The sequence below is a fragment of the Shewanella sp. 1311 genome, from assembly GCF_059338235.1.
This window is the reverse complement of the sequence record NZ_CM181686.1, coordinates 3,745,054-4,206,426: the sequence shown is the minus strand read 5'-3', so window position 1 is coordinate 4,206,426 and position 461,373 is coordinate 3,745,054. Positions and strand designations below refer to the sequence as shown.

Sequence of the window (461,373 nt, the reverse complement as noted above, 5' to 3'; positions counted from 1 at the left end):
CGTTGGTTGGATGGTGTTGAAGCCGTGCCCGATAAAGCCGCGTTACAGCTCGATATTTTAAGCCGCAGTAGCCGCGCAGTTAAGGCCGGCGGCATCCTCGTTTACGCCACTTGCTCCTTGTCGCCCATCGAGAACCAAGACGTAGTGACGACGTTTTTACAGCAACATCCAGAGTTCACGCTCACGCCGATACGCCATCCTTTTAGCGGTGAACAAACAGAAATGTTGACCGTGTGGCCCTTTGAGGCCAACAGTGATGGCATGTTCGTCGCACGTATGCTACGCAGCAAGTAACACTAACTCATTATTTTGTATCAAAACTTGGCGCCCTCCTTTCTAGGCGCCAAGTGCAATCGCATAATCTGATTAATGATTAAAATCAGATTTACTCTTTTATTATCATAAAGATAAACCACATCCTTCCAGTTAAAATCTCAGATACGTCCATTTCAGTGGCAAGATATGGCTCTTGGGCAAAACTTTTCACCATCAATGATGAAATATTTCGCTTTAGCTTCATCTCACCTTTGGGTAAAAAGATCGGGTGCTGCGAATGGCACAGGTATTTTTGGAATTTTGACCATGTCACACTCCTATGAATTTGACGACGATGATGCGCCATGGGGCGATAACGTCAAAGGTAAGCAAAAGAATAAACGCGTGAAACAGCGCCGCAGGGATACTAAGCGACGTTACTCGGACGATAATACAGAGGTGGATTTCTACCAAAATAAATCGAAGTAACTGAATCTAAGTACCCTAGCCCACGGGTTTGTTTAACGAATTCGTTCTGCGCTAAGCCTGCCAAATCTGAGCAAGTTGGATAATATCCAACTTGCTACTCAATCCTGTTACCCCCTCTCAAATTCTTAATAAATCTATTGTAAAATCAATGGGCTTAATAGCTTATTTGGCCTATGCTTTTTGGGTTATAGCTTTCAAATCATTGGACTTACACTGAAATTTAAGGATGAACGCCATGGAAAAACAGCGCCCCGACTTTATTTATCCCCAAGGCAGTATGTTGATGCACTCCCCCTTAGTGTTAAATAAAGCCGATATGTACGGTTTTTTTCTGAAGGGGAAACAGGCAAATCTCCAACGCTCTATCGATAAGACCTTGAATCAAGTTGCCGGTAGTGCCATGTATTTTAAAGTGTTATCGCCCTACGTACTGACAACCTTCACTCAAATTGAAAAAGCCTACTCCGCGTATCCAGAAGACAGAGCCAAAGGTTGGATCCAAGAAACGGACATCATCACTTGGGTCATGGTCGGGCGCCAAGATAGCAGCAACAGCTCACAAATCAGCCAAGTCTATTTTCAGCCACTCCACATTTGGGTGAACGATGCCATGGCCTTAATTAATGGCCGTGAACTCTTTGGTTATCCTAAGTATTTATGTGAATACACTATGCCAGCTGTGGGTGAGCCTCTGACGCGATTATCGCTTGCTGCCAAAAGTTTTTTACATTTTTCGCCAGAAACTGAACTTGCCCTGCATCCATTGATTGAAGTGAATTGCGATGCCAAACCCGAGGCGCAGCTTTCAACCCTTGAAGCGATAACCCAAACCTGGCAACTCTTTAAAGAACAAACCGATTTCATCCCAGAGCTCGACCAGCTCGGCGAAGAACAGCTGTTTCATCTGCTATTTAAACCCGCCATCGATCAAGTATTTCTAAAGCAGTTCCCTGACTCATCAGGGCAAAAAGCCGTTTATCAAGCCATCGTCGCCGCACCTGCCCAAGTGAATAAAGTGCACAGTGTTGCCCTGCTCAAAAATGATTTTGTCGCGACCATTTTTGATAATGCCAGCTTCCCGTTACAGGACACGCTCGGGGTCGAGATTGGTGAGCAGCATGTCTTACTGCCTTACCATGTGAACTTTGATTTTGAAGTGCCACCCGGTGAAGTTTTAGTCGATAACTCCGAAATCAAAAAACAGAAAATCGCCATTCTCGGTGGCGGTGTCGCGGCCATGACCGCAGCCTGTTATCTGACCGACAAACCCGGCTGGCAGAATCAATATGAGATTGATGTCTATCAACTCGGCTGGCGTATCGGCGGCAAAGGGGCAAGTGGCCGCAATGCTGCAATGGGACAACGTATTGAAGAACATGGATTACATATTTGGTTTGGTTTCTATCAAAACGCGTTTGCCTTAATGCGTAAAGCTTATGAAGAATTAGATAGACCGGCAGACGCGCCGCTCGCAACCTTTTTTGATGCCTTTAAACCCCATAACTTCATCGTATTACAGGAAGAGGTCGATGGCCGCTCGGTAAGCTGGCCGATCACTTTTCCGACGCTACCCGGCATCCCTGGTGATGGCACCGAAACCCTCACCTTTTGGAAAGTCGTTAAAGTCGCCTTTGCGTGGATAAAGGAATGGCTCAAGGACATGGATGACTTGCTTGATGCCGATGAAAAAGCCATGGGAACACCTAAAAACTGGCTCGATAGCAGCTGGTTTGAACGCTTAAAAGATAAGTTAGAGGATTCAGTCGAAGATGCCAAAGAATCACTCGACGCGCTCGGCGATAAGCTCGAATGCCATTTCAATCAAATGATTGGCCGTGAGTGCGATGAGCATGTCCACAGTGAAAGTGACGATGGCTTTGTCGAATCGGCCGTCGATGCCCTGCATAAACGACTCGTCAAACGCTTTAGCGGCCATTTAGATGACAATGACGAACTGCGCCACTTGTATATTGCCGCCGATCTGGGGCTTACGATACTCAAGGGCATGTTTGCCGATGATGTGTTTGAAAAAGGTTTCGATGCCATCAATGGTTATGATTACCGCGAATGGTTAACCAAACACGGCGCCAGCCTTAAGTACACAGTCGACAGCGCCCCCGTGCGTGGTTTTTACGACTTAGTCTTCGCCTATGAAAAAGGCAACTTCGACAAACCCAATGTCGAAGCGGGCACAATTATCCGCTCTATGCTGCGTATCGCCCTGTGCTATCAAGGTGGCGTAATGTGGAAAATGCAGGCCGGCATGGGCGATGTGGTCTTTACGCCTTTCTACGAAGTGCTCAAACGCCGAGGTGTCAACTTCCACTACTTCAATCGCGTCGATAATCTCGAATGCCGCAATCAAAGTATTCAAGCAATTGAAATCACTGAGCAAGTTGCCTTGGCACCGACAGTCACAAACTACGATCCCTTGGTCGATGTTAAAGGTCTCGCCTGCTGGCCGAGCACGCCCAATTATGAGCAACTTGAGCCTGAACAAGCAGCGCTGCTCAAAGCCCATAATATCAATCTGGAACACTTCTGGAGCGATTGGGACAGCGTATATGAAACGCACTTTGGCAAAGCCCTACCGAAAAAGCGCTTAGTCAAAGGTGTGGATTTCGACAAAGTCATCTTCGGTCTTTCCATCGGTTCAGTGCCCCATGTGGCGAGTGAAGTGATGGCACAAAGCCCAGCCCTCACACTTTGCGTTGATAAGGTGCAAACCGTTGCCACTCAAGCCTATCAACTGTGGATGAACCAAGATCTTAATGGAATAGGCTGGCCAAATTATTCTGAAGATGGCGAGGAGCCAGTATTATCGGGCTTCACTGAACCCTACGATACTTGGGCATCGATGAACCAACTGCTAGACAAAGAAGATTGGCGCGGTTTAGAACCTAAAAACGCCAGCTACTTTTGCTCGGCATTACCTGTCGAAGCCTATCCGCCAAGCTCGGATGTGGATTTCCAACAACGGAAAACCTTAGAAGCTAAAGCCGGTGCTATCCACCAGCTCAATACCGAAATCCATAAACTTTGGCAAAATGTCCGTGATAGCTTCCCTTGGGAATGGCTACACGATGAACAAGACCGCCAAGGCGTTGCCCGCTTCGATAGCCAATATTGGCGCGCAAATGTGGACCCATCCGAACGTTATGTGTTGTCAGTTAAGGACAGCTCACAGTATCGCATCACAACAGATGGCACAGGGATAGATAACTTGTATATGACGGGCGATTGGATAAAGACAGGCCTTAATGTGGGCTGCGTCGAAGCCGCGACGATGGCGGGTATGCACACCTCAAAAGCAATATCGGGTCATCCCGTCTTGATAAAGGGCGAGAAGGACTTCTAAACTCGTACTTATAGACCGAGGACAACACTCAGCTTAAGGTAAAAAAACGGCGCAGAATTTATCTGCGCCGTTTTGTTTTAGCTAACTTTTATCTAGCATCCATTGCAAACCATTTGATTGAATGCAGCGGTTAGCTTAAATGCAGTCTCACATCGACCCCGCGCGTATCGGCATACTCTTGGCGGCGCTTATCCATTCGCGATTGGTACAAGTTAGTGTCTGCCGAACGCAGCCACTCGTGGGGATCGGCCACCTCAGAGTTTAACGAGATCCCAAAACTACACTGACAATCCTTAAAGCCTTGGCTGGCTAATTGTTCGGCTAACCCATTTAACGAACTCAGCAATAGCGGGATCCCCACCGAAGGCGTCACAACCACAAACTCATCACCACTAATACGATAAAGCTTTAAATGCGCTAAGTCCGTTGCTTGCAATAACTGCACTACCACTTGCAGTAATCTATCGCCCTCTTGATGGCCGAGCGTTTCATTAACACTTTTCAGGCTATCGATATTCAATAGCGCTAAAGCCATAGGCTGCACCACTTTATCGGCGAAGCCTAATTGCGAATTCATATATTCATCAAAAGCATAACGATTACCGACTCGGGTCAACCCATCTAAGCGGGCCTTTTCCCACGCAATCGCAAGCTCTTCAATATGCGCCTTACGTTCCTCTGCGAGTAACTTAAGCTTATTCGCTAACGCTAAGGACAATAGCAGCGCATCAGCCGTGCCGCCCATCAGCGTCGCCAGCTCCGCATGTTCGATAAAATCTGGTGTTAGCCCCATATTCCCGGGCAAAATAATCACCGCAGGCAAGAGTAAACAAGTAAAGGCGAGAATAAAATAACGCGCTGGGGCAAAGCCTTTCATCAAGCACACATTACCGCAGGTAATCGCTAAGGCAATCCACAGCATGATCAGCACTGAGGCAATAATCGCCGTATAGGGCAACAACCAAATACTGGTCGGCAAAGCAACAATACAAGCAAACATCAAATACTGACTAAGGCGCCACAATCGTGGTGAGTAGCTAGGCAGCTGCAAGAAGTGCTTGTAAAACATGATATTAAAAATCGGCAAACTGATAAAAAACAGATGGTGCAACTCAAGGTAATGGAAATTAAACAAGTGCGCCGGCAAATGGAAGGTCAGTGCCCAGCCAGCAAAATACGCGAAGACATAAAGGCCATAATAAAGAAAAGCTTTATCGAGAATAGAGATATAAATCAGAAGATTATATAAGGCGATAAACAATAAGCCGCCTAAGCACAGCAGCACTGCCATGGCGAGGCGATCAGACATCAACTGATGATCCGTCACGCTTTGCAGGGCAATCTCGGGAGGAGATGAGTAATAACGGCTACTAAGCTTAACCAATAGCCAATAATCCGTGCCCATATTCAAGGTGACCTTACGGCCATAATCGAATAAAAATTCGTAGGGGGCACTGTAGCCGCTGTGGGCATGCTGTGAACTGCCATCACTACCGAGTATCCAATAATCTACAGATTCGATAATCGAATTACTCGCATCCACTACCCAATTCGACTGACGTTGATTGACCATCACAGGCGTGATCATCCAATAGTCACCGCCGGTTAAACTCACAGAGTTAGCTTCGTCGAGTTGGCCCATCCAATGGGGCACGGCATCAAACTGTTTTGGGGGCTGTTGATCCGCTTGAGCATGGAACAAATACGGCGAGTCCAACGCAATTTCAGCGCTTAATACAGAGGGACTTAATGTCCATATAAAAAGTAAAAAACACCAAAATAGGGTTTGTTTAAGTTTGTTCATCGGCTTATTAAGTTAAAGGGCCATAGATCATTTATACAGCTATGAAGTAAATGCTAATGCTGTCAATCTTAGTCGATAGTTGGAATTGTAGGTTAACTTTATGGCCACATTTAGTTTTTTACAATCAGTTAGGCTAAATTAGTCGAATATCCCATGCCGTATGGAGCTATTTTAGTCTCAAAGTCCAAACCGTGGCCTGAAATCCAAAATACAACTTAATACTGACTTATTTTTTGCTGGGATCCTATGCAGCCTCTATTGATGATTTTAGCCGCACAACTCCTAATTGCCAGTGGCAACCTCTTGGTCAAGTTGCTTGAAAATGATGCACCCGTGTTCCAACTGGTGCTCTACAGACAACTCTTTGCCACCTTGCTAGTGCTGCCTTTTGTGTGGCGCTTGCAGGGTAATCTCAAACTGAGCCCTTATTACAAAGTGCATCTTGCTCGCGCCCTATTGATTGGGCTCGGCAACGCCATTTTTATGCTCGCCATTTTGCATCTTCCCCTCGCAACGGTAACCGCCGTGATTTATACCTCACCTTTGTTACTCCTCGTGCTTTCTGCGTTATTTTTACATGAACGCATCGGCTATCGACGCTCAGTTGCGGGGATCATTGGCTTTACTGGCATTCTACTTATCAGCCAACCAACCGAATTTAACCTGTATATTGGTTTAGCCTTTTTCGGTGCGATGACGTCCGCATTGAATAGTTTGATTTTAAAGGCCTATTCGACCCATGAACATCCTTTCTCTATGCTCTTTTGGTCTAATGCCTTTGCGATGATATTTCTGATACCGGCGACCTTATACGAAGGCGCGGATTTTAGTCTGCCAGTGGCGCAGGTGGGATTAACGTTGGGACTATTTTATATTGGCATGACCTATCTCATCATTCACGCCTATCGACGTGCCGATGCGAGCCAAATGGCGCCTGTAGAATATACCGGATTGATTTTTGCGGCCTTGTTCGGCTGGTGGATACTGGATGAAGAACTTAGCCTAGTGATGTTAATCGGTATCGGATTAGTCATTTTCTCATCCATATTGCCCAGCTACAGCGAGCTAAAAGCAAAATGGAAAAGCCGGCGAAGTTGACCTCGGCCGGCTCTTTACATCGACTGCTAAGTTAACGCAGCGAGATCAAAACGATTTGTTTTAGAAGCGGAATTTGCCGCCAATATACACGCCATCTTCGAAGGTGAAATCGCGGGCGTTATCGTACTCATAGGCAATCTTGCGGTAACCAACATAAAACGCCATGTTTGGCGTTACGCGGTATTGCACTTTTGAATCGAGCTCATATTGACCATCAACATTACCAAACGATAAGACTGACGGTGCGTAGTAAGCGGCGGCGTGTAATGAAATATTAGGTCCCATAGATAGCGCATAACGGCCACCAACAGAAATGGCGCTGCCATTTGGAGAATAGTCAGACCAAAGCTGACTTAACTTAGCGCCAACTTCAAAGTGATGCACACCCACATCATGGGTCATGTGCATTGCACCTTGGGCAATATGGCCACCCTCGTCGGCATAGATATAACCTAACACTGCGTTAGTATCTTTGTTCAATTGCAGCTCTAACTCAGTAGAAACCACATCGTTGTTCAACCCAAGATTAAATTCTGACGCATTCACTTGCAGCGCTGCTGCACTCAATAATAAAACACTTGCTACTCTGAACTTAGCCATAAAAACACCTCAATAAATGACTGTGGGTAATAGCCGCGGATCATACCGAATAAATAAAGAAAATCAGCCTATTTGCGTATAAATGGGGATTTTTTGCGATGGATATACAAATGTAAAACAAACTCGAAACAGCTGAAGATCTAAGCCTTTTCACTTACAGCACAATTATACCGCTTGAATGCGATCACCCACTAAAGACAGCATTATCGCTTCAGCGTCGACATTGGCACTTAAGGCTAAGTAATACCAACCCACAGTGTTGCCCGTGCCGCGGATACTCAAGTAATCACGCCAAAACTGAAAACCAGCCTTCAACAAATTGGCTTGGCTCGAGGTGTTCTCGGCGCGAATAGTGGCGTATAAAATCATGATCCCTAATGCCTTAGCCACTTCGATACGTTTTTGCGTTAAACCTTGGGCAATACCTTGACGCCGATAATGGGGCGACACCACCAAATAACCTAGCTCACCCACTGTACCTTTGCCGGCTTTTATCGCAGCGCAACCGACTATCTCACCCTCAAGGGTTTTCGCTAAGATCACCGCACGAGAATCGAAAAATACCTGATGATCCAGCGGATGGGCGTTATCATCACGCCCATCAATCAATTGTGCCGCCAGCGCTAATTCCTCTAGTTGTTCACTTATTACAAACTGAATGTCACTCATATCCAGATTAAACCGTTAATGTTGCCAACATACGGGAAATGCACACCACTTAGCTGTGCACTCATATCCCACTTCGCTTTCACTCTCATACTACAAATCTAACAGAGCACTGCTGATATAACTGTTTATATACCAATGCACTACAGATACAAGAGGGTCGCCATGCCTAAGAAAGTAAAGAAGCCCACCACATCTGTTACTGTGGTTAAGATCACTGAACCCGACAGCGCCGCATCTTGATTAAACTTCTGCAGCACCATAGGCACGACCACGCCAGCAATTGCCGCCACGGCCATGTTGATCAAAATTGCACAGCCAATCACTATGCCTATGGTCGCTTCACCGAACCACCAGCCAGCGACTAAACCTATGACTATCGCCCACAAAAAACCGTTAACTATGCCAATGCCGAGTTCGTTCTTCATTAACGAAAACAAGTTACCCGCTGAAATCTGTCCCATGGCCATACCGCGGATCATCAGCGTCAACGACTGACTACCCGCAATGCCGCCCATAGAAGCCACAATCGGCATTAACACTGCTAACGCGACCACTTGGGATAACACATTTTCAAATAAGCCAATCGTCGCCGAAGCGAGGAAAGCCGTCAGCAAATTAATCCCGAGCCACACAGCACGGCGCTGGGCGCCCTTCATAATAGGCGCGAACAAGTCGTCGGACTCATCCATACCCGCAGTTGCCATCAACTGCGCTTCATAATGTTCACGCACTAAAGCGGTCGCAGTTCGCAGCGTCACGCGACCAATTAACTCGCCAGACTCATCGATCACAGGCAATTCGATTTCGCGGCTGTGCTCTATCGCTTCGGCCGCTTCCAATAAACTCGTGTCAGCGGATAACGCACGGCTATCCTCGGACAAGAGTGAAATCAATAATTCATCGGGATTATGTTTAAAAATGTCATACCGACGCACCGTGCCTTGATACTTATCCTGATCATCAACGATAAACAAATTGTCGTTACAATCGAGTTCAATACGGCGGAAAAAGCGCTGTGCCTGAGCAACGCTCGCCTTATCACTGAGCACCAACATTTGATGATCGGTATAGCGCCCGATTTCATTCTCAGAGTACTGATCGTAGAGTTCGAATCGTTGTCGCTGACGCTCGCCCATCTGGGCCAAGGCGCGATCGGTAAAACTTTCAGGGAGATAATCACTCCACTCAATTAAATCTTCTGGGCTTAACTGGGCAAATAGCAAGTCCACTTCATTGTCGGGCATCCGTTTAAGGATCCCCATGCGCGGATCGGCACGCATTAAGCTCAACACTGTCACTCGGTCAGCAAATTCAACTTGCTGCCAACGCTCGTAACGCTCATCCAAGGGCAAGGATTCAAGCGCTAAGGCTATGGTTCCAGGTTCTGAGTCATTCAAAATTTCGCTAAACACTTCAGCTTGTTCTTCGCCTTCAACTTCAGTGAGTTGTTGAACAACCTGCCCCACGTCCGCTTGCATGTTTGTTTCGTATTCTGCGTCATTTTCTGTCACACAGATGCCCTTTTCTTTAGCTACAAAATTGCTGTAACTATATTGATAATTAAGTAAATTAGCAAACCCACAAAATAAATTGCGCACAACTAGATTGCTGGAAATCATTTTTAAGTTTATGCTGTTGACTAAGATCCTATGGAGGTGAACATGACTACGAATATATACAGCCAATCAGCGACAGACATTCAAGGCAACGCGGTAAGTTTAGAGCAGTATCGAGGCAAAGTACTCTTGATCGTTAACACCGCCAGTGAATGTGGATTTACACCGCAATACAAGGGATTAGAAGCGTTATATCAAGAATATAAAGGTCAAGGATTAGTGATTTTGGGCTTTCCTTGCAATCAATTTGGCGCCCAAGAAAAAGCCGATGAACAAGGTATTCAAGCCTTTTGTGAATTGAATTTTGGCGTGACATTTCCACTATTTTCTAAAATAGAAGTGAATGGCGAACACACCCATCCACTTTATCAATACCTTAAGAAAGCCGCTCCCGGTGTATTAGGCACTCAAGGTATCAAATGGAATTTCACCAAATTTTTAGTTAATCGCCAAGGCGAAGCGATTGAACGATTTGCATCGACCACGAAACTCGAAGCGTTAGAAAGTAAAATTGCCGCTTTGCTAAAATAATTTACTCGCTATCTATTTGAAATTTTGAGTTTTATAAAAATTTAGATTTATTTTAACTTTTTTATGGAACTTTAACCGTACAAGCCCCCTCAAATGTATTGAACAGTGAATGTCTTTTTCATGTTCATCATCTCCCTGGGGCTTCTAGCGCGGCCCCCTTGACCTAGGAATAGGTCACTAGGCAACCATTGGGTTGCCTTTTTTTATCCCAATGATTTATATGTAAAATAAATGTAATGTCTCATTTCAACTGCTTTTTATCTCTCAGAAATTCTTTTTTAAACTTTTTGGTGTTTTTTTGCGATATCGATGAACTTAATTAAAAATGGCGACTCTGAGTATAGGTAAGGATTAACGGATAAGATTAAATGCACCTTGAGAATGAAATATGTGAAGTCGCAGTTTCATCTACTCAAATGACACAGTTTCTGTTTTATCGCATTGAGTCGAATTAGTTGGTCGTTCATCATCATCTCCCTTTTGGGACACAATAGAAAACACGCTAGCGCACTGAATTCTACTTGTATCCCGCACTGATTTCCTTGTGGCAACCTTAGGTTGCCATTTTTTTTGCTCAAATTTCAACAAGCACTAATGCTAGCTCATAGATTAATAAGCTGACACGCGTTTAATTTTTATCGCTATGATTTTAATGTAAAACAAATGTAACACTTAAGTATGAGCACTCAATATTTCCCAGAAAAATACCCCAGAAAATCTTTTTAAACTTTTTGAGATTTTTTTCTAATATCGGTGAACTTAATTAAAAATGGCGACTCTGAGTATAAGTAAGGATTAACGGATAAGATTAAATGCACCTTGAGAATGAAATATGTGAAGTCGCAGTTTCATTCACTCAAATGACACAGTTTCTGTTTTATCGCATTGAGTCTAATTAGTTGGTCGTTCATCATCATCTCCCTTTTGGGACACAATAGAAAACACGCTAGCGCACTGAATTCTATTTGTATCCCGCACTGATTTCCTTGTGGCAACCTTAGGTTGCCATTTTTTTGCCTAAATTTCTATACGCACCTAAATCTCTATAATCGCCTAAATATCTATAATATTAGCGACTTGTCTAATTGAACTTGAATCGAAGGGTGATAACCTGCGCGAGCCTTTGTATAGATATCTTTTAATTCAGTGTGATACCCCGCGATTTGCAGCTCAGCATAAAGTGGCCGCACAAATTTACCGCGGCCAATACGCACTAAATAAGCACTTAAAGCCGGCAACACAGGGTCGTAATGATTGCGAATCGCCACTCTAAACCAATCACAGGCAATTTCCGCATTAGTCGATTGAGTGAATCGGAACGTTTCATCCAGATCCATCAGTTGCACTTGGCTGACGACTTCCGGTAATTGGGTCAGAAAATACTGCCAATGATGTACTCGCCAATCTTTCACGCTTAATTGGCTCGCGGCCGTTCCCTGTAAAAAACTCGCCAGCGCATCATCAACTTTATCTAAACTCATGGATGTTGGTCCGCAATATCCCTCGGGCAAACCTTTGCCATAAATCCACGTTAACAGCTCGGCTTCAGTGATCTTATCTGAGTGTAATGGCAGTAAGGTTTGCTGCGCGTATTCAACAAACACTTCGGTGGTAATCGCCTTAAAGGCAAAATGATCCACATAGTTGCGCAAAAATTTATCTAACGCCACTCGTCCTAGCCTGCGCTCGAGATCATGGACAAACATCGAGGCTTTATCATAGGTAAAACGATTAAAAGCAAGGTTGGGATCGCACTGCTGCACATTGGCGGGCAAGGTTTGTTTATCCTTAGGCAAAGACGCTATTTCTTCTGTTAAGCGACCAAACTCTATCACCCACTCCAATTCTGCCTGTTCTTTGCCGTAAACCGCTTCCACGATACGGTTAGTAAAGTAAGTCGTAAAACCTTCGTTTAACCAGAGGTCTCGCCAGGTTGCATTACTGACTAAATTGCCCGTCCACGAATGCGCTAACTCATGGGCAACAGTGGAAACCAAGCTTTTATCGCCGGCGATGAGTGTGGGCGTTAAAAAGGCTAAACGTGGATTTTCCATCCCGCCAAAAGGAAAACTCGGCGGCAGGATAATCATGTCATAACGGCCCCACACATAAGGACCTAACAATGACTCGGCAACCTCGAGCATATGTTCGGTATCTTCAAACTCTTTTGCGGCGGCGACCAACATACTTGGCTCAGTATAAACCCCGCATCTTGGGCCTATCGCTTGAAAGGCAATATCACCGACTGCCAGCGCCATCAAATGGGTCGGGATAGGTCGTTCCATCTCGAAGTGAAACACACCATTAAGCGGTGTGTCGGGATGATTCATCGCACTCATCACTGCGCGCATACCTTTTGGCACTTGCACCTTAGCATCAAAAGTGACCCGCGCCTTAGGCGTGTCCTGTAGTGGGATCCAGCTGCGGGCATTGATCGGTTGCGATTGGCTAAAGAGATAAGGTAACTGTTTACCCGCAGTTTGCTCAGGTGCTAGCCACTGTAATCCTTGGGCGGCGGGAGAGGTCTGATAGTGAATGCAAACCTGTTTGCAAGGTGACGTTGGTAAACTGATGCATAGTTTTTGCCCGAGAATGGAATTGGCTTCACTCAGCACAAAATCGAGCGGCTCCTCATTTTCTGTTGTTAAAACACTCACTGTATCAGTGGCATTGACGCTATCTGCAGCATTCACAGCAGTAACCGCGAGTATGGTTAGATCACGGCTATCGAGCCAAAGCTCTGTTACATCCGGCTCAAGGTAATCCAAGGACAACGTCGCTTTACCGAAAAGACGCTGCGCGTCAAAATCCACCACTAAATCCAAAGAGACATGTCTCACTTGCACTTGTTCGGTATTAGCAAAAGAATGGTAATCTTGGGTTAAATCCCAAGTCGTTGCATCCGCTAGCGTACTCTTAGTTGTTTGTAACACTGTCGCCTCGATATTCAAGTTCTGGGCTCTGGGTTCAGGGCTTTGGGCGCTAGCCCTCTAAGCTCTGGCTCTTAATGTATAGGGTAAGTTTGAATACTTAATCGTGAGTTGTATGCCGTGTGGCGCACTGCTGTGGTGCAGCGCTTCATGACTTGTCACTGTTATAACTACACAGTCATAACTAGCCACTGTCATAACTCATCACGGATTGTTAGGCGTTATTATCGACTGCACATTTGCTCAGAGGCAAATCGTAACTGAGCTTTAAGTCAGCTTATCGGCACGTTATAGGCAAGTTTTTTGTAACAGTTCATCTTTGGCGGCGATCACAGAACTGCAATCTGTTTTCTTTCGTCATACAAGATTTGCCCGTTGCGACGAGCAAACGGAGCAAACGGAGCAAACGGAGCAAACGGAGCAAACGGAGCAAAAATCGAGGCTCGCGCTTCTTAATAAAAACAAAATGCAAAATTATTTAAAATATTTCGCACTTTGCCTGAACTAATTTAAGGATGCTGAGTCAGATATTATGAACCGAATCTTTGTATTGAGTTTCTTCGTTCATCATCATTCTCCTTTAGATGGTTTCTAGCGCGACCGTCCCAAGATTCCGAATTGGAATTTACAGCAACCTATTTAGGTTGCTTTTTTTATGCCTTTTATTTGGCATCTACCAGACAGAATGACCAAACATCATCGCCCAGATAAAACCCCAGAAACAAAAAAGGACCTCCGAGGAGGTCCTTGATTAACAAGCCGTTTGGCTTACAAGCGGATACCCACTTGTTCTAAATCTTTAGCAACTACGCTCTTAGGCAGAGTCACATAGCCATCTTTCTCAACTACTTGCTGACCTTGCTTAGACAGCACATAACGTAGGAATTCTTTTTCCATTGGTGCTAAGTCTTTGTTTGGTTGCTTGTTCACGTAAACATATAGGTAACGTGATAGTGGGTAAGTACCGTTAGCTGCGTTTTCTGCAGTTGCTTCGATAAACTCTTCGCCTTTCTTAGCAATCGCAACTGCTTTAACACCAGCGGTTTTGTAACCGATACCTGAGTAACCAATCGCGTTTAGAGATTGAGAAACAGATTGCACTACAGATGCAGAACCTGGTTGCTCGTTCACGTTCGCTTTGAAGTCGCCTTTACACAGTGCGTGCTCTTTAAAGTAACCGTAAGTACCAGATACAGAGTTACGACCGTAAAGTTGAACGTCTTTAGCAGACCAGTTACCGTCTAAGCCCAGCTCGCCCCAACGTTGGATGTCGCTGCTACCACATTTGTGAGTAGAAGAGAAAATACCATCAACTTGTTCAACGCTTAAACCTTTGATTGGGTTATCTTTGTGTACGAAGACTGCTAAAGCATCGATAGCTACGCGAACCGCAGTTGGCTTATAACCATAATGTTTTTCGAATGCTTCAATTTCGTTAGGCTTCATCTTGCGGCTCATAGGGCCGAACTGTGAAGTGCCTTCAGTCAACGCTGGTGGCGCAGTAGAAGAACCCGCCGCTTGGATCTGGATGTTGACGTTAGGGTACATTTGTTTAAATTCTTCGGCCCAAAGTGTCATCATGTTGGCTAACGTATCTGAACCTACAGATGATAAGTTGCCTGACACGCCACTTGCTTTTTCATAAGTTGGCAGAGATTGATCAATCGATGCCATCGCAGTTGCAGAGAATACACCAGCGGCTGTTAGGGTAATCGCGCCGACAAGCTTTTTCAGTTTCATTATGTGCTCCAGTAGTAAGCTAACTAATTTGTAACTTAAGTTTCTTCAGACGCAGCCAGTATCAATCGCTACAATGACAATTCTATGTCTGTGATGTGACACTTAGATGACAATGCGTTATTTATCGCTTTTTTCTGTCACTAATAAACAACTCTCTGAACCTAGAAACAAAAACAGGCCATAATGGCCTGTTTTTATTATTAATTGCGAATATTTCACTTAAGCAATTTACTTCTTACGCTCGATAAGATGTAAAGGAATAACAAAGCTAAACGTACTGCCTTTACCCACTTCACTGCTGATTTTAAGCTCACTGTGATGATGGTTAAGCGCATGCTTTACTATCGCAAGACCTAGACCACTGCCACCGGTTTGCCTTGAGCGCGCACTGTCTACCCGATAGAAACGTTCAGTTAATCGACCTATGTGCTGAGGTGCAATGCCTTCGCCCGTATCCGTTACGCTAAAAATGGCTCCCGTTGCCATACTGCGCCACTGCACTGTGATTTTACCGCCGGGTTCAGTGTAACGAATCGCGTTAGAAATCAAGTTTGAACAAGCACTTCTTAGCTGTAATTCATTACCGTGGGAATCAAGCCCAGGTTCGCAATAGAAGCTCAGCTCGTATCTATCTTGTGCCAGCGCTTTAGCTTCCTCCTTGAGCACTTCCATCAACTGCGTCATGTTCACTGTATGTTCGAGGTTGATATCGGCCGCATCTTCAATCCGCGATAACATCAATAGCTGTTCGACCATAGATTGCATTCGCCGCGTCTGCTGCTGCATTAAGGCCAGCGGTTTGACGTTCATCGAATCGGGCTCGGCCATGCTTTGCATCATTTCGAGATAACCCTGCAACACAGTGAGCGGCGTTTTCAGCTCATGTGACACATTCGCGACAAACTCTTTACGCATGCCCTCGAGCTGACGTATACGGGTGATATCCCGCGCAATTAACAGTAGCTGCCTGTCACCGTAGGCCATGATACGGATCTCAAGCAAACGCCTATCCGATACTGGCGATGGTAACTCCAGCGGCTCTTTGTATTGTGCGGATTTAATATAAGCGGAAAAATCAGGATGGCGGATCAAGTTATCAATACGCTGGCCATTATCCTGCGGCCAAACAAAGCCGAGAATAAGCTGCGCTAACTTGTTGCACCATAAAATATTATGCTCTGAATCGAGCACCACAGCGGCATCGGGTAACGCTTCTGCACCTTGGCGGAATCGCGCCAGCAATGCGGCCAATTGACCGACACGTCGACGATTCTTACCTTGGAGGCGATAAATGCCGTTAAACACCCCTTCCCAACTCCCACTGCCCTGCGGCGGCGTGAGTTTTCTATCGCGCCATAACCAAAAGTTAAGCCGTGATAATTGTCGGTAATGCCAGCAAACCAGCCCTAGCATGCCGAAAAAGAGTATCCAGAGAAGTTTCCCTACCAATAAACCTATTAGCGCGCAAAGCAGTAGATATAAGGCTAAGCGCGTAAACAACCGGTACCCTGAATAAGAGTCAGACATAGATAAACCCAAACATCAGGCTAAATAAGAGGAGCACAAGATAGCCTAAAAGCTAACTTGTGCCTAACACTTATTCGGCACTAAATGCGTGTAGAGAAACGATAACCTGCGCCACGAACCGTTTGGATCAAGCGGTCGTGACCAGACTCTTCAACGGCTTTACGAAGGCGTCTGATATGCACGTCAACGGTTCTGTCTTCAACATACACATTGGTTCCCCACACATTGTCGAGCAGCTGTTCGCGGCTGTAGACACGTTCTGGGTGGGTCATGAAAAAGTGTAATAAACGAAATTCGGTTGGTCCCATATCTAATACAGTATCGCCTACGCTCACCCTGTGGCTCACAGGATCGAGCATTAAGCCCTGCACATCAATGGTTTCTTCTAAACGAGTTGGTGCACTGCGACGCAATACGGCCTTAATACGTGCGACAAGTTCTTTTGGGGAGAAAGGTTTAGTGATGTAATCATCGGCGCCAACTTCGAGACCTTTGACTTTATCTTCCTCTTCACCGCGGGCAGTTAACATGATGATCGGAATTTGACGCGTGAACTCATCTTGCTTCAAGCGTTTCGCCAATTGAATACCACTTCCGCCAGGAAACATCCAATCCAATAAAATCAGATCGGGGTAAGGCTCCTTTAGCAGCGCAATGGCCGAATCAAAATCTTCCGCCGCAGAGGTCGTAAACCCATGCTGTTCCATTACAAAAGTCAGCATCTCGCGGATGGCTAACTCGTCTTCTACTATCAATATCCTTGCAGTCATAAGTGATTTTCTGTCAGTGAATGTCAACACGGCTATTATTAGTCATTTTTATTACAGATTTATGAATTAGCACGCCGTTTGAGCCATATAGTAGTAATATTTGTCATAATAAGTTTATATAACTGTTTGTTTATAGCAATAAAAAAGGAGGCAATATGCCTCCTTAATTGAATCTTAATACTGGATTTAGAATTTGTGTTCTAAGCCAACACCGATATATTTGTCATCATCAGTAGACGCTTCTAACGAACGATTGGTGTAGAAAGCGAAGACTTTAGTGGGTTTAGCCAGTGCATAATCAGCACCTACTGACCATGAATCACCTTTGTCTTCCATGTCTTGATATTGTGCTTTTAAAGTAACAGCATCGATATCATAGGCAGCGCTGAACAGGTAACCGTTAACACTATCAGTCGTTACAGGTAGAGCATTTTTATAAGTCTCTTCCTGTTGTTGGTACATACCACCTAAGGTTAAATCAGCGATTTTACCTTGAACCGATGCACGTAGGATTTCATAACCTTTCACATCTGAGTCATAAGCAATAGCAGCATAGATAGGTGATTTTTTCAGTTTAGCGTCACCGTACATAGCGGCTAAGCTGAAACCGTCTTGACCTTGTTGGTCAGCATCACCTTCAGCAGCATAAGTCGCACCGAATACGAAACCGCTGATTGATGGAGATAAGTAAGTCGCAGTTTGACCTAAACGGTTGTCGCCTTTGAACAGGCTTTTTAAGTCGCCAGATAAATCGTTAAATTGATCAACGTTACCTTGAGAGATTTTTAACAGCGTGTCGTTACGACCAACTGAGAACGAACCGAATGCGCCTTTTAGGCCAACAAATTGGTTACGTGCTTTAAAGTTGTCGCTAGTCGCAGCACCTGTATCAACTTCGTATTCAACTGTGTAGAACGCTTCCAGCGAGCTAGACAGTTCGAAATTACCCTTCACACCAAAACGAGAAGCATTACTTTGAATAGTTGTTGTAGCATCACCTTTCTCATCATTTGATTGAGCAGTGACATTCAACTTACCATAAACAGTCAGTGGCTCAGCGGCATAAGCTGAAGCCAGAGTTGCAGAAGCTAGCGCAGAAGCAAGTAGAGTTTTACAAAAAACGTTCATCATTTAATCCTTTCGACGTTATGTTCGTCTTGGTTATTGGTTTGGAACGACCGAAAGTGTGCAATGAATGTGTTTCAGTTTTATTTCAATTGTGACTGTTTAGTGCGCGAGGTAAAAAAACTGACGCTAAGCTTGGCAATAAACCCAGTAAAAATACGGCCTGCAGCTGAGCCAATTCTTATGTTACAGTTTAATGAATTCTGATCCGCCGCTAGAAATTAGCTATCGAACACAGGTTTACCCCGCCCAAACTATGCCGTAAACTGCCACTTTAATTTTCAATGAGCGCCTCTTATGTGGTTTAAAAATCTTACTCTTTATCGTTTCAATAAACCTTTTGCCGTCGAAACCGAAGCGCTAGAAACTGCGTTGGCCGATTTCACTTTCTCTCCGTGCTCAAGCCAAGATGTCAGTAAATTTGGTTTCTCTAATGCTTTAGGCAAGAAAGGCTGCTCCTTGGTACACAGTGCCGACAATCGCCATCTGATCTGTGTAACTAAAGAAGAGAAAATTCTCCCAGGTCAAGTCATCAAAGAAGCCTTAGAAGAAAAAGTCGCCCTCATTGAAGATGAAGAAAATCGTAAGATGGCGAAAAAAGAAAAAGATGCGCTAAAAGATGAAATCATTACTAGCCTACTGCCACGCGCTTTTTCACGCCGCAGCCAAACCCATGCTTTGATTTTGCCAGAGCTGGAAATGATCCTTGTCGACAGTTCAAGTGCCACTAAAGCCGAAGAGCTGTTAGCTTTATTACGTAAAGCGCTCGGTAGTTTGCCGGTGATCCCATTGAGCTTTAAAGCGCCAGTCGAATCCAATTTAACCGAATGGTTAAAACTTGGCAGTGCGCCATTACCTTTTGAAATGCAAGATGAAGCTGAACTTAAATCCGAAGCAGATGAAGGCGGCATTGTACGTTTCAAGCAACAGGATTTAAAAGAAGACGAAGTCTTAGCTCACCTCGCAACAGGCAAGCAAGTCCACAAGTTAGCACTGCATTTCGGCCAATCGATTGCACTATTATTGCAATCGGATGCCAGCGTAAAACGTCTTAAATTCTCTGAAGAATTTAGAGCGGGTAACGATGAAGTCGGCACTGATGACCCTATGGCACGTTTAGATGCAGACTTCGCCTTAATGGGCAGCGAGTTAGTCGCCTTGATGCATGCACTCGTGGCAGCACTAGGTGGACTCGAAGAAGCACAAGTTTAAGCCTAAGCAAGTTAGGTAAACTAAATCTGCGACTCACTCGCATTCTTCTTGTATGAATGAGTTAAAATACAGAATAACAAAAGGCGCACCTTCTAAATGAGAGTGCGCCTTTTTTGTATCAATCAAACGCCTAAATTTAAGGCATTCGGCCTAATCGCAAGCTGAATGCCATTTGATTTAGTCATTAGCATTAGTCACTAATTTTGGGCACTAGCTTTAGGACTAACATTAGACACTACCTTTAGTCACTCACTTTAATCACTAGATTTAGTCATTGGCTTTAGACACTAGCTCGCCTTTATTATCGAACGGCCAATCAATGCCTAACCAAGCCTTGAAGAAGGCTTTTTGCTGTTTAGTCGCTTTCGCATCGCCCTTAAGCACTAACTTACCGCTTTGCTGTTCACCAAGGGTGAGCTTAACTTGCTTGATTTTATCATTGCTGAATAGTGTCACTTCAATGCTATCGCCAGTCTTAAAGTCATTAATGCGCTTATCAAAACCCGCTGCCGTCACCTTAAGACCATTAATCGCTAATACTTCATCCCCCGCGACGATACCCGCTTGCCACGCAGGGCCATTACGCAGCACTTGGTCTAACACTAAAGAGCCATGGGCGCTGCTTAACGTCATGCCGGCAAATGCCTCGACTTTTGAATCTTTGCCATAGGACATTGCTAACCCAGCCTGCGATAACAACTCAGGGAAATCTAAGCTCATCGGGTTATTCACGTTTGCCTGCCACCAAGGCGCATAATCTTTGCCGGATAAATCCTTAAGGATATGCTGCACATCACTAACCCCATAGCCCTTTGGCACACGGTGATCTTGATATAAACGGCGATGCACATCGCGGTATGAATGCTTTAGCTTAGTATCTTGGAGCAGCGAGAAATCTAGCGCTAAGGAGGTTAAGTAACCCTCAGAGTAGATATTCACACTGTGATTAATCGCATAATCACCGCCCGTGCTGCTCCACTCTCCTGCACTCGCCTCGGCAACAGATTGAGTTTCACGCCCAGGGTTGAGTTGGTTTTTCTCAACGCGTTTAGCTAAGTCTTCGAGGAACTCTTTAGGCGTCATCACCCCAGCACGCAGCAGTAACTGACCTTGGAAATAACTGGTAGAGCCTTCGGCCATCCACAGTAATTCCGTCATGTTTTCATGCTGATAATCATAGGGCACAAGTCCCGCAGGACGATAGGCCTTTACGTTCCAGGTATGGATAAACTCATGGGATGCTGTGCTAATAAAGCGTAGGTAATCCTTGCGCTCACGGAAACTAAAACGCGGCAGTTGGATAACCGTAGAATTTAAATGTTCTGTCGCGCCACTGGCGCCGCTGGTGGCATGCACCATATACACATAACGATCAAAAGGATAATCATCCCAAATCGCCTTTGCTTGACCACTTAATGCCGTTAAATCCTTAACGACTTTATCGGCGTCATAGTTACCTTCACCCCAAAATACTAACTCATAGTTTTTGCCATTAGCACTAAATTGCTTATGAGTACTCACACCGGTTTCGATAGGGGAATCAATTAACACATCGTAATTTTGTGCGATAAAAGAATGCGCTGGCGTGCCAGAAGCCATACCGGAGTAACTTTGCCACGTTTCAGGAACGTTCAATTGAACCGATACAGGCTCAGAGCGAAATTGCGGGCTATACATAAACACGCCGCTGGCATCTAAATACGCGTGGCTCGCATCAATATGGCGAACCCTTTGGCCTAATTCATTAGCATACAACTGATAACTAACCGTCACGCTGGTTGGCTGCGTGAGCGCGACTTGCCATTCACCGCTCGCCGTACGTTTCCATGGGAGTTCATGACCTTGATTGTCTTTAGCGCTAAATAAACGCACACCGTCAGCCAAAGGCAATACTTGATATTTACCCGTACGCCACACTGGCAGATTGACCGTAAAATCGCTGGTCTTCACTTCAGGAAAAGTCACATTCACTTGAGCGATATGATGCTCGGGTTTAACGAGGTCGATTTGATATTTCACCTCGGCCAATACTTGGCCAGAAAATAATGCACTTAATATCAAGATTGATAATCTGTTGGGTTTCACTCTTGCTTCCTTCTGTTATTATGCTTCTTATGATTTTTCCAAGTATAACAAGTCGATGTAGCATCCTCATTAGGCGCTAACAAAAGCTAACAAAATAAGTTCCTTGACTTAAGGAATGAGGAATCACAGTTCAAATGCAAAAACTCACGGTTATTTTATTTACTTTGTTGCTGTCACTACCTTTTAGCGTTCAAAGCCGAGATCTCGAAGCTGATGAGGTGGAGTTAAGAGAATCGCCACAGCAAATGTATGATGTGCTCAACAAATCCATTTCCTTCCCCCTTGCGTTCCAAAACCGTGACCAATTTGAGCGTGCAGCCCAAGAACAAGGCTACAGCCCAATCGAATTTGAACAGATTTTGTATCTGCTGACTCGGCTGAATATGGAGCCGAACGTGAAAACTAAGGTCGGTTTTCAAGACGCAAAAAGCTTGATTGAACTCTTATCTACTGCGGCGCAATCGCCCTACGAACTTGCTATGGTCGCCATGTTGAATGGTCGTTACCTTGGCCGTACCGAACAGAAATATCAAGAAGCGATTGGCCTATATAATGAAGCGCTCACCCGCATTAACGACAGTTATGACATCGAAGCATTGATTCTTAAGCACAATATTCATGAGCACTTAGGCGGCTTACATTTATTGATCCGCCAAGAAGTACCGGCGTTGATGCACTTCCATACATACCGCGACATTGCTTATAAGCTCAGAAACGATTACTTAATCGCGGCGGCTGAAGCAAGACTGGGGTTCTATTACAATTTTAATCAGCAGCTCACCAAATCATTGCAGCATTACAGTGAAGCGATTCGGATCTCCAATCGTTCTAATTACCCGGCGATGAAAACCAATCTGCAATTACAACTTTCTAAGGTATATCGCGATTTAAAGCAGTGGGATGAAGCCCTTAAAAATGCCCACGAAGCCGCTGCCGGTTTTAAAAAAATGGGCAATGACACCTATCTTTCAAGCTGTATGACAGTAATCGCTATGGTGTATGGCGAACAAGGGGATTGGAATAAAGCGATTGATTACTACCTTAATGCCCAGCAATTAGATGCCAAACGCGGTAACTATATTGCCCAAGGCCTTAATTTCCACAATCTTGGGCAAGCCTACTCAAATATTAATGACAATGTTAACGCCCTAAAATATTTACTGATGGCCAATCAAATATTCAAAGAAAAACAAAGCCATCACTATCAGGTTTATAACGAACTCTTAATTGGCGAAATCGCACAAACCAACCAAGATTGGCCGCTAATGATGACCCATGCCGACATCGCATTGGCATTGGCTATCGACTTAAAACTCGTCAATGAACAAAAAGCTGCCCTCACACTGATTGCCTCGGCGTCGCAAAAATTAGGGGAATTAACCAAAACCATCGATGCCCAAACCCGTATCATAGAGCTAGGTAACACCCTTGCAGAGAAAGAGAAAGACTCACCAGTGTCGACCTCAGCCCTTGCGGAGCAACAGCTCAAACTTGAGCTCAACATGGTTCAGGGAAAACTTGCCGAGACAGTGAAGGAAAGCAACAGCACCCACACGCTACTGCTCATCTGCTGCCTGATTGCCGGACTCTTACTTCTGGTGATTGCGTATATGTTGCATCATCGCCGCAAAATCTCGGCAATAAACGCCGCATTAACCCAACTGAGCCTACAGGAGCCCTTCACCCATAACTTAGGCTATGCGGCGCTATTAGCGCACTTAAGCTATAATCAAACTCAAGCGGCGACGACTGCCCTAGGGATTATCGCCTTCCCCGCCCAGCTCACGACCGATCTCGACTATGGCCAATATTTTAGTGATGCAGTAACGGCGCAACTGGCCACTCATCTAACCGATGCGCTCGCAGCACCTGTGTATGTGATACGCCAAGGGGTATTTGCAGTGCGTTTCACCCAGGCCGTTGAGCCAACGCACGTGCTCAGTCAGATACGCCAAAAACTCGACCAACAGCACATCGTCCATTATTTCCGTCTTGGTTTTGCCAACTTGCCACTGTTAGCGAAATCAGAAATCAAAATGGCCGCGAAATTAAAGTTCGAAACCGTGCAGATGGCGCTCGCCTGTGCCCGCAGTTTAGAGGGCAATAACGATTATTTTGTCGCCCTCAGAGCACTCGATTTTGTCCCTCTAAGCTTATTTGCCAATCCGTTATTTTTACACCTTGAAAAAGGCATTGAGCGCGGGTTAATCAGATTAGATACCAATGGAAATAAAGAGGATGTTCGCTGGCCTTGCTGGGAAAATAACCAAGATAGGCAATTACTGGAAAATATTTGATCAATATCAGCAATTAATCACAGAGTCATAGGTAAATCGCATTTGCACTCTACGCCCAGTGTTATAACATTAGTATCATATGAGTTAACAGCTAATCTGGACATTGGATCGTCATGTTTTTTAGCCTTGCAGAGTTAGGACAACACTCAGAATGAAGGATTCGAGCGCTACCGTTTCACAACTTGCCTTGCTGCAACAGAAACTTCATTCGGCCAAACTAGCCCTCGATGAAGTCAATGAAGACAGAAACGCAAAGTTACAGACATTACTGCAATTTATTGGTCACTTAAGCCTCGCCTGTAAAGGGCAAAATCTTGAGCTAGATAATAAACTCGCCAAACTTCGCCATAACTTAAATACGTTTGAGCGAGTCGATGAGGCGTTGCCAGAATTAGTCGATGTCGAGCGCCTGTTAAAAGGCCAATATCACCATGTGATGGTACAACTCGAAGAGAGTCGTGCGGGTTTGTCACAGGTGATCCGTCAGATCCAACGCGTTAACTCTGCACCTGAAAAACTCAAAAAAGAAGTCAATTACTTCAAACAAGATCTGGCTAAACCTTTCCACACAGTTTGGGAATATATTCCTAAAGTTAAGCAAATCATCGGCTTCTACGAAACCATATTACAGCTACAATTTAACGAATCTGAAAAACTCGATGTCTTGCCAAAACACAGGCAGCTAGCCCATGAGCTGGCGCAGATGATTTCGGAAATCGAGTTTCGTAAAGATCAGCGTGACCAAGTCTTAGTGATCAAAGAAGTGCTCTCTTCTGAGATTGAAGTAGACAGCTTGCTCGAAGCCTACCAAACCATTTTAGCGTTATTGCTTGATAACATCGCCCGCGAGAAATCGGCATCGCAAGAGTTTTTGTTTGCTCTAAACGATGCCTTAGCCGCAGTGCGTGAAGTGGTCAGTGAATCTTACAACCACAATCAACGCAGCTTCCAACTCAAGACCCAGTTGAATCGTGAGATCAACACCCGCGTCGATAACGCCGGTGAAATCATTATCGATGTGGAAGATGTCGTCGATCTTAAAGCCCAATTGACTGAGCAACTTAACTCCATTCGTTCGGCATTGGCCCGTAAAGAAGCCTTAGAGCAAAGAGAACAAGCCTTGCTGCGTAAGTCGATGGAGACGATGCGCAAAGAGCTTAATGAATTAAGTAACGAGGCGAACACCTACAAAGAGCGTTTGTTCGAACAGCAAAAACTTAACTTGCTCGACAGCTTAACTCAGTTACCTAACCGTGCCGCATTAGAAGAGCGCATGGATCTTGAATACCGTAACTATCAACGGCATAAATCTCCCCTGTGGGTGGCGGTTGCCGATATCGACCACTTCAAAACTATCAACGACAGCTTTGGTCACAGCACGGGCGACAAAACCCTGCAGGTGATTGCGATGGCCTTGAAAAACTCGCTACGCGATACCGAATTTGTTGCCCGTTATGGTGGCGAAGAATTTGTCCTGCTATTACCCGATGTAGCACCTGCCGATATCGCTCAACTTTTAAACAGAGTGCGCGAGAAAGTAAAAAATATTCCATTTAAATTTAAAAATCAGAGAATTACAGTTACAGTATCTATAGGGGCTGCGCAAGTTATGGGAAGTGAGCTCATACATGAGACCTTCGAACGCGCCGATGCAGCACTCTACAAAGCGAAACACGAAAGCAGAGACAGGGTTGTGATTGACGTATAATTGAGCCCCACTATACGCCTCCTCTAATCACTCCTGTCATGACGAAGGAGTGATAAATGATAGTAAAAGTCAGCCCTAAAGGCAGCATGGATCAGCTTTCGCAACTTGAAGTTGATCGTCTCAAAAAAAGTGCCAAAAGCACGCTATATCAACTGTACCGCAACTGCTCCTTAGCAGTACTTGCCGCGGGTTTAAAAACCGACAACTCTAAAGCCCTATTCGAGCAATACCATGATTTCGACATCCACGTCCTACAACGGGAACGCGGTGTTAAATTAGAACTGGTCAATCCCCCTGAACAAGCCTTTGTCGATGGCCAAATAATCACCGGCATTCAAGAACATTTGTTCTCAGTCTTACGCGACATCCTTTACATCAGCGACAGATACGACTCGCTCAAACACATTAATCTGACCAACGCCCACCATATCACCAATGTGGTGTTTGATATTTTGCGTAACGCGCGGGCGATTGCCCCCATGAAAGACCCGAACGTCGTGGTCTGTTGGGGCGGGCACAGTATTAATGCTATCGAATACCAGTATACCCGCGAGGTAGGCTATCAACTTGGCCTGAGGGAATTGGACATTTGTACTGGCTGTGGTCCTGGCGCGATGGAAGGCCCGATGAAAGGTGCGGCCATAGGTCATGCCAAACAAAGGATTAAAAATGCCCGTTATATTGGTTTGACTGAGCCGAGTATTATTGCCGCCGAGCCACCGAATCAAATCGTCAATGAACTGGTGATCTTACCCGATATTGAAAAACGCCTCGAAGCCTTCGTGCGTTTAGGTCACGGCATTATTATCTTCCCTGGTGGTGCTGGCACGGCGGAAGAGTTGCTCTATATCTTGGGTATCTTACTCAACGAAGAAAACCAAGAAACACCTTTCCCGCTGATCCTCACAGGCCCCACGGAAAGCGCCGATTACTTCATTAAGATTGATGAGTTTATTGCCTCAACCTTGGGCCCAGAAGCTCAGAAGAAGTATCAAATCATCATAGATAATCCCACTGAAGTGGCGCGTATCATGAAGAAAAGCATGGAGCAAGTGAAAGCCTATCGCCGCTCAACGGGTGATGCTTACCAATATCAGTGGGCACTGAAGATTGAATCTGAATTCCAGTTACCTTTTGTCCCGAGCCACGAGGTGATGGCAAACTTGGATTTGCACTTCCAAACCAATAAAGCCGAGCTTGCCGCCAACCTGCGCAAAGCGTTTTCGGGTATAGTGGCGGGTAACGTCAAGTCGGAAACAATCAAGCACATAGAGCGCGATGGTCCCTTCCAATTGAAAGGCGATCCTAAACTCATGGACATGATGGATAAGCTCTTGAGTGCATTTGTGCAACAACAGAGAATGAAGCTTCCCGGAAGCGCTTATATTCCTTGCTACCAAATAGTGAAATAGAGAGCGAAACAACGACACCCCATGAACAAGTTTTTAATCATCGATGGTCTCAACTTGGTTCGCCGCATCTACGCGGCGATCCCCGATGAAACAGATATGCAAAGCCTCACAGAGCGCGTCAGTTCGGCGTGCACTAAACTGCTGCGGGTGCATCGCCCTACCCATGTGGCTATCGTGTGGGACGGTGATGAGATCTCATGGCGTAAACAGCTTTATCCCGATTACAAAAAAGGTCGTAAACCTATGCCAGAACCACTGGCGCAGGGTTTAGTTGCGCTGCAAGACCATTTAACCGCAATGCACATTGGCTCTATTTATGCCGCCGCGGAGGCCGATGATGTGATTGCGACACTGGCGATAAAAACCGCCAAAGCGCAAGGTGAAGCCATAATTGTGTCCACCGACAAAGGTTTTAGTCAGCTTAATCATCGCCAAATCAGTCAATGGGATCACTTTAATCAGCAGTACCTCGATATTGCGGCGTTGGAACAAAAACTTGGTGTTGAGCGCAGCCAATTTCTCGACCTGATGGCATTAGCGGGCGACAGCGGTAATAAAATTCCTGGTATTGCGGGCATAGGCCCTAAGTCGGCCGCCGAGTTATTGAAAACCTTTAGAAGCTTACCGACCTTGTTCTCCTCCTTATCTAACCTAGGCGCTAAGCAAGCGAAGAAGCTCGCCGAAGGCAAAGAGATGGCAAGGCTGAGCTATAAGCTGGCGCAGTTACAAACGGACCTGCCACTCAATATCAACTTGAAAGACTTTCGCGTGATTGACTCCCCACCTGAAAAAACCATCAATCAAGACTAAACTTCTGTTAATAAAAAGTTGCAATTAACGCATTTACCTTAGCGCAACAAAAGCGTATTTTATGGACGTGCTTAAGTGACTCATTTAATGAGGTAAAGGAATAACTATAAATGAAATCAAAAGTTTCAGTAATTATTGGTAGTATTTTTGCCGCCTACGTCGCCTTTGTCGCTGTGGTTGTACTGGTTTATGAACCAACGCCAGAAGACATGAATTGGGAGGACCGACAGGCCTATAACAGCCAGAAGATGAACGATTTAACCTTAGGGCAAAATATCGGTTCAGTAAAAGAATTGCTCGGTAAGGCCGACTTTTCAGAGGCAAAAGCCGTCAAGGAAGCCAAGTTACAGGTGCTCTTTTATCGCACTCACCATGAGAAATCAGACGGTGTGACGACCAAAGAAGAATGTACCCCGCTTATTTTTGAAAATGATAAGTTGATTGCTTGGGGCCAAGATACCTATAAGCAATACCTCGATGCGGGCACAGACACTGTGCTCACTTCCGCCCACGAGACATTGAGCAGTAAATAAATACGACTGACATCTAAATAAAAACGCCACCTAATCGGTGGCGTTTTTGTTTTCATAATTAACCAACTAAACGTCTTAGTGACAGAATACCTAGGTCACTCAGTGCGATAGCAATAAGCTAAACCAGTCACTTATTCATCATCAGCCTTGTACTCGACATAGGCTTCGCCTTTGCTGAGCCATTCTGGCGCGGGTTTACCCTTCAGATAATGATCGAAATACTGCATCATGCGAATGCTGTAATCGAGCTTATTCGGGTACTTTTTCAAGTGATGCGGCTCATCCTCATATTGTAAGAACACCACATCTTTACCAGCACGGCGCATGGCCAAGTACATTTCAACACCTTGTTCCCAAGGCACCGCATCGTCCTTATCACCAAACATGATCATCAAAGGCGTTTGAATACGGTCAGCGTAAAATACTGGTGAGTTTTCAATGTATTTTTGTGGCGCGGCAAACAAACTCGCGCCAATACGGCTCTGTCCAGTTTCATACTGGAACTGACGCGCAATACCCGTACCATGGCGAATGCCACTGTAGGCGCTGGTCATGTTCGATACCGGCGCACCCGCTACCGCTGCCTTAAACATCTTAGTTTGAGTGATGGCAAACGCCGTTTGATAACCACTCCAAGAATGACCTTGCAGACCAATAGCATCGGGATCGGCAATGCCCATCTCAATCAGCTTTTGCACGCCTGAGGTGAGCGCTTGCACCGAACTCGCGCCGGGGTAACCAATTTCAAAACGAATATCCGGTAGGAATACCGCATAGCCATTATTGATATACCAAGCAAAATTAGGCCTGTGGTTAATGTTCATCTGCGGGAAGGCGTGCAGTCTATCCGTCATAAAGCGATAGTAGTAAACCAACACAGGAACACGCTGACCCGCTTGATAATTGGTCGGCTTGATCAGCACGCCATCTAACGGCTTACCATCGCCATTCGTCCAGTGAACTAACTCGGCTTTGCTCCAGTTAAACGCTTGGCGTTGCTTATCTAAATCCGTTTGCTTAAGCGCATTTTGCGGGGCGCTATAGTTAGCGGTATACAAGTCGGGGAATAAGTCGAAACGCTCCTTAGAAAACACGATAGTGTCTGCGTCTTTACTGCGTCCTAACACAGTCAACTTATACTCGCCTTGCATCAGCGTTTTCACGCCCGCTGCGCCGAGTGTCGCTTGGTAGAAGCCATCGGCCTTAGTTTTATCGCTATAACCGTGGAGTAACACAGTAGCGTTATAGGCAAGCTCAGTCGGCTCATCGGGATTATCGACTAAGCCCTCAAGACGATATTGAATTTTCTGGGTGCGCCCTTTACCTGCGGTTAAAGCAAAACCTGCCTTAGATTCAGTATTAAACTGCCAGACATCGTATTTATCGTAAACCAAGAACCCAGCGTCATCTTTCAGCCAAGGGCCAAAACCGTATCCCGGCGCGCTCGATGGATAGTCATGGTCTTCATCGGCAAAGCTGACCTTTAATGATCTTGTTAGGTTAGTGCGATGGGCCTCAGCAATATCATAAAGATACACATTACCTTGCTGATAATAAGCCACATACTTGCCGTTACCCGACAAACTTGGCTCGGCATCGCTCGGCTGCTGAGTCAAAAAAGGCACCTTACTGCCAGTGTTAATGTCGACCAGATAATAGTCTTGATAGAAGCCAGCCCACGTCGCCATCTTGCGATAGGGCAAATCTGAACTCGCCAACATAAAGCGCTTATGTTGTGAAATGGTCACATCTGGCACGGTTTTATCGCCAAGCTGCACCACGTTATTCGATCCTAAATGCAATACCGCAAGGTAAGTGCGTTTTTGCTCATCCTCATATTGCTTGATTTCGTGGGGTTTAATCCGTGGGTCGTCACCATGCCACACCTTAAGACCGCGCTGTCCGGTAACAATATCGGCATCGAACAGGTCTTTTTCTTCGGTGATTTTCTGCAAACTAAGCTGCTGGCTCACCTCTGGCACGCGGCCGAAGAACAGCCGTTCGCTATCCAATGAGAAGCTTAAACTTGTGTAGCGATTAAGTTTCCACTCAGGTGACTCAGGAGTTTTGCTGATTTTACCCGATTGCAAATCGACCAACGATAACTGATAGCTGCGACCATAGGGCAACTCGCTATCTTTGCCCTGCGTAAACGCCAGCCAACGACCATTTTTAGCCAGCGCTAACGCACCAACCTGTTGGCTAGGCGAATCAAAAACGACGGTTTTTTGGTGGGTATGTAAATCCACTAATTGCAATTGATGCTGTTTATTGGCGATATCATTCACCGCTAACGCAAGTCGGCGGCTCGCCTTATCAAACACATAACCTGTCACTTGCTCAACATCGATGCGCTTAGTTTGATCGTCTAAACTGATCAAACTAAAACGGCGGCCTTGGTCAAACTTATCAACCTTTGGCTTATCGGCTTTAGCATGAGTTTGTGTGCCTGCTTCAGCGAGTTTTTCGCTGGCTTTAGGCTCAGCATCTTTTTTAGACTCTTCATCGGCCTCAAACCACATTGCCAAATGCTTACCGTCATCACTGAACACGAATTCCTTCACGCGTTCAAAGCGGGTTTGCGTGCCCATTTGGGTATCGAGTAATACCATGTCAGATTTGAGTTTTTTCTTCGCCTTGGCATCACTCGTTTCACGCGTGAGCAAACTCGGTTTGACCACCACAGCCACAAAGCGGCCATCGTGACTCACTAAAGGATCTGACCCACCCGCGATTTGATAACTTTGCTGCGACAGCACATTTTTCACAATGACGTGACTATCCCCGCGATCGGGCGCAGACTCGACCGCGATGACTTGGCCCTTATCTGCGATAACCGGCTTTTCAAGGGATTCAAAGTGCATGATGTCTGTGAGGGTGAGCGGTTTAGTGCTGGTATCAGCCTGCACTGCTGGCAATATTCCAAGGGATAACAGCACCAGAGATGTGATAGGGATTAACTTCAATGTCTTCCTCTTTTATATATTTGTTAGACTAAAGTAGACTTTTTTAACCATTGGCTCTCCATCATGGTGAGAACCCAGTATTTTTACAAGTTATACCACATAAAAAATCGTGATATTGCTCACTATTTCCTGTGAAGTTTGACCAAAGATGGTTAAAATAATAGGCAGAAAAAATACCAAATTCATAGTCCTGCTATCCAGTTAACGCTGGGGCAGACAATTGCAGTAACGACGAACCGTGGAAGGACTTCTCCATGTCAAAAAGAACGATAACCGTAATTCCAGGTGATGGAATTGGCCCAAGTATTATTGATTCAGCCTTAAAAATTCTCGATAAAGCGGGCTGTGATTTTGAATATGAATTTGCCGATGCCGGCCTGACTGCACTCGAAAAGCAAGGCGAGTTACTGCCACCGCGCACCTTAGAATTAATCGAAAAAAACCGTATCACACTGAAAGGCCCACTGACGACGCCAGTAGGTGAAGGCTTTACCTCTATCAACGTGACCTTACGTAAAAAATTCGGCCTGTACGCTAACGTACGCCCAGTGATTTCGTTCAAAGGCACTCAAGCTCGTTACGAAAATATCGATATCATCACAGTACGTGAAAACACTGAAGGCATGTATTCTGGCTATGGCCAAAAAGTGTCTGAAGATGGTTTGACGGCAGAAGCGACCAGTATCGTGACTCGCCAAGGTGCCGAGCAAATCGCCACTTTCGCCTACGAACTGGCTCGCAAAGAAAACCGTAAAAAAGTCACTATCGTGCACAAAGCCAACATCATGAAGTCAACGTCAGGCCTGTTCCTGAAAGTGGCCCGTGAAGTGAGCCTACGTTACCCAGACATCAAGACAGAAGAAATGATCGTCGATGCAACGTGCATGAAGTTAGTGATGAACCCAGAAAACTTCGATGTGATCGTAACCACCAACCTGTTCGGTGACATTTTATCGGATCTATGTGCCGGTTTAGTCGGTGGTTTAGGTATGGCACCAGGCGCAAACATTGGCCGTGATGCTGCGATTTTCGAAGCCGTTCACGGTAGTGCACCTGATATTGCGGGTAAAAACCTTGCAAACCCAACCTCAGTGATTTTAGCGTCTATTCAGATGCTGGAATATTTAGGCATGGCTGACAAAGCTGAGCAAATCCGTAAAGCGGTATCTGCAGTGATCGAAGAAGGCGACCGTACCACTCGCGATTTAGGCGGCACTCACGGCACGACTGACTTCACTCAAGCGGTTCTTGAGCGTCTGTGATCGCAATGCTGAGCGCGTTTAAGACGAGTCTATAACGCGCTTGTTCAAGCATAAGCTTCATTAGAAGTAAGCGCTTGAAACTCAAATGAGTAAACACGAAAAAGCCCCGAAGTTTCCTTTGGGGCTTTTTATTATCTGGCTTTTAAACCTGCATGGCTTTAAAACTGCGTATCTTTTACATCTGTGTGACGATTACCGTATTAGCGTACCTAAGTAACGTACGCGAGTAACGACGGCAATATCACTGCAGAGTTATCGCAGGAATTAATTCCACGCGGTATTAGGACGCAGCCATAAATGCACAGTCACTTCATCACGATCGTGATAAAGATGCTTACACTGCACTTTAAAATCGCTCACGCCATTCTCTTTAAGAATGGTCTGCATGGTCTCAAGAATGGCAGTGACTTCTTTATAGCGGCTCTTCATCGGTAATTTAAGGTTGAAAATCGCTTCCTTAAACCAACCGTTAATCGCCCAAGCTTCAATCAGTTCAGCTACGCGCGCTGGTTTTTCAACCATGTCGCACACTAGCCAATAGATATTTTTGCGCTGTGGTTCGAAACGGAAACCGTCTTCACGGTAATGTTTCACTTGGCCCGTTTCCATGAGTTTCTCATCCATGGGACCATTATCGACAGCCGACACAAACATGCCGCGACGCACCAGTTGATAAGTCCAGCCACCTGGGCAAGCGCCCAAATCCACTGAGTTCATACCACTGCGAATACGCTCTTCTTGCTCTTCTTTTGGCACGAATTGACCAAAGGCTTCATCGAGTTTCAGGCTAGAACGACTCGGAGCATCCGCCGCCATTTTCAGACGTGGAATACCCATAAAATGTGGCGAGCTGTTATTGCTGTAGGAATAACCCACATAGGCACGGCCGGGTCCGATAAAACACACGTGGATAATCGGACGTTTTGGATTTTCCTGCGCGAGTAAACTGCCGGATTTTTTCAAATGCTGGCGTAAAGGCACAGTGAACTTACGGCAAAAAGCCGATAGCTCTTTCGCTTCGTTAGTATCTGGCGTTTCAACCCGCACTTCACCCGCTTTGCTGACGTCACTGAGTGCCGCCACGATTGGGCTAATTCTGTCGTTTTCAGGCAAGTCGACTAATAAGTCGCTGGCAGCAAACATCTGGCGAGCGAAAATGAGCGAATCTAAAGGCAGTTGTTTTACTAACGTATCTGCGGCGTCATCTTCAAAACATTGGTACACGACATAGGCGTCGTTATTGTTGGCCTTAACAAAGCCACCCACATTGAGCTCACCGGCTCGCTGTTGGATTTCTGCAGCGCATTCTTTTTCAAAGCCTGCGCGGCAAAATAAAAATAGGTTTTTCATGGGGATCCCTGAGAAATCCAAGCCAAAGCATTGGCTGACTATCGATTTGGGCGTCAGTATACCAATTTCAATCCACAAATGCCCTATTTGCCTACTTGCGGAACTTTGAATTGCGATTGGAGAAATAAAAAAGGCTTAGGTGCGCCCTAAGCCTGTTAACTCACATTGACGTTCGAGATTAAGACTCGTGACCGTCAATCACTTTATGGCGCCATACCGCAGCGGCAAATAATAACCAGCCAAGTAAGAAACACCCACCGCCCATCGGCGTAACAGGGCCAAGCCACTTAGTGCCGAACAATGCCAGCCCGTATAACGAGCCAGAAAACAACACTATGCCTGCAATAAACAAATAGGCCGACCAGTCCAATAAACGTGAGGTTAACCATTGGCCCGAAAAGGCAACCATGATTAAGGCGAAGGTATGGTAGAAATGGTATTGCACCCCAAGATTAAACACGTCAATCAAATCCGGTGGTGCGACTGCTTTTAAACCATGGGCACCAAAAGCCCCTAAGGCGACGGCTAAAAATCCGCTCACGGCGGCGAGTAACAATAGACCTTTACGCATTTAACTCTCCTGCTGGAATGGGCTTAACTCATTCAACATTCATTCGCTCAACATTAAGCTAACCAATAAAATCGCTAGATAAATCAATGGCACGTGCAAGGTTAGCCGCTTCAGTGGTGCCTGACGACTTTCTTGGGACAAAACTATGATCACCGTCGGTTATCCAAGCCAATCCTATCTCAGCTTTCAAAGGCCAACTTGGGATCTGCTCTTTGCCACCAAACTTATCCCGCTCGCCCTGTACGACTAATACTGGGACTTGGCATTCATTCAAAGGTTCCAATCTAGGCTCACCGCCTTTAAGTGGCACAAAGGGGTAACCTAAACAAATCACTCTATCGATGCGCGCCGCTAACGCAGGATCGCAAGCTAATAGCGCTGCCATACGTCCGCCCATGGATTTGCCCATCAGTACGACACGCTCGACCTTAGGTTGTGAATAGGCGGTATCGAGCATCTGTGTAAAACACGCGAGCAATTTAGGCGTGCGGTCCGGTGGACGCCGTTTGCCATCGACGGCATTGGCCTGCATATAGGGAAAATTAAAGCGCATCACTTGGTAGCCCTTAGCCACAAGCCCCGCCGACATGGCCTGCATAAACTCAGAGTCCATGTTAGCGCCCGCGCCGTGGGCCAATAAAACCACAGTGCTCGCAGGCTCACCCTCTAATACAAAACTGGGCTTATCCGGGCAACAACTCACTGCGCGACTCCTCAGCAAACATGTCTAACATCCATTCGCGAAACGCGACGACCTTACCCAGTTCTGCGTGATTCTGCTGGCAAACCAAGTAGTAAGCATCTTTACTGACCAAGACTTCTTGAAATGGGCACACAAGACGCCCCGCTTTTATATCGGGACGCGCCAGTACGCTGTAACCTAAAGCCACGCCTTGACCGTGGGCCGCCGCCTGCAATACCAAGGACGAATGACTGAAGATGGGGCCTTGGTTCACATTAATATCGTTAATCCCACATTGTCTAAACCACGCCTGCCAATCGTGACGATTCATATCATGTAATAGCGTGTGATATTTTAAATCGCTCGGTTTTGACAACGGCTTAGGACCGTTGAGCAACATGGGCGAACACACAGGAATGAGCACTTCGTTTCTGAGCTTATCGGCGCGCAGACCAGGCCAATTGCCTAGACCATAATAAATGGCGACATCCACATCATCGGTTAATGAGCTCGCTTCGGTATCGACGGCTTTAATACGCACGTCGATATCGGGATTTTTCTCACTGAACTTTGCCAAACGCGGCACTAACCATTGAATTGCAAAACTGGGCGACATACTGACCGTCAGAGAACCAATCGCACTGCGGGCGAGTAATCGGTCGGTAGCATCGGCGAGTTGAATAAAGATGTCTTTGATGTCGAGGAAGTAGCTCTGCCCTTCTTCAGTTAAAAGCAAAGAACGGTTCTTTCGGCGAAATAATTTTAATCCGAGGAAATCTTCTAATGCCTTTATTTGATGGCTCACCGCAGCTTGCGTAACAAACAATTCTTCTGCTGCGCGCGTAAAGCTCAAATGCCGCGCAGCTGCCTCAAATGCTTTAACCGCATTAAGCGGTGGTAATCGTCTGGACATAGTGATCTCAGTCTCGTTTTTTAATTAGTTTTTCTAATCCGTATTGTTACATTTAATCGTTTGTAAAGGCCAGTGATTTTGGTTAAATTTTGCGCCATTGAAACAGCGGTATCCACGAAACACTTATATCTATGAAACACCCTAGTTGGACAATCTCAAAGTTGGTGATGGGAATGTCTGACAGCGTTAATTTGTCAGCCCGGAGGCGACTATGTTTAATTTAAAATCAGCGTTTGCGTTAGCGATAATTTCAGCACTCAGCTTAAATGCCAGTGCTAATGTACTCGTTGACGAAATCGTCATCGATACTAGCGACTTACAAGCCAGTATCACTGCAGACTTAACTGCTGCAATGAATAAAATGCACCAAGAAGTGCTGCAAGAAGCCACACTGTTGATTGCCGCAGATGATGTCGCATCAAATCAGCAAATCGTTAAGCCTAACAGCTTATAAGACAACACCAATTTAGGTTTTCACCACGAAGACCAAAAGAAAAAGCCGCATTCATATGCGGCTTTTTTGTATTCAATCTCTATGGGCACTTCCCACTGACAAGACATGTCAGTGGGCAAGTTTGCATTGATTTATGGGCGATACACTTTGACGTTAGTGTAGCCTTGCTCGATTAAATACAATGCCTGCAATTTACTCATCACCCCACGCTCACAATACAGCAAATAGGTTTTTTGCTTATCGAGATCGGCAAATTGAGTCGCTAACTTGAAGAATGGGATACGTTTAATCTCAATACCTTCAATTTGCAACGGCTTGCTTTCCTCTTCTTCAGGGGCGCGAATATCAATGACCACTTGGTTGGTATCAATACTGGCGACCGTTTCAGTCTCAGTAATCCGAGTATCCATTTGTTCTGCGATCTCCCTGATATCAATAGTGACAGACTGGGCGATGATTTGATCGATCAAATCTTCAGAGAACTTCTTCTCTTCCGCTTCTACTTTAGCTAATACCGCTTTAACCGTTGGCTTTTGCGAAATCACGCCGCAATATTCAGGCATAGATTTGGCAAAATCTTCGGTGCCGATTTTACGGCTCTCGTTGATAATGTCTTGTTTATCCATGGCAATCAGCGGACGTAAAATCAGCAGCTCAGTACAGCGGTCAATCACGTTTAAGTTGGTTAGCGTTTGGCTAGAGACTTGGCCTAAACTTTCACCGGTCACCAAGGCTTGAATGCCCATACGGTCGGCAATACGCGCCGCAGTGCGCATCATCATACGCTTGAGCACAACGCCCATTTGGCCATTATCGATACGCTCTAAAATCTCAGCGACCACAGGCTCAAAAGGTACAGAGATAAACTTCACCTTGTGGGATTCGCCGTAGGTTTTCCACAAATGGTAAGCCACTTGCTTCACGCCAATTTCATGCTGCGCGCCGCCCAGATTAAAGAAGCAATAATGGGTACGCGCCCCTTTTTTGATAAATTGATAGCTAGACACACCAGAGTCAAAACCACCAGAAATCAAGGACAACACATCTTCCTGTGTCGCCATAGGGAAACCGCCTAAGCCTTCAATGCGCTTAGTGACCATGTAAAGATTATCGCGTTCAATTTCAAGGTTAACGGTAATATCGGGATTCTTTAAACGCACACCTAAAGCATCGGTAAACTGATTTAAACCGCCGCCGACGTAACGCTCCACTTCGATAGAATTAAAATCGTGATCGCCAGTGCGCTTCACTCGCACGCAGAAGGTTTTACCCGCGAGTTGGTCACGATAAACAGGCAAGACTTGCTGATAAATATCGTCCACAGATTCAAAGCTGTACTCATCCACTTGCACTACGTGTGCAATGCCAGGAATACACGCCAGACGCTCACCGAAGGCTTGTGCCAATTCAGGCTTATCCTTTGGCACCATTACCATAATGCGGTCCCATTGACGTTGAACTTTAGCGTCTTCGTCGACTTTTTTGAGCACATTACGTATGTTGGTTTCGAGCATTTTGGTGAAGCGCATCCTTACGGGTTTGCTCTTCATCATGATTTCTGGGTACAGCTTTACAATAAACTTCATGGGATTTCCGCGGGCAATTTTAAAACAGCAAAATTGGTTAAAAGAATAATCGGGGGATTATATACCCAAGCGACCTAAAAATGCGAGTTTCAGCGCGCATCGCAAACAGCCACACAAGCCACATTCATGGCGGATTAATGCCGTATTAATGGCGTATTAATGGCGTATTAGTGATTAAATCACGGCGGGATTTTTAAGCAAATTCGGTCGGGATAATGTCATTGAAGCCTATTCACTTAGTTAAAATTGCTCTGTTTGAAATGAGTTATTTGAGATGAATTATTTGAGATAAGTCGTGGAGGTAAGGTTGACGGAAGCTTAGGGATTACACACTCTCTGCGATTGGCGTAAAGCCCAAATGGATTTAAACCAACCACAGCGCTTTGATGCACAAAGCGTTAGCAAAAAATGAAAAGTCCACCTTAGCCCAATAAAAAAGCCGCAACAGGATTGCGGCTTTAGATTCAGTGAGTACCAAACTACCTAAGGCGAATTACCAACCTGAATTTCATCAGATTCCTTCGCTTTACCTTGCTCAATGGCAATTTCCACCCTGCGGTTACGGGCACGATTCTCTGGTGAGTCGTTAGGCACTATCGGGTTGTTAGACGCCATGCCAACCACTTTCATCCGTTTAGAATCAAAGCCTTTAACCTGCACTAACTCGTGGGCCACAGCCACAGCGCGTTTACTGGATAAATCCCAGTTAGAGCTATAAAGCTCATCGCTGATTTGCATATCATCCGTGTAACCCGATACCGTAATAATCCCCGGCACATCTTTTAGCAGTTCGCCAACAGAGCGCACCACAGGTTTGAATCGTGGTTGAAGGAAGCCTGAACCAGAGGCAAATGCCCCCTTCTCACGGATACGGATAATAATTTGTTGACCTAAGGACTCAATTTCAATCGCACCATCGGTGATCTCTTTATTGAGCTCCTGTGCCATCTTCTTCACTTCTTGATTGATCTTATCCTGTGCAGCCGCCGCTTCGGCTTTAACCGCATCCGCCACTTCCTGCGCCGTTGCAGTGGCTTCACCACCACGCTGAGAACCACTTTGCTGCTGAACGCCACCAGCACTGTCGTCTTCACCCGCTTGGTAATCCAATACAGGTTCCGTCATTTCATTGGTTTGCTGGTTGATAATTTCAATCGGCGTGGGATCGGGACGTCCTGGTCTAAATTCTAAGGCAATAACAGACGTCCCTTTCGGGATATCTTTAACTTCCACCTTATTTTGCACACCAAAGGCATACTTCATTGAGCCCGCGATCTGCTTAAACTTCATTACGTCCATTTCGGAAAATGATAATAACAACACGAAGAAACACATCAACAGCGACATCAAGTCAGCAAAGGTCGCCAACCACATCGGTGCTCCGGCCGGTGGACAGTTGCACTTAGCCTTAGCCATGGGCTACTCTCCGTCCGTTGTATCTATTTTGCGATTTTTCTCAGCCAGATAATTTTTCAAGAAGCCTTCAATCACCCGTGGGTTTTGTCCGTCTTGAATCGCCAATACCGCATCCATAATCAAGTTACGGTTCAGCATTTCTTCGCCCATCCTAAGCGTTAACTTATCCGCGATAGGAAGACAAACCATGTTAGCAACCATAGCGCCGTATAAGGTGGTTAACAAGGCCACCGCCATCGAGGGGCCGATGGATTTAGGATCTGACATGTTTGACAGCATGGCCACAAGACCCACCAGCGTACCTATCATGCCCATTGCCGGACCGACGTCACCAAACGCTCTAAAAATACCGATCCCAGTACGATGGCGCTCTTCGGTCAGCGCAATATCCTTCTCTAAGGCAGCGCGAACCACTTCACCATCGTGACCATCCACAAGCATGTCGACGGCTTTTTGCATAAAGCTGTTAGTAATCTGCGCTTCTTCTAAGGCTAAAAAACCGCCTTTACGGGCGGCATCAGCCATAGTCACGGACTGTTCAATCAAATCTTCTGGCTTATCAATCTTAAAAATAAACGCTTTGGCGGCGATTTTTACCGCGCTAAAAAACTGTTTAAGATTGAACTTCATCATCACCACGAAGAAGGACCCACCGAAAACAATAAGAATCGAGGGTACATCAACGAAAATCATTAAACCGCCGCTGGTGGCCATTGCCCCGAGGATAAAACCAAAGGCACCCACAATTCCAATTACTGTTGCTAAATCCACAACGGCTCCTCAATTTTCGTAATAAACGACATAATACTTACCCTAGGTAAGCAATAACACTCAGTTGTTCCACTGAGTAAGATAATCCCACCGACACACATGCGAGCCTTGTCTATCCAGTTAAAAATTACCATACAAATGATGATACTATTGTCAGTTATCGGACACACACTAAGCAAGTTTAGCGACAATTTATATTTTCTGAAAAAATTTCAGTAACAAAGCGTGCTATTGAGCAAATATCTTTAGTCTGAATTTGACCCTAAAGCCGCCCTGATATACCTTGTGTCCGCTAAATCAAAGGAAGCATAAACGTGGCGAAGAAACCCGAAAATCTCAGTTTTGAAGAATCCCTTGGCGAACTCGAGCGCATTGTTGCCGATCTAGAACAAGGCGATATCTCCCTCGATGACGCGTTAAAACAATTTGAACGTGGCATCAATCTGGTTCGAAATAGCCAAGCAAAACTCGAACAAGCCCAACAAAAAGTGGCCATTTTACTGAAACAAGATGAAAATGCGCCCCTATCCCCCTATGCCGTTGAGGGCGAATAAGCGTGTTAGTCAGTGCCATTCAAGAATTTCAACAACGGGTTGATAATCAATTAAAACAGCGTTTTAGTACGCTTGAAGATACCGCTCCCCAATTAAAAGCTGCCATGACTTACGGCACCTTATTGGGTGGCAAACGCATTCGACCTTTCCTTGTATACAGTGTCGGACGCATGTTTGGGGTCGAGCTCGAAAAATTAGATGCTTGCGCCGCAGCCATTGAATGTATCCATGCTTATTCATTGATCCACGACGATTTACCCGCCATGGATGATGATGAGCTGCGCCGTGGTCAGCCCACAGTGCATATCGCGTTTGATGAAGCGACCGCCATTTTAGCTGGGGATGCACTGCAGACCTTAGCCTTTGAAATTGTCACCGAAGCGGTACCAGGGATCAGCAGCGAGCAACATATCGCTATGGTCAGAGTATTAGCAAAAGCCTCAGGTTATCGTGGCATGTGTGGCGGCCAAGCGATAGACTTAGCCTCAACAGATAAACATATTGATCTTAAAGCATTAACTCAGTTACATAATATGAAAACGGGCGCCCTTATCAGCTGCGCCGTTGAGTTAGCGTTAATCGCCGCGAACGCGCCAAAAGATCAGTATGCTGCTATGATGGATTTTGCCCATGCGGTCGGACTCGCCTTTCAAGTACAAGACGATATCCTCGACATCGTAGCCACCACCGAAGAACTCGGTAAGCCGCAAGGCTCTGATACTGAATCGAATAAGAGTACGTTTCCACAACTACTTGGACTACAAGGTGCACAAGACACCGCCAAACAACTGATCCAAGAGGCACTATCAGCGCTGGCTAAATTGCCATACAATAGCCAGTTAATTGCAGACTTCGCCCGCTATATCATTGAGCGAAGAATATAATAAGAGTCGAAGTATCTCGCTATGAGTTTGGACATTTCTCAGTTTCCCGTGTTGGCGCAGGCCAACACCCCCAATGAACTCCGCCAGCTTCCTCAGGCACTTTTACCACAAGTAGCCGACGAACTGCGCGAGTTCCTTCTTAAGTCTGTTGGCATGTCCAGCGGACATTTTGCCTCTGGGCTCGGCACAGTGGAACTCACTGTTGCGTTGCACTATGTCTACAACACCCCTTTTGATCGGCTGATTTGGGATGTGGGCCATCAGGCTTATCCCCACAAAATTCTCACGGGTCGTCGTGACAAGATGCACACCATTCGCCAAAAAGATGGCTTGCATCCTTTCCCATGGCGTGAAGAAAGTGAATACGACACTTTCAGCGTTGGGCATTCAGGCACGTCTATCAGCGCCGCACTGGCGATGGCGATTGCCGCAGAAAAAGAACAAGCGGGTCGTAAAGTCGTTGCCGTGATCGGTGATGGCGCCATGACTGGTGGTATGGTGTTTGAAGCAATGAACCACGCAGGCGACTTACACAATGACATGCTCGTGGTACTGAACGACAACGAAATGTCGATCTCTGAAAATGTCGGCGCCCTCAATAACCATTTAGCCCAACTGATGTCAGGCCGTTTCTACACTACGCTGCGCGAAGGCGGCAAGAAAGTATTGAAAGGCATGCCCGTCATCAAAGAAATGGCCAAACGCACTGAGGAACACCTCAAGGGCATGGTCGTTCCTGGCACGCTATTTGAGGAGTTAGGTTTCAACTATATCGGTCCTATCGATGGCCACGATGTTGATGCTCTGGTCGAGACTATGCGTAATATGCGCAATCTGAAAGGTCCACAGGTGCTGCACATCATGACCAAAAAAGGTCGTGGTTATGAACCTGCTGAAAAAGATCCTATCGGTTGGCATGCCGTACCTAAGTTTGACCCGTCGCTGTTTAAAAAGCCGGCCACCAAACCCGGTTTACCGACCTTTTCCCAAGTCTTCGGTAAATGGTTGTGCGACATCGCTGAGCAAGATGAGAAAGTATTAGCCATAACTCCTGCGATGCGCGAAGGCTCGGGCATGGTGGAGTTCTCCCAGCGTTTCCCGAAACAATATTTCGATGCGGCGATTGCCGAGCAGCATGCAGTGACTTTAGCCGCTGGTTTTGCCTGTGAAGGCTTTAAGCCTGTGGTGGCGATTTACTCGACCTTCCTGCAACGCGCCTACGATCAACTTATTCATGATGTGGCACTACAGCAATTACCGGTATTGTTCGCTATCGATCGCGGCGGTATTGTCGGTGCCGATGGTCCAACTCACCAAGGTGCATTCGATTTAAGCTTTATGCGTTGCATCCCCAACATGGTGATCATGGCGCCGTCGGACGAAAATGAATGTCGTCAAATGCTCTACACTGGCTATTGCTATGATGCAGGCCCAAGTGCAGTGCGTTATCCAAGGGGCTGTGCCACGGGAGCGACGCAAGTCGAAGCGATGACGGCATTGCCGATTGGTAAAGGCGTGATCAAACGTGTGGGTAAGCGCATTGCCATACTCAACTTTGGCACCTTGTTAGCGTCGGCGTTAACCGCTGCCGAAAGCTTAGATGCAACGGTTGTCGATATGCGCTTTGTGAAACCACTTGATGTTGATTTGGTCAAAGAGATGGCGCAAACCCACGAAGTGCTCGTCACAGTGGAAGAAAACGCCATTATGGGCGGCGCTGGTGCTGGCGTGCTTGAACAGCTTCAAAAGCTGCGAATGCCTAAAGCCGTGCTTCAAATTGGTTTGCCAGATGAATTCATCAAACATGGCTCGCCAGAGGAAGTCACCCATGATTTGCAACTGGATGCCGAAGGTATACTGGCGCAAATCAATGCTTATCTAGCACAATAAATGGCTCAATAGTTGGCGGAATAGGTAGAACTAGCTTATCTCGGTAAGGTGCTCAGTCTTACCAATATAGATTCCGCCAATATTTTGCACATATTCCGCCCATAAAAAAAGGACTGCAATTGCAGTCCTTTTTTGTTGCTGTCTGTTATAACAGCGGCTGATCCAATAAAGCTTAAGCTTCGATATCTATCGTTGCGCTTTCTTGGTTAGGGCCACCCTGTGACACCATTACCATAGCAGGGCGCAGCAAGCGACTGTTCAGCTCATAACCCTTTTGCATCACCAACATCACAGTGTTCGCAGGGAACTCAGCGCTTGGCTGCATGCCAATCGCTTGATGTTGATCTGGGTTAAATGACTGACCTTGTGGATCAATTTGCTTAACCCCAAATTTAGCCACCGCAGTGAGTAAGCTTTTTTGAGTTAACTCAACACCTTGATAAATCGATTTAGTCGCTTCATCTTCTGGGTTAGTCCCCATCAATGCGCGCTCCATGTTATCAAGTACTGGCAACAGTTCATTGGCGAACTTTTCCAAGGCAAACTTGTTCGCCTTTTCCACATCCATTGCGGCACGACGACGAATATTATCGACTTCGGCTGCGGCGCGGATGACTGAATCCTTCTGCTCTTCAACTTTCGCCAAAGCTTCAGCGAGTAACTGTTCCAGCTCTTCAATACGGAAATTGGCCTGGGTAAGCTCATCGATCAGACTTGCTTCTGCGGTAGATACTTCAGACTCTACACCCTCTTGGATCAGATCCTGTTCTGCTTTAATCGATTCGTTGCTCATTTTCACTCCAGCTAAAAATGCTTTGTTTCTGAAATACTCTGGGCATATTATGGGGATCAATTTTGACGTTTCAAGGCCTAAGGCCAGATCTAGCATAAATATGACCACAAAGTTTCATACTATCGGCCTTATCGGCAAACCTCATCACCAAGGGACCAACCAAACCTTAAAACGTCTGCATCATTGGCTGACAATGCAAGGCTTTGAAGTCTTAGTGGAAGAGCGTGTTGCTGCCGAACTAGGGCCCAATATCGAGGCGGTCGATTTACTAGAAATTGGCGCGCGCTGCGACTTAGCCATAGTCGTCGGTGGTGACGGTAACATGCTTGGTGCTGCTAGGGTATTAGCCCGCTTCGATTTAGGCGTGATTGGCGTTAACCGCGGTAATTTGGGCTTCTTAACCGACCTGCCGCCCGATGCCTTTGAAGAAGCGCTCGCCAAAGTCCTCGACGGTGAGTTTGATACCGAGCACAGATTCTTACTTGAAGCCGAAGTCTATCGCCACGGTATGCTCAAGGCGAGCAATACCGCCGTCAACGAAGCCGTACTCCATCCGGGTAAAATTGCCCACATGATTGAGTTTGAGGTCTATATTGACGATCAGTTCATGTACAGCCAGCGTGCCGACGGCATGATAGTGTCAACGCCAACGGGTTCAACGGCTTATGCCCTCTCCGCTGGCGGCGCTATCCTGACGCCTAATTTGCAGGCCCTGATCTTAGTGCCTATGTTTCCGCACACTTTGTCGTGCCGCCCGATTGTCGTCGATGCCTGCAGCACCATTAAAATGGTGGTGTCACCGGACAATGGCGAGAACCTCGAAGTCAGCTGTGATGGCCACGTGCATCTAGCCGTGTTACCGGGCGATGAAATCATAGTGCGCCGCAGCTCAGAACGATTACGCTTAATTCATCCTAAAGGGCACAATTATTTCCACGTGCTACGGACCAAATTAGGCTGGGGCAGCAAGTTGTTTTAAGCCAGCGCATATTTGTCCTATTCCCATTAATTATCGTTCCCCATAAAAGAGACGTCTCCCGTCTCTTTTTTATGCCTTTAATATCCCCATAAAACACGGCGGCTAAATACGAGAAGATCTCATTGAGATAATAGTGAGTGAACTACCCATTAGATTAAATAAACGAGCTGACATTCTCATCCATCGCATTTGCGAATTAATATCACTAACCAGTCTGATAAAAGTTCGCACAGCATTCTTTCGCTTTATTACGTAAACTTTTCGCCTCAATTTAGCCCTGTACTCTCAATAATTCAGCTTAAGCTATTAGAAGCGGTGACTTTTAATTTCAATATTTGCGTTAGCCGCTCAATATCATCGACATTTAAGGCGCGCTGTTCGCTCAAATAAACTGAAAGTAACTTAAATAACGGTTATTTAATTTCATATTAAAGTAAAATTAATTAAGTGACATGCATCACAAGAAAATTCCACCATTTAAAACAGTGATCTAGGTCACTATAAAAAACAGCCTTCCAACTGCAACATTAGCCAACTATAACAATAGCTTGAAATATGCCAGCGTAACTTCGCTAATTCAGCGGCATCACCCTATGCGACCTTAATCACACCTTAAAAATGTCTGAAAAAACCAATAACAGCCTATTAATGAAATAAATGGATCAGTTAATTGCAATAATGACCATCAACTTGAGTGATAACTCTAGTTTTAATAACTAAAATACCGATAACTTAAATTTAATATAATCGAAATAGATATACGCCTAGCCGTCTAAGTGATCACTGTCACAGATAGATAAATCCCCTGAGAGAAGTGTCCCGCAGCACTGTAAATTAGCATTTCATATAGCAGCCAAGATGATCTAGATCATATTAGTCAAGCCCACAATAGCGTCTAGTACACAACACAGAATGTCGAGACCATAACTCGTTGCAGTATTAACTGCTGATTTATCGGTCTGGGAAGTCGACATGAAGGCAGATGAAAAATTCTAATATCAATAATAAGACAGACCACTTTATGAAGAGGCAAGCATGACAATACTTCAACTCCTCGCCAGCTTGACGCCTGTGCTCAGTGTAATGCTATTCCTAGTATTACTCAGAATGCCCGCATCAAAGGCTATGCCCATTTCCATGCTAGTCACTGCGCTAGCCGCTGTGTTTATTTGGCAAATGGATACCACATTACTGGCGGCATCGGTCCTCGAAGGACTGCTTTCAGCCATCACACCTTTAACCATCATTTTTGGTGCAGTGTTCCTACTGAATACCCTGAAATATTCAGGTGCGATGGACACTATCCGCGCAGGTTTCACTAACATCAGCGCCGATGCCCGTGTGCAAGTGATCATCATCTGTTGGTTATTTGGTGCCTTTATCGAAGGCAGTGCAGGCTTTGGTACACCCGCCGCGATTGGCGCACCACTGCTCGTACTGCTTGGCGTGCCACCGGTTGCCGCAGCAGTTGTTGCTTTGATTGCCGACTCTGCCTGTGTGTCCTTCGGCGCGATTGGTCTACCTGTACTCTTTGGTATGGAGCAAGGCTTGACCCAAGGCGGCGTAAGCATGGCTGCGGCGCAAATTGCTGAACATGGCGGCACCTATGCTGACTTTGCGCAGTTTATTGCAATGCACATGATCACTATCGATTTAATCACAGGTTCGTTAATTCCATTAGTGATGGTATCGATTCTGACAGGCTTCTTTGGTCGCAATAAATCCTTCAAAGAAGGCTTAGCGATTTGGAAATTTGCGATTTTTGCAGGTCTTTCGTTTACCGTTCCAGCGTGGATCATCAACTATGTTGCTGGCCCAGAATTCCCATCGGTTATCGGTTCTTTAATCGGTATGGCAATGGTGATCCCAGTCGCTCGCAAAGGCTACTTACTGCCTAAAGCCGCTTGGAATGATTTTGCCGAAAATGACAACCAAGAAACCGCCAAAGTGGAAACCACGGCTAAATTTTCCCAAATTGCCGCTTGGACACCTTACATCATCATGGCTGCGCTGTTAGTGCTGTCACGTACCGTTGCACCGTTAAAAGCCTGGTTATCTGGCTTTAACATCAGCTGGACGGGCTTGATGGGCACTGAACTTAAGGCGAGCTTCGCGACCTTATATGCGCCCGGCGCCTTCTTCGTTGCCGTGTGTATCTTAGGTTTCTTCCTATTCAAAATGAAAAGCCCTGCGATTAAGCAAACGGTCGGTGTGTCATGTAAATCCATGTTACCTACCATTATTTCATTAGGTGCTTCCGTGCCTATGGTGAAAATCTTCTTAAACTCAGGTGTGAATGGTGCGGGCCTAGCCTCTATGCCTGTCGCTTTAGCAGATATGTTGGCAGGTTCCATGGGCGCAGTGTGGGCTTGGATGGCGCCTATCGTCGGTATATTTGGTGCCTTCCTATCGGGTTCTGCAACCTTCTCCAACATGATGTTCTCAGGCCTACAGTACAGTGTGGCTGATAATATCGGCATGAACCACGCTCTCGTCCTTGCCCTACAAGGCATAGGTGCGAACGCCGGTAACATGATGTGTGTGATGAACGTGGTTGCGGCTGCAACGGTAGTCGGTATGGCCGGTAGAGAGTCTGAAATCATCCGTAAAACCATGCCAGTCGCCATTGGTTATGCATTACTTGCGGGCACTATTGCTACCCTTTGGGGTGGTTTCTAAGCCCATTGAAAACTAAGGTCGCTGCGGCGGCCTTGGTCATTTTTAGCGTTAAGAGAGTAGCCTTATGTCAATTAATTATGACGTTGTATATAAAGACTTAATTAAACTGCTCGGCGAGTCCGCAGTATCCAATGATCCTGTTCGCCGCTTCGCTTGGTCTACCGACGCGAGTTATTTCCGCATAGTGCCAGAAATTGTTGTTCATGCTGATAATCTCGAGCAGGCAAAACACACCCTGGCCATTGCTCGCGCTCACAAGGTCCCAGTAACCTTTCGCGCCGCAGGCACCAGTTTATCGGGCCAAGCCATTGGCGATGGTATATTGCTGATCTTAGGCCACGATGGTTTTAGAACCATAGAAGTCAGCCCAGACAGCAACAAGATCACCCTTGGCGCGGCCGTGATTGGCTCCGATGCCAACGCTGCACTTAAGCCATTGAATAAAAAGATAGGCCCAGATCCAGCCACATTAACCTCGGCTATGGTCGGCGGGATTGTGTCCAACAACGCTTCAGGCATGTGCTGCGGCACGGCTCAAAACAGCTATCAAACCATAGCATCAGTCAAACTCTTGTTTGCCGATGGCACTGAATTAGACACAGGCTGCGACAAATCCAAAGCGGCCTTTACCCAATCCCATGGCGAATTATTAGACTCGTTGACTGCGTTAGCAAAACTGACCCGCAGCAATGAAGTCCTCGCCCAGCGCATTCGTAAAAAATATTCCATCAAGAACACCACAGGTTACAGCATCAACTCACTGGTAGATTTCGAAGATCCCTTCGAGCTGATTAACCACTTGATTGTCGGCGCAGAAGGCACTTTAGCCTTTGTGGAAGAAGTCACTTACCACACAGTTGATGAAGCTAAATTTAAAGCCTCCGCTATGGCAGTATTCTTTAACATGGTGGATGCCGCGAGCGCGATTCCGCCGATTATTGGTGACAGTGTTGCCGCCGCCGAATTACTCGACTGGGCATCCATCAAAGCCGTAACAGGCAAAAAAGGCATGCCAGATTGGTTGAGCACATTGCCTGAAGGCGCTGCAATTCTACTGATTGAATCCCGCGCTAACGATGCGCAAACCTTAGAAACCTACACCCAAGATATAATTGCCAAACTGTCACACCTTAAAACTGAACGCCCCATTACCTTCAGTAGCGATGCCAGTGTTTACAGCAAATACTGGGCAATGCGCTCAGGTTTGTTCCCAATTATTGGCGGCGAACGTCCAAAGGGCAGCTCAGTTATTATCGAAGACGTGGCCTTTAACGTTGAACATTTAGCCGAAGCGGCAGCGGATTTAACCGCATTGTTTAACAAACATGGTTACCCAGAAGGGGTGATTTACGGCCATGCATTAGCGGGTAACTTTCACTTTATCATCACGCCGACTTTTGCATCGCAAGCCGATATCGAACGTTTCCAAGGCTTTATGCAAGATGTCGCCGAAATGGTGATCCACAAGTACGACGGTTCAATGAAAGCCGAGCACGGCACGGGCCGCGCGGTAGCGCCCTTTGTTGAAATGGAATGGGGCGCCGATGCCTACACCTTGATGAAACGCATCAAGCATATTTTCGATCCCGAAGGCATGCTCAACCCCGGCGTTATCTTGAACGATGACAGCACAGTGCATGTGAAAAATATTAAGCCCTGCCCTGTGGTCGATGATTTTGTCGATAAGTGTATCGAATGTGGATTCTGCGAAAAAACCTGTCCAACATCGGCACTTAACTTCTCGCCGCGTCAACGTATTGCCACTTTGCGTGAAATCGAGCGCTTAGAGCAGTCTGGTGATAAAGCCGCTGCAGCCGAAATGCGCGCCGCCGCTAAATACGATGTGGTTGATACCTGCGCCGCATGTCAGCTTTGTACCATTGCGTGTCCTGTGGATAACAGCATGGGCCAATTGGTACGTAAGCTGCGCACGCCGTACATCAGTACCACTGAACAGAAAGTATTAGATTTCCAAGCCAAACATTTTGGTGCGGTTAACCAAGTGATCAGCTCAGGTTTTGACATGCTCGGCGTGATCCACAAGATCACCGGCGATGGCATCACCAGTGCGCTGATGAAAACTGGCCGCCTGATTTCGAAAGAAGTGCCGTATTGGAATCCTGATTTCCCGAAAGGCGGCAAGCTGCCAAAACCATCACCTGCAAAAGTAGGCCAAGAAACTGTGGTCTATTTCCCTGCCTGTGGCGGCAGAACCTTTGGCCCAACACCTAAAGATCCCGATAACCGCACTTTGCCAGAAGTAGTCGTCACGCTACTGGAACGCGCGGGTTATAACGTGATTACACCTGAGAAAACCCGCGATTTATGCTGCGGCCAGATGTGGGAATCTAAGGGAGACTTTAAAAACGCCGATGCCAAACGCCAAGAGCTTATCGATGCGGTGAGCAAAATGACCAATGGCGGCAAGCTGCCTGTGGTCGTCGATGCGCTGTCTTGTACTTACCGGACTTTGTCGGGTAATCCAAAAGTGCAGATTATCGACTTAGTTGAGTTTATGCACGACAACCTGCTGACTAAGCTCAACATCAGCAAAAAAGTCAATGTAGCACTGCACTTAGGTTGTAGCGCCCGCAAGATGAAACTTGAGCCTAAGATGCAGGCTATTGCCGATGCGTGCTCAGCCCAAGTGCTTAAACCTGCGGGAATTGACTGCTGCGGTTACGCGGGTGAAAAAGGCTTGTATAAACCAGAAATCAACGCCAGCGCACTGCGTAATATCAAAAAGCTCATTCCTGTCGAGATCAAGGAAGGCTATTACGCCAACCGTATGTGTGAGGTCGGTTTGACTCAACACAGTGGCATTTCCTATCGCCATTTGGCTTATCTACTCGAAGAGTGCAGCCGCTAATCTGGTATGACAATAGTAAACAACGGGGCGATATTTAGCCCCGTTTGTTTATATAAGCGAACTATTCTCATTTATTCATTTTTTAATATTATTGATAAATCTAAAGTGGAAGATATACATTTTTAAACCAACATAATCAGCAAGTTAAAATATTCTCATTTTTGCAAAAATCTACAAGTTCATTTACTAAATTAGGGCTACTTATTCCGCAGAGATAGGCCTATATTTGATCAACTACCTTAGCATTTGTGTGGACTTTAGGGTCGCACAGCAAGGCAATGTCGTTCACTAACAAGAAAGAGAAAACACAATGAAAATCGCCCTTTTCATCCCGTGTCTAGTTAATCAAATGATGCCAGAGGTTGCCATTGCCACCTTGGAATTATTAGAGAAACTCGGGCACCAAGTGATTCTACCCGCGGGTCAAACATGCTGTGGCCAGCCGATGACAAACTCAGGTTGCTTCGATGCAGCGCGCAGCACCACCCTTAAATTGCTCAACGCCTTTAAGGGAGTGGAATGCGACGCTATTGTTTGCCCTGCCGCCTCTTGCTTAGTGGCCGCCAAAGAAAACTTCCACGAGTTTGATAGCAGCCCAGAAGCACAAGCTGTGATCAACAAACTCTATGAACTGACTGAGTTTTTACACGATATCGCGCCGATCCCCGCCTTTACCAAGCCCTTCGCGCACAAAATCAGCCTGCAACTGAGTTGCCATGGTATCCGCATGTTGAACCTCGCCACTCCGAGTGAGCAAATGGGGCCAAGATTCAACAAAGTCGAAGCCGTGCTCGCCAATATTGCTGGCATAGACATAGTGTATCCCGACCGCCGTGACGAATGCTGTGGCTTTGGTGGCACCTTCGCCGTCGATGAAGGCGCAGTGTCGGCCAAAATGGGCAAAGACAAGGCCCAAGCCCATGCTGCAACGGGTGCTGAATATGTGGTGGGTTTTGATCCCTCATGCCTATTGCACCTCGATGGCATGATCCGCAGACAGCAATTGCCGATTGAAATTCGCCACATAGCGCAAGTGCTGAACGCCGCGCTCTAGGAGACTCACCATGGCTTACAATCATAATCACGGGGCTCAAGGCTCACAGGTCCATGCCCATAAAGCCGATATTTTTTGCCGCGACGAAACCCGTGTCGACTGGCATTCAAAAGCCCTGTGGATGCTCAGAGAAAAACGCGACCGCGCCGCGGGTAGCATCCCAGAATGGGAACAACTGCGTCAGTTAGGCTCAGAAATAAAGCTGCACACGCTAACCCATCTTGCTCAATATCTTGAAACCTTTGAACAAAACTGTATCGCCAACGGCATACAAGTCCATTGGGCCAAAGATGGCGCCGAGCACAATCGCATCGTGCATGACATTTTATCCCGCCATAAAGTCAAAAAATTGGTGAAGTCTAAGTCTATGCTGACCGAGGAATGCCACCTCAATCCGTACTTAGAACAGCGCGGCATTGAAGTCATAGATACCGACTTAGGTGAGCGGATTATTCAACTCGCTAAAATGCCGCCATCACACATAGTCGTGCCCGCGATCCATATGAAGAAAGAAGAAGTCGGCGAACTCTTCCATGAGAAAATCGGCACTAAAGCGGGGGGATCCGATCCCTTGTATTTAACCCGCGCCGCCCGTGCCCACCTGCGTGAACAGTTCCTTAGCGCCGATGCCGCGATGACAGGCGTAAACATGGCGATTGCCGATAAAGGCGCCGTGGTGGTTTGCACCAACGAAGGCAACGCCGACATGGGCGCTAACCTGCCTAAGTTGCAGTTGCATTCAATGGGGATCGACAAAGTGGTGCCCGATATCGATAGCGCAGCCGTCTTGCTACGCACACTGGCGCGCAACGCCACAGGCCAACCTGTTACGACTTACAGCGCCTTTTACCGTGGCCCACAGCCCGAAGGTGAGATGCATATTATTATCGTCGACAACGGCCGCACTGAGATGCTCAAGGATAAAATCCTTGCAGAATCATTGAAGTGTATCCGTTGTGGTGGTTGCCTCAATACCTGCCCTGTGTATCGTCGCTCTGGCGGTTACAGCTACAACTACACCATTCCGGGCCCAATTGGCATCGCAGTGGGCGCTAAGATTGATGACACTAACTCGATTGCTTGGGCCTGTACCTTGTGCGGCAGCTGTACCTATATCTGCCCGACTAAGGTGCCGCTCGATAAGATTATTTTCCACCACAGACGCCTTAAGGCTGAAGCTGGAAAACTCCCCTATGGCAAAAACAGTTACATGCCATTAGTGGGTAAATTTATGGCAAGCGAAACCATGCTGAACTGCTCTATGAGTGTGGCGAGAACCGCGCTGCGCATTCTACCGGGTAGTCTGTTAAAACCCTTTAGCGGTGCATGGGGTAAATACCGTGAACTGCCCGTCGCCCCGAACTCCAGCTTCGAAGCTTGGTTTAAGAAACACAGGAGCCTATAAGATGTCTAGTAAACTTGAAATTCTCAATGCGCTCAAACTGTCGGCCTTAACAAATCATCCTATGCCAAGCATAGATGTGACGCCAAGGGTCGAAAATCTCGTCGGCCAGTTCGAGACCAACCTCAATACGGTCGCGGGTACGCTGCATAAAGAAGGTGGCTTAGTCGCCCTGCAAGCCAAAGTCGATGAACATATCGCCCAAGGGTTACAGGTCATCTCCCTTGTAGAGGGTGTCACGGCAAACCGTGAAATGCCACCCACTGCCCACGAGCTCAAAAACATAGATTATGCAGTGATCCCAGGTGACATTGGCGTTGCCGAAAACGGTGCCATTTGGGTGAACAATAAAAATTTAGGCCACAGAGTCACGCCTTTTATCTGTGAAAACCTGATCTTAGCCCTGCCAGCGAATAAGATTGTGCCGACCCTACATCAGGCAGCTAAAGAAATCACGCTAGCCTCAGGTGAGTTCGGGGTGTTTATCGCGGGTCCATCAAAAACCGCCGATATCGAACAAGCCCTCGTCGTCGGCGCCCACGGCGCCTGCAGCTTGAACGTGTATTTGCTTTAATGCCTCGAGATTTAATGTAACCAAGAAAACGCAAAGGTTACGGGACAATCGAATACGAAAGCCGCCTTCATTAGCGGCTTTCTTATTGAGACTTCACTGAATGATATTTGAGTTGTAGGCTGATAAACCACTAACACAGCTTACCAATTAACGTTTATTGACTAACAGTTTAAAGGCTTGCCATGGCATTCACTCGCCGACTCGGTGAATAGAAACCTAGGGCCTCTAAGCTTATGAACGAGAGCCATGGTCGTTCTCATGCATCCCTGCATTGCACGACATTCAGGCGTCCTGCCTATCAGATAGCGAACTGGTAGTTAAACACGGATGTTGTTCAAGTCAATCCGTGGATGCAAAGCCGCGCCATCCTGCTCTTTGATGAACGGCGCTATCTCTGACATTTATCTGCGTACGTTAGTGAACGCTTAAATATAAATTTAATATTAAGATGTTGATTTAAAGTGTGATATTGCTACGACCTAAGGCAATCGTTAGTGATAAGAAGGGGAGCTTTATCAAGTCGCTTTAACCTCGTGCGATAGCGCACATACTGAGGATACCTTGGTCGTATCCTCGACTCGGTTGGCTGTATTCTCGACTATGTCTATTAGGCATTTATAGTAAAGGTGAGTAAATGAACGAGGTATTACTACAAATCAAGGCGCTCACCAATGGTGATCCTTTGTTGACGGCTGTCATTGTTGGAGTATTAACATTAACGTTAATTGGACTCGTAGGCTACATCCTAAAAGATGTCCCCGCGAAGCTGTTAAGTTGGCTCAGTTGCCTGCTGTTTGTGCGGCTCACTATCGACGATAGCCATCAGGCGCGCACAGAGGTATTCAATAAACTGTCCTTTTTGATCAGTAATACTACCATTCCGTTTTTTTCTCGCTCTATCTCTGAGGCTGTGTACTTTGACTATAGTATGAGTTACGACGGGCGTGTCAGTGTTAAGTCTATCGGCTACGGTATGCACCTGTTTAAATACCATGGTTGTATCATGTTGGCGACCCGTACTAAGGTCGATAGTACGATGGCATACGATACTATTACTGTAAGTGCACCATGGTGGGCAAAAGATAAACTACATAGTTTTTTAGAAGATACTCGTGGAGACATCTCTACTGAGCCGAAAGTTAATATTTTCGAAGAAACCGAATGGTGTCGCTATGGCATATTGAAATCATCGGGTTTTAGTGAATTAGTGCTTGATGAAGGGTTTAAGCAGGAGTTGATGGGGGAAGTTGATAACTTCGCAAGTAGGGGAGAATCGGTTGTAAGTAAGCTAACCATACTGTTACATGGAAAAACGGGTACAGGTAAGACGGGTATAGCGAGAGCCTTAGCTGTTGAGTATCATCGCGATCTATACATATTGAATCTATCGACTGTAAATGATGCCACTATTCATAAGGCTATTAGAAAGGTACCGCCCGGAGCTATGTTGTTAATAGAGGACTGTGACTGTGTAAAGGCTACGGTATCACGAACTGCTGAAAGCAATGCAGATAACCCACCACTCACTTTAGGTGGCGTTCTAAACGCGTTAGACGGAATCATTCCTCTTGATGACTGCCTTGTAATAATGACCACAAATCATCCTGATAATCTTGACCCAGCGTTGATACGTAAAGGTCGTGTAGATGTCAGTATTGAAGTACCACTTATTAGTGCAAAACAGGTTAATGAAGACTACTTTGAGCGTTTTGGCGCAGTTCTTAATAGAACTGAGCCATTGTTAGGTTGTGAAGTCTATGAACTCCATCGCAGAGCGAACTTAAGATATGGTGTGTGTTGTAAGCCAGTGTAAACCTCTTCCTCTGTAATAGACGGGAGTGTCTTCAACACTTATCTGAGTTCTGCGAGGGTGCGGCATACAAACCTCCTTGTTTAATGCTTAACCCAAGCATAGTCAGAGATTAACAACTGCACTATAAAGCGCTGGGTGTCTTTGTATTCATCAGAGCTTAAAGCCACTCATGCTTGAAACCTTTTCTTGTCATTAAAGCGTGAGAAAAAACGAAACCCAAAACTGGTGTAAAAAGTAAAGTAAATAAAACCCATATGGCAGGGCTACTTTTATTTTTGGATGCTAATACACCTAAAGGAATACAATACACAAACAGTAAGGCTCCTATGTAAATCCCAAGTTCCAACTCTTTATTGATAATAGCGAAGGCAACCATGATAAAAATGGAAACTAGAGCCATGCACAAGATTGCGTACCATTTTCTATTTTCACGTTTATATTTGATAAACGCTTCTTCACCAAGTAATACTTTTTGGCTTATTTCTAAACCACGAACAGTTTGCATAATTTGACCTTAAGTTCTAATGATTAGCGAAACGTAGTGAGCGATTCGAGCTACTTGGATAACGCAAAAATCTGGCCATCCATTTTAGATCAACAACATAATGCACTTTTGGTTTGTCTACAACTTGTACGAGCAAAAATTGCTTAAATTAGAGTCATTAAAAGTTGAAGGGCTAAAGCTGATGCATAAAAATGAGCTAACTCATTAAAAAACTGGTGTATTTTAGACATGCTAACCCACCCAATAAAACAAATGGGCAGTGATTGATTTGGATAAGCAAGGTTACAGTGAGTTGCAGGACATGACATCCCATTTTTAAGCTAGGCCAGTCAATAATTGATTTTTTATTTTTTATAAGGGAACGACCAAGTGTTCTTGGGCGTTTTTATATTTGGATTAACCAATCGCAATGCATCGTATAGTTCGCTTCGCTTATATGGATAGTTGGGACTCAATAAAACTGATGAACCATTATTCATTTTCACTGAAATGAGGCTAGCGTTTGCGCCTATATCTGTACTGTGTTCAATTTCAATAATGTCTTGCGGATTGACGCTGAACGTCCATTCTTTAAAAGTAGGATGAAATGAGCTCAACTCAGAATTTGTAAGCTTGATATAAAATTTTGCCGGATGAGTAAGTAACCATGCTGCTAGCAACAATAGTACAAGCTCTGACCCAACAACAATATATTTTATATAAAACAAGAATTCGTCATAAAAAGGCTCATTTTTTGAAATCAACATCCAAATAAGCCAAAGGATAAGCGGCAAAAATAGCATATTGAAAACGAGCACTTTGGCTTGTTGTTTTCGGCTTCTTTCGTAATAGAAAAATGTGCGTTCGATATGCATACATTTAACGCCCAGATTTAGCACGAAAAGCTGCGCGGCGGGTTGACGTTGCAGCCGGCACTTTTTGCTGGCGATAACATTTGTTTGTTATGTATCCGATGATTCATTAAACAATAACTTATTTGAAAATGGATCTGTCACAGTGAAACACCTCGCCCCCCCAAGTTGCCTCTTCAATGCTTGGCTTATTATATTTGTATGGCATTGCAGTAATTTGTGTAAAAAGTTTATCTAGGTTGCTGACATTCACGAAAACCTTACTGCCAGGCGTGCAGTCACCGGAATGTTCACTTAGGTGTAAAACAAAATTGCCAAGCGACACTTGCATATAAATAGGGTAACCCTCTTCAAAACGATGTTCCCAATCTAACTCCATGCCAAGAAAACCAAGATAAAACTCTTTGGCTTTATCTTCATCAAAAATCCGCATAATTGGGATAGCCTGAAACTCCATGTCAACAACTCCATCACTGATAAAACCAAACAACTGACTATTCTAAATCGACAACATAATGCACTTTAGGGTTACCTACAACACGCTCAGATTAAAATGGCTTATTAAACGAGCGCTTTGACAAATTGAGGATATAAAAAATGGCAGCGAAAAAGACTTGCGCTGCCATTTCGATGAAAAAGGCTCAGTCGATGTTTTCACAACAATCCGTTACATAAAGGCTTTAGTGAACGCTTCCTTCGACTGGCGAATGTAGTTACGAGCGCTTTGGGCGTGTTGCTCCCATACAGCGCGATCGCTTGGGTCGGTGAAGGGGTTTTGTTCAGTGGCAATCGAACGTTCAAATTTGTCGTAGAAGGTTAGCATGGCCGAAGTGATCTGGTTAAAACGCTCCTTGAATTCTTGAAATTCATCAATCTTCTCAGTGGTTTTAATCATGTATTGCACCAGTTCCGCATTGCTATTAGAAGCGAGTAAGGCTTCTGCTTTAGCGCTGATATTGGCGCTGGCCTCAGTAATCACAAGTGCTCGGGTCTGCTCGTCTTTACTCATCACTCGGCTGTAGTTTTCAGGCGTGCGGGCAATGCCGGCATGCTGTAAATAGCCGCGTAGATGCTTATCGAGATCCTTACGGAACGTATCTAAGTTCTTCTGCATGCTGACTAAATCATTATCTAGTGCCGTGACTTGTTGCAGCTCTTTTTCGATTTCAGACATAAAGCGTTCGGCCTGCTGATAAATTTTCAGACCATTTTCTTCGGCAAACTTTTTATCGCTACGGCTCAAGTCGCTGTTGTCATAGTTGGAGCGATCGAAGGTCGCGGCCAAGAATGATTTAAAGGGTTCGGCAAAGGCGGAATAAGCACCGGCACTGACCACATTTAAGGTCGCGGTGGCTAAGTCGCCAAAGGGTTTCACCATAGAACCCAAGCGTGCCTGCTGGATAGGTGATGCCACACGTTTAGTGTCGGATAGCACCGACCTAAAGGTGTTATATCCCATAGGGTTAGACATCTTGTTGCGCTCAGATGTCGCCAACACAAAGGTGATACTGGAATAGATGGCATTCGAGTATTCAAGGTATTGTCTTTGGCTCTCAAGCTGGGCGGCGTAGTTTTTACCTAAGGTGCGGAACGACTCAGACTGCACTTCGTAGTTCTTGTCAGCTTTAAGCTTATCTAAGATGCCACCGATAATTTTCTGCTCATTTTTTTGCAGGGCCATATCGAGGCGAATTTTATCTAAGCTCAAATCATCCAGACTGATGGGGCCATTAATGGACTCAATGTCGAGGCGAATATACTGGCGGCTCGGATCGTCGATAGAGACTCTGTGTGCTAAATACTCGTTCGCACCCGGAGTGATATCGATTAAGGCAACATGCTGCCACTGGGCATCGAGCTTTAATACTGGTGAGGTTAATACATTGATTCGATACTGGGTTTGAGTATTTTGGGTTTTAACCCAAAACTCCAATAGACCCGCTTCAGAAATGGGGTACTTGCTGACTATGCTGCTATTACCTTCGGCACATAACAGCGCACTTTCACCACTGTGGGGTTCTGCGCCTTCAAATTGACAACCCATGATCCACGACCAAGGTTGAGATAAACGATTGCCTTCAAAGTCGCTGGCAAACACTAACTCATTCTCTTTGGCACTGGCATTAACAGTGGTTAACACGCCAAGCAACAGCATAGAAATGACTGCAGTGGTGCGCATAAGGGCCTCATAAAACATAAATTACTAAAATCAACGAGCGAGTCATTCGGCTCAATACCCAGTTATATCAACGATCAACTGACCCGAGTTTCATAGCGAATCTAGCTGGTTTTCTGAGGGTTATGACCTCGAAAAAACCGCCCGCTTGAAGGCGTCATTTTTGATAGCAGATTAAACCAGCGAAATGTATCAGAGGCCATCATCCCACGCTAGCCCTAAGTCATGTTTGGCGCAGAAAGATAGTCGTTGAATGGCAATCGGGGCCATGAATCGCCCCGATACTGAAAACAATCGTGAAATTAATGGTGAAATCAATTATAAAATCGATTATGAAACTCAGGGAAAACTAACTACTTATGTCCGCTATTCTGGTTCTGTTCTTCCCGCTTGTCTGGCCGCTTATTTTGCCTTCTTTTGCCCTCTTCCCTCATCATCAGCGCACGCAAAAAAGCAGGCACAGACAAGACTTGAACAAAACAGAGTTATTGCAGCCGCGCCTCGACTCGCTTCATGGCGTAGAACATCCATATCGTCAGAATAGTGCTACAGGTTGCGAGCGATACCCACACACCAATCACGCCAAACATCCAAGCGAAGCAGTAGATAATCGCAGCGATTAGGATAAGTTTCGCGCCGGTCAGCATAGAGGCTTGTTTCGAGCAATTAATCGCTTGGAAGAAACTCGCGCCGACTAAGATTAAGCCTTCCATTGGTAAGCCCCAGAAATACCAGCGCATACCTTCAATCGCCACAGGCGTTAGGTTCTGATTATCGCCGGCAAACAAATACACTAGCCATTCAGGGCGAGAATAAATCAGCGCTAAGCCCAAGGCTGCGGTGAGCAGCGTCATGCCAAAGGCAATATTACGTGCTTGCTTAACCCTATCGAAACGCCCAGCGCCCGCATTAAAGCTATAAATTGGCTGCGTGCCGAGGGCAATACCTTCAAAAATCAGATAGAAGAATGCTTCTGTGTAACTCACCACACCATAGGCTGCCACGTGTAAGGGGCCGCCCACCCACAAAAAAGCTGTGTTGTGCAGGGTTAACACTATCGACAAATAAAGGTTCATCAAAAAGCTGGGTAAACCCACGCGGGCTATGTTCAAGCAATTGTCGAGCTTAAGCTTCATCTGCTCAAGGTCGATCCTCAACTGAGTCCGAGGACTGAAAAAGTGCTGCAAACACAAAAGCCCAGTCACCGCCTGCGACATCATGGTCGCAATCGCAGCGCCCGCTAAACCAAAGGGGAAGACCACAATAAACAGCCAATCTAAGAAAGTGTTTAATACACCGCCCAAGATCAACACCCAAGTTACCATGGATGGCCGACCATCATTACGTAGCAGTGTGGTGAAGGTCATTGAAATAATAGGGAAATGACACAGAGCGAAATACCAGAACAAGTATTCGTTGGCGTTTTCGAGAATATCCCCCTGCGCCCCGAGGGCGATCAAAATATCCCGCGAGAATATCCCACCCATGAGGGCAAAAATGGCCCCCGCCAATAAACACAAACTAAAAGCATTACCGAGCAATTTACGGGCCTTAGCCACATTACCTTGACCAAGATTGATCGACACTAATGCCGCGCTGCCCATGCCGATCATGGCGCCAATCGCATACAAAATAGCGCCGACTGGATAGGCTAACATCATCCCCGCCAGCCCAGTTTCACCCAAATAGTGGCCAACGAAGATGCCATCAATCGTCACATAGACGCCCGTCACCAACATAGAGGCAATGGTGGGTATGGTATAGCGCCAAAAAAGCTTCGCAATCGGCTCCTCGAGCAGGCTCATATCCGCAGGAGCATGATTAGATGTTATTGCTGTCATTAGCGTTTCTCACAAAAAAGGGGGCAAGAGTCGTATCTATTTAGAAAAATGATCGGGTGAACAAAAATGCGACAATGGATTGTACCTAAAATCAGCCGTAACTCAAAGCAAGTTAAGTATGAAGATGTAACCACAAAGATTAATCATCACAATGACTTAAGTCTACACAGTCCAATTTCAGTCAAATGACAAACCGAGCACAGTCCAATAACAGATGTAGGCTAACTCATCATTTTTTGCTACTTTTTTGGTCTTTAAGGCCGAATTAGGTAAAGTATCAGCTCAAGCAAGCCTATTCGCGTATTTTAGCAAGATAAAATGATTAACTATAAAAACTTAAAATGTTGATAATTAATGGTTTAATTAATAATAAATTCAATAAAAACAATAAGGGAAGGACATGAGTCAGAATAGTCCAAATGCAGGTAACGACCTGCGGGAAGTCAAACAGCTCGGTATGTGGGCTTCCATTACTAGCTTAGGTTATGTGTTTTGGCTGGTCGGCGGGATGGAGTTAGTCGAGCGTATCGCTTACTACGGCGTAAAAGCCAGTGCTGGACTGTACGCTAAAGCGCCTGAGTCTGCTGGCGGCCTAGGGATCAGCCTAAGCGACTACGGCATTATTATTTCCCTGTGGGCGATCATGCAAACTTTTGTGCCTGTATTCACCGGTGGCATCTCTGACCGCGTCGGCTACAAAGAAACCATCTTTGGCTCCACCATCATTAAAATCTTTGGCTATCTGGTGATGGCATTCTTCCCCAGTTTTTGGGGCTTTCTTGCTGGCGCATTACTCCTCGCCATCGGTACTGGGATATTTAAACCGGGCATTCAAGGCACCTTAGTGCTGTCCACCAATCGCAATAATACCTCTATGGCTTGGGGCATTTTTTACCAAGTCGTCAACATTGGCGGTTTCCTCGGGCCGTTAGTGGCCGTACATATGCGCCAATTGTCGTGGGACAATGTGTTTTTCGCCTGCGCCGCGATTATCTCACTCAACTTCTTATTTTTACTGACTTATACAGAGCCAGGTAAAGCCGAGCGACTCGCGCGTAACAAACAAATCAAGTCAGGTGAAGTCAAACAAGAAGCCCTGTGGCGTGATGCTTGGCGTGAGCTGAAAAAGCCGATTGTGATTTACTACATGTTGGTATTTTCAGGCTTTTGGTTCCTGTTCAATGCCCTATTCGATGTGTTGCCTATCCATATTTCCGAATGGGTCGATACCAGCGTAATAGTCACATCCCTTTTTGGCAGCGAAGGCACCAGTAACGGCATTCTGCAATTTTGGCTTGGCCTCAATAACGAAGGCACTAAGGTGATGCCCGAAGGCATGCTCAACCTTAATGCGGGCCTGATCATGACCTGCTGCTTTATCGTCGCCGCGCTGACGGCTAAATACCGTATCACTACTGCTATGTTTGTTGGTTGTTTGCTGAGTATTTTGGCCTTTGTATTTATCGGCGCCTTCCATGCGGCTTGGTTTATCGTGCTCGCAATTGCGATGTTCTCCATTGGCGAAATGATGATTAGCCCGAAGAAAAATGAGTTTATGGGCAACATAGCGCCCGAAGGTAAAAAAGCCATGTACTTGGGCTTTGTGATGTTACCCCAAGGGATCGGCTGGGGATTAGAAGGCTACTTTGGCCCTAAACTCTATGAAATTTATGCATCGAAAGAATTATTTTCGCGGGATTTATTGCTAGATCGCGGCATGAACAGCACTGAGGTTAGCGCCATTCCCCAAGGTGAAGCCTTTACTACCTTGGTGAGCTACACAGGTGAAAGCGCCCAGGATCTTACCCAACTGCTGTACCACAGCCATAACATTGGCATGGCGTGGTACATCATCGCCGCCATAGGGACTATCTCAGCAGTGGGGATTTTTATCTATGGTAAGTGGTTACTCACACTGCAAAGAGCCCAGCAAGCCGCCTAAGCGGGACTCGCTGACCTCATTCGGGGTAAGGGCGATAAAGACAAGATAAGGGCTAGATAATGGCAAGGTGAGGAGCGATCTTCATCTTGCCTTGTCAGTATCAAAAAGGACGCGTCAGCAGATCAGGCGTAAATTGTTCAGGCGACAGCAATAAACCTAAGCTCTCGATTTGTGCATTCAAACGATTGAGATCTTGAGTCAGCGCCGGCAAGGTCAGCGTATTGTCATCGAGTTCATACACTTGCCTTAAACTGATGTAATAAAACAGCAGTATAATCAAAGCATTCACATCATTTTGTGCTGCAGCGGCTTTAATCTTAATCAACTTGCGATAGATACGATTATGGAGCTGCTTTAATTGCCACACATAATAAATTTCGCTGAAGAAAGGTTTGTCCTTCAAGTTGTAAATCACTGCGCTACACAGACCTAGACTGAAAATCACCCCTAAGAGATTCAAATGGAAATTACCTGTTGGCTCACCCGGCACAGGCGTCGCACCAAACAGCGCAATCAACCCAGCTCCAAAAATCAGTGACAGCACGACTAAGCTAACAACTAAAATTACGATGAATAAATTCATGTTTTTACGGTACAAGGTTTTATCTATTTCCTGCAGCTTCATAACATCCCGCTCAAATAGGCCGCCTAGCGTTGGCGTATCAATCAATTAGTGGCAGAGCATACCGCAATCCCCTTTATTCGGCCTTAACTGATTTAAACGCATAGCTAAAATACATTTCTCATCCTCACCCGCGAGCGATACAAATTGACACATTTAGGCGAAATACCAATCACATTAAATATCTAATCAGTTCAGAGCCTCACAAGCATTTCAATCCAAGGCGCATTGGCGCAGAAATGGTCATTCCCTTTTAAGCCAATGCAACACGGGAGTGGGATGCCTGTGTGGCTCCCGAAGGGCGGGGTTCAACGCGCTTTATACTGCGTTTAAGGCTTTCGACAGAGCACCACCATGCCTTCAAGCCTTCGCCTTGTCTAAAGCGCGTTGAACTCCCGCTGAATGAACAGATATTTAATACGACTGGTATCATTAAACAGTCTGAAGGATAGGATGATGTATCAATTGAAGAACAACGGCTTAATGCCCTTGCGATTCAGCGTATGAAAAATAATCTTGCGTTTATCTCAAAACATTAAAATGTTAACGTGCGCCCCAATCAGGGTAAAATTTGCTAACCTTAATTTCAGTGAATGTCCTAACGATATCGCCGCTTTTACAAGATACCGTGCCTTAAGTTCCCGCATTCAAACCACACAAGGAATGCCATGATACTCAGCAAAGCCTTTGCACAAGTCGTCCTTTTGGCGCTCAGCAGCCTTTGCTTGACTGCGCAGGCCAAAGACCTGCTCGCGGTGGGTGCGAGTTTCAACCAAATTTTCGAACTACAGCCCAATGGCGAATATACCGGCTTAGGTGTCGATATTTTAAATCGCTTCGCCCAGCAGCAAAGTGTGAACATTCACTATCAAATTACCCCTTGGCGCCGCGCCATTTCTATGGTCGAACGTGGCCAAGCTGATATTCTTATTGGTCCCTACGATACCCCAGAGCGTGAAGCGAACTTGGCTTTTGCGACGAAAGCGTTTTACCGCGATAACATGGTGTTCTATGCCCGTGTAGGCCATGAAATAATCTGGAATGGCGACTATGCCAGCATTAAAGGTCAACGGATTGGTAAGATGCAGGGTTGGAGTTATGGCCCGACGTTTAATGAACAAACTAAATCATTGAACATCAATGAATTTGTCGATATTAAAAGCGGGATAGAACGCCTCTCTCGGGGGGATTTAGATTTACTCGCCACAAACAGCCGTAATACCGATGCCGTGCTCGCCCAAATCAAAATCCCTAAGGCAATTACCCCAATCATGCCGATAATCGATGTCCAAGACGGTTTTATGGCATTTCCGAAACAGGCGAAATTTGATCCCTTAAGACATAGGTTTGACAGCTTTTTCGATGAGATGATCCAAAATGGCACCTTTACGACACTCGGCCAAAAATATCGCGTAACCTTGCCTTACTGAGCCTGCGCGACTGCTACTGCGCATATAATTCTGCACGACTGCTCCTGCGCTACTGATCCATGCGTATTCGCCCCCGCCTGACCTATGATCACATGTGTAATAAAGGGCGATGGGAAAGCCAGTGAGCAGTTAACCATTAGAAGCTAGAAGTTAGCAAAGACAGGCGAGCAACTGCTGCTCAATCTCGTCCCAATTGACTTCGTCCACGGTAATCATTTCTAGTCTGGAATCTAAGCTGTCATCGAGTTCAACCACAGTAAACTCATGATCAATCCAGTTAAATCCAGCTATCCCTTCAGAAGTGATCATCACGGCCTTTAATCTCAGCAACACTTGCCCGACGTCTGATGACTGAGTGTGGCGCTGAATAAACGCCATTAACTTATCGAAATCAAACTCTTGCCTTGGATCAAACACCCAGCCACAGCTAAAACAGCCTTCGCCTTGATTCTGCTTGCGCACTATGCCGCGTGCATCAAATTCGAGTGCGACTTCGATTGCACCTTCGGCAAAAAGGCTTAGCTCACTCAAACGCGAACCACCCGTGCGGAACAAGCTAGGAGCAGTCGTTGTAAGATTACCTAGCTTAGGGACTATGCCACCATTACTGCTAATGTTGAGTGAAACGCGCCTTGGTTGGTTTAAATAATCCAGCAGCGCGCTAGGTAAAGGTTGCTGGTTTGTGTGGCTCACTACAGGAATATCAGTGCGTTCGATATGGCTTAAATAGGTCTGTAACTCATAGAGTAACTTGGTATTTTCGGCATCATATAAATCTGACTTAGTCGCGATAATCACATCGGCCACTTGCAGCTGTTGGATGAAATTTGCATGTTCGCGATAGCGGGGATCGTGGATTTTACGCGCGTCCACCAAACATAAAGTACTGCGCAGTGAAATCACATTCTGATAATGGGGCGCACTCAATACTTTAATGATTTCATTAGGATGGCCAAGCCCAGTCGGTTCTATCAATAAGCGGTCAGGTTTCGCTTTCGCAATCAACTGATTGATCGCCACTTGAGTCGGCACGCCTGCGGCGCAGCACATACAGCCACCCGCTACCTCACGAATTTGTATGCCGTTATCGGAAGAATTCAGTAACCCCGCATCAATGCCGACCTCACCAAACTCATTGACCAGCACAGCCCAAATTTCATCCGCGGGTTTAATCGCCAGCAATTGTTTAATCAAAGAGGTTTTTCCTACGCCTAAAAAACCTGTGATGATATTGGTGGGAATCGCTTTGATAATCATAAGGAAACTCGCTCGAATAGAAAGCTTGGCGCTCGAGTGTAGAAGTATTGGCTTTGAAGCTCAACAAAAAGCGCATCGGTGAGGATGCGCTTTTAGAATGGCGGGGCTATTTAACTAACTAGGCAACCGTCAAACAGCGAGGCTAACAGGCGCTAGGCGCTTATTAGCCTTGATTGTTGGGCTTAGCTTATTTTGGCTTCACTTATTTTGACTTAACTTATTTTGACTTATTTGCGCGAGAACCAAAACCTGACTTATTGCTCACCAAATTCGACTTAGGTTTAGTCGCGTTAAACGGCTTACCTGAGCCTGAAGCTGGCTTAGCACGGCTAGAAGACTTCTCGCCACCTGCTTTGCTGTCCTGCGCTTTACCTTTAGCGTACTTGCCCTGACGAGACTGACCAATAGTGCGATCCTGCGGCGCCTTATGGCTCCACTTTCCAATCGGCTTAATTGGTGCGGCTGGCGCATCACGGTAGCGGGCAGGTAAAGGCGTGCCTTCTTCATAACCCGGTTGTACCGACACGGGCAGTTTCTGCTCAATCAAGGCTTCAATTTCAGCGAGCATTTCATCGTCAGAAGGTGACACGAACGAAATCGCGCGACCGGTTAATCCAGCACGGCCTGTACGGCCAATGCGATGGATATAATCTTCGGCAAGGAAAGGCAATTCAAGGTTGATCACCATAGGCAAGGCTTGAATGTCTAACCCACGTGCAGCCACATCGGTTGCCACCAGCACCCGTAATTTACTGGCTTTAAACTCTTCTAACACCCGATTACGGGCGCCTTGAGTTTTATCGCCATGGAACACGCCTGCGGCTATGCCATCAAGCTTTAATTCTTGCAATAAATGCTCGGCGCTTTCTTTTGTGCTAGCAAAAACCAGTACTTGGCGCCAATTGTTGCGGCCAACGAGTTCTGACAACAGCTCGGCTTTGCGACGTTTATCAACGCGATACACTTCCTGCACTACTGTGGATGCGGTAGTCGTGTCAGCAACATTCACCCACTGAGGTTCATTCAGCATCTTCTCGGCAAGTTGTTTAACCGCATCGCTATAGGTCGCTGAGAACAACATGGTTTGATGCTGCGGCGCAATTAAGCGTTTCACTTTTTCAATGTCGCGCACAAAGCCCATGTCTAGCATGCGGTCGGCTTCGTCGATCACTAAGGTCGTGACGCTCGATAAATCTAACTGGAATTGGCCGATAATATCGAATAAGCGACCAGGAGTTGCCACCAAAATATCAACGCCCTGCTCTACCCCTTTACGCTGGGGATTCATGTTGGCGCCGCCGTAAACCGCTAAGGTTTTCAGTGGCAGGAACTGGCTGTATTTCTGGATATTTTCGCAGACTTGGATCGCGAGTTCACGGGTTGGAGTCATCACCAACGCACGTAAAATCGGTTTATCATTGCTGTCATTTGTTAAAGACTCAGCCGCCAGCTTTTCAAGTACAGGCAGAGCAAAGGAAGCCGTCTTACCTGTACCCGTTTGGGCGCAGGCCATAATGTCTTTGCCTTCAAAGGCAAGCGGGATCACTTTCTCTTGCACTTGAGTGAGTTGCTGATAGCCACACTCAGTTATCGCATTCAAAATAGGAGAAGATAAACCGAGTGTTTCAAATTTCATAGGGACTCTTTAGCTAAGTAGTAAAACTTTGATGCGAGGTGATACTCAATGCCCCAACGCGGGGCCGCGGAGTCTAGCAAAATCCGCGGCGTTTTTATAGGCAATTATCATCCCGTAGTGAATATCCTCTTAGACACGGGAAACTAACGGCGGATCCTGCAGGTATTTTTGGGTAAATTCAGCGGCAGGCACAGGTCTTGAGAACAAGTAACCTTGGCCGTAGTCACAACCTGCTGCCAACAACACTTGGCGCTGCGCCTCGGTTTCGACACCTTCGGCAATCACTTTCATCCCCAACTTGTGGGCCATCACGATTATCGCCTCACAGAGAATTTGATCGTTTGAATCGGTATCAATATGACGGGTAAAAGATTGATCAATTTTAAGATAATCGATATCAAACTTTTTCAGATAGGCGAGTGACGAGTAACCAGTACCAAAATCGTCCAACGACACTTGCACGCCCGCATCACGGTAGGCCAGTAGTTTTTCGGTCACGCCCATACTGGCGTCCAATAACAAGCCTTCGGTAATTTCAACGCACACGCCCGCGCCCGTGATATTGAGATCTTGCAACAACTTCAACCAATCATTGAGCAGTGTGCCTTCATCGCGAAATTGGATTGGGGATTTGTTAACGCTGATTTGGATTTCAACCCCTAACTCATGGCGCCATGCCGCACTTTGACGCGCGGCTTGCTCAAACACCCAATTACCAATTTCAACAATCAGCCCAGTGTCTTCCGCCACCGGAATAAACTCGGCGGGTGACACAGCGCCACGCTCAGCATGGTGCCAGCGGATCAAGGCCTCGGCCTTAGTCACTTCCCCCGTCGCTAAGGCAACAATTGGTTGATAATGCAGTTCAAATTCTTTATAGGCGACCGCTTGACGCAAATCTTGGATCAAGCGCATGCGGTATTTAGCGTATTCCTGCATCGACGGGGTGAAATAGTTGAAACGATTGCGCCCTTGATCTTTCGCCGCATACATCGCCTGATCCGCATGCTTAAGCAGTCCTTCAATACTGGTCGAATCATCGGGATACAAAGTGATCCCAATACTGGCGCTGATGTAAGCCGTTTCTTCACCCAGCACATAGGGCTCGGCAATTCGCCGCAGAATATTCTCGGCGACGCGCTCAATGCCCTTATGGTCTTCCATCGAACTTAACACCACAGTAAATTCATCGCCGCCAAGACGCGCCACCACATCAGCATCACGCACGCAGGATTTTAAGCGGCTCGCGGTTTCTATCAGCAGTAAATCGCCCATGGCATGGCCTAAGGTGTCATTCACTTCTTTAAAGAAATCTAAGTCCAAGAACAATAAGGCAAAGTGGTTGCGATTGCGGTCAGCGTTTTTCACTTCGCTGCTTAAATACTCCAATAACATGCGCCGATTGGGCAAGCCCGTCAGCGTATCGTAGTTGGCTTGCTTCCAGATAAGATGCTCATTTTGCTTCTTGTCGGTAATGTCAGAAAACAGCGCCACCCGCCGATAGGGATGGCCTTCTTTGTCATTGATGGTATTGATGGTTAACCAGATGACATATTCCTCGCCGTTCTTGCGCCGCTGCCACATTTCCCCTTGCCATTGGCCCTTTTCACGGATCTCATTGTTCATTTGAGTGTAAAAATCGCGACCATTGAGGTCACAATAGAGCAACCGAATATGTTGATCCCGCACTTCAAATTCACGATAGCCGGTCATCACGCTAAAGGCGGCGTTGACGGTAATGATCACGCCCTTTTCATCGAGTACACTCATAGCTTCTGAGCTGTTGTCGTATACCAGCGCCGACAATTTCAATGATTCTTCGATTAGTTTTGCGTCGGTAATATCGGTATAGGTTCCGCACATCCGCAGAGCATTATCATTGGCGTCACGGCTCACCACTTTGCCCGTGTCTAAAATCCAGCGTACTTTGCGATTGAGTGTATTTAGACGATATTCCATCTTATGCTGCGCCGTTTCGCCGCGAATATGGGCCTCAATCGAATGCAGCACTTTAGGCCTATCTTCGGCGACGATTGCGTCCATCCATTGGCGACTGTTAGCGTTGAGCATATCCACATCGCAGCCGAGAATATCGGCGCTGCGGGCATTACGTTCGATACGATCATTACGAATATCCCAATCCCATACCCCAAGATCGCTACTGCTCAGCACCAGTTCGAGTTGCTCACGACTAGCAAGTACCTCTTGGTCGGCAAAGGCTTGGGCAGTAATATCTAAATATCCAGCAATAACAAGCAACACGGCGTTATTGCCCCCCCGTTTGCAGGCGACTGTCATATGGGTGTAAACCACGCTGCCGTCTTTAACGATAAAACGCTTATCCATCTCGTAATTATCGATATCGCCTTGTAACATAAGCTCAAATTTCAGCGCATCGGTTTCTAAATCATCGGGATGGGTGATTTGCGCCCACGTCATCCGCAGCAATTCAGCCTCTGAATATTTGAGCATTTGGCATAAACGTGGATTCACCTTTATCCACTTTTGGTCAATCCCCGTTATCGCAATACCAATGTTGCCCGCGTTGAATTGACTGCGAAATAGGAAATCATCCTGCAGACGAATTTGTTCATCACGCTCTAATTCAAAACGTCGCGATAACAAGCGGCTTAATAGCCAAGTCGCAATGGGGAAAATGGTGAGCACAGGTAGGGTGACTTGTTCAAGCAAGGGCATTCCTATGCCATTGGGTAAAAATACAAACCACAGCAGCATTATGATATGCACTGCATAGGCGAAGAGAAAGATTTCTCTACCTGAAATGTTCGCTAAATAGGATTTACGATATTGACGCCAGATCACCCCAATTAACCCGGATGACACTATCACGCCGACGCCAATCCACATCCCAGCGCCACCAATACTGATACGATATAGCGCCGTCATCACCACAGCAATAAAGGTCGGTAAACCACCAAAAAAGAGGCCTGAAATACAGAGGATAACCGAGCGAGTATCGAAAAAAACGCCCGGTTGATATATCCAAGGCGTGCTCATGATGGTGATGCCAATACCACCGATGAGCATCCCAATAATGATACGCCACAGCAAGAAATACTGCCGCTGATGCTTTTTAGGGATCACGTCGTACAAAAATACCAACGCCAGCAGCAAAGCCGCATTTTGCACTAACGGAAAGAGAATACCTTTATCCATGACTCAGAGAGCGACTCCAATAAATGAGGGGGCTTGATACAATTTTAACATTCCCCTCACTAGTGTAGCAGAATCACTTAGAAATCATGCGCTAATTCCTTTTACCACATCACACTTTGTATATGCTGCATCACACTTTGCAATAGAGTTGTTGACGATATTGTTCAGCAATGGAATGCCAGTCAAAACGCTGTGCCATGGCCGCCGCACGCACCTTTGGCCATGTTTTCCCCTCGAAACAAGTAATGGCTTGCATCAACCTTTGCAAAAAAGCTTCGGCTTGCTCGTCTAAGCTATTGCCGTTAAAAGCAAAGCCAGTCACGCCATCCTCAACGGTATCCTTCAATCCGCCCACACCATGCACTAAGCAAGGCTGTCCGGCGCGCATCGCGAGCATTTGACTAATGCCACAGGGCTCAAAGGAGCTTGGCATCAAAAATAGATCGCCATGCTGATACAACGCCTCGGATAACGCCTCGTTATATCCCTGCAAAAATAATAGGTTATCGTATTTAGCCCCTAACGCTTGGAAGGACTTAGCAATGGAAGCATCGCCGCTGCCGAGTAAAATAAGTAGCGCCGTAGGTTTTGTTAGCTTCAACGCGTTAAGTAAGGTCTCAAGCACAGATGAGCCCGAGGGCAATTGATGGCGCAGCAGTAAGACTTTTTGATCGGTCAAACGGCCTACCGAAGTGAGTAACAGACTCGGTACTTGCTCCGCTATTGCTTGGCGCCAATGGGCTTGTGTGCGCGCAAAGGCAATCATATCTACGCCGCTCACTTGGGTTTGACGTCCCTGCCATTGCACTAACGCAGTCTCAATCGCACTGAGCAGTTGCTTGAACTGTGCCCCTTGAATGCGCGCCTTTGGCTTAGGGTTTACATCGGCTGCTGCTGAATATACACAGCCATTTAAAATCCCCACCACTTTGCCGTCATTCGCCTTGACCTGTAAGTCATGCTCTAACCCTTCGCCCCCAAAGAATCCCGCCTCTGGTTTGGAGGGCTGTAACACTTCTTTGGCGTAACTGGGTGAGACTAAATGCACTTTATCGCTCAGCACTATCCCCATGCGCATTGGGTTAACGCAGTGGGGATAACGGGGATCTGTGATCAGCTGTTTTTGCCCCTGCGTTAAAGACGCAAATAGCTCGGGAAACCATGCCGCAAACGATGACGAGTCCTGGCTTAAGGGGCGTATCCCCTGCAGCGCCAAATTGTGGATGGAGAACACACACTCAATTTCTTTGAGAGCGCTGAACTCAGGCACAAACGCCCTAAGCATGGCTAAGCAGCCCGCATGCCAATCATGTAAATGCAGCACAGCTGGCATTGGCACTCGGCCCGTAGCTAATGCCGTGGCGACACTCGCACAAAGGAAAGCAAACTTAGTTGCATCGTCGGCAAAAGGACGCTCGACGCTGCCTTGGCTATAAATTTGCCCAGGTACGGATTGCCATAATGCATGTTCGAGCAGATAAATCATCGCCTCTGGCACTTGAGGATGGGGCATGGCAAACACGTACACCCGCTCCAATCGGCCGCCAAAGGCCACGGTTAACTCACCCAAATCTTGGGGTTGATTCGCGACCGCAGTCAAAAAGCCATAGCTTGGCATAATCACATCGGCGCACAAATCCACACCCGCCAAAGCGTCGGGTAAATCACGGATCACATCCGCCATACCGCCAACCTTGGCGCCCGCAAGGGCACCGTTTTCAGCCGCGACCATTAAAATGCGTTGTTTCAATTAATTGGATACTCCCGCTACTTCATTTCAGCGGCTTATTAATAAGCTGACTGTACCTAAGCGCTAAATCTAAGGGCTTAATCTAAACACTAAACTTAAGCCCGTACTTAAAGCTCAAACTTAAGCCCGTTTCTATGCCGTTTGTGCTCGTTATGCTTGGCGACTCAAAAGATGAATTGCAACCGCTATTCATAACCCACTGGTAAACCTAGCATGTCACGGGTCACTAAAGTGACGCCTTTTTCCGACACCCTAAAACCTTTGGCTCGGTCGTGATCATGGTTATAACCTATCACCATGCCTTCGGGAATAATGCAGCCACGGTCGAGTATGGCATTCTTGATTTTGCAATGGCGCAGCACGACCACATCGGGTAGCACCACAGAATCTTCAACCAACGAATAAGAACAGACACGTACTTCGTTAAACAATACGCTACGGCGCACGGTCGCACCCGAAATAATACAACCGCCCGAGACAATCGAGTCCAACGCCATACCGCGTCTGTCATCGTCATCAAACACAAATTTAGCCGGCGGCAATTGTTCTTGGAAAGTCCAAATTGGCCATTTCGCATCGTACAAATTCAGTGCTGGCGTGGGCGATAACAGCTCCATATTCGCTTGCCAGAAAGAGTCTAGCGTCCCCACATCGCGCCAATAGGCTTGCTCGTTCGGGAAAGCGCTCTTAAAGGGATAGGCGAACACATTATGTTTTTCGATGATCGCAGGAATAATATCCTTACCAAAATCACGATCTGAGCTTTCGTTTAGGGCATCTTTCTTGAGTTGGTCAAACAAAAACTCTGTGTTAAACACATAGTTGCCCATAGATGCTAAACACATTTCAGGATTACCCGGAGAATGCTTAGGCTGCAGCGGCTTTTCTTCAAAGCCTAAAATGCGCATCTCTTCGTCGACTTCCATCACCCCAAACGAACCCGCCGCTTCGGCGATAGGCACCTCAAGGCATGAGACTGTCATGTCTGCACCCGACTCGGCATGGGCGGCTAATAACCCCGCATAATCCATGCGATACACGTGATCGCCCGACAGCACCATCACATACTTAGGTAACTCGTGGCGAATGATGTCGATGTTTTGGAATACGGCATCGGCGGTGCCTTGATACCAGTTTTCCGAATAGCGTTGTGAGGCGGGTAAAATCTCCACCGACTCGCCTAACTCTTTCTTAAAATGGCCCCAACCGCGCATCACATGGCGGATCAAGGAATGCGACTTGTACTGAGTGACCACACCTACGCGGCGAATACCCGAGTTGATGCAATTAGACAACGGAAAATCGATAATACGAAACTTACCACCGAAATACAGCGCCGGTTTAGCACGCCAATCCGTGAGTTCATGCAAGCGAGACCCGCGCCCACCAGCTAAAATCAACGCATAGGTTTCACGAGTTAAATTACTGATATAACGAACATTAGACATAGGCTCTTACTCCGAAATCGGCAAACTGATTGCCCATAAATGGCTTCTCGATACGGCAGAAACTGCCGTATTCCCCTGAGTATTTCTCACTTGCATTCCCCATTCCTTCCATTGATTGCTGCATTCCTTTCAAACACTTAACGCTTATACTCAACCGCTATAACAAGACTTATAACCCAAAGCCCAGCCCTTACAGTTTCCAAATTTCATCGCGATAACCCGCGATCGTCACATCACTCGAAAAACGCCCGCTAGCGGCGGTATTGCGAATACTCATCTGCGTCCAAACCTGCGGATCTTTATAGGCCCGCGCCACGGCTTCTTGCACGACTCGATAACTGTCAAAGTCGGCGGCCGTCATCCATTGATCGTCGCTGCTTTCGATGGCGGCAATAATCGGATCGAAAATCCCCGGCTCCAGCAGATTGAAATGACCACTTTTGAGTAACTTCATCACCTCAGATAACGCCGGTGAATCGTCAATAATGCTGCGTGGATGATAGTGGTTACGTACCTCTGAGACCTGCTCCGCATTGAGTCCAAACAGGAAGAAGTTCTCTGAGCCTACTTCCTCTAACATCTCGATATTGGCGCCATCCATAGTGCCAATCGTCAGTGCGCCGTTCATCATGAACTTCATATTGCCCGTGCCCGATGCTTCTTTACCCGCGGTCGAAATTTGCTCGGATAAGTCAGTCCCCGGACAGATTTTTTCCATGGCGCTGACGTTGTAATTGGGTAAGAAAGCAAAACGTAGGTAAGGCGTGACTAAAGGATCGGAATTGACCATATGGGCGACATTGCTGGCGAGCTTGATGATCAACTTAGCCATAAAGTAACCGGGCGCCGCTTTACCGCCGATCAACACGCAACGTGGCACCATGTTTTCGGTGTGGCCTTGTTGGATCTGATGATAGAGATGAACCACATGTAAGATATTGAGCAGCTGACGTTTATATTCGTGAATACGCTTCACTTGCACATCAAACAACATAGATGGATCGAACTCGACGCCACATTCTTTAGCAATCATCTTCGCCAGCAAAGCCTTGTTGGCTTGCTTCACATCACGCCATTTTTGGATAAATGCCGTGTCCTGCGTGAGGGCATTGAGCGCCGTTAACTGGCTTAAATCTGTCACCCATTCTTTACCTAAATGAGCCGTCAATAACTTAGCTAAAGCTGGGTTACAATGGGCAAGCCAACGCCTTGGCGTCACGCCATTGGTGCGATTATTAAACTTGTACGGCCACAACTCATAGAAATCCTTAAACAACCCAGATTTAAGCAGTTGCGTGTGTAAACCCGCGACGCCGTTGACCGAAAAACTCGCCACAATCGCCAGATACGCCATGCGCACATGGGGATGGGGGCCATCTTGAATAATCGACATACTCGCCAGTTTGCTAGCGTCCCCCGGCCAGTGGTGGGCGACTAAATCTAAGTAGCGGGCATTGATTTCATAAATGATTTCTAAAATGCGTGGCAGCATCTGCGCCATCATGCGCACGGGCCAACGCTCTAGTGCTTCTGGCAATAGGGTATGGTTAGTGTACGCCATGGTCTGGCTGGTAATCGCCCACGCACTGTCCCATTCCAAACCGTATTCGTCGATCAATAACCGCATCAACTCAGGTACGGCAATGCTGGGGTGAGTGTCGTTCAGCTGCATCACATTTTTAGCGGCAAACTGGGTGAAATCATGACCATGACGACTCACCCAACGTTTGAGCAAATCTTGCAAACTGGCGGAGGATAAAAAGTATTGCTGACGTAATCGCAGCTCTTTGCCGTTCTCGCTCGCATCATTGGGATAGAGCACCATAGTGATCTGCTCGGCCAAGTTTTTACGGGCCACGGCTTCTGTGTAGTCGCCTTGATTAAACTCAGCTAAATCAAAGTCATTGGTCGCTTCGGCCTTCCACAATCTCAGGGTATTCACCCGTCCATTGCGATAACCGGGAACTGGCATGTCATAGGCGACGGCGAGCACATCTTGGGTTTCAACCCAAATAATGTGCCTGCGACCCTGTTTATCGACATAGGATTCAGTGTGACCAAAAAATGGCACTGTCACGTTGTGGGTCGGCACGCGCACTTCCCACGGATTACCTTCGCGCAGCCAACGGTCGGGACGCTCAACCTGATAACCGTCAACTATCTTCTGGGCGAACATGCCATATTCGTAACGTATGCCATAACCCGTCACGGATAAGTCCATACTGGCGCAGCTATCGAGGAAGCACGCTGCCAATCGACCTAAGCCGCCGTTACCTAAACCGGCATCATGTTCGGCTTCTTCTAACTCTTCCAGTGATACCGCATAGTTGCTCAAGGCATCACGGCTATCTTGCTGTAGATCTAAACTCAGCAGTGCATTACCTAGCGCCCGGCCCATCAAAAACTCAAGGGATAAATACGCCACTTGCTTGCGCTGAAAATGGCTGTCATCCACACGGGTCTGACGCCAATTGTCTAGCATCTGTTCTTTGACGCTATAGGCCAACGCTTGAAATAATTCGCAGCTCACACCTTCGCCACGGCTGAGTCCATAACGTAAATGGCGCTCAAAAGAAGCGGGCAAAGCATCGCAGGGCTCACAGGGTTCAACGGCTTTAGGTTTGGCCTGACGCTTAGTTGGCGCCTTCTTACTCGCCGTTTTTGGCGCGGATGATACGGTTTTTTCGCTGGTATTTGGGCTCAGTTCGCTTTCGTCAGTCATAGTTAATTCCTTCATTTCTTGAAAATCAAATCAGCATGAAAAAGCATGAGACTGCGATCTTGCAGCAAGTATCGCGTCGTAGAGATCTGAGCATCCAGCGGCTCAGTTTGGGTATGGATCAGGCATTGCCACGGACTCAAGTGTTCAAAGGTCGGCGGCGTAAATGCCAAAGGGTTGTCGTCGGCATTGACCATCAACAGCAGAGCTTGCTGCTTACCTTGGCCTTCTAAGTCACCAGAAAGCACCACAGATAAACTGCGGCACATAGATTCAGTCCACAGGCTCTTGGTCATTTGCTCACCTTGACGACTAAACCAATCTAAGCGAGCACCGGTATCGGCTAAAGATTCGGCCAATAACTGTTCATGAATGAAGCGTTTAGCGCATAACAACGGGAAACGTTTGCGCAGGGCGATAAGCTGCTGAGTAAAGGCTAACAGCTCAGTGTCCATGCCCTTTGCCGACCAATCGAACCAGTTCAGTTCATTGTCTTGGCAATAGGCATTATTGTTGCCTTGCTGGGTGCGGCCCGTTTCATCGCCACTCAACAACATAGGCACACCTTGGGATAAAAATAGTGTCGTCAATAAGTTACGCTGTTGACGGCTGCGAAGTGCCAGAATTGCGCTATCTTCGGTTTCCCCTTCAATCCCATAATGATGACTGAAGTTTTCTTGGTGACCGTCGCGATTATCTTCCCCATTCGCCAAATTGTGGCGCTGGGTATAACTCACTAAATCTTTGAGGGTAAAACCGTCGTGACTGGTTAAAAAATTAAGACTGGTCGCAGGCGGACGACCGCCATGCTCGAAGAAATCCCCCGAGCCGTGAAACCGCCGAGCAAATTCGGGCAACATGCTGTGATCGCCGCGCCAGAAACGGCGCATAGTGTCTCTGTATCTGTCATTCCACTCGCTAAAAGCCACGGGGAAATTACCTAATTGATAACCGCCAGGGCCAATATCCCAAGGCTCAGCAATCAATTTTACTCGGCACAACACAGGGTCTTGCAACAGCGCATCGAAGAAACCTGAGCCGGGATCAAAACCATAGGCCTCGCGACCTAGGCAGGCCGCTAAGTCGAATCGAAATCCATCGACGCCCATGATTTCTACCCAGTAACGCAGCGAATCAAGCACGAGCTGCAACATGCGTGGATGGTTGATATTTAAGGTGTTTCCGCATCCCGTATCGTTAATGTAAAAACGCTTATCGTTCGGATGCAGGCGGTAATAACTGAGATTATCTATGCCACGAAAACTAAAGGTTGGCCCAAGTCGACTGCCCTCGGCGCTGTGGTTATAGACCACATCGAGGATCACTTCGATACCCGCACCGTGGAGTGCATCCACCATAGCGCGAAACTCACCAATATCGTCGGATGACAGATAACTCGGCTCGGGGGCAAAAAAGCCAATACTGTTGTAACCCCAATAATTAGTAAGCTTTTTCTCGAGCAAAAATGGTTCAGTAAAAAAGGCCTGTACTGGAAGTAACTCGACGCACGTCACCCCAAGTTCGGCCAAATAATCGATAGCAGGCTGAGTCGCTAAACCCGCAAAGGTGGCGCGTTTATTAGGTTCAATCTCAGGATGCGCCGCCGTAAAGCCTTTAACGTGCATCTCATAAATGATGCTGCGCTCTAGGGGTTTGGGCTGAAACCTCGTCGCTACGGGCTGAATCGACTGCTTAGCAGCGATGTCGATTAATGGACGAATGTCTACGACCTTACATTTTGGCACATGGGCAGCGTTATCTAACTTACTGAAAGATAAGTCTTCATCCTTGTGATTCAGCTCGTAACCATAGTTAGACTCATGGTCGCTATATTCACCGACCAGCTGGAGGGCATAGGGGTCGAGCAATAGCTTATTGGGGTTAAATCTGTGGCCAAGCTGAGGCTCATAGGAGCCATAAACGCGATAGCCGTAGAGTTGCCCCGCCTTGAGCCCATGCACAAACACATGCCAGATTTGCTGGGTTTGCTCAGTTAACGCAATCCGCGCGATTTCTTGCTCGCCATTGTCGTCAAATAGGCATAACTCGACCGCTGTCGCGTTAGCTGAAAATAACGCAAAGTTGACGCCATCACCCTCGACACTCGCACCGAGCGGAAAAGGCTCACCTGCCCCCAAGGCCCATTTCTCACTTTGAGAAGGGTTGTTTTTAGCGTCAGGGTTGAGCTTGATATCATCAGCTGTGGGCTTTTGCATGCTAGTTAGCCTCAGCCAATCCAGTTGCAGGCCCTATCACTAGGCAACCCAAGGGCGGCACTGTGATCAGCGCGCTCTGCGCCATACCCTGCCACGGCAGCGACTCAGCAACGACAGTGCCCGCATTACCTTGGTTACTGCCACCATAAATCTGGCTATCGCTATTCAGGTATTCGCGGTAATCCCCCGCCAAGGGCAAACCAATACGGAACCCAGTGTGCAATTGGGGCGTCATATTGATGACAAACACTAACGGCGCATCACCCGCTAACCCGTAACGCACAAAGGTAAAGATGCTATCGCGGCTATTTTCACAATCTAGCCAACTGAATCCTGCCCCCTCGTAATCCTGAACCGATAAGGCTGGCATGGCTTGATATAAGTGATTGAGATCTTTAAGCCAACGTTGCACACCTTGATGCGGTTCATAAGCCAATAAGTGCCAATCTAAACTCTGGTTATGGTTCCACTCATTTCGCTGACCAAACTCGCAGCCCATAAAGAGTAATTTCTTACCTGGATGCCCCCACATAAAACCGTAATAGGCACGCAGAGTTGCAAATTTCTGCCAATCATCTCCGGGAATTTTATGCAGCAACGAGCCCTTGCCGTGGACCACTTCATCGTGACTCACGGACAACATAAATTGCTCGGTATAGGCGTACATCAAACTGAAGGTCAATTGATGATGGTGGAATTGGCGGTAAAGCGGGTCACGGCCTAAGTAGCTTAAGCTGTCATTCATCCAGCCCATGTTCCATTTAAAGCCAAAGCCGAGACCTTGCTGATCCGTCGGTTTAGTCACCCCCGCAAAGGCGGTGGACTCTTCGGCGATCATGCAAATGCCGGGGAACGCTTGGTACAGGCGTTGATTCAAAATTTGTAAGAAACTAATGGCTTCGAGATTCTCCCGTCCACCATAGGCATTGGGCAGCCATTGGCCCGGCTCGCGGCTGTAATCGAGGTACAACATGGAAGACACGGCATCGAGACGCAGGCCATCAAAATGAAACTCCCGCAGCCAGTAACAGGCATTACTCAACAAGAAACTGCGCACTTCACCGCGATCATAGTTATAAATCAGGGTATCCCAATCGGGATGTGTGCCCTTGCGAGGATCTTCGTGCTCATACAAACAAGTGCCATCGAAACGCACTAAGCCGTGGGGATCCTTAGGAAAATGCGCCGACACCCAATCGAGGATGATTCCAATTCCCGCCTGATGGCAGGCATCCACAAAGGCTTTTAACCCATTGGCATCGCCAAATCTGTGGGTCGGTGCATAGAGACCCACAGGCTGATATCCCCACGAACCATCGAAGGGAAACTCGCTGATCGGCATCAGTTCAATGTGGGTAAAACCTTGCTCCTTCACATAGGGAATAAGCTGTTCAATCAAGTCTTGATAATCAAGATATTGCTCGCCTTGCTCTCCCTTACGACGCCACGAACCTAAGTGCACTTCGTAGGCCGACATGGGCGCTTTATGCCAAGCTGTCGCCGCTCGCTTACTCATCCAAGCGGTATCATTCCAACTGTGATGGGCTTTTGGGGGCACGATAGAAGCGTTATGGGGTGCGCATTCCATTTGAGTCGCCATGGGGTCGGACTTGGTATGACGCTCACCATTTTGGTAAACCAAATCAAACTTATAGTGGGCGCCTTCAACCACATTGGGTAGAAATAGCTCCCACAAACCATTGGCAAGATGTTGGCGCATTACATGGCGAGTATCGTCCCAATGATTGAAATCCCCCACCACAGAAACCCGTTTGGCATTGGGTGCCCACACACAAAAATGCACACCTTCAACGCCTTGGGTCTGACGCCAGTTGGCGCCTAAAAACTCATAGGCGCGCTCGGCGCTGCCTTCACCAAACAGGTAAATATCGTCACTATTGAGCAGTGAATCAAACTGATAAGGGTCGACTATATCTAGCTGACACAGGGGGTATTCTACCCGCAGCAAATAGAGAAACGGTTTGACGCGTCGCCCCAGCGTACCGGCGAACAATCCCTGCTCGTTAACTTTGTCCAGACTCGCTACTTTGCGGCCATCTTTAATGCTGATCACATCCACACTGAGGGCATTGCGTAAAAAACAACGAACAATTAATGACTTACCCTCGTTGGCACTGTGCATACCCAAAAGCGAAAAAACATCAGTGTATTGACCATTAAGTAGGGCCACGTCGGCGCCATCGTAGAAATAGGCATTGGCTTGAGTCATCATTTTTCTTCCGTTTATCAGTCAATTAAACTTGCAAATTGGCACTATTTATCCGCATAACACCCCCTAATTATCGAACCTTTAGGGATGGCATAATGTGGCACTGGATCAGCAGCATTAACTCGGTAGCTGTCTCGCCGCAGCGATATTTTGTAATCGCTGCAATATCTCTGGCGAAGCCGACACTTGCGTTAAACTCAAAGGTAAGCGGCGCTGCCAGTTAGGATATTCGAGCCAAGTGCCGGGAATGTTCACCGCATGGCGATCGGCTAATAAATCACACAGTTGCACGCTGTACAGCGCACTATTTCCGCGAGCCCCTAGGGTCATCCAAGCCGTGAGCAAGGTTTGAATATCGAGTTCGGCTATCGTCACCTCGGCTAACAGACCTTGAGCGACTAACAGTGAAATCAGTTGCTGCTTTTCATGCTCCCGCCCTGCGAGCGCATCGCCCAATTGTTCGTCAGTTTCAAACAGGGATAGCTGTCGACGCAGGTGTAAATCGCTGCCACACCACCAAGCGACTAAAGTCGGCACATCGTGGTTCGCCAGCATCATCAGGCTCTGGGACTTATATTGATCCGGTGATTTAAAGCCTTGATGGTCTTTGCAGAAATAGAACAACTCATTGGAATAAATGCCAGAAGTGTAGAGACGATGAATAATGTCAGGTGGCACCAGTCCTAAATCTTCGCCAATCACCACACAGCGGGCACGTTGACTCTCAAGGCAAACGATGGCGAGCAAGGTTTCGACGGGATAATACACATAGGCACCCTGGCCGAGTTGTTTATCCAGTGGCCACCACCAGAGGCGCAGCAAGCCCATCACGTGATCGATACGCAAGGCGCCACAGCTTTCCATATTGGCGCGGATCAAGGAGATAAAATGACTGAAATTATGTTGTTTTAACTTCACCGGATCGAGGGGCGTTAAGCCCCAATTTTGCCCTTGGGGCGCAAAGGGATCGGGCGGTGCGCCGATACTGGCATGCAAACAAAACTGCTCGGCATTGGCCTGTACTTCACTGCCCTGCAGCGCTGCGCCAACGGCCAAATCACGGATTAATCCCAACCCCATGCCCACTTCTTTCGCTTTTAGCTGGCAAAGGTGTAACTGGTTTTCGGCCACAAATTGCAGGTAAAGATAGAAACCTTCCTCTTGTACAAACGCTTTTGGGCTACGTAAGTATTCCGCTTGAGCAAACTCTTGCAGCGCAGTGCCCTGCTCACGCACAAACTCATGGAATCTTTGCGCTCTGGGCGTGTCGTTCGCCAGATGCGTATCACAAAAAACGCGATATAACTGCTCAAAGGCACGGTATTTGAGCTCACTCACCTTAGGATAATCGAGCCAATTGTCACGATTCAGTAAGGCGATGGCCTCTAGCCAAGTAGCGCTTGAAAATTCAGTGGCAAGTGTTTGGTATTCAGGAACACTTTGTAATTGAATATAAAGAGGATTGAGTCTGCGGCGATCGCACGGACTATAGGGACTCGGATGCTCTGGCGCCGCAATGTCGAGGGCATGCAAGGGATTGAGTTGAATGAAATCCGCGCCCTGCGCCGCCACCAGCGCGATCAGTTGTTCTAAATCGCCAAAGTCACCTATGCCCCACTGGCTCTCGCTGCGTAAACTGTAGAGTTGAACGCTGATCCCCCAAGGTTTATGGCGCTTACCTTGGGCAACAGCCGTGAGTACGCCTTGATAAGCGGCCCGCGGTGCCACTATTAAGGTGCCAGAAAACAAGGTGCTGGTATCAGCCTCAGCCGTCACACTGCTCTGTAGCGCTGAGCTTGGCGCTTGTGCACTTGTCTCTAGGGCATGTTTTAAGCTTAAAGCTATGCGATGAAAGCCCAAACCTAACACAGAGAAATCACTCGCATTTTTGTCAGCTGCATGCGCAAATGAGTCTTGGTTTTTGATTAAGGCAGGCTTGTTAGTGAACTCTTGGCTGCTCAAGAAATAAGACGCTAAATTCACCGCCTCAGTCTCGGCGGTCATTGAGTGTTCAAGGGAAGCTTGGGTCTTGGCCTCAGCTAAATCGAGGCGTGCTAATCCCAGTTGCGTAAGATCAAGGCGATAGTGGAGATAAAGCGTTTGTTCAATGCGGTAATCGCCAATCGACTTAAGCGCCGAGAACGGCACATCAAATACGATAGACTCACCCTGTTCGCATTCAATCGCCACACTCAGATCTGAGGTATAGGTTTCAGGTAAACAAAGGCTTATCCAAGGTTCATCCACGAAACACCAATGAAATTCGGGTAACACCTGAGTCCAAGGACGGGCATCCAGCAAGTCAATTTGTGAGGCGATCAGCGCTTCAGTCAATACCGCATCGACATTAGTCAGCCCAGCATCACTCGATAACGCCTCTGTAGCAGAAGCATCAATGGCAGTCCCTGCCACAGTGTTTTTTTCCTGTAACATACAGGTCAAGATACCTTGCCTGTCTACCTCGGAAATATGGATCTCTTGGCCAAAACAATCAGTAAATTCTGCTCCAACCCCCCGCAAATACAGCAACTTTTCCAGCCCCATATTTTGTCGCCCCCGCGACCGCTCATCCATGGCTTTAGATATACAGTAACCATGCCAACCAAAAGTAACAAGAAGATGACATAAATATTTCAGGGAAATAACAAAAAACTTTTTCAAAAAATCAGTAACTTACTAGAAGCACTCAGTTAAGTTCGCGCGCAGTGACAATCGAAATAATAAACATGGAACGCACCAACTTGGGGCATGCGTTCAGCAAGAGGGCAAGCATGCTTCTCAAGGCCTTAACGAAAAGCAGTCGCGAGAGGCAGTTACAAAAGACAAGCACTAGGCAGGGAACTAAGGCATAGAAATAACATGACAGGCGTAAGACATTTATATGTCATAGCATTCGAACTAAAACCCAATGAATAAGACCCAAAACATATCGACTAGTGAGTTCGGTGCAACACTTTGTATCAATTGCACTTTATAACTTGAACAGCCTATCTCTCCTCTGTCAACATCTCATCTCGCTACAGCGTAGAAACATAATAACAACATTACATTCATGGAGCCTGATATGCCCTCGCTTATCCGCCAGAGGCTCGCTCGATGGAACGCTAAAGCAGAAACTCCCCAATGATGATTGAGAATAAGGATATGAAATGAAGAAGTTATCAGGATTACTGTTTGTCGGCTGCATAGCCTTAACCGGTTGTGAAGGAAGTACAGATGGTGATCTAACGCCGACGCCACCGACGCCCGATCCCACTCCGCCAGCCTTAGCTGCGGATGTATGTTATTTAATGAAAACCACAAAAGGCGATATCACACTCGCCATTGACTTAACGAACATGCCTATCACAGGTAAAAACTTTAAGCAGTATGTTGATAAGTCTTTCTATAACGGCACCTTATTCCATAGAACCGTTAATAACTTTATGATCCAAGGCGGCGGTTTTACCACAGGGCTCAAAAGCAAACCAGGCGATGCCCCCATCAAAAATGAAGCCGCAGTCGGTATTAGCAACAAACGTGGCACTATCTCTATGGCTCGCACGGATGATCCAAATTCTGCAACATCACAGTTCTTTATCAATGTGTTAGATAATCCACATTTGGATGCGTCTGCAAGTAGTTATGGATATGCCGTGTTTGGCAAAGTGGTTGACGGTATGGATGTGGCGGATCAAATCAGCATAGTACCAACAAAAAGTAGCGGTGGTTTCTCCAACACGCCAGTACAAGAAATTCTGATTAACTCTGTGGCTAAAACAAGCTGCCCTGCTGCTTAAGTATGTAAAAGATGCACAGCTAAACGCAAAAAAGCACTGAATCTTCAGTGCTTTTTCATTTTAAAAACGAATCGATTTTAGCGTCTAATTCATTTAAACCATGATCTAAACGATTACTCGTCGCCTTGGATCTTCCCAACCAAGAGCATAGGCGCCGCATCAATTTTATCGGCGTCCATCATAGTCGCGATACGCTCAACGGCTGAGAGCAATTGACTCTGTTCCCATTCTTCAAGATTCTGATAACGCTTAATAAAATGATCCTGTAACGGTTTAGGTGAGTCCTGTAACAGCGCTCGGCCCGCATCGCTAAGGTATAAATGCACCTTACGTTTATCAGTCTCACTGCGCAGACGGATCACTAAACCACGGCCCTCGAGACGATCGATAATGGTCGTCACTGTTGCAGGGCTCAGCGTAATTTCTTCCGCCACAGTTTTCGCCAATGGCGCATCCAATTGGGCGATTTTTTGCATCACCATCAATTGCGGCCCAGTTAAACCTGAGTGTTTGTTCAGCTGGCGAGAATGAATGTCGATAGCGCGTATCACTCGACGCAGCGAAATGAGCAGTTGTTCGTACTTTTCCATAATGTCCCGTCCCAGTTGTCCAGTGCACCTTACCAGAAAGCGCGACTGAACTCACCAAGAGGAGGCACTTTTATGGTAAAAGTCCCTTAGATTACAACATGAATTGACGCGATACCGACAACACTAGGCGCTCGTCACTGGTATCTAAGTTCATGCTGGTATCTTCAGCAGCAAGGCTGAAATCAAAGCCGCTCCAGCTGGTCATATAGGCAACGCGGAAGTGATTAAAGGATTTACCGCCATCCCATGGCCATTTGTCTTCATCGAGTGACGTCGAGCGGTCAACACTGAAGCGGATATCATGGCCTTCGGCAACGCTAATCGTATGGCCAAGCAACATAGTGTAATGTCCGCCGCCAAAACCAAAGTAGTCCCATGTGTAGGTTAACTTAGCTTCAGAGTGGCCAAGGGAAGTGTCGTAACCTAGCTTGCTATACAGCTCAGGATAGTTGTACTCATCAGAGAAGGAATCGCCGTGGTAGGTGTAATAGGCCAGCCCGACATCGAGACTCAATTGTTTATTCAACTGATAGTATTTACCCGCATAGGCATCAAGCTCCAACCAAGTGTCATCGCTGCCACCAAAGTCGACGTTCGAGGTAAAGCCGCCCACGTACCATCCCGAATCAAAACCGTAATCCAGACTGCCTTGCAGTGCTGGGCCGTTGTCCGTTTGGCTAACACCGTTAAAAGTGTAATCCGACGTCGCCGTCACAGTGGCCGATAATCCGGCATTCGCCGCAGTCGACATCAATAACAATCCGCCGGCGACAAGATAAAAACATTTTGATTTCATTATTAATTTTTCCATTAGTTAGCTAGCTCAATTTTAGTAAAGTCGATTTTGTTCTCTTTTGGCGAGCGCTCAATGGCACGAACTGTTTGCAATTGCGTCATCATGATGTAACCAAAACAACTAAAGATCAGGCCCAGTGCGATTGCACCAACCCATTGAATTTGAAGAAAGTCTAATTGAAAGAGTAATGTCAGACTGCAGAGCAACACTAAGTTAAAGCTGACATATTTAAGCTTGCCTAAACGCTCAATCGTCAGATTAAGATTGTCGGTATACAGGCGTACCAGTGAGTCGAGTGAGTTAATCACAAAGGTCACCCCTACAATCACCATCGCCAGATTATAGAAGCCCGAGGTATCTAACCCATTGGCGCTGTAGTAATAAAGCACAGTGAACCAGATGGCGATGGGAATAGACGGAAACACCATCATGGCCAGCAGCACTTGGTAGGTTTTCATCCCGCCGACAAAGCGCGAGGTAAATTGACCAATCATAATGCTCCACGCAAACCACCAGAACAGATAAAACTCATGGTAGTCGTTGATGGGTAACACAAAATGTTGAATATTGCCGAAGTAGTCGCCCAGCATGGCAAAGGTCGTAAAGAACTCGCCCACACTCGAGTCAGCCGATAAAAATGCACTGGCCCACATCATGGCAATCAAGCCTAAAAATAACCAAGTGCTGGCTAAGCTCAAAATACGCACATAACGTATGCTAGTGCTGGAATACACCGCCGCGGCGATCACCATAAATACGATTAAATAAAAGCTACCGACTATGGTTTCGCCATCACCTAATTCGGGTAAGTACCAGGGCAAATTGCTTAATAACAAATAGGCGGTAAAGGCACAGGTACCAATAATCACGATATTATTGATGAACTTGACCAAAGGAATGTCGAAGAACTTCACCCTAGGTTCAATCACACAAAAATAGAAGCAGGTTAAAAAGTAGAAACCCCAAATCAAGAAGGCCCAAAAGCCAAACTCAATCGCCAGCGGATTGGTAAAGCCGTATTCAGGACTCGCCGCCACATTGGCATAACCCGCAAACTCGGTCAGCGGAAACATGATCAAGCCGACATCAAGGCCAGAGGTGAACAGAATCGCGATAAAGGTAAACGTACGCACAGGCGTCACACCGATACAGCGAATGTTACCCCAGCGATAAATCACAAACGCAATCGCGGCAAAAGTAAACAGTATCCCTGCGGATAATAACCAGGTCATAGGATGCACTCCGTCCCAGTCGATACTGGATATAAGTAGGCATGAGGATATGAATCCATAAAATGTAACTCCATGTTTTTATTTAATAATAAAAAACTGAATCATTTTTAAAGGCAGCGCTCTGCCCTCAAGCCTTAAATATCGCTACTTAAAAAGCGCTCTGCGATAGTTAAACCCTGATAGATGTTCAGTCGTGAAAGTGATCATTTGCACACTCACTGCGGGCTGACCGACCCTTTAGATAAAATGAATCATGACCCTTATTTTGAGTAATCAATTAATGAGTTTTGAGTCATCAATTAATGAGTCACTTAAAATTGAAGCCGCCAGTCCATCGATAAGACGGACCGAGCAGGCATGTTGTGCACTTATGGCGTTAACTTACGCCGCTAACTTGTAGCTGTACTTCTTTGTGTGGTTTGCCAAGCGTCGGCAACCACAACGGCGGAATCTGCTGGCGCTAACATCTCAGCCTCTAAAATCATATCCGCAGCGCGCTCAGCCAACATGATGGTCGGCGCATTCAAATTGCCGTTCGGGATAGTCGGGAAAATAGAAGAATCCACTACCCGTAAATTCTGCAATCCGTGCACGCGGGTTTCGGGATCCACTACGGCCATCGCATCTGTGCCCATCTTGCATGAACAAGAAGGATGATAAGCACTCTCAACCGATTGACGCACAAAGGCATCGATTTGCGCATCGGTTTGCACTTGTGTGCCGGGTTGAATTTCCTCACCGCGATACTCATCGAATGGCGCTTGATTGATGATCTCACGGGTTAAACGCACGCAGGCTCTAAAGCCTTCAATATCATCAGGATGCTGTAAATAATTGAACTGGATCTTAGGTGGCGCTTTAGGATCTGCCGATACTAAGGTCACGGCACCACGGCTTTTAGGCTTGTTATGGCCTACATGCACCTGAAAACCATGCCCCGCAAAGGCTTCTTTACCATCGTAGCGCATAGCCGCAGGTAAAAAGTGGTACTGCAAATCTGGCCACTCGAGCCCCGCTTTTGAGCGAATAAAACCACAGGATTCAAAGTGATTCGTGGCCCCTAGGCCAGACTTATCTAAAATCCAACGAGCACCGATTAAGAACTTGCTGAAAGGATCTAGCTTGCCATTGAGTGAAATCGGTTTAAGGCATTTGAATTGGAAATAAAACTCTAAATGATCCTGTAAATTCTGACCAACACCGGGCAACTCATGTTGTAACTCGACCCCAGCATCGGCCAATACTTGGGGATCGCCAATGCCTGATAATTGCAGCAAATGCGGCGAACCTATTGAGCCAGCAGCTAAAATCACTTCTTTATTACAACGAATATCTTCAACTTTGCCTTTGTGCTCAATGCGAACGCCAACGGCCGCTTGCCCTTCCAATAACACTTTATGCACTAAAGTGTGGGTCAACACAGTGAGGTTACGTCTGGCCATCGCCGGGCGTAAATAGGCATTAGCGGTAGACCAACGCACGCCTTTTTTGACCGTCATGTGCATAGGGCCAAAACCTTCTTGCTGCGCTGCATTATAATCGGCGGTCGATAAATACCCCGCCGCGATGCCCGCATCCACAAAGGCTTGGTATAAGGGATTTTGCATCTGGTTGCCGTTATTCACGCCTAACGGCCCAGACTCGCCGCGATACTCATCGCCACCAAAGGCCCAGGTTTCTGCCTTTTTAAAATACGGCAAGCAATGGCTATAATCCCAGTTGGTCGCCCCTTGCGCCTGCCACTCATCAAAGTCCCTGGCATGACCACGGACATACACCATGCCGTTGATCGAAGATGAACCGCCAAGCACTTTGCCCCGAGGGCAATGCATCTTGCGATTATCTAAATGCGGCTCAGGCTGCGTCTCAAACTGCCAAGCATATTTAGGGCTGTTCATCGGAATCGATAACGCCGTCGGCATCTGAATAAAGATGCTCTTATCGCTGCCACCGGTTTCTAATAACAGTACTTCGTTTTTAGGATCCTTAGACAGACGATTAGCGAGCACACACCCTGCAGAACCGGCGCCGACTATGATGTAGTTATAATATTTTTGCTGGAGTGAATGGGCCAAAATGCCTCCTTAAAATGGGCTTTCTAAGGGCTGTAGACCCACGTAAACGGCTTTAACTTGGGTGTAATGCTTGAGTGTCTCGCTACCGTTTTCACGGCCAATACCCGACAACTTATACCCACCTACCGGCATTTCGGCTGGCGATGCACCATAGGCATTGATCCAACAAATACCCGCTTGTAACTGATGAATAACCCGATGTGCGCGGCTGATATCTTGGGTGAACACCCCAGCAGCTAAGCCCATGGCGGTATTGTTTGCCCGAGCAATCACTTCGGCTTCATCTTTAAAGGTGAGTACCGACATCACAGGGCCAAAGATTTCCTCTTGGCAGATGCGCATCTCGTCGGTGCAATCGGTGAAAATGGTTGGGGCGACAAAGTAACCATTGGGAGCATTTTCAGGCGTTAACGCTGTGCCACCAGTTAGCAGAGTTGCGCCGTCATCGATACCTTGCTGAATATAATCGAGCACTTTTTGCTGATGATCTTTGGAGATCAACGCGCCAAAGTTAGTCTCTGGCGCCATAGGATCGCCCACCACAATATTGGCTTGGGTACGGGCGAGCAGCTTCTCAATAAAGTCTTGATAAACTGACTCATGGACAAACACTCGCGTCCCATTGGTGCAGACTTCACCTTGGGTGTAGAAGTTACCGAGCATGGCACCTGAAACGGCATTGTCGATATCGGCATCGTCAAATACGATAAGCGGTGATTTACCGCCGAGTTCCATAGTGACGTCTTTTAATGAACTTGCCGCCGCGGCCATGACTTTCTTACCGGTACCGACTTCACCAGTGAAAGACACTTTGGCAATATCCGGGTGTCCCGTTAACCAAGCGCCAACCTTGCCATCGCCCATCACGACGTTAAATACGCCATCGGGCAAACCCGCTTCACTTAAGAGTTGCGCTAATTTCAGTGCGCCAAGCGGCGTTTCTTCCGAAGGTTTAAAAATCATCACATTGCCGCTGGCTAAGGCAGGAGCGGCCTTCCAACAGGCGATTTGTAATGGGTAATTCCAGGCGCCAATGCCAGCACAAATGCCTAAGGGCTCGCGGCGAGTGTAATAAAAATCTCCACCGACTTGCTGCTGTGCGCCTTCAAGCCCTGGGGCAATATGGGCGAAAAACTCAATGGCATCAGCGCCTGTGACCACATCAACCACTGAGGCTTCTTGCCAAGGTTTACCTGTGTCGCGCACTTCGATTGCCGCGAGTTCATCATTACGATCGCGCAATAATGCGACCGCGTTTAATAGAATACGACTGCGTTCGGTGGCACTCATGGCAGACCAAATCACAAAGCCTTTTTTGGCGCTCTCGATGGCCGCTTGCTGAATTTTTTCATCGGCCACTTGCACTCGGTACGCCAATTGCCCTGTGGCAGGATTGACGACGTCGAAGGTTTCGCCGCTATCGTTTGCGAGCAACTGACCCGCAATAAAGTTGTACTGTACTTCTACTGACATGTTTTGACTCCATGCTGCTTTATCACATTGTGGATAAAGGTTTTGCATAATTTTTCGGCCTGAACAAAATCCTGCTCAGGGGTTTCACTTAAGGCGCTGCGTAACCAAAATCCATCGATCATCGCCGCCGTTTGCTCAGCAGCCATCAGGGCAAACTCTTTGGGCAACACGTGCCGAAAGGAAAAATGTAAGTTGCTGTATAAGCGGCGACTATTGATATTCTGCAAACGGGCTAACTGGGGATCGTGGACGGCCTGTGCCCAAAAACTCAGCCAAGTGTGAGTGACATTTCGTGAGCGCTGTAACTCGGTAAAATTCGCTTCAACTATCATCATTAAGCGCTCTGTTGGCGCCAACACTTGTCCTTGGATTCGATTGAGCAACGCCTGCTTTAACTGCTCGAGCAAGTGACGCAGCGTCGCTTGGATCAAGCCCTGCTTACCACTGAAATAATGACTGATGATCCCCGACGACATCCCCGCCAACTGACTAATGCTGTTGATGGTCGTGTGCTGCAATCCATGCAAGGCAACCGATGCTAATGTCGCATCGATAAGCTGCTGTCTGCGTATCAATTTCATTGCGGCTTTAGGCATAAATACTCAAGGAATAACCACTCTCTCAATACTCTGAACGACGTTAATTGAACGTTCAATTAACAATCATGATAATGATTAGTGATGTAACTATCAACCTAAAATAGCACAGTGACAAAGCTCACAAGTTAGTTATGTAAAAAAGAATTAATGTGTAAAAACAAGATAAATGTATAGATTTCTTTGACTTGCGGCCCTACCACAACCACAGCAGCACGCATAAATTAATGTTAGATATCAAACTAATTAACTGGAGTTAATGCTACGAATGAGAGTCTTAATGAGGTTTAACCTCTGTTAGATTTAACAATTGAGCCGTCAAATGTTAGCTAAAAAGTGGGATGAAAAGTGAGATAACAAGACCAGTAAAAAACACACAGAAATGATGCGTCATCACGGCGCTACCCCCCAGAAAAACCATATCGTACGCCAACACTAATACCCGTCATAAAAGTCCGAAGTTTAGTTACCGAGTTCCAACTTTAGTGGGAAATTGCCTCCAGATAAGCGCCGAACTCGATCGAGCTCACACTTTCACTACCTCCAAATTGGTAGCTTGATCACCAGAAAAGAACACAACTTAATCTTTACAAGCAAATAGGTGGATTTTATGGCTGCTAAATTTTTTATTCCTTCTGTCAACGTATTAGGCCAAGGCGCAGTGGATGACGCTATCGGTGACATCAAAACCTTAGGCTTTAAACACGCACTCATAGTGACAGACAAACCCTTAGTCAAAATTGGCTTAGTCGGTGAAGTGGCCGAAAAACTCGGTCAAAATGGCATTACCTCCACCATCTATGATGGCGTACAACCTAACCCAACCGTGACGAACGTCGAAGCCGGTTTAGCCCTGTTAAAAGCTAACAAGTGTGACTTTGTGATTTCACTCGGTGGCGGCTCACCCCATGATTGCGCCAAAGGTATCGCCCTTGTTGCCACCAATGGCGGCAGCATTAAGGATTACGAAGGGTTAGATCAATCCGCAAAACCACAGTTGCCATTAGTGGCTATTAATACGACGGCAGGTACTGCCAGTGAAATGACGCGCTTTTGTATCATTACCGACGAAGCCCGCCACATTAAAATGGCGATTGTCGATAAGCACACTACGCCTTTGCTGTCGGTCAATGACCCTGAGCTCATGCTGAAAAAGCCTGCGAGCCTCACGGCCGCAACCGGTATGGATGCACTGACTCACGCGGTTGAAGCCTATGTGTCTATTGCTGCCAACCCGATCACCGACGCCTGCGCGATCAAGGCCATGGAATTGATTCAGGCTAACTTAGTCAACGCGGTTGAAAACGGTCAAGACATCAACGCCCGTGAACAAATGGCCTACGCACAGTTCTTAGCGGGTATGGCCTTTAACAATGCCAGCTTAGGTTATGTGCATGCGATGGCGCACCAGTTAGGCGGTTTCTACGATCTGCCCCACGGTGTGTGTAACGCCCTGCTGCTGCCCCATGTACAGGAATATAACGCCCAGGTCGTCCCTGCTCGCTTAAAAGACATTGCCAAGGCTATGGGTGTGGATGTGTCCAGCATGACCGATGAGCAAGGTGCCAGTGCGGCGATAGCGGCAATCAAAAAGCTGTCTGTTGCGGTTAAGATCCCAGAAAATCTGACCTTGTTAGGCGTGAAAGCGGAAGATATTCCAACACTTGCGGATAACGCGTTAAAAGATGCCTGTGGATTCACCAATCCAAAACAAGCGACCCATGCGGAGATCTGTCAGATCTTCACTAATGCGCTGTAATTGTGCGCTGTAATCGCCATACTTTATCAATCGCAAGTTATCGCACAGCAATCGTGCGCTAACTTGCTGGATAACGACTGATTGTCCTGCTAGTGCGTAAACACGACTTCATCCTCCAATGAATGCGTTTTGGGCTCCAATAGTGCACAAAATATCGCTGCACTATTGAGGCCTTTTTTATACCGGTATCGACAAGGTTACTATCTTAAAAATTGAGCAACAAAAACCAACATAAAACTCAGTGTCTATGCACCTTTGCACTGACAAAACACTCACAAATCCACATATTCAAGAAGAAAGGATCTGAACCTCAAATATTCATAGCAAAATGATATAAAAAACGTGATCTCTGTGGGTTACAGACTGTTACAGATCCGATAAGATGGCCCCAGTTCGCTTTTTCCCTGCAAAAGATGAAGCCAGCTGAGAGGCCCGTTCTAACGAATGGGCCTCTGTCCATTCTGCCTTCTGCGTTTCCTCTGCGACAACTTATACTGCCACTTAATCGTATTACGCCCACCAAAGCCTAATTAACCTATTTACTCCGCTGTTCACTCTTTTTATCACTTACACTCAATAAGACTTACTGACGACCAAGTTGTTGCTTTATTAATCAGTAATTCAGCAAAAGCGAAACTTCACCCAAAACTGAGATCTAGCACAAAGTTATTGGCATAAAACTCATGCTAAATAGAGACATGACAGATTAAGTAAATGGTTAATTTTCATGCAGTAACTATCCTTCTCCGTCAAAAAACATCAAGGCTAAATAGACTTAATTAATGATTGACCGAATTCAAAAACGATGCCTATGATGGCAACAATATCCTCGAACAGGTAGGTACGCTATGACTGCAATCACCCATGTATATAACTACACAGTTAGATGTCCACATTACAAAGATCCTGAACATCCCGTTACTTGGTTAAATCATATTGAAATGAACCAGTCCTGTGAAATCGCGTTAAATCGCATCACTAAGTGGCACGAGCTTTCTGGGGATAAGTCCTTCGAAACAAATAAGTTTGTGGTTCGTAAAGCCGAAAATGAAGATGCTTACTTCTCAATGCAGAGTGACAGACTCAAAAATGACGGCCATGCCTTAGTCACCTTTAAAATCTTTTTAGATGATTGCTGTGACGATGCTGCACCGGAAGAAATCATGCAGCACCTGATTGAAGACTATCAACAACGCTTAGCCAAACTCGAATAATCTTTGCAGTATTATTTAGCGACCTTAGACGCCAGTGCGCAAAACGCCACTGGCGTTTTTATTTGCTGAATTCATAAAACTTAAACTCCGACGTCATTTCGCCCCATCTGCTCCACACCTCTTGCTCAAACTTGCCTAAAGACATTACGACAGCGATTCGGCAAATAATGGTGCCATAGCGTGATTAAGCTCAAGATCTGTTATATTGTCCCGAATGTTATTTGGCACTGTAAAAATGGCAGGGCTCAGTAAATTGAGTTACGAACTTAAATTGAGGATTAGCATCACAATGAATAAAGCGACGCTCATTATTATTCCTTTATTGCTCGCTACATCCGCCTGTGCGGATTTAAAGGACGCAGGCCGTGCCATCGGCACAACCACTAAAGATGTCACCACTGAGATAGGTCACGCGACCCGAGACACCACCAAAGCCATAGGACATGCCTCGCGGGATGCCGTCAAATCGGTAAAAGAAGATTTAACCAAAGACTAATCACAGTGACGCCTAGGCGTCACTGTCTGTTTTAAGTATCTTATCTATTCAAACGTCACGCATTTCAAGCGCCACACCCGCTAAGCCGCATTCGCCCGAATACCGTGGGGCACAGGCAATCCTTGGGCATTCACATGCACAAACACCATCTTATCTATGCTCACCACTGGCGCCTGCGTCATCTTATTGCGCACTTGGCAGCTTACGGTAATCGAACTGTGGCCGAGGCTCACCAGCTCCAGACCAAACTCGATCACATCTCCTTGATGCGCTGGCGTCATAAAGTTGATTTCTGAAATCAGCTTAGTCACATGGCTGGTGCTCTTCATCTGGCAGGCAGCAAAAATAGCGGCCTCCTCGTCTATCCAGCTGAGCAACTGACCGCCAAACAATGTATTTGCTGGATTTAAATGTTCAGGCTTAACTAAACGGCGACTGTAATATTTCATGGCGGTGACCTCAATGTGAATGCCAACAATCAGCTTTAATGCGCTATAACTTCCCACTGTATTCAGAGCATTTTTCAGGCCACAATTGATAGCCATTACATAACAATGAGATAGCAATAAGCTGCTGTAAAATAATCCGATTACTGCACCAAGTCGTATCAGAGTTGCACCATATGATACCAATCAGCAAAAAAATAGCGACTCATAGAGTCGCCAAGCTAAGGCAAGCAAAAACTTACTGGGTAGGAAGTTAAGTCACAAAATTTGACTTAAAAACCCGCACAGCACATGTAGGCGAACTGCACGGGGGACAATAGCTGCAGAGCAGCTAAACACAGGCTTACGGGTAACACTCTTTCATACTCGACTCGATATTTAAGCTGCAAGCTCGGTAACTCATCACAGTCCGCCCTTGCCCTCTATTTCGAGTTTTTAACCACGCCTCACCACATACATCAACGTAAGGCGTGCTGAGGAGTGATCCACAATCACAATGGATCATCCTAAGCGCTGCTTACTGCTTAAAACTGTTCTTCTTCGGTAGAACCTGTCAGTGCGGTCACTGATGAATGACCACCTTGAATAACCGTAGTCACTTGGTCGAAATAACCTGTGCCCACTTCCTGTTGATGCGCGACGAAGGTGTAACCTTTCTTCGCTGCAGCAAACTCAACTTCTTGAACTTTTTCAACATAATGCTTCATGCCTTCGCCACGAGCATAGTCGTAAGCGAGGTCGAACATGTTGTACCACATGTTGTGGATGCCGGCTAAAGTGATGAACTGGTACTTGTAGCCCATGTCTGACAATGCTTGTTGGAAGCGCGCGATAGTGGCGTCGTCCAGATTTTTCTTCCAGTTGAACGAAGGCGAACAGTTATACGCTAACAGTTGATCTGGGTACTGAGCATGAATCGCTTCAGCAAAAACACGCGCTTCTTCAAGATCCGGTTTAGCGGTTTCACACCAAATCAAATCCGCATACGGGGCATAGGCAAGACCGCGAGAAATCGCTTGGTCAAGACCCGCTTTAACACGGTAGAAACCTTCATTCGTACGCTCGCCAGTCACGAAATCACGGTCGTATGGGTCGCAATCTGAAGTTAACAAATCGGCCGCGTTAGCATCGGTACGGGCAATAACCAGTGTATCCACACCGCTCACATCCGCCGCTAAACGTGCAGCAACCAGCTTTTGTACCGCTTCTTGGGTTGGCACTAATACTTTGCCGCCCATGTGACCACATTTCTTCACTGAAGCTAACTGATCTTCAAAGTGAACGCCAGCAGCGCCCGCGTCGATCATCGACTTCATCAGTTCGAAGGCATTTAATACGCCGCCAAAACCCGCTTCTGCGTCAGCAATGATTGGCAGGAAGTAATCAACAAATTTTTCATCTTCAGGATTAACGCCATTGCCCCATTGAATTTGGTCAGCACGACGGAAAGAGTTATTGATACGGGATACCACAGCTGGCACTGAGTTCGCTGGGTATAAAGATTGATCTGGGTACATAGTGCCGGCTAAGTTAGCATCGGCAGCCACTTGCCAACCAGAAAGGTAAATCGCTTCGATACCCGCTTTCGCCTGTTGTACCGCTTGACCGCCCGTTAACGCACCGAGCGAATTCACGTAGCCTTTTTTAGCGCCGCCGTTAACCAGTTCCCATAACTTAGCCGCACCACGCTTAGCGATAGTATTCTCAGGCACGATTGAACCGCGAAGTGCAACCACTTCTTCCGCGGTGTAAGGACGACGCACGTTTTTCCAACGTGGGTTTTCTGCCCAATCTCTCTTGATTGCATCAATCTGCTCTTGACGTGAATTCTGAGTCGTTGCCTTAGTCATAGTGTCGCTCCTTTCTCTTTGATGTTGTAGCTATCATGAAACTGCCCCCCAGTTTCACTCTGCTAAATTGTTTGGTTGGCGGTAGCCCCGCCACAGCTAAATCTGATTGATATAAAACGGTTCAAGCAAATGGGTTCATCCTAGGCTGTCAGCATTTCGTAACCGGGTAAGGTTAAGAAATCGACCAGCTCGTCGGAGGTGGTAATATCTTCGAGCAATACCGCCGCTTGGGTGAATTTGCCATGGGTGAATCTGTCGCTACCCACTTCTTTTTTCACGTTTGACAGCTCTTCAACCAACATGTCTTTAAAGAGTTGCTTGGTCACGAGTTTGCCGTTTGATAGCGACTTACCGTGTTGGATCCATTGCCAAATTGAAGCTCTAGAAATCTCAGCCGTAGCTGCATCTTCCATTAAGCCGTAAATGGGTACGCAACCGTTGCCGCTGATCCACGCCTCTAAATACTGCAGTGCGATACGAATGTTCAGACGCATCCCCTGTTCGGTGCGCTCACCGTCGCAGGTTTTAAGCAGTTCGCTAGCCAGGATTGGCGCGTCGACATCACGGGTAATATGCAATTGATTACAGTGATCTTGGCCTATGTATTCGTTGAAAATACCCATAGCGGTATCGGCAAGACCAGGGTGTGCCACCCAAGTGCCATCGTGGCCGTTACGCGCCTCGAGCTCTTTATCTCGACGGACTCGTTGCAATACCGCTTCGTTCTGAACCGGATCTTTGGCTGGAATAAAGGCCGCCATACCGCCCATCGCTAACGCACCGCGTTTGTGGCAGGTCTTAATCAAGAGTCTTGAATAAGCGCTTAAGAAAGGCGTATCCATAGTGACGGCTTGGCGATCCGGTAAGACTCGGTCGCTATGACGCTTTAATGTTTTGATATAGCTGAAGATGTAATCCCAGCGACCACAGTTCAGTGCGACGATATTGGAACGCAGCTCGTAGAGGATTTCGTCCATTTCGAACACGGCCGGCAACGTCTCGATCAGGCAAGTACATTTAATCGTGCCCGCTTGCAGACAAAATCTTTCCTCAACAAAAGCAAACACTTTTGCCCACCAGCGCGCTTCAACATGACTTTCTAACTTAGGAATATAAAAGTATGGACCACTGCCCTTGGCCAAAAGTTGGCGATAGTTGTGGTAGAAATACAGTGCGAAATCAAACAGTGAGCCTGGAATCGCTTTGCCGTTAAACTGCACGTGTTTTTCTTTAAGATGCAGACCACGAACGCGGCAAATAAGCACTGCCGGATTTGGTCCTAATTTGTAGTGCTTACCTGTGTCCGGTGCTGTGTACTCAATATCACCACGCACGGCATCACGTAGATTGATTTGACCTTCGACGACTTTTTCCCAGCTTGGTGCTAAAGAATCTTCGAAATCGGCCATAAACACTTTGGCATTGGCGTTGAGTGCGTTAATCACCATCTTACGTTCAACGGGACCTGTGATTTCTACGCGGCGGTCAAGCAAGTCATCGGGAATACCGCGAATTTGCCATGCACCATCACGAATAGCGCGGGTTTCAGGCAGAAAGTCGGGTAATGATCCTTTATCGATACGCGCTTGCTTATCTTTACGTTTAGCGAGTAAGGCAGGTACTTCGTCGGCAAATTCACGACAAAGGGATTCGAGTAAGGCGACAGCCCCTTCGGTAAAGATGACTTCTTGGCCTGGAATGTCACGACCCACAATATTAAGCGTGGCGTTTGCTGTAGCTTTACCCAGTGTCGAATTCAATTGCTGTTCACTCAAAGTGTGTTCCGTCATCTTGATGCCCTCCCAAGAGGCTCCACTATCACAGGCTTAACGCTGACATATAAAGCAGTAGCATCCCCAATCACCGCTGCTTATAAACTCACCAAAAAACCATCAAATGTTTGTTTAGAACTAAAACTTACCGACAAACGTTTGTATTTGCAACAGTCCAAGATTGACAAAAACGGGCATTAACCTAAGTAAAAACCATGCTAAAATTGGTCTGACCAAGTAATAAAAAACAATTTAAGATAATGATATAAATCACATTAAACATTTTAATTACATTTGAAAATTTGAATTAAATGAAACTTGTCAGACAACTTTACCAACCTCTATGCAAAGTAATTATTTACGTAATTAAATTACTTATAGTAAATATATAAATACATCATTTGCACCCTATTAGACCTAAGTAGAAAATACCCAATGTTTTGAACTAACCTAGAGGGAAGCAAGCTAAATCTATATAAATCATAATGATAATGACTGCCACCATCACCACAAATTAAAACGACCGTTTTATTTTGACGTTTACGTAAACGAAATTACGGCCGAGTGTAATACCAGCTAAGCACTAGGTTGCGTTTCCCGATCAACAAGGTGGGATGTGATGGTTAACTCAAAAAATAAATCACTTTTTTATAAAAAAAATGAAACAAATTTGAAATTACAACGGGATGGAGCGTAAAACCGCCCTTTTATGACGCTTCTCTCTTGCTAGAACCCATTACTGGTTTGCTCGCAAAGATGCTTTTTGCAGCATTCATTGGCAGCACTGCACATTTTGACAATAAGAACTGAAACATTTGTTGCCAACTTAAATGCAAATCATTACTATTCGCGACCTATTTATTTGGGGGAACCATTAATGAAACCATTTCGTTTGTCGCTAACTGCACTCGCCTGCCTTTCTGTTTTATCACAAACCGCACACGCCGAAGCCAACTCGACATCAGCAAATGCTGAAGCCAACGTTGAGCGCATCACGGTTTATGGCAGACAGAACTCAGTAGTGAAGAATTCAGGGCTGGCGACTAAATCCGACATGTCTCTTATGGAAACCCCAGCAGCTGTAGTGATTGTTGACCAAGAGCTGATCGAAACCCAAGGTACAGATAATCTGCAGGACTTGATCCGTAACATCAGTGGCGTGACTCAAGCGGGAAATAACTATGGCATTGGTGACAACATAGTCATCCGTGGTTTAGGCGCAAATTACACCTATGACGGTATGTATGGCGGTGCAGGCCTAGGAAATACCTTCAACCCTACGCGCTCTTTAACCAACGTTGAATCCGTCGAAGTATTAAAAGGCCCAGCGACTGGACTCTATGGCATGGGAAGTGCTGGCGGCGTGATCAATCTGATTGAAAAGAAACCGCAGTTTGAGTCAAAGCATAAGTTCAGCGCCGAAATGGGCCAATGGGACACCTACTCCCTTGCTCTAGATAGCACGGGCGGCCTGAGTGATGATGTCGCCTACCGTTTAGTGGCTAAATCTGGCCGCAGTGATGGGTATCGCGATATAGGTACAGACAGAGACGAAATCTATGGCGCCTTAAAATGGGTATTAAGTGATAGCCAAGATTTAATGCTTTCAGGTGCTTACATCAAAGATGCTATTGCCGTTGATTCAATTGGTCACCCGATTCGGATTTACAATGCAGAATCTGTCGGCGGCAAGGGCGCTGGCGAGGTTACGTGGCAAGATCTGGTCAATGATCCCAATGGTAATGGTCTACAACTCACCGATGCACAGCGTCAGCAGTTAGCGGCCTCGTTGTCGGACGCTGACGGCTTAACACCCTATTCGTTTGGTGATGCAGGGCTGATTTCGCCGATGGCGAAGGACAATGAGGGTGAAGAGTTAAGATTTAAACTGACACATAATATCTATTTCACTGACAATTTGTTCCTCAATCAACAATTGCAGTATCGCGACTACACGTCAGGTTTCGCCCGCCAAACAGGTGCCTATAACTACGTCTATTGGAAGCGTAACATCAAGATTAAAAACGTTCTTACCGACGTGATTAACGAAGAGCCTAGATCGCCATTAGTTGAAAATGGCGTACTTTATCCTTTTGCCGCAAGACGTCAGGAATACCGTAAAGTCGATGCCGACGAGACGTCGTGGCAGTACTTTGCCGATCTACGTTATGACTTCCAAATTGGCAATATAGACAATGAATTATTGGTCAATGCCAACTATGAAGACCGTAATATTCGTTTCCAGCAATATTCTATCTTCGATGCCGATCAAATCTATAAAAATAAGGATGGAGACATCACTTATCAAGGTTCCCTGCCTTATATTTACGACATCCGTAATCCTAATTGGGGCACAGGTAAGTTTGAAGACTATGACCCACTCAAGACCGCGAACTATGACAAAAAGGTCAGCGCTTGGGGTTTAGGCGTACAACACGTGGGATATTTAGGACATGGCTTCACCACGCGTGTAGGCGTTGCCTTTAACGAGATAAAACAAAGTTATGAACACTTAGGCCTTGATCCTCGCTACAGCATTAGCCAATCCCAAGCGACTCCAGAGGCCGATACCACAGATAACGGCATCACCTATAACTTAGGCTTGACCTACATGCCGATAGAGGATTTATCATTCTTTATCAATCACTCAAAGGGACGCACCGCCTACAGTGTGCTCGATGCAGTAAAAGATAATGCTACCAACCGAGATGATTCAGAATCGATTAGTAATGATTTAGGTATGCGCTTTAAGGCATTTGAGGATCAATTACTGGGCTCACTGGTATTGTTTAAAAGCTCGCGCACTAATGTCGCCTATAACAATCCTGATTATACCAATGGCATATTAACACCTAACATCCCAGTGTATTTGTACAATGGCAGCGAAGACACTCAAGGTATTGAACTCGATCTTAATGCCCACTTAAACGACAGCTGGCGTATCAACCTTAACGGCATGTACCAAGATGCAAGGGATAAACAAAATCCAAGTAGTTTAACCTACAATAGCCGTCAAAAAGGCGTGCCTTATGTCACTGCCAGCGCTTGGGTGACCTATGGCGCCGATTGGTTTAGCTTATCAAGCCCAATCGAATTAAGCCTTGGTGCTAAATTTGTAGATGATCGCAGCACGCACTCTAGCTCATTTGGTATTCCAGACGGTTACGTGCCTAGCTATACTGTCGTCGACTCGGCGGTGAGTTACAGCACTGATTCTTGGAAAATCCAGCTTAATATCAATAATCTATTCAATAAAGACTATTACAGTAAAGCGATGTTCTTAGGCGGTATGCCGGGTGAAGAACGCAACGTCAAACTGCAATATAGCTATAGTTTTTGAACGCTAAATAGTTTTTAAGCGCTAAACAGCAGCGCGAAAGTGGATATGTTTCCAACAGAAAAAGAGAGCATTTATGCTCTCTTTTGACATCTAAATCCTCAACCGATAATGGCAAATGATACCCAGCGTATTAACTGACATTCTCCCTATCGCCGCGCATAAGGGATTCCAACTCTGCCTTACCCTTATTCGATAGATTGATTAACGTCGCTAAATCATTTTGATGAGCCGCACTCGCAATCACCAGTTTCTTATCATGCTCAGCAAAGATTTTTACCCGCTCGTTGGCTTGTACCTGAGATAGACCTAAACCTTGGAGGATCTTCTCACTGGCCGAGAGCGCCGAGCCAAAGGTCTCACGAAAGACATCTGTCACCCCAAGGCTCATCAAACGATAAGCATGGTTACGATCCCTTGCCCGCGCGACTATGTGGATATGGGGAAAATGGGTTTTCACTTGCTGGGCGATTTCGATGGAATCCTCAACACTGTCAACAGCCAGCAATAACAAACGCGAGCGCGCGATCCCCGCCGACATCAACATGTCTAAGCGTCTGGCATCACCAAAATAGACCTCACCGCCATATTTGCGAATCACATCCACATGGCTCGCATCCTTATCCAATGCGACAAAAGGGATCCCAGAGGAGGCCAAAATACGCCCGGTTATCTGGCCTACTCGGCCAAAACCGGCAATCACCACTTCAGATTCGGTGACATTAATCGTATCTGGCAGGCGAGTGTCCACCACCTTTGCCTTAGTTGCGCGAAACAGGGTAAACAATATCGGCGTTACCGCCATAGACAAACCAATCGCCAGCACTAGCACTTGCGCAATTTTATCGCCGACAATGCCAGATAACTGCGCCTGGGATAACAGCACAAAGGCAAATTCACCGCCTTCGGCAAGGATCAACCCCAACGCAATACTCGGTCGCCATTTGTGGTGCCGAATGCGGCCCAGCACCATCAGCACAAACGTTTTAATCAGCAGCATCGCCATCAAAATACCTAAGATAAGTAGCGGATCTGATATCAATAATTTCAAATCCATACTCATACCGACCGCCATGAAAAACAGCCCGAGCAATAAGCCTTTAAAGGGTTCGATGTCGGTTTCGAGTTGATGTCGATAACTTGAGTTTGCGAGCATAATACCCGCCAAAAATGCCCCCATACCCGCAGAGAGTCCAAGCCACTCCATTAACTCAGCGCTGCCCATCACGAGCAGTAACGCAAAAGCGGTGAGCACTTCACGCACCCCGCTGCTTGCTACTAATTTTAGGAGTTTTGGCAGTAAGTATTTGCCCACTAACACAAACCCTACTAGGGCTAGACAGGTCCAATACCAAGGCACGGCATGATGTTCAATCTGCGCCGAATTGGGCGCCAAATATGCCGTCAGCAGCAACATGGGGATAACGGCAAGATCTTGCATCAACAAGACACCAAAGGCATCACGCCCGAGTGGGGTTGTGAGCAACCTATGCTCACTCATTAACTGCACGGCAAAGGCTGTCGATGATAAAGATAGCGCGGCGCCAACCACTAAAGCTGCGTCAACAGACAAGCCAAAGCCCCAAGCCAAACCACCAATCGCAGCCCATGACAACAACAATTGACCACTGCCTAAACCAAAGATAGCACTGCGAAGTTCCCATAATTTACTTGGATTCAATTCGAGTCCAAGTACAAACAACATCAGCACTACACCTAACTCGGCAAAATGTAATACAGCAGCAGGATCAGAAACTAAGGCCATGCCGCCTGGGCCTAAAATGATGCCAGCACCTAGGTAGGAAAGAATCGGGCCGGCGCCAAAACGTTTACCCAAAGGAACAAAAATAACCGCCGCCAATAAAAATAGCAGCACCGACGTGAGTAAACTCGACTGTTCCATGAAGGCTCCAACGGAAAAAGGAATGCGCAGTGTTCCATATAATAGCCCAGCCGCAGCTAGGCGAATTAGCAACTATGATATCCCATTTATTTATTAACAAGGTCAAGGCAATTCATTAAAAATGAGAAAATTTTGGTACGAAAACACTTAAGCGTGGGGGGAAATCAACTGGAGCAACAAAGCTGGGTAAAAGAGCGTTCAGAGACGCCTTAGACTGTTATCGCATTTTTGTTAGTGGCGGCAAAACCCAAAACGAGACATAAATGAAGGAAGGATAAAAACCAGTAAGGACTTTTGCCAACTCAGGATGAGACTAAATGCTCACTCGGCTTACATTACACCGAGGGTGATGCGATATGACGCCGTAAATCAGTTGCCTGCTTGTCACATTTTAAGATGTCAGAATAGCGTACTACGGCATTGCGGCCATTGGCCTTAGCGGCATAAAGCGCCATGTCGGCTCGGTGAAATAATGGATCTAAACTCAGATCATCAGCCATTAAACCGCTCACGCCAAAACTCGCCGTAATGACGAACTTATGTCCTGAATGTTGGGTATCAATGGCCTCGATACGGGCTCGGCACTGCTCAGCCACTTCCATGCCTTTCTCTTCATCGGCATAGGGTAATAAAATCGCAAACTCCTCGCCGCCGATACGAGCAAAAACATCACCATTTCGGATATGGGATTTAAGGGAATCAACCACCTTTTTAAGCGCCCAATCGCCGGAACCATGCCCAAAAGAATCGTTGATCCGTTTGAAGAAATCCAAATCAAATAAAATGACACAGAAATCCCCACCGCGGGCCGTGGCTTGCACAAAAAGGTTTTCCCCTAACTCTTGCCCTGCACCGCGATTCAAGATGCCTGTTAATGCATCCATTCTCGCCATACGCATAAACTTGCGTTTCTGCATCTGGCCTACAGCTAATAAAATCCCGAGGAAGAACAGTCCGCCTACTAGAATAGTGACAAACATCAGCATATTGGTGTATTCGCGCTCTTTTACCGTTTGCTGAGCGACATACAGTTCACGTTCCTTATTCAATAAATTAATTTCACGTGACTGTTCATCAGCATTAAACTTTGCCGCCTGATACGCTAACGTTTTCATTTTCGCTTCATCAAACATCAGCTGATTGTAATACTGCTCTTTTTTCGAATATTCATAGGCTTGTTCAAACTGTTTATTCTCAGCATTTAAGCCCGCTAACACTTTAAAGACAGTATGTTTTAACTCGGTATAACTAGGATCATTAGGTAATGACGTAACGAACTTGGCATGCTCGACCACCTCAGCAGATTGCTTTAGTGCAAAATACGCTTCGGTTAACAAAGAATGGACACTATTAATTTCTAGTTGAAAATTAAAAGACTCATATCCCTTTAATGCTTTCAAAAGTAAAGCAACTGCAGCAGAGTATTCTTGCAACCTTAACTTAGACTCACCCATCCCTTTCAATGCAATAAACGAAATCAATGGGAAGCCATTAGACTCACAAAAATCGTGTGTGTACTGGAATTCATCAAACGCCTTAGTAAAGGCCTCTAGCTCTAATTGATAAACTGATAAATACAACTTTGCAGTACAGATATCTTTTACATTATCTGCTGAAGCAAGCGATTCTGCCTTAGCCGCGTAGGTTCCCACCTCTTCTTTTATGCCCATTGCAGAGTACAAACTGGCTAAACGTAGATATGCAGCACGTTTGATATCTATATTATCTATTCGATCTATTAGCCCTAGGCTTTTGCTCATTACAACAAAAGCGTCTTTAAAGTTCCGTAGGGCGATGTACGCAGTTGCCTCATAGCTATAGGCAGAAAATAAATAATCGCTATTTTGAACTAAATTTTCAGATTGAATTAAATTATCTAGGGCTTCTTGATATTGACCTGAATAAATAAATGAAGTCCCTTTAAATACCAATAAACGACCTTGCTGAAAACGCGTCATATGCTCGAAATCAGCTTCAAGTTCATGGAGCTTAGTGATTGCACTTTGCATATCGGTATGTTGTAGCTGCTCCAGATCAGCTAATACCTCATCAAAATTGATAGTTGCAGCCATTAAGGGCATACAAAATATGCCCGAACATAACCACAAAAAAGCGCGCAGGAGTTTCAATTACTCACCATTACCATGGGAAATAACTAAGTAGGCTTTACAATCATCATCCCCACTCAAGCTTTTCAGTTTTTCCATGTCTCCCGACATGACGGCTGCAATTTCTTCATCAGTTAACCCATGGGCACGCATTACGGCCTCAGGGTCCTGTTGATACGATTGCATCAACTGTGCATTTTGGCCTAACTGAGTAAAAAAATCGGATAATGCAGGCATACTTTTTCCTTATTTTAATGATGACTTCCGAATTCAACTCAGAAGTACGACTCTCGCAATTAGCCTAAATCTTCAGGCCTAATACCTAATTTGGTTAAAATAGCATAGTTGTATTCGAGTTTTTTTGCTTGCGGGATCAGTAACGTACTGATGGGAGACAAGTTTGCCTCGGGCAGCTTACTCAACGGCAAATACTCAATTCTAGGAGCTTGAATCGGTAAATTAGCAGCCTCGTAGATCACCACTTGATGATCCAGTGGATACCATTGATGCAGTTGTTCAACCAAAATCTGCAGCCTATCACTCGTAGTATTGAACTGAGTTAAGGTATGTTCGCCAGCAATAGCAATTTGCCATAACAACAAATGAGTTGTCGGATCGGGCACATGATTAAAGAACATAAACTGGCTGGCTTCAAAACTTTGGTGTCCTGAATTACCTGGGTCTATACCTAAATCTGCCCATAAACACGCCTCGGCCGATATCCCAGGCTCCATCTTTGCAGCAAATCCTTCAGCCCTCGCCTGCTTAATCGCTAAGTGGGACACGCAAGCAAACACACCGGGGTGACCATAAAGCGCACAAACTGTTTTTTTTCCGGCTCTCACGGCGTCCAAAATCGCACTCACCATCTGCTCATAGGTCTCACGGCGATTTTTCACTTCGCCATCTTGAGCATAAAACGGCTGTAAATTAATGACATTAGAATTAATTGTCTGGATCCAACGCTGCGAAAAACCATCTGGCAGGAGTGAAAACACAACATCGGCGTGCTCAATATAACTGCGACTCATCACACTGATTTGTCCGGCCAGCTGTAAACCCGTGCCTACGCAAACTAAAGAACCCAAAGCATCTATCCCAATATTTTATTTCAAACACTGCAAACCCATAACTAAAGCTACAGCGCAAGAACACAATAAAAACATATCGGTAACTTTAATCTGATTTAAGCAAGATTACTATGGTTATCGCCACATAAACTGTTTATCGACTTACTGACTAATTGCTTGGCTTTAAAGAAGAAATCGAACTCCCATTTCCATTTTTTCAATCCTGTAAGCAGTAAACCAGTACGGTTCAGAGGCTGAAAAATCACACCCACAGCAGCCACGAGACTTACAGTAATAAATATCCTTACAGATTGAGAACTAAAGCCAACATCGCGGGTCGAAAAGTCACACAATTCGATCTATGACGGCAGCAAAGCCCGATTGCCCTTGTCATGAGGGGGAATGCTTGGGTATTATGGCCGCCAGATTTTCAGAAGTAGCGCATACAATGATCAATAAAAAGCAAAGTCTTACCCTGCTGAGCGCTGTGGCGCTCTCTGTTTCGCTCAGTGCTTGTAGTGTGTTCGATTGGTTGATTTATAAGCCCGACATCCCACAGGGTAACTACATGGAACCGCAACAAGTTGAAAAGTTGCGCATTGACATGACCAAAGAACAAGCCGAATACATTCTCGGCCGTCCGGTATTACGTGATAGTTTCGCCGACGATACTTGGTACTACGTCTATCACTACAAGAATGGACGCGATGCCAGCATTACGCATAAAGAACTCATTTTGCACTTTACGGGTGATAAACTCACCGCAGTGAATGGCGATTATGAGCTAAGCAAAGAATTTGATACGCCGCTCGAGCAGAGCAGTTTACCTACGGGTAATAAAACTGAGCTAGTGCCACAAATTCCTGCACAGCGTCCAGATGCCAAACCTTTAGTAAAAGAAAACCAAACAGAAGCGCAAGTTCAAAAACCAATTAAGTAATATCCTAAACTTTGCTTATGCTCTTCTCAGTCGATGAAATACAAAAAAGCGCCCAAGGGCGCTTTTTCATTGAGTAATGATGTCAAACTGACGTCAAGTAGTTATACCAACCGTATTAAGCCCGTCCGCCAGTGACTTTATTCGCGCGGCCTTCATCTTTGGCTTTATCTGCGCGGCGGCGGCGAACATCCTTAGGATCGGCAATCAAAGGACGGTAAATCTCGACCCTTTGGCCCGGTAAAATCACTTGGTCATGTTTAACCACATTACTAAACACACCGAGCTTGACCGTGTCTAAATCGATCTCAGGGAAAAAGCTCACTATGTTACTTAAACGCACTACCTCAATCGCCGACGTGCCGGGATTCACATTCACCGAAATTACTTTTTGCTGAGTAGGCAAGGCGTAAACCACATCAACTACAAACTTATCTGTCTCATTTGTCACTGTAAATCACCTTAGCGCGACTCGTAAACGCCGTCACCATTGATACCATAAGATCATTAAACACTTTACCAAAGGCCATATCGGCTAACGAGTTTGAAAACTCAAAACTCAGTTCGAATTCTACCTTGCAAGCTTCTTCAGTCAGCTCAGTAAAACGCCACTGCCCCAATAAATGCTTAAAGGGCCCATTTTCCAATGTTAAATCAATACTCTTCCCGGGAACCACTTGGTTGCGAGTCGTAAATGTCTTACGGATCCCCGCTTTACTCACATCCACAGATGCCAGCATAGTCTTACCATCAAATTCTAAGACTTTGCCACCCACACAACCGGGTAAAAATTCCTTATACGACTCGACATCATTTACTAAGTCATACATTTGCATCGCACTAAAACGGACTAACACACTTCGAGAAATTTGCGGCATAGGACTTAGCACTCTTAACTAACGACTTCACAGCGACCTTAGCAAACTCAAACGCACGAAAAGAACGCACATGCGATGAACAACTTAGGCAAGCAATCAAAATTTGCACGGATTTTATCACGATACGTAAAAAACGCACCCCTTGTGCACTTAAGCTGATACTCAACCCCTTAATGGCGTTCAAAAAACAAGCAACAACACGATAGAGGCTTGAAATTAACTAAATAAAGCCTTATATCAATACCAAATTGAATCACCGTGCGTATAATGGCGCCACTATGGTAAAGAAAAATTCAAGCAAAGCCGCGCCTGCGACTATCGCACGTAATAAGCGCGCAACCTTCGAATACCGTTTCGAAGAGAAAATGGAAGCCGGCCTATCCCTAATGGGATGGGAAGTTAAATCTATCCGTATGGGTAAGGTCAACTTGTCCGACTGTTACGTATTCCTGAAAAATGGCGAAGCCTTTATGCATGGCTGCACCATTATTCCCTTGAATACGGCATCGACACACGTTGTCTGCGATCCCCTGCGCTTGAAAAAGCTGCTACTCAGCCGTAAAGAGCTCGATAAACTGGCTGGCTTAGTCGAGCGCCAAGGCTACTCCATCATTCCTATTTCTATGTACTGGCGTAAAGGTGCATGGGTGAAAGTGGAGATTGGCTTAGGTAAAGGCAAGAAAGATCACGATAAGCGCGAAGATACTAAAGCGCGTGAATGGGAAGTTGAAAAAGCCCGCGTGATGAAAAAAGAAAAAACGCACGGATAATGAACAAACGATTGAACTTGAAGCAAATGATGCTAGGTGATCATTGTGCTACGGGTTACAATCAAATTCTTGGGGGCGATTCTGGATTCGACAGGATTCACGAAACCCTGGGAGCATGCCGAGGGGCGGTTGGCCTCGTAAAAAGCCGCACCGTTATAGTTGCAAACGACTCTAACTACTCTCTAGCAGCTTAGGCTAGCTAGCCATCTGACACAGGTCTCTCAAATGGGCAGTGTATACAGATGGTCATCCTACATTTGATAGCGAGGGAACTCCGTCCGGGGGTGAACCGCGAAATAGTACCGGACTCGCCCGATGAAATCCTGTCTTTCGGAGTTTATTCGGGTTAATTAAAAGAGAGACTAAGCATGTAGCGCCTTGGATGTAGGTGTTCTGGACGCGGGTTCAAGTCCCGCCGCCTCCACCAATTTTACCAGAAGGGCTTAACCGCAAGGTTAAGCCCTTTTTGTTTGCTCTGCTCATGGAACGCGGTTTGAGATTTTATTTTCACAATTAAGCTTTGCTAGCTCGGATGGTTTGAGATTTTCTAGCTTGGGTAGTTTGAGAATGAGATATATAACTCAGATCACCAGCTTGGACTTGACCACCTAAGACATACGCATTGCTGCTAACGATTGGCTCCGCCTATACAAGATAACAACTAAACCCTATAAAAAACGGCAAAAATCAGTACGAGAATAGTAATACAGCAAGTGCGATTGAAATCGAAATAGAAATTAAACCAATGATTAAATGTATATATCTAGATAGGAATTTGTTTTCAATGGCTTCTTCAGGGCAATTGATTGGAACACATAAACTGATCTTGTCACCGATTTGAGGTCCAAACCGAGTGTAAGCTTGTTCGTCATAATTAATCAGAGTTCCTCTTGTATAACGCTTTCCTTGCCAAAAATACTCTACAACCGGATTAATGAAAACTTGTTGGTACTTGAAGTACTCATGATCTGGGCTGTATCTGGTATTTTCATCCAGTGAAATAATAGTCCCTTCAACGATATCGTATGTTAAAAATTGATCTTCTCTAAATCTCAATATTCCACCAATCCCGATGAGACCAAGGATGAATGAGAACCAAGAGAATAAAATATGTCCTCCTATATCCTCAAAGACAAATGCAGCGATGATCACGGAAGGAATAGACAAGATAAAAACAAAAAACAACATCAATCTCTTCATATAACACCCAAAAAACAATTAAAAAAGGTCAAACCATACTAAAAGGTCAAACCATACTAAAAATAGAAAGAGCAGATCATATTAAGTGCCTTTAAAATAAAGACTTAATATAAATATAAAAGATTTATTTCTACATGCTAAAACGCTACCTGACGGTGAAACGATAAACATGATTAACTTTACACCGCTACACAAACTCCTATAAAAAATTAACGCTTCTTACCGCCCAAAGCGCGCTTTTTGGCACGTTGTTTTTGGGCCGCTTTGCCGTTACGCCTTGGTTCGGTGTCCATTTTATTAAAGTCGGGTTCAAAGCCGGGTAACCATTGTTGTGGTAAACGCTTGTCCAATACGACTTCGACTTCTTCCAGTAATAGAGCATCCTCTTGGCTAAAAAGGGTGATGGCAAGCCCTGCACTGCCCGCTCGACCTGTGCGGCCAATACGATGAATATAATCTTCGGCGATAAAAGGCAGCTCAAAATTAATCACGTACTTGAGCTCGACGATATCTAGGCCTCGGGCAGCGACATCCGTGGCTACCAGCACTTGAATTTTGCCTTGTTTAAATTCCTGCAAGACTTTCTCGCGCGCACCTTGGGACAAGTCACCGTGAAACGCCTGAGTAATAATATCGGCTTTATTGAGTTGCTGAACCAGTTTGTCGACGCCTTGCTTAGTGCGGCTAAAAATCAGCACTTGATGCCAGTTTTTACTGCGTACCAGATAGCTGACGAGTTCGGTTTTACGGTCGGCATCGACGGCATAAACCACTTGCTCAATTTCGGCAGCGGTCGTGTTGCGCTTGGCTACTTCAATCAACTTGGGATCGCGCAGTAAGGTTTTACTTAAGCTAAAGATGGCGGCATCTAAGGTGGCAGAAAATAACAGCGTTTGTCTGTCACTCGGCACTTGCTTGAGCACGGCTTGAATTTCATCCATAAAGCCCATGTCGAGCATACGATCGGCTTCATCAAACACAAGCACGCTCAATTGTTTAAGACTCAATGCGCCTTGTCTGAGGTGGTCGAGTAAACGGCCCGGCGTAGCAATTAACACATCTATCCCTGCATTAAACACGGCAACCTGCGCATCGATACTCACGCCGCCGTAGGCGATACCGACACGGATATCTGTCCCTTTAGCGTACTTAACAAAACTCTGTTGTACCTGCACTGCCAGCTCACGTGTCGGCACTAAGACTAATGCACGTACAGGTCTCACCGCCGTTAACTCTTGCAAAGGGCTGAGTGCCAACAAATGATGCAAGATTGGCAAGGCGAACGCCGCGGTTTTGCCTGTACCCGTTTGGGCGCCAGCCATCACATCCCGTTTAGCCAAGATGGCAGGGATCGCTTCTAGCTGGATGGGCGTTGGCGACTCATAGCCAAGACTCGCTAAGGTATTCACTAATGTGGAGTTTAAGGATAAGACACTAAAAGACATTGCGGTTAACCACTGAAAATAATGGCCAGAATTTTAGCAGACACAACCCCAAGCGACTAGCGCCATAGCGCTAGCCCTGTGGTTCTATCGGGTGAAACTAAATCAATTTCAGGATAGTTAGCCTTACCATAAGTCAGTCTCGCAATACGCCAGCATCACGATAGAAATGCGTCGAGATCTTCTGGTAGTTGCGGACGACTAAAGAGATAACCTTGGGCTTGATCGCACTGATTTTGTTGCAGAAAATCGGCTTGTTCTTTGGTTTCCACTCCTTCGGCGATAATGTCGAGCTTCAACGCATGTCCAAGCGCAATCACAGCTTTAGCAATCGCGGTATTGTTAGTGTCGAAGGGAATATCCCGCACGAAGGATTGATCAATCTTCAGCTTATGGATGGGTAGTTTTTTCAAATAATTCAGCGATGAATAACCGGTGCCAAAGTCATCGACCGATAATTCTATGCCCAGATCGCCAAGTAACTTTAAGTCACGGATAGCAAGATCGGGATTTTGCATCATCACACTTTCGGTCACTTCAAGCTCTAAGTGTTTGGCGGGCAAGCCCGTTTCAGCTAAGACACGTTTTACATCATCCACAAAGGAGCTACGCTGTAACTGCTGTCCGGCCACGTTCACCGCAATGCGGCCAAAGTGTTTGCCTTCACTAAGCCAACGCATGCCCTGACGACAGGCGGTTTCTAACACCCATAAACCAATCTCATGGATAAGACCAATTTTTTCCGCCACAGGTATAAATACCGCGGGCGAAATTAAACCCAGTTGAGGATCGTGCCAACGCAACAGCGCTTCAAATCCCACGGTTTTTCGAGTCACTAAGTCGAGTTTTGGCTGATACATCAAGTACAAAGCATTTTGCTCAATCGCGCCATAGAGGGCACTTTGCAGCTTAAGATGTTCAAAAGATTGCTGCGTTAAGGACTCAGTATAAAAAGCGTAATTATTGCGGCCATCATTTTTAGCGCGATACATGGCCGCATCGGCGTTACGCAGTAAAGTGTCAGCATCGGTTCCATCACTTGGATACAAAGACACGCCCATGCTCGCGGTCAAACGCAAGTGGTCGCCTGTGCTCACAATAAACGGTTGTTCAAACACTTGCCGCAATTGATGAATGGCAACCGTGGCATCTTCGCTATTATCAATCCCCGAAATTAACGCCACAAACTCATCGCCACCAATACGTGATAACACATCTTGATCGCCTACTTGGCTACGTAAACGCTTGGCAAGCTCGACCAGCATTTCATCACCTATGCTATGGCCAAAACTGTCATTGATATGCTTAAACAAATCGACATCTATCATCACAGTCGCTAACTGCAAATTCAGCCGCTTAGCTTGCCGAACTTCTTGTTTGAGCTGCATCATAAACTTCATGCGATTAGGCAAATGCGTTAGCGGGTCGAAATACGCTAAGTGCGTAAGCTGCGCTTCATTCTCTTTTTGGGCAGAAATATCGGCAAACACAGCGACAAAATAACGCACATCACCGACTTCGTCATAAATCGTACTTATGGTGATATTTTGCGGGAAAATAGTGCCATTTTTACGCCGATTCCAGATTTCACCATTCCACTTACCGTTTGCCAACAAGGCATTCCACAGTTTGTCGAAGAATGCTTTATCATGGCGACCCGAGCTAAAAATCCGTGGATTCTGACCGATCAGCTCATCCCTTACATAACCTGTGATCTCAAAAAAGGCGCCGTTAACGTCGGTAATATTGCCGTGCCTGTCGGTCACAACCACACCTTCGACCGAGTTTTTAAACACATTGGTCGCCAATGTTAGCTGCTCTTCAACCGCTTTATGCTTGGAAATATTGCGAGTCATACCGATAACGCCCACAAACTCACCTTGGGGATTTAAGGTTGGGAGTTTGAGCGTTTCTAACCAAAGATGATTTTTAGCTTCATTGCCGTCTAAACACTCAGCGACAATAATAGGCATGCCAGACTCGATAGCGAGCCTATCCCCCTCTAGAAAAATATTCGCAATTTCCGCACCAAAGAGTTCGACATCGGATTTACCGACAATCTCACTGCGGGGCATTTCCCATGCTTTCTCGACGCTGCGATTACAGAGTGTGTAAATGCCAGCGGCATTTTTCATCCAAATATGTTCTTCAAAACTATCGATAAAGGTTTGTAAATCGACCGTATCGACACACGTAGGCGCACCTCGGCTTAATGTTTGAGCCGCACTGTGTTGGCTCAATATCTCGCCTAACTGGCGTTGAATGCTATAGCTGATAAGCTTTGCAAGCTGCAGCGTTTTCGAATCTACGCCGAGCGCCTCGTTGTGATAAAAACATAAAAAGCCAAAATTTGCCCCTGATGGCCAAGCGAGGGATAAACAAATCACGCTGCCGATTGCGCTACAAGTGCGCCAATCTGAGTGCTGCCGAGTATCTATGATCAATTGGGACTGACTGACCAGCTCAGTTAACTCTGACACAGATAATAACGAGATGATTTGATGGTGGCCTAATCGCGGCAATACCGAAATCGGCTCGGTTGGGCTGACCAACTGTTCTTGGGCTAATTGGGCATCAACGGATGTTTCAAACGTATCGGACGGATTGGAAGTGAGTTCTGATGTCGTCGTTTTTGATAGCGTGGCTGTTGAAGGAACAGCTTTTGACTGTGTAGCTATTGATGATGTCGCCGCTGATAATGTTGAATTAGGCAGGGTTTTCGCCGAATGATTACCGCTTAATTGACAGAGTATTGCCTGTATTTCGCTTTCAGCCGCAGAATCTGAACTTAACATGCTGCTAAGTTCACCCGCAGCATTCCATGCTATTAATATTGCTTTACTGTTTGATATCTCGGCGACTAAGTTTACGTCCCTCAACCAGTTATCCAGCTCTTGCTGCGAAATAGGTACATCTATCATCATCTTGCCAACTAATACTTAGTTACTACTCAATCGACCCACGGCGAGAATACCGTAAGACCCCAAACGCATGCTCACATTAGCCCCAGAGGGAAAGCGTTAACCAAGGGGTAAAACTTCATAAAATTTTACGTTTAACATCAATCCACTACATATCCGTTGGCGCTAGTCTTAAATCTCAAACCGTCCTCATCATAGCCACCTTTTAAGGCTGGAGAGGTCAAACCATCAAGGTTAGAGGGATGTTTCTAGCCGACTCTTTCTAGCCGACTCAACGTGTCCTTACACAGTTAAGCACTGCTGACATAGCCTTTGCTACTTTAGCACAAAATTTTCGAGTCAGTATTGGGATAAGTTTATTGCGTAACAATTAGTTAGACTTAACCGATTAAGCCTTACCGCAGTGCTAAAGCACTTTGTGAGCAGCAGATAACTCTCCCTAAAGACATAAATCAGCAATAACAGAGTTTTGATTGACAAAAATGCTATCTTATTGTCTACAATGGAAATAATAAGGCTGAAAAACCAAGGATATTTATGCCCACTGACGTCGTATCAAGCCAAGCCACCCTACTCGACAGTAAACAACTGTATCGCATTTGCGAACTCGACCAATTAAGCACAGATTGCCAGTCCACAGCCGAGCTCACTCCACTTGATGATATTGTCGGCCAAGAACGTGCCCAGCAAGCGGTAGAGTTTGCGATGGGGATTAAAGAAAAGGGTTATAACATCTACGCCATCGGCCAGAACGGCCTTGGCAAACGCACTATGATGCTGCGCTATTTAAGCCGTCACGAGCCAAGCGATCATACGCTGTACGACTGGTGTTACGTGGTTAATTTCGATGATACCCGTTGCCCTAAAGTGCTCAAACTGAGCGCGGGGACTGGGCTTGAATTTAAAAAAGCCGTCGAAAAATTAATGCTAAAACTTGTCAAAGCTATGCCTTTAGCCTTTGATAATGAAATGTATTATGCCCGCACCGAAAAGCTCAAAAGCCAGCTATCACAGAAACAAGAAGTCGCACTCACAGAATTAACCGAAGAAGCAAAACAAAAAGGCATCAGCCTCAGCTTGACTATGCAGGGCGACTATCAAATGTTAGCCCTCAATGGTGAGGAGCCCCACGACGAAGCCTCATTCGAAGCCTTGACCGATGCTGAACGCAGCCAATTTGAAAGCAATATCAACGGTCTAGAAGTGAAACTGCGCGGTATTATTCGCCAAATCACAGAATGGGAAGAAGAATTTAGCGACAAGCAGCAAGAGCATGACGAGCAAGTCGCCAAAGAAGTGTTAATCCATTTTATTAAGCCACTTAAAGATAAGTTCAAGCACCAGCCAGAAGCGCGCACTTTCTTAACCGGTATGCAGGCGGATATCTTAGATAATCTGGATATTTTCTTAGAAGAAAGCGAAGAACAATTGGGCCTAGCCTACGCTTCCCTAGAAAAGAAAATGCCCCGTCGCTACCAAGTTAACGTTTTGGTCGGCCAAGGCACTCAAAAATTCCCCATAGTCGTCGAAGAAAGCCCGAGTTATCACAGCCTATTTGGCTATGTGGAGAACGCCACATTTAGAGGCACAGTGTTCACCGACTTCTCGCTTATCCGTCCCGGCAGCCTGCACAAGGCGAATGGCGGCGTGTTATTGATGGATGCCGTTAAAGTATTAGAGCGCCCTTATGTGTGGGACGGACTAAAGCGCGCCCTGCGTTCACGCAAACTGGATTTAAGCTCACTCGAACGGGAAGTGTCTCTATCGGGTACGATTTCCTTGGCGCCCGAGCCTATCCCATTAGATGTGAAAATTATTCTTTTTGGCGATCATGAAACCTATCAGCTGCTTCAGCACTATGATCCTGACTTTAGCGAGCTATTTCGCGTTACCGCCGATTTTGAAGATGTGATGGACAGAACCGCGACCTCAGAGGCGCACTATGCCCGCTTTATTTCGAGCATAGTCCACGACAACAACATGCTGCACTGCGATCGCGCCGCCATAGCGCGCATCATCGAATACAGCTCGCGGGAAGCCGAAGATCAGCAAAAACTGTCGCTACACTCGGCCAATATTGCCAACCTGCTGCGGGAATCAAACTACTGCGCTAAATCGGCAGGCAGTCAGCAAATTTTAGTGCCGCACGTTGAGCAAGCACTGCGAAATCAAGAACAAAGAGTCTCGCGTCTGCATGACAATATAATGCAGAGCTTTACCAACGGCACCACCTTGATCAGCACTCAAGGCAAAGTGGTTGGACAAATCAATGCCTTATCCGTCATTTCGACCTCAGATCATCAGTTTGGTATGCCCAATCGCATCACAGCAACCACTGCCTTTGGTAAGGGTGAAGTGATGGATATCGAACACAGAGTCAAACTAGGGGGGCGAATTCACTCTAAGGGCGTGTTGATCTTAACCGCTTATTTAGCCTCAGTGTTAGGTAAAACAGCGCAAATCCCGCTCACCACTTACCTCACCTTCGAGCAATCTTACAGCGGCGTGGACGGCGATAGCGCCTCAATGGCCGAATGTTGCGCCATTATCTCGGCCATTAGCGAGCAAGCACTAAGGCAAGATATTGCCATCACAGGTTCGATGAACCAGTTTGGTGAGGCTCAGCCCATTGGCGGTGTGAATGAGAAGATTGAAGGCTTCTTTGATGTCTGCAAAATTAAAGGCCGTACGTCAGATCAAGGGGTGATTATTCCTGCTTCGAACATGGTTAACCTTATGCTACGTAAAGACATTGTCGATGCAGTGGCGCAAGGTGAGTTCCATATTTGGGCCATTACCCATGTAACGCAAGCCATGGAGTTACTGCTTGGTAAAACCGCCGGCAGTTTGTCGCAAACGGCCGCACCTAGCCAAGGGCAATATTCTCCAGAGAGCATTTTCGGCATCGCCCAGCAAAAACTCACCGCACTTAGATCCTTAGTTAAAGCGGATTAAGCTAAAGGATGTGGGATTGGCAAACAAAAAAGGGTTAGCCAATACTAACCCTTTATTTATTAAGCTATTAAGTGAAATTACACTAAGCTTGCTAGCATTTCATCGCTATAAGGCACGAGTTCAACGCCATCACGCACGCGAGCAACATAATCAGGGTTAGCAATGAATGGACGACCGATAGCAATCAAGTCGAACTTATTCGCTGCAATCGCTTCACTGGCGGTTTCAGCGCTGTAGCTTCCCACTCCCACTAAGGTTTTGCCATAGTGTGCGCGCACATAGCTTGAAGCTCTGCCGCCAAGATAGTCGAATTCCATACTGTCATCGAAAATCCCAATATGCACAAAGGCGATATCACGCGACTCTAACTCAGGTAAGAAATAATCGAACACTTCGCGGTCACGGCTATCGGCCGCCATATTGAAATAAGCCCCTGGAGAAATCCGTAGACCGGTTCTGTCTTTGCCGATACGAGCCACTACTGCGTCGACAACTTCAAGCGCAAAGCGGGACATATTGGCTGGCGTGCCACCGTATTCATCGGTGCGGCGATTGCTGTCATGGTGTAAGAAAGTATCAATTAAATAACCATTTGCACCGTGGATTTCAACACCATCAAAGCCAGCTTCAATGGCATTTTCCGCCGCTTTGGCGTAATCACGCACTAGGCCTTGAATATCCTCGAGTGTGGCTGGTTTTGGCGTGACATAAGTTAGCTCACGCATTCTTGGCACGCTGCCTTCAATCTTCTGTGCTGATGCAGCAAGCACATCGCCACCACCGAAAAAGTGTGGATGTGCAACACGGCCCGTATGCCATAACTGCACAAAAATCTTACCGCCTTTGGCATGTACCGCATCAGTCACTTTGCGCCAGCCAGCAATTTGCGCTTGAGTAAAAATACCAGGGGTATTTGGGTAACCTTGGGCATCGGGACGAATAATGGTCGCCTCTGTGATGATCAAACCCGCTTCGGCACGGCGTGCATAATAGGCAACCATGTCATCGGTCGGCACTAAGTCGGCATCGGCCATACAACGGGTCAAAGGCGCCATTAAGAAACGATTGTTTAAGGTAATAGTGTCATTAAGCGAGTAGGTTTCGAACAGATTTGCCAAGGAATTTGGCGTGGTTTGTGTGGTCATTTTCTCAGTCCCATTCTTGAATATGCATTCAAGATATTATTATTTGAACGATCATTCAAGTTAATTTTTGAATGTTCGTTCAAAATTAGGTAGAATTCGGCCTAAGCGTTTCTATACAAGTGAATTAAATTCGATGCGTAATGCAGAGTTCGACCGAGAACAGGTACTTCGCGGCGCTATGGCCGCCTTCATGCACAAGGGTTACACCAAAACGAGCATGCAAGATCTAACTCAAGCCACGGGATTACATCCGGGGTCGATTTACTGCGCTTTTACCAATAAACGCGGATTACTAATCGCAGCCATTGAGCAATATCAACTCGACAGAAATGCGCAGTTCAACAGCCTTTTCGCTAAAAGCGAAAATGTACTAACGAACTTGAAAACCTATTTAGATCAAATTGTTGCCGAATGCCTAAGTTGTGATAGCGCCCAAGCTTGTTTATTGACGAAGGCATTAAATGAAGTGGCTGAGCAAGATGTTGAGATTAGAGATATCATCAATCAGTATCTGCAATCTTGGCAGCAAGCGCTAACGCAGCAGTTTACCAGCGCAGCCGAGCAAGGACTGCTAGAAGGTCATCGCAGCGACGAGCAAAGAGCCCAATATTTTATGATGGGAATTTATGGTTTAAGAACCTTCGCTCACACCCATCCAAATGCCGAAACCCTTCAACATCTTGCCGATCGTTTACTAACTGAAGTCTGCCATTAAAGGCGCTTTAATTTGTTCAATGGCGAATATCTGGGCGACTAAATCGATAGTGGCTAATGAATGCAGATGTATGGCTGGTAATCGCTCAGATATTGTTGAATGTCGAGTTATTGAGAGTCGAATTATTGGGTGTGATGCTATGGAAGGTGGTGTTATTCAAGTCGAGATAAGCGTCACTATCTCCTTGAATTCAAGCCGATAAAGCGCAGTAAATACGTTCTGTACATTATTCAATAAGATTAAAAGAAGTATTGCAGAGAAAGTCGAGACGCTAATTCAACAAGGCGATTATGCGTCCCAAGGATGACTATTTTTTGACATGCTAATCTATTGGATGTTAATTTTTTAATTCTAACCTTTTGAAATTATAAGCTAATTTCAACCTATATTAGCCTGAGCAAACACCCGCTCGCCTAATGAGTTCAGTATCTTACATTCACCTTCAAGTACGGCAATGATCGATTTTCCCTTACGAAAACTTGCCGGTATCATCACACGCCCAGCTTCACTCACAGGCAAATTAGCTAGCACAGAATTGTGCATAATTAACCCTACGGGCGCGTCATAATATAAAACAGTAACAGTCGCTTGATTTGCTTGCATCACATTTAACTCACATTAAGCAGCGTCTGCTGCGTTATATTTACGTCGCAAGAGAGCTCCCTGTCCTCTACATCTTAAAATATCCCCAAAGATATTTTAACCATTTTTAAATCAACTAATTAAGGTCTAATTCAATCTTTAATATTCTTATTATGGCGTACAGAACTGTATCAAACTGTACACCTTGAGCTATTTAAGCACTTCAGCAAAAAGATGCCAATCTATTTCTATTATGTTAATCAATTACCCACCACGGTTCACAAGTACAACACATGACAAGGTGCGTTTTTATGCATTTATTAGAGCAAATAACCTAAATTTGATTATCTATTATTTACTTAGCCTTAAATCCCACTCTAAATCCGCCCCAATGTTTACCATTCACAAAAATGGGCACAGACAAGTCGTGCATCACTTCGCCTGTATCCCGTTTGTAGGTTTGCAGTAATACAGGCTCAGTATGGGCGCCGCAGCGGATACCTGTCGGATCATTAAACAAGCGTTTGGTTCGATTATGCACCATATCGACTTCGACTTTGCCCGTCAGCGCTTGACTAAAGCGTTTATTATGGGTCGGGAAATAACCTTTTTTATCAACGGCTCCCGCATAAATGATTTCGCTGTGTTTTGCCAGAATGGGTTCTTGAATCGTTGGAAAATGCTGATCGGTATAACGATCGAAAGCTGTGCTGTATTTCTGCGGCTGAGTATTAGCAATAGGTTGATATTTAGGATTAAACAAATCTGCCTCGCTAAAACTGCCGCTAGCTAAACCTTGTGCCAACTTGTCACCGCACGCTTTAGCGGCCACATTGGCCAATTGCAAAACCTGCTGATCGAAGGTTTGTGTATCCCATTTAGACAGCGCTTTAAAAATGCCCTCGGTGGTCAAGGATAGAGTAAAGGCCTGCTCTGATACGCTATGACTCTGTTTACCCGTCGAATTTAACGAATCACGTATTTGAGTCACAGAGCGGCTAATGTCGTTAGTGGTGTTGTTATATTGTTTGAGGGAATCTTCCATATCACCTAACGCATGGGCCGATTGAGTCACAGAGGCCGAAATCTCAGTGAAGTGCGCGTCTAACTCGCCCATAGCCGCGACCACATCGGCGGTTTGCGTTACGACCCTTTCCATCAGCCCAGAGGTTTTATCGGTTTCGCTGCGGATTTCTAATAGCATCTTGCCGATATCTTGGGTCGCACCTGCGGTTTTACCCGCAAGACTGCGAACTTCGTCTGCGACAACCGCAAAACCTCGGCCCTGCTCTCCCGCACGAGCCGCTTCGATGGCCGCATTTAACGCCAACAGATTCGTTTGTTCGGCAACGGAGTTAATCACTTCGGTGATTTTTTGGATTTCTTCGGCTCGCGACTTAAGCGCCTGTACTTGCTCGGCGGCGGTATCAATATCCGTACTCAGTGAGCGAATAGCCGCCACACCTTTTTGGGCTTGGCTGCGCCCCTGCACGCTAACGCGCTCGGCCTCTTGTGCCTGACCTAAAATATCGGCGGCATTATCGCCAAGTTGGGCCGTGGTATGACTCAATTGCCCCGCGGCAACGGCAATAGCGCTAGCATGCTCGCCATTTGATTCAATGGATTTATTCAGTAAATCAATAAAATGCGACACTTCAGCCGAACCAATAGCAATTTTACTGGTTTGCACACTGATATCATGGGCAGGAAGGCTTTGATCTTTTAATGCCTTAGTATTTGCCTCATCGGTGTCGAGCTTGGCCTTAGTTGCGCGCAAACACACCCACACCACTAAGCCAGAGGTGATTGCGCCCAAGATCAGCGCCTGCACAATGCTCGGAAGATGCAGTCCCGCAAGCAATAAACTCCCCAGAGTGACCAGCGTGAAACTGATAAAAATTAAAACTTTGTGCTGTATTTCCATATACTTCCCGTAACTGCGCAAGGTAAAAATGAAAGGGAAAGGCTAAGAGTCGAATCATTCGCCCTCGTTCTGCAGCTATCAATTACAGCTGACTAAGAAGGGCTAACTATGATAGCGCTCAAGATTTATAGTTTTAGTCTATTTCTCTGAATAAGCTAGATAAACAAAGTAGCAGTTAACTATCATCAACAGTCTCACGTGTGTATGGCATTAGACATTAGTATTAATCTCGCGTGATTTAGTCTTAGTCCATTCTCAAGATAACCCCACCTGAAAAAGCCAACTTTGCCCTGAAATGCGTACCCCGTCGCCTTCTAGGTAATAAATCCCACATGGACGACTGCACTTATGCCAAGAAAACTGCTAATATCGGCGCAATTTTTTTGAGCTAACGAGATCAAGATGGGCAGAGCATATCAAAACAAGAAAGAATCCATGGCGAAAACAGCCGGTCAAAAAACCCGCATTTATTCACGCTACGGTAAAGAGATTTACGTTGTCGCTAAACAAGGCGGCGTTGAGCCAGATGGAAACTTATCACTGCGTCGCTTGATTGAACGCGCTAAGAAAGACCAAGTGCCTGCGCATGTTATTGAACGCGCAATTGAAAAAGCCAAAGGCGGCGGTGGTGAAGATTACGATACCGCCCGTTACGAAGGTTTTGGTCCTGGCAACTGCATGGTCATTGTTGACTGCTTAACCGATAACGTAAAACGTACCTTCACCGAAGTGCGTCAAGCCTTCGTGAAAAACGATGCCAAACTCGGCGGCCCAGGCACTGTTGGCCACATGTTTGATCATCAAGCCGTGTTCGTGTTTGCCGGTGATGACGAAGATGCGATTTTAGAACTGCTGATGATGGCTGACGTTGATGTGAGCGATGTTGAGCTGGAAGATGGCTTAATCACAGTTTATGCGCCGCACACTGAATACTTTAAAGTTAAAACTGCACTGACCGAAGCAATGCCAGACGTTAACTTCGAATTCGATAACATTACCTTCGTACCGCAGGACATGACTAAGGTTGAAGGTGAAGATGTGGCCATGTTTGAAAAGTTTATCGCCGCTTTAGAAGATTGTGATGACGTACAAAACGTCTATCACAATGCGGAAATTGAAGACTAAACACTGCTTTCGCCTGAAATAAAACGCAGCCCTTGGCTGCGTTTTTTGGTTATAGGTCAATATATTAAGCGTTAATGAAACAACCGTGAAACCCTAATGGCAATACCCTGTTCATCTGAGCCGAAGCGATGGGACCCGCACTGATGTCACTGGCACGAAACAAAGACAAGCCAGACTGTGCATTGTGGTAATCAAGCCAAGTCATCAACAAATAGGCTTCATGCTGCTCAGTGGCGGGGATATAGAGCGGCTCTTCGGCAATCTTGCCTTTGCCAAGATAAAACGCGCTATAGCTCGCGTCGCCAAGTGCATCCGTACCGTGCTGACTGCTGTCTTTTGCATTATGAATACAATACAGAGTGTTACTTAGCCCTGATTCAGATTCGGCTTCATAGTTAAAGTTAGAACCAGAACTAGCAGCAGAATCTGATCTTGCTCCAACGCCAAATAACGGGACAAACTCCGAAGCCCCACCCGTTTTCTCTGCAAGCTTTTCGGCATTGCTCGTTTGCTGTGCAGACTCTTTGTTACTCATAGTGTGCTGCGCAAACTGGGGAAACTCCATCATCACGCCGCTGCGGTTAATACGTGCAGAGGGAGATAACGTCCCCGCAAACTGCGTTTTGCTAGCTGCTGTAAGTGGTGCCGTCAGCGGTACTGTGATCGTCACTAACTCGGCATGGGGTGTTTTTGTTTTTCGGGCGCCCGTCAGTAACCCTTTCATCCCTTGAGTTAAAATCGCCGAATTGGGATAGAGGCAAAGTTGTACTGAAAGTTCGTCATTCTTCTCAATGGCTTGGCCAAAGTGAAACACAAATCCAGCAGGCAGCGGGTGTAACTGGCGCGCTTTAAAGTCGGCTTTGTCGATAACCAGCAATTGCGATGGCAATTCGGGTCGCCATTTAAAAGCATCGATATAGGTTTCGCCCTCTTCATACACGCAGGATGAAATATAAAACACTAGCTTATTCTCACTCTGCGCGAAGGCATGTAAATAACTCGCCTGCGGTAATTCAATCACTTCCATTCTGGCAATGCTGTCATCGGCTGCCACTTGATACACAAGTAATAGCTTCTCGCCGCCGACATACCAGACGCCAAAATTCCACAATCCACCTTGTCCGTCATCGAGTGGATGAGCGGAAAAGGGTAAGCCCTTAAACTTGTCGCCAAAGCTTTTAACACCGAGCGTGGTTAAGGTCTGCGCATCGAGTCGATAGGGTGAACCCGCTTCCCACAAGGCAAGCAACTCGCCGTGGCGCGGTAATAAACTGGTGTTAGCCACATTCAAGTCATCGTTATTGCGAATGGGTAAAGCATTGGGGATCACTGTGCCTGCGGTGGTGTACTTAAACGCGCCAGCGGCCTCCTCCACTTTAAACTTCTTTGTTTGGATAAACTTAGCCTGATGCTGAACTTGCCCATTGGTCATACTAAACTGCTGCACCATGCCATCGCCATCGAACCAATGCTGATATGCCTTACCTGCCCGAGACATTTTTGCAGGCCCATTTCGGTATAGATTGCCGCTCAATTGCGCTGGCCACTCGCCCGAGACCTGCATAGTGAGTGGCGGATAGTCGCCTTCTGCCCCGTTAAAACCCATGCCCCATGGCTCACGGGCGACCGCTTGTGCATTATCCAGTGCCAGCAATTTATCTACTGAACTTACCCAAACTGCGGTCGTCATTAGGGCGGCTGAGCCTGCTAGAAATTGACGTCTATCCATGGTGCAGCCCTCCCTTAGCGAATATGTATCGTGATTTGCGCATCGGCCTGCAAACTAAAGCTGGCGTCTTTAAAGCTCGCAGGTCCAAAACTGCCGGCGTTATTGCTAAAACCATAGCCTTCACTCGGCACTCCTAACATATTGGTATCTAAGCTGTGGTTGCCGTTTTCATCATGAAAGACCTTGACCGCATATTGACCATCGGCGAGATCGCTAAATACCAGCCTATGCTCTGTCTTAGTGACGGGCTTTATCATAGATGCGCTAGGATTGTGGCCTGCGGCGTAATCCTCGGCATTAGCGTAAAGCTCAACCATTAAGGCGCCGGTTTGTACTTGAATATTATCGATATCCACAGTCAGGGTATGTGCCTGGATCTCAGCTGACATGCTTCCTGCCGATACACTTCCTGCCGACAAGAGCAAGCAAGCTAAGCCTGCGCCCCAAATCGCTGACAACGTCCTTTTGGTCATATTGGCTCGGCGAATCTGAGTTGTTGTCATCGTTAAGTTCACGTGTTTCATGTCTTACTCCTGTTATTTGCGCTGATAAGTAACTGCGATGGAGTTAGCTTAAAAAATCACAGGACTAAAAACAGGTGCCAAAAGTCATGAAACAAGAATTTAACAAGATGACTTTTGGCATAGTGACATCTGACGCTGATACCTTAGAATGGTCGGCAGAATTGGATTAAGGAATCGTCATTCGTGCTAGAAAATCGATTAGCAAAAGAAGAGAGCATGTTAATTGCCGCAGGAGTGCTCACTTGGGCATTAGTGGCTTGGGTTGGGATAAACCAAGCCGCATTGCATACATGGCAAGGCATGCTCAATGCCACGCTTTATGGGCTGTATTTAGTGCAATTTATACTGATAGCTACCGATAAAGTTGCGCATAACAATATTCTGTTTCGTCGCCTTGCCACACTAGCAATGCCGTTGATCGTGTTGAGCTTATTGCTCACGGCAAACCATGCATTGCTGCCGATCCTCTTCGTTATTTGGGCGTCACTTTTGCCTGAGTTCTTTAATCGCCGCCAAGCCATTTCGCAGTTACTGTTAGCCAACCTTGTTTATTACGCGCTGCTGCAATGGCATTTGCATGAACAAAGCAATGTGTTCAATATTTTGATCTATCTTGGCTTTCAATTCTTTGCCTACAGCAGCAGCCAAGCAAGGCTTTCCGAGCGTAAATCACGTTTGATACAAGAACAGCTAAACCAACAGCTTATCGCCACTCGCGCCCTACTTAGCCAAGCCAGCGAACAGCAAGAAAGATTAAGGATCTCCCGCGATTTACACGATATTCTCGGCCACCAGCTCACAGCACTCTCTCTGCAATTAGAAGTACTGAGCCATAAAGCGCCCGAAGGCCTCAAACCTCAAGTTAACCAAAGTAAATCCTTAGCCAAAGAGCTACTTGAAAGTATTCGCGCCGTCGTCAGGGCTCAAAGAGTGCAAGTGGGATTGGATTTAGTCCCACCTTTAGAGGCGCTGATGACCCGCTTACCCAGCGTCACTCTCACCTGCAAGGCGATGAAACCACTGCAATCAGCCGAACTGACTCAAGCCCTGCTGTTAGTCCTGCAAGAAGGCATCAGCAACGCCGTGCGCCACGGCAAGGCGAATCAACTGCAACTGAGCATGGAAGACTCCCACAGCGCACTGGTATTGCAACTGAGCGACAACGGCGTGGGGCTAACACGGGTAGCCACGCGAAACGCATCAGCTAAAAGCGGTACAGGACTTTATGGCACAGGGTTTAGCGGCATGCAGGAAAGACTACAGCCCTTTAATGGCAAGGTGCAGCTAAGGGCGAATGACTCGGCGCCCGGCTGCCAACTCACCCTCACCCTCCCAGCACTCGCTTAACTTTTTATTGAAAACTCTTTGGAATCGCTATGGATACGCAAAACAACATCATCAGTGTCGGCTTAGTAGAAGATCAACAATTGGTTCGCCAAGGCATCGCTAGCCTGCTCGCCATTTCCGACAACATTCGCGTGGTGTGGCAGGCCGAAGACGGCCAAGATGCACTCAGCCAACTCGCCAATAATCCTGTCGATGTGCTGCTCAGTGATATTCGCATGCCAAATCTTGATGGCATCGCCATGCTCAAACAGATACGTCAAAGTGCCAATCGCTTACCTGTCATCATGTTAACCACCTTCGACGACAGTGAGTTATTCCTCAATAGTTTGCAGGCGGGAGCCAACGGCTTTTTGCTCAAGGACGTGTCACTCGATAAGTTACTGCACGCCATCGAAACCGTCGCCAAAGGCGGCTACTTGATTGAACCTTCGGTACTCAAACAGATGAGTGAGCCTAAACCTGCACCTAGCGTTGGGGTAACTAGAAATGAATTATTGTCGGAACGGGAGCGGGAAATCCTCCGTTTTATGGCGGGCGGCTTCTCCAACAAGGAAATCGCCAATGCGGTATTTCTAGCCGAGGGCACAGTGAAGAATCATGTCTCTAACATACTCACTAAACTCGATTGCCGAGACCGCACCCAAGCTGTACTCAAGGGCTTACAACTGGCATTAATCTAACCCAATAGCATTCAGAGTGACGACAGCAAAGCCCGTGCTCAACGGCCGCAATCAATCTTACCCAAACTGCATGAATTTATCGGAAAGGAACACTTATGCAAAATCTTATCAATGCCATCGTCACGATAGTCAGCCACACGCCAATGTGGGTCTTTGCTTTACTCGCAGGACTGATTTATTTAGGGCTGAGCCAGACAAAGGATCGTCAACTCAGCTTAGGCCGCGTATTACTGATGCCAGCGGTGATGACGATATGGTCTGTGATATCACTCAATTCGAGTCTACAGAGCCCATTAGCGCTTATGATATTGGGAGTCAGTTTACTACTGACGGTGGGTGTAGCTTGGTCTCTGCTGCCCAAAACACCCGTCAGTTACCAAGCGGGTCTGTACCATATCAAAGGCAGTTGGCTGCCGCTGCTGCTGATTTTAGGGATTTTTATCATTAAATATGCCGTGGCTTACACACTCGCGACACAGGCAAATATCTTAGAAAATCACCTTTTCATCGCCATCACTAGCGCTACCTATGGCCTGCTCAGTGGCATCTTTATCCTAAGGGCTGTTCGCATACTCACTGGCGCGCATCATGCTCAAATTAACGGCTATTCGGCGCACTAGTGCGCTAACACTTACTCAAATTGCAGCCAACAAAAAGGGCCAGTTAAGGCCCTTTTTGTACTCATCTAAGGCGATGAGTAATGGCTAAAACCTAACGAAGCTCCATCTCTTGGATAATTTCATGGGCAATGGCTGGCGTTGTGCAGCTCGGAGTTTCATGTAAATCTGCTTTTAGTTGACCTTTACGGTGCTTAAGTGCAGCATCTAATTTTTTCGATGCGGCCTTGATAGCTGGGTACATAACCTCATCGGTACCCGAAGCGGAAATGCGGCTGCCTTCATAATTGGTACGAAGTTCAACCTGATACTCGCCATGCTCTTTCGCAATAATGATGTCCAGCGCGATCAGAGAGGGGAAATGGGTGGCGATTTTTGCAAACTTTTCGTTAACATGTTCTCTAATAGAATCAGTAACATCGACGTGGTGACCAGAAATATTTATTTTCATAGGTTGTCCCTTTTAATGTCATTACTTTTATTTTCGCTTCACTAATAGAGCTTGGGGCATGCAGGATAAAACACAAGGGGAATTGGCAAATATTTCGATCAACTCAGGTATTAGCATCTCCTAAATGTGACCGCCATCAAGAAGTTGAAAATAAAATCGCCATAAAAATGCGATTAAGTGATTGATTTATAAACAGGCATTAATAATAAATCAATCACAAATCCAATACGACATAAGGTAAATACGCTTAATATTTACGTTGCACGCTCTGCTGCCAAAACTGCTGGGACAAATGATGCGTTTTGGTCGATAAACGCGACACTTGATCGCCCCGCGCGGCCGCATCGAGCGTCTGCTCTAAACTCTGTTGAGCCAAATCGCTGATCACATGGATGGCACGGCTAATTTCAGCGGCCACAGAAGTCTGCTGGGTCATCGCCGCGGCATTATCATCACTTAAGGAGTTAATCCTTGTTATGGATGAAAGCAGCTCGCCAAAAGCGACACTGGCTTCCTGCGCTAAGCCTACCGAACGTTTAACCTGCTCTTGTCCCGCCACCATAGTCGAAGTCGCCCTTTGGGTACTTTCCCTAAAGCGGCTAACGATTAACTCGATTTGCGAGGTGGATTGGCTAGTACGACTCGATAACTGTCTGACCTCATCGGCCACCACGGCAAAACCGCGACCACTATCCCCTGCCCGCGCCGCTTCTATAGCCGCATTTAAAGCTAACAAGTTGGTTTGGTCAGCGATGGCACGTATCACTTCAAGCACTTGATGAATTGCACGGCTATCTTCTTCAATCGTTTGAACCACATCGGAAAAGTGGCTCACTTGCACACTCAACTGATGTATCGCCTCTATCACTGTTTCTAAACGTGAATGCCCGCGTTGTGCCGCCTCATGGCTCGACACCATTTCAGAAGCAGTACGATGAATGTTGCCCGTCACTTCGGCAAAACTGGCGCTCATCTGCTCCATCGCCGTCGCGGCCTGCGTCGTTTGCTCGCTCTGACTATCGGCATGTTCCCAAGTGTTGGTAATGGTTTGTTTAAGGCTGACACTCTGAGATTGGATTTCACTGGCCGAATCCGCCATACGGCCAACAACGCCACCGATTTCGGTGATCAAAAAGCGCAAGGCAAGATCCAATTTTCCAATCTCATCTTGGCGGCCGGTATACACGCCCGTCGCCACAGGATCGTCAATAATGTTTGTTGCCATAGACACGAGCTTTTGCAGCGGCTGCATCAGGTAATACCATGCTAGGCACGCTACCGTCATCCCCGCAATCGCAGCAACAATGGGAGAATAACTGGCAATCATTGCCGTAGTCATAATCGACATCAGCATGGCAAGCAGTATCTTGCCACTGAAACCTAACCTGTCTTTGCGCAATACCTTAGGTTGCTTACCCTGATTAATATCGCTGTAAATACTCTCGGCGGCTTTGATCTGCTCTGGAGTGGCTTGGCGGCGAACAGATTGATATTCGTGAATTTTACCGTCTTCATACACAGGGGCGACATAGGCATTTACCCAGTAATAACCGCCATTTTTAGTGCGATTTTTAACGATACCCATCCAAGGTTTACCCTGCTTAATTCGCTCCCAAAGGATCTTAAACGCAGCCGCTGGCATATCTTGATGACGCACTATGTTATGGGGATTCCCTTGCAACTCAGCAGCACTAAACTCGCTGATCTGCGAAAAAGTCTGATTCACATATTTGATGTTTCCCTTCAAATCCGTCGTGGATAGTAAAATCGCATTATCTGACAGGTGTGTTTCACCATTCTTAGAATTTTTATGCATAGGGTTATCAGGCTAGGTCTCGGTAAAAAAGATAACGAGCATTCTGCCAAAACCTCAGTACATCAAAATTGATAAAGCTCACATTGGCAGTATAAAAATTAACCTAACGCTAAACAAGCAGTAACCACTAGATACACCTAAGCAAATAAAAACAAACAATTGTGACAAAGCCAGCAAGTCAGAAAATCCATATCTTGTTTCGCTCACAGTTTTAAGCCTTGCCTCCGTATCGGTTAAATATCTGTACCTCTCCCGCTCAGGGGAATAAAAAAACCACCTTAAGTTCGCACTTAAAGTGGTTTTAAATTCACAGCGAATCCATGGTGAGTTAACCGCGGCTCGCTGCGTTAGCCTAATTAACTTGAGTCACAGTTAAGGTTGGCGATTTAGGATCGGGACCTGTCACAGTAAAGCGATAAGTTGCATCCACTGGCGCATTAAAATGCATATTTGCCCCCTTTGAAGCCAAGACTTTTAACCCATCAAGCGTCACAGCCTCATCCCCCACCACAGCACCAAAATCGACACTAGACCAATCTGATGAAGCAATTTTGAACTCGTTATCACCTGCGATTAACGCGATATCGACACTGTAAACCGAAGCGCCTTGATAGGCTAACGTGTCCACTGTGCCCCAACCATTCATGCCGCCACGAATGTAAACCGTGTTCGCACCAAACATCGCCGTTTTATACACGCTGAGTTTAGGTTCATTACGATTTGACGCATCAAACACAAAGCTGTAGGTATCATCGCTGTCGAAGGTGATGCTCATATTGCCGCCTTTGACCGCCAGCAATTTCTCTTGATTGAGCACGACGACACCATCGGCCTCACCGGTACCATAATCTACGGTAGACCAATCACTGGACGCGAGTTTAAAGCCCTTAGTACCAGCCGTGATGGCGAGATCAACGCGATATATCCCACCGCCCATATACTTGACTTCGTTATCAGTCCCCCAACCATTCATATCACCACGCAGATACACTGGCGTTCCTACAAATGGCTCTTCGTTATAAACGCTTAATACGGGATGGTCCTTATCCGATGCATCAAGGGAGAACACATAGGTTGCCGTTATCCCCGCGGAAAAATGCAGATTCCCGCCCTTCGCTGCTAGCGCTTCGGCCACGCCTTCATCAACTTGCGCGACATCAGCACTTATGGCACCAAAATCAACGGTATTCCAGTCTGCCGAGGCAATTTTGAAATCATAGTCACCGGCATTCAGTTTGATGGCAATACGGTATTCGCCAGCGCCGACGTAGGCGAATTTATCGACTTCACCCCAGCCATTCATGCCGCCACGGACAAATACATCGGTACTGCCATAGGGCACAACATCGGGCGCACCAACGGTAGCGTTTGCCGAGAGACCCAAGCCCTGCGCACCGCTTTGTTTTTTCACAAATACAGCCGTGCTGTAGGCAGGAACCGTAAATGTGCCTTCATTCGCACCCTCACTAAAACTTGCGCCGCGGATTTTGGCATCAACAGAGTTTGCTTGTACTTCGTGTAAGCTAAAGCCTGCTGCAGTCGGCACTGTGTGAGACTGCTCCGTTGCGCTGCCGTTGATCATCACGACGATGGCATCGACTGCCGGGTCGAGATCGCTAAGACCAACGCCGTCGTCCAGACTCATTACGATGACACCCTGTTGCTGACGCTTACCGACGTTATGGAATCCCACACGATCAATAATGGTCTGCTCATCGGTCAGGCGGAATAATGGGCTCTGATGGCGTATACGTAAAAACTCGTTAAATACCCCCGAGGCCAATTCGATATCCGACATGGAAGCCGCCGCATTTGGGTTAGCAGAAATACCCGAAATCTGCGTCCATTTGCTGCTGTTATCCTGCGCGAGTGGTAAACCTACATTCCAGTTATTGGTGTTATAGGTAAAGTCGACATAGTTAAACCAGTCCCCCGAGTCATAGCTGTTTCTGTCCATCGATTTTGAGCGCAGTAAATCACCGCCCATTTGCAGGAACGGCACCCCTTGGCTCAAGAGTGGAATACTGGCGGCCATGTTTTGGACTCGCACACGATTTTCAATACTCAAACCAATGGCATGTTTATATTGCAGGATATCCCACAGGGTTTCGTTATCGTGCTTAGAAACATAGTTAATACTGTCGGCAGGATCGAGAGCGTAAGCACTCGGTTGTGAGTTCCAGCTAAAGCTACTGCCCTTAGCCGAATTGCCATTAAAGTCTTTTAGTACATAGTTTTGTAAGTTACCCGCCAATGATAAGCGTAAGGTATCTTGATCCCGCAGGTAGTCATCCTTTGACTCAGTCGCAAACAATGCGCCACCACGCACCGCCTCGCGTATTCTGTCATTAAAGGTGCCCACTTCGGAGCCTGCCATATTGGCTTGGGTTGCCTGTTCGAATAAACGATTATCGGCAACTTCACCAAAGTTCCATCCTTCACCGTAGAAGTAAGTGTCTGGATCGACGGCCTGAACAGCGGTTCTCGCATCGAGAATACCTTGCTTAGGCATGTGCCCCATCACATCAAAACGGAAGCCGTCATAGCCATATTCTTTGGCAAGCAAGACTAAAGAATCAGTGACGAGTTTGCCCATCATTCGATGTTCAGTGGCGGTATTTTCACAACAGGTTGACTGTTCCATCGCGCCAGATACAGGGTCATATCTGTGGTAATAACCAGGAACGACCTTATCAAGCACAGCGTTAGCATTCACGCCAGAAGCGCTCGTGTGGTTATACACAACATCCAATACGACTCTGAGACCAATATTATGCAAGGCTTGGTTCATTTCGCGCAGTTCAAGCACTCGCTCCGTACCCTCAGCCACTGTGGCATAACTGCCTTCAGGTGCAAAAAAATGCTGCGGATCGTAACCCCAGTTAAAGCCATCTAAACCACGCATAGCATCCACTAATGCCTGCGCATCACTTGAGCCGGGTAAGCTATTTGCCAGAATACTCTCTATAGTTGCTGACTTGTTTTGGGTTTTACAGGCATCGGCCGCATCATTGATTTTGCTGCATAACTTGGCCAATGTGTCGGTCATTTCGATGCGTTCACTGGCATTTTCATTGACTGTTGCCATATCGGTGGCGGGCAACACATGGAAGTGAGTTAAGCCATTATCAACCAGCTTTTTAAGATGTTCGACTGGCGCAGAGCCTTGCTCGGTAAAGGCCAAATATTTACCACGGTGGGCGGCACTGGTGCTCTGATCTCGAATACTAAAGTCTCGAATATGCCCCTCATAGATCACCGCATCTTCTGCGTGAGCAATCGCAGCAACGGTTTGGTTATCCCAGCCGTCAGGTTTAAGGTCTGCATCGTCCAAATTAATAAACTGGCTAAAACGGCCGTTACTCGACACATTCAAAGAATAAGGGTCAGTGCTTTCTAACGACTCAAGTTTTTTAGTCGTTGGATGGTACACACTGAGCGCATAACGATAATAGAGGCGATTAAGGCTAGCATCACCGCGATAGGACCAGATACCAGTGAGGCTATCTAAGGTCATATTCTCAGTGCTTTTAAGTGTTTTATTGGCATCATAGACTTTCAGTTTTACGTCTTGGGCAGTCGGTGCCCACACAGAAGCAATAATGTTCGCCCCATCGTAAACCACACCGAGCGTAGCCTCATCAGCATCTTGGTCACCCTGTGTGTAAAGATCATCAAGCACCTTGGCCGCTTGCACATAGGTTGCGCCAACAGGTTTGTCATCGGCATCGTAAGCGACTAATACTAATTGATCTTTTGCAATGGCTTTGGCTTCATCCGCAGTAAAATTAGCAGTATAAGCAGGCCAATCTGCCAGCACTGGCGATAACGCTTTTTGTGCATCGCTTAAGGTCGCGGGCGTTAAGGTCACTTGAGTGCCACTGATCACATTATTATCATCGGCGGCGATATCAGCCTTAGCTGAATAATGCAATTTCACACTTGTCACCCCCTGTGGATCTTGATTCCACACAAAGGTATTGCGATCTAACCAGTGGGCACTCATACCTGAAATAGAGAAACCTGTCTCTAGAATCGGATACTCATACACATCCGACTCACCGTGAATGGTGAAATTCACGCGAACATACGTCGCATCGTCCTGTACCAGGGACATGGTTAAGTTGTTTTTACCTAAGGCTTTACCCGCATCATCCGTACCGGCATGCACAATAAAGTTGCCGCAGGCACCATAACCTTCCTTCAGATTAAGGATCCAATAGGCGCCATAATTAGGGTCAATACCATCGAAGGGATGGCCGTTGCTCCAGTCGCTGGTATCAAAAGGAGCGGCATAGGCATCACACTTTTCATCGTTCCAAGTATGTAATTTGTACTTAGGATATTCAGCGTTACTCGCAGTATTGTTTTTATCTTTAATGCGATTGTAGTAAAGCACTGCTTGATTGGCTTGCGGGAATACGCTTGGCGCGGGTAACGAGGGATCTAAACCGTTTATACAACTCTCGTTTTTAGGATCAGGGAATTTAGGCGCCTTACAACTGATAGGCGTAGGTGCAACGCAGCTTGTGCCCGTCGCATCGGGCACCATAGGCACATCGCAAGTTAATAGTACTTTACCCGGTTCAGATGAATCACTGCCGCCACAGGCCGAGAGTAAGCTCATACTCAGGGCTAAAGCCGATAGTTTAATAAGATTAGAGATACTCAACATGAGTGGTTTCTCCCAATTTGCGAATAAGGCGCCGTGATACTAAGTGGCGCAGCATGTAATGGATTTAGGCTCTGTGCGTCTAAGCACACTAACTGATGCAATGGATTACAGGGCATAGGTGAACCCCAAGAAAAATTCGCGGCCAAAGTACTGTAGGGTGCCGGTTTTCTGCTCGGTGCCGAAGTAACTCTTAGTCGGTTCATCTGTGAGGTTATTGACTTGGAACAGTACGTTTAAACCGTCCGTTACTTGGTAGGAGGCTTGATAGTCCATCACGGTTTCGGAATCGAAGTTCACCACTTGATCGTTAATCGCCACCTGTTCAGAGACAAAAGCATCACGGTAACGAGCGCTGATACGGGTTTCAAAGCCCTCATAGCCATAAAACAAGGTTGCACTGAACACATTATTCGATAACCCAGGTAAAGATTGAGTAGCACTATCACCGCCTAGGCTGGTAATGGACTGCACCTCACTCTCGGTATAAGAATAACTGGCGTTAAAACCTAAACCGGAAAATAAATCGGGCAAGGAAGCAAACACTTGGGTATAAGCCAACTCTAAACCGCGAATGTATCCACCCTCAGCATTATTCATTGCAGTAGTGTAAGTGCCATTACTTGTTGAGGTTTGCACCCCAGTAACAGGATCGACGATGTAATCCGGCACGTTGAAGCCATTCCCCTTAAAATCGAAATTGGTGATAGCCACAGTATCAATAAAAGAATCAATATTTTTGTAGAATAGCGCCGCGACAAAGGCGCCTTCATCAAAGTATTTCTCGTAGGAAATATCATATTGATCCGCATAGAAAGGTTTTAAATAAGGGTTATTAGTACTGGAACCATTGATGACCCCATCGCTATTAGCCGTTGCGCTCGCATCTCCCGCCAAGCGGTTAATGGGCGGACGCGACATTACTTTAGCGGCAGCTAAACGGATTTGAGAATCTTCAGTGATCTTAAAACTAAGGTTAAGGGACGGTAGATAATCAACATAATCTATCCCTTTGATTTTAGGTGCATAGTAGTTATTTACTATGCCTAAATCATCGACAATGTACTGAGCGCCAAGCTCTGGATGTGCACCGACATTCTCTAAGACAGTTGCGGATTGGTCTGTTTCAACACGGCGTAAACCGAGATTTCCTGTGACTGGAATACCACCAATCTCGGTATCAAAATTAACCATGGCATAAGCCGCAAACACCTTTTCGAACACCTCCCCACTTTGCAATACGGTCCAAGAATAGTTAGTGGTATAGCCCTTAGCATCGAGTACACCATCGGCATTTCCCCAAGTTTGTACTGGTTGTGGGATACCTTCAGGGAACCAAGCCGCTAGCGCAGCGTCGAGATCAATGGCGAGATAAGAGGGGAAATAACTGAACTCACCCTGCCAATCGACGACCGAGGCCATATCAGACGTCAGCTTGAGTGGTGGCTCAGCGCTAGAGAAAGCGCCATCATTGCCATATTCAAATACCGAGCGGCGATTGGAGTAATTGCGATCAGAGTAACGTACACCAAACTCTACTGAGCTGATGTAATCATTCTCAAGGTCATATTTAAAATCAAGGCGATAAGCCTTTACCGCATCTTCATTCTCATAGGGATAGATGCCGTACTTACTCACCATCACCCGATCCAGATCGGTGAAAGCATCGGCTTGATTAAAGCCCACATCGGGCAGATTAAGCCCGTTAAGTTGATAACTAATCGAGACATTATCATCGAAAACTGGGGTGTCAGCATTAGCATCGACAGCAACGTTCGCCCATAACAGGCCATTCCTAAAGTTACTTTTGGCTGAGGAATAGGAAATATCGGCGGCGACATTCAGTCTGTCTGTCACTTGCCAGTCAGCATTAAAACCAAAGCTATTCACTTCATCAAAATCTTGGTTATCGTCGTTTACAGTCTCAACTCGGGTGTAGCTCTTTGAGGTGCGATTAAAGGTTCCGCCAATAACAGAATTGCCATCGAGTACAGGATTGGCAATCGCAGCGCCTGAGCCACCAAACTTAACCCTGAATCCTCGGGCAAACGATTCGCTATCGAAACGCGATAAAAATGCATCGGCCTTGAGCTTAAAATTATCCCTAGGTGCCCACTCAATCGCGCCCATATAACCGTTACGAATTTCAACGCCACCAAGGTGTTGTAGCTCAAAACCCTCGCTGATGTACTCATTCGCAGGGGCATCAATAGAACCGTTGGTATCATTAGCCAGTCCATCAACGTCTTTGCTGTCATTATAAGCCAAACCGATAAATTGGGTCGCAACACTGGGTTGTTTTAGACGGGCATAACCTAACGCCACGCCTAAGGTATCGTCGAAGAACTTACCCTGATAAGACATACTCAATCTGTGGCCATACTCGTCAGCACCATACACTTCACTGGCTCTGTCGTTGTACATACCACGGGCATTAACTAGAAAACTATGGTCTTTATCGGATTGCAGTGGGCTGACTGTTTGCAGTTCAACTGTACCTGCAACACCCCCTTCAATGAGTGAGGCTTTAGGGGATTTATACACAGCGGCGGATGAAATCAGTTCAGACGGGTATTGATCGAACTCGATACTGCGAGTACCACTCGTCGATACCTGTTCACGGCCATTTAAGGTTGAAAAAACAAAACCGCCAGACATACCGCGAATGTTAATTTCCGCCGCTTGTCCACCGGTACGTACCGCTGAAATACCGGGTAAGCGGGTCAGCGCATCCGCCATTGATACATCGGGTAAGGCGCCAAGATCATCTGCCGATAATTGCTCTGAAACTGTGTCGCCGTAACGCTTAGCATCGAGGGAATCAATCAGACTTTTGCTGTAACCTTTAACCTCAATACGTTCGATATTTGCCGCTTCATCGCTGGCTTTTTTGTTGGTTTCGACACTCTTGGTATTCGTGTTGGTATCGTTTTTTATATTGTCGTCTTGAGCTTGTTTGGCCTCCTGTTGAGTTGGCGTAGTCTCTGCTGCAAAGGCTAACTGCGGTGTATACACCACACTAAAGCCTGCTGTCGCGAGAGCCATGGTCAAGACGCTGAGTTTACAATGACGCATTTGGCATTCCCCTATGTCATAACGACTTGTTTTAACCCGATGTTCTATTCACCACATCAATCCAAGAAACATAGGGCAATCAAAGTGTCATACTAACGGTGTAGCGTTTTTCGCCTCAATGGGATGCATACGTATTCATAACTTACCATTCACAATATATTAACCATAAATTTTTAGCCTTTGATTTATTCAAAGCTAAAAAAATACAAAAACACAACCTAGTAACAATCTGCACCTCCGTTAGTCCAAGATCACATATTTACATTCGAATCTAAATGATATCGTTTATCATTTGAATTAACTAAGTTATACTTCTCGCGGTTAGCTATCCCCTGTTAATAGAAATGCATTCACCGTTAAGCCGAGTCTTCTGCCGTTAAACCAGAAAGCTCAAGCACACTTTGCAGAATTAACCGTAACGGATAGCCATAACGGACCCATATTGGCTCGAAATGAGAAGTGGCACTTATGTCTAATACACCCGCGTTTGAAACGTCAACGCAATCATCTGCAGTGCAAACGCGCTCTTTCTCACTGATTTCACGGGGGATTGTGCAAATTGCGCGATGGTTTAAGCAAGAGCAATCGCAGTTTGCCTTCAAAGTCTTTGCCCGCGCGAGCGCCGCACTGCTGGCGGGTTATATTGCGGCAGCTACCTTGGCTTGCCTGCTGACAGTCGTGCTACCAATGCCCCGCTTCGAAAGCACAATAACGGCCAATATGTTGGCTTTTCTGTTTTATGCCATCGCCATTATTTACGCCTTTTGTGTACGTAAAACCTGGCATGCATGGCGAGATCTAGGCCTAGTGAGTTTGTTATGTTTTGGTTTGCTTCAGGTGTGTGGACAGTAAGATGAAAGAGACATTTTTTAGAACCTTATCTTGGCTACATACTTGGGCAGGCTTGCTCGTGTGCTGGGTGTTATTGTTGATCTTTTTTGCGGGTAGCTTGAGCTATTTCCGCCATGAAATCAGCCTTTGGAACGAACCCGAATTACACCAAGGGGTTTATCAAGACTATCAAGCCGATACGCTCGCAAATCAGCTGGATAAAGGCCAAGATTATATCGCAGCGCATTCGCCCGAATCGGCGCAGCGCTGGATGATAGGTTTTCCGACCGAACGTAAGCCCTTTCAAAGTGTGAGTTGGCAATTGCCACCAGAAAAAGGTCAACGTCGCGGCAAAACAGAAGAACATGTGGCCCTCGCCGATGGCAGCGGCATGATCTCAGAAGTGCGCGCAAGTCGTGGCGGCGATTTCTTCTATCGTCTGCACTTTGACTTGCATTATATGTCCGCAATTACGGCCCGATATATCGTCGGTATTTGCACTATGTTTATGCTAATTGCCCTTATCAGCGGCATAGTGATCCACAAGCGGATCTTCAAGGATATGTTCAGCTTTAGACGCGACAAGGGCGCCCGCTCTTGGTTAGATGCACACAATGTGAGCTCTGTCATCGCCCTGCCCTACCATCTGATGATCACTTATACCGGGCTTATCACCCTGATGTTGATCTATATTCCGTGGACGGTGGATACCGCCTATTCGGGTGACAGCCAAGCCTTTTTAAAAGAGCTGAACCCCGCCAGACAAACCGAGAAAGCCACGGGGATTAGCGCGTCACAGGTGCAGCTGAGTCAATTACTGCCGCAGGTGCAAGCCGCTTGGGGCGATGCGCCGATTAAGCAAGTGATAGTCTCATACCCTAAAGATCAAAATAGCCAAGTGACCTTTTACCAAAACACAGGTAAAGATGTGACCGATGAGGCCAACATTTTGATATTTAACGGGGTCAATGGTGAGCTTAAGTATGCCAGCCCGCATGAAGCCTCGGGAGCATCCGCTACCTACGACACTATGATGTCGCTACACACGGCGCGTTTTGCCGCCCCGCTATTACGAATATTATTCTTTTTCTGCGGCATATTAGGTTGCGCTATGGTCGCTACAGGCACCTTGATGTGGGCCATTCGCCTACGTCAAAAACAACAGAAAGCCATAGATAAAGGCGAGAAACCAAGCTTAGGATTACGTCTTGTCGAAGGGTTAAACTTCATGTTTATCTTAGGATTACCCTTAGGCGCTGTGAGCTTCTTTTACGCAAATCGTCTGCTATCGACAAGTTTTGCAGGCCGCTCCGAATGGGAAGTTCACATCTTCTTTATCGCGTTAGCGGCAATGGGAGTGTGGGCTTTCTTTGGCCGTTCACGTCGCCAGTGGCAAACGGCATTGATACTCACAGGCAGTTTGTGCTGTGCACTGCCTGTGCTCAATGCCTTCACTTCGCCGAGTAATCTCATCGATAATATCCAATCCCATCAATGGCCTTTAGTCGGATTTGACGTGCTCGCCATTCTACTTGGCGGCGCTATGCTAATTGCCAGCAAAAGACTAACTTTAATTGCTAAAGCCCCAGCCAAGCGCCCAACAAGACCTGCATTCAATGCGCCGAATGCCAAGGCGAATAAAGCGCGCCGCAGCGAGCCACAAACATCCCTAGCCAACGAACTTACCTCGCCGTCTTCATTGGAGGAAGCCAAATCATGATGCCAGAATTTATCCCTGTACTTGGGATCTTAGGCTTAAGTTATCTCTCACTGGCCCTGTTCGCCTTAGCTAAGTTTGGCCATTTTAAGGATGTGTTTAACCGTCCACCAGCACAATGGCAGAGCCATTTGCTCACTTTGTTTGCTTGGTTATTACTGGCATTTAGCTTAAGTGCCTGCGCGAGCGATCAAGGCTGGGCCTACGGTAGCATTTTATTTATGGGGATCATTTCCCTCGCGGCCATGCTGGTCATACTGACGTTAAGCTACAGTCCACGCCATTTACCGATTGGTATCGTCGCTGGTAGCGTACTCACAAGCAGTCTATTACTGAGTGCTGGGCTATAACTTCTCCGCACTAATCTATAACTTCCTGCCGCACTGAGCCACAGGTCATGGCTAAGTGCGCACCGCTAGGCTATAGTGCCCTGATGTCCTTCAGATAGGAGAAAATAATGGGCTTTAACTTAACGGTTAACTGGCAAACCTCGCCCGCCGAAGAAGGCGAATTTTGTCGAGACCACAGTATTACATTTGGCAGCGGCCAGACGATTCAAGCCTCGTCGGCACCGGAATATAAAGGCAATGGGCAGAATGTAAACCCAGAGGAAAGCCTGCTAGCGGCGTTATCCTCATGTCATATGTTGACCTTTCTCGCGATTGCACATCTTAAGCGCTTACCTGTCACGTCCTATGTGGACAATGCCACTGCAGAGCTGGGTAAAAATGAAGCAGGCAAGTTGGCCGTCACTAAGATGGTGCTGAATCCTAAGGTCATGTTTGCCGAAGGGATTGAAGTCAGCCAAGAAACCCTTGAGAAAATTCACGAAAAAGCACATGCAAATTGCTTTATCGCCAATAGTTTAGCGACAGATATTCACATCAAGTTTTAAGATTTGTGCTGATATCTACGGCCCGCTAATGGTTTTCCTAAGCGGGCTTTTTTATTGCCGCACCGCAGATCATTACCAGTCTGACTCATTGCCATCACCGAATCACCGTCGCCGCCCCCACACAGAGTCTTACCATCCGCATCCCCGAAACCTTTTCCATGGTTCAGCTCATGTCCAGCTTTTAAACCGTAGGATGGCTAACTTAGTGCCAACTGCTGGAGTTAAAAGATGCACATTCAACCACTATAGCGACAGGAACGAGTCAAGGGATTTCAGCGCCAACGGCCTATTACCTAAGCCATAACGAAGACGCGAGAGCGATAACAGTTAATCACATTGCCCAACAACAGCGAGTGAACACTATGCAGAACTACGTAGAAACGACTAAGAATATTAATGAATGGGCATAAAAATGGGTGTTGTCTCGGGAACTAAGAGACAACACCCTAACTTTGTACGCGACTATGTTAACTGAGATACCTTAAATTTCAGTTAAATACTGAATTTAAATATCAATTACTTAGCTTTTATATCCTGTGCCATTCCTTTTGCCGGCATAGGCTGCGCTTTTAAGGCTGGAACGGGCTGCTTAACCAATTCATCCTTCAAATAGCTTATTGCAGTCTCAAGCTGTGCATCTTTACCGTTAAAGGTCGCAAAAGGTAAGTTATCGACTTCGATATCCGGCGTTACGCCATGCCCTTCCAGCACCCAGCGACCATCCATTGCATACTGTGGATACTCGGCCACCCGCGCCATTCCTTTATCGGTCAACGAGTTTCGCCCAGATAGCCACACGCCCGCCCCTGCCGTTTGCTTACCAATTAGCGGGGCAATACCCAGCGCTTTAATCCCTGCGGAGAAAGTCTCACCGTCGGAATAGGTCAGTTCATCGGTTAACACCACTAAATGGCCGCGGAAGGTTTGCTGCATATTGGTGTTTGCCGTGCCGTGAGTCGGTTGCCAGAAAGCCCAAGCGCGGCGCAATAACTTCTCGATAATCCAACTGTCGATATTGCCGCCGCGATTACGGCGAACGTCGATAATCAAACCGTCTTTATCGTAATTGGTATAAAACTCACGGGCGAAACTTTCAATATCGCCGCCGCCCATGGCATATAAGTGCAAATAACCAATCTTGCCCTTACTCGCATCCTCGACCACTGCCGCGTTATGGCTCACCCAATCTAAATAACGTAATTGGCCATCAACCATAGCGCTGACGGGCATAACGATGGTTTTATGGGTTTGGCTGCCACGCTTAAGTTGCAGTAATACTTGCTTGTCCTGTTGATTGCGCAACAGCCGCGTGACATCAGCCACGTTCGCCACTGGCGTGCCATTGATGGCCAGCAGCACATCGCCTTCTTTGGCATCGACTTCGATACGATTTAACGGTGAAGCGTTAGCTGGCAACTCAGGATCGTTACTGTAAATATGCGCAATTTTAACGCCATCGGCGGTTTGCTGTAGACGGGCACCTAAGCTCGCGGCTTTAGCCGCATCGGGATCTTTGGGTAAATCACCGCCGCGTACCTGTGAGTGCAATGAATCTAATTCGCCCATCATTTGCATGAAGATATCGTTCAGTTCGTTACGGTCAGTCAGGCGGTCGAGCAAAGGTTGATACTTAGTTTTGGTCGCTTGCCAATCGAGGCCCCGCATCTTCTTATCGAAGAAAGATTCTCTGTGCATCAACCAAGCATCTTCAAACATTTGTTGCCATTCAAGCTGGGGAGAAATCGCTAATTGCCATTGATCCGTTTGCACTTTGGCATTATCGGTATCGCCTAGCTTATCGCCACCGTCAACGATCATCAGCGCCTTGTCATTGCTGAACTTACGCAGCATCAGCTTTTTGCCATCGGCAGAAACCGCATAATGGCCAATGTCCTCGGCAAAAACCTCGGCTTTCGGACTTAATGGATCAAACTTGATGGTCATCAGACTCGGTTCAGCGTCATCACCCATCGCTTGGTCGAGCACATAAAGCCTGCCATCGACGGCGCGCAGTTCACTGTAATTGCCTGAATCGATAGGCACTTGCCATAGACGCTGCGAAATACCAGACCAATCGATTTTCACCGGATTCGGTTTATCATTAGCATCCGTTTTGTCAGCTTGGTTAACGCTGAGTTCATTGGGTTTACTAAAGGGGAATTTGGCATTGTTAACTAAGGCGATGGCAAAAATTTGGCTGCGTTTATCAAACACTGGGCCCATGTTTCTATCGCCCCAAGGTGAACTTGGCGTGGCGCTGAATTGGCGATTTGACAGGAAATATAACCACTGGCCGTCACTGCTAAAGGTTGGCGAATAGGATTCGTACTTATCGCTGGTGAGCGTCTCGGCCTTATTTTCATCCACAGAGTAAAGGACGATTTGCGGTCTTTGTTTACCGATTTCCGACTTAGTTAATGCAATGAAACGGCTGTCTCCGGACCAGCGAATATCAGCGTAAGGCCCAAGTCCTTCACCGTTAGTGATGATTTTTTGATTGGTATTTTTCTTTAAGTCGAGCAGCCAAACATTGCCATCGTTATCGTCGTGGGCGATAAATCGACCGTCATTGGACAGATTCAGGCTCATTCTTAAGGTATGACCGTCTTTTGTCAGCTGCTTAGCACCACTGCTGCCATCGGCGGGGAATTGCCAAATTTCTTGCTGACCTGTCATGTCGCTAATCGCATAAACAGACTTGCCATCTTGACTCAATATCGCTTCTCTCACGCGATAAGTCCCTGGCAGCGCAACTTGAACTAAGCGCGAGCCATCAACACCCGCAATTGCCACATGGCTGCGGGCGGTTATCACCACTTTATCGCCAGCAAGGGCTAAATCGGTGGAGGATGCGTAATCCATAGGATCTTTCACCCAGTGCTCACGGCGCTGGGCAAAATCGGACGTGAGTTCAATATTGACTAATGCGTCTTTTGCGGCCGCGATATCAAATACATGGATATCAGCACCCTGCTGGAAGACCACTTTGCCTTGATCCATCTGCGCGCCGCGGACTTGCCAATCTTTAAATTGGGTCAACTGTTTTGCGTCTGAACCATCGAGCGCCATCGACCAGAGGTTGTCGTTACCATCGCTGTCGCTGATAAAATAGAGTCTGTCTTGCCATAGCATAGGTTGGCGCACTGAGCCGTCGTGCTGGCCGCTGAGCAACTGGGCTTCGGTTTTGCTGCCGAGTTTAAAGCGCCATAATTCGCCCTTTGCGCCGCCACGGTACACTTTGGCGTTATCGCCAGTGACTTGCAGGCCAAAGCGGGTGAAATACACATATTCGTTGCGCTCATCAATCACACCTTCGACCGCATCGGCTAAGGGTAAATCTGTGGTCGTGAGGGTTTTAGGATCGACGCTGCGTAGCATCCAATTATTCGCGGGGCCAAAACCACTGTCGGTGGAATATAAAATCTCGCCTTTTGGGGTCCAACCTTGAACCCGCACACGGCTATTCTCAAAACTCACCCGCTTGGCCACACCGCCGGCAACCGGGATCACATACACTTCGCTCGCGCCTTCATAATTGGCCACATAAGCAACCCACTTGCCATCGGCGGAAATGGTCGCACCTAGCTCTTCTGCGGGTAAACTCGTTAAGCGAGTCGCCGCTTTTTGACCTAAGGTCTGAGTCCATAAATCCCCTTCAGCGGTAAAGACTAAGGTTTGATCGTGCAGGGCTGGCGCGCGGTAATATCCTTGATTGCTCACCGCATCGGCAGCGATGGCTTGGGCCGCAGTGAACGTGCCTAGGGCAAGCATGCAGCAGGCGACAGAATGGCGAAGTTTCATGTATGACCTCTATCCTATTGTTATTTTTAGCAATGGACTCTTTGACTACGAGATTTTGCTAGCAGATTTAGCGAAGAAATTCTTGCCATAGACTTTTGCAAAATACCGCAATCAAGCCCAAAGCATGACAATTTAGCCCACCAAGCTAGCAGAATTTAATAGAGAGTTCAGTAACTTCGAGCCAGAGAAGTTTTAGCAAATGTGTCACATCTTAAATCGCGGGAAAACAACTGAGTAAAAAACAATATTCTTTAGCGGAAAACAACAAAGATCATAGCGTTACCCTGTTGCACCACGATAAAAATCGTCAGGAGTAAGACAGGATTAGCTAACGTGAAGGGCTAGTGTTAAGGCCTGATTACGGGCTGACGTACAGCGTCTTTAGTGGACTGTTTAGGCGGCTCATATTGGATTGTTTCGCCAGTGACATTTGTTGCCATTTATTGATCACGCGTGCAATTTCACCGTTATCCATCAAGGTCTTAATCGCCTGATTAAACTGCTCTAACTGGTTTGGCGTCATACTCGCTTTACTGAGCATTAAATGGATATGGTTTTGATCTAACACTAACTTGAGTGGCACTAGCTTGATGTGTTGATGCTGACTGGCAATATAGGGCATGGCCATAGTATCGCCGACGATCATATCCCCGCGACCATAGGTGAGCATTTGTACCGACTTATCTGAGTCAGGGCTTAACACCAATAAATGCTCCTGCTCTAATCGATATTGAGACTCTTGATAATCAGCGCCATACCAACCGCTTGAAGGCACAAGCAGGCGTAACTTTTTGGTAAAAATGTCCTCCCACTTATCGACATTAATCTGATCTTTTTGCTCATCGAGCACGAATAAGCGCAGCTCTTCGTCTCGATAATAACTGGAAAAATACGCATAAGCCTGACGTTCATCCGTCATTGTCGCTCCCATCAACACATCTAACTGTCCAGCTTTCAGCATCTGATGCGATCGCTTCGCGGGCACATTGATAAAATTGATTTCGCAGCCGAGATACACGGCAAATGCCCGCATCAGATCCACATCTAAACCTTGGGCTTCTCCTTGGGGATCTTGCCAAGCATAGGGAGGCCAGTCGTTATAACCGACTTTAATGGTTTTATGACAGGGTAAAGGACTATTAACCTGCAACGCACTTTTGGCGGGCAAGGCTAAAAAAAGCAGCAATAAGACAGGAACGTATTTAAACAATGACATAGGCTAAGTTACTTGCCCCTTAAGTTGGCGATCCTCTCCTGATGAAGATGAAGCAAAACGGTTCAACGTCAGGCTTCCGCGGTGTTTTAATACCTAAATAAGCGTAGTTGGCACTTAGACAGTGCGCCATAAACACCAGTCAGATCATAGTAATTAACCGAAATAGGGCGCGGAGAATAACAACAAAAAAGGACAGTAGCTAGTTTAACGCGTTTAATGTAGCCGACTTAATGCACTTGCCATAAAGACTCCGCCTGAGTAAACGAAATCAAGTTGAAGGTTAAGCTCGCTAAATCTGACACTTATAAATAACAGCAACAACCTTAGTGGGATCGCCCATATCAGTCTGTAACCAAACGATGTGCGTGCCGCCCAATTGCTCTCCCTGAGCAATGGCAGACTCTTTGGCTTCATCTAGATTATTCTCGCGGCGACTCACCCCAGTGACGATGGCAAAACTGTCGCAGTGGGTCACTTCAAAATCGTAGGCTACATTTATGCGCCGATATAACTCTCGTTGCTCGGTTGCGCACCCTGAGGCTAAGACGCAAAAACAGACACTTAATAGAAAAAATCTAGACAAATCAATCAACCCACTGAGTAAACACGCGGGTGAACATAAACAATTAAAACTAATAAAATTGTGAATTTAATCACATTTCCATTACCAAAAACAATACAATAAGTTACAAATATTAATTAAATATCATGTAGTTAAATAAAAGTTCTTTTATGCTTACCTGCAACACAGTTCCATCAATTTATCGTTATTTTGCTTACATCTGTAAAAAGTGCGCTTATAAAAAAATGCATTTGTAAAAAGTGTACTTGTTGGCAATGTATTTATAAAAACGTATTTATAAAAATTGTGCTGATAAAAAAGGGAGCTAAGCTCCCTTCTCTTCTTTAACGCTATGTTATCTCACCGCTAGGCTAATACTTTAAGTACAAGCAGCTTAGGTTAAGATCTTGAATAAGTGCGCTTTCAGTGCGGCAAAATCAGCGGGTAAGTCAGCCGACAAGATAGGTTTATGGGCAACGGCCTCAAGCTCAACCGGCAGTGGTAAGTTAAGATTTAGCTCTCTATCCACCACATCCTTAAATTTCGCAGGATGCGCCGTACCTAAGAATATACCCACTTCGTCAGGCACTAAAGTTAAAGACAAGGCTTTAGCTGCAATCGCTGCATGGGGCTCAGACACATAACCTTGTGCATGCAACTCAGCTAATGCCAGTGAAGTTTGCTCTTCAGATAAACGCATGCCCACTAAGTTACTCAGCGGCCAAGCTAATTTCTCACAAATGGCTTCCACTCGCGGCCAGTTACTTGGCTCACTAACATCCATCGCATTAGACATAGTCGCTTGGGTTTGATTGGGCTGCCATTGGCCGTTTTCTAAATAGCGCGGCACAGTATCATTCGCATTGGTTGCGGCGATAAAGCGTTTAACCGGTAACCCCATGGCTTTGGCGAATAAACCCGCCGTCAGGTTACCAAAGTTACCACTTGGCACTGAAATCACAGGATCGGCGTCGTGGCGTTGTTTAGACTGGGCAACGGCTTCAAAGTAATAACAAATTTGCGCAAGTAAGCGGCTGATATTAATAGAGTTCGCCGAGTTTAAGCTCAAACCCTCGCGGACTTCTGGATCATCAAAGGCGCGTTTAACCAGATCTTGGCAGGCATCAAAATCGGACGATACGGCAACTGTGTGGATGTTTTTGCCCAACGTCGTGAACATCTTTTCCTGTAGCTCACTGATCTTACCCTTAGGATAGAGCACCACCACATTGACTTTCTCAAGTCCATAGAAGGCATCGGCAACCGCGGCGCCGGTGTCTCCCGAAGTCGCAGTCAGAATGGTTAAGCGTGTGTCGCCGACAAAGGCATTGACGCATTGCGCCATAAAACGTGCACCAAAATCTTTAAATGCCAGAGTAGGACCGTGGAACAATTCGAGGCAAGCGCGCTGCTCATCGACGGCAACCAAAGGTAAATCGAAGTTAAAGGCACGTTCAACCAGGTCATCAACCGCATCTTGCCCTAGTTCAGAGGCAAGCCATGCACCGAGCACTTTTTTACTGCGCTCAACAAATGGCAGCGCCAGTAGTCCTTCAATATCGTCCAAGACCGGAATTTGGGTGGGAAAGAACAAACCTCTGTCCTGACCTAAACCTAATTGCACTGCTTCTTTAAAGCTCACTTTCTGCGAAGGGTGTTTTAAATTATATAGTTCCATGCTCACTCGACCTTTTGATGCTAAGCCTTGAATGCTAATTCTTAATGCGTGCTCTTTATGCATAAGATGGATATTTAGCCTTAATGCTTAGTCTTGATACTAAAAATAAGAATTAATCGACTCTACGCGTGCCTTGCTCATCGAGGCGACACACGTGGGCAAAGCCACCCACCTCGGTTAAATAATGCTGTTCTAACCAGGCTTTAGCGGTATTTGCCGTGGCTAAATCATCGGTAATCGAAAACAGCGTTGGGCCACTGCCGGAAATCCCCGTAGTCAACATGCCTAAAGCGGCTAAAGCGACTCTGGCATTGTCGTAACCCGGAATCGCAGCTGCGCGATAAGGCTCGGCTAACACATCCTTTAATACGCTGATCGCAAGCTTGGCATTCTGCTGATAAGAGGCATGTACAAAGGCACTTAAATAACGACCAAAATCGATAGTGACACTTTTATCGTATTGATCAGGCATGAGTTTACGCATCATCGCCGTCGAAAGTGAAATACCTGGATAGGCCACAACCCAATACCATTCTTTAAAACTCGGTATGGCTTCACATACTGTGCCCGGCACATTGAGCATCAATTGCATGCCGCCCAAATAACAGGGGGCGACGTTGTCATAGTGCACACTGCCGCTGATCTTACCTTCAAACTCGCCCATCAGTTCCAGCAGGGCTTGCTCGCTGTAAGGTCTGTCAAAATGTTCATTTAAGGCATATAACGCCGCCACGACTGAACTTGCACTCGAACCTAAACCACTGCCAACGGGTAGGTTCTTTTCCAGTGTCAGCGCTACGCCTTCATCTGCTTTACCAAGCGCGTCTAAATACTCCTTACTCAGGGCGGTTAAGAAGAATTCGGCACATTGGTACACTATATTGTCTTGCGGATTTTCAGGCAGTTTATGGGCCCAAGCACCAGTCTGCGCCAGACTCACACCCGACTCTGCCGCCGCGATAGTCACTCTGTCGCCGAGTAAACTGCCATCAATCGGCGCCAAAGCGGCGCCCAGTAAATCAAATCCGACTCCCACGTTACCCATAGAGGCTGGAGCGTAAACGGTCAAACTCATACACTCACCTCACGAGTCCAATTCAAGGTTCTTAATACATCGGCAAAGGCGCCAGCGGCGGTCACTTCCGTTCCTGCGCCATAACCGCGCAGCACAAACGGAATGGGCTGATAATAACGGCTGTAGAATGCCAAGGCATTTTCGCCGCCTTTAACACTATAAAGGGGATCCTGTGCATCGACTTCGGCGATACGCACACGGCAGACGCCATCTTCAATTTGTCCCACATAACGCAGTACTTTACCTTGGGCTTTGGCCTGCGCCACTTTAGCGGCAATAGCAGTATCAACCTGCGGCAAACGCGCCATAAAGCTTTCAACATCACCTGAATCATCAAACTCGGCTGGCAATACAGATTCAACCTGCACATCACTGAGTTCTAGCTTTAGTCCCACTTCACGGGCAAGAATGAGCACCTTACGCGCCACATCCATACCGCTCAAATCATCACGGGGATCTGGCTCAGTAAAACATTTTTCCCGCGCCAGACCTGTCGCTTCAGACAGTGTCATGCCGTCATCGAGCATGCCGAAGATAAAGGATAAAGAGCCCGATAAAATACCATTAAACTTATGCAGTTTATCGCCCGCAAATAACAGTTTTTTCAGGTTATCGATAACAGGTAAACCTGCGCCGACTGTGGTTTCGTATAAGAATTGGCGACGCTGTTTTAAGGCTGTTTGGCGAAGCGCTTGGTAATAAGCATAATCGCGAGTGTTCGATTTTTTGTTCGGCGTGACCACATGCAAACCTGAGTTCATCACATCCAAATACAGATCCGACACTTGCTCGCTCGAAGTGCAATCCACCAGTACAGGATTCAGTAGTTGTTGCTCTTTCGCCCATGCCAGTAACGCTGGGATATCACAGGCTTGCTGACTATCGGCAAGCAAACTAGACCAGTTGCTTAAATCGATGCCCGCACTGTCGAGTAACATCTTGTTCGAATTCACTATGCCGCAAACACGGATACTGATGTGCTGCTCTTTGAGCATGGCGGACTGTTGTTTTATCTGTTCGAGCAGGCCGGCACCCACGTTGCCACATCCCACTAAAAACACATCTAAATATTGCTGCACATCGAAAAAGCCTTGATGACAAGCTGCTACTGCATGCTTAGTCTTACGCTGCTCGATCACAGTCGAAATCGAGCGCTCGGACGATCCTTGGGCGATGGCGATAATGTTCACGCTCGCCTGCGCTAACGCTTGGAAGAAACGCGCCGCCACCCCTTTGTGGGTACGCATACCATCACCAATCAAGGACACAATTGCCAGCTCATGGCGCATAGCGATAGGCTCAAGCAAATCACTTTTTATTTCTAACTCAAACTCTTGCTCTAAAGCCCATTTCACTTTGGCCGAATCAGATGTAGCCACACAGAAGCTAATGCTGTATTCAGAAGAACTTTGGGTGATTAAAGACACGGATACGCCGCTGCGGGAAATCGCCGCTAAAGTACGGCTCGCCATGCCAACCATGCCTTTCATGCCTGGGCCTGAAATATCGAACATGGTCTGGTTATCTAAATTGGAGATAGCTTTAACCTGCAAGCCGGTTTCATCGGCTTGGTTTGAAACCAAAGTGCCGGGCGCATCAGGATTAAAACTGTTTTTGATATAACAGGGAATATGGAACTGAGCGATAGGGGCAATCGTCTTAGGATGCAATACCTTAGCACCAAAATAGGACAGCTCCATCGCCTCTTGATAGCTGAGCTGAGACAAGAGTTTAGCGTCGGCAACCACACGGGGATCGGTATTATAGACACCGTCAACATCGGTCCAGATTTCACAACTTGAAGCATCCAAACAGGCGGCGAGCACGGCAGCAGAATAGTCAGAACCATTACGGCCTAACGTCACCACTTTGCCCTGTTCATCGGCGGCGGTGAATCCCGGCATCACCCATACGCGTTTTTCACCTAATGCCAACGCGCGAAACCTTGGCTTACTCACAGCGATATCAACGACAGATTCTAACGGACGACCACGACCTAAAAATAAGGCGCGTGGGTCAAGCTGAGCCGAAGTGATCCCCTTAGATATCATCACTTGTTCCATCAAGGCTGCAGATAAACGCTCACCAGCAACCACGATTTCGGCGCGGATACCATCGGGACATTCTTGCAGTAATCCGATACCACGTAATCTATCCTGCCAGATCACCAGCTGGGCATTGAGTCCAGAAAAAAGCTGTTCGCTTTGCTCACTCGACAACACTGAGTTAACGGCGTCTTGGTACAGCGAAGTAAATACCCGCTCAACGTGCTGCAGCACAGGTAAATATTCTTCACCTTTAACGGCTACGTCGACCATTTCTAATAAAGCATTCGTCACAGTTGCAGGGGCCGATAGCACAGTGGCTATAGGTTCAAGCTTAGATGACTGAGCAACGATATCCGCTGCCATCGAGAATCGCTGCCAATTTGCAAGCGAGGTACCACCAAATTTCATTACTTTCATCTTGTTCTCCTGTACCGCGCCCGACTTAGAAATAAGAGCTAGAAACAAAAAAGCCCGCTTCTTTGTGGGAAGCGGGCTCATTGTTAAAATTCTTTAGGGTGTATCAGCCCGCCCCCACTATTGTTGTAGTGGTGGTTGTAATAATGGTAGTTACTACGAAACCTAGGCTATGCATGTGTTTGGGCTAATCCATGTTAATTTCTTGATAAACAGAATTGCTTTTTTTACCCGCGCTTGTCAACCCCTAAAATGGATTATTTATCAGCAAATCTTCACACTCGATAAAATACTGTATCAAGATTAGTTAATATAAAGTTTTCTAGGGGTAAAAATGCGATTTATGCAATAGATAACTGTTGACGTTAACGTAATAAAGCGAGAAAGCTATTAGATAATCACTTATTTTTCAGATAATTATTTATAGTTCACTTTTAACTAATGCGTTATTTGTTCTACCTCATCACTCAAGCCAAATTGACAGGCTAATGAGCAAAAATCACATTACACATGCTGCACCGCGTAAAACTGGCTTTAATCTGCCGAAAAAAAAGCTGTGCGATATCTAACATAAGCCACTTCAAATTATCGCCAGCACTAAAAAAGCACGTTATTATGCGCGCACATTCCGAACCGGAGGCGATATGAAGATCACTCAACACAGCGCGGTAACCATTCATTACCGTTTATCAGATCAAGAAGGCAGACTATTAGAAGACTCTTTCGACTCTGAACCTATGCTATATCTACACGGCACTGAAAACCTGATCCCAGGTTTAGAAGCCGCATTAGATGGTAAAACCAAAGGCGAAAAACTCGATGTCACTATTAGTGCCGAAGAAGCCTATGGCCCTTACCACGATGGCCTACGTCAAGCCGTGCCATTAGAAGCCTTTGGTGATATCGAAGATATCGTCCCAGGTATGCGCTTCATCGCCGAAACTGAAATGGGTCAACGCCCAGTTCAAGTCATGGAAGTAAAAGATGATGTTGTTATCGTCGATGGCAACCATCCTTTAGCGGGTCAATCACTCAACTTCAGCGTCGAGATCGTTGACGTTCGCGAAGCCTCTGCCGAAGAAATTGCCCATGGCCACGTTCATGCCCAAGGCGGTTGTGGAAGTCATGGACATGATCACGACCATGGCGGTGGATGCTGTGGCGGTTCAGGTAAAGAAGAAGCAGGCGGCTGTTGTGGTGGTTCAGACCACGATCATGGACATCACCATGAAGAGCATGAAGCCTGTGACACACCTAAAACAGGTTGTGACGGCAATGGCGGCTGTGGTTGCCGCGGCTAGATACAGATTGATGCCCAAGGTGAGCTAGAAATAGTTTATCCCTAAGCGGTTGAACTGCCATAGTTTAACCTTTTAAGATGCACGCCCTTAATTTAAGGTCGTGCATTTTTTATACGCAAGCGTTTATACTATTCGTAATAGATAAATAACTGACTGGTAAATTGAAGTATTCAATTTTTATATGAATATTTTCAATTAGATATTGATATCAACCTGAGTTAAGCGACGGAGTGCTTATGTTAACCAAACCCCTTTACGAAATTTTGCCTTTTGGCTACATGGCGCTCGGTAGTTCGAGTTTTATTGCACTCGACATCAACTATGCCCTAGTCGCGGCAACAGTAGTGTTCGTCTTAGGTGCGAGGATCTACGTTATGCGTTCTCAAAACCGTCGAACAGACTCGGCAAGGCGACGTAAGTCAGGCTATCTTCCCGAAATGATTTATAACTTCTTACCTTTTATCTATCTCATAGCGGCATTGGCTATCTTTAAATTCCTTCCCAAGGACCATTACCCTATTGTGGCTATCTGCTTACTCAGCTACGGCTTATATATTCTGGTGCGTCGTTCACTCTATCGTCGCCATAAGCTGCCCATCACGCCTTAAGGCAGAGTTCTATTCACCAAAACAAGCGCAAATGATGTCCACAGGGCTTGTATCCATGTGGGCACTAACCAATCAACTTTTGAACTCTCGCTCTATGCTCCGGAGACATATTTTTCAAGTAATTAGAACAACGCGTGATCGTCGCAATACTCACTTCATATTCTGCAGCTATGTGCCTTTGGCTCATATCCCCATCCAATAACAACTGAAATACCTTTAAGCGTCCGGCAACCGCACTACGCTCTTCTTCGGTTAACAGTAAATGAAACAACACAGAAAGATCTTCATAATTGCTGTGGCTCAAAATTTTTTCTAATACTAGATCCCAGTTTGCTCGCATAATAACCCTCATAAGTACTGTTCAAGCATTACATTGGCAGTCTAACAGATTTACTCTACATACAAATAACTTGTTACGTTTATTCATCTTATCCAGACAAAAACTGACAAAAATGCTTCTAGTACATCAAGTTAATTTGTGTACAATAGAAGCGCAATGTCACACTTCGACGCTAATTTGTGAGAATACGATGAAAAAATTACTACTTACTCTCGTTGCCAGTACTCTATTGGCTTCAGCTGCACAGGCACACAATTTCGAAGATTCTAAAGATGCGATTGAATACCGCCAATCTGCATTTGGTCTTATTGCTTATAACTTCGGCGATATGGCTGCCATGATGAAAGGCAAAAAACCTTTCGAAGCGGAAACCTTCGCAATGCGCGCAACGAATGTTGCTGCATTATCAAAAATTCCTTTCGAAGGTTTTATTGATGGCTCAGACAAAGGCGACACTGAAGCCTTAGCCAAAGTTTGGCAAGACAGAGCTGATTTCGATGCAAAAATGAAAACTTTCCAAGAGAATGCCGCCATTCTTGCTACTGTTGCTCAAAAAGGTGATCAAGCTGAAATCAAGCAAGCCTTTATGAATACAGGAAAAAGCTGTAAAGGTTGTCACGACGTTTATAAGAAAGACTAGTTCTATTTAGTTTTTCGTCCATCAAAAAGCCTGCTAATTAGCAGGCTTTTTGTTACTCAAACACTCTGCGTAAAACTATAGCACTTGCACTATCGGCCACATTAAATACACAAAGACCACAGCCGCTAATACAGCCAGCAGCACTAAGGCAAGCCACTCTGACTTGAATGTAAGATCACGATTCACGCTTGATGACAGTGCCACCTTAGAGACCTTCTTGTAGCCACTGAGCATAGCACCAACTAACTTATCGCCCTTGATAGCATGGATAACCACTGCCAGTACATGAATGGCACTCAGCGCTAGGATAAGGTTAAAGTTCATCTTATGTAGCCAAGTCAAAAACCCACTGGTATCTGAACTGACATAACTATAGAGCGGACCTTCGGTAAAAATATCATCAGTCGCAAAAAGGCCTGTGACTAATTGCAGGCTAATGATCCCAATCAGTGCGACAACCATGTAGCCACCAATAGGATTGTGCCCCAGCACAACGGACATTCCCTTAGTTTTGATTGCTTTCAAGTAGTCGAGCACAACCTTAGGGTGATGAACAAAGTGGCTAAACCTTGCCGTATCGCTACCAATGATCCCCCAAAGGATCCTAAATCCAATGAGGATCAGCAAACTATAAGCAAAAATTTGATGCCACTGCATTTCGCCAGCGTCAGCACTCCACCATAAAAGTGCCAACAGACACACCATGCCCCAATGGAAAATTCGCGTGGGTAAATCCCAGACCTTAATCTTAACGTGTTCAATATTCATAAAATGGGCAAACTCAAAGTGAACGAATGAAATAAGTTGAGGTATTTTATCGGGATTTGGGATGAAACTTAAAGTAAATATAAGTAAATAAGGGCAAAGACTGCGGAGTTATCCCATCGAATATGACTCGATTTAGCAGGCAATACAAGGCTTTTTGGCCAGGAGTTATTGATATTTGTCTAAGTGATCAAATATCCAACGAACAGTAACTAACTGGCACAAAAATGTGATCTAGATCTCGTTTTATAGTGCAGACCTTGGTAATCTGAAATCCAAGGAAACAACAGAAGGTTCGAAATATGCTAAAGATTACTAGCAAGCAACTTGAAGTCACATCTCCTATTCGCGAACGTATTGAAAGCCGTTTCGAAAAACTTTCAAGGCATGATGTGCAAATGATAAATCCCCATGTAATCATTACGGAGGAGAAACCTGGTTTCAAAATTGAAGCATCGGTTGGCATCCCAAATGGAGAACTCTTCGCTCAAGCAAAACATGAAAATTTATATACTGCGATTAACGCTATGGGCCAAAAATTAGAGAAGCAGCTCAATCGCATAACACACAAACCGGAAGCACAACGTTCCACATCATTAACACCGACTAATAATATTGTTGAAGTTGACGACGAGTACGAGGAGGAAGATGCGGCATAATTTAAGTTTAGTGAGTGCGAGAAACGCATCACTTTGAGAGCAATAAAGTAGAAATATTTAATCAGATCACAGTTTTTACAAAAGCTTAGTGCAATCATTTTAATGATGAAAAAAACAGTTCGTTTGACTAAATACCTACTACACTTTACAAAGTGACAGCAAGAATCGAAGTGGTGCGAATTTAAATCGTTTCAAATTTTGATTTACTTTAAATTTTGATTTACATATATTGGTTAACAGATATTAAGTTATAAATAACGTTACTGGATATAACTAAGGAGAACGACCAATCTAAGCTATATCGTTTTAAGTACTAAGGGTTTTAAGTTCTAAGATTTACTGTTAATGATTAATTTTACTTATAATTTCCACGTTCAAAAGCTCAACGTTATACTTTCAACTAGGTTCCACTTTCAATAGTGAGTTAGGAAAGGAGGCAACGCAAAGCGAACAATTTGATAATATTGATATTGTTGATATTAGTTACAATCAAGTATGTTGGCATTCACTAAAAGTAGTGCTCAATTTTGACCGAATAACAGGATGACCACCAGAAACAGGCGGCATTGCTGAACACCAGAGTTAACATAAGGAGCCGAGTACAGCGCAACGAGTACATTAGCGAAACCTTTAACTATCCAATTTTTTATATCCACAATGGAGGCCCAGGTAAAAATAAACAAAAGTCATATTAACATAAGCTACATTACCAAAAGTGCTTATTGTAAAACGGGTCGGCACCAATTCGTGCTAAACACTGAGATAAATGAGGTAACAACTGTCACATTTAGTTAGATGTAGATTAGTGATTTGAAGTGAGTCATATTTACACTGATATGTAAGTTAGCGTTTTTAGCGTGAGATTTAATGTAAGTGTTTAATGCAAGTGCAATACGTTGGTTTTATTAAAAGTTATTAGTTTACTTAGTGTTATTTGTATAGTAAAAACTGTAAATCGTATAAATATTTTATGTAATGTGTTAACTTTTACCGTTAGTTGAGTTTTGATATTTTATAGACACCTTAAATAACGTTTAATTATCAACTAAAAAGGAGGGCATCTAGACTTGACGAAAAATGCAATAACAGTAAATGAGAGTTTGTTATACGCTCCAAGTATTAACACGTTAGATTTTAAAGTAAAAAGTAATAACGCAAGTAGCAAGACCTAAACGCATGACAAGGCTAAGCTGTTTTTACAGCAATATGTACCTAGTACAACTAATGAGCCGTAAATCGTTTATTTTAAATGTTCGTTTTGTTAGTGTTAGTTTTTAATGTTATAGATCCATGTAAGTGTTAATTGTTAAAATATAAGTGCAAGACATGTCAACGTAAGTTCGCTGGTACTCAAACAGCATAGTTTCAATGTTATACGCTATGCCGCATAAAGTACTTGTTAATGTTCATTGTAAATGCAAGTCGTTATCTAGTTAGTTGTTAACGTTTTACTGTTACACGTAAATGTAAGATAAACGAGTGTTTTACCTTGTCCCACACTGACCATAAGGAGGATAAACTCGCTTGACCATATATTCATACTCAAACCAGCGCACCCTCGGGTGCGCTTTCTTTTTAGGTCGTTTATGAGAAAGTTTTGATTGACAGCTAAGCCCTAGCCCTTTAGTTTTAAGCCCATGAAAATGATAACAGCAGCTTTTTTTACTTTCTTTTTTACACCCCCCACTCTAGGAGGCGGATTTACTGTGTAAAAACGAAAGTAAAAATCCAAAGCCTCCCAAATGGGAGGCTTTTTTGTCTTAAACGATTGATAAAATACATGACGGCAATTGAGGTCAGAATGCATACACCACAGCCTTTAAATCAAACCCGAGAGCAGATCACCAATCTGGATAATGAACTGCTGGCATTACTCGCTGAGCGCCGTCGCTTAAGTCTAGAAGTGGCCCGTAGCAAAGAAGTGGATGTCAGACCCATCAGAGATACTCAAAGGGAGAAAGAACTGCTCGCTAGACTGGTGAAAGAAGGCAGAGAAAAGGGATTAGATGCCCACTATGTTATTTCCCTTTATCAGAGCATCATTGAAGATTCAGTATTGAATCAACAAGCTTACCTTCACGGCCGTGCCAATCCAGAAACACAAAAACAGCAGTATTGTATCGCCTACCTCGGTGCACGAGGCTCTTACTCTTATCTTGCAGCGACCCGTTATTGCCAACGCCGCCAAGTTGAAATGCTGGACCTAGGTTGCCAAAGTTTCGATGAAATAGTGCAAGCCGTTGAGTCTGGGCATGCTGATTATGGTTTCCTGCCGATTGAGAACACTTCCTCGGGTTCAATCAACGAAGTCTACGATGTACTGCAGCACACCAGTCTATCGATCGTTGGTGAAACGACGATTGAAGTCAGCCATTGCCTACTAGGCAAAGCTGGCAGTAAATTAGCTGACATCAAAACTGTCTATGCCCACCCTCAGCCTATTAGCCAATGCAGCAGATATTTAAGTCAGCACAAAGACTTGAGACTGGAGTACTGCTCAAGCAGCGCAGAAGCGATGGACAAGGTGAATCAAAGCCCAGATAACAGCGCAGCAGCGATTGGTAGCGCCGAAGGTGGTGCACTCTATCAACTAGAGTCGATAGAAGCAGGCTTAGCGAATCAGAAGATCAACCAAAGCCGCTTTATCGTTGTTGCCCGTAAAGCCGTTGCCGTGCCAGAGCAGTTACCCGCTAAGACCACGTTGATCATGGCGACGGGCCAAAAAGCCGGTGCTTTAGTAGAAGCCCTGTTGGTTCTGAAAGCGCATCAGTTAAACATGAGCAAACTAGAGTCACGCCCGATACCAGGAACACCTTGGGAAGAGATGTTCTATTTGGATATCGACGCGAATATCTCCAGTGAATCCATGCAGGCGGGTTTAAAGCAACTTGAGCGGATCACCCGTTTTATCAAAGTATTAGGCTGTTATCCTTGTGAAACAGTCAAGCCCACGCAGCTGAGCAACAGCCAGTTACTGATTGAACCTAGCACCTCTAAGGATCAAGTCATCAGCGAGAATGGAGCAAAGACCAGCCCTGTTCGATATAGCAAAGCCTATAAGGAGCAAGCCAGTGAGATCAACTGCGGTGCAATGACAATCGGTGCCGGGCATGTCGGTGCCATAGCGCAAATCACGCTGAATAATGACATTTCACACTTAGCGTTATCGGCTTTCGAGCAGCAAGTGAAACAGCTTAAAGAAGCGGGATTCCAAGCGGTTCTGCTCAATAGCGTTAATCAAGTGGCTATGGCGGAAGTGACCCTAGCTAAACTGCGCCAAATCCTGCATCAATATGGTCTAGTGTGCATTATTGCCATAGAGCAAGAAGCCGATATGCCATTAGCCGTTCAGCACGCCGATATGCTGTTTCTAGCGGGTAAGCAGATGTTTAATCAAACCTTACTCACTCAAGCGGGTACGTTGCCAATACCTTTGATACTTGAACGTAACGATATGGCAAGTTTTGAAGAATTACTCACGGCAACAGAAGTGATCTTAAGCCAAGGTAATCAGCAACTGATACTGTGTGACTCTGGCATTAGAACCTTAAATAACGCCAATCTACCCTCACTCGATTTAACGAGCCTGATCCAGATTAAAGCCACGAGTCATTTGCCCATTTTGATCAACCCTAGCTATGCCGTATCAGATGATGCCCTACTGGTTCAAACCCAAGGTATTAAGCAGCTTAAAGTGGATGGATTGATACTCAATTGCCCACTCGATAGCAGTGATGACCATGAGTCGCTTAATTTAATTAGCGCTGTAGTGCGGGAATTATATCGGGCTAACTAGCGCTTTATCTTGAGTGATTTAATCTTAACTGAAATGTGGTTAGTTCGAAGTGTATTCAGGGATAAATGAGACTTCTTTTATCCCTGATTGACTGAAATAAGCCTGCAAGTCAGCGTGATGACTAGCAGGCTTAATATTGTTTACTATCGCTGCCCAATCATCCTTTATGCATTTTCAGAAGAGCCGACAGCCCTCGATGGTTCGGTAACCGCATTACTCCTGCGGATAAGCCCTGTCATAGTAGAGCCCTGCACTAGAATCGAAAATACGACGACGGCATAGGTCATCACTAACAACAATTCCCGCAGCTCCACACCACCAATAGCATCGATGACAATCCCCTCAGGTAAACTCATCGCCATCGCGAGTGCTAATCCTCCCCTTAAACCACCCCAAATCAGAATCGTCTCTGCATAGGGGTTGTAAGACTTAAACAACCTAAAGCCCAAATAAGGCAATAACACACTCACGGCACGCGCCAATAACACCAATGGAATAGCCACAAACATAAACCACCACAATGGTGCTTTAAAAGTGACTAACAAAAGCAGTAAGCCGAGTAGTAGGAAAAGTAATGCATTGAAGAAAGATTCAATCAGCGACCAAAATGTCAGTAGTTTCACTCGCTCGTGGCGGGCAAAAAACTTAGGCACACTGAAATTACCTATGATGATACCTGCACTCACCATAGCTAAAGGCCCAGAAACCCCAAACACTTCCGCCATCACGTATCCCGCGGTTGGGATCAGCAAAGTGACCAACATCAATTGCGTTTCTTCCTCGCAATAGCGGAAAAAATGATGCAGCAGAAAACCAAGAACGCCACCATAAATAACCCCGCCTAACGCCTCACGAATAAATAACTCAGAGATATGGATAAACGTCAGCGGTTCAGTGGAGAAGGCTAATTGCGATATTGCCACAAAAATCACTAACCCTATGCCATCGTTAAATAAAGATTCACCTTCCACTTGGATAGCAATATCTTCCGGTGCGCCCATTTTCTTTAAAATAGCCAAAACGGCGATGGGGTCGGTTGGCGAAATCAAGGCGCCAAACAGCAAGCAGTGGCTGAGTTGTAGCGGTAGACCCAACATAGGTGCGACCCAAAATAACAGTCCTCCTATGATAAATGTCGATAATAAAGTGCTGACAAAGGCAAGGATTAAAATCTCCCACTTCTGATGCCTCAGTATTTTTAAACGGATCTGCAATGCGCCCGCAAAGAGTAAAAAACCTAACATGCCATTGAGCAGCAAGGCTTGAAAATCGAGCTTCTCTAAGCCTGATACAAAATACAGATAAACATGTCCGCCTAAGGCCTTTCCCCCTAGGAGCAATAACAAACTCATACCTAAGGCGATAGCCGTAATGGCCACAGTTTCCTGCAATTTATGGACGCGTGAAGAGACAACCGAAGTGACTAACGCCAAGGCGCAGAGGATACACAGAATTTGGTAACTGGACATAAGAGCCTCTAAATATCATCAATTTAGAGACTCTAGCACAAGTTTAGATTTCTAAACCATCCAATAGACTTAACCACCCTTTAATGATCCTGTGGCAAAACCAAATGATCCCAAAAAGATAAATCGAAAGACTGAGCCAAGTTAACGGCACGCAATAGCCGAGCACTAACAAGCCAAGAAAGGCGACATTGGAATGCCGTTGCCAACGCAAATGCGACGCCAATAATGGATTACCATGGGATTGACGTTGGGAAACATTAATGAACAAACTTAGCAGCACGGGAAGTAATAATAAGGGAAAGCCCGACATCAAGGCGTACAACAAATGCCCCAGAGAACGGTCTTCAATTTTTGCGGCATAAGTGGTTGTCATTGTCATTGAGAGACTCCAGCCAGACTAATGGACTGGGCGCAAACATCATACGCCCTGTCATTAACCTTACGTTCTCACTGAGATAAGCGCAACTAAGGATTAGAAATATTTCCATCCATTTAAGAATAAGCCTGATAAGCCCTGTGTAACTGTCACTAATCAGCAGCGCGCTAAAGTTTAAGTGTCACATCGGATGTTAGCGTTGTAGAGCACGCGAGCACAAAACCCGCGTCAATTTCCGCGGCGCTGAGGGTCATCACACTCGTCGATACGGTTTCGCCCTCCAATACTTGGCATTTACAGGCGCCGCACACGCCCGAACGACAGGCAGCAATAATCGGTAATCCTTCAGACTCTATTCCCTCAAGTAGACTCTGCCCTTGCATTAGCCTTGTGCTGCGATCGCCAATTGCTAAGTTAAAAATAGGCAAAGTAAAAGCCCCTGCTTGCGGATTTTCATCTGTTTCAGATGACTTTGCTTGCATGAGCTGATTACGGGCGGCTTTCTCGGCCGTGGCAAAACTCTCATGGTGCAACCGACTCATATCAAAGTTGAGTTCGGCCAATAACGCTTTTACCGCCTGCATATAAGGCTCGGGCCCGCAGAGATAAACCGTTCGCTCAGCAACATCAGGCACTAAAGTTTGCAGCATCTGTGCAGTTAATCGCCCTATATCAAAACTTATCTTTGGGTAGAATAAAGGTGATGCTGCCGCCGACTCCAGCGCATAGCTGAGCTGAAATGCATTAAAGCGGTTCGCCATAGTCTCCAATGACGATTTAAAAATGATATCAGCGTCTGAACGCGCACTGTGCACAAAGGCAATATCGGCATCAATTTGAGTGTCAGTTAGATAACGCGACATCGAATACATGGGCGTAATGCCGCAACCGGCACTCAAAAACAAGTATTTCTGCGCAGGGATATCAACTAAGTTAAATTGCCCCATAGGTGGCAGCACTCGCACACGCTGGCCTGGCTGCAAGTGGTCAATAAGATAATTAGACACCAGTCCACCCGCCACACGCTTAATCGTCACCATCAAGGAATAGGGTCTCGATGGTGATGAGGACAAGGTATAACTGCGGCACACTTGCTCGCCGTTAATCTCGAGCACAAAGGTAATAAACTGGCCGGGTTTATAGTCAAACTTCATCGGCTCGCCCGCTTGAAAACGAAAACTCACCACATCGACGGTTTCATTCCAACGTTCGACGCACACCAGTTCGCTAAGCGCTGGCTCGGCGTGCACCAATGGACTAACACTCTCAGGTTTATGGGGTAAAGCTGATATTGCCTCTGCCATCACACTCAAATTTATCGCACTCATAGCATTCTTACCTGCAATACACTGCGGTTTAACCCTCGGCAAAACCGAAAGAAAACCGCAGTTAAACAACGACTCATTGCTGATTTAAATCGCTATTTTCAGCTGATTTCATCAATGAGCACCGACTGATTTACGCCACGTTCAACATGGTCTTTAAATCGGCCTCAACTGTGGTGGTATTGCGTAAGCCAAACTTTTCTTCCAAAATTTTGGCTAGATTAGCGGTTAAAAATGCAGGTGGTGTTGGGCCAGTGCGAATATTTTTCACGCCGAGTGATAACAACGTCAGCAACACCACAATGGCTTTTTGTTCGAACCAAGAAAGCACTAAACTCAAAGGTAATTCATTGATATCGCATTCGAATACTTCAGCTAGTGCAATCGCTAACTGAATCGCAGAATAGGCATCGTTACACTGGCCCACATCGAGTAAACGTGGAATACCGTTAATGTCACCAAATTCGAGCTTATTGAATTTGTACTTACCGCAGCCTAAGGTCAGGATTAATGAATCCTTCGGCGTCGATTTCGCAAGTTCAGTAAAGTAGCTTCTGTCGGCCTTGTCACCATCGCAGCCGCCAACGAGGAAGAAGTGTTTAATCGCGCCACTTTTTACATTTTCAACCACTGCTGGCGCTGCCGCCATCAACGCATTGCGGGCAAAACCAATCGTGATAGTGTGGGGGATTTCATCATAGATAAAACCTTCTAGTGCTAACGCCTTATCAATCACAGCAGAGAAATCATCGCCTTCGATATGCACCACACCAGGCCAACCAACAATGCTGCGGGTAAAAATACGATCGCTATAACTGCCCACATTGGGGTCGATAATGCAGTTGGACGTCATCACCACAGCACCGGGGAAATTGGCAAACTCTTGCTGCTGATTCTGCCAAGCACTGCCGTAATTTCCGACAAGGTGCGGGTATTTTTTAAAGGCAGGATACGCCAGTGCGGGCAACATTTCGCCGTGGGTAAACACATTAATACCCTTACCGACGGTCTGCTCAAGGATAAGCTCTAAATCCTTCATATCATGACCAGAGACCAGGATTGCCTTGCCCTTAACTGACTTAGTATTGACCACTGTAGGTTCAGGGTGACCAAAGGCCTGAGTTTCACCCGCATCAAGCATCGCCATAATGCGGTAGTTCAACTGACCAATATCCATCGCCGTGGTAAATAGTTTATCGCCATCGACACTCGGCTCACCTAAGAAAGACATGATTTCATGGAAGCGCCCTGCTACATCGGCATCAGTCTGCCCCAACACGCGGGCATGCTCCATATACGCAGCAGCACCTTTAAGGCCATATAAACACAATAGTCTTAACCCCATGATGTCCTCATGAACGTCATGCTTATCTTTATTCAGCAGCGCAATCGGTGCCTGCGCTAGCATTTCAACCTTACTGGTCCCCAGCACTAACTGAGCGACTTGCGGCACTTGCTCAGCAACAATGCCTGTTTGTTCACAAGCCGCTTCGTAGGATGCCTTTAGCTGAGTTCGATACTTAGCCGCCCGCTGCGCATAGGCCATAATGCGCTCGTCATCAAAGTTGACGTTGGTAAGGGTAGAGAAAAAGGCTTTAGGCACGAAGCTGTCAATTTCAGCATCGATAATGCCTTGCTCGCGGGCTTTAACGGCATAAACAGACACGCCTTGCAGCATATAGATCAGCAAGTCTTGCAGATCTGACGTTGCCGCCAACTTGCCACACATACCTTGGGAATAACTACAACCATTGCCAGCGGGTGTACGAATGGTTTGCTCACATTGAATACAGAACATGGATAGACTCCTAATTTAAATTCATGCTTTATTTTTGCATGTTTAAAACTAGTCTACCTAAACACGCCATAAGCGACAGTCATTTCTAGAATTGGATGCTAAATGTTAGAGAACGATCACCTTTAGCAATCACTAATAAAGGCTATAAAACCTGCCAAAAATCCATAAAAAAACGCCCGTCAATGATGGGCGTTTTTAAGAGTAACTTACTCTTTATTAATTGGTTTTCATATCATTGACCGATTGCAGCATAATACGGCTTTCGCGCTGGAATTGAGGGGCAAAATCCCCAAACCATTTAGCGACGCTTTGGAACTGCTTAATAAACTCGTTCCTGTCGCCGCGTTTTAGCAGCTCTAACGCTTCACGGTAGTTGTCTAAGTAATCACCAATAGCATGCTGGCTATCTTGCTGGGCAAAAATAATATCGGCGTAAAGCTCTGGGCTTTGGGCGAATAGGCGCCCTACCATAGCCAATTCTAAGCGGTAAATCGGCGAGCTAAATTGCAGTAAAGTATCAATATCTGCTTCTTCCTTGCACAGATTCAAACCATACACAAAGGTCGAGAAGTGGCGCATCGCCTGCACTAACTGCATTGCACTGTCGTGACGTTCGGGCTCTGCTTCGACAATCCGCGCGCCCCAAATGGCGATCTGCTCAAGCAACCATTGGTATTTCTCCGGCGAGCGGCCGTGGCACACCACCACAACTTGTTTCGCCAAACTGCCCACATCGGGACCAAACATAGGATGGAAACCGACGACAGGACCAGAATGCGCCTCAAGCATGGCTTTAACCGGCTCTGTCTTGATGGAGGTCAAATCCGCCAGAATGCAGTCGGCTGGTAATTGGGTCAGCTTTTCGCGAATAAGCTCGCAAGTAATCGCAATAGGCACAGTCACTAACACCATGCCCGCATCGGTAAATAGGCTATCTGCTTGCTGCCAATCATCTTTATCTAGCAGATTCACTTGGTAGCCAGATAAGGTCAGCATTTGTGAAAACAGTCCACCGAGTTGCCCTTTACCGCCGACAATCACCACTGAGCCGAGATCTTTTTTAACTTGCTTAAAGCCTACATCTTTTTCATTGAGATAAGACTCGCGCATCAGACGACGTAAAATATCTTCAATTAATTGCGGCGCAATCCCCATGTTTTTCGCTTCTTCGCGGCGTTTAGCGAGCATGGCGGCTTCACGCTGCGGTGCATAAATCGGTAAACCGGCGCCGTGTTTCACTGTGCCCACTTGCGCCACGAGATCCAAGCGCTTACGCAGTAAATGCAGTAATTGCTGATCGACACCATCAATCAGGCCGCGAAGATGTTCTAATTCGGCCGTTGTTTTTTCATTCATACCTGAGTCCATTAAGCTGTAGCCAATTTAAGCGTTAGCTACTTTAAGCATATCGAAGCGTGCCGGGAGTATTGAAGATAACTTCACCGCGCCGTCACGTAAAATAGTTTCTGTTTTTTCCCAGTTAATACAGGAATCTGTCACAGATACACCATAAGCTAACTCGCTTAATGGCTTATCACAGCTTTGATTGCCTTCATTTAAATGGCTCTCTAGCATGACGCCGATGATCGATTTATTGCCGTTATAAATCTGCTCGAACACATCTTCACACACAGGCTTTTGGCGGCTGTAGTCTTTGGATGAATTGCCATGGCTGCAATCGATGATCAAACGTGCATTGAGTTTGGCTTTGTGCAGCTGCGCCTCACATTCAGCCACGCTTGCGGCATCGTAGTTGGGTGTTGCACCGCCACGTAAAATCACATGACCATCGGGATTGCCCGCAGTTTGTAATAAGGCGACTTGGCCCTGTTGGTTAATGCCCATAAATCTGTGACTGCTGGCCGCCGATTTTAGCGCATTAATCGCCACATCGAGCTTACCGTCGGTGCCATTTTTAAAGCCCACCGGCATAGAAAGACCCGATGCCATTTCCCTATGGGTTTGCGATTCAGTGGTGCGGGCACCGATGGCCGACCAAGTCACTAGCTCAGAAATGTACTGAGGGCTGATAGGATCAAGCGCTTCAGTGGCGACTGGCAGCCCTAATTCGGCCAACCAAATCATCAGCTCACGGGCCATTTTCAGACCTTTTTCGACATCGAAGGATTCATCCATATCGGGATCGTTGATCATGCCTTTCCAACCTACCGTGGTACGCGGCTTTTCAAAGTACACTCGCATTAAGATGTAAAACTCATCACTGAGTTCATCGTGCAGGGTTTTAAGCCTTAAAGCGTATTCCTTAGCGGCGGCGATATCATGGATGGAGCAAGGCCCGGTGACGATCAATACTCGATTGTCGCGCTTATGGACAATATCAGCCACGGTTTTGCGGGCATTGAGGATATAACGATAAGCATGCTCAGAAAGTGGCAAGGCATTTTTAAGCTCTTGCGGCGTGATTAAAACTTTCTCTGAACTGATGTGTACGTTGTTAATCGTATCTTGTTGCATGCTTACCACCTAAGACTTAGTGTTTAACCCAGTTATCGAAGCAGGACTTCAAGTCAGCTTGGGCATTCATTTCGGAAGAAAAATAGCGTAAATCCATCGCAATGTACTTTTGTAATGCTACACCATTACAATCAGGCGACCACTATGCCTGTTCATTCTATTTAGATCAAGTATAAATACTCAAAAAACAGCAACAAAAAACCGCCACTAGGGCGGTTTTCTGTGCGAACACTACGTCTTGTTTTCTGTAGCGGTAACTATTACTTAGTTGCCAGCTTCTCACGGATACGTGCAGATTTACCTGAACGATCACGCAGATAGTACAGTTTGGCGCGACGAACGCGACCACGACGCTTAACTTCAATGCTAGCGATCAGTGGGCTGTGCGTTTGGAAAGCACGCTCAACACCTTCGCCATTAGAGATTTTACGTACTGTGAATGCAGAGTGCAGACCACGGTTACGCTTAGCAATTACAACGCCTTCAAAAGCCTGTAAACGCTCTTTATCGCCTTCTTTAACACGAACCTGAACTACTACTGTATCACCAGCACCAAACGCAGGTACGTCTTGTTTCATTTGCTCATCGTTGAGCATTTTAATGATGTTGTTCATAACTTACTCCGTTCTAGAATTAACTGAGCTACGACTAAGCATGCTTGTTCATTGCTTCAACGAACTGCGCTAATAGAGTCGTTTGTTCGTCAGTCAGAGCTAGATTTTGCAATAATTCTGGCCGTCTCAGTAAAGTCCTACCAAGGCTTTGCTGTAAACGCCAGAGTCTAATTTGTTCGTGGTTGCCACTTAGCAGCACTGCCGGTACGTCAACACCATCAAGGCTTTCAGGGCGAGTGTAATGTGGACAATCCAGTAAACCGTCGGAGAAAGAATCTTGCTCCGCCGAAGCTTGTTTTCCTAGCACGCCAGGAACCAATCTCGATACTGAATCTATCAGGGTCATCGCCGGTAATTCGCCGCCCGAAAGCACGTAATCCCCTATCGACCACTCTTCATCCACTTCCGTTTGAATGATGCGTTCATCAATACCTTCGTATCGACCACAGACCAAAATCAAACGTGATGATTGAGCCAACTCAGTGACGCCTTGCTGATCCAGCTTGCGTCCTTGAGGTGACAAGTAAATCACCTTCGCACCTTCACCCGCTGCGGCTTTCGCTGCATGGATGGCATCGCGCAAGGGTTGCACCATCATCAACATTCCGGGACCACCGCCGTAAGGCCTGTCATCTACCGTATTGTGTCTATCATGGGTGAAATCACGGGGATTCCACGTGTGCAACTCGAGCAGGCCGTTTTTCACGGCTCGACCCGTAACACCAAAGTCTGTCACGGCACGGAACATCTCTGGGAACAGGGTTATTACCCCTAACCACATCTGTTGTACCTCGACTTAGAAGTCAGGATCCCAATCCACTAAAATCTGTTTACCTTGCAGGTCCACCGTTTTGATGAACTGCTCAGGGACAAAGGGGATCATACGTTCCACTTTGCCGAAACTATCTTTAGCGTTAGCTTTAACGAGTAATACGTCGTTCGATCCTGTTTCCACGATCTGATCGACAATCCCCATGTTATAGCCTGTTGTATTGACCACTTCGCAACCGATGAGATCACGCCAGTAGAATTCATCTGCTGGCAAATCGTTCATCTGTTCCGGCAAAATCGCAATCTCACAATTTGTGAGCATTTGCGCTTGCTCCCGTGTTTCTACGCCATCAAGTAAGGCAACAACGGCCTTGCCTTGATAACGCCACTGGGTGACCTTTATTTCGCGCCATTCACCATTTTCTTTAATAAGCCAAGGTGAATAGTCAAAGATACCTTCAACAGAATCGGTATAGGCGGTGATTTTCAGCCAACCTTTAATGCCATGACAGGAGCCTAATTTCCCCAGTACGACTGGCTGTTGGTTACTGCTCATCAATCTATACCTTAACGCTATTAAGCAGTTGCTTTACGAGCGTCTTTGATCAATTTTGCTACGCGTTCTGTAGCAGCTGCACCGTTAGAAACCCAGTGCTCAACGCGAGCTAGGTCTAAACGTAATGTTTCTTCTTGGCCACGGGCCAATGGGTTGAAGAAACCTACACGCTCAATGAAACGACCGTCACGAGCGTTACGGCTATCAGCAACAACGATGTTGTAAAATGGACGCTTTTTTGCGCCGCCACGAGCTAAACGAATGGTAACCATGCGTTTTCAATCCTCTAATGATTTGCTTTGAAGCAAAAATAAAAACTGGAACCCCGTGTTCGCGAAGAGTCCCAGATAGAAAGCCGGAAGATTTTACCTGAGTTTCCAACTAATGCAACCAAAGATGGCGATTATTACGCCTGCGTCCTTCGTTAGCGGTTCATTGTTACCAGAGTCAACCGACTGATAAAGTGCTAGGTTTAACTGAAAATGTCCGATTAACGGCCTGGAAATTTCATTCCAGGCGGCATCATGCCACGCATTCCGCGCATCATTTTTTGCATGCCGCCCTTAGCAGACATTTTTTTCATCATCTTTTGCATTTGCGTAAACTGTTTCAATAAACGGTTTACGTCTTGGATTTGCGTGCCAGAACCCGCAGCAATACGACGCTTGCGTGAGCCCTTGATTAAATCAGGGTTCTTACGCTCTTTGGACGTCATCGAATTAATGATGGCTTCCATTTGGCCTGTCATCTTGCCGTCTTGGATTTGCGCTAAGGCTTCTGGGGGCAATTGACCTACACCGGGCAGTTTTTCCAGCATATTCATCATGCCGCCCATGTTTTTCATTTGCTGTAACTGCTCACGGAAATCTTCTAAATCAAAACTGCCACCCTGCTTCACTTTCGAAGCCAGTTTCATGGCCTTTTCTTTATCGACGCCGCGCTCAACTTCTTCGATCAGCGATAACACATCGCCCATGCCCAAAATACGCGAGGCAATACGATCGGGATGGAACGGTTCTAACGCATCGGTCTTTTCACCGACACCGAGGAATTTAATCGGCTTGCCGGTAATATGGCGAATCGATAACGCCGCACCACCGCGGGCATCACCATCGACTTTGGTTAAGATAACCCCTGTCAGTGGTAAAGCTTCGTTAAACGCCTTAGCCGTGTTCGCCGCATCTTGACCTGTCATAGCATCAACAACGAACAAGGTCTCGATAGGCTTGACCGCAGCGTGTAAGCCTTTGATCTCGTCCATCATGGCTTCGTCGACGTGCAGACGACCCGCGGTATCGAGGATCACCACATCGATGAACTTTAATTTAGCGTGGGCAATCGCCGCTTTCGCAATGTCGATTGGCTTCTGGCTGACGTCCGATGGGAAAAACTCCACCGCCACTTCTTGCGCTAACGTCTCAAGCTGTTTAATCGCCGCTGGGCGGTAAACGTCGGCACTGACCACCAATACCGATTTTTTATGGCGTTCGCGTAAAAATTTACCCAGTTTGGCCACACTGGTGGTTTTACCCGCACCTTGCAGACCCGCCATCATGATCACGGCTGGCGGCTGAGTGGCTAAATCTAAGGCTTCATTCGCCTCGCCCATGGATTTTTCAAGTTCACTTTGAACTATCTTAATGAAGGCTTGACCAGGGCTTAAGCTTTTAGAGACTTCTTGGCCAACGGCACGTTCTTTTACATTATTAACGAATTCGCGCACCACAGGCAGGGCAACATCGGCCTCCAGCAGTGCCATACGCACTTCGCGCAGGGTTTCCTTAACGTTTTCTTCAGTTAAGCGACCACGGCCACTGATATTTTTCAGTGTGCGTGACAGTCTGTCGGTTAGGTTCTCAAACATCGTCCTGTTCTATACCTTTAAGAATCTCGATTGATGGGCTGTATTATAACGATGCATGCGCATTATGCTACTGCTGCACCCATCTTGATTGTGGTTAAGTGTTTTACTTGCGCTGAGTCATGTTTTATTGTCGTTAACACACTATTTAACCCTAACAATAAGAATCTGCTAAATTTTGCAACTCATGTCACTGCCCATTTGCCGACAGCTCATGTTATTCTAGGGAAAATATTGATCTGTATGCCCCGTTTATAAGGCACCTTTAACTACACAAATAGGTTAATTACCCATGGTCATCTTTTCTGCCTCAGCCATGTTTTTTTATTGCATTGCATTGGTACTAGTGACGAGTCGATTGTTCCACCCCGACGGTCCGAATCGCCGCGCCGTCGCAGGCATTGCAGCCATTGCGGTCATTCTGCATGCTGCTGCATTATCCCAAGTGATTTTCACCACTGATGGGCAAAACTTTAGCCTGACGAACGTGATTTCCTTAGTGAACTGGATTATCGCCTTTACTTTTACTGTGTTGATGTTCAGGCTGAAGGTGATTGTTGTAGTACCCGTGGTTTACGCCTGCTCTGTACTCTCGGTCGCCCTACTCTGGTTATTGCCGCCTAAGTTCATCACGCATTTTGAGCTTTATCCTGAAGTATTAGCCCACGTCGTATTGTCACTCATGGCCTACAGTGCCCTGATGATTGCCGCCCTGTATGCGATACAACTGGCGATGATCCAAAATAAGCTGAAGAAAAAACAATTTATGCTGAGCCCAGGCATTCCGCCACTTATGACAGTTGAGAAACAACTTTATCATTTAGTGATTATCGGCGTTATCTTGCTCAGTTTGTCACTCGCAACCGGCTTTATCTTCCTTGAAGACATGTTTGCAGATGGCAAAGGTCATAAGGCAATCCTGTCGATAATGGCTTGGTTTGTATACATTACTATGTTGTGGCAACAGTATTGGGTCGGCTGTAAAATTCGTACCGCAGTCATTTACACTTTGACTGGCGCCACCTTACTTTCGCTCGCTTATTTTGGCGCGCGCATTGTCAAAGAGTTAATCCTCAACTAAACATTTAAGTCGGCAAAGGCAGTTAATGCCGCTGCCGACTTGACACTTTTTTTAAATGTCGGTATTTACTTAAGTTTACTGGCCATATTGGAGCCTTTTTTGGACGCTATATCGACAAGCGCACTCCTGATCGTTTTACTAGTGCTTATCCTATTCTCTGCCTATTTCTCAGGCTCAGAAACCGCCATGATGACACTCAACCGTTACCGTCTACGCCACTTAGCCAGCAATGGCCATAAAGGGGCGATTAGAGCTCTGAAGTTGCTTGAGCGTCCAGACCGTTTGATTGGCTTAATCTTAATCGGCAATAACTTAGTCAATATTTTAGCATCGGCCATCGCCACTATTATTGGTATGCGTCTCTGGGGGGACTTAGGTGTCGCCATCGCTACCGGTGTGCTGACACTCGTTGTATTGGTATTTGCTGAAGTCACCCCCAAAACCATCGCCGCACTAAATCCCGAACGTATCGCCTTCCCCTCCAGCATACTGCTGCGATGGTTGTTGATCCTATTAGCGCCCTTCGTAAAAGGCGTTAACCTCATCACGTCAGGCTTTTTACGTTTGATGGGAATTAAAACCGTCAATAGTAGCGATGCGTTGAGCCAAGAAGAGTTGCGCACTGTCGTACATGAAGCTGGGGCTCTTATCCCCCAACGTCACCAAGAAATGCTGTTATCTATCCTAGATTTAGAGAAAGTCACCGTTGAAGACATTATGGTGCCGCGCTCAGATATCTACGGGATTAACGTCAATGACGAGTTTAAGGTCATCAATCGGCAGGTCATCCAAAGTCCACACACCCGAGTGTTAGTGTATCGCGACACAGTTGACGATGCGGTGGGCTTTATTCATTTACGCGATGCCCTGCGATTACAATCTAAAGAGCAATTCAGCAAGTCATCCCTGCTGCGCGCAGTGAAAGAACTCTACTTTGTGCCAGAAGGTACTCCGCTCAATGTGCAGCTGGCTAACTTCCAACAGAACAAAGAGCGTATCGGCTTAGTAGTTGATGAATATGGTGACATTCAAGGTCTGGTGACGCTCGAAGATATTCTCGAAGAGATTGTCGGCGACTTTACCACTTCAATGTTAACCACGCCGAGTGAAGATATCAAAGTGCAGCAAGATGGCAGTTACTTAGTCGATGCCAGCATTACCATTCGCGATTTGAATAAAGAAATGAAGTGGAACTTCCCGACCGACGGCCCTAAAACCCTAAACGGTCTGATCCTAGAATACCTAGAGGAAATCCCCTCAGCTAACACGAGTTTACGTTTAGCCGGTTATCCCTTAGAGATTATCGATGTGGCAGAAAATATGATTAAAACCGTGCGTATCATACCGCTGCATTATCACCCGCCTAGAGCTTAGCTTTCGATTTTCCCCATAAAAAATCGGCCGAACCACATACTAATATGTCGTTCGGCCGACTGCTCCCCCGAGCAATACTTTTCCCAAGTGATGTAACGAGTTAAATCTTTTTCGCCTCAAGTGCGCGGCGCTTTTCAATCGCCATCGGCGTTATCTGGGCATTGAGCGCCTTTTCTAGGCCCAACATAAAATACACTTCCGCCATCAAGAAGAATGGCCCAATTAATAACTGATTCAAATCATCTACAAAGGCAGGCTTGGCTTTTTCATATTTATGGCCAATTAACTGGAACACCCAGCCCACCACAAATACCCCGAGGGCAAGCCAAGTGGCACCGGCAATATGCGCCGCCCATTCAGTTGTGAGTAGTACAGGAACCATAAATAAGATCAGCCCCATTGAGAGCCTTAAGTGTAAACGGACATAGTAGGCCGACACTAACACGCCGACAATCAAGGCTAAACTGGTCTCGCCCAGACTGCCCAGCGGAATACGTACAGTGGCCAGCAACAGGAAAGCAGACCAAATAATCAGTGGGATACCAATAAAATGGGTCTGAATATTACGATGATTTAAATGCACACTTTTGTAGGTCGATAACTGCTCTGCGGCGGATTTCATGTCGGGTTCCTCTTCATTTGCCCCTGCTTTTACCTGCGCCAAATTGAGCGACGCGCAAGCCATAAACTAGCGCAAAACAATTAAGCTGAACAGCAAAAGTAAATAAATTGTTGCATTTGCTTGTTTGGTACTTATTTTGATACCCATCCAGAAATGAAAAAAAGGAACCCTAAGGTTCCTTTTTGATAGACGACAAACACCAACTCGGGTTTATTGAGACTCTATGATTACCGTCGCAATCGCATAGGATTTTTCATCGGCAATAGAGATATGCCCAACCGTCGCTTTAAGCTGCAGTAAGCGCGTAAGCGCCCCCTCGGTAAAGTGAATCGTTGGCGCACCATCCTCATTGTTGCCAATGTGAATATGCTGAAACGACACGCCGCGGCCAATGCCCGTACCGAGCGCTTTGGCTGCAGCTTCTTTGGCGGCAAAACGCTTGGCAAGATAACGGCTTGGCTGACTATGGGCAGTATAAATGGCCAACTCAGCCTCGGTCAGCACACGTTTAGCGAGCTTGTCGCCTGCGCGCGCCACATGCGCCTGAATACGCTCAATCTCGACGATATCTGTGCCTAGGCCGACAATCGCCATTATTCGCCTCGACGACCTTCAAGCATTAACACTTTAATGTCTTTCACTGCTGTCGCTAAACCGTCAATCGCGGCACGGGCGACAATCGCATGGCCGATATTGAGTTCATATAACTCAGGAATCGCCGCAATCGGTTTCACGTTGTGATAATGCAAACCATGACCTGCGTTAACCACTAAACCTTTGCCATGGGCGTATTTGGCCATTTCGCTAATACGCGCTAACTCAGTGGCTTCTTCTGCTTCCGTTTTCGCATCGGCATAACAGCCAGTGTGGATTTCGATAAGCGGTGCGCCAGAGGCAACAGCGGCATCGATTTGGGTTTTATCGGCATCAATAAATAAGGAAACTTGAATGCCCTCAGCGGCTAAACGAGTAACCGCAGCAGTGATTTTATCTAACTGCCCCGCCACATCTAAACCGCCTTCAGTAGTGACTTCTTGACGTTTTTCTGGCACTAAACAGACATAAGTCGGCTTAATTTCACAGGCGATGTTAAGCATTTCTTCGGTCACCGCACATTCGAAATTCATGCGGGTTTTCAAGGTTTTCGCCAGCAGATACACATCGCGGTCTATGATGTGGCGTCTGTCTTCACGTAAATGGATAGTGATGCCATCGGCGCCAGCATGCTCAGCAACGGCGGCAGCATGCACAGGATCAGGATAACTGGTGCCACGCGCCTGACGCAGAGTAGCAATATGGTCGATATTCACGCCCAATAAGATACGGCTCATCGGGAACTCCTTAATGTTGAACGCTGATATTGCGGCTTATTGTACTTAGGCTTACACAAAAAAACAGGAGCTAGGGCGAATTATTCCCATCAATCTTGGTTGGCGTAGCAGCGCTGACGAACAATTGTCGACTCAGCAAAGGTTTAGTCCCGAGCAATGGCTTTAACAGGGAGCGCATCAATAACTTAGCGCTCAAAAAATGCACGTCAGCGAGTTGATTATCGTTAAGCGCCGTCAACATGGCACCTTGATAGGCGTTGCGAGCACGGGAGTTGAGCACAAATTGAAAGCCTAACTCAGGCACGAGCTGGTAATAATCTTCAGCAACGAGTGGTTCGCCCTGAGTATCGCGGCTAAGCGACGGCATAAAACCTAATTCCCGCAGCAAGGCGAGCTCAATATAACGCAGTTGGGATTGGCAAAACTTCGCGGCAAGGCCGACTAAAGCTTGATGATAAATGAGGAACAACTCTTCGGCGCTGTGCTGCACAGACAAAGTGCGAACCAATAACTCATTGATATACATGCCAGCAAACAAACTTTGGCCAGAAAGAGGCACTGCGGGTGCTGCGGCTTCGACTTGGGTTAAGGTTTTTAATTCAGACTTTCCGCTAAATTCGAAGATCAGCGGTTGAAAGGGCTGGAGAATACTCTTGATAGAGCGCTTACCGCTGCCGGTTCGGGCAACCACATCGACCCGTCCAATGCCGTCAACTAAGAGGTTAACTAAGACACTGGACTCTCGATACGGACGATGATGCAGAACATAGCCACGTTTCATCGGTAAGCGCGCTCGCTGGAATTAATGCTTAATCGTCGCCGTAACCTAAGCTACGCAGGGCGCGTTCATCATCGGCCCAACCAGATTTCACTTTCACCCACACTTCGAGGAAGACTTTATTATCAAACAAGGTTTCCATGTCTAAGCGGGCTTGAGTCGCAATAGTGCGAATTCGTTCGCCCTTGCTACCGATCACCATACGTTTTTGACCTTCACGCTCGACGAGGATCAGGGCATTGATTTGATAAACGCCATTTTCCATCATCTTAAACTGTTCGATCTCAACCGTGGCATCATAGGGTAATTCATCACCTAGGAAGCGCATCAGTTTTTCACGCACAATTTCCGACGCCATAAAACGTTGCGAACGGTCAGTAACATAATCTTCAGGGAAGAAGAAAGGTCCCTCAGGAATCGATGCCGCTGCCAACTCTAAAATTCGCTGGACGTTAGTGCCCTTGCTGGCTGAAATCGGCAAAATTTCATCGAAAGGATATTTTTTGGCGACTTCTTCCAAATACGGGAACAGTGATTCTTTGTCTTTGATATTGTCGACTTTGTTGATCGCCAGAATCGTCTGACGCTCTTCGCCGCCACGGCGTAATTTGCTCAGCACCATCTCATCATCAGCGGTCCACGTCATGCCATCAACCACGAAAATGACCATAGCGACATCGGCAAGTGAACTGGCCGCAGCGCGGTTCATCAGGCGGTTAATCGCCCGCTGCTCTTCAATGTGCAAACCCGGTGTATCGATAAACACGATTTGCTTAGGACCATCGGTATGAATACCCATGATACGGTGGCGCGTCGTTTGCGGCTTTTTAGAAGTAATACTCACCTTCTGGCCAAGCAAACGATTGATTAACGTCGATTTACCGACGTTAGGGCGACCAATGATCGCCACCATGCCGCAATAAGTGACATCGTAATGAGCCGACGGCGTTGGCGCGGCCGCATTCATCCTTGCCAGTAATTCATCTAAACTCGGCTCAGTTGCCGCTTTTGCAGCATCGATACCTGACAAGTCTGTTTTTTTGGTCATTTCTTTAGTAACTCCAATACTTGAGCGGCCGCGATTTGCTCGGCTTTACGGCGTGAACTCGCCACACCAATGACGCTTTGGCTCAAGTCTTCAATACGACATTCAACGGTAAATGTCTGATCGTGGGCATCGCCTTCTATGTTGATTACTTGGTAATCAGGCAGCGGCTTTTTAAACCCTTGTAAATGTTCTTGCAGTAATGTTTTTGCGTCTTTCTGGCTGATCCCGGGTTGAATTTCGGCCAAACGCTCGGCATACCATTTCAGCAGTAATGCACGACAAACTTCGAGATCGGAATCAAGGTAAACGGCGCCAATAATGGCTTCAACCGCATCGGCAAGAATCGACTCGCGTCTAAATCCACCACTTTTTAATTCACCAGGACCGAGATACAAATAATCGCCGAGCTTAAATTCTTGGGCGATGATCGTTAAGGTATCACCGCGCACTAAGGTAGCGCGCATCCGGCTTAAATCGCCTTCGGTCGCCTTCGGAAACTGATGATATAAGGCATCAGAAATCACAATAGATAAAATTGAATCACCTAAAAACTCTAAGCGTTCATTGTGTTTATTTGCCGCACTTCTGTGGGTCAGCGCTTGAGTCAACAGCTCAATATTCTTGAACTCATAACTTAAAGTACGACACAAACGTGGCAAATTTTTAATCGGTTCCATGCTATTTAATTCCACCTACACGCTCAAAACGCACGCCGCTCGGTACCCAAGTTGGGAGGAAGTCGGCTTTTGAGCGGTCAAATTCAAAACTAATCCAAATCGCTACCGCTTTACCAACAAGGTTTTCTTCTGGCACAAAGCCCCAGAAACGACTATCGGTGCTGTTATCGCGGTTATCACCCATGGCAAAGTAATGGCCTTCAGGCACTAAAAACTCACCCGCGGGTAAATTACCTTCGCGCTTAAAATATCCCAGCATGTCGGGACGACTTGGGTTGATCAAAATATCGTGGGCGACTTCGCCCAGTTGCTCCGTGTAACGCAGTAATGGCACGCCATCTTGGCTGTAATCACCACGACTGATTTCAGTGCGGGCGATAACTTGTGGTTCTGGGCAATCTGTTTGCTCAACGCCACAGGCCTTCTGGATCATCAACTGCTTATTACGGTAAATAATTCTATCACCCGGTAAACCGACAACACGTTTGATGTAGTCAATTGTCGGGTTTTCAGGGTATTTAAACACGATCACATCACCGCGTTTTGGCTCGCCGGTTTCAACCAGTTTAGTGCGCCATACGGGATCTTTAAGCCCATAACTGAATTTTTCCACCAGAATGAAGTCACCTACTAAGAGGGTTGGCATCATAGAACCCGACGGGATTTGAAATGGTTCATAAATGAATGAACGCAGGATCAACACAAAGGCAATCACAGGGAAAATAGAGTGCGCGGTTTCGACTATGGTCGACTCACGAATGATTTGGTACTCGGCTTCTTCGGTTAACATCGCTTGCGAGGCCTTGGCTAACGCTAAATTCTCACGACGCTTAGGGGCGAATGCGAGCACATCGACTAACCAAATAAGTCCCGAGATCAGGGTGATTAGCACTAGAATAATGGAAAAATACGCTGCCATTGCTTATTGAACTCCTGCTTTAAAATCATTTAAAGGTGCCTAACTCAGCGAATATCATACTTTAGTTAACTTACCGTATTCGACCTTGGTAAACCAAAGTGATAAACCAATGCGATAACCTAACTAAAGCGCCGCAAACAGCGGCGCAATAGTCAACTAAATGGTCATTTTTTATGCTAACGATTACTCGTTTAGCTTAAGTACCGCTAAGAATGCCTCCTGTGGCACCTCAACGTTACCCACTTGCTTCATCCGTTTCTTACCCTCTTTTTGTTTATTTAAGAGTTTTTTCTTACGAGAAACGTCGCCGCCATAACATTTAGCCGTTACGTCTTTACGCAAGGCTTTCACGGTTGAACGAGCAATAATTTGACTGCCCACAGCCGCTTGAATCGCGATATCAAACATCTGACGCGGGATCAGCTCTTTCATCTTATCGACTAAGGCTAAACCACGGTGACGAATGTTAGATCTATGGATAACCATAGCCAAGGCATCGACTCTGTCGCCGTTGATGAGAATATCTAAACGCACCATGTCAGCGGGATCGAAACGAATAAAGTTATATTCGAGTGATGCATAGCCACGGCTAGTGGATTTCAAACGGTCGAAGAAGTCCATGACCACTTCCGCCATTGGCAGATGATACGTCACAGCCACTTGGTTACCGTGGTAAACCATGTTCACTTGCGTGCCACGTTTTTCAATACACAAGGTAATCACGTTACCTAAGTATTCTTTTGGCACTAAAATGTTGGCCTCAACAATCGGCTCACGCATTTCTTCGATGTTGTTAATCGCTGGTAGATCAGACGGGTTATCGACATAAATCGTTTCGCCGCTGGTCATCACGACTTCGTACACTACGGTTGGCGCTGTGGTGATCAACTCTAGGTTGTATTCACGCTCTAAACGCTCTTGGACGATTTCCATGTGCAGCAGGCCTAAATAGCCAATGCGGAAACCAAAACCGAGTGCCGATGAACTTTCTGGTTCGAAGAATAATGACGCATCGTTCAGGCTGAGCTTATTCAGCGCATCACGGAAGTTTTCATATTCGTCAGTAGAAATCGGGAATACGCCAGCGTATACCTGAGGCTTCACTTTCTTAAAACCAGGTAACGGCTTTTCAGCACCGTTTTTGGCTAAAGTTAATGTATCGCCCACAGGCGCGCCGTGAATTTCCTTCAGACCCGCAATCACAAAGCCTACTTCACCGGTTTTAAGTTCGGTTTTATCAGTTTGTTTTGGGGTGAAAATACCGACGCGATCCGCAGTGTGGTTTTGTCCTGTAGACATCACCTTAAACTTGTCACCTTTTTTCAGGCTACCGTGTTTAATTCGCACTAAAGACACTACGCCTAGGTAGTTATCAAACCAAGAATCGATGATCAAGGCTTGCAATGGTGCGTTAGGATCGCCTTCTGGCGGTGGAATTTTGGCAACAATGACTTCTAAAACCTCGTCGACACCGACACCGGTTTTAGCCGAACAACGCACAGCATCCATGGCATCGATACCGACGATATCTTCAATCTCGGCAGCAACACGTTCTGGATCGGCTTGTGGTAAGTCAATCTTGTTTAAAATAGGTACCACATCTAGATTCATATCCAGCGCGGTGTAACAGTTTGCCAGTGTCTGAGCTTCAACGCCCTGACCCGCATCAACCACCAGCAAAGCGCCTTCACAGGCTGCTAATGAGCGCGAGACCTCATAGGAGAAGTCAACGTGACCTGGGGTATCAATAAAGTTGAGTTGATAGACAAGGCCATCTTTGGCTTTGTAATCCAAAGTGACACTTTGTGCCTTAATCGTAATACCACGCTCACGTTCTAGATCCATAGAATCTAAAACTTGAGCATCCATTTCACGGTCGGTTAAACCGCCACAAACCTGAATAAGACGATCTGATAGCGTCGATTTACCATGGTCGATATGGGCAATAATTGAGAAGTTTCTAATTTGTTTCATTATGCTGCAATGACTAATACTGAAAATGGATACGGTTCAAAGGAGCGAAATTGTACCTGATTGCGGTTTCAATACCAATCACATTCACTCCTACTTAGGACAGACCGATAAAACAACGCCCAAAACCGCAGTTAGCTGTTATTTGATAAATAATAACATATTGAAATTATTGAGCTAATTCTTGTAAATTGATGCTCATGCCCAAATAGGCCAAAATCACAGGTTGAGCATCGACTTCTAAGCGTTTGGCCTGTTGCTTACCAAAAGACCACGCAAGCAAGGCACCAACGGCCGCAAAGCCCATGGCACCTAGGTTATGATTAAACTCAAGCAACTGGCCTAAAAATTGGCCTAACGCCGCGCCAACAAACAAACCAAACAGCGGCATTAAATAGATTAATGCCGCTGCTTTGAGGATCACGCTCTCGGGAAGTCCTAGTTTGAGTAACTCACCCGCCTCGCAGCGGCGGTCACTCTGAATCGAAAATTGCTGGGTTTTCGAGGAAAAAGCCTGAGCCACAGCAGAAGTCCCGCAAGACTCACTGTTACTGCAGCTCTTGCAGGTACTCTTAAGTTCGACTTCAACCGTCAACCAGCCTTGGCTATCACTGGCGACGACTCGAGCAATTTCTTCCATCATAATCGGCGTCCTATTCTAGCGTCAGACTTTTAGCAATGCGTGTTAGGGTTTCTGTCGGCACTTTACCCACAGCAACCACTTCGGCATTACCCACTTTTTCTGAGACTAACGACAAGCCATTTCGGGTGATTAATTCTTCAGGCAATGGACTTGTCCCCGCCCGCGCCACATAAACTGAAATATTAGCGAGTCCATCGGTCAGTGCTATGTATTCCACCGCCTCATGGCTGCCAATCAATCTATGGTGATCACGCACGACCACAGTAAAACCTGCAGGTAACCAAGCGAATTGCCAGTTTTGACCGTCTTGGCGCTCGGCTTGATCGATAACTGCCGGCCATTCTTGTTTATAGGCTTCTTGCAAAATGGCTGGCGGCTCGCTGAATTCGATGAGTTCAATCACCATGATCTGCTCAAGCAATTGCTTATCTTGAGTCAGCATGTCGTATCGCAGCGGCAGATAAGTTTCCATATCAAGCCAAATTTGAAAGCCATAACGGAATTCATCATTGGGCAACAGGCGGATCATTTGCCCCGGGCGCCCAGCAATACGGGTGCGACCACCAAGCACAAACTGATAACCCACTTCTAAATCCGCCATATTGGCAGAAAAAGCGGCAGGCCAAACACCTTGAATATGATTAGAAACAATACTGTATGCAGGCTCGTCGTGCTCAATAAAAGTGACACGATTGCCGACACGCACAGCATTTTTAGGTGGACCGTTAAGGTATTCTAGAAAGGCTACTTCTTGATTATTCACTTTACCGTGCAGGTAAACCAAAGGCCGAATATGATCGGCCTGAAGTTGAATAATCGATGCTTTAAACTCTTTCTCTCGTAAGGCCTGACTCATTTTCTCGAGCCAGACTTTGGCAGGCATATCTTCCTGCGCTATCGCAGGAAAGACCAAGGCTAATAAAGCCAACAGGATTAGACGCAAGCTAACTCCTCGTTATTGATTGACCGGAACGGGTACTACCTCGGTATTGTCCTCTACAACCGCACCGGTATTCAATCGTTGTTGCAACATATGATCTTGAATATAAGTATTAATTCGGCGACGCTGCTCGTTCACCTGATCATTGGTATAACCTTGATTCTGTTGAACTGGACCCGTTTGTAGGCTCACAGGTGATGCGCTACCAATGAGCGGTCTGGTAATCAATACGGGCGAAGGTGACGCGGCATCATCGGCGCTCTGATTGTAATTCTGCACACCGACAATCGCAAACATGGCAACCGTGGCAGCAATGGCATATTGGCCAAATTGCTTAAACAGAGGTACGACGCGGTTTTGCTGCGCATTGGCGGCAATTTGCGGGGTTACAGGTGCAGCAACGTTAGACGCATGATGCTTAGGCGCAACTATCGCTGGCTCAAGCTCAATGGCGGCGGCAATGCTAGCAGAGAGATCTAACACAATATTCTGCGGCAACTCGCCACGCATGGCATCGCCTATCATATGATAGTTATGCCATTTATCATGTGAATGTGTATCAGCAGATAACTCTGCCATGGTCTGCGCATCAGTCTCTCCATCGACTGCGGCAGATACCCATTCTTGACCTAATTTATCCATTTTTCACCTGTCTAAATATAAGGGTTTCTTAAAATAAGAATTTAGGCTTCCAGCAACGGCTGGAGCTTTTTATCGATAGCCTCTCGAGCTCGGAAGATACGCGATCTTACGGTCCCTACGGGGCAATCCATGACTATGGCAATATCTTCGTAACTCATTCCATCAAGTTCACGCAACGAGATGGCCATTCGTAATTCTTCTGGCAGCGTTTCTAAGGTATCGAAAATCACTTTTTTGATTTCTTCCGATAACAATAGCCGTTCTGGGGAGGCGAACTCCTTCAGCGCGTCACTGCCTTCATAATATTCGGCATCTTCTGCATCAACATCATTAGCGGGCGTTCTGCGCCCCTGTGATACGAGATAATTCTTCGCAGTGTTTACTGCGATGCGGTACAACCAAGTATAAAATGCACTTTCACCGCGAAAGTTTGGCAAAGCTCGATAAGCTTTGATAAACGCTTCCTGTGCTACATCGGCAACGTCCGCTTGGTTCCGTACATAACGGGATATCAAGCTAATGACTTTACTTTGATATTTAAGCACTAACAGGTTAAAAGCGTTTTTATCACCTTGTTGTACGCGCTCAACTAATTGTTGATCACTTAATTGTCCACTCATCCGAGCCGACTTCTCCTAAATCTAAAATGCTGATTTCTCAGTCGCTCGAATCATATTCACTTATGTAGACTCGCGTACTTTGAAAAAGTTCTAAAAAATATACAAAAAAAGTAAGGTTAAAAGGAAAGTACCCATAATCCGTGAGTTGGTTTACCATAGTTGGCACTCTTCAGTCACATCATGATACCCGATGAAACAAGTAGTTGAACACCAATCTGACATATTAGTCATAGGTAGCGGTGCCGCAGGTCTGACACTAGCTTTGCATCTTGCTGAAAAAGCAAAAGTAATTCTGCTTTCAAAAGGCCCACTCTCGGAAGGGTCGACTTACTACGCCCAGGGCGGTATCGCCTCCGTCTTCGACGAAAGTGACACTATCGAATCCCATGTAGCAGACACATTAATCGCAGGTGCGGGTTTATGCGACAAAGACGTCGTCACTTTTACCGCTGAAAATGCTAAGAGTGCGATGCAATGGCTTATCGAATGTGGCGTCGCCTTCGATAAAGAAGAAACCACTGACGGTAATGCAAAAGACGCACCTTACCATTTAACCCGTGAAGGCGGCCATAGCCACAGACGTATTCTGCACGCTGCCGATGCCACAGGCAAAGAAGTGCAAACGACGCTACAAGAACGCGCACTCGCCCACCCCAACATTCAAGTTTTAGAACGCTATAACGCCATCGACCTCATCACCACCCGTAAGTTAAATCGCCCAGGTAATCGTGTGTTAGGCGCTTATGTGTGGAATCGCAACGAAGAACACGTCGAAACCGTTAAGGCCAAGTTTGTTGCGTTAGCGACCGGCGGTAGCTCTAAGGTTTATCAATATACTTCAAACCCCGATGTCGCTAGCGGCGATGGTATTGCCATGGCATGGCGTGCAGGTTGCCGCGTGGCGAATATGGAGTTCAACCAATTCCATCCAACATGTTTGTACCATGCCGATGCGCGCAACTTCTTACTCACTGAAGCCCTGCGTGGTGAAGGTGCGTACCTGCGTCGTCCAGATGGCAGCCGTTTTATGCCGGACTTTGATGAACGCGCTGAACTCGCCCCCCGTGACATCGTTGCCCGTGCCATCGACTATGAGATGAAACGACTCGGTGCCGATTGCGTGTATCTGGATATCAGCCATAAAGATGCTGACTTTGTGATGAAGCATTTCCCGACCATCTATAGCCGTTGCTTAGAGCTGGGAATTGATATCACTAAAGATGCAATCCCTGTGGTCCCTGCCGCGCACTATACCTGCGGTGGTGTGATGACAGATATGCACGGTCAAACCGATCTCAATGGCCTCTATGCCATTGGTGAAGTGGCCTATACGGGCTTACATGGCGCGAATCGTCTGGCGAGTAACTCTCTACTCGAATGTTTAGTGTTTGCCCGTGCGGCGTCACATGATATAGAGAGCCAGCTGTATAAAATTCAAATGCCGGGACAAATTCCCGCATGGGATGAAAGCAAAGTCTCTAACTCGGACGAAGAAGTGGTCATCGCCCATAACTGGCACGAACTGCGGTTATTCATGTGGGACTACGTTGGGATCGTGCGCTCGGATAAACGTCTGGAACGCGCTCTGCGTCGCTGCCTGATGTTACAGCAAGAAATTCAGGAGTATTACAGTAACTTCAGAGTCAGCAATAACTTGCTCGAATTACGTAACTTAGTGCAAGTGGCCGAGTTGATTATTCGCTGTGCCATGGAGCGTAAAGAAAGCCGTGGTCTGCATTTTAATATCGATCACCCAGAGAAATTAGACGCGCCGCGCCCGACAATATTACTACCAGAAAAGTAACAGCTTAAGTTCTTAGGCTCTTATGTACTTAAGTTCTTATGTGACTTAATGAAAAACAGACTAAACCTCGGTATGAGGTTTAGTCTGTTGTATTTTAGCCCGCAGCAGCAACCGACATAAATGTCGATAGTCAGTATCGTCTAACATATCCGCCCAAACCATCAAGAGCCGCAACTGAGTATCCACTTCGATATACATCAAGCAAACAAAGGGTGTCACCCAAGTTCGCTTTAATACCTGAAAGTGCTCACCCGTTGACAAACGTCCCTCGCCTTTAACACTAAGCAAAAAATCTAAACGCCAATGCTGCAGTCGCCACAACTGCGACAGCAAGAAAATACAAACTAGCAGGATAAACAGATATTTAAGCAGTGATAAGGCGAGATTGTCGCTTTGAGGCCAGAGCAGAAATGAGCTAGAACAGACACAAATAAAAACGACCAACGAGAGTCGTTGGTCGAAGGAGGCTTTTACGCTGAAACTATGGTGCCGGTCTTCCACGGACTTTCACTACCATGCGCGCAAGCTCAGCATCAGGGCACACTTCATGGCCCATAAACCAAGCAAACAATTCGGGATCTTCACATTCCAACAAACGGATAAACACGGTTTTATCTTCATCGGACATTTCTTGATAGAAATTTTCAACAAAAGGTTGAAACAAAACGTCTAATTCCAGCATCCCGCGGCGACATGCCCAGCGAACCCTTGCGATGTTCATTAATTCCAAGGTATTTCTCCCAACACAGATTTGGCATTAGTCTATCAGTTCAGTGACTAAAGTGTCGATTAACCCTTCACATTGGCTCACAAAATTAGCATTGTTTTACTTGCATATCGCGTCCCGCAAAGAGATCGCTAAAATCTGTGTCCAACAAGCGCTTTACCGCAGGATGTTGGATCATACGTTCGGCAAACATCACATGGTATTCCTCTTTCACATCCGTGGTTTCACCGAGCAAATTCATCCCATGGGAAATCACTTCTTGGCGATAAATCGACGGCGTGACAAATATCCCCCGTTTAAGGTAACCAAAGGCCTTCATCATGGCCGCATCGTCGAACTCACCCAAGATACTGACTTTAAGATTTTGCTCGTCAAACCAGCGATATAACTGCTGTCCAAGTGAGGTTCTGCGGCCAGGAATTAATAGCTGGCCTTGCTCTAAACAGGCGGGGAAATCAGCACTATAAGTATCAGCGGAGAAAAAACTCACACCACACTCGCCCAATTTTTTAGATAAGATTTCGGGATACTTCAATGATTCACCGGCGCAATCGGAGAGGATCATATCCAGTTTATGCTCACGCAAACGCGCCATCAAGCTTTCGTGGGTCGCCTCATAGCAAGCTAAATGCATAGAACTGTCATTGGGGACGACGGATAACAAGACACGGCTGACTAAGGCTTTAGACAAAGCATCGGCGATACCCACTTCGAAAAGCATGGCATCATCTTTTTGATAGTTAAGTAAATCGAGCATTTCATAGCTAAGACTAAACATCTTATCGGCGTAGCGAAATACTAACTCACCTAGCTCAGTTGCTTCCAGTGTCCGCCCTACTCGCTTGAATAAACTGCCATTCAACCTGTCTTCTAGGGCACGGATTTGCCCCGTTATCGTTTGCGGCGTTAAACAGAGGGCTTCGGCAGCCTTAGCAACCGAGCCCTTTTTCTTAATCATCCAAAAATAATACAGGTGGTTGTAATTCAAGTGCAGCATGCTCATCCGTTGTGAATCGTCCCTCATACGCCCAAGGCGCAGAGGGATTATAAATCTATTTTTTTAAATCAGTTTATTGCAAACGCTGGCAATCAAGCAAGTTAGTAACTATGCCTTGTAATTGCTCCAAATCAGTCGCATTACCCAGACTTACCGCTTCAGTGACACCTGACACTAAAACATGACGTTCAGGGATACGTTCAGCACAATAGGTCCGATTCGCCTCTTGGAAACGTTTACCGCCGCGATATTTAAGCGCCCTTGATTCATAACCATTGGTTTCTAATCTCGCCCCTAAGGAATCAGATTTAAACATCAGAGCGCCATCGACTATCCCTTCAAGATAGCTTTGGCAAGTCTGAGAGTTCGCATCCTGATTACAGGCCGATATTTGCGATGCCGTCGCGGTTGTCGATAGACATAAGAGTGTTGCCATTCCCATTAATTTCAAATTTATCATAGTTATACTCCTTTATTAGGTAACACATTTGATAACCAGAAATACCCGACTAACGCCGCCATAATCGAACCGATTAAGGTTCCTAGGCGTGCTAAGTCACCGTACATAGGGTCTGCATGTTCAAAGGCTAACGACGCAATAAACATAGACATAGTAAAACCAATACCGCACATGGCCGCGACTGGGGCAATTTGCTTCCAACCTACGCCATCGGGTAACTGAGCCAATTTAAGTTTCACCGCAATATAGCTAAACACCATCACACCAATGGGCTTACCTAACATCAGGCCCAGTGCAATACCGACAGGTACCGGAGAAATTAACGTCTCCAAATTCATATTGCCGACATAAACACCCGCATTAGCGAAAGCGAACACTGGCAGAATGAAGAAGGTGCTCCAAGGGTGCAAACTGTGCTCTAAGCCTTCTGAAGGTGAGCTGCCATCCTTTGCCCGTAATGGAATGCAGAAAGCGATGATGACGCCAGCCAGAGTCGCATGCACTCCAGACTTAAGTACGGCGACCCAAAGGATTAATCCTAAAATGCCATAGGGCAAAAGTGAGGTGACCCCTTTGCGGTTTAACCCAACCAAGCCCGCAATCGCTAAACTGGCAATCACTAAACTGATGGTTGATAGGTCGGTGCTGTAGAACAGCGCGATAATCACTATGACACCTAAGTCATCGATAATCGCTAAAGCAAGTAAGAAGACTTTCAGTGAAACGGGAACGCGGCTCCCAAGCAGCGCCATAATACCTAAAGCAAACGCAATATCCGTCGCGGCAGGAATCGCCCAGCCCGCTTGTGTGACCGGATCGCCATAGTTAAACAGTAAGTACACCCCAGCAGGGACTAACATGCCGCCAATGGCTGCAAAGGTAGGCAGAGAGGCTTGAGCTACACTCGATAAGGCGCCTTCGAGTAACTCACGTTTAACTTCTAAACCAATAAGCAAAAAGAATACGGCCATCAGGCCATCGTTGATCCACAGAATTAACGGCTTATGAATATCGAGCTCGCCAATTTTAACTTGTACATCAGTGCCTAAAAAGCCTTGATAAAGTCCAGATAAAGGGGAATTGGCCATCAGCATAGCTAAGGCAACAGCAACCAATAATAGGATACCGCCAGCCGATTCTTGGCTCAGAAAATTTCTAATTGCTTTTTCCATCGTGCACTCCTAAAAATCATAATGAATTGAGTGTAGACGAATTGTAACAACAAATATAATCGTAAGTTTCGACCTAACACCTCGGTTATTCCGAGGTATTAGTCGAAAAAATGCACGTTACACGGCGACAGGTGCTTTGATATGGGGATGTGGAGCGTAGTTTGTTAGCTCGAAATCGTCGAATTTATAATCAAAAATTGATTCAGGTCTACGTAAAATCGTCATGGTTGGTAGCGGCATTGGCTCACGGCTTAACTGCAATGCCGTTTGTTCCATATGGTTTGAATATAAATGGGTATCGCCACCCGTCCACACAAAATCACCTAAGGCCAAGTCACATTGCTGGGCCACCATCATAGTTAACAAAGCATAACTGGCAATGTTAAATGGCAAACCAAGGAACACATCACAGCTGCGCTGGTACAGCTGACAAGATAATTTGCCATCAGCCACATAAAACTGGAAAAACGCATGGCACGGCGCCAAGGCCATTTTATCCAACTCGCCCACGTTCCACGCAGAAACGATAAGGCGGCGAGAATCAGGCTGAGATTTTATCTGGGCAATAACTTGTGAAATCTGATCGATAGCATCGCCACTCTGGGTTGGCCAGCTGCGCCACTGGGCACCATAAACCGGTCCTAAATCGCCATTGTCATCGGCCCATTCATCCCAAATGCTAACCTTGTTTTCGCGTAAATAGGCAACGTTAGTTTCACCCTTCAGGAACCACAGCAATTCGTGGATGATAGAGCGCATGTGGCATTTCTTGGTGCTTACCAAAGGAAAACCTTTGCTCAAATCGAAGCGCATTTGATAGCCAAATACTGAGCGAGTCCCCGTACCAGTGCGATCCGATTTATCCACACCTTCGGCTAAGATGTGCTTCATTAAGTCTAAATACTGTTTCATTGCTGCTTACCTTGCTTACGAAAAATCAAGTACAAACCGATTAACACCATAGGGATAGACAGTATCTGCCCCATAGTCATCAATCCCCAGTAGAGTCCCAACTGTGCATCGGGTTGTCTCACCGTTTCAACCATAATACGGAAAATACCGTAACCAACTAAGAACATACCAGAGACGGCACCGACTTTATCGGTACGTTTACTAAACCAGTAAAGTAATAGGAATAGCGCCACACCTTCAAGTGCAAATTGGTACAACTGGGAAGGATGACGCGGTTCGGGGCCTCCTGTTGGAAACACCATGCCCCATGGCACGTCTGTGGTTCGGCCCCAGAGTTCACCATTAATAAAGTTACCAATACGCCCTGCGCCTAAACCGATAGGCACCACAGGTGCCACCATATCGGCGACCGCAAAGAAGGTGCGCTTTTGTTTCCAGGCGATATAAATCATCGCCGCAATCACGCCCATCAAACCGCCGTGGAAGGACATGCCGCCTTCGGAGATTTTAAACAAATACATAGGGCTGGCGAGGAAATAATCGAAATGATAAAAAAGCACATAACCGACACGCCCGCCCAATATCACCCCAAGAAAACCATAAAAGAGTAAATCTGAAACTTGCTCCCGCGACCATACTCCCTTTGAGCGGTCGGCTTGACGGTTCAACAACCACATTGCCGCGACAAATCCGACTAAATAGGTAAAACCATACCAACGCAGCGCAGGTTCAAAGGTTTGTCCAAACAGATTAAAGGGTCCAAATGATACGATCACGGGATCGATATTGGGGAAACTCAACGCCATAACACATCCATTAGCAGCCTCAAACAGAGGTAAACATAAAAACTAGGTCAGAATTAACTTAAGGCCGACACACAGAAGTAACAGTGCAAATATCTTTTTAAGTACCGATGTTGGCCAAGTGCTCGCCGCTTTTACGCCCACAGGCGCCATCAGGACAGAAGTGATCACTAAACCAAACAAGGCGGGTAAATAGATAAAACCTAAGGTACCGTAGGGCAACTCGGGCGCATTAAAGCCCGCGATGATATAGCCTAAACTGCCCGATAGGGAGATCAACAAACCCGTCGCCGCCGAAAACCCAACGGCGTAACGCATCTGCAAGCCAAAGAAGGTTAAAAACGGCACTAACAATACCCCGCCGCCTATGCCCATCAGTCCTGCGATCATCGCAACTAACGCGGCCACAACAAATAATATCGGCGCGCTGGGTAGCTCACGATTCGATTCAGCTTTAAAGGGATACGCCATCTGAATCGACATCAACACCACAAATATCGCAAAGCCCTGCTGCAAAGCGGCAGCGGAGATACGTTCGGCAATAAAACCTGAGGTTAATGCTCCAAGAATAATCCCAGGCAACATCGTCTTAAATAAATCCCAAGGAATATTTCCACGCTTATGGTGCGCTCGCGTCGATGAGATAGAAGTGAGAATAATGGCCGCCAGCGAAGTGGCAATCGCAATATGGGGTAACTGAGCAGAACTAATACCGACCGAGGGCAGAATATAGAGCAGTGCAGGCACTACAATCAAGCCGCCACCGATACCTAATAACCCTGCCATAAAGCCGACAAATGCGCCTAAAGCTAAGCAAATAAAAAACACCGACAACAAACTATCCACACGAGTACCTACAGCGTGATAAATTGAGGGCCTTAGCTTAAAGCAAAAGACGACATTAGTTAATTAAGAATTGTTGAGAGACCTTGCTGGTTTAAATATTCTTTAACCAGCTCGCGCACTTGAAAGCCGTTTGATAGGCTCAAGGCTTGAGCGAGCAATTGATCTAAATCGGCCCGTGCGACACGGCGCAATAGATAATTGATCCGCGCTAAACTGCCCTGATTCATACTCAATTGATCGTATCCCATAGCCACCAACAAAATGGCGCCCATAGGCTCGCCCGCTAACTCGCCACAAATACTGATATCGAGCTTGTGATATCGACAGTCTAAGTGAGCCTGATGCAAAGCCCGCAGTATCCCAGGATGATAACTGTCAAATAACGAGCTCACCCGCGGATTGTTACGGTCAACCGCAAGCAAATACTGGGTTAAGTCATTACTGCCAACGGAGACGAAATCCACCCGTTTTGCCACATCATCCAATTGATACAACATAGCCGGCACTTCAAGCATAATGCCGATGCGTGGCATCACTATGTTGCTGTTTACATCGTTTTTAAGTTCGACATATGCTTGCTGCAGATATTCTAAGGATTGATCGATTTCATCTAAGTTACTGACCATGGGCAGTAAAATACTTAATTGCTTACCATCGCCACCTGCCTGCAACATGGCCCGTAACTGCACCAAAAATAGCTCAGGATGATCCAGCGACAAACGGATCCCACGCCAACCAAGGAAAGGATTATCTTCTTTAATCGGGAAATACGGCAAAGGTTTATCACCGCCAACATCCAAAGTGCGCATCACCACAGGTCGACCAGACGCCGCCGACAAGACCTGTTGATACACTTTCACTTGCTCAGATTCACTCGGGAAACGTTGTTGCAGCATAAAAGGAATTTCGGTGCGATACAGTCCAATCCCGTCGGCGCCTTCGGCAATTTCAGAGGCCACGCCGCTGAGTAAGCCCGCATTTAAATACAAACGAATACGTGAGCCATCTAAGGTAACAGAAGGCAGTGCTAATTCTTGAGCATACTGGCGTTGCAGCGCTTTTTGCGCCGAAATTAAGCTGCGATACTCACCAACAATCGCAGGGGAAGGCGACACCAATAGCTGGCCACGGCTGGCGTTCACCACTAAGAGTTTTTGATCAATATTGGCGGATAACAGTTGTTCTACACCGGTAATGGCCGGCACACCTAAGGCGCGGGCTAAAATAGCGGCATGGGAGTTTACGCCGCCAAGCTCAGTGACAATCCCCGCAAGTTTCTGCCTTGGGAACTCAGCCAGCATAGTCGCATCGGCTTCGCGGGTAATTAAAATGACAGGTTTATCGGGTTCAAGCTCTAAACGCTCTGGCTCAATCAGCTGGCGCAATACTTTTTGGCCTAAGTCGCGGATATCGCTTGCCCGCTCCTTAAGATAAGGATCTTCCATCGCCAAAAATTGCTGAATATAACGCAAGGACACTCGGCTTACCGCCGATTCAGCGGCCCAACCTAATTGCACCTCACGGGCATACTCGCCGCCTAAACTGGCGTCATCAAGTAATAGCTGTAATGCATTGAAAATAGAGACGACTTCGTCATCTTGCTCGCGGTCAAACCGCTGAGACAAAGCGCCAATCGCTTCTTTACAGCGCACCATAGCCGTTGTTAAACGGCTCGATTCATAGGCAATATCATCAGAGCGCACGTCGGGCTGCTCAAGGGAAATTTCTCCACCAAGCACAAAAGCATAGGCAATGGCGATACCGTTTGACGCCGACGTACCTTGAAATAGAATTTGTTGGTGGTGGGAACTGACTTGAGCTTTTTGTTTTAAACCGCGCACCGCCATCGCTAACTGGGCGGCGAGCGTCATCAGGAAGGCTTCTTCGCCTTCACTGAATTGACGGGCACTCGCCTGCTGTACCACTATCACCCCGACCACGGCTTTCTGGTAGATGATAGGTACAGCTAAAAAGGCACGGTATTCTTCTTCGGCAACTTCAGGGAAAAGTTTAAATCTGGGGTGAAGCCGCGCATCCGCTAGGTTAACGGCCTCTTCTCGCTGGGCAGCAAGTCCCACTAAACCTTCGGTCAGTGGCATACGTACCCGACCAACGGCGCTTTTTTCAAGACCATCGGTTGCAGATAACACCAGTTCTTGCTCTTCTAGGATATAGATGGAGCAACATTGGGTTTCCATCGCCGCTTTAGTCGATGAGACTAAGACTTCTAATGCGGTTTCCAAACTGTGGGCAGATGCCACAGCCTGAGTAATATCCCTAAGCGTATTTAACACTGTTTTCAATCCTCTTTTGAAAATCAGCCCGTTGTTTTTTGTCTTCCCCGTTTCCTAGGTATTTCTAGGGTCTGGAATGACAATGCCGTTACCGCAAACTCTTTCATCACCTTACGATAAACATCACGCTTAAATGACACGACTTGCCGCACAGGATACCAATAACTTACCCAGCGCCAATCGTCAAATTCAGGATGCCCAGAGGAACTCAAATTAATCGCACTATCTTGGCTTTTCAGTTGTAACAGAAACCACTTTTGTTTTTGCCCAATACACACAGGTTTACTGTCTTGCCTGACTAAACGCTTTGGCAAACGATAGCGTAACCAAGAACGGGTCGAGGTTAGGATATGCACGTGTTCGGGTCTTAGGCCCACTTCTTCATATAACTCACGGTACATTGCCTCTTCTGCTGTCTCGCCATCATCGACACCACCTTGAGGAAATTGCCATGAGTGTTGACCGAAGCGTCTGGCCCACATGACTTGGCCATATCTGTTACAAATTATAATGCCCACATTTGCGCGAAAGCCGTCGCTATCAATCACATGGACTCCAAATCACATTAAATTTTAATAAACTGATTGTTTCATAAAGCTAGTCTCTCAGCAAACCTCTATTTCACCCTAGGTCTTGGATAGAATCACACTTAAAAGACATTTATCAACAAAGCTAGGGGATGAAATGCGGGGATATCCACATTTTCTGTGGATATCTCTGTTTGAAACTCAGGTAAACTTGTTATAACGCTCAAAAAACATCTATTTAGCGCCATTTGATTAATTTAGAGTTAAAACTTTATCTAAAACAAATTCAATAACTTGAATGGTAATTATAATTTATTAATGGCAAAAAAAACAATAAAGCTCATTATTTAACCAGCCAGAGCTATTTCTATGGTTCTCACGATATTACTCAACTTTATACACAAATAGTGTCCACAACTGTCCACAAAAGCCGGAATAAATGCCCTGTATTCGCATTGACTTGGGGTTTTTATTAGGTTAAGGGACGCATTTTACTGAGTTATCCATAATATCTGTGGATAAGTATGTGGGGAACGCAAGGGAAAGCAGAGAGTAACTTTGAACACTTTTTTGCAAAACGGGGGGTAACTCGGATATGAAATTTAAAATCAGATACTTAGAATAAAAACAATCGGTACAAGTTTACTCAAATTGCGGAGTTCATTTTTTAACCGCCATTGCTAAGCGGTTATTTTTAAGTAAAATCCAGCCATGAATCGAATTATTCCCCCCGAAAATCTCCCTGAGCTACTCGAACGCGCCCATATGATGGCAGGCGTGAGTTTGGCGCAAATAGCAGCCCAAAGAGGCCTAAGGGTCCCCAAGGATCTTAAGCGGGATAAAGGCTGGGTCGGCCAGTTAATCGAAATGGAACTAGGCGCGACGGCAGGCTCTAAACCTGAGCAAGATTTTCTGCATCTAGGTGTCGAGCTTAAAACTATCCCCATCGATTCACAGGGACGACCATTGGAGACCACCTATGTTTGCGTGGCGCCGCTGTCGAATATCCAAGGGTTAACCTGGCAAAACAGCTTAGTCAGCCATAAGTTACAGCGAGTCCTTTGGGTACCCGTTGAAGGTGAGCGGCATATTCCTGTGAGAGAGCGCCGTATTGGCACCCCGATATTGTGGGAGCCTGATCCACAGGAGTTGCAATTGCTGCAACAGGATTGGGAAGAGATCATGGAGCTTATCGCCCTCGGCAAAGTCGAAAAACTCACCGCACGCCACGGCGAAGTACTGCAATTACGTCCCAAAGCCGCCAACAGTAAAGCATTAACACAAAGCATTGCCGAAGATGGCAGCCTCAAAATGACCAACCCTAGAGGCTTTTATTTAAAGACCAGTTTCACCGCCATGATACTTAATAAGGTTTTTGGTTAATATTTAGTGACGATATAGACTTGGATTGATCCAGATCACAAATTTCACTGGCACTAAGGTGACTCTTTTCTATAAACTACGGCATTCTGAAATCACAGCCGTATTCGGATACCCATCACGCAGTGAGAGCACGTAGACAAGCGAAAAAACTCCTTTTTGCGATTTTAGCTTGGGCGATTGCCATGGCTGCATTCGTGTTTTTTCGATATGCCCAATCACCAGAACTGCCCCAATGGGCGGTAGGTTCGGCCGATCTCGCGACACTTGCTATCTATATGGGAATAATTTTTGGCAGCCTGCATTGGATGTCGAACGTTATTGCTGATTTCAGTGCTATCAATCGCCTCCCCTATGTGTTTTCTGTCATCTTTAAAGGCTTGTTTTTATTACTGGGGGCGACGACATTAGCTTACATGACCCAATTTTTGAATATGTGGGCCATCGAAAATCACATGTCGACCCTAAGACAAATGCTGACGGCGCACATTCTCTACAGTCCTTCATTCCAAGCATTGATCGTCTATCTGGTGGTCGTGCGAGTCAGTTTAGCCTTCGTTGAGCAAATGGCGCTGTTAGTTGGCCCACGTATTCTGCTCAACATTGGCCTAGGTAAATACCATAAGCCAAGGTACGAACAACGATTATTCCTTTATCTAGACATGGTCGCCTCGACCACACACGCCGAATCACTTGGGGATTACCGTTTTAGTCGCTTGATCCAAGATAGCTTTAGTTTGCTGTCGGATACTGTGACCAACAACGAAGCCGAGATTTATCGCTATATGGGCGATGCCGTGTTGATCCACTGGCCTTTAGAAGAAGGGATAGTCCACGACCGCTGCATGAATATCTATTTTGAATTTAGTCAGCAACTTAATTGGCAAAGACGTTACTTTGAAGAACACTATGGCTTTGTGCCTAAGTTTAAAGCGGCGGCCCATTGTGGCCAAGTCGTAGCAGCGGTTGTTGGCGTGCAAAAACAAGAGATTAGTTTCTTTAGTGATGTGCTCAATACCCTAGCGAGACTGCAAGATCAGTGTAATCCCTTGGGGCAACGCATGTTGATCTCGGGCGCACTCGCGGGACGTTTAGATAATCCCAACACGCAATATCACCTATCGAATCTAGGCCCAGTCAAACTCAAAGGTAAACAACACTCCATCGAAGTGTTTGGCGTTTCCCCACTCTAATTTCTCATCATATTTAAGCGTTGAGTTGCATTAACACTTTACAGTTGCAGCGAGCTTATTGTGCTTCTTTAGTTAATAACTTTTGGATCATTAAACCTAAGGTGCGGAAGGTTAAGATCCGACTGGTCGTTTGACGCCAGACAAGGCCGATATCACGGTAAGGCGCTTCACCCGGCGGCGTCATCACCACCAAATCTGTGTCATTCAAAATACCCGCATCGATTGCCATTTGCGGCAGAAATGTAGTGCCCAGCTTACTATTCACCATCTGCACTAAGGTATGCAAACTGGTGGCGGCAAACGGATTCACTTTCGCGCTATCCCCAAGCTGACAGGCTGTGATGGCATGACCCGTAATGCAATGCTCGCTTTGCAGCAGGAAAATACTCTCGTCTGGCAAGGCTTGGTAATCGATCGGCTGATGGATTTCTCCGGCTAAATCCTTATGGATCACCATTTTGAACGGATCTTTACCCACTTTCATACTGTGATAACCGCTGGTATCCACAGGCAAAGCAAGGATCAATAAATCCAGCTCACCTTTACCTAAGGCATCCAACAAACGCTCAGTGGTATCTTCTTTCAGTAATAAACTCATCGCTGGATAAGATTGCTGGCATTGACGAATAACACGGCTCAATAGGAAAGGCGCAATCGTAGGAATACACCCTAAACGAATATCGCCTGTCATCGGCTCGCCTTGGTTTTTCACCAATTCAACCAAATCATCCACATCGGTGAGAATTTTACGGGCGCGCTGCACCACTTCTTCACCAATAGCGGTAAACATAAACGACTTATGGTCTCGCTCAATCAACTGATGCCCTAACTGCTCTTCTAAGTTTTGGATCCCACTCGAAAGCGTCGATTGGCTGACAAAACACACCTTAGCCGCGCGGTTAAAATTCTGCTCTTGATGGAGATTCACCAAATAGAATAAGTTTTTTAAGCTAGGTAAACTTTTCATTTTCTCGATTGCCATTAAGGTTATGAATTAAGAAATTAAATCTACTCTAGCATAACTGAAAGCCAATAACGCGGCATTAGATTTCAAGAGTGTGAGCCGAATCGATATTCAACCGATTAGCTGTAAAACTTAAGTGGGAGTAACAAACAAAGAGGAGAAAAGCACTCGCGGGGAAACGTAAAAGGCAACAAACTCAGCCGTCAAACTAACGCAATATCTAACGCAACAATCTAACGCAACAATCTAACGCAATCATTCACTCAATTGGGCGCAACAACAGACGTTATTGCTGCGCCTTAGCAGATCGATATCTTATGCTTTAGCTTGGAGGAATAACTTTAACTGTTGTAGATCCGCACTTGCATGTTCGACGATCTCAGCAACCCAAGCGCCGTGTTCAGCATCCCATCTTGGCTCTTCACCGTGCTGCAATAACTGGGCGATTTGCTGAATGCGTTTTAAACCTACCGAACCTGCGGCACCTTTAAATTTATGCGCTTCTGAACATAAGGTATCTCTATCTGCAGCGTCGTTAGCCTTCACTAGATTTCCTACATATTCAGGCATTAACTGCTCAAATAACACCACACTCTTAAGTAAAGTACCGGCACCAATGGCGCTACAGTACTGTTCGAGAGTATTGAGATCTAGGATTACTTCTAATTCAACTGTGGCCATGAGGCCTCCCTTAAGTGGTCCAATGCTTAAAACGAATTTATCACATGATACCCACTAAAATTGTCTGTGCAACTTATAGCGATATACATGGTCAAATTCGATTAAAATTAACAAAAAACAAACTAATAGTCATAAGTAAACACTTACAAAATAATAGCGACGACATAGCATTTAAGGAGGAAATGTATCCCACTAACTTGCCTCTATCGTTGCGCTAATACGTGCCCTTGTCCACCATAAAGCTGTAAATTATCCACAATTGCCACCAATCCATCCCATCGATAGGCACACCAATCTGGTGCTAATAGCATAGGTTTTTTCGCATAAGCGGTGACGCGGTGGAAAATCACTTCCGCGGGTGTATGGCGGATCATCTCACCAACACTGCGAGCATAATCTTCAAGACTCAGTAAAGGTAAGCGCCCACTTCGCCACGCCTTGGCCATAGTGCTACCTTCGACGACATGCAAAGGATGCAACTTCAAGCCATCAACACCCAGCTGCAATACAGCGGCTAAGGTCGCCATATAATCGCTATGGGTTTCATCGGGTAAGCCAAGAATAAGATGAGTGCACACCTTAAGACCGCGAGCTCTCGCCCTCGACACAGTATCACAATAACAGGCGAAATCATGGCCGCGATTGATCTTGCGCAGCGTTTCATCTTTAGCGGTTTGCAACCCAAGTTCTAACCACACATCAACACCGTTTGCCTGATAACTTGCCAGTAAATCCAGTACATTATCTGGCACACAATCGGGGCGAGTTCCTACACACAAACCCACTATCTCGCCATCTTTAACGGCTTCATCGTACTTAGCCATTAACACCTGATACTCATCATAAGTGCTAGTGTAAGCCTGAAAATACGCTATAAATTTATCGGCTTGCGCCTGAGGTTTCGCCTCACGATAACGACTCTTACCCTGTTCGAGCTGCTCGGTAATACTCAGCATATCAGCAGTTTGGTGGCTAAATGACGCCACATTGCAGAAAGTACAACCTCCACGCCCCAAGGTGCCATCACGGTTGGGGCAAGTAAACTTGGCATCTATGGTGAGTTTTCGCAGTCGCGTACCATATCGCGCCTTGCAAACGGCACCAAAGGTGTTCACATATGCATCAAGCCCCATCAGAGCACCCACCAAATTTCATATCGCTTCATTGAGAATAACCAAGATAAAATCACAAATAAAAAAGAAAATACGTGAACAAATAGAAGAAAAAGCTTAGTGTAAACAAGGTAGCGAGAGGTTTCTTGGCGCTACATCAAATTCCCGCCTGACTCATACCCTTATTGTCAGAAATGTGCGCATCCTCAAATTAACGCGCTTACCATTGAGATATCGCTCACATCAAAGTGAATAATAATTCAACAATTTTAATTTTTTATTTATTTACTGTGTTTGCAATAAAAATCACTATTTCTAAATCAAAAACAATCCCACCAGCATGTTACATTTTAGTAAACCCACAGTTTCCTCATTTTTAAAATTCTTTTTATTCATAATGTTATACAGCACTTTTTACTGTTGACGTTAACGTAAAGCAATTATGATTTGTGTATGAAACATGAATTAATACCCATGTTTTATGCAAATTTTTGGTTTGACCTTTATTGAATCTCAGGCTAATTTGGGTGGTTCGGGTGCATATCTATAGAAAGTCTTTACATTTTCTCCCCGAGTAGTAATCAGTTGAGGTCTAGGGAGGTTTTTGTATGAGCTTATATCATCCCAGTTTTGAGCGGGACAATTGTGGTTTTGGGTTGATAGCACAGATGGATGGCGAAGCCAGCCACCGTATAGTGCGCACGGCAATCCATGGTCTAGATCGCATGAAGCACCGCGGTGGCATTGCCTCCGACGGTCGCACTGGCGACGGCTGTGGTTTATTAATGCAATTGCCAGTGCAATTTTTTGAAGCGATTGCCGCGGAAAATGATTGGCATTTGAGCCGTAAATTTGCCGTAGGTATGCTGTTTTTAAGTCAAGATGATGAATTGGCCGAACAAGCCAAGTTTATTCTTGAGCGCGAACTCGAGCGTGAAACCTTAAGTATTGCAGGCTGGCGCAAAGTGCCGGTCAATCCCGATGTGTTAGGTGAAATTGGCAAGGCTAGCCTGCCACAAATTTACCAAGTGCTGATCAACGCCCCCATTGGCTGGCGTGAAAAAGACTTGGAACGCCGCCTTTATATGGCGCGTCGCCGCTTAGAGCAGCAAATCACCGACGACAAAGACTTCTATGTCGCGAGTTTGTCTGGCCAAGTTATCGTCTATAAAGGCTTGATGATGCCTGTAGACTTGCCCGCGTTTTATCCCGATCTCGCGGACATTCGCTTAAAAAGCTCTATCTGCTTATTCCATCAACGTTTCTCAACGAATACTTCTCCTAAATGGCCATTAGCTCAGCCGTTTAGATATTTAGCCCATAACGGCGAAATCAACACGATTACGGGTAACCGTCAATGGGCCCGCGCCCGCGCCTATAAGTTTAATTCACCGCTACTGCCAGATTTGCAGCAGGCCGCTCCCTTTGTGAATGAAACAGGCTCAGACTCTTCTTCCTTAGATAACATGCTGGAAATGCTGTTATCCGGTGGCATGGACTTATACCGTGCCATGCGTCTATTGATCCCGCCTGCTTGGCAAAGTAATCCAGAAATGGATGACGAACTAAAAGCCTTCTACGACTTTAACTCCATGCACATGGAGCCTTGGGATGGTCCGGCAGGTATTGTGATGACCAACGGTCGCCATGCCGCCTGCGCAGTTGACCGTAATGGTCTGCGTCCATCGCGTTATGTGATCACAAAAGATCGTATTTTGACCTTGGCCTCCGAAGTCGGTATTTGGGATTACGCCGCCGATGAAGTGATTGAAAAAGGCCGCGTTGGGCCCGGTGAGCTGCTGGTACTCGATACCTTGAACGGCCGCCTGTACCAATCCTTTGAAATTGATAACGACTTGAAACGTCGCCACCCTTACAAAGAGTGGATGGCGAAGAACAGCCGTACTTTAACGCCAGCGGAAGATTTAGCCTCTGAACAACATGGTGCCAGCGAGTTAAGCCCTGAGCTTTTGCTGCAATACCAAAAACAATTTGGCTATACCCGTGAGGAATTAGAACAAGTCATTTGGGTATTGGCAAAACAAGGTGAAGAAGCCACAGGTTCTATGGGCGACGATACGCCTATGGCGGTATTGTCGAAAAAGTCACGTTCACTGTATGACTATTTTAGGCAGAAATTTGCTCAAGTAACGAATCCACCTATCGACCCCTTGCGTGAAAAACACGTTATGTCGTTGACCACTTGTATTGGCCGTGAACAGAACCTCTTCAATGAAACGACGGGTAATGCTTACCGCGTGATGTTCAATTCACCTATTTTATTATTCAGTGATTTTAACCAGTTACTGGGATTAGATAGCACTTACTACCGCGCCAATATTGTCGATTTGAATTACGAGCCACAGGAAGGATTAGAAAGTGCCATTCGCCGCATCACAGCCGAAGCCGAGCGTTTAGCCCGCAGCGGCACGACTTTGTTGATCCTTTCGGATAGAGCCATAGGTAAAACGGCGCAAGTGATCCCTGCGGCCATGGCGGTCGGTTCTGTGCAACAAATGCTGGTGAATAAGAGCCTGCGCTGCGACACCAACATCATAGTTGAAACCGCATCGGCGCGAGATCCGCATCACTTTGCCGTCTTGCTTGGCTTTGGTGCCACCGCGATTTATCCGTACTTAGTGTATGAATCAATCTCTGAACTGGCGAAACGTCACCAGTTAACCGACACCACAGCATTGATGCTGAACTTCCGTTACGGTATCGAAAAAGGTTTGCGTAAGATCATGTCCAAAATGGGCATCAGCACTGTCGGTTCCTACCGTTGTAGCCAACAGTTTGAAGCCATCGGCATCGCCAGCGATGTGATTGAACTGTGCTTTAAAGGCGTTATCAGCCGTATCGAAGGCGTCAGTTTTGCTGAAATAGCCCAAGACCAAGCGATTCTGCACAAAGCGGCCTACCGCGCCCATGTGCCATTGCCACAAGGTGGCCTGCTGAAATACGTTGAAGGGGGTGAGTATCACTGCTTCAACCCTGATGTGGTCAACACTTTGCAGGCGTCATTGATTGACAAAAATTTCGCGACCTATAAAAAGTTTGCCGACCTCGTCGACAATCGTCCAATAGCCACGCTACGTGACTTAATCGGTATCAAGGGTGCACAAGCATCGATTGATGTCGCTAATGTCGAAGGCGCAGCTGGCTTGTATCAACGTTTTGACAGCGCAGCCATGAGTATCGGCGCCCTCAGCCCCGAAGCCCATGAAGCGCTGGCTATTGCAATGAACCGCTTAGGCGGCCGCTCGAACTCAGGTGAAGGTGGTGAGGATGCTCGCCGCTTTAATACTGAACGCAACTCTGCAATTAAACAGATTGCCTCGGCGCGCTTTGGCGTTACGGCACACTACTTAGTCAATGCCGATGTGTTGCAGATTAAAGTCGCCCAAGGGGCAAAACCCGGTGAAGGAGGCCAGTTACCCGGCCATAAAGTGAGTGTTGAAATCGCCGGACTGCGTCATGCACGTCCTGGTGTAACCTTGATTTCACCGCCGCCGCACCACGATATTTACTCTATCGAAGATTTAGCCCAACTGATTTTCGACTTGAAGCAAATCAACACGAAAGCGCTGATTTCAGTCAAACTTGTGTCTGAACCCGGCGTGGGCACGATCGCCACCGGCGTAGCTAAAGCCTATGCGGATATGATCACGATTTCAGGGTATGACGGCGGCACAGGTGCCAGCCCAATAACCTCAGTGAAGTATGCGGGGAGTCCGTGGGAGCTAGGTTTAGCCGAAGTGCATCAATCGCTCGTGGAAAACGGTCTACGCCATAAAATTCGCCTGCAAGTCGATGGTGGTTTAAAAACCGGTACCGATGTAATTAAAGCCGCGTTGTTAGGCGCTGAGAGCTTTGGTTTTGGTACTGTGCCTATGATCGCCCTAGGTTGTAAATACCTGCGTATTTGCCACTTGAACAACTGCGCGACAGGCGTGGCGACGCAAGATAAAAACCTGCGTGACAACCATTACCATGGTCTGCCAGAGCGAGTAATGACTTACTTTGAGTTTGTCGCCGAGGAAGTCCGTGAATGGATGGCAACCTTAGGGGTGAGCAAGTTTGAAGATTTAGTCGGTCGCAGCGAATGGTTATATGCCCTCGAAGGCCAAACCGCTAAGCAACAAGGCTTAGATCTGTCACCGATTTTGTATCAACCTAAGGTGCCGGCAACCTCGTCACGCACTTGGCAAGAAACCAATCCACCAGCGGATTTAGGACTGCTTAACCAACATTTATTAAACGAGTGCCAAAGCGCCGTCGATAAGGGCGAGTGTTTCGATGCCGCTTATAGCATCAACAACACCGACCGCTCCGTTGGCGCGACCTTGTCAGGCTATATCGCGAGCACGCTCGGCGTGAAAGGCACCAAAGCGCCGGTCAAACTGAGCTTTAACGGCAGTGCCGGCCAAAGCTTTGGCGTGTGGAACAGCCCAGGCCTTGAGTTAAAACTCTGCGGCGATGCCAACGACTATGTCGGTAAAGGTATGTCTGGCGGCCAAATAGTGATTTATCCGCCTATTGGCAGCCCGTTCCAGAGTGAACGCAGCGCCATTGTCGGTAACACCTGCCTTTACGGCGCGACAGGCGGCAAGTTCTTCGCCGCAGGTCAAGCGGGCGAGCGTTTTGCGGTCCGTAACTCAGGAGCAATTGCTGTGGTCGAAGGGCTCGGTGATAACGGCTGTGAATACATGACCAGCGGTATTGTGGTTGTCCTTGGTAAAACAGGGGTGAACTTCGGCGCAGGTATGACAGGTGGTTTTGCCTATGTATTCGATCAATTCGGCCGCTTCAATCGCCGTGTGAACACTGAGCTTGTCGATACTCAAAAACTTGAATCACCTATTCATCAACAACATTTGAAAGGTCTGATTGAAGCCCACGTGGCCGAAACGGGCAGCGAACATGCCAAGATGATTTTAAGTGATTTTGGTAACTGGTTAGATTGCTTCGTATTAGTAAAACCTAAAAATATTGCCGTGGCCGATCTACTCAAGTTAGAGAAATCGAGCCCAGAATTAGTTGTAAAAGCGGGGTAATGGCGCATGAGTAACGATTTTCAATTTATTGAAGTGGGTCGTAAAGACCCCACCAAACACCCTGCGGCTAAACGTGCGACTCAGTTTATTGAGATTTATCAGCCTTTTGCTCAACCAGAAGTGGCACAGCAAGCGGATCGCTGTTTAGATTGCGGCAATCCTTATTGTGAGTGGAAATGTCCGCTACACAATTATATTCCTAACTGGCTCAAGCTAGCGGAGCAAGGTCGCATCATGGAAGCGGCGGATTTAGTGCATGAGACCAACACTCTGCCCGAAATCTGCGGCCGTGTTTGTCCACAGGACAGACTCTGCGAAGGCGCTTGTACCCTTAACGACGACTTTGGTGCTGTCACTATCGGTAATGTCGAAAAATACATTACCGATACAGCCATCGCCCAAGGTTGGCGCCCCGATATGAGCAAGGTCACGCCGCGCGCTGAACGAGTAGCGATTGTCGGTGCGGGTCCTGCGGGTTTAGGCTGCGCGGATATTCTGTCTCGTAACGGCGTTAAAGCCGTGGTCTTTGATAAATATCCACAAATTGGTGGTCTACTCACCTACGGTATTCCGTCTTTTAAACTCGACAAGGCCGTCATGGCGACCCGTCGCAGTGTATTAGAAGGCATGGGCATTGAGTTCAAACTCGGGGTTACTGTCGGTAAGGACATCCCATTTACTAAACTGCTCGAAGAATACGATGCCGTATTCCTTGGGATGGGCACCTATACCGCGATGAAAGCGGGCCTTGAGGGCGAAGATGCCCAAGGCGTATACCAAGCCCTACCCTATTTGATTGGTAACACCCATCATTTAATGGGCACCCAGAATGACGAAACACCCTACCTCAACCTTGAAGGTAAACGTGTGGTGGTATTAGGCGGTGGTGATACTGCGATGGATTGCGTGCGCACAGCCGTCAGACAAGGTGCCAGCAGCGTAGTCTGTGCTTACCGCCGTGATGAGGCCAACATGCCGGGTTCACGCCGCGAAGTGCAAAATGCGCGGGAGGAAGGCGTTAATTTCCTGTTTAACCGTCAACCTGTGGCGATTAAAACCCAAGATGGCAAAGTAGTTGGCATTGAATGCGTCGAAACCGCCATGGGCAAGGCCGATGCAAGCGGTCGTCAACGTGCCGAAGCGATTGCGGGTAGCGAACAGTTGCTCGAAGCCGATGCGATAATTATTGCTTTCGGTTTCCAACCTAGTCCAGCACCTTGGTTTGCCGACCATGGTATCGAGCTCGATCAATGGGGCCGAGTTAAAGCGAGTAAGTTAGACGAAAATCCATTCCAAACCACCAACCCTAAAGTGTTTGCCGGTGGTGATATGGTGCGCGGTTCTGACTTAGTCGTGACAGCCATTGCAGAAGGTCGCGATGCCGCCCAAGGTATTCTTAACTACTTAGACTAAGCGCTAAACTTAAACGCCAATGTGTTGGTTTTATCGCTGAAACATTGTTTTTCCGCTGTCGTTTAATAAGCACTGCAATGGCTGGACTTAGGCAAACAAGTCCAGCCATTTGTTTGTGATTTGTCGCCATCGGTTGATGGAAAAATAGATAAGTAAAATAGACAGATGAAATAAATAGATAAAAGTGTGCGTCTTAGGGTACGCACTTTTTTCGTTAACCCTTCCCGCTTTTTACCCTGCCATTATCAAGCAATCCCAATCTCACCATAACGACAGCACAAAACTGTGTGGTATATTAGCCAGCATTCTCGTGTCCCACTCTTAAGTGTTGAATCAAAAAGGTCTCCCATGAAAATTGGAATTATTGGCGCAATGGAGCCAGAAGTCGCTCACCTGATCGCCGCCATGACAAATGCGACATCGCAAACTATTGCTGGTATTGAATTTATTGCTGGCACTCTTGCGGGTAAAGACGTTGTCGTAACTCGCTCTGGCATAGGTAAAGTCGCCGCAAGTATTGCGACCACACTGCTCATCGAAAAATATGCGCCGGATGCCGTGATCAACACAGGTTCTGCCGGTGGTTTTGTCGATACGCTGGCCATTGGCGATATCGTGATTTCTTCTGAAGTGCGTCACCACGATGTGGATGTCACCGCCTTTGGTTACGAAATTGGCCAAATGGCACAGCAACCTGCAGCGTTTATCCCAGCCGCACATTTAGTTGAAGCCGCCAACAAGGCCATTGCGCAACTGGGCGAAGTCAAAGCGATTGAAGGGTTGATCTGTACTGGCGATAGCTTTATTTGCGATCCTGTTCGCACCCAAGCCATGTTGAAAAACTTCCCAACGATGGCCGCCTGTGAAATGGAAGGCGCGGCAATAGCTCAAGTTTGCCATCAGTTTGATGTGCCATTTGTGGTGATCCGCTCTTTATCGGATAACGCCAACAATGACTCGCCAGTAGATTTTGATTCTTATATTGTCAAAGCGGGTTACCACTCGGCGCTGATGGTGATGCTGCTACTTGAGCAACTGAATCCTAGCGCAGTAAAATAATCACTTAAGCGGAAAAGTACCGAATGCACACCTCTTTTTATCAACAACTTGTCGAGATAGATGGCGCTTTGTTTGAAGGCTTTTTGGTACTTTTTTTTGCTTTGTTATTGGCGCGGTTAGCGCCATTGCCACGTGAAATGCAGCCGCTTATTTGGTTTGGCCATTTAGCTAAGCAACTCGCCGCCAAGGTAAATCGTCCAGAACGCTCTCCAAGCCAACAAGCCACAGCAGGCTTTTTAGCTATGATGCTGTTACTGTTTCCGTTTTGGGCCATTATCACCTTTTTGCTCGAACTGGCCGCCTTTCCATGGTTTTTCGAATTTTTGGTGCTTTATCTATGCTTAACCGATGCAGGGTTTAGCCAAGTCGCCGATGAAATCGCTAAAGCCTTAAAACGTGGAGACAATGCCAGCGCAAAAAAGCTTTTACAGCCTTGGGTAGTGCGCGATACCGATAGTTTGTCGGAAATCGGCCTAGCCAAAGCTACCATAGAAAAACTCGCCACAGCGCCTATTTACGGCACAGCATTAACCATTTTCTTTTTCGCTATCGCCGGAGCACCGCTAGTGCTGGCGGTGCGTATGCTCAAACAACTCGAATTGAGCTGGCCGCCCATTCAGCCTAAGTATCAACATTTTTGCAGTACTGTGAATGGCGTATCGACCCTCTTACTGGCGATCCCCGCTTGGCTGTGGAGTCTATCAATTGCCATTCAAGGCGGCCCTAAGGCATTCGCTAAGCTATTTCGTACGCCAAAAAATCATCCCGCGATTCGAGGCTATATCCTCAGTGTGAATCTGGTGGCGAGTATTTTACGCATCGAACTCGGTGGACCTCAAAAGTTTAATGGCGTGCGTATCAATGTGGACAAACTAGGTTATGGCCCGCAGCCGACCAGTGAGGCCATCGCCCCAGCAATCAAGCTGACCTCACGCGCCTGTGCCATCTGGTTTAGCTTTATCATTATCCTGCCCTTGTTATGGGCAGGTTTACGTTGGTTACATAGCCTGTGATATGATGCCGCATTATCTCAACGTGAAGTTAAAGGCTGACTATCTTGCTCGAAAACATGCATGTTTCATTAACAACCCCTGCGTTGTTATTTCCTGCTATCTCATTGTTACTACTTGCTTATACCAATCGCTTTTTTGCCCTCGCGGCATTAATCCGAAACTTAAGCAGTGGTGAAAAACCCGTACATAAAGATCAAATCAAAAACCTGAGCCAGCGCATTACCATTATTCGTCGTATGCAAGAAGCGGGCGTATCGAGCTTTGCCCTGTGCGTACTGTGCATGATTTTCATCTATGTCGGCTTTAATAAAACTGGCTCAGTGATCTTTGGTGCTAGCCTGCTACTGCTGCTCTATTCACTGATTTTATCTGTGATTGAAATCCGCATCTCTGTTGACGCATTAAATATACATATCAAAGAGATGAGTAAATGAGCCAGTGGATCTACTTTTTTGATTTATGGGGTACCGCTGTATTTGCGCTATCTGGCGCGCTTGCCGCTGGGCGTCATAGAATGGACCCCTTTGGCGTCATAGTGCTAGCCTCGGTCACCGCTGTGGGCGGCGGCAGTATTCGGGATGCCTTAATTGGCGCAACACCTGTGTTTTGGATCCGCGATCCCAATTACATCATAGTGATTCTCGCAACTGTGCTCGCCTGTTTGCTGTTAGTGCGTCGACCTCGCAAGGTGCCTGAATATATTTTGCCGGTCGCCGATGCCTTTGGATTAGCCTTGTTTACTGTGATTGGTGCCGAAAAAGCCCTCAACATGGGCTTGAGTGGCATGATTGCCGTGGTAATGGGCTTGATCACAGGCGTGGGAGGAGGCATTATTCGAGACTTACTGTGCAGACAAGTTCCTATGGTGTTACGTACAGAAGTCTATGCCACAGCTTCAATCATAGGTGGTATCGGCTATACCGTGAGTTTAGCCTACGGTATGGGCGAGAAAACGGCGCTGTTTCTGGCGATGACCAGTGCTCTATTTATCCGCTTAAGCGCCATCAAGTGGCATCTGTCGTTACCGGCCTTTGATCTCAAAACCAAGAGGGAATAGTTTGCGAATATTGTGTCTTATTTTGTGCCTCATTTTTGTTCCAGCCCTCAATCCTGCAGCGGCGCAAGCCAACTCAGGTGAAATGCCACAAGAACAGCAGTTAGCCGTAAAGTATATGAATGCGCTAACCGAACACGACTACAAGACACTCAGAAAATTCTATAATCGCGAAAGCGTCTTCTTCGACAAAACCGCCAACCGTAAATACACTGGCGGCCGCTTTATCATCGACTTTCTCGAGCGCGCCCACGAGGGCGTGCTCGAGTACGACTTCAACATAGAACATATGTATAACGCCGGCTCTTTAGTGGTGATGATAGGTAACTATCACTTCAAAGGACCCGGTGAACAATTCGGCAAACCTGGCAAAATCATCGACATTGCCATTCCTGGCGTCACTAGCCTTAAACTCGATATGCTCAACCATAGGGTGACTGAGCATGTGGATCTTATCGATTACCAGACCATGTCTGACCAATTAGCGATGCAGTAGTCACAAAATTTAGCTGTCTTTGAAACTTGATCCCTAAAAACGGGTCGAAACTAACAATGAGTCAATACCACTGAGTGTTTCGCCTTCGATAGGTTGACTGAGTCGTTTCGTTTCAATGAGGTTTGTATGAAGTTTTTTGGATTGATAGCCCTACTCGCCCTTAATGGCTTAATGCTGGCTCCCAAAGCACAGGCCTTACAGCCCATAATCGTGTCCTACGCCGTTCAGCCAGTGAGTCATTTTAATCAGCAACTGCGTGTCGCTCAGGCACAACATCAACCCTGGTCGGAAGACCCAAGTCAGATCAGCAGCCAATACGCAGGCAACAAATTTACCTTAGTGCGAACCCAAACCAATAAAGACAGCATTTTGACCTATCAGGTGAGCGAGCTCTCCAAGCAACATCCACAAATGCTGTTGATTATTTCCTTGAAGCAGAATGCTAAACAATGGCAGGTGAGTTCGGCGCAACTGGCGTGGAAATGCAGTGGTGGGCAACACTTTGGCACCGACAGATGTAATATCGCCGAGCACGAGGCCAACACAGCGCCTTAATCTGCAGGGGTGAAACAGACTTAAAAACAAAGAGCGCCCTAAGGCGCTCTTTTTGTTCGTTTAACGACTTTTTTATTTAACAGACAATGGCTTAAACCAAAGTCACTTTGGCAAACTTGCGTTTACCGACTTGGAATACCGCGACAGTACCAGCAGACAAGATCATACGGCTATCGTCCAGCTTTTCGCCGTCCATCTTCACCGCGCCTTGCTTGATCATCCGCATGGCTTCTGAAGTCGACGCCACTAAATCAGCATCTTTCAACAGATTTGCAATCGCCAGACCGTCACCCGCCACTAACTCGACAGCGTCGATATCGTCAGGGATCATGCCCTTAGCGCGATCAACAAAGGCTTGATGCGCGCTTTCTGCAGACGCTTCATCGTGGAAACGTGTGATGATTTCTTTAGCCAAGGCAATTTTAATGTCACGTGGGTTAGACCCATTCGCCACATCTTGCTTAAACTGCTCAATTTCAGCCAGTGGGCGGAATGACAAAAGCTCAAAGTAGCGCCACATTAAATCGTCCGAAATCGACATCAGCTTACCAAACATTTCGTTGGCAGGTTCGCTCACGCCAATATAGTTGTGCGCCGACTTAGACATTTTCTTCACGCCGTCTAAACCTTCGAGCAGCGGCATCATGATCACAGCTTGTGGCTTTTGGCCTTCCGCTTTTTGCAGTTCACGGCCCATTAACAGGTTGAACTTTTGATCTGTACCACCCAGCTCAACATCGGCCTGCAGCGCAACTGAGTCGTAACCTTGCAGTAAAGGATACATAAACTCATGGATAGCAATAGATTGGCCCGAGGCATAACGCTTCTTAAAGTCATCGCGCTCCATCATACGAGCTACTGTTTGCTTAGAAGCAAGGCGGATCATCCCCGCCGCACCCAATGGCTCTAACCAGCTTGAGTTAAATTCGATACGGGTTTTAACCGGATCAAGTATCTTATAAACCTGTTCTTTATAGGTTTCTGCGTTCGCTAATACTTGCTCACGGGTTAACGGTGGACGCGTACTGTTTTTTCCGCTTGGATCACCCACCATACCGGTAAAGTCACCGATCAAGAAAATGACTTCATGACCTAACTCTTGGAATAACCTTAATTTATTTAAGATTACTGTGTGTCCAAGATGGATGTCCGGAGCGGTAGGATCGGCGCCTAACTTAATACGGAGTGGACGTCCTTCTTTGAGTTTTTCCAGCAGATCCGCTTCGAGTAAAATCTCATCGGTACCACGTCTAATTTCTGCTAATACTTGGTCTAAATCAGCCATCTCGGCAGGGACTCCTAAGGCCATGATCATAAAATGAAGAGACTTATGTTACTTGTTAGCCACCACAATTGAAAGTGTGTACACTAACGGGATTATTTAAGTCTCTGGTTATTGGTATCGGCGTCAATGGGAAAGGTTATAACGTTATTTAAATTGTTGCCTAAAAAGCATCAAATTCTCCTCAGCATTCTTTCAGTTATCACTATGATAACCATGCTACTACCTTCTGAAGAAGCACAAGCTTCAAGACAAACCACCAGCATAGATGACCAAGCTCAAATCAACACCCGTTATGATGTGCCTTTAGCGTTTCGCTCGCCTGAACGTCCAGAGTTATTAGAGGGCCAAACAGACAATGCGCCCACCAATGCTGCGCCATTAGCATCAACCGACGCGCTTGCCGCGGGTGATGCTAATAATCCAGCCACTGAATCCTTAGAGAGTGCCCATCACAGGGACGTCGAACATTTTAACGTTAAAAACGGTGACACCTTAGCCGCAGTATTTGATCGCGCTGGGTTAACCAGTAAAGACGTGTATGAAATAACCCAACTTCCCTTGGCCAAACAAAACTTACTTAAGATCATGCCGGGCGAAGAAATCGTGATTTCAAAGGATGCCAATGGTGATTTGACCGAAGTGCGTTATCGCGTCAATGCAATTTCAACCTTAGTGATTACTAAGAATCAAGAGCAATACCAAGAAAAAATCTCCGAGAAGGATGTGGAAATCCGCAGCCATTTCACCAGTGCTAAGATTAAGAGCAACTTCTGGAACGCCGCCGTCGATGCAGGCATGAGTGCAAATCAGATCATGCAATTATCGACCGTATTTGGCTGGGACATCGACTTCGCCTTAGATTTACGCGAAGGCGACAGCTTTGCCATTATTTATGAGCAAGAATATGCCGATGGTGAATTTTTGCGTAACGGCAATATCTTAGCCGCAGAATTTGTTAACCAAGATGAGCGCTATACCGCCATTCGCTATACCGACGGCAACTATTATTCCGAAAATGGCACTAGCATGCGTAAAGCTTTCTTACGCTCACCAGTCGATTTTAAATATGTCAGTTCCAACTTTAATCCAAGACGTTTACACCCAGTAACGGGCCAAGTCAAAGCCCATCGCGGTGTGGATTATGTCGCCGCCATTGGCACACCCATTAAAGCGGCGGGGAGCGGACGCGTCATAGAGGCGGGCTACAATCAATTCAACGGTAACTATGTGTTTATCAAACACAACGATACCTATACCACCAAATATCTTCACCTCACGAAGCGCAACGTCAGCAAAGGAGCCAGCGTTAAGCAAGGGCAAATCATAGGTACATTAGGTAAAACGGGGCGCGTCACGGGTGCGCATTTGCATTACGAATTTATCGTCAATGGCGTCCATCGCAACCCAAGAACCATAACGCTACCTAAAGCCGAATCGATTGCGAGAAAAGAAAAAAATCAATTCGATGCACTTAGCCAGCAATTGATGACTACACTTTCGCAAAACAAGCAAACGCAATTGGCAATGCAATAACGACGGACGGATTCCTCCCAATGAAAAACGCTTATTATATTGGACTGATGTCAGGCACCAGCATGGACGGTGTCGATGCCGTATTGGTCGACTTTTCAGGCGCGCAGCCGCAGCTTATCGCCAGCCATACCGAAGCCATACCGAGCCATTTGCTCAAAGGCCTACAGCGCCTTTGCTTACCCAGTACAGATGAAATTAACCGCCTCGGCCGTTTAGATCGTAATGTAGGTCAACTGTTTGCCTTAGCAGTCAATAATCTGCTGGCCAAATGCACCATTGCCAAAGAAGAGGTTATCGCCATTGGAAGCCATGGCCAAACCGTGCGCCACATGCCAAACCTTGAAGTGGGTTTTACCCTGCAAATTGGCGATCCAAACACTATAGCAACTGAAACCGGTATCGATGTGATTGCCGATTTTCGCCGTAAAGATATTGCCCTAGGTGGCCAAGGCGCGCCCTTAGTGCCCGCATTCCACCAGCAAACCTTTGCTGAAGTTGGCAAAAAACGCATTATTTTAAATATTGGCGGCATAGCTAACATTACTTATTTACCGGGCAACAGTGACCAAGTTCTGGGCTTCGACACGGGACCTGGCAATACCTTGGTAGACGCCTGGATCCAGCAGGTGAAAAGTGAGCCCTTCGATAGAGATGGCGAATGGGCGGCATCGGGCAAAACCGACCAAGGCCTGTTAATGCAACTGCTTTCGCACCCGTATTTCTCCCTTGCTTACCCTAAAAGCACTGGGCGAGAGCTATTTAACCAAGCTTGGTTAGAACAGCAATTATCGCCTTTTAATCATTTAGATGAAGAAGATATCCAATCGACGTTATTGGATTTAACCTGCCACAGCATAGCCCAAGACATTATTAAACTATCCAATGAAGGGGAATTGTTCGTCTGTGGTGGCGGCGCGTTCAATGGCCAACTGATGCAACGTCTTGCCGCCTTATTACCAGGTTATAAGCTGGATACTACCTCGGCCCTTGGCGTCGACCCTAAATGGGCCGAAGGCATCGCCTTCGCCTGGCTCGCCATGCGTAACCACTTAGGCTTACCCGCCAACCTCCCAGCTGTCACAGGCGCCTCCCGCGAAGCTGTACTCGGCGGAAGATTTAGCGCTAAGTAATTTACCTTCTCAAAAGATCAAGCGATAACCTAACCAAGAGCTTCTACATGAAGCTCTTGCTGTCTTTACGCCTCAACGTATCGATTTCCCCTCTTCCTGCCTAAATTAATCAAGAAAATCAGCAACCCATTTAAAGCCATCTATTATTAATGACTGATAGTGGTAGCAACAGAGTATGAGTAAATAACTCCGTCACTGAAGCTTAATCAAATCTCACTATATTGAAGCTGATGCTGAATATTGCTCTAAAACAACTCAAACACTTGGTCATTGCCTCACAAGCGTTTGACAAAAAATTGCTGTTAAGGGAGCTCGTGTCTCGAGCGCGATTTTGCCCACTCAGACAAAATCCGCCAATAGACAGGTAAATAAGGAATAAAGACGCACTCGTTAACAAACAAGTGTCTTTAACATAATAGGAAACCAATCAATGAATATGTCACAAAAAATGGCGGCGGAATTTCTTGGCACCTTGTGGTTAGTCCTTGGAGGCTGTGGCAGTGCGGTACTTGCCGCTGCATTTCCCGAGGTGGGCATAGGCTTACTCGGTGTCGCGCTCGCATTTGGCTTAACGGTTCTAACTATGGCCTTTGCGATTGGCCATATTTCAGGTTGTCACCTTAACCCTGCGGTGTCATTCGGCCTTTGGGCTGGCGGACGTTTTCCAGCGGCAGAATTATTGCCCTATATCATAGCCCAAGTCGCAGGCGGGATTGCAGGGGCGAGTATCTTGTATCTTATTGCTTCTGGGCAGGAAGGATTTTCACTCGCCGGCGGATTTGCCTCTAACGGTTTTGGTGAGCACTCCCCTGGTGGCTACAGCATGCTGTCGGTCATGATTTGCGAAGTTGTTATGACACTGTTTTTCTTAATCATTATTTTAGGTGCCACCGATGAACGCGCGCCCAAAGGGTTTGCCCCGATTGCGATAGGTCTAGGCTTAACCTTGATCCACCTAATCAGTATTCCAGTGTCCAATACTTCGGTGAATCCTGCGCGCAGTACAGGTCCTGCGTTGTTTGTCGGTGACTGGGCGGTATCGCAGCTCTGGTTATTCTGGGTAGCACCGATTGTCGGCGCGATTTTGGCAGGCTTTATCTATCGCTACTTCCGCGCGGCAGAATAAACATCGAAGATCTAACACAACAGCGCCCTCTTGGCGCTGTTGTTCTTTTTCTAATCCCGCTCTAATGTTACCATTTAGCCAACTGGTGAATTTTGCTGTGCCCTAGTTTTTTACATTAGAGACACAACAGGCTTCGCCCTATTCAAGCAAAAGAGATATTTTTCATGAGCAAGACTGTTAAAACCCTCGCTGAGACAGCAGCAATGACACCAGAAGCCCGTTACGATTACCTCGTTGAGCAAGTCAAAGAACATAAAGTTCTTTGGACATTACAAGACCAAGACGGTTGCGTCATGCTGACCACTGAAGAAGAAGATTGCATTCCAATGTGGCCAACCGAAGAAGCGGCTGAATCTTGGGCTGTGGATGAGTGGAGCGATTGCCAAACATTAGCGATCCCATTCGATGAATTTCACGAAAGATGGGTGCCTGGCATGGAAGATGACGACCTGTTCGTTGCCGTGTTCCCAGTATTAGATGATTTAGGTGTGGTTATCCCACCTTATGAGTTAGATCAACGATTAGCGCCTAAGCAAAGCCATTAATCTCAATAGCTAAGCGAGAATGTCTATGAGCGAGCAAGAATCGGCGATACCGACACCTAAGGCTGACGCGGCCGTGAGTTCACGTTTACCCAAACGACTGATTGCCCTGCTGCTAGTGTATGTTGTTGCGTCCGTGAGCGGCTTAGTCGCTAAACAAGGCGTGTTATTTTGTCTACTGACACTCTTGATGGTGATTGCCATTATTGGTCGACAAAAGGCGGCGCTTATCATGCTGCGTGGCTACACAGTCGTACAGCTTGGCTTGATTAGCATGCTGCCAGTGATTATGTACGATCCCGGCAATTTAGTGGTAGGCCCGACGACAGTGCATTTAGGTGAATGGCAGGGCAAACTGCCTGACTATGTGATTTTTATCGCGTTAATCATCTTGTCATTACTGCAAGTCTGGGTCGCTTTTGATAAAAAGGTAAAGGCGTGGTTTAAACCTAAGCTTAACCTGAATATCATGAGTTAAGTTCGTAGCATACTGAATTTTGCCCAACAAAAAGCCGTCATTACGACGGCTTTTTTGCTCTCACTTCACACCTTAAAAGCGCTAAGTGAGCAGTCTTTATAGAGAAACTCTTTACACAGAGACAATCTTTATACAGAGAAACTGGCACCACAGCCACAAGTTGTGGTTGCGTTAGGGTTTTTCACGAAGAAGCGAGAACCTTCGAGTCCTGAAGTGTAATCCACTTCACCACCGACTAAATATTGTAGGCTCATAGGATCGACAACCAAGAGAACGCCTTGTTTTTCTATCGTAAAATCGCCGTCATTGACCTTTTCATCAAAGGTAAAGCCGTACTGAAATCCAGAACAACCACCACCAGTCACATAGACTCGTAGCTTAAGTGCAGGATTTTGCTCTTCTTCCAGCAAACCTTTCACCTTAGCGGCTGCCGCATCGGTAAATTGGATTGGCATTGCTGTATCAGCTTGATCAGTCATTACTACCTCTTACATCAGTTTTCTGGGGCAAATTATCCTTTACCTGACTGTTTTGTTCAAGTATTACCCGTGGTTCTTTTTCACCCTGTAATAATTCAGGGGCACTATAGACATGTTCTGTCTGCGAATTCTTGGTCCAGCGGCTCGAAGGCACCAGCACTTTAACTTTCACTTGCTGTAAACTAAAGCCAGCAGGAACAGTGACCTTGGTATCTATGACCTGAAAATAGCGAAAATCAAATTCCAACTTAGAACCCGTGAGTTTGTTCACACTCAAGCTAACGGATTTACCCTCCTGCACTCCAATTAATGTCAATTCGACTCGACCTTGAATCGCTTGCTTGCGCTTTTGCAGCTGAGTTAATACCAGTTTGAGATTGTACTCATCGGCTAAAACGCCCGGCGTCATTTCAAGTCCGTGGATGGCGACACCTTCGGCATTATCATCCGGTGTCATAATGCTACGGTAAAACGCCAGCTCATGTTCCAATTCTTTTTGCTTTTTCATCTGCTGGCCAAACATATCTTGCATTTGGGCGTTAGCCTCACGCTCGACGGACAGCTCTAAATTTCGGGTCGCTAGCAATTGGGTCTGTGTTTCTAATTCAGCACTCAAACGTTGAGCTTTGCTGCTGATGTGTTTAACCACGGGCTCATCGCTGCTTAATAGCAGAAAACTTATCCAAGCCCCAAAAAGAATAGAAACTAACACTAAAAGCGATAAATACACTGAAGATGGACGATACTTGAGATCCATCACTTGCAGCCGATCTAGCCAACGATGATAATTTGGCATTAGGTAACAGCCCCTTATATAAAATACAATCAACTCAAGAACGAGTTCGATACAATACAACTCAGGCCAATGCAGTGCAATTAACGATAAATAAAGTCGCTATTCAACATGCCATAGTCACAGCCAAAAAGTATTTAACCAATGAGCTACGTGACCATTTATCCCAAGCGAGGATCAGTGCACAACTGTGCATACTGGCACTGCTGTTTGCCATTTTCGCATCCTGCGTGATCTTACTGTTTCGACTCTTGCTCGTTTGGGCCAATCATTACACCCAAATACAGGCGCTGGATTTTACGGGGAACGTCGCCGACTGGCGAGCCCTGTTACCACTTTTAGGCGCAATATTAATTTGGATTGTGGCTAAGCTAGGCTCCAAACGTTATAAGCGTATGGGAATAGCCTATGTGTTACATAGAGTTAAACTGCACTACGGTAAAATTCCGCTGCAATCTGCCGTAGGGCAATTTTTTCAAGCATTATTCGCCCTCGGCACCAATTTCTCCGTCGGCCGTGAAGGTCCAGCCATTCATCTGGGCGCTGTCAGTGCCAGTTTTCTCGCCGAAAAATTCAATCTTCCCGATAACAGTGTGCGTATTATGTGCGCCAGTGGCATTGCCGCAGGGATTGCCGCGACCTTTAACGCGCCCTTGGCGGCAGTGATTTTTGTCCTCGAAGTGATTGTCCGCGAATATAAAGTCCATTACTTCTTCCCGATTATGCTCTCCGCAATTTGTGGCGCGGTTTCAAGCCAATTAGTGTTTGGTAATGTGCACGAATTTGACCGTATTCAAGTGATCCACATTCCCTTAGATCACTACCCTATTCTCGCCATCGGCGGCGTGGTATTGGGCTGCGCTGCGGCGCTGTTTAATTACTCACTCTTAAAAGTCACCGCGACGGGGCAAAATTGGCCACTGATTTACCGACTATTATTGGCGGGCAGTGTCACTACACTAATCGGTCTCGTGTTGCCGCAAGCCCTTGGCACGGGCGATCTAGCCATTAGCGAAGCCATTAGCCAACATCCAAGCCTGTTGCTGTTAATCGCCCTGTTATTTGCCAAAATCATTGCCACTATTGCAGCGATTGGCTTAGGTATTCCAGGTGGTTTGATTGGTCCACTCTATGGTATCGGCGCGCTGCTCGGCGCGATTTTGGCGCTGATCAGTGCCATCTTATTCCCGTCGATCGCTCCATATGTAGGGCTTTACACTGTGATCGGCATGACAGCCATGATGGGCGTGTGCTTAAGCGCGCCGCTGGCGGCGTTAGTCGCCCTGCTAGAAATGACCAATGATGCCAGTATTATTCTGCCAGCGATGTTTGTGACTATTCCGGCATTTTTGATTGCCTATCAAGGTTTTAAGACTAACTCTATTTTCTTTAAACAATTAGAAATCATGGGGCTAGGCTATAAAGTTGCGCCAGTAAATTTAGCGCTGCAGAAAAAAGGCGTGCGAGCCTTGATGGATAAACGCTTTGTTATCGTCAATAACAACGATGAATTGTTACTCGAAGTGCTTAAACGGGCAGAAGGTCGACCAGTGCTGGTTCGCAATGCCGATGGCGTTATCGAAATGCTCAGCCTTGAAATGCAATCCTACGATGACAGTACCACACTATCGCGCCATCCCATGCAAGGCTTAAGCGACAGCACTACGCTCAATGAAGCCTATTTACTCTTGTCACCCAAGCGCAGCGGTGAGGTGTTTATCTATCAAGATACGCCCGATAACGTGGTCGGAGTGATCAGTTGGTCGAACCTGCAACAGGAAATTCGCTTAGGCCAAGCCTAACGTCAATTTAAAACCTGATATCAATTTAAAATCTGATAGTGATGCAAAACCTAATATCGATGCCAAACCTAAGGTGGCAGATTAAAAGCTTTGGGCTTCATCGCAAAAATCTAACACAGTGGCAATGTGGCTATTTCGTTGCCCCTGTGCTTCTGCTACAATCGCGCCTCAGCCACCCTACATAACATCAGGGCAGATAAGCGCGATACCGCAGCTTAAAATGCCCCCTAGCAAATTGGAAAACAGGCTGATGAATCAGTTCGAAGGATCCCATATCCTCTCCGTAAACCAGTTAGATCTTGACTCAATCCAAACTATTTTTAATGTCGCTAGCCGTATGATGCCCTATGCACTTCGAGAGAAGCGCAATAATGTGCTCGATGGCGCCATTTTAGGTAATCTGTTTTTCGAACCCAGTACCCGTACCCGCGTAAGTTTTGGCTGTGCCTTTAACTTACTTGGCGGCCATGTGCGTGAAACCACAGGTATGGCTTCATCGTCTTTATCTAAGGGTGAATCCCTGTACGATACGGCGCGCGTGTTATCCACTTATTCCGATGTGATTGCCATGCGCCATCCAGACTCTTATTCAGTGAAAGAGTTTGCCGAAGGCAGTCGCGTCCCAGTGATCAACGGTGGCGATGGTTCGAACGAACATCCGACCCAAGCTTTACTCGATTTATACACTATCCAAAAAGAACTTAAGTGTGCCGGCCGCGGTATCGATGGCATGCACATAGCAATGGTCGGCGACTTAAAATTTGGCCGTACCGTGCATTCACTATCACGCTTACTCTGCATGTATAAGAACATCAGTTTCACACTGATTTCACCTGCTGAATTAGCGATGCCTGATTATGTGATCTCCGACATTGAAAATGCTGGCCATAGCATCAAAATAACCGACCAGCTTGAAGGCCATTTAGATAAAGCAGATATTCTGTATCTCACTCGCATTCAGGAAGAACGCTTCCCTTCACAGGAAGAAGCGAATAAGTATCGCGGCAAGTTCCGCTTAAATCGCAGTATTTACACTCAGCATTGCAAATCTAACACTGTCATTATGCATCCGCTTCCAAGGGATTCACGCGCGCAAGCCAATGAGTTAGATAATGATTTGAACAGCCACCCTAATCTCGCCATCTTCAGACAGGCGGATAATGGGCTGTTAATTCGCATGGCTTTGTTTGCATTGACACTCGGCGTTGATCATCAACTCGAAAAATATGAGTGTCCGGTTAATTGGTATTCACGTAAAGCCGATCGCTAGTTGGCTACAGACTTTAAGGACTAAACATGACCCGTTCCGAAGCGCTATTTGAACAGGCTAAAAAAACCATCCCCGGCGGCGTTAACTCTCCGGTTCGTGCATTTAATGGTGTAGGCGGTTCGCCCCTGTTTATTGAAAAAGCAAACGGCGCTTATATTTACGATGCCGATGGCAAAGCTTATATCGACTATGTCGGTTCTTGGGGCCCGATGATCCTCGGCCACAATCACCCTAAAATCCGTGCAGCGGTATTAGCGGCAGTGGAAAATGGCTTGTCTTTTGGCGCACCAACAGAACTTGAAGTGCAAATGGCCGAGAAAGTCATCTCCATGGTGCCTTCTATCGAGCAAGTTCGTATGGTGAGTTCAGGTACAGAAGCTACTATGAGCGCCATTCGTTTAGCACGCGGTTTTACTAATCGTGACAAGATCTTAAAATTCGAAGGTTGTTACCACGGCCATGCGGATTGCCTGTTAGTTAAGGCAGGTTCTGGCGCACTAACTTTAGGCCAACCTAGCTCACCCGGTATTCCAGAAGATTTCGCCAAGCACACCTTAACGGCTGTGTATAACGACTTAGATTCTGTTAGAACCCTGTTCGAGCAGTATCCAACTGACATTTCTTGCATCATCATCGAGCCCGTTGCTGGCAACATGAACTGTATTCCACCTATCCCAGGTTTCCTTCAAGGTCTGCGTGATATTTGTGACGAGTTCGGTGCCTTAATGATCATCGACGAAGTGATGACAGGGTTCCGCGTATCACAAAGCGGCGCTCAAGGTTACTACGGCGTCACCCCTGACTTGACCACGCTGGGTAAAGTGATTGGTGGCGGTATGCCAGTAGGGGCCTTCGGTGGCCGTAAAGATGTGATGCAGTTTATCGCGCCTACGGGTCCGGTTTACCAAGCGGGAACGTTATCTGGTAACCCAATTGCGATGTCAGCAGGTTTGGCGCAAATGGAAGCCCTGTGTGAAGAAGGTCTATACGAAGAGCTAAGCGCAAAAACCAAACGTATTGCAGAAGGTTTTAAAGCGGCAGCTGACAAGCACGGTATTCCAATGGCGATCAACTATGTTGGCGGCATGTTCGGTTTCTTCTTCACAGAACAACCGGAAATCACCCGTTTTGACCAAGTGACCCAATGTAATATTGAGCAGTTCCGTATTTTCTACCACGGTATGTTAGATGAAGGCGTGTACTTGGCACCTAGCGCTTATGAAGCCGGTTTCCTGTCTATGGCCCATGGCGAAGAAGAAATGCGCTTGACCTTAGAAGCGGCTGACCGCGTATTAGCGAGCATGAAAGCGGCAAGCTAAACCTAGATCTTAGGGCTGCTACACCTTAAAAAAACAAAGGGACGCAATAGCGTCCCTTTGTTTTTATTAAATTTAATTAGCTTTACTTAGATTCAGTTAGCTTTATTTAGCGTTAGTAGCTATCGGACTTTTTAGAACCTAAAGCCGATTTAAATATTATCGCCGCCACAACCAGCTGTATGGTCAAATTGATATGCTCAATGGCGAGCTCAGGCTGACTCATCACACCCAGCGCAATAAGCTGCTTGCCAGAATACGTTAACCAAACCAGTGAGCCCAAAAGCAAAAGGCTCCGGATAACAAATGTCATTTACATCTACTCCAAAAACACAACATCCGGTGTTAACACAACATCCTGTGCCCAGATAAGAAAACAGCCACAAGATAGCGCTCACTTTGTATCCAGTCAAGATTTTGGCAAAGACATTTTTGTGACACGCGAATCAATTAAGCCATTGTGGCCAATAACAGGGGAAAGTGTGGAAAAACGACTCCACTTTGGCCTCTGCATTCATGGATCTCTTCCTGAACAAAAATTAATTGAAGGATCGACAAACTGACTGCTTAGACTTTAATCGTAGATCTCACTTTTAACGCGGTAATCAAATCAAACAATATAGTCAATCACACTAACAAAAATTAAAGTACCGATATATAAAACCAGTTTATCGCTAAAACGCATGGGATCAACATCACAAAGCAGCGGTAAATTGAGTCACAGCTAACAGTTGCGTTCTTTAGCCCATTATGTTCTGATCCGCACGCGCTAACACGGCTAGCTTAATTCAGCCTTGATATGCCCAATCTTTAGGTTGACTCAAGTCGCCCTACGACATTAAAACAGCAGTTGGAATTGCAGTTATGTTAAATACCTTTCTCATCATACTGGCCGTGCTCGCATTGCTCAGTATTATTTTCGAAGAAGTGACCCACCTTAATAAAGCAAAAACCACCTTATTCTTTGGCTGTATCTCTTGGGTAGCGCTGTTTATGGCTGCTGGAGAACCGGCCAATGAGAAACTCGTTGCCCATCAACTCAATGAAAATTTGCTCGAAATTGCCACACTCTGGCTCTTTCTGATGTCGACCATGACCTTCGTCGCGTACTTGAACGCTAAAGGCATGATCCAAATCATGGTGCAAAAGCTGTTCCCGCAGAAAGTGTCGGTGCGTATGTTGATGATCCAAGTTGCCCTGTTCGCACTCGTGCTTTCGGCATTTTGTGATAACGTCACCGCGACGTTAGTGTCATTAGGCTTATTAACCACCTTTAAACTCGACAAGCAAATGCGCCGCAGAATGGCAGTGTTGATTATCTTCGCAGTGAACTCAGGCGGTGTCGCTTTGATCACCGGCGATGTGACAACATTGATGATCTTCTTAGGCGGCCATGTGCATATGTCTGAACTGCTGATGTTGTTTATCCCATCGGCCGTGAGCGTGATTTTGTTGGCGACCCTGTTCTCACTCAAAGCCGAAGGCGTGGTGAGTACGACCCCCATCAAACACACCTATCAAACCGTTGATGTCATGATTGCCCTCGTGTTCTTCTGCACGATTTTAATGACCATGTTACTGAACATATTGTTTGGTATCCCGCCAGTGCTGACCTTCCTTACGGGTCTGTCAATCATGTTCCTGATTGGCCACACCACGCGTAGCGATAAAGAAGAAATCAAAATCCTTGAGTATATTCGCCAAGTAGAATACGACACCCTGTTGTTCTTCTTAGGTATTTTACTGCTCGTGGGTATGCTTAAAGAAATCGGCACCTTAGACATGCTGACCGAAGCTTATACTATGTTTAATCCAAACATCTCTAACTTCGTCACAGGTATCGGCTCAGCCTTGATTGATAACGTGCCATTAACGGCGGCATTGTTAAAAGCAAGCCCAGTGCTAAATACCCCTGAATGGCTTGGCTTAACCTATAGCGTTGGCGTGGGTGGTTCACTACTGATTATCGGTTCAGCATCGGGTATTGTAGCCATGAGTAAAGTGAAAGAACTGACGTTTGTGAGCTACTTAAAATACGTTCCAGCACTTTTCCTTTGCTACAGCGTCGGTTACGCATTGACCCTATTCTTAGCCTACAGACTGTTTGATTAAGTTGAGATTCACTAAGATCAAAAAAGGCGCCTAGGCGCCTTTTTCATTTCTACTCTTTAGCTATGACTTGCACAGATAACCGCGAGCATTAATCATCGTAAAGCCAGATTATATTGCAGGCACTTTAAACTGGGTACCTTGAATATCTAACACTATGTCCCGCGGACGAATGGAGATAATCTTCAGCTTACCCGCAATCATATCCCCTTCCTGCAACTCTGCACCGTCCACATTCAGCCACCTTTGGGTCGGATCGCTGGAATAAACATGGGCGACAATATTAAATTCAGGCACTTGTAATTGTAGCCCGGCAGGTAGTTGACCGTATTTTGGGATATCATCCGCAGCCGTTTTAGGAATAGGATCTAATTTTGCTTCAGTGACATTTGTCTCCGCCGCATTGGTGTATTCCACATCCTTTAGCGCACTTTGAAAGGAAGCCACTAACTTATCTTCATCGCGACTTTTGTTGGTTTCTAAACCGACATCTTCCGCCGCAGCACTGACTTGCTGACGCAGCGCCTCAAGACTCGCAAGACCCGACTCATTGGCATTAGCGCCCAACATCATAGGTTGCTGTGTTTGCGTGTCTGTAGACATAGAAGCAACTTCGCGACTTGCTGCGTCCACTTGGGCTGACGTCGACATATAGTCTCCATAACTGGAATCGCTATTATTCGGATCGCTGTTGTTAGGAACACTATTTTTAGGAACATTGTAACTTTGAACAGCATTGCTGTTCATATTCGCGCTAGAAGCCTGAGCCGAGTTTGCTACAGCCCCGCCCTGATATTGCGATGATGCAGTTAACTCGGGCAAAGTCTGTGCCCGAGGCAGCGCCACTTTTCCTGCGAGTCGAACACCTGTATTAGCACTGCCCTCAGATTGCGGCTGAGCAACCGATTCTGTCGAGACAGTCTGAAGCTCACTTTTAGCCACTGTCGAAGCTGGTAATGAAGATGCAGTTGGTGGCAATACCTTTGCCACTGCCACATTATTAGTTGAAGCATGCTCGGTTGAAATATGTCGAGTTTGGTCCCAAACACTTAATCCCCAAGCGACGCCAATTCCGGCGGCGACTGCGACGACAAGTAAGGACAGCTTGCCTATCGGCACGCCAGATTTACGTGGCTGTGGGTAATTCGCCCTTGGCGTCATCACTGCATCGGGTAAAGGCGACTGTTGCTGTTGTTTATTACGGGTCACGGCATCGAGTAAAATGGACATCAGCTGCGCGCCCCATTATCGGTTAAACGTGGACCTTGCTGACTTAAATACAAATTTAATCTCACTAATGTCTGATTTCCGGCAATACCATCGGCTTTTAAACCATGCTGACTTTGGAAGCTTTTAAGATCATTTTCCAGTTGCACATCGAATTGATTGACCCTGCGAGTATTGCGATTATTCACATGGGCTAAGGCATTCTCTAACCATTGCAGTTGACCTGGACTCGATTTTTGACTGATATCCATCATAGGCAAATTCGGTGCTTGCCACAGGATTTCGAAGGTGCCACTGAAATGTTGATTGAACCAAGCTCTATCTACCCAAAGTTGTTGTTCACCTAACTGCATCAGCAACTGCTCGCCATCTACCGCAATCACAGCACCATAAAAATCCTGTTGGTTATCATCAACCAAATACACCACGGCTGGATAATTAAGCCGAGTCAGTGACATCCAGTTACCCTGCTGCTGATAACAAGACAATCCTTGCTCAACCGCAGATTGGCAGGCGGTTAAACCTTTATACGGTACTTTGCCCCACACGCTAAACAAACCCGCAAAGGCAGTATCGATATCGCGACTCTGATTAATCGCATCATTAAGTAAGCGCTGATTGGGATCTGGAATTGACCCCTGACTGCTTTGCTGATCAACGGGTTGTACTAACTTGCCCATTCCTTCGGTCGCACTCAAAGCTTGAGTGTTTAATGCAGCAACATTTGCTGACGTTGACTCAAGGGCCATACTAGACGCTGACGCGGCATTGACAGGCTTGTCGGTAAATAGCCAATAGGAAACACCAAAAGCGACAAATAACGCCGCAGCGGTCGCTGTCGGCCAAAGATACCTATTCTGAGTCGGCTCCTCTTCACCTAATACTTCAGCCGCAGCTTGCCGCACCATATGATGATCGATGGGCACCCGCGATTGCGCATAGCCCGCCATCAGCGAGCGTTCACATAAGAGGTTAATTAATCGAGGGATGCCGCCACTGTACTTCTGCAACACCTTAACGGCTTTGCGGGTAAACAAAGGTTCAAATCGGCCCGCGACTTGCAAGCGATGCAACACATAGAGGGCGATTTCATCTTCATTTAGCGGTAATAAATGGTAGCGAGCGGTGATCCGCTGGGCTAACTGGCGCAGCTCTTGGCGCTTCAATAACAGCTGTAATTCTGGCTGACCGATTAAAATCACCTGCAATAACTTCTTAGTGTCCGTTTCAAGATTAGTCAGAAGACGCAGTTGCTCCAGCACCTCAGGGCGTAAATGCTGCGCTTCATCGATGATGAGCACGGTATTACGGCCTTTGCTGTGATTATCCAATAAAAACCGACTCAAGTGGTCGGTCAACTGCTTGAGTGTGGGATTGTCGCCGTAGGAAATCTTAAGTTCATCGCAAAGCGTGGCGAGCAACTCGAGCTCTGTTAGCGATGGATTAAGGATAAATGCGGTGTCGGTATTATCGGGCAATTGCCCGAGTAAACAGCGAGATACCGTCGTTTTACCCGTGCCAACTTCCCCTGTTAGCAACACAAAGCCGCCCGTTTCCCCTAACCCGTAGGTTAAATGGGCCAATGCCTCTCTGTGCCTATCACTCAAAAATAAATAATGGGGATTGGGTGCAATCGAAAAAGGGTTATCGCTGAGTCCGTAAAAGGCCTTGTACATACCACCAATCATCCTAATTTAAAAATAACGCCCCACGTTAAAGCGTCCCAATGTTATTGTCAAAATATCCGCAACATCAATGTGACACATAAGTGCGCAAATATCTCGCGACGACTTTATCTATCACCTTATTGGGCATGATAAGCTATGTTTATGACACATTAGCCGAATCTTGCCTGTGAAAATATATCTCGTCGGCGGTGCTGTGCGTGACAGCCTGCTCAATCTCCCTATCAAGGACAAAGATTACCTCGTCGTTGGTGCGACTCCAGAACAAATGTTGCAACTGGGATACCGCCAAGTCGGTAAAGATTTCCCAGTATTTCTACATCCTAAAAACCAACAAGAATATGCGTTAGCCCGAACAGAACGAAAAATTGGACTGGGTTATGGTGGTTTTAGCTGCCATGCCAGTCCCGATGTGACTCTAGAACAAGACTTGTTACGCCGAGATCTGACCATCAATGCTATCGCCCAAGATGAAAAGGGCAACTTATACGATCCTTTTAATGGTATTGAGGATATTAACGCGCGCCTATTGCGCCATGTATCGGATGCTTTCGTTGAAGATCCACTTCGTGTATTGCGTGTCGCCCGTTTTGCCGCAAGGTTTCATGCCTTAGGATTTCACATTGCCGCAGAAACTCTGGCACTGATGCGCCAAATTAGCGCAAGCGATGAGCTTAACGCGTTAACAGCGGAGCGAGTTTGGCAAGAAGTCGATAAAAGCTTAGGCGGACCTCACCCAGAGGTCTTTTTCGAGGTACTGCACCAATGCGGCGCCCTTGAAGTACTCTTTCCCGAGATCTTTGCCTTATTTGGCGTTCCTCAACCAGAAAAATGGCATCCTGAAATTGATACTGGTGTGCATACTTTAATGGTGCTCGCCCAAGCCGCCCTTCTCACTGAGGATAAAAGCGTCCGTTTTGCCGCTCTCGTACATGATTTAGGCAAAGCCCTCAGTCCAAAAGAGCATTTACCTAAACATCACGGTCACGGCCAAAAGGGCTTGCCGCTGATAAAAGCGCTCTGCACCCGTTTACGAGTGCCGAACGAAACCCGCGATTTGGCGTTACTGGTCAGTGACCAACATCAGAACGTTCATCAGGCCTTCGAGCTTAGAGCCGAAACGATCGTAAAAATATTCGATAAAGCTGACTTTTGGCGTAAGCCAGAGCGCTTGACGCAGCTTATATTAGCCTGCACCGCCGATATGCGTGGTCGCACAGGATTTGAAAACAACCCCTACCCTCAGGGTGAATATTTAACTCAATGCTTCCTTGCCGCCAATAATGTCGATATTGCCGCCATTATTGCCGCAGGTTTTCAAGGCGCAGAGATAAAGCAGGCGTTAAATTTACGTCGGATTGAAGCGGTCAGTCAGTTTAAACAAAAAATGCAAACTAAACTGCCGACGGATGAACAGTAATTTGTAAAGGATTTGTAAGTGGCGCATCACTTTATAGTGAAAAATACCCTCCTTTACGATTAGAAATGTCGATATAACTTATAAAAAAAGCTTTTAAAAAAAATTTATATGCCTATAGTGGTTAAACACATTAATATTCGTAGCAAATTAAAATAGCTATGTCATAATTAGGCAGTTTCGCTTACAAAGTAACGAAACATTCAAATCCAACCTATTTTAAGGGATTTTTTACAATGAACAAAAAAGTACTGATGATTGCTGGTTTAGCAATGACTGCCCTACTAGGTGGTTGCGCGAACACTACTGCTCTGGAAGAAAGCGTTGCAACTCTGGGCAACAAAGTTGATCAATTGTCAGCTGATGTTGGTTCTCTGAAATCAGAGCAAAGCAAACTGTCTGCAGACGTTAAAGATGCAAAAGCAGCATCTATGGACGCACAAGCAGAAGCTAAACGCGCAAACGACCGTTTAGACAACGTTGCTTCTCGTTACAAGAAGTAATGAAAGGTAATTTAGCTTACTGTTTAGTAAGTTAAGACAAAAGGCTTAAGAAAGATGAAAGCGATAAGCACATCAATCTAAGCCTTTTTTTATGCCTGTCATTCAAGGTATTGATACTCAAAATTGTCAATCCACTAATACAAAAACGCTAAATTGACTTTAAATCTCCAAACGCATCTTTAAAGGTTATCCCCCAATCTCCTTGAAAAGTTAACTTTTGTATGCGCCTGTATAAACGGATCCCATTCGTCTTTTAATTAAAACCTTCGTTATTAATCTAAGCTTCTCATTTAAACTTTTAAGTATTCTTAAAAGTCACTCTCGTTTATCTTAAAAAATGGTTTTTTATAAAAGAGTAATATTTTTCTTTAAAAGAAAAGCTATTGACAAAAATCGAGGCTACATGGGAAACAAAGACAATAAGTAGTCTGTATTTGGCACAGAACAAATAGGCCTAAAGTTAAAAATAATAACAGCTTCGGCCCATGTAACATAAAAACAACATGAAAACGTCAAACAGAATCATAGACTTGAGTAATATAGCCTTTTAAAGCATCTAAAAACCATCGAACTAAGCCTATGAATTGGCTTAAAATTAACCGCATCAACTGCAGATTTTAACCTATAGCGATTCAACCACGCGTTTATGTGCTGAGACTAATACATAGTCAATTTCCAACGACTCAAAATGATTAGCTTGAATATCGTGCTTCATCTTGTCAGTTGCACGCCACGCATAAGGCGCCATATCCAATAGCGTTAATGCTTGCTCACCGGTAACAGATAAAGTGAAGCTCAGTGCCTGAGTGTCTTTTACCGATAATGCAGAGGGCAAATTCACTTTGAAAGGTTTTTCAGCCAAGTCAGGATAAATATATTCCCTGAGTTGCCATAGGTGTCGTGGCCCAGGCATAACCAGTAACATGGTCCCATCGTCTTTCAATATCCTAACAGACTCTTTTCCCTTTAACGGCCGATCAATAACAGTAATAAAATCCACACAATTATCGATAAAGGGTAATTTTTTAGAAGAGCTTAAACACAAGATCCCAGGAGTCTGCGCCTTCGCTGCAGCAAAAATAGCATTTTCTGCGTCCGCTACGCCCACGTACTGGACGTTTAGCGGATTTTCGACCTCAGCCAGCTTGGAAGCTAAAGCACGCAAGAAGAAGCCCTCAGCGCATTCATAATCCAATAAACAAGCATCAGGCGTAATAGATCCAGTGATTATCTCAGCCAGTTTATCGATCAAAGGCGAAAATATGCCTGATTCGAGTAGAAAACGCTTAGCTCTAACTTGCTCGCGCGAATCACCAGTCGGCTTTTGGCGTTGTGGCTTAGTAAAAACCCAATAACCTTGCTCATTCCGATCGAAGTGATGCTTATTGACACAATAAAAACCTTGGGAGGCTTTGTGTTGTTTTAACGCAAGTCCGCAGGTTGGACACTGATATTCGAGACCCATATAAAGCTCCAAAAATAAGTTAAGCTTCAGAAAATGAGGAAGCTCCAAAAACAAAAATCGGGTACATGACCCGATTCTATTATTTATTATCTCACTATGATGGCCAAACTCGCGTGGCTAGAAGAAGATAAATCCACACAAGACTGCACCGAGTGCTAAACGATAGATCACAAACGGGGTCATTCCCATGCGGCTGATGATTTTTAAGAAGTAATGAATACAGGCATAAGCTGCAACAAACGAAATCAGAGTTCCTAGGATTAACGCTTGATAATCAATCGGAAGCTCACTTTTCGCCAGATCTTTACCCACTAAAATCGCCGCGCCTAAACTCACAGGAACTGACATTAAGAATGAAAAGCGGGCCGCTGCATCACGACTTAAGCCTAACATTAGCGCCGCTGTCATAGTGGCACCAGAGCGCGAAGTTCCTGGAATCAAGGCAAATGCCTGCGCGAAACCAATTAACAAGGCTTTACGCCAGCCCGTCTGATAAACCGTTAAATCGCGGCGCGACATCTTATCGGCCCACCACAACAATAAACCAAATACGACGGTAGTGACCGCGATGACCTCAGCATTACGTAGGTGAGTTGCGATAAAATCCTTTGCCAGAAAACCAAAAAACACCGCTGGCAAGGTCGCCAGAATAATCCACCACGCCAGCTTGCTGTCTTCGGATTGTTGACCTCTGAAAATGCTCGCAATCCAAGCATTAAACATAGTCCATAACTCATGCCTAAAATAAATCACCACAGCAAATAACGAACCAGTATTCACCGCCACATCGAAGGATAAACCTTGATCTTCCCAGCCTAAAAGCTGTGCGGGTAAAATTAAGTGGGCAGAACTAGAAATAGGTAAAAACTCGGTTAGCCCTTGAATAAGCGCTAAAATAATGACCTGAAACGTATCCATGACAATCCTATCAATAAATTAAAACGTCAGCCCTGGGGGCCATTCAAACGTCACAGGCCAAAGTCGCTGTGAATTTTTGTCATACTCTTGCCACAAACTTGCATAGCTTTTATCTACCACGGGATGAATCAATTCCGGCGCTAACTCGGCTAATGGCCATAACACAAAGGCATTATTGACTATCTCAGCACGGGGCAGCACAACAGGCGTTTGGCATACCACATGGTCATAAAGCAGCAGATCCAAATCTAAGGTTCTTGGGCTAAATTTCTTTGCCCCGGCAAGCCGGCCGTGATTCTGCTCGATTTGCTTAAACTGTGCAACTACCGCCGCTATATTAAGATCCGTTTCAGCGCTAGCAACCATATTCAAAAAATTAGTGCCACTAAAACCTACCGCTTCACTTTCATACATAGAAGAGAGGCGCAGCGGCCCGAAACACGCTCGCAGCGATGTTAATCCAGCTTGCAGATGCTGTTCAGGCTCGATATTGCTACCCAGACTGATATAAATACGTGCCATGCTAATGTCCGATTTATCTGAAGATAAACACTATTTCTCAATCAATAGCGCAGTTGATCAAGTACTCATCTAACGTGAACGTTCAATCTCGACGCCAACCGAAGCTGCAGTTGCTACCGCGCCTGGCTTCATCACGACAACTTTCACCCAAGTCACGTTAAATTCTTGAAGTAGGCAATCGGCCACTCGCTCGGCAACCGTTTCGATTAACTCGATTGGATGCTCAGTAACAAGTTGGGTTAATCGATTGGAAACTGTCTCATAGCACAGCGCATATTGATAATCATCCGTCGCTGCGGCAGGTTTATTATCCCACGCCATGTCTAAGTCTAATAACAGGCTCTGATGGATTTTCTTTTCCCACTCATAGACACCAATCACAGTATCAATGCGCAATTGCCGTATAAGTACCTTATCCATGCTTTCTCCAACTAACTGACTACTATGAGGTCTGATAAGCTAAAAGCGATCCTAGCTGTATAATCCGCAATCTTCTGACAGATAACTAATTTACTTTCTACTCGAGCCAATCCACAGTAGGATAACGCCCTAAAAGGATTTGCTCATTCAGAAAATATCTCAGCCCCAACTAGGCGAGTTATCGCACAAACCTATAGCGGGATTGACAACTGAGTCAGCTTTTTAAATTGTTGCGCGATAATACCTTAAGACGCGTAAGGAAACCAATGTGAGTCCATTAACACAGACACTTTTGATGATTTTGGCCGCCTATTTGGCTGGTTCAATCTCAAGTGCCGTGCTGGTTTGTAGGATGAGAGGTCTACCCGATCCAAGATTGCAAGGTTCAGGCAATCCAGGAGCCACCAATGTACTGCGAATTGGCGGCGCGAGTTCGGCTGCCATGGTATTGTTTTTTGACATGCTCAAAGGTGCTGTGCCTTCTTATTTAGCTTATCTCATGGGCATAGATGCAGTGTCACTCGGGCTCATCGCCATCGCCGCCTGTCTTGGACATATTTATCCGGTATTTTTTGGATTCAAAGGTGGCAAAGGCGTTGCTACCGCCTTTGGTGCTATGGCCCCCATTGGTGATGATTTAGCGATTTGCTTAATGGCATCTTGGGTCGTCCTATTGTTAATTAGCCGCTACTCGTCCCTTGCCGCCATTCTTACCGCTTTACTGGCGCCCCTTTATACTTGGTGGCTAGACGACAGATTCACCATTCCCGTTGCCATGTTGTCGACACTTATCATCATTCGCCATAAAGACAATATTCAGCGCTTACTCAAGGGTGAAGAATCTAAAGTGTCACGCAAGAAGCGTCCTAAAAAATCTTGAGATGACATTACGCCCAATAAAATTACCCCAATAAAAAACTGCGCTAAAAGCGCAGTTTTTTATTTCAGCATCAATACATCGGCATCAAAGGCGTGTTATGCCACAGGTGGCAAGGTATCTAATGGCCATCGAGGTTGACCTTTTACCGCTAAATCTTCGTATTGTCCCGCCTTTAAACGCTGCAATCCCGCAAAGGCAATCATGGCGCCGTTATCGGTACAAAACTCACCGCGGGGATAAAATACTTGTCCACCTAGCGAGTTCATCATTTCAGCCAAGGTTTCCCTTAAACGCGTATTCGCACTCACGCCACCGGCAATCACTAAGCGGTTATAGCCAGTTTGCTTCAGCGCACGGCGACATTTAATCGCTAGCGTATCAACCACGGCTTCTTCAAAGGCACGGGCAATATTGGCGCGCGTTTGCTCATCGTCAGGTTCAGCGGCAATGGTATTAGCGGTGAAGGTTTTTAAACCCGAAAAGCTAAAATCGAGTCCAGGTCTGTCGGTCATAGGACGCGGGAACTTATAACCTGCGGGTAAGCCTTTAGCGGCCAGTTTAGCTAAGCGCGGACCGCCGGGGTAATCCAGCCCCATCAACTTGGCCGTTTTATCGAATGCTTCACCCGCGGCATCGTCAACCGACTCACCTAACACTTCATAGCGGCCAATCCCATCGACTTTAACCAACATAGAATGGCCACCAGAAACTAATAAGGCCACAAAGGGGAACTCAGGCGCGTCATCTTCGAGCATAGGCGCCAGCAGGTGCCCTTCCATATGGTGCACACCGATTGCAGGCTTGTCCCAAGCAAACGCCAGTGAACGCCCCACACAGGCACCAACAAGCAAAGCACCAATCAAACCTGGGCCCTTGGTATAGGCAATCCCGTCGAGATCAGCCATTTCAGTATTCGCATCTTTCAGCGCTTGACGAATAAGCGGCACAATTTTGCGTACATGGTCACGCGACGCCAACTCAGGCACCACACCACCATAGTCAGCATGCAGCTTAACCTGACTGTATAAAGTGTGCGATAATAAGCCCAGTTCATCGTCATAGACGGCGATACCTGTCTCGTCACAAGATGTTTCAATACCTAGAACCCGCATGGTGTCTCATCAATTGCTAACAAAAGTGCACTAATTCTACCTGCAAGCGCTCGATTACTCCAGTCGCGCAGGCCATATTGAGTCCACTATAGGACTGAGCTCAGTTTTAGGGCTTTACAAGCCTAGGTGTCTCGGTATAAAATTCCGCACCATTTTAAATAGACTTGGTTCGAGTAATTGAACCAGAACAACCTACACCTAAGGGGTGATGGCGTATGCCAATTATTAAAGTACGTGAAAACGAACCATTCGACGTAGCTCTGCGTCGTTTCAAGCGCTCTTGTGAAAAAGCTGGTATTTTAGCCGACGTGCGTGCTCGTGAATTCTACGAGAAGCCAACTACTGCACGTAAGCGCGCAAAAGCAGCTGCAGTTAAACGTTTAGCTAAGAAGCTTTCTCGCGAAAACGCACGTCGCGTACGTTTATATTAATCTCATATGAGCCTAATTGATCAGCTAAAAGACCACATGAAGCAGGCCATGATCGCCAAAGAGAAGGCGCGCTTGAGCACTATTCGTATGGCATTAGCCGCCATCAAACAGATTGAAGTGGATACCCGCGAATCTCTGACTGATGAACAGGTTATAGCGGTCTTAACCAAAATGGTGAAACAACGTCGTGACTCGATTGCTCAATTTGAAGCAGCGGGTCGTAACGAGTTGGCCGACGTGGAAGCAGCAGAGATTCAAGTTATTGAAGCTTTCCTGCCTACCCCTCTTACTGAGGCGGAAGTCGCGGCGCTCATCGATGCAACTATTGTAGAAGTAGGTGCATCCGCCATGGCGGATATGGGCAAAGTAATGGGAGCATTGAAATCTAAAGTGCAAGGACGTGCAGACATGGGCGCTATCGGCGCTATGATCCGTGCTAAATTGCAATAATTAGCGTTTCACTGTATGAACAAGCCGTGCCTATGCGCGGCTTGTTTGTTTAAATTCGCGCAAGGCGGGATTTTAAGCACTCAATGGCAATACCTCGTGATTTTATCAATGAGCTAATCGCTCGCACTGACATAGTCGAACTTATCGATCGTAAGGTGCCCTTGAAAAAGGCGGGTAAGAACTACTCGGCCTGTTGTCCTTTTCATAGCGAAAAATCACCTTCGTTTACCGTCAGCCGTGATAAACAGTTCTATCATTGCTTTGGCTGCGGTGCTCACGGCAACGCCATCGATTTTGTGATGGAGTATGACCGACTCGATTTTATTGATGCCATTGAAGATTTGGCGGGCCAGCTTGGATTAGAGGTTCCCAGAGAACAAGGCACGGGCAAGCGACATGATGACGGTTTAAGTCGTGACTTATACCAGCTCATGGAAGAAGCGAGCCTTTACTTTCAAAACCAACTTAGACAACACCAAGATAAACAAAAAGTTATCGATTATCTTGCCTATCGCGGTTTATCCGATGATGTAGTCGAACATTTTGGTATTGGCTTTGCGCCAGACGGTTGGGACGGCTTATTGGGCCGCTATCGTCAGAATCAAGATGCGCAGGATAAGTTACTGACTGCGGGTATGTTAATTGCCAATGACAGTGGTAAACGTTACGACAGATTTCGTGACCGCCTCATGTTTCCTATCCGCGACAGACGCGGACGAGTCATTGGTTTTGGTGGCAGAGTTTTAGGTGATGGCACACCCAAATACTTGAATTCTCCAGAAACGCCCATATTTCATAAGGGCAATGAGCTTTATGGTCTCTATGAACTAAAGCAACGCTATCGCGATCCTGACAAAGTACTGATCGTTGAAGGCTATATGGATGTGGTGGCGTTGGCGCAATTTGGTGTCGATTATGCTGTCGCATCATTAGGCACCTCGACGACGGCGGAGCAATTTCAGCTTTTGCTGCGCAGCGCTAAAGAAGTGATTTGCTGTTACGACGGCGACAGAGCGGGTACTGAAGCGGCTTGGCGTGCCTTAGAAACGGCATTGCCATTATTAAAGCCAGGCGATCAAGTGCGATTTATGTTCCTGCCTCAGGCCGAAGATCCTGATTCTATGGTACGTAAGATTGGTAAAGATGCATTTGAAACCTTAATGGTTTCAGCCATTGCACTACCCGAGTTTTTGTTTGATACGTTAGCGACAAAATACGGTACAGATAAAGGCAACTTAGCGAAACAAGCTTTTATCTTAATTGAAAAAATTCAAGACACTGTGCTGCAAAATTTACTGCTTGAGAACTTAGCTCACAAGTTAGGAATGAACAGCTCAGAAGATATGAAAAAGAAGCTAGGCTTTAGCGTGAAACAAGCTAAACCAATGGCAAATAAAGGATTAAAAGGACGCGGTACACCATTGCGACTCGCCATCGCACTGCTAGTACAACATCCTAAACTGGGTATGGGCTTACCCCCACAACCCGCACTCGCCCACTTGCAGATGCCAGGCATAGAATTGCTGCCACTGTTATTGGAGATGACTCGAGAGCAAACGTTAAACAGCGCACAACTACTTGAACAATTCAGAGAGCACCCTTACAGCGGCACTCTCCATAAATTGGCCCAATGGGACCATCAAGTGGCGGATGAAAACTTGCTCGAAAAGTTTAAACAAACCCTGGTTTGGTTGAACAATCAATATATTGAACAACGATATCAGGAATTGAGTCTAAAACAGACTCATACTAAAGAAGAGAAGATGCAGCTCTCGAAGCTGATCTCAGTCATGAAAGGGTTAAACTGAGGCAAAAATGTCCTCATTCACTGTCCCAGTGACTAGCACAGACATGTGCACACGGCTATAATTGACGATTTGCGCGGCACTTAGCTCATGCTAAGTGTCCGTCGTTGTAACAGTTTCCCAACTTGGATGATATCTATGGATCATACTCCGCAGTCGCAACTTAAGCTGTTGCTTGCCAAAGGTAAAGAGCAAGGTTACTTAACCTATGCAGAAGTGAACGATCACTTACCTGCAGACATGGTCGATTCTGACCAGATCGAAGATATTATCCAGATGATAAATGACATGGGTATCCGGGTGTTCGAAGAAGCCCCTGATGCCGATGACATGATGATGTCGGAAGACAACACAGACGAAGATGCCGCTGAAGAAGCTGCTGCCGCACTGGCAACAGTAGAAAGCGAACTTGGCCGCACAACCGATCCCGTGCGCATGTACATGCGTGAAATGGGTACCGTTGAGCTTCTGACCCGCGAAGGCGAAATTGTTATCGCCAAACGCATCGAAGAAGGCATCAACACAGTTCAAAGTTCAGTCGCCGAATACCCACAAGCGATCGCTATGATCCTTGAGCAATTCGACCAATTTGAAGCCGACGAACTGCGCTTATCTGATATTATCTCTGGATTTGTTAACCCTGACGAAGACGTTGCACCGACCGCCACTCACATCGGCTCAGAATTATCTGAACAAGAGCTGGAAGATGAAGATGACGAAGAAGATGACGACGACACTGAAGATGAAGAAGAAGGCAACAAAGGGCCAGATCCTGAAGAAGCACGCGAAAGATTCGGTCAACTGAGAACTGCCTACGAAAGTGCACTGAAAATTATCGAAGCTAAGGGCCGTGAACACCCTGAATCGGTAAAAGCGCTATTCGAAATCGGTGAAATCTTCAAAGAATTCCGCTTAGTACCTAAACAGTTTGACCGTTTAGTGAAAAGCATGCGCACTATGATGGATCGCGTACGTGTTCAAGAACGTTTAGTGTTAAAACTGTGCGTTGAACAAGCCAAAATGCCGAAGAAAAACTTCGTCAAACTCTTCACTGGCAACGAAACCAACCTCGATTGGTTCAACACTGAGAAAGCCTCAACTAAACCTTATGCCGAAGGCCTAAGAATAGTTGAAGACGACGTGATCCGTTGTCGCACCAAGCTTGCTGCAGTTGAAGAAGAAACCGGCTTAGCGATTTCTGCCATTAAAGACATCAACCGTCGTATGTCAATCGGTGAAGCTAAAGCCCGCCGTGCGAAGAAAGAAATGGTTGAAGCAAACTTACGTCTGGTAATTTCTATCGCGAAGAAATACACCAACCGTGGTTTGCAATTCTTGGACTTAATCCAAGAAGGTAACATTGGCTTGATGAAAGCCGTGGATAAATTCGAATACCGTCGTGGCTATAAGTTCTCGACCTATGCTACTTGGTGGATCCGTCAGGCGATTACTCGTTCTATTGCTGACCAAGCGCGTACCATTCGTATTCCTGTACACATGATCGAAACGATCAACAAGCTGAACCGTATTTCTCGCCAAATGCTACAGGAAATGGGCCGTGAGCCTTCACCTGAAGAACTGGCTGAGCGTATGATGATGCCGGAAGATAAGATCCGTAAGGTACTGAAAATCGCTAAAGAACCTATCTCCATGGAAACCCCAATCGGTGACGATGAAGATTCGCATTTAGGTGATTTTATTGAGGATACGACCCTCGAACTACCACTGGATTCAGCGACCAGCGAAAGTTTGAAGAACGCCACTCACGAAGTGTTAGCAGGTCTAACCGCCCGTGAAGCGAAAGTACTGCGTATGCGTTTTGGTATCGATATGAACACTGACCACACACTTGAAGAAGTGGGTAAGCAGTTCGACGTGACCCGTGAACGTATTCGTCAGATTGAAGCTAAGGCACTGCGCAAACTGCGTCACCCTTCACGCTCAGAAATCTTAAAATCATTCCTAGATGAATAGACCGTTATAAGCCTAAAGTCAGCTAAGTAAGATTTGAAGCCCTGCCTATGCAGGGCTTTTTATTGCCTCTCCGGCAGTAATATCCGCTTAAGCACGCTATGAAAGCATTAAATTTAGCCGACGATGGCATTTAAGTTGATTAACAGATAACCAATTGAATCAGTTGCGTGAATTTCCAGCCAAAACACGGGTGACAAGCGTAAGTAAGCTTAGTATACTTCCTCCCGCTTCAGGTAATGACGATTACCTTAAGTCGGCCCCTTAGCTCAGTTGGTTAGAGCACACGACTCATAATCGTTAGGTCCACGGTTCAAGTCCGTGAGGGGCCACCACCCAATACAACGAAGAAGCCCATTGATTCAATGGGCTTTTTTGTATCTAAAGCACACCCATTCTCACCTTCGAAATACCTGAACCTAGGAACGATCGCACCTATATCGCACAAACTGCATGCAACCCCATGCAAAAGGGTGCAAAACATCAGTCTAGCCAATCTTCAAGGCAATTCAAGCTACAAATTTATTCTGCCTAAAATGGAACACGCATTAGGTCGTGTCAGCATCTTAGAATGATAAAAGTTAGGGAGTTAATAGAGTGCAAAAAAACGAAGCTGAAGATGACCCGAAAAGAGTAAAGCGACGCTCTAACGCGTCGCTTAAGATGAAAGTATCAATCTTGACGAGTCCAGTGTTCAACTCGTCCAATTACAGCATTTTTTAATAATGCTTACTTACCTGATAAAGCGTATGCAACTTATAGAAGTTCAATGGGCCTGAGAGCAAAGAAATAAAGGATTAGGCCCAATATCAACATGCTATAAGCCAATACCCGTCAGCCAACATTTAGGTTTTTTTTCCTTTATCAGCCGCCCCTCCATAGAGTCTTCAACTACCATTTCTACATGTTGACTATTATCTGTCCTCTCATTCCCCCCCGTATTTCCCCACATCACGGTTCCAAGATTTTGCTCTTTGGTCGAGGACTTCGATTCTGACTCAAGTGCATATTGCTTTGCTGAAGAAATAAAATTTTCAATATCCTCGGCCGTGTAGCGTACAAGACTACCAATCTTAATAAAGCTTGGTGCATGCCCCAGCTCAATTGCAGTTGAGCCCTTAGCTCGACTCTTCTGTAATGCGCTAACTGACATAGACAACCTCATCGCGGTTTGTTTTTCGGTGTATAGCCTTACATCTGACATCAAATAACTCCTAGTGGGTAGACCCGCGAAGAATATCTGGTGCGTAAAAAAAACAAAAAAAACGATTATGTTTGGTCTAGAAATCTTGTGCACACTCCTCATTAATTTTTTTATGCATAATCGAAATTTCTGCCTTTTGAAAAAAATTTGCATGCTATTGCCATCTTAAACAACAAAAGGCAAAACAAATGAAACTCTACCAACTTATGTGGGATCTTCTACTTCATACATTCAACCTGATTATTGTGGGATCGCCAAACGACGATGTCATTCAACAGTTTCACAAAACCTTCAATGTCAGCGGGAGCGGAAATGAGCCGCAGAACAAAGACCTTAAATTGAGCCAGGTTGTTCACGAATGGCACTCAGGTAAACGAAAATTTCTGACCGTTTCAGTGAAAGATATACCTAACTTTTACATTCGGATTTTAGATATCAAAAACTTCCAAAATAACGATACTAACGAGCTAGTCCCCAACAGCCTAGCAGCCATGAGTTTTTATAGCAGAGTGAGAGAAAGCAGCACGGGGAAATTGAAAACAAGGAAAATTTGCGACCTTACGCCAAAACAAGATTTGGATAACGTTATTTCAGCTCATCTACTTAAACTCGCCAAACCTCAATTCCACTTGACCTCCACAAATCTCCTAACGCTTGATGAGTATCTGAAAGAATATGAAGTGGTTTTAATATCAAAAAACCCAAAAACAGCGCGAAATAAAATCAATATCATCCGTTATCACTTCAAACAATTCCTAGCATATCCTATTGATAAAATAGACTTAAAATTACTAATTCTATGGAAGGAAAGCCATATCAGAAAGCTAACAACAAAACAGAAACAACAAAGTGAATGTCCATATGATTTGGCAGAATCAACACTTAAAGGCGCAATTTCATCACTCAGAGCAGCTTTACGATCGGCTTCCGCATCACCATTTCATAATTATAAAATTCCGGAGGAGATCATTCACACCAGCGAGCTTAAATTTATTCCCAAAAACTTGGTGCATAAATATTACAGCCAAGAAGAGCGAGTAGAAATTTACCAAAAATTATTTGTACGAGACCGGAACAAACTGCTTGGAAAAATAGGTTCCTGCCCGTTCTACGACTACCTGACACCTCTAATTTTAATTTGCATCTACTTAGGGTTAAGGCCGAGCTATGCACTAAAAATCAAAAAAACAGATATTTATTGGGAAAGTAACATGCTGATTATTCGAGGAGATAAGGGAAAAGTTAAGCAGCCGCAATACACTCCATTGTGTAATGGCCTCGATGTTATTATTAAAGAATGGTTACAACACCCAATTCACTCCTCAAAAAGTCAATGGCTTTTCCCTAATCCAATTGATCATAAATCACACCTAGTAGACTACAGTAAATTAGTCAAAAACTTCAAAAAAACGCTGAGTTTTGAACACTTTGACTTTACAACTGTTCGTCATACATCTGCGACACATTTTCAATCTGGGGGCCATGATATCTTTAAAACGCAACGGTTCCTTGGCCATGGAAATGTCACGACAACGTTGCGATATTCGCATCATACGGATTTGGATATCAAGCGTTGTTACACTCAATACTCCGAGATGGTAGATAACGAGATCCTTCAGGCCAGAGCACTAGTAGCAGGTACGAAGTAACGTCAAAATCTCGTAACTCAGAATATGACGGGATAAATTTAACGAAAGAACAGTGAAATTCTCATCGTGCGTTTCTAGTTACTCAGGACATACTTTCCTGCAAAGCGAGAAACCACGATGATGCAATCGACTGCGTTTGAACAACAAGCCCACAATCTGCTGATGGTCTTCGAATTGATGACCTATGTAATTAAAAAAGAGATGCCTGATAGCAACACCTTTTCTTACGAGGACAACGTTGAGCAAGAAATACTCCTGCACATGCTTAAACAACGCTTAGTGCGTGAAAAAATGTCCGCCGTTCAGATTGAACTCGCAATTTCATTTGCTGAGCAATTTATGCAAACAGGGCTAATTTCCATGGCACAGACCTAAGTAAAAGTTGAAAGGCCAAACCAATAGGAGTAATAAATGGAACACTCAACTTTTATTCATGTAAATCAGCTTAAAACATTTAGTCCTTGGCATGAACACTGCAAAGTCGTGTTACTTGCAGATATTAAACTGAACGACCAAACCTCAATAGAGCTGCTGTTTACACGCTACATTTATCTTCACTTAAATATAGATGGACATGTTCTAGGTGTGAGTATTAGCCAATCTATTTTTGAGGAGCATCCTGAGTTTAGCTCTCAGTTTTTAAACGACTTAGAAATGATGCAGCTTTTGCTCATGTATGTTGATGATATAACAAATTTTTGCCAATTATTTGCCGCAGAGTTTGAGTATGTCTTAGGGTATCACCCGACAGTCTACTTTGAAGCCGCGGAACAATATTGGGAAAAGCAGATTATTGAAGTGCAATCTAACGCGCCTCAATAATCACCTACTAGCGAACCTCACGGTTCGCTTTTTTTATTTGCTTATAGCCTTAGCTCAATCTAAGTCGCCAACGCCCACAAACAGCGAACTATCAGATAAAATCTGACAATACACTGTACATTACAGTATCCGACCTGCAACCCACGTTTCCAATACATCAGCCAGTTTAATGAGTTGTTCTTGATGCTTGGATTTGTTTTTCGCTAGGTTTTGGATATTCAATAGCTTCCATCTCACCGCAGGTAGTGCCGCGACGCTCGGTTCATCAAACAATGACCAATCAGGCTGACCCTGTTTAAAGGATAATAAAAAGTCTCTGTCTTTTGCAGTAAAGTGATGCTGCAACGCTGTCAGCATTTCTGAGCGAGTTAAAATAAGCTCATCGAGTTTAATCGGCTTTGTCGTCATTCCATTGAATTCAGTTTGAAAGCTTTCATCAAGCGGTTTCCAGCGTGGAGACATCACTTCATTAATAGGCCTTGGATGGCTAAGTGTATAAGTGAGAAAGCCGACTAAAATCTCTCGAGTGATCCCCTCTTCCGCCAGCAGCATTTTAACATCGAAAAGATCCCTTGGGTGCTGTCTATCCATCGCTGCACATAACTTACCACCGTATAGATCAGGCAGGCTTACAACGGGGATCTCTGCATACCCAAATTCTTCTTCAACTAACTCAACGACTGGCATTAATACCGCTTTGTGTAGCGTACCTCTCGCAACAGGAGAGACTTCAATTTTTATTGTGACTCTATCACTTGTCACGACAACCCTGAGCTCATCATATTTATTGTCTTGAAATACTGCACTAAGGTTCGGTTGTAGATTGATCTGCGCAGTCAAACGACCAAGCGCTTCCTTCACACTTTGTAGCGCTTGTTCCCTTGGCTCCAAAGGAAGATAAGCCAAATCGATATCGACCGATAAGCGTGGGAAGTTGCGCACAAATAGGTTGATAGCCGTACCGCCCTTTAGGGCAAATACCTTCTCTTGGGCGACGAGCGGCAGCATCCGAATAAGCAAGGTCACTTGCTGGTAGTATATCGATGACTTATTCATATTGATTTTCTTCTGTATTAATAAACGATGCCGGCACTGTTATTTGATACCGCCCATCGTAACGGCCATGAGCCACCACCTGACGCTTTCCCGCGCCTAGCGTGATTTGCTGCTCATCTAGCCTTTTGCTCCACTGATGTTGATAGTAGTGGCCTAAAAAGAGAAATACGCGATTAGCTTGTACGGCTTCACTTCGATTCAGTATTGACTGTATTTTACGTGGACTGAGATTCACTAACCCTTGAAACAGCTCCGCGGCATGCTCAAAACTGATATGTTTGCCAATGGCATTGACGACCTCATAGGCTGCAAGCTCCGCACAACTTGCCTTAACTTCCCTATTGTTCACCCCTATAGTAATAAAGTCTTTTTCCAACGTTTGGGTCAGCTTGCTACTGGTATAGAAAAGCCAGTTTTGCTCCTCCAATTCGCGGAACCACTTTGGCAAAGCCTGCTTACTTTGACAGCCAACCCAAACTTGCTCGCTGCTTAGTTGAAGATAATGACTAAGCCCTTGATGTGTTAGGCTACTGACTCCCGCAAGGTGAACAGGAAGCTTTAGCTGCTCATTCACAGCCTTGAGCGCTTCAACCCAATGAGGCTGTAACTTACCTGTTGACTCAGGACGAACGTAAACCCCCGCACTTATCTTGTACAACCAACCACTCTGCACATATTTTCTCACCAAAGATGAGCTGATCTCATTTTGTGTTAACCACGACTGAAGCACTACCGCACCAGGACTCGTATGATTAATAAGCCAGTTTATTTTTGATGACATAGTTGCACCATAAGTACCAAAATATAGAGTAAATTAAACCAACTATAGAAGTAGAGTTTATAAATTGCAATTACTTAGTACCTTTAGTACATGTTTATCGCAAAATACAAACTAGCAGGATGAGGGGATGATTAGTTACCAGCAAAAGGCTAAGAAGGGATTCTTACTTAAAACGTTAAACTTAACCCCTGAACCGACAGAATTTCCGGTGCCCAATTCTAGTTATTGATAAGGACAAATAACGAGGAGTTAATAATGAGTCAGTCACCGTTTATTCGCGTATATCAACGTAAATCAAAAAGCCCTTGGGATGATCATAGTACCGTCTTGTTACTCGCTGACATTGACGAAAATGATAATAATCCTAGAGCCTTACAATTCACTCGATATATCTATCTTCATCGCGACATCAAAGGACAACACTTAGGCATTAGCATCAGTAAATCGCTTCTTGAGGAACATGCTGAGTTTGATACTCAGTATTTAATGGGCTTGGAAATGATGATGCTATTGTTGATGTATAAAGATGATATTTCTGCCTTTTGCGAGTTGTTCACCGCGGAGTTTCAACAGATATTCGGGTTGCCCCCGATTCTCTATTTTGACGCTGCCGAACAATTCTGGGCTGAGCAGATTATTGAAGCCGAAGCTTAAGCTAACATTCAGCAGTAATGCTAAGCGTTAGCCACTTACTTGCGAACCCGAAGGGGTTCGCTTTTCATACCGAATCAAACTTGTGCACAAATTAAGTCCATAGATCATATTTGATGATGCTCTAGCAACGTGTTACAACACAAACGCTTTGGGACAAAAGCGAGCTAGAATAATCACGTCAATACTTTCACTTTAGATTAGGTTCTGTAATGCGTTAGTGCCCATTGAATAGTTCCATCAGCCTAACTTTGATTTTGAACTAACACCACCATAGACATCAATCGTCAACCCTCGCTCTTTCTCATAAGTTTTAGGTGTAAAGCCAAGCTGTTTTTTAAGGTGGCGGATCAAGTGAGGTTGATCACTAAAACCAAATTTGAAGACAACTTCAACCCAATCTAGTTCAGTCGATTCACGTTGATAGAGATACTCTAGCATTGCTTCTAATCTATTCATCGACTGGCACTGTTTAAGGGTAAGCCCTGTGGTGCGTTGAAAGCTTCTTTCTAGGGTTCTTTGTGAACAATACAGTTTTTCACCCAGCTCAGATATCGTACTCTGGTCTAGATGTTTAAGTACATTGCGAGTGATTTTACTGTGCTGATCTTCGGTGCACTGTTCCAACCAAGGCGACAGCATCGTATCTAACTGCTCTACACACTGCTGTGGATTGGTTCGAGCCAGTTCAATCAGTCTGCTTTCATCCATACCTAATTGCTTGAACAATGTTGAGTCTTCCACTGACTCCACTTCATCTAGTGCCAAAGGATTGGCAGAAAAATTGGGTAAACAGTAAAGAGCGCCGACACGAAACTTGATACCAAGATGAACAAATGGCTTAGAGTGATCTAATTCAAAGGTCTGCCGATGTGGATAAAGCCAATGGCTGCCTTCTCCCTTCGCTATGCTCGGGTTCAGGTCATAAGAGTAGGCTTGATTGTTAGGTGAAAGAATCAAATGTGCCGATGGGTCAGGGTTGAGCTTTGGGAATTGATAAGTCTCTGAATCAGGGTGCTTATCAATCAACCAATAGCATTCTACATATTGGGAAACACATGGTGAGTTTGGCGACTTTAGCCAATGGATCATAACCAGTTCCGTTAGGTTTATTGATTAAGGGTACTATAAGTCAGATCGTCGTAAACCAAAATCCCCCTTACAACAGCAAGAGGGATAACAAGTTATTTGTTGTTAAATTCAACCTGAACAATGCGGTTTGAAGATGATAAACCCGCACGTTTAATGGCTTTTTGTGCACCTACATTACTGCTCTCAGTAGAACAGATAGGCGTTAAACCACGCTGATTAGCTGAGTTAACTAGCCAGTTAAGCATTTGAGTAGCAATGCCTTTTCCACGTTGTGATTGAGCGACAATCATGCCAAGGTCTGCATATCCCGTTTGGTACTCATCAAACAGACGGCACTCGCCCGTTGCAATAAGTTCATTCTCGCTCCAATAACCGAATAACTCTTTACGATTAATCAGGTTACCAAAGTAGCCTGTAAGCCACTGCTCTGGTGCACCGATAGTAGTGGCTGCAAACTCAACAAATTGCTCCAGTTGCTCTGACTCTGCTAGCTTTAGTTCAAACTCTGGAATAGTGCTTTGCTTACTCGCCTCTTTTTGCTTGTACATCAGAGAATTAACCTTCACTGCTGATGCGTTATCAAGGCTAAGTGATAGATACTGCGGCTCTGCTGTACTGACAAATGCGCCATTTACAGCCCCAATGACTGAGTTATTTTGTTCTGCGATAAGCGTGAACAGTTCTTTTGCATCCATTTTAGTATCATTACTCAGGTAGAACTGCAACATATAACCTTCGCCATTGATGCAGCAGTATCCAACTAGGGTTTCTTGTTCATAAAACCCAAAGTGTGTAGACATGGGTACAAATCCAAAGTGCCACATACCATCAAGAGGTGCTGTTGATTGTGCAAAATATGCTTGCTTTAGTGTGCTGATTTCTTCTAGATTTTCGATTGGTTTAATTTCTAACATCGCTTTTTACCTAATTTTTTGATTTACTGGAAAGCCTTCCATCTTTATCTAAGAAGTGCCTCGCTTTCGTATGTCACACATAATAAGCAATGTCTGCTCGCTAAGATTGAACAAAAACGACAATGTTTAAATCGGTTTTTTAGATGTTGGGCTAAGTTCGAACTAAGTGGCCCTCATAAGCAATTAATACCTTATTGAAGGTGTTTTCAAATAAGGATTAGTAATCGATTACTGCTGCTAATGAAAAACGCTTTGGGGCATAAATGAGTTAACCAACTAGCCCATTTGGGAGGCAAAATTCTGTAATACATCACCGTCCTCGCCTGGAACTTATGCGAGGTTAATTATGACTTTCCAAGATAAGGATACAAAAATTCACTAACTTCTCTTGAAGCGATACCAATATCAACTTTTATGCCCTCTTTCTCTAGAGCATAAAGACCCTTTCCATTGCTCCTTTCATCAGGATCTAGAATAGCAACTACAACTCTCTTAATTCCTGATTTAATGATTACAGAAGAACATGCCGGAGTTCTACCAACAAATGAACATGGATCAAGAGTGACATATGCAGTCACTTCTTCCATAGGGCCATCATAAGCACTAATCGCTTCGACCTCAGCATGGTTGCCACCAATTTTCTGTGTGAATCCTTCGGCAATGACTTGCCCGCCTAGAACGAGAACGCAACCTACCGGAGGATTTGGTTGGCACTCAGGCAGAGCAGCCCGAGATACCTCCAATGCTTTAAGCATAAATGCCTTGTCTAGATTCATCTAAAGTTCCATTTCATTCAATATGTAGTCATTCAATATCACACGTTTGAAAAGTAACTTTCGCGTTACTTCAGGGACATCTACTTCGTTACACACGGATTCAAACTCTTGGATAATCGTATTAATCTGCGATTTAATAATTTCTTGTGCTTTTTCGGCCTTAATATTGAAGCTTGGTGCTGCTTTCAGACAAAGTGATAACAGAGACAAATTTGAATTGTCGAATAGCTTCATTCCATGATTTGCCTCCCCACCGCTATGGTTTTGTGGACAAATATCATAAGCAGGTGATAGAGATATTTTATCCCCTTCGACAAAGAAAGCGTGATTGCGAGCATGGTCATCCGTATTGCCGATCAGCACGTTAAATACCATCCGTGCAAATAGCTCTTGGCTATCAGAGGCAAATGCCATGCAACACTGCTTCATAACGTTTACGAGGTCTACATAAGAGGCCTCGCTAGCCCATGCTTCATCTAAGCCTAAAACTGTCAGCCCAGACACCATAGAGCGACGACACCAAATACCACCAATCAACTCTCTATCGAATCGTTTAACAAGAAGAACATCTTTGCCTAATGCTTTTTTTAATACAACTTCGGCCACATTGAGTCCGGCTAACTTAGCTAACTTCATGGCTACGTATTCTGAATAGACAACCTCGTAAGTATCATTTTGGGATGAAAACTTAGCAATATACTTAGCTTCGCCACCAGTGATCATCGCTTTCGGACGAGCACCTCCCAGCGATGTACAATGCATAAGTGCTCTATCCAAATCCAACGGGATTTTCTTACCTTGAGCGACGATTTCAGACACCAGATATAACTCTTCAAGCGTGGCTGCATCAGTAGAACGATCAACATACTCAGTGGCCGATTCTTGAAAGTCGAGAGAACCGATCCGGTCTGAAGCGGAATGCATCAAATACGTCATTTCGTTAAACCCAGCATCGTAGCCTTTGCTCATCAGCCGAGAAATAATGGCCCTACATCCCCAAGCATCAGGAGCTGCATCACGCAAGCATGAGAATATAGACATACCTTGAACTGACTGCATAGTACCAGCAGAAAGCGGTAATTCATGTGAGTAAATTGGCTCTGCATCTGGACGCTTCAAGTAAGACTGACCATAGGCAAAATGTTGGCCAGATTCATCAATAGTGAGTCTACCGGCTACCACAGGTTCTGAATGTCCTCTAAGCCATTTCCAAACGAAGCATTGGTTACTAGAAGTCGTCATCCAAAATTACCTTTTTCCTTCTCACTCGATTAGGCAGCAGTGCTTCTATTTTCGCATTTGTTTTATGTTTAATAGCAAACCGATTTTCATCGGGTTCAAATAAGGAAACACCTAAAACCCAAGCAGTTTCGAAGTAAAGTCCGATACTTACAGACGGATCACCCTTAAGAATCTTTATCATAGTGGGCTTAGATGACCCAACTCGTGAACACAGCTCTTCTACTGTGATTTTCTTTTCCTTACGCTGGATTGAAAGCAGAGTGGCGAAATGAGCTAGTGCAGCACTAGCAACAGTGCCAACTTGAATTTTATTCCTTCCCACAGCAAATTACTCTTTACCATAAACCAATTAGAGTAAACAATAATTTACCAAAACCCAAATGTCAAAATAATAGGTCAAGTCAGATTGGTAAATACTACTTTACCGTAATCGTTTAAAAGTAAACTGTATTTTACTAAGTAAACAGTCGTTGAGATTGCAGTAAATGAACAACAGAGATCCAATCGGAACTCTCTAGTGAGTCATTGCTTTAACACGCTTCGGGGCAAAACGTTTTAAGGCAAAAATCTACTTTTGGACATTTTCTAAGGGCTTTTTTCCTAAAAGCACAAATAACTACAGAGTGCTTCCTGATCGCCAGTATGGCGCATAAAACCCTTGTTTCATCGTCAGTCGTTTATCTGTAATCAGAACATTATTTTGATTTAAACCCGACAAAATTTGGATTTCACTATTAGGCAACAAAGCCTTTTCTAAGTTACAATTTTCAGTCGATAGCAATTGTTAAATAAAAATTACGATATTAAAGTAGCAAATTTTACTTAACCACTTGAAACCGGAGACAAATTTAGTATTACAATTTAATCTCCGCATAGTTGCACACAAAATATTTAAGTTACAGGGACATCTGTTATCTAAAAGCGCCACGATAAAAATATGTCTAAGAAGAGGCCTATTGGTATTTATATCGGCATCGACATTTAGAGGTGAATGCTTTTGGCAGAATAATACACTATCGAGTGATATTACAAGATAGGACAAGCTAGCAAGAAATTACGCCAGTATGGTGGCACTGACGTTTATATTAATGTGCCTCTCGATGTATTACCGAGCAACATTTTTTCAGCAAAGGTCAACAGACAATAGTATTTTAAACACGACCAAATTATAAACTTTTAAGCTACATATTATGAGTATTCCCTTGAATAATTGTCTTTATTCGTTCAAATAGTGGTCGAAAAATTTCAAATTCCGCAGTTGCTAAAGTAGGAATAAATTTTTGAGCAAATTGCACTTTATTACCACAAAAAACAATACGCTCACCACCACAAGAGGTTTGTTCCTTCTCAAAGGCACTACCTAATAAATCTTCATTATAAAAGAGTAGCTCTACTGCCATGTGAGAATCAGAGCCTTTACCCCAAGGAGTATCGTCTTCTTTTAAAACCTGTCTTTTTACAACATCGATTTTAGGTACAGGAAGTAACATTACATATTGGTTTATCGGTTGATTATTAACTAATAATTGTCTGATCAAACCATTGAATGGGCTAGTTTCTATATCTCGGCCTTTGTTTTTACTTGAGATTCCATTCCAATCATCATATGCCTCATCAAAATCAAAAATAGCAAAAAATAACCTTTCAGGATGGTTCCGCCTTAACTCATCTCGCGACATTAGATTTCTTAAAAACTGCCGGTCAAAAGCATTGTGAATGCAAAACGGTCTAGGCTTATCTTGGTATAACTTTCTCCAAGCAATATCCAAAATATATTCATCTGAGATCCCTTCTGTAAACAACACTGGTTCTCCAGTATTTTTTAAGAATGTTGATATACTCATAATTGTTTCATTTTCACCTAGGAGTATTTGATTATTAGACAACCACTTAATAGCTTTGCTTTTATCTAAAAAGTTATGTGTTGACTTTAGTTTCTCATTAACAGTAAGACAATTTAATTTACTACCTCTATATGACGTTATTGTTGATGCACTATGACTAGATATTAATATATGGTTGGTCTTTTTTGCGGCCGAACTAATCTCATCAACTTGTTTCAAAAATTCAAATTGCCATTCGGGATGTAAGAAGGAATCAGGCTCATCCATCAAAATAAGACAATTAGAATATTTAAACAACTCAGCTATAGCATAGATATAAACAGACTGAAGCTGACCATCACTTAATTGCGAAATATGTGATTCACGACCTCCGTTTAAAACTAAAGGTACTGTAATCGATTCAAGCATACCTAAAGCTTTTAGATTATCAAATTTTTTAAACAGTTGCTCGGCACTTAGATGCTTAAACTTTATTCTTAATAATTCAATATTTATATATAGTTTATAGCGGTCTTCATCCCATAAGTAACCTTCTGTTCTTATATCCTCGCCTTTAGCCGTTGTTATACATGTAGATAATTCATCCAAAAATACTTTAGTCACACCACTTGGTCGCCAATATCGAGCCTTATCATCATTACTTTCAATATCAAAACCTGATTTACGCTTGCCATATTGATTTATAGCATAAGTAGGTCTTTTAAAAGTAAGAACAAACTCATCATTAATACTACCTATAGCTAATTTTTCTATCAAAAACTCTCTTGCTTTATTACCTTCAGATTGTAACAAGACAACACTTAATAGGAGTTCTTTATAAGAATTACCTATACCAATAAAACGACGAGTATAACTTGCATCAGCAACTTTAAGCTTCGATGTGAATTTTTTTTCATAATAATTAACAAACGAACTAATCTTTCCATTATGGCCAGAGTAATATATTAATATATGATCTGGCATTATTACATTATTCAGGTTTTTTTCAACAATACCATTTACAGTACAAACCCCAGACTTGAAGGAAATGTTAATATCATTCCCATCAACCTCATAGGTAATGTTATAATCAAACATTCCATCAGCTTCTGCACTACCGAACTCATAGATATGCTTAAATATTTCCAGCACAGCTTCAATGAAATTTGATTTCCCTGAACCGTTACGACCAACAAAAATCTCAATTAGATTTTCTGCTAAAAACTCTACTTCAAAGTTATATAGATTTTTATATTCGCTTATAAAAACAGACTTAAGTCGCATCTAACAATCCTTGTTAACAAATTTTTTATGATTAATCATGACTATGAGATCGCCTGTTCAACGATGGCGTCGGTGAGCTGCTGTTGGATGGTTTGCGCATCCGCTAAACGTGCTTTGAGTTGATCACAAAGTGCCATTAGTTCATCGACTTTAGCTACTATTCGGTTTTGTTCCTCAAGTGGCGGAAGTGAAATAATAAAGCTCCGGATTAATGATAAATTCAAATTCCCTTGAGATATCCCCTTACCTAAGGTATTACTTTCCGAAAAATCACGGCCTATAGGTGAATTAAGCCACAAGACTAAATACTCAGGTTCGACGGAACATTTGTGTACTTTTAATAGACCTGTACTTACATATATCGCAAACTCTAGTTCTGAGTCGATTAGTGCAGCTTCGCCTATACCTGCACCGACCCGTGCAAGCAGAATATCTTTGTATTCTGGTTTTCTGTTTCTTATATAGGTTTGATAATGTTCTTCAGAAACATATCTGCAATTTTCAGGGATAAACTTAAAAGGCTTAACACATTGCGCTGAGATAAATGGACGACCATCCTCAACATATTTAGGTGTTTGGTGAGTTCCATCTGTTATTAAAAAACATAAATCTTGCATGTGTGCGAACACCCAACTTTTCGGCAGTTCAAACGGCTTTTCTTCGTCGGTGATTGCGGGCAGTGGTTTTTGTTTTTTGATTTTTTTGTCTGCAATCAGCAGGGCTTTTTCTTTGGCGATACGCTCTAGTAGTTTGGCTGCAGGTTCGTCATTAGGGTCTTGTTTTACTAGCTTACCCATCACGGCGAGTTGGAGGATGGTTTGCTTTAGAGTGTCTATGCTGGCTACTGTGGTGAATAAGGTGTCGAAGTGCTCGGCAACACGTTGCCAATCCTTAACAAAACTATTTGTAAAAGGCTGCTCAAGGCTGGGTTCAAAATGTTGCGTATCACCTTCAAGCTGCGGTTCAAGGCTGACATCAGATTGACTGGCAGTATTAGCAGTCACTTGTGGCAGTAGCAGCGCATTGAGCAAGGTTTCGACTAAGGTTTGGTGTGCCGCAATGCTGGCTTCAGTTTGCGCTTCGAGGGCATCACACAAGCTCATCAACTCATCGACTTTAGCTACAATACGGTGTTGTTCTTCGATTGGTGGAAAAGCAATAAAACTTTCTCTCAGAGCTTTGGTATCTAGGTGAGGAATTGCCGCGCCTTTCATTGATGCATTAAGTCTTAGGAATGCTTGTTGAAAAAATAACTTAATAAATGCCTGTATATAAGGCGGTGTATTAATAATTGCCAGTGTTGAGCCTAATACTCCATCTTTACCATCAAGCACTAAACCGCTTCTTGAACCATCACAGACTACTATAATATCGTCGGATGAAGACTTAGGGCACATTTCATCATTAGTATATCTAAGTACATTATTCCGATCCAATGCTTCAATATCTAAATATGGGAAGCCGATATTGCTTTCCGATAGGACTTTAGGTTTTTTACCTTTTGTTAAAGTAAATAAAGATATACTTGGACACCATTCCCAGCCTTGCGGTAGCTCAAACGGCTTTTCATCCTCACCAATCTCAGGCAAGACTTTTGGCTTTTTATGTATCCCTTCTTTCACCAATTGCGCTTTTTCAGCGGCAATGCGTTCGAGCAATACTGAAACTGGTTCATCGTTCGCGTCTTGCGGCACTAACTTACCACGCACGGCAAGTTCTAAAATCAATTCACGCAGTTTTTTGATGCCATAAAGCGAAAACTTTTTTGAACTGCCACGGCCTGCTGAAGACTTTTGCTCAATGGCGGTCGTCCAAATATCAAGGTGAGTGGCGAGCAAATTTTCAGCCGTTGGCACAGATTCGATGTTGCAAGCGTGAGCGTTTGTTATGGATAAATCGGCCATTACTTGCCCTCACCTTTTGATGCAGCCGAAGGTGTCGATAATGCTGCAGACAAGATGCCTTTGAGTTGGTCACGCAAGGCTTGAATATCCGCTTGTTGCTTGGCGTAATCGGCTAACAAGGCTTGCGGATCATGGCTTACCACCTCGCCCACATGGGGGTTTTTAATATCGAGGTTGTAGTTACGGGCAATAATGTCGTCGATGGAGACTTGCCACGCTTGCTCGTTTTCGACCCGCGCTGCAAAACCATCGGCTTCATCGCCCCACCAGTCCAATTCCGTTGTAAACTCTTCGAACTTCATTGGCTTGGTTTTGTTGTAGTTTTTTACCCCTACTGGGTAGGGATGCTCGTAAAACCAGACATTTTTAGTCGGCGTACCTTTAGTGAAAAACAGGATATTGGTTTTAATGCCAGTGTAAGGATTAAACACACCGTTAGGTAAACGCACTATGGTGTGCAGATTACATTCTTCGAGCAGCATTTTTTTAATTTTGGTTTTAACGCCTTCACCAAACAAGGTGCCATCGGGCAATACCACGGCTGCGCGGCCGCCTTTGCCATTTTTTGCAGGGGCAAGCACTTCGATAATCAGCTGCAGGAATAAGTCGGCGGTTTCTCGGGTTTGGAACTCGCTAGGGAAGTTTTTTTCAATTCCGTCCTCTTCGGTGCCGCCAAACGGCGGGTTAGTTATGATGACATCAATATCTTCATCCCAGCTTGATAACGGTTTGTTTAAGGTATTGCCGTGTTTAATTTGTACGGGCACTTCAATACCATGCAGCATCATATTGGTGGTACACAGTAAGTGCGGTAATTGCTTTTTTTCTACCCCATGAATTTGCTGTTGCAGAGTTTGGTGATCATCCGCCGTCTTGACGTAATTGGCTTTCACATGATCAAAGGCACAAGCCAAAAAGCCGCCAGTGCCACAGGCCGGATCCATAATAGATTCGCCTAGTTTAGGGTCTGTCACGGCAACAATAAACTTAGTGATGGCACGCGGAGTATAGAACTCGCCTGCATTACCTGCGCTCTGTAAGTCTTTTAAGATTTGCTCGTACAAGTCACCAAACAAGTGCCGCTCTTTTGAGTCGGTAAAGTCGATTTCATTGAGTTTATTGATGACTTGGCGCAGTAGCGTGCCGTTTTTCATGTAGTTAAAGGCATCCGAAAATGCCGCTTTTACCACATAACCGCGGGGATTTTTATCTATTGGCGCCAAGAGTTCCTTTAAATTAGGGAAAAGGTCAAAGTTAACGAAATCAAGCAACTCTTCACCAGTAACTCCTTCGTTATCTGCAGCCCAATTACGCCATAAAAACTGCTCTGGTATAGGTTCACGGTAATCATCTAGCTCAAGCTCTAGCAACTCTTCCTGTGCATCGAATACTTTTAAGAACAGTAACCAAGACATTTGGCCTAGTCGCTGGGCATCGCCATCGACGCCGGCATCTTTACGCATAATGTCTTGAATGGATTTAACGGCTGAACTGATAGACATAAATTTCTCTTTTCGTTTTTAATGCTTAACGCTTAACGCTTAATTTTTAGTTGTAAGTAAAACGTACCAAAGAACGCACTGCATTATCCAATCTGCGTATTAGGCTAATTATTGTGCTATTTGGTAGATTTCGGCTTCTAACTCACTAATGGCTTGTTCATATTGGGGTTTGCCACCAAAGCCTTTTTTGATGATGTCACTTAAACTGCCTATGTCATTAAATGGCTGAACTTTAAGCACTTGCAGATTTTCAATTTCTTGCACGCCCAAATCGGCGTATTTTACCAATAAATTTCCGAGTACGGCTTGGGCCGTGTCGGAATATTTAGTGAAATAATTGCGTTTTTTAACGTTTGAGGCACGCTCGGCACGGGTTAACGGCGGTTGGTCGTACACGACATGGCAAATCATATCGAAGGGATCCATGTCTTTGCCCACTTCTTCCTCAAGTGCTGACCAAATAATCCCCTCTTGCGCCAGCTCATCGATTACCGCTTGTTTACGATCGGCTTCATTCCAGCGTCTGACAAACTCATCAAGCGAACTGAACTGTTTCGCCATGGTTTTACGGGTGTAATCCTTAAAGGATTCGGTGACCAGTTTACCGTCGCTGTCGTAATACTGCACCCGCTCGGCAACTTTGCTGACTGTCACGCCAGATACGCGGTACTTGTTAACCTTACGAGTTTCGCCTTCGTCCCATTCACTTTCATCAAAGCTACCATCGCCTTGAGGATCATTTTTGGTGTTGTCTTGGCCTTCGCCTTGTTGCTCATCTTGAATGTCCCCCTGAGCATCTACCTCGTTTGGTTCATCATCAGCGGCATTAATATCCACGTCTTCATCTTTAATGTCTTCAGGCGTCACTTTAATTATTTTTTCAGGTGTGCCATCAAAACGTTCGTCGGCAAATAACTCGGTGGCCTTTTTGAAATCCAGAATGGTAAACCATAACTTATTGTATTTATCATCTATTCGAGTGCCGCGACCGATGATCTGCTTAAATTTGGTCATGGATTGAATATTTTGATCGAGCACCACTAACTTACAGGTTTTCGCATCGACACCTGTGGTCATGAGTTCTGAGGTGGTCGCAATAACCGGATAGGCCTTTTTAGGGTTGATGAAGTTATCCAGCTGGGCTTTGCCGAGTTCATCATCACCCGTGATCTTCATAACGTATTTGTCATTTTTCGCCATTTGCTCAGGGTTAAGATTGGCAAGTGCGCGGCGCATCCGTTCGGCGTGATCAATATCGTTGCAAAAAACAATGGTTTTACCCATAGGATCGGTGCGTTTAAGGTAGTTAGTGATGGTTTCGGCAACCAACTGAGTACGCTCATCAATCACCATAGTGCGGTCAAAGTCTTTTTGGTTGTAGATCCTATCTTCAATCACTTCGCCATTGTTGTCGATTTGCCCCTTTGTGGGTCGCCAGCCTTGTAAGTCCACATCAATATCCACCCGAACCACTTTATAAGGCGCTAAAAAACCATCGTCGATACCTTCTTTGAGCGAATAGGTGTAAAGCGGATCGCCAAAATAGTCAGAGTTAGATACCTCATCGGTTTCTTTTGGGGTTGCGGTTAAGCCCACTTGTGCGGCACTGCTGAAATACTCGAGAATTTCGCGCCAAGCGCTATCCTCACTGGCACTGCCACGATGACATTCATCAATAATGATCAGGTCAAAAAAGTCTGGAGCGACTTGTTTAAACGCTTTTTGACTCTCATCAGGGCCAGTCAGTGCTTGATAAAGTGCTAGATGGATTTCATAAGCAGGATCGACTGTTCGGCCAGTAATTTTGGTCATCGATGTGCCAAAGGGCTGAAAATCGTTTATGCGAGTTTGATCGACCAAAATATTACGGTCAGCGAGGAATAAGATGCGTTTCTTGGCGCGGGATTTCCATAACCGCCAAATGATTTGAAATGCTGTGTAGGTTTTACCTGTGCCCGTTGCCATCACCAGCAATACCCGATCTTTACCCGATGAGATAGCTTCAACGGTTTTATTGATGGCTTGCAACTGATAATAACGCGGGTGCTTACCCGTGCCGTCATCGTAATAGGCTTCGTTAATGATAGGTAACTGCGCCGCGGTATAACCTTTCCAAATACAGTATTTAGCCCAGAGTTCTTCAGGACTAGGAAAATCTTCTAAACGGATTTCGGATTCAAGAGTGTTAGCCTCTGGGGTGCCCGGGCTGTTTGTGATGGCATGGGTCTTGTCATGGAAGATAAAACCATCGCCGTTAGAGGCAAACACAAAGGGAACATCGAGCAAATGAGCATAATCGAGTGCTTGTTGTATGCCCTTACCGACTTCATGCTTATTCGCTTTAGCCTCAATCACCGCCAGCGGCATACTCGCTTTATGGTAGAGCACAATGTCGGCTGACTTAACCGTTGTGCGCATGCCCATTTGACCCCGCACAATCACCTTACCATCACGCAACTTCACCTCCTGGCGAATTTGCGTTATATCATCCCAACCCGCATTTTTTACCGCAGGCATGATGAACTTTGTGATGATATCTGTTTCGGTTAACTTTGCTTTATTGATGCTCGCGTTATGGTTGACCATTACTAATCCAATTCCCTCTAGATAGATAACCGAATATTCTGGTTATTGAGTTTGCCACAAAGCCCTTAAGTAACCTAGGGTTAGAACAGCAATAACCCTGTAATTATCTTATTTTGTGTTTTACATCAAAACCAAATAACGTGGACATTTCATCATAAATATCCAATCAACTGATTAATTTGCCCGAGGATGTGCTTACTTATCAATGTGGGGAACAGGGACGACCTCGCAATGAAGCCTTAACAGGCTGAAATAATAAAAAATTATTATTTCAGATGGCAGTACCAAAGTGTGCAGCCGACTTCATCTACTGGTAATGCATTGTAAAATCTTTGTATACCCTTCAAAAGGCACTTAGGTGCCTTTTGTCGTTTTGGGAAATTAGAGATTGTTTGTTAGCGATAAAACCGTTCGGTGAGTTCATCACACAGCAGAGTACGATAGATAATTCGTTGCTTAAGTGATGCCGCATCTTGCGCGGTTAATAAAGGCTGACGAGTCTTTTTATCAGGCCTTGTGGTTAACTCCTCATAGAGCTGCTCATGAAGTCGTTTAATGTCGCTAAAAATGTGCAAGGATTGAGAAAACAGCATGACCTTATCGTAATACCCTTGCCCTATCCCATCATGCCATTTCAGTAAAATGGTTTGCCGCGCGGCTTTTGTCTTAAAGGAATGCTCCATTTCGACAGCACAAATGGTTCCATCCACCTCCCTCACTATCCCATCCACATTTCGCACGCTGCAGTGAGTAAAACGCCGTTTAAACTCGGGCTCAGTCATCATGGCACACCATAGCGGATTAGGCTCACCGTTGGGCTTGTGATGATGAATGCCTTTCAACAACACAAACTGCATGATTAAGTCGTGCATTAAAGTGTTCTGGTTCACTTGCAGCGCCGGATGCTCTTTCGCACGATAGTAGACTGCAACATTCAGTATCTCTTCGGCGTATTTTGCGCCGCTGTAAGTGAGTGTATAAACACGGCCATCGTGGGAACGATGGGTAGTAACAAGGCAGAGCAGTTGCTCTTGGACAAGCTTATTTAAATGTTCCAGAGATTGCCGATGGCTGATGCCATAGAGCCAAGCAATGTTACTCGGTGAAATCAGACCGAATCGAGCCACCAATTTCATGGTGAACTCGCGGCGGATTTTCCCCGTTTTATTGTTATTTACGCCAGGTCGATATTGCATTTCGAAATTCAAAAACGGGTCGTATCGAAGTGGAAGATTCGCGACCGATTTATCCTTTGCGCTACTGTGTGATGTCATTAAAAATACCTTTGATTAAATGGGTACAATTAACTAGCCATCGAGGGGACAAATTTAACGCATTGATGATATTTTTGAGTGAATAGTTGCAGATTTTCATCACGATCAACTGCTTTCATCCTATCGGAATGAAAATAGCGATGAACATCGCTACCAAGCCAGCCTTTGGCTGATGAGTCACTTGCTGCGCAAACGACTCAGATGCCCTGAAGCGCCCGCCAGCTCTGATGACTCGTCATCGACGCTGGCTTACGAACTCCGTTCTAGCACTCCACGACATCAGACGCGCATGCACCGAGCTACGCTCTGTACTAACCGCATTTTCGCCGCTTACGTCGAGGGGGCGATGTGCCATCTTATTCCCCCTCGCGTCTCGCTCACTTTTCTCACGAAAAGTCTGGGGTTTAGCGGTGTATTTGTGCCAAATTCCCCCCTAAATTTTGCTGAGGCAAAACTAAAATGCGGTTAGTACAGACCAGCTGTACATGCGCGTGCTCCTTTGAGCCATTACTGCGTAATCGCCCAAATCCGCGCTTGAAAGCTTGTTATCACAAGCACTTTTGTCGCAGAAAATCGTACCGATTTTTGCTCGTCAAAAGCACATTCTGTTAACGCCAACCTGCAAGCTCAGCATTAAAATGTCGTCACTAATGTGAGTGTGAAGTCCGAGACAAGATAAAAAATGAAAGAAAAACAACAAAACTCACTCAACATTTTTATTGTCCACCATTGCGAAAAATATGCTTGAAAAAGTGCTTTTTTTCATTAATGTCAATTTAGGAGCTTTACTCTTAATCACATTAAAGGAATAACAGCATGACTGACAATAATCACAACGGCCCGATCGTAAACATTGATGGCACACCTATGATAGGTAACACAGGAGTCGATGTTCATGGCAACCCATTTGGCATTACTGAATCCGACATATCGGCGTGTAATAGCAGCACAAGCGATGATGCTTGGTCATTGCCTAATGACACATTTAGCTGCGATTTCGACAGTGGATTTGGGGATGGTTTCTAATTATGCGCCGTCATCTAAACGACAAAACACTTGCCAAATGGATACCTTTAGTCCTTTTGAGCATTATCACTATCATGTGCTTTTGCTGGTTTATCTATACTGAGGATATGAATTGCCTTTTACCTCCGTTAATACTGCATATTAAGTACGCCTTCGGTGTTTTAGCCTATGATAGACGTTATGCAAATACACCCGAGCCCGAGGATCCATGGGTGCGTTTTAAGTACATGATGTTCCGGTTTTGCTAAACCTCAACGTAACTAACCAGACAAATTAGTGAATGACGCCTACAGGGCGGTTAAGGAAAAATGATGGAATTTTTACTACCAATTGCGCTAATGATTATTGGCAGCATAGTGCTTGTGAAAAGATGTAAGCCAAAGAAATAGATAAGAAAAAACTCTGAGATTCGTGACCATAGTAAGGAATCTACCTAGGGTCTATTACTCTTCCGAGAGTTATTTTAGATAGCATGGCAAGAAGTTATAATTTGCTTTACCAAAAATAACTATAACCTCAAGCCATGCAAAGACTCCACAGGCCGTGTTGATCACTAAGAAACTAGCTTGTTTCCACTGGAAACAAGATCAACGCAGGCAGTAAGCCTACGTGGGCCATCGATAAAAAGCTGTTTCCAGTGGAAACAAACCCGCTGAATCGACCTGTAGCCACAACCCAGCGGTTGCCGCAAAATCATCCGGCCGTTAAACACCGCGAACAATAGACATCAATGAGGTCGTTGTTTCCACTGGAAACAAACCCGCTGAATTGACCTGTAGCCACAATCCAGCGGTTGCCTCAAAGTTATCCGGCCGTTAAACACCGCGAACAATAGACATCAATGAGGTCGTTGTTTCCAGTGGAAACAAGATTAACTCAGGTAATAACACAACTTGGGCCATCGATAAAAAAGCTGTTTCCAGTGGAAACAAACCCGCTGAATCGACCTGTAGCCGCAATCCAGCGGTTGCCTCAAAGTCATCCGGCCGTTAAAACCGCGAACAATAGACATCAATGAGGTCGTTGTTTCCACTGGAAATAAGATTAACTCAGGCAATAAGCCTACTTGGCCATCGATAAAAAGCTGTTTCCAGTGGAAACAAACCCGCTGAATCGACCTGTAGCCGCAACCCAGCGGTTTCCTAAAAGTCATCCGGCCGTTAAAAACCGCGAATAATAGACATCAATGAGGTCTTTGTTTCCAGTGGAAACAAGATTCACGCAGGCAAAAACCACCTTGGGCTTTGACAAGAAAGTTGTTTCCACTGGAAACAAGATTAACTCAGGCAGTAAGCCTACGTGGGCCATCGATAAAAAGCTGTTTCCAGTGGAAACAAACCCGTTGAATCGACCTGTAGCCGCAACCCAGCGGTTTCCTAAAAGTCATCCGGCCGTTAAACACCGCGAACAATAGACATCAATGAGGTCTTTGTTTCCACTGGAAACAAGAATAGCTCAGACAAATAGCTACAGCTGATCACTAAGAAAATAGCTTGTTTCCAATGGAAACAAGATCAGCGCAGGCAATAAGCAAACGAGGGCTATCGATAAAAAAGCTGTTTCCAGTGGAAACAAACTCGCTGAATCGACCTGTAGCCGCAATCCAGCGGTTGCCTCAAAGTCATCCGGCCGTTAAAACCGCGAACAATAGACATCAATGAGGTCGTTGTTTCCACTGGAAACAAGATTAACTCAGGCAATAAGCCTATCTGGGCCATCGATAAAAAAGCTGTTTCCACTGGAAACAAACCCGCTGAATTGACCTGTAGCCACAATCCAGCGGTTGCCTCAAAGTTATCCGGCCGTTAAACACCGCGAACAATAGACATCAATGAGGTCGTTGTTTCCACTGGAAACAAGATTAACTCAGGCAATAAGCCTACCTGGGCCATCGATAAAAAAGCTGTTTCCATTGGAAACAAACCCGCTGAATCGACCTGTAGCCGCAATCCAGCGGTTTCCTCAAAGTCATCCGGCCGTTAAAACCGCGAACAATAGACATCAATGAGGTCGTTGTTTCCAGTGGAAACAAGATTCACGCAGACAATAACCCAACTTGGGCCATCGATAAAAAAGCTGTTTCCACTGGAAACAAACCCGCTGAATTGACCTGTAGCCGCAACCCAGCGGTTGTATCAAAGTCATCCGGCCGTTAAACACCGCGAATAATAGACATCAACGAGGTCTTTGCTTCCAGTGGAAACAAGATTCACGCAGACAATAAACCAACGTAGGCTATCTAGAAGGAAGTTGTTTCCAATGGAAAAAAGATCAACGCAGGCAAAAACCACCTTGGGCTTTGACAAGAAAGTTGTTTCCACTGGAAACAAGATTAACTCAGGCAATAAGCCTACCTGGGCCATCGATAAAAAAGCTGTTTCCACTGGAAACAAACCCGCTGAATTGACCTGTAGCCACAATCCAGCGGTTGCCTCAAAGTCATCCGGCCGTTAAACACCGCGAACAATAGACATCAATGAGGTCGTTGTTTCCTCTGGAAACAAGATTAACTCAGGTAATAACACAACTTGGGCCATCGATAAAAAAGCTGTTTCCAGTGGAAACAAACCCGCTGAATCGACCTGTAGCCGCAATCCAGCGGTTGCCTCAAAGTCATCCGGCCGTTAAAACCGCGAACAATAGACATCAATGAGGTCGTTGTTTCCAGTGGAAACAAGATTCACGCAGACAATAACCCAACGTGGGCTATCTAGAAGGAAGTTGTTTCCAATGGAAAAAAGATCAACGCAGGCAAAAACCACCTTAGGCTTTGACAAGAAAGTTGTTTCCACTGGAAACAAGATTAACTCAGGCAAAAAAACCTCCTTGGGCCTTCGACAAGAGAGTTGCTTCCAGTGGACACAAGATTCACGCAGACAATAAGCCAACGTGGGCTATCGAGAAGGAAATTGTTTCCACTGGAAACAAGATTAACTCAGGCAATAAGCCAACGTGGGCTATCGAGAAGGAAATTGTTTCCACTGGAAACAAGATCAGCGCAGGCAATAAGCAAACGAGGGCTATCGATAAAAAGCTGTTTCCAGTGAAAACAAGAACGACAATTGAAAGGATCTTTAATCATCAAAGCAAGTTATTAAATAATTCAATCTCAACAGCACTCCAGTCTGGAAAGCGAATCGAACCAAACTGCCACAAATCCCCCTTAAAAAACTCTTGGCCCTTTCCTTCAACGTGGTCGTCGATAAGAATATCTCCCTTCAGTAATCCTTTGTTCGGAATGATGATAAGACGACTGACATATTCCATGCCTAAGTGTTGCTCTACCCAAATACGCTTCTCCATATAACACAATGGATTTTGCAGACTTGGCGCTGTGGCTATATAAGGTTCAATTTCTGGATGTTCAAGCATCTTTTTCATCACAGCAATGCCACCTATTTTAGGGGCTAAGCAGCTGAAAAATCCCAATTCAGCTTGAGGGTATGCCTGCTCAGGTTTCTGGAGTTTTTTAAAGGTTACAGCTTCTGTATAATTTACAAGCACATCGTCCATATCTACATATACGATTTTTGGCATAGCCTTACCATTCATAACAAAACCAACCTAAGTAACTGTATTAAAATATGATTATTATAATAAGACATCTGCATTCTCACAATATAGAAGAGTACGTTCTATAGAAGCAGTGTCTTAACTTACTTAAGAAAGTCAGGTAATGCACCCACTTGTCTTGATTTATCAAGTGTATTCACAGCTTCAAACCTTGAGCTATCCATCAAATGTGCATAACGTTTAGTTGTCTCAATCTGTTGATGGTTTAGCAGCTGACTAACCATATAGATGTTACCAGTCTGCATCATCACTTTAGATGCAAAATCATGCCGTAAATCGTACAACCTAAAATTTTCAATTTTTGCCTCTTTAATAATCATGTCCCATGATTTTTTTATTGTGGTGAGCTGAAGCTCAGGATTAGCTGGCGATGGAAATAACCAAGCATCCATTCTGGTCTTAAAATAACTAGCAGATTCGTTATGAATGCCATGTTTACGCCATTCTTTTAGTGTCTCCAACGCCAGAGAATTTAAAGGAATAACATTAGATATTCCGCGTTTATCAATCGATTTTCGAATACGGAAAAATTTTGAGTCCAAGTCAACATCAGACCATTTTGAATTGAACAACGTACCAGGCCTAATTCCCGTCTCTTTGAACAAAATAATAAAAGGTGAAACATGATCCACAAAATGACAACTTTCGAGATGCGCTGGCGTTTCTAGCCTGCGTAATATCCTATGCTCAATCGTCCTAGCTCTTTGCTCATGTTTTAATGAGTTGCGCTGGTTAATTGCAGCATACAGCCTTAATTCCTCATGGTCAGATAGATAACGAATGACCTGATTATCGACTCTTATTCTAGGTAAGCTATACAGATCATGATCTTTAATAAGACCTTTTTCCTTTGCTAACTGGATACAGGCTCGAAAAGTGCAAATACCTTCTTTCATCGTTGAAGGACTCAACGTCCAAAGACTATCACCCGCAGCTAACTGCCTTTTCGTCAACTTTCGCTCTTTAGATTTCATCCACTGCCGTACCAAATCAGCATTAATATTACCGATAGGGCTATCTAGTAAATGCCCAAAATGACGTGAAATGATATCCACCTTCACCATTACCGTTTTTGGATTTTCATATCGTTTTGTCTCTACATATTCTCCATATAAAAAATCCCTAAGGGAAACACTACTCTCTCCACTTGCGGATGTTCCACGTTGTTTGTCGACGATTTTTATCCCTAGATTATTTCCTGCTTTAACGTGTTGTGCAGCCTTCAGAAGAACTTGAAAATTAGAATTGGTCAAATTGCCAAGCTTTATTGTTTTCAGCGCTGCAGAAAGCGTATCACGCTGCCTTAGGTAAACACTCGCGAGAGATTCTCCTATCGCTGTAAGCTTTTCATTTTTCAATGTAAATTCAGACTTGTAAAGCCGAATTGAAAGACCTGCTATCTCATGACTATTTATAGCCAAGTATTTAGAATTCCCCGCCCACCAACTTTCTATGCTCTCGTGGAAAGCAGCTAGTTCTGCAAACGTAAATTGACTATTTAAATACACCTCAAACTCTTGGACAACTTTTAATCTCTTCCTAGTAGAAGAGACTCTGTAACCTAAGTAGGCCAAAAAACTTGATATAGATTGATTGGTAAACGCAATTTTTAATGTCTTATTCATGTGCTATCTCACTTCAATTTGATGAAATTTGATCGCACACCTATCGCACATGATACATGCAAAACAGTGCAAAACCATGCAAAACCCTAAGTTGCCAAAAATGCAAAAAATATTTACTATCAACAACTTAACATGATTTCACAGGTCAGGTAAATCATTCAGGATCGACTCATAATCGTTAGGTCCACGGTTCAAGTCCGTGAGGGGCCACCACCCGATTCAACAAAAAAGCCCATTGAAAAATGGGCTTTTTTGTATCTAAAATATTTGTCCTGCCAATCATCGCATAATCAGCATGCATTTACAGCTGGCTCGCTCGCTGACTATTTTATGGCTTCAGCCTGTTCTTTGGTATTTACCATTACCATAAAAATAGGCCCTTTGATCAGTGCTTAACCAACAACACAATCAAAGAGCCTATTTAAAATCAATGCGCTAACTCAGCAAACCTCTGAGTGCTAGGTTTTTAACTTACCTAACTGCTCATGCTGCTGTTTCACTAAGTTTGCTAAAACTACACTGCTTTGCTGTGCTTCACCCGCAAGACGTGCAAGTTCAGAAGCCGAATCAGAAATCCCTGTGATATTGCGATTAACCTCTTCAGTCACCGCGCTTTGCTCTTCTGCGGCGGCGGCAATATGGGTCACTTGGTCCGAGATTTCCCCAATCTGACTCACCATTGAATTCAATGAGTTTAACGCTTGCTCAGTTTGAGATACGGCCATTTGTGCCCGCTCAGCACCTTTATCTATGATGCCAGAAGCGCTTTGGACTTCTTTTTGCAGTGCGTCGATAAGGGTACTAATATCGTTCGTCGAGCTCTGAGTCTTAGATGCTAGCGCGCGGACTTCGTCAGCCACCACCGCAAAGCCGCGTCCTTGCTCGCCCGCCCTTGCCGCTTCAATCGCAGCATTGAGTGCCAACAGGTTAGTCTGTGCGGCAATGGAGCTTATCACCTCAAGGATACGACTGATGTTCATACTGCTCTCAGCCACTTTACTCACCGCCAGCTTAGCCTCCATAGACTCCTGAGACATAGTCGCGACAAAACCCATTGCTTTAGTCAGGCTCTCTTCGCTATGACGAATATTGCGCGACATAGCTTCAGTTTCTGCCGCCGTTTGCTCAGACGCCTTAGCAACTTCTAGTGCAGTAGCACTCATTTGATTCACAGCAGTTACCACACTCTCAATTTCACCGTACTGGCGATTCACACTGTCACGGGTGAGCTGCGCAATTTTCGCAGAGGCTTGGCTTTCCTCCTGAGAGCGGCTCGCAAGCGTTTTAAGCTCGGCAATCAGATTTTTAAGTTTATAAATAAAGGAGTTGAAACCTTTTGCTAACGCAATCAATTCAGCATGGGAATCAACCTCAATCGATTGCGTTAAATCGCCATCGGCACTCGCAAGATGCTCTACACGGCCCTGGATCATCCTCAATGGTGAGATAATGCTACGGATCACTAAGCTAATGGTAATCACAGCGGCAATCGATACCACAATACCCACGATCAGCAGCAAACTGCCTAAGGAAGTCGCCATCTCATCCATATCATTATTTAGCTCAATCGAGCTCTTATACGCCTGTGCAGTCGGCACTTGGATAACCAAGGACCACTCGGCATTCGCTAGCGGGATCTTAATGGGATAGGCAACAATAATTTCATCATCGTTAACCATGTAGCCGGAATTCTTGTGCAGGGAGATGATTTGCGAAGCGAGAGTAGGATTTATCGACTCAGCTAATGGACGCGCCTTTTTACTGTAATGACTGGCCGCGACCACTAAACCGCGGGTGCTCAGCAAAGTCACTTTCGCTTGTCCATCGTAGAGGCTTTTGGATAACTTATCGATAAGGGTTTGAAACACTGGCAAGTTTACATCTACACCGACTATACCGATAAATTGCTTATGTTTAAGCACGGGCACAGTCAACGAGGTCATTAATGCTTTGTTGCCTGGAGTGATCTCGTATAAGTACGGCTCCATTAAACAGGGCTTTAAGGTTTCTTTACCACATAAATACCATTCAGCATCACGGATCCCAAACTCATTTAAGCTAGTGAGGTACTTTTCTGCCGAATCTTCAACTTGGTTATGCTCCACAGTGCCATCGTCGTTACGGGTGTAATAGACCTCTAGAGCGCCAGATGTCGCCACACTGTGACTGACATTAACATTCAAAAACTCACTGTCGAGCCCATCATAACCATTAGGTTCGAACTGGGCATACATGGAAGAGACTTGCGCATTCTTCTTCAGCACTGCCGCTACTGCGAGTTCTAAGCGGTCACGTTTTAAGGGTAATTCCTCGGCAGTACTTTCAAGCATACCCGCAAAAGAGAAAGGAATTCGGTAGGCTTCATTGATAAATCCGGCGACCATTTCACCATATTCACCGGCGCGGGCTTCGAGTTTATCCCGCGTTTCCGTTTGTAGGGTATTTTGAACTTGATCCGACAATTGTGCGTTTTGAGCCGACAGCGTCCACCATAAACTGATAGATAAAATAGCCACTATCGATAAAAATAATGCTGATGTAATCCACAACAACTTAGTACTGATGGACAAATGCTTCATCTAGTAAACTCCCAAGAGAACGACAATAGCGTAATTATTATGATCTAATTCATTTTTATACTTTCTACCCAGCATTAAAAATAGCACTTAGCGTAAGAATTACCAGCACTTAAGATAAAGATTTGCTAATGAAATGTAAAACTTTAGAATGACAAAATCAAAAAAAGGCCGAATTCAAATAAATGAATTCGGCCTTTAATTTCAAACACTATTTCAGATGATGTCTAAAATTAGCGTCCCCACAACCAAGCGGCACCACGCACCCCCGATGAAGCGCCATAACAGTTTTTAACAACCGGAGTGTGACACTCACGGCCAACCACATATAGTGGTAAAACTTTTGGCAATTCAGTGTAAATGGCATCGATATTAGAGACTCCGCCGCCAAGGACGATTACATCAGGATCCATCATATTGATCACATGGGCCAATGAGCGGGCTAAACGATCAATAAAGCGATCAAATGCTTGAGTCGCCAACGGATCGCCTGCTTGCATCATTTGGGCGATTTCAATACCACTGTCAGCGACACCACCTGCGGCGCGAAAATCGCGTACAAAGCCCGTGCCAGATATAAAAGTCTCGATGCAGTCTCTGTTACCACAAAAACACGTCGTGGTATTAAATTCATCGGCTTTCATCCAAGGTAAAGGATTATGCCCCCACTCACCGCCTATGCCATTACCACCATCATGCACTTGGCCTTTGATGGCGATACCTGCACCACATCCAGTACCAATAATGGCGCCAAAGACCACTGACTTGCCAGCAGCTGCGCCATCGACCGCTTCTGATACGGCAAAACAGTTCGCATCATTAGCGATTTTCACCTTACGGTTTAATCGAGCGCCCAGATCCACATCGAGGGGATGGCCATTGATCCACGTTGAATTAGCATTTTTAACTAGGCCAGTAAAAGGAGAAATCACCCCTGGAATACCTATGCCTATTGTGGCGGTTTGTTGCAAGCTCTCTTCGACTTCTGTCACGAGTGCGACTAATGCATCGACTGTCGCAACATATTCTCTTGGCGTTGGGATGCGTTTACGAAACACTTCTTTACCATCGTCATCCAATGCGACTAACTCGATTTTTGTGCCGCCAAGATCGATACCAATTCGTAACATCAACTTACTCCATCTCAATATATTTAACGCAAAGCGGCTCAGTGAAGCTCGGCTCTACTGCCTGATGCCATACACTGTAATTGAAAACTGCCTCAGGTCAAAAACAACATTAGCCCCTGTCAAAGTAAAGGCTGTTTATTACAGCAAACAATGAAGGCGCAGTCGTCATGTAAACGAGCCAACTGCGCCTTGGGATTTTACATTACGGACACTCGACTGACGCCATACTGGCCGTCTTTGGCTTTAAGATAATATCGCTAAAACTGATATCCACAGCGCCCGATGATGACAATGTGAAAGGCGAGATAATTTTACCAAAATCAATCCCCTGCCCCTGATAGCAAGTGAGATCTATGTTTAGTTCACTCCAAGTATCAAGGCTTAACGCGCTTAGCTGAGTGCTGATATCCACATTGGCTCGACAATCGCCTTCGCAGGTCATGCCGACATTAACAGGCGCTTTAATCGATGAACCGACTTTAACCTGCATACTCAACACTGACTTGCTCGCCAGATAAGCCCGTAAGTCTTCAGGGAAGTTCCCCTGCAAACTCACAAAACCAAGCGCCTTACCGTTAAAGCTGACATGGCGTGCATCTTCTTGTACTTGTTTATCAAAGGTTTTAATCGTGACAACATCATTCGACTGCACGCTGCTGGCGATAGGTTCCATCGAAACCTTGTCACCTTCAACACTGCCAATCAGCATTTTCCAAGGCGCCTTAACGGCACGCTCGAATAACGGCTTCTGGCTGAGTTGCACTTGTTCACTGAAATTATCTTCAGACAAACTATTCGATAATATCGCAGGCGCAGTACTATTTGCCTTATCCGCATAGCTCAGGCCATAGCCATAGGGAAGTAATGGCGAATAATCACTGTCATGAACATTCACTTGAGTTTGCTGCGGTGTCGACGGCCATGAGAAAGATAATTTGCCATTAAAGTCATACTGAACATCACCATTAGCTTGAGTGAATAACACTTCACTAATCCCTGCTCCTTCAGTGCCAGGCAACCAAGCGGCGACAAAAGCGTCAGAGGCATTGAGCTCAGGATTGACCCACAAAGGTCGACCGCTAATAAACACAGAGACCACAGGAATCCCAGCGGCTTTGAGCTTTTGTAATAAAGCTAAGTCACGCTTGTTTCCCCTTTGATATTCAAGATTATCGATATCTCCATTCCCTTCGGCATAGGGCTCTTCACCAAATACGACAATCGCCACATCGGGTTTATTCGCAGCATCAAATTGACCATCAACACTCAGCACAGCGCTACCACCGCTGGCAGAAACCGCCTTTGCTATACCGGCATATATCGATGTCGCTCCAGGGAAATCTGCATTTTGGTTATCTGTACCCTGCCAAGTAATAGACCAACCACCCGATTGCTTGCCAATATTATCGGCGGCATCACCCGCGACGAGTACCTTAGCTTTGGGCGATAGCGGCAGTAAATGCTGATTATTTTTCAATAATACCAATGATTCACGCACCGCTTGGCGCGCAACATCCCTGTGGCTAGCTTGGCCAATCAACTCGGTTTTACCCGATAAAGGACGCTTAGCAGGACTTGGCTTTTCAAATAATCCCGCCCGAATTTTTACGCGCAGGATACGACTCACTGCATCATCAATCCGCGCTTGGCTGATCAAACCCGACTTAACTTGCGCGATAGTGTTTTCATATAAGGGTTTCCATGCGGCCGTAGGCACCATAAATACGTCTAAGCCCGCATTAACGGCCAGAGGACAGGATTCGTTACTGCAACCTTCAACCTGCCCATGACCATTCCAATCGCCAACGACAAAGCCATCAAAGCCCATGCGAGCCTTAAGTACATCGGTCAATAAATAAGGATTACCGTGATTTTTAGCGCCGTGCCAGCTATTGAATGAGGCCATTACCGTTTGTGCGCCTGCAGTTAACCCGCCGACATAACCTTGGGCATGAATATCAAATAAGGCTTGTTCGGATGCGATATTATCGCCCTGATCATCCCCGCCTTCGGTCCCACCATCCCCTAAGAAATGTTTTACCGTAGCGATAACATGCTGATCTGATAAGAAGTCTTTATCATTGCCCCCTTGTAATCCCTCGACAATTGCGTGCGAATAGGATTTAACGATGGCAGGATCTTCAGAATAACCCTCGTAGGTTCGTCCCCAGCGGTCATCACGCACCACAGCGACAGTCGGCGCAAATACCCAATCAATTCCCGTCACCATGACTTCTTTGGCAGTAATCGCAGCAATTTGCTGAATAAGCTCAGGATGATGGGCAGCACCTAACCCTATGTTATGTGGGAACAGTGTTGCGCCAATCACATTGTTGTGACCATGAACCGCATCCGTGCCCCACATGGTTGGAATACTGATGCCATCGAGCGAATCATCCATAGAGGCTTGAAACATAGCGTCGGCTAAGGCAATCCAATCTGCTGGCGTCGCATGTTTATCTTGGTTCGGGTAAGAACCGCCACCATTCAAATAGGAACCAAAACCATATTTGCGCATGTCTTCGACCGTGATATCACGGATCTCAGGTTGGATCATCTGCGCGACTTTCTGCTCTAGCGTCATTTTTGCTAATAAATCCGCGACGCGTTTTTCAACATCGGCTTGATTTGTATGGGGGATAGTTAACTGCGGCCAAATATTAATATCGGTAGGCTTGCCATCGATACTGTAGCCATTCGGGCTATTGGGTGAGCTAGATGCGGCCACATCACTAGGCTTAACAGACTGACTGTCAGCTGCTTTTATCTGCTCTGTTTTACTGCATCCGCTTAAACTGGCGCAGGTCAGCACAGCCAATAAACTCAAGCTAAAGGTTTTGGGTCTCAATGCGATAACGCTCATAATTCTCGCCCTCAAAAAATAAAATGTCTTAATACACACGCCGTGTGCGCATCCATGTGTTTAATCGTCGTGTTTTAATTGATTTAAAATCTTGGTCTTGGGGCATCACAGCCCTTAGCCCCGTAATAGGCGATAAAGCCATAGCAAATCAGCGGTAAGATAAAGGCCAATTGGATACCCAAATGATCGGCTAACATACCTTGAAATAAGGGCACAATCGCGCCGCCCACAATCGCCAAACATAAAATGCCAGAACCTTGGCTGGTGTGTTGTTCAAGATCTTGTAATGCCAAGCTGAAAATGGTCGGGAACATAATAGAGTTACATAACCCAACTAACAGTAAGGCCCACATCGCCATCGCCCCCGCACTAAATATGGCTAAGGCCACCAGCAAGCAAGCACAAATCGCATTAAAGGCTAACACTTTGCCGGCCTTGATTTTTTGCATCACAGCCGCGCCGATAAAGCGCCCAACCATAGCGCCACCAAAATAGTAAGCAATATAGTGCGCAGCTTCGGCGTGGGTGTAACCGCCAATATCTGGCTGAACTAAAAAGCTAATCAGAAAACTCCCAATGGCGACTTCGGCGCCCACATACACAAAAATTCCCACGCTACCGAGAACAAGATGTGGAAATTGCCATGCACTGCCCAGCACTTTAGCACTGCTCGCTGGCAGTTTTTGACCTAAAAAAGGCAGCTTTAACAGTATAAAAATCACCGCCAGCACAAATAAACTGGCCGCTAAAATCAAATAGGGAACTTGTACTGTGCTCGCTTGAGCCGCAGCGCTGACTACAAGGTCAGGAGCAGCCTCTCCCGTCATTTGATGTGAAGTCGATAAAATCAACCAACTACCAAAAAACGGAGCAACTGTGGTGCCAAAGGAATTAAACGCTTGGGTCAGAGTGAGTCTCGATGACGCGGTTTTAGCAGGTCCCAGCACGCTGACGTAGGGATTAGCCGCCACTTGCAGAATGGTAATGCCAGAGGCTAAAACAAAAAAAGCGCCTAGGAACATCCAATAGGAGGCGAAACTCGCCGAAGGATAGAATAATAAGCAGCCTAAACACGCAATACCAAGCCCAGTGACTATGCCTTTTTGATAACCAATCTTACCCACAAGTGCACCCGCTGGGATTGAGACAATAAAGTAAGCCCCAAAAAAACAAAACTGCACCAACATGGCTTGGGCGTAATTCAGCTCAAACATGTTTTTTAAATAAGGTATTAAGATATCGTTAAGACAAGTAATGAATCCCCACATGAAAAACAACGATGTTAATGCCACTAAAGCGAACCTAAAGTTGCCACTCTGGTGCACACTCGTTGCCGCCTCACTCACTGCACTCGCCTCAGTTTCATTTGCAATAGCCATGTTTGCCCTATTCTCCCCAACCGATTATCTAGATAAAAACGTTTAATCTTCTTAGTCAAAATGGCGTGATTAATTTATCCAAATCACATATTGACCTTTTTATGATTAGTCACTAACCTCGATGTAAGCGCTTTCATTGTTAACATGTCGATAACCAAAGTCAATATTTTTAGTGACAGTCGGCAAGCATCTTTACTCTCTTTATCTTGAACTCTGTGTTTTTAAATCGCAGGCATGAATTCAAAAATATAATTAAGTGACTGAATATATGAAAATATCTTTACCAAAGAACTCGATACTCCAAAGCGAAGCGTTTACTTTTGGTGTTGCGACCGCTTCCTTTCAAATCGAAGGTGGCGTGGACTCTCGCCAAACCTGTATTTGGGATACCTTCTGTGCAACACCAGATAAAATCCGTGATGCCTCCAATGGCGATGTCGCCTGCAACCACCTGAATCTATGGCAAGAAGATATCGCCTTAATCGCGTCACTCGGGGTTGATGCCTATCGTTTTTCCATCGCATGGGGACGGGTCTTAAATCAAGATGGCAGCATTAATCAGCAGGGAGTTAATTTCTACATTGGCATTCTAGACGAACTAAAACGTATAAATATCAAAGCATTTGTCACGCTTTACCATTGGGATCTTCCTCAACATATTGAGGATCAAGGCGGCTGGTTAAACCGAGATACCGCTTACCTTTTCAAAGACTATGCTGACAAAATAAGCCAAGCCTTCGGCGACCGAGTGTATTCCTACGCCACTTTAAACGAACCCTTTTGCAGCTCATATTTAGGCTATGAGGCAGGCATTCACGCCCCAGGTTTAATGAAAAAAGCCTATGGCCGTCAATCGGCTCACCACTTATTGCTCGCCCACGGCTTAGCGATGCAAGTACTGCAAAAGAACAGCCCTAACAGCATGAATGGCATAGTTCTTAACTTCACGCCTTGCTACGCATTGACAGAAAGCGCTGCCGATATTCAAGCCGCAAAACAAGCCGATGATTACTTTAACCAGTGGTATATCAAGCCCATTTTCGATGCGGTATACCCAGACCTTCTCACAGCATTAGCGCCAGAAGACAGACCGGAAATTCACGACGGCGACCTTGAGCTTATCAGTCAACCAATTGATTTTTTAGGGGTTAACTTTTATACCCGCGCCGTATATCAGGCCGATGCAGAACAAGGATTTGTGCAAGTTGATTTACCTGGGGTACCTAAAACCGACATAGGCTGGGAGATCCATCCACAGGCATTTACCGATTTACTGGTTTCTTTAAATCAAACCTATGATTTACCGCCTATTTTCATCACAGAAAATGGTGCAGCCATGGACGATAAATGCATTGATGGGCGTGTCGATGACTTCGATAGGCTCAGCTATTACCAGCACCATTTAACCGCAGTAGACAATGCCATAGTACAAGGAGTTAACATTCAGGGTTACTTTGCCTGGAGCTTGATGGATAATTTTGAGTGGGCCGAAGGCTACTTAAAACGTTTTGGCATTGTCTATGTGGATTATGCAAGCCAAACCAGAACGATAAAGGCCAGTGGTCAAGCCTACAGCGACTTAATTCGCTCAAGGGCTCACTTTACTAATAACAATAATAAATAAGGCTAAAGCCATGATTAGCATAAAAGAAAAAATAGCCTATGGGCTTGGCGACACTGCCAGCAACATCGTTTTTCAAACCGTTATGCTGTTCCTTACCTTTTTTTACACCGACATTTTTGGCATTTCACCCGCCTTTGTCGGCACTATGTTTCTACTGGTACGGTTGATTGATGCCGTCACCGATCCTTTAATGGGTGCATTGGCTGACCGCACGAACACCCGTTGGGGTAAATTCAGACCCTATTTACTCTGGTTTGCCCTGCCCTTTGGGATTATCAGTGTATTGGCATTTACGACCCCAGATTTATCTGAAGATGGGAAAATGATTTATGCCTTCGTGACTTACACAGCATTGATGATGGTATATACCGCCATTAATATTCCCTATTGCGCCTTAGGTGGAGTACTGACGGCCGATCCCAAAGAGCGAGTTTCGGTGCAATCCTATCGGTTTGTGTTCGCTATGCTCGGTGGCTTACTTGTCTCAGGACTCACCCTGCCTCTCGTCGAATTTCTCGGTAAAGGTGACCAAGCAAAAGGGTATCAGCTCACGATTCTCGCCATGAGTATCTTAGGCGTTGCCATGTTTTTGGCCTGCTTCTGGGGCACAAAAGAGCGCTTACATCCGCCCGTGGATCAAAATTCCAGCTTTAAACAGGACTTTACCTATCTATTACAAAATGACCAATGGCGAGTGTTATCCGCCGCTGCAGTTTGCCTATTATCCGGCATGGTATTGCGCACTAGCCTCGCCATTTACTACGTAAAATATTTTCTTAACCTGCCAGATATGATCACCCTTTTCATCACCTTAGGCATGGTGGGCAATATTTTTGGCTGCATTCTCGCAGAGCCATTAGCTAAGCGTGTTTGTAAGGTTAAAGCCTATATTGTGTTGCAAATCCTAGCCGCGACCCTGTGTGTACTGCACTTTTTTGTCCCTAAAGATCAAGTCGTTCTCGCCTTCACTCTTTATATTGTCTGGGGATTTACCTTCAATATGGCCACCCCATTACTCTGGGCTAAAATGGCCGATACAGTCGATTATGGTCAATACAAAACCGGCGTGCGTATCACAGGCATGATTTACTCCTCGGTGATTTTCTTTATCAAACTTGGAGTCGCGATTGGCGGTGCGGCGGCGGGATGGTTACTGGCAAGTTATGGCTATCAAGCCGATGCCGTTCAGAGTGAAACGACGCTCAATGGCATCTTAATTTCATTTACCCTTTATCCCGCTATCGGCTCAATTTTGGTCGCATTTATCATGCGTCGTTATACGCTAAATAACCAGAAAGTGGATGAAATCCATCTGGAATTAAATAGAGCCAGCTAATAAAAATATGCTAATCTTCAAGGCATTGTACTTTTCAGTACCTCTAATTTGAGATGATATGGCCACTATTTACGACGTTTCGGTACTTGCAGGCGTTTCACTTGCGACTGTGTCACGGGTGATGAATAAAAACACCAATGTCAGTGAGAAAACCAAACAAAAGGTATTAGACGCTATGGCTCAGTTGGACTATCGCCCCAATGCGATAGCCCAATCATTAGCGTCCAACTGCTCAAATAGTGTGGGCGTCCTGGTATCACAACTCGATGGCCCATTTTATGGACCTATGATGACTGAAATTGAAGATGCCCTGCGTGATGCGGGTAAACACGTCATTATTGCCGCGGGTAAAAGCAATGAATCCCTAGAAAAGGATGCGGTGCAGTTTTTACTTGATCGCGGCTGTGATGCGTTGATTATCGACGTGGAAGCGGTTTCAGATGACTATCTTATCGATCTCTGTAAGCGCAGCACGCCAATCGTGCTGATTAACCGCTATGTTGCCGCCATACGTGAACGCTGTATTTATCTCGATAACGAGCTTGGCGGTTACCTCGCGACTCAGCATATGTTGTCGTTAGGGCATAAACATATTGCTTATATATCAGGACCTTTATTCAAACTAGATGCTAGGCAGCGCCTGATGGGCCATAAAAAAGCGCTCACTGAATCGGCCATTCCCTATGAGAGTGAGCTGTTCTACGAAGGGACATTTAAAGAGTCGAGTGGTTGCGATGGCATGCGACATTTACTCAGCCTACAACGGCCATTTACTGCGGTGATTTGCGCCAATGACCAAATGGCATCGGGTGCGATTTCAACCTGCCTTGAACAAGGGCTTAAGGTGCCCGAAGATTTATCCTTCATGGGTTATGATAACATCCCGTTTCCCCAGTATATTTCCCCTAAGCTCACCTCAGTCAGTAACCCCATCCATGAAATGGGTAAAATGGCGGCGTTCTGGGTGCTAAAACACGTTTACAATAAAACCGATGTGGAAATCGTTAGCCATTTCACCCCCTCATTATTTGTAAGAGATTCAGCAATTAAACGAGAAAAATAGCGAATAAATGAAGGCTAGCACTGCTCTAGCCTGACCATGTTGAACTGCAAGAATGAGCACTGCATTGCATTTTCTAGTTAGATTTTACGTGCACAAGTGAGCAAGTTTGACTCAAAAACGATGTGAAAAACGGTCTATAAACCCAAGTAAAACTCGCTCATAACGTACTTTTTAAAGGGCATTTAATGAGTGTTAACGATGCTTTTCAGCATCTTTAAAACCCGTATTTATCGCCTGTGAACACCTATATTCTGCCCCAACGAAAGCCTTAATAATTCCCCTTTTAGGCGTGAAATCACTGCCGAAATGGTCAATCATCCCCGCTCGCGCGAAATAGCCCTCAAATTTTGGCATTCCCCCTAGCGTAAAAACACCATTTCATACGTCATAAAGTGAATTTAGCACACCCTTCCTCACCAATATTCATCATAAATGTGTAACAAAATATAAAACTGGTTCTATTTTAAAACAATAAGTTAGAATATCATCACAAACAAAAAACGCATTATATTGCAACAATAAAGTAACTTACCGTTGACTCTGCTGATAATTTAAACTAGCTTTATGTAAGCGCTTACATAAACCTTAACAAGAACAAAAAAATGTCTGTGTTGTACATGATTTGTTCAACCCACACCACAAATCAGAGAGTTGTAGCCTGAATATCTACTCAACGGGGAGATGTAGATGGAACTTAGAACATTTAGAAAAACCAGATTGGCCACTAGCCTTTCGCTAGTCTTAGGCGTGGGCTCTATCATGCCCGCCTATGCCGCCGATACTGATAAAAAAGAAGAAAATATTGAAGTTATTCAAGTAACAGGGATCCGCGGTAGTTTAGTCCGTTCGATGGACGTAAAACGCGGCTCAGAAGGCATTGTTGATGCAATTAACGCCGAAGATATCGGTAAATTCCCCGACAGTAACTTAGCTGAATCGCTACAACGTATTTCTGGCGTATCTATCGACCGTCAAAACGGTGAAGGTAGCCGAGTGTCGGTCCGTGGTTTTGGTGCCGATCAAAACTTAGTGCTATTAAACGGACGTCAAATGCCAGTCACCACTGGCTCTCGCTCATTCGACTTTGCCAACATAGCGTCAGAAGCCATCAGTGCGGTTGAAGTGGAGAAAACCGCTAAGGCGGAAAATCCAACGGGCGGTATTGGCGCAACGATCAATGTGCTCACCCATAGACCGCTAAGCTCGCCAGGCATGAAGGCCACTTTCGGTGCAAAGGCCGTTGATGACTCATCCACGGATAAAGGCTCTACCACACCAGAGCTTTCTGGCTTGTACTCAAATACCTTTGCCGATGATAAATTTGGGATTTCTATTTCAGGTAGCTATCAAGAAAGGGAAAGTGGTAATCAACAAGCCCAAGTCGGTACCGGTTGGCGCAGCTTCCCAGGTATCGTTGACCAAGATTACAGCGGCCCCAACGCAGAATGGGGCGGCGTTCCTAAAAACGACAATCAAGTCAATCGCCCTGGCGATGATGACGTGTATAGCGTGCCACAAACCACGATTTACCGTTTTGAAGAACAGCAACGCAAACGCACCAACGGTCAATTAGTGCTGCAATACGAGCCAATTGATTCGCTGCGCGCAACGCTTGATTACACTTACATGCGTAACGACATCGATACTCAAACGCACGACGTCTCGGCATGGTTCAACTTTGTGCCGTCCCAAGAAAATATTTGGAGTGATGGCCCAGTTTCATCACCACTCGTTTATTCCGAAACCTACGATGCACCAGCCGACCTTTCAATGGCTGCTGGCGATTTCGGCACCCGCGACCAAAGTGGTTCACTGGGTTTTAACTTAGCTTGGGAAGCCAGTGATAATCTGACGTTAAACTTGGATTACCATAACTCCTACGCCGAACGTACGCCTAACAATGTCAATGGCAGTACGAGTAACCTCAGTACCGCCGCCTTTATTCGTACCAGTGCAGCGACCGATTTTAGCGGTGATGTCCCAGTACTCGCCGTTGGTGGTGGAAATGCGGTTCGCCCAGAAGATATGCGCGTGACTGGTTCAACCTTTACCAATGCCGTCAATCGTTCCGAAATCGAACAGCTGCAAATGTCGGGTAAATATGATTTAGCCGAAGCAGGCAGTATCGATTTTGGTATTGCGATGTCAGACGTGAATAACCACTCCCAACAGGTTGATATTCAACGTAACGACTGGGGTGGCGTTGGTGCAGCGGGTGATTTAGATGCTGCTTGGTTCCCGACCAGTTCAGTTATCGATAAATTTGATGGTTCAAAAGGTAATTTCGCAGGTTATAACGGTAATGCTTCGACAGATCCACTAAACACTATGTTTCTGTGGGACTTTGAAGCGGTTCGTGCCCGTGCTGCAGAACTCTATGCAACCAACATAGTGGGTGATTGTGGTAATGGCTTCTGCCCTTCTACCGATTACTCCAAAGGCACAGACCGTTTCACTGAAGAAAAATCTCAATCTGCCTATATCCAATACAACTTCGCCAGCGAAATTGCCAACATGCCCTATGACGTGCATTTCGGCTTACGCTACGAAAAAACAGATGTTGAATCGACTTCTGTTGTTTCCTCCTATGATACAGCTACTTGGATTGCAGAATCTGAAATCGCGCTAACGAGTTCTGTGGATAATAATCGCGTTTATCAAACTCAAAAGGGTGATTACGATTACCTACTACCTAGCTTCAACTTTAATATTGAAATGCTGGAAGATGTGTTTGTCCGCGCCGCCTTTAGCCAAACGATTGGTCGTCCTGATTACACCTCGATTCAAGGTGGCACCACAGTAGGAACGCTTGCCTATCGCAACGGTGGTAGCGGCTCTGCGGGTAACCCAAGTTTGTTACCACTTGAGTCAACAAACTACGACCTATCGACAGAATGGTATTACAACGATGCCAGTTACGTCTCAATCGGTTATTTCCGTAAAGATGTGACTAACTTTATCAGTAGTAACCCTGAAAACTCAGACATCTACAACATTCCGGATCCAGCACACGGTAAATATGTTGATGAAGCCATTGCGGCAGGTGCCACTACTGCGATTCAACAACGCCAATGGATTTATGACAAATACGGTGCAACCGACCCGAATGTGAAGATCAATCCTGATAACGGCAATATCGAGATTACCGGTAACCCAGGTGATCCATCGTTAAACTTCCTCATTACTAACCCCACTAACAGTGATTTAAGTAATGTGATTGATGGTTGGGAGTTTTCTATCCAGCACTTCTTTGGTGAGTCAGGATTTGGTATCCAAGCCAACTACACTATGGTGGATGCGGGGGACAGCTATGATAACACTAACTTAGGTCGCCCAGGTGATGCGACCCAGAACGTGATTTTAGGGATCAGCGATACCGCAAACTTGGTCGGTATCTATGAAAACTATGGTTTCTCGGCCCGTATCGCCTATAACTGGCGTGATGAGTTCTTAAACTCAACAGGTCAGGATACTGGCTCGAACCCTAAATACACCGAAGCTTATTCGCAGGTGGACTTTAACATAGGCTACGACGTTGAAGCGGTTGAAGGTTTAACCATCTTCATCGAAGGCTTAAACATCACCAATGAAGCCACGCGTGTACACGGCCGTGCGACGGAACAAGTCCTTAACTACACCCAGACGGGTGCGCGTTACAGTATAGGTGCACGTTACACTTTCTAGTCGTACCGATTTAAGAGCAACAGATCTTTACCCTAAGGTCGTATGAGGTATGCCATAGATGCCTCATTTTTATCAGGATGACAGCAGGCTACACGGACGTAGCCGCTCTTTTTAGTCAATATGAGTAAAATAAATACTGGAAATCGCAGTAAAACTATTCAATGCTAGCGCAATAGTTAACCGCGTTAGTGATAACGAAAAAAATAAAAGCCTTTATAAACAACAATAAAAGATTAGGCACTCGATATGCAGCAAGCAACTCACACAGCCATTAATAATATTGTCATTGTTGGTGGCGGCACAGCCGGTTGGATAACCGCAGCCCTTTTGGCCGCCGAGCATAATGTCGATAAAGGCCAGCTTGCGCACTCGCCTAAACTCAATATCACATTAATAGAATCCCCCGATGTGGCCACTATTGGCGTCGGCGAAGGCACTTGGCCTTCGATGCGTAACACCTTAGATAAAATCGGCATCAGCGAAACCGAATTTATCCGCCAATGCGACGCGAGTTTCAAGCAAGGCTCACGCTTTATTCACTGGCAGCACGATGATACTGAACGTACTAAACCATTCGATTCTAACCAATATTTACATCCCTTTAGCCTACCCCATGGCCATCAAGAGTTAGACTTGTGTCCCTTTTGGTTGCCTCACAGTGACAAGGTCAGTTTTGCTCAGGCGGTATCCAACCAAGATGCGCTGACTCAGTTAGGGCTAGCGCCTAAAACCATTGCGACACCGGAATATCATTTTCAAAACAATTACGGCTATCACTTAGATGCGGGTAAATTTAGCCAACTGTTAATGCTGCATTGCACCGAAAAACTGGGGATCAAGTACATTCGTGATCATGTCACTCAGGTTCAAAGCCTTGATAATGGGGATATCGAAAGCCTTGCGACCAAAGAACATGGCGTGATCTTAGGCGATATGTTTGTCGATTGTTCCGGCACTAAATCATTGCTGCTGGGCGAGCATTTTAACGTGCCCTTCCTCAGCCAAAAAGCTGTGCTGTTTAACGACAGCGCCTTAGCAATACAAGTCCCCTATGCCGAAGAAAACAGCCCTATCGCCTCATGCACACTCTCAACGGCGCAGCCCAATGGCTGGATCTGGGATATAGGTTTACCGACTCGCAAAGGCGTGGGTTATGTCTATTCATCAGCCCATTGTAGCGATGACGAGGCAGAACAAACCTTAAAAGCCTATTTAGCCAATGACACATCAACTAATCCTCAATCGGCATCCAGCAACGCAGTTGATAGTCGTAAACAAGAATATCGAAAGTTGAATATCAACCCCGGCTACCATGCAAAATGCTGGCAAAACAACTGTATTGCCATCGGCATGGCGGCAGGCTTTATTGAGCCTTTAGAAGCATCGGCATTGGCTTTAGTGGAATGGACGGCAAATATCTTAGCCACGCAACTGCCAACGCATCGCGGCGTAATGGACACGATTGCCCAGCGAGTGAATGAACGCTACGAGCGCCACTGGCAGCAAATCATCGACTTTTTGAAACTGCATTATGTCGTGAGTCGACGCGAAGTAGATGGCTACTGGCGCGATCACCGGGAGGCCGCATCCATCCCAGAAAGATTACAGCAGCAACTCGACTTATGGCGTTATCAAGCACCAAGCAGTCACGATATTAGCTACAAAGAACCCTTATTTCCGGCGGCGAGTTTCCAATATGTTCTTTATGGTATGGGCTTTAATACTGCCCAGCCCACCCATATCAAGCCGTCGCAACAGCAAGTTGCCCAAAGACTTTTTAGTGAGAATCAGCAAAAGATCCATGCATTGAGCCAGAGCCTTCCGAGCAATCGCGACCTATTAAACAAGGTCAGGCAATTTGGTTTCCCTAAGATTTAGCACAAATAACAAGAATAACTCGCAACAGTGAGAACCAACAAAGGACAAAGGTAACCCTATGAACCAACACGTATTACTTAACAGCGTAGATCATAAAGATATTAAAATTATCACTGAGCGTAGTGCTAAGTACGGCGATAATGTCTGGTTCAGTGTCACTTTTCCGGCGGAGTTTCGCAGCGTACAAGCGCATTATCCGATTTTTTTCCAAAAGGATCAGACCACAGGCCAGTTCTTTGCAGTGGCGCTTTATGGTTTTCAAAATAATGAGAATCTGTTTTTAAATAACGGCACTTGGCAGGCTTCTTATATCCCTCTCACCCTACGTCGTCAGCCGTTTCTTATTGGTCAGCAAAGCGTGCGTGAAGACGGTGTCGAGCGCAAACAAAGGGTCATACACCTCGATATGGTGAGCCCAAAAGTCAGCACAACCGAAGGCGAAGCTTTGTTCCATCCCTATGGTGGCAATACGCAATATCTGGATGACATTGGGGATATGTTAGAAGGTATCCACCACGGGCTTATCGACAGTAAGCACTTTATCGATTTGCTTATCGAACATAAGTTGCTGGAATCCTTTACCTTAGATATCAAGCTCGACAATGGCCACCAACATCAAATGATGGGTTTCTATACTATTAATGAAGAAACGCTAGCGGCCCTTTCGGCAGAAGTGCTCGCTCAATTACATGCTAAAAGTTATCTAGAGGCGATTTACATGACCTTGGCCTCACAGGCAAGAGTACGTGACTTGCTTAACCTTAAAAATGCGCAAGGTTAACTAGGTCGCAGCCATGAGTCTTGATGTGATTAAACCTAAAACTAATGTCGTCAAACACCTTGAAAACTGCCCAACCGAGGAGATGCTCGCGCTGATTAAAGATGCTGAGCAGCCTTTGGTATTTAAAGGACTTTGCGCAAACTGGCCTTTAGTGAAAGCAGGGCTTGAGTCCAGCGATAGCGCGATGAAGTATCTGGCCCAGTTTTACCAAGGCATGCCCGTCACCGCCTATTATTTAGCGCCAGAACATCAAGGCCGCGTATTTTATAACGACACTTTAGATGGGTTTAATTATCAGGCGGGTAAGTTAGATTTGCGGCAAATCTTCACGCAGCTCACTGCGCCGCAAGCCGCCAGTATTTATATGGGCTCAACCGATATTAATCAGTGCTTACCCGGACTTGGCGACGACAATAGTTTCAATCTTGCACCTTTGTCACCGCTCACCAATATCTGGCTTGGCAATCAAACTCGTATCGCTGCGCATTTCGACTTTCCCCATAACTTAGCCTGCAATGTCGTAGGTAGACGCACTTTTACCCTGTTCCCGCCGGAGCAAGTCAGCAATCTGTATATTGGCCCAATGGAGTTTGCTCCGGGCGGCCAAGACATTAGCTTAGTCGATATGGATAACCCCGATTTTGACCGCTTTCCTAAATTTGCCAAGGCGATGGAAGCCGCGCAAGTCGCCGAACTGGAACCCGGTGATGTGTTATTCATCCCCAGTATGTGGTGGCACCATGTGCGTGGAATGGATGACTTTAATGTGCTCATTACACATTGGTGGCGAGATACGCCCGGCTATCTTGGTCGCCCCAATAATGCCTTACTGCACGCGATGTTAAGTTTACGCTCCTTACCCAAGGCCCAGCGTCAGGCGTGGAAAGCCCTGTTCGAACACTATATTTTTGACCATGAGGATGACGATCTAGAGCATATTCCTAGTGCTGCCCAAGGTATGCTGACCACCCCACTCGATGAAATCAACGCCCGAAAACTGCGGGCAGATTTAACCAATAAGCTCAAACGTTAGCCCAGTTGAGGATATAAACGATGACAACAGCCATAAAAAGAGTCGTGATTGCAGGTGGCGGAACAGCCGGATGGATGGCAGCTGCGGCGCTCACTAAGTTGATGGGCAAACACTTAGAAATTGTGCTGGTCGAATCCGATGAAATAGGTACGGTCGGTGTGGGCGAAGCGACGATCCCCACATTACACATTTTTCATCGATTACTCGGCCTCAAAGAACAAGAGGTCATGGCAGCGACAAATGCGACCTTTAAACTCGGGATCTCCTTTGAAAATTGGCAGGATATCAATAAAAACTACCTGCATTCCTTTGGTTTTTTAGGTAAAGATTGTTGGGCCTGTGGTTTTCAACATTTTTGGCTGAAAGGCAAACAACTCGGCATGGTGAGTGAAATAGGCGACTACTGCGCCGAACATCTCGCCGCCCGTCAAGGACGCTTTGCCGTATTGCCAAACCAAGATTACAACCATGCTTACCACATGGACGCCAGCCTCTATGCCAAGTACCTTCGAAAAATGGCCGAACAACACGGCATTCACCGTATTGAAGGAAAAATAAAACAGGTATTACAGCATCACGATAGCGGCAATATCAAAGCGCTCGTCTTAGAGAATGACGAAACTATCGAAGGGGATTTGTTTATCGATTGCACAGGCTTTCGCGCACTGCTGATCGAACAAACGCTTAATACTGGCTTTGAGGATTGGAGCCATTATCTCCCCTGCGACAGTGCGATTGCGGTGCAAACCCAGTCCGTAGGTGCCCCTATTCCCTATACTCGCTCGATTGCCCGTGAGTCGGGTTGGCAGTGGCGTATTCCACTGCAAAATCGCACGGGCAATGGCCTGGTCTTTTGCAGCAAATTTATCTCCGATGAGGATGCCACTGAATTGCTCCTCGCTAATCTTGAAGGGGAACCGCTGAATAAGCCTAGGGTCATTAAGTTTAAAACCGGCACCCGTCGCCTGCATTGGCATAAAAACTGTGTTGCCGTCGGGCTGTCCGGCGGATTTTTAGAGCCACTCGAATCCACCAGCATTCATTTAATCCAACGTAGTATTATCAGATTGATGCAACTATTCCCGTCGGCGGGCATAGTGCAATCCGATATTGATGAGTTTAATCAACAAACTAAACTCGAAATGGACAATATCCGCGACTTTATCATCTTGCATTACAAGGCCACGGAACGCGAAGACAGCCGTTTCTGGCGTTATTGTAAAAATATGGACATTCCAGCGTCGCTCAAACATCGAATCGAAATGTTTGCCGACAGCGGCAAAGTCTATAAATACGGTAGTGAACTCTTTGGCGAAAGCTCATGGATCCAAGTGATGATGGGCCAAGGCATAATGCCAAAACACTATCACCCGATAGTCGATGTGATGGAAGAGCCTGAACTCGAAGCCTTCTTAAACAACATTAAATCAACCGTTAAGCGTAAGGTCGAAAGCCTACCTGCCCACATCGATTTTATTCAGCACTATTGCCCAGCTGAGGTTCTAGCCAACACTAAACCTATGCCAATGTGAGGTACAGGGATGCAAACCATCGAGCGCAACACGAATACGGCTAAGCCACAGGCAACTAAGCAGCAGGCAACTAAGCAACAGACAGTCAAGCTCACGCCTCAGCTAGTCTATCTTGGCAATGAAAAGACGCCCTTGATTATTATCGATGATGTTGCGGCGGATCTATTGCCAATACGTGAGTGTGCCTACAACCAAGCACACTTTTCTGCCGATAACGGGTCTTTTTACCCCGGCGTGCGTGCCCCCTTGCCGCAGGCCTATGTCACCGATGTACTCAATCTTGTGTACCAACTGATTTATGATGTTTATCAAATCCCTTCGAGCTTAAGCATCAAATTACAGGCGTTGTATTTCTCGCTGATCAGCACCCCCGCGTGTGAGCTTAAACCGCTGCAATGCCTGCCGCATTTTGATACTCCATCACCGCACTATTTCGCGCTGTTGCACTATTTAAACGACGGCCCCCATGGCAATACGGCATTTTTCCGCCATATTCCGACGGGTTTTGAGCGGATAAATGAAGAGCGTATGCCAGACTACTTTAAGTCGGCTCAACCTTTAGTCGATGACATTACTCGCCATCCGTCGGGCTATTGTGTTGAAAGCAACAGTCATTATGAGATTTATCATCAAGTCGAGTATCGCCCGAATCGTTTAGTGATTTATCCCGGTAATTTGCTGCATTCCACCTTAGTGAACCCACAAACCGATATTGATGCCAACCCAAGAACAGGCCGGCTAACGAGCAATATTTTTATCGAGTTTAAACCCTCAGTCCGCTAACCCAGCGATTCACAAAGTGTTATCTCACAGTGACTGACGCTGACGACTTTAGGTTTAGCTGGGTTTATTGACGTCCCCAAAGTCGTAGTTAACACAGTCCAACGCCTTAAACACACCTTAAAATTCATCAATTCATTTGTAACAAAGTCTGTTTTGCCAGTCTCTGCCATTGGTTTGCTTGGGTTATCGCCTTATACTTTTGAACTCAAATATTAAAACAACAATGTTGGAAGCAAGCGATATGACTATTGGGACTGCTCCGGTAAGTAAAACACATTCATTTATGACTGTGTCTCTTATCGAATTATGGGAACGCTTTGGTTATTACGGCATGCAAGCGCTGATTGTGTACTTTATGGTGCAGCGCCTTGGCTTTGATGACTCACGTGCAAACTTAGTATGGAGTGCCTGTGCGGCGCTCATTTATGTATCACCGGCGATTGGTGGTTGGGTTGGGGATAAGATCCTCGGCACTAAACGCACTATGCTGCTCGGCGCGGGGATTTTGTCTCTGGGTTATGCGCTGATGGCCGTACCCACTGAAAATACGTGGTTTATGTTTTCAGCGCTCGGCGTGATTGTGGTCGGTAACGGCCTGTTCAAACCGAATGCGGGTAACTTAGTTCGTAAAATTTACGAAGGTGACGATTCTAAAATCGACAGTGCGTTTACCATCTATTATATGGCGGTCAACGTTGGCTCGACCTTCTCTATGTTGCTCACGCCTTGGATTAAAGATTACGTCAACGCACAGTATGGCAACGAGTTTGGCTGGCATGCCGCCTTTGCCGTGTGTTGTGTCGGCATATTGGTGGGTTTAGGCAACTATGCACTTATGCGTAAGAGTTTAGTCCATTACGGTTCTGAGCCAGATACTCGCCCAGTGAACAAGAAAAGCCTCGCAATTGTGTTAGCTCTATCCGCATTGTCGGTTGTCGCTTCGGCCATTATTCTGGAATATGAAGCGGTTGCCCGTGTCTTTGTTTACGCCGCTGGCGTAGCCGTATTGGCCATTTTCTTCCACTTGATCCGCACCAGCGAAACCAGTGAACGAGCGGGACTGATTGCGGCGCTGATCCTCACAGTGCAAACCGTGTTCTTCTTTATCTTCTATCAACAAATGTCGACGTCATTGGCGCTGTTTGCCTTGCGTAACGTGGACTGGGATTTCCAAATTTTTGGTACCCATTTGTGGACTTGGTCTCCGGCCCAGTTCCAAGCATTAAATCCATTATGGATTATGGTGTTAAGTCCAATCTTGGCTTGGAGTTATTCGTGGGCAGGTCGCAATGATAAAGACTTCTCTATCGCGGCGAAATTTGCCCTCGGTTTTGCCGTCGTGGCTATAGGCTTCTTTATCTATGGCTTTGCCGGACAATTCGCCGTCAACGGTAAAACCTCTTCATGGATCATGATCTGGGGCTATGCCTCTTACTCTTTAGGCGAATTGCTGGTGAGTGGTCTTGGTCTTGCTATGATTGCCCGCTACGTGCCTGCGCGTATGGGCGGCTTTATGATGGGCGCCTATTTCGTCGCCTCAGGTATTTCACAGTATCTGGGCGGTGTGGTCGCTAACTTCGCCAGTGTGCCGAAAGATTTAGTCGATCCACTGCAAACCTTGCCCGTATACACCAGCCTATTTAATAAGTTGGGTATCGCGGCTGTGGTCTGTACCTTTTTCGCCCTTGCGGTATTACCGCTAATGCGTCGCCTGACTGAGACTCACCATTCACATAATAATACTGAGAATGAAAGTGCTGCAGCATCGCTACGGGATGTGAAAGCCGAGCAGTAATGCTCGACTGACAATAGCGATTTATCTATTGCATAACATCAACTGCCGATAGCCCTGCTGTCGGCAGTTTTTTATCACTTCACTTAGTTATACCCTTGTGTTGCAACTCATAACCAAATGAGCTGTAGCAAACGTCACCCAATCCCGCAGTGACAGGCCTAGCGCTGAGTTGCTGAGAATAAGATCTTCAGTTCCACATTATCGTCCCTCACGCTGGGATGACTTCACCGTCTCGATTTGTTACAAAGCAAGTATGAACCCAGACGCACTCAGTTTAATAGCGCTGCTCAAGTGCAAACTCAAATTGACATGACTAATGAAATAACGAATGGGAAAGAGTTAGCCGTTCAAGCTTGAGAAGCGCGGTACTTAGCCCCATATCAATAACACTGAATACCTTTTTATTCATCAAGACTGAGCCGTTAACGCTTGTTCTTCGCTATGCGCCTAACAATGCCACTAGCAATGCGACTAACACAGTTAGCGCCGCTTGTTTTCGCTAGCAAAAGACGGCAGTCACTTGGAGACACTATGTCACAACAGACATCAATATTGGCCGATATTCCCTTCTCGCTATTGGAACTCGCGCCCATGCGCCAAGGTTCGACTGTCGGTGAAACGCTGAACAATAGTTTGCAGTATGCCAAGGAAGCCGATCGCCTCGGCTTTAATCGTTTTTGGTTTGCCGAACACCACAATATGCCCGGTATCGCCAGCGCGGCGACCTCAGTATTAATTGGTTATATTGCTGGCAATACGCAGCGTATTCGCGTCGGCGCGGGTGGCATTATGCTGCCAAACCATGCGCCATTAGTGGTCGCCGAACAGTTCGGCACCCTTGAAAGTCTCTATCCTGGTCGCATCGATTTAGGACTGGGACGCGCACCGGGCAGCGATCAAGTTACCAGCCGAGCACTGAACCGTGATACTAGTCGCGCCGAACAATTCCCTGAAGAAGTCAGTGAATTACAAACCTTACTCGGCCCTTATAATGGTCGCCATGCGGTGCGAGCGATTCCAGGGGAAGGCACCAATGTGCCGATTTGGTTATTGGGCTCGAGTCTCTTTAGCGCACAGTTAGCGGCGCAGCGCGGTTTGCCCTATGTGTTTGCGGGCCACTTTGCCCCACGTTTTCTTTACGATGCGATTGAAATCTATCGCCGCGATTTTAAACCTTCTCAAGTGCTTGATAAGCCGTATGTGATGTTAGGTTTGCCGCTCGTTGCCGCCGACACTGATGAAGAAGCGCAATTTCTGGGCACGACCTCGAAACAGCGCGTACTGGCGCTTATCCGTGGTCACGAGTTATGGTTAAAACCTCCGGTTGAAACGATGGATGGCTTGTGGAGTGCGCAAGAAGAAACCTATGTCGATAATTTCTTAGGTTTATCTGTCATTGGCGGTCCAGCGACGATTAAGCATCGTTTGGAAATGATCGTCAAAGAACTTGGCGTGAATGAGTTTATCTTCACCAATGACTTGTACGATCTTGATAAACGCAAAAAAGCGCTGCAGATCCTAATGGAGATTAAACAGTAGCGATTCAGTAAACTGACTCGTGCTGAAAGCCATTGGCAGTAAAAATGGCAAACGCCAAAACAATCGCCACTTCCATAAAAATCCCGCCGAAGCGGGATTTTTATTATGTAAGACTGTCATCTAAAACAGCTTTTATATCAAAGCAATATTAGCTTTTCAGTACGGCATCGAAGCTGGCTTTGAGGATACCAAGGCCTGCATCAATTTGTGCATCCGGCGCGGTTAATGGCACCAAAATACGCAGCACATTACCGTAAGTGCCGCAGGATAATAAAATCAATCCTCGGTCACGGGCATCAGCCAACACTTGCGCGCAATAGTGCGGTGCAGGTTTACCATCTTCCATTAATTCGATAGCGATCATCGCGCCTAAACCACGCACATCGGCGATTTGGGCATGTTCGACCTGCATCACGTTCAATGCAGACTTAATGCGCTCACCTATGCTATTGGCACGGTCTAACAGTTTTTCTTCTTCAAACACTTCAATAACAGCAAGCGCTGCGGCGCACGCTAACGGGCTGCCACCATACGTACCGCCAAGACCACCCGGACCAATCGCATCCATCACTTGCGCGCGGCCAGTAATGCCCGAAAGTGGGAAACCACCCGCAATAGATTTAGCAAAAGTGGTGATATCCGCACTCACGCCCATTTGCTCCATGGCAAAGAAAGTGCCGGTACGACCAGCGCCCGTTTGCACTTCATCGGCGATCAGCATAATGCCCTCACGATCGCATAATGCGCGCAACCGCTGCATAAAGGCAGGTGATGCAGCGTAGAAACCACCCTCGCCCTGTACTGGCTCTAAAATAATGGCGGCAATATCACTTGGCTCGGCATCATTTTTAAAAATACGTTCAATCGAAGCCATAGCATCATCATCGGACACGCCGTGCATCTCGCACGGGAACTCAGCGCGGAACACATTCGCCGACATCAGACCCATACCTTTACTGTAAGGCGCGACTTTTCCGGTCAGTGCTAAGGCTGCGATAGTGCGACCATGGTAGCCAGACGTAAACGCAATCACGCCAGCACGTTTGGTATAGGCACGCGCCACTTTAACTGCGTTTTCAACCGCTTCAGAACCACTAGTGAATAATGCTGTCTTCTTGGCAAAATCCCCAGGCACCAGTTGATTTAACTTTTCACACACTTGGATATAGCTCTCGTAACCAAGCACCATAAAACAAGTGTGGGAGAAATTATCCAGCTGAGCCGCAACCGCCGCCTTCACTCTAGGGTGAAGATGACCGGTATTAAGCACAGCAATGCCGCCCGCAAAATCGATAAACTCGCGCCCTTCAACATCCCACACGGTCGCGTTTTCGGCGCGCGCGGTAAAGATTGGGTGAATTTGCCCGACACCACCCGCAACTGCGGCTTGGCGACGTGCCATCAATGAATCATTGGTTGTTGTCATTTAGTGTTCCTCACACGCCAAATCGGACCGTATTAAACGGACATGCAGATGTACTTCATTTCTAAATATTCTTCGATTCCGTACTTAGAACCTTCACGGCCCAGTCCAGAGGATTTCATCCCGCCAAAGGGTGCGACTTCCGTCGAAATCAAGCCAGTGTTGACCCCTACCATGCCGTATTCCAAGGCTTCGGCGACTTTCCACACCAGTGAAATATCGCGGCCATAGAAATAAGCGGCAAGGCCAAATTCAGTATCGTTAGCTTGTTTAATCACATCGTCGACATCGCTGAATTTAAACAGCGGCGCGAGTGGACCAAAGGTCTCTTCGCGGGCAACGAGCATGCTTTTATCAACGTTAGTGAGCACGGTTGGCTCGAAGAAATTACCGCCAAGGTCGTGGACTTTACCACCAGCGAGCACTGATGCGCCTTTAGCTATGGCGTCGATAAGATGACTTTGCACTTTCTCGACCGCGGCAGCATTGATCAACGGACCCGTAGTGACGCCCTCCTTGATGCCCTCTCCAACCTTAAGCTTGCCCACTGCAGTGCTGAGTTTTAAGGCAAACTCGTCGTATACACCGTCTTGCACATAAATGCGGTTAGCGCAGACGCAGGTTTGGCCGGCATTACGATATTTAGCTATCATAGCGCCTTCGACAGCGGCATCGATATTGGCATCGTTAAACACGATAAATGGTGCATTGCCACCAAGCTCTAGCGACAGTTTTTTTAAGGTAGGCGCACATTGCGCCATTAATTTAATACCGATATTGGTTGAGCCAGTGAAAGACAGCTTACGCACTATCGGGTTGCTGCACATTTCATTACCAATCTGCACCGCATCACCCGTTAACACACTAAATACGCCCGCAGGAATACCAGCACGCTTAGCGAGTTCAGCCATCGCTAATGCGGTAAATGGTGTTTGGTGCGCCGGTTTTACCACCATAGTGCAACCCGCAGCTAACGCTGGAGCGGCTTTGCGAGTGATCATCGCCGCAGGAAAGTTCCACGGCGTTATCGCAGCGGTTACACCGACAGGCTGCTTGATCACCATCAAGCGCTTATCCCCTTGATGCCCGGGAATGGTATCGCCATAAATACGTTTAGCTTCTTCGGCAAACCACTCGATAAACGAAGCGGCATAAGTCACTTCACCCTTGGCTTCTGCCAGCGGTTTACCCTGCTCGGTCGTCATGAGCAATGCTAAGTCATCACTGTTTTCATTGAGCAATTCAAACCAACGCCTTAACTTAGCGCCGCGCTCTTTGGCTGTGAGCGCTCGCCATGCAGGTAAAGCCGCTTCTGCCGCCTTAATCGCCATCTCAGTTTCAACTTGTCCCATATTAGGAACATGACCAATCAGAGCATTAGTTGCGGGATTAACCACCTTTAGCGTGTCACCAGAAACGGCATCACACCATTGACCATTAATAAAAGACTGTTGATGTAGCAAACTCGGATCATTTAATTGCACAAGGATTTCCTCGTATTGTGAAGCTATCTAGCTTCTTAAAAGTAATGGTGTTAGAGACCTAGTTTGTCTCTTAACGTGTAATACCAAGCTCCGATAGCGCTAAAAGGGACGCGAAGTGCGTGACCACCGGGGAATGGATAATGTGGCAATGCAGCAAAGGCATCGAAGCGCGTGGCTTGGCCGTTGAGCATTTCGGCCAGTAACTTGCCCGCCAGATGGGTATAAGTGACACCGTGGCCACTGCAACCCTGTGAATAATAGATGTTCTTACCGATACGACCGACCTGTGGCAGGCGCGATAGCGTCAGCAGAAAGTTACCTGTCCACGCATAATCGATCTTCACATCTTTTAATTGCGGGAAGGTTTTGAGCATATTCGGAATAATGATCGACTTAATGTCCGCCGGATCGCGGGCGCCATACACTACGCCGCCGCCGTAAATCATCCGCTTGTCGCCAGACAGACGGAAATAATCGAGTAGATAGTTACAGTCTTCGACGCAGTAATCCTGCGGTAATAAGCTCGCGGCCAGATCGTCACTCAAAGGCTCAGTGGTAATCACTTGCGTGCCGCAGGGCATAGACTTCGCCTGCAACTCTGGCATTAACTTACCTAAATAGGCGTTACCCGCCACGACCACAAACTTGGCTTTGACACTGCCCTGCGCCGTATGCACAACTGGGCTATCGCCTTCATCGACACTCAGCACTGCTGAGTCTTCAAAAATCTTGCCGCCGAGGGATTCGACCGCACGCGCTTCGCCAAGAGCTAAGTTAAGCGGATGAATATGGCCGCCGCTTTTATCGAGCAGACCACCGACATAGCGCTCAGTATTTACCACACCGCGAATGCCTTTGGCATCGAGGAGTTCGAGCTGATTCACATGACCGTGGCTTTCCCACAGTTGCTTTTGATGGCGCAGATGACCCATTTGTTTTTCGTTCATCGCAGCAAACACGCCGCCATCTTTTAGATCGCATTGAATGTTGTACTTAGCAATCCGATCGCGGATGATTTTTCCGCCCTCAAAGGCCATTTGGCCAAAGAGTTTACCTTGTTCTTTGCCGACTGTTTTTTCAATAGTATCAATGTCACGGCTAAAACTATTGACGATTTGTCCGCCATTACGGCCCGAGGCGCCCCAGCCAATGCGAGCGGCTTCTAACACCACCACACTAAAGCCAGATTCTAATAAATGTAGCGCAGCAGAAAGGCCCGTATAACCCGCGCCAATCACACAAACATCGGCTTCAATCGATTCCTCTAGGCGCGGACGTTCAACCTTATCGTTGGCCGATGCCGCATAATATGATCCAGCGTGAGCTATGGCAGACATGTTGTTCCCTTGAATTCTAATGTTCATTATTTTAAACAGCCATCACATCCTACACCTTCAGAAAACGAAACACTAGCCAGAAAAGTGCAATAATTTACATTTTGTTTGATATTTCAAACACGCAATATTCTTAAGCGCAGCGATGTCATGCTAATGGTGTCGAGTAGCAGAACTGGCCTGCAAAGCGAAGCGGTGATGGGAGCGGTGACAATTAACAAGGGTGGCTTTGACGATACCAAAGCCACCTCAAGATTAAGCTAACTAGTTCATCGGTGTGCGGTCGCGTTTCTCTGCCCGCCTTGCCATATACCAAGACAAGAAGGCGATTAACGAAACACACAGAATGATCAGTGTCGCTAAAGCGTTGATCTTAGGCGAAACCCCTAAACGTACCGAGGAGAACACCACCATAGGTAGCGTCGTCGCACCTGGGCCCGAGGCAAAGCTTGCGATCACTAAATCGTCCAAGGACAAACTGAATGACAACAACCAACCCGCCACCAGCGCCGGCGAAATCATAGGCACTGTGATAAAGAAGAAAGTCTTAAGCGGGGTTGCCCCTAAGTCCATTGCCGCTTCTTCGATAGACATGTCCAGCTCGCGCAATCTTGACGACACGACCACAGCCACATAGGCGGCGCAGAAGGTCGAATGCGCAATCCACACGGTCAACATGCCGCGCTCTTTCGGCCAACCAAACAAGTCGGCCATGTGCACAAATAGCAGTAGCAAAGACAGACCCGTGATCACCTCTGGCATAACCAGTGGTGCAGTGATCATGTTCGATAATGTCAGCTTCGCCCATGAACGCTTAAAGCGTGTCATCACAAAAGCCGCCATAGTGCCGATAATCACCGCCATGGTTGAGCTATAAAAGGCTATCCGTAGACTGGTCCATACAGCGTCTAAAATCTGTTGGTCTTGAAATAACTCGCCATACCATTTAGGTGAAAATCCGCCCCATACCGTCACTAATTTAGAGTCGTTAAAGGAGTAAATCACCAGCACTAACATAGGTGCATAGAGGAAGAACAAGCCAAACCACAACATCGCTGAAGAAAAACTTAACTTTTTCATAGGTCTTTCTCCAAACTACGCGCCTGATAGCGATGGAATAAGGTAATAGGAATAATCAATAAGCCCAGCATTACAATCGCCAGTGACGAAGCCACAGGCCAGTCGCGGTTATTGAAGAATTCTTGCCATAAGACTCGACCTATCATTAAGGAATCTGGACCACCGAGTAGCTCAGGGATCACAAACTCACCCACGGCAGGAATAAACACCAACATAGAACCGGCAATCACACCGCTTTTTGACAGCGGAAAAGTGATTTTCCAGAAGGTATTTAAACGGCTTGAGCCTAAGTCAGACGCGGCTTCAATCAAACTCATATCGAGTTTCACTAAGGTGGCGTACAAGGGCAAAATCATAAAAGGTAAATACGCATAGATGATGCCGATATACACGGCAATATTGGTATTGAGGATTTGTAACGGCTCAGAGATGATTCCCAGCCACATCAGCGAATGGTTGATGATCCCTGTGTTACTTAAGATCCCCATCCAAGCGTAAACCCGGATTAAAAATGAGGTCCAAGAAGGCAACATGACTAACAGCAGCAATACAGTTTGCAAACGCGCTGGCGCACGGGCAATCGCATAGGCCATTGGATAGCCAATAATCAAACAGCCGATGGTCGAAATTAACGCCATTTTCAATGAGCTGAGATACGCCATGTAATACAGCGAATCATCAAGCAACATCAAATAGTTACCAAAATGCAGGAAGATATTTAATACATCATCGGCATATTGGAACGTGGCTTCATAGGGCGGGATCGCAATCGCCGCCGTCGAAAAACTCAGTTTAAGGACAATCGCAAATGGCAAGGCGAAGAACAATAACAGCCAAGCATAGGGTATGCCTATGGTCCAAATGCGGCCTTTGAGCCACTTTAATTTAGTCGGTATCTTCATGATCTCAACACCACGCCACTGGTGTCCTCCCAACTGATGAACACTTCGTCATCCCATGTGGCATGATCGGCGCGGCGTTCACGGTTAGTCATACTGCACTGTACGATTTGACCATTCTCTAAACGAATGTAATACACTGAAATACCGCCTAAATACGCGATATCGTGTACGATTCCCTTGGCCCAGTTGTACTGACCTTCAGGCTGTTCGCGGCTAATAATGGTCTTTTCAGGACGCACAGCGAGCCACACATTTTTGTCTTCGACGTTGGTCGACACCCCGTAACCGACATAGAAAGATTGAGCCAACTCATTAGGTTTAATGATCAAATGGTCTACTTCATCCACTTCAATCGCGCCACCAAACAAGTTCACTGTACCGATAAATTCGGCAATCATGCGGCTATTCGGGCTTTCGTAAATATCCATTGGCGAGCCTGTTTGGGCAATCCAACCGTCGCTCATAATGGAAATGCGCCCCGCCATTGTCATGGCTTCTTCTTGATCGTGGGTCACCATCACGCAGGTCACACCGACACGCTCAAGAATTTCAACCACTTCGAGTTGCATCTGGGTACGCAGTTTTTTGTCCAATGCGCCCATAGGCTCATCGAGCAGTAATAATTTCGGCCGTTTTGCCAGTGAACGAGCCAAGGCAACACGCTGACGTTGACCACCGGATAACTGATGTGGCTTACGTTTACCGTATTGCTCCATGTGCACTAGCTTGAGCATATCCTGCACACGCTGCTCTATTTCCGCTTTCGGTAATTTGTCTTGTTTCAAGCCAAAGGCAATATTTTGCGCCACCGTCATGTGGGGAAATAAAGCATAGGATTGGAACATCATATTGATCGGACGTTCGTATGGGGGTAAATCTGTGATGTCTTCGCCATCGAGGAAAATACGGCCAGAGGTGGGCTTTTCAAATCCCGCTAACATGCGTAATAACGTCGACTTACCCGAGCCTGAGCCGCCGAGTAAGGCAAAGATTTCGCCTTTATTGATAGTTAATGACACGTCGTCGACAGCCCGCACGTCATCAAATAACTTGCTTACCCGCTCAATTCTGAGCAGTACTTTTTCTTGCGTCTTTGTTGTCGGTTTATTGGTGACGCCCGAGGTGATTGCCATAGTACTTCTCCACCCGAAAATGATGCGTCAATACGCTCAAACTCTGGGTTCAACACGATTAATGAATGAAAAGAGGTTAACCAAACTGTGTCAAATCCTATACGTGGATGAACTATGCATAGGATTGGACATAGCCAGTCTGCCAAGCTAGGGGCAAGCTAGGCTTGCCCCTTATCGACTATTGTCCGGACTTCACTTTGGTCCAAACACGGGTTAATACGCGTTGGATTTTCAAAGGACGGATTTCACCAATATAAAGTTTATCTAACACTTCTTGTGGTGGGTAAATCGCGGGATCGGTGCGGATAGCCTCATCAACCAGAGGTTGTGCAGGATCGTTCGGGTTAGCATAGGCGACATAGTTAGAGATAGGCGCTATGACTTCTGGACGGAGGAAATAGTTAATCAGCGTCAGTGCATTATCTGCGTTAGTCGAATCGGCTGGGATAGCTAACATATCAAACCACAGGTTGGCGCCTTCTTTTGGAATCGAGTAACCAATCTTATTGCCATTACCCGCCTCTTCAGCACGTGCTTTAGCTTGGAAAACGTCGCCAGAGAAACCAAAGGCCACACAAATGTCACCGTTTGCTAAGTCAGAAATATAGCGGGATGAGTGGAAATAGGTCACGTAAGGACGGATTTTTTCCAGTAACTCACCAGCTTTTTCATAATCGCTTGGGTTGGAACTGTTAGGATCTAAACCTAAATAAATCAGTGCTTGGGGCACCATATCGTCGGCAGAGTCCAGCATAGCAAAGCCACACTTAGAGATTTTTTCAGCATATTTAGGATTGAAGATCAGTTCCATTGAGTTGAATGGCGCATCTTCACCCACAGCCGCTTTCACTTTATCTATGTTGTAACCAATACCATTGGTTCCCCATAAATAAGGCACGGCATACTGGTTACCCGGATCGGCTTTCTCAAGTAGCTTCATCAGGGCGGGATTTAAATTTTTGAAGTTAGGTAGCTTAGCGCGATCTAAAGGTTTGAAAGCACCCGCTTTGATTTGCTTAGCGAGAAAGTGGTTAGAAGGGACAACGATATCGTAGCCACTACGACCAGACAGTAATTTAGCCTCAAGCACTTCGTTACTATCGAACACATCGTAAATTACCCGAATGCCCGTTTCTTTCTTGAAGTTTTCTAAGGTATCTTCCGCGATATAATCTGACCAGTTATACACGCGAACCACTTCTTCCGCTTGGGCCGCTGCGCTCGCTAATACGCTCGCAGTGACCAGAGCTAGAGTGGTCATCTTATTAAATAGCTTCATGCTTTCTCCTTTCTCGGGTAGCAGAATTGCTTAAGCAAATTCTGACATTGTGTCACCGGGCTATCCGGATATTGTTGTTATTTTCGACCAATGCTACACCTTACAAACCGCATCGGCAGTCTCTACGGCATGAGTTCCATGCCACCTTTATATCTTGCTGCAATTTGTTAAGTATCAGGTTTCGTGCCAAATTTTCGAGGCATCGGTATTGCATTAACACTCAAAAAAATAGACTAGATATGACACTGCTTGTACATATTGCAACATTAAGGCAAATGCCTCAAGTCCCTAAGTAATCGCAAAAACCACTAAAATAAAACACATTTTAAATATGACTAACAATTAGTTAGCGACTCTATCAAACGAGCGACTTAAAACAGTTAGGCATATTTCACTTCTCTAGCGGACACGCATCTGAATTGAATAATCACCTTAATCAACAAGCCATTAAAAACCATCAGATTATTTAACAAGTGAGTTGCACCGGTTGGGTGCAATCTCACTAAAACAGTGCACACCTCAGCCTTGGGATGACCGACATTAACCTCTGTTTTCCTTGGGTTAACGCGGCGACACTGTCAGTACACTCAATCCAAAAACATTACACAGTGAGCAATAGGAATTCACGTTCCCATGAGCTGACCACACGGCGGAAGTTTTCAAGTTCGGCCTGTTTCACCGCCACAAAACCTGTGGTGAAGGCTTCACCTAAATACTGCTTACAGGCATCACTTTCTTCCATCGCCGCTAACGCTTCTTCTAAGGTTAAAGGCAAACAATGGGTGTTGTTACTGCGGCTTTCGTTGGCTTTACCCTGCACTGGCGTCGAAGGTTTTAGCTGCTCAACCATGCCGATATAACCACACAATAAGCTCGCGGCAATTGCCAAATAACAGTTAGCATCGGCGCCGGGAATCCGGTTTTCGATACGACGGTTTTGTGGTGAAGACTCTGGAATACGTAATCCACAGGTGCGGTTTTCATCGCCCCACTCTAAGTTCACTGGCGCTGAAGTGCCGGGTAGGAAACGACGGAAAGAGTTAGCATTGGGTGCCATCAGCGGCAGCAACTCAGGGATGAATTTTTGCAGACCGGCGATATATCCCAAGAATAACTGGCTCTTAGTGCCATCTTCATTGGTGAAAATATTTTTTCCTGTCTCTTTATTGACCACACTCTGGTGAATGTGCATTGCACTACCAGGTTCGTCAGTCACAGGTTTGGCCATAAAGGTAGCGCAAACATCGTGCTTCAGTGCCGCTTCGCGCAAGGTGCGTTTAAAGATAAACACTTGATCAGCAAGGGACAATGGATTGCCATGGCTGAAGTTAATCTCCATCTGCGCAGGGCCATCTTCATGGATTAAGGTATCGATATCTAAACCTTGAAGCTCACACCAATCGTACATGTCTTCAAACATAGGATCGTATTCGTTGGCTGCATCGATAGAGAAAGACTGGCGGCCCGCTTCGGGTCGACCTGAACGGCCAATTGGTGGCTTTAGGGGTAAATCGTGGTCGTCACTACGACGGGTCAAATAGAACTCCATTTCAGGAGCGATAACCGGTTCCCAGCCCTGTTCGTCATAGAGAGACAAGACTTTTTTCAATACGTTACGTGGTGACAGCTCAATCGGATTACCCATTCTGTCGTAGCAATCGTGGATCACCTGCGCCGTGGCTTCGATGGTCCAAGGCAACATAAAAACAGCGTTTTCATCGGGTACACAGACAAAATCGATGTCCGCAGCATCGAGCAAGCTGTAGTAAACATCTTCATTCACAAAATCGCCGGTGACGGTTTGTAACAGCACGCTTTCGGGTAAACGCATGCCTTTTTCATCGAGAAACTTATCGACTGGTGCAATCTTGCCGCGGGCGATGCCAGTCATGTCACTGATAACACATTCGACTTCTGTGATTTTTCGTTCTTTTAAAAAAGCGATTAGCTTATTCATTATTATTTCACTCGAGTTGTAGCCCTGCGCCGGCATGCATCACCGAAGGCATTGAAAAGGGAGAGGTAAAACGGATTTTCGCTCACCTTCCACTCTGGATGCCATTGCACACCGAGGGCAAATTCTTTAGTACCTATTACGGAGAAAGCCTCCACTAACCCATCTGGAGCATAAGCTTCTGGCCGCAACCCAACACCCAGACGCTCCACGCCTTGAGTATGCACAGAGTTGACCTCTGCAGAGTTACGGCCCCAGGCCTCGTAAATAAGCCCCCCGGGCTCAACAGTAATACTGTGAGAAGCCCCATATTGCACATCTAAGGATGCGGTTTTATCTTCTCTATGTTCAATAAAGCCACCCACCTCATATAGCTTCTGGTGCAAACTGCCACCAAAAGCCACATTCATTTCTTGAAAACCGCGACAAATACCTAATACAGGTACCCCAGCAGCAATAGCAGCGTGGATCAGCGGCAAAGTCGTCGCATCACGTTTAGGATCATGGTGTGTACCAAGCTCGCTCGGTTGGCCTGCATAAAGATGGGGTTCTACATTAGAAGGAGAGCCAGTAAACAAAATACCGTCAAGACGTTCTAAAATCGCGTCTATCGGTAAATCGCCGCCTAACGATGGGATCACTAACGGCCAGCCTTTCGCGCCATTAACTACACCTAAAAGGTATTTTTCACCAACAATATTAAAGGGATGTGAACCCAGTTGTTGATTACAAGCAATAACACCTATGAGGGGCAAATCGGCTGACATATCTCACCTTTAGAATTCGTTTTACAAGCATAACGAACACTTTGTCTTTAAATGTTCATTTTTTCACACAGTACACCGAAATTTCACACTAGGCAAGAGGTTAAGCACTTGTTAAAGATTATTTCATCCACTTGTGTTTAATAAGCATAAATAACATGTAGTTAAACCTATATTTTGGTTATTTAATGTTATTTCATGTGAATAAAATAGTGCTTCAGCTGGCAAAAAACTCACTTTTAGCAGCGTAAATTAAACCGTATTCGAGCTAAATTTGAACCAATATTATTTACACAAAGAAGAGGATATATAACAAATATGACAGGATTAGAAAGGAGGTAAATCCGCAGTTGTGTTGAATAACAGTATTACGCCACTCACTTCTAGCGAATAAGTGGCCTAATATGTTGAATAATAGGGTAAGTTGATGACTTAACTAGAAGTTCGCAGGCGTAGTCGCACTCACCAGACGGCAAGGTTCATCAAAGGGATTGCGGAATCTATGGGGCACTTCACTATTAAAGTAGTAACTGTCACCCGCTTCCAAAATATACACTTCATCACCCACAGTGAGTTCGAATTTACCTTCGATCACCATGGCAGCCTCTTCACCTTCGTGCTTCAGCATTTCTTCACCCGTATCTGAACCGGGCGGATAAATTTCACTCATCACTGACATAGCGCGATTCGGATAATCACGGCCGATCAGTTTAAATTCAAGTGGTCCAGTGCCGATATCCAGTAATTCATTGGATCGATAGACGACCTTTTGCTCACTATCCGCAGAGGCTTCAATGGAGAAAAAATCCACTAAAGACATCGGGATACCCGACAGCACTTTTTTTAGAGAGCTGACTGACGGGCTAACACTGTTTTTCTCGATCATTGAAATTGTACTGTTAGTCACACCAGCACGTTTGGCCAATTCTCGTTGAGATAAGCCTTTCATTTTTCGAACAGTTTTGAGGCTGGCTCCAATATCCAAATTTCACATCCCCCTGAAGGCTCGGGTCAACCCCGATAGATGACGAACAGGTTGTTCAGGATAAACACCATCCTGAACGCATTTTCGCCCAAAAAGCGCGTGTTTTACTGCTTTCATTGTATTCTACATAAAAAGCGTGTTAAATAAAACGAACACTTTTTTGCGTCATGTTAAAAGTGTGATGAGTATACTGAGACAAGTCCAATTTACAATAAAAACAATTTTTTGGAGCCATAATGGCAAGCAAACCTCCAGTGCACAGCGAACAGTACCCACACTCTTATTATGTTGATACTGCTAAAGAAATTTATGCGCACCCACAACTCGAAGGCAGTATCAGTGCCGATGTCTGCATAGTGGGTGGCGGCTTTAGCGGTATCAATACCGCCATAGAACTCGCACAGCGCGGCATGAGTGTCGTCCTATTAGAAGCCAAGCGCATTGGCTGGGGCGCATCGGGGCGAAACGGCGGCGAACTCATTCGCGGCATAGGCCATGACCCTTCGCAATTTCACAGTGAAATAGGCACTGAAGGTGTTCAAGCAATTCAACAGATGGGCTTTGAAGCCGTCGAAATTGTGCGAAATCGCATACAAGAACACAGTATCGACTGCGATCTGCAAATGGGTTACTGCGACTTAGCAGTTAAACCTCGCCACATGGATGAGCTTGAAGAAGAATTTAGCGCACTCAAGGCCATGGGTTATCAGCAAGAAATCAAGCTGTTAACTAAGCCACAATTAGGTGAAGTCATAGGCTCAGATTTTTATCAAGGTGCGCTGGTCGATATGGGCAGCGGCCATTTACACCCGCTGAATCTTGCTCTGGGTGAGGCACGCGTCGCCCGTAATCTGGGCGTGCAATTGTTTGAATACAGCGCCGCCGAAAAAACCATTCAAGGCGCTAAACCTAAGGTCATGACCGCCAAGGGCGAAGTCACTTGCCAATACTTAGTACTGGCTGGCAATGCGTATATTGGCCACAAACTTAACAGTTTTGTTGGGGGTAAAGTATTACCCGCTGGCAGTTATTTATTGGCGACCGAGCCCTTAACTGAGGCCCAATGCGCGAGCATTATCCCGCAGAATATGGCCTTCGCCGATATGCGAATTGCCTTAGATTACTTTCACTTATCCGCAGATCGTCGACTGCTGTTTGGTGGCCTTTGTACTTATTCGGGTAAAGACCCCAGAGATATTGAAGCGGCACTGAGACCGAATCTGGAGAAGGTGTTTCCACAGTTAAAAGGCGTGCGCATCGATTATGAATGGGGCGGCATGATAGGCATTGGCGCGAACCGTATGCCACAAATTGGTCGCCTGCCCGATGCCAATAATATTTTCTACGCCCAAGCCTATGCAGGACATGGGGTGAATGCCACTCATATGGCGGCAAAACTACTGGCCGAGGCTATTTGCCAACAGGCGGGACATTTCGATGTGTTCGCAAAAATCAAACACATGACCTTCCCCGGCGGCCCGACATTCCGCTCACCTATGCTCGCGGCTGGCATGCTGTATCACAGATTTAAAGACTTGTTTTAAAGCTTATTTAAAGCATTTTTCAAGAACAGATGTTAAGGGCTGGTCTTAAGGACTGGTTTTAAACCATAACGCATGATGCCCATCGGATAAACAATCAGATGGGCATCATTGTCATATGCGCGAGCCATTTAACCACTCGCTATTTAGATACGAGTCATTCAACTGCAAGTCATTCTTTACAATTAGGGCTGCAACAACGCTAAGCCTCGCCTAAGAGATCGCCGCGTTCTAACAAGCATAACAACTTTTAAAAGCTAATTTGCTCTCGCTAATCTCTGCCGCTTTCGACGCCTTGCCCACAGGATAAAAGGGATTGACCCGAGATAATGCACGACTAACGCCACCACAACGCCAAAACCAATCCCACTGGTGGTTAAAGGTATTCCTGGCTTAAAGTTACTGACGGTTTTCTCAAGATAATCAAAGCGAACGGGGTTAAACATATAAGCAGTTTTTTCAAACAAATTGCCCGTGTTAAACATCGCCAAGCCCTGTGTTAACTCTTTATAAAGCGCGATTGTCTGCACCTTTTGCTCGGCGTCGGCACGCACGCTTGGCTCCTCATTTTGCTGGTGACGAGCAATCATGGCCTCAGCATCAGCATCAGCATAATGATATTCCTTAGCCGTTGCCTCGTAACCTTCTACCTGCCATTGGGTAGATGCATAGAGTCCAGCGAGAAATTGCTGATAATGATCAGCCAGTTGCGGCAACTGCAAGGCAATCACAAGAATCAACCCAAAAACCAACTTATCAATCAATCTGCCAATCAAGGGATCCTCCTTGGTGATGTAGCCAAACAACGCAGTGGTTACGACACTGCAATGACATAATGCTCAAAACTGAACTGACTCAATCAATGCACAGCACTATTAGCACTCAATCGGCAGATCGGTACGACTGCCCCAATCCGCCCACGAGCCATCATAGAGGATGGGATGCGTATGCCCTGCCGCAACCGAAGCTAAGATTAAAATACACGCCGTAATCCCAGAGCCACAGCTAAATATCCGTGCGGACTTGTCCGCTGCTAACCCTTGATAAATAGCCTGTAACTCACTGGTATTTTTGATTTTATTGCCATCGAGCACTTGAGCGAAGGGTAAGTTAACCGAGCGAGGAATATGTCCTGAGCGCACACCGGGGCGCGGCTCACTCACTTGGCCTAAAAAGCGTGGCGCACCACGGGCATCGACAATAGCGGTTCCGGCATCTTCGATACGTGATAACACGGCCTCGGCATCCATCACCCGCTCGGGGTGGTATTGCAGCACATCAGCTAATGTATCGATATCCGTCGGGCCGTAATCGACGCCTTCGGCTTGATAACGCGATGAGGTGATGCGGTCTTCTTCAATCCACTGAGGCAAGCCACCATCGAGTACATAGACTCGATTAAAGCCCATAACTTTAAAGGTCCACCACGCCCGTGGAGATGAATAAATGCCTTGGTTATCATAGATAACGATAACACTGTCGGCCTCAATCCCAAGTTGCGCTATCCCTTGGCTGAATTGTTCAAACGTCGGCAAGGCATGGATTTGAGTTGAAGTCTTATCGCAAAACACATTTTCCAAGTCGAATCGACGTGAGCGCGGAATGCAAATAGGCTCATCGTAAACCAGAGGTTCTTTACCAATAACGGTTTCCATACTGGCATCGAGCAAGACTAAATGGGGATCGGTGAGGTGTGCTTCGAGCCACTGCGTACTTACTAGTGGGTATTCCATAGCGGGTCCTTTTACTGTTATCCAAATCTGCCGCTAGTCTCTCACCAAATGCCGTAAAGCCCAAATATCGGCTTAACAAATTGTCTGCTTTGGGATTTTATTTAAAAGCGTCGACTCGGTTTCATACACTCAATCATTAAATTGCGGCGAAGCAGTGTTTCAAGATAGCTTTTCGAGACAACCCTTTCGAAATAATCCTTTTCAAAATAGCCGCTACTTAATCACTTCTATTTTCACGTCAATCAAACCAGAGGAAGTGTTGCCTATGCTACTGAACGCCGATTTAGACAGATCAATAATGCGGCCACGCACGAAAGGCCCTCTATCATTGATTTTTACAATCACACTTTTGCCATTATCAACATTAGTGACCTTAACGCTCGAACCAAAGGGTAACTTTTTATGCGCCGCCGTCTTTAATTTATGTTTGTAAAACTCACCGCTGGCCGTCTGCTTATTTTGATGTTTATCCCCATAAAAGGAAGCCTGACCCGATTCAGTGAATCCCACCCAGTTACCATTTTCACCCGTCTGCATTGAAGAACAGCCAGCCAAAAAACTTAGCAATGCCAGCACAGCTAGTTTGACGAAATTGAACGGCCTAATTAGGTTTTGAAGTGCATTCACATAACACCCTATCTAATGAGTGAACGCTTTGCTGACGAGCGATAGGCTCAGCAAAAGTCACGGGGAAAATAACCAACAACCTTAGATGGCAAAGCTCTAAGGTTGCATCCTAAAAGATCAGAACAAGAAACAATAAATTCCCACGAGGCTACAGCAGTTGCACGCTAAAATCACGTATTTACAGGTGAATGCTCTCTGTTTGAAGTCAAAAGGTTGCGAACATACTGACTTAAAAACAGACAGAATAGCGTTAAAAATAGAGGCCTAGTACGACTAAATAACTTGTTTGGTAACTTAAATGCTGGCCCCTACTAATGGGCAAGCCATGATGTTCACTCACCGACACGCAGCAAGTCCCTCCCTGGATGCTCGACCGCCCCATCTGATGTGAAAGGATTCACAAATGCCGCGATGGCATGGATGCCAAAGAGCGGCCATGGGGCGGACGGTCGTCTCGCTAATCACCATGGCTCACCTTTTTGGCATTAACGTAACCTGCGGTTTTGAAGTAGATACTGGGCACGCTTTTGGACAGAAGTACTTTAAGAATTTCTGGATAGCACTGCTGAAGGATCAAACTTGGTCATTTAATTCTTTAAGTGCTGGCTTATGATGAGCCATGGCATTCGCTCACCGACACGCAGCAAGTCCGTCCTTGGATGCTCGACCGCCCCGTCCATGGGGCGGACGGTCGTCTCGCTAATCACCATGGCTCACCTTTCTAGCATTGGCGTAGTCAGTAAGTTTTAAAGAAATAAACAGCACGTTTTTGGACAGAAACCGTTTAGAGTATTGAGTCTAGTTAAGTTCTATTGGATTAGAAAAAATACCTCCTTTTATTCGCTCCCTAATCCGCTACGACCTGACGATGGTTCAGTTTTGTCTATGGGTGTCCATTTAGTGTGTTACTTTTCGATGCAAATGGTAGTTCGGTTTTTATCGCAAACTAACAACGCAAGCATATTTTCAAAGACACCTGAATCACAACACTCAAATCTTGTTTGATTTATTTCAAACCTTAAATGGACTGCCTTTGATATTTTCATGCCTAAAGATTTTATCAAGAGTGGCTAGTGATTTATCAGAAAGCCCCTGCGTAAAGAGAAGGGTTAAGTTATGTTTTGCCCTTGAACAGCTGACATAAAACAAGTTTCTATTTCGTTCAAAAGTATCACCTTTTCCTTTTGGAACACCGTCTTCCATCCATTCAAGCATTTGATCCCAGTTGTAGTGACTCCAGCCACGGCCACAAACTACTAGAACATTATCAAACTGGGCGCCTTTTACCCCATGCTTAGTTGAAAAAGGGGTTTTATCATTTATGTACTCGGCCAAATTTATGACTTCAGAGTAACGCACAGCGCGAAGACGCCTAATTTTTTCGACAAAACTCAATTCATCTGGTTCCAATGACTCTTGATCTCGGGCGGATAGTGTTTGATAGCGGACTTCAGAATCCGCGACTTTTGCCGGCACTCTTGGCATATTCGTAATTATCAACAGGTCTAAAACATCACCGATTGTAGAAGTCTCTCTAAGCCGCATTAACCTTGCTAAATTCTCATTCCAAGCGGTTTTGTCAGCTTGCGACGTTAAGTAGGAGCGGCTTTTCTTTTTAATCTGAAGCAATTCACCATACATACGTTGTTGGAAAGCTAGCGCAGTCGACTCAACAGTTTCGACAAAGAACTCAATGTATTTGTCATTTTTTTTCAGATAGTCTTCTGAATATTTGAAGCAATCTGCGAGATTTTTGAATTTCTGTTCGGTAGCTATCAGGTTATTCGTCAAGAACAGTATTTTGGTTTTAGATAACGACATATCCCAACCATGCTCAACCATTAATGATTTGGTTTGCTGGATAAATCGTCTAGTTTCTTCCTCAGGAAGATCGTCTTTCCAATGTGCACCAGCTAGCCGAGTACCTTGCCATTCATTTGAATGGTAAACCTTTATACTTCCTGTGGAGTTGGGGTCTGATTCAGCCTGAGGTAACTCGGGACGCATGCGATTGAGGCATTCAACAATATCTTTATCAGAACGAAAATTGGCTCGTTTGCCAATCTCGATGATTTTCCTTGCAGGACTGCTAATCAAACCGCAAGCTGACGAACCGTATATTTTTTGCCAGTGATCGCCAAAAAGACCAACAACAATTCCTGAGTCATTATCAATAAGGTTTTGCACGATACTTTCGGCAAGCGCGCTATCAGTGTCTTGATATTCATCAATAAAGATAATTGGGAATTTGCTTTTCAGTAATTTCTGGAATTTGGGAAACGCTAACATACGAGCCATTAACGCGACAACGTCGTCATGATGGAGAGAAATTTCATGTTCTTTAATCGACGCAAAACCTAAATCGTACTTAACCGTTTGATTACCAATCCCTGCCGATTCTGCAATTCTCTCTTGCCACTTTGCTCCAAGGGTAGGAATAAGTTGTCTCAACTGCTCCTGGTAGTTTTGTAAAACCCTCCAACTGAAAGCATGAATCGTATCCGCAAAAATGACCGGATTATTATCGGTTCTTGCCTTGATCTCGTCTTTGGCCACGTTTGTATAAGTGATACAGGCAACGTGTTTTCCAGAGACTAAAAACTCATTAGCACGTAAAGAAATCAGATACTTGAGCGACTCAATCAACGAATAGGTTTTTCCCGCTCCAGCACCGGCTTCCAATCTGAAACATTGCCCTTGCTTAATACAACCTCTTAAGCTTTCTAGCGTTTCAGCTGATGCTTGTGCTGCTGGGCTCAGTGTTGTCATGGTTGCACTCCTGCAACAGCTGCAGCTGGGTCATCGTCTAACCACGCACACCCTTCTTGAATATACTTTGGAACCAGCCAATCCGTATTACTTATGCAATATTCAATAGCGAAGTCCGCTTTGCTCTTTTTGCCGATCTCTTTTGCAGCCTCAAAAACAGCAGCCTCAAGTGCGGAACCAGTTAAGTTATCTAGCTGGAATAACTCGCTATTAGCCAAGATAAATGCATCTTCAAAGCTACGGCCGCATAAGCCACTAACATCTTCATCTACCTGAAAGGCAAGTCGCCGGCATCCGAAAATTTTAGAACCTGAATCTTTAGCTCTAATAGCAGCTAAGTCAGAATAACCCTCTCCGCCAAACCATCTTGAAATGCCGACGTTACTCGACCTATCACCGTGGCTCACCATTACAGCGGCATGATGTTGTTTCGAATAAACTGCGTCTAGGTCAGTAATAAAGAGGGTTTTAAGCTCAAGAAAATCTATGAATTTGTAGAAGTGATGTGCATAAGCGCCACCAATTTCGACAACTGACAGGTATTTCTGCCTTAAGTTAGTACCTAAAGCAGCATCAACTTTTTTAATCATTTGAGGCAACAATATCCTTTCAGTCGCCCCTTCAACAAGGATCGCTCGGTCTGCAAAATACAGGTCGCATTTTGTGAGCGTCAGGTATTTATGCAAAAACTCTTTGTCGCATGCTGCTTCGTCACTTTGGAAAGCAATACCCAGATCCTTAACTTTGGTCTCGTTTCCATTTTTGGAAAGGAAATAACGAACTTTGCTAAAATCAGCTTCGTTAGCAATATGCGAGGAATGAGTACTTACGATAAATTGTACAGGCCACACCTGCTGGTCATTTAGCTCACGCTGGAACTGCTCAACAATTTGCTCAAGCTGTCGAATAAATACTTCCTGCATTTGCGGATGAAGATGTGCCTCGGGCTCTTCTATGAAAATTACATGCCCTTTCGGTGGCGTTTGATGGCTTTGAAACTCACGGAAATACTCATAAATTCGGAAGAGGATAAAGATTAGATTCCGCATTCCCAATCCGTTATAGGTTTCAGGCAATGTAAAATGATCATCTCGTTGATAAAAAACGCGGGTATGACTTTCCAGCAGTGATTTAACATTGAGTTCGGTTGCTGCGCTTAAATTTGGATCGTGCAGACCAGGATATCCAAAAATATTTAAGGTGGGAAGTAGAGCTTTCACCCTTGCCTGAAAGTCAGTATCAACGACTTGTTGTAATCCTTCGACGACAGTATTAATTTCAGCTGATTGCGCCTTAAAAGCTTCTGGCGCACCAACACTACTCGCACTTTTGAAAATATTACCTAACGATTTACCAAGCACATCACGTTCATTGTGCGTTTCGTCATCTAAACCGCGTTGTGCATTTATAAGACCCGACAGCAGCAATTTTTTAAATGATGAAAACTCAAGTCGAGCTTTGTTGTCCAGGTTTGTCGGCTCGACCGCGTAAACGGTAGCCTCGTAGTGCAATCCAATCCGTGATCTAAGATCCGAGAAATATTGCTTCCTGTTTGTGCTATCCAGCCCACTAAAAAACTCGCTGATCTTACCGTTTTTTAGTTGATAAGAAATCAGGATAATGGTTTCAAATAGTTGGTCGTCAAAATCGATAATAAAGTCGCCAAGTACGCCATACTCATCCGCATTTTCTTGATAATTAATGAGTAACTCTAGCTCGATCGTTGGAAGCATCGACCTAACAACGTCATCTTCAGCGCCGCCTTGCAGAGCATTCAGCGCATCTTCGAAACCTGTAAGACAGGATTGATTGAAATCCTCATAACGCACCTTCGGACCGGCAGGATTCAGAAAACTGCGAAAAGCCTCCGCAAATGAAGTTTTCCCAGTATTGTTACGTCCAACAATAAGGGTTGTTTTTTCATCAATCGAAAATGACACATCTTTGAGCAGACGATAGTTTTTAATTCGTACATTTTTTATTTTCACTTTTCATCCCTGACTTAAATTTTATCCGGTAATAATTGACACTTTGCAGCCTTACTATAATTTGGTCAATCGTTGCGTTTCAGAGTGAGCCTAAAGTCACGCTACTAAATCATTTAGGGGCAATATTTTTTAGCTAAACGAACAGCAGAAGTGTTAGTTAAGATTGGCATTGTTGCAACTGTGACCGTTGGCGGCATGGATGCCGTCGTCGAGCCCTCAGGGACGAGTTTATGGCGAGTCACAGGGGAAACAATGACAATTCATGCTGCAAACTGACAACAAAGTTATCTTGCTTTGGGGCAATAGCTTTTTCGCAGAACGGCAGCGAGAGGGTTGGTTAGGATTGGCATTGTTGTAACAGTGACCGTTGGCGACATGGCCGCTTTTTCACATCCCTGCGAACACGGCATATACACTTCCGTGTGCTGTAGATGTTGCCGTCGAGCCTAGAGGGATTCTTCTTTTTAAATCTAAAGACGGCGAATCACAGGGGAAAGAATGGCAATAAATGCAGCACAACTGACGATTCAATGATCTTGCTTGGGGTAAAGACGCCCTAAAAATAAAAAACCTCTTTCCATGTAATATGAAAAGAGGTTTTAGTATTGAGCAAAAGCGGCTCCTTCTTTTATATAGACAAAAAAGAGCGGTTATAAAAACTAAGCGCTTATAGCACGATCCAAGTCGCTTTCAATTCTGTATATTTGTCGAAGGAATGCAGAGATTTATCTCGGCCATTACCTGACTGTTTATAGCCACCGAATGGCGCTGTCATGTCGCCGCCATCGTAATGGTTGATCCACACCATGCCAGCGCGCAGGGCTTTGGCAGTTTTATGGGCCTTGCTAATATCCGATGTCCACACGCCAGCGGCTAAACCGTAGATGGTATCGTTGGCGATTGATATCGCTTCTTCCATGCCATTAAATTCAATGACAGATAACACAGGGCCGAAGATCTCTTCGCTGGCAATCTTCATCTGATTGTTTACGTTAGAAAATACCGTTGGTTGCACATACACACCGCCCGTATCGGCCATGACTTGGCTGCCACCGTGGACTAAGGTCGCGCCTTCATCTTTACCTGCTTTAATGTAACTGAGTACTGTGTCTAACTGTTGTTTATCGACAACGGCGCCGCTCACAGTCGCAGGATCGAGTGGATGACCCGGATGCCATGAGGCTAGCTCCTCTGCAATAAGCGCAATAAGCTCATCTTTCACCCCAGATTCCACCAGCAAACGCGAACCTGCGGTGCAAACTTCACCTTGGTTAAAAGCAATGGCTTCGGCTGCAGCAACGGCGGCGGCTTTCAGATCTGGCGCGTCATTAAAGACGATATTGGGGCTCTTGCCTCCGGCCTCTAACCACACGCGTTTCATGTTCGACTCGCCAGCATAAATCATTAATTGTTTTGCGATTTTGGTGGAACCTGTAAACACCAACGTATCCACATCCATATGCAGGGCTAAGGCTTTACCTACGGTATGACCAAATCCTGGCAACACGTTTAGTACGCCTTGGGGGATCCCGGCTTCAATGGCGAGTTGCGCCATGCGGATAGCCGTTAAGGGTGATTTTTCAGAGGGTTTTAACACCACACTGTTACCCGTGGCAAGTGCAGGCCCAAGCTTCCAACACGCCATCAGCATAGGGAAGTTCCACGGCACAATCGCAGCGACAACACCGACAGGTTCACGGGTGATCATGCCTATTTCATTGTGAGCGGTTGGTGCGAGTTCATCGTAAATTTTATCAATCGCTTCGCCAGACCAGCGAATCGCACGGGCAGCGCCCGCCACATCCACTGCTTTAGAGAAACGAATAGGTTTACCCATGTCGAGGGTTTCTAACAATGCGAGTTCATTGGCATTTTCTTCGAGTAATTCGGCGAAACGTATCATCACTTGTTTGCGCTTTACTGGAGACTGCTGTGACCAAACACCAGACTCAAATACGCTGCGGCCATTGGCAACCGCAAGATTGGCGTCCGCCAGATCGCAACTCGCCACTTTTACCAGTAAGCGGCCATCGATAGGGCTAATACAACCAAAGGTGTTACCCGAAACGGCATCTTGGTATTCGCCATTGATAAACGCCTTCCCATTAATAGACAGGCTGGCAGCAAGACTTTCCCATTCGCTGCGTTTCTTCGGTGTGCTCATGATGACCTCTTAATAGTTCGCATAGGTGTGGTTTATCGTTCATCGACAAGAAATAGTGTTCAGTGACGACATTAGCGCAAATGCTACACATCATCACAGTCGTAATCCGAGCTTCAGATTACGCTGTTTGAGCAATAAAATTCAATATTTTTTACAAAAATAGCTTTTTTGCCACAAATAACTGCACACAGCTCTTCCATGTTCATTATTTCTAACATAGCATAGCAAATATTAGCCACCCTAAAACAAGACCTGAAAATACAGGACAAGGTAGACACTATGGCCGATTTGCCGCTCAATTCCTCAAGTGATGCTTCACATCAATCTTCAACTGAGCATCCCTCACTTGAACATTTCTGGATGCCTTTTACCGCCAACCGCCAATTCAAAGCCAACCCGCGGTTACTCACCAAAGCGGAAGGCATGTATTACACGGATATTGATGGCAATAAGGTATTAGATGCTACCGCCGGTTTATGGTGTTGTAACGCAGGCCATGGTCGCAAAGAAATCAGCGAAGCGGTCAGCAAACAAATTAAAGAGATGGATTACGCGCCCTCCTTCCAAATGGGTCACCCTATCGCCTTTGAACTTGCCGAGCGCTTAGTCGAGCTAAGTCCTGAAGGATTAAACAAAGTCTTCTTTACTAACTCAGGTTCTGAGTCCGTCGATACTGCACTTAAGATGGCACTTTGCTATCACAGAGCCAACGGTCAAGCCTCACGCACTCGCTTTATCGGGCGCGAAATGGGTTACCACGGTGTCGGCTTTGGCGGCATCTCTGTGGGTGGGTTAAGCAATAATCGCAAGGCATTTAGCGGCCAATTACTGCAAGGCGTCGATCACTTACCGCACACCTTAGATATCCAAAATGCGGCATTTACCCGTGGACTCTCGCACTTTGGCGCAGAAAAAGCCGAGGTATTAGAACAGCTTATTACCCTGCATGGCGCCGAAAATATTGCCGCCGTAATCGTTGAACCAATGTCGGGTTCTGCAGGGGTGATATTGCCGCCACAAGGTTACTTAAAACGTCTGCGTGAAATCACTAAAAAGCACGGCATCCTGCTGATTTTTGATGAAGTTATTACCGCTTTTGGCCGTGTTGGCGCCGCTTTTGCGAGTCAACGTTGGGGCGTTATCCCAGATATAATCACCACGGCTAAAGCCATCAATAACGGTGCGATTCCTATGGGCGCAGTGTTCGTGCAAGATTTTATCCACGACACTTGCATGCAAGGCCCTAATGAACTGATTGAGTTCTTCCATGGCTACACCTATTCCGGTCATCCAGTGGCCGCGGCTGCGGCGCTTGCCACCCTATCGATTTATGAGAATGAGCAATTATTCGAGCGCAGTTTTGAGCTTGAACGCTACTTTGAAGACGCAGTGCACAGCCTCAAAGGGTTGCCGAATGTGATTGATATTCGCAACACAGGGCTGGTCGCTGGGATTCAATTCTCCCCTAACGCTCAAGGCGCGGGTAAACGGGGTTACGGCGTGTTTGAACACTGCTTCCGCCACGGCACTTTAGTGCGAGCCACGGGCGACATTATTGCCATGTCACCACCACTGATTGTCGATAAACGCGAGATAGACCAAATGGTTAATAGCCTAAGCGATGCCATTAACGCCGTTGGATAATAGCGCCAGCTTTTCGTTCCACTCTCACATTTAACACCCCGCTGCGGCGGGGAACATCAAAGGTTAACTATGCTCAAGATCACTCACTTTGTTAATGGTCAGCACACTCCTGCCAGTACCAGAACCCAAGATATTTTTGAACCCGCCACGGGTGAACTACGTGGCCAAGTCTCACTCGCAAGCGAAACTGAAGTGGGTGAAGCCATCGCAATCGCTAAAACCGCCTTTGAAACATGGTCACAAGTCACGCCGCTCAACCGTGCTCGAGTGCTATTTAAATTCAAAGCCTTAGTTGAGCAGAACCTAGATGAAATGGCGCAACTTATCACCCGCGAGCACGGCAAAGTGATCGACGATGCTAAGGGCGAGTTGATCCGTGGTCTCGAAGTGGTCGAGTTTGCCTGTGGTATTCCGCACTTGCTTAAAGGTGAACACACCCAGCAAGTGGGTGGCGGCGTCGATTCTTGGTCAGTTAATCAAGCTTTAGGTGTTGTCGCAGGCATAGCGCCCTTTAACTTCCCCGTGATGGTTCCCATGTGGATGTTCCCAATCGCGATTGCCTGCGGTAACACCTTTATTATGAAACCCTCGGAAAAAGACCCAAGCTCAGTGATGCGTATTGCTGAGCTGCTTAAAGAAGCGGGTCTTCCCGATGGCGTGTTTAACGTGATTAACGGCGACAAAGAAGCCGTCGATACCTTACTCACCCATAAAGATGTGCAAGCGGTGAGCTTTGTGGGCTCAACGCCTATTGCCGAATACATCTACAGCACAGCCTCTAAACATGGCAAACGCGTGCAAGCCTTAGGCGGCGCGAAAAACCATATGTTACTCATGCCAGATGCGGATTTAGATCAAGCCGTTAGCGCCTTAATGGGTGCAGCTTACGGCAGTGCTGGCGAGCGTTGTATGGCGATTTCAGTCGTGCTCGCGGTAGGTGATGTGGGCGATGCGTTAGTGGAAAAACTGCTACCGCAAATCCAAAGCTTAAAAGTCGGCAACGGCCTGACGCCAGAGATGGAAATGGGTCCGCTGATCTCAAAACAGCACCTTGCCAAGGTCACCCAATATGTTGAAGCCGGTGTGCAAGAAGGCGCAGCGCTGCTGGTCGATGGCCGTAAACTGAGTGTTGAAGAAAATCCACAGGGCTATTTCCTCGGCGCCTGTTTGTTCGACCACGTCACGCCTGAAATGAGCATCTACCGCGAAGAAATCTTTGGCCCAGTGCTGGCGATTGTGCGCGTGAAAGATTACCCAACGGCGCTTGAGCTGATTAACCAACATGAATTTGGCAATGGCACGGCGATTTTCACCCAAAGTGGTGAAGCGGCAAGACATTTCTGCCACCACGTGCAAGTCGGTATGGTTGGGGTGAACGTGCCGATCCCGGTACCAATGGCGTTCCACAGTTTTGGCGGTTGGAAGCGATCACTCTTTGGGCCGCTGCATATGCATGGTCCAGATGGCGTGCGTTTTTATACCAAACGTAAGGCAATTACTGCCCGCTGGCCCGTAGGTAAACAGACTCAAGCCGAGTTTGTAATGCCTACGATGAAATAGCCGAATGTCAGCTCAACAAGGAAATCGCAAATGACTGTGAGCATCAACGCCATTATTCGCTTTGCTACGGCGCAAACACCCGTCGAGACCTATCAGTTACCGGCGGAAAAGTTGTTAGCAGGCAATCCAACTCAAGGGCTAGAGAATCATTATTCTAGTCCTTGTGATCAATTTCACAGTGGAATTTGGCAAAGTGAATCAGGCGCTTGGAAAATAAACTACACTGAATACGAGTACTGCGAAATCCTCGAAGGGATAAGTGTTATCACAGATCTTCAAGGTCAATCGCAGACGTTCACTGTGGGCGACAGGTTTATTATACCCGCGGGTTTTCAAGGCACTTGGGAAGTCGTGGAACCCTGCCGCAAGGTTTACGTCATTTTCGAACAAAAGTGAGATCAACGAGGCTGATGTTAGCCTCAAAAAAGCTAAGGTATCTTAGCAATAACTCGCCATGAGGTCACAGCAACGGGTTTTCCTAGGCTGTTGTTTGGCAAACTAACGGATGCACTGGCGCAATTGAATAATCATGGCCGCCAGTAACACGTCCGAGTCAACAAAGAAAATGGGAGAAATACCGTGTATAACAATCTGAATAAAAAACGGCTGGTACAGCTTGTCGGACTCGCGCTAACCACGACCCTATTCTCCGGCATGGCCGCCGCCGAAGTAACAGGGGAAATTAGTCTCACTAACGACTATCGTTTCCGCGGCGTTTCACAAACCGCTGGCGATCCAGCCCTGCAAGGCGGTATTGATTGGAGCTTCGACTCGGGTTTCTCTGTCGGCGCTTGGGCAAGTAACGTGGATTTTGATGAGCCAGGTTATAACGGCCCTGCTATCGAATACGATTTCTATGTCGCCTATGGCGGTGAGATCAACGAAGATCTGACCTACGACATTACCCTTAACCGTTATAACTACTCAGGCGAAAGTGACATTGGCTATTTTGAAGTTACAGCTGGCATGGATTATAAAGGCTTTCGTGCCGCTTACTGGTACACCAATGACTACGGCGGTAGTGATTTAGACTATCACTATGCTGAGCTTAACTATTCCTATGAATTTGTTGAGAACTGGAGTATCGATCTGCACTATGGTTACAACGTTGGTGATGCATTGGATGACGGTGAAGGCTTTGATAGCTACTCAGATTACTCTGTTGGCGTATCGACTGAACTGTCAGGCTTTGGGCTTTCTCTCGCTTGGTTAGGCACAGATCTTAGCGGCGACCAAAAGGTCTCTGATGGCGCATTCAAAACCTCAGATACCATACTTGCGAGCGTAAGTTACGCGTTCTAATTTGGCCTTAGTATAAAGTTCGTAACAACCGCTTAGATAAACTAAGACACAAAAAAGCCCTCATCATCGAGGGCTTCTTTTTAGCTATTTAAGCTGACTGGTCTACCAACTACGCATCTTATGGCCTTTCACCGCGTAGAACAGGATGAACAGATAACAGGGCAACATCACAATATAACCGCCCTGCATGCCCATATCTGTCGCCGAGCTCATTAAGCCCCAAGACACTGGACCAAAGGCGCCACCAGCAATCCCCATAATGAGAAGCGCAGAACCCGTACTGGTCAATTTGCCCATCCCAGACAAGGCTAGCGGCCATACTGCAGGCCAAACGATCGCATTGGCTAAACCAAGGAAGGCAATCATCAACAGGGTGTCAGGCAGCGCAATGCCACCAAAAGGCACTAACACAACATTCGCGATAGCGTAGGAGTTATTGTCGCCGAACAAAATACCGCATGTCAGTAACAAACCCAGAATAGCCGACACCATTAAAGCCTTAGGCTGTGAAATAAAGCGAGGAATTAACAGGATACCAAGCGTGTAACCTAGCACCATACACACCATGGTATAGGAGGTCATCACGCCGTAATGTTCAACCCCGAGTGATAACGCAAAAGTGCCTATAGTATCACCGGCGATCACTTCCACAGCCACATAAACAAACAGTGCCAACACGCCAAAGGCTAAGTTAGGGTGAGACAGCGCCGCTTTAAGTTGGCCTTTATCGGTATTTTCAACGGCTTCATCTTCATTGGATAATTCTGGTAATGGGGATTTTTTTACCGCCAGTGCTAAAATGCCGATAAAAATCGCCATGCCTAAATACGGCAATACTAAACCGTCTGCCATTTCATCAATTTGAATTTGAGTCAGCTCAGTACCAATACGGTCTTTAAAGCTGTCTAAAATCAGTGCAGAGAACACCACAGGCGCAATCACACCCGCACCTTTGTTCAAAATGCCCATCACGCTCACGCGGGCAGCGGCGGATTCTTCAGGGCCTAAACGCACCACATAAGGGTTAACCGCAGTTTGTAATAGGGTTTGGCCTGCACCCATCACTAATTGGGCCAATAGGAACAAGGCAAATATTTGGGTTTCCGCGGCGGGGATAAACAGTAAACCCGCCAGCATCATCACGCCCATGCCGATCGCCATACCATTCTTATAACCGACTTTGCGAATAAGCCAAGCGGATGGCAAGGCAGTAAAGGTCACTGCGATATAAAAAGAAAACAGGATCAACGACGCTTGAAAGGGATTGAGTTGCAATATTTGTTTCAAATATGGCATCAAAGACCCATTCAACCAAGTGGCGAATCCGAGGATGAAAAAGAGAGCGGCCACTATGGCCATGGGGAGAAAGCTGCTTTTTTGCTGGCTTTTATCGAGTGTCATTTCCATAAACCTGCTTCTTATAGTAATTAATTATTGAGGTGATAACGGGGTTTAAATTAATGCCTAAGTTCCCGAATATCCGTATCGCGACTCGTCCGCAATGGCTAATGTTATCATCCAAACGCACCATTGTTTCAGTGATGTTAAAACAAATAACACAAAAAGACAACGCTGTCATTTAATAAATTCTCGCGAATATTCCCTCGTAATCATCGATTGGCCAACTGATAAGTTATAAGTAAGTGATGACTAACATCCAGAAAATAATGTAAAAAAAGCCGCAGACACTGAGTGCGTGCGGCTGATCTCAAGCTATTAAGCCAACTGACTAAATTCTGACAAAAATATTGCGGCGATACATCCAATATAAAACCAGCCACTGCACCGCGAGCAAGCTGATAACCGCAGCTAACGCTTGAGCGCTTTCAGGCAAGGCCAGCACTAAGCCACCAAACACGCTTTGAGCGATATATTTCCAATCCACTAAGCTCGACGCTAAGTAAATAATGATGGCGTTGGTGCCTATCACCACGAAGAAAAATGCGGATTTTTGCCACTTAAGCACATCGACTAAGGCATAGAATACCGCCAGCAGTATCATGCTCCAGCCCGACGTCACCAGCACAAATGAACTGGTCCACAGCTCTTTATTGACCGGAATAACAAGATCTAACAGCCAACCGAAGGCTAACAAAATGCCACCCGCAGCGGCGAGCAATCCCACTTTGGCCCACTCTCCTTTAGGATGGGATTTAACAATAAAGTGGCCGACAAACACACCCGTTAACGCATTGACGATGGCGGGAATAGTCGACAGTAAACCTTCAGGATCGGGCGTGCGTCCCTGATAGCTCACGCCGGGTAATAAAATCGAATCGACATAGGCATTGATGGATTCCGTTGGCGAGAGCACGCCGGCCTGTCCACCAGGGAAAGGCAACCAAAGTTGCATTGCGCCATAACCGAGCAAAATGCCCAAGGCGACGATAATTTGGGTTCGTAGACTCGTGTGCCACACCAATAATGCGGCAAAGAACCATGCAAAGGCGATTCGACCTAACACACTGGCATAGCGAATTTTTTCAGGATCGGCAGGCGCGCCTGTACCCCAACCGTGATTGTATAAAATGCCCAGTAATAGCAATAAAAAGAGTCGTTTAATCCCGTGACGATACACAGGTAATCGCTCACTCATGGGTAATTTATCTAAACGTTTGGGGGATAAACCTAAGGCCACACCAGAGAGGAAAATAAACAGCGGAAAGATTAAATCGTAAAACCGAAAGCCGTGCCATTGGCTATGGTGCATCTGTTCATCGCCCCATTGCCAACCAGCCCAGCCTGTTAGAATAAGCAAGCCACCAAACAAAGCCTCACCGCCCAAAATCCAAAACATATCAAAGCCACGTAGTGCATCCAGCGACATCAACCTAGGTTTATTCACCTTTACTGGCGCAATTGCGTTTGTCTGTGTCGTCCCCATGCCATCATCCTTTATTATTGTTATTAAAAGCTTTTATAAAAGTTGAGCAAAACTAATACTGTACAAAACTAATACTGTTTAAAATTAGTGCTGTACAATAAAAAAACTTAGCCCCTGTCATCAAAATACGACAAGGGCCAGATGTTAAAAATCACCTAAACTGCAAATGTAAATGCAATTTAAGGGTGTGCATAAACGGCTTGTCCTGCAATGTAGTTTGCCTGCACTTTGTTCTGCGCATCGAGCAAGACAAAGTCAGCCCTGTATCCCAGTGCTAAACGGCCAGCCTTATGGTCAATCCCGAGGAATTGCGCGGGATATAACGCCGCCATTCTTAAGGCTTCCGCCAAAGGTAAACCCAACAAGTTCACAGTATTATTGACCGCAGTTGCCATATCGAGCACACAGCCCGCCAGCTCACCTGTCACAGCATTTAATCTGTCGCCGACTCTTAACACTCGAGTACCAAAGAGCTCGAAGCTAGTCTCATCCTCCATACCCACAGGCGGCATAGCATCGGTGACTAACATCATCTTGCCCCTCGGTTTTGCCCGTAGTGCAACCTTTGCCGCCGCAGGGTGCACATGGTGACCATCGACAATCAAACCACACCAAGCGGTTTCACTCTCAATCGCCGCGCCAACCATTCCAGGCTCACGGGAACCCAGTGGTGACATCGCATTATAAAGATGGGTAAAGCCCGTCGCGCCTGCCGCTAATGCTGCAATCACAGTATCGTAATCGGCATTAGAATGGCCTAAACACACCTTAACGCCCGCCGCGACGAGCGTGCGGATCACCTCTGGCGACACATTCTCAGGCGCAAGCGTGACAACTTTAATACCCAGATCTTGACGACAAAATACTGCGAGTTCAGCATCGGTTATTTCACGAATAAAACCCTGCGGATGTACACCTTTTTTAGGCACAGATAAATGTGGTCCTTCAAAATGCACCCCTAAAACGCCAGCGCTACCTTTGACTAAAGCCTCGGCCACAGCATCGGCCGCATTGGCCATCACGCTGACATCGTCGGTAATAAGCGTAGGTAAAAAACCTGTCGTGCCAAAACGTGCATGGGCACGGCCGATAGTTTCAATGCAATTAACACTCGGATCGGCATTGAATAACGCCCCGCCGCCACCGTTCACTTGTACATCGATAAAACCTGGCACCAGCGTTCCGGCTTGGCGGATTTCCTTCGCGCCAACAACCGTATCAAACGCCAGAATGTGCCCGTCTTCGACAGTAACAGGCACATCTTGATGGAAATATTCACCATCAAAAATACGCTCGGCGATCAAGGTGATTTTCATCGCAAACCTCTTTCAATAAATAACACGAGTGACTTAAGTCTTTAATTTCGGCGGCTTAGAGCGTTTGGGTCACTTTTTTAAGGCCAGCAGGTTGATCGGGATCAATACCGCGGGCAATCGCAACCGCAGCCACATCGATATAGAAACGTTGTAATAAGGCTAACGGCGCCACACGTGGGTGAATGTCGGTCGAGGTTTGATTCAGATGCACTAAATCGGCGCCGCGTTGGCTCACGTTTTCAATCTGTTCTATGTGGCTAGCGTAGGATTCATCGCCAATACACACATCAACGATAGTGAGTTTTTTCTCAACTAAGGTCACAGGACCGTGGAGGAACTCGGCGCTACTGAAGGCTTCAGCATGAATAGAACACACTTCTTTTAACTTAAGCGCGATTTCCTTAGATACCGCATAACCTAAACCACGGCCAAGTACGACTAAGTTCTTCACGTCGGCAACGGATTCTGGCGTGAGTTGTGGCTCAGCGTCCACCGCCGTTTGCAGCGCTTGGGGTAAAGAAGCGACGGCGCTAGCAAGCGATTCGCTTTGAGTCCAAGCGGCGGCGAGCTGTAAAATCGCTGACAAGGTCGCGAGGTAACTCTTAGTCGCGGCAACCGCTTTTTCTTCGCCGGCACGTAAAGGCACAACAACATCGACGATATCTTTAATCGGTGCGGTTTCATCATTGACTAAGGCAACACAAAAAGCGCCAGCATTTTTTGCCATACGCGCCTGCGCCAAAATATCAGGGCTACGGCCAGATTGTGAAATCACAATCACTAACGCACCTTCGAGTTTCAAGGTCTTACCATACACACTCGCCACTGATGGTGCTGCGGCAAACGTCGGTACGCCCGCTTCGATTTCAAATAAGTACTTAGCAAAAACACCCGCATGATCCGATGAACCACGACCAACGATCATTACAAAACGGGGATCGAAGGCGCGCAGCTTTTCACCTAACTGCTGCATGATTTCAGCGTTAGCTTCTAACTGGCCAGCGATTTTTTGCGGTGCGGTGCGAGCTTCTTGTTCCATAATAGTGTTTGTCATGTCTTTTACCTTCACGTTCAAATACAGGATTTGGCTTCAGTGCCTATGTGCACTGACAACGACTTATTAAATTCTTGCTGGGCGAAATACATAGCACCGAGTTCGGGTGGTGCTAAGGTTTCTGAAATTTTGGCGACCACATCGGCACCGAGCCAGGCTTGTAAAGGCTCTGCAAGGCCACCGATCATCGAAAAACGCACCGGATTTAGGCTAAATAGCTTACGCGCCATGTCGCTAATATAATCTGCGCCCTCTTGCACTATCGCCGTCGCGACCGCGTCACCTTCATTGGCGCAATCGAGCACACTTCTGGCTAATGCGGCATAGCAACTTGATGATTTACCGGCTAGATTTTCGACAATGCCGAGCGCATCGGTGACGTTAAAGTAGCTCAGCAGCATATCGGTTAATCGGGTTGGTACGGCAAAACCATCGAGTGCTAACAACACGTGCTCGGCGGCTTTTAATCCCAGCCAAGCACCGCTGCCCTTATCACCTAATGCAAAACCATAACCGCCAATACTCAAGCTGGTATCACCAACATGGGCATAACCGCAAGAACCTGTGCCCGTGATGATCACAGCGCCATCGGCACCGCGATGGGCACCAATACAAGCCGTATGCAGATCTGTGGTGACATACATGGCCGCAAAAGGATGCTGCCAGTTGATCACGTCTTGATATAACCGAGGGACATTTACGCCAGCAAGACCAAGACCCGCCACCAGCAAGTGACTATCGCTCTCGTTCATGCCAGCATCCAGCAACGCCAGGCGAGTCGATGCTTCAATGGATTCAAATGTTTGTGTGAGACCATGCAGTGGATTTGCGCGCCCTGCAACACCTGTCCCTAAAACGGTACCGTCTGCGCAGTAAATGGTGGCGCGACATTTACTGCCGCCGCCATCTACACCTATAAACAGTTGTTGATCTTTTGTCTGGACTAACCCCATGACACCCCTCTTCAGCTATCAATGCAGCGCTACCGTTGCTTATTATTTGCCGTTAATACAGCGCTCAACTTTAGTTAACTCAATGTTACAGCAAAAATGACAGCGTTGTCATTTACTTTTTTAAGTGATTTATGATCTAAAATCAAATTTAGGCAATCATTGACACAGAAAAACAAAAAGGCTGTATTTTATCTTTAAAATACAGCCAGATATAAAAACTGATTTAGTTAACGATTAAACTTCGGCCTTTACGAATACCATCGGCAGCTATGGCACGGACCTCAATCGGTGCAGTGACCGCCAGCCCCGCTTGATAAGCTTGCCATTGGCCATTTAGGCTTCGGTATTCCAGTTTGAGTCCGGGATAGGCGATATTAGCAAACAGTTTACCCTCACGGATCTCGGCGCCGACCGTCGGTACGCGATAATCAATCCCCGCTTTATCTAACTTAATAAACTCTTTGTGGCCTAAAGTATTCGCAAGTTGTTGCCAATCCTTTGCCTGTGCATCACGCATGGTCAAAGTAAAAGCACCCGAGCTTTGGTTATACACAGCACCTTGATATTGATAAGGAACTTCCCACGCGGCTTGATGCCAAGCACGCTCGGCCAACATCAACAAACGCGGGAACACCATGTATTCAATCGTATCGTCACTGCGAATCGACTCACTCCAAACCTGCCCTTGCAAGCCAGTAAAAGGTTTGCCTTTCTCCCTTGGACCCGAGATTTTTTTACCCGCCTCATCAAGTTTTATTCTGTCGTCCGCTTCGAACGGCTGATTTTGAATATCGGTCCATTGCTCGGCATTGGCGGCCAAGTTATCTGGCATAAAGCTAAAGACTTTATGGCTGTTGGTCGCGCGGCTCGCCCAGTAATAGCCATGCTCCTTGGGATCGGCCTCATAGGGGAAATCAAAGTACAACACCTCAGGATTAGAGAGCACGGTTTCCCAACCAAGATTCGCCTGCTGATTGGCGCGCTCATAGCCTTTATGGGCAATCACATCCCAAATATTAGACTGCACTTTAGCGGGCATATTCTCAGGGCGAACATGGCTCATGCCATCGCTCCATCCTGCGGCTTCAATGCCTTTTGCCGCTAACATAGTCGAAATTCGCTCAATAAAATAAGCGCCTAAGTCATCTATCGACTTAACGCCTTTATCGTTATTGGCGACAAATGCTAAACACTGGGGTGATTGTTTCCAAGCTCCCGCCGTTTCATCGGCACCAATGTGGTAACGCGTCAATGGTTGACCCGCGGCTTGGTGTAACTTGGCAATTTCATCAATCACTTTATCGACAAAGTGATAAGTCGACTCCATACACACGTTAAGCGTGTTGTCGTCGTAATACTGCACTGAAGAATAAACCGTTTTGTCGTTTGCATCGGATAACAAATATTGCTCAGCTGCAGTGTTTTTCCCTTCAGCTTGCAATTGACGAGCGCCCGCATCTAACGCTTTTACCGCTGTGCTAGCTTGATTTGCCGTTTCCTGCACAGGGACAACCTGCACTTTGCCCGTGTTTTTAAGCTCTACGTCTTCAGCCTGTAATCGACGAAAACGCGCATCCATCGCTTTAATCGCGGCACGGCTATGACCCGGCATGTCCATCGACGGGATCACCTGAATTTGACGCGCCTCGGCATATTTCACTATGTCGATATAATCTTGTTTGGTGTAATAGCCATTAACACTAGTATCGCCAAACGGCCCACTGCCTAACTGCGGTAATAAGCAGGTATTTTCATCTAAATCATGACAACGTTTACTGCCAATGTCGGTTAATTCAGGCAGACCATCGATTTCTAAACGCCAACCTTCATCGTCAGCCATGTGTAAATGCAGTTTATTGAGCTTATAAGCCGCCATTTGGTCGAGCAAATCCAGCAACAATTGTTTGCTGTGGAAATTACGTGCCACATCAATGTGCATACCACGGAACGGATAACGTGGGCTGTCTTCAATGGTCATGGCATTCACTTTCAGCGAATTCACATCCACAAGGCTTGCTAATGATGACAAACCGTAAGAGAAGCCCGCCGCATCATTGGCAGCGATCACTATTTCAGTTGGCTGAATATCTAAGCGATAACTGCCCTCATCCCCTTTTTGGCTGGCAAATTTCACCGTCATGCCACTCGCAGATTCAGCCACACCCAGGCGAGCTAAACGTGCCACCGCCGCCGCAACTTGACTCTTTTGCTCTGGGTTATCTTGCTGATATTCGAGCTTAATACCACCAGCAAGAGATACTGGTGTATCAGTTGAATGGATCTTCACCTTTTGTGGCGTTGGGATAATGGTATCCACAGCCAAGGCGGCATCTTCACTCACGCTTTGATTGTCTTTAAATAATTGCGCTGTATCGGCTGGCGCGAGTTTATCCGTTTCAGTGCGTTGATATTGGGTTTTAAAATTCGTAAACCCTTCAACATACGGACGCGTCTCTAAACCCGTTTCGGCATCTTTCCCTACCTGAGTGCTGGCGATAATGACGGGTTCTAATCCTTTTGCTGCGAGGTAATAGTTTGGCATAGCGTCGGTTTCAGCCAATTGCCACGGCTCACCACGGAACGTCAGTTGCTTTTTCTCGCCCTTAACAAATCCCTTAAAAGCAGCCGTTGGCGTAATACGATGTAAATCGCCTTTAACGTGCGTTATCGTCAATTCACCGCTTTCAACCGATTGCACTGGGCGCATTTGGCTTAAATAAATTTCCCAATCCTGGCTAGCTAAATCTATACCGGGCACGAAATCAATTTGAGCGACAAAACAGCGACCATCGGCTTTATCTTTTAGGCACTTATCGTCTGGCACATTTGTCACCACACGGTAAGTTACGACTAACGAATCCCCGAGTTGTTGTAACTGCGCTTGAGTTAATGCGTCCTGAGCTTGCTGTGTTTGAGCCACAGCCTTATTGGCTGACGCTGCGGAAGGCGTCACAGGCGCCTCGGAACAGGCCGCTAATCCTAAAGCCAGTAAAATGGCGCTTGCTAAGAGTGTTCTATTCATGATTATCCTTATCTAGCTCCAGAAATGGCTACAATCTGAAGGAAGTTACTAACGTCCGCAGTCTTTCCCCTTGGTGAAACAGTCGCTCGCTCGAGTGCGCTAAGTGCTCGCTATCGAGTGAGGCTGAACCTGAGACATTGGCAAGATCATTTAACGTACGAGAAATCGCTTCGGTGACGCAGGTTTGTTCCTGCGCCGCATGGGAAACTTCGATGTTCATATTACTGATATTTGAGACTAAATCAGTCACTTTAGTGAGTACTAACTTAATTTCTTCCGAGCGGTTTACGCCCTGAGTCGAGAGGGCTTGGCTCGCTTGCATCACAGTGACCGTTTCAGCCACACGGCTCTGAACCTGCTGGATCATTTTCTGTATTTCACCGGTGGCATGTTGGGTTCGGCTCGCCAGCGTGCGCACTTCGTCGGCAACCACAGCAAAGCCGCGCCCTTGTTCACCCGCCCTTGCCGCTTCAATGGCAGCATTAAGCGCCAGTAAGTTGGTTTGCTCGGCAATACTGTTGATCACCACAACCACTTCATCAATTTTTTGGGTTTCTTGCTGTAACTGTGAGACGGACAATGCCGAGCGAGCTAATTCAGATGCCAGCTTGCGGGTAATGTCTAATCCCGAATCAAACTGACGCTGACTGTCATCGACCGCTTTATCGGCCTGACTCGCCGCATCCGCGGTGCGCTTGGCATTAATCGCAACTTCGTTAGCACTGGCACTTAGCTGAGTTACAGCCGTCACTGCGGCCTCGGTTTCTTTTAATTGGGTTTGCACGCGATCATTGTTGGTTTGCGACAATGAGCCAAGCGCTTTGGCATCGCCCAGTAATTGCCCTGAAGTTTCGTGCACTCTGGAAATCGTGGCGTGAATTTGCTCTACAAAACCATTAAATGCCTTGGCAAGCTGACCAATCTCATCCTGACTCTCTACGGGTAATCTGTGGCATAAATCACCGTCACCGCTGGCAATTTCTTCCATGGCGCGGACAACATTCTCCAGTGGATTAATCACTAAACGTTTAAGGATAATGAAGATAACAAATAAACTACCACCGAGAATTAACAGCGCCTGCAAGAAATAACCTAAGAGTAAATCTGACAACTGAGCGCGAATTGGCAACATAGAAAACTGAATGGCCAATTGGCCCGTCGGATTGCCTTGGTCAGCAAAGTGAATTTCACGTTTTACCAAATACTCATCGGCCACCGTTTGAGCCTGTTGACTCTCGGCTAACACTTTACCGCGATGGTCGCTCACGACGATATGATAAATCTGTGCAGATTTAAGCATCACAGACAACACTGCTTGGATTTGTTCATAATCGTAGGTGAAGATGGGTTGCGCCATAGTGACTTGCAAATTGGCGACGGTATTGTCTTCAAACTCAGTTTCACTGGCGGCCAATTTATCGCTCGCCAACCAGTAAGATGCACCGAACAAAACGCTGACTATCATAAAAATCGCTGCCGCTAACCCAATCTGTACTTTTAAGGCTAATGTTTTCATTATTTTGCACCTTGCATACTAAAGAGATCTAACCATAATTCTTTGCGTTCTATTGGCGTTAACGGACTTAAATCAGGCGTATCGAGGCGGATAATGACCCTTTGTTCAAACTTTGCCTCGCGGTACAGTTGCTCAATTTTTAGCTCGCGATTGAACATCTCATCAAAAGAGCCGTCGCTGACCATACTTTCAAGCCCAGCTAAAATGGCCACCGCTAGTTCGGGGCGCTTAGGGGACACAAAGAAATAAGCCGGCGAGCGATATTGCAGCAGAATATGGCTATCAACCTTAAGTGCGGGATCGGGGTGACTAGCAAGTTCTTCACCAATTTCCTGGGCGCCGAGGGCAAGATAATCGAAACGCCCGCCTTCTAACATGGGGTATAAATTGGTGTACTGATAACTCGTGATGACGGGTAATCCATTGGCTTCTAAAATCGTGGCATCGGGCCAATAACGATTTTGCCCCGCCTTTAACTGCCTAAAATCCGCCATGGTTTTCACCTTGGCGAATCGCGTTTCATCCGCTTTGCGGATAATCAGCAGTCGATTACCGAGTAATCCTTTAAACAATGGAATGCGCACGGGTAGCACAGTTTCTTCTAATTCTTTTGAGGTCATACTCCAAAACACATCGACTGTTCCAGCCAGTGCTTCTTCGACCTTGCGTTTTTGATTCATCTGAGTTGACATTTGCTGCACTTGATAGCCGCTATCAGAACGGCGCAGTGCTTCCTTAAGCAAATTTAGCTGCCAAGTCTGCTGTATGGTGGTGACGATTGTTTTTGAAATCGGTGGCTGAATGTGAGAAACGTCAGACTTAGTGGCTTCAGAGGAACCAGAATTAGAGTTTGAGTTTGAATTTGAGTTTGAATGTGAATTAGCTGCAAAATGACTTGAGGCGGTATCGGCGGCAAACACTGTGAAGGCGGCCGTCGAAAGCCCCGTCAGAGCCATGATAAACAGTGACCAGCAAGCTGCTCGTTTAGTGATGATAAGTGTGGTCGTTAGTGTAAAAACATAACGAATGACACTCGTCATGCCCGTCGCAATGACGCGCATCGCAACCGTTAAATGAATCGCCATAAATTGCAGCCTCTTTTTATTATCTGGTTTTTACCAGTGAGTTTTATTTATCTATGCCGCTAACGTTCAAATGCTGAGGTAGGCATTTAAGTCATATTGTAAAAACACCCTAAAAAAATGGCTGGGCACTGCTTACAGTACCCAGCCCACGCTAGTTTCTGGGGAGAGACTATCAAAATATCAAAGACAAACGTATCGCCGCCCGACAGCAATACTCCTGCCAAACACATGAAAAGGAGACCTCATCCTCTCATGCAGACCTTACAAACAACGTATCACACAAGCAGATGACAGCGCTGTCATTGTTAAAGTACACAAGAAAGAACAGGATTTCTACATTTTTTTGACAATTATTGTTATTTTTTATGAACAGACATACTTAACCATTATTATTCAATCACTTAAAATGTTTAATTTATTTATTCAAGCTTATGTGACAACGCTGTCTTTCATTGGTAACATGGCGATAACATGACAAAGGTCACGGTAGCTATCGATGAGTTCCCTTAACACATTAGTGCCCAGTAATACCCAATCTGCTCCGCGCTTAACTCGGCACTACCGAAACCTCAGTTTGATATTGCTACTTTGTGGAGCTTGGTTATTTTGGGCGAGCCATTTTCATTCGCCATTTGATCTTATCCAAGAATATGGCCGCTTTTTTTTTCTGGGTATTACAGGAGCGATATTTGCCAATTCGACGGGAGCTGGCGGTGGCGTCATCTTTATTCCCGTTTTTTCGAGCCTCAACTTTAGTGAGTATCAAAGTGTTGCGACTTCATTTATGATCCAATGCTTTGGTATGACAGCAGGCGCGATTTCATGGTCACTGCATTATAAAAAGCGCCACCGGGAAGATGCAGCCTGGTCTGGTTTTGTGAAAGCAGCATTACTTACCGCCTTCTTTTCAGTATTAGGTTTCTGGAGCAGCCAATTACTACAGCTCAACTCCCCATCTTCGCTACACACAAGTTTCAGCATCTTCTCGATTGTACTCGGTATCGCCATCGTTATTAGTAGCAAAAGTAGCACGCCAATAACTCGCGCTATAATGCCAGTCGATTTTCTTTGGCTCGCTCTCATTGGCTATTTCGGCGGCATTATCACAGCTTGGTTATCGGTAGGCGTCGGTGAATTAGTCGTCATTTATCTGATGTTACGGGGACTATGCGCCAAAATGGCGGTCGCCACCGGTGTCATTGTCTCTGCAATTACAGTTTGGTCGGCAAGCCCTATTCATATTTTTTCAACAAATAGCCATGCCCTCTTTGAGCTAGTGTTATTCGCAGGCCCAGGTGCAGTTATCGGAGGATTACTCGCTCGCAAATTAGCGCTATATCTCCCAGTAAAAGTATTAAAACTCTTTTTCTCCATTTGGATCATTTTGACGGGGGTTGTTATGCTGTAACATTTTTTATGCTACAAAGTTAAAATAGACGATGAGACTAAATAAAAAGCACTATGCCTACAAATAGAATTTAATTACATTATTTTAAATACTACTTTCTGAAATAATAAACTAAAATAAAGTTTGATTACGTAGTTATTTATTTAATGGTGGAAAGCCAACTTCAATAACTAAGCATGTACGTGGTAAGTGGCTCTTGTGTACAGTTGTTCCATGTAAAAATCTTGCGTCATGACAAACAAGTCGACCTGTTTTTGATTTGACAAGATATTGTTTCTCAGCCGGATATTCGTGACAATGATTCCCCCGCATAATGCTGTTATCTTTATCATTAATAAAAACCAAGTCAGCACTTTCATCTGGTACATCGGTATAATATATTGCAACTAAATGAGGAATAGTCCAGTCGTTATTGGCATGCCTATGGGCAATGGCATCACAATTATACTCCATCCTATTCGCCCAAGTTCGGTGATACTTAAGCTTCTTTACATCACGAGTATTATGGAACCCCAATAAAATAGCGGATTCAAATATACGTCTCAGAATCCAATCCCCTAAAGGGTTAGTTTTGAAGTTTAATAATTGTGGAATTGGATGGGTTTTATAAAGATGTGCAGTTGATAATGCCCGTCCTCCTTTCGCATCAGGAACGTTCCCTTCATTGATCACATCAGGAAGTGAAAACAGCGATTCAAGTGTACTGTATGATTCGCGTTTCCCCTCAAAACTATCATATTCTTCGAAATCAAACACACAAATAGCTTGTTCAAATACAGGCACTAACATTTAACATCCTCATTACTATCGACTTACAACTTAAGCGTCTTACTTTCAACAGCGCGCATTAATCCTTCCAACCATTCTCTATGATTTAAGAGTAACGTTTCAGCTCGCCCTACTAAGAGGTCATTATCAGAGAAAAGTGTCTCACAATGTTTAATTTCTTGCTGAGATAAAACTGAATGATTTGTTTTAAATTTCATTCCATATAAAACATATAAAAAATTCTTATGATCAAATAAATCAAAACGACTAAAAAAGTCAGACTGATGCGGAGGACGTAATTTGAATCTAGCTAAGCGCTGTTTTAACTCAAATGAAATAGTATCCTCTTTTTGATTCTCTAACCAAAATGATGAATCTTTCCGGTCAGAAATACAATAGTGCAACTTAATGAAGTCAACAACACGCTCCCAAACATACGTAATAACACTATTATAATATGAAGTCGAGACGCTAATATCTTCTATAGTTCGAGGAAAATGACGAGCTAACAGTTCAGCAGAAAAATCGGAAACTAATATAGATGTCGCCTCAAGAGGCTCAACAAAGCCTTGGGCCAATCCTAAAGCAACACAGTTTTTATGCCAGAACTCCTTCCTATAACCAATCTCCATTGGAATTTTCCGCGGCTTGAATTGAGCTTTATCGACTTGTAAGTAATCGGCATATAACGTTAAAGCTTCCTCATCACTCATGTGCCGACTTGAGTAAACAAAGCCAGTTCCACGACGCGTAGTGAGTGGAATATCCCATATCCAACCTGCCTTATGAGCCGTCGCAGTTGTATAGGGATTGATATTTTCTTTAGCATTCAAAGACACTTGCTGCACTAAAACAGTATCCGTCAGTAACTCGCTTGATTTACTTTCAAAAGGAACTTTCAGTGCTTTATCAATTAGGATTGAAGAAAAACCACTGCAATCCACATAAAAATCAAAAGCTAACGATGAATTGTCAGCAGTGATTAAATGTGAAATTAGTCCAACTTGATCCTGTTCAACTCCTACAATGGTGGCAAATTGATGCTTAACATTAAACTTTTTTTGTGCGTTCTTTGCCAATAACCCAGCAAACTTTAATGCATTAAAATGGTAGGCATAAGATAAGGCCCCATCATAGTCTCCCGAGCCTTTACGCTTAGGGGATAAACCTAAGTCACAGATCCTTGCCTGAATGCCAACATCATCAAATGGACGTTGACTCGCGTGAGAAACCCAGTAACTTGAGACATCAATACCTGCAGGGTAAGGGGCATCGAAAGCATGATAGTAATGGTTGTCTCCATGCACATTTTTATCGAGCCAATTAACAAACTTGATTCCTTGCTTAAAAGTCGCATCGCAAGTCAGCAATAGCTCTGCTTCGGAAATGCCAAACCGCTTCAATCCCTTCGCTAGATATGGAACACTTCCTTCACCTACACCGATTGTTGGCACATCTAACGACTCAATCAAAGTAATCTCTATTTCAGGATCATGGCACAACTCAGCCCCAAGGTGATTTGCAGCTAACCATCCAGCTGTTCCGCCCCCTATAATTGCAATACGTTTGATTTTCATAGTGTTTGTTTACCTATAAAAAAGCCCAGTCAAGACTGGGCTTTTGAATTACAACAAAGTGTTAGAATACAAAGCTAGCACCAAGTTTATATGTAGTTTCGCCTTTAAATGACCAAGCAGGGAAATCATCTTGAAGCGCAGGCTTAACTTCAGTACCTACGCCGGCAGCACCATATTGAACGTCATCTTCAGCTGTTAAGTTAACAATTTCAAGACGTAATGCAATAGCTTCTGTCACATTCCAACCTAAAGTCACATCGAGTGTACCAAAGGCATCATGCATACGGTTGCCGTAATACTTACCATATTCACGAACCATGTACTCAGAACGCCAGTTATAAGCGGCACGTGCTGAGAAATCATCATTCTCCCAGTAGCCGACTAAGTTAGCACTATGCTTTGATGACTCAGTAAACATACCTATGTTGTCAGTATAAACTTCTGAAGGTGCACTACCATCTGCATATGTATAGTTCGCATTAACACCGAAACCGTTATCAAATGCATGGTTTAACTGCAGTTCGACACCATCTATCTCACCACCACCAGCATTTTCATAATTATTAACCGTCCAGTTATCAGCTGGTACCGCTAAATCATTATTAATTACGCCAATTTGCTGATTATACTTAGTAGTTGCAACGATAAAGTTACTGATATCTTTAATAAAGTATGTAGCAGAAACTAAGTTACCATCACCATAGTAGTATTCAAGGCTTAAATCCGCCTGAGAAGACTTCATTGGTTGTAAACCTGGATTACCATAAGTAATCTCTTCATTGCCTTTTCTGTCATCAGGATAACCAGTCGAAACTGATAAGAATAAATTATCATAGTTAGGACGAGTGATCGCTTGTCCTGCGGACATACGTAAGATCAAATCCTGCGCTAAATCGAATGAAATATTAAAGCTAGGTAAGACATCACTATAGCTGTCTTTAACGCTATGAAGCTCTTCACTCCAACCTTGGTTAACAGCTAAAATATCCGCTGGTGAGTTATCAATCACATGACCGCTCGAAGTGACATCAGTTTGGATATAACGTAAGCCAAAGTTACCGCGGAAACCTTCACCATCAAACGAGAACATGCCATACATAGATAGGTTATCTTCTTCGATCAAACCATAAGCAGAGCGGCTATAGGCAAATTGATCAACCAGAGACTCTGTGGCATTAATCATAGCGTCTAGGTCAGCTTTAGGAATCGTCCAACCGTCATAACCTAACTTCATTGTGCCACTGTAAAGATCAGAAGTTTTAAATTCATTTGTTTTGGTTGGATCATAGATGGCGCGGTATTCGCTCTTCTCGAACTCATGTTGTGTGTAACGAACACCTGTTTCAAACTTATTGATAACACCTAGGTCAAGGTCAAAATCAACATCTAATTGAAGGTAAGTTTCTTCATCAGAGTTAGGTCCTTTAATCCCCGTCCAAGTTGATGTTCCAACAGTTGTATCCAGTTGGTCTTGGGTAAAGCCCATATCACGACCATTAATATCTACTTGTTTACCAGTAGCATCAACAGTACCTGCCCACTTAACCTGACCAAACTTATCACCCCACCAACCATAACCAAAGTTAGCACTCATTTGAGTACCGCCTTCAGCTTTTGTCTTTCCTGCAACGCCTGAAATCGCGAAACCATCACCTTTATAGTCAGCGTTCAACTCAAAGGTATCTGACGTCATCTCACCTTTACGCGCCCAGTTTTGGAAGAACACATCTGATGGCGCATTTTCAGGAGTGACACTTAACGTACAAACACCTGCTGCATTGAATTGTTTACATGCAGACGGATTAGTTGTGTTCCCTGGTCCAGCAGTGCCATCAGTAGGAGAGCCTGCCCAGTTTGTATCGGTTTCAATATACATGTTAGCGCCAATACTATCGGCACCGAGTTTCAGTGATAGTATGTGGGCACCAAATTCTAAATTATCCGTTGGTCGGAATTGTAATGTTGCATCTAGCGCAGTGCGCTCTTGCTGCTGCAAGAAACTAGATGGCTGAACAGAAGAACGTCCACCCCAATCTAAATCCGCTTCAGTACCAGTCCGTAAATACTCACGGTCAATATATGAACCCGCAACTAAAACACCAAATGTTTCGTCGTCATTTTTCCAGCTATACAAACCAGATAATTCAGGTGAAATGTCTTCATTTACTGAGCCGTATTCTCCCTTTGCAGAAACAAATACAGAATTAGCGTCCATATCCAGAGGTTTACGGGTTTTAACGATAACAGTACCACCGATACCACCTTCAACAAGATTGGCTTGAGTGGACTTGTACACTTCCATGCCACCAATCAGTTCAGAAGGTAACATAGAATAGTTGAACGAACGGTCGACGTTCATTTGATCGTACCAACCAGTAGACGCTACGTTCTGGCCATTTAAGGTGGTCAGAGTCATTAAAGGATCTGTACCACGGATAGAAACTGAACTACCTTGCCCAAATGTACGACCCACAGTTACGCCTGGGACACGACCGAGAGCTTGGCCGACATCAGAATCAGGAAATTTACCAATATCTTCCGCAGTAACAGCATCCACTACTGCGTTAGAAAATCGTTTTTCATTGATATTGGCTTTATTTGAAGCGCGAATACCGCGAACTTCAATTTTTTCAATATTTTCAGGCGCTGCGCTGGTTGCCGCGGCATCTGCAGCGACAGCGCTGATGGATACAGCACTGCCGAGTAGGATAGCAATATTTGTTGCTAGTACAGTTTTCTTAAAGATTGATGGTCGCATCTCGTTTCCCTTCCATAACTTTATTATCGTTTTAGTATTCATAACCATTCCTTGCGGAATGACAACGCTGTCATGTCTAGTGCAAACATTACACAATAATTAACAGCCTTGCCACAACAAAATAACGATGGAAGCAAAAAAATGTCATAAAGCAGAATTTTGAATCAGTAATTTTATTAAAAATCATTATAAAACATGAGCTTTAATATTATGACGTAAATTTACAACTCCAAGCATAATTGTAACAACGATAAATTAACGCCAATTTGTAACAATTCAGGATTGCTAAGCACATCAAAAGCTCGCACTATAAGACGCATAAGTAAGAAAATACTGATAAAAATGTAAGCTTGTAAATTGCTGGTAAAGAATTTACGTTCATAGAATAGTTAACCCTTCGCGACCTTAGACAAAGAGTTTTTACATCAATGAAAGTCACTATCAACGACGTAGCTAAATATGCTGGAGTGTCTATCAAGACAGTATCCCGTGTCACCAATAACGAACCTTCAGTAAAGCAGGCCACAGTTGACAAAGTGAACGAGGCGATAAAAGCGCTTAACTACCAACCGAATTTAGCGGCGAGAAACCTCGCGGGTACTAAATCCTATGCTATTGGTTTTATTTACGATAATCCAAACGCTTACTACATTATTGATATGCAAAATGGGATCTTGGCAGCCTGTAAAGACAAGGGCTATGAACTTGTCATCCACCCTTGCAATGCCAAATCAGAGACCATTTATGATGAGCTTACAGCACTAGTCAAATATTCTAGGCTAGCGGGATTAGTACTGACGCCTCCCTTGTCAGAAGATCCGAAAGTACTCAAAGCGCTTACTGAGATTGATGCTAACTATGTGCGCATTATTGCAGGTGAAAAGGACAACGATCAGAATGGATTGACTATTTTAGTCAACGATAAATTTGGTGCAGTTGAAATCACCCAGCATCTGATTGACTTAGGCCACAAGCATATTGCGTTTTTAAGTGGGGATTTACACCATGAATCCACCAAAGAACGGTTACTTGGTTTTAAACAAGCATTAACAATAAATGGCCTAAAACTGAATGAAAACTACATAATTGAAGGGAAGTACTCATTTGAGTCTGGTGTTGACGGTGCGAATAAGCTTATTAAACTAAAACATCGTCCGACTGCGATTGTGGCTTGTAACGATGAAATTGCCGCTGGTGCACTTTTTGCTGCTCGTTTAGCGGGTTTAGATATCCCTGTAGACTTATCGATTGTCGGTTTCGAAGATAGCCCATTCTCACGTCAAACCTGGCCTAAACTCACCACAGTACATCAGCCAAACGCAGAAATAGCGCAAGTCGCAACGGAATTATTAATCGCAAAACGTCGCGAGCAGGATGCAATATATTCTAAGACCTTTACACCTGAACCTATCATTCGTGACTCATCAGCAATTCCTAAACCATAAAAAAAGAGAGCATATTTGCTCTCTTTTTTACCCTACATTGTCCCGTCCTGAAATACGTTGACATAAAGAGGACTTCTTTATGACAACATCAAGTAACTCAAGCCGTAAGCGTACTCAACGCGATTACACCTTAGCTTTTAAATTAGGCGTTGTTGAACGTGTTGAAAAAGGCGAAATGACTTACAAGCAAGCGCAGACTCGTTTTGGCATTCAGGGTAAAACAACAGTACTCGTCTGGCTGAGAAAGCATGGTAAACTCGATTGGTCGAAACCCTTTCAGCATCCCCTTATGCCTCATTCAAAAGAAACCCCAGCCGAAACTATCAAGCGCCTTGAGCGTGAGTTAGCCGAAGCGAAACTGCGTAACCAAATTCTCAATGGTATGGTCGATATCATGGACAATGAATACGGAGCCGGCCTCAGAAAAAAGTACTTATCCGGTATCTCTGGCAAGCCAAAACCCAAAGCAAAATAAACCTTGCCGTTGCGTGTCGCGCCGTCGGTATTTCACGGCAAGGTATTTATCAGGCTGTCGCCCGAATGGCGAACCGAAGCGCTGAGCTATCGGTTATCAAAGACTGGGTCCAATATTGGCGTAACTATATGCCACGATTGGGGACGCGTAAGCTCTATACTTTGATACAGCCTAAGCTGGTTGAACATGATATCAAACTCGGGCGAGACGGGTTCTTTACCTACTTGAGAAGTGAAGGCTTGCTAGTTAAGCCCAAGAGAAGCTTCACAAAAACGACATTCAGCAAGCATTGGATGAAGAAGCATCCCAACCTGCTGAAGGAAGAGGGACTACACGATGCCGAGCATGTACTGGTCAGCGATATTACCTATCTCGAATCAGACCAAGGCGTGCACTATTTGTCACTGGTGACCGATGCCGCGTCACGTAAGATAGTCGGTCATCACTTGAGTACGGACATGAAAGCAGAAAGCGTAGTGAAAGCACTGAAAATGGCGGTCAAAGATAAGCGCTATAGCGCTAATGCGGTCCATCACTCAGACCGAGGTTCGCAATACTGCTCAGCCGTTTATCAAGATGAACTGCAGGCCAATCATATTCAGCCGTCAATGACAGACGGTTATGATTGCTATCAAAATGCGTTAGCAGAACGAGTAAACGGGATCCTGAAGCAGGAGTTTTTACTCTACCGGTGTAAAACGCTGGAAGAGCTGAAGAGACTTGTTAGAGAATCAATAGCGATATACAACGAAATGAGACCGCATCTGAGTTTGGATATGGAAACACCCAATCAGGTGCATAATAGAAAAGGCCAGCTACTGGAGCTGGCCTAGAAACTGTCAACCTATCTTAGGACGGGACACATTACATAGAAATCAATGTAATTTGAGCTTTGGACGCTGCCACCTCAATAACTTTTGTGCTACTCGATACACTATTGCCGAAAACCAACCATAAAGGCTGGCTAAATGCCTCTGATACAATGAGATATACATCAATCTTGCTATATGCCCTTCAACAAAGAAAGTGCCAGAGCGTAGGTTCCCCATCAAATTGCCTACTGCAGAGAAGCGGCTTAAAGACACTAATGAGCCGTAATCTTTATAAATAAAGGCCTTTTCAGGCTTACCTTGTAATCGATTAACGATATTATCAAACAAGGTATCAGCCATCTGTGCCGCAGCTTGCGCCCTTGGTGGAACAGGCTGACCAGAACTTTGGATCAATAGAGCGCAATCGCCAAGGGCGTAAATATCTTGATGGCCCTTAACTCGCATGCAGTCATCAACTTCAACTTGATTTCGCGGCGTAATGGGCAATTTTGTAAAGTTCTGAAACGCTTTTGGCCCTTTTACACCAGCCGCCCAGACTTTTAAGCCCGCTTTAATCACATCCCCATCTTGGGTAATAAAACCATCACGAGTCACTTCTTTAACTTGAACACCGATATGTAAACGTATACCTATCTTATCAAGAACTGCCTGCGCCCTAGCGCTCACACGCTCAGGTAATTGGGGGAGAATTTTGGGTGATGCTTCAATCAAATGCACATCAAGGTGATGTTTAGCAATATTTAGATAGCCATACTCTTTAACAGATTCAATCACATGATGAAGTTCTGCCGCTAATTCAACACCGGTCGCACCAGCACCAACAATGCCAATACTGACTCTTTCTTGTGTTTCGTTTAATTGGAGTAATGCGTCGAGTAATTTATGATGGAATAGGTTAGCATTTTCAAGGCTATCTAAGAAGATGCAGTGTTCATCAGCTCCTAATGTATTGAAACTATTAGAAACACCACCAAGTGCGAGGACTAAAAAATCATAATCGATTTGTCGCTGTTCTAACAGTATCTCGCCTTCATCATTATAGACGGCGGCTAACTGAATCGATTTTGCGTCAGGGTCGCACTGCTCTATCTCACCACGAATATAGCGGTAACCATTTTTAAGCCCGTGATCGCGGTAGAGTAAACCTTCAATAGATTGGTCGATCACGCCAACAGCAACTTCGTGTAATTTAGGCTTCCAAATATGAATAGGACTTCGGTCAATTAAGCACACATCGACGACATCACTACCGCCCCATTTACGGCCCAACTTAGAGGCAAGTGCTAAACCTGCAGCACCACCACCCACGATCACTATTCTTTTTGTAGCCAAAATGACAACCTCATAAAACTCATTTGCGAGGCTCAGTTATACCATGTTACAGATAAGAGATAACTACATTAGTTCAGTAAAACTAACGATTTTGCATTAAAGATATTTCAGAAACTCAGCAGTACTTCCATCAGCTTAACCAACAAAAAAGGGCCACAGGCCCTTAGATTCGTTAGTCAGCAGTTTATACCGCTTCTTCGTTTTCTTCACCCGTTCGAATACGGATAACACGTTCAACATCAGTGACAAAAATTTTGCCATCACCAATTTTGCCGGTGCGGGCAGTTTCAACGATCACATCAATTGCTTGATCGAGCAGATCGTCCTGGATAACTAACTCTATTTTCACTTTTGGCAGAAAGTCCACCATGTATTCAGCACCACGATACAGCTCTGTATGCCCTTTCTGGCGACCAAAGCCCTTGACCTCAAGCACCGTCATTCCAGTAATACCAATTTCTGCAAGTGATTCGCGCACATCATCTAATTTAAATGGCTTAATAATGGCTTCAACTTTTTTCATTAAAAATTCCTCGTCCCTTGCAATAACATAAACAAACAGAATAACACTAGCTTACACGGGGTTAGGTTAATATTGAAGAGAATGTAGTGCTTTACTCATAAAACACAGTTTCTACAAAATCGCTTTTAGCACGTAATAGTCTAAAAAAAGCACTACAACAGTTACGTAAGATTTTATAATTACATTCTAGCCAAAACAAACACTCGCTCGCGGGATGCAAGCGCAAAATAACAAGGATTTGTTATGAAAACTCATCAAAAAGGCTTTAGCCTAATAGAACTTATCACTACGCTATCGATTTCAACCATCTTGTTCACTGTGGGTACACCATCCTTTACGGATCTCAGCGATCAAATAAGAGCAAATTCCAATATCAGGACTATACAACAAACACTCATGTTGGCTCGAAATACGGCGATTAGTTATGGGTATAGAGTTACTGTTTGCCCACTCGTAGATGGGAAATGCACTCAAAATTGGCAGAAAGGATTAACTGTATTCATAGATTCGGATACGGTAGAAACCTTAGATACTAACGACAAAGTCATTAGTATTATTGATGAGTTTGATACCAAAGACTTTTTAAAATACAACAAAAGCTCGATAAAATTTCAACCAGATGGATTAGCTTCAGGAAGTAATGGGACTTTCAAATACTGTCCACGGACCGTAGATAGCAAAAACTCCCGTGCTATTGTTGTTAACCAGGCTGGTAGGATTCGGTTTTCTACGGCTAAAAATATCAGTTGCGATTAAATTAATAGGTGTATTTCTGTTTTAACACAAGTTCAATTATATAAAAGCTTGAACAACAACTTATTGGTTATATTGAAAATATAGAATAGGTGCTGACCATTAGTACTCTCCTCGCATATACTTAGTTAAGTTTAAACGAGGATACCTATATGTTAGTCATCTCAAAAGGGTTCACATTAGTAGAACTGATGGTAACGATCGCTGTAGCGGCAATTTTATTAACAATAGGCGTTCCATCGCTTACGTCACTATACGAAGGGACACGCAGCACTAATGAAATTAGAAAAATTAGCGATGTGTTTGCCTTTGCAAGAAATCAAGCTGTTAACTATGGTGCTACGGTTACTGTTTGCCCATACGCTGCATCTCCATGCGGTACTGACTGGAATAAAGGATTCAGTGTTTATATAGAAAATGGAGGGGCAAAAAACGTACTGAAAGTAATTGATAGTTTTAATGAACATGATGTCATTTCACTATCGGGGCCAGCTGATAAAAAAGTGGACTTCACACCAGATGGCTTAGTATCAGTCGAAACATCAATAATTTATTGTTCAAACGGGAAAAGTGACGGTTCTAAAAGCCTTAAGATTAGTACTTCAGGTTTGATAAAAGAAGGCGCAGATGGGCAAAGCTGCACATAAACTAAGGGAGACTAAATCTACCGTTCACTACCCAAAAATATTATCATCCTTAAATCGTTTGTTGTTAACATTTAAGAAGACATCCCCATGTCTATCTAGGTGTTAACTTATCCAACACTTGCGCCTTCGTATTAGTAAATTCAGCGTTTAATGCGACACACTCTTCCGCACTATGGATGTAATATTTAGAGCCATCATTTGATTGATGAATAGTGCCAACAAGGCTCGCCATTCTTAAATTCATTTCACTAGTCTTCCAACGATAAAAGGCTATCTCAGCACTTTTTTTAGAAGTAATATAGCATTTAAAGTCCTGTTCGCTGACAGTAACGCTAGTATCTGCCCAAACTAAGTTAGGCAATAAAACGGCTACGATAACGAGGTTCACTAATTTCATTTCCAACACTCCGCACTCGGACCTTTTGCCCCAGTATCTGATATTGTTAAAGGAGAGCAAGAAGCATCACGGCTAGCCTGAACGCCCTGAGCAACAGCCTTAATCGTAAAGCTAGACGTCCCACTTGATGTCACTGAGTAGTGCTGATGCTCTGTCACATAAGGATTTGCGCCAACTAATTTAGTTAAATCAGTTGCATAGACACGATTATCTAAGTAATACTGCTCTTGTAAATTTGCAATACGCATTAATGCAGCCAATCCTTCCGACCTAGCACTCAATGCTATGTATTGAGTGTAGGATGGGTAAGCAATAGCAGCTAAGATTCCGATAATAACAACCGTTATCATAACTTCAATTAGTGTAAAACCTTTACATTGAACCTTCATAAATTAACAACTCATTCATTTATATGATAATAAATTTTATTCACCCCTAAACCAGAGGCCACATTTATCGTTCCACTATATTCACCATCTTTGTTTTTCTCACCCTTACCCACTCCAATAATATAAATGTAAGGATCCTTACCCGTTTCTGGTGCAGGGATAACAATTTGAGGTGTATCGGGTACTCGCTCACCAAGCTCAAAATACAACTGGGAGAAGGTTCTTGTTCCCTTATGAAGATCAAATACATAGAGCTTTCCCGATCCAGAAACTACACAGACGTTTTCGGCAACTGAATCTGCAGGTGGTGAGTAAGAGGTGAAATATACCTTCCCTTGCACAATTAAGGCGGCAGTTAAGCTCTTCTCTCCTAACCCAGAAAAATCATAAAACCAGCCTAGTTTTTTGCCAAAGCTAATATTATCAGTCTCCGAAACTGGTGCGCTAGAAGACACATCATAAAGATCATTGATAGTAATCACGCTTGGAATATCACTGCCAGTAAAACTTTTAGTCACCACATTCCTATCCTGCAACGTGAAAAACATATCATTCACTGTAGTACTAGAAGGATGAGGTCTGGCACCACTGCCTATTACAACTGCATCATAAGGAACATTTTGGTAGGTTTTGGTAGTTGTCGTTCCAGTACCAGTAGTAACCTTAACTTCAGCGAGGTTAGTAAACATTGTTTGTGCAACCACGGGCTCGGCAAAAAAGCGTCTATTGTCGTTATTACTCCCACCTAGCGCTGCAAATTTAAATGCGGTCCAACTACTCTTGCTAGCACTGGGCAAATCCATACGCCAAACATTACCACCAACGTCAGTTGCATAAATTCGATCAGTGTAACCATCATTATTACTATCAAGTATCGCGACTGAGTTTGGAATACTATCCTGAATATCAGAAAGTACTGTTGCACCAGCGGCAGAACCGCCAAATGAATGAATCAAAGTCCCCTTCTCTGCATCGACAATATACACTGCACGGCCAGCCGAAGCAGATGAAGGAATGGCATCAAAGCTTGTATCATAGCCACCACCAAAAATGAGTACAGGCTTTTCATAACCGACTATTTTTGTCACTATTGGTTCAGACCATGTTTGTCCAAGATCTGAAAAACCTTCGGTTGAAGGATTAATCGACCACATTAAAGTAGGACTGTCAGGATTTGTCACATTAAGGGCATAATAAGACGAACCTCCTCGACGCATGCCGACATAAACCCATGCTTTAATCACTTTACCTGTAGCATCCGTCTCAGTGTAAGCGACAGGTGATGAATCCATCCCATATACAGTGTGCACACCTGAAGGATCATTACTCCTTAGTTCTGTTAAATTAGGCAATAATTCATAGGGAATAAATCCCCAAGTTTCTGATACAGAGTCTCCCTCGTCTTTAAACATATGCAAAACACCTTGATTAGTGCCTAGCATAATACGAATATCAGTTGCTGTAGACGAACCAAAATTAAGAGCTAGCGGCTTAGAGTGAAGTGGATCCCCCATAACATCATTACGTTTATCCGTCGTGCTACCATCTTTGTTATCGTCATCAACATCTATCCCTTTAAGCCAATCGAATGTATTTGCAAGCTCATCTACACTAGTTCTCATGTAACTAGCTAACGCGGCATCACCACCTGCCGCACTTTGTGCATTAGCCAGCGTTAATGGCGTTAAACTTGACCCAACCCCTAAGTCACTTACAATTTTTCTTACCGATTGTGTCCTTATTTGCGCTGCAACGCCTCCTACCTCAACTTTATTACCGTCCTTTTGCGCATCGCAGTTTGACCATATAGTACAGGCGCCATCTTTAATATTCCCGTTATCGGCGATAGCGGCACTACCTTTACTATCAACCAGTGTTCCATCAGCTGTCACTTTTAATTTTTTTAAATTACCACTCCAACGAGGTCCTTTGCCAGGTAAAAACATCGCATAATAAGCTGCGTCAAATGTCTGAGTTCGGTCGAAGTTATTGCTGGCAATACTAGGAGAGGTGAAGCTTGAATCAATATTCAAAATATTCGATAAAGCATCATTCAGAGCATTCTGTAGTTCAATACTGTTCTGAGCTGCAAAATATAAACCACCACCTCTTTTTGCTGTCTCAGCGAGTAAAGGCGCGGCATCTTCTGCACCTTTACTAAAACCAATAGTATAAGTCCGAACATTTTGCATTTGCTCAGTATTTGAGCTATCCAGCTTATTGATTAAATCATTATTAAACATATAACTAGCCAAGGCTGGTAAATAACTTGCCGTATCTAAATTTTTAGAAAATGAAGAATAATCTCCATCTTTACTTCCTGTTGAGGTTAAGCTTATAACATCATTATTAGCACTTTTATCAACGGTAGGTGCGCCATCAGTGACATAAATAACATAAGCAATATCCGTGCATACTTTAAATGGACTCTCGTAGCCCCCCCCCTTCTCCACTAAACTATCATAAGGCGGCTTATTTCCTACATACGAGCCATAATCAGTATCACCATGACCATATTTAACTCCCTTACCTGCAAAGTAACGGTAAGCTTCATACATAGTCTCACATAGTGGTGTATTTGTTTTTGCCAACAAATTATCAATTGTAATTAGTAGACTTTCACGCGTACTATCTGTCATCTGAGTAATGCCAGAGACAATTCGACCACCGTCTCGGTTGCCTTCATTTGGATAATTATAGTTAAATACAGCAAGTCCAAAATCCACTGTTGGAGTTGAACTAATAATATTAGAAATCGCTTTCTTCGCAATTTCTAGTCTTGAAACTTTTACTGTTGGTAATTTCCCTGCTTTAGATAACCAATACCATCTTAAATAGTTGTCAGCGTAAAAAGTTACTGGCTGCCCAACGCCAAAGTCCGTATTTTTCGCTGCGGCTAAAGCATCAGCCCATGTGCTGCTGGGGGAGGATGAAATAAAATATGGATATGCCTTTTTTTTCCTACCAGATCCAGTAGTTAATCCATTTGCTGGAAATCCATCATAGTAAGAAGATGAGTTATTAGGATCTACTTGAGAAATATCTTCCCAACAATCTATTACGGAAATATTACGTCCATCTGTTTCAGGCAGTTCTTTCCAAACACCAGTAGTACCACTTGATGTGAACTCCCTTATATACCCCGTAAAACGACCAAACTCTGCTAATGCAGCTTTGCTTTGACTACATCCATTTAAACTTGCTTTAAAATAACGCTTATCAGAGCTAGTATCAGGGGTGGGTAATCCTCCACCGCCAACAGCATAATAAATAAGAGTATCACTATACCCAGAACCACTTACAGCTGGGTAGTCATAGTTAGGGTCATAATCTACAACCTGAGTAATTTCTTCAGTCGACATACTTCCCGAGTTATCAAATATGACAAGTACTTTCGGTCTTGCGCCAGTTCGAGTCGTCGACTCTTTTACATACAATTCAGTATCATCACCAAAGGAATAAGCCGACACAAAAGTCAGTACAAGTAGTGTAGAACAAGCCAGCTCTTTAATAATCATATCTAACTCCCAGTTAAAACTTCTTGCTCCACACCTGCGACTACAGTGAGCTGACCTAAATTATCCCGACCAAAAGCGGCAGTACTACTAATTTCAATCCGCCGACAACTGATTAAATTACCACTATTAGGCCTTGCACTGCGTTGACAACCGACATCTTTAGCACTGGTGACGACATTGCCAGCTCCATCAACTTCGTAAGGAATTGGCGTTAATGTTTGGTTAGAACCAAATTCAGCCACAGATGAAATCTCAGATAATTTGGCTAAGCTAGCGCCTTTATTTGCCTCAATTGCAGCTTCTAAACCGCCATCGGCAATAGACTTCGCTTCTATTCGTTCTGAGCCAGCTCCAGACATACGCATGGACTGGGTTGAATTAACAGCTAAAGCAACACCGATGATCGTCATAAGTAACAATACAATCAGAGCAAAAAATAACACTATTCCCTTTTGCTTTTTCATGTCACCAGCCTTCTAGTTTCTAATTAGTACAGGGTTAGCAAGTACCATAGTCGTCGAGACAATCTTGCGGCGATAATGATCATTCAAATTCTTAATTTCTTTATCGCCTAAAGTGTAAGTTGTTTCATTGGTATAACTTTTATCTTCATCGATAGCACGAACCAATAAAAAAACCCTTAATGCAACAAGCCGTTGAAATAATTCGTTATCCCACATTAATGTTGTTACATTTTCTGCTGGCATAAAACTATCGGCCGTATCATCTCCGTTACTATCAAAACCATAGAGAATACGCATATTCTCAATGCCTTCAACTAACTGCTCTTCGTTGTTCATGCCATTATTTTTAGTTAACGTTTTTCGACGCAAAACAGGTACGGAACCGTCATTTTTAATAAAATAGACATGATGTTGATATTCCCAAAAACGTGCATTTTCGAGCACAGGATTAGGTGGATTACCACCTTTAAACATCACTGCTTCACTCGAAGTTGCTGCCATATAAAAACGTTCACCATCTGGATTAGTGACCGGTGGCCCTACTAACCTTTTGATTTGAATTACGTCAGTATTCTGATTTACACCAGATAAGCAACTTAACGTATCTCCACTCTTACCTTCTTCGTATCCCCACAGACGTCTAAAATGTGCAGGTTCTGCATTAGGTAAAGTACCGTTATTTACGCCTGCACCAATGCAATCATTTGCAATACCATCCCTCAAGGTTATATTGGTCCCAAGTACAAAATCGGTTCCCGTTATGTCCCCCATGAAACCTAATTGGCTGATATCTCTTTCCATTAGTGATAAAGCAATTCGGCCATTTTCTTGTAATTGATTAAATTGGCTCGTCGTAATTACATTAGAAGAGGACATGCTAAACATGGCAAAAAGCCCAAGAGTGAGAAATAGGCCAATAACCATAGAGACCATTAACTCGACTAATGACATCCCTTTCTGGCTGTTTCTTGAATTGGCCATATAATTAATTAACCTAAATAATCACTGTCGAAAGAATAAAAAGCCGTCTACGCGTACCAATATCTTTTCCGCATTCACTACCTGAATAACTTGTACCCGCGCCCTCTCGGATCCCTCTCCACGCAACAGCAACTGTTACAGTTGAACCATTTACACTAATACAAGCCGTTGGTGAATCTAATCCCCCAACATTCTGACTATCTACAACTTCAGCTGCCCCCATAAAACTCTGCTCCCACTGATAAAGATCCCAAGCTTCTGTCTCTTCTGGAGTACATATATTCACGGCTCCAACTGCAACATCACAAACACTACCGGGTTTACCCAGAGAACCTGTGTACTCACCATCGTAATTGCCCAGCTGTGTTCTATTCAGCTTCATTCGATTAATAATATCGTTTGCATAATAGGAGGCTTGGGTTTGCTGAAATGACTCGAAGCTGCCACGCTTTGCAACGATATGTAGATTAAAAATACCGATTAAGCCAATGACTAAGATCACCAATGCAACAAGCACCTCAATTAATGAGAAACCTCGTTGAAAGTCCTTTTGTGTCAATCGTTCGAATTTAGCCATATTTTTGACAAGCTTTTCAGCCATTTACCCTTTAAAAATCTTAGTCTTACGACAAAAAATTACCAACAGTTAATAATAGATGAGTAAAATGTAAGTAGCCAGTAACAATAGCATATAAGCATTGACATCATTATGCCTTGAATGAATTTGAAGCAATAAAAAAGAGGCTTATCGCCTCTTTTTTATAAATAACTTAACATCACATAGATTTAACGCAGTTCGGCAGGCACCGCAAAGACAGTGTCTTCCTTACGTCCTTCGACTTCAGTCACCACACTAGGGGCGAGTTTCGCAATCGCTTGGACAACTTGTTGAACTAAGACCTCAGGTGCAGAAGCGCCTGCGGTAACAGCAACACGCGAAACATTATCGAACCAGCTTGATTCAACATCGTCAGCAGTATCCACCAGATAAGACTGGGTTCCGGTCTTCAATGCGAGCTCGCGTAACCGATTAGAGTTAGAGCTGTTTTTTGAACCAACAACAATCAACAAATCCACATCTGCAGACAGATTACGTACCGCATCTTGACGATTCTGTGTTGCATAACAGATATCGTCTTTACGAGGTCCTTCAATTGAAGGAAACCTTTTTTGCAACGCGGCAATAATGTCTAACGTATCATCGACAGATAAAGTTGTTTGGGTCACGAAGCAGAGATTGTTAGGATCGCGAACTTCGAGAGCATCTACATCGGCAGGCGATTCAATCAGATAAACGCCGCCGTTAGGATTATCATACTGACCCATAGTGCCTTCGACTTCAGGGTGCCCCTCGTGGCCAATCAAGATACATTCAATACCTTTACGGCTTGCACGCGTCACTTGAAGGTGCACTTTGGTCACTAAGGGACAAGTCGCATCGAAAACTCTCAACCCTCGAGCCTTAGCTTCTTGTCTCACCGCTTGAGATACACCATGGGCACTGAAGATAACAATGTTGTTATCCGGCACTTGATCTAACTCTTCGACAAAAACCGCACCGCGATCCTTCAAATTCTGCACGACATAGCGATTATGTACGACTTCATGTCGAACATAGATAGGCGGTGAAAACAATTCCAACGCCCGTTCAACAATACTGATAGCACGATCAACCCCCGCACAAAAACCACGCGGGTTCGCGAGCATAATATTCAAACTTGGGCTGGTAGGATCGAGTTTCATCTTAAAGTACCTTTACAACGTCCAGTTCAAAAGTGATCTTGTGCCCTGCCAGAGGATGATTCAGATCGACTGTGATGGAATCACCCGCGACATCACGGACGATACCCGGGATTTCACTGCCACCTGGGCCGGCAAAACTGACAATCACGCCAGCTTCTAAACTCATGTCAGCCGGAAAACGGCTTCTGTCTAGATAGTGAATAGCATCAGGATTCGATTCACCAAAGGCATCAATCGCTTCAAGGGTAAAACTGTGTTTATCGCCTTCAGCAAGCGTTGCCAATTGCGCCTCAAATGCAGGACTTAACGTACCATCACCCACATTTAATCGAGCTGGTTTACCCGAAGCTTTAGTGCTGTCTGCGGTTGAACCATCAGAAAGCACAATGTTCATATGGCATAGTAAAGATCGCGTCACAGTCACTTCTTAACCCCTTCGGCGCTATCTGTTTCAGATTTACCGCTTAAAAATGCATCCCAAATGATCAACACAGCACCAATACAAATCGCCGAATCGGCGATATTGAAAGCTGGATAATGGCTCTTAGCCCAAAAGAAATCGATAAAATCAACCACAAAACCGTGCATTAATCTGTCGACCAAATTGCCTAGGGCACCACCAATCACTAAGGTGTAAGCCAGATTCAGTTTCAACAACGAAGCGGATTGCCTACGCAACCACACTGTGAGTAGAGTACTGAATCCAACCGCAACAATCGTAAATAACCAACGCTGCCAACCACCGGCGTCACTTAAAAAACTAAAGGCGGCCCCGTAGTTACGTACATAAGTGAAATTAAAGAAAGGCAATAAATTCAGCGATTCATGCAAATCAAAATTGGCTAAGACCCATTGTTTAGATAGCTGATCGGCGAAAAACACCAATACAGCTACCCAATACCAACGTAAGCCACTGTCTTTCCAAGTTAATGGCATACAGATCCTTTACGCAAACAGACGAACTTCGCCGTCACCTTCAATGTTTGTTACGCAGCGAGTACAGAGTGTTGGGTGGGCCTCGATGGTGCCAACCTCTTCTCTGTGATGCCAACAACGCTCACACTTCTCAGCAGTGCTTGAAGCAACCAGTAATTTCAGTGACGCCAGCTCAGTTTCAACCGCTTCCGATGTCGCATCCGCTAAAGGCAAGACTTTCGCTTCAGAGGTCAATAACACAAATCTTAGCTCATCGCCGATATGGGTTAATTGTTCAGTCAACGCTGCATCAGCAAACAAGGTAACTTCCGCTTCTAATGAACCACCAATACGTTTATCACGGCGAGCTTGTTCAATCACTTTATTGACTTCGTTACGCACAGTCAGCAGTTGCTGCCAATAGTCGTCGCTCAAATCCGTCGCTAAGGTGACTGATTTCAAGCCTTGATACCATTCTTGAGTAAAGACATAGGCATCACGCTCGCCAGGCAATAGTTGCCACACTTCGTCGGCTGTGAAGCTTAGAATTGGCGCAATCCAACGCACCATGGCCTCAGAGATCAAATACAACGCAGATTGACAGCTACGACGCGCATGACCTTCTTGCTTAGCCGTGTATTGGCGATCTTTGATGATATCCAGATAGAAACTGCCTAACTCAACCGAGCAGAACTGCATTAGTTTTTGAGTCACAATATGGAAGTTATATTGCTCATAGGCTTCAATAATTTCCTGTTGCAATGCAGCAGCGCGGCGCACAACCCAACGATCTAACGCGACCATATCTTCAACAGCGACTAAATCCTTAGCAGGCTCGAAACCGTTTAAGTTGGCTAATAGGAAACGGGCTGTGTTACGAATACGACGATAGGCATCGGCGCTGCGATTTAAGATTTCGTCAGAAACCGTCATCTCACCACTGTAATCTGTTGCCGCAACCCATAAACGCAGAATATCGGCGCCTAATTTGTTGGTTACCGTTTGTGGCGCAATCACGTTACCGATAGATTTTGACATCTTACGGCCTTTACCATCGACGGTAAAACCGTGGGTAAGTACTTGCTTATAGGGTGCTTTGCCATTCATCGCGGTTGAGATCATCAAAGATGACATAAACCAGCCGCGATGTTGGTCGCTACCTTCAAGATACAAATCAACGCCGTGTCCGTGGAATTCAGGACGAGCCGCTACCACTGACGAGAAGGTTGAACCTGAGTCAAACCAAACGTCTAAGGTATCGGTTACTTTGCGGTATTGCTCAGCTTCGTCACCCAATAATTCTGCGGCATCGAGATCCCACCAAGCTTGAATGCCTTGCTGTTCAATACGGCTGGCTACACGTTCCATTAGCGACACGCTATCTGGATGCAACTCTTCTGTTTCACGATTCACAAACAGCGTGATAGGCACGCCCCAAGTACGTTGGCGTGAGATACACCAGTCAGGGCGGTTTTCAACCATTTTCTCAATACGACTTTGGCCCCAATCAGGGATCCATTGAGTCTGTTCAATTTCTTTCAATGCTTGCGTACGCAGGCCATGGTTATCCATAGAGATAAACCACTGTGGCGTCGCACGGAAGATGATCGGTGTTTTGTGGCGCCAGCAATGTGGATAGCTATGACGGTAAGCCACGTGATTCAGCAAGGCGCTCTTTTCTCTCAATAAAGCAACCACGTTATCGTTGGCTTTAAAGACATGTTGTCCCGCAAAATACTCGGTATCTGGCTTGTATACACCGTTGTCGCCAACAGGATTTGCCACTTCTAAACCATATTTTTGCCCAACCACAAAGTCGTCTTGACCATGACCAGGGGCAGTGTGAACGATACCAGTACCCGCATCAGTGGTGACGTGATCGCCTAAAATTGCCGGAACATCAAAATCTAAGAATGGGTGATTAAAGCGGACAAGCTCAAACGCTGCGCCTTTGGCAGAGCCAAGCACTGTATGGCTTTCCACGTTATAGCGAGTCAGGCAAGATTCAACTAATACTTCAGCTAAAATAAGCGCTTGCGTAACGCCGTCTTTTTCGAATTCAACTAAGCTGTAATCCAGCTCAGGACTCAAAGACAAGGCGCGGTTCGCAGGCAGAGTCCATGGCGTGGTAGTCCAAATCACCATAGAAACAGGATGTGAGTAATCGCTTACCCCAAACTTAGCCGCAACAGCTTTGCTATCGGCAGCCACAAACGCCACATCGATAGCAGGTGATGTTTTGTCTTCGTATTCCACTTCAGCTTCAGCTAAAGCAGAACCGCAATCAGTACACCAATGCACTGGCTTAACGCCTTTATGCAAGTGACCACTCTCAATCACTTTCGATAAAGAACGCACAATATTAGCTTCGGTTGAAAAATCCATTGTCAGGTACGGATTTTGCCAGTCGCCCAATACGCCTAAACGGATAAAGTCTTCACGTTGACCGTTAACTTGCTCGGCGGCGTATTTACGGCATTCTTCGCGGAATTCTGCCGCAGATATTTTTTGACCTGGCTTACCCACTTTTTGCTCAACTTTCAGCTCGATAGGTAAACCGTGGCAATCCCAACCTGGCACATACGGTGCGTCAAAACCAGACATGGTTTTTGACTTAATAATAATGTCCTTGAGGATTTTATTAACTGAGTGACCAATATGAATACTGCCATTCGCATACGGTGGGCCGTCATGCAAAATGAAGGGAGTACGGCCAATTCGGCTATCACGGATCTGCTGATACAAACCGTCTTTTGTCCAGCGCTCTAACATCTCTGGCTCGCGATTTGCCAAATTACCACGCATCGGAAACTCTGTTTCCGGCAAATTCAAAGTAAATTTATAGTCGCTCATTGATCCTATACCGTTAATTAAACTGATAAATTTCAGCCTGCATCATTACCAAATAAAGCTCTGGCTTCATTTGCATCATTTAAAATCTGTTGCTTAAGCGCATCCAATGAGTCAAAAGGTTGCTCATCACGGAGTTTAGCCACCAACTCGACCTCAACATGTTTGCCGTAAATGTCACCTTCAAAATCAAAAAGATGCACCTCAAGCTGACACACTTGACCGTTCACTGTCGGGCGGAACCCAATATTGGCTACGCCCTCATAAATATCGCTGTTATCCCAATAACATTTGACCGCAAACACACCGCGTACAGGCACAACATTGCGCTTTAAAGCGATATTGGCTGTGGGGAAACCAATGGTGCGGCCAATTTTTTGCCCATGCGCGACACGACCACTCAAGGTAAAAGGATGACCGAGCAAGCGTCTTGCTTGCTCAAGATTACCCTTAGCCAATTGTTCACGCACGGCGGTTGAGCTCACTCTTTGCGAGCCCAGCATAAAACTTTGGGTGCTGACCACAGTAAAGCCATATTGAACACCTGCCTGCACAAGCATCTCAAAATTGCCTTTACGGCCCTGACCAAAACAAAAATCATCGCCGACCACTAGGTATTTAACACCGAGTTTGCGGACCAACAATTCTTCAATAAAATGCTCAGCAGGTTGATTGGCAAAAGTGCGATTAAAGTTAACACACACTAACCGTTCAACCCCAAGTTCATCGAGCAACATGACTTTATCACGTAATAAACTTAAACGAGCTGGCGCATTGTCGCCGCTAAATAATTCCTGCGGCTGAGGTTCAAACGTCATCAACGTAGATGGCAGCGATAACTGCTTCGCCTTTTGCACTAAGTTCGCAATCACTTGTGCATGACCACGATGGACACCGTCAAAATTACCTATAGTCAATACACACCCGTGGTGGGATGACAAAATGTTATGTATACCGCGGATTAATTCCATAACTTTAGACAACTGCCAAGCGCAAATCGGCTGATTATATAACAGCTAGCGATGAGAATCAGCAATCAAACTCCCCGTTTCATTGACCAAGGACGAATTCCGAGCAAAAGCAGTCCCAACAAGTAACTTACTGCCCCCGCTAAAATCAAGCCTATCAAGGCTTTTGCACGCTCGAACAAATGCCAATCTAACCAAATTTGTTGCGAAGGTAAAAAGTAATACAAGACTACCACCATCAAGGCGGTAGAGACCACGGCTTTAGCAAAAAACACCATAGTCGGCCTAGAAACGCGATAAACGCCTGCTAAATGCAATCCTCGATAAAGTAAAGTGGCGTTGAGCAATGCTGACATTGAAGTCGCAATCGCCAGTCCAATATATCCAAAAGGAATAGCAAACAATAAGTTAAAGCCCATGTTGGTGATCATGGCGATAATGCCATAACGCACAGGGGTTTTAGTATCTTGGCGGGAGTAATAACCTGGTGCGAGTACTTTAATCAGCATAAAACTGAGTAAACCGCTACCGTAAGCCATTAGACTATAAGAAGCCATTTCAACATCATGCATCGAAAAAGCGCCGCGCATAAACAACACCATCAACATAGGTTTTGCGAGGATTATTAACCCCATCATGGCAGGAAGACCTAGCAGCAGAATCGCTTTAACCCCCCAATCCATCGTCAAGCCAAACCCCGCACCTTCAGCATTGACATGGTTTCGTGACAACGCAGGTAAAATCACAGTACCAATCGCGATCCCAAACAATCCTAGGGGAAACTCCAATAAACGGTCGGCATAGTAGAGCCAGCTTATCGAGCCCGTCATCAAAAAACTGGCGATAAAGGTATCAAATAACAGGTTAATCTGTGAAACCGATACGCCAAATAGCGCGGGGATCATCAAGGTTCTGATTTTCACCACTCCAGGGTGATGCCAACCCCACGAGGGTCTAACCAGTGCTTTTTCACGCAACAAAAAAGGAATTTGAAATAAGAACTGGATTAATCCGCCACAAAAAACGCCCCAAGCAAGGGTGATTTCGGGTTGAGTCGATGTTGGCGCATAAAATATGGCCGCAGTAATAATCGCCACATTGAGGAATACAGGGGTAAACGCCGAAACCGCAAATCGGCCTCGGGTGTTTAAAATCGAGCCAGCCAGTGCGGTAAAGGTGATAAACCACAAATAAGGAAAAGTAATTTTAAGCACTACGGTGGCGAGTTCAAATTTAGCGCCGTCGGGCTCATTGTTAAGCCAAGCGATAAACCAACCACCGCCAAATAAGGCTGATAACACAGGCGAAGCTACCACGCCCACAAGCGTCACAATCGTCACCAACAAACCTAATGTGCCTGCGACTTTACTCAGCAGGTCACGGGTTTCTTCCGCGGTATGTTTCTCTTGGTACTCAGTTAAAACAGGCACAAAGGCTTGTGCGAAAGCCCCTTCTGCAAACAAACGACGTAAAAAGTTAGGAATTTTATTGGCGAAGAAAAATACATCGGCACTTGTCCCGGCCCCCATCAAGTTAGCAACGACGACGTCCCGAACAAGACCTAACACACGGGATATCAATGTCATAGCACTAACAATCAGACCAGATTTTAATAATTTTCTACTCAAACGTCCCCCAGACCCATATCGAATTGATTAGGTGATACATCTCAAAAAATCGATTCAGGCTCTGTCACACTGCGGTAATAGCTGCTAGAATTGCGCCACATATTACACGAGTTGGGTCGAAGATAGCCAAGGCAGGTTGGATTAATTTATCTTTATGATGAATATTCAATCATAGTCATTGACAAAGTGACTAAATGCAGGCATATTCCTCGGCCTTTAAAAGTATCAAATCCAGTTTTTAGGAGTTGCACCTTGGCTAATAGCAAGTCTGCAAAGAAGCGCGCGCTTCAATCTGAAAAGCGTCGTCAGCATAACGCCAGCCGTCGCTCAATGTTACGTACATACGTTAAAAAAGTAATCGCTGCAATTAAAGCAGGCGATCACAAAACAGCAGCAGAAGCTTTTGCTGTTGCTCAACCAATCGTTGACCGTATGGCGACTAAAGGTCTTATTCACAAGAATAAAGCCGCTCGTCAAAAGGCACGTTTGAACGCTAAGATCAAAGCAATCGCTGCTTAATCTATAAAATAGCAAATGAAAAAAACCGGCAATTGCCGGTTTTTTTATATCTGAAAAACACTATTAATGACAATAAATGTTATTCAATAAGTGGATCATCTCCCGTACTTCATCACTCTTGAGCGAATAAAATACCGTTTGCGCTTCTTTGCGTGTGGTTACTAAATTATCTTTGCGTAACCAAGCAAGGTGTTGTGATAGTGCCGATTGACTTAAGCCTAATTTTTTATTCATTTCGCCAACGCACATTTCTCCTTCATTCAATAAATAACAAAGAATAAATAAACGGCGTTCGTTCGCGAGTGCCTTTAATAGCACTACGGCATGATCGGCTCGCTCCTGCATTAATTCAATATTCATTACGCACTTTCTCTCCTAAAACTAACCCCTGCGCTAATATAGCGTCGCCTTACGGATATAGTCGGGACATAAAGCACACTTTTTGCTAGATTGTTTTTAAAAATGGGACATGCTTAATAAAAATAAAGGAAATCTAATGAAGCCCTATCGAACTACACTTCTCTCGAGTCTTTTAATCGGGAGTTTAAGTGCGTGCCAAACCCAAGTAGAAACAGCCCCGACAAGTGAAGTCATTAAATTACAACAGACAGCATTAGCTTCACAATTAGGTTATGACATAGTCGAATCTCTCACGGTTGAAGTAGGTCCAAGACTAGCTGGAAGCCCAAAAGATATCATCGCCGTTAACTGGGCGATGAATAAACTGACCAGCCTTGGATTTGACCGCGTTTATAAAGAACCAGTACAAGTACCCATTTGGGAACGCGGTGAAGCCAAAGCTAAAATAACCTTCCCTGTCGAGCAGCCGCTGGTCATTACTGCGCTTGGTGGCAGCGTTGCGACACCAGCTGGCGGTTTACAGGCTAAAATCGCACGTTTTGATAGCCTAGAGGCACTACAACAAGCCAAGCCTGAAGACGTGCAAGGTAAGATTGCGTTCATTGACCAAAAAACCGAGCGCCACATTACTGGTGAAGGCTATGGCAAAAGTGTTGGCGGCCGCTCAAAAGGTGCCGTCGCAGCAGCGCAAAAAGGCGCAGTTGCTATCGTGATCCGCTCTATTGGCACAGATCATGACCGCATGGCCCATACAGGTGTTATGCGCTACCAAGATGACGTGCCTAAGATCCCTGCGGCAGCCATGTCAAACCCTGATGCCGATTTGGTCGATGCATTACTAAAACGCAATCCTGATGCTCTACTTGAGTTGCAGATGTCACCAAAAAACGCAGGCTTTAATACATCTTACAATGTCATTGCCGAAGTAACTGGCAGCAGTAAGCCCAATGAAATCGTGCTCATTGGCGCTCATTTAGATTCTTGGGATGAAGGTACGGGGGCGATTGATGATGGGGCGGGTGTCGCGATAGTGACAGCTGCAGCTAAGCACATTCAAGATCTTCCAGTAAAACCCGCTCGTACTGTCAGAGTGGTGCTATATGCCGCTGAAGAAATAGGGCTTGTGGGCGGTAAAGCCTATGCTGAAGCTCATAAATCGGAATTACCACTGCACTACATAGCTGCGGAATCCGATTTTGGGGCGGGCCGAATTTATCAAATCGATACTAAGGTTAATGAGAGCGCATTTGCAGAGGTACAGCATGCACTTAGCCCTATGTCATTCAATGGTGTCGCACTCGGCAACAACCAAGCTTCTGGCGGGCCCGACGTGTCAATGCTGCCAGTCCTAGGCGTACCAGTTGCATCATTAAGGCAAGATGGTCACGATTACTTCGATTACCATCACACACCGAATGATACCTTAGATAAAATTGACCCCGCCGCATTGGCTCAAAACGTCGCCGCCTACGCACAATTTGCTTATATCATGGCAAATTCAACCGCGACATTAACACCTTTAGTCATTCAGTCTGAAAAATAGATAATCGATAACATAATAGAGAGAACAGCATAAGCTGTTCTCTATCAATTAACATCTTATCGTTATTTAGCTATTGCTCTGCACGTAAAAATGTTGGATTTGTCGGTGAACTCTGCTCTTCACTATAGTAATAACCCGCGAGATTAAATGCTTTTAACTCAGCTAACGTATTCACTTTATTCGTGATGATATATCTCGCCATCATGCCCCTAGCACGCTTAGCAAAAAAACTGATCACTTTATATTGACCATTTTTACAATCTTTAAATACGGGTGAAATTAATTGCCCTTGCAGTTTTTTAGGCTTTATCGCTTTGAAATATTCATTAGAAGCAAGATTGACAATAATATCGCTACCACTTTCTGCAAGCGCTTTATTTACCGCTTGCGTTAAGGTATCACCCCAAAATTCATATAGATTTTTACCTTTTGGATTCGAAAGCGCCGTTCCCATTTCTAAACGGTAAGGCATGATTAAATCAAGCGGCCTTAGCAAACCATAAAGACCCGATAGAATACGCAGCTGCGACTGAGTCTGGGCGATTTCATCCTCAGATAAGGAATCAGCATCAAAACCTGTGTACACATCCCCTCTAAAGGCAAAAATGGCCTGTTTAGCATTATCTAAACTAAAGTCTGGCTGCCACTGTCCGAAACGCGCCGCATTTAAACCCGCAATTTTATCGCTCACCTTCATCAAAGTCGCGATATCTGAAGGAGTTAATTGCCGACAAACTTGGATCAACTCCTGACTATGAGTTAAGAAATCAGGCTGTGAATACACCTGCGTCAGTGGCGGCTGTTCAAAATCTAAGGTCTTCGCCGGCGAAACCAATATCAACATCAAAAACTCCCAACAGAAACAAAAAGACATGGCTATGATACTGAACGAACATAAAAAAACCACGCTTTAACGGCGTGGTCTTTTCGATTATGACAATCAGTAATACCTGTCGTCGATAATTTGGGTTAACTAAGGCTTTTTAACCGGCTTGAGACTGGCATCTTGCCAAATGTCATCATCGAGTTGATCCATTAATTCAGGGAACTTACTGCGGTCAAACTCTGGTGTCTTACCCGCTTTAACCTGTTCGCGATAATCATTGATGACGCGAATAGCCAAACCTGATAACAGTAAGAGGGCGATAATGTTCACTGTCGCCATTAATCCCATAGAAACGTCGGCTAAGTTCCACACCAGACTTATCTTCGCCACGGCACCAAACATTACCATGCCCAATACACACAAACGGAACAAAGGCAGTAATTTAGTACTGTTACCCATTAAAAACATCACGTTTGTTTCAGCGTAAGAGTAATTGGCTATGATTGATGTAAAGCAGAATAAGAAAATCGCTACCGCAATAAACGCCCCACCCCAGTCACCAACATGAGTAGACATAGCATTAATGGTTAATCGTATGCCATCGTCACTCGAGCCAATATCTCCTGATAGTAGGATTATTGCAGCCGTTGCAGTACAGATAACGATAGTATCCGCAAATACCCCCATCATCTGTACAAAACCTTGGGATGCCGGATGGTTCGGATTAGGCGATGCACTAGCCGCGACATTCGCCGCGCTGCCCATACCCGCTTCATTTGAGAAAAGTCCGCGTGCAATACCCGCTTGCATAGCCTGCGCGACGGTATAAGCCACGCCGCCAGCAGCCGCCTCTTGCCAACCAAAAGCACTCTTCACAATTAAGCTAATAATCGCAGGCAATTGATCTAGGTTGAAAATAACGATAATGAAGGCAACGATAATGTAGGCTAATGCCATGATAGGGACGATAAACTCAGAGACTCGTGCGACTTTACGCAGACCACCGACAATCACAAACCCACTGGCAATCACCAGTCCAATCCCGACATAAGTAGGATTAAACCCAAATACTCGCTCCATCGCTCCGGTAATCGTATTCGCTTGTACCGCGTTAAATACCAGACCAAAGGCAATGATCAGAAAGACGGCAAACAAAATGCCCATCCAGCGCTGACCTAAGCCTTTTTCCATATAATAGGAAGGACCGCCACGGAACTGACCGTTATGATCTCGCACTTTGTAAACCTGCGCTAAGGTTGATTCAACCATAGCGGTAGCCATACCTAAGATAGCGATAAGCCACATCCAAAATACCGCACCAGGACCTGCAGCACCAATAGCGACTGCAACACCAGCCATATTACCGGCACCGACACGGGCCGCCATACTGGTACAAAAGACTTGAAATGATGAAAGACCGCTATCGCAACCTTGGCGACTCATGGTCATGACTTTGATGGAATGTTTAAAGTGGGTTAACTGGATAAAGGCAAGTCTTATAGTGAAATAAAGACCAGCTCCTACCAGTCCATATACTAACAACTTACCCCAAAGTAGCGCATTCAAAAAATTAACTATGGTTTCTAACATATTATTTTACTTCTTCCCGTAGCAAATGCTCCTCTAATTGAATGGCAATTAGAGGTACAACATCTGTGGTGAATGAATCCTTCCAAGTTAAAGGTAAGAATTTCGGTAGATTTATTTTTTCAAATTATCCTTCCGTGAATTTACAACATCACGGCTACCGAATTCAACGCAGCAAAATAGCACAGTATTCGAAATTGCTCATGTGATCAAGCTCGCGTTTGCACAGTTAAACGCCATCAACATCACGCCTCACAACATAAGCTAAGCCACTGTTAAAGCTACATTAACAAAATCGCGAAGTTGATCTATTATTTTTAACAGTAAAAACAACTTTTAAAATTTGGATGTAGGGCACATTTTTGTAATAAAACTACAAATATAGTATCCACATAGAAACTTCAATCATCTCTTGTTTGTTTTAGTGAGGCTTTATATGACACAAATACATGAAATCAATGCTCTGAAAAAATATGTCAGAGCGACTAACTTTCTTGCGACCTCGCAGATTTATCTCAAACAAAACGTCTTACATAAACGTCCACTTGCCCATACTGATATCAAACCACGTTTACTTGGCCACTGGGGTACCTGCCCTGGCATTAACTTTGTTTATGCCAACATTAACCGATTGATAGTGAAACATAACCGCTCGTTCATCTATTTAGTTGGTCCTGGCCATGGTTTCCCAGCAGTACAAGCTAACTTATTCATGGAAGGTTCATTAAGTCATTTCTATCCAGAAACGATCCCCTACAATGAAACCGGTATCGAAGATATTTGTAAGAAGTTTTCCGCCGCTTATGGCTATCCTTCACATGCAAACCCAGAAGCTCCAGGACAAATTCTTGAAGGTGGCGAACTAGGCTACTCACTTTCTGTAGGCTGGGGCGCAGTACTCGATAATCCAGATCTGATCGCCACCGTCTTAATTGGTGACGGTGAAGCAGAAACCGGACCATTAGCCGCGTCTTGGTACGCAAACCGTCTAGTCTCTCCTGCCACAAGTGGTGCAGTATTACCGATTGTGCATATCAATGGCTATAAAATTTCAGGCCCTACCCGTATGGGACGCATGAGTCATGAAGAACTGGATCTTGAATTCCGTGGTCTTGGCTACTTCCCAATTATCGTTGATAACGAATTAGAAGAAGATATCTATGTGCAGATGACGAATGCCATGGATACCGCTTATGCCATGATCAATGATATCCAACGTCGTGCCCGTAGCGGCGAAGATGTAGTTAAGCCTAAATGGCCAGTGATTTTAATGCGCACTGCCAAAGGTTGGACCGGTGTCAGTGAGTATAAAGGTAAGAAATTAGAAGGTAACTGCGAATCACACCAAGTGATCGTCAATAAATGTGCCACAGATAAAGGTCATCTGGATGCACTCGACAATTGGCTTGCCAGTTACCACTTCCAAGAACTTTACCAAATGAATGATAAAGGCGAGCTGATTTTTGATGCCGACATTTGCTCATTAATTCCACCTAAGCAACTTGCCTGTGGTCGTCAACATCTCACCTATGGTGGTGAAGTGGTTAGAGCGTTAACGAACCCTGATCTCGAAAAACTCAGCTACGGCCCAGAAGTACCACGTGGTCACCGTGGTTATTCAATGTTGAAAATGGGTGAATGGATGCGTGATGCATTCAAGCTAAACCGCGATCAACGCAATCTACGTATTTTCAGCCCTGACGAAACCTATTCAAATCAACTACAAGCCGTATTTGAAGAAACCGATCGTGCATGGCAATGGCCAATTGAGAGCTGGGATGAAGACATGTCCCGCGAAGGACGAGTGATTGAGCTCCTTTCTGAAAACTTGCTCTTTGGTATGTTGCACGGCTACACAGTAACTGGTCGCCACGGCATGTTCCCAACGTATGAATCATTCTCACAAGTGATCTCATCGATGGCTGACCAATACTGTAAATACGTCTATGCAAGCCAAGGTGTGCATTTCCGTAAGCCACTGCCTTCATGTAACGTCGTATTATCTTCGCTGCTTGAACGCCAAGACCATAATGGCTACTCGCATCAAAACCCGTCTTTCCTTGGGGCTATGCTAGAGAAGCATCCAAAAATTATCTCTGCTTATTTACCAGCAGATGCTAACAGCACCTTGGTTTATACTGAAAGGGCTTACGCTGACCGCGACAAACTCAATATTCTTGTTGCAGGTAAGAAAGAGTTACCACAATGGTTGAGCTTGGAAGAAGCGCGTAAACAAGCAAAAGATGGCGTGATGGTGTGGGATTTCGCCTCTGATGAGAATCCAGATATTGTGCTGGCAGGTTGTGGTGATTACGTCACTCAAGAGTGCATGGCCTCATTAGTATTGATCAGAGAACTCCTTCCAAGAGTCAAAATTCGCTTCGTTAGCGTCACCGAATTAAGCAGTGATGGCTTAGGAAGCCGCAAATTTAAAGAAAAACCTTGGTTAATGGACGAAATATTTACCCAAGATAAAGGCGTGGTATTCAACTACCATGGTTACCCAAATACGATTAAAAAGTTAATATTTGATTACAAAGGCAGCCGTCGCTTCAGAATTAAAGGCTATGAAGAAGAAGGTTCAACAACCACTCCATTCGATATGGGCGTTCGTAACGGCACATCACGTTATCACCTAGTGATTGATATGGCTTACAAACTGTTCCAACAGGGCGTTATTGATGAAACTATGCACGTTTCAATCACCACAGACATGCTACAGAGACTAGTTGATCACCGCAACTACATTAAAGCGAATGGCGTCGACCCAATAGAAATTGAGAATTGGATATGGACACGTTAATACTCACACAAAATTAACAAAACAGTTCATTTTAAAGGCATTCCTCGGAGTGCCTTTTTTTACGTTAAAAAACAACTTACAGAATGGGTAACTATAAAAAGGAAATTCTTAGCACTAGTAAAATTTAACAAACCAAGTGATAATTAATCGCTGGCTACAATACCAAAGGATCCCCACATTAAGTGCTAGCAATGTTTTGCACACATAAAGCAAGACATATTGGTGGAGAATCATAAATAATGGAATTGGAGAACATGATGAATCATAAATTAAAATTTGTACTGCTTGCCTCGCTATTACCTTTCACTGTATCAGCGGCTCAAGAACTCACTCCTTGGTATGTTGGCGCAGGTTTAGGCGTTAACAACTATGAACATATCGCGACCCAGAATGGTCAAGATGACCCATATGCATGGGATGTATTCGCAGGCTATATGTTCAATGATTACTTCGGCGCTGAAATCGGCTTCCGCGATTTGGGTAATGCTGATTGGACCAATGGGGCCACCAGTAATGATGCTGGCGTGAAAGGTTCAACGCTAGGCTTAGTAGGTATCTGGCCACTAGCCAATCGCTGGAGCTTATCAGCTGAAGCGGGTGCTATGTATTATTCACTTGAGAATACTCAGAACGGTACTAACAAATACAGTACAAACGACTTTGCTCCATATATTGGCGCTGGTGTGGGTTACAACTTCACAGATAACCTGAAGTTACAAGCTAAATATCGTCGTTATGAAAACCTGGATGACGATTACAACATCGTTCAAGCTGATAGCAACTACTGGGGCTTAGAATTAAGCTACCGCTTCGGTTCTCCAGCAGTTGCAGCACCTGTTGCTGCAGCGGTTATCGCAGCAGCACCTGTTGACTCAGACAACGATGGCGTCTATGACGACAAAGACCAATGTCCAGCCACACCAGCAACACATAAAGTTGACTCTGTTGGCTGTACCATTTACGAAAACGTAAAAAATAAAGAAGACGTGGGTTCAATCCAGTTTGCTAACGATTCAGCTGTAGTTAAGCCTGTTTTCTACAAAGATATCGAAAGACTAGCTAACTACCTGAACAAGAACCCAGAGTTCACTGTTGAAATCGCTGGCCATGCCTCAAACGTAGGTAAACCAGAGTACAACATGGTGCTTTCTGACAAACGTGCTGACGCCGTTGCCAAAATTCTTGTTGAGAAATATGGTATCAGCCAAAGCCGCGTAACTTCTAACGGTTACGGTGTGACTCAGCCACTAGTTGCTGGTGACTCGAAAGAAGCCCATGCTGCTAACCGTCGCATCGAAGCCGTTGTGACAACTACAGCTAAACAACCTGTTCTTAAGTAATATTACTTATTGACGTAAAAAAGTCGCTGCTTGCAGCGACTTTTTGTTTTTATGGGGTATACACTAGGAAAAGCGATGCCCTCTACCACAGCCAAGATGAGAGCCTGTATCTCATGCCAAACCTAAATAGACATAAAATTGTCATTTTTGTAATTTTTTTACATTCAAGGTTGGAAAAGTTGGCAAAATCGCTTCTAATAGTCATCAGTGAATTCCGAGTTAAGACTGCTACCTGAGAAGGATGTTTTTCATGGCCAATACATTAGAGCAACTCAAGTTATATACCACTATCGTCGCTGACACTGGCGACATCGAAGCGATTAAACGCTACCAACCTGAAGATGCGACAACCAATCCATCACTCATCTTGAAAGCGGCTCAAATTCCTGAATACGAATCCCTCATAGATAACGCTATCGATTGGGCAAAATCACAAAGTGCCGATCTCGCGCAGCAACTTGATGATGCCAGCGATAAGCTCGCCGTTAATATCGGTGTGGAAATACTGAAACTCGTTCCTGGACGTATCTCAACTGAAGTTGATGCCCGTTTATCATTCGATAAAGAACAATCCATCGCTAAAGCACATAAGCTGGTTCGCCTCTACAAAGAAGCGGGCGTTGATAAATCACGTATTCTGATCAAACTTGCTTCAACATGGGAAGGCATTTGTGCCGCTAAAGAGCTAGAGAAAGAAGGCATCAACTGCAACTTAACTCTGCTATTTAGCTTTGCCCAAGCACGTGCTTGCGCCGAGGCTGGTGCTTATCTAATTTCGCCTTTTGTAGGCCGAATCCTTGATTGGTACAAAAAAGATACAGGTAAAGACTACGATGCCGTAAATGACCCAGGAGTCATTTCTGTTACCGAAATCTATAATTATTACAAACAGCATGGTTTCAATACTGTCGTTATGGGCGCAAGTTTCCGTAATATCGGTGAAATCATCGAACTAGCAGGCTGCGATCGTCTCACGATTGGCCCTTCTCTGTTAGAAGAACTGGCTAGTTCGCAAGTCGACATTACTCCTAAACTGGTTCCGGCAAGCAGCACTGTTGCGGCCGAAGCCCCATTGACAGAAGCGCAATTCCGTTGGGACTTTAACCAAGATCCAATGGCAGTAGATAAGCTTGCGGAAGGTATTCGAAACTTTGCCATAGACCAAGGCAAACTCGAAGTGATGCTCACGGCTAAGCTCGCAAACTAAGCATTCTGGAGACAGTGAGATGACACTCTTGACCCAAAGCTCAACATGGCAAGCTTTATCAACACACAGTAAAAATGTGCCGCATATGCGGGAATTGTTTGCCACTGACGCGGCACGTTTCAATAAAATGTCGCTATCTGCCTGTGGTTTATTACTGGATTACTCTAAAAACAGAGTAACGGCGGAAACGCTTGATCTGTTATTTGCGTTGGCAAGCAATAGTCAACTTGAAGCAAAAATCAAAGCGATGTTTGCTGGTGAAATCATTAACACCACCGAGAAGCGCGCCGTTCTGCACACTGCTCTGCGTAGCACTGCGGAACAGTCGATTATTGCCGAGGGTCAAGACATCGTTCCTGAAGTTCAACAAACTCTGAATAAAATGCAAGGATTTGTGAGCTCAGTGACGTCGGGTCAATGGAAAGGTTACACAGGTAAAGCGATAACCGATATTGTCAGTATCGGTATTGGTGGATCTTTCCTTGGTCCAAAGATCGTCTCTCAGGCGCTACGTCCATATTGGAATCCAGAGTTAACATGCCACTTTGTAGCAAACGTCGACGGGACTTCTATCAGTGAGAAGCTGAAGTTACTGGATCCTGAAACGACCTTGTTCATCATGTCGTCCAAATCTTTCGGGACACAGGAAACCTTAACCAATACCCTCACTGCCAGAGAATGGTTCTTAGCAAAAGGCGGTTTGCAGTCAGATGTGGCAAAACACTTTGTCGCAGTGACGTCAAACGTCGCGAAAGCGACGGATTTTGGTATTGATGCAGACAACATTTTCCCAATGTGGGATTGGGTTGGTGGTCGTTACTCACTCTGGTCAGCGATTGGTTTACCGATAGCACTCTTGATTGGCATGGATAACTTCAGAGCCTTGCTCTCAGGTGCGCACCAAATGGATGAGCATTTCGCCAATGCACCACTGACAGAAAATATGCCAGTGATCATGGGCTTATTATCCCTATGGTACGGTAACTTCTTCAATGCTCAGTCCCATGTTGTACTGACATACGATCATTATCTGCGTGGTCTACCGGCTTACTTCCAGCAGCTCGATATGGAAAGTAACGGTAAGTCTGTCACCTTAAACGGGACGGATGTTGACTACAGTACAGGTCCGGTGATTTGGGGCGGCGAAGGTACTAATGGCCAACATGCCTACCACCAGCTGTTGCATCAAGGTACTGCCCTGATCCCTGCCGATTTCATTATGCCACTGCAAAGTCATAATCCTATCGGTGAGCACCACGACCAATTAGCGTCAAACTGCTTTGGACAAACTCAAGCCTTAATGCAAGGCCGTACTTTTGATGAAGCCTTAGCCGAACTCGCTAATAGCGCATTACCTGCGGCTGAAAAGCAACTGATCGCAAAACATAAAGTGATGCCAGGTAACAAGCCGAGCAACACCTTACTCATGGATAAGCTCACGCCGAGCACCCTAGGTGCTTTAATTGCCCTATATGAACACAGAACCTTCGTTCAAGGTGCCATTTGGGACATCAACTCCTTTGATCAATGGGGTGTAGAACTCGGTAAGGATCTGGGTAACGATGTGTTAGCACGCATAGGTGCTGGCCAGGATTGTGATGCCTTAGATGCCTCAAGTAACGCATTGATTAACCTTTATCGACAAGGCAAAATCTAATCGAACAAAAAGCCAGCAATTGCTGGCTTTTTAATTTTATCCTTTTATTTTTATTCAACTTTTCGACTCTTCCTCGCTCTCAACCCACACTTAAGATCAACGACATATCACTCAAAGTTCATTTCAACTTAACACAATTGAAACATAATTCTTGCACCCTGTTTTAAAAATATGTTATTTAATCGCTGACAAAACATACAACAACAGGAGGTTGCCATGGATCGTTTAGATTATGGTTGTGCGCTAGATGAAGTCGTTGAAAGACCCGATCGTTCGCGAGGCTCCAATAAAAAGCGTAAATGGCGTGAGATCGAAGCGTTGAAAGATAAGCATCGTTTAATCAAAGAACTCCAAGAAATCGATAATAACTTTAACTACGACATTGATGCCATCCAGTTGTAATCACATGTTGAGATGATCTAAACCATCATCTTAAACATGAACAAGAAAAGCGCCTTAGGCGCTTTTTTTATTTGTGATATTGAATGTGGCGGGAAATAAGAGGAAATACTGTTAAGCGTGTGAAATGAAAAATGCGTTGATTACGGCTGCGAGCGCGAGAACCCTAAACTTCCCATTACGACAATATGGCTATCGCTGAATGACTAGCGCTATATGACTAATGCTAACCTCCGCTCTCATCAGCTAAGCTCTCACAAATCGTAAGTGACTCGCGAGCAACAACAGCTAGCGCAAAAAACACGTCACTCTGTAGTATTGAATCCTCAGCTCAAGCCCGCAAAGTGAGCCCAATGAGTGAATCAATGCTAGTCAGCCATTGTTAGATAAGCCCGCAAATCCTCAAATTCTTTCTGCTCGCGATCTAAGAACAAAGGATCATCAATCAAGGATTTCTGACACTCAGACTCAATTAGTTGCCAATCTTGTTCAGTCAAGGTTTTGGCCAATAACGGGAATATTTCCCGCTCCTCCATTTGCATATGCCGCTCTTGTAATGCGACATAATCTGCAAAATCAACAATCAGTTTCTCACGGGCAACCACAATATCACTGAGGATCAGATTCAACGTCGTCATCAAAGCCGCTGAGGCTTGGATCACTAACTCGTGTTCGGCACTCAACTTATCGATACTGTCATTAGCTTTATGCGCAAGATAGTAGGCATAAATAATGTCTTCAACCGGATGATGGCAACGCTCAGCATATCCTTGCATATATTCAACGATATCGCGCACCACGATGAAGTTGATTGACTCACCTTCTGACAGCTTCATCTGCTTGTTTTTTAAAACATTTAGCAATACAGCTATATGTTTATGATCATGCATGAGTCTTTTAAGCATAATGCCTCCTGAATATGGATCTGACTATTGATACTAGTCAAGTCGTAGACTAACACCAATATAGCAGGCTAAATCCTGTTCACTTTATGACGTTGATCAAGTAAATCACATACCAAACAGTAAACAGACCACAAACACTAACACGTCTATCCAAATCTCAGGGGCATTTAGCGGTTTTTCTCACCACGTTATGATTGATCATCACGCTTTATATTACTAAAACCACAACAACACACTTATTTAGCAAGCTGATGTAGCTGCTGTTGTAACTTTTTAAATTCCAGCTGTTGTTCGCTTAGCTGCGCTTTATCTGCAGCCTCAACGGCGAGCAGTGGATAATCCTTAAGCAGTTGTTGCTCAAGCACCAATGCTTGCTCAATCTCCTTCGCTTCGATGAAGGCATGTAACTGATGCAAAGACTCTGCGAGTGGCACTTTATCTATGTCTGAAGACTCAGCCGCGCTGGGTGCATTCATAGACCTTGCAGCGATAGCTGGGCTGCTTGCATCATGTTGTCGCTCAAGCGCACCCGCTGCGGCCTTCGCTTGCTGCATTTGAGTCTGTATTTCATGCTTAGCCACGGCTTCTGATTGCATATTTGAGGATTGCAGCGCTTGCGTATCGGCCATCCTCGTCATGGCTTGTGGCGCTGGAGCACTCATCGCCATTGGACTTGGAGTCATAACATCTTCGATTTGCGGCCGATTCAGTACAAGTAAACCCACAACAAGCACCAAAGATGCCGCGCTCGATAACGCCCAAGGGTGACGTCGCCAGACGGAAGTTGGAGACTCAACAGCAGTTATTTTACTTTGATGCATTTCAGCTAAGTGAGTTTGCGCCAGCTGCAAGATATCTTGATCGAGTTGCAGCGGTGGAACTTCTAAGGCCTGTTGGCGATACCAAGCCAGCACTTCCTGTTGTAATGCGCGCTCATCGGCATTTGAAGATGAATTACTCATGACCCGCCTCCTGCCATTTCGCGCTAACGCAATCCTTTAGACTTTGGTAAGCGTAGCGAATACGGCTCTTAGTCGCTTCTAAAGTCACGCCCGCAATGTCGCTAATAATGGCAGCCGTAAAACCCATTTCAATGTTCAGGATAAATGCCTCTTTCTGGACTTGGGGTAACAGTGCGATACAGGTCTTTAGCAATAAACTCTTTTGCGCTTCTTGCCACTGCACGTCAGGCTTATCTTGCTCACCCGCCACAAAAGTATCGAGCCCAGTTTCGTCCTCATCAGTGGCGACTAAATCGACGGGCTTAACCGCTCGCACATGATCAATCAATAAGTTATGGGCGATACGATATATCCAAGTAGTAAACTTAGCACTGGCCTCATAGTTAACTGCTGCGCGGATCACCCGTCCCCAAGTTTCTTGATATAAATCCTCAGCTAACTGCTTATCACCTAACTGGCGCACAAAGTAGCGATAAAGCGCGCCTTTGTGCTTCAGGTATAACTGCTCAAATGCTTTTGAATCGCCCTTGGCATAGCACAACATCAATTGCTCATCTGAATGCTCATGGGTTGGTAATTGCGGTATTGCTAATGCCACGGGAAATTCCTCGTCATTTGGGTTAACCCCCTGTATTCACTTTTACTATTGTAATCTCTCATTACGCGGATTGCTCTTATCTCTCATTGGCTCGCCATGGAGTTTATCTTGGGGAGGAAAAGGTTTATCCGAGCCATCGAATGTTTTCTTAAATGGCAGCTGATTAGATTGCTCTATCGCCGCCGCAGTTTCCATTAACTGCACAAACTCATGGCGATAACCAAAGGGATCATCCCCTAATGCTGAACGTGCGAGTAAGCTTAACTTAGTATAATCAAATTGATGTAGATAGTGACTGCCATTCAGTAATTGCCCTAGCCCTGCAACCGCGGCGGCAAATCTAAAATCATCACTTGCTTGCTCGAGCTGTTTAACGCTTTGATCTAACCTGATGGGATAACTCAGTAATTGGCTCTGCGTTTGTGCTGGCAACTTGTATCTCAATTTAAGGAAAGCAATTTCTTCACGGCTGTATTTCTCTTTCCCCGTTTGAACATCAACGCCATATCTAAGTTTATCATTCATCCTATTCCCAGCTTCAACGTACCTTAATTCATACAAGGCTGTTACTGTATGACCCGCACCAATCTCGCCCGCATCCACCTTATCGTTATTAAAATCCTCCCGCGCTAAGGCGCGATTCTCATAGCCAATCAAACGGTATTCAGAGACTAAGGCTGGATTAAACTCCACCTGCACTTTCACATCTTTGGCGATAGTGAATAAGGTCGAACTCAACTCGTCCACCAGCACTTTTCGCGCTTCATTCAGCGTATCGATATAGGCATAGTTGCCATTGCCCTTGTCCGCCAATTGCTCCATCAGTTGATCGTTGTAATTGCCCAAACCAAACCCTAAGGTCGTTAGGCCAATGCCATGATCTTTTTCCTTTTCAATCAAGGCAATCAAATCATCAAAATCTGTCACGCCAACATTGAAATCGCCATCGGTCGCAAGGATAACTCGATTAATGCCATTGGGGATAAAATGCTTTTGGGCCAATTGATAGGCTTGCGTGATCCCTTGACCACCGTTGGTTGAACCACCGGCACTCAATTGCTCTAGCGCATAGTTCAGAGTTTGAGTGTCGTTCCCCGACGCGCCATCGAGCACCACACCAGCAGCCCCTGCATAAACCACAATAGAGACTTTATCCTGCGCGCTTAACTGCGCTGTCAGCAGCTTTAATGCCGTTTGCAGTAAAGGCAATTTATCCACTGACGCCATAGAGCCTGACACATCGAGCAAAAAGACTAAGTTGCTGGCGCCTAATTGAGATTTAGGTAAGTCATAACCTTTAAGGCCAATCCGCAGCAGCATCATGTCATCGTTATAGGGGGAGGGTGCAAGCTCTGTCGTCACGCTAAACGGTGCCGCGTTTTTAGCGGGTAAGGGATAATCGTAGGCAAAATAATTGAGCATTTCCTCAACTCTGACAGTGCCTTTCTCGGGTAATCGCCCTTCCCTCAACATCCGTCTTAAGGTGGCATAACTGCCAGTATCGACATCGATGGAAAACGTCGATACCGGGATCTCCCCTGCCACCATGATGCCATTTTGCACTTGCTGCTCGAATTTATTTTGCGCTAACGGAATCGCGGCATAGTCACGCGGCATTGGCGCTATGCTCATCCCCATCACAGCCCTATTGCTAGACATTTGCATCGGCGCCGCCACTCTCGTCATCTCAACCTTAGCGGCATCACGCATTTCAGCTTGGCGCTGCGACGCTTCTTGATGACGTTGCTCGGCTTGTCGATGTTCAACTTCGGCGCCTTTACCACCACAGGCAGTTAAACTCACTGCGACCAGTAATAGAGCAGCCGTATTGGTCGCAGATGGGATACCGTTTCCCCGTTGCAGGTAGAGAGTTGGATCGGGAACTGAAACGGTTTTTGGGGAATATTTTGTTTTCATGTTGAATGCCTTTGATGTTGACCTAAAGCTGTAAACGGCCCGCATTAGCAAAAGGGTTAAAACATCTCGATACTTTGCAAAACATACTTAAATGAGAATTAAACCGCCTCAAGCACACTATTTATACAAAACAAAGTATTTTCAATCGCTTTTGCTGGCAAGATCACACTGCACATTCAATCTGGCCACTAAAATAGAAGCTTGTTGCTAGCCTCGCTATGGGACCCTCTTGTGTCACACTCAGCTCATTTATTTTCCCTAAGGATCGCCCACGCACTCACAGAAGCTTGCGTGAAAGATAAGTATTCGTTTAAACGTTTTGGGCAAGATCTTCTTGCCGGTCTCACTGTGGGTATTATTGCAATTCCATTAGCGATGGCATTAGCCATTGCCAGTGGCGTTGCGCCTCAATACGGCTTGTATACCGCCATTGTCGGTGGCTTTATTATCGCCATGTCTGGCGGCTCACGTTACAGCGTGTCCGGCCCGACAGCGGCATTTGTGGTATTGCTCTACCCCATAGCCCAACAGTTTGGTTTAGCAGGATTATTAATCGCGACTGTAATGTCAGGAATGATACTCGTCGGTATGGCGACGCTGCGCCTTGGTCGGTTGATTCTGTATATTCCCGAATCCGTCACCTTAGGTTTTACCGCAGGGATTGGCGTAGTGATTGCCACCTTGCAGCTAAAGGACTTTTTCGGGCTCGAAATTGCCCATATGCCGGAGCAATATCTGGCCAAGCTAATGGCATTAGCCCAAGCGCTACCTTCGGTCCATTTGCCTAGCTTACTGGTTGCAAGCGCCACCCTAGCGACTATGCTGCTTTGGCCGAAACTCAAAACACCTGTGCCAGCGCACCTTCCTGCAATCATACTCGGCACTATCCTCGCCTTGGTGCTCAATGCCATGGGCGCTGATATAGAAACCATAGGAACCCGTTTTCACTATCAACTGAGTGATGGCACCACAGGCATGGGGATCCCAGCGGTATTGCCGAGTTTCGAGTGGCCTTGGCTGCAAGCTGGCGCCAATGGTCAAGCTTTTCAATTTAATCTCGCGACCTTTCAAGCCTTGTTACCAGCCGCCTTTGCCATTGCCATGTTAGGGGCGATTGAATCGCTACTGTGTGCTGTGGTGCTCGATGGCATGACAGGCAAACGCCACAGTGCCAACAGTGAGTTACTCGGCCAAGGCATAGGTAATATCATCACGCCGTTTTTTGGCGGGATTCCGGCGACAGCGGCAATCGCCCGTAGCGCGGCGAACGTCAAAGCAGGCGCACAGAGTCCGATTGCGGCCATGATCCACGCCATAGTGGTATTGTTTGGTTTAGTCGCCTTAGCGGGCGTACTCGCCTACTTGCCGATGTCGGCCATGGCTGCCCTGCTACTCGTCGTAGCTTGGAACATGAGTGAGGCCCACAAAGCGCTGCATTTAGTTAAAACCGCGCCCACCAGCGATATCATGGTCTTTGTTAGCTGTTTTTCATTAACGGTTATTTTCGACATGGTCATCGCCATCAGTGTGGGTATCATTCTCGCTGCCTTGCTGTTTATGAAGGAAATTGCCGAGATGACAAGGCTTTACGATATCAGCACCAACAAGCGTTATGTCGATCAAGAGTTACCCGCCGATTGGGCTGTTCTCAAAATTAACGGGCCACTCTTCTTCGCCGCTGCCGACCGGATTTTCTCCGAAATCGCCAGTCTCACCGAAGATAAACAAGTGATAGTGCTGTATCTCGATGGGGTCTCGATTTTGGATGCGGGTGGCTTAGCCGCGCTAACAAAACTGATTGAAAAATGCAAAGCGAATAAAACTAAGCTGATTATTGCCGATCTACAGTTCCAGCCCATTCGAACGCTAGCAAGAGCCAAGATCCAGCCGATTGAGGGCGTATTGAAGTTTTACTCGACCCTACGAGAAGCCATGGCCGAAGCGCCTGTTATCACTCAGCAAACAGAAATCACTGCGGATAAACAGACACAGTAAACCAGCAGCGCAATTTCAGCGGCTTAATGCTGCTGACTTAAATCAAAGGCCAATCTCAGGATTGGTCTTTTTTATGGCTCAATTACTCAAGCTATTCATCACAGCAAAAGACGTTTTTTCGCTCGCAAAAACGGGCAGAAATGACGAGGATCATGGTATTATTCAGCGCCATGATGCTTGCTACCGGTGACGGCTAGACATGCATCAACTGTACCTAGACCTGAAACAAGGTCAAAATATAATTAAAATTAGTGAGTTAAGGAGTTATCATGCAAGCCCTTGTTGCTGTTGTTATGGGTTCTAAAAGTGATTGGCCCACGATGGAAGCCGCCGCTGAGATAATGGATAAACTGCAAGTGCCTTATCATGTTGAAGTGGTTTCCGCCCATAGAACGCCAGATAAACTCATGGAGTTTGCAGCCTCTGCCGCCGATCGTGGTTTTAAAATCATCATTGGTGGCGCCGGTGGTGCAGCGCACTTACCCGGTATGATTGCCTCTAAAACTCGCTTACCCGTATTAGGTGTCCCAGTCCAAAGTAAAGCCCTGTCAGGTATGGATAGCTTATTGTCTATCGTTCAAATGCCAAAAGGCATCGCCGTTGGCACCTTAGCCATAGGCACAGCGGGCGCATTCAATGCGGGATTATTGGCCTGCCAAATCCTTGCGAATAACGATGCTGAATTAGCGGCTCGTGTTGACGCTTTCAGAGAAGAACAGACCCGTGCGGTACTGGACAATCCAGATCCGAGGGAAGTTTAATGACCCAGACAAACACTAAACCTAAGGTTTGGGTATTAGGTAATGGTCAGCTGGGCGCCATGTTGACCCACGCTGGCGAGCCATTAGCGATTGAAGTTAACGCCGTTGATATCATGACGCCTACGGATGACATTCTGCCACTCGCGCCACACGACATCATCACCGCCGAGCGCGAACAGTGGCCAGAGTCCGCCCTTAGCTTACAACTCAGCTCGCACCCCCATTTTGTTAATGGTCCGGTATTTAGCCGTTTAGCCGACCGTTTTAGCCAAAAAAGTCTACTCGACCAGCTCAGTGTTCCCACAGCGCCTTGGACATTAGTTGACGATAACACCCAAGTCGATACCCTGTATCAGCACTATGGCCCAAGAGTCTTGATGAAACGCCGTACCGGTGGTTATGACGGTAAAGGACAACATTGGCTTAAACAAGCCGAAGCGGGTGATATTCCAAACGATTGGCGTAACCTTGCAATTGCTGAGCAAGCGATTAATTTTGATGAAGAAGTGTCATTAGTTGGTGTGCGTACTCGCGAAGGCGAATGCGTGTTTTATCCGCTGACGCTGAACTTACATCAAGATGGCATTTTAATGGCGTCGATTTCGCCACTGGCACGCTTAAGCCCTTTGCAAGCCCAAGCCGAAGCTATGCTCAGCGCCATTATGCATGAGCTTAAATACGTTGGCGTGATGGCGATGGAATGCTTCCGTGTTGGCGATGAGTTATTGGTGAATGAACTGGCACCGCGAGTGCACAACTCAGGCCATTGGACTCAAGCCGGAACCCATATGGATCAATTCCAGCTGCATTTGCGCGCACTTTGCGGAATTGCGATCCCACAGCCACAAGTGAATTTTCAGTGTGTTATGGTCAATCTTATCGGTATCGATAATGATCCACGCTGGTTAAGTTTGCCTAATGCTGAGTTGTACTGGTACAACAAAGAAGTGCGCCCTGGTCGTAAAGTTGGCCATTTGAACCTATCAGTGCCCAACCAAACTGTGCTCAACCAGAGCATAGCCGCACTGCAAAAGTGGATGCCCATCCAATACCAAGCTCCTTTAGCCTGGATATTGGCCGAATACGCAGAAAATTCGCGTTAATTCAGTATTTAGTACCAAAATCACTGATATGAAATTGTTCGCAGTTTCATATCAGTTTATATTTCAATTTTCGTTATATACTTAACAGAACTCAGTGTGGATACGTTAGTGATGTATAGCATTCAATTGTGGCTAGCAATGACACGGATAAAGGAATACTCGAGTGAAATTAAGGGATAATTTCAAACGTAAGACCATAGATCGCTTAGATTATCGCTATCATCTGCTATTGCTCATCGTGCCGATATGTCTATTCGTCCTGCTATTTATCTTTAATGCACCCACAGAAGGTTGGACTATCCTGCCATTACTGTTTGTTTGCATCATTTACATTTTTGCCTACAGCCTAATTTACTATTTGCATCAAGGTCGTTTAACTCGACTGTGGGAGCATTTAGAGCAAGTCGTCACCATCAATGATGCCATTTACGAGCTCGCGCACCTCTCAAGCCATTATAAAAATGAGCATGCTTTTCTCGACGCCTTGCTCAACAAAGCTGTATACGTGATTAATGGTGCCGAAATGGGCAGCATCATAAAAGTCAACGAGGCCAATAACAAACTGCATTTCGAATCTGTCGTGGGGCTCGATTTAGCAAAACTCAGACAACTGGATTTTACCTTAGAGCAAACCTTTGAATATCGGCTCACTAAGGGGAGATGCGATCAGGTCGTGGTCATCAATGATATGAAAAATATCAATGCGGCCAGCACCTTAACTGAGGATGATCAAAGAGTGTTACTCACAGTGTCGAAGCAGCCGATACGCTCAACACTGTCTAGCCCTATCCGAATCGATGGCAAGCTCTATGGCATGCTCAATCTCGACAGCAGTAGCCTTGGTGCCTTTAGCGATTACGACCGCAACCTTGTCTCTATCCTGACCCACGAAGCCAGTAATGCCATTGCGCTCTATCAGAAGTCACAGCAGATCACTAAACTCGCAAATTTCGATCCCCTCACAGGACTTTATAATCGAAAGAATTTTGAAGATGAACTGCACCACTGGCAGCACAAACCTCACCTTGGCAGCTTTTTGATTATTATTGATATGGATAATCTCAAGGCCATTAATGATGCCTATGGGCACCAGACAGGCGATGTTGCCATTAAACGCACGGCCACAGCCATACTGACCTATTGGCAAAATAAAGGCATTATTTCCCGTTTTGGTGGCGATGAGTTTGTCGCTTTATGCCATGGGCCGCTAACCCAAATCGAGCAGGACTTAGATGATATGCGCAAAACCTTGAATCAAGGTTCAGAGCTTAGCCTCGCTTTTAGCTTTGGGATTGCACCCTTCGAAACCGATTGGTATCAATCCTTTAAGACTGCAGATCATGCCATGTATGAGCAAAAGCGCGCGAAGAAGAAAGCCATTAAAGCATTAGAAACTTTCGCGGTGAAAGCACAATAAACTCGTTGAACTCAGGTACTACAGCCGCTATTAACAGGCCAATATCAAAAGTCAGTAAGTATTGAAGTTGAATATCAGGCTTGAAGATTTGAGTTGACTATCTCAACTGATTATCTCGATTAACTCTCTCAATTAAATATCGAAGTTAAACACCTAAAATCAGCCATAGACTCTCATTCAAATGGCTGACAATGGGATCAAACTAGACTCTAGCTAAGCTCTAACCAAAGAATAAGCGCCACAGCCAAGATGAATCCAAATCTTTTTGGCAGGTTTTATATTGCGCCGCGTAACGTTTAGATCGCGCATCCACTTTGTTCGCCACTTTCACTAACCATGCCTTAGACTTGTAACTGCCACGGCGATACCCGCCCCAGCCTTCGTGATAATTAAGATACTGGGCCCTCGCATCCCATTTAGACACGCCATTAATCTTATGGGTTTTACTGATAAACCAGCCCATAAAATCCATAGCATCATCGAAATCACTGCGGCTCGACCAATTGTTGCCCGTCTCACGCACATAATCATCCCACGTCATGGTCTTAGCCTGCGCATAACCATAGGCATCGCTGGCACGGCCAATAGGGATAAATCCTAGAAAGTATTCCATCGGTGGCGCGGCATTGTGCTTGAATGAACTCTCTTGATACATCATCGCCAACGGCACATGCACTGGCACGCCCCATTTGTCACGGGCGTCTTTAGCGGCATCATACCAATCTCGGTGTTCTTGAAATATCTCACATAAATTTTCGGGAGACTTAGGCGGAGACGTCGCGCAACCAGACAAGATGCCGAGACTTGCGCAGAGTAAGATAGCGGAGGGTTTATTCATTAATATCATATTCTTTGGAGAGTTAGCTGGCTCCATGATGTCATAGACTCAGTCTGAGGCAAGCATAAAAAGCCTTTTTTGCGCTTAGAAGATCTAAACGCAAGGGGTAAATCAATCTGACTTAAATCGAATGTTGCTGGCTTACCACTTGAGCTAAACGCTTTGGCTATTTCGTTTCGGGACTCAGCTCAAACTGACACTCATGCTCTTCTTGCTGCCACACACCTGGTTCCCAATACCCCGTGTCTTTGCCCATATAACGCTTATCGGTGTGAAATAGCGCACCGATATGATAACGCTGATGGCTCTCAACATTGAGCTTAAATACCTTAGGCGTTCGCGCGGCAAGTGTGACCGACAAGCTAGGATCATCAATCAGTTCCGCGACAGTAAACTCATATTCGCCGGGCGCTAGCTGATAATTAGGCTTAGAGACCACTGCCTGACCGTTTAAATGGGTCACGACGACGCGATACCAGTGAGTGCTGGCATCGGGCTGCAAATAACCCGACACAGTGCCACAGCCCAGTAGATCTTCTGGTGAAGCGGCGCAGCCTGATAATAAGGCACTGGCCCCAATCAAAGCTGCGCTGATACGCAAGCGAGTGAAAGAGAATAAGCCCTCTTTCACGACTGAGCTCCAAAGTAATCTTCCAGATAATCATCAAACGAAACTGAACGCTGCGCCGCTTCTAGCTCGGCCTGCTTGTTAAGCGAGCTGGATGCTTCGGCTTGATACTGCGCTATGGTCTCGCTCGACAAGGGATAATCGACAAAGAATTGATAGTATTGCTGTGCCAACGTCATCACCCACTGACCATGATCTTGGCCTTTGTTGATCACGTTTTGCAGCACTTGTCCCGACAGGGTCAAGTTAGGATCTTCAACCGCTTTACGCCAATGGGCTAACGCCACTTGATAATCCGTCGCCTCACCATCGAGCAATACCGCCAAAGGTTGCAAAGCATCAAACAACTCTTCTAACCAAGATTTAAGCGAACGTGAACCGTTTGCGGTTAATAACTCAAGCCCAGGTTTACGGCCTTCAAGCACCACAGCTTTAAGATTCGCGCTTAATCTCGCCTCTTCGCTGGCTTCAGACTTAGGCGACTCCGTTAATAAACAATAGAGTAGGAATAAATCGAGGAAACGCACTTGGGTCGCCTCAATGCCAATCGGGCTAAATGGATTAACATCTAAAGCACGCACTTCAATGTATTCCACCCCTGCACGGGCTAAGGCTTCTGACGGCTTCTCGCCACTGCGCGTCACCCGTTTGGCACGAATTGGCGAGTAGAACTCGTTTTCAATCTGCAATACGTTGGCATTGAGCTGACGATACTCACCATCGACTTTAACGCCGATATTGGCAAAGTTTGCCGAAGGCATTTTGATGGCCGCATTCACGCCAGCCAGATACTCAGGCAAAGAGTTATAGCTGATATTCAGCTCTTCTTGCTCTTTGTTGGTGTAGCCTAAATCGCTCATACGCAACGAAGTCGCATAGGGTAGATACAGAGTACCGTGACCCGTTTTTTCAAACTTGAGATCGGTTTTTTGATCTTTAATGAAAGAGCTACATAACGCTGGTGAGGCACCAAATAAATAAGGTAGCACCCAGACTAAACGGCGGTAGTTACGGATCAAGCCAAAATAGGATTCTGAAATAAAATCATCGTAACTTAACTGCTTATCGCTCAATTCGTACAGGCTTTGCCATAACTCTTGCGATACCGAAAAGTTAAAGTGCACCCCAGAAATAATCTGCATCAAGGCGCCGTAACGATAGGTTAAGCCCTTACGATATAAGGTTTTCATCATACCGGTATTTGATGAACCATAACGGGCAACGGGGATCTGTTTCTCGTCCTTCACATAACAAGGCATGCTCACAGGCCACAGACGCTGACCATTTAAATGGCGCACACTGAAGGCGTGAGTTTCAGTTAATCCGTTTAGCAATTGCTCAACATTATTATTTACCGGAGTAATAAACTCGAGCAAGGCCTCACTGTAATCCGTCGTAATACGCGAATGCATTAACGCTGAGCCTAAGGCTTCAGGATGTGAATCGGTGGCGAGATAACCCGACTCATCAATCCGCAACGCCTCACGTTCTATGCCACGTAACATACCCAAGAGTGCGGTGCGCCCATGGGCGTCCGAGAGATGTTGTACTAATTCATTGAATGACTTCAATTTGCGCTTCTCTAATTGGTGATTCGCTATCGCGACAAGGTTAACAGTCAGACCTTTATTTTGAGGCTTATCTTGCAAAATACGCCTCAAAATAAATCTAAACCTGTCTGTGGGGCAAGCCAAATTCACAACTTGTACTGTTAAAAGCAGACGGTGACAGCTAATGCTGTCACCGTCTTTCGATGTAAATCCGGTAAATATGTGACGAATAGTCGTTAATTAACGTACCCGCCTCTCACCTATATAAGGGCGAAATACCAATTTACAATACTAAAGTTTCAATTGGATAGCCCAACGCCGCTAAATCTGCTTCGATTTTCGCTTTATCTCCCACCACTAGAATCACCATTTTATTAATATCTAGCTCGGAAGCCGCGAGGGCATTGAGTTCATCTTTTGTTACAGTATTAATGATCTTGTCCTGTTGAGTCGTAAAATCTTGGCTCAATTGGTAACGTTGGATCATTCGCATAAAGCCCGCTTTTTGATACGGCGTTTCATAATCAAGTGCTTGGCCTTGCGAGACTGAATTTCGCATAAAGGCAAGTTCAGTATCCGTCATACCCTTTTGCTGGTACGCACTGATTTCTTTTACAAACTCAGTGAGTGCTTTCGCCGTCACGTCACTGCGAACGTTACTTGATGCGACAAAATCACCGACTTCAGCGCCGCCCGCAAAGCTGGTGCGAGCGCCATAGGTATAACCTTTATTTTCACGTAAATTCAGGTTGATACGACTATTGAATGCGCCGCCGAGCGGATAATTCATCAGGTAAGATTTAAAGTAATCGCCTGTGGCATCATAGGGCAATGCGCGCTTGGCGATATTGATCACCGATTGCGCTGCGCCAGGTTTATCAATCAGATAAATCGTACCGCCTTTTAATGCAGGGAATGGCTTAAGTGGCGGCACCACAACTGCGGCCCCTTGCCACTGACTCAATCCCGCTAACTTAGGCAATAATACTGATTCAGGTAAATTGGCGACTGTGACGATTTTAGCGTTACCGCCTTGATACTGCTGGGCATAAAACGCTTTTACATCGGCTAACGTGAGCGCAGCGACTGAATCGAGCGTACCTATGTCATTCACGCCTAAGGCATTGTCTTTACCGTATAACAAAGACGACAACGCCGTATCAGCAAGGTAGCTAGGATCAGACTGCATATGCTGGATCTGCTGTAACTGCTGCTGTTTTACTCGGGTAAAGTCCGCTTCGTTAAAGGCTGGCTGGAAGAGCTTTTCTTCCATAATCGCCAGCGTCTCATCTAAATGCGCTGTCAGCGTCGATATTTTGATCGCACTTTGATATTCAGAGGCACTAAAGTCGACTGAACTGCCGAGCATTTCTAACGCTTGCGAAAGCGCTTCACTGCTGCGCTTCTGGCTCGACTCATTGAGCATTTCTGCGGTCAGCGTCGCTAAGCCCGCTTTTTCAACTGGTACCAGTCTATGGCCGCCATTAAGATACACAATTAACTCAACCGTTGGCGTTTCAGTGCTTTGTGTGCCCATGACTTCTATGCCATTGGCTAAGGTTTTTGTCCATATTGTCGGAACCTTTAACACAGGTGCGGCGCCAGATGCGGGCATCTTAGTCCGATCAAAACTTGAAACAAGTTCAGGCTTTGGCAAATCCCCTTCAACCGCCGTTTGCGCAATGGGCAAGGTCGCGGGCGTGAAGTTATCGGCATGGGCGATAAGTGACGTCATACCCTGCGGTACCACACTCATAACCACCATAGGTTTATCTTTGATGTATTGCTTGAACACGCGCATCACATCGTCTTTGGTCACATTGGCATAACGACTCAAATCTGAGGCTATCATATTCGGATTGCCCGACAGCGTTTGGTTCATCGCTAAGGCAGACACTTTGCCAGAAACACTTTGCAGGCTGTAAATGGTATCGGCCTCAAACTGCACTTTAACTTTTTGCAAATCGTCATCGGTAACGCCACGTTGCTCAAACTCCTTAATCGAGTCGAGGATACGTTGTTCCAGATCCGCCAGTTTGCCACCCTTTTCAGGATTAGCTAAAGCATAAATCGACATCTGACACGCCAGCTCTTGGCAAGGGTGGCTGACATTGGCCTGCACGGCATAGCCATCTTTCACCAAGTTTTTATATAACAAGGATGTTTTGCCGCCGCCTAAAATATTGGCTAACAGATCGAGCGCAGCTTCATCAGGATGCCTTGCGTATACGGTTGGAAAACCAATACGGATCAAAGGCAAGTGCACTTGATCTTCCATGGAGATGTAACGCGTTTTGTCTAAGTTAACCAGCGCCTTTTGCTCTAAAGAGACTTCAGGGCCGCGGGGGATTTCACCAAAATATTTGTTTACCCAGGCTAAGGTCTGCATTTCATCAAAATCGCCACCTATGGTCAGGGTTGCATTGTTAGGCCCATACCAACGTTGGAAAAAGTGTTTAACATCATCAACTGTGGCGCGATTAAGATCGTCCGTCCAGCCAATCACAGGCCAAGAATAAGGATGACCGACAGGATACATCGCTTGGCTAAAACGCTCACTCATGCGGCCATAGGGCTGATTGTCGATACGTTGCGCACGCTCGTTTTTCACTGTCTCGCGCTGCACTTCAAATTTTTCACTGGTGAGTGCCGGCAATAAAAAGCCCATACGGTCCGACTCAAGCCACAGCATTTTTTCTAATTGATTGCTGGGTACGGTTTCAAAGTAGTTGGTTCTGTCGGTATTGGTCGTGCCGTTTAAGGTGCCGCCAGCTTCAGTAACCACTTCAAAATGTTGTTCATCGGCGACGTGCTGCGAGCCTTGGAACATCATGTGTTCAAATAAATGCGCAAAACCCGAACGGCCAGCTAATTCTCGGGCAGATCCCACATGATAAGTCACATCGACATGCACTAAGGGATCGGAATCATCTTGATGCAAAATAACCGTTAACCCATTGGCTAATTGGTACTTTTTGTAGGGGATCCCTACTTGCGAATCGGCCAGTTGCACATTTTCAATAAGTTTAACGCCTGCGGGCAAGTTCGCCGTAGTCGTTTCAGATGCACAGCCCGCGAGTGCGGCAGAAATTGCGACCGCTAATATCCATTTCTTCAAAACATTCCCCTCATACATCAATGGGTCAAAAATACAGCTTCATAATCATAGTGCTGCGTATATTCATCGCTGTGTAGCGTAATAGTGCGCTTAAATGATTAAGCATTGGGATTTATGACTCGCAAAATTGACACTAAGTTCCTATCTATACAGTAAATTCAGTCTAAACGGAAAAACACTCCCCGCCCTTGACCATTAAATGCATCCTAACGCCATCATGCCATCCATTGCAGCACGGCAGCGGCAACAATTAAGTAACGAATTGTTTTACCAATTAAAATCATCAGCAAAGAGGAGATTAGCGGTAACCTCACCCAGCCCGCCAATAAACAGAGAATATCGCCGATAACCGGTGCCCATGAGAGTAAAAGCGCCCACACGCCGTAGCGTTCAATCATGGCGAGCCCCTTTGCGTGTTTACCTGTCGCTAACGCTTCAGGTGATTTTGCTAGGCGACCTAAGCGGCCTAAATAGAAACTGGTCATCGCGCCCAACGTGTTGCCAATACTGGCCACCACGACCAGCGCAACCCAAGCCTCTGGAGTTTTATTTAATAGCGCCACGAGTAAGACTTCAGATCCCCCCGGTAACAAAGTCGCCGCTAAAAAAGCACCGGAGAACATAATGCCTAACTCAGTCATAATGGCTTACTCAATGATAAATATCTCTTTTTGTATTTAATGCGATAAGGTTTTTCATGGGTTAATTGAATGTTTCACTTAATCTTTTTACAACAAACTCACTTATCACAATAAGTTATAAGAAAAACGGTTTGTTATAACCCTAGCTCTGTCGATACAATGGTTTAACTATGGCAATCAATGACCCTGCGCATGACTGAGCGCGCGTTAACATGACGCTCAACTCGTTGAATACGAATCCTATCATCGCAGGTCTATTGGCTCACTCTTAATTTATTTTCTGGAATATGCATGATCCTTCAAACCATTAGCCGCATTCCGTTTTGGCAAAAAGTCTTAGCAGGCTTTATCTTAGGTGCGCTCGTTGGCGTTATTTTAGGTGAAAGCGCCACAGTGCTAAAACCACTCGGTGATCTGTTCATTGGCGCCATTAAGATGTTGGTCGCGCCTTTGGTCTTTTGTGCCATTGTCGTCAGTATCACATCGCTCGGCTCGCAAACTAGCCTAAAACGCTTAAGCCTTAAAACCTTAGGTATGTTCATGCTGACAGGCACGATTGCCTCGCTGATCGGCTTAGCCGTAGGTTCGATGATCGACATGGGCGGCACTATGCAGCTCACGGCAACGGAAGTGCGCGAGCGTAATATTCCCGGTTTTGCACAAGTGTTGCTCGACATGATCCCTGTCAATCCTTTCGCCTCACTGGCTGAAGGCAAGGTACTGCAAATTATCGTGTTTGCCGCGTTAGTGGGTATCGCTATCAATAAAGTCGGCGAGAAAGCTGAGCCGCTAAAACGCACCATAGAAGCGGGCGCAGAAGTCATGTTCCAACTGACTCGCATGGTCTTAAAACTCACTCCTATCGGTGTGTTTGGTTTAATGGCTTGGGTTGTCGGTGAATATGGTTTATCGACTCTACTGCCGTTAGGTAAGTTTATCGGGGCTATCTACATTGCCGCCTTTATCCATATCATCTTTGTTTACGGTGGCTTAGTGAAATTTGTCGGTGGTTTAAGCCCACTGCAATTTTTCCGCAAAGCTATGCCAGCGCAGTTAGTCGCCTTTAGTACTTCTTCAAGTTTCGGTACTTTACCTGCGAGCACCCGTGCAGTCGAAACCATGGGCGTATCAAAGCGTTATAGCGCCTTTGTAATGCCATTAGGTGCGACCATGAACATGGACGGCTGTGGGGGTATTTACCCTGCGATTGCCGCTATCTTCATCGCGCAGATTTACAATATTCCGCTCGATACACTGGACTATGTGATGATTGCCGTGACTGCAACCGTGGCTTCTGTTGGAACCGCTGGCGTGCCAGGAAGTGCAATGGTGATGTTAACTGTGACCTTAGGTGTGATTGGTCTACCACTCGAAGGCATTGCCTTTATCGCCGCGATTGACCGTATTATCGATATGATCCGCACGGCAACGAACGTGACGGGCGATATGATGACAGCAGTCGTGATTGGTAAATCAGAAAATGAACTCGATGAAGCGCAGTTCTATTCGAACGATACCCAAGACGTTAAACCTGTGAGTTCGCAGCAATAACAATACTGGGGCGAAGCCACTGCGCTAAGCCATCAGTAACATTAGCTAAATTACGCAGATGATGTAAATGAAGAGACCGCTTAGGCGGTCTTTTTTATTATTCAACAAACGGCCTTTAATCCGTCGGCTTTAAAGCCCCAATCAACTCCAACGGTCCTCATCGACTGCAAAATAGGTTACTCAAATAAGATCAAGCTGTTAGACTCTAAAATAACTCTAACTCACATTTTAGCAGAACAGACAATGACGAGACTCTTCCTTATCCCGCTGATCCTATGTTTGTTTTGGGCGTTATTTTTAAAAGCCAACAAACTCACGCTAAAACAAGGCAGACGAGGTTTTATCTACATTATTGGCATAGGTGAAGGGATGATTTTAACCCTCATCACGTTAATGTGGTTAACGGCTTAGCAAAAGGCCAACTCAATACTGAGTTGGCCTTAGTGATAAAACTGAGCTAACGATTGGAAGATGTTCAAAGCTCAGTTAACCCAAATCGGTTAACTCAGTGATTAACCCAATCCGTTACCCAAGAACAGCAAGTAAAATCCCCGCCGCCACAGCAGAGCCTAACACCCCCGCCACATTGGGCCCCATTGCATGCATCAGCAGGAAGTTATGTTGATTCGCTTCCAACCCCACTTTGTTGACGACTCGCGCCGCCATAGGCACAGCCGATACCCCTGCGGCGCCGATCAGCGGATTCACTTTACCGCCCGACAGCTTACACATCAGCTTTGCCATCAACACACCCGCTGCTGTACCAACGCCGAAAGCCAAGGCACCCAAAACCAGAATTCCTAAGGTTTCCAGCCGCAGGAATTGATCCGCGGATAACTTAGAACCCACAGCTAAACCTAAGAAAATCGTGACGATATTAATAAGCTCGTTCTGCGCCGTTTTCGATAATCTATCCACCACGCCCGATTCGCGCATCAAATTACCAAGGCAAAACATGCCCACTAACGGCGTGGCCGCAGGTAAGAAGAGAATCGTTAATCCCAGCACCATCAAAGGGAAAATGATCTTTTCCTTCTTACTGACTTCGCGCAGCTGCTCCATTTTAATTTCGCGCTCAGCTTGGGTTGTCAGTAAGCGCATGATCGGCGGTTGAATAATAGGGACTAACGCCATATAGGAATAAGCCGCGACCGCAATCGCCCCCAATAACTCAGGCGCCAGTTTGGAGGCGAGGAAAATCGCCGTCGGCCCATCGGCGCCGCCTATAATCGCAATGGCCGCCGCGTCCTTCATGGTGAACTCAAAGCCCGGCACTAAGTTCAGCGCTATCGCCCCAATCAATGTCGCGAAAATCCCAAACTGCGCCGCAGCTCCTAACAACAGGGTTTTAGGATTGGCAATCAAGGCACTAAAGTCGGTCAGCGCACCGACGCCCATAAAGATCAACAGTGGGAATACCCCAGTCTCAATCCCCACATGATAGGCGTAAAACAGCATGCCACCTTCTTCAGTAAATCCCGCGTGGGGAATGTTCGCCAGCACTGCACCAAAACCAATGGGCAACAATAACAAAGGCTCAAACCCACGCACTATGGCGAGATACAAGAGCAAAGCGCCGACAGCCATCATCAACACTTGCCCGCCAGTAAAGTGAGCAATACCTGTCTCGGCCCAAAAAGCCATTAAACCTTCCATAATGACTCCTACGCCAAGGCCAGTAATTGAGAACCCACAGACACTGAGTCGCCTTCTTTCACCCAGAGCTTAGCGATAATGCCATCGCCCTGAGCACGAATTTCAGTTTCCATCTTCATCGCCTCAAGGATGATCACGACATCGCCTTCACACACTCTATCGCCTGGAGAAACATGAACTTTGAAGATGTTGCCCGACAGCGGCGCGCTCATTTCAAGCCTGATCTCTCCATGGCACGCAGTTGGCGTAGTGCTCGCCGTAGCAGTTTGCACGGCATGAACACTTTGGCCCTGTGGCTGGATTTGCGAGATCTCCCCGCCTGTGGCGACTTCAACTACGTACTCTTTCCCTTCGACTGTTACCGTGTAGGTTTCAGGGCCACGATCCGCAGCATTAGTAGCAAGTGCTGAAGTCAATTCAGGTTTAGGCTCAAAGGCGCTTGGATCGTCACGATTCTTTAAGAACTGCAATCCTATTTGTGGGAAGAGTGCATAGGTCAGCACATCATCGTCATGCTCTGAAGATAGGCGAATGCCTTGTTCCTGTGCTTTATCAGCTAACTCAAGCCGTAACTTAGCCAGCTCTGGCGTTAATAAATCCGCAGGGCGACATGTAATAGCTTCAGCCCCTTGCAACACTCTGGCTTGCAATGCGGCATCTACTGGCGCAGGCGTCGCGCCATATTCGCCCTTAAGCACGCCTTCAGTCTCTTTCGTCAGTGACTTATAACGCTCACCCATTAACACATTAATGACCGCCTGCGAGCCGACAATTTGCGATGTGGGCGTCACTAACGGCAAGAAACCTAAATCAGCACGAACGCGGGGGATTTCTTCCAATACCAAGTCCATCTTATCGGCCGCGCCTTGCTCCTTTAATTGGCTCTCCATATTGGTCAGCATGCCACCAGGCACTTGGGCACGTAAGATCCGCGAATCGATGCCTTTCAGCGCTCCTTCAAACTTAGCGTACTTCTTGCGCACTTCACGAAAATAAGCGGCAATCTCTTCAAGCAACACCATATCGTAACCAGTAGCGCGCTCAGTATCTTCCACCATAGCGATAACAGTTTCAGTTGCAGTATGTCCATAGGTTTGACTCATCGACGAAATTGCCGTATCGAGCACATCGATGCCCGCTTCAATGGCTTTCTGATAAGTGGCCGTACTCAACCCTGTCGTCGCATGACAATGCATAGATAACACGAGTTGCGTCTGAGATTTGAGTCGGCTAATAAGCTCAAACGCTTCCATCGGCTTAAGTAAGCCCGCCATATCTTTGATGCACAAAGAATCGCATCCCATATCTTCGAGACGTTTTGCCATATCAACCCACGTCTCTATGGTATGCACTGGACTCGTGGTATACGAAATCGTCCCCTGCGCATGGCCGCCAACTTGGCGCACTGCTTTCACCGCAGTCTCGAGGTTTCGAACATCGTTCATCGCATCGAAAATACGAAATACATCGACGCCATTGGTATGGGCGCGCTCAACAAAACGCGTGACTAAATCATCGGCATAATGGCGATAACCTAAGAGGTTTTGGCCACGCAGTAACATTTGCTGCGGCGTATTCGGCATGGCCTTTTTCAGCTCACGAATTCGATCCCAAGGATCTTCACCAAGATAACGAATGCAGGCATCAAAAGTTGCACCGCCCCAAGATTCCAGTGACCAGAAGCCGATCTTATCGAGTAGTGGCGCTATCGGTAACATGTCATCAATGCGTAAGCGCGTCGCTAAAATGGATTGATGCGCGTCCCGCAAAACGACATCAGTTAAAAATAATGGCTTAGCCACTGCCGTCGTAGAATTAGATACAAAAGTCATACTGCTCCCCATTACTTAATCTGTGAACGATACTGCTTTACCGCCAATGAAATCGCAGCGACCACATTTGGATCTAAAGGCTTAGCATCAGATTGCGATACCCTCTGCTGACTTTTAGCATGATTTTTAGCAAAACGTGCAGAGGCAGCATCGACTGCACACCAACGCGCAACTAAATGGATCCCAAGGATTAGTACACCTAAAAATAAATACACTAAGCCCATCCCCAAAAACATAATGCCAACGGCATCCAATAAAGATTGCGTTACATCCTCCATAGCTCCCCTACCCCTTACTCTCTCAATCCCTATCAAAAGTACGATTGCCCCAAACCATCGCTATCGCATCACAAGTTCAACATTCAATCGGTTGAGCGGTTTACAAACTATGGGTCTCTCGTAGACAGACCCATAGCGACCACCAAACCAAAGAATTTTTGAATAAAAAATCACATTTAAAAATTAATAACTCACGCAACAAGAAAATCAGCTTGAACTTAACCCGCTACAAACATAACCAATTGATAACAAAAACACCATGTGAATGTAAATTGGTCTTACCAATATTGAATAAATCCAAAGGCGGCCAGTCATTAATCCTCATAAATCGGGCAATTAATTCAATATTCCATAATGAAATACCCACTATGCTGGATTTAAGTCGAAATGATGTCCTAGGCTAAAAAATGATTCCTAAATTGAAGACAACGGACATAGGAATAAACCAAGTGAAAAAGTATGCAGATTTCACAATCCAAGTCACTGCTATTTGATTCTGAATGAATATAGAAAGGCATGTCGTTCTGAAGGAATTGATTGAAGAAGAGGAATGGGATCAATCTAACAAATTAAATCATCCATTTTGACAACTTAGATATCCTCTTGATACCAACACGAAGCGGTGCTAGAGGCTCAATACGGTTTGTTGTGGAGCGGCTATCTTGAAAGATAAGCCACAGTGCTACCCGAGGTAGACCTTAGGCTCTTAGCTATTCGCAGGATTAATACCAATTGTATTTAATATCTGTTCATTCAGCGGGAATTCAACGCGCTTTAAACAAGGCGAAGGCTTGAAGGCATAGTGGTGCTCTGTCGAAAGCCTTAAACGCAGTATAAAGCGCGTTGTCATACCGTTAACAGTTAGCCGCCCTTCGGCATCCCACTCCGGTGTTGCATTGACTTAAAAGGGAATAACCATTTCTGCGTCAATGCGCCTTGGATTGAAATGCCTGTGAGGCTGTGAACTGATTAGATATTTAATGTGATTGGTATAAGCAATAGGACAAGAACGAAATAAGGAAGCCTAGGATCGACAAGGAACTCAGCAATTAAAAAATGAGCTGGTGAGCTGGTGAGCTGGTGAGCTGGTGAGCTGGTGAGCTGGTGAGCTGGTGAGCTGGTGAGCTGGTGAGCTGGTGAGCTGGTGAGTAAAAATAGTGGGGAAACATGCAAGTTGGAAGAAAAATATATCAATTCCTACAAAATTTAGACGTAAAAAAGCCAGCTTATTCAGCTGGCTTCGTTACATCTCAATGAGATAATTAGGCGCTTGGCGATGACCTACTCTCACATGGGGAGACCCCACACTACCATCGGCGCGTTTGCGTTTCACTTCTGAGTTCGGGATGGGATCAGGTGGTTCCACAAGGCTATTGTCACCAAGCAAATTCTGTTTATTACCGTGTCCATCTCTGGACCACGCTAATAATAATTCGGAAAGCTGATTTGCTTTGAGTCTTTAACTTTATCAAGTGTCGATATTCTGTCTAAGGCTTTTCGTACGACCTCCATGGATGGAGGAAGTGCTAGAAAATGTCTGGAACATTTTCAGTAAAACCCATCTGGGTTGTATGGTTAAGCCTCTCGAGTCATTAGTACATGTTAGCTCAACGCCTCACAACGCTTACACACCATGCCTATCAACGTCCTAGTCTCGAACGGCTCTTTAGAGGAATTAAATTCCTAGGGATGACTCATCTTAGGGCTCGCTTCCCGCTTAGATGCTTTCAGCGGTTATCGATTCCGAACGTAGCTACCGGGCAATGCCATTGGCATGACAACCCGAACACCAGCGGTTCGTCCACTCCGGTCCTCTCGTACTAGGAGCAGCTCCCTTCAATCATCCAACGCCCACGGCAGATAGGGACCGAACTGTCTCACGACGTTCTGAACCCAGCTCGCGTACCACTTTAAATGGCGAACAGCCATACCCTTGGGACCGACTTCAGCCCCAGGATGTGATGAGCCGACATCGAGGTGCCAAACACCGCCGTCGATATGAACTCTTGGGCGGTATCAGCCTGTTATCCCCGGAGTACCTTTTATCCGTTGAGCGATGGCCCTTCCATTCAGAACCACCGGATCACTATGACCTACTTTCGTACCTGCTCGACGTGTATGTCTCGCAGTTAAGCTGGCTTATGCCATTGCACTAACCGTACGATGTCCGACCGTACTTAGCCAACCTTCGTGCTCCTCCGTTACTCTTTGGGAGGAGACCGCCCCAGTCAAACTACCCACCAGGCACTGTCCCTAATCCCGATAAGGGACCTAGGTTAGAACATCAAAACTACAAGGGTGGTATTTCAAGGACGACTCCATCATGACTAGCGTCACAACTTCAAAGTCTCCCACCTATCCTACACATGTAGGTTCAATGTTCAGTGCCAAGCTATAGTAAAGGTTCACGGGGTCTTTCCGTCTAGCCGCGGGTATACGGCATCTTCACCGCAATTTCAACTTCACTGAGTCTCGGCTGGAGACAGCGTGGCCATCATTACGCCATTCGTGCAGGTCGGAACTTACCCGACAAGGAATTTCGCTACCTTAGGACCGTTATAGTTACGGCCGCCGTTTACCGGGGCTTCGATCATGAGCTTCTCTTGCGATAACCCAATCAATTAACCTTCCGGCACCGGGCAGGCGTCACACCGTATACTTCCTCTTGCGAGTTTGCACAGTGCTGTGTTTTTGATAAACAGTTGCAGCCACCTGGTATCTGCGACTCCCGTCAGCTTAGAGAGCAAGTCTCATCACCAACAGGAGCGTACCTTCTCCCGAAGTTACGGTACCATTTTGCCTAGTTCCTTCAGCCGAGTTCTCTCAAGCGCCTTGGTATTCTCTACCCGACCACCTGTGTCGGTTTGGGGTACGATTCCCGCTAACCTGAAGCTTAGAAGATTTTCCTGGAAGCATGGCATCAACTACTTCAGTCCCTTAGGACCTCGTCATCAGCTCTCAGTCTGCACACTAAAGTGCGATTCCCCGGATTTGCCTAAGAAATCAACCTACCACCTTAAACGCGGACTACCAACGCCGCGCTAGCCTAGCCTTCTCCGTCTCTCCATCGCAGTTAGCGGAAGTACAGAAATATTAATCTGTTTCCCATCGATTACGCCTTTCGGCCTCACCTTAGGGGTCGACTCACCCTGCCCCGATTAACGTTGGACAGGAACCCTTGGTCTTTCGGCGAGGGGGTTTTTCACCCCCTTTATCGTTACTCATGTCAGCATTCGCACTTCTGATACCTCCAGCGTGGGTTACCCCTTCACCTTCAACGGCTTACAGAACGCTCCTCTACCGCGCACAGTAAACTGTGCACCCGTAGCTTCGGTGACTAGCTTAGCCCCGTTACATCTTCCGCGCAGGCCGACTCGACTAGTGAGCTATTACGCTTTCTTTAAATGATGGCTGCTTCTAAGCCAACATCCTAGCTGTCTAAGCCTTCCCACATCGTTTCCCACTTAGCTAGTACTTTGGGACCTTAGCTGACGGTCTGGGTTGTTTCCCTTTTGACGACGGACGTTAGCACCCGCCGTCTGTCTCCCGAGTAGTACTCATTGGTATTCGGAGTTTGCAAAGGGTTGGTAAGTCGGGATGACCCCCTAGCCTTAACAGTGCTCTACCCCCAATGGTATTCGCTCGAGGCGCTACCTAAATAGCTTTCGAGGAGAACCAGATATCTCCCGGTTTGATTGGCCTTTCACCCCCAGCCACAAGTCATCCGCTAATTTTTCAACATTAGTCGGTTCGGTCCTCCAGTTGATGTTACTCAACCTTCAACCTGCCCATGGCTAGATCACCGGGTTTCGGGTCTACACCTTGCAACTAAACGCGCAGTTAACACTCGGTTTCCCTACGGCTCCGCTATTCGCTTAACCTCGCTACAAAATGTAAGTCGCTGACCCATTATACAAAAGGTACGCAGTCACGGTCTCAAGAACCGCTCCCACTGCTTGTACGTATACGGTTTCAGGTTCTATTTCACTCCCCTCACAGGGGTTCTTTTCGCCTTTCCCTCACGGTACTGGTTCACTATCGGTCAGTCAGGAGTATTTAGCCTTGGAGGATGGTCCCCCCATATTCAAACAGGATGTCACGTGTCCCGCCTTACTCGTTTTCATCAATGGTTAGTTTTCATGTACGGGGCTATCACCCTGTGCCGCTGTGCTTTCCAACACATTCCACTAACACCCCACTGACTTAAGGGCTAATCCCCGTTCGCTCGCCGCTACTAGGGGAATCTCGGTTGATTTCTTTTCCTCCGGGTACTTAGATGTTTCAGTTCCCCGGGTTCGCCTCGCAACACTATGTATTCATGTTGCGATAACAGCTTATGCTGCTGGGTTCCCCCATTCGGACATCGTTAGCTCAAATGCTTGTTACTAGCTCGCCAACGCTTTTCGCAAGTTACTACGTCCTTCATCGCCTCTGACTGCCAAGGCATCCACCGTATACGCTTAGTCGCTTAACCATACAACCCAAATGAGTTTCACTCATCTGCGCCGCATTGCGACCAGCTTGGTTTTACTTGTCTCACTTCTGACCAAAGAAGTGGACGCGCCTTAGACGCAAACTATTCAATAAAGAATAATTTACTTTTTGAATATTCAAGACACTTAATAAAGTGTTTGAGAACTCATGATGCAAACGTTTCCACGTTTACATCGGTTTGTAAGTAACATGACGACAGACATCATCACGTTACATACTATCAGCTTTCCAAATTGTTAAAGAACAATGCGTACCGGCTAGCGGCGCATTCAGCTCTGACTTCTCCTAAGAGAAGATAAACAAGCAATCTGTGTGAACACTCAGCAAAAATTAAGTTAGTCGTATAGGTAAGGAGGTGATCCAGCCCCAGGTTCCCCTAGGGCTACCTTGTTACGACTTCACCCCAGTCATGAACCACAAAGTGGTGAGCGCCCCCCCGAAGGTTAAGCTACCCACTTCTTTTGCAGCCCACTCCCATGGTGTGACGGGCGGTGTGTACAAGGCCCGGGAACGTATTCACCGTGGCATTCTGATCCACGATTACTAGCGATTCCGACTTCATGGAGTCGAGTTGCAGACTCCAATCCGGACTACGACGAGCTTTGTGAGATTAGCTCCACCTCGCGGCTTTGCAACCCTCTGTACTCGCCATTGTAGCACGTGTGTAGCCCTACTCGTAAGGGCCATGATGACTTGACGTCGTCCCCACCTTCCTCCGGTTTATCACCGGCAGTCTCCCTAGAGTTCCCACCATTACGTGCTGGCAAATAAGGATAGGGGTTGCGCTCGTTGCGGGACTTAACCCAACATTTCACAACACGAGCTGACGACAGCCATGCAGCACCTGTCTCACGGTTCCCGAAGGCACTAAGCTATCTCTAGCGAATTCCGTGGATGTCAAGAGTAGGTAAGGTTCTTCGCGTTGCATCGAATTAAACCACATGCTCCACCGCTTGTGCGGGCCCCCGTCAATTCATTTGAGTTTTAACCTTGCGGCCGTACTCCCCAGGCGGTCTACTTAATGCGTTAGCTTGAGAGCCCAGTGTTCAAGACACCAAACTCCGAGTAGACATCGTTTACGGCGTGGACTACCAGGGTATCTAATCCTGTTTGCTCCCCACGCTTTCGTGCCTGAGCGTCAGTCTTTGTCCAGGGGGCCGCCTTCGCCACCGGTATTCCTCCAGATCTCTACGCATTTCACCGCTACACCTGGAATTCTACCCCCCTCTACAAGACTCTAGTTCGCCAGTTCGAAATGCAATTCCCAGGTTGAGCCCGGGGCTTTCACATCTCGCTTAACAAACCGCCTGCGCACGCTTTACGCCCAGTAATTCCGATTAACGCTCGGACCCTCCGTATTACCGCGGCTGCTGGCACGGAGTTAGCCGGTCCTTCTTCTGTAGGTAACGTCACAGCAACAGCGTATTAAGCTGCTACCTTTCCTCCCTACTGAAAGTGCTTTACAACCCGAAGGCCTTCTTCACACACGCGGCATGGCTGCATCAGGGTTTCCCCCATTGTGCAATATTCCCCACTGCTGCCTCCCGTAGGAGTCTGGGCCGTGTCTCAGTCCCAGTGTGGCTGATCATCCTCTCAGAACAGCTAGGGATCGTCGCCTTGGTGAGCCATTACCTCACCAACTAGCTAATCCCACCTAGGTTCATCCAATCGCGGAAGGCCCGAAGGTCCCCTCCTTTCCCCCGTAGGGCGTATGCGGTATTAGCAGTCGTTTCCAACTGTTATCCCCCTCGACTGGGCAGATCCCTAGGCATTACTCACCCGTCCGCCGCTCGCCGGCAAAGATAGTAAACTATCTTCCCGCTGCCGCTCGACTTGCATGTGTTAGGCCTGCCGCCAGCGTTCAATCTGAGCCATGATCAAACTCTTCAATTAAAGTTTTGTTGCTTCATCCCGAAGGAATCAGCGGCTCAATGAATTCTGATTTTTTTTGTTTCTCGCACTCCTTATAAAGAAGGGCTGAAACAAACTGTACATATTGCTATGAACACTCATTGTTACATTGATTTAAATTTTTGACTGCCAACCCGAAGGTTAAGCAGTTTCGATTAACTCAACACCTGTGAGTGTCCACACAGATTTCTTGTTTTATCTTGTTAAAGAGCAACTCAATATTCGTAAGAGAACGTGAGTACCACACTGAGCGTCGAACGCTTCCAGGTGGCTAGGGCTGCGTATTCTACGCATTTCCCGTTTCGCGTCAAGGAGTATTTTCAACTTCTTGCTGCGGTTGAATTAAGTGGTTAAAAGCCATTCAATTCAAGCTAACTCGTCAGCTTGCTTTCGCTGTCTGCCGTGTCAGTGGATGCGCATTATAGGGAGCAGGAGATTTTGTGCAAGGGCTTTTTTAACAACCTGCGCCAAGCGAATAAATAACCACCAAACTGCAGAAATATACTGCAATATTGAGCAATATCGCTGTTTGGGTTGATAAGTCTGGCAGAAGAAATCACCTATTGCTGGGGTTTTAATAGATTGAATGGGCATAAACAGAAGTTGATAGCTATTTTTCGCTATATCTATCAGCAAACCTCTAAAAACGTTATGCCTAGTGTGATGCCTTACTCTTGTTTGCACCTAGCTAATGATAAGCAATGATCAAATGCACGAGCCCTAAGGTTTATGCTCTTCTTGTTTCTCTTTCTCGAGATCTGTAACGACTTGAGTTTGTGCAGCGGCTTGGACTGAGGAGTTCGTTTCTACACTCGCCGCGACATCATCTCCTACAACGTGAGCGACTTTGAGCTTTCTCACGGTTCGAATCGTAATGATCGGGCCTGAAATCGCATATAAGTAGAAGCCGACACATAAAATCAATGCAGGTTGCACCGACACCACCACAAACACACCGACGACCAGTAAGATCACGATAAAGTTGACCTTGCCGCGCCAATCAATTTCTTTAAAGGAGTGATAGCGGAAATTGCTGACCATCAGTAAACCGGTTGCTGCCGTAACAAGGGCCGCAATCCAACTGATATTTCTTCCATCGAGGCTGTATTGGTTACCAAGCCAAATACTGCCAGCAATAACAGCGGCGGCAGCCGGGCTGGCGAGACCTTGAAAATAACGCTTATCGGCAACGCCAACTTGCGTATTAAATCGAGCAAGCCTGAGTGCTGCACCTGCGCAATAGATAAATGCGGCCAGCCAACCAATTTTACCTAAGTCCGCTAATGCCCAATTGTAGGCGAGTAGTGCTGGCGCCATTCCGAAGGACACCATATCGGCCATACTGTCGTACTCAGCACCAAAATCACTTTGGGTATTAGTCAGTCTTGCCACTCGTCCATCGAGCCCATCACAAATCATGGCAATAAAAATGGCTATCGCTGCGGCTTCAAAGTTAGCATTCATGGAAGCAATTACGGCATAAAAACCTGAAAACAAACCCGCTGTGGTAAAAAGGTTCGGTAATAAATAGATACCTTTATTCTTTACTGTTTGATTTGAAGAATTTTGCATACACTTATTACGCTAGTTCGGTGAAGAGAAGTTAGCTTTCAAGATAACATATTTTATTATCATGTCGATGAGAGACCAGTTAGGGATGATTTCGATGTTAAAAGTGAACACGTTCAGCACTATGCTATGCCGATGGTTTTGGCTCGGCCTTTTCATTGGCCCCGTTTCTGCGGGCGTTATCTATACTTGGGTCGACGAAAATGGGGTGACGCATTACAGCCAACAAGCCCCGCAACAAGAAAACATCAAAGCAGAAAAGCTCTATAGTGAAGATTTAGAGCAGGCGAAAGTGGGTTTTATCGCACCGGTAAAGAAAGCGGAAGCCACTTCTGAAGCCAATGAATTAGAAAAGTCAGCGACGCTGATTAAAGAGAAAGATGCTAAACAGGCTCAATCCATTTGTGAGAGTGCTAAACACAATTTAGATATTCTCACAACGCACACTAAGCTTATCCGCCAAACTTCCGATTCGGGTGAATCTGTCGCTATGACAGAGGAAGACCGCCAAGCCTCGATTGCTCAGCAACAGGAAAGAATCAAACTCTTCTGTGATAAGAAGTAGCCAAATTTACTATGCCATTACATTAATGAACAACGATTAACGCTAATGCAATAAAAAAGGAGCCGAGTTAAAAACTCGGCTCCTTTCGTTTTAGTACTTGAAGCGGGAGCGATACTGACTAAGGAAGCGCTATCTCTTATTGCAAGATAGTTTATTTCAAGCTCGTTCATTCAAGAACGCTTATTTCAGTTCGCCCATTTCAACCTATCCAACTTCAAGCTTGCTATTAACGTATCGCATTCAAACAACACACTAAGTGACTAGCGACTGGTTATTGCTCGAACACTAACTCGCCACCCGCACAGCTGACCTTGATCGGTTTACCCGGTAACAAGTCGCCACGCAGTAATTTCTGCGCCAGCGGGTTTTCGACTTCTTGCTGCAATGCCCGTTTCAACGGTCTTGCGCCATACACAGGATCGAAACCAATTTCCGCAATCAGTGATAATGCGTCGTCGGTGATCTCCAATGTATAGTCCTTTTCCGCCAAACGTTGGCGTAAGGAAGCAATCTGTATCGAAGCAATACGCTTGATATTGGCAGCATCCAATGGATGGAACACCACAGATTCATCAATACGGTTTAAAAACTCAGGTCTGAAACTGTGAGTGACCACATTCATTACCGCCGCTTTCATCTCTGCATAGGTCACTTGACCAAATCCTTCTTGGATAATGTCGGAGCCTAAGTTCGAGGTCATGATGATCACTGTATTTCTAAAATCTACAGTACGACCTTGACCATCGGTTAAGCGCCCATCATCAAGCACTTGCAGTAAGATGTTAAACACATCGGGATGCGCTTTCTCGACTTCGTCGAGCAATATCACCGAATACGGTTTACGACGAACGGCTTCCGTTAAGTAACCGCCCTCTTCATAACCCACGTATCCAGGAGGTGCACCCACTAAACGCGATACTGAGTGTTTCTCCATAAACTCAGACATATCAATGCGCACTAAGGCCGATTCGGTATCGAATAAGAACCTCGCCAGTGATTTACACAGCTCAGTTTTACCCACCCCCGTTGGGCCTAAGAACAGGAACGAGCCTATCGGGCGATTTGGATCCGCCAGACCCGCGCGGCTACGACGAATCGCATTCGCGACCGCATCGACGGCTTCGTTTTGGCCAATCACCCGCTCGTGCAGCGCCACTTCCATTTGCAGTAATTTTTCGCGCTCGCCTTCAAGCATTTTCGATACGGGTATTCCCGTCGCTTTCGACAAGACTTCGGCGATTTCGAACTCAGTGACCTTGTTACGCAATAACGTCATGTCCTGCATTTCGGCTTGCGATGCCAAATCGAGCTGTTTTTCAAGCTCAGGAATACGACCGTATTGCAGCTCAGACATCCGAGTTAAATCACCCGCACGACGCGCCACTTCTAAATCCATTCGAGCCTGTTCAAGATCAGCTTTAATGTGCTGAGTTCCCGCTAATGCGGCTTTTTCAGTACGCCAGATTTCGTTCAACTCTGAAGCTTTAGCTTCAACGTCACGTAATTCCTCTTGCAGATGGTCAAGCCTGCGACGACTCGCCTCATCATTTTCTTTGGCTAACGCTTGCTCCTCCAGTTTGAGCTGGATAGCACGTCGTTCGAGCCGGTCGAGTGACTCAGGTTTTGAGTCCATTTGCATGCGAATGCTCGATGCCGCTTCGTCGATCAAATCGATCGCTTTATCGGGCAACTTACGGTCCGACACATAACGGTGCGACATAGTCGCCGCCGCCACAATCGCCGGATCGGTAATTTCCACATGGTGATGCAGCTCGTAACGTTCTTTCAGTCCACGCAAAATGGCGATGGTGTCTTCAACGCTTGGCTCATCCACCAGCACTTTTTGGAAACGACGTTCAAGCGCCGCATCTTTTTCAATGTACTGACGATACTCATCAAGTGTGGTCGCACCCACGCAGTGTAAGTCACCACGCGCTAACGCAGGTTTGAGCATGTTACCTGCATCCATTGCGCCTTCACCTTTACCGGCGCCGACCATAGTATGCAGCTCGTCGATGAAGAGGATCACTTGACCTTCTTCCTGCGCCAACTCATTCAATACCGCTTTTAAGCGTTCTTCGAACTCACCGCGATATTTAGCGCCCGCAATCAATGAGCCCATATCGAGGGATAAGACGCGCTTATTTTTAATGCCCTCGGGGACTTCACCATTAACGATACGCTGGGCGAGTCCTTCAACAATCGCCGTTTTACCCACACCCGGTTCACCGATAAGGACGGGGTTGTTTTTACTGCGACGTTGTAATACTTGGATCGTGCGGCGAATTTCATCGTCACGGCCGATCACAGGATCTAACTTGCCTTGTTCGGCTCGTTCGGTCAGATCGATAGTAAACTTCTTCAACGCTTGGCGTTGATCTTCAGCGTTCGGATCATCCACTTTTTGGCCGCCACGCATTTGTTCAATGGTTTGCTCCATCAACTCTTTGGTCGCGCCGGCTTTTTTCAACGCTTGCGCGAGGGCATCGCCTCCTTCTAACGCAGCTAATACAAATAACTCGCTAGAGATATATTTGTCTTTACGCTTTTGCGCCAATTTATCGCACAGATTTAATAAACGTATTAAACCTTGGGATAATTGCACATCGCCGCCCGTACCTTCGACTTGAGGTAAGCGTTCCAGCTCTTGACTCAAAAGCGAGCGCAGCGCACTCACGCGAATGCCAGCTTGGGTCAATAAGGGATGGATTGAACCTGAATCTTGGTTCAACAATGCCATCATCAAATGCAGCGGTTCAATAAACTGATGATCACGCCCGAGTGCGAGAGACTGGGCATCTGAGATGGCAAGCTGAAATTTATTGGTCATACGATCGAGTCGCATACAGCCTCCTAAAACTCACAAAGTAGAGATATGCCAATCCACAAGATATCTTGCCAATTTAGTGGCGTTAAATCAGTACCGCTAATGGAGAGATCTCAATAGGATTGGTATTACATTTCGTTAGTTAAAAGATGGGGGCTATTTAGCCAAATTCAAGCGGATAACGCGGAAATAAATATAAATTGTAGGGGAATTAACTTAAGACTTAAGCCAGATCAACGATGCCATGCGCCCCGTCACCTTATCACGACGATAAGAGAAGTAATCGGTGTCACTGACAGTGCAGATATCGGCGCTATAAATATGCTTGATGCCGAGTAAACTCAAGCGTAATTTAGCCAAGCCAATAATATCGGCCAGATACTTGTCACCACTGGGAATAAAACATGCAGCCGCCTGTGGATGTAACCCACAGAATGCGTGCTTCACTTCGACGCCCACTTCAAATTTTTGCGGACCAATCGCCGGGCCGAGGTAGGCAATCAACTCATCCATAGGAGAACTAAACTGCGCCGCGGCGGCCTCAATCACGCCATCACATAAACCGCGCCAACCGGCATGGGCCGCTGCCACTTCGGTTCCCGCTTGATTACACAGCAATACAGGTAAACAATCGGCGGTCATTACAGCGCAAACTTGGCTCGCAGTTCGGCTATAACTGGCATCGGCAATCGGCGTACCCGCTGCGTGAGCTAAGCTCAGCGTGTCTAAATTGAGCACATGGGTACCATGGACTTGCTCAAGCCAGACAGGTTTGGCAGCTAACGCTAATTGTTTGCAGAGTAATTCACGATTAGCCATCACCTGCTGTTCAGCATCACCGACATGCAGTCCAAGATTCAAACTGTCATAGGCATGCACGCTCACACCGCCATGACGATTTGTCATAGCGATGCCAACATTAGCAGGAACAGGCCAATCGTGATCAAACACTTAGAGATACTCGATCGGATGCTCTACCGTGTCTTGACGCAGTGCTTTAGTCAAAATCACCATGTCTTCAGGAATTGGCGCTTGCCAGCTCATGATTTCACAACTCACTGGGTGAGCTAATTCTAGACGAACTGCGTGCAGCGCTTGGCGCTTGAAGTTTTTCAGGATATCGAAAAACTCAGGGCTCGCGGCTTTAGGCGGTTTTGGACGACCACCATACACAGGATCGCCCACTAACACGTGGCCTATGTATTCCATGTGCACACGGATCTGGTGAGTACGGCCAGATTCTAGACGTAATCTCAAACGCGTGTGGTTACGGAATTTTTCCGCGACACGGTAATGCGTCACCGCAGGTTTACCTGAGTGCAGCACGGCCATGTGAGTACGTTTAGTAAGATGGCGACCAATCGGCTCATCCACTGTACCGCCACCTGTCATAGTACCCATAACAATCGCTTCGTATTCACGAGTGATTTCACGGGCCTGCAAAGCGGCAACTAAATGCGTTTGCGCTTCAACGGTTTTGGCAACGACCATCAAACCTGTTGTATCTTTGTCCAGACGATGCACAATACCTGCACGTGGCACATGCTCAATATCAGGACAATGGTGCAATAGTGCATTCATCAAAGTGCCATCGGCATTGCCAGCACCTGGGTGAACCACCAATCCAGCTTGCTTGTTGATCACGATAATGTCGTCATCTTCATAGACGATATCCAGATCAATGGCCTGCGCCGCGGCATGGACTTCTTCTTTGAGAGTGGCGTCTATGAGTATCTGTTGCAGCTCATAAACTTTCTCGCGGGGCTTATTAACGACAACGCCGTCAACATGAACTGCATCAGATAGGATCCATTCCTTGATGCGCGTGCGCGAGTAATCTGGGAACAACTCTGCTAGGGCCTGATCTAATCTCAGTCCAGTTTGTGTTGCCGAAATCTCGCTTTTTAGATTAATCTCTTGTGTCATAGGAACCGTATCCCCATTTAGGGGTCAAAAAATGTGTGCTATCTGTTACAATCGGATGTTTTCTATTTTATAGTGAAATGGAAAAATTCTTAACTACAACTTAAAAAGAATTGAATTCAAGTATGTATAAATTTTCCAAAGGCGTTACCTTAGTCCTATTTTCACTAGCGTTATCAGCCTGTAGCAGCAGCCCTGATGATAACGATATTGCCGCCAAAACGTCACCTGATGTGCTTTACACTCAGGCAAGAACCTCTATGGAACTTGGCAATTACTCTAAAGCTGTCCGTTCTTTGGAGGCGTTAGACTCACGCTTCCCCTTCGGACCTCACAAAACTCAAGTCCAGTTAGACCTGATTTATGCTTACTACAAAATGGACGATGTCGCTTCGGGGATTGCGAACATAGACAGATTTATCCGTCTTAATCCTACACACCCTGATATTGACTATGTGTTCTATATGCGCGGTTTAGTGAACATGCAAGCCGACAACTATTTGTTCCACGATATGCTTAATATCGACCGAACCGATCGTGACCCTAAAAATGCTCAAGATGCTTTCAAAGATTTTGATCGTCTTATCAAAACTTACCCTAACAGCAAATATGCCGCCGATGCGCAAAAACGCATGTTAGCGTTGAAGAATCGCTTAGCAAGATATTCAATCCAAGTTGCCGAATATTATCTCAAGATGAATGCATGGAGCGCCGCAGCAATCCGAGCACAATCTGTAATGGAAACATATCCTGGCACCCCTTCAAATGAACGGGCATTAGAGATAATGATAGAAGCTTATGGCGAATTAGGTCAGAGCAAGCTGAAGCAAAACGTGCTCATGGTAATGCAAGCTAACTATCCAAACAATGAAATCTTATCAAACTAACCGAGAATGCCCCTTTAATAGGGGCATTTTTTTGTGTTCTCGCCTAAGAAATCCCATCACTGGGTATTGCTAAGTTTCCAGCCTGGATAATGGTTTGAGTATTTTTAGCTCGCCACTTGCAGCGTAAATGACACTTTCGTGTAAATCTTATCCAACCGAGTCACTTTTTACGTTATTTAGTAAAAATCTATTGACTCAAAACCCGAAAAGCCTTTAAATTGCGCCCGTCGCCCGAATAGCTCAGTCGGTAGAGCAGAGGATTGAAAATCCTCGTGTCCCTGGTTCGATTCCGGGTTCGGGCACCATCTTTAAATTGGTTGCTACAGCGACTAATGTTAGAGAACTGCAATAGGTACAGTGCAGGTGTGGTGGAATTGGTAGACACGCCAGCTTCAGGTGCTGGTGCTCGCAAGGGCGTGGAGGTTCAAGTCCTCTCACCTGTACCAAATTGCAGTTCAACGAATGAAACAAAGCATTAAGATTGTTTCTTCGGTTTTGAGATTACTCATTCGATGAAATTTCGGATAGCCATGCAGATGTGGTGGAATTGGTAGACACGCCAGCTTCAGGTGCTGGTGCTCGCAAGGGCGTGGAGGTTCAAGTCCTCTCATCTGTACCAACATTTAAACCTCGCTTAGCGAGGCTTTTTTGTATCTAAAACAAAATAAATCCTCTGTTACTCTCCCCTCTTTCCGCTGATTTGCTATACCTAATGTTACAGACTCATCGTAGGGATAGCTCGAGCTCTGCCTAAAGGACCCTTTAGTTCACTGAGGCTATCCCATATGAACGGTCTACAAATAAAACAAAAAATGTTTATCGGTATTTTGGTCCCCCTTGCAATGTTACTGACGATTGGTTTTCTCGCCATTAATATGATGGGCAACATTAAGTCGGGTGTTGAACGCATCTATAACGACAGAGTGGTGCCGCTGGATGACTTAAAAGTGATTGCCGATAAGTATGCGGTCGATGTTATCGATGCGGTCAACAAGGCGAACGCGGGTGGCTTCACGGCCTTGCAAGCGTCTGAAGCGCTAGACAGTGCCAAATCAACTATTACCCAATATTGGCAAAAATACCTATCTAACGAACTTACCTCAGAAGAATCCCAACTCGTAAAACAAGCAGAAATGCTGTTCTCCCCCGCGAATCAACAGATTGATACCCTGATATCGCGCTTAAGAGGATTAAACGGCGATGTTTCAAGCCAACTCTCAGCCAATATCCTGCCGCTGTACCAAGCTATCGATCCCATTAGTAACCAAATATCTGAACTGATTGCACTGCAAATCCGCGTAGCGGGCGAAGAAAAAGAGAGTGTAAATGCCATCTACCAATCTTCAATCACTATTTTTATGGCATTAGCCTGTACCGCCATGATTGTCAGTATTGTGATTGGGCTCTGGGTGAATCAAAGCGTGATGAATCCCATTAATGACATCCTCGGTAAATTGAAGATGATCCATCAAGACTCAGATCTCACCGTCAGATTCACCACCTTTAATCACGATGAGCTAGGGCAAATATCCACTAGCCTCACCCAAGTGATTGAACACTTACGGGGCATTATTCATTCCATTGCCGAAGCGGCAACTACGGTCAACAGTTCGGCAAATGAGTTAAGTAGCTTCACCCAAGCCACCAATAAACGGATGCAACAGCAACAAGCCGAAACGGAGCAGACAGCAACGGCCATGAATGAGATGACGGCCACCGTTGCCGAAGTCGCCCAAAGCGCATCTGCCGCGGCGGATTCGGCCAAAGATGCTGATACCTATGCCGCCAACGGCAATAATATTGTGCTGCAATCGATTAGAAGTATGTCGCAGCTTTCTGATCAAATTCAAAAAACGGCGCAGGTCATTGGATTTTTATCTAATGAAAGTCAAAATATCGGCCGCGTACTCGATGTGATTAAGAGCATTGCTGAACAAACCAATCTACTGGCACTCAATGCCGCCATTGAAGCCGCACGGGCTGGTGAGCAAGGTCGCGGCTTTGCGGTCGTTGCCGATGAAGTGCGAACCTTAGCGCAACGCACCCAAAAATCGACTCAAGAAATTGAGGCCATGATTGCTACCCTACAACAAGGGGTTAAAGAAGCCGTCAGCGCCATGGAAATCGGTATCAATCAAGTAGATGATGCCAACGATAAAGCCAATCAGGCGGGTCAAGCGCTGAAAGAAATTGTCACCTCAGTAGACAGCATCACCGAGCTGAATACCCACATTGCGACCGCAGCTGAAGAGCAAAGTAGCGTTGCCGAGAGTATTAATCGCAGCATTATTGCCATCAGCGATATTGCCGAGCATTCCACAGCTTCGGCGGCTGAATTAAGTGAATCTGTGATTAATTTAACTAAGCTCGCCAGCAGCATGCGCAATCAAGTGAGCGCATTTAAGCTCTAATTTTACTCAATCACCCACAAAACGACTGCAACCATTTTTGCTGTTGCAGTCAAACTCCCCTCTATTTACATCATCTGTAACCCATTGAAATAAAATATCCGTTTCATCATTTCTCAATTTAATGTCTCCTTTTATTGAACACTTCAAATGAACTCAGCCTCGTTATCGATAGCACGGATAGCGATAATCTCTATTGATCCAAATCAAATAGATCTTTAAACTCATTAAACATTCATAATATTTACAAGTTAAGGATTTTCTATGTTGGACAGCCGTACAATCCAAGTTATCAAGAGCACTATTCCCTTACTCGAATCAGCAGGTCCTGCGCTGACGACCCATTTTTATCAACGTATGTTCAAACATAATCCTGAACTAAAAGATGTATTTAATTTGGCGCACCAACATTCTGGTGGTCAGCCTGTAGCCCTGTTCAATGCCGTCGCAGCCTATGCGAAAAATATCGAAAACTTAGCGGTACTGAGTTCAACCGTCGAGCGCATTGCCCAAAAACATACGGGGTTTCTGATCAAACCTGAGCAATATGCGATCGTCGGCAGCCATTTATTGGCAACGCTTAAAGAATTAGGGGGCGATGCGGTAACAGAAGAAGTGTTAGAAGCTTGGGCACAGGCCTATGGATTTTTAGCCAACATCTTTATTCAGCGAGAAGCACAAATTTATCAAGGATATGCAGAACAAGATGGTGGCTGGTTGGGTGAGCGTCAGTTTATCATTAGCGCGAAAAATACCGAGTCAGCAGTCATCACCTCCTTCATATTAACGCCCGCAGATGGCAAGCCCGTTAAAGATTTTATCCCCGGTCAGTATTTAAGTTTGAAGCTAACACACCCGAATTTGGCATATGAAGAAATCCGCCAATATTCCTTATCCGATGCGCCCAATGGCACCAGCTACCGCATCAGTGTGAAACGCGAACTCGGCGGACAAGTGTCGAACCTGCTGCATGATGCGATACACGTCGGCGACAAAATCGCGGTAATGCCACCCGCGGGTGACTTTACCCTAGAAGTCGCAGCGGACACTCCGGTAGTACTTATTTCAGCTGGTGTAGGCCAAACACCGATGAAAAGTATGCTCAATCAATTACTCAAGCTGCAGCATCCCAGCACTATCACTTGGCTGCATGCCTGTGAGCAAGGCGCCGTACACGGTTTCAAACAGGCTATCTACGCCAAGCGCCAGCAACATCATAATCTGACGAGTCATGTTTGGTATCGTGAGCCAGCCCCAACCGATATGTTAGGTGAAGATTATGATTTCGAAGGGCAAATGGAGTTAAGTAAAGTCGCCGAACAGTTGCTTCCCCACGCACGTTATTATTTCTGCGGCCCCATTGGATTCATGTCAGCCATCAAGCAACAACTACTCGCTCTGGGTGTCGCGGCTGAAAGCATGCACTATGAAGTGTTCGGCCCTCACGCCGATCTTTAATGGCATGACACGGACTTGAGAAAATTCACGCTCAGGTCCGTTTGAATGCTTAGCTTTTATGCTTAGCTTTCATTGTTAGCATGGCAAACGATAGCGACAAGCATGGTGAATGCTTGATGTACTTTTCTGTTCATCATTTTTAACGGATAGAGGCAACTTCAGCGGCAGTGAGCGCGCGACTTTCACCCGGTGCCAACTTTTCATCAAGCACAATATCGCCTATCGATAATCGATGCAGGCCAACAACCGGATTGCGGAACCGACCAAACATCCGTTTGATTTGATGATACTTACCTTCATGTAAAGTCACTTCAGCTACGTTATCAGCGAGGATAACCAGCTTAGCGGGTTGGGTTGTAATATCTTCAAAGCCAAAATACATCCCTTCGGCAAATGCAGCGATGTATTCTTCGGTTATGGGATTAGCTAAGGTAACCCGATACACTTTGTCGACCTTGTGTGTGGGTGACATCAGCGCATCAGACCAGCGGCTATCATTGGTCAATAACAACAAACCCGAAGAGTTTAAATCTAGTCTGCCAGCAATATGCAACTCATCACGGTCTTCGCAATCAAGCAAATCAATCACTGTTTTATGCTGAATATCTTTGGTAGCACTCACCACTCCAATCGGCTTGTGAAGCATCACGTAGACGGGCGCATTGGCCTGCAGTATGTGCTCATCGAGTTGGATGTGGGAAAACTCATCCACTTGCCTATCCATGTCCTTCACTATCAATCCATCGACGCGCACTCGGCCTGATAATAGCAGTTCACGCACCGCTTTACGGTGCGTGTGTAACTGGGTACAAAGATAACGATCGAGTCGGCCGCGCTTAGATTGCATAACACCACAAATGACGAAATATGAATGGGATAGCCATTCTAGCAGGATGCAAGTTCGGCTCATAGCAAGCCAATGCAACGGGTTATCACAAAGGCTATTCTGGGCTAAATTGGATCGAACGAGGTAAAATTTGTTAAGCTAGGCGCTCAATTCATCTTACTGTGAGTGGTTACCGCATCAAAAACTTATCCGCAAGTCCCGTTTTAATACGTTCGAACCTGCTATTTTTAGCCTTGTTTTTAGTGACGCTTGCGAGCTCTTTTTTCGCCCAAGCGAGCGATGCAGTCAATCCTCCTGAAGCGGCTCGCTCCTCCGCTATCCATGATAAACCGCTGGTCGAGCGTTACGTCCTCGATGAACTTAAATCCCTCAGACACGATCAACAGGATCTCGAGCGTCGTCTCACCATCGACATCACCGACCGCGAACTCGCCGTAGCTGACAAATCGATGAACTACGCCAATGTCACTGTAACTTACTTCTTCTACATCATCGCGGGTGTCGCCTCGTTAGTCGCCTTTATCGGTTGGCAATCCCTGCGAGAAATCAAAACGCACACCGCCAAACTGGCTGCTAACCAGCTGCAAAGTATTGCCGAACAATACGAAGAAAAGTTCAAAGTACTTGAGCAAGAACTCAAGCGTAAGAGCCGTACTATCACGGACAATAATCGCGAGATTGAGATCATCAATGAAATCCATAACCTCTGGCTACGGGCGCAAAGTGCGCAAACGCCAGAGCAGAAGATTGAAGTCTATGATGAGATCCTCACGATTCGACCTGGGGATTTAGAAGCGCTGACCTACAAGGCCGACGCCGCAATGGAAATGCGTGAATTTAACTGGGCACAAAGCCTGTGTAATCGCGTTCTGGAAGTGGACCCGACTAACGCCCACGCTTTTTATCAAAGAGCTTGTGCCTTTGCGTGCTTAGGGGTTGAAGATAGAGCGATTTCTGATTTAGAGCGCGCCATTCATAACAGCGCATCCTTCAAGGAACTGGCCTTAGATGAGGCGGATTTCTCACAACTTAAAGGACATGCTCGTTTCGAAACTTTATTGGCCTATCACGAACCAGAAAAGCCCTAAGCGACTAAGTTCTAAGCTCCGCACTAACGCTTGATATATGGCGTTGGCGCTCAGTGGCGTTTTACCCCATAGGTAAAGCGCCATAAATGAGCGGCTTAAGTCCCACTAGTGAGGAATAGCCTCAATCTTATATGCACAGCGGCGTGCACCTTCGATGATATGTTCTTCGCGACTCACCACCGCGATATCAGCGAATAACTGCTGGAAAAGTTGTAACTCTGAGCGGCAAAAGTTTAAACACTTAGTCGCGGCGGCGCAGATAGGACAATGATTTTCTAGTAAAAAATACACGCCATCTATGTGTTCCATCGTCGCCATATAACCTTCGTTCGAGCGTAATTTCGCAAGGATGGCCAAACGTGTCGGAATATCTGTCGCCCCTTCCATAGCGGCACGATACTGAACTAACGCACTTTGCTCCCTGTGGTCGATAAGCTTATCTAAGCCTTGGTCACCAAAGATCATTTTCACCGAATCAATTAGCTGTACCGTCAATTCCTCATGGCGATCGGCAAAATGACTGCGGCTTTGTTCTGTTAATCTCCAGTAACGCGTTGGGCGACCACGACCTTCAACTCTATCTTCGATGTCCACATCGCCTGCGTCTTCCAATGCCTGAAGATGTTGACGCACACCCATCGTCGTTAACGCCAATTCCTCCGCTAAGGTTTTAGCGGTAAGTGGGCCATGTAACTTGAGCAATTGAATAATCTTATCAGTGGTTTTCATCTGAACTCTCCGATGGTAGCCAGCGCATTATCTCCGATCCAGTACCGCTTTAATAGATTAAATAAACTTTTTTATTTACTTTATCCTTTACAAGATTAAATAAAGTAATTACCTTATAAATAATTTATAAACAAATAGGTTTACTTAATGAAGTTACTCATCATCAGCACCAGCCAAAGACCCGACTCCCAAAGTGCTAAAGTCGGTCGTTACATTGCCGAAAGCAGTTTCTCATCTCCCCATGCTATGGGTTACGCCAGCATACATCACTTAGAGTTATGCCAATTTAACCTGCCGTTTTGGGATGGAGAGGAAGACAACAAGGGGGAACACTGGCCCGAAATAGAACAAAGCGTCGACGAAGCCGATGCGCTGGTACTTATCACCCCAGAATGGGGTGGCATGGCATCGCCACTACTGAAGAACTTTTTATTGATGTGTACTCGCGAAGAAACAGCCCATAAACCGGCACTATTAATCTCAGTATCGAACGGGATTGGCGGTACCTATCCCATCGTTGAAGTGAAGATGAATGCACTCAAAAACAATAAATTAGTGCCTATTCCCGATCACTTGATCATCCGTAATGTCAGCCATGTACTCAATGCCATTCCCGAGGGTGCCCGGGATATCGCACTCAGGGAAAGAGTGCAGTACAGCTTGTATATGCTGCATCAATACGCCCAAGCATTAGCGCCCATTCGTCAACAACATGCCGGACAAGCGTACCCAAAGCAGCAGGAATACTGTTACGGTATGTAAGCGGCTTGAGATTTTAACCACCAGCAACAGACTAAAATCATTACAAGGAACGCATTATGATTCATTTAGAGCATATCAACTTAGTCGTAGACGACATCCCCGCAGCACTGCGCTTTTATCAGGCGGCTTTTCCCCACTGGCGTGTACGCGGTGGCGATAAGGGCACTTGGTACGGCAAACCTCGTAATTGGATTCATTTTGGCGATGATTATCAATACATTGCTTTTAGTGATAATGGTGAGGGAGAAAACCGAGATTTAACTGGCCATCAAATTGGACTGGCGCATTTTGCCTTTGTCACCGACAACTTAGATGCTGTGATAGCAAGATTGACCCAAGCAGGCTTCCCTATTGCCAAAGATGGCATGGAAGATCCCTATCGACGCAATATTTACTTCTTTGACGCCCATGGTTTTGAAGTGGAATTTGTCGAGTATTTAACTGATATTCCGGCGGAGCGAAATCGCTATTAGCGGTATTAGCGTAAGTCGTTATTAAAAAAGTGGCCAACTGCAGCCGCGAACCGCGCGAATTGAACTGAGTGTTAGGTGCTAGATGTTAGGTGCTAAGCACTATTCACTTCGCTCGGATTGCTGCTGTGCCGCTATGGCGGAATCTTTATGGGCATAAAAGTGGAGTCTGAACTGGGTATCTTCAGTCAGTAGCTCCACTTTGTGCCAATACTCGGGATGAGAAATGGCCGTTTCACCGGCGCGAATGATGATCTCTTTATCTAACTCGCCTCTGCTGCCCGTAAAGCCATAGAACTTTAAGCTACCCGTTAGCACTTGGATCTGCCCATACACGCCAGCCTTAGTATTGTGCATGTGTAACAACATTTTAGGGACGTTGTCACGGCTGAAAACCGGCGTTGATTTGTAATTAACAAAATCTTTAGGGACTAAGGCCATTATGCTTTCGCACTCCTTGAGGGACTCATGGGATCGAATAACGCTGACGACAAGACTAATATAGCCGTTGCAGCATTTCTGTCCAACTCCCAGTATCGAGGATATCCTTCCAACATTGGCATAGGACGCGACGCCGCACTTACCCATACTCACGCGAGCGATCTTAGCGCTTTATACGTAGCGACTTAATACACGAGCAACTTTATGCATTAGTGGCTTTATGAATTAGTGACTTTAGTTACTTTTATCACTGTAATCGCTACACTAGCCCGCATTAAGCAGCACCTAAAATAGATGACATTATGCCGACGCCCTATTCTTACTCAACGACCTATATTTTAGATAAAGCCCATTTCGATGAGTGCTATACCCAATCTGTCGTGCCTGATCCCACGCTCAAACCTTACTACAAAGCCATAGGGTTGGCCCTGATAGGTATCGCGCTGATCTTCGCCGACATTAGCCTGTATTTAGCTTACTTCTTCGTTGGACTCGGCGTTATCGAGGCGCTCAATGTGAAGTATCACAAGGCATGGTGGTTGATGCGTCAAATGATGAGTAAAGCGGCCAGCAATGAGGTCACGCTCACCATTGATGAGCAAGGAATTCACACTCAATCTATGTCAGTGACCAGCCAAATTTTATGGACCGACGTTTACCGGATTAAAGAAACTGAAAAAGGCTTCTTGATCACCCACAAGGCTGGCACGAGTTATGTTTCCCTCCGTAGCCTAGATGATGCGGCTGCGGCCTATATTAAAACTAAAATCTAGTCCCGCTAAAAAACACCCATAAAAAAGGCTGATTTTTATCAGCCTTTTCAAAAGTCTTCATCACTGCAGCATTACTTTTTCAATTCACCAACCGGTAAAATCGTGCGGCTATACTCATTATTGAGCACCTGCGCCATCGCAAAATAAATCGCACTCGCACCGCAGATGATCCCTTCAAAGCCAGCAATCGTGCCAATCAAGGCGCTGCCCGTGAAATCACGCGCAGCCAGCAGGAAAAATAAGAGCGTCAAAGAAGCAAATACAAACTGCTTAGCTCGTGGATAACGCAAAGAACCCACAAACATAAATGCGGTGAATATACCCCAAAGCGTTAAATACCAGCCCATAAAATACGTTGGACTCGCCGCAATGCCCGCATTAGGCATTAAGATTAATCCCACTAATGTTAACCAAAACAACCCGTAAGAAGTAAATGCCGTCGTACCGAAAGTATCGCCGCGCATAAAACACATAATCCCCACAATCACTTGACCAATGCCGCCGTAAAAAATCCCCATGGCTAAGATCATAGAATCAATAGGGAAATATCCCGCGTTATGGATGTTTAACAAAATCGTTGTCATACCAAAGCCCATTAAACCTAATGGCGCTGGATTAGCCAGTTTTGTAGACACAGAGTTCCCCTAGAGAAAAATCAATAATTCAATAAAAATCAACGGCATTAACCGTAAACCTTATGTTCGCGCACCTGCGAGAGCCGCGCATTCTAGAGGATAGCCATAACCTTGGCAACGAAATCATTAAAAATGAATAAGTAGCAATAAATATAAAATAAAAACATATACTTAAAATTAAAAACATTGAAAACAAACCGAGTCATAAGTTTGATTAAAAATTAATTCTTTTCAATTCAACATTCTAGGAATAAAGTCGACTACAACCTGCGTCATATCGCATTTTATGCGACTTTTTATAACTTCCGCATAGTTTGGTATTAAGCGCACTTAAAACCTTAATCAAAACGAGGGCTAAAATAGCAAGAATACTGCACTTAATCGCAAATAAGTGGTTAAGGTGATGTAAGTGGCACTTTTGACAAAAAAGCAACTCCGGGATGCCAGATTTAGCCTATTTTAGCCTACGAAGCTAATGCAGGAGTTAAGCACGACTCACTCTGCACATAACCTTTGCACAAAGCCCTTCGCGCTGAAGCCAAACTCAACAGGTTCATCTGTTGGGAGAATCGCTAAATCGAAGTCAATGGCTCTGCACTTAGGCTGGTCATTTACTTGAAGCGAATCAAGGGAAAACAAGCTAAAAAACCTTAACCCCAAAAGGTAAAAATTATTTATATCTAAAACAGAATAGCAGTGATAAATTGCAGATGTTGGCGCAGTGGTATTAAGAGAATGCTTCTTAATCTGTAGTTAACAATACATAACTAAAGGAAATAAAATGAATAAGTTATCAGCTGTTTTCACTCTGTTGGCATTAGTGAGCTTCACGACCCTTGCTGACGACTCATCTTTACCGCCTGCACCAGCAGCCGATATCGCTCAGCTGAAAGAAGTGTGCCAGCAGATGGCCTCTGAAGATCAAGTCGAGAATGCAGAGCTAAAACAATATGTGCTTGATTGTGTAAACGATCAACTGACAGAAATGGGCTACAAGTCGGTTACTGAGGTTAATTAATCTTCATTCTAATCCCAACGTTATTACCGCAAAAGCGCGTTTTTCAGCTTCATTCAATGCCATTCAAATCTGCGAATGGCATTATTATTTTCAAGCAACACAGCTATTCAGCTCACAATTAATATCATTTCAGTTACAGACGAAACGTATCGAATACAAAATTTAACATCCACAATTAACCGTATGAAAGCAACCAAAATAGGCTTTTAGCATGACTATCAAGGTATTGTGCGATCTACAAATTTACTATTTAATTGATAGCTGTATCATTTTGCATCCCTGCGAATGAAACCACTGTTGAATTGGGCATAAAATGCTAATCTATTTTCCTGTATTATTAACCTCAGCCCTTAATCGTTAAATCATGTATCGCATCCTTTTTGTCATCATTACAAGTTTAAGTATTTTGCCTTCTGTCGGAATGGCGAAAGAAACCTGCGCATCAGAAAATCAATGCATTGAGATGAACAACTGGGATCTCGGTGTCGCCATTGGCTGGGGACAAAAAAGCAATCCACTCAAGGATTTTGACGATATTCCACTATTCTTTATCCCTACAGTGGCCTATTACGGCGAACACTGGTTCTTCGATAATGGTAATTTAGGCTACACCTTAGCCGAGCAAGAAAGCTTCACGTTCAATCTCGTCACCAGTTATAGCTTAGATAGAGCCTATTTCTATCGATGGGACCCATCGAATATCTTTTTAAACCGCGGCACACAAGTCGAAGCCAAAGCCATAACGAGTATGTCTTTGTCGACTGAGCCCGAACGTGAATTTAATTCTTTAGAGACGCGGAACTTCACCCTACTTGGCGGTGCCGAAGCATTCATCTATACCCGACTCGGCATTATTCGATTGGCGTACACCCATGATATGTTTAATGTTCATCAAGGTTCAGAAGCACAAATAAAATGGACCTATGGCTGGGATTACGATCGTTTCATTTTTGAATTAGCACTGGTGTTTGATTGGAAGAGCCAAGCAGTGGTCGATTATTATTATGGCGTTAGACCGAGTGAAAACGCCTATTGGAGTGAACAATATCAAGCAAAATCAGGTTGGGATAAAGGTGCGGAAATGACGGCCCGTTATATATTAACTGACAATTGGGATCTACTCTTGGCAGTTCGTTACACTCTAATTGCCGATGAGATTGCCGCCAGTCCCTTGTTAGACCAAGACTATAGCAGCACCTACTTTATCGGCGCAGCCTATAGGTTCTAACGTTAGTGACGCTGCCTCAGTTAAGCTTGCTTTGCTTTCTTGGTCTAAGCCTCGGCTTGATGGGCCCAAGTTCTGCTCAAGCTAAAACTCGCGACGCGGCATTAAAACTCACACCTGAAATTTGTATTACCAGTTCAGAAACTCAGGCCTGCGACGTCTATATTGAACTGCAGTGGGAGCTCGCCAAAGATGAGCTTATCTGTATTTTGTCCGACAATGCCGCCTATCCAAAATGGTGCAGTGATTCAGTTTCAACCCATACGTTAAGCATGAAAATCCACACTTTGACGGATATTCAATTTGTCATGGTGAGTAAAGACAGTAACCAAACTTTGGCTGGTGCCAAACTTAAAATCACTTCTGCATCACAACCTCAGGTTCGCAGACGTTACCGCAACCCTTGGAGTTTATTTTAATGACAAGCCCACAATCGAACCACAGAGTATTATTGGTTGAAGACGACGTTCGCCTAGCAAACTTGATTGTAGATTACCTAAAATCCCATGGTATGCATGTTGAAGTTGAACGCCGTGGCGACACAGTATTAACGCGATTAATCAATTACAAGCCAGATATCATACTGTTAGACATTATGCTGCCGGGCATGGATGGCCTCACCTTGTGTGAGAAACTGCCCGACTATTTTGCCGGCCCAATCCTGCTAATGAGCGCACTTGGCTCAAGCGAAGATCAAATCAAAGGCTTAGAACTCGGTGCCGATGACTATGTGGTTAAGCCTGTCGATCCTGCCCTGTTAGTCGCGCGGATCAACAACTTACTTCGCCGTCAGAATCAGCCACCTCAGGCGGAATCCCACTGTTTGACCTTTGGTAAACTGAGTATCGACCCGCATACCCACGCGATTCGCCTCAATGAAACTGAAATCGATCTCACCAGCCACGAATTCGAGTTGCTGTGGTTACTGGCCTCACAAGCTGGCCAAGTGCTCAGCCGTCAGTATATTTATCAGCTGTTACTCAATATTGATTTCGATGGTAAAGATCGAAAAATTGATGTGCGTATCTCTAGATTACGTAAAAAACTCAACGATAATATCGAGACACCGTTCAGAATTAAAACCGTTTGGGGACAAGGTTACCTCTTTGCTCCTGAAGCCTGGAATAACTAAGCACAGATACAGTGAAACGTCTCTTTATCAGTTTATATCTGCTACTCAGTCTCAGCGTGCTTGGGATTGGCTGGACACTCGACAGCCTGTGGCAGAAAAATGTGGATGACAATAACGCCCTCGATGCGCCATTAGTGGCCTTGGCGCAATTGTTAGCGGAACTGCCTCCCGATACCCGCCAAAGGTATCTGGAGGCGATCCCAGCCAATCCTGTGATGCCGTTGCAATTGCTCAGTGCCGATCAAGTCGCGCTAGCAGACAATCAAGCCCTCAGTACCAGTACTGTGTTCACCACCACGACCAATGACGATAACCTACTGCAATTTATCCGAGTCGGCGATCAAGTCTTAATGGCGGGGCCGCTGGACATCGATCCTAGAGCTAACCTTCGCAGCCTGTTCACCCTGTTCTTCTATTTATCACTTGCGTTAGTAGCGTTGATTTGGGTAGGCCCGCTTTCTCGGGATTTGAGCATACTGCGTAAAGCTACCAAAGAGTTTGGCGAAGCTAAATGGAACACGCGGATTACCCTGTCAAATCGCTCTCAGGTCAAACCCTTAGCCAATACCTTTAACGAAATGGCGCGACATATCAGCGCCTTGATTGAGAACCAGAAACACCTGTCTAATGCGGTCTCCCATGAGATCCGTACGCCGCTGGCAAGACTCAAATTCGCCCTTGCACTCATGCCCATGTATTGTCAGCCCGATTCGGACGAACAAAAGCGCCAAGACTTTCTCGATGAGATGCAGCTTGATATTAAAGAAATGGAAGACTTACTCCAAGAACTGCTGACCTACGCCAGCTTAGAGTCCCAGCGAGAAGGTATCCAGTTGGATGAATACGATCTAATTAATCTCATCAATCAAAGCATTAAGCGCCTTGAAACCTTAAGCCCAACACCGATTACCTTAAAGACAGAAGTCGAAAAACTGCCCTTGTTTGGGGAACCTGCATTAATTGAACGTGCACTGCAAAATTTACTGACCAACGCCCAACGCTTTGCCCGCACTGAAATTATTATTGAGGTTAAGCAAACGCAGCACAGGGTGAATTTAAGTGTGAGTAACGACGGCGAACCTATCCCCTCGGTGGATTTACCGAAAGTGTTCGAGCCTTTTTATCGCAGCCAATCGGTGCAAAATGGCAATAAAGGGCATGGTTTAGGGCTTGCGATCATCAAACGGATTATGCAGCGACATCAGGGGAATGTCAGCGTCACCAGCGATGCGCAACATACCCGATTTAATTTAATCTGGCCGAAGAAGCGCAAGCTGTAATAGGGATTGGGATAGGGATTAAACGGCTGCGGATCTGTTATTCATCTAACGCGCTAATTCTACAAGCCAATAAAACAAGTCAGTTAAACAAGTCAGTTAAACAAGAATATTTCACAAATTATTCAACAACTTAGCCTAGCTCGAAGCCACCAAAATCCAGATCAGCTTCGGGCTCAGGCTCAAAATTCAACTGCGGATTTAACGCCGCCCTTTCTTGCTCAATTTGCGCTTGCCTTGCTTTCATCATCGCCAACTGGCGACGGCGTTTACGTTGAGTGCACAGCCGAATGACATCGTACTTTTGCGCATCTGAAAACGTTAACCAATTGAATCTTTCGTCACGGCTTCGCAGGCAACCATTACAGTAACCGCGCGCATCGGTGGCACACACACCGATACAGGGACTGGGGATATCAAAAAAGGCTAACTGTTCCATAACCCGCCGCTATTCCTCTGTCAAAATGAGCTGTTCTCAAATGAAGCATGCTCAGATGAACCATGGTTAAACGACCCGTGCCCAAAACGAAGCTGCAGAATGGCGTTTAAAGCGATTCAAATACAACACACTTATCTAAAGTACTTGCAGAAACAACCTTAATCAAGGCACATTGAACAGAGTTTGTACAACTTGGAGCACTATCATGGGATACCGTCACTTTGCCAGTCTGCTCGTCGCCGTTGCCTTATTAAGCGCTTGTAGCAGTAAACCGAAAAACGATTACGATCTCAATTACGACTTCAGCACACTGCACAGCTTTACCCAGCTAACACCACAGCCTACGGACGACCCGCTCAGCGCCCAGCGTATTCAAGTAGAAATCAACAACCAGTTGACTCAAAAAGGCTTTGTCGAAAATACCCAAGCCCCCGACTTTAACGTCGCCTACGCCCTACTGACCCAAGATAAACCTAAGGATTCAGGGCTATCGATTGGATTAGGTACAGGCACATTCGGCCGTTCTGGTGGGATAGGAATCGGTACTAGCGTTGGGGTACCACTTGGCAGTGATACCGCTAAAATTCAAACTATTCAGATAGATATTGTCGACCCTAAAACCAAAACACTCATTTGGCGTGGTAGCGACAGTTATGATTTCGATGCAGGCGGCAATGAGAAAGCCCAAGATACCGCCAAAGCCGTTAGCCGAATTTTGGCGCAGTTCCCACCGACAAAATGATCAAGGCTGAGTGAGTAAAAATGGGCGAATTTCGCCCATTTTTATTAATGAAGAATGCTTGTCGTCAAATATCTTAGGCGAAATATCTTGGACTCAGGAAAAAAGCCCTGACGAGAGATAACGATCGCCCCTATCACAAACAATCGCCACAACCACTGAATCAGGATTCAGTCTGGCTATCTCAAGCGCAGCAAACACAGCACCACCAGAGCTGACGCCAGCACAAATACCTTCTTCGCGCGCTAAGGCTCTTGCCATGGTTTTTGCATCTTGCTCTTCAACATCAATGACTAAATCAACACGGGATGCATCGAAAATCCCCGGCAAGTACGCCTGCGGCCAACGGCGGATCCCAGGAATGCTACTGCCATCAGCGGGCTGAAGGCCAACAATGGTGATGTCAGGATTACAGCTTTTAAGGTATTTAGACACCCCCATTATGGTGCCAGTTGTCCCCATACTAGAGACAAAGTGCGTGATTTTACCTTGACTCTGTTGCCAGATTTCCGGACCGGTGGTGAGGAAGTGCGCATTCGCATTATCCTGATTATTAAACTGATCCAGCACCTTGCCTTTACCTTCAGTTTGTAACTGCAGTGCCAAATCCCGCGCCGTCTCCATGTTATCCACCAGCATGAGTGCTGCGCCATAAGCTTGCATCGCATCCTTACGCTCTTGTGTCGAGTTTTCGGGCATAATCAGGATCATCTTGTAGCCTTTGATCGCCGCCGCCATAGCTAACGCAATCCCAGTATTACCACTTGTCGCCTCGATAAGCGTATCACCCGGGCGGATCTCTTGGCGCAGTTCGGCCTGAATGATCATATTGAGTGCTGCACGATCCTTCACTGAACCCGCAGGGTTATTCCCTTCCAACTTTAACAGTACAGTTGAGGCGCCACAGTTAAGCCGCTGTAAGCGAACCAGCGGAGTTTGCCCAATACAGGCTTCAATTGTCGGAAAGTCAGACACTAGGATTATCCTTTACTTGATAAAAACAACTAAGCAATAGCCTATTCTAAGTGGGTTAGCATGCACAAACACAGTGAAAATGATCTAGGGCATACAATAAATCGCTCATACTTATTCAAAAAAGTTCTATTTAACTGACTTCTTATAAATAATTACTTCCACTACTCTATATGTCATAACGCTGACAAAGTTGCCAGTTCAAGGAGTAGCAAATGCAAATAAAAGTGATAAAGGCCCTACTGGGAACGCTCTTTCTGGGAACGTCACTCAATGTGGCTGCCGCAGATCAAACCCTGCTGAATTCTTCTTACGATATCGCGCGGGAATTATTCAGTGCCTACAACCCCGTTTTCGCCAAACATTGGCAAGAGAAAACAGGTAAAACTGTCGAGATTAAACAATCCCATGCTGGATCATCGGCACAGGCACGCTCAATTCTGCAAGGATTGCCAGCAGATGTGGTGACGTTTAACCAAGTGACAGACGTACAGGTCCTCCATGACCGCGGTAAATTGATCCCAGAAAATTGGCAACAATTACTGCCTAACGCCAGTTCACCTTACTATTCCACCATCGCATTTTTGGTACGCAAAGGTAACCCAAAACAGATCAGCGACTGGGGCGATTTAGCAAGAGATGACGTTAAACTGGTCTTCCCTAACCCTAAAACCTCTGGTAATGCGCGCTACACCTATTTAGCCGCATTAGGTTATGCCCAAAAAAGCTATGGTAAGGATAATCAGGCTTCACTGGATCAATTCCTGAAAAAATTCCTCGGTAACGTAGCAGTGTTTGATACTGGCGGTCGTGGTGCAACGACCTCATTTGTAGAACGCGGTATCGGTGATGTGCTGATTACGTTTGAATCGGAAGTGAACAATATCCGTCAGCAATATGGTGCGGACGATTACCAAGTTATTGTGCCAAAAACATCGATTCTGGCTGAGTTTCCCGTCGCTGTGGTAGAGAAAAACGCTAAACGCAACGGCACACAGGAGCTAGCGACTGAGTATTTGAATTATCTCTACAGCGAAGAATCACAACGACTATTGGCCGGCTTCAATTATCGTGTGCACAACGAAAAGGTTCAGGCAGAGTTCGCTAAACAGTTTCCTACGGTTGACCTGCTGACTGTTGAGCAAATCATTGGTGGTTGGGATAATGCCATGAAAACGCAGTTTGCTAACGGAGCAAAACTCGATGAGTTACTCAAGCGCTAATTTCAGCTTGATGCTATAAAAGGTTAACATTGCAACCCGGGCTCAGTCCCGGGTTAAGCAATTTTAGCGCATTGACGAGTGATGATTTTCAAGCAGCGAAGACGAATTCAATAGTCTTTAACTCAGACAGCCGATCGCTGACGGCAAATACAGCGTATTAAATTAACTCAACTAACCTGACCGGGTGATTATTCTGTGATTTTTAATAACGGGCGTTTACGCCATAAGCGGGTTCTTCCAGGTTTTACCATCAGCTTAGGTGTGTCCCTACTGTTTGTCAGCCTGATCCTATTATTGCCAACCACTGGGCTGATTATGCAGACCAGTTCAATGAGCTTGTCCGAATACTGGGGCGTCATCACAGATCCTCGGGTGCTGGCGAGTTACCGAGTCACCATACTATCGGCGCTCGCGGCATCGCTATTTAACTGCCTTTTCGGATTGTTACTCGCATGGGTGCTAGTACGTTATGAATTCCCCGGCAAACGCATCTTAGATGCATTGGTAGATTTGCCCTTTGCGTTGCCGACCGCCGTTGCAGGCATCACCTTAGCGACCCTGTATGCGGAAAACGGCCAAATCGGTAGTGTATTGGCAGAACTGGGTATAAAAGTCGCCTACACCCCGCTAGGCATAGTGGTCGCGATGATTTTCACCAGTATTCCCTTTGTGGTGCGTACCGTGCAACCGGTTCTCGAAGAGTTATCCCACGATGAAGAAGAAGCGGGCATGACCCTTGGCGCCTCAGATCGCGCGGTATTCTGGCGGATCATTTTGCCGTCATTGTGGCCAGCCTTAATGGTAGGGACAGCACTGTCTTTTACCCGCAGCCTAGGTGAATTTGGTGCCGTTATCTTTATCGCGGGCAACATGCCCTATATCAGCGAAATCACATCGTTAATGATCTTTGTCCGCCTGCAGGAGTTTGATTTTGCCGGCGCCAGTGCCATTGCCTCAGTGGTGCTGATGACCTCGCTACTGCTATTACTGTTAATAAACCTGTGGCAGGCGCGTTATCTGCGCCGCATTCATGGACGATAAGGAGCAAACATGAACTCATTTAAGCCCTTAAGAGTCGGTGAAGCCCCTCTTATCAAATGGAGCCTGATTACACTCGCCGTGTTCTTAGGTTTGCTATTGTTGCTATTGCCGCTGGTGAGTATTTTTCAACAAGCGTTTGTTGGTGGTTGGGAGCGTTATATCGGCCACTTAAGTCAGCCAGATTCGCTGCATGCGATTGGTTTGACGCTGATGGTTGCGGCGCTCACTGTCCCGATCAATTTAGTGTTCGGAATTATGCTGGCGTGGAGTGTCACTCGGTTTGAATACCCAGGTCGCAAGTTATTAATCACGCTAATTGATATTCCGTTTGCGGTATCACCTGTCGTCGCAGGTTTACTCTATTTACTGCTCTATGGCAACAGTGGTTGGCTGGGCGAATGGCTCTATGAGCACGATCTGCAGATCATGTTTGCTTGGCCGGGAATACTGTTAGTCACCATTTTTGTCACTTGTCCCTTTGTTGCCAGAGAACTCATTCCATTAATGCAACAACAGGGCGCATCGGAAGAAGAAGCCGCAGTGATCCTTGGCGCCTCATGGTGGCAACTCTTCCGCAGAGTAACGCTCCCTAATATCAAATGGGCACTGATTTACGGTGTGATCCTCACCAATGCCAGAGCCGTGGGCGAATTTGGTGCCGTTGCTGTAGTGTCTGGCAACATTCGCGGCGAAACCAATACCTTACCTTTACATGTACAATTATTGTATGAAGATTATCAGGCCGAAGCTGCCTTCGCGAGCGCGTCATTACTCGCCCTGATTGCGCTAGTGACCCTAATGCTAAAGGCCGTCGTTGAATGGCGACAACAACGCAGTTTATCCGCCAATGACAATAAAGAGCAGAGCCCATTATGAGTATTCGTCTTACTAATATTTCCAAGAAATTTGGCAAGTTTCAGGCGCTTTCCCCGCTGGATCTTGATATTCAAGAAGGGGAAATGATTGGTCTGTTGGGGCCTTCTGGTTCGGGTAAAACCACGTTATTGCGGATTATTGCTGGGCTCGAGGGAGCGGATAGCGGCAACATTTATTTCGGTGACCGAGATGTCACGCAAGTGCATGTGCGCGAAAGACGCGTGGGTTTTGTGTTTCAAAACTATGCGCTGTTTCGCCACATGACAGTCGCCGATAACGTCGCCTTTGGACTCGAAGTCATGTCCAAAAAGCAAAAACCTTCAGCGGCAGAAATACGTAAACGCGTGACCCAACTACTTGAAATAGTACAACTAGGCCATCTCGCGCAGCGCTATCCTGAACAGCTCTCGGGTGGACAAAAACAGCGAATTGCCTTGGCCCGTGCACTCGCGACGCAACCAGAAGTCTTGCTACTCGACGAACCCTTTGGTGCCTTGGATGCCAAAGTGCGTAAAGAACTACGCCGCTGGCTACGCAGCCTGCATGAGGAATTGAAATTCACCAGCGTGTTTGTGACCCATGATCAAGATGAAGCGCTTGAACTCTCTGATAGAGTGGTGGTGATGAGCAATGGTCATATAGAGCAAATCAATACGCCAGCTGAGTTATACTCGCACCCCAATAGTCGCTTTGTGTTTGATTTTCTCGGTAACGTCAATGTCTTTGAAGCCAGTTGGCAACAACAACGTTGGGAAAATGGCCAAGCATTTTTGACGCCTCCAGAACAACAAACATTACAGCAAGATGGTGTGCTCTATGTACGCAGTCACGAATTAGCGCTGTCAAACAAGCCTAATAGTCAGGCAAATTTGCCGTTCGATATTGTCGCCATGACCCCCATTGGCGCCGAAGTCAGAGTGGAATTAGCCCCACACGGCTGGCATAGCAAAGAACTGTGGGAAGCCAAGTTCACCCACCATAATCTGCATGAGCTCGGGTTACAAAAAGGCAGCATGGTTTACGCCACCCCAAGAACCGGTTACTTCTTTGGGGCGCAGGGTGAAAGCTCACCGACTCGTCTAAGCTGGCCATTCCTGCCACCAGGCAGTCTCGCCTTCGACATCTAAATTTCATTCTGATAGAAATCAGCAGCATTAGCGGTATCACTGGACAGTGATTCCGCTAAAACTGTCAGCCGGATCTAGCTAGCACTCATGGCATGAAGCAGAAATCTTACTCATGGGCATTCACGGTTCGGCTTGCGGCCCATTGTCGTAGCGCATTGATTTTATCGCTCATGACCACAGATAAAGGCCGAGTTTTACTGAGTTCTTCGAGTAGTAACACTTGATCGACACTGCGCTCAACGCTTCTTGCGGTATACATGGCAGCAATAACCGCTTGTTCGATTTCGGCGCCAGAAAATCCTTGGCTGCGGGCCGATAATTGGGCGAGATCTAAGCTCGCCACATCGATTCCACGGCGCTGACAATGGATTAAGAAGATGGCTTTACGTATGGCTTCGTCGGGTAAATCGACAAAGAAGATTTCATCCATCCTGCCCTTTCGCATCAATTCTGGCGGCAGAGCCAGAATGTCATTGGCGGTCGCCACCACAAACACTTCAGATTTACGCTCCGCCATCCAAGTGAGTAAGGTGCCGAGGATCCGCGTCGAAGTCCCCTCATCGCTGCTACTGCCGCTTAAGCCTTTTTCAATTTCATCTATCCAAAGCACGCAGGGCGACATCATGTCGGCGAGCTCCAGTGCATTTCGCAGGTTCTTCTCGGTTTCACCTATGTATTTGTTATATAAGGCAGCCATATCGAGCCTGAGCAAAGGTCGTTGCCAAACGCCCGCCACAGCCTTAGCCGCAAGGCTCTTACCACTGCCCTGAACGCCGAGCAGTAAAATCCCCTTAGGTACTTCGAGCGCTTTGGCGTGCAGAACTGGAGCCAGCTGGGCGCCTTGATCAATAGTGCTAGCTGCCGCTATGGGCGCGCGCTGCTTGAGCCATTTTTTTAGATTATGCAATCCAGCGACCTGCGAAAAATCACTGGTGTCGTATTCAAATTGCAGCACACCATTTAAGTCGAGTAACTGAAACTTAGCTTTATTGATGGCATCGATATCTGACAAGGTAATAGCGCCATCATCGACTATGGCTTTGCGTACCAGACGGCGGGCATCGTCTAAGGTCACGCCCCGCAGATTATCTGCCAATTTAACCACAGCGGTATCATCGACCAATAACGGCGTGCCTTGGTGACGAATTTTATCGACCTCAAGGTAAATCAGGTTTTGCAATTGCACTGTGCTTGGCAAGGTTAATTGAAAATAGGCGCAATAACGTTTGATTTCGGGCGGGATATCAAAGGCATGACTCACCAGCACTAATGTGTGTTGCAGTGTCTCGTATTCGAGGGCGATTTCTTTGAGTAAACGGACATTCTTTGGCGCATCAATCACAAAGGGATGAAAGTCGCACAGCACATAAATCCCCTGCTGCGAGGTTGATTTAATTTGTCCAAGCAAATCTGTGGGTTCGCTATTAAACTTTTGCGCCGCCATAGGTTTATCGACCCGTGCTAAACCTTGGGTAATGCTCCAAGTAAACACAGGTTGATAAAGCACACTGGCGACCCGTTTAAGTAACTCGACCACGCGATATTCTTCATAGGTTTCAATCACTACGATCGGCGTATTGGAGCGCAGCACTGAGGTTAAATCGCGAATATCTTGCATGTCTTTCACATCCCTTTTAACTAACCTAAAAATTGCCACAAAAAAGTCCAGCGAACTGGACTTTATACCAACCTTTGCACAGAACTGAACAAAGTACTCAACAAACAAGATTTAACGGTTTAGGTACTAATGTCCATCAAAAAATAAGTAATTCAACCACCCTTGCATCCTGAGTAATACCTTACGCATTACAGCCACATGATGAAAGTGCTCAGTGTAAATAGCAACTTGACCTGACACTCCAGCAGGGAACTCTTTACGAATAGCATCGTCATCTATATCGATAAGAACAACCACTCGACCATTTTGAAACAGGCGACTAGAGGACGCTAATACGCCACCCATTTGGATCTCACCTTCAGCCATTGCGGGTAGCACTTTCGCCACTTTGCCTTTAAACACTTTCCCTGGCGCGGCATCGAGAATAATCTCGGCCTCATCGCCTTCTTTCAGGCGCAGTAGGGAATTCTGCCAAAAGGCTCCGGCAAAATAACGTTGCTCGTCAGGGATAAAGCTCATCACGGGACGTAATGGTAAAGGCACAGCCATAGCCCCCGGACGGAGTGCCATTTGCGTGACGATACCATCAGCGGGTGCCCGTACTATGGTCTGCTCTAAATCATAGAGTGCGCTCGCTAAATCTCCCTGCAAGCCAGCCACTTTAGTATTAACGCCATCAATATTAGACTCATAGGCAAGCCTCATCCGTAACTCTTCTGATCTAGCGGCAGTTAACTGCGCTTCAGAAGCAAGATACAGTTGGCGTTTATTATCCAATTCCAATGCGGTAAAGGGAGAATTAGCGCCTCCTTTTCGATGACCGCTTTCATAGCGTTCATAGGCAGACTTATTACGGTCTTTATCAGCATTGACTCGCTCAACATTGGCTTTAGCCGATTCCAATGCGGCGGCGAGCTGTGGCACTTCTAACTCGGCAGCGACTAGCGCGGCACGCTTACGCTTTACTACGGCCTCAAAGGGGATGGGATCAATTCGGAAAAGTACATCTCCTTGTTTAACAGGAGTATTTGGCTGCACTTCAACACGAGTCACTAACCCTTTTACCGCAGGGGTAATAGGAATGGTGACAAAATATTCCCGAGCAAAACGTGAATAAGGATGGTTATAGTTCATTAGCAGTATTAAGGCACCAATGAGCACCACGCCCCCCAAAACGGCAGTAGGCACAGTCCATTTAGTCAGCGGGATTTTAAACACTTTAAAAATAACAATACAGATGGCGGCATAGGTCAGTATCAACAATAGATCCATTTTAGACCTCGACTTTATTGGTAATATTCGGCTCTTCAACAGCGGCGCTTGCTTGTTCTAATTGCTCAAGTCTCGCTTGTAACGCTATTACCGTCTGACGTAAAGTGCCCACATCCTCCTCTAACGCCTGCTCTCGTTTCATCACAGTACCAAATCCCCAGCCACGATCTTCTCGATATAAGGTGGCCCAGATCCATAAAAATGGCCAAATAGCATGTAACGTAAATAAACTCACCCACCCCGCAATATGCAGGGCATCTTGCTGTGGGTGATTACGCTTCTTGGCAATTTCGTATGGAATATCATGGATAGCAATCACACCATAAAAAATAACGACAACCACAAAAAATAAAATCCCTAACGCAAAGTAATCTAAAAACATTTGAATCCCCTCAATCATCATGATCACTAATCAAACAAACACAGTTGAATATCTTAAGGCTAAAATTAACAACTAAACAACATTATAGAACAACAAAAAACAATCACTTCCAGCCAAGTCAAATTGAATCGTGTTAACACCAAACCCAGTGATCTAAAGCACACTTGTTTATTTACATCATGCTCTAATGTACCGTTCGCGTTAAACTCATGGCTAAATTGCGCGCCATGACGCAATCCCTACAACTGCGAATAAAGGAATCACACATGATAGGCACTCCCTACACTGAGGGCGCACGACGCGCCATGTTGCTCGGCTGCGGTGAACTTGGCAAAGAAGTGGCCATTGAACTGCAACGCTTAGGCGTTGAAGTGATTGGCGTTGACCGTTACGCCAACGCCCCCGCCATGCAAGTCGCGCATCGCTCCCATGTGATCAATATGCTCGATGCCAACGCCCTGCGTGCAGTTATCGAGTTAGAAAAACCGCACTTAGTTATCCCAGAGATTGAAGCCATCGCCACCCAAACCTTAGTGGACATGGAAGCCGAAGGGGTAAATATCATCCCCACAGCCCGGGCGACTAAACTCACTATGGACAGAGAAGGTATTCGCCGCCTCGCCGCTGAGACCTTAGGTTTACCGACTTCTCCGTATTTTTTCTGTGATACTGAAACCAAATTTAATCAAGCGATTAGTGAAATAGGCGTGCCCTGCGTGGTTAAGCCAGTCATGAGCTCATCGGGCAAAGGTCAGAGCGTTATTCGCGATATCGCCCTCAGCCATAAAGCATGGCAATACGCTCAAGAAGGTGGTCGCGCCGGCGGCGGTCGAGTGATAGTCGAAGGTTTTATTCCCTTTGATTATGAAATCACCCTGTTAACCATTAGCGCAGTCAATGGCATTCATTTTTGTGCGCCCATTGGCCACAGACAAGAAGATGGCGATTACCGTGAGTCATGGCAGCCACAAGCCATGTCCGATGAAGTCCTAGCAAAATCCCAAGCGATTGCGAGCAAAGTCGTCGAAGCCATTGGCGGTTATGGATTATTTGGCGTAGAGCTGTTTGTTAAAGGCCATGAAGTGTATTTCTCTGAGGTCTCGCCAAGGCCACATGACACAGGCCTAGTGACACTGATCAGCCAAGATTTATCGGAATTTGCCCTGCATGTTAGAGCCATTCTGGGTCTGCCAATCCCCAATATCTATCAGCATGGGCCAAGCGCTTCGGCGGTGATTTTAGCCGAAGGCACCTCAAGTAATATCCGCTATCAAGGCATTGCCGCTGCATTAGAGGCGGTCAACACTCAACTCAGATTATTTGCCAAACCCGATATCGATGGCCGCCGCCGCTTAGGTGTCGCGCTTGCCCGTGATATCGATATCGACAGCGCAGTCAGCAAAGCACTCGATAGCGCCAGCAAAGTGAAGGTCATCTTTTAAGCGGGTTTAGCTGCTTAAAATTGGCTTCAAGCACAAGCTACAAATCAAAGGGAAATGCGCTTCAACGCTATTTCCCTTTTTCAATGCACACAGTACAACATCAAGAACCTTTACCAATAAAAAGTGACCCACCCAAACCGACAGAGTAAACTAGCGCCCTTGTCTTGTGGCCTTACTTTGCAAGCAAAGCAAACCTTGTAGTCTGATGCTTTATTTCAGGCGATTTATTCTGAGATCCCTAGCGCTTATTTCAGGCTATGGATGTTAAGCCTGTGACTTAATTCAAACGTGAAATAAGTAAAACCAAACAATAACAAATCATTAGTAATAGAAACCAAAAGTAGTAGAAACCAATGCAGCTTCAGCCTTCTTGCTTTACCTCTTTCACACAAGCCATTGATGCCTATGCCCTGCCGCAACGTTTTACTTTTCCTTTCTATTACGAACCGCATCCATTATGCGTGCTTGCAGCCAACGAATTACAACACCACCTCGAGACTCAGCACGACTGGCAACATAACTTTGGCCTAACGGGTGAGTTAACTGGCGCCATTGGCAAGATGTTCGGCGTATTGCTGGTACAAAATCCGCAAGGTGAAGTCGGCTATTTATCTGCATTTTCGGGCAAATTAGCCGAGCAAAACCATTGGCCACGCTTTGTTCCACCTGTGTTTGATATGCTGGCTAAGGACAATTTTTTCCACGCCGAAAATCTGCAAATCAACCAAATTAACGAGCAGCTGTTTGCAGTAGAAAACCATCCCGACATTCCGAGGCTATCAACCGAGCTAGAAACTGAACAAGCTCAAGCGCAAGCCGAACTTGACGCCCACAGACAAGTGATGATCGATAGCCGCCAATCTCGCAAGGCGCAGCGTAATCAACTCGCAGCCCAATTGGCTGCCAATCCGACTGATGAGACCTTGCGTGAAAACGCAATAACTGAAGCAAAGCTCAGCCAGGAAAGCATCAGTGAAAAGAATCAGTTAAGAGATATTAAACGCTATTGGGATGAACGTATTCATACCATCAGCCAAGCGCTAAGCCAACTGACAGATGAGCGCGATGCGTTACGACAACAGCGTAAGCGGCTCTCGGCGGCGCTGCAGCAAAAGCTGTTTGAGCAGTATCGTTTTCTCAATATTAAAGGCACAGAAAAGAGTCTGAACGGCATATTTAATGGCACGGTTGAGTTAACCCCGCCCGCAGGCTCGGGCGAATGTGCCGCGCCTAAGTTGTTACATTACGCCTTTAAACATGACCTTAAACCATTGGCGATTGCCGAGTTTTGGTGGGGCGCGCCGCCAAAATCAGAAATCCGCCAGCATAAGCAGTTTTATCCCGCCTGCCTGCGAAAATGCCAACCTATTCTGGGACATATGCTCGAAGGACTCGTGGTTGATGACAACCCTCTGCTGACCAACCCCGCCGAAGGCAAAACCTTAGCCATCCTCTACCAAGACGATGCGATGGCGATTGTGAGTAAACCCGCCGAGTTTTTATCCGTGCCCGGCAAAGAAATTGAAGACTCAGTGTATTCGCGTATCCGCCAAACCTTCCCCTATGCCACAGGGCCGCTTATCGTCCACAGGCTCGATATGTCGACCTCGGGATTAATGGTGATCGCGCTGACAAAAGATGCCCATAAACAGCTGCAAAAACAATTTATCCAGCGCACTGTGACTAAACGTTATGTGGCACTTTTGGCGGGAATTCCTGCGGTAATGGCGAATAAGCAAGCGACGGGTAACATCTCTTTACCCTTGCGTGGTGATTTAGACGATAGACCGAGACAACTCGTTTGCCACGAGTTTGGTAAAGCAGCCGAAACCCATTGGGAATTGAGCCAACTTGATGAAATGGCACGTACAGCCCGCGTATATCTGTATCCAAAAACAGGCAGAACCCATCAACTCAGGGTTCACTGCGCCCACTCAGAGGGGCTAAATACACCGATTGTCGGTGACGACCTCTACGGCACTCGCGCCAATCGCCTACATCTGCATGCGGATTTATTGATGCTTCAGCATCCCGTTACCCGTGAGCGGATGCGCTTTCAGGTCGATCCTGATTTTTGAGATCTGAGTTCTGATATTGATTAGCAAGGCACCCAAGGAAGAACCAAGCTTAGGGTGATATCTGTGCTTGAAGATTAAGATTTGATGCAGGCTTTTTGACCTCGATGTAAAAGCGGGCTTTTTCGGGCATAGTAATGCCTCACTCAAAACGGAATCGATAGCAGTAGTATGGGCATAGGCAATCTGGTTAAAAACATTAGCCGAAATCAATGGCTGTTATTCGTTTTGTTGAGCACCGCCGTATTTATGAGCGCCTGTCAGCCCGTATCGGAACCGAGTGAACTCACGGCAAACCCAAATGCCAATTACCCAACAAAAGCCGTTTCAGAATCCGCAGCTATTCGTGCTCAACTCACCCAGGAAGTCTATATCTGGCAGCGCCAATGGCGCCCCGCCAATCAAACGGCATTAGTGCAAAGCCAAGGAGCATTCCAAGGATTACGTATTTTAGCGCTGCAAGCACATCCCAAACCCAATGGCGCAGATATTTGGTTTGAAGTCGCGGTCAATCATGCTTGGCTTCAGGCAGATCCTAGGCCTAAAGTCGCCGTGATCCGCTTAGATGGCCAATTCGCGCATTTAAATGATGAAGCAGTGATCCATAAAATCAGCCAAGTACTGGCACATTGGCAGGCAAAAGGCACGCACATCGACGGAGTTGAAATCGATCACGACAGTGCCAGCAGCAAACTGCCCGTCTATCGGGATTTTCTTAAAAAGTTTAAAGCGCAGTTACCAGCAGACCTTAAACTCAGCATTACCGCCCTGCCCGCTTGGCTCAATAGCGCCGATTTCCCCGCATTACTCACCAATATCGATGAACTCGTGCTGCAAATTCATAGCGTGAGCGACCCTCGCCTCGGACTATTCGATGCCACTCAGGGTTGGCAATGGTTACAGCAACTCTCAAAAATCAGTACTGTGCCTTATCTTATTGCGCTTCCCGCTTACGGCTCGGCGGTCATCAGCACAGCTTCAGGTTATAAAGTGGAGAGTGAAACACCGCTGCGGGGTCAACTCAATGACACCCATGCAGTACAGGAACTGATGGCCGACCCGCAATTATTGCAAGCTTTTGTGCACAAACTGCAAAGCCGCACTGATGCCAAGCTCAAAGGCATTATCTGGTTCAGGCTGCCGCTGGAAGGGGATAAAAGGGTTTGGCCACTCGATACCTTAATCGCTGTGGCACAGCAAGGTGAACTTGCCGCCAAGATTGAATTAGTGATCTCAAGCGATAACGCCATCCAAACGACATTAGCCACTGAAAATAAGACTAAAAATCAAGAAATCCTCAAGCCACAGCTCTTCCAACTGAGCTTAATTAATCGCGGTAATATTGCCGGTGAGATTCCCGCGAGTTTGTCCCTAGCGGGACAAGCTTGCAGCGGGTATGATGCGCAAAATGGCTATCGCGTAATACAAAAAAATGGGCTGTTAGTCTGGCAGTGGCGAGCAGACAATACCGCCGCGTTGGCGCCGACTGACACATCTCCAAGCGCGACGAACATGCCAATGCCGCAAGCAAACAAAGACACTCAAAAACACATGCTCAACCCTGGCGGCCAGAAAGTGATAGGCTGGGCACGTTGTGAGTCATTATATTTACAGGGAATTTATGCGCCATAAGCCAAAATCATCATCCACAATGGCAACATCCAATCGGGCTTTTATGCTTAAAAAGACCACACTTATCTGTTTAAGCCTATTTTCGCCAATGCTATTGGCCTGCGGCCCCGATTTCCCTTTGCAATTGACTCAGGACAGGCAAAGTAATCTCAGCTATTTACCGCAAACCTCCTTTAGCCAGCAGCTTACCGCCCTCGCAAAACCTTTGCCTTGGCAGTATCCAGATGCGCCAGCCGCGCAGGAATATCTGTGGGATGAAGTGCATAGCCGTTATCTGTCACAAACTCGCGCCTTTGAAAACAGCGAGTTAAGTGAAGCCCATTTAATTTTAGTGAACACACTAAGGGATGCGACAGGTCCAATCGAGGCCGAACAAATGGCTGCGAAGTTGGATAAGGATCTGCCCCAAGCGCTGACCTGGTACACCTTAGGCGCCGTGGCGTTTGAGGCAAAAGATTATGATAGAGCGAGTAACTATTTTAGCAAAATCATTAAATTACCAGAAAGCGAACGCGCATCTCGCAGCCTGTGGGCACTCTATTCGCTGTCGCGTATTGAGCTTATCTTAAGTAAAACCTCGGCGGATCCTGAGCACTTTAATCGTGCCAACGCTTACCTGACTCAATTGCAAAACGAAGTCACCCAAGGCGCCGCCGATCCCCTGCGTTTGAGCTTAGCGAGCCTGGGTGAGCAAGCCTATATTCTGCTGCACCAAGGCCAGCCGCTCCCGCAAGTGACTAATCAAGGTGCAGGTGAAACCGAGTCAGAACTGCAAATGACGCTTACCCCTGATGCACTGAATAAGGCGATTGAGCTCTACGCCACCCAATCGGTACAAGGCGATAGCGGCGGTTATGATTCCTTATTGATGTTAAGCCGCACCTTGATGGGGAAAGACATTGCTGAACTAAAACCGTTACTGCAACAGGCAAGCGTGCAGCAGTTATTGATTGCCTATTGGCAAAGCAGCACCAATGAATTTGCCTACGATGGCCAGCTTTCGGAAATGGGCTCAAAGGTAGCTGAAATCCTCAAAGTGTTTCCAACCGATGGTTTACAACTCAACCATGGCGATAAGTTAGCCGCGATTTATTACCAGCTTGGGGATTATGCCAGTGCTGAGCGCCTATTGACGCTAGCGAAACCCAGCGGCCTCACTTGGTGGCTCAACGCAAAATTACTGCTACAAAAGGGCGATCAAGCAGAAGCGGCCAAGGCCTATGCTCAGGCAGCGCGTCACTTCCCCAAACAGTCTAATGAAACATTGGCCACAGTTGATGCCAAAGAGACTCAGCAGCAAGCCATTAATGCCGATGAAGATACAGCCACTTACTGTCGTATTCGCGCCGAGCAAGGCGTGTTATCCCTAGAGCGCGGCGAATATGTCGATGCGCTCAATCACTTACTCGCCAGCGGCGACGAGTACTGGCAAGACATCGCCTATGTGGCGGAGCGCGTGCTCACCACGGCTGAACTTAAGTTATTTATCGATGAGCATGTGCCGCTTATCGCCTTCGAATATCCTAAAGATAGCGACTGGTACGATAATATAGAGCCGATTAACAATCGCTTACGCTATTTACTGGGCCGCAGATTATTACGTGAAGGCGCAATTTCCGAAGCGCCTGATTATTTCCCTAATCCTAATCTTAATGCCAGCGCCCTCGCCTACGGCACTGAGCTGAACGCGGCGAAAAGTGCAACAGGCATAGATAGCGCTAAGGCCTATTGGGCGGCGGCCGAACTTGCCCGCCACCAAGGTATGGAAATCTTAGGGTTTGAATTAGCCCCGGATTACGCTATCTACCAAGGGGTTTTCGATCTAAGCGATTGGAATGAACCGAGCAAATTGGCCGAAAAAGAACAGCTGCGGCTCAGCGCCAGCCAAGCCGTTCCCGATAAACGCTTTCATTATCGCTACACGGCGGCGGAACTGGCCAACAAGGCATCGGATCATGTACCCCAAAACAGCCAAGCCTATGCCGCGCTACTCTGTCAAGCCACGGGTTGGGTATTGTATCGAGATCAAGAACTTGCCCTACGCTACTACAAAAAATACGTCGCCAACGGCCCCTTTGTGCCTTGGGCCGAAAACTTTGGTATGCAGTGTGAAACGCCCGATTTTGACGGTGCAGTAAAACGAGCACTGGCCAATGAAATTGCAGAATGGAACGCCCTGTATCACAAGCTGAAAAAGCCCGTCGTATTTGGCGTATTAGCAATCATGGGCTTATTGGGTGTGTGGTGGATGCGTAGAAGATCTAAAAAACAACAAAATAACCTTTAAATATATAGAGATATGGCGCATAGCTGACCTTCACTATACGCCATTTTCATATCATGCAGTTTAGTTAAAGTAAGGTGTAACAGTAAGATTAATCTCCTTGATCTCGGTAAACACAACAGGTGCTGCGAATAAGACTTCAGAGAAAGGTGAAGAGGCATATACTGCTGCTTTTACTGCTTCGTTTAGCTCAGCAAGCTGACTTGGTTGTATTACAGAGTAATTAACCACATTTGCTTGTTCATCAAGATGAAAATTAACCTTTACCATTTGGTCTTTAAAAGATTCATCAACGACTAAGTTTGATTGAATTTTATTCATCACTAATACCGAACATTCTTTCACTGTGTCACAAGATTTAGGAACTCGACTCTTGCTAGCACACCCACAAAACACTAATCCAAAAACTATAATCAAAATTATCTTATACATAACATTCCTTGTTCTAATGCATTCCTTAATTCACACAATTAATCACTTCACCCTGTAAATAACCGTGCACATTCGCAACGGCAATATTGAGTAGACTTTGTCTGGCTTCCTTAGTCGCCCACGCATTATGGGGACTAATGCTGATATTTGGTGCATGCAATAAGGGATTATCCGCGCTGGGCGGCTCGGTCGATAATACATCGACACCGGCAAATAAGTGGTTTTGTGAAAGCGCTGCTGCAAGCGCGGACTCATCAATTAATCCACCGCGCGCCGTATTAATAAGCAGCGCATTAGGCTTCATCAAGGCGAGTGCTTGGTGATTGATAAATTGCTCAGTCTCAGGGGTAAGCGGGCAATGCAGCGAGATAATATCTGATTCGCTCAGCACAGTATCACGCGGTACCCAAGTGGAACCTTGGGGCAAGTCTTTGATAACAGAGCGGGTATTGACGAGCACTTTCATCCCGAATGCAAGGGCGAGCGTCCCAACCTGCTGGCCGATATCACCATAACCTATTAAACCTAAAGTCTTGCCTTTTAAGGATTGCAGCGGCATTAAGGTGAAACAAAAATCTTGGCAGTTCACCCACAGACCATCGACCACGGCTTGATGATGGGCAGCCACGGCTTGGGTGTGATGCAGTATATGGGCAAAAACCATCTGCGCTACGGCATCGGGCGCATAGGCGGGCACATTCGTTACCACTATTCCGCGCGCTTTTGCAGCCGCTATATCGACAACGTTAGTACCCGTTGCCAATACGCCTATGTATTTCAGTGCCGGAAGTTGCGCCAGAGTCTTAGCATTGAGCGGCGTTTTATTGGTGAGAATGATCTCTGCACTTTGGGCACGCGCAACAATATCGGCGCCAGCGGTGCGAGGGAAACACGCAAACTCGCCTAGTTCAGTCAAGGATTGCCAACTGAGATCGCCAGGATTTAAAGTTTCGCCATCGAGTACAACTATCTTCATGCCGCTAAATCTCCTTTTAAAACGATGTGTTAGTGCTAAAAGCTGACTTTGAGCCCAAGGTTAGCCTGCGCCTGCCACATCACATCCGACGTAATGTGCCATAGGCATTCATCTTCATTACAAAACAGTGAGCTGTCGCTGTTGATAAACGTCGCGTAACCGCGAATATCTGCAAACAAACCAAAGTGTTGAGTGACTTGATACTCTACCCCACCGCCAATCCCCATAGAGAAACGCGTTTCACTCGACCAAGCGTCAGGCAGCATGCGGGTGATCCCTGCACTTGCGGTGACGTAGGGTCGAATATCGCCACGGGGAAAATATAAAGTGCCACCTAAGTGGATATAATCTAAGTCTAACGAGGTAAGACGATCGGGCGTAAACAAACCGCCACTTTTGAGTTCAGAGGCTTGGTGGCTGTATAAAAGATAAATATTACCGGGATCATTCGTGGCAATGCCCAGCATTAGGCCGTAATGGCTTGATTCCTCGACCTTCACATTTTTCTTGTCGCCCGTTTGATCTGCGTTGACGTCAACTTGATTAACATCAAATTGACCGCCACCCAGACTATAACCGCCAAAAGGTGCGACAAACACCTCAGCCTGCGCGGACATAGTCACAGGTAACAAACTCGCCAACAGCAACAGGCTATGCGTGTTTTTCATAATGAATTCCTTATCTTTTATAAAATCCAAAGCAATCAAGACTAACGCATACCGCGCTCAGACTTGACTCTGTCATAGGCCGCTTGAATATCCTGTGCCTTACGATTTGCCAGCTCCATCATTTCCGGTGGCAGGCCTTTAGCGACTAACTTATCGGGATGATGTTCGTTCATCAACTTACGGTAAGCTCGCTTAACTTCTTGGTCGCTGGCTTCGTTAGTAATCCCCAGCAAACTGTAGGCATCGGTAATCGATGTTTTGTTGCCACTTGAGGTCTGATGAAAGCGAAACTCCGCTTGCCAGCGCTTCAGTAATTCATCTAACTGCGCTCGACCATAACCTAACTCTTGGGCAATCGTCATCAAGATAGCGTGTTCAGCGGGATCCAGTTCACCATCGGACAATGCCGTTTGGATCTGAATTTCAATGAACATCTGCACTAACTCTTTGCGTCCCATGGTAATAACGCGGAAAGCTTGGAGGCTGCTGCGTAGATCAAAATCCGCCGATTTCCCCTCGCGAAACGCCTGCTGCGCTTCTTTACGGGCTTCACCGGTTAAGCGCATTTGATCCATCAACAGGGTCGCGATGCGAATATCGGTTTCAGTCACCTGTCCCGACGCTTTCGCCACATGCCCCATCACCGCAAAGGTGGTGTTAAAGAAGATCGCTTGGCGATTCTTAGCCTGCCCTAGAACTTGTCGAAACCCCACGCCAGAAGCTGCGCGCTTATCGTAGAGGTGCCCGAGCCACAAGCCGAGCAAAGCACCAAAGATGCGGCCGAACATAAAGCCAATGATAAACCCAAAAAACTTACCCCAAAAGCGCATCTTATATCCTGATTTCTATAATGTATTTGATGTGCCAGCGCTATCCTATGGATAAGCAAGCACAGATATTTAGGTATTGCTTTGTAATCTGAGTTCGAGCCCTTGCAGGCGTGCAATCGTGCCAACATCGCACCAAAGCCCGTGAAACAGCGCGCCGCTGACTCGGCCTTGGGCCATTTGCTTTCTAAGCAGCGGACCGAGTGCAAACGCGCCCTGCGGCGTGTGATTAAACAGCGACGGCCGATAAATGCCCATGCCAGAGAAAGTGTGCTTAGTCTCACCAAGCTCCTGCACTCGATTGCCACTCAAGGCGAAATCCCCCTGCGGATGCTGCTCAGGATTAGGCACTAGCCAGAGATGGGCGAGCGTATCGGCAGCAAGCTGCGTGATTGGCGGTAAGGCATCGATAAACACATCACCATTAATGACCAAAAAGGGTTCATCGCTTTCCCCCTCACACAATAAAGGCAAAGCCCGTTTAATGCCGCCGCCGGTTTCAAGCGCACTCTCTTCGGCGCTATAGCGAATTCGCACCCCAAAAGCGCTGCCATCGCCCAGCGCCTCGACTAATTTATGCCCTAGCCAAGCATGGTTGATGACGATATCGACTATGCCTAACGCGGCGAGTTTTTCAATATGGTAAACAATCAACGGTTTACCTAATACTGGCACCATAGGTTTAGGCATATTATCCGTTAACGGCCGTAACCTCTCACCTCGTCCGGCGGCCAAGATCATGGCTTTCATTGCTTAACCTCAGATAAAGACTGGCTAGCTGCAAACGCAGGCAACACGCGACGAGTCAACCAGTGTGCAAATGACACGAGTTCGGGATACTGCATGGCAATGTCGACAATATACGTTAATGTCAGTGGAATATCCGCCATATACGCAGGTTTACTGTCACGATAATTTAACCGTGCAAAAATCCCCACCGCCTTGATATGACGCTGCAAGCCCATGAGATCAAACCAAGTTTGATATTGTTCCATAGTAGCCAGTGCGGGAATGAAGCCTAGCGCGAGTGCTTGCTGATAATGGTATTGCATCAAGTCTGCGACTAACTGCTGCGGCCAGCGAATATAACAATCACGCAATAGCGATACCGCGTCGTAGGTCACAGGGCCGACGACGGCATCCTGAAAATCAATTACGCACAGCTTGCCTGCTTGCAGCATAAGATTGCGGCTATGGAAATCCCTATGCATCCCCACGCTAGGCTGAGATAGCGCATTGTCGACAAGCAGATCGAAGCTATGGCTTAGCATTTGCAGCTCTGACTCGTCCAAAGACAAATTAAGATGAGTGCCGAGTAGCCACTCAGTAAAGATGTGCAATTCACGGCGAACAAAGGCTTCGTCGTACAGAGGTAAGGGCTCAACTAGGCCGCTATCAAGATGCTGACTTTCAACTACAGAGGCCACTTGCGGCAGTAAATCGAGCGCCTGACGATAATAGTCAGCCACGTTTTGCACGTTAAGCACTGATAACAGCTGGGTATCGCCTAAGTCGCTCATCAGCATAAAACCTTGAGCAGCGTCGGCATGGATCACTTTTGGAACTGTCAATCCCACGGCGGCATAGGCATTAGATAAAGCGATAAAGGGTACGATGGGTACCAGTTGTGGCGGTGAATCGGCGGCGATAAAGGTGGCATCGGGCGTCGTGATCCGAAAGTAACGTCTAAAACTTGCGTCACCGGAAATCAATACTGGTGTCACCTCATCGGAAAAATATGCATTCAGCCACTGATTTAGGGAAAGAAATCTCGGATCGGATAAAGTCATTTCATGGCTCTTAAAGAAAAATTGCTTTATTATAGCTGGCATATAATTTGGAAACAGCTAAGAAATTGAGAGATTTATTAAGCGGCGTTGCGTTTGTAAATTGCAACTTTCCCCATCCATACTTGTCCAGAATAAGAAATCATAATTACTGACCTAAAGATGCAGATCCGATACCTTCTGGCCCTGAGCCTGTTACCGCAATTAGTCCTGGCAGACGACTCTCCAACCGCTTCGGCATCTCAATGCTTAATCGAACCGCCAGTACCCCGTATCGTATCTCAAACCCAAGGAATGAGTGCGGCTGAACTCAACAAAATTCGTATCACGTCTGATAACACCAATGCCGAAATGGGCAAACAGGCGATTTTTCGTGGTGATGTGGTTTTTAGCCAAGGCGATAGACACATAGCGGCCGATGAGGCGATTTTAGATCAAGCGACCGAACAGTTTGATGCCAATGGTAATTTAGTCTTCCAAGACAGTAACTTCACTGTTACCGCCGAGTCATTACAAGCTCAAATGCGCTCCAATCGTGCCACCCTTAAAGGGGCGCAATATTGGCTGCATGGACAACAGGTCCATGGCGATGCAGAAAAGCTGCAAATTACCATCAATAACAATTTAATTTTAACCAATACCAACTTTACCACTTGTCCTCCTGACAATGTCTCTTGGCTGCTCGAAGCCGAGAAAATCAAGATTAACAGTGAAGAAGAATGGGGTGAAATTTGGAATGCCAAGTTAAGAGTCGGCGGCGTGCCTGTATTCTACATTCCCTACATGACAGTGCCGGTTTCAGATAAACGTAAGTCGGGCTTTCTCTACCCCAGCTTTAGTACCAGTACCACTAATGGCGTCGAAATTGCTGCGCCCTATTACTGGAACATTGCCCCTGAATATGATTTAACCTTTACACCTAACTATATGTCTAACCGTGGTTTATTCACTAAGACTGAGTTTGGTTATTTAGCAGGCGAGGCTCAAAAAGGTCGAGTCAATTTTGAATATCTAGGCAACGACCAATTGATCAGTGGCAGCCCTAATCGCTACCTGTACAACTGGCAACACCAAGGGTCAATCGACAAGAATTGGCGGGTATTAGCTAATTTTACCGACGTGTCAGACAACAACTATTTCAATGACTTAAAGTCAGATGTTAACCGTGCAACTGACAACCAATTGTCGCGCATAGGTGAAATCAGCTACTTCGAAAGTAACTGGGATATCAGCACCCGGGTCCAAGATATTAAAGTACTCGGTGAAGACGAAAAACCGTATCAGGTGATGCCTCAGGTCAACTTTAACTATCGCGCCGCCGATTTTTGGAACAATTTAGATTTTGGCTTTAATTCAGAGCTGACGAATTTTGCCCATCAAGACAACAATGTGAACACGGCGACGCGTTTACATATGTCACCGAGCGTGACCCTGCCAATTCACGGACCTTCGGGCTCACTGACCAGCCAAGTGAAGCTGATGCAGACCAATTATTGGCAGCATAATGAAGACCCTGATCTTGTTGTCGATGACACGGTAAGCCGTACCATTCCGCAAGTACGGATTAATGGTCAGATTAACTTCGAGCGTTTTACTGAGCTTTTCGATGAAAACTATCGCCAAACACTGGAACCGCAATTCCAATATCTTTATGTTGGCTACGAAGACCAACGCGGCATAGGAATTTACGATACGGCCCAATTACAGGATGACTATTTTGGTCTATTCCGTGATCGCCGCTTCTCGGGGCTAGATCGTATTTCCGATGCGAACCAAGTCACACTAGGTGTTACCACGCGTATCTTTGATAGTCATAACCAAGAGGCGACTAAATTCAGCCTAGGGCAAATTTTTTACCTGCAAGACAGTAAAGTCGGCTACGAAGACAATATTTTTGAATCAAATCAATCGACATCTGTACTCGCTGCCGAGTTAGATACCCGTTTGACGAATGATTGGTACATGGGTGCGGCGATTCAATACGACACCAACACCAGTGAAAATAAAAAAACGGAAGTCACCTTAGATTTCAGACCCGAAGCGAACAAATTGCTGCAATTTAGCTATCGCTACGTCCCCGATTTATTGAACTCCAATACCAATGATACTGTGAACATCTCCCAAGCGGGTGTTCGTGGCGCTTGGCCCATCAGTGACGATCTCTACTTCGTGGGTAATTGGTATTATGACTTAAACGAAAGCCGCAGCATTGAAACCTACACAGGTATTCAATACGAATCATGCTGTTATGCGGTGCGATTTAGTTATCACTACCGCATTAAAACTAACTATGACGACAACATAGGCTCTGCAGCTATCGACTCGCGTGAGCAGTTTGAAAGCGGCTTCTACCTGAACTTAGTCATTAAAGGACTCGGTGGTTCTGGCCCATTAGGCGTATCAGATATGCTCAATGACGGCCTGTTTAACTACAGAAAACCGCTTTATCTGAGGAATTAGCAAAGAATTGTGATAGATTGCTGAACCTCAACAAGGACTGAGAGTCCAAACAGGTTAATGAGTGCTTTACCGTTTGCCTTTTGCTAACGCTAATAAAAGCGGATCTTAAGGTTTAACCATGCACTCAAATGCATCGCCAAAAAATTACATTAGGGCAACTCGCTGTAATTTCGATATAAATGGTAAAGTTATTTCAATTAAGCCGTCGAACCTGACCTTAGAACGTGCCAAGGATTTTGTGGATGAAACCCAGTAAACATCTGATTTTTGCTTTATTTGCACTCGCTATCAGCCAACCTACATTGGCCGCACCTCAGCCGCTCGACCGCGTTGCGGTCCAAATTAACGACGGCATAGTGCTCGAAAGTGAAATCACTAACATGATTGACACTGTTAAAGCCAATGCCAAAACGGCAAACCAATCGTTACCTTCTGACAGTGCCCTGCGCACTCAGGTGATTGAACGTTTGATCTTGACCCGTTTACAACTGCAAATGGCAGATCGTATTGGCCTGCATATTGGTGACTTACAATTAGACCAAGCGATTGAAAACATCGCGCGCGAACAAAAAATGTCTGTGGCGCAGATGCAACAGAAAATTGAAAGCGAAGGGTTAAGCTTCAGCCAATACCGCGAGCAATTGCGCGAAGAAATCACCTTAGGTGAAATTCAACGTATTCAAGTACAACGTCGTATCCAAGTGTCACCACAGGAAATTACTAGCCTAGTCAAACTCATCCAAGAACAAGGGATGAAAGATGTAGAATACCAAATTGGCCACATCCTGATTGACGTGCCAAATAATCCTACCAGTGAACAACTGGAATCCTCGAGCAAACGTGCCAATATCGTTTTGGAGCGTTTGAAGAGTGGTGAAGATTTCCGTCGTACCGCTATCGCATCTTCTTCGGGCCCTAAAGCACTCGAAGGCGGTATTTGGGACTACATGAACATCAACGAAATGCCAACCCTGTTCGCCGAAGTGATCAACGGTGCGAAAACGGGTGACATTATCGGCCCGATTAAGAGTGGTGCAGGTTTCCATATTATTAAAATCATGGATGCTCGCGGCCTACAAACCAAAGAAATTGAAGAAGTCAGAGCGCGACACATTTTGCTCAAGCCATCGCCAATTTTGTCAGAAGATCGTGCTAAAGCCATGCTTGAGCAATTCCTGAAGCAAATTCGCTCAGGTGAAGCTAAGTTTGAAGACCTAGCGCGTCAATATTCTGAAGATCCAGGTTCAGCCACTAAAGGCGGCGAATTAGGTTGGGCAGAGCCAAGCATTTACGTGCCAGAGTTCGCTCAAACCCTTAACAGTTTAAAAACTGACCAGATCAGCGAGCCATTCCGTACTACTCACGGTTGGCACATTACCCAGTTAGAAGAACGCAGAAAAACCGATGCCACGGATCAGTTCAACAGTAACCGTGCGCACCAGTTGATCTTCCGTCGCAAATTTAACGAAGAACTGCAAAACTGGCTAGACGAAATGCGTTCAGACGCATACATTGAAATCTTCCAGCCAGAGACCAATCGAGGTTAATTCTAATTGAGCACTAAACGTATTGCCGTTACCCCAGGCGAACCCGCAGGTATTGGCCCCGATTTAGTCGTACAACTCGCTCAGCAGGCTTGGCCTGCTGAGTTAGTCGTTTGTGCGGATCCAGAATTATTAACCAGCCGTGCTAAACGACTCGGTTTGCAAGTGACTTTCCGTCCTTACCAGCCAAATCAAGCGCCTAAACCGCAAGAAGCGGGCACATTAACCATTGCCCCCTTCAAGCTAGTGAGCGAATCGATTTGCGGTCAGCTCGATGAGCAAAACAGCACTTATGTAGTTGAAACCTTGCGTTATGCGGGCGAGAAAAACATGAGCGGCGAGTTTGATGCTGTCGTGACAGGTCCGGTACACAAAGGCATTATCAATCAAGCGGGTATTTCCTTTAGTGGCCACACTGAGTTTTTTGCCCATCAAGCAAATTGCCCCGATGTGGTGATGATGCTGGCAACGCCGGGATTGCAAGTGGCACTCGTGACCACACATATTCCACTGGCCTATGTTGCAAAAGCGATAACGCGTCAACGCCTACAGCATATTATCAAGATTTTACATGCCGATCTCATCAGCAAATTTGGCATAGTTTCACCGAAGATTTATGTTTGCGGCCTTAATCCACACGCAGGTGAAGATGGCCATTTAGGGCGTGAAGAAATCGACGTGATTATTCCTGCACTCAACGAGTTGCGAGAAGAGTTCCAGATGAATATTGTCGGCCCATTACCGGCCGATACCCTGTTCCAACCTAAATATTTACAGGACGCCGATGTCGTCTTGGCCATGTACCATGACCAAGGACTTCCCGTTCTCAAGTCACAAGGATTTGGCAAATCGGTAAACATCACCTTAGGTTTACCCTATATTCGTACCTCGGTTGACCATGGTACGGCGCTCGATCTCGCGGGTACAGGCAAAGCCGATATTGGCAGCTTTGTGTGTGCTCTGAATAAAGCCATTGAGTTATCCTCAAAGAACTAAACGATTACATTATTAATGAGCAACAAAGTACATTTAGGCCACACGGCCAGAAAGCGTTTCGGACAAAACTTCCTTACCGACGGCAATGTGATTGACCGCATTGTGGGCGCAATAGCCCCCGATAATCACCATGTGATGGTCGAGATCGGCCCTGGCCTTGGTGCCTTAACCGAACCCGTAGCCGAAGCTGTAGATAACCTGACCGTCGTCGAACTTGACCGCGATCTAGTTGAACGCTTACATCATCACCCAGTCCTTAAAGATAAACTGACCATTCACCAAGGTGATGCACTGCAGTTTGATTTTGGTCAACTGAGTGTGCCTGGCAAAAAGATGAAAGTGTTTGGTAACTTACCTTACAACATTTCAACGCCGCTGATGTTCCACCTGTTCGAATTTGCCGAACAGATTGAAACCATGCACTTTATGCTGCAAAAAGAAGTGGTACTGCGTTTATCGGCAAGCCCAGGCTGTAAAGCCTATGGCCGTTTAACGGTAATGGCGCAATACTTCTGCCAAGTGGTTCCGGTTCTTGAAGTGCCGCCCCACAGCTTTACGCCCGCGCCTAAGGTCGACTCAGCAGTCGTACGCTTATTGCCATACGCTGTAAAGCCGTTCCCTTGCAAAGATGTGACCGTACTACGTCATCTTTGTACTACGGCGTTCAACATGCGTCGTAAGACTCTGCGTAATAACTTGAAGCACATGTTATCTGACGATGAGTTCGAGCAATTAGGGATTGACTCAAGTCAACGCCCAGAGCAGATTAGCGTGCAACAGTATGTTGCTATGGCTAACATGGTTTGCGATAAGAAAGCATAAATATGTCTGGGCACTTAGGTGCCCTTTAACCAGAGCCTAGGAACAAGAATGAGCGCATTGGACACCTCCATTCGGGTTGAAGTTAAAACTGAATATATAGAGCAGCAGTCCTCGCCCGAGGATGAAAAATACCTCTTCAGCTATACCATCACTATCATCAATTTAGGTGAGCAGGCGGCTAAACTCGAAACCCGTCACTGGATAATCACAGATGCCAATGGCAATACCAGTGAAGTTCAAGGCGCCGGAGTTGTCGGTGAAACACCAACCATAGCGCCAAATACCGCCTATCAATACACCAGTGGCACAGTGCTCGATACACCCCTTGGCATAATGCATGGCACTTATGGTATGGTCAGCGAATCGGGTGAGCATTTCCAAGCGACGATCCGTCCCTTCCGTTTAGCGACCCCAGGCTTACTACATTAATATCGTTAGGAAAGGGGTACTGTGGCGCATTATTTTGTTGGTGATATTCAAGGCTGTTTCGCTGAATTACAAAAATTACTCGCTAAGGTCGATTTTAATCCCTCCCGTGATGAACTCTGGGCTGTAGGTGATCTTGTTGCTCGCGGACCAGATTCCTTAGCTACACTACGTTTTTTTCGTTCTTTAGGTGATTCCGCTAAAACGGTTTTAGGCAATCACGATCTCCACTTAATGGCGTTACACGGCAAGCTCAAACGCGCTAAGCCCAGCGATAATTTAACTGAAATTCTTGAATCGCCCGATATTTCAGCCTCAATTGACTGGCTGAGACAGCAACCCCTAATGCGTGAATTACCCGAACACCAACTCATCATGAGTCATGCGGGTGTGCCACCGCAGTGGTCGCTTGAAGTATTAAGAGAAGAAGCCGCACTCGTCAGTTGCGCACTCAAACAAGATGATTATCTTGAGGCACTGATAGCCCAAATGTATTCGGATAGTGCCGAACAATGGGACCCAAGTGCAATTGGCATAGAGCGCCTACGTTACTGCATCAACGCATTAACACGCATGCGCTACCTCTATATCGATAGCCGACTCGATTTTGATTGTAAACAACCTCCTGAAAACTGTACTAATCCACAACTCAAACCTTGGTTTGAGTTTGCTTCGCCCCTGCGCCAAAGCCACACCTTGGTTTTCGGCCATTGGGCAGCACTGATGGGCAATGTTGGCGATAGTAAATTAAAGGCTTTAGATACAGGTTGTTGCTGGGGGGAACACTTAACCCTATGGCATCTTGAAAAAGACCAAAAAATTACGCAAAAAAAGTTAAAAAAGAGTTAAACTAAAACAGCTTAAAGTCGATAACAGACTGAGCCGCCTAACCCTGAAATCGCCCTGTTTTCATTTGGAAAAATATAATAAAAATCGGAGTATCCTATGAAATTTAACGTAGCCACCAGAGTGATTGGCGGATTTGGTATTGTCACGCTTTTGCTCGTGGTGCTAGGATTTACATCCTACCTCACCAACAACAGCCTAAAAGCAAGCTCGGCGATGATGCAAGAATTAAGCTTGCCCGCGCTTAAGTCGACCAATCACCTCAGTGAAACATTGAGTGAGCAACAAAGACAAATCCTGATTGCCTATCACACGCCTAAATCGGCCAATATTCCCAGTATTCGCAAAGTGTTCGATGATCATGGAACTCAGTTCAAAAACGAAATAGCTAACATCACCCAATTAGTCAAAAGCCAGCCAGAGCTCACCTCATTAATCAGCCAATTAAGCGGTAGTTTCTCAAGCTTTGAACGAGACAGCCTTGCTATGATCGCCGAACGTGAAGCTTCATTAAGCAAGCAAGAACAGTTAGTTAATCTAAAGAAAAAACTCGAAAATGCCGCCGATGATGCCTCATCGGAACTGCTTGATATTGTTGATTTAGAAAGCAGTCAAAATCCCGATGAGCAGAGTCTGGCCGCGTCAGCCAGCGCGATTGATACTAGCCTCGGGAATATCATCACCACTATCGCAGACTTAGTGACCAATGAAGAAGACAGTAAGCACGAACTGATCTCTAAAGAACTTGACTACATTATCAGCGAAACCAAAAACAAACTTGAATATGTGAATCGTCACGGTCAAGGTATCGTCGATGCGGATACCTTAAGTTCAGTCACTAAAGATATTGAAAAAGTTTTAGCGCTTGTTACTGGCCCGCAATCTATGTTGCAGCTGAAATCGAGCCAGCTTTCCCATTCTAAAGAAGCCGTGGTCAAACTCGGTATTATCGAAAAAGACGTGAAAGTTATTAATTCCAACATGGATGATGTGAGTAATAACATCGAACTTGTTGCCGCCAACATGAGTAACGACACCATAGCTAAGATTGACTCTGCTAGCATACAAACAATGATTGTGGTGTTAGTTGCCATTATTGTCGCTGTCATTGTGAGTTTTGCTGTAGTGAACCCGCTCAAACGCTCACTCAGCCAAGTGAACAATGCCCTTAACGTCTTAGCCTCAGGCAACCTTACCCATAAGCTGGATGACTCTGGACACGATGAATTTGCAGAGCTGGCGAAAAACTGCAACCGTCTCGTCGATAGCTTACGCAGTTTGATTATCGGTATCTTGGATAGATCGAACCAACTGGCTGCAGCAGCTGAACAAACGTCGGCAATCACAGCGCAAACAACCTCCGGCATTCAAGAGCAAAAAAGCCAAGTGGACCAAGTGGCCACTGCAACCACAGAACTGAGTTCTAGCGCGCAACAAGTGTCGTTAAGTGCCGATCAAGCCCTTGAGCAAATCAAGCAAGCCGACCAAGAAACTCAGCATATGCGAGCCATTGCCGAAGAGAACAAACTGACTATTTTGGCTTTAGCCGATGAAGTCGCCAAGGCAGGCGTTGTGATCAATAAAGTGCAGTCTGATAGCGCCTCAATTGGCTCAATTTTGGATGTGATCCGTGGCATTGCAGAGCAGACTAACCTACTCGCCCTTAACGCCGCCATTGAAGCTGCTAGAGCCGGTGAACAAGGTCGTGGTTTTGCGGTAGTTGCCGATGAAGTCCGTAGCTTAGCCTCACGTACTCAAGTATCGACCCGAGAGATCCAACAGATGATCGAAGTGTTGCAACAAGGTGCAGAGCAAGCCGTTGCCGCCATGGATATGGGACGTGCTCAGGCAAATGCCTGTGTTGAAAAAACTGAGCAAGCCAACATTGCCCTCGAAACCATTAGCCAGTCTGTGCATAAGGCCTATGACTCAGGCACTCATATCGCCCATGCTGCTCAAGAGCAGAATTTAGTGAGTCAGCAAGTGTCTGAGAAACTGGAGCATATTGCTGCCATTTCAGAAGAAACCGCTATCGGCGCAGATCAAACGGCTCAGTCTAGCCATCAAGTCGCCAAACTAGCTGAAGAGCTTCAAGCCTCAGTTGGTGAATTTAGAGTCTAAATGTTAATTGCTAAAATCTTCTAAACCAAGGGTCGCTTAGCGGCCCTTTCTTTTGGGCCTAATTTACTTTCCCTATCATACCAATCACTCGCTCTGACCGACTTAGTGCAAATTAGGGCCATAAAAAATGCCGAACTTAAGTTCGGCATTTTTTCTGATTCAAGACAAGGCGTTTAATGCAAAGCGCTTAATTCTAGGCTCTTAAGGCTAATGGCTTAAACCCGTTGCTTAATACTCGTCAATTAAAATCACTAAGCTGCAAATAGAGCTAAACTGCCGCTAGTTCGGTGCAACGAGTCCAGCTCAGCGAGTCCAGCTCAGCAATTACTCTTCTTCGCCGCCCGCAGCAGCGCCAAGACGCTCTTTCACTGCAGCAGTGATAGGGCTATCACCATGACCGTTTGCTTCTGCCCAAGCTTGGATAGTCATACCATCGGCTTCAGCGACACTCAGTTCCGTCACCGACAAACGTTTAGCCACAAACTCACCTGCATCGTTAGCACTCGCGCCGTAAGCGGCACGTAATAGACTTGCGCCATCGCAACTGATGCCACTGTAAATCTGACGTAGCTTAACGCGGCTTTCTTTTAATTTTTTACGTAGGCGGTTTTTATCGTTAGCTTTTACGTAATCGCAAATACTCGCGACGAGTGGATCAACGCCCGCAACAGCAGGGGTTGGTACAGTGATATAGCTCAATCCAATTAACGCAGCCAAGGCTACAGGCATAAGACGCATCCGATACTCCTTAATACTTTCTTATAGTTTTATTATCAATTTTGTATGGGCTGCATCTCGTCTCTAAAGGGTATTGACCTCTTGGCTTTAGCTCTCGTTCGAAATCTAGGATAACGAAATAGGCTATCTCTTCTTTCCGTGAAAACTAAATGTCCGATATGATGCAATACGTTAGATAAAATGACGCCCTATACACACAGGGTACACAACAGAGGCTGCAATTTAACATTTTTTTACCAAATTGATAAAGCGATATTCCAAACCATCCGCATTTATACTAGACAAAGATTCCGTTTCTTTCCAAGTTCCGTCATCCCAATGGGGGAAAAATGTATCGCCCTCAACCTCTAGCTTGATTTGCGTCAAATATAAGGTATCTGCGTAAGGTAATAACTCGGCATAAAGCTGTCCGCCACCAATCACCACTAACTCTTCACACTCGCCGGCGGCTTGTTTGGCTGCATCAAAGGAGGTTACACAGGTCACTCCCTCAATGACGAGATCCGTTTGACGTGAAATCACTATGTTATGTCGGCCAGGAAGGGGTCTACCAATGGACTCAAAGGTCTTACGCCCCATCACCACAGGCTTACCTAGGGTCATGGCTTTAAAGTGACGTAGATCTTCTGGAAGATGCCATGGCATTTTATTCTCTTTTCCGATGACTCGATTGTTTGCCATCGCGGCTATCATAGCAATGCGCATGCTCACTCCTGTTTTATTGAAATAGAATTATTGAATAACGGGGCGGGTTCTGAAATACAACAAGCTCGGCATGGCCAACCCCACAGCTAACGCCCCGAGAATAAAGACGGTTTTGAGGCCATTACTAATCACTTGTGCCGTCAGTTCAGGGCTTACCTGAGACTGGGCAGTCAGTTGCACTAAGGCAATGACGGTATTAAAGGCATAAGTGCCAGGGATCATAGGTATAATAGCAGCGACAGCATACATTAAAGGTGGCGCTAAATGGCGTTTTCCAAACCCTATAGTAATAATCCCAACGATTGCAGCTGCGGCAAATGTGGCCCACTCAATCGGTAAACCAAACTGTAGCATTAAGGTACGCGAGCTATGACCAATGGCTCCCGCTAAGGCGCAATAGGGAAGAAATCGTTTAGGAACATTAAACACCATAGCAAATCCCACGGCGGGAATTGCTGAGAAAAAAGCATCGTGCAGCAGCGTTATCAGTAATTCCATCATAGGAAAATCCCGCCGATCTGCATCGCAATCGTAATGCCTATCACAGAAGAAACAGTCAGCAAGGTCGCATGGCCCCAACGGGAGATGCCGACATTCATATGCCCTTTCACCATGTCGGAAATCGCATTGATCATCGGAAAACCCGGCACCAGCATTAGCACACTCGCGGCCATAGCAGCCTTAGGCGTTTCACTCAATGCAAACACATAGCCAGTTTGAGCCAACATACTGGTGACAAAAGCCGTGACGGCAAAGTTAACCAATAAATTAAAATGCCGCTTAGCAATCGCTAAACGTACCGACATGCCCACAGCTGCGGCAAAAAAGGTAATCACACACGAGATAAGATCACCATTAAACAGGTGACAAAAACTGGCACAAGACAGGCCAATCATGAAGACTACTAAACTCGGTGGATAGGTTTTAGGCTCAATCCGCGCCAAACGTTTACGGACTTCGTTGGGGCCATACAGACCTTTTTCAGCTAATAAACAGATGCGTTGTAATTCACAAACTATGGTCATATTAATGCCATGCTCACGAATACGACGAGTCGTAGTGATACAGCGACCATGAACTAAACTGGTTAATACGAGGGAATTGGAGGAAATAGAGAGCTCTACGCTGGCAAGGCCTAAAGCCTGACCTAGACGCTGGCTGATTTCTTCAACTAAATCAGATTCTGCGCCGTAGGCCAGTAGCAGTTGTGCAGCACGCACAACTTGCCGAGTAATATCATTTTGAGTATCTGCGTACACGGAACTCTCAAAATTAAGACGGTAAGATTATCTCTGGTAAATAACTTCTACGTCGTAGTCGTCATCATCAAAGTCGTCGTCATCATCTTCATCAACATAGTCTTCATTCACAGAATCTAAGTTAGCTTGATGATAATTATCCCACTTGAACTCGACTTCACTGTCTGGGTCGATTTCATTGTCTTCTGGTGGCAGGCTCGCAATATAATCGAGGAGCTTTAATGCCAACTCATTAGTGCCGTCGCGGTTGTAGGCAGAAATAGTGTAAACGTCGCCTTCCCAACCCATTTCTTTAACGATGCGATCAACCTTTTGTTGCAGCTCTTCTTCAAGCAGCAAATCGGTTTTGTTAAAGACTAACCAACGTGGCTTGCTTGCCAGTTTTGGAGAGTATTTCTCAAGCTCACCAACGATAGCGCGCGCAGACTCAACCGGATCGGTTCCGTCAATAGGCTCAATGTCGATGATGTGCAGTAGAATACGACAACGCTCAAGATGCTTTAAGAAACGAATACCTAAACCCGCACCATCGGCAGCGCCTTCGATAAGACCTGGAATATCCGCGATCACAAAGCTTTGACCAGGACGTGGATTAACCACACCTAAGTTAGGCACTAGTGTTGTAAACGGATAATCAGCCACTTTAGGCGTTGCACGGGAAACCGCACGAATGAATGTCGACTTACCTGCGTTAGGCATGCCAAGCAAACCAACGTCAGCCAACAGTAACAACTCTAATTTAAGGCTACGAACTTCACCAGGTGTTCCTAACGTCTTTTGACGTGGGGCACGGTTAGTACTGCTCTTAAAACGGGTGTTACCTAAACCATGGAAACCACCTTTGGCAACCAATAGCTTTTGACCGTGGGTCGTTAAATCCCCAAGGACTTCTTCAGTATCATGATCGACCGCGCGAGTACCAACAGGAACTTTTAAGATCAGATCTTTACCGCTGTGACCGGTACAATCACGGCCACGACCATTTTCGCCACGTTCAGCCATGTGAAAACGTTCAAAACGGAACTCGATCAAGGTGTTGAAGTTTTCGTCAGCTTGCAGAAAAACACTGCCGCCGTCGCCACCATCACCACCATCAGGACCACCATCAGGTACATACTTTTCGCGCCTAAAGCTAACACAACCGCTACCGCCGTCGCCTGCTTCGACCCTAATTACTGCCTCATCGACAAACTTCATACTTACTCCTGGCACCACTGAATGAAGCAATTATACCGTCTAACTTCATTGGTCGCCAAAAAACTCGAGATACTTTGCTCCCAATCTTACCTGTCAATGCTCATTCTTGGTAATCATTTACCAACTCAAGCATCTACACGGCGTAAATAGAAGCACAAAAAACAGAAAGCCCCACCAATGGCGGGGCTTTAACAGTATAAGCTAGGTTCGAAAATTAAGCTTCGATGCTAATAAACTTACGGTTATTAGCGCCTTTAACTTCGAATTTCACTTTACCGTCAGTCAGAGCAAACAGAGTATGGTCACGACCAATACCTACGTTTACACCAGCGTGGAATTTAGTACCACGTTGACGAACGATAATGTTACCAGCTAGAACTGATTCACCGCCAAAGCGCTTAACACCTAGACGTTTACTTTCTGAATCGCGGCCGTTACGAGTAGAACCGCCAGCTTTTTTATGTGCCATGAGTTAGACTCCTATTATGCGTTGATAGCAGTAATTTTAACTTCAGTGAACCACTGACGGTGGCCCATTTTCTTGTCGTGATGCTTACGACGACGGAACTTAACGATAGTTACTTTATCGCCACGACCGTGACTTACAACTTCAGCAACGACTTTACCGCCAGCTACTAAAGGAGCACCAACATGCACTGTTTCGCCATCAGCGATCAAAAGAACTTGATCGAATTCGATAGTTTCGCCAGTTGCAACTTCTAACTTTTCTAAACGAACAGTGTGGCCTTCGGCTACACGGTGTTGTTTACCACCACTTTGAAAAACAGCGTACATAGCTATTTTACTCCAATTCCTAACACGCGGGCTCATTCTTGGATGAGGCAGGGTGCTATAAAAACTTTATTGACAATGGGCGCGGAGTTTACGCGAAGAATCTAACTCTGGCAAGCCCTAATTAGGAAAGAATAAAAAAAGACCGGATTAACTCTCACATTAGTTGAGCTAGTGCTGTCATATGTCAGAATTTTAGGTAAAATTCATTTCATTATAACACGTGAGCCTAAACAGGGGCCGGTACGTAATGACCCCACAACCAGAGTCTACTATGGATTTAAACGCTATTCGTCAACTGGCTGACACTGATATGCAAGCAGTCAATCAGCTGATATATAAACAGCTTGAATCAGATGTCGCCCTAATTAATCAATTAGGTTTTTACATTATTAATGGTGGTGGTAAACGTCTTCGTCCTCTGCTGTCGGTATTAGCCGCACGTGCGGTGAGCTACGAAGGCGAAGCGCATCTTAAGCTAGCGGCGATTATTGAGTTTATCCATACAGCCTCATTGCTCCACGATGATGTAGTTGATGAATCGACATTGCGCCGCGGACGAGAAACCGCCAACGCACTGTTCGGCAATAGCGCCAGCGTGCTGGTCGGGGATTTTCTTTATACCCGTTCATTCCAGATGATGACTGAACTCGACAGCATGAAAGTGCTCAGAGTGTTAGCGGATACCACGAACGTGTTGGCCGAGGGCGAAGTCTTACAACTGATGAATTGCAACGATCCTGACACCACAGAAGAAAGCTATATGCGGGTCATTTATTGCAAAACCGCTAAGTTGTTTGAAGCGGCCACCCTGCTTGCGGGCGTGTTAGCAGGTGCGACGCCAGAGCAAGAAACCGCCTTAGGTAACTATGGTAAATACCTTGGTACCGCCTTCCAGCTTACCGACGATTTACTCGACTATACCGCCGACAGTGATGAGCTAGGCAAGAACATAGGTGATGATCTTGCTGAAGGTAAACCAACTCTGCCACTCATCTATGCCATTGCCCATGGCACAGACGAAGAGAAACACCTCATACGTCAAGCAATTGAGCAAGGCGATGGTACACAGGCCATAGATAAAATCGTGGCAGCACTGCACCATTGCGGCGCGTTAAACTACACCCAGCAAAAAGCGATTGAAGAATCAGAGAAAGCCATCGAGGCATTATCGATTCTGCCCGATAGCGACTACAAGCAAGCCTTAGTTGCGCTTGCTAAAATTTCGGTCGACCGTAATCATTGATCACTCGCTAATTCATTTTTAGCCCAAAGAAAAGGTCTTACTCAGTAAGACCTTTTTTATTGCCTCAAACCCGCAATCCTAAGATTAAACCTGCCAGCGGATCGGCGCTTCGCCCCGCTCAAGTAATAATTGATTCACTTGAGAAAAATGCCCACAGCCAAAAAAACCCCGATAAGCCGATAAAGGTGAAGGATGCGGCCCAGTGAGCACTTGATGTTGCGGTGCGTTAATCACTTGACCTTTTTTGATGGCATGACTGCCCCAAAGCACGAAGATAATCGGCTGAGTCTGGCGATTTAATAATTCCAGTGCGGCAGCAGTAAAGACTTCCCAACCCGCTTTGGCATGGGAGTGCGCCTTGCCTTGCTCAACGGTCAGCACCGTATTGAGCATTAAGATCCCCTGCTCCGTCCATGCGGATAAATCCCCGTGGGATGGAATGGTAAAGCCATCAATATCTGTCGCTAATTCCTTGTACATATTGGCTAAGGAAGGCGGCGGTTTAATACCGCGTTTGACCGAAAAGCATAAACCATGGGCTTGATCTGGGCCGTGATAGGGATCTTGGCCAATCAATACCACTTTAACCTTTTCAAGCGGAGTCATAGTAAAAGCATTAAAAACATCGGCTTCGGGGGGATAAACCACTTTCCCAGCCCTACGTTCATTGTCTACAAATGCACTTAGTTGCTGAAAATAAGGCAAAGCCCTTTGCTCATCGATAAATGTTTGCCATGTCACCTGAGTCACGATTTTACTTCCTCAATCCTATTATCGGGTTAGCTTAAAAGCCCTGCTGTAGAATGGCAAGTTCGAAGGTTATGCTTGTCGATAAGTGATACGGCTATATTTGCAGTGTTTCGCTTTAAGACTTTCAATTTAAAACATTCGAATTTAAATGCTATAGTGCGCCCATTCTCGCACTGTCTAATACGCCATGATGATCCAACATTCTGATAAATTGATACAACGACATCAAACGGGTTTCACCTTAATAGAGCTTGTGGTGGTCATCATAGTGCTCGGTATTTTAGCGGTAGTGGCCCTGCCAAAATTTATCAATGTGCAGCAAGATGCGCAAATCGCTACAGTCAAAGCCGCTGGCGGTGGCTTTAAGTCAGCCATCAATCTGGCGCGCTCCGTTTGGGCGGTAAAAGTGGGCTCAGGTCCAAAAGAAGACTTACCCGTATTTGGCACGGCGCAATCTGAACAAGTGGATTTCAACGCCTTCGGCTGGCCTGCACAGCACTATATCTTTGGTAATGAAACCTCACCGTCGCTTGATAATGTCGAAGACTGTATCTCGGTATGGGAAGTATTATTCCAAAATACCCAACCGAGTGTCTCGCGCTTAAATGTTGATACGACAGAAACCGACTACAAAGCCAGCTATACCAATCCTGGCAAGTGCACTTATTTCTATCGAACAAACGACAAACTCTCGATCAGTTATGACTCCCAAACTGGAGTCGTCATTACCGACACAGATCCCAATAGTTAATGCCTGACGATTCCTTCTTACGTCAATTAAGTTAGAATCGAACTTTAATCTGTTACTTTTTAGAGTGAACGCCATGACCGACACGAGCAACACCACCATTTACGAACTTGCCGATCAGTTTATTGCCTTAGCCAATCAGCTAAGCCAACAAGAAGCAGATGTAGGTAAAGTGGGCACAGCACTCCGTTTTGCCGCGGCACGTTTTAACGCCTTCGAAGCCGCGATTAAATCAGCGGATCTCGGCGCCGAGAAAGAAAGTGCATTAGAATGGTTTAGCAGTGAATTCAAAGAAATGCTGAGTGACAACTTAGACGATCACATCGCGAATCCGCCGATTATCCAAGAAGCGGTGGCAGAACAAGCCGACAATTCAGTGCAAATGTTTAAAGGCTAAGCACGCCCTTCATGCATAGCGAAAACATAAAAAACGCCATCGATTGATGGCGTTTTTGTTTGTTGAAACAGATGACCTGCAATAAATAATTAAAGCGTATATACCACGCGGATCGCCAGCAGTATCAATACCACGCCAGACAACTTATCAATTAACCCAGCCTTTTCCCGTAACTTAGGCAACACGCTTGAGTGGGACAACAACAAAGCAATAAGCGTATACCAAAGACCATCGACCACTAATGGGGTAAAAACGATTAAGGCTTTGGCTGTCATGCTGTCGGCCACCATCACGAATTGGCTGAATAATGCGAGGAAAAATAGCATGATTTTAGGATTGAATAAGGAAATGGCGATACCATCACGGGCTGCGGTCAAGGTATCTGTCGCCTCCCCTGCGGCCAATTTAGCTTGCATACCGCCCTTGGAACGCAGCGCCTGAACTCCCATCCAAGCCAGATACAAAGCACCGAGAATCGCAATGCCATTAAAGACTAAGGGCGCCTTTTTAAGTACGACGGCTAAGCCAAGTAACGTCACCAGCGCATAAATCCCAATGCCTATTGAATGTGCCCACGCACACACTATGCCCTTGCCCCGTCCACCGCCTAAGGTATGGCGCACCACCATAGCTAAACTTGGGCCCGGCGACATAGCCCCCAAACAACAAATAGCCAATAAACCTAACCAAGTACTAAAACTCATTGAACACACCTTACGCCGAATAAAAAGGCCCCTTTGATGTAGATAAACTCTAGGGCCTTAAACTTGCTTGCTATTCTAGCATCGCGCCATTAAGGCGTTAACGCTAATCAATCCGTTTGTTGATAAATTAACGGCTATTTAGGCTGATAAAAAGCGCGGATATCCTTCACTAACTGAGTTAAGGATTCGGGCTCAACGTACATCATGTGCCCCGCTTTATAGTAATGCATACTCACACGACTATTATCTATGCCGTTATCGGCAAAGGTATTTTCGGTGGCAAAAAATGGTGTCGCAAAGTCAAAGTAACCGTTGCCGACAAAAATCCGCAGATCTTTGTTCTCACGCTGCGCTTGACCAAGATAAGGCGCAACGTTGACATAGTGCATCTGCTTGCCACTGATATTCCAATTCCAACTCCGGTTCACATCAACGGAGAGAACGTTGAAAGGACGGGATAAGGTCACGCCCAAAT

368 protein-coding genes, 4 tRNA genes, 3 rRNA genes, 1 other RNA gene, 2 pseudogenes and 1 other annotated feature (2 of these 379 cut by a window edge) are annotated in these 461,373 nt (G+C 45.8%); of the genes and pseudogenes, 155 read left to right on the top strand and 223 right to left on the bottom strand.

Translation table 11 applies throughout. The features are described from left to right. The 3 genes from AC5YB3_RS18535 to AC5YB3_RS18525 form a co-directional block, all read left to right on the top strand. Positions 1–294, top strand: the final stretch of a protein-coding gene (locus AC5YB3_RS18535; RefSeq protein ID WP_494525901.1) for an RsmB/NOP family class I SAM-dependent RNA methyltransferase. Its footprint begins 1,098 nt before the window's first position; 294 of the gene's 1,392 nt are visible here — the last part of the coding sequence; its start codon lies off the left edge, out of view; its stop codon occupies positions 292–294. Between the two features lie 288 nt (positions 295–582). After that, the gene (locus tag AC5YB3_RS18530; protein ID WP_006080915.1) at positions 583–744 is read left to right on the top strand and encodes a hypothetical protein; all 162 of its coding nucleotides are present in this window, start codon (positions 583–585) and stop codon (positions 742–744) included. Between the two features lie 235 nt (positions 745–979). After that, a complete protein-coding gene (locus tag AC5YB3_RS18525) occupies positions 980–4,102 on the top strand; it encodes an NAD(P)-binding protein (RefSeq protein WP_494525900.1) in 3,123 nt (1,040 codons plus the stop codon). Between the two features lie 130 nt (positions 4,103–4,232). Here AC5YB3_RS18525 and AC5YB3_RS18520 read toward each other — a convergent pair whose 3' ends face one another. Further along, positions 4,233–5,906 carry a diguanylate cyclase gene (locus tag AC5YB3_RS18520; RefSeq protein ID WP_446445455.1) on the bottom strand — a complete coding sequence of 558 codons (1,674 nt, stop codon included), beginning with the start codon at positions 5,904–5,906 and terminating at the stop codon, positions 4,233–4,235. A 246-nt stretch (positions 5,907–6,152) separates the two neighbouring features. Here AC5YB3_RS18520 and AC5YB3_RS18515 point away from each other — a divergent pair, with 246 nt between their 5' ends. Then, positions 6,153–7,004, top strand: coding sequence for a DMT family transporter (locus AC5YB3_RS18515; RefSeq protein ID WP_011846299.1), 852 nt, complete (start codon positions 6,153–6,155; stop codon positions 7,002–7,004). Positions 7,005–7,064: 60 nt separating this feature from the next. Here AC5YB3_RS18515 and AC5YB3_RS18510 read toward each other — a convergent pair whose 3' ends face one another. From AC5YB3_RS18510 to AC5YB3_RS18500, 3 genes are all read right to left on the bottom strand, one after another. Continuing rightward, positions 7,065–7,604: a YfaZ family protein gene (locus tag AC5YB3_RS18510; RefSeq protein WP_071939116.1), complete on the bottom strand. Its 540-nt coding sequence runs from the start codon at positions 7,602–7,604 to the stop codon at positions 7,065–7,067. Between the two features lie 165 nt (positions 7,605–7,769). Beyond that, the gene (locus tag AC5YB3_RS18505) at positions 7,770–8,273 is read right to left on the bottom strand and encodes a GNAT family N-acetyltransferase (protein WP_494525899.1); all 504 of its coding nucleotides are present in this window, start codon (positions 8,271–8,273) and stop codon (positions 7,770–7,772) included. A gap of 140 nt (positions 8,274–8,413) precedes the next feature. Next, positions 8,414–9,784, bottom strand: a complete 1,371-nt coding sequence (locus tag AC5YB3_RS18500; protein ID WP_011846297.1) for a magnesium transporter — start codon at positions 9,782–9,784, stop codon at positions 8,414–8,416. Positions 9,785–9,934: 150 nt separating this feature from the next. Between AC5YB3_RS18500 and AC5YB3_RS18495 the strand changes: the two genes are divergently transcribed. Continuing rightward, positions 9,935–10,420, top strand: a complete 486-nt coding sequence (locus AC5YB3_RS18495; protein WP_494525898.1) for a glutathione peroxidase — start codon at positions 9,935–9,937, stop codon at positions 10,418–10,420. A 1,061-nt stretch (positions 10,421–11,481) separates the two neighbouring features. Here AC5YB3_RS18495 and AC5YB3_RS18490 read toward each other — a convergent pair. From AC5YB3_RS18490 to AC5YB3_RS18470, 5 genes are all read right to left on the bottom strand, one after another. Continuing rightward, complete coding sequence (locus AC5YB3_RS18490; RefSeq protein ID WP_494525897.1) at positions 11,482–13,353, bottom strand: M1 family metallopeptidase; 1,872 nt, start codon at positions 13,351–13,353, stop codon at positions 11,482–11,484. Between the two features lie 765 nt (positions 13,354–14,118). Beyond that, entirely contained in the window at positions 14,119–15,090 is a 972-nt protein-coding gene (locus tag AC5YB3_RS18485; RefSeq protein ID WP_006080906.1) for a PstS family phosphate ABC transporter substrate-binding protein, read from the bottom strand. A 228-nt stretch (positions 15,091–15,318) separates the two neighbouring features. Further along, a complete protein-coding gene (phoR, locus tag AC5YB3_RS18480) occupies positions 15,319–16,617 on the bottom strand; it encodes a phosphate regulon sensor histidine kinase PhoR (RefSeq protein ID WP_006080905.1) in 1,299 nt (432 codons plus the stop codon). 80 nt (positions 16,618–16,697) lie between these two features. Continuing rightward, positions 16,698–17,387 carry a phosphate regulon transcriptional regulator PhoB gene (phoB, locus tag AC5YB3_RS18475; protein ID WP_006080904.1) on the bottom strand — a complete coding sequence of 230 codons (690 nt, stop codon included), beginning with the start codon at positions 17,385–17,387 and terminating at the stop codon, positions 16,698–16,700. Positions 17,388–17,573: 186 nt separating this feature from the next. Next, positions 17,574–18,518: a porin gene (locus AC5YB3_RS18470; RefSeq protein WP_011846292.1), complete on the bottom strand. Its 945-nt coding sequence runs from the start codon at positions 18,516–18,518 to the stop codon at positions 17,574–17,576. A gap of 291 nt (positions 18,519–18,809) precedes the next feature. Between AC5YB3_RS18470 and rdgC the strand changes: the two genes are divergently transcribed. Beyond that, positions 18,810–19,724: a recombination-associated protein RdgC gene (rdgC, locus tag AC5YB3_RS18465; RefSeq protein ID WP_494525896.1), complete on the top strand. Its 915-nt coding sequence runs from the start codon at positions 18,810–18,812 to the stop codon at positions 19,722–19,724. A gap of 267 nt (positions 19,725–19,991) precedes the next feature. Here rdgC and AC5YB3_RS18460 read toward each other — a convergent pair whose 3' ends face one another. Next, positions 19,992–21,809, bottom strand: a complete 1,818-nt coding sequence (locus tag AC5YB3_RS18460; protein ID WP_494525895.1) for a M61 family metallopeptidase — start codon at positions 21,807–21,809, stop codon at positions 19,992–19,994. Between the two features lie 134 nt (positions 21,810–21,943). On the opposite strand from AC5YB3_RS18460, the gene AC5YB3_RS18455 reads away from it, so the two are divergent. The 5 genes from AC5YB3_RS18455 to AC5YB3_RS18435 all read left to right on the top strand — a co-directional run bounded on the left by AC5YB3_RS18455 (position 21,944) and on the right by AC5YB3_RS18435 (position 28,569). Next, positions 21,944–24,106, top strand: coding sequence for a tetratricopeptide repeat protein (locus AC5YB3_RS18455; RefSeq protein ID WP_311990145.1), 2,163 nt, complete (start codon positions 21,944–21,946; stop codon positions 24,104–24,106). A 151-nt stretch (positions 24,107–24,257) separates the two neighbouring features. Further along, positions 24,258–25,814, top strand: a complete 1,557-nt coding sequence (locus tag AC5YB3_RS18450) for a GGDEF domain-containing protein (protein ID WP_006085162.1) — start codon at positions 24,258–24,260, stop codon at positions 25,812–25,814. Between the two features lie 56 nt (positions 25,815–25,870). Continuing rightward, positions 25,871–27,226 carry a nucleotide 5'-monophosphate nucleosidase PpnN gene (gene ppnN, locus AC5YB3_RS18445; RefSeq protein ID WP_006080898.1) on the top strand — a complete coding sequence of 452 codons (1,356 nt, stop codon included), beginning with the start codon at positions 25,871–25,873 and terminating at the stop codon, positions 27,224–27,226. A 21-nt stretch (positions 27,227–27,247) separates the two neighbouring features. Then, the gene (gene xni, locus AC5YB3_RS18440; protein ID WP_071939126.1) at positions 27,248–28,036 is read left to right on the top strand and encodes a flap endonuclease Xni; all 789 of its coding nucleotides are present in this window, start codon (positions 27,248–27,250) and stop codon (positions 28,034–28,036) included. Positions 28,037–28,146: 110 nt separating this feature from the next. Then, the gene (locus AC5YB3_RS18435) at positions 28,147–28,569 is read left to right on the top strand and encodes a DUF3192 domain-containing protein (protein WP_006080896.1); all 423 of its coding nucleotides are present in this window, start codon (positions 28,147–28,149) and stop codon (positions 28,567–28,569) included. 131 nt (positions 28,570–28,700) lie between these two features. Here the strand turns inward: AC5YB3_RS18435 and AC5YB3_RS18430 are convergent, their stop codons facing one another. After that, complete coding sequence (locus AC5YB3_RS18430; RefSeq protein WP_494525894.1) at positions 28,701–31,535, bottom strand: S9 family peptidase; 2,835 nt, start codon at positions 31,533–31,535, stop codon at positions 28,701–28,703. 254 nt (positions 31,536–31,789) lie between these two features. Between AC5YB3_RS18430 and AC5YB3_RS18425 the strand changes: the two genes are divergently transcribed. Beyond that, the gene (locus AC5YB3_RS18425) at positions 31,790–32,797 is read left to right on the top strand and encodes an isocitrate dehydrogenase (protein WP_006080893.1); all 1,008 of its coding nucleotides are present in this window, start codon (positions 31,790–31,792) and stop codon (positions 32,795–32,797) included. A 264-nt stretch (positions 32,798–33,061) separates the two neighbouring features. On the opposite strand, the gene rlmM is transcribed toward AC5YB3_RS18425, so the two are convergent. From rlmM to AC5YB3_RS18405, 4 genes are all read right to left on the bottom strand, one after another. Further along, a complete protein-coding gene (rlmM, locus tag AC5YB3_RS18420; protein WP_012088667.1) occupies positions 33,062–34,147 on the bottom strand; it encodes a 23S rRNA (cytidine(2498)-2'-O)-methyltransferase RlmM in 1,086 nt (361 codons plus the stop codon). A gap of 178 nt (positions 34,148–34,325) precedes the next feature. Continuing rightward, complete coding sequence (locus AC5YB3_RS18415; protein WP_006080891.1) at positions 34,326–34,718, bottom strand: DUF423 domain-containing protein; 393 nt, start codon at positions 34,716–34,718, stop codon at positions 34,326–34,328. 58 nt (positions 34,719–34,776) lie between these two features. Further along, on the bottom strand, positions 34,777–35,421 hold the full coding sequence (locus AC5YB3_RS18410; protein ID WP_432286521.1) for an alpha/beta family hydrolase: 645 nt from the start codon (positions 35,419–35,421) through the stop codon (positions 34,777–34,779). After that, entirely contained in the window at positions 35,402–36,313 is a 912-nt protein-coding gene (locus tag AC5YB3_RS18405; protein WP_006080889.1) for a transcriptional regulator GcvA, read from the bottom strand. The genes AC5YB3_RS18410 and AC5YB3_RS18405 overlap by 20 nt, the downstream gene beginning before the upstream one ends. Positions 36,314–36,524: 211 nt before the next feature. On the opposite strand from AC5YB3_RS18405, the gene AC5YB3_RS18400 reads away from it, so the two are divergent. Next, the gene (locus AC5YB3_RS18400; RefSeq protein ID WP_411356980.1) at positions 36,525–36,767 is read left to right on the top strand and encodes a hypothetical protein; all 243 of its coding nucleotides are present in this window, start codon (positions 36,525–36,527) and stop codon (positions 36,765–36,767) included. 131 nt (positions 36,768–36,898) lie between these two features. Here the strand turns inward: AC5YB3_RS18400 and thiI are convergent, their stop codons facing one another. The 3 genes from thiI to pomA all read right to left on the bottom strand — a co-directional run bounded on the left by thiI (position 36,899) and on the right by pomA (position 40,540). After that, positions 36,899–38,353, bottom strand: a complete 1,455-nt coding sequence (gene thiI, locus AC5YB3_RS18395; protein WP_006080887.1) for a tRNA uracil 4-sulfurtransferase ThiI — start codon at positions 38,351–38,353, stop codon at positions 36,899–36,901. Between the two features lie 483 nt (positions 38,354–38,836). Then, positions 38,837–39,769 (bottom strand): flagellar motor protein MotB, encoded by a 933-nt coding sequence (locus tag AC5YB3_RS18390; RefSeq protein ID WP_006080886.1) that lies wholly within the window; start codon positions 39,767–39,769, stop codon positions 38,837–38,839. Between the two features lie 3 nt (positions 39,770–39,772). Continuing rightward, the gene (gene pomA, locus AC5YB3_RS18385; RefSeq protein WP_006085155.1) at positions 39,773–40,540 is read right to left on the bottom strand and encodes a flagellar motor protein PomA; all 768 of its coding nucleotides are present in this window, start codon (positions 40,538–40,540) and stop codon (positions 39,773–39,775) included. A gap of 314 nt (positions 40,541–40,854) precedes the next feature. Between pomA and xseB the strand changes: the two genes are divergently transcribed. The 3 genes from xseB to dxs are packed head-to-tail and all read left to right on the top strand — an operon-like array spanning position 40,855 to position 43,868. Further along, positions 40,855–41,094 (top strand): exodeoxyribonuclease VII small subunit, encoded by a 240-nt coding sequence (gene xseB, locus AC5YB3_RS18380; RefSeq protein WP_006080884.1) that lies wholly within the window; start codon positions 40,855–40,857, stop codon positions 41,092–41,094. A 2-nt stretch (positions 41,095–41,096) separates the two neighbouring features. Beyond that, a complete protein-coding gene (gene ispA, locus AC5YB3_RS18375; RefSeq protein WP_494525893.1) occupies positions 41,097–41,978 on the top strand; it encodes a (2E,6E)-farnesyl diphosphate synthase in 882 nt (293 codons plus the stop codon). A gap of 21 nt (positions 41,979–41,999) precedes the next feature. Continuing rightward, positions 42,000–43,868 carry a 1-deoxy-D-xylulose-5-phosphate synthase gene (dxs, locus tag AC5YB3_RS18370; RefSeq protein ID WP_494525892.1) on the top strand — a complete coding sequence of 623 codons (1,869 nt, stop codon included), beginning with the start codon at positions 42,000–42,002 and terminating at the stop codon, positions 43,866–43,868. Between the two features lie 172 nt (positions 43,869–44,040). Here dxs and grpE read toward each other — a convergent pair whose 3' ends face one another. Beyond that, complete coding sequence (gene grpE, locus AC5YB3_RS18365; protein WP_006080881.1) at positions 44,041–44,661, bottom strand: nucleotide exchange factor GrpE; 621 nt, start codon at positions 44,659–44,661, stop codon at positions 44,041–44,043. 100 nt (positions 44,662–44,761) lie between these two features. Between grpE and nadK the strand changes: the two genes are divergently transcribed. From nadK to AC5YB3_RS18330, 7 genes are all read left to right on the top strand, one after another. After that, complete coding sequence (gene nadK, locus AC5YB3_RS18360; RefSeq protein ID WP_012588194.1) at positions 44,762–45,640, top strand: NAD(+) kinase; 879 nt, start codon at positions 44,762–44,764, stop codon at positions 45,638–45,640. A 1,035-nt stretch (positions 45,641–46,675) separates the two neighbouring features. Beyond that, positions 46,676–48,319, top strand: a complete 1,644-nt coding sequence (locus tag AC5YB3_RS18355; RefSeq protein WP_006085150.1) for an L-lactate permease — start codon at positions 46,676–46,678, stop codon at positions 48,317–48,319. Positions 48,320–48,383: 64 nt separating this feature from the next. Beyond that, positions 48,384–51,188: an FAD-binding and (Fe-S)-binding domain-containing protein gene (locus AC5YB3_RS18350; protein WP_107404115.1), complete on the top strand. Its 2,805-nt coding sequence runs from the start codon at positions 48,384–48,386 to the stop codon at positions 51,186–51,188. A 310-nt stretch (positions 51,189–51,498) separates the two neighbouring features. Further along, positions 51,499–52,242, top strand: coding sequence for a (Fe-S)-binding protein (locus AC5YB3_RS18345; protein ID WP_107404114.1), 744 nt, complete (start codon positions 51,499–51,501; stop codon positions 52,240–52,242). A gap of 10 nt (positions 52,243–52,252) precedes the next feature. Next, complete coding sequence (locus AC5YB3_RS18340; protein WP_226058769.1) at positions 52,253–53,647, top strand: lactate utilization protein B; 1,395 nt, start codon at positions 52,253–52,255, stop codon at positions 53,645–53,647. 1 nt (position 53,648) lies between these two features. Beyond that, positions 53,649–54,218, top strand: coding sequence for a LutC/YkgG family protein (locus AC5YB3_RS18335; protein WP_006080875.1), 570 nt, complete (start codon positions 53,649–53,651; stop codon positions 54,216–54,218). Positions 54,219–54,852: 634 nt separating this feature from the next. After that, a complete protein-coding gene (locus AC5YB3_RS18330) occupies positions 54,853–56,031 on the top strand; it encodes an AAA family ATPase (RefSeq protein ID WP_107404112.1) in 1,179 nt (392 codons plus the stop codon). Positions 56,032–56,188: 157 nt separating this feature from the next. Here AC5YB3_RS18330 and AC5YB3_RS18325 read toward each other — a convergent pair whose 3' ends face one another. The 5 genes from AC5YB3_RS18325 to AC5YB3_RS18305 all read right to left on the bottom strand — a co-directional run bounded on the left by AC5YB3_RS18325 (position 56,189) and on the right by AC5YB3_RS18305 (position 61,404). Continuing rightward, a complete protein-coding gene (locus tag AC5YB3_RS18325; RefSeq protein ID WP_006080873.1) occupies positions 56,189–56,536 on the bottom strand; it encodes a hypothetical protein in 348 nt (115 codons plus the stop codon). A 344-nt stretch (positions 56,537–56,880) separates the two neighbouring features. Then, positions 56,881–57,390: a hypothetical protein gene (locus tag AC5YB3_RS18320; RefSeq protein WP_071939135.1), complete on the bottom strand. Its 510-nt coding sequence runs from the start codon at positions 57,388–57,390 to the stop codon at positions 56,881–56,883. A 118-nt stretch (positions 57,391–57,508) separates the two neighbouring features. Then, positions 57,509–57,844: a glyoxalase superfamily protein gene (locus AC5YB3_RS18315; protein WP_494525891.1), complete on the bottom strand. Its 336-nt coding sequence runs from the start codon at positions 57,842–57,844 to the stop codon at positions 57,509–57,511. A 210-nt stretch (positions 57,845–58,054) separates the two neighbouring features. After that, complete coding sequence (bdpA, locus tag AC5YB3_RS18310) at positions 58,055–59,566, bottom strand: BAR domain-like protein A BdpA (RefSeq protein WP_006085141.1); 1,512 nt, start codon at positions 59,564–59,566, stop codon at positions 58,055–58,057. Between the two features lie 482 nt (positions 59,567–60,048). Beyond that, positions 60,049–61,404 carry an MATE family efflux transporter gene (locus tag AC5YB3_RS18305; protein ID WP_063882661.1) on the bottom strand — a complete coding sequence of 452 codons (1,356 nt, stop codon included), beginning with the start codon at positions 61,402–61,404 and terminating at the stop codon, positions 60,049–60,051. Between the two features lie 400 nt (positions 61,405–61,804). Between AC5YB3_RS18305 and AC5YB3_RS18300 the strand changes: the two genes are divergently transcribed. Beyond that, the gene (locus tag AC5YB3_RS18300) at positions 61,805–63,346 is read left to right on the top strand and encodes an MFS transporter (protein ID WP_494525890.1); all 1,542 of its coding nucleotides are present in this window, start codon (positions 61,805–61,807) and stop codon (positions 63,344–63,346) included. A 100-nt stretch (positions 63,347–63,446) separates the two neighbouring features. Here AC5YB3_RS18300 and AC5YB3_RS18295 read toward each other — a convergent pair whose 3' ends face one another. Then, positions 63,447–63,971 carry a DUF3087 domain-containing protein gene (locus AC5YB3_RS18295; RefSeq protein WP_259562027.1) on the bottom strand — a complete coding sequence of 175 codons (525 nt, stop codon included), beginning with the start codon at positions 63,969–63,971 and terminating at the stop codon, positions 63,447–63,449. 665 nt (positions 63,972–64,636) lie between these two features. Between AC5YB3_RS18295 and AC5YB3_RS18290 the strand changes: the two genes are divergently transcribed. Next, entirely contained in the window at positions 64,637–65,398 is a 762-nt protein-coding gene (locus AC5YB3_RS18290; RefSeq protein ID WP_126491456.1) for a substrate-binding periplasmic protein, read from the top strand. Positions 65,399–65,548: 150 nt separating this feature from the next. On the opposite strand, the gene AC5YB3_RS18285 is transcribed toward AC5YB3_RS18290, so the two are convergent. From AC5YB3_RS18285 to malQ, 9 genes are all read right to left on the bottom strand, one after another. Continuing rightward, positions 65,549–66,655 (bottom strand): CobW family GTP-binding protein, encoded by a 1,107-nt coding sequence (locus AC5YB3_RS18285; protein WP_494525889.1) that lies wholly within the window; start codon positions 66,653–66,655, stop codon positions 65,549–65,551. 217 nt (positions 66,656–66,872) lie between these two features. After that, a complete protein-coding gene (locus AC5YB3_RS18280) occupies positions 66,873–68,291 on the bottom strand; it encodes a DEAD/DEAH box helicase (protein ID WP_259578157.1) in 1,419 nt (472 codons plus the stop codon). 129 nt (positions 68,292–68,420) lie between these two features. Further along, positions 68,421–71,468, bottom strand: coding sequence for an EAL domain-containing protein (locus AC5YB3_RS18275; protein ID WP_494525888.1), 3,048 nt, complete (start codon positions 71,466–71,468; stop codon positions 68,421–68,423). Positions 71,469–71,598: 130 nt separating this feature from the next. Next, a complete protein-coding gene (locus tag AC5YB3_RS18270; RefSeq protein ID WP_494525887.1) occupies positions 71,599–73,218 on the bottom strand; it encodes a glycogen synthase in 1,620 nt (539 codons plus the stop codon). Positions 73,219–73,403: 185 nt separating this feature from the next. Then, positions 73,404–74,666, bottom strand: coding sequence for a glucose-1-phosphate adenylyltransferase (gene glgC, locus AC5YB3_RS18265; RefSeq protein WP_006085131.1), 1,263 nt, complete (start codon positions 74,664–74,666; stop codon positions 73,404–73,406). A gap of 190 nt (positions 74,667–74,856) precedes the next feature. Beyond that, on the bottom strand, positions 74,857–77,388 hold the full coding sequence (locus tag AC5YB3_RS18260; protein WP_494525886.1) for a glycogen/starch/alpha-glucan phosphorylase: 2,532 nt from the start codon (positions 77,386–77,388) through the stop codon (positions 74,857–74,859). An 11-nt stretch (positions 77,389–77,399) separates the two neighbouring features. Next, positions 77,400–79,601 (bottom strand): glycogen debranching protein GlgX, encoded by a 2,202-nt coding sequence (gene glgX, locus AC5YB3_RS18255; RefSeq protein ID WP_494525885.1) that lies wholly within the window; start codon positions 79,599–79,601, stop codon positions 77,400–77,402. Position 79,602: 1 nt separating this feature from the next. Continuing rightward, positions 79,603–81,834, bottom strand: a complete 2,232-nt coding sequence (glgB, locus tag AC5YB3_RS18250) for a 1,4-alpha-glucan branching protein GlgB (protein WP_494525884.1) — start codon at positions 81,832–81,834, stop codon at positions 79,603–79,605. 114 nt (positions 81,835–81,948) lie between these two features. Next, entirely contained in the window at positions 81,949–84,375 is a 2,427-nt protein-coding gene (malQ, locus tag AC5YB3_RS18245) for a 4-alpha-glucanotransferase (protein WP_494525883.1), read from the bottom strand. Between the two features lie 605 nt (positions 84,376–84,980). Between malQ and AC5YB3_RS18240 the strand changes: the two genes are divergently transcribed. Beyond that, a complete protein-coding gene (locus AC5YB3_RS18240) occupies positions 84,981–85,610 on the top strand; it encodes a peptidylprolyl isomerase (protein ID WP_494525882.1) in 630 nt (209 codons plus the stop codon). 113 nt (positions 85,611–85,723) lie between these two features. Here AC5YB3_RS18240 and AC5YB3_RS18235 read toward each other — a convergent pair whose 3' ends face one another. The 6 genes from AC5YB3_RS18235 to betI all read right to left on the bottom strand — a co-directional run bounded on the left by AC5YB3_RS18235 (position 85,724) and on the right by betI (position 92,372). Further along, positions 85,724–86,200, bottom strand: coding sequence for a MarR family winged helix-turn-helix transcriptional regulator (locus tag AC5YB3_RS18235; RefSeq protein WP_006080852.1), 477 nt, complete (start codon positions 86,198–86,200; stop codon positions 85,724–85,726). 91 nt (positions 86,201–86,291) lie between these two features. Then, the gene (locus tag AC5YB3_RS18230) at positions 86,292–86,996 is read right to left on the bottom strand and encodes a TorF family putative porin (protein WP_494525881.1); all 705 of its coding nucleotides are present in this window, start codon (positions 86,994–86,996) and stop codon (positions 86,292–86,294) included. Positions 86,997–87,010: 14 nt separating this feature from the next. Continuing rightward, positions 87,011–88,228: a choline transporter gene (locus AC5YB3_RS18225; RefSeq protein ID WP_006080850.1), complete on the bottom strand. Its 1,218-nt coding sequence runs from the start codon at positions 88,226–88,228 to the stop codon at positions 87,011–87,013. A 389-nt stretch (positions 88,229–88,617) separates the two neighbouring features. Continuing rightward, the gene (betA, locus tag AC5YB3_RS18220; protein WP_259584757.1) at positions 88,618–90,303 is read right to left on the bottom strand and encodes a choline dehydrogenase; all 1,686 of its coding nucleotides are present in this window, start codon (positions 90,301–90,303) and stop codon (positions 88,618–88,620) included. Between the two features lie 9 nt (positions 90,304–90,312). After that, positions 90,313–91,776 (bottom strand): betaine-aldehyde dehydrogenase, encoded by a 1,464-nt coding sequence (gene betB / locus AC5YB3_RS18215; RefSeq protein WP_494525880.1) that lies wholly within the window; start codon positions 91,774–91,776, stop codon positions 90,313–90,315. After that, positions 91,767–92,372 carry a transcriptional regulator BetI gene (betI, locus tag AC5YB3_RS18210; protein WP_006080847.1) on the bottom strand — a complete coding sequence of 202 codons (606 nt, stop codon included), beginning with the start codon at positions 92,370–92,372 and terminating at the stop codon, positions 91,767–91,769. Before betI ends, betB begins: the two co-directional genes overlap by 10 nt. Positions 92,373–92,982: 610 nt before the next feature. On the opposite strand from betI, the gene yiaY reads away from it, so the two are divergent. The 3 genes from yiaY to AC5YB3_RS18195 all read left to right on the top strand — a co-directional run bounded on the left by yiaY (position 92,983) and on the right by AC5YB3_RS18195 (position 95,841). Further along, a complete protein-coding gene (yiaY, locus tag AC5YB3_RS18205) occupies positions 92,983–94,131 on the top strand; it encodes an L-threonine dehydrogenase (protein ID WP_259504737.1) in 1,149 nt (382 codons plus the stop codon). Positions 94,132–94,979: 848 nt separating this feature from the next. Then, a complete protein-coding gene (locus AC5YB3_RS18200) occupies positions 94,980–95,345 on the top strand; it encodes a hypothetical protein (RefSeq protein WP_006080845.1) in 366 nt (121 codons plus the stop codon). 289 nt (positions 95,346–95,634) lie between these two features. Continuing rightward, complete coding sequence (locus AC5YB3_RS18195; protein WP_006080844.1) at positions 95,635–95,841, top strand: hypothetical protein; 207 nt, start codon at positions 95,635–95,637, stop codon at positions 95,839–95,841. A gap of 80 nt (positions 95,842–95,921) precedes the next feature. Here the strand turns inward: AC5YB3_RS18195 and AC5YB3_RS18190 are convergent, their stop codons facing one another. From AC5YB3_RS18190 to aceB, 3 genes are all read right to left on the bottom strand, one after another. After that, positions 95,922–96,290 carry an acyl-CoA thioesterase gene (locus tag AC5YB3_RS18190; protein ID WP_006080843.1) on the bottom strand — a complete coding sequence of 123 codons (369 nt, stop codon included), beginning with the start codon at positions 96,288–96,290 and terminating at the stop codon, positions 95,922–95,924. 521 nt (positions 96,291–96,811) lie between these two features. Beyond that, on the bottom strand, positions 96,812–98,137 hold the full coding sequence (gene aceA, locus AC5YB3_RS18185) for an isocitrate lyase (RefSeq protein ID WP_011846253.1): 1,326 nt from the start codon (positions 98,135–98,137) through the stop codon (positions 96,812–96,814). Positions 98,138–98,277: 140 nt separating this feature from the next. Continuing rightward, on the bottom strand, positions 98,278–99,927 hold the full coding sequence (gene aceB / locus AC5YB3_RS18180; protein WP_012588216.1) for a malate synthase A: 1,650 nt from the start codon (positions 99,925–99,927) through the stop codon (positions 98,278–98,280). Positions 99,928–100,786: 859 nt separating this feature from the next. Here aceB and AC5YB3_RS18175 point away from each other — a divergent pair. Beyond that, positions 100,787–103,249 carry a TonB-dependent receptor gene (locus AC5YB3_RS18175; protein ID WP_494525879.1) on the top strand — a complete coding sequence of 821 codons (2,463 nt, stop codon included), beginning with the start codon at positions 100,787–100,789 and terminating at the stop codon, positions 103,247–103,249. A 130-nt stretch (positions 103,250–103,379) separates the two neighbouring features. On the opposite strand, the gene AC5YB3_RS18170 is transcribed toward AC5YB3_RS18175, so the two are convergent. The 4 genes from AC5YB3_RS18170 to AC5YB3_RS18155 form a co-directional block, all read right to left on the bottom strand. Further along, the gene (locus tag AC5YB3_RS18170) at positions 103,380–105,149 is read right to left on the bottom strand and encodes a monovalent cation:proton antiporter-2 (CPA2) family protein (RefSeq protein ID WP_006080839.1); all 1,770 of its coding nucleotides are present in this window, start codon (positions 105,147–105,149) and stop codon (positions 103,380–103,382) included. Between the two features lie 335 nt (positions 105,150–105,484). Continuing rightward, entirely contained in the window at positions 105,485–107,230 is a 1,746-nt protein-coding gene (locus tag AC5YB3_RS18165; protein WP_494525878.1) for a GGDEF domain-containing protein, read from the bottom strand. Positions 107,231–107,278: 48 nt separating this feature from the next. Beyond that, positions 107,279–107,494 (bottom strand): hypothetical protein, encoded by a 216-nt coding sequence (locus AC5YB3_RS18160; RefSeq protein WP_006085113.1) that lies wholly within the window; start codon positions 107,492–107,494, stop codon positions 107,279–107,281. A gap of 59 nt (positions 107,495–107,553) precedes the next feature. Continuing rightward, complete coding sequence (locus AC5YB3_RS18155) at positions 107,554–108,345, bottom strand: SAM-dependent methyltransferase (RefSeq protein WP_494525877.1); 792 nt, start codon at positions 108,343–108,345, stop codon at positions 107,554–107,556. Between the two features lie 430 nt (positions 108,346–108,775). Between AC5YB3_RS18155 and AC5YB3_RS18150 the strand changes: the two genes are divergently transcribed. Continuing rightward, positions 108,776–109,267 carry an outer membrane protein assembly factor BamE gene (locus tag AC5YB3_RS18150; RefSeq protein WP_494525876.1) on the top strand — a complete coding sequence of 164 codons (492 nt, stop codon included), beginning with the start codon at positions 108,776–108,778 and terminating at the stop codon, positions 109,265–109,267. A 115-nt stretch (positions 109,268–109,382) separates the two neighbouring features. Here the strand turns inward: AC5YB3_RS18150 and AC5YB3_RS18145 are convergent, their stop codons facing one another. Both AC5YB3_RS18145 and AC5YB3_RS18140 read right to left on the bottom strand, forming a co-directional pair. Beyond that, entirely contained in the window at positions 109,383–109,715 is a 333-nt protein-coding gene (locus tag AC5YB3_RS18145) for an RnfH family protein (RefSeq protein ID WP_006080834.1), read from the bottom strand. Beyond that, the gene (locus AC5YB3_RS18140) at positions 109,705–110,142 is read right to left on the bottom strand and encodes an SRPBCC family protein (RefSeq protein WP_006080833.1); all 438 of its coding nucleotides are present in this window, start codon (positions 110,140–110,142) and stop codon (positions 109,705–109,707) included. Before AC5YB3_RS18140 ends, AC5YB3_RS18145 begins: the two co-directional genes overlap by 11 nt. 278 nt (positions 110,143–110,420) lie before the next feature. Here AC5YB3_RS18140 and smpB point away from each other — a divergent pair, with 278 nt between their 5' ends. Then, positions 110,421–110,912, top strand: coding sequence for an SsrA-binding protein SmpB (gene smpB, locus AC5YB3_RS18135; protein ID WP_006080832.1), 492 nt, complete (start codon positions 110,421–110,423; stop codon positions 110,910–110,912). 71 nt (positions 110,913–110,983) lie between these two features. Beyond that, positions 110,984–111,339, top strand: a transfer-messenger RNA (tmRNA) gene (gene ssrA / locus AC5YB3_RS18130). A gap of 260 nt (positions 111,340–111,599) precedes the next feature. Here ssrA and AC5YB3_RS18125 read toward each other — a convergent pair. From AC5YB3_RS18125 to AC5YB3_RS18115, 3 genes are all read right to left on the bottom strand, one after another. Further along, complete coding sequence (locus AC5YB3_RS18125) at positions 111,600–112,112, bottom strand: hypothetical protein (protein WP_494525875.1); 513 nt, start codon at positions 112,110–112,112, stop codon at positions 111,600–111,602. Positions 112,113–112,321: 209 nt separating this feature from the next. Further along, positions 112,322–113,557: a DEAD/DEAH box helicase gene (locus AC5YB3_RS18120; RefSeq protein ID WP_494525874.1), complete on the bottom strand. Its 1,236-nt coding sequence runs from the start codon at positions 113,555–113,557 to the stop codon at positions 112,322–112,324. Between the two features lie 155 nt (positions 113,558–113,712). Then, positions 113,713–116,478 (bottom strand): EAL domain-containing protein, encoded by a 2,766-nt coding sequence (locus AC5YB3_RS18115; RefSeq protein ID WP_494525873.1) that lies wholly within the window; start codon positions 116,476–116,478, stop codon positions 113,713–113,715. A gap of 534 nt (positions 116,479–117,012) precedes the next feature. Here AC5YB3_RS18115 and AC5YB3_RS18110 point away from each other — a divergent pair. Beyond that, complete coding sequence (locus tag AC5YB3_RS18110; RefSeq protein ID WP_494525872.1) at positions 117,013–119,430, top strand: Lon protease family protein; 2,418 nt, start codon at positions 117,013–117,015, stop codon at positions 119,428–119,430. A gap of 77 nt (positions 119,431–119,507) precedes the next feature. Here AC5YB3_RS18110 and AC5YB3_RS18105 read toward each other — a convergent pair whose 3' ends face one another. Next, the gene (locus AC5YB3_RS18105) at positions 119,508–120,575 is read right to left on the bottom strand and encodes an alkene reductase (RefSeq protein WP_012588232.1); all 1,068 of its coding nucleotides are present in this window, start codon (positions 120,573–120,575) and stop codon (positions 119,508–119,510) included. 133 nt (positions 120,576–120,708) lie between these two features. Here AC5YB3_RS18105 and AC5YB3_RS18100 point away from each other — a divergent pair, with 133 nt between their 5' ends. Then, positions 120,709–121,290 (top strand): TetR/AcrR family transcriptional regulator, encoded by a 582-nt coding sequence (locus AC5YB3_RS18100; RefSeq protein WP_494525871.1) that lies wholly within the window; start codon positions 120,709–120,711, stop codon positions 121,288–121,290. 378 nt (positions 121,291–121,668) lie between these two features. On the opposite strand, the gene AC5YB3_RS18095 is transcribed toward AC5YB3_RS18100, so the two are convergent. Together AC5YB3_RS18095 and AC5YB3_RS18090 are read right to left on the bottom strand one after the other, a co-directional pair. After that, complete coding sequence (locus AC5YB3_RS18095) at positions 121,669–121,893, bottom strand: TIGR02922 family protein (protein ID WP_006080825.1); 225 nt, start codon at positions 121,891–121,893, stop codon at positions 121,669–121,671. A 334-nt stretch (positions 121,894–122,227) separates the two neighbouring features. Then, entirely contained in the window at positions 122,228–123,796 is a 1,569-nt protein-coding gene (locus AC5YB3_RS18090) for a methyl-accepting chemotaxis protein (protein ID WP_311897938.1), read from the bottom strand. A 402-nt stretch (positions 123,797–124,198) separates the two neighbouring features. Between AC5YB3_RS18090 and AC5YB3_RS18085 the strand changes: the two genes are divergently transcribed. Then, positions 124,199–124,921, top strand: coding sequence for a YebC/PmpR family DNA-binding transcriptional regulator (locus tag AC5YB3_RS18085; RefSeq protein ID WP_006080823.1), 723 nt, complete (start codon positions 124,199–124,201; stop codon positions 124,919–124,921). Positions 124,922–124,985: 64 nt separating this feature from the next. On the opposite strand, the gene AC5YB3_RS18080 is transcribed toward AC5YB3_RS18085, so the two are convergent. Next, positions 124,986–126,650, bottom strand: coding sequence for a carotenoid oxygenase family protein (locus AC5YB3_RS18080; RefSeq protein WP_494525870.1), 1,665 nt, complete (start codon positions 126,648–126,650; stop codon positions 124,986–124,988). A 14-nt stretch (positions 126,651–126,664) separates the two neighbouring features. Beyond that, complete coding sequence (locus AC5YB3_RS18075; RefSeq protein ID WP_347097631.1) at positions 126,665–127,174, bottom strand: DUF2141 domain-containing protein; 510 nt, start codon at positions 127,172–127,174, stop codon at positions 126,665–126,667. Between the two features lie 183 nt (positions 127,175–127,357). On the opposite strand from AC5YB3_RS18075, the gene AC5YB3_RS18070 reads away from it, so the two are divergent. From AC5YB3_RS18070 to AC5YB3_RS18060, 3 genes are all read left to right on the top strand, one after another. Next, on the top strand, positions 127,358–128,521 hold the full coding sequence (locus AC5YB3_RS18070) for a sensor histidine kinase (protein ID WP_494525869.1): 1,164 nt from the start codon (positions 127,358–127,360) through the stop codon (positions 128,519–128,521). A gap of 29 nt (positions 128,522–128,550) precedes the next feature. Continuing rightward, entirely contained in the window at positions 128,551–129,201 is a 651-nt protein-coding gene (locus tag AC5YB3_RS18065) for a response regulator transcription factor (protein ID WP_494525868.1), read from the top strand. 95 nt (positions 129,202–129,296) lie between these two features. Then, complete coding sequence (locus AC5YB3_RS18060) at positions 129,297–129,821, top strand: DUF6622 family protein (protein ID WP_494525867.1); 525 nt, start codon at positions 129,297–129,299, stop codon at positions 129,819–129,821. Positions 129,822–129,912: 91 nt separating this feature from the next. Here AC5YB3_RS18060 and hpf (AC5YB3_RS18055) read toward each other — a convergent pair whose 3' ends face one another. From hpf (AC5YB3_RS18055) to AC5YB3_RS18040, 4 genes are all read right to left on the bottom strand, one after another. Further along, entirely contained in the window at positions 129,913–130,269 is a 357-nt protein-coding gene (gene hpf / locus AC5YB3_RS18055; RefSeq protein ID WP_006085098.1) for a ribosome hibernation-promoting factor, HPF/YfiA family, read from the bottom strand. A gap of 247 nt (positions 130,270–130,516) precedes the next feature. Continuing rightward, the gene (locus tag AC5YB3_RS18050) at positions 130,517–132,085 is read right to left on the bottom strand and encodes a methyl-accepting chemotaxis protein (protein ID WP_347673190.1); all 1,569 of its coding nucleotides are present in this window, start codon (positions 132,083–132,085) and stop codon (positions 130,517–130,519) included. 352 nt (positions 132,086–132,437) lie between these two features. After that, positions 132,438–136,760 (bottom strand): alpha-1,6-glucosidase domain-containing protein, encoded by a 4,323-nt coding sequence (locus AC5YB3_RS18045; RefSeq protein ID WP_494525866.1) that lies wholly within the window; start codon positions 136,758–136,760, stop codon positions 132,438–132,440. A 105-nt stretch (positions 136,761–136,865) separates the two neighbouring features. Next, positions 136,866–139,832, bottom strand: a complete 2,967-nt coding sequence (locus AC5YB3_RS18040) for a TonB-dependent receptor (RefSeq protein ID WP_494525865.1) — start codon at positions 139,830–139,832, stop codon at positions 136,866–136,868. A gap of 468 nt (positions 139,833–140,300) precedes the next feature. On the opposite strand from AC5YB3_RS18040, the gene AC5YB3_RS18035 reads away from it, so the two are divergent. The 5 genes and pseudogenes from AC5YB3_RS18035 to AC5YB3_RS18015 form a co-directional block, all read left to right on the top strand. Further along, positions 140,301–140,684 (top strand): DUF3649 domain-containing protein, encoded by a 384-nt coding sequence (locus tag AC5YB3_RS18035; RefSeq protein ID WP_006085094.1) that lies wholly within the window; start codon positions 140,301–140,303, stop codon positions 140,682–140,684. A gap of 1 nt (position 140,685) precedes the next feature. Beyond that, positions 140,686–142,383 (top strand): PepSY-associated TM helix domain-containing protein, encoded by a 1,698-nt coding sequence (locus AC5YB3_RS18030; protein ID WP_494525864.1) that lies wholly within the window; start codon positions 140,686–140,688, stop codon positions 142,381–142,383. Beyond that, positions 142,380–142,730 (top strand): DUF3325 domain-containing protein, encoded by a 351-nt coding sequence (locus AC5YB3_RS18025; protein ID WP_006080813.1) that lies wholly within the window; start codon positions 142,380–142,382, stop codon positions 142,728–142,730. The genes AC5YB3_RS18030 and AC5YB3_RS18025 overlap by 4 nt, the downstream gene beginning before the upstream one ends. A gap of 107 nt (positions 142,731–142,837) precedes the next feature. Then, on the top strand, positions 142,838–143,275 hold the full coding sequence (locus AC5YB3_RS18020) for an OsmC family protein (RefSeq protein ID WP_011846187.1): 438 nt from the start codon (positions 142,838–142,840) through the stop codon (positions 143,273–143,275). A 230-nt stretch (positions 143,276–143,505) separates the two neighbouring features. Continuing rightward, positions 143,506–143,685, top strand: a pseudogene (locus tag AC5YB3_RS18015) (hypothetical protein); the annotation flags it as partial. 106 nt (positions 143,686–143,791) lie between these two features. Here AC5YB3_RS18015 and AC5YB3_RS18010 read toward each other — a convergent pair. The 6 genes from AC5YB3_RS18010 to thrA all read right to left on the bottom strand — a co-directional run bounded on the left by AC5YB3_RS18010 (position 143,792) and on the right by thrA (position 154,072). After that, entirely contained in the window at positions 143,792–147,076 is a 3,285-nt protein-coding gene (locus AC5YB3_RS18010; protein WP_494525863.1) for a S41 family peptidase, read from the bottom strand. Between the two features lie 358 nt (positions 147,077–147,434). Then, positions 147,435–148,292 carry a substrate-binding periplasmic protein gene (locus tag AC5YB3_RS18005; RefSeq protein ID WP_494525862.1) on the bottom strand — a complete coding sequence of 286 codons (858 nt, stop codon included), beginning with the start codon at positions 148,290–148,292 and terminating at the stop codon, positions 147,435–147,437. 289 nt (positions 148,293–148,581) lie between these two features. After that, the gene (locus AC5YB3_RS18000) at positions 148,582–148,884 is read right to left on the bottom strand and encodes a hypothetical protein (protein ID WP_170927446.1); all 303 of its coding nucleotides are present in this window, start codon (positions 148,882–148,884) and stop codon (positions 148,582–148,584) included. A gap of 364 nt (positions 148,885–149,248) precedes the next feature. Next, positions 149,249–150,532: a threonine synthase gene (gene thrC, locus AC5YB3_RS17995; RefSeq protein WP_259543854.1), complete on the bottom strand. Its 1,284-nt coding sequence runs from the start codon at positions 150,530–150,532 to the stop codon at positions 149,249–149,251. 112 nt (positions 150,533–150,644) lie between these two features. After that, positions 150,645–151,607, bottom strand: a complete 963-nt coding sequence (gene thrB / locus AC5YB3_RS17990) for a homoserine kinase (protein ID WP_494525861.1) — start codon at positions 151,605–151,607, stop codon at positions 150,645–150,647. Next, on the bottom strand, positions 151,604–154,072 hold the full coding sequence (gene thrA / locus AC5YB3_RS17985) for a bifunctional aspartate kinase/homoserine dehydrogenase I (RefSeq protein WP_494525860.1): 2,469 nt from the start codon (positions 154,070–154,072) through the stop codon (positions 151,604–151,606). The genes thrB and thrA overlap by 4 nt, the downstream gene beginning before the upstream one ends. A 641-nt stretch (positions 154,073–154,713) precedes the next feature. Between thrA and slyD the strand changes: the two genes are divergently transcribed. Next, positions 154,714–155,370 (top strand): peptidylprolyl isomerase, encoded by a 657-nt coding sequence (gene slyD, locus AC5YB3_RS17980; RefSeq protein WP_115335231.1) that lies wholly within the window; start codon positions 154,714–154,716, stop codon positions 155,368–155,370. Between the two features lie 236 nt (positions 155,371–155,606). Further along, on the top strand, positions 155,607–155,978 hold the full coding sequence (locus tag AC5YB3_RS17975; RefSeq protein WP_432327050.1) for a hypothetical protein: 372 nt from the start codon (positions 155,607–155,609) through the stop codon (positions 155,976–155,978). Between the two features lie 64 nt (positions 155,979–156,042). On the opposite strand, the gene trpR is transcribed toward AC5YB3_RS17975, so the two are convergent. Beyond that, positions 156,043–156,318, bottom strand: a complete 276-nt coding sequence (trpR, locus tag AC5YB3_RS17970; RefSeq protein WP_011846178.1) for a trp operon repressor — start codon at positions 156,316–156,318, stop codon at positions 156,043–156,045. 190 nt (positions 156,319–156,508) lie between these two features. Between trpR and AC5YB3_RS17965 the strand changes: the two genes are divergently transcribed. Beyond that, the gene (locus AC5YB3_RS17965) at positions 156,509–156,958 is read left to right on the top strand and encodes a c-type cytochrome (protein WP_006080801.1); all 450 of its coding nucleotides are present in this window, start codon (positions 156,509–156,511) and stop codon (positions 156,956–156,958) included. A 75-nt stretch (positions 156,959–157,033) separates the two neighbouring features. Here the strand turns inward: AC5YB3_RS17965 and AC5YB3_RS17960 are convergent, their stop codons facing one another. Then, positions 157,034–157,726 (bottom strand): cytochrome b/b6 domain-containing protein, encoded by a 693-nt coding sequence (locus tag AC5YB3_RS17960; RefSeq protein WP_107946843.1) that lies wholly within the window; start codon positions 157,724–157,726, stop codon positions 157,034–157,036. Between the two features lie 299 nt (positions 157,727–158,025). On the opposite strand from AC5YB3_RS17960, the gene hpf (AC5YB3_RS17955) reads away from it, so the two are divergent. Both hpf (AC5YB3_RS17955) and AC5YB3_RS17950 read left to right on the top strand, forming a co-directional pair. After that, a complete protein-coding gene (hpf, locus tag AC5YB3_RS17955) occupies positions 158,026–158,382 on the top strand; it encodes a ribosome hibernation-promoting factor, HPF/YfiA family (protein WP_006080799.1) in 357 nt (118 codons plus the stop codon). A gap of 1,642 nt (positions 158,383–160,024) precedes the next feature. Then, positions 160,025–160,142, top strand: a sequence feature (Phe leader region). A 41-nt stretch (positions 160,143–160,183) separates the two neighbouring features. Beyond that, positions 160,184–162,178, top strand: coding sequence for a chorismate mutase (locus AC5YB3_RS17950; protein WP_494525859.1), 1,995 nt, complete (start codon positions 160,184–160,186; stop codon positions 162,176–162,178). A 164-nt stretch (positions 162,179–162,342) separates the two neighbouring features. Here the strand turns inward: AC5YB3_RS17950 and AC5YB3_RS17945 are convergent, their stop codons facing one another. The 11 genes from AC5YB3_RS17945 to ffh all read right to left on the bottom strand — a co-directional run bounded on the left by AC5YB3_RS17945 (position 162,343) and on the right by ffh (position 173,426). Continuing rightward, a complete protein-coding gene (locus tag AC5YB3_RS17945; RefSeq protein ID WP_071939190.1) occupies positions 162,343–163,647 on the bottom strand; it encodes a cation:proton antiporter in 1,305 nt (434 codons plus the stop codon). A gap of 43 nt (positions 163,648–163,690) precedes the next feature. Continuing rightward, entirely contained in the window at positions 163,691–164,026 is a 336-nt protein-coding gene (locus AC5YB3_RS17940) for a hypothetical protein (RefSeq protein WP_006080796.1), read from the bottom strand. A gap of 164 nt (positions 164,027–164,190) precedes the next feature. After that, positions 164,191–165,351: an FAD-binding oxidoreductase gene (locus AC5YB3_RS17935; protein ID WP_494525858.1), complete on the bottom strand. Its 1,161-nt coding sequence runs from the start codon at positions 165,349–165,351 to the stop codon at positions 164,191–164,193. A 130-nt stretch (positions 165,352–165,481) separates the two neighbouring features. Continuing rightward, positions 165,482–167,146: a hydroxylamine reductase gene (gene hcp, locus AC5YB3_RS17930; protein WP_494525857.1), complete on the bottom strand. Its 1,665-nt coding sequence runs from the start codon at positions 167,144–167,146 to the stop codon at positions 165,482–165,484. 216 nt (positions 167,147–167,362) lie between these two features. Further along, the gene (gene tyrA, locus AC5YB3_RS17925) at positions 167,363–168,502 is read right to left on the bottom strand and encodes a bifunctional chorismate mutase/prephenate dehydrogenase (protein WP_006080793.1); all 1,140 of its coding nucleotides are present in this window, start codon (positions 168,500–168,502) and stop codon (positions 167,363–167,365) included. Between the two features lie 27 nt (positions 168,503–168,529). Beyond that, positions 168,530–169,621, bottom strand: coding sequence for a 3-deoxy-7-phosphoheptulonate synthase (locus AC5YB3_RS17920; protein WP_006085074.1), 1,092 nt, complete (start codon positions 169,619–169,621; stop codon positions 168,530–168,532). Between the two features lie 260 nt (positions 169,622–169,881). Continuing rightward, positions 169,882–170,235, bottom strand: a complete 354-nt coding sequence (rplS, locus tag AC5YB3_RS17915; RefSeq protein WP_006080791.1) for a 50S ribosomal protein L19 — start codon at positions 170,233–170,235, stop codon at positions 169,882–169,884. A 34-nt stretch (positions 170,236–170,269) separates the two neighbouring features. Beyond that, entirely contained in the window at positions 170,270–171,016 is a 747-nt protein-coding gene (gene trmD, locus AC5YB3_RS17910) for a tRNA (guanosine(37)-N1)-methyltransferase TrmD (RefSeq protein ID WP_006080790.1), read from the bottom strand. Positions 171,017–171,031: 15 nt separating this feature from the next. Beyond that, a complete protein-coding gene (rimM, locus tag AC5YB3_RS17905) occupies positions 171,032–171,562 on the bottom strand; it encodes a ribosome maturation factor RimM (protein WP_006080789.1) in 531 nt (176 codons plus the stop codon). Between the two features lie 20 nt (positions 171,563–171,582). Further along, positions 171,583–171,834, bottom strand: a complete 252-nt coding sequence (gene rpsP / locus AC5YB3_RS17900) for a 30S ribosomal protein S16 (protein WP_006080788.1) — start codon at positions 171,832–171,834, stop codon at positions 171,583–171,585. 218 nt (positions 171,835–172,052) lie between these two features. Further along, positions 172,053–173,426 carry a signal recognition particle protein gene (gene ffh, locus AC5YB3_RS17895; protein WP_006080787.1) on the bottom strand — a complete coding sequence of 458 codons (1,374 nt, stop codon included), beginning with the start codon at positions 173,424–173,426 and terminating at the stop codon, positions 172,053–172,055. A 289-nt stretch (positions 173,427–173,715) separates the two neighbouring features. On the opposite strand from ffh, the gene AC5YB3_RS17890 reads away from it, so the two are divergent. Both AC5YB3_RS17890 and AC5YB3_RS17885 read left to right on the top strand, forming a co-directional pair. Then, positions 173,716–174,504, top strand: a complete 789-nt coding sequence (locus AC5YB3_RS17890; RefSeq protein ID WP_006080786.1) for a cytochrome C assembly family protein — start codon at positions 173,716–173,718, stop codon at positions 174,502–174,504. A gap of 99 nt (positions 174,505–174,603) precedes the next feature. Beyond that, a complete protein-coding gene (locus tag AC5YB3_RS17885) occupies positions 174,604–175,878 on the top strand; it encodes an HlyC/CorC family transporter (RefSeq protein WP_006080785.1) in 1,275 nt (424 codons plus the stop codon). A 100-nt stretch (positions 175,879–175,978) separates the two neighbouring features. On the opposite strand, the gene AC5YB3_RS17880 is transcribed toward AC5YB3_RS17885, so the two are convergent. The 12 genes from AC5YB3_RS17880 to rpoE form a co-directional block, all read right to left on the bottom strand. Then, positions 175,979–176,500, bottom strand: a complete 522-nt coding sequence (locus AC5YB3_RS17880; protein ID WP_006080784.1) for an Mpo1 family 2-hydroxy fatty acid dioxygenase — start codon at positions 176,498–176,500, stop codon at positions 175,979–175,981. Positions 176,501–176,710: 210 nt separating this feature from the next. Further along, positions 176,711–177,094: a holo-ACP synthase gene (gene acpS / locus AC5YB3_RS17875; RefSeq protein WP_494525856.1), complete on the bottom strand. Its 384-nt coding sequence runs from the start codon at positions 177,092–177,094 to the stop codon at positions 176,711–176,713. After that, complete coding sequence (pdxJ, locus tag AC5YB3_RS17870) at positions 177,094–177,831, bottom strand: pyridoxine 5'-phosphate synthase (protein WP_494525855.1); 738 nt, start codon at positions 177,829–177,831, stop codon at positions 177,094–177,096. Before pdxJ ends, acpS begins: the two co-directional genes overlap by 1 nt. Positions 177,832–177,901: 70 nt before the next feature. Then, positions 177,902–178,612 carry a DNA repair protein RecO gene (recO, locus tag AC5YB3_RS17865; RefSeq protein ID WP_494525854.1) on the bottom strand — a complete coding sequence of 237 codons (711 nt, stop codon included), beginning with the start codon at positions 178,610–178,612 and terminating at the stop codon, positions 177,902–177,904. 28 nt (positions 178,613–178,640) lie between these two features. Continuing rightward, positions 178,641–179,657, bottom strand: a complete 1,017-nt coding sequence (gene era, locus AC5YB3_RS17860; protein WP_006085067.1) for a GTPase Era — start codon at positions 179,655–179,657, stop codon at positions 178,641–178,643. Then, the gene (gene rnc / locus AC5YB3_RS17855) at positions 179,654–180,334 is read right to left on the bottom strand and encodes a ribonuclease III (RefSeq protein ID WP_006080779.1); all 681 of its coding nucleotides are present in this window, start codon (positions 180,332–180,334) and stop codon (positions 179,654–179,656) included. Before rnc ends, era begins: the two co-directional genes overlap by 4 nt. 1 nt (position 180,335) lies before the next feature. Next, positions 180,336–181,253 carry a signal peptidase I gene (gene lepB / locus AC5YB3_RS17850; protein WP_494525853.1) on the bottom strand — a complete coding sequence of 306 codons (918 nt, stop codon included), beginning with the start codon at positions 181,251–181,253 and terminating at the stop codon, positions 180,336–180,338. A 183-nt stretch (positions 181,254–181,436) separates the two neighbouring features. Continuing rightward, on the bottom strand, positions 181,437–183,227 hold the full coding sequence (lepA, locus tag AC5YB3_RS17845; protein ID WP_006080777.1) for a translation elongation factor 4: 1,791 nt from the start codon (positions 183,225–183,227) through the stop codon (positions 181,437–181,439). 166 nt (positions 183,228–183,393) lie between these two features. Continuing rightward, a complete protein-coding gene (locus tag AC5YB3_RS17840; RefSeq protein ID WP_427613663.1) occupies positions 183,394–183,867 on the bottom strand; it encodes a SoxR reducing system RseC family protein in 474 nt (157 codons plus the stop codon). 10 nt (positions 183,868–183,877) lie between these two features. Continuing rightward, positions 183,878–184,810, bottom strand: a complete 933-nt coding sequence (locus AC5YB3_RS17835; RefSeq protein WP_259523619.1) for a MucB/RseB C-terminal domain-containing protein — start codon at positions 184,808–184,810, stop codon at positions 183,878–183,880. 12 nt (positions 184,811–184,822) lie between these two features. Then, the gene (locus tag AC5YB3_RS17830; RefSeq protein ID WP_011846166.1) at positions 184,823–185,449 is read right to left on the bottom strand and encodes a sigma-E factor negative regulatory protein; all 627 of its coding nucleotides are present in this window, start codon (positions 185,447–185,449) and stop codon (positions 184,823–184,825) included. Between the two features lie 41 nt (positions 185,450–185,490). Beyond that, entirely contained in the window at positions 185,491–186,069 is a 579-nt protein-coding gene (rpoE, locus tag AC5YB3_RS17825; protein ID WP_006080773.1) for an RNA polymerase sigma factor RpoE, read from the bottom strand. Positions 186,070–186,259: 190 nt separating this feature from the next. On the opposite strand from rpoE, the gene nadB reads away from it, so the two are divergent. After that, the gene (gene nadB, locus AC5YB3_RS17820; protein ID WP_006080772.1) at positions 186,260–187,873 is read left to right on the top strand and encodes an L-aspartate oxidase; all 1,614 of its coding nucleotides are present in this window, start codon (positions 186,260–186,262) and stop codon (positions 187,871–187,873) included. A 60-nt stretch (positions 187,874–187,933) separates the two neighbouring features. Here the strand turns inward: nadB and AC5YB3_RS17815 are convergent, their stop codons facing one another. The 10 genes from AC5YB3_RS17815 to rppH form a co-directional block, all read right to left on the bottom strand. Beyond that, entirely contained in the window at positions 187,934–188,374 is a 441-nt protein-coding gene (locus tag AC5YB3_RS17815; RefSeq protein ID WP_494525852.1) for a protein YgfX, read from the bottom strand. Then, positions 188,355–188,603 (bottom strand): FAD assembly factor SdhE, encoded by a 249-nt coding sequence (locus tag AC5YB3_RS17810; protein ID WP_006080770.1) that lies wholly within the window; start codon positions 188,601–188,603, stop codon positions 188,355–188,357. The genes AC5YB3_RS17815 and AC5YB3_RS17810 overlap by 20 nt, the downstream gene beginning before the upstream one ends. Before the next feature lie 85 nt (positions 188,604–188,688). Next, entirely contained in the window at positions 188,689–189,597 is a 909-nt protein-coding gene (gene nhaR / locus AC5YB3_RS17805) for a transcriptional activator NhaR (protein ID WP_063884532.1), read from the bottom strand. 73 nt (positions 189,598–189,670) lie between these two features. Continuing rightward, complete coding sequence (locus AC5YB3_RS17800) at positions 189,671–190,057, bottom strand: hypothetical protein (RefSeq protein WP_494525851.1); 387 nt, start codon at positions 190,055–190,057, stop codon at positions 189,671–189,673. A gap of 2 nt (positions 190,058–190,059) precedes the next feature. Further along, on the bottom strand, positions 190,060–191,229 hold the full coding sequence (gene nhaA, locus AC5YB3_RS17795; RefSeq protein ID WP_494525850.1) for a Na+/H+ antiporter NhaA: 1,170 nt from the start codon (positions 191,227–191,229) through the stop codon (positions 190,060–190,062). A 117-nt stretch (positions 191,230–191,346) separates the two neighbouring features. Continuing rightward, the gene (thyA, locus tag AC5YB3_RS17790; protein ID WP_494525849.1) at positions 191,347–192,141 is read right to left on the bottom strand and encodes a thymidylate synthase; all 795 of its coding nucleotides are present in this window, start codon (positions 192,139–192,141) and stop codon (positions 191,347–191,349) included. Then, a complete protein-coding gene (gene lgt / locus AC5YB3_RS17785; protein ID WP_006080765.1) occupies positions 192,138–192,947 on the bottom strand; it encodes a prolipoprotein diacylglyceryl transferase in 810 nt (269 codons plus the stop codon). Before lgt ends, thyA begins: the two co-directional genes overlap by 4 nt. A gap of 42 nt (positions 192,948–192,989) precedes the next feature. Next, positions 192,990–193,790, bottom strand: coding sequence for a sulfite exporter TauE/SafE family protein (locus AC5YB3_RS17780; protein WP_006080764.1), 801 nt, complete (start codon positions 193,788–193,790; stop codon positions 192,990–192,992). Between the two features lie 59 nt (positions 193,791–193,849). Continuing rightward, positions 193,850–196,084 carry a phosphoenolpyruvate--protein phosphotransferase gene (ptsP, locus tag AC5YB3_RS17775; RefSeq protein WP_494525848.1) on the bottom strand — a complete coding sequence of 745 codons (2,235 nt, stop codon included), beginning with the start codon at positions 196,082–196,084 and terminating at the stop codon, positions 193,850–193,852. 23 nt (positions 196,085–196,107) lie between these two features. After that, the gene (rppH, locus tag AC5YB3_RS17770) at positions 196,108–196,632 is read right to left on the bottom strand and encodes an RNA pyrophosphohydrolase (RefSeq protein ID WP_006080762.1); all 525 of its coding nucleotides are present in this window, start codon (positions 196,630–196,632) and stop codon (positions 196,108–196,110) included. A 690-nt stretch (positions 196,633–197,322) separates the two neighbouring features. On the opposite strand from rppH, the gene mutH reads away from it, so the two are divergent. Further along, a complete protein-coding gene (gene mutH, locus AC5YB3_RS17765) occupies positions 197,323–197,994 on the top strand; it encodes a DNA mismatch repair endonuclease MutH (RefSeq protein WP_494525847.1) in 672 nt (223 codons plus the stop codon). 122 nt (positions 197,995–198,116) lie between these two features. Continuing rightward, entirely contained in the window at positions 198,117–199,184 is a 1,068-nt protein-coding gene (locus AC5YB3_RS17760) for an adenylate/guanylate cyclase domain-containing protein (RefSeq protein WP_006080760.1), read from the top strand. A 55-nt stretch (positions 199,185–199,239) separates the two neighbouring features. Here AC5YB3_RS17760 and oxyR read toward each other — a convergent pair whose 3' ends face one another. From oxyR to mnmL, 3 genes are all read right to left on the bottom strand, one after another. After that, positions 199,240–200,151 carry a hydrogen peroxide-inducible genes transcriptional activator OxyR gene (oxyR, locus tag AC5YB3_RS17755; protein ID WP_086010628.1) on the bottom strand — a complete coding sequence of 304 codons (912 nt, stop codon included), beginning with the start codon at positions 200,149–200,151 and terminating at the stop codon, positions 199,240–199,242. A 312-nt stretch (positions 200,152–200,463) separates the two neighbouring features. After that, a complete protein-coding gene (locus AC5YB3_RS17750) occupies positions 200,464–200,829 on the bottom strand; it encodes an Hpt domain-containing protein (RefSeq protein WP_006080758.1) in 366 nt (121 codons plus the stop codon). A gap of 203 nt (positions 200,830–201,032) precedes the next feature. Then, complete coding sequence (mnmL, locus tag AC5YB3_RS17745; RefSeq protein ID WP_259481977.1) at positions 201,033–201,962, bottom strand: tRNA modification radical SAM protein MnmL/YtqA; 930 nt, start codon at positions 201,960–201,962, stop codon at positions 201,033–201,035. A gap of 587 nt (positions 201,963–202,549) precedes the next feature. On the opposite strand from mnmL, the gene gltB reads away from it, so the two are divergent. From gltB to AC5YB3_RS17705, 8 genes are all read left to right on the top strand, one after another. After that, positions 202,550–206,998 (top strand): glutamate synthase large subunit, encoded by a 4,449-nt coding sequence (gene gltB, locus AC5YB3_RS17740; RefSeq protein WP_071939205.1) that lies wholly within the window; start codon positions 202,550–202,552, stop codon positions 206,996–206,998. Between the two features lie 6 nt (positions 206,999–207,004). Then, entirely contained in the window at positions 207,005–208,411 is a 1,407-nt protein-coding gene (locus tag AC5YB3_RS17735) for an FAD-dependent oxidoreductase (RefSeq protein ID WP_126492502.1), read from the top strand. Between the two features lie 348 nt (positions 208,412–208,759). After that, entirely contained in the window at positions 208,760–209,470 is a 711-nt protein-coding gene (locus AC5YB3_RS17730; RefSeq protein WP_063884522.1) for a 5'-methylthioadenosine/adenosylhomocysteine nucleosidase, read from the top strand. 23 nt (positions 209,471–209,493) lie between these two features. Further along, the gene (locus AC5YB3_RS17725; RefSeq protein ID WP_006080753.1) at positions 209,494–210,483 is read left to right on the top strand and encodes a cobalamin biosynthesis protein CobD/CbiB; all 990 of its coding nucleotides are present in this window, start codon (positions 209,494–209,496) and stop codon (positions 210,481–210,483) included. A gap of 56 nt (positions 210,484–210,539) precedes the next feature. Continuing rightward, entirely contained in the window at positions 210,540–210,917 is a 378-nt protein-coding gene (locus AC5YB3_RS17720) for a DUF2721 domain-containing protein (protein ID WP_006085052.1), read from the top strand. Continuing rightward, a complete protein-coding gene (locus tag AC5YB3_RS17715; protein WP_006080751.1) occupies positions 210,914–211,540 on the top strand; it encodes a trimeric intracellular cation channel family protein in 627 nt (208 codons plus the stop codon). The genes AC5YB3_RS17720 and AC5YB3_RS17715 overlap by 4 nt, the downstream gene beginning before the upstream one ends. A gap of 1 nt (position 211,541) precedes the next feature. Next, a complete protein-coding gene (locus AC5YB3_RS17710) occupies positions 211,542–212,033 on the top strand; it encodes a nuclear transport factor 2 family protein (protein ID WP_006080750.1) in 492 nt (163 codons plus the stop codon). 126 nt (positions 212,034–212,159) lie between these two features. After that, positions 212,160–212,588: a hypothetical protein gene (locus tag AC5YB3_RS17705; protein ID WP_006085051.1), complete on the top strand. Its 429-nt coding sequence runs from the start codon at positions 212,160–212,162 to the stop codon at positions 212,586–212,588. Positions 212,589–212,679: 91 nt separating this feature from the next. On the opposite strand, the gene tyrS is transcribed toward AC5YB3_RS17705, so the two are convergent. Continuing rightward, entirely contained in the window at positions 212,680–213,873 is a 1,194-nt protein-coding gene (gene tyrS, locus AC5YB3_RS17700) for a tyrosine--tRNA ligase (RefSeq protein ID WP_259527084.1), read from the bottom strand. Between the two features lie 126 nt (positions 213,874–213,999). On the opposite strand from tyrS, the gene AC5YB3_RS17695 reads away from it, so the two are divergent. From AC5YB3_RS17695 to AC5YB3_RS17675, 5 genes are all read left to right on the top strand, one after another. Further along, a complete protein-coding gene (locus AC5YB3_RS17695; protein ID WP_494525846.1) occupies positions 214,000–215,406 on the top strand; it encodes a peptidoglycan DD-metalloendopeptidase family protein in 1,407 nt (468 codons plus the stop codon). A 20-nt stretch (positions 215,407–215,426) separates the two neighbouring features. Continuing rightward, positions 215,427–216,536, top strand: a complete 1,110-nt coding sequence (locus tag AC5YB3_RS17690) for an anhydro-N-acetylmuramic acid kinase (RefSeq protein WP_494525845.1) — start codon at positions 215,427–215,429, stop codon at positions 216,534–216,536. A gap of 430 nt (positions 216,537–216,966) precedes the next feature. Then, positions 216,967–217,662, top strand: a complete 696-nt coding sequence (gene aqpZ / locus AC5YB3_RS17685) for an aquaporin Z (protein WP_494525844.1) — start codon at positions 216,967–216,969, stop codon at positions 217,660–217,662. 164 nt (positions 217,663–217,826) lie between these two features. Continuing rightward, positions 217,827–218,207 (top strand): DUF2750 domain-containing protein, encoded by a 381-nt coding sequence (locus AC5YB3_RS17680; RefSeq protein WP_006080744.1) that lies wholly within the window; start codon positions 217,827–217,829, stop codon positions 218,205–218,207. A 25-nt stretch (positions 218,208–218,232) separates the two neighbouring features. Beyond that, positions 218,233–218,682, top strand: a complete 450-nt coding sequence (locus tag AC5YB3_RS17675; protein WP_006080743.1) for a hypothetical protein — start codon at positions 218,233–218,235, stop codon at positions 218,680–218,682. A gap of 128 nt (positions 218,683–218,810) precedes the next feature. Here the strand turns inward: AC5YB3_RS17675 and erpA are convergent, their stop codons facing one another. Next, on the bottom strand, positions 218,811–219,161 hold the full coding sequence (erpA, locus tag AC5YB3_RS17670) for an iron-sulfur cluster insertion protein ErpA (protein ID WP_006080742.1): 351 nt from the start codon (positions 219,159–219,161) through the stop codon (positions 218,811–218,813). Next, positions 219,154–219,957, bottom strand: a complete 804-nt coding sequence (locus AC5YB3_RS17665; protein ID WP_011846148.1) for a DUF6776 family protein — start codon at positions 219,955–219,957, stop codon at positions 219,154–219,156. The genes erpA and AC5YB3_RS17665 overlap by 8 nt, the downstream gene beginning before the upstream one ends. Positions 219,958–220,031: 74 nt before the next feature. On the opposite strand from AC5YB3_RS17665, the gene AC5YB3_RS17660 reads away from it, so the two are divergent. From AC5YB3_RS17660 to hemL, 3 genes are all read left to right on the top strand, one after another. Then, positions 220,032–221,756 (top strand): chloride channel protein, encoded by a 1,725-nt coding sequence (locus AC5YB3_RS17660; protein ID WP_006080740.1) that lies wholly within the window; start codon positions 220,032–220,034, stop codon positions 221,754–221,756. Positions 221,757–222,006: 250 nt separating this feature from the next. Next, positions 222,007–223,026, top strand: coding sequence for an aspartate carbamoyltransferase (locus tag AC5YB3_RS17655; protein ID WP_006080739.1), 1,020 nt, complete (start codon positions 222,007–222,009; stop codon positions 223,024–223,026). 26 nt (positions 223,027–223,052) lie between these two features. Then, positions 223,053–224,345 carry a glutamate-1-semialdehyde 2,1-aminomutase gene (gene hemL / locus AC5YB3_RS17650; protein WP_012088581.1) on the top strand — a complete coding sequence of 431 codons (1,293 nt, stop codon included), beginning with the start codon at positions 223,053–223,055 and terminating at the stop codon, positions 224,343–224,345. Between the two features lie 112 nt (positions 224,346–224,457). On the opposite strand, the gene AC5YB3_RS17645 is transcribed toward hemL, so the two are convergent. Next, positions 224,458–224,655: a hypothetical protein gene (locus AC5YB3_RS17645; RefSeq protein WP_006080737.1), complete on the bottom strand. Its 198-nt coding sequence runs from the start codon at positions 224,653–224,655 to the stop codon at positions 224,458–224,460. Positions 224,656–225,206: 551 nt separating this feature from the next. Between AC5YB3_RS17645 and nhaD the strand changes: the two genes are divergently transcribed. Next, positions 225,207–226,454 carry a sodium:proton antiporter NhaD gene (gene nhaD / locus AC5YB3_RS17640; protein ID WP_006085043.1) on the top strand — a complete coding sequence of 416 codons (1,248 nt, stop codon included), beginning with the start codon at positions 225,207–225,209 and terminating at the stop codon, positions 226,452–226,454. A 108-nt stretch (positions 226,455–226,562) separates the two neighbouring features. Here the strand turns inward: nhaD and AC5YB3_RS17635 are convergent, their stop codons facing one another. Further along, positions 226,563–227,681, bottom strand: a complete 1,119-nt coding sequence (locus tag AC5YB3_RS17635; RefSeq protein ID WP_126491409.1) for a general secretion pathway protein GspB — start codon at positions 227,679–227,681, stop codon at positions 226,563–226,565. After that, positions 227,681–229,354, bottom strand: coding sequence for an ExeA family protein (locus AC5YB3_RS17630; RefSeq protein ID WP_494525843.1), 1,674 nt, complete (start codon positions 229,352–229,354; stop codon positions 227,681–227,683). Before AC5YB3_RS17630 ends, AC5YB3_RS17635 begins: the two co-directional genes overlap by 1 nt. 178 nt (positions 229,355–229,532) lie before the next feature. On the opposite strand from AC5YB3_RS17630, the gene AC5YB3_RS17625 reads away from it, so the two are divergent. Together AC5YB3_RS17625 and AC5YB3_RS17620 are read left to right on the top strand one after the other, a co-directional pair. Continuing rightward, positions 229,533–230,783, top strand: coding sequence for a multifunctional CCA addition/repair protein (locus AC5YB3_RS17625; RefSeq protein WP_494525842.1), 1,251 nt, complete (start codon positions 229,533–229,535; stop codon positions 230,781–230,783). A gap of 233 nt (positions 230,784–231,016) precedes the next feature. Beyond that, positions 231,017–231,283, top strand: coding sequence for an Lpp/OprI family alanine-zipper lipoprotein (locus AC5YB3_RS17620; protein ID WP_006080732.1), 267 nt, complete (start codon positions 231,017–231,019; stop codon positions 231,281–231,283). A gap of 622 nt (positions 231,284–231,905) precedes the next feature. Here the strand turns inward: AC5YB3_RS17620 and AC5YB3_RS17615 are convergent. The 4 genes from AC5YB3_RS17615 to folB all read right to left on the bottom strand — a co-directional run bounded on the left by AC5YB3_RS17615 (position 231,906) and on the right by folB (position 234,608). After that, positions 231,906–232,748 carry a putative RNA methyltransferase gene (locus AC5YB3_RS17615; RefSeq protein ID WP_006085039.1) on the bottom strand — a complete coding sequence of 281 codons (843 nt, stop codon included), beginning with the start codon at positions 232,746–232,748 and terminating at the stop codon, positions 231,906–231,908. Between the two features lie 117 nt (positions 232,749–232,865). Next, complete coding sequence (locus AC5YB3_RS17610) at positions 232,866–233,666, bottom strand: undecaprenyl-diphosphate phosphatase (protein WP_494525841.1); 801 nt, start codon at positions 233,664–233,666, stop codon at positions 232,866–232,868. An 18-nt stretch (positions 233,667–233,684) separates the two neighbouring features. Beyond that, positions 233,685–234,188, bottom strand: coding sequence for a 2-amino-4-hydroxy-6-hydroxymethyldihydropteridine diphosphokinase (gene folK / locus AC5YB3_RS17605; protein ID WP_006085038.1), 504 nt, complete (start codon positions 234,186–234,188; stop codon positions 233,685–233,687). A gap of 69 nt (positions 234,189–234,257) precedes the next feature. Next, positions 234,258–234,608 carry a dihydroneopterin aldolase gene (folB, locus tag AC5YB3_RS17600; protein WP_006080728.1) on the bottom strand — a complete coding sequence of 117 codons (351 nt, stop codon included), beginning with the start codon at positions 234,606–234,608 and terminating at the stop codon, positions 234,258–234,260. A gap of 268 nt (positions 234,609–234,876) precedes the next feature. Here folB and plsY point away from each other — a divergent pair, with 268 nt between their 5' ends. Further along, positions 234,877–235,488, top strand: coding sequence for a glycerol-3-phosphate 1-O-acyltransferase PlsY (gene plsY / locus AC5YB3_RS17595; RefSeq protein ID WP_006080727.1), 612 nt, complete (start codon positions 234,877–234,879; stop codon positions 235,486–235,488). A 95-nt stretch (positions 235,489–235,583) separates the two neighbouring features. On the opposite strand, the gene tsaD is transcribed toward plsY, so the two are convergent. Beyond that, on the bottom strand, positions 235,584–236,600 hold the full coding sequence (tsaD, locus tag AC5YB3_RS17590) for a tRNA (adenosine(37)-N6)-threonylcarbamoyltransferase complex transferase subunit TsaD (RefSeq protein WP_006080726.1): 1,017 nt from the start codon (positions 236,598–236,600) through the stop codon (positions 235,584–235,586). A gap of 215 nt (positions 236,601–236,815) precedes the next feature. On the opposite strand from tsaD, the gene rpsU reads away from it, so the two are divergent. The 5 genes from rpsU (at position 236,816) to AC5YB3_RS17565 (ending at position 241,592) form a co-directional block, all read left to right on the top strand. Further along, positions 236,816–237,031, top strand: coding sequence for a 30S ribosomal protein S21 (gene rpsU / locus AC5YB3_RS17585; RefSeq protein WP_006080725.1), 216 nt, complete (start codon positions 236,816–236,818; stop codon positions 237,029–237,031). 6 nt (positions 237,032–237,037) lie between these two features. After that, the gene (locus tag AC5YB3_RS17580) at positions 237,038–237,481 is read left to right on the top strand and encodes a GatB/YqeY domain-containing protein (protein ID WP_006080724.1); all 444 of its coding nucleotides are present in this window, start codon (positions 237,038–237,040) and stop codon (positions 237,479–237,481) included. An 83-nt stretch (positions 237,482–237,564) separates the two neighbouring features. Continuing rightward, positions 237,565–239,289: a DNA primase gene (dnaG, locus tag AC5YB3_RS17575; RefSeq protein WP_259579715.1), complete on the top strand. Its 1,725-nt coding sequence runs from the start codon at positions 237,565–237,567 to the stop codon at positions 239,287–239,289. Positions 239,290–239,424: 135 nt separating this feature from the next. Continuing rightward, positions 239,425–241,260, top strand: coding sequence for an RNA polymerase sigma factor RpoD (gene rpoD / locus AC5YB3_RS17570; RefSeq protein ID WP_494525840.1), 1,836 nt, complete (start codon positions 239,425–239,427; stop codon positions 241,258–241,260). A gap of 255 nt (positions 241,261–241,515) precedes the next feature. Then, positions 241,516–241,592: transfer RNA gene (locus AC5YB3_RS17565), tRNA-Ile, on the top strand. A gap of 482 nt (positions 241,593–242,074) precedes the next feature. Here AC5YB3_RS17565 and AC5YB3_RS17560 read toward each other — a convergent pair. Then, entirely contained in the window at positions 242,075–242,461 is a 387-nt protein-coding gene (locus tag AC5YB3_RS17560) for a helix-turn-helix transcriptional regulator (protein WP_242326116.1), read from the bottom strand. A gap of 188 nt (positions 242,462–242,649) precedes the next feature. On the opposite strand from AC5YB3_RS17560, the gene AC5YB3_RS17555 reads away from it, so the two are divergent. The 3 genes from AC5YB3_RS17555 to AC5YB3_RS17545 all read left to right on the top strand — a co-directional run bounded on the left by AC5YB3_RS17555 (position 242,650) and on the right by AC5YB3_RS17545 (position 244,932). Beyond that, positions 242,650–244,110, top strand: coding sequence for a tyrosine-type recombinase/integrase (locus AC5YB3_RS17555; protein WP_494525839.1), 1,461 nt, complete (start codon positions 242,650–242,652; stop codon positions 244,108–244,110). Between the two features lie 117 nt (positions 244,111–244,227). Then, positions 244,228–244,485 (top strand): hypothetical protein, encoded by a 258-nt coding sequence (locus AC5YB3_RS17550; protein WP_107946807.1) that lies wholly within the window; start codon positions 244,228–244,230, stop codon positions 244,483–244,485. Between the two features lie 36 nt (positions 244,486–244,521). After that, a complete protein-coding gene (locus AC5YB3_RS17545) occupies positions 244,522–244,932 on the top strand; it encodes a hypothetical protein (RefSeq protein ID WP_107404661.1) in 411 nt (136 codons plus the stop codon). Between the two features lie 120 nt (positions 244,933–245,052). Here AC5YB3_RS17545 and AC5YB3_RS17540 read toward each other — a convergent pair whose 3' ends face one another. Both AC5YB3_RS17540 and AC5YB3_RS17535 read right to left on the bottom strand, forming a co-directional pair. Further along, positions 245,053–245,988 (bottom strand): nucleotidyl transferase AbiEii/AbiGii toxin family protein, encoded by a 936-nt coding sequence (locus tag AC5YB3_RS17540; RefSeq protein ID WP_012088992.1) that lies wholly within the window; start codon positions 245,986–245,988, stop codon positions 245,053–245,055. Further along, complete coding sequence (locus tag AC5YB3_RS17535; protein ID WP_263177699.1) at positions 245,981–246,769, bottom strand: type IV toxin-antitoxin system AbiEi family antitoxin; 789 nt, start codon at positions 246,767–246,769, stop codon at positions 245,981–245,983. Before AC5YB3_RS17535 ends, AC5YB3_RS17540 begins: the two co-directional genes overlap by 8 nt. A 255-nt stretch (positions 246,770–247,024) precedes the next feature. On the opposite strand from AC5YB3_RS17535, the gene AC5YB3_RS17530 reads away from it, so the two are divergent. After that, positions 247,025–247,423 (top strand): hypothetical protein, encoded by a 399-nt coding sequence (locus tag AC5YB3_RS17530; protein ID WP_242326123.1) that lies wholly within the window; start codon positions 247,025–247,027, stop codon positions 247,421–247,423. A 237-nt stretch (positions 247,424–247,660) separates the two neighbouring features. Here the strand turns inward: AC5YB3_RS17530 and AC5YB3_RS17525 are convergent, their stop codons facing one another. The 5 genes from AC5YB3_RS17525 to AC5YB3_RS17505 form a co-directional block, all read right to left on the bottom strand. Beyond that, positions 247,661–248,512 carry a helix-turn-helix domain-containing protein gene (locus AC5YB3_RS17525; RefSeq protein WP_107946806.1) on the bottom strand — a complete coding sequence of 284 codons (852 nt, stop codon included), beginning with the start codon at positions 248,510–248,512 and terminating at the stop codon, positions 247,661–247,663. A 92-nt stretch (positions 248,513–248,604) separates the two neighbouring features. Beyond that, entirely contained in the window at positions 248,605–249,426 is an 822-nt protein-coding gene (locus AC5YB3_RS17520) for a GNAT family N-acetyltransferase (RefSeq protein ID WP_107946805.1), read from the bottom strand. A gap of 344 nt (positions 249,427–249,770) precedes the next feature. Then, positions 249,771–250,202, bottom strand: coding sequence for a bifunctional diaminohydroxyphosphoribosylaminopyrimidine deaminase/5-amino-6-(5-phosphoribosylamino)uracil reductase RibD (locus tag AC5YB3_RS17515; RefSeq protein ID WP_494525838.1), 432 nt, complete (start codon positions 250,200–250,202; stop codon positions 249,771–249,773). Continuing rightward, a complete protein-coding gene (locus AC5YB3_RS17510) occupies positions 250,203–251,444 on the bottom strand; it encodes a type II toxin-antitoxin system HipA family toxin (RefSeq protein ID WP_494525837.1) in 1,242 nt (413 codons plus the stop codon). Next, complete coding sequence (locus AC5YB3_RS17505) at positions 251,431–251,766, bottom strand: XRE family transcriptional regulator (protein WP_494525836.1); 336 nt, start codon at positions 251,764–251,766, stop codon at positions 251,431–251,433. The genes AC5YB3_RS17510 and AC5YB3_RS17505 overlap by 14 nt, the downstream gene beginning before the upstream one ends. Before the next feature lie 623 nt (positions 251,767–252,389). Between AC5YB3_RS17505 and AC5YB3_RS17500 the strand changes: the two are divergent. Beyond that, positions 252,390–252,550 (top strand): annotated as a pseudogene (locus AC5YB3_RS17500) (IS5/IS1182 family transposase); the annotation flags it as partial. 75 nt (positions 252,551–252,625) lie between these two features. Here AC5YB3_RS17500 and AC5YB3_RS17495 read toward each other — a convergent pair. From AC5YB3_RS17495 to AC5YB3_RS17475, 5 genes are all read right to left on the bottom strand, one after another. Then, a complete protein-coding gene (locus AC5YB3_RS17495) occupies positions 252,626–254,551 on the bottom strand; it encodes an AAA family ATPase (RefSeq protein WP_494525835.1) in 1,926 nt (641 codons plus the stop codon). 41 nt (positions 254,552–254,592) lie between these two features. Next, positions 254,593–256,455: a restriction endonuclease subunit S gene (locus AC5YB3_RS17490; RefSeq protein ID WP_494525834.1), complete on the bottom strand. Its 1,863-nt coding sequence runs from the start codon at positions 256,453–256,455 to the stop codon at positions 254,593–254,595. Beyond that, positions 256,455–257,957: an N-6 DNA methylase gene (locus tag AC5YB3_RS17485; RefSeq protein WP_494525833.1), complete on the bottom strand. Its 1,503-nt coding sequence runs from the start codon at positions 257,955–257,957 to the stop codon at positions 256,455–256,457. The genes AC5YB3_RS17490 and AC5YB3_RS17485 overlap by 1 nt, the downstream gene beginning before the upstream one ends. Before the next feature lie 108 nt (positions 257,958–258,065). Continuing rightward, positions 258,066–260,543: an EcoAI/FtnUII family type I restriction enzme subunit R gene (hsdR, locus tag AC5YB3_RS17480; protein WP_494525832.1), complete on the bottom strand. Its 2,478-nt coding sequence runs from the start codon at positions 260,541–260,543 to the stop codon at positions 258,066–258,068. Between the two features lie 395 nt (positions 260,544–260,938). Then, positions 260,939–261,817, bottom strand: coding sequence for a hypothetical protein (locus tag AC5YB3_RS17475; protein WP_432311410.1), 879 nt, complete (start codon positions 261,815–261,817; stop codon positions 260,939–260,941). Between the two features lie 816 nt (positions 261,818–262,633). Here AC5YB3_RS17475 and AC5YB3_RS17470 point away from each other — a divergent pair. Continuing rightward, a complete protein-coding gene (locus AC5YB3_RS17470; protein WP_494525831.1) occupies positions 262,634–262,843 on the top strand; it encodes a hypothetical protein in 210 nt (69 codons plus the stop codon). Between the two features lie 2,259 nt (positions 262,844–265,102). Continuing rightward, positions 265,103–265,297 (top strand): hypothetical protein, encoded by a 195-nt coding sequence (locus tag AC5YB3_RS17465; RefSeq protein ID WP_494525830.1) that lies wholly within the window; start codon positions 265,103–265,105, stop codon positions 265,295–265,297. Positions 265,298–265,924: 627 nt separating this feature from the next. Here the strand turns inward: AC5YB3_RS17465 and AC5YB3_RS17460 are convergent. The 6 genes from AC5YB3_RS17460 to AC5YB3_RS17435 form a co-directional block, all read right to left on the bottom strand. Further along, the gene (locus tag AC5YB3_RS17460; protein WP_107404925.1) at positions 265,925–266,380 is read right to left on the bottom strand and encodes a 5' nucleotidase, NT5C type; all 456 of its coding nucleotides are present in this window, start codon (positions 266,378–266,380) and stop codon (positions 265,925–265,927) included. 119 nt (positions 266,381–266,499) lie between these two features. Further along, on the bottom strand, positions 266,500–268,041 hold the full coding sequence (locus AC5YB3_RS17455) for a tyrosine-type recombinase/integrase (protein ID WP_011846135.1): 1,542 nt from the start codon (positions 268,039–268,041) through the stop codon (positions 266,500–266,502). Between the two features lie 458 nt (positions 268,042–268,499). Next, positions 268,500–270,620 (bottom strand): methyl-accepting chemotaxis protein, encoded by a 2,121-nt coding sequence (locus AC5YB3_RS17450; RefSeq protein ID WP_063884506.1) that lies wholly within the window; start codon positions 270,618–270,620, stop codon positions 268,500–268,502. Positions 270,621–270,850: 230 nt separating this feature from the next. Continuing rightward, positions 270,851–271,747: a fructokinase gene (mak, locus tag AC5YB3_RS17445; RefSeq protein WP_006080720.1), complete on the bottom strand. Its 897-nt coding sequence runs from the start codon at positions 271,745–271,747 to the stop codon at positions 270,851–270,853. A 202-nt stretch (positions 271,748–271,949) separates the two neighbouring features. Beyond that, complete coding sequence (locus tag AC5YB3_RS17440) at positions 271,950–274,610, bottom strand: glycoside hydrolase family 3 protein (RefSeq protein WP_432362024.1); 2,661 nt, start codon at positions 274,608–274,610, stop codon at positions 271,950–271,952. A gap of 83 nt (positions 274,611–274,693) precedes the next feature. Further along, positions 274,694–275,989 carry a sugar MFS transporter gene (locus tag AC5YB3_RS17435; protein ID WP_494525829.1) on the bottom strand — a complete coding sequence of 432 codons (1,296 nt, stop codon included), beginning with the start codon at positions 275,987–275,989 and terminating at the stop codon, positions 274,694–274,696. A gap of 268 nt (positions 275,990–276,257) precedes the next feature. On the opposite strand from AC5YB3_RS17435, the gene AC5YB3_RS17430 reads away from it, so the two are divergent. The 11 genes from AC5YB3_RS17430 (at position 276,258) to AC5YB3_RS17380 (ending at position 293,037) form a co-directional block, all read left to right on the top strand. Then, complete coding sequence (locus tag AC5YB3_RS17430) at positions 276,258–277,613, top strand: GH1 family beta-glucosidase (RefSeq protein WP_494525828.1); 1,356 nt, start codon at positions 276,258–276,260, stop codon at positions 277,611–277,613. Positions 277,614–277,623: 10 nt separating this feature from the next. Next, complete coding sequence (locus AC5YB3_RS17425) at positions 277,624–278,949, top strand: glycoside-pentoside-hexuronide (GPH):cation symporter (protein WP_115335260.1); 1,326 nt, start codon at positions 277,624–277,626, stop codon at positions 278,947–278,949. 58 nt (positions 278,950–279,007) lie between these two features. Further along, the gene (locus AC5YB3_RS17420; protein WP_494525827.1) at positions 279,008–280,012 is read left to right on the top strand and encodes a LacI family DNA-binding transcriptional regulator; all 1,005 of its coding nucleotides are present in this window, start codon (positions 279,008–279,010) and stop codon (positions 280,010–280,012) included. Positions 280,013–280,699: 687 nt separating this feature from the next. Next, positions 280,700–283,696, top strand: coding sequence for a TonB-dependent receptor (locus AC5YB3_RS17415; RefSeq protein ID WP_014620637.1), 2,997 nt, complete (start codon positions 280,700–280,702; stop codon positions 283,694–283,696). 246 nt (positions 283,697–283,942) lie between these two features. Then, the gene (locus AC5YB3_RS17410) at positions 283,943–285,574 is read left to right on the top strand and encodes a tryptophan halogenase family protein (protein ID WP_494525826.1); all 1,632 of its coding nucleotides are present in this window, start codon (positions 283,943–283,945) and stop codon (positions 285,572–285,574) included. Between the two features lie 58 nt (positions 285,575–285,632). Further along, complete coding sequence (locus tag AC5YB3_RS17405; protein WP_494525825.1) at positions 285,633–286,355, top strand: SapC family protein; 723 nt, start codon at positions 285,633–285,635, stop codon at positions 286,353–286,355. A gap of 13 nt (positions 286,356–286,368) precedes the next feature. Continuing rightward, the gene (locus tag AC5YB3_RS17400) at positions 286,369–287,388 is read left to right on the top strand and encodes a cupin-like domain-containing protein (protein WP_494525824.1); all 1,020 of its coding nucleotides are present in this window, start codon (positions 286,369–286,371) and stop codon (positions 287,386–287,388) included. A 20-nt stretch (positions 287,389–287,408) separates the two neighbouring features. Next, positions 287,409–288,920, top strand: coding sequence for a tryptophan halogenase family protein (locus tag AC5YB3_RS17395; protein ID WP_494525823.1), 1,512 nt, complete (start codon positions 287,409–287,411; stop codon positions 288,918–288,920). A 9-nt stretch (positions 288,921–288,929) separates the two neighbouring features. After that, on the top strand, positions 288,930–289,703 hold the full coding sequence (locus AC5YB3_RS17390; RefSeq protein WP_494525822.1) for a DUF6445 family protein: 774 nt from the start codon (positions 288,930–288,932) through the stop codon (positions 289,701–289,703). Positions 289,704–289,944: 241 nt separating this feature from the next. Beyond that, positions 289,945–291,498 carry a peptide MFS transporter gene (locus AC5YB3_RS17385; RefSeq protein ID WP_494525821.1) on the top strand — a complete coding sequence of 518 codons (1,554 nt, stop codon included), beginning with the start codon at positions 289,945–289,947 and terminating at the stop codon, positions 291,496–291,498. A 531-nt stretch (positions 291,499–292,029) separates the two neighbouring features. Beyond that, on the top strand, positions 292,030–293,037 hold the full coding sequence (locus AC5YB3_RS17380; RefSeq protein ID WP_494525820.1) for an LLM class flavin-dependent oxidoreductase: 1,008 nt from the start codon (positions 292,030–292,032) through the stop codon (positions 293,035–293,037). Positions 293,038–293,185: 148 nt separating this feature from the next. Here the strand turns inward: AC5YB3_RS17380 and gabT are convergent, their stop codons facing one another. From gabT to AC5YB3_RS17330, 10 genes are all read right to left on the bottom strand, one after another. After that, on the bottom strand, positions 293,186–294,463 hold the full coding sequence (gene gabT / locus AC5YB3_RS17375; protein ID WP_494525819.1) for a 4-aminobutyrate--2-oxoglutarate transaminase: 1,278 nt from the start codon (positions 294,461–294,463) through the stop codon (positions 293,186–293,188). A gap of 32 nt (positions 294,464–294,495) precedes the next feature. Next, entirely contained in the window at positions 294,496–295,944 is a 1,449-nt protein-coding gene (gene gabD / locus AC5YB3_RS17370) for an NADP-dependent succinate-semialdehyde dehydrogenase (protein ID WP_259215147.1), read from the bottom strand. A gap of 50 nt (positions 295,945–295,994) precedes the next feature. Next, positions 295,995–297,281 carry an NAD(P)/FAD-dependent oxidoreductase gene (locus AC5YB3_RS17365; protein ID WP_012196784.1) on the bottom strand — a complete coding sequence of 429 codons (1,287 nt, stop codon included), beginning with the start codon at positions 297,279–297,281 and terminating at the stop codon, positions 295,995–295,997. A 261-nt stretch (positions 297,282–297,542) separates the two neighbouring features. Further along, positions 297,543–298,358: an ABC transporter permease subunit gene (locus AC5YB3_RS17360; protein ID WP_494525818.1), complete on the bottom strand. Its 816-nt coding sequence runs from the start codon at positions 298,356–298,358 to the stop codon at positions 297,543–297,545. Beyond that, entirely contained in the window at positions 298,355–299,260 is a 906-nt protein-coding gene (locus tag AC5YB3_RS17355) for an ABC transporter permease subunit (protein WP_006080701.1), read from the bottom strand. Before AC5YB3_RS17355 ends, AC5YB3_RS17360 begins: the two co-directional genes overlap by 4 nt. Beyond that, on the bottom strand, positions 299,257–300,393 hold the full coding sequence (gene potA, locus AC5YB3_RS17350) for a polyamine ABC transporter ATP-binding protein (protein WP_006080699.1): 1,137 nt from the start codon (positions 300,391–300,393) through the stop codon (positions 299,257–299,259). The genes AC5YB3_RS17355 and potA overlap by 4 nt, the downstream gene beginning before the upstream one ends. 178 nt (positions 300,394–300,571) lie before the next feature. Continuing rightward, complete coding sequence (locus AC5YB3_RS17345) at positions 300,572–301,672, bottom strand: polyamine ABC transporter substrate-binding protein (RefSeq protein WP_006085019.1); 1,101 nt, start codon at positions 301,670–301,672, stop codon at positions 300,572–300,574. Positions 301,673–302,273: 601 nt separating this feature from the next. After that, positions 302,274–303,629, bottom strand: coding sequence for a glutamine synthetase family protein (locus AC5YB3_RS17340; RefSeq protein ID WP_494525817.1), 1,356 nt, complete (start codon positions 303,627–303,629; stop codon positions 302,274–302,276). 2 nt (positions 303,630–303,631) lie between these two features. Beyond that, a complete protein-coding gene (locus AC5YB3_RS17335; protein WP_006085017.1) occupies positions 303,632–304,393 on the bottom strand; it encodes a gamma-glutamyl-gamma-aminobutyrate hydrolase family protein in 762 nt (253 codons plus the stop codon). 433 nt (positions 304,394–304,826) lie between these two features. Beyond that, positions 304,827–305,375 (bottom strand): cupin domain-containing protein, encoded by a 549-nt coding sequence (locus AC5YB3_RS17330; protein ID WP_006080693.1) that lies wholly within the window; start codon positions 305,373–305,375, stop codon positions 304,827–304,829. Positions 305,376–305,611: 236 nt separating this feature from the next. Between AC5YB3_RS17330 and AC5YB3_RS17325 the strand changes: the two genes are divergently transcribed. Then, a complete protein-coding gene (locus AC5YB3_RS17325) occupies positions 305,612–306,919 on the top strand; it encodes an NAD(P)/FAD-dependent oxidoreductase (protein WP_494525816.1) in 1,308 nt (435 codons plus the stop codon). Positions 306,920–307,173: 254 nt separating this feature from the next. Here AC5YB3_RS17325 and AC5YB3_RS17320 read toward each other — a convergent pair whose 3' ends face one another. The 6 genes from AC5YB3_RS17320 to AC5YB3_RS17295 all read right to left on the bottom strand — a co-directional run bounded on the left by AC5YB3_RS17320 (position 307,174) and on the right by AC5YB3_RS17295 (position 316,197). Next, a complete protein-coding gene (locus tag AC5YB3_RS17320; RefSeq protein ID WP_494525815.1) occupies positions 307,174–307,692 on the bottom strand; it encodes a DUF2937 family protein in 519 nt (172 codons plus the stop codon). Positions 307,693–307,791: 99 nt separating this feature from the next. After that, positions 307,792–308,649: a sulfurtransferase gene (locus AC5YB3_RS17315; RefSeq protein ID WP_494525814.1), complete on the bottom strand. Its 858-nt coding sequence runs from the start codon at positions 308,647–308,649 to the stop codon at positions 307,792–307,794. Between the two features lie 213 nt (positions 308,650–308,862). Further along, positions 308,863–309,276 carry a septal ring lytic transglycosylase RlpA family protein gene (locus AC5YB3_RS17310; RefSeq protein ID WP_474329032.1) on the bottom strand — a complete coding sequence of 138 codons (414 nt, stop codon included), beginning with the start codon at positions 309,274–309,276 and terminating at the stop codon, positions 308,863–308,865. A 1,011-nt stretch (positions 309,277–310,287) separates the two neighbouring features. Further along, on the bottom strand, positions 310,288–312,045 hold the full coding sequence (locus AC5YB3_RS17305) for a UvrD-helicase domain-containing protein (RefSeq protein WP_494525813.1): 1,758 nt from the start codon (positions 312,043–312,045) through the stop codon (positions 310,288–310,290). Then, positions 312,042–314,033 carry an ATP-dependent nuclease gene (locus tag AC5YB3_RS17300; RefSeq protein WP_494525812.1) on the bottom strand — a complete coding sequence of 664 codons (1,992 nt, stop codon included), beginning with the start codon at positions 314,031–314,033 and terminating at the stop codon, positions 312,042–312,044. The genes AC5YB3_RS17305 and AC5YB3_RS17300 overlap by 4 nt, the downstream gene beginning before the upstream one ends. 667 nt (positions 314,034–314,700) lie before the next feature. Continuing rightward, positions 314,701–316,197: an aldehyde dehydrogenase gene (locus AC5YB3_RS17295; protein ID WP_494525811.1), complete on the bottom strand. Its 1,497-nt coding sequence runs from the start codon at positions 316,195–316,197 to the stop codon at positions 314,701–314,703. A 279-nt stretch (positions 316,198–316,476) separates the two neighbouring features. Between AC5YB3_RS17295 and aptA the strand changes: the two genes are divergently transcribed. The 4 genes from aptA to AC5YB3_RS17275 all read left to right on the top strand — a co-directional run bounded on the left by aptA (position 316,477) and on the right by AC5YB3_RS17275 (position 320,703). Further along, complete coding sequence (gene aptA / locus AC5YB3_RS17290; protein ID WP_494525810.1) at positions 316,477–317,841, top strand: omega-aminotransferase AptA; 1,365 nt, start codon at positions 316,477–316,479, stop codon at positions 317,839–317,841. Between the two features lie 69 nt (positions 317,842–317,910). Then, positions 317,911–319,401, top strand: coding sequence for a CoA-acylating methylmalonate-semialdehyde dehydrogenase (locus AC5YB3_RS17285; RefSeq protein ID WP_006080674.1), 1,491 nt, complete (start codon positions 317,911–317,913; stop codon positions 319,399–319,401). Between the two features lie 30 nt (positions 319,402–319,431). Continuing rightward, the gene (locus AC5YB3_RS17280) at positions 319,432–319,797 is read left to right on the top strand and encodes a cupin domain-containing protein (protein ID WP_006080672.1); all 366 of its coding nucleotides are present in this window, start codon (positions 319,432–319,434) and stop codon (positions 319,795–319,797) included. A 183-nt stretch (positions 319,798–319,980) separates the two neighbouring features. Beyond that, a complete protein-coding gene (locus AC5YB3_RS17275) occupies positions 319,981–320,703 on the top strand; it encodes a TorF family putative porin (protein ID WP_012088548.1) in 723 nt (240 codons plus the stop codon). Positions 320,704–320,805: 102 nt separating this feature from the next. Here the strand turns inward: AC5YB3_RS17275 and nagP are convergent, their stop codons facing one another. The 8 genes from nagP to AC5YB3_RS17235 all read right to left on the bottom strand — a co-directional run bounded on the left by nagP (position 320,806) and on the right by AC5YB3_RS17235 (position 332,533). Further along, complete coding sequence (gene nagP, locus AC5YB3_RS17270; RefSeq protein ID WP_012088547.1) at positions 320,806–322,104, bottom strand: N-acetylglucosamine MFS transporter NagP; 1,299 nt, start codon at positions 322,102–322,104, stop codon at positions 320,806–320,808. Between the two features lie 328 nt (positions 322,105–322,432). Beyond that, complete coding sequence (nagX, locus tag AC5YB3_RS17265; RefSeq protein ID WP_012088546.1) at positions 322,433–323,587, bottom strand: transmembrane glucosamine N-acetyltransferase NagX; 1,155 nt, start codon at positions 323,585–323,587, stop codon at positions 322,433–322,435. Positions 323,588–323,766: 179 nt separating this feature from the next. Then, positions 323,767–324,903 carry an N-acetylglucosamine-6-phosphate deacetylase gene (gene nagA / locus AC5YB3_RS17260; RefSeq protein WP_012088545.1) on the bottom strand — a complete coding sequence of 379 codons (1,137 nt, stop codon included), beginning with the start codon at positions 324,901–324,903 and terminating at the stop codon, positions 323,767–323,769. A 55-nt stretch (positions 324,904–324,958) separates the two neighbouring features. Next, a complete protein-coding gene (nagB-II, locus tag AC5YB3_RS17255) occupies positions 324,959–325,957 on the bottom strand; it encodes a glucosamine-6-phosphate deaminase NagB-II (protein WP_006084998.1) in 999 nt (332 codons plus the stop codon). Positions 325,958–325,974: 17 nt separating this feature from the next. Beyond that, positions 325,975–326,910 carry an N-acetylglucosamine kinase gene (gene nagK / locus AC5YB3_RS17250; RefSeq protein WP_259523528.1) on the bottom strand — a complete coding sequence of 312 codons (936 nt, stop codon included), beginning with the start codon at positions 326,908–326,910 and terminating at the stop codon, positions 325,975–325,977. 223 nt (positions 326,911–327,133) lie between these two features. Further along, positions 327,134–329,932 carry a beta-N-acetylhexosaminidase gene (locus AC5YB3_RS17245; protein WP_494525809.1) on the bottom strand — a complete coding sequence of 933 codons (2,799 nt, stop codon included), beginning with the start codon at positions 329,930–329,932 and terminating at the stop codon, positions 327,134–327,136. A gap of 28 nt (positions 329,933–329,960) precedes the next feature. Continuing rightward, positions 329,961–331,448, bottom strand: coding sequence for a methyl-accepting chemotaxis protein (locus tag AC5YB3_RS17240; RefSeq protein ID WP_494525808.1), 1,488 nt, complete (start codon positions 331,446–331,448; stop codon positions 329,961–329,963). Continuing rightward, entirely contained in the window at positions 331,448–332,533 is a 1,086-nt protein-coding gene (locus AC5YB3_RS17235; protein WP_494525807.1) for a substrate-binding periplasmic protein, read from the bottom strand. Before AC5YB3_RS17235 ends, AC5YB3_RS17240 begins: the two co-directional genes overlap by 1 nt. Positions 332,534–333,029: 496 nt before the next feature. On the opposite strand from AC5YB3_RS17235, the gene AC5YB3_RS17230 reads away from it, so the two are divergent. After that, positions 333,030–333,941, top strand: a complete 912-nt coding sequence (locus AC5YB3_RS17230; protein ID WP_494525806.1) for a sulfite exporter TauE/SafE family protein — start codon at positions 333,030–333,032, stop codon at positions 333,939–333,941. Positions 333,942–334,076: 135 nt separating this feature from the next. Here AC5YB3_RS17230 and AC5YB3_RS17225 read toward each other — a convergent pair whose 3' ends face one another. The 3 genes from AC5YB3_RS17225 to AC5YB3_RS17215 all read right to left on the bottom strand — a co-directional run bounded on the left by AC5YB3_RS17225 (position 334,077) and on the right by AC5YB3_RS17215 (position 339,044). Further along, on the bottom strand, positions 334,077–334,730 hold the full coding sequence (locus AC5YB3_RS17225; protein WP_494525805.1) for a putative 2OG-Fe(II) oxygenase: 654 nt from the start codon (positions 334,728–334,730) through the stop codon (positions 334,077–334,079). A gap of 23 nt (positions 334,731–334,753) precedes the next feature. After that, on the bottom strand, positions 334,754–336,286 hold the full coding sequence (locus AC5YB3_RS17220; protein ID WP_494525804.1) for a tryptophan halogenase family protein: 1,533 nt from the start codon (positions 336,284–336,286) through the stop codon (positions 334,754–334,756). Between the two features lie 61 nt (positions 336,287–336,347). Next, the gene (locus AC5YB3_RS17215; RefSeq protein ID WP_494527198.1) at positions 336,348–339,044 is read right to left on the bottom strand and encodes a TonB-dependent receptor; all 2,697 of its coding nucleotides are present in this window, start codon (positions 339,042–339,044) and stop codon (positions 336,348–336,350) included. A gap of 428 nt (positions 339,045–339,472) precedes the next feature. Between AC5YB3_RS17215 and AC5YB3_RS17210 the strand changes: the two genes are divergently transcribed. Both AC5YB3_RS17210 and AC5YB3_RS17205 read left to right on the top strand, forming a co-directional pair. Next, the gene (locus AC5YB3_RS17210; RefSeq protein WP_494525803.1) at positions 339,473–340,489 is read left to right on the top strand and encodes a LacI family DNA-binding transcriptional regulator; all 1,017 of its coding nucleotides are present in this window, start codon (positions 339,473–339,475) and stop codon (positions 340,487–340,489) included. 79 nt (positions 340,490–340,568) lie between these two features. Then, positions 340,569–341,797 (top strand): IS3-like element ISSba4 family transposase gene (locus AC5YB3_RS17205; RefSeq protein WP_494525802.1). Its coding sequence is split into 2 segments (ribosomal slippage): positions 340,569–340,920 and positions 340,920–341,797, totalling 1,230 coding nucleotides; the frame shifts between segments, so codons are not numbered across the junction. A 42-nt stretch (positions 341,798–341,839) separates the two neighbouring features. Here AC5YB3_RS17205 and AC5YB3_RS17200 read toward each other — a convergent pair. Both AC5YB3_RS17200 and glnB read right to left on the bottom strand, forming a co-directional pair. Next, positions 341,840–343,129 carry an NAD(P)/FAD-dependent oxidoreductase gene (locus AC5YB3_RS17200; RefSeq protein WP_494525801.1) on the bottom strand — a complete coding sequence of 430 codons (1,290 nt, stop codon included), beginning with the start codon at positions 343,127–343,129 and terminating at the stop codon, positions 341,840–341,842. Between the two features lie 184 nt (positions 343,130–343,313). Beyond that, positions 343,314–343,652, bottom strand: coding sequence for a nitrogen regulatory protein P-II (gene glnB / locus AC5YB3_RS17195; protein WP_028760911.1), 339 nt, complete (start codon positions 343,650–343,652; stop codon positions 343,314–343,316). Positions 343,653–343,895: 243 nt separating this feature from the next. Here glnB and AC5YB3_RS17190 point away from each other — a divergent pair, with 243 nt between their 5' ends. Both AC5YB3_RS17190 and AC5YB3_RS17185 read left to right on the top strand, forming a co-directional pair. Further along, positions 343,896–344,408 carry a GspH/FimT family pseudopilin gene (locus tag AC5YB3_RS17190; protein ID WP_494525800.1) on the top strand — a complete coding sequence of 171 codons (513 nt, stop codon included), beginning with the start codon at positions 343,896–343,898 and terminating at the stop codon, positions 344,406–344,408. Positions 344,409–344,557: 149 nt separating this feature from the next. Then, complete coding sequence (locus tag AC5YB3_RS17185) at positions 344,558–345,052, top strand: GspH/FimT family pseudopilin (RefSeq protein WP_494525799.1); 495 nt, start codon at positions 344,558–344,560, stop codon at positions 345,050–345,052. A gap of 91 nt (positions 345,053–345,143) precedes the next feature. On the opposite strand, the gene AC5YB3_RS17180 is transcribed toward AC5YB3_RS17185, so the two are convergent. The 12 genes from AC5YB3_RS17180 to murJ all read right to left on the bottom strand — a co-directional run bounded on the left by AC5YB3_RS17180 (position 345,144) and on the right by murJ (position 358,905). After that, entirely contained in the window at positions 345,144–345,449 is a 306-nt protein-coding gene (locus AC5YB3_RS17180) for a TapY2 family type IVa secretion system protein (protein WP_494525798.1), read from the bottom strand. Continuing rightward, entirely contained in the window at positions 345,446–345,838 is a 393-nt protein-coding gene (locus AC5YB3_RS17175; RefSeq protein WP_494525797.1) for a type IV pilin protein, read from the bottom strand. Before AC5YB3_RS17175 ends, AC5YB3_RS17180 begins: the two co-directional genes overlap by 4 nt. An 11-nt stretch (positions 345,839–345,849) precedes the next feature. After that, positions 345,850–349,356 carry a pilus assembly protein gene (locus AC5YB3_RS17170; RefSeq protein ID WP_494525796.1) on the bottom strand — a complete coding sequence of 1,169 codons (3,507 nt, stop codon included), beginning with the start codon at positions 349,354–349,356 and terminating at the stop codon, positions 345,850–345,852. 2 nt (positions 349,357–349,358) lie between these two features. Beyond that, positions 349,359–349,820, bottom strand: a complete 462-nt coding sequence (locus AC5YB3_RS17165; protein WP_006084981.1) for a pilus assembly PilX family protein — start codon at positions 349,818–349,820, stop codon at positions 349,359–349,361. Between the two features lie 12 nt (positions 349,821–349,832). Further along, positions 349,833–350,801 (bottom strand): PilW family protein, encoded by a 969-nt coding sequence (locus AC5YB3_RS17160; RefSeq protein WP_259215115.1) that lies wholly within the window; start codon positions 350,799–350,801, stop codon positions 349,833–349,835. A 13-nt stretch (positions 350,802–350,814) separates the two neighbouring features. Then, positions 350,815–351,402 (bottom strand): type IV pilus modification protein PilV, encoded by a 588-nt coding sequence (gene pilV / locus AC5YB3_RS17155; RefSeq protein WP_259215114.1) that lies wholly within the window; start codon positions 351,400–351,402, stop codon positions 350,815–350,817. A 185-nt stretch (positions 351,403–351,587) separates the two neighbouring features. After that, positions 351,588–352,517: a 4-hydroxy-3-methylbut-2-enyl diphosphate reductase gene (gene ispH / locus AC5YB3_RS17150; protein ID WP_170927454.1), complete on the bottom strand. Its 930-nt coding sequence runs from the start codon at positions 352,515–352,517 to the stop codon at positions 351,588–351,590. 28 nt (positions 352,518–352,545) lie between these two features. Further along, positions 352,546–352,968, bottom strand: coding sequence for an FKBP-type peptidyl-prolyl cis-trans isomerase (fkpB, locus tag AC5YB3_RS17145; protein ID WP_006080638.1), 423 nt, complete (start codon positions 352,966–352,968; stop codon positions 352,546–352,548). After that, positions 352,965–353,480 (bottom strand): signal peptidase II, encoded by a 516-nt coding sequence (lspA, locus tag AC5YB3_RS17140; protein ID WP_011846081.1) that lies wholly within the window; start codon positions 353,478–353,480, stop codon positions 352,965–352,967. Before lspA ends, fkpB begins: the two co-directional genes overlap by 4 nt. Positions 353,481–353,489: 9 nt before the next feature. After that, positions 353,490–356,312: an isoleucine--tRNA ligase gene (ileS, locus tag AC5YB3_RS17135; protein WP_012588326.1), complete on the bottom strand. Its 2,823-nt coding sequence runs from the start codon at positions 356,310–356,312 to the stop codon at positions 353,490–353,492. A 32-nt stretch (positions 356,313–356,344) separates the two neighbouring features. Beyond that, positions 356,345–357,280, bottom strand: a complete 936-nt coding sequence (gene ribF / locus AC5YB3_RS17130) for a bifunctional riboflavin kinase/FAD synthetase (RefSeq protein WP_311988006.1) — start codon at positions 357,278–357,280, stop codon at positions 356,345–356,347. Positions 357,281–357,345: 65 nt separating this feature from the next. After that, a complete protein-coding gene (gene murJ / locus AC5YB3_RS17125; protein ID WP_494525795.1) occupies positions 357,346–358,905 on the bottom strand; it encodes a murein biosynthesis integral membrane protein MurJ in 1,560 nt (519 codons plus the stop codon). A 252-nt stretch (positions 358,906–359,157) separates the two neighbouring features. Here murJ and rpsT point away from each other — a divergent pair, with 252 nt between their 5' ends. Then, a complete protein-coding gene (gene rpsT, locus AC5YB3_RS17120; RefSeq protein WP_006080633.1) occupies positions 359,158–359,424 on the top strand; it encodes a 30S ribosomal protein S20 in 267 nt (88 codons plus the stop codon). 63 nt (positions 359,425–359,487) lie between these two features. Here the strand turns inward: rpsT and AC5YB3_RS17115 are convergent, their stop codons facing one another. Then, positions 359,488–359,784 carry an ArsR/SmtB family transcription factor gene (locus AC5YB3_RS17115; RefSeq protein WP_006084975.1) on the bottom strand — a complete coding sequence of 99 codons (297 nt, stop codon included), beginning with the start codon at positions 359,782–359,784 and terminating at the stop codon, positions 359,488–359,490. Positions 359,785–359,920: 136 nt separating this feature from the next. Here AC5YB3_RS17115 and AC5YB3_RS17110 point away from each other — a divergent pair, with 136 nt between their 5' ends. After that, positions 359,921–361,327 (top strand): M28 family metallopeptidase, encoded by a 1,407-nt coding sequence (locus tag AC5YB3_RS17110; RefSeq protein ID WP_494525794.1) that lies wholly within the window; start codon positions 359,921–359,923, stop codon positions 361,325–361,327. Positions 361,328–361,397: 70 nt separating this feature from the next. Here the strand turns inward: AC5YB3_RS17110 and yaaA are convergent, their stop codons facing one another. After that, positions 361,398–362,171 (bottom strand): peroxide stress protein YaaA, encoded by a 774-nt coding sequence (gene yaaA, locus AC5YB3_RS17105; protein WP_494525793.1) that lies wholly within the window; start codon positions 362,169–362,171, stop codon positions 361,398–361,400. Positions 362,172–362,300: 129 nt separating this feature from the next. Further along, positions 362,301–363,743, bottom strand: coding sequence for an alanine/glycine:cation symporter family protein (locus AC5YB3_RS17100; RefSeq protein ID WP_494525792.1), 1,443 nt, complete (start codon positions 363,741–363,743; stop codon positions 362,301–362,303). 433 nt (positions 363,744–364,176) lie between these two features. Here AC5YB3_RS17100 and AC5YB3_RS17095 point away from each other — a divergent pair, with 433 nt between their 5' ends. The 5 genes from AC5YB3_RS17095 (at position 364,177) to AC5YB3_RS17075 (ending at position 371,149) form a co-directional block, all read left to right on the top strand. Continuing rightward, positions 364,177–366,543, top strand: a complete 2,367-nt coding sequence (locus AC5YB3_RS17095; RefSeq protein WP_006084971.1) for a phosphoketolase family protein — start codon at positions 364,177–364,179, stop codon at positions 366,541–366,543. 239 nt (positions 366,544–366,782) lie between these two features. Continuing rightward, positions 366,783–367,883 carry an OmpA family protein gene (locus AC5YB3_RS17090; RefSeq protein WP_494525791.1) on the top strand — a complete coding sequence of 367 codons (1,101 nt, stop codon included), beginning with the start codon at positions 366,783–366,785 and terminating at the stop codon, positions 367,881–367,883. A gap of 250 nt (positions 367,884–368,133) precedes the next feature. Then, complete coding sequence (gene tal, locus AC5YB3_RS17085; RefSeq protein WP_494525790.1) at positions 368,134–369,090, top strand: transaldolase; 957 nt, start codon at positions 368,134–368,136, stop codon at positions 369,088–369,090. 19 nt (positions 369,091–369,109) lie between these two features. Next, the gene (pgi, locus tag AC5YB3_RS17080; protein WP_494525789.1) at positions 369,110–370,747 is read left to right on the top strand and encodes a glucose-6-phosphate isomerase; all 1,638 of its coding nucleotides are present in this window, start codon (positions 369,110–369,112) and stop codon (positions 370,745–370,747) included. Between the two features lie 216 nt (positions 370,748–370,963). Then, the gene (locus AC5YB3_RS17075; protein WP_006084967.1) at positions 370,964–371,149 is read left to right on the top strand and encodes a DUF3545 family protein; all 186 of its coding nucleotides are present in this window, start codon (positions 370,964–370,966) and stop codon (positions 371,147–371,149) included. Positions 371,150–371,514: 365 nt separating this feature from the next. On the opposite strand, the gene AC5YB3_RS17070 is transcribed toward AC5YB3_RS17075, so the two are convergent. From AC5YB3_RS17070 to AC5YB3_RS17055, 4 genes are all read right to left on the bottom strand, one after another. Beyond that, a complete protein-coding gene (locus AC5YB3_RS17070) occupies positions 371,515–372,051 on the bottom strand; it encodes a hemerythrin domain-containing protein (RefSeq protein ID WP_012088517.1) in 537 nt (178 codons plus the stop codon). Positions 372,052–372,287: 236 nt separating this feature from the next. After that, the gene (locus AC5YB3_RS17065) at positions 372,288–373,013 is read right to left on the bottom strand and encodes a hypothetical protein (protein ID WP_494525788.1); all 726 of its coding nucleotides are present in this window, start codon (positions 373,011–373,013) and stop codon (positions 372,288–372,290) included. Continuing rightward, positions 373,006–373,611 (bottom strand): sigma-70 family RNA polymerase sigma factor, encoded by a 606-nt coding sequence (locus AC5YB3_RS17060; RefSeq protein ID WP_259583359.1) that lies wholly within the window; start codon positions 373,609–373,611, stop codon positions 373,006–373,008. Before AC5YB3_RS17060 ends, AC5YB3_RS17065 begins: the two co-directional genes overlap by 8 nt. Positions 373,612–373,656: 45 nt before the next feature. Further along, positions 373,657–375,528, bottom strand: coding sequence for a vWA domain-containing protein (locus AC5YB3_RS17055; protein ID WP_432407922.1), 1,872 nt, complete (start codon positions 375,526–375,528; stop codon positions 373,657–373,659). Between the two features lie 231 nt (positions 375,529–375,759). Here AC5YB3_RS17055 and dauA point away from each other — a divergent pair, with 231 nt between their 5' ends. The 4 genes from dauA (at position 375,760) to AC5YB3_RS17035 (ending at position 380,804) form a co-directional block, all read left to right on the top strand. Continuing rightward, positions 375,760–377,523, top strand: coding sequence for a C4-dicarboxylic acid transporter DauA (gene dauA, locus AC5YB3_RS17050; protein WP_011846067.1), 1,764 nt, complete (start codon positions 375,760–375,762; stop codon positions 377,521–377,523). 269 nt (positions 377,524–377,792) lie between these two features. Continuing rightward, positions 377,793–378,284, top strand: a complete 492-nt coding sequence (gene purE / locus AC5YB3_RS17045) for a 5-(carboxyamino)imidazole ribonucleotide mutase (RefSeq protein WP_006084961.1) — start codon at positions 377,793–377,795, stop codon at positions 378,282–378,284. Further along, positions 378,284–379,387 (top strand): 5-(carboxyamino)imidazole ribonucleotide synthase, encoded by a 1,104-nt coding sequence (purK, locus tag AC5YB3_RS17040; RefSeq protein WP_494525787.1) that lies wholly within the window; start codon positions 378,284–378,286, stop codon positions 379,385–379,387. The genes purE and purK overlap by 1 nt, the downstream gene beginning before the upstream one ends. A gap of 163 nt (positions 379,388–379,550) precedes the next feature. Continuing rightward, on the top strand, positions 379,551–380,804 hold the full coding sequence (locus tag AC5YB3_RS17035; protein WP_107946739.1) for a GGDEF domain-containing protein: 1,254 nt from the start codon (positions 379,551–379,553) through the stop codon (positions 380,802–380,804). Positions 380,805–381,024: 220 nt separating this feature from the next. On the opposite strand, the gene AC5YB3_RS17030 is transcribed toward AC5YB3_RS17035, so the two are convergent. The 5 genes from AC5YB3_RS17030 to AC5YB3_RS17010 form a co-directional block, all read right to left on the bottom strand. Further along, positions 381,025–381,642, bottom strand: a complete 618-nt coding sequence (locus AC5YB3_RS17030; RefSeq protein ID WP_272942047.1) for a transglycosylase SLT domain-containing protein — start codon at positions 381,640–381,642, stop codon at positions 381,025–381,027. Positions 381,643–381,808: 166 nt separating this feature from the next. Beyond that, on the bottom strand, positions 381,809–382,273 hold the full coding sequence (locus AC5YB3_RS17025; RefSeq protein ID WP_494525786.1) for a hypothetical protein: 465 nt from the start codon (positions 382,271–382,273) through the stop codon (positions 381,809–381,811). Continuing rightward, positions 382,270–383,919, bottom strand: coding sequence for a glutamate--cysteine ligase (gshA, locus tag AC5YB3_RS17020; protein ID WP_494525785.1), 1,650 nt, complete (start codon positions 383,917–383,919; stop codon positions 382,270–382,272). The genes AC5YB3_RS17025 and gshA overlap by 4 nt, the downstream gene beginning before the upstream one ends. A gap of 184 nt (positions 383,920–384,103) precedes the next feature. Next, complete coding sequence (locus AC5YB3_RS17015; RefSeq protein ID WP_242326137.1) at positions 384,104–386,956, bottom strand: M16 family metallopeptidase; 2,853 nt, start codon at positions 386,954–386,956, stop codon at positions 384,104–384,106. A 197-nt stretch (positions 386,957–387,153) separates the two neighbouring features. Then, positions 387,154–387,579: a YqaA family protein gene (locus AC5YB3_RS17010; RefSeq protein ID WP_259215097.1), complete on the bottom strand. Its 426-nt coding sequence runs from the start codon at positions 387,577–387,579 to the stop codon at positions 387,154–387,156. 291 nt (positions 387,580–387,870) lie between these two features. Between AC5YB3_RS17010 and AC5YB3_RS17005 the strand changes: the two genes are divergently transcribed. Both AC5YB3_RS17005 and AC5YB3_RS17000 read left to right on the top strand, forming a co-directional pair. Continuing rightward, entirely contained in the window at positions 387,871–389,130 is a 1,260-nt protein-coding gene (locus tag AC5YB3_RS17005; protein WP_126491344.1) for a dicarboxylate/amino acid:cation symporter, read from the top strand. A gap of 243 nt (positions 389,131–389,373) precedes the next feature. Continuing rightward, the gene (locus AC5YB3_RS17000; protein ID WP_172599558.1) at positions 389,374–389,541 is read left to right on the top strand and encodes a hypothetical protein; all 168 of its coding nucleotides are present in this window, start codon (positions 389,374–389,376) and stop codon (positions 389,539–389,541) included. 114 nt (positions 389,542–389,655) lie between these two features. Here the strand turns inward: AC5YB3_RS17000 and AC5YB3_RS16995 are convergent, their stop codons facing one another. The 7 genes from AC5YB3_RS16995 to pssA all read right to left on the bottom strand — a co-directional run bounded on the left by AC5YB3_RS16995 (position 389,656) and on the right by pssA (position 400,873). Then, a complete protein-coding gene (locus AC5YB3_RS16995; protein ID WP_126491343.1) occupies positions 389,656–390,786 on the bottom strand; it encodes a sodium ion-translocating decarboxylase subunit beta in 1,131 nt (376 codons plus the stop codon). Positions 390,787–390,794: 8 nt separating this feature from the next. Continuing rightward, positions 390,795–392,618, bottom strand: coding sequence for a sodium-extruding oxaloacetate decarboxylase subunit alpha (oadA, locus tag AC5YB3_RS16990; protein ID WP_012196763.1), 1,824 nt, complete (start codon positions 392,616–392,618; stop codon positions 390,795–390,797). Positions 392,619–392,629: 11 nt separating this feature from the next. Then, complete coding sequence (locus AC5YB3_RS16985) at positions 392,630–392,896, bottom strand: OadG family transporter subunit (protein ID WP_115335307.1); 267 nt, start codon at positions 392,894–392,896, stop codon at positions 392,630–392,632. Between the two features lie 1,268 nt (positions 392,897–394,164). Next, a 5S ribosomal RNA gene (gene rrf / locus AC5YB3_RS16980) occupies positions 394,165–394,280 on the bottom strand. 187 nt (positions 394,281–394,467) lie between these two features. Continuing rightward, positions 394,468–397,370: ribosomal RNA gene (locus AC5YB3_RS16975) — 23S ribosomal RNA — on the bottom strand. Positions 397,371–397,738: 368 nt separating this feature from the next. Continuing rightward, positions 397,739–399,283, bottom strand: a 16S ribosomal RNA gene (locus tag AC5YB3_RS16970). The 16S, 23S and 5S rRNA genes sit together here, the layout of an rRNA operon. A gap of 738 nt (positions 399,284–400,021) precedes the next feature. Continuing rightward, complete coding sequence (gene pssA / locus AC5YB3_RS16965) at positions 400,022–400,873, bottom strand: CDP-diacylglycerol--serine O-phosphatidyltransferase (RefSeq protein ID WP_012588345.1); 852 nt, start codon at positions 400,871–400,873, stop codon at positions 400,022–400,024. A 94-nt stretch (positions 400,874–400,967) separates the two neighbouring features. Between pssA and AC5YB3_RS16960 the strand changes: the two genes are divergently transcribed. Continuing rightward, a complete protein-coding gene (locus tag AC5YB3_RS16960; protein WP_283629825.1) occupies positions 400,968–401,435 on the top strand; it encodes a DUF4124 domain-containing protein in 468 nt (155 codons plus the stop codon). A gap of 271 nt (positions 401,436–401,706) precedes the next feature. Here AC5YB3_RS16960 and clpB read toward each other — a convergent pair whose 3' ends face one another. The 3 genes from clpB to rluD form a co-directional block, all read right to left on the bottom strand. After that, a complete protein-coding gene (clpB, locus tag AC5YB3_RS16955; RefSeq protein WP_006080593.1) occupies positions 401,707–404,280 on the bottom strand; it encodes an ATP-dependent chaperone ClpB in 2,574 nt (857 codons plus the stop codon). 198 nt (positions 404,281–404,478) lie between these two features. Further along, the gene (gene pgeF, locus AC5YB3_RS16950; RefSeq protein WP_494525784.1) at positions 404,479–405,213 is read right to left on the bottom strand and encodes a peptidoglycan editing factor PgeF; all 735 of its coding nucleotides are present in this window, start codon (positions 405,211–405,213) and stop codon (positions 404,479–404,481) included. Next, positions 405,214–406,188, bottom strand: coding sequence for a 23S rRNA pseudouridine(1911/1915/1917) synthase RluD (gene rluD, locus AC5YB3_RS16945; RefSeq protein ID WP_494525783.1), 975 nt, complete (start codon positions 406,186–406,188; stop codon positions 405,214–405,216). A 122-nt stretch (positions 406,189–406,310) separates the two neighbouring features. On the opposite strand from rluD, the gene AC5YB3_RS16940 reads away from it, so the two are divergent. The 6 genes from AC5YB3_RS16940 to hmpA all read left to right on the top strand — a co-directional run bounded on the left by AC5YB3_RS16940 (position 406,311) and on the right by hmpA (position 410,938). Then, a complete protein-coding gene (locus AC5YB3_RS16940) occupies positions 406,311–407,072 on the top strand; it encodes an outer membrane protein assembly factor BamD (protein WP_006085778.1) in 762 nt (253 codons plus the stop codon). Between the two features lie 229 nt (positions 407,073–407,301). Next, positions 407,302–407,377 (top strand) — tRNA-Phe (locus tag AC5YB3_RS16935). A 54-nt stretch (positions 407,378–407,431) separates the two neighbouring features. Beyond that, a tRNA-Leu gene (locus tag AC5YB3_RS16930) sits at positions 407,432–407,518 on the top strand. A gap of 86 nt (positions 407,519–407,604) precedes the next feature. Further along, positions 407,605–407,691, top strand: a tRNA-Leu gene (locus tag AC5YB3_RS16925). Positions 407,692–407,857: 166 nt separating this feature from the next. Then, positions 407,858–409,483, top strand: a complete 1,626-nt coding sequence (locus AC5YB3_RS16920) for a methyl-accepting chemotaxis protein (protein WP_494525782.1) — start codon at positions 407,858–407,860, stop codon at positions 409,481–409,483. Positions 409,484–409,744: 261 nt separating this feature from the next. Then, entirely contained in the window at positions 409,745–410,938 is a 1,194-nt protein-coding gene (gene hmpA / locus AC5YB3_RS16915; RefSeq protein WP_494525781.1) for an NO-inducible flavohemoprotein, read from the top strand. A 139-nt stretch (positions 410,939–411,077) separates the two neighbouring features. On the opposite strand, the gene AC5YB3_RS16910 is transcribed toward hmpA, so the two are convergent. Beyond that, positions 411,078–411,785: a pseudouridine synthase gene (locus AC5YB3_RS16910; RefSeq protein ID WP_494525780.1), complete on the bottom strand. Its 708-nt coding sequence runs from the start codon at positions 411,783–411,785 to the stop codon at positions 411,078–411,080. A 161-nt stretch (positions 411,786–411,946) separates the two neighbouring features. Here AC5YB3_RS16910 and AC5YB3_RS16905 point away from each other — a divergent pair, with 161 nt between their 5' ends. Further along, entirely contained in the window at positions 411,947–412,873 is a 927-nt protein-coding gene (locus AC5YB3_RS16905; RefSeq protein ID WP_220777950.1) for a tetratricopeptide repeat protein, read from the top strand. A 105-nt stretch (positions 412,874–412,978) separates the two neighbouring features. Here the strand turns inward: AC5YB3_RS16905 and AC5YB3_RS16900 are convergent, their stop codons facing one another. Next, on the bottom strand, positions 412,979–413,602 hold the full coding sequence (locus AC5YB3_RS16900; protein ID WP_494525779.1) for a helix-turn-helix transcriptional regulator: 624 nt from the start codon (positions 413,600–413,602) through the stop codon (positions 412,979–412,981). Positions 413,603–413,749: 147 nt separating this feature from the next. On the opposite strand from AC5YB3_RS16900, the gene AC5YB3_RS16895 reads away from it, so the two are divergent. After that, on the top strand, positions 413,750–414,364 hold the full coding sequence (locus AC5YB3_RS16895) for an NADPH-dependent FMN reductase (protein WP_011846050.1): 615 nt from the start codon (positions 413,750–413,752) through the stop codon (positions 414,362–414,364). Between the two features lie 56 nt (positions 414,365–414,420). Continuing rightward, positions 414,421–414,837: a VOC family protein gene (locus AC5YB3_RS16890; RefSeq protein ID WP_006080581.1), complete on the top strand. Its 417-nt coding sequence runs from the start codon at positions 414,421–414,423 to the stop codon at positions 414,835–414,837. Between the two features lie 99 nt (positions 414,838–414,936). Here the strand turns inward: AC5YB3_RS16890 and AC5YB3_RS16885 are convergent, their stop codons facing one another. Then, positions 414,937–415,275, bottom strand: a complete 339-nt coding sequence (locus tag AC5YB3_RS16885; protein WP_259567453.1) for a TehB family protein — start codon at positions 415,273–415,275, stop codon at positions 414,937–414,939. A 302-nt stretch (positions 415,276–415,577) separates the two neighbouring features. On the opposite strand from AC5YB3_RS16885, the gene AC5YB3_RS16880 reads away from it, so the two are divergent. Further along, entirely contained in the window at positions 415,578–416,048 is a 471-nt protein-coding gene (locus AC5YB3_RS16880) for a YcxB family protein (RefSeq protein WP_494525778.1), read from the top strand. Between the two features lie 71 nt (positions 416,049–416,119). Here AC5YB3_RS16880 and AC5YB3_RS16875 read toward each other — a convergent pair whose 3' ends face one another. Further along, positions 416,120–416,683, bottom strand: coding sequence for an acetate uptake transporter (locus tag AC5YB3_RS16875; RefSeq protein WP_494525777.1), 564 nt, complete (start codon positions 416,681–416,683; stop codon positions 416,120–416,122). A gap of 781 nt (positions 416,684–417,464) precedes the next feature. On the opposite strand from AC5YB3_RS16875, the gene AC5YB3_RS16870 reads away from it, so the two are divergent. The 5 genes from AC5YB3_RS16870 (at position 417,465) to AC5YB3_RS16850 (ending at position 421,338) form a co-directional block, all read left to right on the top strand. Then, positions 417,465–417,701, top strand: coding sequence for a hypothetical protein (locus AC5YB3_RS16870; RefSeq protein ID WP_006080575.1), 237 nt, complete (start codon positions 417,465–417,467; stop codon positions 417,699–417,701). Between the two features lie 364 nt (positions 417,702–418,065). Further along, positions 418,066–418,929, top strand: a complete 864-nt coding sequence (locus tag AC5YB3_RS16865) for a MipA/OmpV family protein (RefSeq protein WP_494525776.1) — start codon at positions 418,066–418,068, stop codon at positions 418,927–418,929. Positions 418,930–418,934: 5 nt separating this feature from the next. Continuing rightward, positions 418,935–419,345 carry a DUF3019 domain-containing protein gene (locus tag AC5YB3_RS16860; protein ID WP_259574457.1) on the top strand — a complete coding sequence of 137 codons (411 nt, stop codon included), beginning with the start codon at positions 418,935–418,937 and terminating at the stop codon, positions 419,343–419,345. Further along, positions 419,345–420,058, top strand: a complete 714-nt coding sequence (locus AC5YB3_RS16855) for a response regulator (protein ID WP_006080570.1) — start codon at positions 419,345–419,347, stop codon at positions 420,056–420,058. Before AC5YB3_RS16860 ends, AC5YB3_RS16855 begins: the two co-directional genes overlap by 1 nt. Before the next feature lie 11 nt (positions 420,059–420,069). Then, on the top strand, positions 420,070–421,338 hold the full coding sequence (locus AC5YB3_RS16850; protein WP_011846046.1) for an ATP-binding protein: 1,269 nt from the start codon (positions 420,070–420,072) through the stop codon (positions 421,336–421,338). Positions 421,339–421,468: 130 nt separating this feature from the next. Here AC5YB3_RS16850 and AC5YB3_RS16845 read toward each other — a convergent pair whose 3' ends face one another. Then, on the bottom strand, positions 421,469–421,774 hold the full coding sequence (locus AC5YB3_RS16845) for a DUF1289 domain-containing protein (RefSeq protein WP_259483449.1): 306 nt from the start codon (positions 421,772–421,774) through the stop codon (positions 421,469–421,471). A 205-nt stretch (positions 421,775–421,979) separates the two neighbouring features. Between AC5YB3_RS16845 and AC5YB3_RS16840 the strand changes: the two genes are divergently transcribed. Next, complete coding sequence (locus tag AC5YB3_RS16840) at positions 421,980–422,516, top strand: DUF4136 domain-containing protein (protein ID WP_006085795.1); 537 nt, start codon at positions 421,980–421,982, stop codon at positions 422,514–422,516. Positions 422,517–422,609: 93 nt separating this feature from the next. Here the strand turns inward: AC5YB3_RS16840 and cysM are convergent, their stop codons facing one another. Further along, positions 422,610–423,488: a cysteine synthase CysM gene (gene cysM, locus AC5YB3_RS16835; RefSeq protein ID WP_494525775.1), complete on the bottom strand. Its 879-nt coding sequence runs from the start codon at positions 423,486–423,488 to the stop codon at positions 422,610–422,612. A 212-nt stretch (positions 423,489–423,700) separates the two neighbouring features. Between cysM and cysP the strand changes: the two genes are divergently transcribed. From cysP to AC5YB3_RS16815, 4 genes are all read left to right on the top strand, one after another. Further along, positions 423,701–424,708: a thiosulfate ABC transporter substrate-binding protein CysP gene (cysP, locus tag AC5YB3_RS16830; protein WP_063883704.1), complete on the top strand. Its 1,008-nt coding sequence runs from the start codon at positions 423,701–423,703 to the stop codon at positions 424,706–424,708. Between the two features lie 195 nt (positions 424,709–424,903). Beyond that, on the top strand, positions 424,904–425,749 hold the full coding sequence (gene cysT, locus AC5YB3_RS16825; protein WP_012088487.1) for a sulfate/thiosulfate ABC transporter permease CysT: 846 nt from the start codon (positions 424,904–424,906) through the stop codon (positions 425,747–425,749). A gap of 9 nt (positions 425,750–425,758) precedes the next feature. After that, positions 425,759–426,625, top strand: a complete 867-nt coding sequence (gene cysW / locus AC5YB3_RS16820) for a sulfate ABC transporter permease subunit CysW (RefSeq protein ID WP_226059255.1) — start codon at positions 425,759–425,761, stop codon at positions 426,623–426,625. Beyond that, complete coding sequence (locus AC5YB3_RS16815) at positions 426,622–427,752, top strand: sulfate/molybdate ABC transporter ATP-binding protein (protein ID WP_494525774.1); 1,131 nt, start codon at positions 426,622–426,624, stop codon at positions 427,750–427,752. The genes cysW and AC5YB3_RS16815 overlap by 4 nt, the downstream gene beginning before the upstream one ends. 106 nt (positions 427,753–427,858) lie before the next feature. Here the strand turns inward: AC5YB3_RS16815 and AC5YB3_RS16810 are convergent, their stop codons facing one another. The 3 genes from AC5YB3_RS16810 to AC5YB3_RS16800 all read right to left on the bottom strand — a co-directional run bounded on the left by AC5YB3_RS16810 (position 427,859) and on the right by AC5YB3_RS16800 (position 431,024). Beyond that, the gene (locus AC5YB3_RS16810) at positions 427,859–429,370 is read right to left on the bottom strand and encodes an AAA family ATPase (protein ID WP_494525773.1); all 1,512 of its coding nucleotides are present in this window, start codon (positions 429,368–429,370) and stop codon (positions 427,859–427,861) included. Between the two features lie 126 nt (positions 429,371–429,496). Further along, a complete protein-coding gene (locus AC5YB3_RS16805) occupies positions 429,497–430,642 on the bottom strand; it encodes an HlyD family secretion protein (protein ID WP_106649697.1) in 1,146 nt (381 codons plus the stop codon). A gap of 1 nt (position 430,643) precedes the next feature. Next, positions 430,644–431,024 (bottom strand): DUF3302 domain-containing protein, encoded by a 381-nt coding sequence (locus AC5YB3_RS16800; protein ID WP_220592210.1) that lies wholly within the window; start codon positions 431,022–431,024, stop codon positions 430,644–430,646. Positions 431,025–431,290: 266 nt separating this feature from the next. Between AC5YB3_RS16800 and purT the strand changes: the two genes are divergently transcribed. The 4 genes from purT (at position 431,291) to AC5YB3_RS16780 (ending at position 438,460) form a co-directional block, all read left to right on the top strand. Further along, positions 431,291–432,466: a formate-dependent phosphoribosylglycinamide formyltransferase gene (gene purT / locus AC5YB3_RS16795; protein WP_494525772.1), complete on the top strand. Its 1,176-nt coding sequence runs from the start codon at positions 431,291–431,293 to the stop codon at positions 432,464–432,466. 353 nt (positions 432,467–432,819) lie between these two features. Next, on the top strand, positions 432,820–434,544 hold the full coding sequence (locus AC5YB3_RS16790; RefSeq protein WP_494525771.1) for an RluA family pseudouridine synthase: 1,725 nt from the start codon (positions 432,820–432,822) through the stop codon (positions 434,542–434,544). Between the two features lie 168 nt (positions 434,545–434,712). Continuing rightward, on the top strand, positions 434,713–436,173 hold the full coding sequence (locus AC5YB3_RS16785) for a DUF3142 domain-containing protein (protein WP_494525770.1): 1,461 nt from the start codon (positions 434,713–434,715) through the stop codon (positions 436,171–436,173). Continuing rightward, the gene (locus AC5YB3_RS16780) at positions 436,163–438,460 is read left to right on the top strand and encodes a hypothetical protein (RefSeq protein WP_494525769.1); all 2,298 of its coding nucleotides are present in this window, start codon (positions 436,163–436,165) and stop codon (positions 438,458–438,460) included. Before AC5YB3_RS16785 ends, AC5YB3_RS16780 begins: the two co-directional genes overlap by 11 nt. 60 nt (positions 438,461–438,520) lie before the next feature. Here AC5YB3_RS16780 and AC5YB3_RS16775 read toward each other — a convergent pair whose 3' ends face one another. The 6 genes from AC5YB3_RS16775 to AC5YB3_RS16750 all read right to left on the bottom strand — a co-directional run bounded on the left by AC5YB3_RS16775 (position 438,521) and on the right by AC5YB3_RS16750 (position 443,150). Beyond that, a complete protein-coding gene (locus AC5YB3_RS16775; RefSeq protein ID WP_006085813.1) occupies positions 438,521–438,889 on the bottom strand; it encodes a cell envelope integrity TolA family protein in 369 nt (122 codons plus the stop codon). Between the two features lie 25 nt (positions 438,890–438,914). Then, complete coding sequence (locus AC5YB3_RS16770; RefSeq protein WP_006085814.1) at positions 438,915–439,865, bottom strand: D-2-hydroxyacid dehydrogenase; 951 nt, start codon at positions 439,863–439,865, stop codon at positions 438,915–438,917. A 35-nt stretch (positions 439,866–439,900) separates the two neighbouring features. Continuing rightward, on the bottom strand, positions 439,901–440,533 hold the full coding sequence (locus tag AC5YB3_RS16765) for an outer membrane beta-barrel protein (protein ID WP_283629868.1): 633 nt from the start codon (positions 440,531–440,533) through the stop codon (positions 439,901–439,903). Positions 440,534–440,574: 41 nt separating this feature from the next. Next, positions 440,575–441,363, bottom strand: a complete 789-nt coding sequence (gene djlA / locus AC5YB3_RS16760; protein WP_126491324.1) for a co-chaperone DjlA — start codon at positions 441,361–441,363, stop codon at positions 440,575–440,577. Between the two features lie 69 nt (positions 441,364–441,432). Beyond that, a complete protein-coding gene (gene murU / locus AC5YB3_RS16755; RefSeq protein ID WP_071940195.1) occupies positions 441,433–442,110 on the bottom strand; it encodes an N-acetylmuramate alpha-1-phosphate uridylyltransferase MurU in 678 nt (225 codons plus the stop codon). Next, entirely contained in the window at positions 442,107–443,150 is a 1,044-nt protein-coding gene (locus tag AC5YB3_RS16750) for an aminoglycoside phosphotransferase family protein (protein WP_494525768.1), read from the bottom strand. The genes murU and AC5YB3_RS16750 overlap by 4 nt, the downstream gene beginning before the upstream one ends. Before the next feature lie 159 nt (positions 443,151–443,309). Here AC5YB3_RS16750 and lptD point away from each other — a divergent pair, with 159 nt between their 5' ends. From lptD to AC5YB3_RS16715, 7 genes are all read left to right on the top strand, one after another. Continuing rightward, positions 443,310–445,607, top strand: coding sequence for an LPS assembly protein LptD (lptD, locus tag AC5YB3_RS16745; RefSeq protein ID WP_259520656.1), 2,298 nt, complete (start codon positions 443,310–443,312; stop codon positions 445,605–445,607). 242 nt (positions 445,608–445,849) lie between these two features. Then, entirely contained in the window at positions 445,850–447,154 is a 1,305-nt protein-coding gene (gene surA / locus AC5YB3_RS16740) for a peptidylprolyl isomerase SurA (RefSeq protein ID WP_006085822.1), read from the top strand. A 6-nt stretch (positions 447,155–447,160) separates the two neighbouring features. Next, complete coding sequence (gene pdxA, locus AC5YB3_RS16735) at positions 447,161–448,147, top strand: 4-hydroxythreonine-4-phosphate dehydrogenase PdxA (protein WP_011846028.1); 987 nt, start codon at positions 447,161–447,163, stop codon at positions 448,145–448,147. Positions 448,148–448,162: 15 nt separating this feature from the next. Then, a complete protein-coding gene (gene rsmA, locus AC5YB3_RS16730) occupies positions 448,163–448,969 on the top strand; it encodes a 16S rRNA (adenine(1518)-N(6)/adenine(1519)-N(6))-dimethyltransferase RsmA (RefSeq protein ID WP_006085825.1) in 807 nt (268 codons plus the stop codon). A 48-nt stretch (positions 448,970–449,017) separates the two neighbouring features. Further along, the gene (gene apaG / locus AC5YB3_RS16725) at positions 449,018–449,398 is read left to right on the top strand and encodes a Co2+/Mg2+ efflux facilitator ApaG/CorD (RefSeq protein WP_006080538.1); all 381 of its coding nucleotides are present in this window, start codon (positions 449,018–449,020) and stop codon (positions 449,396–449,398) included. A gap of 21 nt (positions 449,399–449,419) precedes the next feature. Further along, on the top strand, positions 449,420–450,244 hold the full coding sequence (locus AC5YB3_RS16720; protein ID WP_494525767.1) for a symmetrical bis(5'-nucleosyl)-tetraphosphatase: 825 nt from the start codon (positions 449,420–449,422) through the stop codon (positions 450,242–450,244). Positions 450,245–450,340: 96 nt separating this feature from the next. Beyond that, positions 450,341–452,362 carry a methyl-accepting chemotaxis protein gene (locus AC5YB3_RS16715; RefSeq protein ID WP_494525766.1) on the top strand — a complete coding sequence of 674 codons (2,022 nt, stop codon included), beginning with the start codon at positions 450,341–450,343 and terminating at the stop codon, positions 452,360–452,362. Between the two features lie 324 nt (positions 452,363–452,686). Here the strand turns inward: AC5YB3_RS16715 and AC5YB3_RS16710 are convergent, their stop codons facing one another. The 7 genes from AC5YB3_RS16710 to rplU all read right to left on the bottom strand — a co-directional run bounded on the left by AC5YB3_RS16710 (position 452,687) and on the right by rplU (position 457,056). Beyond that, positions 452,687–453,100, bottom strand: a complete 414-nt coding sequence (locus AC5YB3_RS16710; RefSeq protein WP_006085829.1) for a DUF3718 domain-containing protein — start codon at positions 453,098–453,100, stop codon at positions 452,687–452,689. 222 nt (positions 453,101–453,322) lie between these two features. Next, on the bottom strand, positions 453,323–453,805 hold the full coding sequence (gene folA / locus AC5YB3_RS16705) for a type 3 dihydrofolate reductase (protein WP_006085830.1): 483 nt from the start codon (positions 453,803–453,805) through the stop codon (positions 453,323–453,325). 27 nt (positions 453,806–453,832) lie between these two features. Then, positions 453,833–454,306 carry a threonine/serine exporter family protein gene (locus AC5YB3_RS16700; protein WP_006080531.1) on the bottom strand — a complete coding sequence of 158 codons (474 nt, stop codon included), beginning with the start codon at positions 454,304–454,306 and terminating at the stop codon, positions 453,833–453,835. Continuing rightward, positions 454,303–455,064 (bottom strand): threonine/serine exporter family protein, encoded by a 762-nt coding sequence (locus tag AC5YB3_RS16695; RefSeq protein ID WP_107402474.1) that lies wholly within the window; start codon positions 455,062–455,064, stop codon positions 454,303–454,305. The genes AC5YB3_RS16700 and AC5YB3_RS16695 overlap by 4 nt, the downstream gene beginning before the upstream one ends. A 27-nt stretch (positions 455,065–455,091) precedes the next feature. After that, positions 455,092–456,261: an Obg family GTPase CgtA gene (cgtA, locus tag AC5YB3_RS16690; RefSeq protein WP_006080528.1), complete on the bottom strand. Its 1,170-nt coding sequence runs from the start codon at positions 456,259–456,261 to the stop codon at positions 455,092–455,094. Between the two features lie 214 nt (positions 456,262–456,475). Then, entirely contained in the window at positions 456,476–456,730 is a 255-nt protein-coding gene (gene rpmA, locus AC5YB3_RS16685; RefSeq protein WP_006080527.1) for a 50S ribosomal protein L27, read from the bottom strand. A 14-nt stretch (positions 456,731–456,744) separates the two neighbouring features. Beyond that, a complete protein-coding gene (rplU, locus tag AC5YB3_RS16680) occupies positions 456,745–457,056 on the bottom strand; it encodes a 50S ribosomal protein L21 (RefSeq protein ID WP_006080526.1) in 312 nt (103 codons plus the stop codon). 271 nt (positions 457,057–457,327) lie between these two features. Here rplU and ispB point away from each other — a divergent pair, with 271 nt between their 5' ends. After that, a complete protein-coding gene (gene ispB, locus AC5YB3_RS16675; RefSeq protein WP_037391117.1) occupies positions 457,328–458,299 on the top strand; it encodes an octaprenyl diphosphate synthase in 972 nt (323 codons plus the stop codon). Positions 458,300–458,383: 84 nt separating this feature from the next. On the opposite strand, the gene ung is transcribed toward ispB, so the two are convergent. After that, complete coding sequence (gene ung / locus AC5YB3_RS16670) at positions 458,384–459,049, bottom strand: uracil-DNA glycosylase (RefSeq protein WP_494525765.1); 666 nt, start codon at positions 459,047–459,049, stop codon at positions 458,384–458,386. Between the two features lie 187 nt (positions 459,050–459,236). Between ung and AC5YB3_RS16665 the strand changes: the two genes are divergently transcribed. Together AC5YB3_RS16665 and AC5YB3_RS16660 are read left to right on the top strand one after the other, a co-directional pair. Further along, entirely contained in the window at positions 459,237–459,800 is a 564-nt protein-coding gene (locus AC5YB3_RS16665) for a pilus assembly FimT family protein (RefSeq protein ID WP_494525764.1), read from the top strand. A 73-nt stretch (positions 459,801–459,873) separates the two neighbouring features. Beyond that, a complete protein-coding gene (locus tag AC5YB3_RS16660) occupies positions 459,874–460,194 on the top strand; it encodes a DUF3144 domain-containing protein (RefSeq protein ID WP_494525763.1) in 321 nt (106 codons plus the stop codon). An 89-nt stretch (positions 460,195–460,283) separates the two neighbouring features. Here the strand turns inward: AC5YB3_RS16660 and AC5YB3_RS16655 are convergent, their stop codons facing one another. Together AC5YB3_RS16655 and AC5YB3_RS16650 are read right to left on the bottom strand one after the other, a co-directional pair. After that, positions 460,284–460,898, bottom strand: coding sequence for a LysE family translocator (locus tag AC5YB3_RS16655; RefSeq protein ID WP_006085833.1), 615 nt, complete (start codon positions 460,896–460,898; stop codon positions 460,284–460,286). Positions 460,899–461,032: 134 nt separating this feature from the next. Then, positions 461,033–461,373: the 3' end of a S10 family peptidase gene (locus AC5YB3_RS16650; protein ID WP_494525762.1), read on the bottom strand. The gene runs 1,201 nt beyond the window's last position; the window shows 341 of its 1,542 coding nt (coding positions 1,202–1,542); its start codon lies off the right edge, out of view; it ends in the stop codon at positions 461,033–461,035.

Excerpts from the sequence above, each read along its gene's own strand:
- AC5YB3_RS18530 (WP_006080915.1), top strand. The coding sequence starts at position 583 with ATGTCACACTCCTATGAATTTGACGACGATGATGCGCCATGGGGCGAT.
- AC5YB3_RS18525 (WP_494525900.1), top strand. The coding sequence starts at position 980 with ATGGAAAAACAGCGCCCCGACTTTATTTATCCCCAAGGCAGTATGTTG.
- AC5YB3_RS18520 (WP_446445455.1), bottom strand. The coding sequence starts at position 5,906 with ATGAACAAACTTAAACAAACCCTATTTTGGTGTTTTTTACTTTTTATA.
- AC5YB3_RS18515 (WP_011846299.1), top strand. The coding sequence starts at position 6,153 with ATGCAGCCTCTATTGATGATTTTAGCCGCACAACTCCTAATTGCCAGT.
- AC5YB3_RS18510 (WP_071939116.1), bottom strand. The coding sequence starts at position 7,604 with ATGGCTAAGTTCAGAGTAGCAAGTGTTTTATTATTGAGTGCAGCAGCG.
- AC5YB3_RS18505 (WP_494525899.1), bottom strand. The coding sequence starts at position 8,273 with ATGAGTGACATTCAGTTTGTAATAAGTGAACAACTAGAGGAATTAGCG.
- AC5YB3_RS18495 (WP_494525898.1), top strand. The coding sequence starts at position 9,935 with ATGACTACGAATATATACAGCCAATCAGCGACAGACATTCAAGGCAAC.
- AC5YB3_RS18485 (WP_006080906.1), bottom strand. The coding sequence starts at position 15,090 with ATGAAACTGAAAAAGCTTGTCGGCGCGATTACCCTAACAGCCGCTGGT.
- phoR (WP_006080905.1), bottom strand. The coding sequence starts at position 16,617 with ATGTCTGACTCTTATTCAGGGTACCGGTTGTTTACGCGCTTAGCCTTA.
- phoB (WP_006080904.1), bottom strand. The coding sequence starts at position 17,387 with ATGACTGCAAGGATATTGATAGTAGAAGACGAGTTAGCCATCCGCGAG.
- AC5YB3_RS18470 (WP_011846292.1), bottom strand. The coding sequence starts at position 18,518 with ATGATGAACGTTTTTTGTAAAACTCTACTTGCTTCTGCGCTAGCTTCT.
- rdgC (WP_494525896.1), top strand. The coding sequence starts at position 18,810 with ATGTGGTTTAAAAATCTTACTCTTTATCGTTTCAATAAACCTTTTGCC.
- AC5YB3_RS18455 (WP_311990145.1), top strand. The coding sequence starts at position 21,944 with ATGCAAAAACTCACGGTTATTTTATTTACTTTGTTGCTGTCACTACCT.
- AC5YB3_RS18450 (WP_006085162.1), top strand. The coding sequence starts at position 24,258 with ATGAAGGATTCGAGCGCTACCGTTTCACAACTTGCCTTGCTGCAACAG.
- ppnN (WP_006080898.1), top strand. The coding sequence starts at position 25,871 with ATGATAGTAAAAGTCAGCCCTAAAGGCAGCATGGATCAGCTTTCGCAA.
- xni (WP_071939126.1), top strand. The coding sequence starts at position 27,248 with ATGAACAAGTTTTTAATCATCGATGGTCTCAACTTGGTTCGCCGCATC.
- AC5YB3_RS18435 (WP_006080896.1), top strand. The coding sequence starts at position 28,147 with ATGAAATCAAAAGTTTCAGTAATTATTGGTAGTATTTTTGCCGCCTAC.
- AC5YB3_RS18425 (WP_006080893.1), top strand. The coding sequence starts at position 31,790 with ATGTCAAAAAGAACGATAACCGTAATTCCAGGTGATGGAATTGGCCCA.
- rlmM (WP_012088667.1), bottom strand. The coding sequence starts at position 34,147 with ATGAAAAACCTATTTTTATTTTGCCGCGCAGGCTTTGAAAAAGAATGC.
- AC5YB3_RS18415 (WP_006080891.1), bottom strand. The coding sequence starts at position 34,718 with ATGCGTAAAGGTCTATTGTTACTCGCCGCCGTGAGCGGATTTTTAGCC.
- AC5YB3_RS18405 (WP_006080889.1), bottom strand. The coding sequence starts at position 36,313 with ATGTCCAGACGATTACCACCGCTTAATGCGGTTAAAGCATTTGAGGCA.
- AC5YB3_RS18400 (WP_411356980.1), top strand. The coding sequence starts at position 36,525 with ATGTTTAATTTAAAATCAGCGTTTGCGTTAGCGATAATTTCAGCACTC.
- thiI (WP_006080887.1), bottom strand. The coding sequence starts at position 38,353 with ATGAAGTTTATTGTAAAGCTGTACCCAGAAATCATGATGAAGAGCAAA.
- AC5YB3_RS18390 (WP_006080886.1), bottom strand. The coding sequence starts at position 39,769 with ATGGCTAAGGCTAAGTGCAACTGTCCACCGGCCGGAGCACCGATGTGG.
- dxs (WP_494525892.1), top strand. The coding sequence starts at position 42,000 with ATGAGTTTGGACATTTCTCAGTTTCCCGTGTTGGCGCAGGCCAACACC.
- grpE (WP_006080881.1), bottom strand. The coding sequence starts at position 44,661 with ATGAGCAACGAATCGATTAAAGCAGAACAGGATCTGATCCAAGAGGGT.
- nadK (WP_012588194.1), top strand. The coding sequence starts at position 44,762 with ATGACCACAAAGTTTCATACTATCGGCCTTATCGGCAAACCTCATCAC.
- AC5YB3_RS18355 (WP_006085150.1), top strand. The coding sequence starts at position 46,676 with ATGACAATACTTCAACTCCTCGCCAGCTTGACGCCTGTGCTCAGTGTA.
- AC5YB3_RS18350 (WP_107404115.1), top strand. The coding sequence starts at position 48,384 with ATGTCAATTAATTATGACGTTGTATATAAAGACTTAATTAAACTGCTC.
- AC5YB3_RS18345 (WP_107404114.1), top strand. The coding sequence starts at position 51,499 with ATGAAAATCGCCCTTTTCATCCCGTGTCTAGTTAATCAAATGATGCCA.
- AC5YB3_RS18340 (WP_226058769.1), top strand. The coding sequence starts at position 52,253 with ATGGCTTACAATCATAATCACGGGGCTCAAGGCTCACAGGTCCATGCC.
- AC5YB3_RS18335 (WP_006080875.1), top strand. The coding sequence starts at position 53,649 with ATGTCTAGTAAACTTGAAATTCTCAATGCGCTCAAACTGTCGGCCTTA.
- AC5YB3_RS18330 (WP_107404112.1), top strand. The coding sequence starts at position 54,853 with ATGAACGAGGTATTACTACAAATCAAGGCGCTCACCAATGGTGATCCT.
- AC5YB3_RS18325 (WP_006080873.1), bottom strand. The coding sequence starts at position 56,536 with ATGCAAACTGTTCGTGGTTTAGAAATAAGCCAAAAAGTATTACTTGGT.
- AC5YB3_RS18320 (WP_071939135.1), bottom strand. The coding sequence starts at position 57,390 with ATGCATATCGAACGCACATTTTTCTATTACGAAAGAAGCCGAAAACAA.
- AC5YB3_RS18315 (WP_494525891.1), bottom strand. The coding sequence starts at position 57,844 with ATGGAGTTTCAGGCTATCCCAATTATGCGGATTTTTGATGAAGATAAA.
- bdpA (WP_006085141.1), bottom strand. The coding sequence starts at position 59,566 with ATGCGCACCACTGCAGTCATTTCTATGCTGTTGCTTGGCGTGTTAACC.
- AC5YB3_RS18305 (WP_063882661.1), bottom strand. The coding sequence starts at position 61,404 with ATGACAGCAATAACATCTAATCATGCTCCTGCGGATATGAGCCTGCTC.
- AC5YB3_RS18300 (WP_494525890.1), top strand. The coding sequence starts at position 61,805 with ATGAGTCAGAATAGTCCAAATGCAGGTAACGACCTGCGGGAAGTCAAA.
- AC5YB3_RS18295 (WP_259562027.1), bottom strand. The coding sequence starts at position 63,971 with ATGAAGCTGCAGGAAATAGATAAAACCTTGTACCGTAAAAACATGAAT.
- AC5YB3_RS18290 (WP_126491456.1), top strand. The coding sequence starts at position 64,637 with ATGATACTCAGCAAAGCCTTTGCACAAGTCGTCCTTTTGGCGCTCAGC.
- AC5YB3_RS18285 (WP_494525889.1), bottom strand. The coding sequence starts at position 66,655 with ATGATTATCAAAGCGATTCCCACCAATATCATCACAGGTTTTTTAGGC.
- AC5YB3_RS18280 (WP_259578157.1), bottom strand. The coding sequence starts at position 68,291 with ATGAAATTTGAAACACTCGGTTTATCTTCTCCTATTTTGAATGCGATA.
- AC5YB3_RS18275 (WP_494525888.1), bottom strand. The coding sequence starts at position 71,468 with ATGGATAAAGGTATTCTCTTTCCGTTAGTGCAAAATGCGGCTTTGCTG.
- glgC (WP_006085131.1), bottom strand. The coding sequence starts at position 74,666 with ATGTCTAATGTTCGTTATATCAGTAATTTAACTCGTGAAACCTATGCG.
- AC5YB3_RS18260 (WP_494525886.1), bottom strand. The coding sequence starts at position 77,388 with ATGACTGACGAAAGCGAACTGAGCCCAAATACCAGCGAAAAAACCGTA.
- glgX (WP_494525885.1), bottom strand. The coding sequence starts at position 79,601 with ATGCAAAAGCCCACAGCTGATGATATCAAGCTCAACCCTGACGCTAAA.
- glgB (WP_494525884.1), bottom strand. The coding sequence starts at position 81,834 with ATGATGACTCAAGCCAATGCCTATTTCTACGATGGCGCCGACGTGGCC.
- malQ (WP_494525883.1), bottom strand. The coding sequence starts at position 84,375 with ATGGGGCTGGAAAAGTTGCTGTATTTGCGGGGGGTTGGAGCAGAATTT.
- AC5YB3_RS18240 (WP_494525882.1), top strand. The coding sequence starts at position 84,981 with ATGAAGAAGTTATCAGGATTACTGTTTGTCGGCTGCATAGCCTTAACC.
- AC5YB3_RS18235 (WP_006080852.1), bottom strand. The coding sequence starts at position 86,200 with ATGGAAAAGTACGAACAACTGCTCATTTCGCTGCGTCGAGTGATACGC.
- AC5YB3_RS18230 (WP_494525881.1), bottom strand. The coding sequence starts at position 86,996 with ATGAAATCAAAATGTTTTTATCTTGTCGCCGGCGGATTGTTATTGATG.
- AC5YB3_RS18225 (WP_006080850.1), bottom strand. The coding sequence starts at position 88,228 with ATGACCTGGTTATTATCCGCAGGGATACTGTTTACTTTTGCCGCGATT.
- betB (WP_494525880.1), bottom strand. The coding sequence starts at position 91,776 with ATGTCAGTAGAAGTACAGTACAACTTTATTGCGGGTCAGTTGCTCGCA.
- betI (WP_006080847.1), bottom strand. The coding sequence starts at position 92,372 with ATGCCTAAAGCCGCAATGAAATTGATACGCAGACAGCAGCTTATCGAT.
- yiaY (WP_259504737.1), top strand. The coding sequence starts at position 92,983 with ATGGCTGCTAAATTTTTTATTCCTTCTGTCAACGTATTAGGCCAAGGC.
- AC5YB3_RS18200 (WP_006080845.1), top strand. The coding sequence starts at position 94,980 with ATGACTGCAATCACCCATGTATATAACTACACAGTTAGATGTCCACAT.
- AC5YB3_RS18195 (WP_006080844.1), top strand. The coding sequence starts at position 95,635 with ATGAATAAAGCGACGCTCATTATTATTCCTTTATTGCTCGCTACATCC.
- AC5YB3_RS18190 (WP_006080843.1), bottom strand. The coding sequence starts at position 96,290 with ATGAAATATTACAGTCGCCGTTTAGTTAAGCCTGAACATTTAAATCCA.
- aceA (WP_011846253.1), bottom strand. The coding sequence starts at position 98,137 with ATGACTAAGGCAACGACTCAGAATTCACGTCAAGAGCAGATTGATGCA.
- aceB (WP_012588216.1), bottom strand. The coding sequence starts at position 99,927 with ATGACGGAACACACTTTGAGTGAACAGCAATTGAATTCGACACTGGGT.
- AC5YB3_RS18175 (WP_494525879.1), top strand. The coding sequence starts at position 100,787 with ATGAAACCATTTCGTTTGTCGCTAACTGCACTCGCCTGCCTTTCTGTT.
- AC5YB3_RS18170 (WP_006080839.1), bottom strand. The coding sequence starts at position 105,149 with ATGGAACAGTCGAGTTTACTCACGTCGGTGCTGCTATTTTTATTGGCG.
- AC5YB3_RS18165 (WP_494525878.1), bottom strand. The coding sequence starts at position 107,230 with ATGCCCTTAATGGCTGCAACTATCAATTTTGATGAGGTATTAGCTGAT.
- AC5YB3_RS18160 (WP_006085113.1), bottom strand. The coding sequence starts at position 107,494 with ATGCCTGCATTATCCGATTTTTTTACTCAGTTAGGCCAAAATGCACAG.
- AC5YB3_RS18150 (WP_494525876.1), top strand. The coding sequence starts at position 108,776 with ATGATCAATAAAAAGCAAAGTCTTACCCTGCTGAGCGCTGTGGCGCTC.
- AC5YB3_RS18140 (WP_006080833.1), bottom strand. The coding sequence starts at position 110,142 with ATGCCGCAAATTTCTCGAAGTGTGTTAGTCCGTTTTAGTGCGATGCAA.
- smpB (WP_006080832.1), top strand. The coding sequence starts at position 110,421 with ATGGTAAAGAAAAATTCAAGCAAAGCCGCGCCTGCGACTATCGCACGT.
- AC5YB3_RS18125 (WP_494525875.1), bottom strand. The coding sequence starts at position 112,112 with ATGAAGAGATTGATGTTGTTTTTTGTTTTTATCTTGTCTATTCCTTCC.
- AC5YB3_RS18120 (WP_494525874.1), bottom strand. The coding sequence starts at position 113,557 with ATGTCTTTTAGTGTCTTATCCTTAAACTCCACATTAGTGAATACCTTA.
- AC5YB3_RS18115 (WP_494525873.1), bottom strand. The coding sequence starts at position 116,478 with ATGATGATAGATGTACCTATTTCGCAGCAAGAGCTGGATAACTGGTTG.
- AC5YB3_RS18110 (WP_494525872.1), top strand. The coding sequence starts at position 117,013 with ATGCCCACTGACGTCGTATCAAGCCAAGCCACCCTACTCGACAGTAAA.
- AC5YB3_RS18105 (WP_012588232.1), bottom strand. The coding sequence starts at position 120,575 with ATGACCACACAAACCACGCCAAATTCCTTGGCAAATCTGTTCGAAACC.
- AC5YB3_RS18100 (WP_494525871.1), top strand. The coding sequence starts at position 120,709 with ATGCGTAATGCAGAGTTCGACCGAGAACAGGTACTTCGCGGCGCTATG.
- AC5YB3_RS18095 (WP_006080825.1), bottom strand. The coding sequence starts at position 121,893 with ATGCAAGCAAATCAAGCGACTGTTACTGTTTTATATTATGACGCGCCC.
- AC5YB3_RS18090 (WP_311897938.1), bottom strand. The coding sequence starts at position 123,796 with ATGGAAATACAGCACAAAGTTTTAATTTTTATCAGTTTCACGCTGGTC.
- AC5YB3_RS18085 (WP_006080823.1), top strand. The coding sequence starts at position 124,199 with ATGGGCAGAGCATATCAAAACAAGAAAGAATCCATGGCGAAAACAGCC.
- AC5YB3_RS18080 (WP_494525870.1), bottom strand. The coding sequence starts at position 126,650 with ATGGATAGACGTCAATTTCTAGCAGGCTCAGCCGCCCTAATGACGACC.
- AC5YB3_RS18075 (WP_347097631.1), bottom strand. The coding sequence starts at position 127,174 with ATGAAACACGTGAACTTAACGATGACAACAACTCAGATTCGCCGAGCC.
- AC5YB3_RS18065 (WP_494525868.1), top strand. The coding sequence starts at position 128,551 with ATGGATACGCAAAACAACATCATCAGTGTCGGCTTAGTAGAAGATCAA.
- AC5YB3_RS18060 (WP_494525867.1), top strand. The coding sequence starts at position 129,297 with ATGCAAAATCTTATCAATGCCATCGTCACGATAGTCAGCCACACGCCA.
- hpf (WP_006085098.1), bottom strand. The coding sequence starts at position 130,269 with ATGAAAATAAATATTTCTGGTCACCACGTCGATGTTACTGATTCTATT.
- AC5YB3_RS18050 (WP_347673190.1), bottom strand. The coding sequence starts at position 132,085 with ATGCATAAAAATTCTAAGAATGGTGAAACACACCTGTCAGATAATGCG.
- AC5YB3_RS18045 (WP_494525866.1), bottom strand. The coding sequence starts at position 136,760 with ATGTTGAGTATCTCTAATCTTATTAAACTATCGGCTTTAGCCCTGAGT.
- AC5YB3_RS18040 (WP_494525865.1), bottom strand. The coding sequence starts at position 139,832 with ATGCGTCATTGTAAACTCAGCGTCTTGACCATGGCTCTCGCGACAGCA.
- AC5YB3_RS18035 (WP_006085094.1), top strand. The coding sequence starts at position 140,301 with ATGTCTAATACACCCGCGTTTGAAACGTCAACGCAATCATCTGCAGTG.
- AC5YB3_RS18030 (WP_494525864.1), top strand. The coding sequence starts at position 140,686 with ATGAAAGAGACATTTTTTAGAACCTTATCTTGGCTACATACTTGGGCA.
- AC5YB3_RS18025 (WP_006080813.1), top strand. The coding sequence starts at position 142,380 with ATGATGCCAGAATTTATCCCTGTACTTGGGATCTTAGGCTTAAGTTAT.
- AC5YB3_RS18020 (WP_011846187.1), top strand. The coding sequence starts at position 142,838 with ATGGGCTTTAACTTAACGGTTAACTGGCAAACCTCGCCCGCCGAAGAA.
- AC5YB3_RS18010 (WP_494525863.1), bottom strand. The coding sequence starts at position 147,076 with ATGAAACTTCGCCATTCTGTCGCCTGCTGCATGCTTGCCCTAGGCACG.
- AC5YB3_RS18005 (WP_494525862.1), bottom strand. The coding sequence starts at position 148,292 with ATGTCATTGTTTAAATACGTTCCTGTCTTATTGCTGCTTTTTTTAGCC.
- thrC (WP_259543854.1), bottom strand. The coding sequence starts at position 150,532 with ATGGAACTATATAATTTAAAACACCCTTCGCAGAAAGTGAGCTTTAAA.
- thrB (WP_494525861.1), bottom strand. The coding sequence starts at position 151,607 with ATGAGTTTGACCGTTTACGCTCCAGCCTCTATGGGTAACGTGGGAGTC.
- thrA (WP_494525860.1), bottom strand. The coding sequence starts at position 154,072 with ATGAAAGTAATGAAATTTGGTGGTACCTCGCTTGCAAATTGGCAGCGA.
- slyD (WP_115335231.1), top strand. The coding sequence starts at position 154,714 with ATGAAGATCACTCAACACAGCGCGGTAACCATTCATTACCGTTTATCA.
- AC5YB3_RS17975 (WP_432327050.1), top strand. The coding sequence starts at position 155,607 with ATGTTAACCAAACCCCTTTACGAAATTTTGCCTTTTGGCTACATGGCG.
- trpR (WP_011846178.1), bottom strand. The coding sequence starts at position 156,318 with ATGCGAGCAAACTGGGATCTAGTATTAGAAAAAATTTTGAGCCACAGC.
- AC5YB3_RS17965 (WP_006080801.1), top strand. The coding sequence starts at position 156,509 with ATGAAAAAATTACTACTTACTCTCGTTGCCAGTACTCTATTGGCTTCA.
- AC5YB3_RS17960 (WP_107946843.1), bottom strand. The coding sequence starts at position 157,726 with ATGAATATTGAACACGTTAAGATTAAGGTCTGGGATTTACCCACGCGA.
- hpf (WP_006080799.1), top strand. The coding sequence starts at position 158,026 with ATGCTAAAGATTACTAGCAAGCAACTTGAAGTCACATCTCCTATTCGC.
- AC5YB3_RS17950 (WP_494525859.1), top strand. The coding sequence starts at position 160,184 with ATGCATACACCACAGCCTTTAAATCAAACCCGAGAGCAGATCACCAAT.
- AC5YB3_RS17945 (WP_071939190.1), bottom strand. The coding sequence starts at position 163,647 with ATGTCCAGTTACCAAATTCTGTGTATCCTCTGCGCCTTGGCGTTAGTC.
- AC5YB3_RS17940 (WP_006080796.1), bottom strand. The coding sequence starts at position 164,026 with ATGACAATGACAACCACTTATGCCGCAAAAATTGAAGACCGTTCTCTG.
- AC5YB3_RS17935 (WP_494525858.1), bottom strand. The coding sequence starts at position 165,351 with ATGAGTGCGATAAATTTGAGTGTGATGGCAGAGGCAATATCAGCTTTA.
- hcp (WP_494525857.1), bottom strand. The coding sequence starts at position 167,146 with ATGTTCTGTATTCAATGTGAGCAAACCATTCGTACACCCGCTGGCAAT.
- tyrA (WP_006080793.1), bottom strand. The coding sequence starts at position 168,502 with ATGAATGAAAAAACAACGGCCGAATTAGAACATCTTCGCGGCCTGATT.
- AC5YB3_RS17920 (WP_006085074.1), bottom strand. The coding sequence starts at position 169,621 with ATGCAACAAGATACGATTAACAACGTACACATCAGTTCAGAGAAAGTT.
- rplS (WP_006080791.1), bottom strand. The coding sequence starts at position 170,235 with ATGAACAACATCATTAAAATGCTCAACGATGAGCAAATGAAACAAGAC.
- trmD (WP_006080790.1), bottom strand. The coding sequence starts at position 171,016 with ATGTGGTTAGGGGTAATAACCCTGTTCCCAGAGATGTTCCGTGCCGTG.
- rimM (WP_006080789.1), bottom strand. The coding sequence starts at position 171,562 with ATGAGCAGTAACCAACAGCCAGTCGTACTGGGGAAATTAGGCTCCTGT.
- rpsP (WP_006080788.1), bottom strand. The coding sequence starts at position 171,834 with ATGGTTACCATTCGTTTAGCTCGTGGCGGCGCAAAAAAGCGTCCATTT.
- ffh (WP_006080787.1), bottom strand. The coding sequence starts at position 173,426 with ATGTTTGAGAACCTAACCGACAGACTGTCACGCACACTGAAAAATATC.
- AC5YB3_RS17890 (WP_006080786.1), top strand. The coding sequence starts at position 173,716 with ATGGTCATCTTTTCTGCCTCAGCCATGTTTTTTTATTGCATTGCATTG.
- AC5YB3_RS17880 (WP_006080784.1), bottom strand. The coding sequence starts at position 176,500 with ATGAAATCCGCCGCAGAGCAGTTATCGACCTACAAAAGTGTGCATTTA.
- acpS (WP_494525856.1), bottom strand. The coding sequence starts at position 177,094 with ATGGCGATTGTCGGCCTAGGCACAGATATCGTCGAGATTGAGCGTATT.
- pdxJ (WP_494525855.1), bottom strand. The coding sequence starts at position 177,831 with ATGAGCCGTATCTTATTGGGCGTGAATATCGACCATATTGCTACTCTG.
- recO (WP_494525854.1), bottom strand. The coding sequence starts at position 178,612 with ATGAAACGTGGCTATGTTCTGCATCATCGTCCGTATCGAGAGTCCAGT.
- era (WP_006085067.1), bottom strand. The coding sequence starts at position 179,657 with ATGACCAAAAAAACAGACTTGTCAGGTATCGATGCTGCAAAAGCGGCA.
- rnc (WP_006080779.1), bottom strand. The coding sequence starts at position 180,334 with ATGGAACCGATTAAAAATTTGCCACGTTTGTGTCGTACTTTAAGTTAT.
- lepB (WP_494525853.1), bottom strand. The coding sequence starts at position 181,253 with ATGGCAGCGTATTTTTCCATTATTCTAGTGCTAATCACCCTGATCTCG.
- lepA (WP_006080777.1), bottom strand. The coding sequence starts at position 183,227 with ATGAAACAAATTAGAAACTTCTCAATTATTGCCCATATCGACCATGGT.
- AC5YB3_RS17840 (WP_427613663.1), bottom strand. The coding sequence starts at position 183,867 with ATGATGGAAGAAATTGCTCGAGTCGTCGCCAGTGATAGCCAAGGCTGG.
- AC5YB3_RS17830 (WP_011846166.1), bottom strand. The coding sequence starts at position 185,449 with ATGGATAAATTAGGTCAAGAATGGGTATCTGCCGCAGTCGATGGAGAG.
- rpoE (WP_006080773.1), bottom strand. The coding sequence starts at position 186,069 with ATGAGTGGACAATTAAGTGATCAACAATTAGTTGAGCGCGTACAACAA.
- nadB (WP_006080772.1), top strand. The coding sequence starts at position 186,260 with ATGAAACAAGTAGTTGAACACCAATCTGACATATTAGTCATAGGTAGC.
- nhaR (WP_063884532.1), bottom strand. The coding sequence starts at position 189,597 with ATGCTGCACTTGAATTACAACCACCTGTATTATTTTTGGATGATTAAG.
- AC5YB3_RS17800 (WP_494525851.1), bottom strand. The coding sequence starts at position 190,057 with ATGATAAATTTGAAATTAATGGGAATGGCAACACTCTTATGTCTATCG.
- nhaA (WP_494525850.1), bottom strand. The coding sequence starts at position 191,229 with ATGGAAAAAGCAATTAGAAATTTTCTGAGCCAAGAATCGGCTGGCGGT.
- thyA (WP_494525849.1), bottom strand. The coding sequence starts at position 192,141 with ATGAAACAGTATTTAGACTTAATGAAGCACATCTTAGCCGAAGGTGTG.
- lgt (WP_006080765.1), bottom strand. The coding sequence starts at position 192,947 with ATGGCGTTGAGTTTCCCCAATATCGATCCCGTGATCGTATCATTTGGA.
- mutH (WP_494525847.1), top strand. The coding sequence starts at position 197,323 with ATGAATCGAATTATTCCCCCCGAAAATCTCCCTGAGCTACTCGAACGC.
- oxyR (WP_086010628.1), bottom strand. The coding sequence starts at position 200,151 with ATGAAAAGTTTACCTAGCTTAAAAAACTTATTCTATTTGGTGAATCTC.
- AC5YB3_RS17750 (WP_006080758.1), bottom strand. The coding sequence starts at position 200,829 with ATGGCCACAGTTGAATTAGAAGTAATCCTAGATCTCAATACTCTCGAA.
- mnmL (WP_259481977.1), bottom strand. The coding sequence starts at position 201,962 with ATGGGGCTTGATGCATATGTGAACACCTTTGGTGCCGTTTGCAAGGCG.
- gltB (WP_071939205.1), top strand. The coding sequence starts at position 202,550 with ATGAGCTTATATCATCCCAGTTTTGAGCGGGACAATTGTGGTTTTGGG.
- AC5YB3_RS17735 (WP_126492502.1), top strand. The coding sequence starts at position 207,005 with ATGAGTAACGATTTTCAATTTATTGAAGTGGGTCGTAAAGACCCCACC.
- AC5YB3_RS17730 (WP_063884522.1), top strand. The coding sequence starts at position 208,760 with ATGAAAATTGGAATTATTGGCGCAATGGAGCCAGAAGTCGCTCACCTG.
- AC5YB3_RS17725 (WP_006080753.1), top strand. The coding sequence starts at position 209,494 with ATGCACACCTCTTTTTATCAACAACTTGTCGAGATAGATGGCGCTTTG.
- AC5YB3_RS17720 (WP_006085052.1), top strand. The coding sequence starts at position 210,540 with ATGCATGTTTCATTAACAACCCCTGCGTTGTTATTTCCTGCTATCTCA.
- AC5YB3_RS17715 (WP_006080751.1), top strand. The coding sequence starts at position 210,914 with ATGAGCCAGTGGATCTACTTTTTTGATTTATGGGGTACCGCTGTATTT.
- AC5YB3_RS17705 (WP_006085051.1), top strand. The coding sequence starts at position 212,160 with ATGAAGTTTTTTGGATTGATAGCCCTACTCGCCCTTAATGGCTTAATG.
- tyrS (WP_259527084.1), bottom strand. The coding sequence starts at position 213,873 with ATGGCTGATTTAGACCAAGTATTAGCAGAAATTAGACGTGGTACCGAT.
- AC5YB3_RS17695 (WP_494525846.1), top strand. The coding sequence starts at position 214,000 with ATGGGAAAGGTTATAACGTTATTTAAATTGTTGCCTAAAAAGCATCAA.
- AC5YB3_RS17690 (WP_494525845.1), top strand. The coding sequence starts at position 215,427 with ATGAAAAACGCTTATTATATTGGACTGATGTCAGGCACCAGCATGGAC.
- aqpZ (WP_494525844.1), top strand. The coding sequence starts at position 216,967 with ATGAATATGTCACAAAAAATGGCGGCGGAATTTCTTGGCACCTTGTGG.
- AC5YB3_RS17680 (WP_006080744.1), top strand. The coding sequence starts at position 217,827 with ATGAGCAAGACTGTTAAAACCCTCGCTGAGACAGCAGCAATGACACCA.
- AC5YB3_RS17675 (WP_006080743.1), top strand. The coding sequence starts at position 218,233 with ATGAGCGAGCAAGAATCGGCGATACCGACACCTAAGGCTGACGCGGCC.
- erpA (WP_006080742.1), bottom strand. The coding sequence starts at position 219,161 with ATGACTGATCAAGCTGATACAGCAATGCCAATCCAATTTACCGATGCG.
- AC5YB3_RS17665 (WP_011846148.1), bottom strand. The coding sequence starts at position 219,957 with ATGCCAAATTATCATCGTTGGCTAGATCGGCTGCAAGTGATGGATCTC.
- AC5YB3_RS17655 (WP_006080739.1), top strand. The coding sequence starts at position 222,007 with ATGAATCAGTTCGAAGGATCCCATATCCTCTCCGTAAACCAGTTAGAT.
- hemL (WP_012088581.1), top strand. The coding sequence starts at position 223,053 with ATGACCCGTTCCGAAGCGCTATTTGAACAGGCTAAAAAAACCATCCCC.
- AC5YB3_RS17645 (WP_006080737.1), bottom strand. The coding sequence starts at position 224,655 with ATGACATTTGTTATCCGGAGCCTTTTGCTTTTGGGCTCACTGGTTTGG.
- nhaD (WP_006085043.1), top strand. The coding sequence starts at position 225,207 with ATGTTAAATACCTTTCTCATCATACTGGCCGTGCTCGCATTGCTCAGT.
- AC5YB3_RS17635 (WP_126491409.1), bottom strand. The coding sequence starts at position 227,681 with ATGTCCATTTTACTCGATGCCGTGACCCGTAATAAACAACAGCAACAG.
- AC5YB3_RS17630 (WP_494525843.1), bottom strand. The coding sequence starts at position 229,354 with ATGTACAAGGCCTTTTACGGACTCAGCGATAACCCTTTTTCGATTGCA.
- AC5YB3_RS17620 (WP_006080732.1), top strand. The coding sequence starts at position 231,017 with ATGAACAAAAAAGTACTGATGATTGCTGGTTTAGCAATGACTGCCCTA.
- AC5YB3_RS17615 (WP_006085039.1), bottom strand. The coding sequence starts at position 232,748 with ATGGGTCTCGAATATCAGTGTCCAACCTGCGGACTTGCGTTAAAACAA.
- AC5YB3_RS17610 (WP_494525841.1), bottom strand. The coding sequence starts at position 233,666 with ATGGATACGTTTCAGGTCATTATTTTAGCGCTTATTCAAGGGCTAACC.
- folK (WP_006085038.1), bottom strand. The coding sequence starts at position 234,188 with ATGGCACGTATTTATATCAGTCTGGGTAGCAATATCGAGCCTGAACAG.
- folB (WP_006080728.1), bottom strand. The coding sequence starts at position 234,608 with ATGGATAAGGTACTTATACGGCAATTGCGCATTGATACTGTGATTGGT.
- tsaD (WP_006080726.1), bottom strand. The coding sequence starts at position 236,600 with ATGCGGGTTCTAGGTATTGAAACATCTTGTGACGAGACAGGTATCGCC.
- rpsU (WP_006080725.1), top strand. The coding sequence starts at position 236,816 with ATGCCAATTATTAAAGTACGTGAAAACGAACCATTCGACGTAGCTCTG.
- AC5YB3_RS17580 (WP_006080724.1), top strand. The coding sequence starts at position 237,038 with ATGAGCCTAATTGATCAGCTAAAAGACCACATGAAGCAGGCCATGATC.
- dnaG (WP_259579715.1), top strand. The coding sequence starts at position 237,565 with ATGGCAATACCTCGTGATTTTATCAATGAGCTAATCGCTCGCACTGAC.
- rpoD (WP_494525840.1), top strand. The coding sequence starts at position 239,425 with ATGGATCATACTCCGCAGTCGCAACTTAAGCTGTTGCTTGCCAAAGGT.
- AC5YB3_RS17560 (WP_242326116.1), bottom strand. The coding sequence starts at position 242,461 with ATGTCAGATGTAAGGCTATACACCGAAAAACAAACCGCGATGAGGTTG.
- AC5YB3_RS17555 (WP_494525839.1), top strand. The coding sequence starts at position 242,650 with ATGAAACTCTACCAACTTATGTGGGATCTTCTACTTCATACATTCAAC.
- AC5YB3_RS17550 (WP_107946807.1), top strand. The coding sequence starts at position 244,228 with ATGATGCAATCGACTGCGTTTGAACAACAAGCCCACAATCTGCTGATG.
- AC5YB3_RS17545 (WP_107404661.1), top strand. The coding sequence starts at position 244,522 with ATGGAACACTCAACTTTTATTCATGTAAATCAGCTTAAAACATTTAGT.
- AC5YB3_RS17540 (WP_012088992.1), bottom strand. The coding sequence starts at position 245,988 with ATGAATAAGTCATCGATATACTACCAGCAAGTGACCTTGCTTATTCGG.
- AC5YB3_RS17535 (WP_263177699.1), bottom strand. The coding sequence starts at position 246,769 with ATGTCATCAAAAATAAACTGGCTTATTAATCATACGAGTCCTGGTGCG.
- AC5YB3_RS17530 (WP_242326123.1), top strand. The coding sequence starts at position 247,025 with ATGAGTCAGTCACCGTTTATTCGCGTATATCAACGTAAATCAAAAAGC.
- AC5YB3_RS17525 (WP_107946806.1), bottom strand. The coding sequence starts at position 248,512 with ATGATCCATTGGCTAAAGTCGCCAAACTCACCATGTGTTTCCCAATAT.
- AC5YB3_RS17520 (WP_107946805.1), bottom strand. The coding sequence starts at position 249,426 with ATGTTAGAAATTAAACCAATCGAAAATCTAGAAGAAATCAGCACACTA.
- AC5YB3_RS17515 (WP_494525838.1), bottom strand. The coding sequence starts at position 250,202 with ATGAATCTAGACAAGGCATTTATGCTTAAAGCATTGGAGGTATCTCGG.
- AC5YB3_RS17510 (WP_494525837.1), bottom strand. The coding sequence starts at position 251,444 with ATGACGACTTCTAGTAACCAATGCTTCGTTTGGAAATGGCTTAGAGGA.
- AC5YB3_RS17495 (WP_494525835.1), bottom strand. The coding sequence starts at position 254,551 with ATGCGACTTAAGTCTGTTTTTATAAGCGAATATAAAAATCTATATAAC.
- AC5YB3_RS17490 (WP_494525834.1), bottom strand. The coding sequence starts at position 256,455 with ATGGCCGATTTATCCATAACAAACGCTCACGCTTGCAACATCGAATCT.
- AC5YB3_RS17485 (WP_494525833.1), bottom strand. The coding sequence starts at position 257,957 with ATGTCTATCAGTTCAGCCGTTAAATCCATTCAAGACATTATGCGTAAA.
- hsdR (WP_494525832.1), bottom strand. The coding sequence starts at position 260,543 with ATGGTCAACCATAACGCGAGCATCAATAAAGCAAAGTTAACCGAAACA.
- AC5YB3_RS17475 (WP_432311410.1), bottom strand. The coding sequence starts at position 261,817 with ATGACATCACACAGTAGCGCAAAGGATAAATCGGTCGCGAATCTTCCA.
- AC5YB3_RS17470 (WP_494525831.1), top strand. The coding sequence starts at position 262,634 with ATGACTGACAATAATCACAACGGCCCGATCGTAAACATTGATGGCACA.
- AC5YB3_RS17465 (WP_494525830.1), top strand. The coding sequence starts at position 265,103 with ATGGAAAAAAGATCAACGCAGGCAAAAACCACCTTGGGCTTTGACAAG.
- AC5YB3_RS17460 (WP_107404925.1), bottom strand. The coding sequence starts at position 266,380 with ATGCCAAAAATCGTATATGTAGATATGGACGATGTGCTTGTAAATTAT.
- AC5YB3_RS17455 (WP_011846135.1), bottom strand. The coding sequence starts at position 268,041 with ATGAATAAGACATTAAAAATTGCGTTTACCAATCAATCTATATCAAGT.
- AC5YB3_RS17450 (WP_063884506.1), bottom strand. The coding sequence starts at position 270,620 with ATGAAGCATTTGTCCATCAGTACTAAGTTGTTGTGGATTACATCAGCA.
- mak (WP_006080720.1), bottom strand. The coding sequence starts at position 271,747 with ATGTTACGAATTGGTATCGATCTTGGCGGCACAAAAATCGAGTTAGTC.
- AC5YB3_RS17440 (WP_432362024.1), bottom strand. The coding sequence starts at position 274,610 with ATGAGCGTTATCGCATTGAGACCCAAAACCTTTAGCTTGAGTTTATTG.
- AC5YB3_RS17435 (WP_494525829.1), bottom strand. The coding sequence starts at position 275,989 with ATGGCTATTGCAAATGAAACTGAGGCGAGTGCAGTGAGTGAGGCGGCA.
- AC5YB3_RS17430 (WP_494525828.1), top strand. The coding sequence starts at position 276,258 with ATGAAAATATCTTTACCAAAGAACTCGATACTCCAAAGCGAAGCGTTT.
- AC5YB3_RS17425 (WP_115335260.1), top strand. The coding sequence starts at position 277,624 with ATGATTAGCATAAAAGAAAAAATAGCCTATGGGCTTGGCGACACTGCC.
- AC5YB3_RS17420 (WP_494525827.1), top strand. The coding sequence starts at position 279,008 with ATGGCCACTATTTACGACGTTTCGGTACTTGCAGGCGTTTCACTTGCG.
- AC5YB3_RS17415 (WP_014620637.1), top strand. The coding sequence starts at position 280,700 with ATGGAACTTAGAACATTTAGAAAAACCAGATTGGCCACTAGCCTTTCG.
- AC5YB3_RS17410 (WP_494525826.1), top strand. The coding sequence starts at position 283,943 with ATGCAGCAAGCAACTCACACAGCCATTAATAATATTGTCATTGTTGGT.
- AC5YB3_RS17405 (WP_494525825.1), top strand. The coding sequence starts at position 285,633 with ATGAACCAACACGTATTACTTAACAGCGTAGATCATAAAGATATTAAA.
- AC5YB3_RS17400 (WP_494525824.1), top strand. The coding sequence starts at position 286,369 with ATGAGTCTTGATGTGATTAAACCTAAAACTAATGTCGTCAAACACCTT.
- AC5YB3_RS17395 (WP_494525823.1), top strand. The coding sequence starts at position 287,409 with ATGACAACAGCCATAAAAAGAGTCGTGATTGCAGGTGGCGGAACAGCC.
- AC5YB3_RS17390 (WP_494525822.1), top strand. The coding sequence starts at position 288,930 with ATGCAAACCATCGAGCGCAACACGAATACGGCTAAGCCACAGGCAACT.
- AC5YB3_RS17385 (WP_494525821.1), top strand. The coding sequence starts at position 289,945 with ATGACTATTGGGACTGCTCCGGTAAGTAAAACACATTCATTTATGACT.
- AC5YB3_RS17380 (WP_494525820.1), top strand. The coding sequence starts at position 292,030 with ATGTCACAACAGACATCAATATTGGCCGATATTCCCTTCTCGCTATTG.
- gabT (WP_494525819.1), bottom strand. The coding sequence starts at position 294,463 with ATGACAACAACCAATGATTCATTGATGGCACGTCGCCAAGCCGCAGTT.
- AC5YB3_RS17365 (WP_012196784.1), bottom strand. The coding sequence starts at position 297,281 with ATGTCTGCCATAGCTCACGCTGGATCATATTATGCGGCATCGGCCAAC.
- AC5YB3_RS17360 (WP_494525818.1), bottom strand. The coding sequence starts at position 298,358 with ATGAAAAAGTTAAGTTTTTCTTCAGCGATGTTGTGGTTTGGCTTGTTC.
- AC5YB3_RS17355 (WP_006080701.1), bottom strand. The coding sequence starts at position 299,260 with ATGAAGATACCGACTAAATTAAAGTGGCTCAAAGGCCGCATTTGGACC.
- potA (WP_006080699.1), bottom strand. The coding sequence starts at position 300,393 with ATGGCAATCACCTCGGGCGTCACCAATAAACCGACAACAAAGACGCAA.
- AC5YB3_RS17345 (WP_006085019.1), bottom strand. The coding sequence starts at position 301,672 with ATGAAGCTATTTAATAAGATGACCACTCTAGCTCTGGTCACTGCGAGC.
- AC5YB3_RS17340 (WP_494525817.1), bottom strand. The coding sequence starts at position 303,629 with ATGAATAAGCTAATCGCTTTTTTAAAAGAACGAAAAATCACAGAAGTC.
- AC5YB3_RS17335 (WP_006085017.1), bottom strand. The coding sequence starts at position 304,393 with ATGTCAGCCGATTTGCCCCTCATAGGTGTTATTGCTTGTAATCAACAA.
- AC5YB3_RS17325 (WP_494525816.1), top strand. The coding sequence starts at position 305,612 with ATGGCAAGCAAACCTCCAGTGCACAGCGAACAGTACCCACACTCTTAT.
- AC5YB3_RS17315 (WP_494525814.1), bottom strand. The coding sequence starts at position 308,649 with ATGGAATACCCACTAGTAAGTACGCAGTGGCTCGAAGCACACCTCACC.
- AC5YB3_RS17305 (WP_494525813.1), bottom strand. The coding sequence starts at position 312,045 with ATGACAACACTGAGCCCAGCAGCACAAGCATCAGCTGAAACGCTAGAA.
- AC5YB3_RS17295 (WP_494525811.1), bottom strand. The coding sequence starts at position 316,197 with ATGAGCACACCGAAGAAACGCAGCGAATGGGAAAGTCTTGCTGCCAGC.
- aptA (WP_494525810.1), top strand. The coding sequence starts at position 316,477 with ATGGCCGATTTGCCGCTCAATTCCTCAAGTGATGCTTCACATCAATCT.
- AC5YB3_RS17285 (WP_006080674.1), top strand. The coding sequence starts at position 317,911 with ATGCTCAAGATCACTCACTTTGTTAATGGTCAGCACACTCCTGCCAGT.
- AC5YB3_RS17280 (WP_006080672.1), top strand. The coding sequence starts at position 319,432 with ATGACTGTGAGCATCAACGCCATTATTCGCTTTGCTACGGCGCAAACA.
- nagP (WP_012088547.1), bottom strand. The coding sequence starts at position 322,104 with ATGACACTCGATAAAAGCCAGCAAAAAAGCAGCTTTCTCCCCATGGCC.
- nagX (WP_012088546.1), bottom strand. The coding sequence starts at position 323,587 with ATGGGGACGACACAGACAAACGCAATTGCGCCAGTAAAGGTGAATAAA.
- nagA (WP_012088545.1), bottom strand. The coding sequence starts at position 324,903 with ATGAAAATCACCTTGATCGCCGAGCGTATTTTTGATGGTGAATATTTC.
- nagB-II (WP_006084998.1), bottom strand. The coding sequence starts at position 325,957 with ATGACAAACACTATTATGGAACAAGAAGCTCGCACCGCACCGCAAAAA.
- nagK (WP_259523528.1), bottom strand. The coding sequence starts at position 326,910 with ATGGGGTTAGTCCAGACAAAAGATCAACAACTGTTTATAGGTGTAGAT.
- AC5YB3_RS17245 (WP_494525809.1), bottom strand. The coding sequence starts at position 329,932 with ATGAATAGAACACTCTTAGCAAGCGCCATTTTACTGGCTTTAGGATTA.
- AC5YB3_RS17240 (WP_494525808.1), bottom strand. The coding sequence starts at position 331,448 with ATGAAAACATTAGCCTTAAAAGTACAGATTGGGTTAGCGGCAGCGATT.
- AC5YB3_RS17235 (WP_494525807.1), bottom strand. The coding sequence starts at position 332,533 with ATGGCGATTCATTTAACGGTTGCGATGCGCGTCATTGCGACGGGCATG.
- AC5YB3_RS17230 (WP_494525806.1), top strand. The coding sequence starts at position 333,030 with ATGAGTTCCCTTAACACATTAGTGCCCAGTAATACCCAATCTGCTCCG.
- AC5YB3_RS17225 (WP_494525805.1), bottom strand. The coding sequence starts at position 334,730 with ATGTTAGTGCCTGTATTTGAACAAGCTATTTGTGTGTTTGATTTCGAA.
- AC5YB3_RS17220 (WP_494525804.1), bottom strand. The coding sequence starts at position 336,286 with ATGAAAATCAAACGTATTGCAATTATAGGGGGCGGAACAGCTGGATGG.
- AC5YB3_RS17215 (WP_494527198.1), bottom strand. The coding sequence starts at position 339,044 with ATGCGACCATCAATCTTTAAGAAAACTGTACTAGCAACAAATATTGCT.
- AC5YB3_RS17210 (WP_494525803.1), top strand. The coding sequence starts at position 339,473 with ATGAAAGTCACTATCAACGACGTAGCTAAATATGCTGGAGTGTCTATC.
- glnB (WP_028760911.1), bottom strand. The coding sequence starts at position 343,652 with ATGAAAAAAGTTGAAGCCATTATTAAGCCATTTAAATTAGATGATGTG.
- AC5YB3_RS17190 (WP_494525800.1), top strand. The coding sequence starts at position 343,896 with ATGAAAACTCATCAAAAAGGCTTTAGCCTAATAGAACTTATCACTACG.
- AC5YB3_RS17185 (WP_494525799.1), top strand. The coding sequence starts at position 344,558 with ATGTTAGTCATCTCAAAAGGGTTCACATTAGTAGAACTGATGGTAACG.
- AC5YB3_RS17180 (WP_494525798.1), bottom strand. The coding sequence starts at position 345,449 with ATGAAATTAGTGAACCTCGTTATCGTAGCCGTTTTATTGCCTAACTTA.
- AC5YB3_RS17175 (WP_494525797.1), bottom strand. The coding sequence starts at position 345,838 with ATGAAGGTTCAATGTAAAGGTTTTACACTAATTGAAGTTATGATAACG.
- AC5YB3_RS17170 (WP_494525796.1), bottom strand. The coding sequence starts at position 349,356 with ATGATTATTAAAGAGCTGGCTTGTTCTACACTACTTGTACTGACTTTT.
- AC5YB3_RS17165 (WP_006084981.1), bottom strand. The coding sequence starts at position 349,820 with ATGAAAAAGCAAAAGGGAATAGTGTTATTTTTTGCTCTGATTGTATTG.
- AC5YB3_RS17160 (WP_259215115.1), bottom strand. The coding sequence starts at position 350,801 with ATGGCCAATTCAAGAAACAGCCAGAAAGGGATGTCATTAGTCGAGTTA.
- pilV (WP_259215114.1), bottom strand. The coding sequence starts at position 351,402 with ATGGCTGAAAAGCTTGTCAAAAATATGGCTAAATTCGAACGATTGACA.
- lspA (WP_011846081.1), bottom strand. The coding sequence starts at position 353,480 with ATGCCATTAACTTGGAAAGACAGTGGCTTACGTTGGTATTGGGTAGCT.
- ileS (WP_012588326.1), bottom strand. The coding sequence starts at position 356,312 with ATGAGCGACTATAAATTTACTTTGAATTTGCCGGAAACAGAGTTTCCG.
- ribF (WP_311988006.1), bottom strand. The coding sequence starts at position 357,280 with ATGGAATTAATCCGCGGTATACATAACATTTTGTCATCCCACCACGGG.
- AC5YB3_RS17115 (WP_006084975.1), bottom strand. The coding sequence starts at position 359,784 with ATGAATATTGAATTAATGCAGGAGCGAGCCGATCATGCCGTAGTGCTA.
- AC5YB3_RS17110 (WP_494525794.1), top strand. The coding sequence starts at position 359,921 with ATGAAGCCCTATCGAACTACACTTCTCTCGAGTCTTTTAATCGGGAGT.
- yaaA (WP_494525793.1), bottom strand. The coding sequence starts at position 362,171 with ATGTTGATATTGGTTTCGCCGGCGAAGACCTTAGATTTTGAACAGCCG.
- AC5YB3_RS17100 (WP_494525792.1), bottom strand. The coding sequence starts at position 363,743 with ATGTTAGAAACCATAGTTAATTTTTTGAATGCGCTACTTTGGGGTAAG.
- AC5YB3_RS17095 (WP_006084971.1), top strand. The coding sequence starts at position 364,177 with ATGACACAAATACATGAAATCAATGCTCTGAAAAAATATGTCAGAGCG.
- AC5YB3_RS17090 (WP_494525791.1), top strand. The coding sequence starts at position 366,783 with ATGGAATTGGAGAACATGATGAATCATAAATTAAAATTTGTACTGCTT.
- tal (WP_494525790.1), top strand. The coding sequence starts at position 368,134 with ATGGCCAATACATTAGAGCAACTCAAGTTATATACCACTATCGTCGCT.
- pgi (WP_494525789.1), top strand. The coding sequence starts at position 369,110 with ATGACACTCTTGACCCAAAGCTCAACATGGCAAGCTTTATCAACACAC.
- AC5YB3_RS17075 (WP_006084967.1), top strand. The coding sequence starts at position 370,964 with ATGGATCGTTTAGATTATGGTTGTGCGCTAGATGAAGTCGTTGAAAGA.
- AC5YB3_RS17070 (WP_012088517.1), bottom strand. The coding sequence starts at position 372,051 with ATGCTTAAAAGACTCATGCATGATCATAAACATATAGCTGTATTGCTA.
- AC5YB3_RS17065 (WP_494525788.1), bottom strand. The coding sequence starts at position 373,013 with ATGAGTAATTCATCTTCAAATGCCGATGAGCGCGCATTACAACAGGAA.
- AC5YB3_RS17055 (WP_432407922.1), bottom strand. The coding sequence starts at position 375,528 with ATGAAAACAAAATATTCCCCAAAAACCGTTTCAGTTCCCGATCCAACT.
- purE (WP_006084961.1), top strand. The coding sequence starts at position 377,793 with ATGCAAGCCCTTGTTGCTGTTGTTATGGGTTCTAAAAGTGATTGGCCC.
- purK (WP_494525787.1), top strand. The coding sequence starts at position 378,284 with ATGACCCAGACAAACACTAAACCTAAGGTTTGGGTATTAGGTAATGGT.
- AC5YB3_RS17030 (WP_272942047.1), bottom strand. The coding sequence starts at position 381,642 with ATGAATAAACCCTCCGCTATCTTACTCTGCGCAAGTCTCGGCATCTTG.
- AC5YB3_RS17015 (WP_242326137.1), bottom strand. The coding sequence starts at position 386,956 with ATGTATGAGGGGAATGTTTTGAAGAAATGGATATTAGCGGTCGCAATT.
- AC5YB3_RS17010 (WP_259215097.1), bottom strand. The coding sequence starts at position 387,579 with ATGACTGAGTTAGGCATTATGTTCTCCGGTGCTTTTTTAGCGGCGACT.
- AC5YB3_RS17005 (WP_126491344.1), top strand. The coding sequence starts at position 387,871 with ATGATCCTTCAAACCATTAGCCGCATTCCGTTTTGGCAAAAAGTCTTA.
- AC5YB3_RS17000 (WP_172599558.1), top strand. The coding sequence starts at position 389,374 with ATGACGAGACTCTTCCTTATCCCGCTGATCCTATGTTTGTTTTGGGCG.
- AC5YB3_RS16995 (WP_126491343.1), bottom strand. The coding sequence starts at position 390,786 with ATGGAAGGTTTAATGGCTTTTTGGGCCGAGACAGGTATTGCTCACTTT.
- oadA (WP_012196763.1), bottom strand. The coding sequence starts at position 392,618 with ATGACTTTTGTATCTAATTCTACGACGGCAGTGGCTAAGCCATTATTT.
- AC5YB3_RS16985 (WP_115335307.1), bottom strand. The coding sequence starts at position 392,896 with ATGGAGGATGTAACGCAATCTTTATTGGATGCCGTTGGCATTATGTTT.
- pssA (WP_012588345.1), bottom strand. The coding sequence starts at position 400,873 with ATGCAAAATTCTTCAAATCAAACAGTAAAGAATAAAGGTATCTATTTA.
- AC5YB3_RS16960 (WP_283629825.1), top strand. The coding sequence starts at position 400,968 with ATGTTAAAAGTGAACACGTTCAGCACTATGCTATGCCGATGGTTTTGG.
- clpB (WP_006080593.1), bottom strand. The coding sequence starts at position 404,280 with ATGCGACTCGATCGTATGACCAATAAATTTCAGCTTGCCATCTCAGAT.
- rluD (WP_494525783.1), bottom strand. The coding sequence starts at position 406,188 with ATGACACAAGAGATTAATCTAAAAAGCGAGATTTCGGCAACACAAACT.
- AC5YB3_RS16940 (WP_006085778.1), top strand. The coding sequence starts at position 406,311 with ATGTATAAATTTTCCAAAGGCGTTACCTTAGTCCTATTTTCACTAGCG.
- AC5YB3_RS16920 (WP_494525782.1), top strand. The coding sequence starts at position 407,858 with ATGAACGGTCTACAAATAAAACAAAAAATGTTTATCGGTATTTTGGTC.
- hmpA (WP_494525781.1), top strand. The coding sequence starts at position 409,745 with ATGTTGGACAGCCGTACAATCCAAGTTATCAAGAGCACTATTCCCTTA.
- AC5YB3_RS16910 (WP_494525780.1), bottom strand. The coding sequence starts at position 411,785 with ATGCAATCTAAGCGCGGCCGACTCGATCGTTATCTTTGTACCCAGTTA.
- AC5YB3_RS16900 (WP_494525779.1), bottom strand. The coding sequence starts at position 413,602 with ATGAAAACCACTGATAAGATTATTCAATTGCTCAAGTTACATGGCCCA.
- AC5YB3_RS16895 (WP_011846050.1), top strand. The coding sequence starts at position 413,750 with ATGAAGTTACTCATCATCAGCACCAGCCAAAGACCCGACTCCCAAAGT.
- AC5YB3_RS16890 (WP_006080581.1), top strand. The coding sequence starts at position 414,421 with ATGATTCATTTAGAGCATATCAACTTAGTCGTAGACGACATCCCCGCA.
- AC5YB3_RS16885 (WP_259567453.1), bottom strand. The coding sequence starts at position 415,275 with ATGGCCTTAGTCCCTAAAGATTTTGTTAATTACAAATCAACGCCGGTT.
- AC5YB3_RS16880 (WP_494525778.1), top strand. The coding sequence starts at position 415,578 with ATGCCGACGCCCTATTCTTACTCAACGACCTATATTTTAGATAAAGCC.
- AC5YB3_RS16870 (WP_006080575.1), top strand. The coding sequence starts at position 417,465 with ATGAATAAGTTATCAGCTGTTTTCACTCTGTTGGCATTAGTGAGCTTC.
- AC5YB3_RS16865 (WP_494525776.1), top strand. The coding sequence starts at position 418,066 with ATGTATCGCATCCTTTTTGTCATCATTACAAGTTTAAGTATTTTGCCT.
- AC5YB3_RS16855 (WP_006080570.1), top strand. The coding sequence starts at position 419,345 with ATGACAAGCCCACAATCGAACCACAGAGTATTATTGGTTGAAGACGAC.
- AC5YB3_RS16845 (WP_259483449.1), bottom strand. The coding sequence starts at position 421,774 with ATGGAACAGTTAGCCTTTTTTGATATCCCCAGTCCCTGTATCGGTGTG.
- AC5YB3_RS16840 (WP_006085795.1), top strand. The coding sequence starts at position 421,980 with ATGGGATACCGTCACTTTGCCAGTCTGCTCGTCGCCGTTGCCTTATTA.
- cysP (WP_063883704.1), top strand. The coding sequence starts at position 423,701 with ATGCAAATAAAAGTGATAAAGGCCCTACTGGGAACGCTCTTTCTGGGA.
- cysW (WP_226059255.1), top strand. The coding sequence starts at position 425,759 with ATGAACTCATTTAAGCCCTTAAGAGTCGGTGAAGCCCCTCTTATCAAA.
- AC5YB3_RS16815 (WP_494525774.1), top strand. The coding sequence starts at position 426,622 with ATGAGTATTCGTCTTACTAATATTTCCAAGAAATTTGGCAAGTTTCAG.
- AC5YB3_RS16810 (WP_494525773.1), bottom strand. The coding sequence starts at position 429,370 with ATGCAAGATATTCGCGATTTAACCTCAGTGCTGCGCTCCAATACGCCG.
- AC5YB3_RS16805 (WP_106649697.1), bottom strand. The coding sequence starts at position 430,642 with ATGGATCTATTGTTGATACTGACCTATGCCGCCATCTGTATTGTTATT.
- AC5YB3_RS16800 (WP_220592210.1), bottom strand. The coding sequence starts at position 431,024 with ATGTTTTTAGATTACTTTGCGTTAGGGATTTTATTTTTTGTGGTTGTC.
- purT (WP_494525772.1), top strand. The coding sequence starts at position 431,291 with ATGATAGGCACTCCCTACACTGAGGGCGCACGACGCGCCATGTTGCTC.
- AC5YB3_RS16790 (WP_494525771.1), top strand. The coding sequence starts at position 432,820 with ATGCAGCTTCAGCCTTCTTGCTTTACCTCTTTCACACAAGCCATTGAT.
- AC5YB3_RS16785 (WP_494525770.1), top strand. The coding sequence starts at position 434,713 with ATGGGCATAGGCAATCTGGTTAAAAACATTAGCCGAAATCAATGGCTG.
- AC5YB3_RS16780 (WP_494525769.1), top strand. The coding sequence starts at position 436,163 with ATGCGCCATAAGCCAAAATCATCATCCACAATGGCAACATCCAATCGG.
- AC5YB3_RS16775 (WP_006085813.1), bottom strand. The coding sequence starts at position 438,889 with ATGTATAAGATAATTTTGATTATAGTTTTTGGATTAGTGTTTTGTGGG.
- AC5YB3_RS16770 (WP_006085814.1), bottom strand. The coding sequence starts at position 439,865 with ATGAAGATAGTTGTACTCGATGGCGAAACTTTAAATCCTGGCGATCTC.
- AC5YB3_RS16765 (WP_283629868.1), bottom strand. The coding sequence starts at position 440,533 with ATGAAAAACACGCATAGCCTGTTGCTGTTGGCGAGTTTGTTACCTGTG.
- djlA (WP_126491324.1), bottom strand. The coding sequence starts at position 441,363 with ATGCGCTTTTGGGGTAAGTTTTTTGGGTTTATCATTGGCTTTATGTTC.
- murU (WP_071940195.1), bottom strand. The coding sequence starts at position 442,110 with ATGAAAGCCATGATCTTGGCCGCCGGACGAGGTGAGAGGTTACGGCCG.
- AC5YB3_RS16750 (WP_494525768.1), bottom strand. The coding sequence starts at position 443,150 with ATGACTTTATCCGATCCGAGATTTCTTTCCCTAAATCAGTGGCTGAAT.
- lptD (WP_259520656.1), top strand. The coding sequence starts at position 443,310 with ATGCAGATCCGATACCTTCTGGCCCTGAGCCTGTTACCGCAATTAGTC.
- surA (WP_006085822.1), top strand. The coding sequence starts at position 445,850 with ATGAAACCCAGTAAACATCTGATTTTTGCTTTATTTGCACTCGCTATC.
- rsmA (WP_006085825.1), top strand. The coding sequence starts at position 448,163 with ATGAGCAACAAAGTACATTTAGGCCACACGGCCAGAAAGCGTTTCGGA.
- apaG (WP_006080538.1), top strand. The coding sequence starts at position 449,018 with ATGAGCGCATTGGACACCTCCATTCGGGTTGAAGTTAAAACTGAATAT.
- AC5YB3_RS16715 (WP_494525766.1), top strand. The coding sequence starts at position 450,341 with ATGAAATTTAACGTAGCCACCAGAGTGATTGGCGGATTTGGTATTGTC.
- AC5YB3_RS16710 (WP_006085829.1), bottom strand. The coding sequence starts at position 453,100 with ATGCGTCTTATGCCTGTAGCCTTGGCTGCGTTAATTGGATTGAGCTAT.
- folA (WP_006085830.1), bottom strand. The coding sequence starts at position 453,805 with ATGCGCATTGCTATGATAGCCGCGATGGCAAACAATCGAGTCATCGGA.
- AC5YB3_RS16700 (WP_006080531.1), bottom strand. The coding sequence starts at position 454,306 with ATGATGGAATTACTGATAACGCTGCTGCACGATGCTTTTTTCTCAGCA.
- cgtA (WP_006080528.1), bottom strand. The coding sequence starts at position 456,261 with ATGAAGTTTGTCGATGAGGCAGTAATTAGGGTCGAAGCAGGCGACGGC.
- rpmA (WP_006080527.1), bottom strand. The coding sequence starts at position 456,730 with ATGGCACATAAAAAAGCTGGCGGTTCTACTCGTAACGGCCGCGATTCA.
- rplU (WP_006080526.1), bottom strand. The coding sequence starts at position 457,056 with ATGTACGCTGTTTTTCAAAGTGGTGGTAAACAACACCGTGTAGCCGAA.
- ispB (WP_037391117.1), top strand. The coding sequence starts at position 457,328 with ATGGATTTAAACGCTATTCGTCAACTGGCTGACACTGATATGCAAGCA.
- AC5YB3_RS16665 (WP_494525764.1), top strand. The coding sequence starts at position 459,237 with ATGATGATCCAACATTCTGATAAATTGATACAACGACATCAAACGGGT.
- AC5YB3_RS16660 (WP_494525763.1), top strand. The coding sequence starts at position 459,874 with ATGACCGACACGAGCAACACCACCATTTACGAACTTGCCGATCAGTTT.
- AC5YB3_RS16655 (WP_006085833.1), bottom strand. The coding sequence starts at position 460,898 with ATGAGTTTTAGTACTTGGTTAGGTTTATTGGCTATTTGTTGTTTGGGG.